Genomic DNA, 461,373 nt, shown 5'->3' with positions numbered 1-461,373 from the left:
CAGTTTTTCTTGGTGGGCTTTCATCACGTCTTCTAAAGAAACGCCGTACATATCAGCAAGGATGGCGATATTTCCGATGACGTCTCCCATTTCTTCAATCAATTCTTGTTTTTGCTCAGCTCGTGTCGATTCTTTCTCATCCGGCCGGTCTCTGCCGATTTCATACGCCCTGACAGCCCGTGCCAGCTCTCCGGCTTCCTCCATTAAAAATCCGACTCGAATAAACGGTCCGTATTCCGTCCAGCCCCTTTTTTCGTAAAACTCTCTCATCCATTTTTCAGCATCAGCCAGCTGCAACATCATCACTCCTGCATTCTTTATGTATTTCATATTGATATTATCACATGAAGGTGGGACAATATATAGTGTGTTTTTTGAATGTTAACACGATATATAGATGCGGAGATGACGAAATGAAAACAATTTGTGTATTTGCGGGCTCAAACCCGGGGGGAAATGAAGCGTATAAAAGAAAAGCGACAGAGCTTGGCGTGTATATGGCAGAGCAGGGAATCGGCCTGGTATACGGAGGCTCGCGTGTAGGGTTGATGGGCGCGATTGCCGATGCGTTAATGGAAAACGGCGGCACTGCAATTGGAGTGATGCCAAGCGGCCTGTTCAGCGGAGAGGTTGTCCATCAAAACCTGACAGAGCTGATTGAAGTCAACGGCATGCACGAACGGAAGGCAAAAATGAGCGAACTGGCTGACGGCTATATCGCCATGCCGGGCGGTTTCGGTACATATGAAGAATTATTTGAAGTGCTTTGCTGGGCGCAGATCGGCATTCATCAAAAACCGATCGGACTGTATAATGTCAACGGATATTTTGAACCGATGAAGAAAATGGTCAAGTACAGCATTCAAGAAGGATTTTCTAACGACTCTCATCTTAAACTGATCCACAGCTCTTCACGGCCCGATGAGTTAGTTGAGCAAATGAAGAACTACTCATATCCGATTTTAGAGAAAAAGTGGACAGAAATTTAATGAGACATTCAAAGCTTATATCCGAGTTTTCTCGACAATGTGAGGTTTCCTGAAGGAAATCTCTTTTTTAGTTTCTTTTAGGTTACATAGTATAATTTACTATAATAAATGACTTTTTCACTAGTTTGGACAGGCGTAATAAGCATAGGCGAGGAGGGGATGAAAATGGCAACATTATCAGATGTGGCGAAAAAAGCAAATGTTTCGAAAATGACGGTATCAAGAGTGATCAATCATCCTGAGACGGTGACAGACGAATTAAAAAAACTTGTTCATTCCGCGATGAGAGAGCTGAATTACATCCCTAATTATGCGGCAAGGGCGCTCGTGCAAAACAGAACACAGGTTGTCAAACTGCTGATTCTCGAGGAAATGGATACGACAGAACCGTATTACATGAACCTGTTAACCGGAATCAGCCGGGAGCTGGATCGCCATCATTATGCTTTGCAGCTTGTGACAAGAAATTCTCTTAATATTGGCCAATGTGACGGCATTATTGCCACCGGCTTGAGAAAGAACGATTTTGAAGGTGTGATCAAAGCTTTTGAGAAGCCGCTCGTCGTATTTGGGCAAAATGAAATGGGCTATGACTTTATCGATGTGAATAACGAAAAAGGCACTTTTATGGCAACCCGCCATGTCATGGGACTGGGGAAGCGGGAGGTTGTCTTTTTTGGCATTGATTTAGATGAGCCTTTCGAACGCTCGAGAGAACAGGGGTATATTCGTGCGATGAATGAAAGCTTTAAAAAAACGAATATGTTTCGGATCGATAACAGTTCTAAAAAAAGTGAATGCCTTGCAAGAGAAGTCCTGGAATCCCTGAACAATCAGGCAGCGTTTGTCTGCGCATCCGACCGAATCGCGCTCGGCGTCATTCGTGCGGCGCAATCGCTTGGAAAACGAATTCCGGAAGACGTTGCGGTTACCGGGAATGATGGCGTATTTCTTGATCGCATCTCCTCGCCACGGTTGACTACAGTCAGACAGCCAGTAGTTGAAATGGGTGAGGCCTGTGCGAGAATGCTGCTGAAAAAAATGAATGAAGACGGCGCTCCTCAAGGGCACCTATTTTTTGAGCCGGAGTTAATTGTGCGTGAATCGACTCTGTAAGAGCCTTATTCTGTTATCGGTAACAAGGCAAAAAGGATTGTTCCTGCGATTTCATCATGATACTTTCAAACTTGAGCCGGATATAAAACGGAAATCAAAGGGGGAGACATGATGGAATATGCAGCGATTCATCATCAGCCGTTCAGTTCTGATGCTTATTCTTATGACGGGCGGACAGTGCATATTAAGATTCGGACGAAAAAAGGTGATGCCGATCACATTCGATTGATTTGGGGTGACCCTTATGAGTACAGCGGCGGCAGGTGGTCGGCAAACGAGCAGCCGATGAGGAAGATCGCCGCAACAGACATGCATGATTATTGGTTTGCTGAAGTGGTGCCGCCATTTAGGCGTTTGCAATATGCGTTTGTTGTAACAGACCATCATGAAGACATCTTTTTCGGAAGCTCAGGTGTATGCCCTTATAACGAAAAAACGCTGGAGACGATCCATTATTATTATAAACTTCCATTTGTTCATGATGCCGATACATTCCAAGCGCCTGAGTGGGCAAAAGCAACGGTTTGGTATCAAATTTTTCCGGAGCGTTTTGCAAATGGAAGAGAAGATCTGTCACCGGAGGGTGCGTTACCGTGGGGGAGCAGGGACCCGGACGTAAATGATTTTTTTGGGGGAGATTTGCAAGGGATTATCGATAAGCTTGATTATTTAGAGGATTTAGGGGTTAACGGAATTTATCTAACTCCGATCTTTTCCGCGCCTTCCAATCATAAATACGACACATTGGATTACTATACCATTGATCCGCATTTTGGAGATCCGGAGCTTTTTCGCACATTGGTCAGCCGTCTTCATCAGCGGGGGATGAGAATTATGCTTGATGCTGTTTTTAATCATATAGGCAGCTCTTCTCCGCAGTGGCAGGATGTCGTGAAAAACGGAGCTCAATCCCGCTATAAAGACTGGTTCCATATTCACTCGTTTCCTGTCACAGAAGGCAAATATGATAGGTTTGCGTTTACACCCGAGATGCCAAAGTTAAATACGGCTAATCCCGAGGTACAGAGATATTTGCTTGATATTGCTTTGTACTGGATTCGCGAATTTGACATTGACGGCTGGCGTTTAGACGTGGCAAATGAAGTGGATCACGCTTTTTGGAAGACATTTAAGCAAGCCGTATCAGCAGAAAAGCCTGACGTTTATATTTTGGGGGAAATCTGGCATTCTTCCGAACCTTGGCTTAGAGGAGATGAATTTCATGCGGTGATGAACTATCCTTTTACAGAACCTATGATTGAGTATTTTGCTGACCGGGAGATTCCAGCCTCGCGCATGGCCCACCGGTTAAATGCACATTTGATGACTGGGATGAAGCAGGTCAATGAGGTGATGTTTAATTTACTGGATAGCCATGATACAAAACGTCTTTTGACAAGGTGCCGCAATGACGGAAAAAAAGCACGTGCTTTGCTGGCCTTTATGTTTGCCCAGACAGGTTCACCATGCATCTATTATGGAACGGAAATCGGATTGGACGGCGAAAATGATCCGTTATGCCGGAAATGTATGGTGTGGGAAAAAGAGAAGCAAAACCAAGAGATGCTTACATTTATGAAACGGTTAATTGCTTTACGCAAACAGGAAAACACTTTATTGACTTATGGAGATCTTGAGTGGAATCTGCTGGATGACCAAAACGATTTTATCCGCTTTTCGAGGACGCTCGATGAAAAAAAACTGATTTACTTCTTCAATCAGGGGAACGCGGCTCAACATGTCAGTTTGCGAGATTTGAAAATTGATCGCTATCAGAAAATCTACGATGCGTGGACAGAGCAGCCGCTTCATTATGAAGATGTGATTGCCGTTCAGCCGGGGGAATTTTTTATTTTGGGTGCTGCTGACACTGTATAAATTCTGTTATCGGTAACAAGCTGAAACTTCTTGTAACCGCTTTCGAGAGAACAATACAATTGTTATAGATTCATCAATAAAAGGGGGAAAAGAGATGGCAGTTTTTAAAAAGGGCTTCGCCTTATTGGCGGCATCAGTCCTGACATTCGGCCTTGCCGCCTGCTCAAATTCAAAAGATCCGGCAAGCTCGGACGGTAAAAAGGTACTGACTGTGTCTGTCGAAGAAACCTATAAAGAATACATTGAAAGCATCAAAGCAAAGTTTGAAAAAGAGAATGATGTCACAATAAAAGTCGTTGAAAAGCAAATGTTCGATCAATTGGAAGCGCTTCCCCTTGATGGCCCGGCGGGGAACGCACCTGATGTTATGCTAGCAGCGTACGACCGGATCGGCGGTTTGGGCCAGCAAGGACATTTGCTTGACGTTAAGCCATCTAACACAAAAAGTTTTGGCGATAAAGAAATGCAGCAGGTGACAATTGACGGCAAGGTGTATGGAATGCCGCTAGTCATTGAAACACTTGTTTTATACTACAACAAAGATCTTTTAAAAACAGCGCCAAAAACATTTAAAGACCTTGAAAAATTAGCGGAGGATTCCCGCTTTGCGTTTGCTTCGGAAAAAGGAAAATCAACCGGATTTTTAGCGAAATGGACTGACTTTTATATGTCGTACGGTTTATTGGCAGGTTACGGCGGATATGTATTTGGAAAAAATGGCACAGATTCCGGGGACATCGGCCTGAACAATAAAGGGGCAGTAGAAGCTGTGAAGTATGCGGAGAAATGGTTTAAAACCTATTGGCCAAAAGGCATGCAAGACAATTCAAGCGCCGACGATTTTATTCAGCAGATGTTTATAGATGGCAAAGCGGCTGCTATCATCGGCGGACCTTGGTCAGCTGCCAACTATAAAGAGGCTAAATTAAACTACGGAGCGGCTCCTATCCCGACATTGCCAAACGGAGAAGAATATGCCCCTTTTGCCGGCGGCAAGGGCTGGGTTGCTTCAAAATATACAAAAGAACCCGAACTGGCTGAAAAATGGCTTGAGTATGCTACAAATGACGCCAATGCTTACGTTTTTTATGAGGATACAAACGAAGTTCCGGCCAACACAGCTGCAAGAAAGAAAGCGGATGAGCAAAAAAATGAGCTCACGTCAGCTGTGATTAGACAATATGAAACAGCGACACCGACTCCGAATATTCCGGAAATGGCTGAGGTATGGACTGGAGCGGAAAGTTTGATTTTTGATGCAGCTTCAGGAAAAAAAGCGGCACAACAATCAGCGGATGATGCTGTAAACGTTATGAAGGAAAATATAAAAGAAAAGTATGTGAAATAAAACGGCGGGACAGCGTCCGGAAGAATAGAGGGCGAAAAAATGAATAAACACCACACACTTGCAAAGCAAATACGAAAGGCAGGGCTTTTATCGGTCATTCCAGGGCTTGGGCAGATGGCGAATCAGCAGTTTTCAAAGGGGATCTTGTTTCTGGCCATCACAGGTTTGTTTGTTTTTGAATTATGCGTTTTCGGTATTCAGGCGCTAACCGGATTGATGACATTGGGAAGTGTTCCCGGTGAGGATCACTCACTGTTTATGCTGATTGAAGGCACGCTGCAATTGATCGTGACAGTGATTTTCCTCATGTTCTATATCTTTAATATTTTTGATTCGCGTAAGACCGCCGCTATGAAAGCGGCGGGTTTGAAGGTCAATACAACGGCCAGGGACATGATCTGTCATGCGGGAGATAAAGGGTTTCCATATTTATTTACACTGCCGGCATATATCATGATGGTGTTTGTGATTATTTTTCCGGTTTTGGTGACTCTGTTTGTTGCATTAACAAACTATGATTTTTATCATATTCCGCCTAATCGTCTGATTGACTGGGTCGGTTTTAAAAATTTTTTGAATATTTTTTTCCTCGGCTCCTATCGTGAAACATTTGTGAATGTACTGGGCTGGACGATCATCTGGACAATCTGTGCGACAACGCTGCAAATCATTTTGGGTATCTTGACGGCCCTTTTCGTCAATCAGGATTTTATAAAAGGCAAGCGGATATATCGAATGATCTTCTTATTTCCATGGGCTGTTCCGGCTTTTATTACAATCATGAGTTTTTCCAACATTTTTAACGACAGCATAGGAGCGATGAATGCACAGGTGATTCCATTATTGAATCACCTGCCGTTTGTAGAGCTGCCGGCGATCGCGTGGAAGACCGATCCTTTCTGGACGAAGACGGCCCTCATTATGATTCAGACCTGGCTCGGTTTTCCTTATATTTATGTCATGGTAACAGGCGTGCTTCAGGCGATTCCAGGTGAACTGTATGAAGCGGCAAAGATTGACGGGGCCACGTTTCTTCAGCGTTTTAAACATATTACTTTCCCGATGATTTTATTTGCGACAGCACCCGTGATGATTACCCAGTATACGTTTAATTTCAATAATTTCTCGATCATCTACTTATTTAATGAGGGAGGACCGGGCAGCGCGGGAGCGGGCGCCGGGTCGACCGATATTTTAATTTCTTGGATTTATAAACTGACAACAGGCACATCACCGCAATATTCTGTTGCGGCGGCTGTTACACTGTTAATTTCTTTCATTGTCATTGGAATTTCCCTGATTGCTTTTAAAAAATCGAATGCCTTTGGCAATGAGGAGGTTATGTAGGTGAACGCGAGAACTGCCAGAATGCTTAATAGGATTTGTACCTATTTATTTTTGACGCTTTTAAGTATCGTCATTCTGTATCCGCTGCTGATTACCGCATCATCCGCTTTCCGTGTAGGGAATGTGGCGGCTTTTCAGCTTGATTTTTCGGGTTCTTGGACTTTGGACCATTTTAAGCGGCTATTTGACGAGACGCTTTATCTTCATTGGTATGGCAATACACTAATCATCGCGCTATCGGTCATGGTGTTGCAGGTTACGATTGTGACACTTGCCGGGTATACGTACAGCCGCTATCGGTTTGCAGGCAGAAAAAAGAGCCTGGTATTCTTTTTAATCATTCAAATGGTGCCGACGATGGCAGCGCTGACTGCTTTTTACGTCCTGGCCATGCTGATAGGCGCACTCGATCAATACTGGTTTTTAACAGCGATTTATATCGGCGGCGGAATTCCGATGAACACGTGGCTGATGAAGGGTTATTTTGATACTGTACCGAGAGAAATTGATGAAGCAGCGCGAATTGATGGAGCCGGACATCTGAGGATTTTCGCTTCAATTGTTTTGCCGCTTGTTAAGCCGATGCTTGCGGTACAAGCGCTTTGGGCATTTATGGCACCGTTTGGCGACTATTTGCTGGCAAAGTTTTTGCTTCGCACACCGGAAAGACTGACCATCGCTGTGGGGCTGCAATCATTCATTTCAAACCCGCAGCAGCAAAAAGTCGCCCTGTTTGCGGCAGGAGCGATACTTGCCGCACTGCCGATATGCATTTTGTTCTTTTTTCTCCAAAAGAACTTTGTGTCCGGGCTGACAGCCGGCGGGACAAAGGGGTAGTTCGATGAAGAATCTGCAAAATGAAAGCTTTATCATTCGCTGTCTTAAAGCGGCCGCATCTCCATCGGGCGTTTGCCGTTACGGGAAAACATTCAGCTGGCTGCAGCTCACCTTTCTCTTTATGTTTTTGACGGCCTGTTTGATGGCGCCGTTTACGATTTCGTTTATGAAAATGGATCGCTTTAACGTTCAATCCTTCATGCCGTCAGCTATTCAAAAGGTCAATGATCGATTTGCTGGTCAATTACAAGGCTTTCAAATAAGAAACGGAAAACTGGCAGGCGGGAAGAGCTCTGATCGGATTGAAGATGGACAGAATTTACTGGCGGTTGATATGGAGCATGAGTTTAAGACAAGCGGTGAAAATGGGCGTTTGAAAGTAACTGGATATGATAACGCAATCATATTTCAGTCTGAGCATCTGATCATCACCGATCAAAATGGAACGGGTTTTTCTGTCCGCTATGCGAAAATGGACGCCAAGCTTAAGAATCCAAACACCCATGATGTAGAGAGTTTTATCAATGAATGGTGGCTGGCACAGTATAAGCCGATGATCATGATGCTGGCATGTGCGGTGATTTTTATGATCCAGTTTTTTCTGATTGCTGTTCTTGCGGGAGGCATGTGGATCACAAAATTATCAAACATGATCTCTATTGCGTCATTCAAGGAAGCGGCATCTATAGCGATTTGCGCATCAGCACTGCCGGCATTTGCGGCAGCTGCTGTCGGCATGGTTCATTTTGACTTGATCACTGTATTGATGATCCATTCGTGTGGCGTCACTTTGATGATCTCTTTTACATTTAGATATTTGGCCAAAACCCGCCGTTATAAAGGAGACTTACATTCGGGAGGAAAATATGATAAATCAGCGGTTATTTGAGATTGATGAATGGAAAATCAAAACTAATCATTTTCAAAAGGAACATATGCGGCTGCAGGAAAGCCTGACTTCTCTTGCAAACGGCTATATGGGAGTCAGGGGAAATTTTGAAGAAGGCTATTCAGGCGACAGTCATCAAGGCACATATATCGCAGGCGTGTGGTTCCCTGACAAAACGCGGGTAGGCTGGTGGAAAAACGGGTATCCGGAATATTTCGGAAAAGTAATCAATGCGATGAACTTTATTGGCATAGATTTATATATTGACGATAAAAAAGTCGATCTTTATCAAACTCAAATTGAATCATTTGAGTTAGAACTCAATATGAAAGAAGGAATTCTGCGGCGAAGCGCTGTTGTCCGCATTCAGGATAAAACGGTCAGAATCAGATCGGAGCGATTTCTTAGCCTTGCCGTTAAAGAGCTTTGTGCGATTCATTACGAAGCAGAGTGCCTGACGGAAGATGCTGTCATTACGCTTGTTCCTTACCTGGATGGAAATGTCGCAAATGAAGATTCTAACTACCAGGAACGATTTTGGCAGGAAGAAGCGAAAGGGGCTGGTTCTCACCGCGGCCATGTAGTGGCAAAAACGATCGAAAATCCGTTTGGAACACCTCGCTTTACTGTTTCGGCCGCAATGGCGAACGTGACTGAAGGCTTTGTCAGTAAAAGCTATAAAACAGCTGGCATGTATGCTGAGAATCGCTACAGCTACCAAACGAAGGCTTCTTTAAAAAAATTTATTATTGTCACGACTTCCCGTGATTATCTGGAGGCAGAGCTTTTATCAAAAGGCAAGGAGCTTTTGGCGGATATTCTTGAGAACGGATATGAGGAAGCAAGACGAAGGCACACTGATCAATGGAAGGAAAGATGGGCAAAAGCAGACATAGTGATTAAAGGGGATGAGGAGCTTCAGCAAGGAATCCGCTACAATATCTTTCAGTTATTCTCGACATATTACGGGGGCGATGCCCGTTTGAATATCGGGCCGAAAGGATTTACAGGCGAAAAATACGGAGGTGCCGCCTATTGGGATACTGAGGCATATGCCGTGCCGATGTATTTGGCTGCTGCCGATCCGGAAGTGACGAAACACCTGCTTTTATACCGTTATCACCATCTGGAGGCTGCCAAACGAAATGCCGCAAAATTGGGACTGAAGGGGGCGCTTTACCCGATGGTGACGTTCACAGGAGATGAATGCCACAACGAATGGGAGATCACCTTCGAAGAAATTCACCGCAACGGTGCGATTTGCTATGCGATCTGTAATTATGTCAATTATACAGGCGACCGTGACTACATGGAAGAATACGGGATAGATGTTCTCGTGGAAGTCAGCAGATTTTGGGCTGGCCGCGTTCACTTCTCGAAACGAAAAAACAAATATATGATCCACGGCGTCACAGGGCCGAATGAATATGAAAACAATGTCAACAACAATTGGTATACGAATGTAATCGCGGCTTGGACGTTGGAGTATACATTAGAAAATATTGAAAGGATTTCAGCGGAAAAACGCCGCCTTCTTGATGTGCAGGAAGAAGAACTGAAGGTGTGGAGAGATATTATCCGGCAGATGTACTATCCGTATAGTGAAGAACTGCAAATTTTCATTCAGCATGACACATTCTTGGACAAAGACCTGCGATCGGCAGCAGAATTAGATCCAACTGAGCGGCCGCTTTATCAGAATTGGTCATGGGACAAAATTCTGCGCTCCAATTTTATTAAGCAGGCAGATGTTCTTCAAGGCATTTATCTTTTTCATGACCGTTTTACAATGGAAGAAAAACGGCGAAACTTTGAATTCTATGAACCGATGACCGTTCATGAATCGAGCCTGTCGCCCTCTGTCCATGCGGTTCTCGCAGCCGAGCTCAAGATGGAAAAGAAAGCGCTCCAATTATATAAGCGTACAGCAAGGCTTGATCTTGACAACTACAATCATGACACGGAAGAAGGCCTGCACATTACATCAATGACGGGAAGCTGGCTCGCGATCGTGCAGGGCTTTGCGGGCATGCGTATCACGAATGAGACGCTGTCATTTGCTCCGTTGTTGCCGAAAGAATGGGACGGATATTCGTTCAACATCAATTATCGAAATCGCTTAATCAATGTGACGGTTGACGAAAAGAGCGCCATCTTTGAGCTTTTAAAAGGCGAGCCGCTGCACATGAAAGTTTATGAGGAACCGGTTGTGCTAACTGAACGATGTGAAAGGAGAACGCCTGATGAGTAGATGGTGGAAGGAAGCTGTCGTTTATCAAATTTACCCGCGCAGTTTTTATGATTCCAATGGAGATGGATTCGGTGATTTGCAAGGCGTGATTCAAAAGCTGGATTACATCAAAAATCTCGGGGCGGATGTGATCTGGCTCTCACCGGTGTTTGATTCCCCGCAGGATGATAACGGCTATGACATCAGCGACTACAGAAACATGTACGCAAAATTTGGGACAAATGAAGATATGTTTCAGTTAATTGATGAAGTGCATCAGCGCGGAATGAAAATCATCATGGATTTGGTTGTGAACCACACGTCGGATGAGCATGCGTGGTTTGACGAAAGCCGCAAGTCGAAGGACAATCCTTACCGGGATTATTATTTTTGGAAAGATCCAAAACCGGACGGATCTGAGCCCAATAACTGGGGATCAATCTTCTCAGGCCCGGCGTGGACGCTTGATGAACGGACGGGGCAATATTATTTGCACTACTTTTCGAAAAAGCAGCCTGATTTAAACTGGGAAAATGAAGCGGTACGCCGGGAAGTTTATGGTTTGATGAGGTTCTGGATGGATAAAGGCGTTGACGGCTGGCGGATGGATGTGATCGGCTCCATTTCCAAATACGTCGATTTTCCGGACTACGAAACAGATGACAGCCGCCGCTATATCGTCGGCTGCTATCATTCAAACGGCCCCCGCCTGCATGAGTTTATTCAAGAAATGAACCGGGAAGTACTTTCTCATTACGATTGCATGACGGTGGGAGAGGCAAACGGTTCCGATACAGAAGAGGCGAAAAAGTATACGGATGAAAGCAGACATGAGCTGAATATGATCTTTACGTTTGAACATATGGATATTGATTCGGAACCACATTCGCCAAATGGAAAATGGCAGATCAAGCCGTTTGATCTGGTCGCTTTAAAGAAGACGATGACAAGGTGGCAGAACGCGTTAATGAATGTCGGCTGGAATACCCTGTATTTTGAAAATCATGATCAGCCAAGGGTCATTTCCCGCTGGGGCAATGATGGCGAGCTGCGAAAGCAGTGTGCAAAAGCATTTGCAACGGTTCTTCACGGTATGAAAGGAACCCCGTTTATTTACCAGGGAGAAGAAATCGGCATGGTCAACAGTGATATGCCGCTGGAAATGTATGATGATCTTGAAATAAAAAATGCATACCGTGAACTGGTCATCGAAAACAAAACGATGTCAGAGAAAGATTTTCTAAAAGCCGTAACGAAAAAAGGAAGAGATCACGCGAGAACACCGATGCAATGGGATGCCGAAAAACATGCGGGATTCACAGCCGGAAACCCTTGGATAGCGGTAAATTCCCGCTATCATGAAATCAATGTGCAAGAGTCCTTGGACGATCAAGATTCGATTTTCTACTACTACCAGAAGCTTATTCAATTACGAAAGCAATATCAGATCATAATAGACGGAGATTATCAGCTGCTGCTGGAGGGTGACCCGCAAATCTTCTCTTACATCCGTGAATATCAAGGGGAAAAGCTTCTCGTCGTTGTGAATTTGTCAGAAGACAAGGCTCTGTTCGAATTGCCTCAGGAACTGATTCATGAGCGTTGGAAAGTGCTCATTTCCAACTATTCGCAGGAGAGAGCTGACATGAAGCATATTTGCCTTGAACCCTATGAAGCTATGATGGGTATCAGCATATGAAAGCGGTCATTTTTGATTTAGACGGGGTGATCACAGATACTGCTGAATATCATTTTCTCGCTTGGAAGCACATAGCAGAACAAATCGATATTCCCTTTGACCGAAGTATGAATGAAAGCCTCAAAGGAATCAGCAGAGAAAAGTCGCTTGAAAACATACTTATTTATGGCGGAGCGGAAGCAACATATACAAATGCGGAGAAACAAGATCTTCTGCACCAAAAAAACAAATATTATCAGACGTTGATCAGCAAATTGACGCCGGAAGATCTTTTGCCGGGAATCGGCAGGCTTCTTCGTGAATTAAAAGTCGAAAATATAAAAATCGGGTTAGCGTCTTCAAGTCGCAACGCCCCCGAGATTTTAAAACGTTTGGAGATTATTGATGATTTTCATGCCATTGTTGACCCGACGGCTCTTGCGAACGGGAAACCTGATCCTGAAATATTTTTAACGGCCGCGGCGCTGCTTGGCGTCTCCCCGGCTGATTGTGCGGCAGTAGAAGACGCTGAAGCGGGAATTGCCGCCATTAAATCTGCCGGAATGTTTGCGGTTGGAGTCGGCTATGAACAATCAATGCATGATGCCGATCTGATTGTAAGGCAAACTTGCGATTTGACGTTTGAGGTGCTGAATGAAGAGTGGAAGTCGTATACAATAAATCGTATTCAAAAATGAACGGAGGGAAAAGGGACTGCATTTCTGATGTTTCGTATGTATGTTTCTCTTGTTAGTGAGAGAGTTCCTTCAGCATTAAAAAACCTGCAAGAGACATGTCTCTTGCAGGTTGCGGTATTACTTTTGATCTTCTGAGTTGCGAGTCAGAATTTTGTCAATCAGGCCGTATTCAAGCGCTTCTTCAGCAGACTTGAAGTTATCGCGGTCTGTGTCGCGTTCGATCACTTCAAGAGGCTGGCCAGTACGTTCAGCAAGCACTTTGTTTAATTTGTCGCGAAGCAAGAGAATACGTTTCGCGGCAATTTCAATTTCTGTCGCTTGACCTTGAGCTCCGCCAAGAGGCTGGTGAATCATGACTTCACTGTTTGGAAGCGCATAGCGTTTGCCTTTTTCTCCGGCAGCAAGCAAGAACGCGCCCATTGACGCAGCCATACCGATACAAATTGTAGATACCTTCGGCTTAATAAACTGCATGGTATCATAGATCGCCATACCGGCTGTGATAGAGCCGCCCGGACTGTTGATGTAAATAGAAATATCTTTTTCAGGGTCTTCCGCTTCTAAGAATAAAAGCTGTGACACGATGGAGTTCGCAACGTTGTCATCAATCGCAGATCCAAGCATAATGATACGATCCTTTAATAAACGAGAATAAATGTCATACGCTCTTTCCCCGCGGTTCGTTTGTTCAATGACTGTAGGTATTAAATTCATAATGCTCCTCCTTCACCTTTTAGGTAAGTATGTAGTTACATGATACATTTTTGGTCAATAAAGGTCAAACAAAAAGCTGGCTTGACATGTAAACTCTTCTCTTTTTCCCATTTTCCCCAAAAATACAACGGTTCAAACCATCGTATGTGAGCTTCTGAAAGAAGATGATGTGTCTTCTTAAAAAAACAGACCTTTAAAATAGAGGGTTGTTATTTCGGCTGAAATACCGTATAATGAGTTATGCTGACGTTATCATCACGCAGAGAAAATATGTCAATATGCGCTCGTAGCTCAGTTGGATAGAGCGGTGGTTTCCGGTACCACGTCTGCCGGGGGTTCGAATCCCTCCGAGCGCGTCCAATAGAACAACAGGAAAGACAAGGGTTTGGCATTTTGCCGCTCTTGTCTTTTTTGTTTGTTTCCAGAAAACTTCTCGTGAGTACATAATTTTTCCTCCTGCTGGGCATCGTAGGTGATGAACAGTATTGAATTTGTTAAGGAGGAAGACAATGGGAATTTTAAGCGGTAATCCGCAAGAAGAACCGATGCATTACGGTGAGGTATTCAGTTTGTGGAGTTATGTGATGGCGGGAAATAAAATGATCGGCAATTACCAGATGTTATTGCATCATGTTGGTGATGGCGATTTAAAGAAGCTGCTTCGTGAGTCCATCGAGAAATGCCAAGATGAAATCAAACAGGTCAGCAATATCCTGAAAGAAAACGGCGTGGGGCTTCCGCCCGCTTCTCCTGAGCCGCCGGATGCAGATCTTAACGACATTCCGCCGGGCGCGCGGTTTCTCGATCCGGATGTGGCCGCATCCGCAGCTGCGCAAAATGCTGCCGGTCTTGTGACATGCAGCAAAATTATGGGACAGTCGATTCGCGAAGACATCGCGATGATGTTTGGGCAATTTCATATGACCAAGGCGGCAACAGGAGCAAAATACTTAAGGCTGCTGAAAAACAAAGGCTGGCTCATCCCGCCGCCGCTTCATCTTCATAAACACCAGGATGATGAGTGAAAAATAAAAGGCATATACAGCTTTCTGTATATGCCTTTTATGATATTAAGACGTAAGACGCAGGCCGATGACGCCGGCAAGTATCAGGCAAAGAGAAATCAGCTGAGAAAGCTGAAACCGTTCCTTAAACCAAATCAGGCTGACCGCTGTTACGCCTATGCTGCCTATACCGGTCCAGACGGCATAAGCGACGCCGGAAGGCAGAACTTGCATGGCCTGTGATAGACAGTAAAAAGATAAAGCAAATCCGGCAGTCATCACAATAATCGGCCATTTTTTCTTTGTGCCGTCTATATATTTCATGGCGATGGCAGCTATAATTTCTTCTATACCCGCAATGAATAATAAAAACCACGCCATTATTTTTCACCTCTCGGCTGAGTTTTATTTTCTTTTGTGAAAAGCTTCATTCCTAAAATACCGGCTAGCAGCAGCATCAAAAAGAAGATTTGTGCTGCTGAGAAGGATTCGCCTAAGAAGATCCCGGTCGTGTAGGTTCCGACGGTTCCAATTCCGACAAATACGGTATATGCCGCGGCCATAGGAATTTTTCGATAAGAGCGGATTAACAGTATAAAGCTTATCGCTATTAATAGAAAAACGATAATCCAATCAAAAAGCGAATCCGCATGTTTGAGGGAGGAGGCCCAAACCACTTCTAGAAGCCCTGCTATCAAAACAAGTACCCAATACAACATTAACACCTCTTTTTATGAATGAACGTCAGTCATTTTTTAGGTGTTAAAAAATGAGCGGTGTCACCCAGTCATTTTTTAAGCTTTACCTAAGCTCCGTTTTAAGAATGTGAAAATTTCTTTTTTAGATACTTCAAGGTTTTCATCTTGTTCAAACCCGATATAAAACCGTTCTGCTGTGTTCTCAACCAGATTGATGATGGTTCTTGCCGTCCACTTTGCATTGATGCCTTCAATCACATTTTGGCTGTCGATCGCCTTATTGATGATGTTCTCAAGCCAAGAATAATAAGGCTGATAAATGGTCTCCCATTTTTCCATGGAATGGTCGATGGCAAGCCCCGAGTAGCAGAGGACAATAATATCTTTATGGCGCTCTGTGATATGAAACGTCTCATCAATTAAGGTTTGTAAGACGGTCCAAAAATCTTCCTCGCCATTCAGTCTTCCTTTGATTTGTTCCAGCGTATGAGTGAGAAGGTTTTCCGCAATGGCCGGAATCAGAGCATTTTTGGATGAAAAATATAAATAAAACGTTCCTTGGGCAGTGCCGGCTTTTTTTACGATCTCTGAGATGGAGGCTTTATCGAGTCCCTTTTCAGAAATGACTTCAATCGCCGCCTGCAGAATCTTTTCATATTTTCCTGATGTTTGTTTTGGCACGAGGAACACCTCCTGTAATGACTGACTATCATTCATTTTATCTCGAGTAATGGTGTTTGTAAAGCGAAAAAAGAAGCAAGAGAAACTCCTGCTTCTTATTTATCATAATCAATCGCGGCTTTCGGGAGCCCGGTATACTTTGCCCAATAGTAAATCGCAAGCGAGCCGATGGCAACCAATATGAGATCGACGGGATTGCTGATAATGCCTAAGCCATGCCCGAAGGAGCCGATATAGGAAAAAATCAGCATCATGACATAAAATCCGACGAGCCACCAGGCTGATTTCAGCTGCTGGGCCAGGCTGACGTCTTCTTTAGGCGCGTATTTGCTGAAGCAGAGATAGATCAAAAACATGACGAGCTGTGAGCCGAGAAGCCAGGAAACGGTTGTCCATCCTGACCAGTACACAATAAACGCCGTAAAAATAAATGAAAGCGGCCCGATGATGCTCATTCCTTTTAAATAAAACGGCCTGTTTAAGTCCTTCGCATTTACTCTCAGTGCGGCTGAACAAATTGGTGCAATCGCATAAGAAAGGATGAGAGCGACAGAACAGACATTGACGAGCGCGTTCCACGAAGGGAAGGGGAGCGTCCAGAAAATCGACATGGCAAATGAAAGCCAGAGTGAAGCACGGGGTGTTCCCGTTTCTTGATTGACCTTTGAAAATATGCCAAATAATGTGCCGTTCCGCGCCCAGGCGTAAACGAGGCGAGATGTCGTATTCATAAAAATATTCCCGTTTCCTCCCGGAGACAGAATGGCGTCTAAAATGACAAGCGTTGCAAGCCATCCTAAACCGAGCATGACCGCAATGTCTTTAAACGGCAATGAAAACTCACGGCCGATTGCCGGCCAGCCGTTTTTCAGCGTTTCTGTCGGAATCGCACCGATAAAGGTGATTTGCAAAATTGTGTAAATAATGGTTGAAACGATAATACAGATAATTAAAGCGATCGGGATATTGCGTTTCGGATTTTGCACCTCACCGGCAACAGACACAATAGGGTGCAGCCCGAGATATGCAAACATGACACCCCCCGTCGAAATGGCGGCCTGTATGCCTGTAAAACCAAAAGGCGCAAACCCTTCAACCGATAAGTTTCCCGGCTGAAAATGAAAAATCAGCACAATAATGATCGTGACCGGTACGATATATTTAAAAATAGAAATAATGAAATTGGCCTTTGCAAAGGTTTTAACGCTCCAATAATTCAGCAGGAAAAACAAGCAGAGCAAGGCAAACTGCAAAATCCAGCCTGCAATGGTCGGTGAGTCAGAGCCCTCTTTGGTCAGGCCCGGAAACCAATAGGCCACATATTGCCGGACGGCTGTGACTTCAATCGAAATCAGGCTTGTGTAAGCGACAATTGTGACAAATGAAATTAAATAGCCGACCAAATGGCCGTGTGAATAGACCGGATACCTGATGATGCCTCCAGTGCGGGGCAAAGCGGCTCCGAGTTCTGCGTACACCAGTCCGATTAACAGAATAATGACTCCTCCGATAATCCAGGAAAAAGCGCCGGAGGGTCCTGCTTTTGAAGCGACATTACTGACAGCGAACAGCCATGCTGATCCAAAGATCGCTCCCATCCCGATCAGAATCAGATCAAACAGCGACATCGATTTTTGAAAATTTCCTTGTTTAGACATCCGCTTCCTCCTTAGAAACAAGCCTTATATTTCTTACAATGCCCAATATGAAACAGAGAATACCGTTCTGAATAAAAAACAGGCGCAGCCCGCGCTGCACCTGTTTTTATTCATGAATCGAATCAAAGTGTTTCACTGTTATATTTTTGAAGGAGGCTGTGCCGCCATCAGAAAAAAGGGTAATACCTTTATCTTCAGGCTTTGGGAAGACTTCATTTGAAAAAACGGTTTTCCCGTCGTCAACAAATACCTCTATCGTTGTTTTATCGACAAGTATTTTCAAATGCACCTTACGTTTGCTTACATCATAAGGAGCTTTGCTTTCGACATAGGTATTGCTTTTGTCAGGCTGATTTGTGGCTGCTCTATTGACATATGCATAGCCGCCTTCAGCGAAAATGCCGACATCAATATGGCGTTTTTGGTCTTCTGATTCTCTGAGCCTGACGCCTGCATTCTTTAGCTCTGACCAAGAAAGATCCGTATCAAGCTGGTACGTATCACCTGTTATCGACAGAGTTTTTGATCCGTTCACATCCTGATCCTCTATTTCGTCAGTTGAAACAGTCAGCTGCTCCAAAGCTTCAATCGGCTGTGAGACGAGGCTGTATGTTCCGTCCTGCTCCTGCAGCCGGAGTTCGCGTATGACAGAATCTGTGCCGTTAAAGCCGTTCTTCATTGTCGGGGTGTTGTTGGCATAATCCCAATTGTTCATCCAGGCAAGCGCATACCGCTTTTCTAATGGATCTGTGCTTTTGCTGTCTTCGAACGTCACACCGCCGTACCAGTCGAAGCCATAGTCAAGCCATTGGGCTTCAGTCTGATCCGCTGTAAATTCTTTTCCGTCGAAGCTACCGGTCCAGTAGGCGTACGTATTTGGTTTGCCCCACGGTTTACCGTTCGCGCTCGCACCGAGAACCCATTTATTCGTTCCGTCGCTTGCCCGCATCATGTAGAGGTCAGGACATTCGACCATTCCCGCCTGCTCTGGGAAGAATCCGCTTGTGTAATGCCAGTCCTTAAGATTATCGGATTCATAAAAGCCGATTTTTGATCCTTCAGCCATGACCATGACCCATTTGTTATCCTGATCATCCCATATCACTTTCGGATCTCTAAAATCGTCTGTGCCCGGATTAGGCATAACGGGGTTGCCACTGTAGAATTTGAATGATTTTCCTTTGTCTGTGCTGTACCACAAATATTGTTCCTGTTTTTTGTCTTTGGCTGAGGGCTGTGTCACAATCGCGACAAGCGCATTTTTCCCGAAGCCGGCTGTGTTCTCTTTATCCACCACGACGGAACCGGTCCAAATATCACCGTCCGGGTTTGTATATTTCGGAATCGCCACGCCTTCATCTGTCCAGTGCACCAAATCGTCTGATACGGCATGGCGCCATTCTGTCCCGTTGCCTTTTGGGTAATCCCGGTTATATAGATAAAAATAATGATACTTGCCATCAAAATAGATCGGTTTTTGAGGGTCATTTTTCCATTTATCCGGCGTTGTAAAATGATATGCCGCCCGGTAGTCCGGCTTCTGTGTTGATTTTGTTTTTTGGTCATGTCCTTCTTTTGGAAATAAGTCGATAAACAGCAATATTCCTAAAAAGCTTAGGAATACGGTTAGCCATTTGCCTGCTTTTTTATAGTTCATATGGGATTCACCTTTATGATGTTGATAAGAAATAAAAGAAAATGCCAATAGGATATCGGCATTTTCTTTTGCGTTTTTATTTGTTAACTGTTAATTGTCCTTGTTCAAGGATGCTGTTTTTCACCACAGATGTCTTTTTGCCTTTGATGTTCAGTAAGAAGCTTGGCGCAAACGTTGCCTGTTTGTCTGCGTAGAAGCCTCTGTTTGTCATGTAGCTTGTAATCACGACATTGTTTCCTTTCGCTTGAGGCACAGCGAAGTGTGAGTAAGTAAAGGTCACATCGTTAGGATCAAGGTCCATTTTTAACACAAGGCCTGTTTTGTTCAGCGGCTTGTATGGGCCAGTTAAAGAATTAGAAACATAGCCAAGCATGTAAATATCGTTAGAAGTGATGCCGTCAATCGTCATTTTTGACCCGCGGGAGTCAGTGAACAGATACCATTTGCCGTTCATTTTGAAGACATTCGCACGTTCGATTTCGTCAGTTACTGTGTTAGATGTGATCAGCGGCTTCATGACTTTCTTCAGTGTGTAGTCATCGTTAAGCTCAATGATGCCAAGTGCGCCGTTAGCTAATTCAGCAGTGCGTTTTTTATCGCTTTGCAGAAGTTTTTGACTTTCTTGACGGAAGAATGATGTGCTTTTGCCATAGTAAGCTTTGTTGAATAAAGATTCTTCGCCTTGGTAGCCGTCTTCAGTTCCTGTGTTCGCTTCAAATACTAGGTATTTGCGGCCGTGATCTTCCACATAGTGAGGGTCTCTCAGCGTATGGTTATCTCCTGAACTATAGTTGCCCTCATCAATGAATTGCTGAACATTTTGATATGTTTTGCCGTCGCCATCAAAAATGGACTTGTGATCTTCTACACCGTTAATCGTAAGAGAACTGTCTGAAGTTGACACGTTAACCTGTGCAGTTGTCAGTGTTTGTTTGCCGTAATGTTTACCGGAAAAGTCAGTGTAGAATAAACGGATTTTGCCGTCAGATGTAAATGTAGCTGATCCTGACCATTCTTGTGTCTGATCTTTTAAGATGGGATCATTTGCATCAAACTTGTCACTGTCTTTAAAGACACGGCCTGCGTTCTTCCAGCTGTCAATGGAAGTCTCGCCAACTTTTTGATAGAACATGTAAATCGATGTGTCATCCGCGTTTTTAGGGTCTCCGGCTAATGCAAAGACAACATGGTAGCCATGGTAGTTTGCGACTGTGCCGTCAGCGTTTTGCAATGGCCAGCTGTCCCACACGTCCAAGCCTTTTGCGGAAGAGATGTTTTTAATCTTCGATTGGTCAAATTCAGGCACCTGATATTTTTCATTCTTTTGCTGTTCAGGGATTTGCAGCATGTCGTGGCGGGTAATATGGGAAATGCCGTACGTTTCTTTATACGGTTTGTGATCTGCTTCTTTCGCAAACGCTTGAGTCGCGCCTCCTGCCAGCAGTGCGGTTGTAAAGGTTAATACTGTTGCTTGTTTGGCAAACTTTTTGATGTTCATCGTTCTTGTCTCCTTTTTTATGTACTGTGTTAGCGGTCTGCTTTCTTCCAGCCCTCCTGTTGATAATGGCAAGTCGATTACGTGCAATAAAAAAAGACCTAAAATATGTAAAGGGATGACGTCAAAGAATACACTTTGCCCTTAACACATTTTAGGTCTTGCCTGCTTTATCAGTAACAAACCTGCGTAATTTGCTTTTCAACATTATTCTATTAGACACTGAATCTTATTTCAACGGGTCTATTTTCCTCTTTTGTTTGATAGAAAATGAATAAAAAGAATTTAAGAGTACAGGTCTTATGGACTAATCCGGCTGATTGTTTCTTTACATCTTCTATAGGTTATAACAAGCTTTCGCATGGGCACAAAGTTCCTTTTTATCCGGCCTATCCGAACAACAAAAAAGTGATAAAGAAATGTAAATTCATAAATCATTCACAATATGTGACAGTATAAATAAAGCCATTTTAGCTTCATAAGGGAAGGAATGATAATAAAAAAAGATTTTAAACGGTGATCCTTTTTCTTCTATAATATAAGGATTGACTTATATAATCGGTGAGTTATACAATGAACGCGGAAGGGAGCTGATGCTTTCATGAAGCATGCCTTGACATCTGCTGAAATCAGTCACTGCCTGAAGCTTCTTCATGATCAAACCAGGCTTTTGATCATGAAGAAGCTGGAGGAAAAAGCATACTGTGTCTGCCAGTTTGTCGATATGTTTGACGTGAGCCAGCCAGCTATCAGCCAGCATTTACGGAAGCTGAAACAGGCTGGATTTGTGAATGAAGAGAAAAAGGGACAGTGGCGGTTTTATTCAATTAATTCGGCTTGTCCTGAATATGGATTGATTCAATCGATTCTTGGTCACATCAGCTCAGATGATGACGTGTTGCAGTCTATTCAGAAAAAAGAAACTCAAGTTTCTTGTAAGTAGGAGGTTCTCGTTTGAGTTCAGCAGTTTTAGCAGCAATGATCTTTATCCTTACACTTATTTTTGTTATTTGGCAGCCGAAAAATCTGTCTATTGGCTGGTCAGCCTGCGGGGGAGCGGTTTTGGCTTTGCTTGCGGGGGTTGTGAGCGTAAAGGATGTGGCGGACGTTACCGGCATTGTATGGAATGCGACTCTGGCGTTTGTGGCGATCATTCTCATCTCGCTCATTTTAGACCACATTGGCTTTTTCGAATGGGCTGCTTTGCATATGGCGAAGGCGGCTAAAGGCAGCGGCCTGCGTATGTTTATTTATATTTCCGTTTTAGGCGCCGTCGTGGCGGCGTTTTTTGCCAATGACGGTGCGGCGCTTATTTTAACGCCGATTGTGCTTGCGATGATGCGGGCTTTGCGTTTTGAAGAAAAGCTGGTGTTCCCATTTATTATCGCGAGCGGGTTTATCGCTGATACAACATCGCTTCCGCTTGTGGTCAGCAATTTGGTGAATATCGTGTCGGCCGATTTCTTTCACGTCGGGTTCATTGAATATGCGGCACGGATGATTGTCCCGAATCTCTTTTCGCTTGCGGCAAGTATACTCGTCTTATACTTATTTTTCAGAAAAGGGATTCCGAAACATTATGATCTCAGTCAGGTGAAGAAACCGGCTGACGCCATTAAAGATATAAACATGTTCCGTATGTCATGGCTTGTGCTGGCCATGTTATTAATCGGTTATTTTGTAAGCGAAATATGGTCCATCCCCGTATCCTTCATCGCCGGTGCGGTGGCTGTTTTCTTTCTTATTATGGCGAAGAACAGCCCGGCCGTTCATACGAAGCAGGTGGTCAAAGGGGCACCATGGGCGATTGTGTTTTTTTCCATTGGGATGTATGTCGTCGTGTACGGGTTAAGAAACGCCGGCTTAACAGACCTTCTGTCCAGCCTTATACAGGCAGCCGCGGATCAGGGGCTGTTGGCGGGAACCATGGGAATGGGCTTTATCGCGGCTATTTTATCATCGGTAATGAATAACATGCCGACCGTCATGATTGATGCTATTGCGATAGCCGGTACGGATACACAAGGAATGATGAAAGAAGCCTTAATTTATGCAAATGTCATCGGTTCTGATCTGGGGCCGAAAATCACGCCGATTGGGTCGCTGGCGACGCTGTTATGGCTTCATGTTCTCGCGCAAAAAGGAGTGAAAATCTCTTGGGGGACATACGTGAAAACAGGGGTGATTCTGACTGTTCCGACCCTGCTGATGACTCTTTTCGGCCTTTATATCTGGTTATTGATCATTCACTAAAACATCTGGGAGATGAACAAACATGTCTAAAAAAACCATCTTCTTTTTATGCACAGGCAACTCCTGCCGCAGCCAAATGGCTGAAGGCTGGGCGAAACAATATCTGGAAGATGAATGGAATGTATACAGCGCGGGAATCGAAGCGCACGGGCTCAATCCGAATGCTGTAAAAGCGATGAAGGAAGCGGGGATCGACATTTCCGGACAAACATCAGATATCATCGATCCGGCTATTTTAAACAGTGCTGATCTTGTCGTGACGCTTTGCGGGGACGCGGCTGATAAATGCCCGGTGACGCCGCCTCACGTCAAGCGCGAGCACTGGGGCTTTGATGATCCTGCAAAAGCGGAAGGATCGGAAGCGGAAAAATGGGTGTTCTTTCAGCGAGTTCGTGACGAAATCGGCGAGCGGCTCAAGCGCTTTGCGGAAACAGGTAAATAAGTTGGAAAAGCCGGGAGGATGGTCTCCCGGCTTTTTTGTGGCTCTCATCGCGGTGATGATGATGGCTGTACCCCAGGTAGGGGATACCAAACGATATTGCCATTGGTAATTCTCGTAATCGCAATTTAAAATATGGATTGATCTTCTATCTTTTTTATGGTCTTGTAATAGAAGCGGTAATCCGTTTTGGAACTAGCAGCTTTCATTTTTGTTTTTGAGTTTAGTCGGGCAGATACCGTTTCAAAGCCTGTAAGGATCAATATAATAATGTATTGCGAAAGCAAACAAATGATAGAAGCGAAAGAAAACGTATAAGGAGGAATAAGTCAATGCCGCCAAGGCCAACGAAATGGATTAAGAGAAACGATCGACCGGAACCCCTTTTATCACCAAGTGTTATGCAAGGCAGAAATGGAAATACCCCATCCACTCAACAAAACCAGCTCTTCGCACCAATTACATCAGATACGAACCAGCCTATTTCTGCTTTCAGAGCCACCAGCAATGCGAATCTGTCAGTGGCTGCAAATGCAGCTAGCGGAGTCCGATTTCAAAATGTACAATTTGATTTGGCGAATGAATATAACCCCAACACATCTACATTTTCACCGAGAACAGCAGGCGTATATTCTTTAAATGCATCAGTTGAGTTTCAAACGAATGCGATTGTTGACTTCAACTTAGAAGTCGTATTTCTCGTGAATCAAGATGTGATAGGCGGAAATAGCCAATTTCAAGCAGGAAATCTTCCGGCAGTCGTAGCCATTACGGAAATTCTTCAGTTAAACGCCGGAGATACGGTGACAGTTGCAATGAGAAGTACTGCCGCAGGATTCATTCAAGCGACTCCGAGAACCCGTTTTGCAGCCGCCAGAGTTCCTTCTCCGACTGCGTAAAAAGGAGATTTTGATTCAATGTACATCTAAAGTTGATTTTTCCTGTTAGAGGATTGATCAGCTTTTTTTATATTTTCAAAATAATTGAAACATTAGTAGCTCAGTATCGTAGGAAAAAGGGGAGGTGGAGCAATGAAGCAGAAGAAAAGGAAGGAACTTAAGACTTTATTTGAAACATTAGGTGAAAGAAAACATTTCAACGGGGCGGTTTTAGCCGCAGAGGATGGCGACATATTATATCATCACGCTTTCGGTTATGCGGATTTGCCGGGAAAACGGCTTTTGCAAGAAAGTTCTTTGTTTGAGCTGGCATCACTATCAAAGCCTTTTACAGCAATGGCAGTTGTTCTATTGGAGGAGAAAGGGATGCTTGGTTATGAGGATACGGTGGAGCGCTGGATTCCCGGATTTCCTTATGAAGGCGTTACGATTCGGCACTTATTGAACCATACATCCGGGCTTCCGGAATATATAGAGTGGTTTTTTGCCAATTGGAATAAAAGCAAGATTGCAGTGAATCAGGATGTAGTGGATATGCTGATGAATGAGCAGCCGCCTTGCTATTTTGCTCCGAATGAAGGCTGGCTTTACAGCAATACGGGGTATGTGCTGCTGGCAGTTTTGATTGAGAAGGCATCGGGCATGAGCTATGCGGACTTTTTGAAACAACATATTTTCACCCCGGTCGGTATGGCGAACACGAGAGTATATAACAGAAGGCTGCGTCCTGAGCAGATTGAAGGCTATGCGTATGGGTATGTGTATGATGTGCATTCCGGACAGTACGTTCTTCCTGATGGACTAGAGGAAACCAGCTATGTTGTGTATCTGGATGGAATACAGGGAGACGGTACAGTGAATTCTGTCACAAGCGATTTATTTCGATTTGATCAGGCTTTATATCAGGACAAATTGATCAGCGAGGTTTCTAAGGAAGCCGCGTTTTCTCCTGTAAAACTGAACCATGGGGAAACGGTTGACTACGGATTTGGCTGGGTGCTGCAAAACAGTCCTGAAAAAGGACGAATTGTCAGCCATAGCGGAGGCTGGCCCGGCTATTCGACGATGATGATCCGATATATAGACCATCGTAAAACGCTGATCTATTTGAGTAATATGGAACAGGATGCCGAATATGAACAAGCGATTCTGAAGGCGGCGGAGAATATTTTATTTGACCAGCCATATGAAATCCCGGAACGTCCTGCTGATAAAAAGAAAAAAGACATTGATACAGCGATTTACAGCCGCTATGTTGGCAGCTACTCCATTCATGATGGGACAGTTGCGGCGGTGACAGCCGAGAACGAGCGGCTTTATCTGCAAATTACCGGACAGATGAGGTTTGAATTATTTCCTTCCTCGGAAACCCGTTTCTTTAAGCAATCATTGCCTGTTGAAGTTGAATTTATGTTAGGGGATGATGCTGCGAAGAGTTTTATCATTTATCAGGACGGAACAGAGGAAGAAGCGGTCCGGACGGATAGAAAGGAATGAATTTGATGATTGGCATATTAGCTGGAATGGGACCAAAATCGACCTCTCCGTTTTTAGATAAGGTCATTGATTACTGTCAGAAGCTGTATGGCGCTTCACATGATATCGACTACCCGCAGATGATGATTTATTCCTGTCCGACACCCTTTTATGTCGATCGTCCAATCGATCATGATGAAATGAAAAAAGCGATTATTGATGGAGCCGTCAAGCTGGAGAAGACCGGTGCGGACTTTATTTCTCTTCCTTGTAATACGGCGCATGCCTATTTTGAAGACATCCAGCAGGCATTGTCGATTCCTTTGTTACATATCATTGAGGAAACGGTGAAGGAGCTTCCGGATTCAGCACAAAAAGTGGCTGTTTTAGGAACAGATTCAACCATACAATCCTGTATTTATCAAAAAGGGTTGAAGGCGGGCGGACATGAGTTTATTCATGAGAAACATTGGCAGCGGGAAGTCAATCAGCTCATCGCCGCGATCAAACAGCCGAATCATGTTCACAAGACTCAGGACATATGGCGGGAGCTATATTTGGAAATCAGTAAAAGAGCGGATCTCATCATTTCGGCTTGCACAGATTTGAACACGGTGTTAGATCATTTTCACGGTGATATCCCGATTATAGATTCCTCTGATTGTCTCGCAAAAAGCACGGTCAGCACGTATCTTGCTTATCAAAACGAACCATTCAACAAGGGCTGTATGTAATCGGCTCTTGTTTTTTTGTGTTCTTATCGTTTGACAGCCTCATGCAATGTTGTTAAAGTAAACATGTAAATAGTTACATGATTTCTTCTGAAGATCGGGTGGTGCTTATGAAGAAGCCAGTTTTAAAGAAATTCGTCTCTCTAGACATAAAGGTTGATCCTCCGATCACCATTGGTGAGACAGGCTTAGGCCTGAGACGTTGGATTCCGATTCGATCGGGAACAATAACCGGGGAAGTGGAAGGACGTATTTTGCCGGGCGGAGCTGATTCGCAAATCATTCGCGCTGACGGCAGAACAGATTTATCTGCCAGATAGGTCATAGAAACAGCAGATCATGAACTGATTTACATTGAAAACAATGGAATACGGCAAGTCAGCGAGCCGTTCCGAACACAAGCAGCTGCCGGTGAAATGATTGACACCGAACATGTTTATTTCCGCACGGTGCCGACTTTTGAGACAGGCAGTGAAACCTATCGATGGCTGCATGACCGCTTGTTTATCGGTTCCGCAGAAAGAACCCCTGATTACGTTCGATTAGACATTTATGAAGTAGAGTAAAAGACTAAGGAGAGTGTGAAATATGGAAAACTTTATCGGAAGCCACATGATTTATACTTATGAAAACGGTTGGGAATACGAGATTTATATTAAAAATGACCATACAATTGATTATAGAATTCATAGCGGAATGGTTGCCGGACGCTGGGTTCGGGATCAGGAAGTGAACATTGTCAAACTGACAGAGGGCGTATATAAAGTGTCTTGGACAGAGCCGACAGGCACAGATGTTTCATTAAACTTTATGCCGAATGAAAAACGCATGCACGGCATTATTTTCTTCCCGAAATGGGTGCATGAACATCCTGAAATTACGGTCTGCTACCAAAATGACCACATTGATTTGATGGAAGAATCCCGCGAAAAATATGAAACGTATCCAAAATACGTTGTACCTGAATTTGCGGAAATTACATTTCTGAAAAATGAAGGAGCCGATAATGAGGAAGTCATTTCTAAAGCGCCTTATGAAGGAATGACAGACGATATTCGCGCAGGAAAACTGTAAAAAAACAAAAACCCGGTAAAGAGAATGATTTCTCTTTACCGGGTTCTTTTTGCTGAGTATGTCGGCACCATCACAATTCCTGCGAAAAACAGTATGATTCCAATCCAGCGAATGGGCTGGTAATAAGCTGTGTCTCGCAAAAAAACGACTGCTGATAAAATGAAGATACACGCTGCCACAACGATGACGGCACCCATGCAGCCCGATTTCCCCATGTGATTCTCCTTATGAGTTTAATAGTTTTTTCCGCTTCTCACCATCAGGATCATGCTCAATAGAAAGTTCGCAATTCAAAATCAAGGTTTCTCGTTTGTCTTCAGTATAAACCGGCCATTGTACATCCTCGCAGCTTGGATTTCCTGTTTTTGCGAAGGCAAGCCATGCTGATTGTATCGTGTGTGAGAGCTGTTTGACCTCATCCGTAATGTCTGCTTGTACCATTCGTTTCAGTCCGTTTAGATTGCCGAACACAAACGGCAGTTCCAGTGCGTGAAACGCTTTGTTGTACGGCGGCTTGTCCGGATGCCAGTCGAATCGGTACATCCAGACAGGTGCGTAACGGGACTGGGCGGAGGCGCAGGCGACGGCCGGGCGCCAAAACAGCAAATCAGTCATCATATGAATTTGGCTTTCGAGAGAGCGCGGATACAGATCGGCCGCTTTCTTTGCCAGCGGCTGCCCCAATAGATACTCAAGCGCTTCATCTATCGTTTCCTGAGAGTGAACTTCTGAATCCGGCGTAAAAAATAAATACCCTTCATCACGATTTGTTCCGACTAACAGCGGAATGCCGTCAGCGGCCCCTTGAGCAATGGCTTTCTCCGGCTCAGCAGGCAGTGTTTTCGGATCAAGTGCAGGCTGGAAGAACAGCTGAAAGATATTTTCATTTTCGGTTTTTCGCAGCTGGTCGGCGGCTTTAAGCAAATCTTCCTCAGACACAGTATGCAGCCTGTCCAATTGGTGACGTTCAATTCCAAGGACTCGTAAAAAAGCATCCGCGGTGCTCGCCGCTTTTTCTTCCGTCATGGTTCGGGAAGAGCCGCTTTCCAGGATTGCTTTCTGGAACAGGCCTTTTGCAGCAGGCATGGCAAGCAGTGCGGCAATGCTCATACCGCCTGCTGATTCTCCAAACACCGTTACATTTCCTGGATCGCCGCCAAACGCAGAGATATTGTCCCTGACCCATTTCAGAGCCGCGGTTTGGTCAAGCAGTCCAAGGTTGTCGGAATACGCTTCATCAATGGAAGACAAATGTAAAAAGCCGAATGGCCCCAGCCGATAGTTCAGTGTGACGACAATGACATCCCCCAGAGCCGCCAGGTTTGAGCCGTCGTATAAAGGCTCACTGCCCGCGCCGAGATAAAATGCGCCGCCGTGAATCCACACCATGACAGGACGATTTTTGCCCGGAGTGTCAGGCGCAAATACATTTACATACAAGCAATCCTCAGACTGGCGGGGCAGTTCAGGGTATGAATATGACAGTAAATCAGGCGGCTGCGGGCAAACCGGGCCGTACGCAGTTGCGTCCAGTACGCCTTCCCAGGCCGCCGGCGGCTCAGGTGCTTTAAAGCGCAATTGTCCGACGGGCGGCTTTGCGTAGGGGATGCCTTTCCATATGTGGACACCGTTTTTTGAAATGCCTTTCACTGTGCCGTATTGTGTTTTGACCATTGATTCAGACATAGCGTTCTCTCCCTTTTTCCCCCATTATAAACAGATTTGTCCTGATGATGCGAACTTCAGCCCTTATCTGATAGTCATTTTCCCATCGTTTTTAAAAAGGTTTTGACTTCTTGAACTGACAGGCCGATTTCCCTCGCTTCCGCCATCAGTGCTTTCCACTCTTCTATATTCGATTCTGTCAGCTTTCGGTTTCGGTAGGAGGCGGTTTCAGGCTCCTCTTTCTTCAGTTTGTTCGTAAAAGTGAACAATTCTTCCTTTTCCATTCCGGCTTGAACAGCTTGCACAAGATGCACACGCCATTCATCCTCACCGCCGCTGATTTTTTGATACATCATCGTTTCAGCGTCGAATAATTCCGTTAATTCGACATCCAGGGTTGCTGATACTTTTTTTAAAAATTGAACGGACGGATTCGTATGAACGCCTCTTTCAATCTTGCTTAAATAGGATTTCGAAACGCCTGACTCGATAGCCAGCTGATTAATAGAATAGCCTTTTCTTTTGCGGTACAAACGGATAATTCTTCCAATCATGATATGAAATTCTCCTCTATTCCTGTCGTTATTTTGTTCATTATAAGGAATTATTCGTTCTTTATAAAATTTAAAATAATAAGGGAAGCGCAGTAAATAAGAGGAAAATCATGATTTTGTTCTCTAAAGAGAACTTATTGGCTTATTTTGCAATTTTTAAATAATAAAGTTTTCTTTTATAATCCAATCATTAACAGAAAGGGGCTTGGGAAGCCAGCCGTGAGAAGGCTGAAGGCTATGAATATATGAATGAGAATATGAGTTTTAAAGAATTATACGCAATTGTCAGACATAGATTCGTGCTGATTCTGCTCATCACAATAGGCGTCACCTTTATTACAGGTGTTGTGCAATTTAAGGTCATTTCACCTACTTATCAGGCGTCGACTCAAGTGCTGATTCATGAATCAGACGGTGAAGAAAACTCGAATCTCAGTGACATCCACCGAAATCTTCAGTACAGCAGCACGTTCCAATCCATTATAAAAAGCACGGCCTTGATGGAAGAGGTCAAGGCGGAATTGCATCTTTCTGAATCGGCTTCCTCGCTGAAAGGAAAAGTGATGACAAGCAGTGAAAATGAATCAGAAATTATCACTGTTGCCGTTCAGGATCACAATCCGGAGCGAGCGGCTAAGATTGCGAACACGTTAGTCAGCAAGTTTGAAAAAGAAGTAGATGAAAGAATGAATGTCCAAGGCGTACATATTCTATCAGAGGCGAAGGCTTCTGAAAGCCCGATGATCAAGCCGTCCCGAATGAGAAATATGGTCATGGCTTTTGGGGCGGCCATGATGGGCGGCATTACACTGGCATTTTTTCTGCATTTTCTCGATGATACGTGCAAAAGCGCACGGCAGCTCAGCGAGAAAACCGGATTGCCCTGCTTAGGCTCCGTCCCTGATGTCAAAAAGAAACGGAATCGCAGGGCTGGATAAAACATTTCGAGGAGTGAAGTGAGTGGTCTTTAGAAAAAAGAAAGCAAGGCGAGGTTTGGCTCAAATATCCGTTTTACATCATAAATCAATTGTTGCGGAACAATATCGCACCATTCGGACAAACATTGAGTTTTCATCCGTACAGACCAACTTGCGGTCCATTCTCGTCACCTCCTCTGTGCCTGGTGAAGGAAAATCATTCAGTGCAGCGAATCTTGCGGCAGTCTTTGCGCAGCAGCAGGAAAAGAAAGTGCTGCTGGTGGACGCCGATTTAAGGAAACCGACAATTAATCAGACGTTTCAGGTTGAAAATCTGACCGGGCTGACAAATGTGCTGGTCGGCAATGCTTCTCTAAATGAAACGGTGCAAAAGACACCGATCGATAACTTATATGTGCTGACAAGCGGACCGACGCCGCCGAATCCGGCAGAACTGTTATCCTCGAAGGCAATGGGAGATTTGATATCAGATATCTATGACCAATTCAGTCTGGTGATCTTTGATTCTCCTCCGCTTTTAGCTGTCGCGGACGCTCAAATTTTAGCGAACCAGACAGATGGAAGCGTGCTCGTTGTCTTAAGCGGAAAAACAAAAACCGATACCGTCCTGAAAGCGAAGGACGCACTGGAGCAATCCAATGCAAAGCTGTTAGGCGCTCTCTTAAATAAAAAGAAAATGAAAAAATCTGAACACTATTCCTATTAATTTGTGCTTTTAGGTGATGTCTCCTTACCTGTATCAATGGAGGCACTCGGCTCCGCTGTGGGCAAGCTTGAACAGGCTGCCTTAGATGCTGGTCGTCGCTGGCGGGGCGTGAGGACGGGTTAAATGCCCACTTATTTGATATACATAGGACATGTTATCGGTTTAGCTGCTGTCGTTTTTTAGATGACGAAAACCGCCGCAGCTAAACCGATAAAAGTATTAGGGGGGAAAAGGTTGAGTTACCGGAGAAGACTGTCAATGATTATCGCGCTGGATACTTATCTCGTTTTGAATTCAGTTATTGCAGGATATCAATTTTTAAAAGATTCTTATCAATTTTATGACTCCGGAGCATTATTGCTTACCGCCGTCAGCTTGCTCCTCAGCTATCATGTATGTGCTATCCTGTTCCGTCAGTATAAACAGGTCTGGACATACACCGGGCTCGGCGAACTGATCGCTCTGCTTAAGGTCATTACGATTTCAGCCGCTGTGACCGGCATCATTCAGTACGCTGTGTATCATACGATGTTTTTCCGGCTGTTAACGGCGTGCTGGGTGCTTCAGCTTCTGTTCATCGGGGGGACCCGCGTTTTATCGAGAATATTAAAAGAAAGCATCAGAAAAAAACGCTGCACGTCGGCCCGCGCATTGATTATCGGAGCGGGATCAGGCGGAACCCTGATGGTCAGGCAGCTGCTGCAGAAAGACGATCCCGACATTACACCTGTCGCTTTTATTGATGACGATCAAACGAAACATAAGCTGGAAATGATGGGGCTGCCCGTCATCGGCGGAAAAGAAAGTATCATGCCTGCGGTGCAAAAGCTCAAAATTAACTATATTATTATTGCGATTCCTTCTCTTCGTACCCATGAACTGCAGGTGCTATACAAAGAATGCGTGCGGACCGGGGTGAACATCAAAATCATGCCTCATTTTGATGAAATGCTGCTTGGAACGCGCACTGCCGGGCAAATCAGAGATGTAAAGGCTGAGGATTTACTCGGCAGGAAGCCGATAACCCTCGACACAAGCGAAATTTCAAACCGCATCAAAGAAAAAACAGTTCTCGTCACAGGAGCGGGCGGTTCAATCGGCTCGGAAATCTGCCGGCAAATCAGCGCGTTCCAGCCTAAGGAAATCGTTCTTCTCGGCCATGGGGAAAACAGCATTCATTCTATTTATTCTGAACTGAATGGACGATTCGGAAAACACATCGTGTTCCACACAGAAATTGCGGATGTACAGGACCGCGACAAAATGTTTACCTTAATGAAAAAATACGAACCGCACGTCGTCTATCATGCGGCTGCCCATAAGCATGTGCCTTTAATGGAGCACAACCCCGAAGAGGCAGTCAAAAACAACATCATCGGAACAAAAAATGTGGCGGAAGCGGCAGATATGTGCGGGACAGAGACATTTGTGCTCATTTCATCTGATAAAGCGGTGAACCCGGCCAATGTAATGGGGGCAACAAAACGCTTTGCTGAAATGATTATTATGAATCTGGGGAAATTCAGCAGAACAAAATTCGTCGCTGTCCGCTTTGGCAATGTGCTCGGCAGCCGAGGCAGCGTCATTCCGGTTTTTAAGAAACAGATTGAAAAAGGCGGTCCCGTTACGGTGACACATCCGGCGATGACCCGCTATTTTATGACCATTCCCGAAGCGTCACGGCTTGTCATCCAAGCTGGAGCGCTGGCGAAAGGACGCCAAATTTTTGTTCTTGATATGGGTGAGCCCGTGAAGATTGTCGATCTCGCCAAAAACCTCATTCATTTATCTGGCTACACGACGGAGCAGATTCCGATTGAGTTCACAGGCATTCGCCCGGGTGAAAAAATGTATGAGGAGCTGCTGAACAAAAATGAAGTTCACGCCGAACAAGTTTTTCCGAAAATCCATATCGGCAAAGCGGTGGACGGCGACTGGCCATTGCTGATGCGCTTTATAGAAGATTTCAATCAGCTGCCGGAAGCCGAGCTCAGAGAGCGGCTGTTTGCGGCAATAGACACATCAAACGAAATGACGGCTGCCGGCGTTCGTTAGGGGGAGTGGAGATGACGAAGAAAATACTATTTTGTGCCACTGTCGATTATCACTTTAAAGCTTTTCATCTTCCTTACTTTAAATGGTTTAAACAATTGGGCTGGGAGGTTCATGTCGCTGCGAGCGGAGAGACGCGGCTGCCGTATGTCGATGAGAAATTCTCCATCCCGATTCGAAGGTCACCCTTTCATCCTCAGAACATTGCCGTTTACAGACAGCTGAAGAAAGTGATTGAAACCAACGAGTACGACATCGTCCATTGCCATACGCCGGTCGGAGGCGTTCTCGCCCGGCTTGCGTCACGGCATGCGAGACGAAACGGAACAAAGGTGCTCTACACCGCTCACGGATTTCATTTTTGCAGCGGAGCGCCGATGAAAAACTGGGTCCTTTATTATCCGGTTGAAAAATGGCTTTCTGCCTATACAGACTGCCTGATCACCATAAATGAAGAAGATTACACACGAGCGAAAGGGCTTCAAAGACCGGGCGGAATGACAGAAAAAATTCACGGCATCGGCGTTAATACAGACAGGTTCCGGCCAGTCAGCCTTGAAGAACAGCATAGGCTAAGAGAAAAGCACGGCTTCCAAAAAGACGACTTTATATTGATCTATCCGGCTGAACTGAACCTCAACAAAAATCAGAATCTGTTAATTGAAGCTGCCGCACTGCTGAAAGATAAGATTCCTGAGCTTCGTCTTGTTTTTGCCGGAGAAGGAGCGATGGAACAAACGTATCGGGCCTTAGCTGAAAAGCTTGGAGTTTCCCACAATGTTTGCTTTTACGGCTTTTGCCGCGATATTCACGAACTGATTCAGCTTGCGGATGTATCTGTCGCCTCCAGCATCAGAGAAGGCCTCGGCATGAATGTGCTTGAGGGCATGGCGGCGGGGAAGCCGGCGATTGCCACTGATAACCGCGGACACCGGGAAATCATCCGGGACGGAAAAAACGGGTTTCTCATCAAAATTGGCGACAGCGCCGCTTTTGCCGATCGGATTGAACAGCTCTGCCTTGAGCCGGAACTGCGGAGAATACTCGGACAGGAAGGCCGCCAAACAGCCTTGCGCTTTTCGGAAGCGCGAACGATAGAAGAAATGGCAGATATTTATTCCGTGTACATGGATATGGATAAAAAGGAGAAAAGCGTATGAATTCAGGACCGAAAGTTTCTGTCATTATGGGCATTTATAATTGTGAACGCACTTTGGCGGAAAGCATTGAATCCATTCTCAGCCAATCCTATAAAAATTGGGAGCTGATTATGTGCGATGATGCGTCAACAGACGGCACGCTCCGTATTGCGAAGCAGTATGCCGCTCATTACAGCGACCGCATCAAGCTCATTCACAATCAAACAAACAAGCGGCTGGCCGCTTCATTAAATCACTGTCTTTCTTATGCGACAGGCGAGTATATCGCCCGTCAGGACGGAGATGATCTGTCCTTTCCGCGCCGTCTGGAGAAGCAGGTTGCCTTTTTAGAAAAGCATCGGCACTACCAGGTGGTCGGCACCGGCATGCTAGTGTTTGATGAATTTGGCGTAAGGGGCACACGGATGCTGCCTTCTGTTCCGGAGCCGGCCATCATGGCGAAAGGGACGCCGTTTTGTCATGGGACAATCATGATGAGAGCCAGCGCTTACCGTACGCTGAAAGGCTATCGTTCGGTGCGGCGGACAAGACGAATGGAGGATATCGATTTGTGGCTCCGCTTTTTTGGAGAGGGCTTCCGAGGCTATAACCTCCAAGAAGCGCTGTATAAAGTAAGGGAAGACAGCGACGCATTCAAGAGGCGGTCTTTTACCTATTCAATTGACAACGCTATTCTTGTGTACCAGGCATGCAGACGCCTGAAGCTTCCTTTTTCCGCTTACATCTATATCGCAAAACCGCTCATTCGCGCGTTTATGCCTCCTGCTGTGATGAATCGTTACCATAAAAAAAGAGTGATGAATCAGAAGGAAGGGCTTGTGAAGCATGAATAACAGCCAGAAGCGCGTGCTCCATGTTCTCAGCGGCATGAACAGGGGCGGTGCGGAAACCATGGTCATGAATTTATATAGGAAAATGGATAGAAGCAAGGTGCAATTTGATTTTTTAACCTATCGAAATGATCCGTGCGCTTATGATGAAGAAATTTTATCGCTAGGCGGGCGGCTTTTTTATGTCCCGAGTATCGGACAAAGCAATCCCCTCACATTTGTGAAGAATGTAAGAAACATAATAAAAGAAAACGGGCCGTTCAGCGCGGTTCATGCGCACACAGATTTTCAAACCGGCTTTATCGCGCTTGCGGCAAGGCTAGCCGGGGTGCAGGTCAGAGTATGCCATTCCCATAACACCTCGTGGAAGACCGGCTTCAATTGGAAGGACCGCCTGCAGCTGATGGTGTTCAGACGCCTCATTTTGGCATATGCGACTGAATTGTGCGCTTGCGGAGAGGATGCGGGCCGGTTTTTGTTCGGGCGATCAAATATGGAGCGGAAGCGTGTTCATCTGCTGCCGAACGGAATCGACCTTGATCTGTTCTCTCCCGCAGGGCAGGCGGCCGACGAAAAAAAAGCACGCGGCATAGCGTCTGACCGTCTGATCATTGGTCATGTGGCCCGATTTCATGAAGTGAAAAACCATGCGTTTTTGCTGAAGCTTGCCGTTCACCTGAAAAAACGGGGAGTTCGCTTTCAGATGGTTCTCGCAGGAGACGGACCGCTGCGGGAGCAGCTGGAGGAGGAAGCGCGGCGGCTGAATCTGCTTTCAGATGTCCTCTTTTTAGGAACTGAAGAACACATTCATGAGCTTATGCGCACCTTTGATGTATTTGTCATGCCGTCATTGTACGAAGGCTTGCCTGTTGTGCTTGTGGAAGCGCAGGCTTCGGGTCTTCCGTGCATTATTTCCGACACGATCACAGAAAAAGTCGACACGGGGCTCGGACTTGTGAAAAGGGTGAGTCTCTCTAAGCCGATGGATATTTGGGCTGAAACAATTGTAAGAGCGGCCGCCGCAGGCAGGCCGAAGCGGGAGCTCGTTAAAGATACCCTTGCGAAACTTGGCTATGATGCGCGGCGAAATGTGGGTGCATTGATGAATTTATATCAGATTAGCACTGAAAAAGGACAATAAAAAATGATTGTGTATGTCGTTAATATGGGAATTGTATATATTTGGTCTTGGTTTGCTAAAATGTGCGGCGGCCGGGATGAGTCACTTGCTACCGGCTATCGTCCGAACAAGCTTCTCATTTGGATTCCGCTCGCCTCGCTTGTGCTTGTTTCGGGCCTGCGTTACAGGGTCGGTACAGATTTTCAGACGTATACCCTGCTGTATCAAATGGCAGGAGACTATCAAAATATTTGGCAGATATTCGGTTTCGGCACGGCGAAAACGGCAACAGATCCGGGCTTTACCGCGCTGCTATGGCTGATGAATTTTATCACGAAGGACCCGCAAATCATGTATGTGACCGTTGCGGCAGTGACCTATATCTTTATTATCAAGACGCTGGCAGACTACGGAAGACCGTTTGAGCTGAGCGTCTTTTTATTTTTAGGAACCTTTCATTATTACGCATCCTTTAACGGAATCAGACAATACATGGTGGCAGCCGCTTTGTTTTGGGCAATTCGCTATATCATCAATGGAAACTGGAAGCGTTATTTTCTGATTGTGCTGGTCAGTTCGCTCTTTCACTCCTCGGCGCTGGTGATGATTCCGGTCTATTTTATTGTCAGAAGAAAAGCCTGGTCACCGGCAATATTCGGTCTTTCAGCTTTATTTCTCGGCATGACCTTTTTATATCAGAAATTTATTTCGGTATTTGTCGTTGTCCTTGAAAACAGCTCATATAGCCATTATGAAAAGTGGCTGATGACAAATACAAACGGAATGAATGTGGTCAAAATCGCTGTTTTGGTCCTGCCGCTGTTTTTGGCCTTTTGTTACAGGGAGCGTCTCCGAAAGCTGTGGCCGCAAATTGATATTGTCGTTAATTTGTGCCTTCTCGGATTTTTATTCGGGCTCTTGGCCACAAAGGACGTGATCTTTGCCAGGTTTAATATTTACTTCGGACTGTATCAAATGATCCTAGTCCCTTATTTTGTCAGGATATTTGATGAGAAATCGAATGCGTTGATCTATATCGCCATTGTGGTTTGTTATTTTTTATATAGTTATTTGCTTATGCCGGTTGATTCTTCCGTTCTGCCGTACAGAACGATTTTTTCCCGGTAATTTATGCAAGAGGAGCCGGTCATTATGGAAACACCTGCGGTTAGTCTGTTAGTCGCTGTTTATAATACAGAAACCTATATCAGAAACTGCCTTGAATCTTTAAAGAACCAGACATTGGACAATATTGAAATCATCATCGTCAATGACGGTTCGGCAGACGCCAGCCCGGACATCGCGGAGGAATATGCAGAAAAGGATAAACGCTTCAGAGTCATTCACCAGGAAAACCAAGGGCTCGGTGCTGTTCGGAACAAAGGGATCGAGGCGGCCCGCGGCGAATTTGTGGCTTTTATTGATTCAGACGATTGGATCGAGCCTGATTATTGCTTGCAAATGGTTCAGGCAGCATCGGAGGAAACCGATCTGGTCATTTGCAACTATGCCGCGGAGTTTGAGGATACTGAAAAAACCGTTGTCTCAGACATTGCGGAAACCTATCAGGATCAGCCGAAGGAGTCCTATATCAAGGCGTTATTCGAAGGGAAGGTCAGGGGATTTTCATGGAATAAACTGTACCGAAGAAGCATGATTGACTCACATCGGCTTTCGTTCCCGCTCAGAGGTGAGCTGGAGCATGTCGAGGATCAGTTTTTCAGCTTCAGGGCACATTTTTTCGCCCGCTCGGTTTCCTATGTAAAAGCGCCTCTCTACCATTATCGAATTCACCTTTCCTCCATCGTGCAGGGTTATCAGAAAAAACTGTTTGAATCAGGACTGGCGCTGTATCAGGCGAACGCAGGGTTCTTACAGGAGAACAATAAGCTGGAGGAGTACCGTAAGGAGCTTGATTTCTTTATCGTTCTCCATGGGACCATCTGCCTCTTGAACGAATGGAAAACAAGCGCCAGCCGGCGTCTTTTGGAAAGGCTCAAAACGGTCGGCGTGATTTGCGCTGATCCGGTGTTTCAAGGCAGTCTGTCGAAAACGGGGACAGCGCCTTTTGACGCAAAACGGTCATGCCTGCTGCTGATGGCGAAATACAGAATGATTCCGCTCGTTGCCATGGCGTCCGCCGCGTATCAGCGAGTGATCGAGTACAAAATGAAAATCAGAGGGTGAAGACATGTCGTTACATTCATTGAAAATCAATCTTGCAGAATGGCTGCTGCTAAAGGTCAAGTACCCGTCCCAATTTTGGCTGGGTGCGGCCGATCAGCCGGTAAAGGCTGCCGCACATAAGAAGAAAATCATACTGACCCTGCTGCCTTCCCATGACAATTTGGGGGATCATGCCATTGCTTATGCCAGCAAAGCGTTTCTTGAGCAGGAATACTCCGATTTTGAAATCGTTGAGGTCGATATGAAGGACATATACAAATCAGCAAAAGCGCTGATCCGCTCCCGCCACCCGGAAGATATGGTCTTTATCATCGGCGGCGGAAACATGGGGGATTTATACCGGTATGAAGAGTGGACGCGCCGCTTTATCATTAAAACGTTTCATGATTATCAAATCGTCCAGCTACCGGCAACTGTTCATTTTTCTGATACGAAAAAGGGACGAAAAGAGCTGAAACGGGCGCAGAAAATTTATAACGCACACCCCGGTTTATTGCTGATGGCGCGTGATGAAACGACGTATCAATTTATGAAGCGGCATTTTAAAGAAAAAAAGATCCTGAAGCAGCCTGATATGGTGCTGTATTTAGATAGAAGCAGCACCCCTGCGGAACGCGAAGGGGTGTATATGTGTTTGCGCGAGGATCAGGAAAGCGTGCTTCAGGAGGATCAGAGAAACCGCGTGAAGGCCGCTCTTTTTGATGAATTTGGCGAGATCAAAGCTTTTACGACAACGATCGGGCGCCGGGTCAGCCGCGGCACACGGGAACAGGAGCTGGAAGCGCTTTGGTCTAAGCTGCAAAGTGCTGAAGCCGTTGTCACTGACAGGCTGCACGGCATGATTTTTTGTGCGCTGACAGGGACGCCGTGTGTAGTGATCCGGTCTTTTGATCACAAAGTCATGGAAGGCTACCAATGGCTGAAAGATATTCCAATCATGAAGCTAATTGAACAGCCGGAGCCGGAAATTGTGACAGCCGCAGTGAAAGAGCTGCTGACAAAAGAAACAAACCGTTCCGGCTATCCGCGGGATATGTATTTTAAAGGGCTGCGGGATAAAATCAGCGGTGAAGCACAATGACACCGCTCGTCAGCATTATTGTCCCGATGTATAACGTTGAACCATTCATTGAAGAATGCATCAATTCACTGCTTGCCCAAACGCTTTCTGATATAGAAATCATCCTTGTTAATGATGGAACACCCGATCGATCTGGTGAGATGGCAGCGGCATACGCGAAACGGGATGCAAGAGTTCAAGTCATTCATAAAAAAAATGGCGGCTTGAGTTCGGCTCGAAACGCGGGAATCAAAGCGGCGCGCGGGACGTATATCGGGTTTGTAGACGGAGACGATTATGTCTCTCCCGCCATGTTTCAAAGGCTTGTACAAGAAGCGGAGCAGCACCGGCTCGATATCGCTGGCTGCGGATTTTATAAACAGTCTGAAGACAGGCGGGTATACGTACCGCCGCAGCTCGAAACAGGCCGTATGCTGACAAAAACGAATATAGCTGATCAGCTCCAGCGTGCCCACGAAACGAGATTTATCTGGTATGTATGGCGATATGTGTATCGCCGTGAGCTTTTGGAGAGGGCGAACCTGCGGTTTGATGAAGACATCCGTTTTGCTGAAGATTCACCCTTTAATTTATCTGCTTTTTATGAAGCCGAGCGGGTAAAAATGCTGGATGAAGGCTTGTACATATACCGTGAAAATCCGAACAGCCTGACGGAACGCCCTTATAAGCCTGCGATGGATGAAAATATCCAAAAACAATATCAAGCCAAACTCGCATTCTACAATCAGTGCGGCTTAGCGGCTGTATGCAAAGAAGATTTAGATGTGTACATTTGCAAGCACCAGCTTCCGATGCTTCTGGCAAACGCCTGTGCCTCATCGCAGCCGCCGAAAGACATCAAAAAACAGATCAGACAGATTTTATCCTATGACATGGTTCGGCAGGCTGTCAGACACACACCGTTTCGGCATGAGAAATTAGGCAGAGGCGAGCGATTGGTCTTAGGACTGTGCAAATGGCGGCTGATCTTTCTCATCAAGCTGTTTTTTGAGACACGCGGAACCATGAAAGGCAGTGCAAAACAGGCATGAAATTCACCATTAACTTCAGCGCCAATCTCACAGCTTTTCTTCTGTCCGTATTTCTGTCTGTCTGGATGACGCCTTTTATTGTCAAAACGCTCGGTGTCGAGGCTTTTGGCTTTGTGAATTTAACGCAAAATGTGATTAATTATTTTTCCATTATCACGGTGGCGCTCAGCTCCGTGGTTGTGCGTTTTTTTTCTGTCGCAGCCCACAGGGGAGAGCAGGAAAAAGCAAATGCGTATATCAGCAATTATTTGGCTGCATCTGTTTTGATTTCATTGCTGCTTCTGCTGCCTCTTGTGAGTGCGGCTTTTTTTATTGACCGCGTTATGAACGTCCCTCAGGATCTATTGGCTGATGTTCGGCTGTCGATTTTGATTGGGAGTCTGCTGTTTCTTTTAACATTTTTGATGGCGGGGTTTGGGGCGGCGCCGTTTTATGCCAACCGGCTGTATATCACCAGTTCGATTCAGGCGGTGCAAATGCTCATCCGCGTGCTGTGTGTGCTGGCGCTGTTTGCCTGCTTTACGCCAAAAATCTGGCAGATTCAGCTTGCCGCTTTAGCCGGTGCCGTTATAGCGTCTATTCTGTCTTTCTGCTTTTTCAGAAAACTGATTCCATGGTTTTCATTTAAGCTGAAAGACTTGTCATTCCGCATAAGCAAGGAACTGTTTCAGGCAGGAACCTGGAACTCAGTCAATCAGATCGGCGTGCTGCTTTTTTTGCAGATCGACCTATTAACCGCCAACTTGGTGCTGGGTGCATCTGAAGCGGGAAAATACGCGGCGATTATCCAGTTTCCGCTGCTGCTGCGCAGTTTGGCAGGAACAGTCGCATCTCTATTTGCGCCTGTTATTACTTCTTATTATTCAAAAGGCGATATGGACGGATTGGTCAAGTACGCCAATCAGGCAGTGAGACTGAACGGGCTTTTGCTTGCGCTTCCGGCTGCATTATTGGGAGGTTTGGCCGGGCCTTTTCTGACGATCTGGCTTGGACCGTCCTTTTCCTCTGTAGCGCCGCTTTTATATATTCACGCCGGATATTTGGCGGTCAGTCTTGCCTTTATGCCGCTGTTTTATATATGGACCGCCTTTAATCAACAAAAAACACCGGCGCTCGTCACCCTGCTGTTAGGCGCAGTGAATGTTGTGCTGGCGGTCACATTAAGCGGGCCGGCGCACCTGGGGCTTTACGGCATTACGCTGGCCGGGGCGATTTCGCTTGTGCTGAAAAATGTCATCTTTACGCCGCTTTATGTATCACGTATTACCGGCTACAAAAAGCATGTGTTCTTTACAGGCATGTTCGGTCCGGTCTTTGCCGCTTTATTTGCCTGGGCGGTTTGTGAGGCCATCCAGTTATGTATCACCATTGAAAGCTGGACATCACTGATTGCCGCAGGTGCTGCCGTCAGCTGCTGCTACGCGGTTTTCGCTTTTATGTTTGTTTGTACGAAAGAGGAACGACAGCTTGTGCTGAGACGGTTTAGAAAAACGAAAGGAGCTGTAAATATTTGATCCTGAAACGTCTTTTTGATCTGACGGCCGCTATTTTGTTATTGTGCTGCACGGGTGTCATTATTCTATTCACTATCGCCGTAGTCAGGCTGAAAATAGGATCGCCTGTCTTTTTTAAACAAGTACGGCCCGGCCTGCATGGGAAGCCGTTCACCCTTTATAAATTCAGAACGATGACGGACGAACGGGACAGTGAGGGAAACCTGCTGCCGGATGCAGTCAGGCTTACGAAAACAGGCAGGCTGATCAGAAAGCTGAGCATTGATGAGCTGCCGCAGCTTCTGAACGTTTTGAAAGGAGACCTCAGCCTCGTCGGTCCCCGGCCGCTGCTGATGGACTATCTGCCGCTTTATACGAAACAGCAGGCACGGCGCCATGAGGTGAAACCCGGGATTACAGGCTGGGCGCAGGTCAACGGCAGAAACGCGATTTCCTGGGAAAAGAAATTTGAACTGGATGTTTGGTACGTTGACAACTGTTCATTCTTGCTCGATTTGAAAATTTTATGTCTGACGGTACGCAAAGTTCTTGTGTCAGAAGGGATTCAGCAAACCAATCATGTGACCGCAGAACGCTTTACAGGAAGCGGAGATGTGTCCTCATGAGAAACGTGGCCATTGTGGGAGACGGCGGTCACGGAAAGGTGATCAGAGAACTCATAAGCGCCCGTTCAGACACGCGCTTAGCTGCAGTGCTGGACGATAAATTCAGCACATTTGATGCCGGGAAAGAGCTGTACACAGGCCCCCCGGAAGCAATTCCTGAATTGCGCAGGCTGATCCCTGACGTCATGTTAGTGATTGCAATTGGAAACAACAGCGTCAGAAAACAGCTGGCGGAGCGGCTGGGGTTATACAAAGAAGATTTCATCACATTAATCCACCCGTCAGCCATCATCAGCAAATCGGCTGTCATCGGGGAAGGAACGGTTATTATGGCCGGTGCGATTATTCAGGCGGATGTTCAGATCGGCGCCCATTGTATCATCAATACGGGCGCGATTGCAGAGCACGATAATCAGATCGGCGATTTCGTACATCTTTCTCCGCGCGCCACGCTTTCTGGTGGTATTGCTGTTCAAGAAGGGGCTCATGTGGGCACCGGGGCCTCTGTCATTCCGCAGGTTACTATTGGCTCTTGGAGCATTGTCGGCGCAGGCTCCGCGGTGATCCGCTCCATCCCTGCCGGGGTAACGGCAGCCGGCACCCCGGCGCGCGTGATTTCTTCTATTCAAACCTAAAGCAAAGGATGGTTACATGCATAAAAAAATCTACTTATCCGCCCCTCATATGAGCGGCAGGGAGCAGCACTATATTTCAGAAGCCTTTCGCTCAAACTGGATTGCGCCGCTTGGGCCGCTTGTGAATACATTTGAAGAAAAATTGGCTGAACGAGTTGGGACCAAAGGGGCGGCTGCGGTCAGCTCAGGCACCGCCGCGATTCATTTGGCGCTGCGTTTGCTGGATGTAAAAGCGGGAGACACCGTGTTTTGTCCGTCCTTTACATTTGTGGCAACGGCAAACCCGATTTTATATGAAAAAGCGGTGCCTGTTTTTATAGATTCTGAGCCGGATACGTGGAATATGTCTCCGAAAGCACTTGAAAGAGCACTGGAGGAAGCAAAACGAAATGGAAATCCGCCAAAAGCGGTCATTGCCGTCAACCTGTACGGACAAAGCGCGAAAATGGATGAGATTGTAAGACTGTGCGGCTTATACGGAGTGCCGGTCATTGAGGATGCGGCTGAATCTCTCGGTTCGGTCTATAAAGGGAAGCAGAGCGGGACATTCGGCCGTTTCGGCGTTTATTCATTTAATGGAAACAAAATCATTACCACTTCAGGAGGCGGGATGCTTGTGTCAGACGATGAAGCTGCCATTGAAAAAGCAAGATTTCTCGCGTCACAGGCCCGCGATCCAGCTGTTCATTATCAGCACAGTGAAATCGGGCACAACTACAGATTGAGCAATATCCTTGCCGGAGTCGGCATTGCCCAGCTTGAGGTGCTGGATGAGCGGGTGGAGAAAAGACGGGAGATTTTTGCGAGGTATGAAAAAGCGCTTGGCAGCCTAGATGGCGTTTGCTTTATGCCGGAATACTCAGAAGGCGTGTCCAACCGCTGGCTTACTGCTCTTACGCTCGATAACAGGCTGACTCCTTATGACGTGGTTCAGCATCTAGCTGAAGAACAGATCGAAGCGAGACCGCTTTGGAAGCCGCTGCATACCCAGCCTCTGTTTACATCATCTGCATTTTATTCCCATACAGATTCTGAAAGTGTGTGCGAAAACTTATTCAGGCGGGGGATCTGCCTCCCATCCGGAACAAATATGACCGAAGAAGATCAAGACCGAGTAATCGATGTGTTGTCACACTTATTCCAAACAACAGAGGTGAAGAGATGGACAGCAAGCATTCAATGATCAGCCTGAAGAAAAAACTGGCCGGGCTGCTCGAAATGATTCCGAAGCAATCCGAAATCATTTACGCCGACTATCCTCTATACGGAAATGTAGGGGATCTTTTTATTATGAAAGGAACGGAAGCCTTTTTTGAAGAAAATGATATTCGGGTCAGAAACCGCTGGAATCCAGACAATTTCCCAATCGGGCGTAAGTTTGATACGAATCTGATCATCGTCTGTCAGGGAGGGGGCAACTTCGGGGATTTGTATCCGTACTATCAAGAATTTAGAGAGAAAATCGTTCAAGCCTATCCAAACCACAAAATCGTCATTCTGCCGCAATCCATCTATTTTCAAAATGAAGACAACTTAAAACGGACGGCTGACATTTTCTCTGCCCATTCAAATCTGCATATCATCACAAGGGAAAAAGCCTCCTATGCAACGGCACAGGCGTACTTTCTAAACAATCATATCAAGCTATTGCCTGATATGGCCCACCAGCTGTTTCCCATCATTCCGACACAGCAGCCGACCGGCCAAAAGCTGAGATTTATCAGAACAGATCATGAAGCAAATGAAGAGCTTCAAAGACATGCGCAAGCGGAAAGCTATGACTGGCGTACAGTGCTGTCAGTTTCAGACCGCCGGACAATCGCTTTTCTCCAAACGCTGAACGTCCTGAACAAAAAAGCGGGCAATCCTCTGCCCATCGCATTGATATGGAGAAAATACTCGGATTACATCGTCACCAAAGCCATTCGCTTTTTCAGCCGTTACCAATCGGTGGAAACGTCAAGACTGCACGGCCATATTTTGTCCTCTCTTCTGCAAAAAGAAAACACGGTCATTGATAATTCCTACGGAAAAAACGCCAATTACTATCATACTTGGATGGAGGGAGTGCCAAACACTCAAATCATTCGGGACGCCTCAAAGAAGGAAAACCTTCCTGCTCACATGTGAGCGGAAGGTTTATTTTGATTCTCCACGTTTTACTTTGTTGTAGGCTTCATCTAAATGCTGAATCCGCTTCAGGACAACTGAGTTTTTTGTCAGCTGATCCTGCACAAGTGTTGAAACCACAGAACGGTAGTAGCTGTTCATTGCGTGGATCTTAACCTCAGACGGGTTCATTTCAATATGCTGCTTTAAGTTTTCAATAAAATACGGTACAGAAAAAAGTTCAGACATTTCTTTGGCAGCTCCTTTTTCATAAATGTATACGGTGTCATCCCAATCATGTACAATGAAGAAAGGGGAGTGAGCAAGATGGATATGAAACTTCAGCAAGTACAAGTACTAAAGCCTCAACTGACACAGGAGCTCAGGCAGGCCATCACGCTGCTTGGCTATCATTCGGCGGAACTGGCCGAATACATTGATGAGCTCTCACTGGAAAACCCTCTTATTGAACGAAAGGAAACAGACACACCGCCACTATCTTACCATAAAACAAACAAAAACAGGATCAGCAGGCAGGAGGCGGGCCTTCAATTAAGCAATCCGCAAAAAACACTGCAGGATGTCCTCAAACAGCAGTCGCTGGATATGAATCTGTCAAACACTGAAAAAAAGATTTTTAATTATCTGATACATTCGCTTGATTCAAACGGATATCTGGAGGAAGATGTGGAGGAGGCAGCCCGGCGCCTGTCCGTTTCGGCAGAGGAAGCGGAAGCGGTTCTGAGAAAACTACAGTCGCTTGAACCAGCGGGAATCGGCGCAAGATCTCTTCAAGAGTGTATTCTGCTGCAATTACAGCGTCTCCCGAACAGAAATGAACAGGCAGAACTGCTTGTTTCAGAACACTTTGATGTATTTGCACAAAAAAACTGGAAAGCGCTTTCAAAAGAAACTGGAATCCCGCTGCACGCGATTCAGGACATTTCTGATAAAATTGCTGCGCTTCACCCAAGACCCGGCCTTTTGTTTGCCAGTCCGGAGCAGGATATGTATATTGAACCTGACATTTTCATCATCGTTAAAAACGGCCAGATCACAGCGGAACTGAACAGCCGCTCGTTCCCGGAGATTGAGCTGCATCCGCAGTACAGGCCGCTTCTATCGTCCGGCGCCTGTCAGGATACGGTTTCCTATTTATCTACGAAATATCAGGAGTGGCGCTGGCTGAGCCGCGCGCTGAGGCAACGGAAGCAGACGATCACCAGAATTGTAAATGAGCTGACCGCACGTCAAAAAGATTTTTTCCTGAAGGGGCGGAGCGCCATGAAGCCGCTGACACTGAGAGAGGTGGCGGATTGTCTGGGCCTGCATGAATCAACCATCAGCCGAGCCATTAAAGGAAAAACGATACAAACGCCTTACGGATTGGTTGAGATGAAGATGTTCTTCACAGGAAAAGCAGAGGCCTCTGGGGATGGCGATACATCCAACTATGCGGTCAAAACGCATCTTCAAGCATTGATTCAGCAAGAGGATAAAACAAAACCCCTCTCAGATCAAAAGCTTGCCGACCTGTTATATGAACAGCACCGCATCCAAATCTCCAGACGCACAGTGGCGAAATATCGCGATCAATTAAACATTCCGTCATCGGCAGCCAGAAAACGGTACAAATAAAATCCTCCCTGTAAGGGAGGATTTTTTTACGGAATCATCCAGCTGAAAAACTGGTGCTGCAAAAAGGTGATGATACAGACGAGCAGCAGCAAAAACAAGCTGTGTTTGATCGTAAAGCGGAAAAGATCCGACTCCTTCCCGGCGAGTCCGACTGCCGCACACGCGACCGCGATCGACTGCGGGGAAATCATTTTGCCGGTGACGCCGCCTGATGAATTGGCCGCGACCGATAGGACAGGGTCCATTCCGACCGATAAGGCCGTTACTTTCTGCAGGTTTCCAAACAGCAGGTTAGCCGACGTATCCGAGCCGGTAATAAAGACGCCGAGCCAGCCGAGAACCGGCGAAAAGAAGGTAAACATCGAGCCTGTCAGCGCCAGCGTCATGCCGAGCGTCGTGCTCATTCCCGAGGAGTTGGTGACATATGCAAAACCAACGACCGAGGCGATCGTTAAAATCGGAAACTTCAATTCCTGCAGTGTTTCGCTAAAAACAGCTCCCCATTCTTTCCACGAAATGGACGTGATGAATTTTGACAGCACTGCGGCAATTAAAATCGCGGTGCCTGCCGAACCGAGCACCTCAAGCTTATAAACCGCTTCAATCGGAGTGCCGTCAGCATTGACGATCTGATTGTTCAAAAAAGGCACCCCAGGCGCAAAAGTCAGCTGTTCTCCAATCACATTCAGCCATTTTAAGACAACGGCTGTGCCTTCGTAATGCCCTGTCAGCGCGGATTTGACCGAAGGAATGCCCCAAACAGAAATCATCACCGTCAGCAGCAGAAACGGCGACCAGGCCTTAAAAATCTGCCCGCCGGTGTAAGCCGGTGCATCAGGGTGCAGTTTTGCCGTTTCAATTGCGGCGGCCGATTCCTGCTCCCCCGCAAACCGGAATGTCTTCTTCGGCTTCCACCATTTCAAAAACACAGCTAGCGCAGCCATCGACACTAGCGCCGACAAAACATCCGGCAGCTCCGGCCCCAGAAAGTTGGAACTGAGATACTGAACAGCGGCAAAGGAAACACCGGAAACAAGAATCGCCGGCCATACCTCAAAGGCTTTCCTGAATCCGCTCATAATGATAATTAAATAAAGAGGAATAAATACAGATAAAAACGGCAGCTGCCGCCCGACCATCTGAGAAATCTCCATCGCCGGAATCCCTGTCGGCCCTTCTACAGCTGTAATCGGAATCCCAATCGCCCCGAAGGCTACTGGCGCCGTATTGGCAATCAAACAGATTCCCGCCGCATAAAGAGGGTTAAAACCGAGGCCGACAAGCAATGCGGCCGAAATCGCGACCGGCGCCCCGAAGCCCGCCGCTCCTTCTAAAAAAGCCCCGAATGAGAAAGCGATCAGCAGCGCCTGAAGCCGGCGGTCATCGGTAATGGAGAGAACAGAGCTGCGAATAATATCAAACTGTCCCGTTTTTACAGTGATTTTATACAAAAAAACAGACGTCACAATGATCCAGCCGATTGGCAGTATGCCGTATACGGCTCCTTGTGTAGCGGACATCAGCGCTTTTTCCGCCGGCATCCCGTAAATCAATACAGCAATCAGCAGCGCAATTCCCAAGGTGGACAATCCCGCCGTATACCCCTTCATTCGTTTAATGGCGAGTGCCCAGAAAAAGAAAATAATCGGTACAAGTGCGGCAAGCGCAGATAAAAGCAAATTTCCCCCTATAGGCGTATATGCCTGTGTCCATTGCATCCCAAACCCCTCCTTCAAACATAACTGGCTATGTGTAAGCGGTTTCTAAAGATGATATGATCATCTGATGACTAGATAATAAGACCAGTTACCTAGCATTATATTTTGAAAAAAATCAAAGTACAAGACTTTTTGACGAAATTGTCTAAATCTTTTGGCGGCGCCCAAAAGGGAGTATAATAGATCGTAAACAGCCAGACCTACAAGTTGCGGGGTGAATTGCATTGAAATATAAACAGATTAAAACAAAGAAGATATATGAAGAAGTAGCGGATGCATTATTAGATATGATCAAAACCGGCCAACTGAAGCCGGGGGATAAACTTGACTCCGTTCAGGCGCTTTCCGAAAGCTTTCAAGTCAGCCGTTCAGCGGTGCGCGAAGCGCTTTCCGCATTAAAAGCGATGGGGCTTGTCGAAATGAAACAGGGAGAAGGCACCTACTTGAAGGAGTTTGAACCTGATCAAATTTCTCAGCCTCTGTCAGCCGCACTTTTAATGAAAAAAGAAGATGTCAAACAGCTGCTCGAGGTCAGAAAGCTGCTTGAAATCGGCGTGGCTTCATTAGCTGCCGAAAAACGGACAGAAGAGAATCTCCAAAGCATTCATGCGGCGTTAAAGGAAATGGGGGAGATTGAAGCAGACGGGGAGCTAGGTGAAAAAGCAGACTTTGCCTTTCATTTGGCACTCGCTGACGCTTCACAAAACGATCTGCTCAAACATCTGATGAATCACGTATCATCATTGCTGCTGGAAACGATGAGAGAAACGCGGAAAATCTGGCTGTTTTCCAAGAAGACCTCGGTACAGCGGCTTTATGAGGAGCATGAACGGATTTATAATGCCGTGGCTGCGCAGGACGGAGCAAAGGCGGAAGAAGCGATGCTGGCACACTTGACGAATGTGGAAGATGTCCTTTCGGGATATTTTGAGGAAAACGTACAATAACCGACTCATTTCCCGGGCAATTCTGCTGGTGTATACAAACAACCAAGACTGAGCTGTAATGGTTCAGTCTTATTTACATTGTGCGGCTGACACAGCTTGACATTTACGAAAAAGAAAGTAAAATATTTTACTAAAACGACCACTGGCATGTTTGAAAATGGAGGCAGATATAATGGCGACAATTAAAGATATCGCACAAGCCGCGGGATTTTCGATTTCAACCGTTTCCCGTGTTTTAAATAACGATGAGAGCCTTTCTGTACCGGACGAGACGCGTGAAAAGATATATGAAGCCGCGGAGAAACTTAATTATCGCAAGAAAACTGTAAGGCCGCTGGTGAAACACATTGCTTTTTTATATTGGCTGACAGATCAAGAGGAGCTGGAAGATGTCTATTTCAAAACAATGAGATTAGAAGTAGAGAAATTGGCGAAAATCTTCAATGTCGACATGACGACCTATAAAATAACGGAGGGTATTGAATGCATTCCAACTCATACAGAAGGTTTTATTGCCGTGGGCACCTTTTCTGATAAAGAACTAGCGTTTCTCAGAAATCTGACGGAGAACGGCGTTTTTATTGACTCTTCCCCTGATCCCGACCATTTTGATTCGGTAAGGCCGGACTTAGCGCAAATGACGAAGAGAACGGTAAACATCCTAGTTGAAAAAGGGCATAAGAATATCGGATTTATTGGCGGCACGTACAAAAATCCGAACACGAATCAAGATGAAATGGATATTCGTGAAAAAACGTTCCGATCCTATATGCAGGAAAAAGGGATGCTGAACGAGCTCTATATATTATGCCACCGCGGCTTCTCCGTCGAAAATGGCTACCGCCTGATGACTAAAGCGATTGAGGCATTGGGCGATCAGCTTCCGACCGCCTTTTTTATCGCGGCAGACCCGATTGCGGTCGGCTGTCTGCAAGCCCTGAATGAAAAAGGAATCGCGATACCAAACAGAGTGAGCGTCGTGAGCATCAATAATATCAGCTTTGCCAAGTACGTCTCTCCGCCGCTGACGACCTTTCATATTGATATCAAGGAACTATGTAAAAACGCTGTGGAATTATTGCTTGAGCAAGTGCTGGAAAAGCGGAAAACGGTTAAAACGTTATATATGGGAGCTGAATTAATCGTCAGAAAGAGCATGAATTAAATCGTATTTCAAAATGGCTTAGTATTCTAAGTCATTTTTTGTTTGGTAAAAAAATTTACTTATAAGAGTAAATGATTTGTTTACACATTTTCTCAGTCATGCTATATTATTTTTAAAGCGCTTTCATCTAATACGGAAGGGTGACAATTGATGAAAATGGTAAAAAAGTACGCCGGTGTCATGCTCTGCGCGGCTGTCAGTTTATCTTTAGCAGCCTGCGGACCGCAGGAAAGCAGCAGTGAAAAAACAAGTTCAAAGGGCTCAGAGCTTGTCGTGTGGGAGGATAAAGAAAAAAGCATCGGCATTAAAGACGCTGTTGCCGAATTTGAAAAAGAGCATGATATAAAGGTCAAAGTTGTTGAAAAACCTTATGCCCAGCAGATTGAAGATTTGCGTATGGACGGCCCGGCCGGCACAGGGCCTGACGTGTTAACCATGCCCGGTGACCAGATCGGAACGGCTGTGACAGAGGGATTAATCAAAGAATTAAACGTCGAAAAGGATGTTCAATCGCTCTACACAGACGCATCCATTCAGTCTCAAATGGTGGATCAGAAGCTTTATGGCCTGCCTAAAGCCGTCGAAACAACAGTGCTTTTTTATAACAAAGATCTCATCTCAGAGGACGAATTGCCGCAAACGCTGGAAGAGTGGTACGACTACTCTAGAAAAACGGCTGATGGCAGCAAATTTGGATTTTTAGCCTTATTTGATCAAATTTACTACGCGCAAAGTGTCATGGGCGGGTACGGCGGATATATCTTTGGAAAGGGTAAGGATGGAAACTATGATCCGTCTGATCTTGGAATCAATAATGAAGGCGCTGTCAAAGGTGCTGAGCTGATTCAGAAGTTTTATCAAGACGGCTTATTCCCGGCTGGCATTGTCGGAGAGCAGGGAATCAATGTACTCGAATCTCTGTTTACCGAAGGAAAGGCTGCTGCGATTATCTCAGGCCCGTGGAATGTAGAAGCCTTTTCGAAAGCGGGAATTGATTATGGCATCACCAAGCTTCCGAAGCTGGAAAACGGCAAAAACATGAGCTCCTTTATCGGCGTCAAAAGCTACAATGTCAGCGCATTTTCAAAACATGCAGAGCTGGCGCAAGAGTTAGCCGTTTTTCTGGCAAATGAGAAGAATTCCAAAAAACGATATGAACAAACGAAAGAAGTTCCGGCCGTTCAATCATTAGCAAGTGACACGGCTATTATGAAAAGCGAAGCGGCACGGGCGGTTACCGAACAATCCCGTTTCTCAGAGCAGACGCCGAATATACCGGAAATGAATGAAATATGGACCCCGGCTGATTCGGCATTACAAACGATTGCAACAGGAAAAGCGGACCCGAAAAAAGCTTTAGATCAGGCTGCCGAAACGGCCAAAGGGCAGATGAAGGCAAAGCATAGCGGAACATAAAGAGAAAAGTAGATTTGTATTGTAAGAGAGGTGAAAACGGTGCAGCATCGTAAAGTCGCTTTGTTATTGTCAATCATTCCGGGCCTTGGTCAATTCTACAACAAACAATGGATCAAAGGCCTCCTGTTTCTCCTTTTGGGCGCATCGTTTTTTGCGGTATTTGGAGATTTGCTGAATATGGGGCTTTGGGGAATCTTCACGCTGGGAACAGAGGTGCCGCGGGATAACTCGGTGTTTCTGCTGGCGGAAGGCATTATCGCTATCATTGTGACATGCTTTGGACTTGCGGTATATTATGTGAATTTGCGAGACGCTTATCAAAGCGGAAAACGTCGTGATGAAAAGAGGCCCTTGAGCTCCCTCAAGGAACAATATCAAAATATCATCGCTCAGGGCTATCCATATGTCGTCAGCGGACCATCTCTGTTTATTTTAATTTTCGCGGTGATCTTTCCCATCTTATTCAGCTTTGCCTTAGCTTTTACAAACTATGATTTATATCATTCTCCTCCTGCTAAATTAGTCGATTGGGTTGGTTTTCAAACCTTCACTGATATTTTTACTGTCGATATTTGGCGCTCGACCTTTTTTGATGTGCTGGCTTGGACGGTGGTGTGGACGCTTTGTTCTTCTACTCTGCAAGTCAGTCTGGGGATATGGCTGGCGATCATTGTGAATCAGAAAGACATCCGGTTTAAACGGTTTTTCCGGACTATTTTGATTTTGCCATGGGCTGTTCCCGGATTTGTCACGATTTTAATTTTTGCCGGTTTGTTTAACGATAGCTTCGGCGCAATGAATCATGACATCTTGGCTTTCTTTGGCATTGATCCGCTTCCGTGGATGACAGATGCGAATTGGTCGAGGCTGGCGCTGATCCTCATGCAGGGCTGGCTTGGTTTTCCGTATATCTTCCTTGTTTCAACGGGTGTTTTGCAATCGATTCCTGAGGATCTTTATGAAGCGGCGACAATTGATGGTGCTTCCATCTTCTCAAAGCTGAGGTACATCACGCTTCCGATGGTATTCATTGCAATGGCTCCGATTATCATTACGCAGTTCACATTTAATTTTAATAACTTCAATATTATTTATCTTTTCAATGGAGGCGGTCCGGCTGTTGCGGGATCAACAGCCGGCGGAACAGATATCCTCGTATCGTGGATTTATAAATTGACGATGCAGTCCAGCCAATATTCCCTTGCGGCTGCTTTAACCATTTTATTGTCTGTGTTTGTGATTGCCATTGCATTGTGGCAATTCAGACAGACGAAGTCTTTTAAAGAGGAGGGCTGAGACATGCTGGCAGATATGAAGGTTAGAAAATGTATGCGGCTCCTTTTCTCTTACTTGTTACTAGCCTGCATGGCGGTCATCATTGTGTATCCTCTCCTTTGGACGGCAGGCGCCAGCTTTAATCCCGGCAACAGTTTAATCAGTACATCCCTCATTCCGAAGAATCCGACGTTCGACCACTACAAAGAATTATTTGCGGGCAAAGAAAGCCTTCAATATGTGCAGTGGTATATCAATTCGATAAAAATCAGCCTGTTTACGATGGCTGGCTCACTGATCTGTGTGACCTTTACGGCTTATGCGTTTTCCCGCTTTCGGTTTAAAGGGAGGAAATACGCATTAACGCTCTTTTTATTGCTGCAAATGATCCCTCAGTTTTCTGCTTTGATCGCCCTGTTTGTGCTGGCTCAAATATTAGGAATGGTCAATAGCCATTGGCTGCTGATCCTGCTTTATATCGGCGGCCTGATCCCGATGAATACGTACTTGATGAAAGGATATATGGATTCCATTCCGATTGATTTAGACGAAAGCGCAAAGATTGACGGGGCAAGCAGCACGAGGATCTTTTTGCAGATCATCCTGCCTTTATCAAAGCCGATGGCGGCAGTGGTTGCGATGAATGGATTTACCGGCCCGCTCGGAGATTTTGTTTTGTCATCAACGATATTGAGAACACCGGAATCATATACATTGCCCGTAGGCTTATTCAATTTAGTCAATGATGTCATGGGAGCAAGCTATACGACATTTGCGGCGGGTGCTTTGCTCATCAGCATACCGGTTGCCGTCATCTTTATCATGCTGCAAAAGAATTTTGTGTCCGGATTAACCGCAGGCGGAACGAAAGGATAAGAGAACAAGGGGGAGAAAATCATGTCAAAGCTTGAAAAAAAGCACGTTACAAAAGCGAAGTTTATGCTCCACGGAGGAGACTACAATCCTGATCAGTGGCTGGATCGGCCGGATATTTTGGCCGACGATATAAAGCTGATGAAGCTTTCCCATACCAATACGTTTTCTGTCGGCATTTTTGCATGGAGTGCGCTTGAGCCGGAGGAAGGTGTATATCAATTTGAATGGCTTGATGATGTTTTTGACCGTATCCACAGCATCGGCGGCCGTGTCATTTTAGCAACGCCGAGCGGAGCGCGTCCTGCCTGGCTGTCGCAAACCTATCCTGAAGTGCTGCGGGTCAATGCCTCCAGAGTGAAACAGCTGCACGGCGGACGGCATAACCACTGCCTGACGTCCAAGGTCTATCGCGAAAAAACGCGGCACATCAACCGTTTATTAGCAGAAAGATACGGCGGTCATCCGGCGCTTTTGATGTGGCATATTTCGAATGAATATGGAGGAGAATGCCACTGTGACCTATGCCAGAACGCCTTCAGAGAGTGGCTGAGAATCAAATATGACAATAGTCTCAAGGTATTGAATAACGCCTGGTGGACGCCGTTTTGGAGCCATACATTTAATGACTGGTCACAAATTGAAAGCCCTTCCCCGATTGGAGAAAATGGCTTGCACGGCCTGAACTTAGACTGGCGCCGGTTCGTCACGGATCAAACCATTTCGTTTTATGAAAATGAAATCATACCGCTGAAAGAGCTGACGCCGGACATTCCGATAACAACGAATTTTATGGGTGATACACCAGATTTGATTCCTTATCAGGGTCTCGACTACAGCAAATTTGCAAAGCATGTGGATGTTATCAGCTGGGATGCTTATCCTGTGTGGCACAATGATTGGGAAAGCACAGCAGATTTGGCGATGAAGGTCGGCTTTATCAATGATCTGTACAGAAGCCTGAAGCAGCAGCCCTTTTTATTAATGGAGTGTACGCCTAGCGCGGTCAATTGGCATAACGTAAACAAAGCGAAACGCCCGGGCATGAACCTGCTTTCATCTATGCAAATGATTGCCCACGGATCAGACAGCGTCCTCTATTTCCAATTTCGAAAATCACGAGGATCATCGGAAAAACTGCATGGGGCGATTGTGGATCACGACAACAGCACAAAGAACCGCGTCTTTCAAGAAGTGGCAAAAGTCGGGGAGACATTGGAACAGCTGTCTGAAGTCGTTGGAACGAAGAGACCGTCTGAAGCTGCTATTTTGTATGATTGGGAAAATAACTGGGCGCTTGAGGACGCTCAGGGATTTGCAAAAGCGACAAAGCGTTATCCTCAAACACTGCAGCAGCATTACCGCACATTCTGGGAACAGGATATCCCGGTCGACGTCATTACAAAAGAACAAGATTTTTCAGCGTATAAGCTGCTGGTCGTCCCCATGCTGTATGTAATCAGTGAAGAAACCATTTCGCGATTAAAGAAGTTTACGGCTAACGGCGGAACCTTGGTGATGACGTATATCAGCGGAATCGTCAACGAGCATGACTTAACGTACACAGGCGGCTGGCACCCAGACTTGCAAACGATATTTGGAATTGAGCCGCTCGAAACAGATACGCTGTATCCGAAAGACCGAAATGCCGTCAGCTACCGAAACCAAACGTATGAAATGAAAGATTATGCAACGGTGATCGAATTGAAAGCCGCAACGGCAGAGGGTGTGTATCAGGATGACTTTTATGCGCATACCCCTGCGGTTACAAGCCATCAATATGAACAAGGAAAAGCGTATTTTATCGGTGCGCGTTTAGAGGATCAATTTCACCGGGATTTTTATCAAGGTTTGATAAAAGAACTGTCTTTATCTCCGGTTTTTCCGGTTAAGCATGGAAAAGGCGTCTCCGTTCAGGTGAGACAGGATCAGCACAATGACTATATCTTCATCATGAATTTTACGGAACAACAGCAGCTGGTTTCGTTTGATAAGCGTGTGAAGGATATCGTTACTGGTGAAATGCTTTCAGGAGACCTGATCTTGGAAAAATATGAAGTGAGAATTGTCGTGAACTCACATTAAGGTGTGCCTCCGCTCTATATGGGCGGGGTGTTTTTTGAAATCGCTTACGTGAGAGGGTGGAAATATGAAAGGCAGAATCATCATGCTGTTAGCCGCTGTCATCGTCTGGAGCGGGATCGGAAGTTCGCCGGGATATGCCGCCGCAGAGGAGGAGAAATATGTGTCAGAGCTACAGGCAAATGACCTTTTTGTTAAAAAGGTAGCGGGCATGAACAATGACTTTATCAAAGGAGTTGACGTGTCGAGCATTATTGCTTTAGAAAACAGCGGTGTAACCTTTTACAATGCAAGCGGGAAACGTCAGGACATCTTTACAACCTTAAAGCAAGCAGGCGTCAACTATGTCCGCGTCCGCATTTGGAATGACCCGTATAACGCTTATGGCAATGGTTATGGGGGAGGCAATAATGATGTTCAAAAAGCCATCCAAATCGGAAAAAGGGCAACCGCGAACGGGATGAAGCTGCTGGCAGACTTTCATTATTCCGATTTCTGGGCAGATCCTGCAAAACAGAAGGTGCCAAAGGCTTGGGCGAACTTAAGCTTCGAAGCTAAGAAAGCGAAGCTCTATGAATTTACAAAACAAAGTCTGCAAGCCATGGTCAAGGAAGGCATTGATATCGGTATGGTACAGGTCGGAAACGAAACAACAGGAGCATTTGCCGGGGAAACGGATTGGGAGAAGATGAGTCAATTATTCAATGAAGGAAGCCGGGCAGTCAGGGAAACAAATCGTGACATATTGGTCGCGCTGCATTTCACCAACCCAGAAACGTCGGGACGATATTCATATATTGCTGAAACCCTCAACAAAAACAAAGTCGATTATGATGTATTTGCCAGCTCCTATTATCCATTCTGGCACGGTACGTTACACAATTTGTCCTCCGTGCTGAAAGCTGTTGCAGATACGTACGGCAAAAAAGTCATGGTGGCGGAAACGTCATACACCTATACGGCTGAAGACGGAGACGGACATGAAAACACAGCGCCTAAAAGCGGTCAGACGCTGCCATACCCGATTTCAGTGCAAGGCCAGGCAAATGCCGTAAGAGATGTGATGGACGCAGTGGCAAAGACAGGAACAGCCGGATTGGGCGTTTTTTATTGGGAACCTGCGTGGATTCCGGTCGGCCCGAAGACGCAATTGGAGAAAAATAAAACGATATGGGAAACATATGGTTCCGGATGGGCCTCCAGCTATGCAGCCGAATACGATCCTGAAGACGCAGGTAAGTGGTATGGAGGAAGTGCAGTGGATAATCAAGCTTTGTTTGATTTGAACGGACATCCGCTGCCATCCTTACAGGTATTCAGATACGCGGAAACAGGCCATATCCCGAAAAAATAATGAAAATCCATGAGGTGTAACAACGCATTGTTATCTCTCATGGATTCTTTTATTTTACATCTACTAAAATAAAACACTCATCATCGTTTTTGGGCTCAGCTTGGAGAGATGAGAGGATTTTGTTTTTCAGTTCAGCTAAAGGCAAATCAGGATGATTCTTTATTAAACGGTGTAAATAACATGATGCCGTCGGGTCCATCACACCGTCTGTATACAGAAGCAGCCTTCCGCCGCGAGTATAGTGAAGGCTGCTTGACTGAAACACCGCTTCTTCAAACATCCCAATCGGCGGTGCGGTTGCGTCCAGCGTTGATTGGGTTCCCTCGGCATCCTGCCATAATGCGGGCGGGTGGCCCGCGTTGACATAATCAATTCTTTGCCGGTCTGTATCAATGATGAGGCAAATAGCGGTACAGTAATGTCTTGCTTCCTCGTCGTTTTGAAACAAACTGTGAAGATGGTAGTCTAGTTCCTTCATGACTTTTTCGGGACTGATCCCTTGTGTCATTAATCGCTGGAATAAAGGATGGAGGGACATCGTAACTAATGCAGAAGAAATGCCGTGTCCCATCACATCAAGGAGGATCAAGCCGTAGCGGTGCTGATCGATTTGATAAAATCCATATAAGTCGCCTGATAAGTCACTGGATGCTTTATAATACGAATCAATCTGAATTTGATCATTCAAGATCGGCTCGGTCAATGAATTTTCTTGAATCTTTCTGGCGAGTTCAAGCTCTCTTTTTGTATTCGATCTGAATTGCTGATTTTGCTTATTGATCGCAAGAAGCTCTTCTTGCTTCACCTTCAGCGTCTGCAAAGCAATTTCCAACTCCGCATTTGCTTTCTGTTTGGCGAGCAATGCTTCCTCGGCCGCGTTTCTGGCAATCAGCAGCTCATTTTCATATTCGTTTCGCTTCCGCATCGGAATAACAACGCATTCTGTTACAGCGGCTTCCTGATCCGCTCTCCGTACAGCGTTTATAAGGAAGGGGATTTCTTCCCCATTGTTTGTTTCCAGGGAGATGTACATTTCCTCAATGTGTTGTTCCAGCTGCAAAAGCGGAACAAAATAAAGCTGATAAAAAAGCTTTGCAGGAACGGTTAAAAGAGCATTGATATGCTGACCGATCACCTGTTCCGATTCATAATCAAGAATCTTAAGCAAGGTGTGATTGACAGCTAAAATTGTACCCTCTTCTGATAAAGTAAGGAAACCGCATGGTGCATGATTCAATTGTTGATCCATTCAGAGGGTCACCTCTATCCCTTTCGTTCCTAAATCACGTATGCGTTCAAATAATCGCTGATCAGCTGTATCGTCTCTTCGGGATGGCTCATATGCGGGCAGTGCCCTTGAGCCTTCATCTGTTTCAGTGTGCTGTAAGGGAGATGCCTGTGCATATACTCACCTACTGCCGACGGTGCAATGACATCATTCGAACATTGCAGAATAAGTGAAGGTACGGTCGCCTTTGAAAGATCCCTTCGATGATCTGAAAAAAACGCCGCATTCGCGAATTGCCGTGCAATGATAGGATCAGTAGAACAAAAACGGCTTTCCAGCTCTTCCTTAATTTCTGGCCGATCTGGCTGATTCACTACGGTTGCCGCAAAAACGGTTGCCCAGCCTATGTAGTTTTTCTCCATCATCTCTATTAACCCAAGGAGCTGCTCTTCCTCAAAACCCCCGTAATACTCAGGCGGATCATTTAAATAGCAAGGAGAAGGCCCCACCATAATCAGGTGTGAAAAAAGCTCGGGACGTCGTAATGATGCAAGCATGCCAATCACAGCCCCGACAGAATGCCCCACAAACACGGCTTTTGACAGACCTAAAGCTTCACAAACATCCAGAACATCCTGGGCATAGCCGTCAAGTGTGCGGTAACGATCCATATCATATGCGTACAAATCAGAATTTCCCGCACCTACGTAATCAAATAGAATCAGCTGGTATTCGTCTTCAAAGGCAGGAGCCACCGCATTCCACACGCTCTGATCACACCCGAAACCAGGTGCAAATACAATTGGTGTTGTGCCGTTCCCCCTCACTTTCACATGATTCCTAGTTAAAATAGCTTGATCCATAGTCGGCTCCTTTCAGCCAAAACGACATGAAGATTACTATGTATATCATACCACTTCAAGGCGTGAATTGCGGGCTTTCTATGAAAGTAAATAGGCGTCTTGCAGAAAGAGGACATGCGGCATAGAGAGCTGGATTGATTGGAAGATGTAGCGGAAGGATTGCCTAGGTGCCGGATATAATATAAAGCGGTAATATCATCTGAATGACACAAATGACATTTGTCATCTCAAATCATGACACCCCTTACTAAAATCATCTGATCCGGTATTTTACAATCAATGTAAGCAATCAGGAGGTGCTCATAAAATGAATGAGGTTGTGTCAGTAAGAAATGTCACAAAACATTTTCAGCAAAAAACAGCAGTGAAGAACATTCATTTAAGAAATCATCCAAAAACTGAATGCGAAAAACCGGACAGAAGCGGCTAGTATTGCTGAGGAGAAAGGATGGATTTAATGAGGAACCTGGTTAATCATACATAACCAGGTTCCTTTTTATTTACAGGTTTATTTTTGGCCGACTTATTTGTCCATCCGCAAAGCTTGTACTATACACCAGTGTTATGGAATATGTCAGGTTCAGCGTTCATCGGTGCTTTTTTGTTTGAAACCCTTTTGCGCTAATGAGAGGAGGCGCGGGTTGGATCGTCCTTCTCAGGGTTCTTTCATTCCTCTATCTCTTTGTGAAAACATATAAGAAATACGCAGGAACATTAAAAAGCAGTATCAGCCCTTTTGAACGCTCTGTCCTATGTACAGGCGTTTTTTTATTGCTGAAATCATTAGAAAATGCTTTCAATTTTGTGTCCAAATAGTGTACGATATTGGTAAAAGCTTTAACTTCAGGTCATCAGATGACCGGATCATATATTGGGGATGAGAGAGGGGTTCATCATGAAAGTCTCACTTTTTGTCACTTGTCTTGTTGATATGTTTCAAACAAACGTAGGAAAAGCAACGGTAGAGCTGCTTGAGCGGCTCGGATGTGAGGTTGATTTTCCGGAGGGGCAGATCTGCTGCGGCCAGCCGGCTTACAACAGCGGTTATGTCAATGACGCCAAAAAAGCAATGAAACGAATGATTGAAACGTTTCAGGAGTCAGATTATGTCGTCAGTCCATCCGGTTCCTGCACCACAATGTTCAGGGAGTATCCGCATCTGTTTAAAGATGATCCGAAATGGGCGGATAAAGCGCAGAAACTGGCGGATAAAACGTATGAATTAACAGATTTTATCGTCAACGTCCTTGGGGTAGAGGATGTCGGCGCGACCCTTCATAAAAAAGCGACCTTACATACGTCATGCCATATGACGAGGCTGCTCGGCGTATCGGAGGAGCCGATGAAACTGCTGAGCCATGTGAAGGGGCTTGAATTCACGTCACTTCCGGGGAAACACAACTGCTGCGGATTCGGAGGAACGTTCTCTGTTAAAATGGCGCAGATTTCTGAGCAGATGGTTGATGAGAAAGTCGCATGTGTGGAGGAAACGGGAGCAGAGGTGCTCATCGGCGCTGACTGCGGCTGTTTGATGAATATCGGGGGACGGCTCGGCCGAAAAGACAAGAATGTCAAAGTGATGCACATCGCCGAAGTGCTCAACAGCAGATAACACTGGATACAGAGGGGGAAAAGGATCATGGCGATGAAAATCGGTACTGACGCTTTTAAAGAGCGGGTATCACAGGGGATCGATAATGAATTTATGAGGGGCGCTGTTTCGGGTGCGCAGGAGCGTCTGCGGACGAGACGGCTGGAAGCAGCCGAAGAGCTGGGAAACTGGGAAGAATGGCGTTTGTTATCTGAGGAGATCAGACAGCATGTCCTTGAAAATCTTGATTTTTATTTGGAGCAGCTTGCATCCAATGTATCAAGCAGAGGAGGACACGTTTATTTTGCTGAGACAGCTGAAGAAGCATCCTCTTATATCCGCAGGGTGATTCAAAAGAAAAACGGAAAAAAAATCGTAAAGTCTAAATCTATGGTGACAGAAGAAATCAATCTGAATGAAGTGCTGGAGAAGGAAGGCTGCGAAGTCGTCGAAACCGATCTCGGCGAATATATTTTGCAGATTGATGATCACGACCCGCCGTCACATATTGTGGCGCCGGCTCTTCATAAAAATAAAGAGCAGATTCGCGATGTGTTTAAGGAAAGACTGGATTATAAACAGACAGAAAAACCGGAAGAGCTCGTCATGCATGCGCGCGGCATCCTCCGGAAAAAATTTCTGGAAGCCGATATCGGCATTACCGGCTGCAACTTTGCCATTGCCGACACGGGTTCAGTCAGCCTTGTAACCAATGAAGGAAACGGGCGGCTTGTCACGACATTGCCGAAAACACAAATCACTGTCATGGGAATGGAGCGCATTGTCCCGTCTTTTTCCGAATTTGAAGTGCTTGTCGGCATGCTGACAAGAAGTGCTGTCGGACAGCGGCTGACGAGTTATATTACGGCCTTAACCGGACCAAAACTGGAAGACGAAATCGACGGCCCGGAGGAATTCCATCTTGTCATTGTTGACAATGGCCGGTCCAACATTCTCGGCACCGAATTTCAGTCTGTGCTGCAATGTATCCGCTGTGCTGCCTGTATCAATGTCTGCCCTGTGTACCGCCATGTCGGCGGACACTCATACGGCTCGATTTACTCGGGGCCGATCGGGGCCGTTTTATCGCCGCTGCTCGGCGGTTATGACGATTATAAGGAGCTGCCGTACGCGTCAACACTGTGCGCGGCTTGTTCTGAAGCCTGCCCGGTCAAAATCCCGCTTCATGAGCTGCTTCTCAAGCATCGTCAGAACATCGTCGAAAAAGAAGGCAGAGCGCCGATCAGTGAAAAGCTTGCGATGAAAGCGTTCGGTCTTGGGTCTTCCTCTTTGTCGCTTTATAAAATGGGCTCAAAATGGGCGCCGGCCGCCATGACGCCTTTTACAGAGGACGACAAAATTTCGAAAGGGCCCGGCCCGCTAAAAGGCTGGACGCAAATCCGCGACTTCCCGGCACCGCATAAATCAAGATTCAGAGACTGGTTTACAGACAGAGAAACAAGTGAACGCACGAAGGAGGAGCAGTGATGACGAAGGGAACCATTCAGAATCAAGAGAGCTTTTTAAACCGGATCGCGTCACGCCTTGGCCGAGACAGAAGAACGGGTGGCGTGGCCGTCCCTGAGTGGGCGCATCAGCCGCAATATAAAACATTTGAAGGGTATTCGGCCGATGACTTAGTCACGGTGCTCAAAAACCATTGTGTCAAAATCCATACTGAGCTGATTGAGACGGATTCAACCGGTTTGTACGATGCCTTGCGCGAACAAGTCAGCCGGTTTTCCGGAGGGCCTGTCATCATTCCGAAGGACCCCCGGTTTGAGGCTTACGGTTTACATAGCCTGCTCACCAAAGACTGGCCTGGTGAAGGAACGCAAGTCTGGGAATGGGATGCTGACCAAGGTGAAGAAAATATCAAAAAAGCGGAGCAAGCCAATGTGGGGATTACATTCAGTGAAATCACACTGGCCGAGTCGGGTACGGTTGTCCTTTATTCTTCAAAAGACATCGGCCGCTCTGTCAGTCTTCTGCCGACAACTTATATTGCCATTGTGCCGAAATCAAGCATAGTGCCGAGAATGACACAAGCCAGTGATATCATTCGGAAAAATATGGCTGACGGGATCACGGTTCCCTCATGCATTAACTACATTACAGGACCGAGCAACTCCGCCGACATCGAAATGGATTTGGTGGTCGGTGTTCACGGTCCGGTTAAAGCGGCTTATATTCTCGTATCTGACCGCTGATCTAAAAAAGCCCGGCAACTTATGCCGGGCTTTCTGCTTGAAAAAACTTCATTTTCCAAAAATTTGGCCGATGAGAAGAATATGACGTGAAAAAGGAGGGAACGAAATGAAAAAATGGCTGATCATAGCTGTTTCACTAGCGATTGCGATCGTTCTGTTTATGTATACAAAAACAGAAGCAAAGGCGGCCAGTATGACATTAGGCTATACAACCGGGGATACGGCATCATACAATTCTCTTACGAAGTACCATAAATATATCAGCTCCATTGCCACTGATACGTTTGCGTTTGATAAAAACGGACGTGTGATTGGCGATGTCCCGAGCAAGCAGCTTACATACGCGAAAAAAAATAAAATCAAAACGTGGGCCGTCATTTCCAATTATAATGACGCTATTTATGACTTTGACGGAAACTTAGCGAATCGGGTCATGACTGACAAAACAGCGAGAAAACGATTCACAGACCAGCTCATTTCTTTGGCAAAAAAGCACCACTATTACGGAGTCAATATTGACTTTGAGGCAGTTAATCCGAAAGACCGTTCTGCATACTCAAGCTTCATTCAATATGTCTCACAAGCTCTGAAAAAGAAACATATCAAAACAATGGTTTCCGTTCCGGCCAAAAGCGCCGATGATAAAAACGATGACTGGAGCTGGCCGTATGATTATGCGAAAATCGGGAAATATGCCGACTATGTGCAAGTCATGACTTACGACGAACACGGCATTTGGGGCGAACCGGGCTCAGTGGCAAGCACAAGCTGGATCAAGCGCTCGCTGCAGTTTTCTGTCAAAAAAATCAAAGCAAACAAAGTGATCATGGGGGTCCCTGCGTACGGCTATGATTGGGATCTGAAAGACGGAAGCAGCAGCTCAGCGAAGGAATGGAATGACATCAAGTCCCTCATTAAGAAGCAGAAAGCAAAGCCGGCGTTCAATAAAAAAACAGGTTCTATGACGTTTTCTTACACTGACAAAAAGAAACATAAACATGTCGTTTGGTATGAAAATGAAAAAACAATCGAAACAAAAAGCCGTCTGGCGAAACAATATAAAATAGCCGGTGTCTCTGTCTATGCTTTAGGACACGAATCGGAATCCTTCTGGAAGTCCATTCAGAAAGGGACAAAATAACAATTTCTTTTTTCTCGCAAGTTATTGACAGAGAAAACAGAAGCACGTATATTATGTTAATATATTCAGATCATAAAATTTAAGTTTTTCAGAAAACTAAAACACATAGATTGGGAGCAGTAAAAGAAAGGTATCAGAACAGAGAGCTGCGGGATGGTGCGACGCAGCCTGATTCTTCTTTGAACTCGCCCGGGAGTGGTAGGACGAAACGGAATAGATTGAATATTCCCCATGTTTTAACGGCTAACCTTCGTTACAGGGTCAAAAAGCTGGATTCTTCTAGGAAGGATCAACAAGAGTGGTACCGCGGTCAGCCGAAGGCTCGTCGTCTCTTTATCTATTCGTATAGATAAGAGACGGCGGGCTTTTTTGTTTTTGAAGACGAGAAGGAGAGGAAAAAGAGGATGAAAAAGGACAATCAGACGTTAAAACGCACGATGACGTCCCGCCATATTATGATGATGGCGCTGGGCGGAGCAATCGGAGCAGGTTTATTTAAAGGAAGCAGCTCGGCAATCGATGTGGCAGGGCCATCGGTCATTATCGCATACCTGCTCGGCGGCATTATTTTGCTGTTTATAATGCAGGGGCTCGCAGAAATGGCTGTGCGCAACCGAAATGCGAGAACCTTCCGTGATCTTGTGCAGCAGGTGTTAGGAAATTACGCTGCATATTTCTTGGACTGGATCTACTGGAAAATGTGGGTGCTTAACATTGCGGCTGAGGCTGTTGTAGCTGCGATCTTTATTCAATATTGGCTGCCGGGCTGTCCGATCTGGGTGCTGGCATTAGCAATTTCTCTAGTTGTTACGATTGTGAACTTGCTTTCTGTAAAAATCTTCGCCGAAACTGAGTATTGGCTGGCTATGATCAAGATTACCGTTATTGTTATCTTTATTTTATTAGGATTGCTGCTCTTATTTGTATCATTCGGTGATCACACAGCGGCCGGGTTTTCGAATCTGACAGAGCACGGCGGATTTTTCCCGCACGGAGGCACCGGGCTGATCACAGCCATGCTTGTCGTCATCTATTCCTATGGCGGTACAGAAATTATCGGTGTGACGCTGGCTGAGACAAAAAATCCGGAACAGGTTGTCCCGAAAGCAGTCCGCAGCACATTAACACGCATTGTCGCGTTTTACCTGCTGCCGTTTTTCATCATTGTCAGTCTGATCCCGTGGAATCAAGTGAATTCAGTTCCTGAAAGTCCTTTTGTGATGGTCTTTAAAATGGTAGGCATTCCGGGGGCAGACCATATCATGAATGCAGTCATCCTGCTTGCCATCATTTCCTCTATGAATTCAGGTTTATACGGATCGTCCCGCATTTTGTATACACAGGCAACTGACGGAAGACTGCCGCGTATCTTTTCTAAGCTTTCATCGAAAAACGTCCCGATGTTTGCGATACTGATGTGCACTTCTTCTTTATATATTGGTGTATTGATTTCTCTGTTCGCCGGAAGCCAGACATTTAATTACTTAATGGGGTCACTGGGATATACAGTCTTATTTATTTGGCTGATCATCGGATTGGCCCATTTGAAATCAAGAAAACATCAAACAGAAACACCAGCTTATTATGTAAAGTGGTTCCCATACACCACATGGTTTGCGATTCTGGCATTACTCGCCATTTTGATCGGGGTCATCATGACAACGTCAATTGTCATTACCATCATTACTGCGGCGATCTACCTTTTGATTACGATTGCGTATTTGGTCAAAGGACGCAAGCACCAGTAAATAAGAAAACTCTTGTCATTAGACAAGAGTTTTTTTAATGGGCAGCCTTCTCATTTACACCGAGCGCAGCCGCTTTCTGAGCCTTTGATTTTGTATTGACGAGGCAAATGCTTGTGACAATCAGAACAAGGCCTGCCAAGAGGCTGACGGTTAACGGCTCATGCAGGAAAATCGAGCTGGCCACGATGGAAATGAGCGGAATCAAAAAGGTGTAGGAAGCGACCTTGCTTGCTTCTCCAGAACCGACAAGGGTAAAAAAGACAAGCCATCCAAGCGCGATGACAAACACTGAGATGAACAGCAGACTGACGACAAACGAGACTGTCCATTGGATCGCGGAAAAGCTCTCTGTCCAGAAGCCGGATACGAGCAAAAATACGCTGCCGATTGTCAGCTGTAAGGCGACCATCCAGATGGAATCGACGCGGCTGCCTGTTCTTTTCATAAATACTGTTCCGAGTGCCCAGCTGAGTGCGGAACCCAGAGCCAGCAGAACCCCTATGACAGAAATATGACCGCCAAAGCCCGCGGCACTGATGACAGCAACTCCGGCAAAACCGAGCACAAGCCCGATCACTTTCAACGTAAACATGGATTCGCCGAGCCACATCCAAGAAAAGACACCCATCAGCACCGGCTGAAAGAATACGATAGCTGAAAAGAGACCAGCAGGAAGATAATTCAGCCCAATCGTTTGCAGGCCGTAGAATAACGTAATATTTAAAAGAGCAGAAACAAGATAAATCGGCCACGTCTCTTTAAAACGCAGTTTATGAATACGCGGCAATGCGACAATCACTAATAAAAGCCCGCCGATCAGCGTCCGGATGCCCGCAAACAATAAAGGCGGCGAATAGGCGAGCGCGGCTTTCGACAGCGGCCAATTGACCCCCCACATGATAACGAGAAAGGCGAGAAGGAGCGCTGTCCGCGTTTTTGATAGCTGCTTCACTTTTGATCACTCCTTGTAGAACATTTCCATCATATGATACGGTAGAACATAAGATAAATAAAATGAATCTTTTTTATGAGGAGCATAAGTAAATTGTTATGACCATTACACAATTAAGAGTTTTCGTCAAAGTAGCTGAAACGGGGAGTTTTACAAAAGCGGGACAGGCGCTGAACATGACACAGCCGGCTGTCAGCCATGCCATTTCCGCGATTGAAGCCGAGCTTGATGTGAAACTGATCATCCGTGACCGCCGAAACGGCCTGATGCTGACGGACACGGGAAAAAAGATCTTAGTCCATATCAGAGAAGTGTTAAAAGGAATCGAAAAAGTTGAGCAGGTCGCAGCGGCAGAAAAAGGGCTTGAGCTGGGAACGATTCATATCGGCACATTTCCAACCGCTTCCGCTTATTTTATGCCAAAGCTGATCAGCGAGTTTAAACAAAGGTATCCAAAATTGGAGCTTGTTTTGCATGAAGGAACCGTAGATGAAGTCAAGGAGTGGCTTCACACGCGGATGATCGATGCCGGCATTCTTCTGTATCCGGCAAACGAGATGGAGTACATTCGGCTGAAAAAAGACAAAATGGTCGTCGTGCTGCGTGATGATCACCCGCTGTGCAATCGCCCGGCCATCACGCTGAAAGATCTCGATTGTGAGCCGATGGTTGTCTGCGACGGCGGCTATGAATCACCTTTTATCGATAAGTTCAAGCAAGCTGGTTCAACGCTGCACACTGCTTTCACTGTCTATAACATTAACACCTCGATCAGCATGATCAAAGAAGGCTTGGGGCTGGCGATTTTATCAGAAATGTCCATGTCGGGAATGCCGCTGCCGGAGCATGTGGTGACGCGGGATCTCGATCCGCAGGTGTATCGGGATGTGCAGCTTGCCGTTCCTTCATTACATGAGGCTTCTTTGGCGGCTAAGCTTTTCATTGAGATGGCACAGGAGCTGTTTGTGTAAAAATCAAAATGAAGAAACGTCTTTTTTATTGTTCGAATTTCATCGAATCAAATTCTTTTCATCCTAAACGCAGTTGTGATAAGGTGAGATAGAAGTCCTTTCGATAAAGACATAGCAGCATGAGGCTGTTTACTTATATCACAACTGCAAAGGAGAACAATATGTCTAACAACCAACGCAAAGATACCTTGCTTTCTGTCTTGAATTTATCTCCTGTTGTTCAAGGGGGAACGATAGCAGAGTCATTCCGAAACAGCATGGACTTGGCGCGCCGTGCAGAGGAGTGGGGCTATCACCGTTATTGGCTTGCAGAGCATCATAATATCGAAGGTGTCGCAAGCTCTGCCACCGCGGTTCTGATCGGCCATATAGCCGGCGGCACAAAGAAAATCCGCGTCGGTTCCGGCGGCATTATGCTTCCGAATCACTCGTCACTTGTCATCGCTGAACAATTCGGCACACTGGAAACACTGTATCCCGGACGGATTGATCTGGGGCTCGGACGTGCACCGGGAACAGACCAATTGACTGCAAGGGCGCTCCGCAGAAACATCAGCAGCGGTGAAGATTTCCCAGAACAATTAGAGGAACTGCGCAATTACTTTAAACCATCAGGAAACGTGCGCAATCAAGTCCGCGCCATTCCGGGAGAGGGCATAGATGTGCCGATTTGGCTGCTGGGCTCAAGCGGCTTCAGCGCCCGTCTGGCAGGTGAGCTGGGTCTTCCGTTTGCATTCGCTGCCCATTTCTCACCGGCGAATACCGTTCCCGCTTTGGAGCTGTACCGCAATTCCTTTACACCGTCAGAAGTGCTCGATGAACCGTATGCGATGGTCGGCGTAACGATTATCGCCGCAGATACAAACGAGAAAGCGCAGCATCTGGCTACATCGCATTACCAGCGATTCCTTGATCTTGTCCGCGGCACGCCGAACCAGCTGAAGCCGCCAGTAGAAGACATGGATCAAATCTGGAGCCCATATGAAAAAGCAATGGTTCATGAGCAGCTCAGTTCAACCATTGTTGGCGGTCCTGAAGAAGTGAAAGAAAAGCTTGAAGCCTTTGTCAAAACGACTCAGGCCGATGAAATTATGGTCAACTCAGAAACCTTTGAACACGCTGACAGAATGCGTTCATTTGAAATTGTGGCTGACATTTGGAAAAACAGATAAAGGCCATAAAAAAAGCAATGTAAAGGGGAAACCCATACATTGCTTTTTTATTCATTCAGCTTTCTTGCGGACTGGCGGATGATCAGCTCAGGCTCAAAAATGACATCTTCCTGCTTAGGCTTTTTATGCTCCAAACAGTCAATAACATATTTTGCAGCCGCTTTTCCCAGCACAGACTTCGGGTGCTTCACAGAGGTTAATTTCACCTCGGAGATTTGCGCGAAATGGGAATCATCATACCCAACGATGGACATATCCTCAGGCACCTTGATATCCATCTCCCGAAGCATATCAATCACCTTCAGTGCAATTTCATCATTATAGCAAAGAATAGCAGTCGGCATGTTTTTGCTGTTTTTCTCCAGTGTCTCTTTTACTTTCTCCAGCAGCTTCGATTCCTTTTCCTCCGTCGTAAACGTCACAATCATATCCGGGGAAGGGAATAACTCATGCTCACGATGCGCCTGTATAAATCCGTTCATCCGTTTGACACCTTGTGTATCATCAGCTTTAAAAATACCCATCATGTGCGTATGGCCGAGAGAGAGCAGGTGCTCCGCAGCCATCATGCCGCCTTTCACATCATCGAGAGTAAAACTTGGTGCGGCAAGCTCGGCGTATGACGCATTAATCATCGCAAAAGGAATGCCGTTTTTTTCTAAATTAAGATAGTAGCCAATATTCGGCGTTTGCAGAGCGCTTTTTGTCGGTTCTACAATCAATCCGTCAATATGCTGTGACAGCAGGTTTTCTAATCCTCTGCGTTCATTGTCGGGATTGTTGTTTGTGCTTGTCAAAAGCATAGAATATCCCTGCTCGCTTAAATAAGACTCGATTCCCCTAATGATGCTCGGAAAAATATAGTCTGATATGTAGGTCGTCAGAACGCCGATCGTTTTATTGGAATGCAGCGCTGATTTAGCAGAGCGTGAAGCGACAAAGGTGCCCCCGCCTTGCACGCTGTAAAGCAGGCCTTGCGATACGAGGTCTCCAATGGCTTTACGAATGGTATGCCGGCTGACGCCAAATTGCTGCATTAACTCGTTTTCGGTAGGGATCTTTTGATCGGGCAGGATTTTGCCTTGATTAATCCATGAACTGATTTCTTCTTTTACTTGAGCATATTTTGGTAACATATCCATTCCTCCAAAATGTATACGGACAAATTTCAGTATATCACAGTGATCTATACAAGAAAACATTGACAGAAAATGCAAACGGGATTATTCTATATTTGTACGTACTAATAAACAATAATTTTCGTTAAATTTTTAAATAAGTACGTACAATTAGAAAGAAAAATGTAAACGCTTTACTCAACTTTCGGGAGGGCAGAGAAATGAAGAATACTCCAACTCAATTAGAACCAAATGCTCCTGTAACAAGAAGCCATTCAATGGGATTTGTGATTTTGATATCATGCGCGGCGGGGCTTGGCGGTTTATTGTACGGCTATGACACTGCAGTTATTTCTGGTGCTATTGGTTTTCTCAAGGATTTATACAGCCTGAGTCCGTTCATGGAGGGGCTTGTAATTTCAAGCATTATGATTGGAGGAGTTGCGGGAGTCGGGATATCCGGGTTTTTAAGCGACTGGTTCGGGCGCAGAAAAATCTTAATGACAGCGGCCCTGTTATTTGCGGTATCAGCAGTTGTTTCTGCTGTTTCACAAGACGTGTCGACCTTAATCATTGCGAGGATTATCGGAGGTTTAGGGATCGGAATGGGTTCGTCATTATCCGTGACTTATATTACGGAAGCGGCGCCGCCCGCCATACGCGGAAGTTTATCTTCCTTATATCAGCTCTTTACGATACTGGGTATTTCCGCAACGTACTTTATTAATCTCGCTGTCCAGCGTTCCGGAACATATGAATGGGGCGTGCAAACCGGCTGGAGATGGATGCTCGCTTACGGAATGGTGCCATCCGTTATCTTTTTCCTAGTCCTGCTGGTCGTGCCGGAAAGTCCAAGATGGCTGGCGAAAGCAGGCAGAACAAAAGAAGCGTTATCGATTCTGACACGCATTAATGGAGAAACTGTCGCAAAAGAAGAATTGAAGAACATTGAAAACTCTTTAAAAATAGAACAAATGGGGTCACTATCACAGCTCTTCAAACCAGGTCTCAGAAAAGCGCTTATCATTGGAATCCTGCTGGCGCTCTTTAATCAAGTGATCGGCATGAACGCCATCACCTATTACGGACCAGAAATCTTTAAAATGATGGGATTCGGACAAAATGCCGGATTCGTGACAACCTGTATTGTCGGTGTTGTGGAAGTCATTTTTACCGTCATCGCAGTTTTATTGATTGATAAAGTCGGACGCAAAAAACTGATGTCCATCGGTTCTGCTTTCATGGCTATTTTTATGATCTTAATCGGGACGTCGTTTTATTTTCAGTTAACAAGCGGATTTATGCTGATCTTCTTTATATTAGGGTTTGTCGCCGCGTTCTGTGTATCGGTCGGGCCGATCACATGGATTATGATTTCTGAAATTTTCCCGAACCATCTGCGGGCGAGAGCCGCAGGGATCGCCACCATCTTTTTATGGGGAGCAAACTGGGCGATCGGGCAGTTTGTGCCGATGATGATCAGCTCGTTCGGACTGGCCTATACGTTCTGGATCTTTGCCGTCATTAACATTCTCTGCTTCCTGTTTGTCATCACAATCTGTCCGGAAACGAAGAATAAATCGCTCGAAGAGATTGAAAAGCTCTGGATAAAATGAAAACGCTTTAAAATATGCAGCCCTTTCGATTGAGAGGGCTCTTTTATTTTGTGCGCACCATTAACGGTTTGCTGTATAAGATAGAAATATAAAGGGAAAAATAATGAATAAGAAACGCAGCTGCATGAAAACTGCGCGAATATTGTCGATGAATTGGCTCTTAACAGTTGAATAAACATTTCCACCCTGTTAAAATAATTAAAGAAAGCAGAAATAATTTTTTTTGGCTATGATGGGACGTTTTTTGTCATAGCGGGACGTTTGATGTCCAGCAAAAAAAGGAAGGAACGTTTGAGTCATGAACCAGTTAATACTAGCTCAAAAAAAATTATTGCCTGATCTTCTGCTCGTTATGCAAAAGAGGTTCGAAATCTTGCAGTATATCAGGCTGACAGAACCCATCGGCCGCAGAAGCCTGTCTGCCAGTCTCGGAATCAGCGAGCGTGTGCTGAGAGGCGAGGTTCAGTTTTTGAAGGAACAGAATCTGGTCGATATTAAAACAAACGGCATGACGCTGACAGAAGAAGGTTATGAACTGCTTTCCGTTTTAGAAGATACGATGAAAGATGTTTTAGGTTTGACGCTTTTGGAAAAGACATTAAAAGAACGTTTAAATCTAAATGACGTCATTATTGTATCCGGAGACAGCGATCAATCCCCATGGGTCAAAAAAGAAATGGGAAGAGCGGCTGTCGCATGTATGAAAAAAAGATTTTCAGGCAAAAATATCGTCGCTGTGACCGGCGGTACGACAATTGAAGCTGTCGCCGAGATGATGACGCCGGATTCTAAAAACCGCGAGCTTTTGTTTGTGCCTGCAAGAGGCGGGTTAGGCGAAGACGTAAAAAACCAGGCGAACACCATATGCGCGCATATGGCGGAAAAGGCTTCAGGCACTTATAGGCTTTTGTTTGTTCCGGGTCAGCTGTCACAAGGCGCCTATTCATCTATTATTGAAGAACCTTCTGTTAAAGAGGTGCTGAACACGATTAAATCAGCGAGTATGCTGGTTCACGGAATCGGCGAAGCTAAAACTATGGCTGAGCGGAGAAACACACCTTTAGAAGACTTAAAGAAAATAGATGATAACAACGCGGTGACAGAAGCGTTCGGCTACTATTTTAACGCGGACGGCGAAGTGGTCCACAAAGTGCATTCTGTCGGAATGCAGCTGGATGACATAGACGCCATTCCCGATATTATAGCGGTAGCGGGCGGATCATCAAAAGCCGAGGCGATCGAGGCTTACTTTAAAAAGCCGCGCAACACGGTTCTCGTCACTGACGAAGGAGCCGCAAAGAAGTTATTAAGGGATGAATAATCCCTCAATATAAATATCTCTCACTTATTTAAAGGAGGAAACAATCATGGCAGTAAAAGTCGGTATTAACGGTTTTGGTCGTATTGGACGTAACGTATTCCGCGCAGCATTAAACAATCCTGAAGTTGAGGTAGTAGCGGTTAACGATTTAACAGATGCTAACATGCTCGCTCACCTTTTACAATATGATTCTGTACACGGAAAATTAGACGCTGAGGTTTCAGTTGACGGTAACAATCTTGTTGTTAACGGTAAAACAATTGAAGTTTCTGCAGAACGCGATCCTGCTAAACTTAGCTGGGGTAAACAAGGCGTTGAAATCGTAGTTGAATCTACTGGTTTCTTCACAAAACGCGCAGACGCTGCGAAACACTTAGAAGCTGGCGCGAAAAAAGTAATCATCTCTGCACCTGCTAACGAAGAAGATATCACAATCGTTATGGGTGTTAACGAAGATAAATACGATGCGGCTAACCACGACGTTATCTCAAACGCATCTTGCACAACAAACTGCCTTGCGCCGTTTGCAAAAGTACTTAACGACAAATTCGGCATCAAACGCGGTATGATGACAACAGTTCACTCTTACACAAACGATCAGCAAATTCTTGATCTTCCGCACAAAGACTACCGTCGTGCGCGTGCAGCAGCTGAAAACATCATCCCAACTTCAACTGGTGCCGCTAAAGCAGTTTCTCTAGTTCTTCCTGAACTAAAAGGCAAACTGAACGGCGGAGCAATGCGTGTTCCAACTCCAAACGTTTCTTTAGTTGACTTGGTTGCTGAACTGAACCAAGAAGTAACAGCTGAAGATGTAAATGCAGCTCTTAAAGAAGCAGCTGAAGGAGATCTTAAAGGAATCCTTGGCTACAGCGAAGAGCCATTAGTTTCTGGCGACTACAACGGAAACAAAAATTCTTCTACAATCGATGCTCTTTCTACAATGGTTATGGAAGGCAGCATGGTAAAAGTAATCTCTTGGTACGATAACGAAAGCGGCTACTCTAACCGCGTTGTTGACCTTGCAGCTTACATCGCTAAAAAAGGTCTTTAATTCATAGCTGAAAAAAGGACCTTACTTGGTTCTTTTGAATAGAAGCGCTATAATGAAAGCGGACAAGGGAAGGGGACGGACTCCCTTTCCCTTTTTCCATGAAGACCGGCTTTCAGAAAACGTTCTGTGAAAGAGTAGCATCTGCGTTTTGCAGCTTTCCGGCGCCTTCGCCTGCGGCCACTGCCCTGGCTTCAGACGATCTGCCCTGTGCCGAAAAGTATGCGATCTGCCCTCGCGGAGTAATCGCTTGATCAGACGGTTTCACGTTTTTCGTGCTGCAAGCAAACCATTTTGAAGGAGGATCTCCTAAAGCATGAATAAGAAAACTCTCAAAGACATCGACGTAAAAGGCAAAGTTGTATTCTGCCGCGTTGACTTTAACGTTCCAATGAAAGACGGGGAAGTAACAGACGATACACGTATCCGTGCTGCACTTCCGACAATCAAACACCTTGCAGACCAAGGCGCGAAAGTCCTTCTCGCGAGCCACTTAGGCCGCCCGAAAGGCGAAGTCGTTGAGGAGCTTCGTTTAACTCCTGTCGCTGCACGCCTCGGCGAACTGCTTGGCAAAGAAGTGAAAAAAGCGGATGAAGCATACGGTGGTGCTGTAAAATCACAAATTTCCGACATGAAGGACGGAGACGTTCTTGTATTGGAAAACGTACGTTTCTACCCTGGTGAAGAGAAAAATGATCCTGAGCTTGCAAAAGCATTTGCTGAGCTTGCAGATGTATATGTAAATGACGCATTCGGTGCTGCCCACCGCGCTCACGCATCTACAGCTGGAATTGCCAAGCATCTGCCAGCGGTTGCAGGTTTCTTAATGGAAAAAGAGCTTGATGTACTCGGAAAAGCGGTTTCTAACCCTGATCGCCCATTCACGGCGATCATCGGCGGAGCGAAAGTAAAAGACAAAATCGGTGTCATCGAAAGTCTTCTTGATAAAGTAGACAACCTGATCATCGGCGGAGGTCTTGCTTATACATTCGTAAAAGCGCTTGGCCATGAAGTCGGTAAATCTCTTCTTGAAGAGGATAAAATCGAGCTTGCGAAATCATTTATGGACCGCGCGAAAGAAAAAGGCGTTAACTTCTACATGCCTGAAGATGTACTCGTTGCAGATGATTTCTCTAACGATGCAAACGTAAAAATGGTGCCGATCTCTGAAATCCCTAGTGATTTAGAAGCAATCGACATTGGTACGAAAACACGCGAAACGTATGCTGATGTAATCAAAAACAGCAAACTTGTCGTGTGGAACGGACCGATGGGCGTATTCGAAATCGACTTGTTCGCTCAAGGAACAAAAGCGGTTGCGGAAGCATTGGCAGAGGCAAAAGATACATACTCTGTCATCGGCGGAGGAGACTCTGCAGCAGCGGTTGAAAAATTCGGCCTAGCTGACAAAATGAGCCACATCTCAACAGGAGGCGGCGCATCCCTTGAGTTCATGGAAGGCAAAGAGCTTCCAGGGGTAGCTGCACTGAACGATAAATAATTTTAAAACTGCTATAAGGAAGTGGAACAGATGAGAAAACCAATTATAGCCGGTAACTGGAAAATGAACAAAACACTCGGCGAGGCTGTCAGCTTCGTTGAAGAAGTGAAATCTTCCATTCCAGCAGCAGACAAAGCGGAAGCTGTTGTTTGCGCGCCAGCGCTTTTCCTAGAAAAGCTGACTTCTGCTGTTAAAGGCACTGACCTTAAAGTCGGCGCACAAAACATGCACTTCGAAGAAAGCGGCGCGTTCACAGGCGAAATCAGCCCGGTTGCTCTGAAAGACCTTGGCGTTGACTACTGCGTCATCGGCCACTCTGAGCGCCGTGAAATGTTCGCTGAAACTGATGAAACAGTTAACAAAAAAGCACATGCTGCTTTCAAACACGGCATTGTGCCGATCATCTGTGTTGGTGAAACGCTTGAAGAGCGCGAAGCCGGCAAAACAAATGATCTTGTGGCTGACCAAGTGAAAAAAGGTCTTGCTGGTCTTTCTGAAGAACAAGTTGCAGTTTCTGTTATTGCTTATGAGCCAATCTGGGCAATCGGAACAGGCAAATCTTCTACATCTAAAGATGCGAACGACGTGTGTGCACATATCCGTAAAACCGTCGCTGAAAGCTTCGGCCAAGAAGCGGCAGACAAGCTTCGCATTCAATATGGCGGAAGCGTAAAGCCTGCAAACATTAAAGAATATATGGCAGAGTCCGATATTGACGGTGCTTTGGTCGGCGGCGCGAGCCTTGAGCCACAGTCATTCGTTCAATTATTGGAGGAAGGTCAATATGAGTAAAAAACCAGCTGCACTCATCATTCTTGATGGGTTCGGATTACGAAATGAAACAGTAGGGAACGCAGTCGCTTTGGCGAAAAAACCGAATTTTGACCGCTATTGGAATCAGTATCCTCATCAGACACTGACTGCTTCAGGCGAGGCTGTAGGTCTTCCTGACGGACAGATGGGGAACTCCGAAGTAGGCCACTTAAATATCGGTGCGGGCCGTATTGTGTACCAAAGCTTAACACGCGTAAATGTTGCCATTCGCGAGGGAGAGTTCGAACGCAATCAAACATTCCTTGACGCGATCAGCAACGCGAAAGAAAACGACAAAGCCCTGCATCTGTTCGGTCTATTATCGGACGGCGGCGTGCACAGCCATATCAATCATTTATTCGCGCTGTTAAAGCTTGCGAAAAAAGAAGGGCTGACAAAGGTATATATCCATGGCTTCCTTGACGGCCGTGATGTAGGTCCGCAAACAGCGAAAACGTACATCAACCAGCTGAACGAACAAATCGAGGAAATCGGTGTCGGAGAAATCGCCAGCATTTCCGGACGCTACTACTCAATGGACCGCGACAAACGCTGGGACCGTGTAGAAAAAGCGTACCGTGCAATGGCATACGGCGAAGGCCCGACATACCGCAGCGCACTGGATGTTGTTGATGATTCATATGCGAATGGAATCCACGATGAATTCGTTATTCCATCTGTCATCACAAAAGAAAACGGTGAGCCTGTTGCGAAAATCGAAGACGGCGATTCTGTGATTTTCTATAATTTCAGACCGGACCGCGCCATTCAGATTTCCAACACGTTCACGAACAAAGACTTCCGCGATTTCGACCGTGGCGAGAATTATCCGAAAAACCTGCATTTCGTCTGCCTGACTCACTTCAGTGAAACAGTTGACGGCTATGTGGCGTTTAAACCGATAAATCTTGATAATACAGTCGGAGAAGTATTATCTCAGCAAGGATTAAAACAGCTTCGAATTGCAGAAACTGAAAAGTATCCGCACGTCACGTTCTTTATGAGCGGAGGCCGTGAAGCTGAATTCCCTGGTGAAGAGCGTATTCTTATCAACTCGCCGAAAGTCGCAACATACGACTTGAAGCCTGAAATGAGTGCGTATGAAGTGAAGGACGCGCTTGTCAAAGAAATCGAAGCTGACAAGCATGACGCGATTATCCTTAACTTCGCAAACCCAGACATGGTCGGCCACTCCGGAATGGTTGAACCTACAATTAAAGCGATTGAAGCAGTGGACGAATGCTTAGGCGAAGTCGTTGACGCGATTCTCGCTAAAGGCGGACACGCTATCATTACCGCTGATCACGGTAATGCTGATATTCTGATCACAGAATCAGGCGAACCGCACACTGCACATACGACAAATCCAGTCCCTGTCATTGTTACGAAAGAAGGCATCACGCTGCGTGAAGGCGGAATCCTAGGCGACCTTGCACCAACGTTATTAGACCTTCTCGGTGTTGAAAAACCGAAAGAAATGACTGGAACATCTTTAATTCAAAAATAAGCTGAAAATCAAAGGAGAGACAAACTCATGCCATACATTGTTGATGTTTATGCACGCGAAGTATTAGACTCCCGCGGCAACCCAACAGTTGAAGTTGAAGTATATACAGAAACAGGAGCTTTCGGCCGCGCATTAGTGCCAAGCGGAGCTTCTACAGGTGAATACGAAGCAGTTGAGCTTCGTGACGGCGACAAAGACCGTTACCTTGGAAAAGGCGTGTTAACAGCTGTTAACAACGTAAACGAAATCATTGCTCCAGAGCTTCTTGGCTTTGATGTAACTGAACAAAACGCAATCGATCAGCTTTTAATCGAGCTTGACGGTACTGAAAACAAAGGCAAACTCGGTGCGAACGCAATCCTTGGCGTATCTATGGCTTGTGCGCGCGCAGCTGCTGATTTCTTACAGATTCCTCTTTACCAATACCTTGGAGGATTCAACTCAAAAACGCTTCCTGTACCGATGATGAACATCGTCAACGGCGGAGAGCATGCTGACAACAACGTAGATATTCAAGAATTCATGATCATGCCAGTAGGTGCTCCTAACTTCCGTGAAGCACTTCGCATGGGCGCTCAAATCTTCCACAGCCTGAAATCAGTTCTTTCTGCTAAAGGAATGAACACAGCTGTAGGTGATGAAGGCGGATTCGCTCCAAACCTTGGTTCTAACGAAGAAGCGCTTCAAACAATCGTTGAAGCAATCGAAAAAGCCGGCTTCAAACCTGGCGAAGAAGTAAAACTTGCAATGGACGCTGCATCTTCTGAGTTCTACAACAAAGAAGACGGCAAATACCATCTGTCTGGCGAAGGCGTTGTGAAAACATCTGCTGAAATGGTTGACTGGTACGAAGAAATGGTTTCTAAATACCCAATCATCTCTATCGAAGACGGACTTGACGAAAACGACTGGGAAGGCCACAAGCTTCTTACTGAGCGTCTTGGCAAAAAAGTTCAGCTTGTTGGTGATGACCTCTTCGTTACAAACACGAAAAAACTTGCTGAAGGTATCAAAAACGGCGTAGGCAACTCTATCCTGATCAAAGTAAACCAAATCGGTACATTGACTGAAACATTCGATGCGATCGAAATGGCGAAACGCGCAGGCTACACTGCTGTTATCTCTCACCGTTCTGGTGAAACTGAAGACAGCACAATCGCTGACATCGCTGTGGCAACAAACGCAGGACAAATCAAAACAGGTGCTCCGTCACGTACGGACCGTGTTGCGAAATACAACCAGCTTCTTCGCATCGAAGATCAGTTGGCTGAAACTGCTCAATACCACGGTATTAACTCTTTCTACAACTTGAATAAGTAATAAAAAGACCGCCGAGATATGTCTCGGCGGCTTTTTTGTGCTTTTAGAGATCCAAATAAAGCCTTACCATATCCCGGCATTGAATGCCGTTTTCAAAGATCTCCTCATCGTAGTGTCTGATAAAAAAATCATGGTCGATCGCCTGCATACGGAACCCGCATTTTTGGTAAAGAGACAGCTGATGGATGCTGGAATTTCCAGTGCCAATCTCAATCACCTTTGCTCCCATATGTTTTGCTTTTTCGATGGCGTCGCGGATAAGAAGCTTGCCAATGCCCTGTTTTTGCATTGTTTCTTTTACTGCGATGTTAACGATTTCTACAGTTTGCGGTCTAGTTGTAATGATCACGTATACACCGGCTAATTGGCCCGATATATAAGCTGTGTAGCATTCTCCTCTGGCAATGTATTCATCAACGATTTCTTTTGACGGATCGGCGAGCAGCAGAAGGTCATACAGCGCTTGATCATAGTTTATTGCTTTTTGGATGGTGAGTTGTTGCACGTTCATTCCACCTTTTCATATGTTTATAGAGATATTTTCATGATTTCCTCCAATTTCATACCATTCTATTATAAAATATGTAACATAGGAAATCTGTACAAAATAGTGGATAAAAAATAGGAGGAAAGTCACATGTTTTGTAAGGAATGCGGTCAAAAAAATAATGAAGGAGCCAAGTTTTGTAAAGAATGCGGCACCCCGATCGGAGGGAGCAGCAGACAGGCAAATCAAGAAACAGCAAGCACTGCTGAAACGAGGCAGGCTCCGCGAAAACCAATCCCTAAGAAAACCATCATGTTATGGAGCAGCATTGCCGCAGCGTGCGTCATATTATTCGCCGCATATAAAACCGGAGCGTACTTGACTTCTAAGGACAGGTTAGTCGACAAATTTGAGCAGGCTGTAAATGATGAGGATAAAGACCAAATCGCTACGCTGCTAACGCCGGCAAATGACAGGCTCAAGCTTACTAAACAAAACGTAAAGCCGTTTCTTACATATTTAAAGGATCATCCTGACAAAAAAGATGAGCTTTTTTCATCGCTGCGTGCTGAAACAGTCCAAAAGGATATTGTATATGCGGAGAAAGACGGGAAAAGCTTGCTAGTATTTGACCATTATGATTTAAAGATAGCACCTGTTTATTTTGAAGTAACCAGCAATTATAAAAATACCGATCTCTATGTGAATAAAGAGGAAGCCGGATCTGTAAAGAAAGCAGATCAAGCACAAACCCTCGGACCGTACATTCCAGGCGAATATACAGTCTCAGCCAAACTGAAAAACGATGTTGTCGATCTTGTGAAAAAGGAAGACATTCAGGCGGTTGGTGACAACAGCTTTCGTGTTGATCTTTCATTGGAAGCAGATAATGTAACATTCAGCTTAGCGGACGACATGAAGGATGGAAAGGGAGAATTGCTGATTAACGGTAAATCCATCCATAAGGATCCGTTCAAATCTGTCAGATACGGCCCGCTTCTGACAGACGGATCAATGACAGCTGCGGTCGAAGCGGAGTTTCCGTGGGGAAAAACAAAAACAGCGGGTGTGCCGATTGATAGCAAAGAAATGGAGTTAACATTAATTCCTGACCAAGACACACAAGAAACAATCATGAACACGATTGTCAAAACGACGAAGCAATATTCCAAAGCGCTTTCTGATGGAAATACAGCTCAGATGACAGAGGCAAGTGCCAGTTGGAAAGCCGAAGTAAAAGAGAACGTGGACTCGATGAAAAACACGGATTCTTACTTAAAAGATAAATATCTGGAAACAGACTTTGATTTGGATACATTTGCTCTATCCCAGAAAAATGACGGTACATGGCAGGCGACGGTAAAAGGAAAAGAACTTCACCAGTCGGCTAATTATAATGACTATACGAAACCTGAAATGTCGGATGAAAGCCCGAGCTATGAATATCTGCTTTCATATGATAAAAAACAGAAAAAGTGGATGTTCGAAGATGCGGAATCAACTTTTGATTCTGCCGGAACAAACATAAAGAAAATAAAAAATGATCATGCAGAGACGTACACGTCAGCCTGGGCGGACGCAAAAGGCAAGAAAGCAAGCGTAAGCCCATCGACCGGCGATGTCACGGATGAACAAGTGACATCATTTATGGTTAGTTATCTGACAAATCAATCAACCGCAGTGAATTTAAATGAGTTTGCGGTCATGGAAGGCAATCTGGAAAAAGGAAGTTCATTATATAATGATCAGCAGAAATTGGTTAAGAAGCTGTACAGCGAGGGAACGACTGAAGTATTTATTGATGTAGAGGTAAAAAGCTTTAATCAAAGCGGCTCGACTATCACAATTAAAACATATGAAGAATTTGATATTACAAAATCAGGCGGCAGTACAAAGCGCAGAACATACAACTGGACCTACACCGGCGTAGTGAAAGACGGAAGAATCTATTTAACATCTATTCAATAAAAACAAACCCCCATCACCAGCAGGCGATGGGGGTGTTTTTTAAAAAAAGATATAACGGAAAATTTCTTTAATATAATGTTCGATGATGAACCGAAACGCAACGCACGTGATGAGATAAATCACAATGGTTGAGTAAATGATATCAGCCTTTCCTTTATACGAATGCTGGTAACTGCTCAGCATCGCAGGGGGAATAGCGAAGAATGCGCCGATTAAACCAATCGCTAACACGGTGAAACAAAGATCTGTATGTAATAAAAACAATAGAAGTGCAAGAATCAAAATAGCTGTAAATGGAATAAGAAACGCACCAAATCTGGAGAGTGAATCTTTAAATGAGACTTGGTTTCCCGCGATTTTTAAGGAAAAAAAGATCAATGCATGCAACCCGAAAATAAAAAGGGCAAAGTAAATGGTTGGCTTTAAAAAGATTTCTGTAAAGCTCGCACTGCCGGGACCATCTGAAAAAAGAATATAAAACATCAGCGGAGTTAGTAAACTGAAAAGCACCATTGTAATGATTCCGCTGATCAGCTGTTCGCCGCCTGTTGTTTTGCACTCCTGATAAGGGCGTTTCAGAACAGCCAGAACAAATGAACCAAACTGCTTTGCTGCTTGTTTTGCAGCTTCAGCTCCCGCCTGTGCTCCTTGATTTTCGCCGGCTTGGCGTGGAAGAGGCGATCCGCATTTCTCACAAAACTTTCCGCCATCTGCTTGATGGCCGCATTGAGGACAAAACATATGATGACTCCTTTTACATGTAATATAGGGAAAATAGACTAATAATGTCATTATAAAAGAAAAAAGTAGAAAAGTAACCAATATCCAGCCAAAAAATTTTCTCCAAGATTATGGATCAGAAACAAGACACGAGCTGGCATATGCGAACTCGTGTCTTGTTTCTAGTTATTCATATATTTTTCAAATACGTCACCAAAATCTTTAATATGGTACTGCGAGCGGACGGAAGTGACCCATGTAAACCCGAATTCGGTCAGCTCTTTGTATTGTGTTTCAATATTGACGTGCTCAGGCCGGGTATGCTGAAGGATGGTGACTGCTCGTTCCAGACTTTGTTCAGCCTGATTGATCAAAATGTCATTTTCATAGATCGTTTCAGAGATACGGAGAAGGACTTTATACAAATCTTTCAGCTTTTCAATTTGCTCTTTATGCACATCGATGTCAAATTGTTCAGAGCCCAGCTTGAACTTGATTTCAACATCCAAATCGACCTTCCCGGCGGTTTCCAGAAAAACATCAGAGATTTTATATTGGGAATAAGGATAGCGTTTCAGCGTTCGTTTAGAGGAAGTGGCACGTTCGCCGTCAACATGGATCAGCGCCAGATTCGTGAAGCAATATTCATCGGCTTTTGTTTTAATCAGGAAATAAATTTTTTCGTTGTCTTCATGCATGACATAGTCATCAGCATCTGTTTTGTCATAATCCTGAGGTTCGATAATTTTTCCGATATCTGATAATCCGAGTGCATCTGCTGCAATTTTCTTAAACATATAGATACATCCTTCCTATTTACATAGTCACTTCATTGTAGCATGTGGCGTTTCCGAACGGCTATAAACGTTTGCGAAGAATCAGCCTCTTGGTAAGGCCAATGTCATATGGAGGAAGTATACGATGTTGCCAATATTAATCTCATCATGCAGAAAAGCAGTTCCCTTACTTCAGGGAGCTGCTTTCAGCTGTTTTCGGCACGTATTCAAATACTTCTTCACTCTCAAAAAACTCAATTAAGCGGCTCAGCCAATCATAGTAATGAAGCCATTCTCTTAATTCATTCAGCAGCTGATTGACTTTCTCTTCGGCTTCTCGGGGAAGCTCGTCCCTTTGTAAAAGATCCGTCAGTTCTCGGTTTAATTTTTTGTACAGCACTTTGTTTTTGCTCACGACCTTTGTCCAGTTCGCCGCAAATAAAGATATGAAGGTTTGATAATAATCCTGCTCTACGTCGTAAAGATCTTTTCTTACGCCTTTTTCAAACACCTTTTCGGCAATGTTGGCATCAATCATTTCACGGACGACCTGGCTCATCCGCGTTTTGCTCATGCCTGTTGCTTCTGACAGCTCGCTTAACGTCATCGGTTTTCGATTCATATAAATAATCCCGAGCACACGCCCGACAGTAGAAGGCATTCCAAACGTATGCATGTTTTCGGCAATCTTCTCGATGAGATGCTCTTCAGCATGTTCAATGATGTCGAGAGCAGTTTTTTCCACAGCTGATCATCCCTTCAAATGGCAATTGATGGTGTCAATATATCATATTTCTGCCAGTTGTTGAAAACAGCTGTATGCGGAGGAAGCGAGAGGTATCCGGCGTAATTGTAAGAACACCCTCTCTGCCTGAGTCATAACAATAAATAATCTGTAAATAACATATAATTTCAACACATTGTAAACTTTTTATTTTACAAAGTTCAAATTATAATAAAGATTATACTTTTCAGAAAAATTAACGGAAACCTGCGGAGGTGCACGGATTGCTGAAATTAGAACAAGTGTCAAAAGTATATAAAGGCGGCAAAAAAGCTGTGAACAGCATTGATTTAGATATTGCCAAGGGCGAATTTATCTGTTTTATCGGCCCGAGCGGCTGCGGAAAAACGACGACGATGAAGATGATTAATCGACTGATTGAACCGTCGTCAGGAAAGATCTATATCGACGGAGATAACATAATGGAACAGGACCCGGTTGAACTGCGGAGAAAAATCGGCTATGTGATTCAGCAGATCGGTTTGTTTCCCCACATGACCATTCAGCAGAACATTTCACTCGTTCCGAAACTGCTGAAATGGCCTGAAGAAAAACGGAAAGAACGGGCGAGAGAGCTGTTAAAGCTGGTTGATATGGGCCCTGAATATTTAGACCGTTATCCCCACGAGCTCAGCGGCGGACAGCAGCAAAGAATCGGCGTGCTGCGCGCACTGGCTGCGGAACCCCCTCTCATTTTAATGGATGAACCGTTCGGAGCGCTTGACCCGATCACGCGGGATTCCCTTCAGGAAGAATTTAAAAAACTGCAGAGAACGTTAAACAAAACCATCGTGTTTGTGACCCACGACATGGACGAAGCCATTAAGCTAGCTGACCGGATTGTGATTTTAAAAGCGGGTGAAATCGTTCAGGTCGGCACACCTGATGAGATTCTCAGAAATCCGGCAAATGAATTTGTAGAAGAATTTATCGGGAAAGAGCGCCTGATCCAGACAAGGCCTGAAATTGAGCGGGTTGAGCAGATGATGAACAGAATGCCTGTCACGGTCACAGCGGACAAAACGCTTTCTCAGGCCATTCAGCTGATGAGAGAAAAACGCGTCGACTCGCTGCTTGTTGTAGATGAGCAAAATGTGCTGAAGGGATATGTAGATGTTGAAATCATTGATCAAAATCGCAAAAAAGCGAGCGTTGTTGGTGATGTGTACCGCTCGGATATGTATACCGTGCAAAAAGGAGCGCTTCTTCGCGATACAGTCCGAAAAATTTTGAAGCAAGGGATCAAGTATGTTCCTGTCGTCGATGAAGAGCACCATTTAGCAGGGATTGTGACAAGAGCGAGCCTTGTGGACATCGTATACGATTCCATATGGGGCGAGGAAAACCAGCTAATGACGATCTGATCAGGGGAGGAGCTCTTACACATGAATCAAATAATGACTTTTTTACAGACGAACGGCGGAGAGCTGCTGTATAAAACAGGTGAACATTTATATATTTCTCTCATTGCTGTTGTATTGGGCATTATCGTTGCGGTGCCGCTCGGCGTTCTGCTGACCAGAATGAAAAAAGGCGCAGGCGCGGTTATAGGTGTCGTCAACATTGTGCAAACCTTGCCGAGTCTGGCGATTCTGGCATTTTTTATCCCGCTTCTCGGTGTGGGAAAAGTGCCGGCGATCGTCGCTTTATTTTTCTATTCGGTGCTTCCGATTCTGCGCAATACGTATACAGGCATTAAAGGTGTAAACAAAAATCTGCTTGAGTCAGGAAAAGGGATTGGAATGACCGGCTGGGAGCAGATCCGGCTCGTCGAGATTCCGCTGGCGATTCCGATTATTATGGCAGGCATCCGCACATCCACGATCTATTTAATCGGCTGGGCGACCCTTGCCTCATTTATTGGCGGCGGCGGACTCGGTGATTACATTTTTATCGGGCTGAACCTGTATCAGCCTGAATACATCATTGGCGGTGCTGTGCCGGTTACAATCTTAGCCATTATCATTGATTATGTGCTAGCCGTGACGGAACGAAAAGTGACACCGAAGGGATTGCAAGGGATGAAGGAAGTTTCTTAAGGAGTTGGCTGTATTGAAAACGAAAAAAATCAGATGGATCGGCGCGCTCGCTTTCGCCTTTGTCATGCTGCTGAGCGGCTGTTCTCTGCCGGGACTTGGCGGCGCCTCACAAGATACGATCAAGGTCGGGGCGCAAAGCATAACAGAATCAGAAATTTTAGCGAATATGATTGCGCAGCTCATTGAACACGATACGGATTTAAATACGGCTTTAGTCAAAAATCTCGGATCAAACTATGTTCAGCACCAGGCGATGCTCGGCGGTGATATTGACATATCCGCCACACGCTATTCTGGCACGGATTTAACGAGCACCCTCGGAATGGAGGCGGAGAAGGATCCGGAAAAAGCGCTGAATATCGTGCAGAAAGAGTTTGACAAACGTTTTAAATATAAATGGTTTGATTCTTACGGGTTTGATAACACATATGCCTTTACCGTAACAAAAAAGTTTGCGGAAAAGGAGCATGTAAACACCGTGTCTGATCTGAAGAAAAACGCTACTGAATATAAGCTGGGGGTCGACAATGCCTGGCTGAAACGGAAGGGCGACGGATATAAAGGTTTTGTCAGCACGTATGGATTTGAGTTCGGAACAACCTATCCGATGCAGATCGGACTTGTTTATGACGCAGTCAAAAACGAGAAAATGGACGCTGTTCTTGCTTATTCCACAGACGGCCGGATTAAGGCGTATGATCTCAAAATCCTAGAAGACGATAAACAGTTTTTCCCGCCGTATGACTGTTCGCCGGTGATTCCGGAAAAGGTGCTTAAGGAACATCCGGAGCTTGAAGGCATTATTGATAAACTGATCGGGAAGATTGACACGGAAACCATGCAGGAGCTCAACTACGAAGTGGACGGCAAACTGAAGGAGCCGTCTGTTGTGGCAAAGGAATTTTTAGAGAAACATCATTATTTTGACTAAGAAAAGAGGCAGACCAAATGGAAGTATTACAGCAGCTTGGCTCTTACTATTCGCAAAACGGCAGTTATGTGCTGCAAGAGTTTTCCCGCCATTTTCTGATGTCGGTGTACGGCGTTTTGTTTGCGGCCATCGTCGGCATTCCGCTTGGCATCCTGATTGCCAGGTACAGAACATTAAGCGGCTGGGTTTTCGCCGTCACGAACGTGATCCAGACGGTGCCGGCGCTCGCCATGCTGGCCGTGCTGATGCTAGTGATGGGGCTTGGCGCGAATACGGTCATTCTATCGTTATTTCTTTATTCACTGCTGCCGATCATCAGAAATACGTACACAGGCATTGTCAGCATTGAACATGCCTATCTTGAATCCGGAAAAGCGATGGGTATGACAAAGTTTCAAGTGCTGCGGATGGTCGAGCTTCCGCTGGCGCTTTCTGTCATTATGGCCGGCCTCCGCACCGCGCTCGTCATTGCCATCGGCATTACTGCCATCGGGACATTTGTCGGCGCCGGAGGCCTTGGAGACATCATCGTCAGGGGGTCAAACGCAACAAACGGGACCGCGATTATATTAGCTGGCGCGATCCCGACAGCCCTTATGGCGGTGATAGCTGATTTGGTCATGGGCTGGCTTGAACGCGCGTTAAGCCCGATTAAAAAGAAAAAGAAGAAAAAACTGGCCAGTGCAGCTTAATAATAAAAAAACGCCTTGTTCATGACAGGGCGTTTTTTACGGTTTCGGCACATATTTAAAAATCTCTTCACTCTCAAAAAACTCAATCAGACGGCCGAGCCAATTGTAATAGTCGAGCCATTCCTTTAATTCCTTCAACAGCTCATTCACCTTTTCTTCCGCTTCAGGAGAAAGCTCTCCATCCAAGATACTGAGCAGCTCCCGGTTGAGTTTTTTATGCATCATTTTATTTTTGCTGACGACTTTGCTCCAAGTGGCTGTAAACAGAGTGATAAAGGTTTGGTAGTAATCCTCCTCAACATCGTATAAGTCTTTTCGCACGCCCTTTTCGAACACCTTCTCGGCGATGTTGGCATCGAGCATGTCCCGCACGACCTGGCTCATTCGCGTTTTGCTCATGCCGGTCGCTTCTGATAATTCCGTCAGCGTCATCGGCTTGCGATTCATATAAATAATGCCCAGCACACGTCCAACGGTAGAGGGCATTCCAAATGCATGCATGTTTTCCGCGATTCTTTCTATAAGGTGGTCTTCAGTCTGTTCAATTATCGTTAACGGATCTTTATCCAACAGTTTCAATCCTTTCAGCTAACAATTCCGATGTCAATATACCACATTTTTGATGAGGCGGAAATGCTGTAATCATAGAATTTGGCAGGAAATTGGAGCAATAAGGAGATCATTACCGGTCAATACGGGTAAATCAGGGTTTACACATAGTTTATAAATAATATGAACAAATTGTAAACTTTTTATTTTATAAACTTTATTCTATAATGGGAAGCATTCAATTATCTGAAAAATTAAATATGAACTGAACGAATTGAATGAATTTAATTTTGGAGGTGCGATGTTTGCTGACATTAAAAAATGTCTCGAAAACATATAAGGGCGGCAAAAAAGCTGTGAACAGCGTGAATCTGGAAATTGAAAAAGGTGAATTTATTTGTTTTATCGGTCCAAGCGGCTGCGGAAAAACGACAACGATGAAAATGATTAACCGATTAATTGAGCCGTCAGCCGGTCAGATTTTTATTGACGGCGAGAACATGATGGAACAGGACCCGGTAGAACTCAGGCGTAAGATCGGCTATGTCATTCAGCAGATCGGACTGTTCCCCCATATGACCATTCAGCAGAACATTTCACTTGTGCCTAAGCTGCTGAAATGGCCGGAGCAGCAGCGGAAAGAACGTGCGCGTGAGCTTTTAAAATTGGTCGATATGGGACCTGAATATTTAGACCGTTATCCTCATGAATTAAGCGGGGGACAGCAGCAGCGAATAGGTGTATTACGGGCACTTGCCGCGGAACCGCCGCTTATCTTAATGGATGAACCGTTTGGGGCGCTTGACCCGATTACGAGGGATTCCCTTCAGGAAGAATTTAAAAAACTGCAAAAAACCTTACATAAAACCATCGTATTTGTTACCCATGATATGGATGAAGCGATTAAGCTAGCAGACCGGATCGTCATTTTAAAAGGCGGAGAGATTGTGCAGATCGGAACGCCTGATGATATTCTGAGAAATCCGGCAAATGCATTTGTTGAGGAATTTATCGGCAAGGAGCGCCTGATTCAGTCATCAAGTCCTGATGTTGAGCGGGTTGATCAAATGATGAGTACACACCCGGTGACCATTACGGCGGATAAAACGCTCTCTGAAGCGATCCAGCTGATGAGGCAGGAGCGTGTCGACTCGCTGCTGGTGGTAGATGACAGCCACGTTCTTCTAGGCTATGTAGATGTGGAAATCATTGATCAATGCCGGAAGAAAGCCGAGCTCGTAGGCGAGGTCCTGCATCAAGACATCTACACCGTATTGGGCGCAACACTGCTGCGGGATACAGTACACAAAATTTTAAAACGGGGTGTAAAGTACGTGCCGGTTGTAGATGAAGACCGCCGTTTAATAGGAATTGTGACGAGAGCGAGCCTGGTTGACATTGTGTATGAGTCCATCTGGGGAGAAGAAAAACAGCTCGCAGTATTGTCATAGGGAGGTTGTGAGACATGGATCATATCATTGAATTTTTGCAAACCAACGGAGGCGAGCTGCTTTACAAAACATATGAGCATATCACCATTTCTCTCATCGCCGTCATTTTAGGCGTGGCTGCCGCTGTGCCTCTTGGGATTGTGCTTACCAGAATGAAAAAAGGAGCCGGCACCATTATCGGCATTGTGAATATCATTCAGACGCTGCCTAGTCTGGCAATCCTCGCTTTCTTTATCCCGCTCTTGGGAGTCGGAAAAGTTCCGGCTATTGTGGCCTTGTTTTTCTATTCCGTTTTGCCGATCCTGCGCAACACGTATACCGGGATTCGCGGCGTTAATAAAAATCTGCTTGAATCAGGAAAAGGCATCGGGATGACGGCCGCTGAACAAATCCGCCTCGTGGAACTGCCGCTTGCCGCGCCCGTCATCATGGCGGGGATCAGAACATCCACGATTTATTTAATCGGCTGGGCGACGCTTGCATCCTTTATCGGAGGCGGCGGATTAGGTGATTACATTTTCATCGGCCTGAATTTATATCAGCCGGAATATATCCTCGGAGGAGCGGTTCCCGTCACGATATTGGCGATTGTCATTGATTATGTGCTGGCGTTGACGGAACGAAAAATCACGCCTGCCGGACTGCAGGGAATGAAGGAAGTTTCATAAGGAGGCTGCTCATGAAAAGTAAACATCTTAAATGGCTGAGCGGTTTTACGCTCGCAGTAATGCTGATGCTAAGCGGCTGTTCGCTTCCCGGGCTCAGTGCCGCTTCAGACCAGACCATCAAAATCGGCGCGCAAAGCATGAGTGAATCAGAAATCATCGCAAGCATGCTTGGACAGCTGATCGAACACCATACGGATCTAAAAACAACAACCATTAAAAATCTCGGCTCCAACGCGGTGCAGCAGCAGGCCTTGATGAACGGAGAAATCGATATTGCGGCCACAAGATATACCGGCGATGCGCTGACAGGAACGCTGAGAATGGAACCTGAAAAAGATCCGGACAAAGCGCTGGCGCTGACACAGCGGGAGTTTAAAAAAAGATATGATTTAAAATGGTATGACTCCTACGGGTTTGATAATACGTATGCCTTTACCGTCAGCAAGAAGCTTGCGGACCAATATCATTTAGAAAACGTATCAGACGTCAAAAAATGGGCGCCGCAATTAAAGCTGGGCGTCGACAATTATTGGATGAAGCTGAAAGGGAACGGCTATCAGGATTTTACGAAAACCTATGGCATGACATTCGGCGGCACGTATCCGATGCAGATCGGGCTTGTGTATGACGCGGTGAAAAGCGGAAAAATGGACATTGTCCTCGCTTACTCCACGGACGGGAGAATCAAGTCCTATGATCTCAAAATGCTAAAGGATGATAAACAATTTTTCCCGCCGTACGACTGTTCTCCGGTTGTTCCGGAACAGGTGCTTAAAGAACATCCTGAACTGGAAGGCATCATTCAGAAAATGATCGGAAAAATCGATACAGCCACGATGCAGGAGCTTAACTATGAAGTTGACGGTAACCTAAAGGAACCGTCTGTCGTTGCTAAGGAATATTTGCAAAAGCATCACTACTTCGAATCGTGAAAGGGGGATTGACCAATGAATGTGCTTGAACAGTTAATGAGGTATTATGCACAGAACGGCAGCTATGTCATGGAAGAATTTGGCCGGCATTTTCTTATGTCAGCTTACGGCGTCTTGTTTGCTGCTGTCGTCGGGGTTCCGGTCGGCATCCTCATTGCGCATTTCCGCCGCTTGTCAGGATGGGTATTCGCCGTAACAAATGTCATTCAGACGATTCCGGCGCTCGCCATGCTGGCAGTCCTGATGCTTGTCATGGGGCTCGGTGCAAACACAGTGATTTTATCATTATTTCTGTATTCCCTGCTGCCGATTATCCGAAACACGTACACAGGCATTGTCAGCATTGAACACGCATACTTAGAATCAGGAAAAGCGATGGGAATGACGAAATTCCAAGTTCTTCGGATGGTTGAGCTCCCGCTCGCGCTTTCTGTCATTATGGCAGGCCTTCGAACGGCTCTCGTCATCGCTATCGGCATTACAGCAATCGGCACATTTGTCGGCGCCGGCGGCCTTGGGGATATGATCGTCCGCGGGTCAAACGCCACAAACGGAACGGCGATTATTCTAGCCGGCGCGATTCCGACTGCGGTGATGGCGGTTGCGGCTGATTTGCTCATGGCTTGGCTGGAGCGGGTGTTACATCCGGTCAAGAAAAAAAGAACCAGGGTGAGACGTATTCAAACAGCTGCATAAGAACAAAAAAAGAGGCTTGGATGATTACAGCCTCTTTTTTCTTATTTAAATTGTAAACTGATCCATTTTCTGATTAAGTTCTTTCGCCAAACGCTCAAGCTCCTCAGCATTTTGAAGCACTTGATCCATTGAATGGGCGGATTGCTCGGTAATGGAAAATGTTTCTTCAATGCCGGCGGCGGATTCTTCAGAAACGGAGGCGATGTTTTCAATCGATTGGTTAATTGTGATCGATTGGTTTGTTAACTGCTTTAATCCGTCCGTTACTTCCTTAATGCTGTCCGCTACATAGGTGACCGATTGCTTAATATTCTGCATGGCCTGTCCGGTGTCAGTCAGGTTTTCAGTACCTTTTTCTACTTCGGTAAAGCTGCTTTCCAGGTATTGAATGACAGTGTTGATTTCCTGCTGTGTGCCCCCAACTATTTTAGTGATATCCTGAACGGAGTCAGATACGCCGTCTGCGAGCTTTCGGACCTCTTCGGCCACAACGGCGAAGCCTTTGCCGCTTTCTCCTGCGCGGGCTGCCTCAATTGCGGCATTAAGTGACAATAAGTTCGTTTGCTCGGCAATGCCGTTGATGACCTGAACAAGCTTGTTGATGTCCTGAGAATGCTGTTCCAGCGATCTCACTTTATGAACGGCCTCTTGAACGATATGATGGATTGTTTTCATTTGCTGCACTGACGTATCCATATTTTCGTTTCCGTTTACGGCGAGTTCGAGTACGTTTTGAGACGTATCGCTGATCGTCATGCCGTGATTGTAGGCTTTATCAATGCTTTCTGTAAATTCATTCATTGATTCGGCGATCGTCACAGCGTCTTGCGCCTGCTGCTCGGAGCCTTCAGCCATTTCGTTCATCGTTTCGGTAATATGCCTGCTGCCGGTTCTTGTTTCATTCGTTGCAGTGGTCAGCACCTGTGATGAAGAAAGCACGCGGGTGGAGATTTCTTTTGAATATCCGACGATATCTCTTAAATTCCCTACCATTTTCTGAAGCGCTTCGTTCAAATCGCCGAGCTCGTCTTTTGAGGCCAGCGCCTCTATGTCATTTGAAAGATTGCCTTCGGCGATCTCATTCGCAGATGACTTCATTCGAATAATCGGTTTTACAATGCTGCGATTGATATAAAGCCAAATGCATATGCTGATGGCGATGGAGGCTGCCAGAAGCAAAGCCGTGTAAATCAGACCTTTATGATAAACATCCTTGGTTTCTTTCACCGCCGTGTTGCTGCCTTCTTTATTAAAGTCAACAAGTTCAGTGATTGATTTTTTCATATCCTCAAAGCTTGCTTCAGTCTGTACCAATAACCCCCTTGCTTTATCTATATCATTCGTGCGTCCGCTCTCTAAAATCTGGCTATGAATATTCGTATAAGAGTTGACTTCAGTCTTGAGCTGTTCGAAAATGCTGCGTTCTTTGTCATTAGAGATTGTCTTTTCATAGTTATCAAGCTTTTCATTGATATCCTTAAGGATCTGGTTCATATCTTGGTCCAGGGTATCCATTTTATCTTTGTCTGTATAAATCAAGAAATCCTTTTCCTTAGAGGAAAGGTGCTCTGTCAAATAATTAATAGATGTAATTTCTTTAATGCCGTCTATCCATTTTGTATTGATTTCATCTGTCTTTTTGATGATGTGCTGCATATTGAAAGCGCCTATTCCGCCTATAAGCAGATTGATGAGAATCAGTGTCAAAAATACCAGGCTGAATTTGCGGGAAATCGTCAGTCGCATATAAGTGTTCTCCTTTTAAAAAAGTGATGTGATGTACTATATATCGGCTGAGAAATTGTTTTTTCACCTGGAAATAAAAAATAAAAAACGGCTCTTCTCTCCGTGGAGATAGAACCGTTTTAGCAATTACATATGAAAGGAAGGGTCAATCCATTCAGTAGCCCATTTGGAGATTTCACCCAGAATGGGCGCTAACGCCATTCCTTTGTCGGTTAATGAATATTCGATGCGAACCGGAGTTTCGGGGATGACGTCCCGCTTAACCACTCCTTCAAGCTCAAGTTCTTTCAGCCTTTCTGACAGAACTCTGCCGCTTAGATTTGGAAGTGCTGCTTCTATTTCGCTAAATCGCTGCTGACCGTTCAACAGCTGAAAAACGATTAAAGCAACCCAGCGTTTGCTCAAGATGTCGACTGCTTTTTCAAATCTAGGACACATTTCTGATTGGTTCATACTTTTCACCTCGTCTGTCATTATTATAACGCAAATAACGAGGGAACGTATGCATGCGTGATTGATAAAATGCGGAAAGAGACGCAGAGGATTACGTGGAAGAGGAGCGTTTTTTCGCTTCGGAAGCTAAAAAATCGAAGTATTTGCTGAGATTTTCAATATCCTGCTTGGAGAGATGCCGCCATTTTTCGCTGTTAAAAAGAGACAGGTTCTCCGTTCCGCGAGTGACAGCCGTCTGATAAATCGCATAAATAGACTGATAGCTTTCCGAAGCCTCTCGAATTTCTTCAGGAAAAGCGGTAATGTGCCCTGCGGCTGCCATCAGGTTTTCGTGCGGTATTTTCAGCACCGCTGCGAGCTTTTTTATGGTCGCGGGCTTTGGTGTGCCGCGCTTGCCGTTTTCTATTTTTGAAATGGTCGCTGAGCTGATGCCCGAGTACACCGCAAGCTGATTCACTGTCAGTTTGCGGGCGCGGCGCAGCGCCCTTAATTCCTGTCCGAATGTTGACATGATGATCGCCTCGCATTTCTGGAAAGAGTTATTGATCAGCAGATCGTTTTTTGGCTTCGTCTGAAATAAAAGAGAAATAATGATCCAGCATGAGCAAATCCTCTTTGTTGAGATACTGCCATTTTTCACTCTCAAGAAGGGCAAGATTTTTCAGGTCATAAGCCTCCGCCTTTTCAAGCAGCTGGCACTTCGTTTCATAAGTCGCTCTGGCTTCATGAACCTCTTCGATATATCCCGCTTTATACATAAGCCCTTCATAAGGAATTTTTAAGGCCTCCGCCAATTTTTTGATGGTGGCAGGTTTAGGAACGCCGCGTTTGCCGTTTTCAATTCTGGAGATGCCGGCCGCGCTTACACCGGAATAAGTCGCCAGCTGGTTGACTGTCAGCTTTCTCTCCTCACGCAATGCCCGTAATTGTTCGCCGAAGCTTTCCATATGTCTCACCCCGTCCCTCACTGTTACTCATATTTTAGTATGTTTATTGACTAAAGGGAATAGGTAGGCTGGAAATGTATTGACAAAAGTTAACATACGCCGTAATGTAAATGTATAGAAAAAGTTTTTTCATGAACGGAAGGTGAGGAAAGTGCCAGTAGAAAAGATACAGATTAGACGTGATTATGTATTGCAGTATATGGTCAATAACGATTATTCCCTCAATCAGCTTGCGCTGGAAATCGGAGTCTCACCCGCCACACTGAGCCGTGTGCTGAATGGAGAAAGACGGCCGGGGCAGCTTGTGATCGGAAAAATGCTTCACTATTTTGACTTGAAGTTTGAGGATCTTTTTTACTATGATTTTGTTGACAAAAGTCAATGATATAAGAACGCCTGGGGAACCAAGCGTTTTCTAAGCCTTATCATCAATGTGTCAAAACAAAACCCGTCACAAGTTCATTGCATGTTTTCCATTGTTTTGTCGGCAGCTGATGGCCTTGGTATTCCAGCCTGAAAAATTCAGCGTGGCTGCATGCTTTCCGGTAATAGCCTGCATGTGTAAAGGTCCAGTCGCGCAGGCCGCCATACATAAACAGCATCGGCATGTTAAAACTGGGCAATTGTTCAAGGCAGCTGTAGCGGAGCGAATCCCGATAATATTGATACCAATGGCCGAGGTCAGCTTTTTTCATATGACTCGTTAATAGATTTCGGAGCTGTCTGTTTTTCGTATGGCTGCTGGCGATAATTTTCATCAGCATGCCGGGACTTTTTTCAAGAAGATACATTCCCATTTTGTGAAGCTGCTGACCGGCCAAGGTATGAACAGCAGGGTAAGCGCCGGCCAACACCAAATGAGATACTTTGTCCGGCCGGGTGAAGCTAATGTGCTGTGCAATTAAGCTGCCGGCGGAATACCCGAATACTGCAGCCTGATCAATGTGCAAACGATCCATAAATTGCACGATCTCGTTTGCGTAATAGGAAATCGAGATTTGCTGGTCTGCATGATCGCTGTCGCCATGTCCGCTTAAATCGGGAAATATCACCCTGAAATGATCCGCCAGAAGGCGCTGATAATAAAAAACCTTGCGTCCCATGCCCGGCGGGTGAATAAAAATGATAGGGATTCCCTGTCCATATTCCTCATAATATAGATGTTTCTTATTGGCTGTGCTGATGATCGGCATTGTTGTTCTCCCTTTTCGCTCAATTCATACGAATAGGCTAACCAAAACAAAATGTCTTATCCGGTCTTTTGGCGTCTGATACGGCGTGACATGGCAAACCTTTTCATGTAAAATAGAAGTAATGTAGGCCAGTGAGTCTGGAGGTGTAAGGGATGCACGCGGTTTTGATTACCTTATTGGTTATCGTCAGTATTGCACTTATTATTGTCGTTTTGCTTCAATCCAGTAAAAGCGCCGGATTATCTGGTGCGATTTCAGGCGGAGCGGAGCAGCTCTTCGGGAAACAAAAAGCAAGAGGTCTTGATTTGATTCTGCACCGCATTACGGTTGTGCTGGCAGTCTTGTTTTTCGTGTTGACGATTGCGCTTGCTTATATCCTATAGGGCAATGTTTGTATAAGGTCTGATGTAAAGTCAGGCCTTTTTCACGTTTCTGGCTGTTATTCAGAGCGTTTTTTTCTGATCAAACTGTGGAAAACTAAAATGATCGTGCAGAAAGAAAGGGAGAAATGAGCATGAAAGTTGTGACACCAAAACCATTTACATTTAAAGGCGGAGACAAAGCGGTGCTTTTGCTGCACGGCTTTACAGGGAATACAGCGGATGTGAGAATGCTGGGACGTTATTTGAATGAACGGGGCTATACGTGCCACGCGCCTCAATATGAAGGACACGGCGTTCCGCCTGAAGAATTGGTACATACGGGGCCTGAAGACTGGTGGAAAAACGTCATGGATGGCTATGAATATTTAAAATCTGAAGGCTATGAGGACATTGCAGCATGCGGACTGTCGCTTGGCGGGGTTTTTTCGCTGAAATTGGGTTACACTGTACCCATAAAGGGAATTGTTCCAATGTGCGCGCCAATGCATATTAAAAGCGAAGAGGTCATGTATCAGGGCGTCCTTTCCTACGCGCGCAATTACAAAAAATTCGAGGGGAAAAGCCCGGAGCAAATAGAAGAGGAAATGAAGGAATTTGAAAAAACGCCGATGAATACCCTTAAGGCGCTGCAAGACTTGATTGCCGATGTGCGAAAGAATGTCGATATGATCTATTCTCCGACATTTGTTGTGCAAGCCCGTCATGATCACATGATTAATACCGAAAGTGCCAATATTATTTACAATGAAGTGGAAACTGACGATAAACAGCTGAAATGGTATGAGGAATCAGGCCATGTTATCACGCTGGACAAGGAACGGGACATCGTACATCAAGATGTGTATGAATTTTTAGAGAAGCTGGATTGGTAACCAACAGGAGGTCGGATTATGGAAAAAGAAGCATTTATGGATAAGCTTCTCTCGTTTATGAAGGAAGAGGCGTACAAGCCTCTGACTGTTCAGGAACTTGAGGAGATGTTACAGATTACGGATGCCGAGGAATTTAAAGAGCTCGTCAAAGCGCTGGTTGCGCTGGAGGAAAAAGGGCTTATCGTGCGGACGAGAAGCGACCGCTATGGCATTCCGGAAAAAATGAATTTAATTAAAGGAAAGCTTTCTGCGCATCCGAAGGGATTTGCCTTTTTGCTGCCTGAGGATACGTCGTTAAGCGATGTGTTTATTCCGCCTAATGAGCTGAATACAGCTATGAACGGCGATATCGTCATGGTACGCCTGAATTCGCAGTCAAGCGGCTCCAGACAAGAGGGTACCGTCATTCGCATTTTAGAAAGAGCGATTCAGCGGGTAGTCGGAACCTATACAGAAACAAAAAACTTTGGTTTTGTCATTCCGGATGACAAAAAAATCACAAGCGATATCTTCATTCCTAATAGCGGGAAAAATGGCGCGGCTGAAGGGCATAAGGTGGTTGTTAAGCTGACCAGCTATCCTGAAGGCCGAATGAATGCAGAGGGTGAGATTGAATCCATTCTCGGCCATAAAAATGATCCGGGCATTGATATTTTATCAGTCATCCATAAGCACGGGCTGCCGGGTGAATTCCCTGCCGATGTAATGGAACAGGCGACAAGCACGCCTGATACGATTGATGAAAAAGACCTGAAAGACCGCCGTGATCTCCGTGACCAGGTCATTGTCACCATTGACGGAGCGGACGCGAAGGACTTGGATGATGCGGTTACAGTGACAAAACTGGATGACGGCAGCTATAAGCTTGGCGTTCACATTGCCGACGTCAGCCATTACGTGACTGAAAACTCGCCGATCGACAAAGAAGCGATGGAAAGAGGAACGAGTGTGTATTTGGTTGACCGTGTGATTCCGATGATTCCGCACAGACTGTCAAACGGTATTTGTTCATTAAATCCGAAGGTTGACCGCCTCACACTTTCTTGTGAAATGACCATCAACAGTCGGGGAGAAGTCACAGAGCACGAAATCTTCCAAAGCGTCATCAAAACAACGGAAAGAATGACATATTCCGATGTGAATCAGATTCTTGTTGATGATGATGAAGAATTAAAGCAAAAGTACGAACCGCTCGTGCCGATGTTCAAAGACATGGAGCGGCTGGCAGAAATTCTTCGCGAAAAGCGGATGAACCGCGGCGCCGTGGATTTTGACTTTAAAGAAGCAAAGGTGCTTGTCGATGAAGAAGGCGCGGTCAAAGACGTTGTGATCAGAGAACGATCTGTCGCCGAAAAACTGATTGAAGAATTTATGCTTGTTGCGAACGAAACCGTTGCAGAGCATTTCCATTGGATGAACGTTCCGTTTATTTACCGGATACACGAAGAGCCTAATGCTGAAAAACTGCAAAAGTTTTTAGAGTTTGTGACAACATTTGGATATGTTGTAAAAGGAACGGCGGGAAATATTCATCCGCGCGCGCTGCAAAGCATTCTTGACGCTGTTCGTGACAGACCAGAGGAAACAGTGATTTCTACTGTCATGCTACGTTCCATGAAGCAGGCGAAATACGACCCGCAAAGCTTGGGGCACTTCGGCCTGTCAACGGAATTCTATACCCATTTCACATCGCCGATCCGCCGTTATCCGGATTTAATCGTCCACAGATTGATCAGAACGTACTTAATCAACGGCAAGGTCGATGAAGCGACACAGGAGAAGTGGGCTGAACGGCTTCCGGATATAGCTGAACATACTTCATCAATGGAACGCCGTGCAGTTGACGCAGAGCGTGAAACAGATGATCTGAAAAAAGCGGAATATATGCTTGATAAAATCGGTGAAGAATTCGACGGCATGATCAGCTCTGTGACAAACTTCGGGATGTTTGTCGAGCTGCCGAATACAATTGAAGGACTCGTCCACGTCAGCTTTATGACAGATGACTATTATCGCTTTGACGAGCAGCATTTTGCGATGATCGGCGAGCGGACGGGGAATGTGTTCCGTATCGGAGATGAAATTACAGTCAAAGTCGTTGACGTCAATAAAGACGAGCGCAATATTGACTTCGAAATCGTCGGTATGAAAGGCACCCCGCGCCGTCCGAGAGAAATGGACAGCCGCAGTCGAAAACGCGGAAAACCTGCCAGAAAACGCGTGTTAAGCACAAATACGCCTGTATCTCCTGCTCCTTCCGAGGAAAAAGGGGAGTGGTTCACAAAGCCGAAGAAGAAAAAGAAAAAACGCGGCTTTCAAAACGCACCGAAGCAGAAACGTAAAAAGAAGAAATAGCAGCTCAACCAGCAAATAGGGCGCAGTGCTCTATTTGCTTTCTTTCGGAAACAGCTTTTCATTGTAGCCATGCGTGACATTTGGTAAAATAGAGCGTATCGCAAAGGTCGACAGTTTTTCCTTAGTGAGAGGAGGTTCTGGCATGCCGAAAGGGTCAGGAAAAGTATTATCACAAAATAAAAAAGCCAATCACGATTATTTTATAGAAGAAACATATGAAACAGGCATTGTATTGCAAGGAACAGAAATCAAAGCGATTCGCGCCGGCCGCGTGAATCTTAAAGATTCCTTCGCCAAAATCGAACGGGGAGAAGTATTTCTCCACAATATGCACGTCAGCCCGTATGAGCAGGGAAACCGCTATAACCACGATCCGCTCCGGACGAGAAAGCTGTTAATGCACCGCAAGGAAATTAACAAGCTGGTCGGCTTAACGAAGGAAAAAGGTTATTCTCTCGTTCCGCTCAAGCTGTATTTGAAAAACGGCTTTGCCAAAGTGCTTCTCGGTCTGGGTAAAGGGAAGAAAAACTATGACAAACGTGAAGATCTGAAGCGCAAGGATGCGAAGCGTGAAATTGAAAGAGCGTTCAGAGACAGTCAAAAAGGGTTCTAAAAGCATAACGCTTGATACTGAAATCCAGCATGTGCTATACTGGTTCCACGATGAGATGACACGGTCTTTTCTTGAAGAATTTGTCAATTGAAATGAGCCGTGATCATGTTATAATAGGAATGTAGCCAGTTTGAGTGAGAGCTTGATATTTCTCCCGTATTTCCCTTATAACAAGGGGACGTTACGGATTCGACAGGGATGGATCGAGCTTGAGCTGCGAGCCGAGAGGCGATCTCGTAAACACGCACTAAATATAACTGGCAAAACTAACAGTTTTAACCAAAACGTAGCATTAGCTGCCTAATAAGCGCAGCGAGCTCTTCCTGACATTGCCTATGTGTCTGTGAAGAGCACATCCAAGTAGGCTACGCTTGCGTTCCCGTCTGAGAACGTAAGAAGAGACAAACAGACTAGCTCTCGGAAGGCCCGCCCGCAGGCAAGAAGATGAGTGAAAACACAAATATGCAGGCTACGCTCGTAGACGCTTAAGTAATCGATGTTTCTGGACGTGGGTTCGACTCCCACCGTCTCCATACATACTTTGTAACCGCAGTGCTATCAAGGCTTCTAAAGCTTTCGAGGGCACTGCGGTTACTTTTTGGTAACACTTTTAAAATTTTTCATTTTCCATGAAGCCAATAACGTCATTTGTGTAGACGGATAAAGGTGACTATACTTGTTCAATGCGATGACCAATGGATTGCATTTTTTATTGATTAAGTATGACGCATGTGAATGTCTGAAGTCGTGGATCACCCCTGATTTTCTAAGGTATTTTTCGTAGCGTCTATCAATTGTGCTAGTCGCTATGCTATCGTAAAAAGAACCAAAAATCCTATAATCTGATTTTACTGGCGCTGTGTTTTCAGCGCCATTTTTATGTCTTTTAAAAGAGACAGTTACTCTATCGGCTCTCTCTGAATCTGCATGTGAATTTTATCCCTAATCCCAATTATTCGGGAGATGCAATTGAGATGGTATGGGAGGTTTGGGACATAGTGTTAGGGGAGCTGTACACATGAAAAAGAACAAAGGAGGTTATGTAAGCTTGTCGGGCACTGCGTACTCACTGGATTTTAGTAAATACACAGTGTTGCATGAACTTGATTCAAAGCACCTTTACTTAAGTTAAGTGCATCTTCCAAACATCCTTGAACACTACTGATTTTGACATTCGTATAATTATATTCCTTATTCATATAATTAGCGAAAGCGATCATACCATCTTTTTGACCTGCAGTATAAGGAGACTTTTCAAGCCCATCCTCTTTGACTGTATACCCCGTCTCTTTGTCAAAAACTAAAATCTTAGTAAAGATGTACTCAACTTCTGCTAGAGATTTTTTAACTTGTTCTTCAGTTAAGCCATCTTAACCATCCTCCGGATTCAATTGGGTTGCTGAACTGCTGGTGCTATTGTCGCAATAGCAAGAAAGAAAACCGACGCCGGAAAAAACAATCTATTCAACATGTGTGAACACCCCCTTTTTTGAAATGGTAAAAGCAACATACATTTTTCAAAAGAAGGGTTCTAATCATAATAAGTCAAATATCGACAGAAGATTACCACAAATGCAAAGCAAGAAACGAAAACGCCCATGCCAATATGCCGAACATTACAAAGAACCTAAGAAAAGTTTCATATCTTGTAAGTCTTCGTTCTCTTTTTGTTTTACCTAATCTCCAATACAGGGCGTAGCCGGAGAATAATAAAATGATTTGTCCAAATTGCGACACAGATTCTAAAAATTCTATACCATTCATTGATTTTCACCTCGTTTATTTATGAGAAAAAAATAAAGCAGACTTGCAGAGAGTCTACTTATACCGCTTATCCAAAGTACCCATTTTCTTCGGTTTAAAAATCGCTTGAGGGTGAAATGGCTTGCACGTCGGTTAATAAAGTAAGGCTGAATGCTGTTGGTTAAATGCCCTATCCTTATTCGCCTATTTACCCATCACATATTAGTTTTATTATCGCAAATGGAAAGGTAAATTCCCATATTTACTTGAAAATTAGTAATTTGTCATATGTCTAATGGTATAAAGAATGTCGTTTCCCTTATCCAGCAGTACCTTTTACAGGTTCTGCTTCATTTTTTTTCGTATAACAGGCACCAAAAAGTGCGTACTTCCATTTGAATCCCAGCTGTTTCATACTGGTTTTACAGCAGATGTTTTACCAATCGCATTTCTGTTAATAAATAAGAGGAAACAAAAACGGAGGGATGAATGAATGAAATTGAATTTACATGGCAAAACCGCACTGGTGACCGGCTCAACGTCGGGGATCGGCAAAGCGATTGCCGCTTCGTTAGCGGAAGAAGGCGCGGCGGTTATCATTAACGGACGCCGGGAAGAAAAAGTGAATCAGACGATAGACGATTTGAAAACACAGCATGCAGAGGCTGTGTTTTATCCGGCCGCATTTGATCTTGGAACCGAAGAAGGCTGCAATGATCTGTTTCAGGCATATCCGCAGGTTGATATTTTGGTCAATAATTTAGGGATTTTTGAACCGGCAGAGTATTTTGATATCCCCGATGATGAGTGGTTCCGATTTTTTGAAGTGAATATTATGAGCGGTGTGAGGCTCACACGCAAGTATTTACACAAAATGATAGAGAAGAAAGAAGGTCGGGTGATTTTTATTGCCAGTGAAGCGGCAATCATGCCTTCTCAGGAAATGGCCCATTACAGCGCGACGAAAACGATGCAGCTTTCCATTTCCCGCAGCTTGGCGGAGCTGGCAACCGGCACAAATGTAACGGTAAATACAGTCATGCCGGGTTCAACCTTAACAGAGGGAGTGGAAACAATGCTGAACTCTCTTTATCCTGGTGAAAACCTGACTGTTCAAGAAGCTGAGGCCCGTTTTATGAAGGAAAACCGTCCGACTTCAATTATCCAAAGGCTGATCCGGCCGGAAGAAATCGCTCACTTTGTTACATTCCTAAGCAGCCCGCTATCTTCCGCGATTAATGGCGCGGCACTTCGGGCGGACGGCGGCTTGGTCCGCAGCGTCTTTTAGTAAACCTCTCCCTCTGGGAAGAGGTTTTTTTATTGTATTGATTTCCAGAACCTGCTGTCGTATAATTTTGGTACCAAAAAAGTTTTTGTAGTACCGAAAGCGAGGTGATTGATTTGGAAAAAAGAATATTGGCGGAAACCATTCGCCTGATCAGACAGAAAGGTTTTTCATTTACAATGAACGATCTGGCGGGAGCGCTTGGAACAAGCAAGCGGACGCTTTATGCGCATTACCCGTCGAAAGATCAGCTTGCGGAGGCCGTCGTGGCGCAGTTTATCACAGAGATGAAGCAAATGGAAAAGAGCATCTATGAAGATGAGACCCTAGATGCTCTTGAAAAGGTGAAGCAAATGCTGATCGGTCTTCCAAAGGAAATGGAGCTGCTGAATATGGGGTTATTACAAGAGCTGAAGAAATCCCATTACGATGCGTGGCTCAAATTAGACACGTTTATGAAGGAAGAATGGTCTGTTGTTATTGGATTGTTAAACGAGTGCAGGGAGCAAAAGAAGATCAGAAACATTAACATTAATTTATTGGTTCAAATGTATATAGGCAGTATCAACCAAGTGTATGATCCTGATTATCCGCTCAAACATCAGTACACGACAGGAGAGGTTCTTGAATCAATTGTAGATGTATTATGTAACGGCATAACAGAAAAATGAGGAGGCTGGTGGCGCGTGCAATGGATGTTTTTATGTTTGGCCATTTTATTTGAAGTTGCCGGAACGGTCAGTATGAAGCTTTCAGCGGGTTTTACAAGGCTTCTGCCGAGTGTGCTATTGATGTTTTTTTATGGCGGGAGTCTTTTCTTTCTGACGCTTACGCTCAAATCTATCGATGTATCTGTTGCTTACGCTGTCTGGTCGGGGATGGGCATTGTCCTGATCACAGTTGTCGGGTTTTTGTATTTTCAAGAGAATATAAGTGTCATGAAACTGATTTCAATCGGGCTGATTATTGCCGGTGTTGTGTCTTTAAACCTGATCGATCAAGGGGCGGAGTCTCAAACGGTACATAAAAGTGAGCAGTAATATGAGAGTGATGAAACTGTTCTTTCTCGTGACGGATATCGGTTTTATATTGTACTGGCTGTCTGCCGGGTTTTCATTAATGCCGGAAAGCTGGGCCTTTAAACATTATCAAGATCCGTTTATGATCGCCTGGAATTGGTCCTTTTTTCCCTTGGATATTTTAATCTCCATTACTGGTTTGTACAGCTTGTATTTGCAGCGCGTCAAAAGAGCAATATGGAGGCAGATGGCGCTGATTTCTCTTGTGCTGACCTTCTGTTCAGGCCTTCAGGCTTTATCATTCTGGACATTTAGCGGGGATTTTGATCTTGCATGGTGGCTGTTTAATGGATACCTTTTGATTTATCCTTTATTTTTTATTCACAGACTTTTATCTAAGCAGTGCGAGTAGCACTGTTTTATTTTTTGAAAACACTTTGTTTTCTGAAAAGTAAAATGATATAATATGTAATATATTGCATATTACATGTCAGGAGGATATACGTTGGCGACTCAGAAACAACGGTTGTACGGCTTTTTAATGGTGATTGTCGGAGCTGCGTTTTGGGGGTTATCGGGAACGGTTGCCCAGCATTTATTTGAAACGAGTGATGTATCGGTGGAGTGGCTTGTAACGGTACGTTTACTGTTATCAGGCCTGTTGGTGCTGATTATTGTGTCCGCCGGTAAAAACAGGAGGGCAGTTTGGGGCATATGGAAAGATAAAAAAGCGGCTGTCCAGCTTATTGTTTTCGGGATTGCCGGCATGCTTGGTGTTCAGTATACATTTTTAGCTTCAATCGGAACCGGAAACGCAGCGGTGGCCACGCTGCTTCAATACTTAGCGCCTGTTCTGATTATGCTGTATTTGCTTCTGACCCAAAAGAATTCATTTCAGTTTTCCGATTTTTTTGGGCTATTATTGGCTTTATCAGGCACTTTTTTGCTGCTGACAAATGGAAACATCAGCAATTTAACAGTTTCTCCTTTATCTGTTGTATGGGGTCTTCTTTCTGCTGGCGCGCTTGCCTTCTATACGCTGTATTCCAGTTCTCTTTTGAAAACATGGGGGTCGGCTCTCGTCATTGGCTGGGGGATGCTGATCGGGGGCGTCGGCATGAGTTTTATTCATCCGCCTTGGGCTGTACAGGCAGAAGGCTGGACGGTTTCTGGAATTGCATCGGTCGCTTTTATTGTTATTTTCGGAACGTTATTGGGATTCTGCATGTACCTAGAAAGTTTGAAATATTTATTCCCGCAAGAAGCGAGCATGCTGGGATGCACTGAGCCGGTTGCTGCAGTCGCGTCTTCAATTCTTTGGCTTGGCGTGTCCTTTGGGTTGTTTCAAGCAGCAGGAGCGGCATGCATTTTAGTCATGATTTTTGTCCTTTCACAGAAGAAAAGTGCCGGCAAAACGGCAGCATTAAAAAACCAAACCCATATTCAGAGGTGATGCTTTGTGCCGATACCGTCAAATGCCCCGAAGCCGAAACGGCAGACTGCCAAAAAGCTTGCTTTTGAGCAAATTCAAAAGTGGATCGTGGAAGGAGTGCTTGTGCCCGGAGAAAAATTGAATGACGATGCGTTGGCTAAAGCGCTAGGCGTCAGCAGAACACCGGTCAGAGAGGCTTTGCAATTATTAGAGATGCAGGGGTTTGTTGAAATGTCTCCGGGGAAAGAAACAAGAATTTCACAGATTGAAAAAAATGATGTCTTCAAAGTCTATCCGCCGATGGCGTCTCTCCAGTCCGCCGCTGCCGAATTGGCAATTGAAAACATTCAATCGTCTCATATAGAGCAGCTGACAGCCATCAATCACGAAATGAAAGCGGCAATTGACCGAAACGAAATCTATGAAGTGCTTGGCATTGATAAAGCGTTTCATGATGTGATCATTGAGGCGGCTGATAATGAATATATCCGCAATTTTACCTCAGTTCTTCACATGCATATTCTTCGGCTTGAGTACCTTTTTTTCAAGTCTCCGCAGAATTCAATTGAAGAACATAACCAAATCATTCAGGCATATAAGGAGAAAGACCGGAAAAAGGCGGCTGAGCTGACATACAGCAACTGGATTAAACCAATGCATGACATTGCGAAAAAACTTGTGTAATGAAGGCAGAGAAGATATGTCTCTGTCTTTTTTAATGAGAGCATATCCAATGAGAAGATGAGTCTGTTTCTGGGCATACTATGGCGAATAAACGGGAAGAGACCAACATCATGTCGTTAAAGAGGGTTATGTAATATGAACAAGTCTTCTGATCAAAATCGAAGAACAGTGCCAAGTGTTGTCAAGGATGCCTTTCGCATTCATGCAACCCCTTTCCCATGGAAAAAGGCAATCGGGTCAGGCATCGCTTCAGGATTTCCTGTGTTTGTCGGCGCATTGTCGGGACACACGGATTTCGGTTTGACCGCTAGCATCGGCGGTTTTGTTTTTTTATATGCAGGCGGGGAATCGTATACGAAACGTATTCTGAAGCTGCTGTTAGTTTCAATGGGGATCGCCGCATCGTTTGGATTAGGGACGCTTTTGGCAGGGACTTTCTGGAGCATGGCGGCTGTTCTGGGGCTTATCGGGGCAGCTGCAATGTTTATTTTTGGCGCGCTTGGGATACAAGGGCCGGCACCGATGTTTTTTGTCCTTGCCTTTTTGGTGAGCTCGGGTTTGCCGGCAGATCCTTCAGAAGCTCTGTTCAGAGCGGGACTGACATTTGCCGGCGGGCTTTTCGCCACAGGAATCGCCTTGATTGGCTGGATCAATAACAGGCATGGACCGGAAAATACAGTGCTGAAAAGAACATACCGCCAGCTTGCATCCTGCCTTTCCGATGTCGGAACTCCTGATTTTCATAACGCGCAGCATCAGACCGTGCTGATGCTGAGAACAGCCCGTCAAACGGTGCTCGGCAAAGGGAATAGATGGAGAAAATCGCCTCATGATGAACGTTTTATCCGCTTGCTGGAAAAAGCGGATGATCTCTTCATCTCAATCATTCATTTTTCTGCCGAAACACCAAACGCAGATAAGGCGCAGATCGCAAAGGCACTTCGCCAAACTGCCGACATGCTGGGGCAATCTCGTGTTTCCGATGCGTTTCCTATTCAGGAGGATGAAGCGGAGCCAGCCCGGAAGCTGTATGAAGAAATCAACGAGGTGTTGAGTATCGCTTCACGGCGGAATGATGATCCATCGGACGCGGAGTCAAGCCGGCTGCCATCCTCCTATTACTTTCTGAGAAATGCCTTTGACTGGGAGTCACCTGTTTTGATTCGGGCATTAAAGTATGGGATTGTGCTGTTTGGGGCGGCTTTGTTTGCCAATGCCTTCGGTTTTCACCGTTCTTACTGGATTCCGCTCTCGGCAGCGGCGGTGATGCTGGGCACGACTGTTGTCTTTACGTTGCAAAGAGCCATTCAGCGTTCGGCAGGAACCGTAATAGGCGTGATGCTGGCAGGGGCGATCCTGTTCTTTAAGCCATCCGGCGTGTATATCGCTTTATGCATCACAATGCTTCAATTCCTTCTTGAAATGCTGATTGTCCGCAATTATGCTTTGGCCGTACCTTTTCTGACCGCAAACGCGCTTGTCATCACAGAAAGCATGCATGGCGGCTTGGGGGCTGGTTATTTTATAGCGGCGAGGCTGACCGATGTGGCTGTCGGCAGCATAATTGGCCTAGTGGGAACGATGCTTTTGTGGAGACGTTTTTCAGCAAAACGCCTGCCTGAATACATGAGGGAAGTGATCAGGCTGGAAGGGGAGTTTATGGAGAAACTGTTAGCCGGACACCAAATAGACGGACATCAGCTTAGAGTGGGCTTAGTCAGGCTTCGGGATGCATATGATAAAGCACTTGGAGATTTTCCAAAAGCGAAAGCGGATACGCTGTGGCCGGCGATCTCTGGAGTACAGCACTTAGGTTATTATTTGCTCTCGGCTCAAGCCCATCACCGACCGCCCTCTCCGGTTTCTGAAGAAGAAATAAACCAATTGAGAGCGTTTTTTGAACAGGCCGAGCAATCAGTATTGATGAAACTGCCGCCCGCTGTTATAGAAGTGCCGCGTTTTCCGTATTATCCGCGAATCAGCGGGGAGCTCTACACATTGTATACAGGTTTGCGAACAGCTTATGAAAAGTAAGCTGTTCGTACGGATTTGAAAAAAATCTTTAATTCGAGATATTTTACTTGAAAGCAATTTTTATTGCACCTATAATAAGGTTTAAGAGATAAAGAATAATCATGACGCGTCTGAATGATAATAACGGATGTGTAATTTTAAAATTGAAAGGGCTGGTAAAAATGGCAAAAGTATTGTATATCACTGCTCACCCGCATGATGAAGCGACTTCTTACAGCATGGCAACCGGTAAAGCGTTCATCGAATCATACAAAGAAGCAAATCCAAAGGATGAAGTTGTACATATCGACTTGTACAAAGAAAACATTCCTCACATTGATGCTGATGTATTCAGCGGCTGGGGCAAACTCCAGTCCGGCGATGCACTTTCTGAGAACGAAAAAGCGAAAGTGGGCCGTTTAGGAGAGCTTAGCGATCAATTTGCATCTGCTGATAAATATGTGTTCGTCACACCATTATGGAACTTCTCATTCCCGCCGGTGATGAAAGCGTACCTTGATTCAGTTGCAGTAGCAGGAAAATCTTTTAAATATACTGAACAAGGTCCTGTCGGCTTGTTAACTGATAAAAAAGCGATTCACATTCAAGCGCGCGGCGGCTATTATTCAGAAGGCCCTGCGGCTGAAATGGAAATGGGCCACCGTTACATTGGCATCATGATGAACTTCTTCGGCGTTCCATCCTTCGATGGCATTTTCGTAGAGGGTCATAATGCAGAGCCTGACAAAGCACAGCAAATCAAAGAAGATGCGATTGCCCGTGCAAAAGAAGCAGGAAAAACATTCTAATGAAAAAGCCTCCCTGTATAAAGGGAGGCTTTATTTATTGTTCTAACGAAATGGTCCGTTTCTCTTCACTGCTTTTCACAGCCGCTTCAATGATCCGGATGACATCAATTCCCTCTTCAGCTGTGACAGGCAGCGGCGCGCCTTCGCGTATGCTGTCTGCTATTTTGCGGTAATAGGCAAGGTAAGAGCCGTTAACTGATGGAATGGTTTCTATTTTTTTGTTCTCGCCATGAACAGTTGTCAGCTGACCGTAAGACTCGGGATCATCCGCACCCCAGCTGTCATCCTCCGGTTTTTTCCCGGCTCTGAGGGCATCCTCCTGTCCGTCGATCCCGTATTTGATAAAGCTTGATTGCTGTCCGTGAATTTGATAACGCGGACCGTTTGCCGGGGCGATTGATCCGCCATATAGATTGGCTTGGAGCTTGCCGTAATCCATTGTCAGATGAAAATAATCAACGGTTTCAGCATGTTCTCTTTGAGCCATGACTTTTGCGGTTACAGCTTTAGGCATGCCGAATAAATGCAGTGCCTGGTCTATGATATGAGAGCCGAGATCATACAGCGTACCGGTGGCAGCACCTTCTTTTTCCCGCCATTTTGCTTGAACCTCAGGTTTGTATCGGTCATAGGAGACCTGATATGTATTAATATCTTCTAGAGACCCGTCATCAATGAGTTTCTTAATTGTTAAAAAGTCATTATCCCATCGCCTGTTATGGTATACGCTTAACAAGACGCCTCGTTCGTCGGCCGCTTTTTTTAATTTCTCCCCTTCTTCAGCAGTGGCTGTCATCGGTTTTTCAATAACGACATGTTTGCCCGCCTGAATGCATGCCAATGCGTGCTCGTAGTGGAGGCCGCTCGGAGTGGTGACGATGACAAGCTCAATTGCCGGATCATTTGTCATCTCCTCAAGCTCATGCACTACCTCGGCATCAGGGAAATCACGCTTCACCTCTTCCGTTCGCGATGTCATCACCTTGCTGATATGATACTCATCCAGAACGGCAAGCAGCGGCGCGTGAAAGACCGAGCCTGACAGTCCGTACCCTAATATCCCTACCTGTATCGTATTCACTTTTCTTCTCCCCTTTTAAAAGTGCATTGATAAAGGTATATACCCTTATCTTCAACAGGTAAAACCTGCATAGTGAATTTTTTTGCCGCCGCAAGCTTAGACAACGGTTTGGACAATCAGTATAATGGGAATTAATATATGAAACAGAGGTGTGCGCATGGAGAAGCATAATGAACATAAAGCATTAAACCATAAAAGCTCGAAAGAAAAGGATCAAATTACAAACCGATTGAAACGGATAGAAGGCCAGGTCAGAGGCATTCAAAATATGGTGGAAAACGATCGATATTGTGTTGACATTCTAGTGCAGATTTCAGCTGTTCAGGCGGCAATGCAAAAAGTGGCTCTCCACTTGCTTGAAGATCACGCCCATCATTGCGTAGCAGACGCCATCAAAAGCGGAGACGGGGATCAAGCCATTTCGGAGCTATTAGACGTATTTAAAAAATTAGCGAAATAATGATGTTTTATTATTGTAATACCCTACGGGGGTATGGTAGGATGAAAACAGATCGAATAAACAGGAGGATTTCATATGGAACAAAAAACATTGCAAGTTGAAGGCATGTCTTGTCAGCACTGCGTCAAAGCAGTTGAAACGAGTGTGGGAGAGCTTGACGGAGTTAGTGCTGTTCATGTCAATCTTGAAGCGGGGAAAGTTGATGTCACGTTTGATGCCGGCAAAGTGTCAGTCAAAGACATTACGGATGCGATAGAAGACCAAGGTTATGATGTAGCCAACTGATTCACGGTATCGCGCCTTCATCAAGGCGCGATATTTCTTTCATTTTTATATACCCCCCGGGTGTATATAAAGGAGTGAGTGTATTGAGTGAGCAAAAGGAAATTGCGATGCAAGTATCTGGTATGACTTGTGCGGCGTGTGCCGCAAGAATTGAAAAAGGCCTGAAGCGGATGCCTGGTGTCACGGATGCCAATGTGAATCTGGCGACGGAAACGTCAAATGTCACCTATGACCCTGCTGAAACAGGAACAGAAGCAATCCAAGAAAAAATAGAAAAACTGGGTTATCACGTCGTAACGGAAAAAGCTGAGTTTGATATCGAGGGCATGACCTGTGCGGCATGCGCCAATCGGATTGAAAAGAGGCTTAGCAAATTAGAAGGCGTTACAAATGCTCCGGTGAACTTTGCTTTAGAAACTGTAACAGTTGAATACAACCCAAAAGAAGCGGCTGTCAGCGATTTTAAAGAAGCCGTTGATAAGCTCGGATATCAACTTAAGCTGAAAGGCGATGAGGATAGCGAAGCCGCTGCTTCCAAAAAGAAAGAAGAACGGCAGCAAACAGCGAGACTGATCTTTTCAGCTATTCTGTCATTTCCTCTGCTGTGGGCGATGGTGAGCCATTTTACATTTACTTCATTCATTTGGGTGCCGGATTTATTCCTCAATCCGTGGATGCAATTTGCCCTTGCGACCCCGGTGCAGTTTTTGATCGGCTGGCCGTTTTACGTCGGCGCATATAAGGCGCTCAGAAATAAAAGCGCCAATATGGATGTATTGGTTGCACTCGGAACAACGGCTGCTTATGCTTACAGTCTTTATCTTACGATTCGAAGCCTCGGTTCCCATGGGCATACTGACGGCCTTTACTATGAAACAAGCGCGATTTTGCTGACGCTCATTTTGTTAGGAAAGCTGTTTGAAACGAAGGCGAAAGGGCGCTCATCAGATGCCATTAAAAAGCTCATGAAGCTGCAAGCCAAAACAGCTGCGGTCGTAAGAGACGGACAGGAGCAAATCATCCCGATAGATGAAGTGGCTGTTGGTGATGTTGTTCATGTCAAACCAGGCGAACGAATTCCTGTCGATGGAGAGGTGCTGGAAGGCCGCTCGGCTGTAGATGAATCCATGATTACAGGAGAAAGTCTTCCCGTTGACAAATCTCCCGGTGACAGCGTGACAGGAGCGACTGTGAACGCAAACGGTTTCCTGAAAATCAAGGCTGTTAACGTCGGGAAAGAAACAGCGCTTTCTCATATCATCAAAATTGTGGAGGAAGCACAAGGATCAAAAGCGCCGATCCAGCGTCTCGCCGACCAGATCTCCGGTATTTTTGTGCCAATTGTATTGGGGATCGCCGTCCTCACGTTCCTTATTTGGTATCTTTGGGCGTCTCCAGGTGATTTTGCTGAAGCGATCAGCAAGTTTATTGCGGTTCTCGTCATCGCCTGTCCATGTGCACTGGGCCTTGCCACCCCGACAAGCATTATGGCAGGATCCGGACGGGCGGCTGAATTCGGCATTCTTTTTAAAGGCGGAGAGCATTTAGAAAAAACACATCGCCTTGATACCATTGTTCTCGATAAAACCGGAACAGTGACAAACGGAAAGCCGAAGCTGACTGATGCCATTCCGGCCGATGGCTTTGAAGAAACAGAGCTGCTCCGGTTCGCAGCAGCAGCTGAAACGGGCTCGGAACACCCGCTCGGCGAAGCGATCGTTGCCGGTGTGAAAGATAAAGGGCTGGAGATACCGAAACTGACCCATTTTGAAGCGAAAGTAGGCGCTGGTATTTCAGCCGAAGCCGGAGGCAAAACGATACTCGTCGGCACAAGACGGTTAATGGAGAGCGAACGGATTGAGCATGAGGCTTTTCTTCCTCGGATGGAGGAGCTTGAAGGAGAAGGAAAAACGGTGATGCTCGTGTCCATTGATGGAGCAGCAGCGGGGCTTGTAGCGGTTGCCGACACGATAAAAGACACGTCGCGGGAGGCAGTCACCCGTCTGAAAGAGATGGGTCTGGATGTCATCATGATGACCGGGGACAATCGCAGAACGGCAGAAGCGATAGCAAAGGAAGCTGGAATTGACAGCGTCATTGCTGAGGTCCTTCCTGAGCAAAAGGCAGCGGAAATCTCCCGCCTGCAAAAAGAAGGACGCCAGACGGCAATGGTCGGTGATGGAATCAACGATGCACCCGCGCTTGCCACAGCGGATATCGGGATGGCAATTGGAACAGGCACCGACATCGCGATGGAAACAGCGGACATAACGCTCATTCGCGGCGATCTGAACAGTATTGCGGACGCCATCCGTATGAGCAGACTTACGATGAAAAACATTAAACAAAACTTATTCTGGGCGCTTGGCTATAACAGTCTCGGCATACCAGTCGCGGCCCTTGGATTTTTAGCGCCATGGATAGCGGGGGCGGCAATGGCTTTTAGCTCTGTATCTGTTGTTCTGAATGCGCTGCGTCTGCAAAAAGTAAAATAAAAACCGGTGATTTGCCGGTTTTTATTTTTCATTGACACTTTCTTGGAAAACACCATATAATAGATGTAACTATTATATGAGTATATGCTCATATATGTAATTTCGATACTCACACTCATTCATATGCTTTGATGAGGGAACCCTAAATCGGAAGGTAAGGTGAGACAAATGAAACAAGTGACGCGGGAATATGTTCTGGACGGTTTGGATTGCAGCAACTGCGCACAAAAAATCGAAAATGGCGTCAAAGGCATCAAAGGTGTTGACGGATGCGCGGTTAACTTTGCAGCAAGCACACTGACTGTCTCAGCCGATGGCAAAGAAGAACAATGGGTCACCAATAAGGTCGAGAAAAAAGTAAAATCAATTGATCCTCATGTAACAGTTCGTCCGAAACATAAAAAGAAATCAGCAGATGACGGTTATCGAAAAAGAATGATCAATATGCTGACCAGAATGGCAGCAGCGGTCCTTCTCGGAGCGGCGGCATATTTGATTCATGCCGGCCCAATGCTGGAATTTTTATTATTTTTCGCCGCCTACTTGATAGTCGGAGGAGACATTGTCGTTCGAGCGGTCAAAAATATCAGCCGCGGACAAGTGTTTGATGAACATTTTTTAATGGCTCTTGCTACAATCGGCGCTTTTTTGATTCAGCAATACCCGGAAGGCGTTGCTGTCATGCTGTTTTATCAAATCGGCGAGCTGTTTCAAGGAGCTGCGGTCAGCCGTTCTAGAAAATCGATCAGTGCATTAATGGATATCAGGCCGAATTACGCCAATATAAAAATAGGAGACGGCATCAAGACCGTTTCTCCGGAGGACGTGCAGACAGGAGACATCATTGTCGTCAACCCAGGAGAAAGCATACCGCTGGACGGAAAGGTTGTGCAGGGATCGGCGATGGTTGATACATCAGCGCTGACAGGAGAATCTGTCCCAAGAAAAGCGGCAGAAGGACAAGAAGTCATGTCCGGCTTTATCAATCAAAACGGCGTTCTGCATATCGAAGTAACAAAAGGCTATCAGGATTCCGCAGTATCCAAAATATTAGATTTGGTTCAAAATGCGAGCAGCCGCAAAGCGCGGACTGAAAACTTTATCACGAAGTTTGCCAAGTATTATACACCGGCTGTTGTCATCATCGCCGCCCTGCTGGCATTTGTCCCGCCGCTGTTTATTCCTGGCGCTTTACTTTTTGATTGGGTGTACCGCGCGCTTATTTTCTTAGTCATTTCATGCCCGTGCGCCCTTGTTGTCTCCATTCCGCTCGGTTTCTTCGGCGGAATCGGCGCAGCTTCGAAGGCCGGGGTGCTTGTGAAAGGGAGCAATTACTTAGAAGCCTTACATCAAGTCAAATACGCTGTGTTTGATAAAACAGGCACACTGACAAAAGGCAGCTTTGAAGTGACAGAGATCAAACCTGCGGAAGGTTTTGCGAAGGAGACGTTACTCGAAGCCGCGGCATACGCTGAGCTTCACTCTCAGCACCCGATTGCAGAATCTGTGCGGAAAGCCTATGGAAAGCCGCTTTCCCCGGACACAATCGAGTCATATGAGGAAATATCCGGGCACGGTATTTTCGCAAAGGTGAACGGAAAAGAAATCCTTGCGGGGAACAAGAAGCTGATGGAAAGAGAGCAGATTGAGAACGTCCCGGATGAAAACGCCGGTACAATTGTTCACGTGGCTATTGATCAAAGCTATGCCGGGGCGATCATCATAGCAGATGAAGTAAAGGAAGACGCAAAACAAGCGATCGCAGATTTGAAATCGCTCGGTATCAAACAGACAGTCATGCTGACGGGCGATTCAAAACAGACAGGGGAAACAGTCGGAAAACAGCTCGGCCTCGACGAGGTTTATGCGGAGCTGCTGCCGGAGGATAAAGTGGAGCGGGTAGAAGCATTGGAATTGAAACTGCTCCCGAATGAAAAACTCATTTTTGTCGGTGATGGAATTAATGACACTCCGGTGCTTGCACGCGCGGATATTGGAGCGGCGATGGGCGGACTCGGATCAGATGCAGCTGTAGAAGCCGCGGATGTTGTGCTGATGACAGATCAGCCGTCAAAAATAGCGGAAGCGATTCGGATTGCAAAACGGACTCGGCGAATCGTGTGGCAAAACATCGGCTTTGCTTTAGGTGTTAAGGCCATTTTCCTCTTACTCGGAGCGTTTGGATTCGCGACCATGTGGGAGGCGGTTTTCTCAGATGTCGGTGTTACGCTTCTCGCTGTTGCAAACGCTATGCGCGTGATGCGCTTCAAAATGAGATAATTGTCGGAGAGAATTCACTATTTCGGGCTTTTCTTATAGACGGTTGTCTTGTTAAAATAAAGAAGTGGGTCAATTGAGATCCGCTTCTTTTTTAATTTTAAAACGATGAGGTGTCGGAGTGAAAAAGAAACAGCAGTCTTCTGCGAAATTCGCGGTCATCCTTACGGTTGTCGTTGTTGTCTTATTAGCAGCAATTGTCATCATTAATAACAAAACGGAGCAAGGCAACGAAGCAGTGTCAGGACAGCCGTCTATCAAAGGCCAGCCTGTGCTTGGCAAAGATGATGCACCGGTAACGGTAGTGGAATTCGGAGATTATAAATGTCCGTCTTGCAAGGTGTTTAACAGCGACATCTTCCCCAACATCCAAAAAGACTTTATTGACAAGGGCGATGTGAAATTTTCTTTCGTGAACGTCATGTTCCATGGAAAAGGCTCAACGTTAGCGGCTCTTGCCTCAGAGGAAGTATGGAAAGAAGATCCTGATTCTTTCTGGGCATTTCATGAAAAGCTGTTTGACAAGCAGCCGGACACAGAACAGGAATGGGTAACGCCAGCGGTTCTCGGTGATATCGCAAAAAGCACGACAAAGGTAAACCCTGATACGCTGAAGGATAATCTTGATAAAGAAACATTTGCTTCTGCAGTGGAAAAGGATTCTGACCTTAATCATAAAATGAACATAAAAGCAACGCCTACGATTTACGTTAATGATAAAGTGATCAGTAATTTTTCGGATTATGAAGAAATTAAAGAAACGATAGAAAAAGAGCTGAAAGGGAAGTAAGCGAATGAAAAATAGAATTGTTTTTTTATATGCTTCCTGGGTTGTTGCTCTTATCGCCATGCTGGGCAGCCTGTATTTCAGTGAAATCAAAAAGTTCATCCCGTGTGAACTGTGCTGGTACCAGCGTATTCTCATGTATCCGCTCGTTCTGATTTTAGGAATCGCCACCTTTCAGGGTGACACACGCGTGAAAAAATATGTGCTGCCGATGGCGATTATCGGCGCATTTATTTCGATTATGCATTATCTGGAGCAAAAAGTGCCGGGCTTTAGCGGCATCAAGCCATGTGTAAGCGGTGTGCCTTGCTCGGGTCAATATATTAACTGGTTTGGTTTTGTGACCATTCCGTTTCTGGCCTTGATTGCTTTTATTCTGATCATCATTTTTATGTGCCTTCTAAAAGGCGAAAAATCTGAATAAGAAAAAAGCGCCCGCGAATGCAGGGCGCTTTTTTTACGGTACACATGATAGGCACTGCCAGCGGCAGACTCATGCTGATCGGCGTTTACTGTTTTCCCTCTACATTTATCTTTTTTTTATCATAAAAATGTTATTGATTTTAAGCTGAAGCGGTTATAAAATCTAGAGGTCGTCAGAAAATTTAACAAATATAAAGGGAGTCATCAGAATGGCTTGGGAGCTGCTCAGTGTGATCGGCATCATTGCGTTTGCGGTCAGCGGCGCAATTGTTGCGATGGAAGAAGAATATGATATTTTAGGTGTTTATATATTAGGGATTGTCACAGCTTTTGGAGGAGGAGCGATCCGCAATTTGCTGATCGGTGTTCCTGTGTCAGCTTTGTGGGAGCAGGGTGCGTACTTTCAAATCGCTCTGATATCCATCACGATCGTTTTCCTGTTTCCGAAGCTGCTGCTGAAGCATTGGAACAAATGGGGAAATTTATCGGATGCGATCGGTCTTGCAGCTTTCGCTATTCAAGGCGCCCTGTACGCCGTCAAAATGGGGCATCCGCTTAGTGCCGTTATCGTGGCTGCGGTGCTGACGGGAAGCGGCGGAGGAATCATTCGCGACCTGCTTGCCGGGCGCAAGCCGCTCGTGCTGAAAGCGGAAATCTATGCGGTATGGGCGGCGCTCGGCGGTTTAATCGTCGGCTTGGGCTGGACCGGAAACTCGATCGGTTTATACGCGCTGTTTTTTGTGCTTGTCGTATGCCGCGTTTGTTCTTATATGTTTAATTGGAAGCTGCCAAACCGTTATTTTCGCTTAGATAGCCAGTAAATAAAAGAAACCTCATCCATGTCGGAGAGGTTTTTTTATTGCAGCCAGCTGGATCAAAGTCCTTTCAAATGCTGACCGAGCAGAGCAAAGTTGTTTGAAATTAATAAGTAGCCCAAAATGTATAGCTGATGGTCTTTTTAGTTCCTGTGTTAGTGAATTTGAATCTGTAATTTGTTTTGTAGCTTTTAGAAGCTTGTTTGTAACTTAAATTTGTAGAGCCTTTTTTCTTTGCATAAAAAGTTTTCACATTTTTCCAGCCTTTATTTGTCTTTTGTTGCAGAGTTGCTGTAATTTTCCCGCTGCCTGATCCGTTTGCCGTAATGTTGGCCCAAGTTCCTTGCCCTGGATAATAAATATGAAAAGTTGGCGAGTAAGTATAGTTTTTAAATGAGCCCGAATGATAATGAGTACTCCATATTTGACCTCTTTTAACCCAATCTTTAGCTTCCGCTTTGTTGTTTACTAGGTCAATAGCCGTAAAACTAGTTACGGCTACAACGAAAGCCAGCAACATCATATATAGCTTTTTCTTCACTGAGTATTTCCTCCTAGCTTATTCTGGTTCTTTCTTCATGTTCATATCATAAATCACGAGAAATAATGTAACATCGTCCTAATCTCCCAAATTAGAAACTTTATTTTATTGAAATATGTCGAAATTGGATGAAAAATGACTATTTTACTGCGTCTATAGGTATGATAGCAAGGATGAAAGGCTATTGATTTTAGTTGCTATATGGATGATAATACAGCCAGTTTAGTCACTCTTCACGTGAGATGAACTGACAAACACGGCAAAGCTCTGTATGTTTTTAAAATGAAAAAGATATATTATATCGAAGATTGAATGGAATAAGGAATCGAGACTAAAGAAAGAGAAGCTTCGCAACCTAAAAAAAGCACGTACAACAGTGACGAATGTGAAATCTTAAAATAAAAAACCGATTTCGAGTTGAAATCGGTTTTTTTATGCATATAAATAACCCAAACCTTGAACGATGTTGGGTGAATGTGCTATTATAAATTGTATTTGCCTGTTTTTATCATATATTAAATATATATCCAATTCTATTTTACATTATTTCTTCTTCGTTTGTCAACTATTTTCTGGAGGTGCCGTTCATGAATCAGCATGATAAGGAATGGAAAGAAGAGCAGTCAAGAATAGATGATGTACTGCAGGAGCTCGAGAATAAAGAGCGGCTTCTCGAAACGTCCGCGGGCGGATTAAAGCATGATATTATCGGATTACGAAAAAACTTCTGGGAGGATGTCACGGTTAACTTTGATGACGTCCATGAAGCGGTTGAAACGATGGCAAGCATGAAGCAGCAGGCAGAGCTGCTGTCTGATCGGGAACGGAATCATCGGCATATGGATCAGCAGCTCAAACGAATTCATCAATTAAAAGCATCGCCTTATTTCGGCCGGATTGATTTTATTGAAAACGGCGAGAAACAGGCGGAGCAGATCTATATCGGTTTAGCATCCTGTATGGATGAGCAGGAGGAACACTTTCTGATTTATGATTGGAGAGCACCGATATCAAGCCTTTACTATAATTATTCCCCAGGAAAAGCTGAATACGAGGTTCCCGGCGAAACGATAGAAGGGGAAATGGTGCTGAAGCGCCAGTTTATCATTAAAAACGGCGCTCTCAAAGCGATGTTTAATACTGATATGACGATCGGCGATGAAATGCTGCAAGAGGTATTAAGCCATCACTCTGATACACAAATGAAAAACATCGTGTCCACGATTCAAAAAGAACAAAATCAGATTATCCGAAATGAAAAAAGCAAATTTCTGATTGTGCAGGGTGCGGCAGGCAGCGGAAAAACGTCAGCAGCGCTCCAGCGTGTCGCTTATTTGTTATACAGGAACCGCGGTGTAATTGATGCCGGACAAATTGTTTTATTTTCCCCAAACTTTTTGTTTAACAGCTATGTCTCCTCTGTTTTGCCTGAATTAGGCGAAGAAAATATGGAACAGGCGACGTTTCAGGAATATATCGAGCATCGGCTTGGCCGCAAGTTTCAATGTGAAAACCCCTTTGATCAGCTGGAATATTGCCTGACCAAAACAAAAGATGGCAGTTTTCAATCAAGGCTTGCCGGAATCACGTGGAAGGCAGGCTTATCTTTTCAGCAATTTATTGATGAATACGTCAGCAGGCTGTCTTCTGAAGGTATGATCTTTAAAAATATCGTTTTCCGCGGACAAAAACTGATCACAAAGGAACAAGTCCAAGCGTATTTTTACTCGCTTGATCGAAGCCTGTCCATTCCGAACCGGATGGAACAAACGGCAAATTGGCTGCTGAGTGAGCTTAACAAGCTGGAGAAAAAGGAACGGCGAAAGGATTGGGTCGTTCAGGAAGCCGAGCTTCTCGACAAAGAGGAATATTTGGAAGTGTACAAAAAGCTGCAGGCAAGAAAACGGTTTAGTGAGAGTACATTTAACGATCATCAGAGAGAACAGCAGCTGCTTGCCGCCATGATTGTAAAGAAGGCCTTCAAACCTATTAAACAGGCGGTCAGGCAGCTGGCGTTTCTTGATGTCAAACAACTGTATCTGCAATTGTTTTCTGACTGGGGAAGCAAAGCTCAAACAGAGGCGACGGCAGCAATAGGGGAGCTGACAAGGTCGGCATTTGGAGAAAATAAATTGCTCTACGAGGACGCGTCTCCATTTCTATATTTGCAGGATTTGCTAGAAGGCAGAAAGAAAAACACGCAGATCAAACATCTATTTATCGATGAAGCTCAAGATTATTCTCCATTCCAGATGGCGTATATAAGGAGTATTTTTCCGTCTGCCAGCATAACGGTGCTCGGTGATATCAATCAGTCTATTTACGCCCATGCGATAAACGGTGCACCACGTATGGATGCCGGCTTTGAAAAAGAGCAGGCTGAATGTGTCCGTTTAAAAAGAACGTACAGATCAACGAGACAAATTGTGGAATTGACAAAAACGCTGCTGCAGGACGGGGCGGACATTGAGCCTTTTAACAGAGATGGGGAAATGCCCTGCGTGTTAAAAAGCGAGGGCCGCGAAGATCTTTGTCAAAAGCTTACGCGAGAAATTGGGCGACTTAGAAAGAAAGGGCATGAAACCATTGCTGTTATTTGCAAAACGGCGCAGCAGTCAAGACAGGCACACGCTCAAATGAGCGAATATACCGATATCCGGCTGATTCATAAAGAAAACCAAACGTTTCAAAAGGGAGTCTGTATTATTCCGGTTTATTTAGCGAAGGGAATTGAGTTTGACGCAGTACTTGTCTATGATGCCTCAGAAGAACAATATAGAACAGAGCACGACCGCAGGCTGCTGTACACTGCCTGCACCCGGGCCATGCACGGGCTGACTGTTTCTTCTATCGGTGAACCAAGTCCGTTTGTGAGTGCTGTGCCCCCTCATTTATATAAGAGTGCTGATTGAAAGAGAAGGGAGGCCTTCTCTTTTTCTTCATTTAAATGAGACAAAGGGGTTTTATCATTAATAATCTTAATCGTTATCATCATGTAAATATATTTTACTTGCGGTGTGTCTTCCGGTAAAGTTCAATTAGATACTATTTCGATCAGTTTATACAATTTTGTGAGGTGGATACGTTGCAACTTCAGGTAATGAACAGTCCGTTTAATCAGGAGCAGGCAGAGCTCCTTAACCGCCTTCTGCCAACCTTGACAGAATCTCAGAAAATCTGGCTGAGCGGCTATTTATCAGCGCAATCTGTTTCCGTCCTGGAAACATCGGGGGCGCCGGCTGCTGTGTCTGCGGGTGTAACGGCACCGGCCATTTCAAAAGAAGTCACCGTCCTTTACGGTTCACAGACGGGAAACGCACAAGGGCTTGCAGAGAACGCCGGCAAGCAGCTTGAGGAGCGAGGCTTTCAAGTCACCGTTTCATCCATGAGCGACTTTAAGCCGAACCAGCTCAAGAAAATTAACAATCTTCTGATTGTCGTCAGTACGCATGGCGAAGGTGAGCCGCCTGATAATGCACTTTCGTTTCACGAATTTTTGCACGGAAGACGGGCGCCTAAGCTTGATGATCTTCGCTTTTCTGTTTTGGCGCTTGGTGACAGTTCATACGAATTCTTCTGTCAGACAGGAAAAGAATTTGATCAGCGCTTGGAAGAGCTTGGCGGAAAACGAATTTCTCCGCGCGTTGACTGTGATTTGGATTATGATGAGCCGGCTGCTGAATGGCTGGAAAGCGTATGTGAGGGCATAAGTGAAGCCGAGGGCGGAAGCGCCGCGCCTGCGCCGGCCGCAGCGCCTCAAACTGGTGAATCTGCGTATTCAAGAACAAATCCTTTCCGTGCGGAAGTGTTAGAAAATTTAAATTTAAACGGCCGCGGATCAAATAAAGAAACACGACATGTAGAATTGTCTCTTGAAGGATCAGGCCTTACGTATGAACCTGGTGACAGCCTCGGCGTCTATCCGGAAAATGATCCGGTACTTGTCGATTTGCTGCTTCAGGAAATGAATTGGGACCCCGAAGAAATTGTGACGCTGAATAAGCAAGGCGATGTCCGTCCGCTGAAAGAAGCGCTGATTTCTCATTATGAAATTACTGTTCTCACAAAGCCGCTTCTTGAACAGGCTGCTCATTTGACGGGAAGCGAGGAGCTTAGAGAGCTTTTAGCACCGGGAAATGAGGGTAAAGTGAAAGCGTATATTGAAGGGCGCGATTTGCTTGATCTGATCCGGGATTATGGCCCGTTCAGTGTAACGGCGCAGGAGTTTGTATCCATTCTTCGAAAAATGCCGGCCCGCCTCTATTCAATTGCGAGCAGCTTATCCGCAAACCCGGATGAAGTGCATTTAACGATTGGTGCAGTCCGGTACGACGCGCATGGCCGCGAACGAAAAGGCGTCTGCTCGATTTTATGCGCGGAGCGTCTGCAGCCGGGAGACACACTGCCGGTTTATGTCCAGCATAATCAGAACTTCAAGCTTCCGAAGGATCCTGAAACACCGATTATCATGGTCGGCCCTGGGACAGGCGTTGCGCCGTTCCGTTCCTTTATGCAGGAGCGTGAGGAGACGGGAGCTGAAGGTAAAGCATGGATGTTCTTCGGTGATCAGCATTTTGTCACAGATTTCCTTTATCAGACAGAGTGGCAGAATTGGCTGAAAGACGGCGTGCTGACAAAAATGGACGTAGCGTTCTCACGCGATACGGAAGAAAAAGTGTATGTGCAGCACCGCATGCTTGAACAGAGCGCAGAACTGTTTGAATGGCTTCAAGAAGGAGCGGCTGTTTACATTTGCGGAGATGAAAAGCACATGGCACACGATGTCCATAACACACTCTTAGACATTATAGAAAAAGAAGGCAATATGACCCGTGAAAAAGCGGAAGTTTATCTTGCCGATATGCAGCAGCAAAAACGTTATCAGCGTGATGTATACTGATTTGACCTGAAAGGAGTTTTTCAACATGGTGACCAAAATCTTAAAAGCACCGGACGGCTCTCCAAGTGACGTCGAGCGCATTAAAGAAGAAAGCGATTATTTGCGCGGCACACTAAAAGAAGTGATGCTGGATCGGATCAGTGCGGGAATTCCGGATGATGACAACCGCCTGATGAAACACCACGGCAGTTATTTGCAGGATGACCGCGATCTCCGCAATGAACGCCAAAAGCAAAAGCTTGAACCGGCTTATCAGTTCATGCTGCGCGTCCGTATGCCGGGCGGCGTATCGACGCCTGAGCAATGGCTCGTGATGGATGATCTTTCGCAGAAATACGGTAATGGCACCCTAAAGCTGACGACGCGTGAAACGTTCCAGATGCACGGGATTTTAAAATGGAACATGAAAAAAACCATTCAGACGATCCATTCGGCTCTTCTGGATACAATCGCGGCTTGCGGAGACGTAAACCGGAATGTGATGTGCGCATCGAATCCTTACCAGTCTGAAATCCATTCTGAAGTATACGAATGGTCCAAAAAATTAAGTGATGATCTCCTGCCTCGAACAAGAGCGTATCATGAAATTTGGCTTGATGAGGAAAGAGTGGCCGGAACGCCTGACGCAGAAGAAGTCGAGCCAATGTACGGGCCGCTTTACCTGCCGCGGAAATTCAAAATCGGAATTGCGGTTCCGCCGTCAAATGATATTGACGTCTTTTCGCAGGATCTCGGATTCATTGCGATTGTGGAAGATGGCAAGCTCATCGGTTTTAACGTGGCAATCGGCGGCGGTATGGGAATGACGCACGGCGACAAAGCGACATATCCGCAGTTAGCCAAGGTAATTGGGTTCTGCCGCCCTGAACAAATGTATGACGTTGCTGAAAAAACAATTACGATTCAGCGTGACTACGGAAACCGTTCCGTCCGTAAAAATGCCCGTTTCAAATACACAGTTGACCGCCTCGGTTTGGAAACAGTGAAAGAGGAATTGGAAAACCGTCTCGGCTGGAGCCTGGAAGAAGCGAAGCCGTACCATTTTGATCATAACGGCGACCGCTACGGATGGGTGGAAGGCATTGAAGATAAATGGCATTTTACGCTGTTTGTCGAAGGCGGCCGTGTGACGGATTACGAGGATTATAAGCTGATGACAGGCTTGCGTGAAATTGCTAAAGTTCATACAGGCGATTTCCGTCTGACAGCCAATCAGAACTTGATTATCGGCAATGTTCCAAGCGAGAAAAAGGATGAAATCAACGCATTAATCGATCAATACGGGTTAACTGACGGAAAGCATTATACAGCGCTGCGCCGCAGCTCTATGGCGTGTGTTGCTCTTCCGACCTGCGGATTGGCGATGGCTGAAGCAGAACGTTATTTGCCGTCTCTTTTAGATAAAGTGGATGAGATTATTGACGAAAACGGTCTTCGTGATGAGGAAATTACCATTCGCATGACAGGCTGCCCGAACGGCTGCGCCCGCCATGCGCTCGGAGAGATCGGATTTATCGGAAAGGCGCCTGGCAAATATAATATGTATCTAGGCGCTGCGTTTGACGGCAGCCGCTTAAGCAAAATGTACCGCGAAAATATCGGAGAAGAAGACATTTTGAGCGAGCTGCGCGTCCTGCTTTCCCGCTATGCGAAAGAACGCGAAGAAGGTGAGCACTTCGGTGATTTCGTCATTCGCGCCGGTATCATTAAAGCGACAACTGACGGGATGAATTTTCATAATTGAGATGAGAGACAGGGGGATTGCCCTGTCTCTTTTTGATTTTGCTTTGCGGCAAAAAAGTTCACCATGAGCATATCATGAGAAAAAATACCCTAAAAAGGGTACTATAAAAGAAGACTAGTGTGGAGGAGACTCCTGCGGAATCCAGTATTGGATGTAAGGCCATCCTTTATCTTTTGCAAGCCTCAGCCTCTTCGGACAAATATTTATCAACTCATCATGCAGATACGCAGCAGATTAAGGAGGTTATGCATTTGGACATATTTTTAGTCGTCCTTGTTTTACTGGCTATTATTGCGATTTCTAACATTGTCAATCGGTTTATCCCGCTTATTCCAGTGCCTCTGATTCAGGTGGCGCTTGGGATTATTGCCGCCTCATTTCCACAGGGGCTTCATTTTGAATTAAACACGGAATTGTTTTTCGTCTTGTTTATTGCGCCTCTTCTATTTAATGATGGAAAGAGGACGCCTCGGGCGGAGCTTTGGAATTTAAGAGCTCCAATTTTATTGCTTGCACTTGGCCTTGTATTTGCGACTGTGATTGTAGGAGGATACACGATCCACTGGATGATTCCTGATATTCCGCTGGCAGCGGCCTTTGGGCTGGCAGCCATTCTTTCACCGACTGATGTTGTCGCTGTCAGCGCATTATCAGGAAGGGTGAAGATGCCGAAAGGAATTCTGCGCCTGCTTGAAGGGGAAGGGCTGATGAATGATGCATCAGGTCTGGTCGCCTTTAAATTTGCGATTGCCGCAGCGGTTACCGGGGCATTTTCACTGGCGCAAGCAGCTGTCAGCTTTGTGTTTATTTCTGTTGGCGGCCTTTTGTGCGGGGTTGTCATTTCGTTCTTGATTATCCGCTTTCGTCTATTCCTGCGCCGCCTTGGCATGCAGGATGTCACGATGCACATGCTGATTCAAATTCTGACGCCTTTTGTGATTTATTTGGCAGCGGAGGAAATCGGTGTTTCCGGCATTTTAGCCGTTGTGGCGGGCGGTATTACGCATGCGGTTGAACAGGACCGTCTCGAATCGACGATGGTGAAGCTGCAAATCGTCTCATCGAGTACGTGGAACATTATTTTATTTATTTTAAACGGTCTTGTCTTTGTCATCCTTGGCACACAGATTCCGGATGTCATTTCGGTGATTTTTAACGATACAGCGATCAGCAACATGAAAGTGATCGGCTATATTCTGGTCATTACATTTACGTTAATGCTTCTTAGATTTCTGTGGGTGCTGTTCTTCTGGAACGGCAAGTGGTTCTTTAATAAAGATCAAACCATTTATAAGCCGGGACTTCGTTCTACATTGTTAATTTCCATTTCAGGTGTGCGGGGAGCGGTTACGCTTGCAGGTTCATTCTCCATCCCATATTTCCTGGAGGATGGCACACCGTTTCCGGAAAGAAATCTGATTCTCTTTTTAGCCGCAGGCGTCATTTTATGCACGCTTGTTATTGCCACCTTCGTGCTTCCGCTTCTGACAGAAAAAGAAGAAGATGACGAAGAAAAAAATAAGAAGCTGCTGACGGCGAGACGCAAACTGATTAAAACGGCTCTCAAAACGATTAAAGAAGACATGAATGATACAAACAAAACGGCGTCTCTTGCGGTCATTGCCGAATACAATGAGAAAATGAAAAACCTTCGTTTTCAGCAATATACAACGTCAACCCGCATAAAAAAGTATGAACGGAAAGTCCGTGCTCAAGGGATTAAAGCCGAGCAGGAAGAACTGATGAAACTGCTGGAGCGGGGAGACATCCCGGAAGAAACGGCAAACGCTCTGCAAGAACGGTTTAATGAATTGGAAATTTTGTATGCCAACCCGTTTAAAGTCGGTTTATCAAAATCAAGGCTGAAACGTCTGATGTATTGGATTTTCTTCGGAGAACATAAAAAGCCGGAGATGTCGATTTTAAACGAAGAAGGATTAATGAGAGCAACTAGGGTTAAAACGGCTAAAGCTGCGATAGGACATTTGGAAAAGCATATACCGGAAGAACATAAGGAAGTATTTTTATCTGTTATCTCGTTTTATAAACAATTAATTTTCAGATTGGAGCACAGCCATCACGAACATAAATCGAACGCCCATTTTGAAAATCAGAAGCTGGAAGTGAAGCTGAAGGCTGTGCAGGCGATCAGAAATGAGATTCAGACGCTCTTTGAGGAGCGGGAAATTTCCCGGGACATCTCTCATGAGCTTCGCCAATATATTAATGATGTGGAAGCCGCAATGCTAGAAGGCGGCGAATAATTCCAAGAAAAAAAGCTGGCATCGGACGCCAGCTTTTTTCTATAGGTTAGGGGCGATGGAATTCGACAGTGTTGTCATTTCGGTCGAACCAGCCTCTGAAGGCCCAGTTGATCCAGCCGCCGTCTCCTTTGTTTGTGAAACTTCCGTCTTCAAATACCCAAATGCCGTACGTAATGCCGTCATAAACGGCCGAGCCGTAAAACTGCACACCATTTAAGTGATCTTCATATTCCTGGCTTAAGTTAAAAACCATGACGTTATATTTTTGGCCGGATGCGTAGAAGGAAGACTCCATGAGATTTTTCACAAAACCGTCCCGGTTCTGGGCTGATTTAATGGCATCTGAGATTTGGTTGGCAATCCCAAGCAAATCAAGGTTGACGTTTAAACCGACTTCTGCGGCAGCTGTTCCGGCTGTTGTTTTCTGTGAGATCTTCGGTGCGGGATTTTCCTCAGCAGAGGCAAGGGACAAAGGGGCAATTGTCAAAGCGGCGCCAAGTGCAAGAGTCATTGGGATACGAATACGTTTCAATTTGTTTCCTCCTCTATGTTTTTGTGGGCTACAGTATTCGCTTACCCTGCTCACTGTCTAAATAATCTTATAATTGATAAAATAGGAAAAAAATAGTATAAATGCGCATTGTTTACTATGAAATAAAAAACGTCTGTATGAAAAAAGAAGCAAAAAGAGGCTCTTAAGCGTATTATTGGTATCTGCTGAGAGGAATGTGAGATAATATAGACGCTTACATTTCAATGGAAGGGTGGATGTTCAAGTGGCAACAAGTTTAAAAGATACTGTAAAGCTACATAACGGAGTTGAAATGCCTTGGTTCGGTCTTGGTGTTTTTAAAGTAGAAAACGGAAGTGAAGCGACTGAATCGGTTAAAGCTGCGATTAAAAATGGCTACCGCAGCATTGATACAGCGGCTGTCTATAAAAATGAAGAAGGTGTAGGCATCGGCATTAAAGAATCCGGTGTTGCAAGAGAAGAGCTCTTCATTACATCAAAAGTATGGAATGAAGATCAGGGTTACGACACAACGCTTGCTGCCTTTGAAAAAAGCCTTGAAAGACTTCAGCTTGATTATTTAGACTTATATTTAATCCATTGGCCTGGAAAGGATAAGTATAAAGATACATGGCGCGCGCTTGAAAAGCTGTACAAAGACGGCAAAATCCGCGCGATCGGCGTCAGCAACTTCCAAGTTCATCATTTAGAAGAGCTTTTGAAAGATGCTGAAATCAAACCGATGGTGAACCAAGTTGAATTTCACCCTCGTTTGACGCAAAAAGAATTAAGAGACTACTGCAAAAAGCAAGGCATCCAGATGGAAGCATGGTCTCCGCTTATGCAGGGCCAGCTGCTTGATAACGAAGTGCTGACACAGATCGCTGAAAAATATAATAAATCTGTAGCACAAGTGATTTTGCGCTGGGATCTTCAGCATGAAGTTGTAACGATTCCAAAATCGATTAAAGAACACCGTATTATCGAAAACGCTGATATTTTTGATTTCGAATTGTCTCAAGAAGACATGGACAAGATTGATGCGTTAAATCAAGATGAACGTGTCGGTCCAAACCCCGATGAGCTTCTGTTTTAATCAAAAACTCCCCGTCTGCACACGGGGAGTTTTTTTAGTGCGTTTTTTTCAGTTGAATCAAAAACAGCATCAGAAAGGAAATCACGATGATACAGACGACCCACGCCCATGCAAGTGCGTTGTTGCCGGAATCCAAAGCGACATAAATGGCTGTCGGCAGTGTTTGGGTAACACCCGGGATATTCCCGGCAAACATTAAGGTGGCGCCGAATTCACCGAGCGCCCGCGCCAGACTGAGAATGCTTCCGGTCAGCAGCGATGGATACGCCAGCGGAATGGAGATATGGATAAACACCTTCCATCTGCTTGCTCCGTCTACCATTGCCGCCCCCTCTATATCGGGGTCAATATCGGAAAATCCGGTTTTGGCCGATTGATACATAAGCGGAAAAGCCACGATAGCAGAAGCAATCACAGCAGCCCACCAGGTGAAGATCACGGGCTGGTGAAAGATCCATTCGATCGCTTGTCCGATGAAGCTATGCTTTCCAAACATGACGATCAAAATAAAACCGACAACGGTGGGCGGAAGAACGAGAGGAAGCATAAAAATCGTTTCGAGTATGGTTTTTCCGAAAAATGAGGCTCGTGACATCCATGCCCCCGCCAAAGTTCCGAGAATGATCACCGCGATTCCGGCGACCGCCGCCACTTGAAAGGAAAGCATAACCGGCGTGAAAAATTCTGAAATGCTGATGTTATTCAGCAGTAAAACCATATTTCTCAAACACTTTCATCGCTTCATCTGTTTGCAGGTAATCGTAAAATTCCTTCGCTTCCTTATGGTGTTTCGTATCTTTTACAATTCCTAACGGATAAACGATCGGGCTGTGTGTATCAGCTTTTGCCTCGTCAACGATTTTGACTTTCTTAGAGATCAGCGCGTCTGTTTTATAAACGGCACCTGCGTCTACATTGCCTGTTTCTACATATGAAAGAACCTGGCGAACGTCTTTTCCGTACACGATCTTATCTTTTACTTTGTCCCATAGAGACAGCTTTGTCAGTGATTCTTTTCCATAAGCTCCTGCCGGTACAGATTCTGGAGTCCCGAGAGCAATTTTTTCTGAATCAGTCAGATTGTCAAAGCCTGTGACTGGTGAATCTCCATCCTTAGGCACAACGAGCACAATTTCATTTCCGACTAAATGAGTGCTGTCTTTTTTAGCGATATCCCCATCATCTACAAGCTTTTGGAATTTGTCCTCAGCGGCTGAGAAGAACAGATCGGCCCCGGCTCCTTGAGAAATTTGCTTTTGCAAGGCACCTGATGAGCCAAAGTTATCTTGGATCGTAATATTGTGATGGGTTTTCTCGTAATTCTTTTGAATTTCCTCGAGTGCATTCTGGGCACTGGCAGCTGCTGAGACAGTTAAGGTCACTTTTTTCTCATTGTCACTTGATGATTGGCTGGCAGAGCAGCCTGCTGCAAGCAGAAAAACAGTTAATGCTGCGGTCAGAATGAAATACTTCTTAAACATGATTGCACCCCTTATAATTAGTTATATCTAATTATAACTGATTATGTTTGGGGTATGTGGGTTTTTTTACATTCTCCGAAAAGGTATAATGAAATAGGAGAGTGATGATGATGAATGAAACCTCTTCCTATACGATAGAAGAAGTTGCTGGTCTGCTGAAGGTATCAAAGCTGACCGTTTATGATTTGATTAAAAAAGGCATGATCCCTGCTTACCGTGTCGGAAGGCAGATGCGTGTCGATGAAGCAGATTTAAAGCAATATAAGGCGAACATGAGAATGTCTCAGCCTGTGTCTTCACCCGAAGAACCGAGAAAGGCACAGGAGCCGATGCCGGAGGGAAGGCGGAATGTCGTCATCAGCGGACAGGATATATCGATGGATCTGCTCAGCAAGCATTTGGAAAGTGCCATTCAAGAGACGCCGCTCCGCCAATACAAAGGCAGCTTAAACAGCCTCATTGACATGTACCAAGGCAAATGCGACATTGTCAGTCTTCATCTGTACGATGCGGAAACCGCTCAATATAATACGCCTTATGTCAAACGCATTCTGTCAGGCGAACCGTTTTGTCAGATGAATGTTGTCCTTCGCAAAGCCGGCTTATATGTTCAAAAAGGAAATCCGAAAAACATACAAGGCTGGGATGACCTGAAACGAACCGACATCCGCATCATCAACAGAGAAAAAGGATCGGGCGCAAGAGTGCTGCTTGACGAACAGCTTGGTCTGCTTGGTGTGACACCTTCAGACGTCAAGGGCTACAGTGACATTGTGACTGATCATTATGCTGTTGCCTCCCAAGTCTCGAGCGGACAGGCAGACGCGGGAATCGGGGCGCAGCACGCGGCACATATGGGAAGCGTTGATTTTATCCCGCTCATCGAGGAACAATACGACATTGTCATTTTGAAAAAACACCAGCAGCTGCTTGAAGCTGTAAAGAGCATCTTGAAATCGGAAGAATATAAGGCCAACCTGTCTCATCTTAATGGCTATCAAACGAAGCTGACAGGTAAAGTGATATACGAAACATGAAAAAAATCCCTCGTAAAGGGATTTTTTTATTGACCATAAAAACGCAGAAGGTCTCCGTTTAACATTTTATCAGAGAGAGACAGTTCTTCATTTGCTTTTTCTTTATAGGGAGCGCACGCATCTTGATTTTCTAACACTTCTCCTGTTTTTTGGCTGTAGCATGTGTTTTTCGTATATACATAATCGTTCGTGATAAAGCTGCCGTTTCTCAGCACGGCAAATGGCGTTCGGTTGTTTGACAGCAAATCATTGCCAAACTGAATATCACCTTTTGTATCAATTCCGAGCAGGTGCATCAGAGTCGGCCTGACGTCAACCTGTCCTCCGGCATCGGAGATTGTTTCCGGATTTTGATCAGTGATTCCAGGAATATGAATGATAAACGGCACCCGCTGAAGCTGGACGGTGTCATATGGCGTAATTTCACTTTTTCTTAAAAACTCAGCCAGGGCTTTATTATGGGCTTCTGATATGCCGTAATGATCTCCCATAAAGACAATCATCGAGTTTTCGTATAAGTCTTCATCCTTGAGCTTTTTGATAAAATGCTTCAGTGCTTCATCCTCATAGCGAACCGTCGTCACATAGCGGTTTAACAGGTCGCTGCTTGAATCATATTCATCAATCAGCTGATCCTTTTCATCAATTTCAAACGGAAAATGGTTCGTCAATGTGATGATATTGCTGTAGAACGGCTGCGGCAGGCTTTTCAGTTTAGAAGCTGACTGTTCCAGAAATTCCTTATCCTTTAATCCCCAGCTTGTTGAGGTTTCGGGAGTCACATGGAACTCATCGACATCAAAAAAGCGGTCAATCCCAAACGTTTTATACATCACATCTCTGTTCCAAAATGTTTTATGATTGGCGTGAAAGACGGCTGAATAATAATCATTCTGCTTGAGTGATTTGTACATCGTATGAAATTGATGGTCACTTTTCGTAAAAAAGACGGCGCCGCTTAGTGAAGGATATAGAGAGTTAGCGACGATAAATTCCGAATCAGACGTTTTGCCTTGCTCTGTTTGCTGGTAAAAATGATCAAAGGAATAGCTCTTTTTCATCAGGTCATTCATAAACGGGGTAATTTCTTTTCCGTTTACCTTTTCATTCAGAACAAAGCTTTGAGTTGATTCAAGCGTCACAAAAATCACATTCCGTCCCTTTGCCAGTCCGAACTTGCTTTGATCAGGCTTGCTGTAGTCAGCCTCAGTATAGTTTTTGATTGTAGAGAGGCTGTCTTCATCGGCAAATGCCTTCGCACTCATATTGACAGTCTGAGAAATGGTATCGTAGATGTGGAACTGAAACAGGCCAATGCTTTTGACGAGCACTTCCCGATCGAAGGAATGTGCCAATAGCTTCGGCTGTTCAATTTCTGCAAGCCCCAGCGTACATATAAGAATCCCGCAGGAAGCAGCATAGTACCGCTTGACCGTACGGGGGTTCGCTTTAGATTCGGGACTCTTCTCTTTTCTGGAGAGCAGCAGAAGAAAAGCCAAATCCGCAAACAGAGCGATAAACAAAGGATTGAACAATTCTTTTACACTGCTTCCCATATCGCTCATGTTGCTGGCCTGAAACAAAACCGGGATGGTAATAAAATCGATATAAAAGCCGTAAAAAATCGTGTTGGAGATCAAAATGGCAGTCAGAACCAAATTGGCAATCAGCAAAAAGATGCGCTGCTTGCTGCCTTTTAAAAGCAGTCCAATCCCAAATAGAGGGAGTATGAAGCTAAGCGGATTGATCAGCAGAATCAGCTCCTGCAATAGAGAGTCGATCTGCAAATCAAAACCCAGTTTATAGATCACATAAGTTTTGATCCACATGAATAAGATGGATAAACTTAAAAAACGCTGATTGTGAAAAAAGGTTCCTTTCATCAATTGATAACTCCTCACGTTTTCTTGAACATCTGCCATGAGATGCTTCTTATGTAAAACCTACTAAAAACAGTCTTCTTAGACAAGCTTCAGCACTCGTGTTTAAAACATACGCCCATGGAACAGCATATAAAAATAATAGCATGATGCTATTGTCAGACCGGCCAACACAAGCTGTTCGGAAAAACTGCCTGTCTTCATATACAGCGGCAGCCGTATGCGAATGGTTGAAGGAAATAACAATTTGATGCCGTTCACTGTCCAGGCATCCAGAACCAAGTGGCTTGCCATTCCGATCATCAGCCCTGCTGATATGTTTTTATCCGGAATATATGTGGCTGTGATAAAAAACATGATGAGCAGAAACAGCAGGCTGTGTGTAAAGGTGCGGTGGCCAAATACGGAACTGACAATTTTCGATAAGATAGGAAATCTTCTTCCGATTTTACTTTGCGTGTGGCAGATGTCGGGAATTAATGCGCCAACCGCGCCGGACGCCGCCATGAGTACTGGGTCAAATCCATAATAATAAGCCGCTGCGGTACAAGAAGCGATGCCTCCCATGATGTGTGTTTTTCCTGTCATTTACCCGCTTCTCCTTTATCTTTTGCAAAAATCTCTGAATTACAAATATATCAAGAGAATGTATGTTTGAGCAACAGAACTTTGGCCGATAAAAAAATGAGCCGCATAATTTCCTGAGAAAAAGGCATCTTAAAGATGTACCTATTTTCTAAAAGAGGTGATACGAATGGCTTTCTTTAATAAAGATAAAGGTAAACGTTCTGAAAAAGAAAAAAACGTAATCCAAGGAGCTCTTGAGGATGCCGGTTCAGCTCTTAAAGATGATCCGCTTCAAGAAGCTGTACAAAAAAAGAAAAATAATCGCTAACCGCATGCGGATAGGGCTTGGCTCTATCCGCATTTTCCATCTGTTCCCTTTGACAGATCATTCTTTCTTTGATAACCTTCTGGGAGTAACTGAATAAATAAATCCTCACTCTTTCTCAGTGAGGTAGAGGTTGCGCGGATGATGAGTCACACATGCCAGGCTGACAGGAGCTGTTAAACATGTGTAAAAGGCATCAGCGCCGAAGTGTGGAGAAAGCCGATCCTTCTCTATGCTGGGACTGTATCTGAATAAGTGCAGGACTGCCGCGTGCTTTTTCGCGGAGGGCTATCCGGAGATCAAGGGTGTGTGTTTCTTTAAGCATGGACTTTTGTTCAGGCTTTTTTTGTGTTTACATGATCTCGGGTTCTGGTCCGTACAAAGAATCATTGGAGGTACTGGAATGGAACAGACAAAAAAATGGGGTTTTTGGTTATTAACGGCGTTTGTCGTTGGAAATATGGTTGGATCGGGGATTTTCTCCCTGCCGAGTTCGCTTGCTTCGATTGCAAGTCCGCTTGGCGCTACGTCCGCTTGGCTTTTGACAGGTGCGGGCGTGCTGATGATTGCGCTTGTCTTCGGGCACTTGTCCATTCGCAAGCCTGAGCTGACAGCGGGACCGCAAAGTTATGCGAGAGCGCTGTTTTCTGATCCGAAGAAAGGGAACGCTGCCGGATTCACAATGGTGTGGGGCTACTGGGTGGCGAGCTGGATCAGTAACGTGGCGATTATCACAAGTCTTGCCGGTTACTTGACTTCGTTTTTCCCGATTTTAGTTGATAAACGTGTACTGTTTGCTGTCGGCAGCCAAGAGGTGACACTCGGTCAATTGCTGACGTTTGCAGTATGTACGATTTTGCTCTGGGGAACGCACACGATTCTTGTTGCAAGCATTAACGGTGCTAGTAAATTAAACTTTATCACAACGTTTTCAAAAGTATTAGGTTTTGTTTTCTTTATCATTGCCGGATTGTTTGTGTTTCAAACGACATTATTCGATCATTTTTATTTTCCGATTCAAGGTGAGAACGGCACAAGCATTGGCATCGGCGGACAGGTTCACAACGCCGCCATTTCTACTCTATGGGCGTTTGTCGGAATTGAATCAGCAGTGATCTTGTCTGGACGCGCGCGTACTCAGCGTGATGTGAAACGTGCGACCATCACAGGTTTGTTGATCGCGTTAAGCATTTACATTATTGTCACATTGATCACAATGGGGGTTCTGCCGCACGATAAGCTTGTCGGATCTGAAAAACCGTTCGTTGATGTGCTGTATGCGATTGTCGGAAACGCAGGAAGCGTGATTATGGCGCTGCTGGCGATTCTTTGCTTATTCGGAACGATGCTCGGCTGGATTTTGCTTGGCTCTGAGGTTCCGTACCAAGCTGCTAAAGCAGGAGACTTTCCGGCGGTCTTTGCGAAAACAAATAAAAAAGGAAGCCCGGTTATTTCTTTGATCATTACAAATGTGATGTCACAGGTCTTCATATTCTCTGTTATTTCCCGGACAATAAGTGACGCATTTACGTTTTTAACGACAGCGGCGACCCTTGCTTATTTAATTCCGTATTTAGTGTCTGCGATTTACAGCCTGAAGCTTGTTATCAAAGGCGAAACGTATGATCAGTTGAAAGGTTCCCGGGTAAAAGACGGATTGATCGCGATTTTAGCGTGTGTATACTCATTGTTTGTTATCGTAACAGGTACAGCGGATTTAACGACATTTATTCTCGGCATCGGTTTGTTCTTTGTCGGTCTGGCAATTTATCCGTTTGTGATTAAGAAATTCTCGAAAGAAAAACAAGCATAAAAAAAGACACCTGACAATGCAGTCAGGTGTCTTTTTTATAAAAACGTTTATTTCTCCTGTTATGAGTCCCATACACAAAATAGCGGACAGGAACGCTGTCAGTGATAGAGACATTCGAATATGCAAAAAACGCTTTTTCAGTTTCTCCAGAAAATGAAACAAAGCCAGCACTAGGATAAAAACGAGAAGCACATGAGAAAAAGGCTTTCTGATATAAAGACCGTTGAAAAAACTTATGGCAATGATGATGCAGCATAATATGAATTGAGAAAGAAAATATGCGATGCAGTTTAATATGAGCTGCCCCGTCCTGTCGATTTCTTTGCAATAGAGAAAAGAGCCGCAGATCAGTGCGGCTCTTTGTTTATTTGGTTAAGCTTTTCGTAATAAATTTCAGCTGTCCTTCTAGTGAAATCGGGTCTGAGAAATAGAAGCCGATCGGGTCAATTTTATAGACATGATCATTTTTGACAGCATCGAGGTTTTTCCAGATGGAACTGTCAAATACGCCGCCATCGTCTCCGCCTGATTGCCATGGACCCGCGAAAATGTAATCTCCGGCGAAGTCAGGGAGCTTTTCTAAAGAAATGCTGGTATATCCTGGGCCTTGGTCAATCGCTTTTTCCTTTGTCAGCTTTGTGGCCTGTAAACCAAGATCTTTGTAGACGATGCTTCCGCCTCTTCCGAAATCTTTACCGAATACATAAATGTCTTTGCCGTTTGTTTGCATAATGGAAACCGTTTTGTCACCGATGACTTTTTGGATTTTTGTTTTGGCTTCCGCAACTTTTTTGTCCCACTCGGCAAGCCACTTCTCCGCTTTATCTTCCGTTCCCGTCATTTTTGCGAATTCTTTCAGCTGTTCGATGTTATCGAGCTTATCGTATTTCACCGCAACAGTCGGCGCGATTTTTTCGAGCTTTTTAATATCGGCGCCTTGTGTTGTCCAAACGATGATCAGGTCAGGCTTTAAATCAATCACTTTTTCAACAGAAGTGCCGTCTCCGATATTTGTGACACCATCGGTTTTACCTTTGTAGTAAGGGTTTTTAAATACATTTTCAGGAGCACCGACGACGTTGATGCCCAGTGTTTTGAAGTCTCCGTAGTAGCCGTCAGCCATGACAACCACCCGTTTAGGATGTTTAGGAATTTTCACATTTCCGTTTTCAGCCTTGTATGTAACGGTTTCTTCGTCTTTTGAATTAGAGGAAGAGCCTTTACTATCTGAGTGATTTCCGCAGGCTGCCAGCGCTGCAATCAATAAAAGAGCAAAAAAAGCGGCACCAAGCTTCTTGTATGTATGGGTCATATCTCATACCTTCTTTCAAAAAAATAGATGATAAAGAGAATCATTATCATCTGTGATTATACCATTACAAGTGCCAGTTGACACGATATTTTTGCATTTATATTCTCATTTTTATCAAAACGCTCTATTAAATCAGCGGAAAAAAGTGATATACTGAAACAGTAATTGATAATCATTATCATTATCGAAAGGAAGTACGGCTGTTGAGTCACATGAAAAATAAACAGATGATATCAGATGAAGAAATTCAATGGACATCCCGGTCGTTTGGTGCGGTCATTGTGCTTGTTGCGGGGGTATGTTTATTATGCTTCGGCGCGATGCTGTCCATTTCTCTCGGTGCTGCGGATATCCATTTACGGACTGTGTGGGACGCCATCTTTCATTTCCAGCCAAATGAAACCTCACACCAAATCATACACGATCTTCGGCTGCCAAGAACGGCTGCTGCCGCGCTTGTCGGCGCATTGTTAGCCGTGTCTGGGGCGATCATGCAGGGCATGACGAGAAACCCATTGGCGGAGCCTTCTATTATGGGGATAACATCGGGCTCTGCTTTTGCTATTTCGATTGCGTTTGCTTTTTTTCCAGGACTTTCTGCCTTCGGGCTTGTGCTGTGGTCCTTTGCGGGCGCGGGACTGGGGGCATCGACGGTATTGGGCATCGGCATGTTTTCCAGGGGCGGTCTCACGCCTGTAAAGCTTGCTCTTGCCGGAACGGCCGTCAGTTATTTCTTTACGGGCATTTCAACCGCAATTGCGCTCCGTTTTGATGTAGCACAGGATGTCAGCTTTTGGTACGCAGGCGGGGTAGCGGGTGTGAAATGGTCAGGCGTTCAGCTTCTGGTTATTGCAGGAGCTGTCGGTTTGACGTTTGCGTTTATCATTGCCCGGTCTGTGACGGTGTTAAGCCTCGGTGACGATCTGGCGAAGGGGCTTGGGCAGTATACATCAGCGGTGAAACTGGTTGGCATGCTTGTCGTTGTGGTGTTGACGGGAGCTGCTGTTTCCATTGCCGGCACCATCGCGTTTATCGGACTGATCATTCCTCATATCACAAGGTTTTTGGTAGGGGTTGATTATCGGTGGATCATTCCTTGCTCGGCGGTGCTTGGCGCTGTTTTGCTTGTTTTTGCTGACATTGCGGCCAGACTCGTGAACGCGCCGTTTGAAACGCCTGTCGGCGCGCTGACCTCCCTCATCGGTGTTCCCTTTTTCTTTTATTTGGCACGTCGTGAAAGGAGAGGGCTGTAATGAAAACGAAAACGAAAAAACCTCTTGTTGTGATAGCAGTGACTTTTCTGCTGATCGTGCTTGTCTTTTTTATCAGTCTGAATCTGGGTGTCATTAAAATTGCCCCATTGCAAACGCTTAAGGTCTTTTTCGGCCAAGGGACGGCACGGGATGAGCTTGTCTTATTTGAGTTCAGGCTGCCGCGAATAATGTTGTCGTTGCTTGTTGGGGCGGGTATCGCTGTTGCCGGAGCCATTTTGCAAAGCGTGTCTCAAAATGATTTGGCTGAACCCGGTATTCTCGGGATTAACGCCGGGGGTTCGCTTGCTGTTGTGCTCTTTATTTACTTTTTTCAAGGATCAGCATCAGATCTCGGCTCTTTAGGGACGTTTATGCTGCCGTTCAGCGCTTTGGCAGGCGCGTTCCTCGCCGCGTTTCTCATTTATCTTCTGGCTTGGAAAAAAGGTGTGACTCCGATTCGGCTGATCCTAGTCGGAATCGGTGTGAATGCCGGATTTAATGCCCTTTTGCTTATTTTTCAGCTCAAAATGGATCCGCATGACTTTATGCAGGCTGCAGTTTGGATATCAGGCTCGATATGGGGGGCCAATTGGAACATGATCTGGGCGGTACTCCCCTGGATTGTGATCTTGCTTCCTTTTACATTATATAAAGCACGCTATCTGAACATTTTACAGCTGGGAGACCAATTAGCGACCGGACTTGGCACTGCTGTTGAAAAGGAAAGACGGATTCTCCTTCTGGCAGCGGTCGCTCTTGCCGCATCCTGTGTCGCAGCTGCAGGAGGCATCGCGTTCCTCGGATTAATTGCACCGCATGTGGCAAGAAGGCTTACCGGTCCCCGCCACCAGACGCTTATACCGGTTTCCGCCTTCATCGGCGCGTTTCTGTTTCTGCTGGCTGATACGCTGGCGAGAAATGTATTGGCCCCGTCAGAAATTCCGGTCGGACTTGTCATCTCCGTTTTAGGTGCGCCTTACTTTATTTATTTATTGATGAAATCGAATTGAGGAGGTGACCGAACTTGAATTCATTATCAACGGAACAGCTTGGGATCGGTTATGGCGACAGGCTGATTGTAGAAGATTTAAATATATCCATTCCTAAAGGGAAAATAACAACCTTAATTGGACCGAATGGCTGCGGAAAGTCAACGATATTAAAAACGATGTCCAGAATTATGCGCTCACATCAAGGTGCCGTTTACTTAAACGGCAATGCGATTCATAAAATGTCTACTAAGGACATTGCGAAGGATATGGCCATTCTGCCGCAGACGCCTGAGGCTCCGAGCGGATTAACGGTGTACGAATTGGTGTCGTACGGCAGATTTCCGCATCAATCAGGCTTCGGCAGATTAAATGATGAAGACCGCCGCATCATCAAATGGGCCCTCGAAGAAACCGGCATGGCGGAATACCATGAGCGTCCGATTGAGGCATTGTCAGGCGGACAGCGTCAGCGCGTGTGGATTGCGATGGCGCTTGCACAAGGGACAGAGCTGCTTTTGCTTGACGAACCAACAACATATCTCGATCTCGCACATCAGCTCGAAATCCTGCAGCTGCTTGACAGACTGAACAAGGAACAGGGGCGGACGATTTTAATGGTGATTCATGATCTGAATCATGCGGCCCGTTTTTCCCATTATATGATTGCACTCAAAAAAGGCACGGTCATCAAGGAAGGAACCGCACTAGAGGTCATGACGCCGGATATTTTGAAACGGGTATTCCAGATTGATGCCGAAATCGTCACTGATCCTCGTACAAATAAACCAGTATGCTTAACTTATGACCTGATTAAAACTGAAAAACAGCTTGTTTCTGTGTAAGAAAAATCCCGGTATGACGCCGGGATTTTTTATTTTTAACTATAAAAATATAATTTTCCTTGCTAATTCCAGATTTTGAAGAAAAAGATTGAAAGTCTATTTGAATTAATAGATAATATTGGTTAGAATGTTTCGAAAATATTACGAAGATTACAGAAAGAGGAGATCATTGTGTCCAAGAAGAAAAAATGGCTTATTGCCGGTTCGATATGTGCCGGCGTGCTCCTACTGGCGGGGATCGGCGCCGGCGGTTTTTACTTTTTTACTCATATGAACCAAGTTGCCGTATCATCGGAGCCTTATGCTGAATCGGTCGCGGTGTATATGGGCGGTGAATCTGAATCTGCCCAATCGTTTTCGGGAAAAGTTGAACCAGAGAAACAGCAAAAAGTATACATAGATTCAGAGAAAGGAAGCATTAAAAAAACGTACGTCAAAGAAGGCGATAAGGTTAAAAAAGGCGATAAGCTTTTCGAGTACGAGGGCGAGGATCATTCTGACGAAATTGAGCAAAGCAATTTACAAACCGAAATGACAAACCTTCAAATCAGCCGCTTGCAAAAATCAATAGCAGAAACTGAGAAGAAGCTGAAGACAGCCGGAAAAGACGAGAAAGCACAGCTTCAAGACGAGCTTGACCAGGCCAATTTTGATTTAAAGACAAGCCAGCTTGAATTGAAGCAGCACCAAAAAGAACTGGCTGCACTAACGAAAAACAAAGGTTCTAATGTGATCACAAGCAAGCATGACGGTATCGTTCAAAGCGTCAATCAGGATATTGCGGACGGCGCAACGGGTGATCAGGCAGCAGGCCCGTATATCCAAATCGTTTCAACGGGCAAATACCTTGTGAAAAGCCAAATCAACGAGCTGTTAATGGACACGATTAAAAAAGGCAGCAAAGTCAGAGTTACGCTGAAAACAGGCGGTGAAGGCGAGTGGAAAGGCAAGATTACTTCAATCGGCAAGCTTCCTGCTGGAACAGGCGAGGGGGAAGAGTCAGAAAGTTATGCTGAAGAGGAAATGAATCCCCAATCCTCTAACTATCCTTTCACTGTTTTATTGGACAGCCATAAGGGCCTTGAAGTCGGCTATCATGTCAATATTGAAGTCATGAGTGACGAAGCAGATGCGAATACGATTAAGCTGCCGTCCGACATGATTATCCAGGACGATGGCGAACCATACGTTTGGAAGACGGATGAGGAGCAGAAAGCGGTTAAACAGCCTGTTGAAATCGGGGAGACAGACGAAAGTGACATGGTCGAAATCAAAAGCGGCCTGACACCGGAAGATTATGTGATCTATCCTGATCCCGCGGTCAAGGAAGGAAAGCAGGTTACAGTCAATGCTGACACTGAATAATATTTCTAAATCGTACAAGCTGGGCAAAGAAGAGGTGCCGATCTTAAAGCATATTAATCTCACCGTCAAAGCTGGTGAATTTCTGGCCATTATGGGGCCGTCCGGTTCAGGGAAGTCTACGTTAATGAATATTATAGGCTGTTTGGACAGGCCGACCTCCGGAACCTATATGCTGGACCAGATGGATGTATTAAAAGGGAAAGACGGTGCTTTGGCTGACATTCGCAACGAATCGATCGGGTTTGTGTTTCAAACCTTTCATTTGCTGCCTCGCCTTACCGCACTGCAAAATGTCGAGCTGCCGATGATTTACAATAAGGTAAAGAAAAAAGAAAGAAGGCAAAGAGCCTATGAAGCGCTTGAAAAGGTTGGTTTGAAAGATAGGATCTCTTACAAGCCGCCAAAGCTGTCCGGCGGACAAAAGCAGCGGGTGGCGATTGCCAGAGCCCTTGTCAATCAGCCTCGGTTTATTCTGGCAGATGAACCGACCGGGGCGCTTGATACAAAATCAAGTGAACAAATTTTGTCGCTGTTTTCACAATTGCATCAGGAAGGCACAACGATTATTATGATTACCCATGACCCGGACGTCGCCAGAAAAGCCGACAGAACCGTGTTTATCAGAGACGGAGAATTAGTGTTAGACGAGAGAGGGATTAGCCATGCTTGAACATATTCGGATCTCCTTTCAATCTATTTTTTCACATAAGCTGAGGTCGATTCTTACGATGCTTGGTGTCATTATCGGTATAGCGGCGATCATTGCGATCGTCTCTATGCTGAAAGGCCAAAGCGAGCAATTAAAGCAAAGCATGATCGGCATGGGAAATAACGCGATTAATGTTGTGTACCAGCCAACAGGCGGGGAGGAGGAAGGCGGTTACCAGGAAGTTTCTTATACGTCCGCACCCCCTGTATCTGAAGAAACCATTAAGACGATAAAATCAGACCCGGTTGTAAAAGGATTATCTTTATATTACTTGTCCGAAGGCGCCACCGTTTTTCACTTAACGAACGTTTCTTATCCTCAAGTGTACGGAGTGGATGCTGATTATTTCAATATGTTCCCGATCAGCATCACTGAGGGGAGAAAGCTGGCGGAAAAAGAATTAAACAGCACACACCAAGTGGTTATGATCAATGAGGCCGCAAGAGATGAGCTGTTTCCTGACGGTGACGCTCTGCACAAAAACATTGAGATGAACGGTGTGCCGTTCCGGGTTGCCGGTGTTTTTCATGAAAAGAAACAGGAAGAAAGCATGTTTGATGGCGACTATGCGAATCCGGTTTTATATGTGCCGAAAAAAGTGTGGCCGCTTATTGAAGGATTTGACGCGCCGACACAGATTGCGGTGCAGGCAGACTCTTCTGAGCATATCCAAGAAGCCGGTGTAATGGCCGCGGACCTTCTAAATCAAGGACTTTCAGATGCTGATTTGGAAAAAGCGGAGTACAGCGTGATGGATCTTCAGGAGGTCGCTCAGGAAGTGGAGTCCTTTAACCAGTCATTTGCTCTGCTGCTTGGCGGAATTGCAAGCATCTCGCTTTTGGTCGGAGGCATCGGTGTCATGAACATTATGCTTGTTTCAGTGACGGAGCGAACACGGGAAATCGGAATTAAGAAGGCGCTCGGTGCCAAGCGGCGCGTGATTTTATTTCAATTTTTAACAGAGGCCGTAGTGCTGACAAGTATTGGCGGAATTCTCGGTGTGCTGGCGGGCTTTGGCATCGCTAAACTTATCACGGTTATCTTTCCGATGCCTTTTATCATCTCCGTTCCGGCAGTTATCGGAGCACTCATTTTCTCAATGGCAGTCGGCATTATTTTCGGCTTGCTGCCGTCCATTAAGGCATCGAAGCTTCAGCCTGTTGACGCGCTTCGATATGAATAAAAAGAACGCATCCAATCGGATGGCGTTCTTTTTTTAGCTAGGCAGTGCTGAATTGCATTTATCTAAAATAAGAAAAACGGCTGCGAGGATCATTTCTTCTGTGGTTGACAGCCAAATGTTATGAATCATTTGATCTGCCGTATAAGCGGTCATCCATAGAAACAGCAGCTGGACGGTGCCGGCCATAAGGATAAAAGCTCGTTTTCCAGTCTTAAAAAACGTAAAACTATGTATCATCAGCCGTTCAAAAGGTTCAAAGCATAGTCCGAGCACAAGAAATAACACAGCAAAAAGCAGGACATGAGCAGCTGATCGGTAGCTCGTTCCCGCCAAAGAAAAGACACAGAGAATGATTGTAAAATAGCAAAATAACACAGCCGCCGCTGCCAGCACATACTGTACGGCCTGCCGTAATAAATACTTTTGATGTATCACTGGTTCATCTCCTTATCAGCGCTTGCAGAGAGAGAACGAGCGCTCTCTGCAAGCTGCCAGTTTTTTATTTGCTGCTTTTCTTTTTCACAACCGGATGCTTTTCTTTTGAAAGGACATCCGTAAATTCTTTGCCTAAGTCAAGGTGTTCTTGGACGAAGGTTTCAGGAAGCATTGCGAGCCATTGGTTTAAAGACACATCGGCATAATGGTCATCTTTAAAGATTTCTAAAAAGACGAGCGGTTCATCGCCGAGGTTTTCTACGTAGTGGCCCATCGCAAATGGAACATAACCGACATCACCGGCTTGATAGTTAAAGGTTCTCGCATGGCCGTCAGCAGCAAAAACAGTCATTCTCGCTTTACCGGAGATGTAATATTGCCATTCATGCGTATTCGGATGCCAGTGAAGCTCTCTCATGGCGCCTGGTTCCACGGTTACAAGCGCGGATGCAATGGTTTTAGACACTGTAAAGTTTGTCGAATCCGCAATGTACACCTTTCCTCCTTCTGATACAATCGGCTCCTGTTCAAGAAGGCGGTACGTAAACGGATAAGGCACTTCGCCATACGGCCCTTCCACAATGTCATCTTTTAAACAGCCGGGCACAGGTTTTTCAAATATATATTTTTCTTTGCCTGGCAAATTGGCGATTTCTTTTTCTGTTACGCCAAAATTAGCGGCAATCACTTCTTTAGGGGTGTGGGCAAGCCAGTCTGTCAGCTGGAACGTGCTGTTTTCAGAGAATGACCCGTCGTCAAATACGAGCAGGAACTCTGCCCCTTCTTCAAGCGCTTGAATCGAGTGCGGCAGGCCTGACGGGAAGTACCATAAATCTCCTTCGCCTACATCATCAATAAAGCTGCGGCCCTTTTCATCCACAATCGTGACGCGTGCTGTCCCGTAGATCATATAAGCCCACTCTGCTTCCTTATGCCAATGAAGCTCGCGAATGGCGCCTGGCTTCAGCCGCATATTAACAGAAGCCAGGTTTTCTGAAATCGGCAGCTCACGTACGGTAACTTCACGGGCGTACCCGCCTTTTTCCAAACGGTTATGAGTATCTGAGAAAGAAAACTTCATATTTTCAACGGTGCCATGATCGGTTTCCGGCGGTACGAGCATATCGGGATTCTGCCGGTCCCTTTCAATATTACGCGGGATTTTCACTGTCGCTCCCTTATCTCCTCTGATTGGCTGGGGAATGTCGTTTTGTTTTTTCATTTTCCTGTCTCCTCCTTAAAAATAATTGTGGCGCAGAAAGAGAATGTGAAAGGCCTTTCGTTTTCCCTTCTGTCTAGTTAAGTGAAAAAAACCGATGAAAAGTCAACTTCGATACAAAATTAATGTTTCGCTTTCTGATCTTTCAGCTCTGTCATCAGTTCAATGAGCTGATCGAATTTTTTCTCGAAACGGGTCAGCAGGTACATCGCGATCAGTGCCGGGAACCCGAGATTGCTGATCTGCTTGACGACTTCCTCTATAAAAACCTGATCCATGAAAAACACCTCCCTCCTTTTTGTGCAGTCATGTAAGTAAGTGAAGGGAATCCAAGAAATCGTAAACCATGACTGGAAGGTTTGCTTCAGCAAGCGCTAGTCTGAAAGTAGTAGTTTACTTTTTTTTGCTTTCCTTCATTTAATTTAGTAGGGAGGCGGTTTGATGGACTATCAAGGTCTGTTGCGATCGAAATGTAAGGAGATTATGAAGCATCCCATCGTGAAGCATTTTTTGAGCAACCCTCAGCATTACCGTTTGTTCAAAAATGTAATGGAAAACCCGAATGAAAAGGATGCAAAATCGTTGGACGAGCAATTCAAGCAATTTTATAAGGAGATTCGCATCGTCAAGTATATGAATTCAATGATTCGAATTTTTTCCATCGATTTTGATAAGCGGGTTCGCAAAAATCAAAAACGGTATCCGCTGACGGTTGATCATCCGGAAGCAGGAGAACGACTTCCTTCCGAAACGGGAAGTGACGCGTTTGAGGAATTTTTAGACCTGCAGGATGATTTGAGCCAGCATGTCCAGGATTATCAGCTTTATCAAGCGATCCAGAAGCTGACTGACAAACAAAAAAGCGTGCTGACAAAAGTCTATCTTCACGGTGCCACGATGCAGGAAATCGCTGATTCATTAGGTGAGTCCCGGCAAAATATCTCTAATATTCATAAAAAGGGATTAGAAAATATCAGAAAGCAGCTAGAGGCGCAAAAAAAGGGGGGAAAGTAAGCTGTGAGCGGCCAGTTTGAACATAATAGGAATAAAGATGAAATGTACGACATTGAGCATCTGATTGCATGCTTTTCACCGATGATCAGAAAAAAACTCAGCAATACGTCCTATCAAGAAAGAGAAGATTTGGAGCAGGAGCTGAAAATCAAAATGTTTGAAAAGGCTGATATGCTTCTGTGTCAGGATGTTCCGGGATTTTGGGAGTTTATTCTGTATATGGTAGACGAGAACTCATAATGATACCTCATTCTAAGAAAAACGGGAACATTTTGCAGGTTCCCGTTTCCTGCTGTTCACCCCCGTCAAGAGCCCTCCTATTCAAAAATGTACCAAAAAGAAACGATATAATGATAAGATGAAAAAAACAGTGACAGAAAGGAACATAAAAGTGGAAAATGCGTCAATTTTAATCGTAGACGATGAGAAAGCGATTGTGGATATGATCAAACGCGTTCTCGAAAAAGAAGGTTATCGACATATACTGGATGCGGCAAGTGCAGAGGAAGCCATTCCGGTCGTCAAGACAAATAAGGTTGATTTAATCGTATTGGATGTCATGATGGGCGGAATGACCGGTTTTGAGGCCTGCACATTAATCAGGGAGTATTCAGACGCCCCGATTTTTTTCCTGACGGCGAGATCATCGGACGCTGACAAATTATCGGGTTTTGCGGTCGGAGCTGATGATTATATTACAAAACCATTTAATCCGCTGGAATTAGCCGCGCGGATCAGAGCGCATTTAAAGCGTACGTATCAGTCGAATGCAGCTGAATCAAACAAAACCTATACATATGATTACTTTACATTTTCTCCGCAAAATGCCGAGCTGATTGTGGGCGGGGAAACTGTAGCCTGTTCGGCTCAGCTTTTGCAGCTGCTTCAGTATTTTTGCGAACATCCCAATGTGGTGCTTTCTAAAGATCAAATTTATGAAAAAGTATGGGGCTATCCTTCGTACGGAGATAACAATACCGTCATGGTTCATATCCGTAAGCTCCGGGAAAAAATTGAGCGTGACCCGAGCAATCCGGAATATATCGTCACCGTTCGCGGTCTCGGATACCGTTTTATCCCGAGTCCAGAAGGAAACGGAAAGCGCCCATGAGGTTAAGATGGAAGTTTCTGTTTCACTTTTTCGGGCAGATGCTGATTGTTATTCTTCTTCTTTCGATCATGCTTGTGGCTTCCTTTTTCTATTTAGACGCGCGATTCAGCGATGCGGAATCCAATTCAGGGCTGACAAAAGCAACGACTGACACGCTTGAGGCGTATCTGGATGTAAACGAAGACGGGTCATGGGAAGTGGACGATTTTCTGAAGAAATCTGTTGATAAACAGCACGGCTGGATGCAAATCATTGATTCTAATGGAAAAACGGATTATTCCTACAGCGTGCCGAAAGACGTGCCCGGCACCTACACCAAGAAGGAGCTTTTGTCTATTTATAAAAGCAAGAAGCTTGATAACTATAAGCTGAATTATTGGGCAATCAATATTGAAGACAAGTCGTACCTCCTCTTGTTCGGCTGGAAATCAAAGAGCGAACAGCTGCTGACTTCCATTGAAAGCCGTGAATCCTCCATCGACTCTTTGTCACAATATAAGTCCAGTACAATTGACTATATTAAGCGTGAAAAAGGAGCCGTGTATCTGTTAGACAGAAACGGGAACATACTCGACAGCATTAACAGCAAGAAAAGTGAAAGAAAAACGATGAACCAGCTGGAGCTTCTCAAATACAGCTCTAAACCATGGAACTATAAACGGGAGATTTCTGTTAAATTCCTCGATCAAAACAGGTGGATGGTCGCTTCGGTGCCAAACCCTGTCTATATTACTGACCAGGAGTTTAATAAATCATTTCTGCGGGTTGTCCTGAAAGCGATGTTTCTGATTATGGGCGTTCTGATTCTTTATATATTCTGGATGACTGCCTGGTATATGTTCAGATTCGGCTTGCCGATTTTTCATACAATCAAATGGCTGGTCAATCTATCAAAAGGGAAGCTTGAAGAACCGAAAAACCGTAAAGGGCGCCCTGTCAGTAAAAACAAAAAGGGAAAAATCAAACAGCCGTACCGCTTCTTCGGTGAGATATTTGAATCTATGGATCAGCTGACTGAAACGCTGAGACGGGATAAGACAAACAGAGAAAAAATCCAGGCGACACGGGAAGAATGGATCGCCGGTTTGTCTCATGATTTAAAAACGCCCCTCAGCAGCATTTACGGCTACAGCATGATGCTTGAATCGAAGCAATACGACTGGTCTCCTGATGAAGTGAAGGAAATGGGACAGGTTGTCAGAGAGAAATCGGAATACATGTCAAAGCTGATCGAGGACTTAAATTTAACGTATCGTCTGAAAAATGACGCTCTGCCGATGGAGAGAAAGCTCACGAGCCTCATTCCGTTTTTTAAAAATGTCATTGAGGACTTCAAGAAAAACCCGTTTTCTGAAGGGTATGATATTTCGTTTGTATCAAGAGAAGAGCATATTGAATTTGCGCTGGATGAAGCCTGGTTCAGACGCATTCTGGAAAATCTGCTTGGAAATGCTGTGAAGCACAACGGTAAAGGAACAGCGATTCAGGTAATTCTTGAACAGACAAAAAATCATATTTCATTGAAGGTCAAAGACAATGGGAAAGGAATGGATGAGGAAACGATCACCCATTTATTTAACCGTTATTACAGAGGTACCAATACGAAAGATCCGTCTGCCGGGACGGGGCTTGGACTGGCGATTGCCAAAGAGCTGGTGCACCTGCATAACGGAACGATTCACGTCAACAGCAGGATCAATATCGGCTCCGTCATTACCATCCTTTTCAAAAAAGAATAAGGCGTGTGGTTTGGACACCTCTTTGCCGGGAATAACAATATATAGACTGAAGCTAAAGAGGTGTTACACATGGATGCAGTATTAGAAGCAGACACTAGGGCAGTAATCGGTGAAGGTCCGTTATGGGATGAAGAAAACGGCCGTTTATACTGGGTTGATATTTTAGGAAGCGAGCTCCATATTTTCGATCCTAAAGAAAAAATCAATCGTTCGGTCAAATTTACATCCTTTGTGACGGCGCTTGCGAAATATTCAAAGGATGAGCTGATCATGACGATGAAAGACGGTTTTTACCTGTATCATCTTCATGATGATAGTCTTGAAAAAATCAAACAGCCCAAGGATATGCATGAGAGCCTTCGGTTTAACGACGCCAAATGTGATCCGTACGGAAGGCTTTGGGCAGGAACGACGAGCATGGAAGGCGAACAAAAACAAGCCTCGCTTTACCGTTTGGACACAGATGGCAGCCTTGTCAAAATGAAAGATCAAGTCTCAACCTCGAACGGTTTGGATTGGGATCGCGAACGCAGCCTGATGTACTACATTGACACGCCGACGCAGGAGATTGTGTGCTATCAATACGATCCCGAAAGCGGAAACGTCTCAAACCCAGAAACCGTCTATCATTTTGAAAAATCGGATGGATTGCCGGATGGCATGACAATTGATCAAAACGGTATGCTGTGGGTAGCGCTGTTTGGCGGGAGCCGTGTGGTTCACATTGATCCTTTTCAGAAAAAAGAAATTGATTCTATAAGTGTTCCGGCCAAATATGTCACGTGCTGTGCGTTCGGCGGCCAGGACATGAAAACCCTTTACATCACAACAGCTACTGAACAAATGACCGAAACAGAAAGATATGAACAGCCTTATGCGGGCGGATTGTTTTCAGCCCAACTTGAAACGGGCGGATACCAGCCGGTTCCATTCGCTGGGGAGTTATAAAAAAACGCATCCGAAAACGGATGCGTTTTTGCATTTAAAGTGAACGGATAATTCCGCCTTCCACACGCTGTGCCGTGCCGTTAATGGCAGATGCGGCATCAGATGCGAGGAATACAATTGTGCTCGCGACTTCTTCGGCTGTTGCGTATCTTTGAATGAGTGAAGTCGGCTCATTCACTTTGAAATAGTCTTTCACAAATGTATCTGTATCCTGGCCGGCTGCCTTTGCGGCGCCCTCCATATAGGAAGCAACGCCTTCTGTCCAAGTAGGTCCCGGGAGCACTGAATTAACCGTAACCTTTGTGCCCTTCGTCATTTCAGCCATTCCTCTGGACAGGCTGATCAGCGCTGTTTTGGTCATTGAATAAGGAATCATAGTCGGAAGCGGTTTGACGCCTGCTTCACTTGCGATATTCAAAATGCGGCCGCTGTTTTTGGCAAGCATCTTTGGAAGGAAGTGACGGCTTGTCCGAACAGCGCTCATCACGTTTACTTCAAAATATTGATTCCATTCTTCATCCGTTACCTCGGCGAAATCCTTCACTTCAAAGAACCCGAGATTGTTGACAAGAACATCTATATCACCGATCTGCTTCACTTTTTCAAGAAAAGCTGCTGCTTCATCCGGTTTTGATAAGTCAGCGGCTGCTCCATGCACCGTTCCATATGAAGAAAGCTCTTCAACCGTGCGATCGACTGTCTCTTGTTTTCGGCCATTGACTATAACGGCTGCACCTTCTTGCAAAAAGCTTTTCGCTGCGGCTTTCCCGATGCCGGAAGTTGAGCCTGTGATTAAGACAAGCTTGTCTTTTAGCTGTAAGTCCATAAGAATCATTCCTTTTTTATTGATCATGCTACTTAGTATACAAGATGAAATTTAGTGTTTACGAGAATTTTGCTTCCATACATGCAGCTGAGGAAAAGTCATTCATACTGCATATACAAGCCTGTCAGCCATATAGTATAATAACTCCGAAAAAGGATACGAATGTCAAACAGGTGCCGGTACGTGAAAATAGCCGGCTTAATAGGGAAACCGGTAAAAGCCGGTGCGGTCCCGCCACTGTAATTGGCCTTTGCGCCAAGAGCCAGGATACCTGCCTGTTTGATAAACACGAAGTCTGCGAGGACAGATGATGTGTAAACAATAGGCTTTTTTGTTGTTTACAGCGTCTTTACCATCGTAGAGATGCTTTTTTAGTTCATTTAGGAGGAAAGGGTATGAAAAAATTAGCTGGAATATGGACGGCGCTTCTGCTGACCGCCATTATGATTTCAGGCTGCGGCAATGCGGCAGGTGAGAAGGATTCCAATGCGAAGCAAAAGACAGCTGCGTCTGAAGCGTTCCCTGTCACAATTGATGATGCGTCAAACCAGGATGTTACCATCAAAAAGGAGCCGAAAAAAATTGTTTCGTTAATGCCGAGCAACACGGAAATTACATATGCTCTCGGACTCGGTGACAAAGTGGTCGGCGTCACCACAAACGATACATATCCAAAGGAAGTCAAACAGGTTGAGAAGGTTGGGGATATGAATGTAAACGTCGAGAAAGTCATTTCTCTTAAACCTGATCTCGTTCTCGCTCATGAATCTTCCATGTCAGCATCAGCAGATGCCATCAAGCAGCTGAAGGACGCTGGCATTGCTGTGCTGACTGTCAATGATGCACAATCATTCGCAGAGGTATACAAATCAATCGAAATGATCGGTGAAGCTGCCGGAGCTGAGAAAAAAGCGGGCCAACTGGTCAACAGCATGAAATCAGACCTGCATGAGATTAAAGAAAAAGCGAAATCCATTTCAAAAGACGAGGAAAAAAGCGTCTTTATTGAGGTTTCGCCTGATCCTGACATTTACACAACCGGAAAAGACACGTTTATGAATGAAATGCTGAATGTCATCCATGCTAAAAACGCTGCAGCGGATCAAAAAGGCTGGGTGCAAATGACAGACGAGGCCATCGTAAAGCTGAATCCAGACGCCATTGTCACAACGGACGGTGTAAAAGCGGATGCGGTGGAAAAACGCGATGGCTGGAGCGGAATCAATGCTGTGAAACATCATCGCGTTTATGATGTTGATCCTGATCTCGTCACACGTTCAGGTCCGCGTCTGATCGAAGGGGTCGAAGAACTTGCGGAAAGCATCTACCCGGATACATTTAAAGAATAATCGTTTTGCTGCTTATAGCATCAGTTTCTTATTTTTAGCTGCCAGTATCATATTGGGCATTTCCTGCGGAAGTCTGCCAATTCCGATATCCGCCATCTTTCATATCTTTTGGCATGAAGGTTTTGGCGGCTCTGCCGGCACCTATGATCCAATGTATACAAATATTATGATGAATATCAGACTGCCGAGAGTCGTGCTGGCCGCCCTTGTGGGGGCGGCTCTTTCTATCGCAGGGGCCGCTTTTCAGGGACTTTTAAAAAATCCGCTTGCTGATCCGTATACGCTCGGTGTTTCGTCCGGTGCTTCCGTCGGAGCGGTTTCGACCTTATTTTTTGGACTGCAGTTCCCTGTCATCGGAGGCTTTACACTGCCGGTTGTGAGTGTAGCCGCAGCGCTTGTCACGATTGTGGCTGTTCTTTCGTTCAGCCGCCTCGTTCACGCTTCGATGTCTGTCTCTACGCTTATTCTGACCGGTGTCATCATCAATTCATTTTTGGGCGCATTTATTGCTCTCATCATTGCTCTGACAGGCGATAATTTGCTGCCGATTGTGCATTGGCTGCTTGGCAGCGTCTCGATGAGAGGCTGGAGCTACGTTGCCCTGTTTCTCCCGTTTTTTCTTTTAGGAACCATGCTCCTGATCATAAACGGAAGAGAACTCAACGTGATGACCTATGGAGAGGAGAAAGCAAGGCTTCTCGGGGTCAGCGTCCAGCACAGAAAAATGCTGATTTTAATTGCAGGGTCACTGCTGACAGGCAGTGCTGTGGCTGTATCCGGCACCATTGGCTTTGTCGGGCTTGTGATTCCGCATATCACAAGATTGCTGTGGGGAACGGATCACCGGCATTTATTGCCGCTGTCTGCCTTGCTTGGCGCGGGATTTCTCGTTTTGGCCGATCTGCTTTCGAGAACAATGATTGAACCGGTTGAACTGCCGATCGGCATTATTACAGCCTTAGCGGGAGCTCCTGTTTTCGCTCTGATTTTAATTCGGCAGCATCGCGGGGGGAGAAGCTTATGATCAAGGCAGAGAGGCTGTCGGGAGGTTACGGAGACAGCCGGCTGATTAAAAATATCAGTTTAACAGTGAAGAAGGGAGAATTTCTTGGCATTCTCGGACCGAACGGGAGCGGAAAAACAACACTGCTTCACTTGCTGACAGGAACACTTCCGGCAATAGAAGGCTCCGTTTGTCTGGCTGGCAAACCACTCACTGAATATAAACCGAAGAAACTGGCTCAAATGATGGCAGTTCTGCCGCAAAAAACAGAACAAGCCTTTAGCTTCACTGTCAAAGAAACCGTATCCTTCGGCAGATATCCATTTCAAAAAGGGCTGTTCAGCCAGCAGACTGAAGAGGATGAAGCCATGATTCGGAATGCGATGGAACAAACAGGGGTACTCGCTTTCGCTGAGAAATCGATTCGTGATCTAAGCGGGGGCGAACAGCAGCGGGTTTATTTGGCTCAAGCACTGGCGCAGCAGCCGCGCATTTTATTTTTAGACGAACCGACTAATTTTCTGGATTTGGCCTATCAAAAAGAACTGCTCGATCTTATCAAGCGCCTGACGAGAGAAAATGGGCTGACTGCTGTCAGTGTTTTTCACGATCTGAATACCGCTAGCCTGTACTGTGATGAAATCGTCTTTATAAAAAACGGAACAGCCGGACCTAAGCAAAAACCGGAAACCGCCATCACAGAAGAGCACATTGAGGCGTTGTATAACACGAAAGTCAGCACTTTTATCCATCATCAATTGCCTAAACCGCTTATTGCAATTCAGCCTGAAAACAGCGTCCTAAATCAGCAGGCGATTCCGTTTGAAACGTTGCTGCAAGTGCGGAGCGACGAGATCCTCTTGCAAACGGGAATCCCGCTCCGCACGCTGTCTTCTGCTCCTGTCGGTTCAGGCTTTTCTTGGAACCGGACGTTTCTTCATAAACGGCTGCCTGCCCAGTCAGATCGAAAAGAGGAGCTTTCAGCCTATTTATCTGAAAACGGCTTTTATCCGCAGGAAACCTGTGCGATGGCCTCCTCCGGCAGACTTGACCGGCTTGTGTGCCGTACGTTTGATGACGAAGAGCTGTCGGTATGTATTTGTGTCATGTCCGGCTTTTCGATATGGATTTTGATCAACGGCTTTGCGACAGACCAATTCTTCGTCAGGACTGTCATGGGGGCGGAAGCTGAGCGGATGAAAGTGCTGGGTGGTGAACAGGATGAACATGGAGAAATCCTCGTTGCAGCGACACAAACTGAAGAGACTTTTTCAGAAATCATAGAAAAACGGCTGAATCAATTGATTCGATTTGGGACAGCTGAATGTGTGCGAGAGGCTGCGGACCTGCTTGAATAAGTCTGTAAAGGAGACAGTTAAGATGAAACTATATACAAAAACAGGCGATAACGGGCAAACGAGTTTAATCGGAGGCAGAACAGACAAGGACAGCCTCCGAGTAGAAAGCTACGGCACGATTGATGAGCTGAACAGTTTTGTCGGACTGGCTTTGGCAGAGCTTTCCGGGAAGCGCGGCTTTGAGGATCTAACGGCCGAGCTGCTCAACATTCAGCACGAGCTCTTTGACTGCGGGGGCGATCTGGCAATCATTACAGAAAAAAGAGACTATAAATTGAAGGAAGACTCCGTTTCTTTTTTAGAAATGCGCATCGACGCCTATACAGAAGAGGCACCTAAACTAAAGAGATTTATTCTTCCGGGCGGATCAAAGGCCGCTTCGCTTCTCCATGTGGCGCGCACCATTACAAGGCGGGCGGAGCGCCAAGTGGTGGCGCTGATGAAAACGGAAGAGATCCATGAAATGGTGCTCCGTTATCTCAATCGATTGTCCGACTATTTCTTTGCCGCAGCACGGGTTGTCAACGTGAGAAGCGGTATTGACGATGTGGAGTATGAAAGAAGCGCTATTGTGTTTCGCGATCGAAACAGCAGCGGATCATAAAAAACATTAATGAAAGCTGGCATTTTCAATACATGCCGGCTTTTTATTTTTTTCATTCTGTCAATTTCCCTTTTTACGACAAAAAATGAACCTTATGAATTATTGACTGAAAAATGGAAAAATGAGATATTGTAACAAATTGATGTAAAAAATAGGCAGTGGGGGGCTCTGATAGATGGTGAGATTCATTGAAAGTGATAGCGTCTGGAAGAGAAATTTCAACTTTCTTTTTTTCTCAAGAATAGTCAAGATTTCCGGCGATATGTTCGCATTTAATTCGATATTATGGTTTTTAATTTTTGACGGTGAAGGTGCGATCGGAACTGCTTTATTGATTGCTGTCACCTTTTTGCCGGAAGCCGTTTTAGCACCTGTGACGGGTCCTTTCATGAAGCAGAATACATTGAAATTCTGGATGTACTTTTCAGACCTGACAAGAGCCGCGGTTGTTTTAATCATTCCGATCTGCCATTTCGGCGGATTCTCTCCGCTGTGGTTTGTTATGACTCTTATGATTGTACATTCAGCTACTGGTGCTGCCTACAATCCTGCTTCCATTGCTTTAATCCCTCAAATTGTAGATGAAAAGGGCATTCAAAAAGCAAATGCTGTGCTGCAGTCGTCCGCCCAAATTGTCCGGCTTGGAGCTGTGACACTATGCGGCGCTCTCCTTACGTTTATCAGTCCTTCATATACAATGCTTATGGCTCTCGTACTTTATCTTATTTCTGGTTTTCTTGTTCTCTTTATCAAATACACTGCTGTTGAAACAAAATCGGAATCAGCGGCCGTTGCGCAGAGAGGTACATATTTTGGCAGACTGAAACGCGGTTTTGTCCTTGTCAGAAAACACCAAATCTTATATCCGCTCGCTATCTATTGTATTTTTATGAATTTCGCGGCAGCCCCTTGGGAAGCGCTCTCCGCTGTGTATGTTGCGGAGGATTTAAACGGACAGCCGATTGTATATTCGCTATTAAAAGCCACCACCGCAATAGGCGCGTTTTTATTGGGATTTGTACTGACAAAAGTAAAAGTAAACAAGTACGGACTGCTTTTCGTAACGGCAGGCATTATTGAAGGGTTCGCTTTCTTTATTACCGGAATGAATACCTTTTTGCCGCTCGTCTTTTTCGCCGCCTTTACATTTGGCGCTGCTGTCAGTGCGATCAATGTTCCTGAGTATACGATTATACAGACATCTGTCGATAGCGAGGACCAGCCGCAAGTTTATGCCGTCATACATATGATCTCAAATATTTCGATTCCGGCCGGCGCTGTCATTTGCGGATATGCCGCAAATGCTTTTGGTTCAGGGAAAGTGATCGCTGCCGGGGGAGTTGTGGAAATTATCGCGGGTATCGGAATCCTTCTGTTTACAAAGCTGGCCAAAGCAGAACAATCCGATTTGGTAAAAGAAAGGGAAGCAAGTGTTCATCTGTAAAGGTTTTTGAAGAAGCCATGCCTCGTGCATGGCTTTTTTTTATGCCGCTGGGTCCGGTGCTGTCTACGACTCTGGTCTTATCCAAAAATCAATCTCTGATTCGTTTTGCTCATCTTCTGTTTTGTATAAGATGAAGACAAGGAAAACGAAAGGAGGATCTGCATGAAGATCAACAAGAAAACGATAGGCGGATTCTTATTAATTGTATTTGGAATCTCCGTCTTTTTTGGGGGAGGCAGCTTCGGCTTTATCATTCCGCTTGCGATCGGGGGCTTGCTGACATACGCGGGAATCAAAAGATTCGCAGCGGGCAAAACCATCACAGGTATTATCTTGGGCGGAATCGGGGCGATGATGCTCATTTGCTCACTGCCGTTTCTCGTCGGAATTGCACTCGCAGCCGCTATGGTGTATTACGGCTGGAAACTGATGAAAAACGGATCCGTGGAAAGCGATGTGTCAGGCTTTGATCCTGAACCAGCTTCTGCCGGCTACCAGTCTCATTTTGATGACGAGTGGGAAAATTTCTTAAAGAAAAAATAACACATGATATAAGGAGGAATAACGGTATGGTATTAAAAAGAATGAGAGATATGTTTGTTGCGTCAGTTCATGAAGGCTTGGATAAAATGGAGAACCCTAAGGTGATGCTGAATCAATACGTTCGTGATATGGAAAGCGATATTGCAAAAGCAAAACAAACGCTCGTCAAACAGCATACGATTGCCTTTCAATTTAAGAAAAAATATGAAGAAGCAAATGAAGTGGCTGGAAAGCGTAAGAATCAAGCTCAGCTCGCTTTTGATGCCGGTGAAGAAGAGCTTGCGAAAAAAGCGCTGACAGAAATGAAGTATTTAGAGGGAAAGGCAGCAGAGCACAAAGCTTCCTACGAACAGGCAAGCAGCCAGCTGGCTGAGCTGAAAGAACAGCTGGCCACACTTGAAACAAGACTTCAGGACGTAAAGGATAAAAAACAGGCGCTGATTGCCCGGGCAAACGCGGCAAAAGCAAAAGAGCATATGAACGCGACATTCGACAAAATTGACAGTGAAAGCGCGTATCGTGAATTTCTGCGGATTGAAAACCGAATTGAGGAAATGGAAATCCGTGCTGATTATTCGAAATCAGCGGAAGCCGGCACAGAATCGAGCCGAAGTGAATTTGCGGGTGAAGTAGAAGCTGAAATCGAAAAGATGCGGGAACTCTCATTGAAAAAATCAGATCAAACATCACATGCAGCAAATGAATAAGCGGGACAGGGAAGGGTTTTCGTCAAGTCCTTCCCTTCCGCACGTATCAATTCACAGGCTTTTCCTTTATAATAGAATGAATGAGAAGGATGAAAACAAATGAAAAAAATGCTGGGCAAACTGCTGATCATTGCCGGTATTCTTATTTTTTCCGCAGTTGTAATCAAAGACGTGCTTGCTGAAGGTCTTTCATTCATAAACGGCACTGAAGCTGATTCAGCCAGTGCTTCACCGCATGAGATCGAAAGCGTAAGCATTGAATCGGATCACAAGAATGTGAAGATCATAGCGGAAGAGCGTAATGACATATCAGCAACCATCTCAGGTGACTCCGGGAAATTGTTTGTGGCTGAAAAGAGAAGAAAGCTGGAGCTGACGGCAAAGGAAAAAGAATTTCAATTTTTGAATGGATTTCATCGCTCTTCCCTTGTCGTCCGCATTCCATACACGTACAAAGGCGGTTTGGTTGTGAGAACATCAAGCGGCGACGTGTCTGTAGCCGGTAACAAACATCTCGCGCTTTCCGAGCTGAACGCAGCATCTGCAAGCGGAAATATGGACGTAACGGGTATCCGCCTTCAGGAGCTGAAGGTGAAGGGCTCTTCCGGGGATGTGTCGATATCAAATACAGACGCTAAAACAGCCGGCATCCGCTTAACTTCAGGCGACGCAAACTTGGACGGTGTGTCAGGCTCACTTGATGTACGGATGACATCAGGAAACTTTCGCGCGGATTTAGAAAAGGTAGCAGGCTCTTCAGCTGTCACATTAACGAGCGGTGATGTGAATCTGGAGCTTCCCGAAAACGGCAGTTTCAAAGTCAATACGGCTTCAGAGAGCGGAAGCGTCAGTTCGGCGTATCCATTTGCTGATACAGCACATAAAGATCATCATCAAATCACAGGCTCACATGGAAGCGGCCAGCATCTAGTCGATATTAAAACAGACAGCGGGGATGTAGCGATACAGTAGCATCTGGCAGAAGAAAGGAGGCGGAACAACCAGAATGACAAAAAAACAGCTTCTTGGACTTATGATTGCTTTATTTGGCATCAGTATGTTTTTGCAAATTATCGGAATAGGCGATCTGCTGTTTTGGCCGCTCTTTTTTCTGATTGCCGGCTATTTTTTAAAAAAATACTCCCGTGACTGGCTTGGGTCCGTCATGTATATCTTTGCCGCTTTCTTATTTTTGAAAAATCTGTTCAGCATCACCTTTAACTTATTTGGCTACGCGTTTGCCGCATTTTTAATCTACGCAGGCTACCGGCTTGTGAAAGGAAAGCCAATTTTTGAACCGAATGAGAAGCCTATCGACTTAACGAAAAAAGAAAAACAGTCCGAGCCTCCTAAAGATGTGAAACACCCTGACATGCGAAGCTTTTTTATCGGCGAGCTGCTGATGATGAAGCAGCCGTTTGATCTGAATGATTTAAATGTATCGGGTTTTATCGGCGATGTGAAAATCGACTTGTCAAAAGCGATGATCCCGGAGGGAGAGAGCACGATTGTCATCAGCGGAGTGATCGGAAACGTTGATATTTATGTTCCATCAGACCTTGAAGTGGCTGTCAGCTCGTCCGTTTTTATCGGCGACATTAATCTGATCGGCTCGAAGAAAAGCGGATTAGGCACAAAGGTATACGCCGCGTCTTCTGATTTCAGCGAGTCCAAACGCCGGGTAAAAGTATCCGTCTCCCTATTTATCGGTGATGTGGATGTGAAATACGTATGAGAAAAAAACTGCTTGCCAGTCTCCAGTGGCGCGCCATTCGCATGACCACGGGAATCAGTCTGCTCCTTTTTGTCTGCTTGATTTCTTTTATGATGGTTTACTATCGGCTCGATCCGTTTGTGCTGCTGTCGTCAAGCTGGTTCGGGATTCCATTTATCCTGATTTTGGTGCTGATCAGCCTTACGATCGGTTTTGCGTCAGGCTACATGTACGGCAACCGGCTGAAAACAAGGGTCGATACATTGATCGAATCGATTTTAACATTTGAAAACGGCAACTTCGCTTATCGAATACCGCCGCTCGGGGACGATGAAATCGGGCTTGCAGCCGATCAGCTGAACGAAATGGCGAAGCGGGTTGAACTTCAAGTCGCTTCCCTGCAAAAGCTTTCAAATGAACGGGCTGAATGGCAGGTGCAAATGAAGAAATCGGTCATTACAGAAGAACGCCAGCGATTGGCAAGAGATCTGCACGATGCTGTCAGCCAGCAGCTCTTTGCGATATCCATGATGACCTCCGCTGTATTAGAACACGTAAAAGCTACGGATGATAAAACTGTGAAACGGATCAAGATGGTAGAGCACATGGCGGGAGAAGCCCAAAATGAAATGAGGGCGCTGCTGCTCCATTTAAGGCCAGTGACGCTCGAAGGGAAAGGGCTGAAGGAGGGTCTCACGGAGCTTTTGGACGAGTTCCGGAAAAAACAGCCGCTTGATATCGAGTGGGACATTCAGGATACAGCGATTTCCAAAGGAGTAGAGGATCATTTATTCAGGATCGTACAGGAGGCTCTTTCGAATGTATTCAGGCATTCAAAAGCCTCAAAAGTATCCGTAATCCTCGGCGCAAAGAACAATCAGCTGCGGCTGAAGGTCATTGATAACGGAAAAGGATTCAAGATGGGCCAGGTAAAAGCGTCATCCTACGGCTTGAATTCGATGAAAGAACGTGCAAGCGAAATCGGCGGAGTCGCCGAGGTGATTTCGGTTGAAGGAAAAGGCACACAAATCGAAGTAAAGGTCCCGATTTTCCCGGAAGAAAAAGGAGAGAACGAACGTGATTCGAGTATTGTTGATTGATGATCATGAAATGGTCAGAATGGGGCTCGCCGCTTTTTTGGAAGCACAGCCCGATATTGATGTCATCGGCGAAGCATCTGATGGCAGCGAGGGTGTACAGCTTGCTGTTGAATTAAAGCCTGATGTGATTTTAATGGATCTTGTCATGGAGGGCATGGACGGCATTGAAGCGACAAAGCAAATTTGCCAGAAGCTTTCCGATCCGAAAATTATTGTGCTCACAAGCTTCATTGATGATGACAAAGTCTACCCGGTCATTGAAGCGGGAGCGCTCAGCTACTTATTAAAAACGTCAAAAGCGGCCGAAATCGCTGATGCGATCCGTGCCGCAAGCAAGGGAGAGCCAAAGCTTGAATCAAAAGTGGCGGGGAAAGTATTATCCCGGCTGCGCCACTCAGGCGAAAACGCGCTCCCGCATGAATCTCTCACGAAACGGGAGCTTGAGATTCTTTGTTTGATTGCAGAAGGAAAAACAAATAAAGAAATTGGCGAGGAGCTGTTTATCACGATCAAAACAGTCAAAACCCACATCACCAATATTTTATCAAAGCTGGATGTCAGTGACCGGACACAGGCGGCGGTTTACGCACACCGAAATCACCTCGTCAAATAGGCGTCCGCTATTTGGACGCGCCCTTCGTCCCGAAGTCTCTGACAACCACATTGACGCGGTAGTCTATTTCCGCATTGCTGAAATAATCATCCCATTTTTTTGAAATCTTTTTCCACTTCTGAGGATAATGGATTCTGACCTCGTTTCCCAATCCCGTCACGTCCGCTTTGATATCTTTCTGCAGTTTGTCTGTAATAAATGCTGTTACTGTTTCTTCTAATCGTTTTTCGACTGTCTTTTCAATTTCTTTGATATACGAGTCCTTAAAGGAATCTTCATTCGGATTCCAGTCCTCGGATAAACGCCCTTCAATATTGCGTGTGACGGTGAATTTGAACTTTCCGTCCTTATAGTCAGTTTTGATTTTACGATTGCTGGAGTACACTTCGTAAGAAAAAAGATTGCCATTATGCCTCATATCAATGACGCCTCCTTCGACAGTGCCTGTAAATAAGTTGATATTTTGAACCTCAACCGGAGTTAAATTCCGGTACCATAATTTGTCTTTGATGATTGTGGCCCCGTTTATCGCGAGTTTGCCGTTTTCCTTACCGACATGAGGGATGAGGAACGAATCGTCAGAGGTCAAATGTTCTGAGATCTCCCCCAATGTAACAGGCTCCATCATTCTGATCGTGACCGCATTATTCTCTGTCAGATCGTAAATTACATTGGATGCGGGTTCGCCTTGATCATTCATTTTAAATATATCCTTAGTTCTGCCATCGGTGACAAAGACGTACGAACTCCTCCTTGTTCCGTTGTCTCTGACAAACTGGTTAATGATCGCGTCCATTCCAATATGATTCGCAATCACGCTCTTGGAAAGCAGAATGAGACGCAAATGCTGTGAAAACGTAGGATTATGCTTTAATGCAGATGTTCTCATCATTTGATGGACCGTTTCACCCTTTGTGATAGCAAGCTGTGTCGGATCAGATGAAGAGCCTTCCTTGGCGCTTATTTTTTTCGGCACGAGAATCTGCTGTGTCAGTTCTAAATTTTTATCATCCGGCTTGTCTAAGCCAACACCAATGATCAGGCTTAATTCCTCAATATTCCGGCTGTCCCAGCATCCGGTCAGCAATAGGATACATATGAACATACTTAAAATCCGGATTTTCATTTTGCTGTAATCCTCCTTTTGAGAGCTACAATGAAAAACAGAATGAAGGGAAGCAGAAACAGGCAGACGAAAATGTACCCCAGATAATCGCTGTACATCATGACTTGATTGGTGTCATCCGGCCATAAAGAAAAATAATAGACAGCCGCACCGATGAGCACCATGCTTTTTTTAGTCGATAATCCAAACGTCTTCTTCAGCCCGTTAGCGGCAAAATACCCGTAAATGACAAACGTTGTGAAAAACTGAATAATCCAGACGACCAGTAAAAACGATTCAAACCGTTCAATGAATATGCCTTTCAGCTCAAAAGACTGAAAGAGAGAAATGGTCGGCCAGATCAGCGTTTTTACCTCAGGAGCTGTCAAAGCCCCGACAACAATGATATACGTCAGGATATATAAAATAATCGGGATCAGAAAGCCAATAGCCGCGTATCTGAATGTGTATTTCTTTTTTTTCATATGTTCAGGAAGAAACAGCATCACTTCCATTCCTAAAAAAGAGATCGAAACAACAGTTAGGGAGTTCGCAATGGGGCCCAAGCCTTCACCTAAAACAGGGCGCAAGTTATTGATGTCAAAAATTTTAAAACTGATCCCAAACACAATCAGCAAAATAATAATCGTAACCGTTAAATAAAAAGGAAACAGCCGCGAAACATCACTTAGCCCCCCAACGATTAAATAGATGCCGCAGCAGATAAACGTTATAATAATGACCTGAATCGGCGTTCTCTCCAGCAGGAAAAACTTCACCATTTCAGCCATCGCCCTGGTTTCAAAACTGGCCACTCCGATAAAATAGCAGGAGATCAAAAGCCCCATAATGCTGCCAATCCATTTCCCAAGGCCTTCCCGCAAATACTCAAACAGTGAGGGATATTGATGTTTTTTCTGAATGAGCGTGTTTAAATAAATGAAAAAAATAAAAATGACACCTTCTAATATCAGCGAGATCCAGCCGTCAGGAGTATTACTCCTACTGGTCAGCGCTCGAGGCAATGTTAAAAGACCGGCACCGAGCATTGTATTTGCAACAACAGAAATACCTTGAAAGGTATTAAGTTTGAGTGGAGTCTGTTTTTGGCTCATTTGGATTATTCGCCTCTTTTGGTTTGTTTTTAATTGGGAGACGGATAATGGAATCCTCTGTATTTTTCAGGCTGAAAAATCCATTTGGCGAAAAATACGGAGATCCAAAGCTCGTTTGTCTCGTAAGGTGCGTATAAATGACCAGCATAAATAAAATAATCCCGTACAGCCCGAGTATTGCGGCGGAAAACATCGAAATAAAACGCAGCACCCGGAAAGACAGCCCCATTCCGTATTGGGGAACGGTAAAGGATGCAAGGGCAATGACACTGACGACAATCACCATAATCGAACTGACGAGATTCGCTTCTACCGCCGCTTGTCCGATGACGACACCCCCGACGAGACCGATCGTCTGTCCCAATGGGTTTGGAAGACGCAGCCCGGCTTCTCTTAGCAGCTCGATCGTCACTTCCATCAGCAAGGCTTCAAATATCGGAGGAAACGGCACGTTTTCTCTGTTTGCTGAAATTGTGACGGCGAGCGCGGTCGGCAAGAGCCCTTGGTGGAATGACACGAGTGCGATATAAATCGATGACAAAAACAAGGTGATGAATATAGAAGCAAAACGCAGCGACCGGATGAGGGATGCCGAGATCCAGCGTTCATAGTAATCATCCGGAGATTGCATCAGTACACCGAGAGAAACCGGCACCAAAAGCACAAATGGGGAACTGTCCACCAAAATCGCAACCCGGCCGTTGAACAGGGCGGACGACACTTTATCGGGCCTTTCCGTATTTTGAATTTGCGGAAATGGCGAGTATTTATTATCTTCAATAAGTTCTTCAAGCGTTCCGCTGTCCTGGATATCCTCTAGTTTGATATTGTTAAGCCGCGCTTTTACTTCTTTCACAACGGACTTTTTTGCTTTGCCTTCAATGTACATCATCGCCGCTGGCTTCAGTTTGTTATCGCCAATCATGATTTTTTTGGTAATGAGTTTCGGATGAGAGGTCCTTTGCCTGATCAGAGCAAGATTTGTATCGATATCCTCCACAAACGCAACCTTTGGTCCGCGAACCACTTTTTCAGTCGTCGGCTCTGCCAGACTTCTTGTTTGTTTCTTTCCTGTGGACAGGATATAGGCTTTGTTGAGTCCATTAACAAACACCGCACAATTGCCGCTGAGAATCTCCTTAACCGTTTTTTCTGCCGTTTCTATCGGCCTTGCGTCAATTTGGTCGAGGCGTTTTTTGACCTGCTCAAGCGTCAGCGTCTCCTCATCCTTGATTAAGGTTTTGATCGATTCTAAAACCTTCTGCTGGTCATTCAATTCACTGAAGTAGAGATAGTAAAAAACAAGTCCGTTCGCCAGCATTTTTTTGTTTTTCACCAGATCATCGTTTTCTTTTAATTTTGGAAGCACCATTGCTAAATTATCGTGTATATATTCCTTAAATTCTGTTTGTTCCAACGAGGTCACCTCTTGTCCAAAACCTTAGTAGAGGTTATCTTTTCCTGTTAAAAAAATGATATACTGTGTTACAGTATTTTATGGCAGAAGTTTTTTTATGAAAGCGGAGGATATGAAGTGGCACAGGTAAGACTTGCAGGAAAACAAGAAGAAATAGAACAGCTCATTAAATCATTTGAAAAGCATTACGATGTCTCTTATACATCAAGGGAGTACGGACGAACGAATCCGAAGTACAAATATTCAAAGGACTCCCGCGTATATCTTGAATTAAAATTAAAATCTGCCAAGATCGAAAAATAAAAAGGATTTTTTATATCACTGGCGAATTTGATCTATTGAAGCAACCGTTATGGAGGGATACATAAAATGGACTACAGAATTGAAAGAGACACCATGGGAGAAGTAAAAGTTCCTGCTGATAAATTTTGGGGCGCCCAAACACAGCGAAGCAAGGAGAACTTCAAGATTGGTTCTGAAAAAATGCCGATGCGTGTTGTGAAGGCGTTTGCAATATTGAAACGCAGCACGGCGATCGCTAATAAACGCCTGGGCAATCTAGATGCGGAAAAAGCGGAAGCCATTGCAGCAGTTTGTGATGATGTGCTCAAAGGCAAATATGATGATAACTTCCCGCTCGTTGTATGGCAGACCGGAAGCGGCACACAAAGCAACATGAACATGAACGAAGTGGTGGCCAATCGCGCGACTGCGTTATTAAAAGAAAAGAACTCTGATCAAACGATTCATCCAAACGATGACGTTAACCGCAGCCAAAGCTCAAACGATACGTTCCCGACAGCGATGCACGTTGCTGCCGTTTTATCTGTCTATGAACAGCTTGTGCCTGCGCTTGATCAGCTTCGCAATACGTTAGACGAAAAAGCGAAAGCATACAATGATATTGTGAAAATCGGACGTACGCACCTTCAGGATGCCACACCTCTGACTCTTGGACAGGAAATCAGCGGATGGGTGCACATGCTCGATCGTTCGAAGGAAATGATTTTAGAAGCGACAGACAAATTGCGTGCGCTTGCAATCGGAGGGACAGCTGTCGGAACAGGAATCAATGCTCACCCTGAATTTGGAGAGCTTGTTTCAGAGGAGATCACGAAACTGACAGGTCAAACGTTTAACAGCTCGTCGAATAAATTCCACGCGCTGACAAGCCATGACGAAATCACATATGCACACGGCGCTTTAAAAGCTCTTGCCGCTGATTTAATGAAAATCGCAAACGATGTCAGATGGCTTGCGAGCGGACCTCGCTGCGGCATCGGGGAGATTGTCATTCCTGAAAATGAGCCTGGCAGCTCCATTATGCCTGGAAAAGTGAACCCGACACAAAGTGAAGCACTGACGATGATCGCAGCGCAAATTATGGGGAACGATGCGACAATCGGCTTTGCCGCAAGTCAGGGGAACTTTGAACTAAACGTATTTAAACCTGTGATCATTTACAACTTCCTGCAATCCGTGCAGCTGCTGAGTGACGGAATGAACTCATTCCATGATAAGTGTGCTGTCGGTATCGAGCCAAATAAAGAAACGATTCAGGAAAACCTGTCGAATTCTTTAATGCTGGTTACGGCGCTGAATCCGCATATCGGATATGAAAACGCCGCAAAAATTGCCAAGCTTGCCCATAAAGAGGGATTGACGCTGAAAGAAGCGGCTTTGAAGCTTGAATTGCTGACAGAGGAACAATTTAACGAAATGGTGAAACCGGAAGATATGGTAAAACCAAAGGCGTAATAGAGAAAAAACGGCTGCTTGTCAAGCAGCCGTTCTTCTAAATATATTGCTGTTTCAAGAGATATGTAAGCTGCTCGGCATCCTCTGCGAGAGCTTCCGACTCCATCAGATTATGGATCATTCCTTTTATGATCACCAGCTTCGGTGTTTTTTTCTTCATTTCTGCTTCAAGTATGTCCAAGCTCTCCGATAATTCAAAAGAGGAGTTTGTGTTCAAGCTTTTTATTTTTTCACGAAGGCTTTTCACAATCGATTCAGTCAGCGGGTCAGGACGTCCGTGAGACAGGGGCCCGAATAAAGAGCTTGCTTCTTCTAATGTGATGAAAGGCTCATCGTTTCGTTCAGACATGCCTTTGACCATATCATCAATTCGGTTAATAACGATATCTGCTAATTGATCCGGTTTCACAGTATACCCGAGCAAAATCATGCATTCCAGGTAAATCTGGCTGATTCCTTCTATTAGAAAACAAAGCTCCGCTGTATAAGGTTCAGCTTTCTCTCCGTATATGTTTAACAGACTGTCAATGTGAAATTGAAGGGAAGTCTGGCGGATTTTTTTCGCGTATTGCTCTACTTCCTCCGTATAAGGAAGAGAACCTTCCTTCATCTGCATTGTAATAAAGTCTTTGTGTTCAAGGATGTTTTCATAGAACACGGTAAGCTGCTTGCGGTAAGCTGTTCTGGGGCTGTCGCCTTTCGTTTTAATATTTAAAATACGGGTAAACGTTTTATCATAATAGTAATTCAGCATAGACAAAAGCAGCGCTTCTTTAGAAGGAAAATAAATATAGAAAGCGCCTTTAGAAATTTTGCATGCTTTGGCAATTTCCTGAACCGATGTTGAGTTATATCCTTTTTGGGCAAACAGTTTAATGGCTGTTTCAATAATCAGCTTCTCTTTTTCCTTCAAATGGTTCCACCCTTTCGGAGCCTGAGGCCTACATAGGATATGACCATATAGTCATACCGTACGTTATAAATTTAACCTTATTGTAACTTGTTTTTTTATCATGTATTATTTATATTATAAATTGAGATGACCGAACGGTCAAAGCTCAAGCGAAAGGGTGAATCTGAAATGAGAGAATTGGACGAAATGATCAGCCGCTTGCGAAACAGAGGAATTAAAGTGGAAAAAGTCAAATATCCGAAGCAGACATTGTCAGAGAAAAAATGGGTTCATCAATGCAAACAGCCGCTCAAAACAAATTATAGAGATTTTAACGGCTATTCTTTCACATAAAAAATAGACTGCAAAAACATCTACAGTCTATTTTGGCACTGCTATGCGGTATGTTACACCTGTTTTGTCATTTTCAATTGAGATAGACGCCTTATGAAGAGTTAAAATACGTTTTACGATGCTGAGACCAATGCCGAATTCGCCTTTCTTCCCTTTATTAAAAGGCTCATAGAGGCTGGAAAGCATCTCATCTTCAATATGCGGTCCGTCATTTTTAATGGTGATAAAGATATTCCGATCATCTTGTTTCATGATGATTTCAATCTTTGTTGCGGCATAGCGGATTTGATTTTCCAGTATGTTCTCCAGAAGCTTGTTCCATTGCTCGGGATCACCCGGCATGAGAATGTCTTCATCTACATCAATTCCCCATGATAATTCTTTTCGCGCCCATTTCAGTCTTTCAATGACTTCTTCTGTCACTTCCATAATACTGAATGTTTCATGTTGTACTTTTTGCTTAGATAAGTAATCGAGCTTTGTTAAATATAATAAATCTTTTATTTTTTTCTCCAGCTTAAGGGCTTCGCCTTCAATGACATCTACTGTATTTTCAAGATCTCCTTTAGGAAAAATCCCATCTTTAATGGATTGGGTGTATCCCCTGATCACCATAACCGGTGTTTTTAAATCATGAGAAATATTTTGTAAAAGGGTTCTTTCTGTTTCATCCTTTTGCACGAGCTTTTGGCGCATCTCTTCAATAGTATGGCCCAATTTGCCGATTTCATCTTTCCGATCCACTATGACAGGATCATCCCAATCCTGTTCTGAAATCCGTTTGACGTGCTTTTCAAACGAAACGAGAGGCCTAGATAAATATTTCGCAAGCCAAATCGCCGGAATCCAGCTTAATAAAATGACAACCGCTATAATAAACAGCAGCTGTTTGAACAGGGTGAAGGCCAGATCGTCCCGATAAGAATCAAGTGCATAGGACAGCATCATGGCGGATTGCCCGTTGACGGAAAGTCCCTTCTTAATGACAAAAAACACTTTTTCGCCATTGATTTCAGCGCTGTATCGTTTCTTTTTGGCTTCCTGTTTATCAGCCAGCTGGTATACCTTATGGATAAATGCGGACGACAGGATTCTCAAATCCTTGTCTGACGAAGCCGCTTCATTTTCGGGCAGAAGCACGTGCTGTACAGAGCGCACGGTCGTCGGCGCTGTGGCTTCCTCACTGTAATAGCGCCTTTCAATTGAACCAGGCAGGCGGTACTCAGTCAGAACATGCTGTTCATTTTCAATGGTGGTGTACGTTTCATTGGTGAAAAAATCACGCAGCGTGTTTGAAAATAAAACAAGCAATAAAATCGATATGGCTAACAGGATACCGGAGATGACAACCCATATTTGAAACGAAAGCGGCTTGTTTTTCATGATGTCATCATCCTGTAGCCAAACCCGTAAATGGTCTCCACTTTGAGTTCAGGCATCTTTTTACGCAGCCTCCGGACAAGATCATCAACAACGCGGTCAGTTCCAAAATAATCATGCCCCCATACCTTGACGAGAATATCCTCACGGGAATATGGATGTCCTTTATGATGGATAAATAAGAGGAGGAGATCAAATTCCTTTGACGTTAAATTAATCAAATTGCCGTTTTCATCATAGACCTCACGGGCGTCTTCCGCGACCCGATAGGAGGAGACGATGGTTTCGTTTTTTTGTGCGGCAGGCGCTTCCTTATAGACAAGCTGCAATAGCTTTTGCACACGTATAATCAGTTCCCGGGGGAGAAATGGTTTTGAAATATAGTCATTGCTTCCAAGCTCTAACCCAAGCACTCTGTCAATATCGGCGTCTCGTGCGGAAATAAAAATGACCGGCACGTCAGGGTCTTTCTCTTTGATTTCTTTTATTAATGTATAGCCGTCAGTATCCGGCAGCATGATATCGAGAATCCACAGGTGGGGAGACGGCGTCATTTTTTTTCTGGCGTCTTCGCCTTTCGTAAAAGATGTAATGTTCCAGCCCTCATTCTCTAAATACTTCGTCAGCAATTCATTCAGATTATCCTCATCCTCAACTAGATAAATGGTATATGACAAGGCTCTTCACATCCTTTCAACGTCATTATAAACTAGTTTTAACATACGGCAGGCAATTTTCATAATTTCACATATTCTTTTCATTTTTATCCCACAATGTTTGTTTATGATGTGTATAAGGGAAGAAAGGAAAAGAAAAGAGCGGGGAAGATGTAGGATGATCAAACATATTCTATTTTGGTGCTTTGCTTTTCTCCTCATTATTGGGACAATTGAACTTGTACATGCGATGAATATGTAACGATATACGAAAACCGAATAAGGAGTGTATGCATATGGATTATCGACGGGATGACCAGAACGGAGAACAACACACAGAACCTTCACATACAGAAAACATGAATACAGAAAACCAAAAGCTGATTGAGCATCCTGAACAAGAACTGCTTGATCCGCCTCATTCTGATGAAGCGGGACGAAAAGAAACGGCTTCCGCTTTAGAAATGGAAAAGAAAGAAACAGCTGTAAAAAAAGAAAAGAAGCGGAGAGCCGCATGGCTGAGCCCGATTTTAGGCGGGATCATCGGCGGCGGACTGATGCTCGGCGTCGCGCCTTATTTACCGTCTGACCATAATCAGACGACCGAGACGGCTTCCGCAAATAAACAGGTGCAATCAGACAACTTTACAACGACACCTGTGACAAACGCGACCAACGTGGCTGATATGGTAGAGGACTTAGAGCCGACAATTGTCGGAATCTCAAATATCCAAACCTCTCAAAATAACACATTCGGCACAGAAGGCAGCTCTGGATCAGAAAGTGAAAGCGGAACGGGGTCAGGGGTCATTTTCAAAAAAGACAATAACAAAGCATATATCATTACAAACAACCACGTAGTGGAAGGAGCGAATAAGCTGACTGTTACCCTGTACAATGGTAAAACGGAGACAGCCAAGCTTGTGGGAAGCGATGCAATTACGGATTTGGCAGTTTTGGAAATCAGCAATAAGAACGTCAAAAAAGTGGCGAGTTTCGGGGATTCTTCGCAGCTGCGCACAGGTGAAAAAGTCATCGCCATCGGTAACCCGCTCGGCCAGCAATTCTCCGGAACAGTGACACAAGGGATCATCAGCGGACTTAACCGGACGATTGATGTCGATACGACTCAAGGTACGGTTGAGATGAATGTGCTGCAAACAGACGCGGCAATCAATCCGGGGAACAGCGGCGGCCCGTTAATCAATTCAAACGGCCAAGTGATCGGTATCAACAGTTTGAAAGTAAGTGAAAATGGGGTTGAGTCACTCGGTTTTGCGATTCCAAGCAACGATGTAGAGCCAATTGTTGACCAGCTTCTTGAAAACGGAAAAGTGGAACGTCCATTCTTAGGCGTGCAAATGATTGATATGTCGCAAGTTCCTGAAACGTACCAGGAAAACACACTCGGCCTGTTTGGCGATCAATTGAGCAAAGGTGTCTACGTCAAAGAAGTTCAATCTAATTCACCGGCGGCTAAAGCAGGAATGAAATCTGAGGATGTTATTGTCAAATTAAACGGAAAAGATATCCAAAGCAGTGCGGATATCCGTCAAATCCTATATAAAGATTTAAAAGTCGGAGATAAAACAACAATTCAAGTGATACGAAACGGAAAAACGAAAAACCTGAACGTGACACTGACCAAGCAGACAGAAAGCCTCAGCAGCTAAATAGCAAAAAAGCTGAACCCGAAGAGGGTTCAGCTTTTTTTAGCCTAAATAAGAGGAAAGCATCCATACTTGTTTTTCGACTTCATCGATTAATCCGACAAACAAGTCTGCCGTCGCACTGTCTTGATTTTCTTCCGCAAGGCCGATGACGAATTTAGACTCACTGCTGATTTGTTTGTAGTCGTTCACCAAAGCTTGGACCATTTCTGAAGCTGACGTTTCGTTTCCGCCGTCTGTGATAGATGCTTGCTCAGTGTATTCTTTCAAAGTGGCAACAGGCTGTCCGCCGATCGCCAGCAGGCGCTCGGCAATCGTATCCACAGTTTCCGCCGCGTGGTCATACAGTTCTTCAAATTTTTCATGCAATGTAAAGAAGTGAGGCCCTTTTACATACCAATGAAAACGGTGCAGCTTGGAGTATAGAAGAAACCAGTTTGATAATTGGGTGTTCATTGAATTCTCAACTAATGCCAGGTTTGTTTTTGCGTTTTCGGTTTTCATAATCTTACGTCCTCCTTGTGATCTGTTAATTTAATTATACCACGTATTAATTAATAATCAATACTAAATTATAATTATTATAATTTAGATCGGCTGAATAGTTTTTTCTTCAGGATAGACTCCCATGCGGACCAAGGAAAAAGCGCTCGGAATAACAGGGTGAGCTTGACGCCTTTTCCGATCGGATAACGCAATTTCTTTAAACGCTGTTTCATGGCTAATTGATAAATGAGGTCGGCAACCTCTTGGGGATCTCCGCTTTCATCGGCATTTTTTTCAACATAAGAAAGGATCTTTTTATAGTATTGATGATAAGCTGAATCGTCAGCCGGCACAGTCATGTGATTCGATAACGATGTTGACCAGATCGATGTTTTGTATGAGCCTGGCTCGATCAGAGCGGTTTCAATGCCGAAAGGAAGCAGCTCCAGACGCAGGCTTTCTGAAAACCCCTCCAATGCATACTTGGAAGAGGCGTAAGGCGACAATGCGGGAAATCCGGTTAAACCGCTGATACTGCTTACGTTTATAATCTTTGCCCCGCTATGCTTTCGTATGTAAGGAAGGACGGTTTTTGTGACATTGATTAATCCGAAAACGTTCGTTTCAAATTGCTTTCTGAAATGCTCCATCGGCACATCCTCGATAAATCCCCCGTAAGCTGTCCCCGCATTGTTGACGAGTAAATCAATTGGGGCATACGCACTTATGGTTTTTCCAAAGGCTTCGATCGAGTGTTCATCAGTGACATCGAGAGCGGTGATGTGAATGGAGTCAGCTACATGATGTTTTGCTGCTAAACCGCGCAGCTGTTCCGCTTTCTCGGGCTGCCTTGCTGTGGCAATGACGAAAAATGACTGAGCCAGTTTGACTGCTGTCAGCAGACCGAAACCGCTTGACGCTCCTGTTACGATAGCTATTTTTTTATTCATTTTTCCATATCCTCCTGTTTGGGGCTACAGCTATTGTACAATGATGCACAGAGAATGACGCCATAAAAGAAATTTTTTATACAATAATTCACAATTGTTCTATAATAAAATCAAATAAGGAAAGGGGTTTTGAGTCATGGGGTTGCAAGGGGTAGACAAAACATGGGATCTGGATTCGTTTTTTAAAGGCGGGAGCCAGTCAGAGGAATTCAAGGGATATATTGAAAAGCTGTCACAAAGCCTGCGTGCATTTCAAGACATGACGGATGCATTTGAGGCGCCAGAAACACCTGATGATGCTGGAAGGCTGACCGCATTGCTTGATGCATTTGAACAAAATTCGGTAAAGCTTAAGCAGGCCGGTGCTTTTGTCTCTTGTCTTCAGGCACAGAACATGAGCGATCAGAAGGCGAATGAACATAAATCATTCATGCATCAGCTAGTCGCAGATTTTCAGTCCTCCCTTGTCACATTCGATCATAAACTTGTGGAGATTGATCAAGGCGTGTGGGAAGAATTGCTCAAAACACCTGGACTGCGAGAGGTATCATACATATTAAATGAAAGAAGAGAACGGGTTGCGGAAAAGCTCAGCCCAGACAAAGAAAAACTGATTGGAAGCCTTGCGGTTGACGGTTATCATGCCTGGGATGATTTATATCATATCGTTGTCGGAAAAATGACCATTCCGTTTGAGGAAAAACAATTATCTGTCGGACAGGCGGAAAACATGATGTCTTCTCAGGACCGTGATGTCAGAAAAACCGTTTTTGAACGCACCAATCAAGCTTGGGAGCGGGAACAGGATATTTTCAGCAGCACGCTGAATCATTTGGCGGGGTTCCGGCTGGAAACCTACAAAGCGAGGGGATGGGAGGACGTTCTGAAGGAGCCGCTGCAAATCAACCGGATGAAAAAAGAAACGCTGGATACGATGTGGCAGGTCATTACTGAAAATAAGCAGCCGTTCGTTCAGTTTCTCAACCGGAAAGCATCCATGCTTGGTCTCGAAAAGCTCAATTGGTATGACGTTGAGGCACCGATTGGGTCTGCCGGGAAGGAATATTCATACGATGAAGCCGCAAACTTAATTGTCAGCCAATTTTCCACGTTTGGCCGAAAGTTGTCCGTTTTTACAGAAAAGGCGTTCCGTGACCGCTGGATTGAAGCCGAGGACAGAAGCGGAAAAAGAGTCGGCGGCTTTTGCACGAGCTTTCCGGACAGCGGGGAATCCCGTATCTTCATGACGTTTTCCGGCAGTGCCTCGAACGTCTCAACGCTTGCCCATGAACTCGGGCATGCCTTTCATCAGGAAGCGATGCTCAATGTAAGGCCGTTAAATCGATCCTACGCCATGAACGTAGCGGAAACTGCGTCAACCTTTGCCGAAATGATTGTGGCAGACGCGACTGTCAATCAGGCGGAGACAAAGGAAGAAAAGCTTGTGCTTCTGGAGGATAAAGTGCAAAGAAGCGTTGCTTTCTTTATGAATATCCATGCGAGGTTTTTATTTGAAACGAGATTTTACGAGGAACGAAAGCGGGGAATTGTGCCGGCGGACCGTTTAAACGAGCTGATGGAAGAAGCGCAAAAAGAAGCGTTCTGCGGCGCTTTAGGCGAGTATCATCCGCTATTCTGGGCGTCAAAGCTCCACTTTCATATTACGAGAGTGCCGTTTTATAATTACCCTTATACGTTCGGTTATCTGTTTTCTCTCGGCATTTACGCTCTGGCGCTTGAAGAAAAAAACACGTTTGAAGAGAAATATATAGCGCTATTGCGTGATACGGCATCCATGACCGCAGAAGATTTAGCGCTGAAGCATTTAGGCGCAGACATCACGAAGAGAGACTTTTGGGAAAATGCCATCAAGCTGGCAGTGCAGGACGCCGAAGCCTTTTTGCAAATGACTGAATCATAAAGGAAAGCCGGGCGCTGAAGCCCGGCTTTTTCTGTTCTTTTCTCTGAATGAGGATTCCATCCCTTGGACATACCTAAAAGAAATGGAATTCTACAGGGGGGAACCATTATGCATTTGATCAGAGCGGCGGGGGCCGTTTGTCTCGCAGTTGTTCTGATTGCGGGCTGCCGTCTCAATGAAGAACAGCAGCAAGCAGAAGGAGAAAATACGGCAGTTACTCATATGAAATCTGTTCCTTACAGCAATTTCTCGCTTCGCGTCAGCTATGGTGACGGTGAGCATAATCGCTATGAAGGGATATACGAAAAAAACGGAACTCATGAAACAGCAGCAATACAAGATAAGCTCTCAGGCATCAATCAAGAGGGAGAAGAAGCGCTGGATGAGATGAAAATGATTCTGAGCGAGCTATCCGTGACAGATCAAATGGCTGAAAAGGAAGTGATTCACAGCGTGCTGGCGGCTTTTAACCTTGACAGCCACTATGATCATATCGACTTAAAACTGAAGCTTAAGAACGGGGCTGTCAGAGAAATTAAAAAATAATCATGTGCTGAAAAACCCATAACCGCCATTTTTGACCAGAAAACTAATTGAAAATGATTTTCAAAGTCACTGTTTTCTGCTACAATGAGGGATATATGACCATATCAGAGACTGAATATTGTATCACTTGCATTGATGACAATTTACTTACATGCATGTCTATATAAAACGTGCGATACATAGAGCTGCTAAAAAGCCAGCAAAAAGGAGCGGTTATGGGTATGAGTGCAATTTCTACAGAAACGCTGAGCTTAGGGTACGGGGATGCTGTTATTATTGATGAACTGAATTTAACGATTCCAAAAGGTGAAATTACCGTATTTATCGGCAGCAACGGCTGCGGAAAATCGACACTTTTACGTTCGTTGGCGCGGCTGATGAAGCCGAGAGGCGGTTCTGTGCTATTGGAAGGAAGAGCGATCGCCAAGCTTCCGACAAAGGAAGTCGCAAAGGAGCTTGCCATCCTGCCGCAGGGGCCTTCTGCTCCGGAGGGACTGACAGTGCATCAGCTTGTAAAGCAGGGAAGATATCCTTATCAAAACTGGCTGAAACAGTGGTCAAAAGAGGATGAGGCAGCTGTTGAGAGAGCGCTTAAAGCCACAAAGCTGGAAGATATGGCTGACCGTGCCGTTGATTCCTTATCAGGCGGACAGCGCCAGCGGGCTTGGATTGCGATGACGCTTGCCCAGGAAACGGATATTATACTTCTGGATGAACCGACAACGTATTTGGATATGACGCATCAAATAGAAATTCTTGATTTGCTGTTTGAGCTGAATGAGAAGGAACAGCGGACGATCGTCATGGTGCTCCATGATTTGAATTTAGCGTGCCGCTACGCACATCACCTTGTGGCTATTAAAGATAAACAGATTTACGCTGAAGGCCGTCCGGAAGAGGTCATTACTTGTGATCTGGTGCAAAATGTGTTTTCTATGAACTGTCAGGTCACACAGGACCCGCTGTTCGGAACGCCTCTTTGCATTCCTCATGGCCGGGGCAGATGCATTGTCCGGGAAGCGGCTTTCACATCACATGGATAAATAACACGGCTAAAGGAGCTTTCATCAATAAGAAAGCTCCTTGATGTTTTTTTGAAAGGAAGATGTATAAATGGAACAAAAACTGCAAGAACAGCTGGATGGATTGCTGGAGAAATATACTGAGCTTCTGCTTGGTGAATCAAACAATGAGCTAAAAGAAGAAGTGAAGCAATGGATCTTGTACACGCATATCGCCAAAAGCATGCCTCCGCTCGCTAAGCATTGGAATGCGACATATCCTGACGCAAAGCAGGGCATTAAAGATATCATTCAGCATATTAAGGAATTAAATGAAGCGCATCGAAACAAACAATAGCTAAAAAAGCAGTCTGCCAATCAGAGCAGACTGCTTTTTTGTGATGCTGCCGTTTTATCAGGCGCAAAGGAATCCATAAAGGTCCGCAACGCGCTGCTGATAAACGAATCTTTTCGAACAATAAATTCTGTTTTCATCTGTCTGAGGGCTTCAGGGAGCGTGTACAATCGGATCGAACCTTCAAACTCGTGTTTTTGTACAACAGTCCGCGGCAGCAATGAGATGCCAAGACCCGCTATTACCCCGCCTATAATCGCTTCAAGTGTGCCGAACTCCATAATCACCGGCTGTGTGACGCCGACGGAGTGCAGCCATTTTTCAAGTGTCTCTCGATACGAACAGCCTGTGCTGTAAACGAGAATCGGCTTTGTGATGGCTTCCTCTGCATTGGAAACAGAAGCAGCCGAAACAACCACTGGTTCTTCCTCAAATGCAGGATAGGATTTGAGCTCAGGATGATTGCATTCGCATCCGATAAACGCGCCATCCAATTCATAACGAAGAACTTTATCAATGAGAAATTGTGTATGCCCTGTTGTTAAAGACAGCTGTACGTTTGGATGCTCTTCATAATAAGCAGCCAGAAGCTTCGGAAGCCTTACCGCGGCGGTTGTTTGAGTGGAGCCGATCATAAGCGGCCCGCTTGGTTCGACAGAAGATGAGAGCGCTTTAGACGCTTCATCCAGCAGCCCGATAATTTTATCCGTATAATCCAGCAGAAGCTTTCCGCTAGAAGAGAGTGTCATCCCTCGATTATGGCGCAAAAAGAGGGTGGTGCCGAGCTCAGCTTCCAATTGCTGAATTCTGGCCGTCACATTTGATTGCACATAACCAAGCTGCAGGGCGGCTTTCGTAATTGTGCCTTCGCGGGCTACCATTTGAAACACACGCAGATCTCCGCTTTCCATGTTGAATCCCCCGTTCTTCTGATATCAATCTAAGTGATATCGAGTATCTTTAACAATCATTATACGTAACACCAAACCTCCATTACAATAGAATCAGCAGTTTAGATTTCAAAATATATACAAACAACAAGGAGTGGCGGCAATGGATCTTAAGAACAAAACAGCTCTCGTCACTGGGGGCGGCACGGGAATAGGAAGAGCAGCATGCATTGAATTAGCGAAACGCGGAGCGGTTGTTGCAGTGAATTATTCACGCTCGCGAGCTGAGGCGGAGGAAACAGCAGAAATCATCAAAAGCGAGGGCGGGCAGGCCGTTGCTATCAAAGCCGATGTATCCAAAAACAGTGAAGTGCAGAACATGGTTCAAGCGATAGTAAAGCAATACGGCACGATTGACGTTTTAATCAACAACGCAAGTATTACACGGCATATTCCAATGGATGATCTCGACGCCGCGACAGAGGACGTATGGGACGAGTTATATGCGGTCAATGTCAAAGGAATGTTTTTTTGCGCGAGAGCAGCGGCTCCTTTCATGAAAAAAAGCAAGGCTGGGGCGATCGTTAATATCGGCAGTATCGCGGGGTCAACCGGGGCGGGCTCTTCTATGCCCTATGCTGTGTCAAAAGCAGCGGTGCACGGCCTGACAAAATCATTGGCACACGCTTTGGCGCCAGAAATCAGAGTGTGCGGTGTCGCACCTGGAGCTGTCGCGACAAGATGGTGGACGGGGCGTGAAGAAAAAATGAAAAACATGAGCGGCACTTTGCTGTTGCGGCGAATTGCTGAAGCGAGTGATGTGGCACGGCTGATTTGTTCCGTGCTTGAACAGGAATCCCTGACAGGACAAATCATCACGATTGACAGCGGCCAGACGATGTAAAGAAAGGAGCGGCGTGTGAGAGATGCCATTTGTACAGATTCATTTACGAGCGGGGAGAAGCAAAGAATGGCTTCAAAAACTGAGCAGAGCCATTCACCAGTCTATGATCGAAGAAATCAATGTACCGGCTGATGATTACTTTCAAGTGATCCGGCAATACCAAAAAAGCGAATTTTTTTATGATCCGTCTTATTTACAGGTAGAGCGCACAGATGAACTGATTTACATCCATTTTACATTGAAAGATTCAAGAACAACAGAACAGAAGAAATCGTTTTACCATTCAGTGGCAAGCCGGATTCATTCGGAGCTTGGTGTAAGAAAAGAAGATGTGTTTATCATACTGGCCGGAAATCAGGATGAGGATTGGTCCTTCGGAAACGGAAGGGCCCAGATGATCGAATAAAAAAGCCCCGCGGTTATGTCCGCGGGGCGCTCTATTAATGAGAAGGGGATTCAACGGCTTGTGCCGCTTTTTCCTTTTGTTCATCCGTTTTCTTATTCGAAAGCTTAATAGGCTTTAAGAATAAGGTGAATACAGCTCCGACTGCGATAAAGATCAGGCCTGTATAAAACACGCTGTGGAGCGAATCCATCAACGATGTTTTTAATATCGGCATAATATGGGATGAGAAAGCCGCAGGGATTTGTTTAATTGCGTCCGGGCTGAACAGTGATTGCAGCAGCCCTTGCGGATTTGTATCAATCATACCCTTTAGCTGGGCGGCAAACGAGCTTGCCTGTGCTGGAAGTGAGTCTAAGTACGGCACCAGTTTATCTGTTAATAAACTTCCTGATCTCGCATTCATTACAGCGCCCAGCATGGTAATGCCGAAAGTGCCCCCGATAGAACGGAAGAATTGGCTGGAAGAGGTGACGACCCCAAGCTCCTCTTTCGAAAAGCTTTCCTGTAAAGCCAGCGTCAGAATCGGCATAACAAGACCCATTCCAAGACCGATAATGGCCATATAGGATGTTGCGACAAGTTTGCTCGTGTCTAAATCCAAGGTGGTTAACAGAAGGAATCCGCCAGCCATAATCAGCATGCCTGTTATGATTTGCGGTTTAATGCCTATTTTGTAAACAAGCTGGCCGCCGATAATGCTTGTGATGATCATTGAGATCATCATCGGTGTCATAATAGTGCCTGATTCAGACGCGCTTACACCGACAATTCCCTGCATAAAGAAAGGAACAAACGTAATTGCGCCAAACATTCCGATACTCATAAAAAAGCCGATCAGGTTCAAAAACGTAAATGTTCTATTTTTAAATAGATACATTGGAAGGATCGGTTCTTTCGCTTTCGATTCAACAATAATAAAGCTCACAATTCCGATCAGTGCGAGTGCGAACAAGCCGAGAATCTGCCATGAACCCCATGCGTAATCTTTCCCGCCGAAGCTTAGGGCAAGAAGAAGGCTGACAACCCCGACAATCATTGTGAAAATACCGGCGATATCAAAGTTGATCGGACCGGTCTGCTTACGGCCCTGCAATCCTCTGGCAATAAAAATAACCGCGATAATTCCAACAGGAAGGTTAATGTAGAAAACCCATTTCCAGTTTAATGAATCAACGATCCAGCCTCCGATTTGCGGCCCGATAACAGAGGCAAGCCCGTAAATGGCTCCAAAGACCCCTTGGAATTTGGCACGCTGTTTCCCTGTAAATAAGTCACCAATGACAATCATGGCCATCGGCATCATAATACCTCCGCCAATTCCCTGCAAACCGCGGAAAATAATCAATTCTGTCATATTGTTGGCCATTCCGCACAGAGCTGAAGCAGCCATAAAAATAAGCAACCCTGATACATAGACGATGCGGCGCCCCAATAAGTCGGCTAATTTACCGGCAATCGGCACGACCGTTGTTGATGTTAACAAATACGCCGTAGTCAGCCAGGTCATCATGCTCAAACCGCCAAGATCTCCGACGATTTTCGGCATGGCAGTTCCGACAATGGTACCGTCAAGGGCTGAGAAAAACATGGCAATGATTAAGCCTGTTATTAATAAAGTCCGTTTTGATTGTTTTCCTTCATTACTCATTTCATCCGTTTCCTCTTTTCCTATTTTACTTTTCATTGGTTTCGGCAGCAGCTTGTGCCAGCTTTTTCGTCATATGCGCTGCCTGCAGCAGTTCTTCTTCCGTCAGGTAAGAAAGGTATCGTGCCATTATGGCTTTTCTGCCCGCCAAAACGTCCTCGAACTTTCTGTCTCCTTCATCGGTAAGGCTGATATTAATGACTCGCCTGTCTTGGGTATTGTGTTTTCTGACGATCAGACTTTTTTGTTCAAGGCGGTCTGCCATTAACGTTACCGCGCTTGGCTTGACCTCCATCCGTTCGGCAATTTCAGAAATTTTAAGGCTGCCATTCTTTTTTAAGCTTGCGAGCACAAACAGCTGCGCGGGGGTAATCCCCTGTTTCTCCATGCTATCCAGCATTTCAGGCTGTATCTTTTGAAAGAGCGCCTGAAGCGATAGTTGAATATCAGACATTAACTGATCCGCACTCTTCATCTTCATTTCTCCTCTTTAATATAATCTGTGTTTATATTTAATGTATTGAAATAGTTAATGCTTATTAAATATAAATAAGCGTTAATAAAAAGTCAACTGATTTTACACACAAAAAAAGGATAGATGCCGGTAAAGCACATCATACCCTTTTTGCGGATCTGATTGATGGAACTTTATTGCTGATAAGGAGACTGCTGCTGAATGGTTTGCTGGAACTTTTGATAGGATTGCTGCAGCTTTTGGGCGTCCTCTGCTTCAACAGTATACCATCCATATTGGAACATGAGATCATACAGTTTTCTTTGCGCTTTTTGTGACTCATCAAAAATGGATTGAATATCCTGATAGAGAGATTCATGGCTGAACTCGTGCAGAGCAGTGCAATACGCAGTGGTCATGTATTTTTCCGTTGTCAAAAGTTCATTGACGACATCTCTGTCATTCATTTCTGATGTAGTCGGCACAGGTGTTTGCGGGTTGCTGATTTTCTGATTTTGCTGATTCATTTTGGCGCCTCCTTATTGGATGTAGCCGGACTGCTGCTGGCCTGGCTGCAGGTGCTTTAATATTCTTTGATAGTGATCGTGATGCATATGTCCGACACGGTCTAGTTCTTGTTTTAATGCTTGATCTTGGCACTGCTGCGCCATAAAATGCGCTTTTTTCATTGCGAGCAGATTCCAGTTCAGCATGTCATTCAGATACAAATGATCCTTTGTCGAAATAACAGAGGGCGGCATTTGAGATTGCTGCTGATTGTTCATTGTCATCCTCCTTTGCGTTCTATTCGTTTTATGTTTCCTTCAGTATGGGAGTTATATACAGGTGTTTTGAAGAAGGCTGTATCGTCAGGAGGGAATTGGATGTTGAGACATATGTTTTTATTCTTATCTCAAAATAAAACGCTCACCAAGCTTGCCAAAGCATACGGATCACGGCTGGGGGCGCGGAGATTTGTCGCGGGGGACACGATTGAATCGGCTGTTCGGACCATTAAAAAGCTGAATCAATCCGGATTGTGCACAACCATCGATTATTTAGGCGAGTATGCGGCTACACAAAAAGAAGCAAGTCGAGTCGCAGAGGAATGCAAGAAGGCGATTCAAGCGATTGCCGACCATCGGTTAGATTCCGGGCTTTCCATTAAGCTGACGTCACTGGGGCTCGATATTTCAGAGGAGCTGGCCGTTTCACATTTGCGTGACATTCTATCTGCCGCGAAGGAAAATGACGTGGCTGTGACGATCGATATGGAGGACTACTCACATTATGAACAGACGCTTGCCATCTACAGGCAGTGCAAGCAGGAATTTGACATGCTGGGTACGGTGATACAGGCGTATCTTTACCGGGCTGCAGAAGATACCCGAAAGCTGCACGATCTGAAGCCGAATCTCAGACTTGTCAAAGGCGCTTACAAGGAATCTGCGGCCGTTGCATTCCCTGATAAAAAAGGAACAGACCTTCACTTTCAGAGCTTGATTAAACTTCATCTGCTGAGCGGGAACTATACTGCCGTCGCTACACACGATGATGACATCATTGCATTTACGAAGAAACTCGTTGCCGAGCATCAAATCCCGCTGTCACAATTCGAGTTTCAAATGCTTTACGGGATTAGGCCGGAGCGGCAGAAGGAACTCGTGAAGGAAGGGTACAAGATGCGTGTATATGTCCCGTATGGAACCGACTGGTTTAGCTACTTTATGAGAAGAATCGCCGAAAGACCCGCAAATGCGGCTTTTGTGTTAAAAGGGATTTTCAAAAAGTGAAAGCAGCCGCGAACCGCAGCTGCATTGTTATTGTTCCATGTTATGTTTCTTATACTGCTGATTTTGGCTTGTCCGTTTTCCGCCGCCGTACTGCTGTGTCGGACCGGCATCTCCCTTCACGCTCGCCGCGCTTACTGCTGCTGAAGACGGGTTCTTTTTCTCTCGCACCATTCCCTTCACCTCCAGGTTTACGTTTCCCGTCTTCTATTTGCTTCATACAAAAAAATAACAAATTAGCTATTGAAGTCGAAACAAAAATCTTTTATGATGAAAGAAGAAACGGGTTTCCATTTTTTTTGACCAAAAAATGAATGATTATTCATTCAACGTTCAAGGGGGATGTCTCATGCACAAACACATTCAAAAAGCAGCCGTTTTAGGATCGGGGGTTATGGGTTCCGGTATTGCTGCGCATTTGGCTAACATCGGAATTCCGGTCCTGCTGCTTGATATTGTGCCGAACGATTTAACAAAGGAAGAGGAGAAAAAGGGGCTGACGAAGGAAAGTCCGGAGGTGCGCAGCAGGCTGAGCAGATCTGCGGTGAAAAAGCTGCTGAAACAAAAGCCTGCCCCTCTTACGTCAGCACAAAATACCGCTTATATTACTCCCGGCAATCTAGAAGATGATGTTGAGAAGCTGAAGGAAGCTGATTGGATTATTGAGGTCGTTGTGGAAAATCTTGAGGTCAAAAAGAAGATTTTCTCTCTCGTGGATGAGCATCGGAAACCGGGCAGCATCGTCTCAAGCAACACGTCCGGCATCTCAGTGCAGGCAATGGCTGAAGGCAGGTCTGATGATTTTAAAGCTCATTTTCTCGGAACACACTTTTTTAACCCGGCGCGATATTTAAAGCTGCTGGAGATCATTCCGATTAAGGAAACTGATCCTGACATCCTGGCGTTTATGACATCCTTCGGTGAAAATGTCCTCGGCAAAGGTGTGGTTACAGCTAAGGACACACCAAATTTTATCGCAAACCGAATCGGGACGTACGGACTTCTCATTACGGTTCAAGAAATGCTGAAAGGCGGCTATCAGGTCGGAGAAGTCGACTCCATCACAGGCCCGCTGATCGGCAGACCGAAGAGCGCAACCTTCAGAACGCTGGATGTTGTCGGCCTTGATACGTTTGCCCACGTCGCCCGAAACGTATATGACAAAGCAGAGGGAGACGAACAAGAAGTGTTTCGCCTGCCTGACTTCATGAATGACATGCTGCAAAAAGGCTGGATCGGAAGCAAATCCGGTCAAGGCTTTTATAAAAAAGAAGGAAAAACGATTTATGAGCTAGACCCGATGACGCTTACTTACGGAGAACGGACAAAGATGAAAACACCGGCTCTTGAAGCGGCAAAGCAAGCTAAAGGGACAAAAGCCAAAATGAAAGCGCTTATTTATTCAGGAGACAGGGCTGGCCAGCTGCTGTGGAATATCACGTCGCAAACGCTGCTTTACTCAGCCCAGCTGCTCGGAGAAATTGCCGACGATATTCATGCAATTGACCAAGCCATGAAATGGGGTTTCGGCTGGGAACTGGGGCCATTCGAAATCTGGGACGCAATCGGTCTCAGACAGTCGGCGGAAAAGCTTGAACATCTAGGAGCGGAGATTCCCGGCTGGATAAAAGATATGCTGGACAAAGGGAATGAAACCTTCTACATCAGAGAAAACGGAAAAGTGCTTTATTACGAAAGCGGCGAATACAGAGCAGTAAAAGAAAACAAGAAACGAATCCATTTACAATCGGTCAAAGAAACAAACGGCGTCATTGCCAAAAACAGCGGAGCCAGCCTGATCGACCTTGGAGACGATGTGGCGCTTCTCGAGTTTCACTCGAAAAGCAATGCCATCGGGTTCGACATCATTCAAATGATCAACAGAGCTTTGGAAGAAACAGAGCGGAATTACAAAGGGCTTGTCATCGGCAATCAAGGCAAAAATTTCTGTGTGGGCGCCAATCTCGCCATGATCTTAATGGAAGTACAAGATGACAACTTTATGGAAGTTGATTTGGTGATACGGCGTTTTCAAGAGACAATGATGAACATCAAATACAGCGCGAAACCTGTTGTTGCAGCTCCATTTGGCATGACGCTCGGCGGAGGGACGGAAGTGTGTCTCCCTGCTGCACGTATACAAGCGACAAGCGAAGCCTATATGGGACTTGTAGAATCAGGAGTCGGCCTTATCCCTGGCGGAGGGGGCAATAAAGAGCTGTACATCAATCATCTTCGTCGCGGTCTTGATCCGATGAATGCGGCCATGAAAACATTTGAAACGATCGCAATGGCTAAGGTGTCAACTTCCGCCCAAGAGGCCCGGGAACTGAACATTTTAAAAGAGGCTGACCGTATCAGCACTAACCAGGATCACCTCCTGTACGATGCAAAGCAGTTAGCCGCCTCTTTATACGATACCGGCTGGCGGCCGCCTGTAAAAGAAAAGGTCAAGGTGGCGGGGGAAACAGGTTATGCCGCGCTTCTGCTCGGTGCAGAGCAAATGAAGCTGTCCGGCTACCTATCTGAGCATGATATGAAAATCGCTAAAAAGCTCGCTTTTGTGATTGCCGGCGGAAAAGTGCCGTTCGGAACAGAGGTGGATGAAGAGTATTTATTGGAAATTGAGAGAGAAGCGTTTTTAAGTCTGGCAGGCGAGGCGAAATCTCAAGCGAGAATGCAGCATATGCTGGTGAAAGGCAAACCTTTACGGAACTAGGAGGGAGTTTATGAAAGAGGCAGTTATTGTGGCAGGAGCAAGAACACCGGTAGGGAAAGCGAAAAAAGGTTCATTGGCCACCGTTCGCCCGGATGATTTGGGAGCCATTTGCGTGAAAGAAACGCTGAAACGAGCAGGCGGCTATGAGGGCAATATTGACGATTTAATTATTGGCTGTGCGACACCTGAAGCAGAACAGGGGCTCAATATGGCGAGAAATATCGGCGCGCTTGCGGGTCTGCCATATACGGTGCCGGCGATTACGGTCAACCGCTACTGTTCCTCAGGTCTTCAGTCCATCGCATATGCGGCAGAAAAAATTATGCTTGGCGCCTACGATACGGCCATTGCAGGCGGAGCGGAATCTATGTCACAGGTTCCGATGATGGGGCATGTGACCCGTCCGAACCTCGCATTAGCCGAGAAAGCGCCGGAGTATTACATGAGCATGGGACACACGGCAGAACAGGTTGCGAAAAAATACGGCGTTTCCCGTGAAGATCAGGATGCTTTTGCCGTGCGTAGCCACCAGAAAGCTGCCAAAGCCCTTGCAGAGGGGAAATTTAAAGATGAAATTGTCCCAGTCGAAGTCAAGGTGACAGAAATCGGCCAAAATCATAAGCCGCAGGAAAAACTTACTGTTTTTTCTCAGGATGAAGGTGTCCGCCCGCAAACGACCACAGACATTTTAAGCACATTACGCCCGGCCTTTTCCGTTGACGGGACAGTCACTGCCGGAAATTCCTCGCAAACAAGTGACGGGGCGGCGGCTGTCATGCTGATGGATCGCGAAAAAGCGGATGCGCTTGGTTTGGCGCCGCTTGTCAAATTCCGTTCCTTTGCAGTTGGCGGGGTGCCGCCGGAAGTCATGGGCATCGGGCCCGTGGAAGCCATTCCGCGCGCACTGAAGCTAGCCGGACTTCAACTGCAGGACATCGGGCTGTTCGAACTGAACGAAGCTTTTGCATCACAAGCCATCCAAGTCATCAGGGAGCTGGGGATTGATGAGGAGAAAGTGAATGTCAACGGGGGCGCAATCGCACTCGGACATCCGCTTGGCTGTACGGGCACAAAGCTTACTCTCTCGCTGATTCACGAAATGAAACGAAGAAATGAGCAATTTGGTGTCGTCACAATGTGTATCGGCGGCGGGATGGGAGCAGCCGGTGTATTTGAATTATGCTAAAGGGGGAAAAAACAAATGACGAAAAAAACGGCTGAAGTACTAAAAGGCGGCGGTTTCTTAATCGAGGATGTCACATATGATCAGATGTATACACCGGAGGATTTCACCGACGAGCATAAAATGATTGCGAAAACAACGGAGGATTACATTGAGCAGGACGTTCTGCCGCATATAGATGAAATTGAGAACCATCAATTTGAACATTCCGTCCGTCTTTTGAAGAAAGCGGGAGAACTGGGGCTTCTCGGAGCCGATGTGCCCGAGGAATACGGCGGGCTGGGCCTTGATAAAATCAGCTCGGCGCTGATCACTGAAAAATTTTCGCGTGCGGGAAGCTTTTCACTTTCTTACGGTGCACATGTCGGCATCGGTTCCTTGCCGATCGTATTCTTCGGAACGGAAGAGCAAAAGAAAAAATATCTCCCTGATCTGGCTTCAGGGGAAAAGATCGCTGCGTACGCACTGACTGAGCCGGGTTCCGGATCTGATGCGTTAGGCGCAAAAACGACAGCGGTGCTGAATGAAGCAGGAACGCATTACGTATTAACCGGGGAAAAACAGTGGATCACCAACTCAGCTTTTGCCGATGTCTTTGTCGTTTACGCCAAAGTGGACGGCGAAAAGTTTTCCGCTTTTATTGTAGAAAAAGATTTTCCGGGCGTATCAACCGGACCTGAAGAAAAGAAAATGGGAATTAAAGGGTCCTCGACAAGAACCCTCATATTGGATCAGGCTGAGGTGCCGAAGGAAAACCTTCTTGGAGAAATCGGCAAAGGGCATGTCATCGCTTTTAATATTTTAAATATCGGCCGCTACAAGCTGGCAGTAGGAACGATCGGCGCGTCAAAACGGGTGATCGAGCTGTCTGCAGCTTACGCAAATCAGCGCCGCCAATTTAAAACGCCGATCGCAGGCTTTTCGCTGACCCAGGAAAAAATCGCGACGATGGCATCAAGACTGTATGCGATGGAAAGCTCTGTGTACAGAACCGTCGGGCTGTTTGAAGACAATATGAGCCAGTTTACAGCTGAAGACCTAAAGGACGGAAGACAAATTGCGAAGTCCATTGCCGAATACGCCATTGAATGCTCTCTCAACAAGGTATTTGGCTCTGAAACGCTTGATTATATTGTCGATGAAGGCGTGCAAATCCACGGCGGCTACGGATTTATGCAGGAATATGAGGTGGAAAGAGCCTATCGGGATTCCAGGATCAACCGGATTTTCGAAGGAACAAATGAAATTAACCGTTTAATCGTGCCAAGCACGTTTCTGAAGAAAGCGATGAAAGGCGAGCTGCCTCTTTTTGAAAAGGCACAGGCGCTTCAAGAAGAACTCATGATGCTTATGCCTGAGGAGCCGGGCACCGGCGTATTAGAGCAAGAGAAATATATTGTCAAGCAAGCCAAAAAAATCGCCCTGTTCGCCGCGGGTCTTGCCGCGCAAAAATACGGAAAAGCGATCGACCGCGAACAAGAAATTCTCGTAAACGTTGCTGATATTGTCAGCAATGTATATGCTATGGAATCAGCGGTGCTCAGAACGGAAAAGGCCATTGCCGCGCAAGGAAGCGATAAAGCAGCACAAAAGCTGCTGTACACAGAAATTTTCGTTCAAGAAGCCTTTAACGAAATTGAAGCCCATGCGAAAGAATCTTTACTTGCAATGGAAGAAGGGGATTCTCTCCGTATGATGCTCTCGACTCTCCGCAAGCTGACACGCGTGACGCCTAAAAATGTCATTCGGAAAAAACGTGAAGCGGCAGCGGGTGTGTTCGAGGCCGAAAAATATATTGTCTGAGTCCCAAGGAGCTCCGCTCATCCGGAGCTCTTTTTTTATGAAGCACTGTTTTAGGTTTTTAAAACAAACTGTGTTAAAATAACCTCGATTATTTTATTGAGGGGGAAGAAGATGTCGTTAACTTTTTACTGGTACCCTAAATGCGGAACGTGCCGCAAAGCGAAAAAATGGCTTGAAGAGCATGGAAAAGAAATCAACGAAATACATATTGCAGAACAGCCTCCAAGCAAAGAGGAGCTAAAATCGCTTTATGAAAAAAGCGGGCTGGATTTAAAGAAATTCTTCAACACAAGCGGCATGAAATACCGTGAACTGAATCTGAAGGAAAAACTGTATCACATGTCAGAAGACGAACAGCTTGAACTGCTGGCTTCAGACGGAATGCTGATCAAGCGCCCGCTCACAACAGACGGCGAAAAAGTGACAGTCGGCTTTAAAGAAGATCAATTTGAAGAAAACTGGTCATGATGTAAATTTTTTTCGAAAAGTGTGGTATCTTCTTATTGTAGTGCTGTAAAAAATGGAGGGATTCAATTGAGCATACCTAAAGATTTGCGTTACTCAGAAGAACACGAGTGGGTAAAAGTTGAAGGAGAAAAAGCCAAAATCGGCATTACCCATTTTGCCCAATCCGAGCTCGGAGATATCGTGTTTGTTGAGCTTCCTGAAGTCGGCGCTGAAATTAAAGCGGACGAGCCTTTCGGAAGTGTAGAATCCGTAAAAACGGTATCTGAGCTTTACGCACCGATTAACGGAACTGTAGTGGAAGTAAACGAAGATCTTGATGACAGCCCGGAGTTCGTCAACGAATCTCCGTATGAAAAAGCATGGATGATCGTCGTTGAACCGTCTGACGCGTCTGAAATTGAAAAACTAATGACAGCAGAGCAATACGAAGAGATGACACAGCAAGACTAAAACCGGATAGCTGAGCAGGCAATTGGATACGCTAACGCTATGGGAGGTGTCCAATATGGCTTTCAGCAAACAAAAGCTCGATGTCACCAATGATGTGACAGGCCGCTTTCAAAATGGCCGGCTCTCGTTATATCATGAAGATGAGATGATCGGCCAAATGACAGGCATGAATGAATATGAGCTTAAGTCCGGTTTTACCTATGAAAATGAAAAGTTTTATAAGACAGCCGACGTGGTTTCAGGAGACGATCAGAAATATGTGGATTGTGACTACGAAAGCGGCTGGTGTTAATGTTGGCGGTGAATTTCACTGCCTTCTTTTACAATCTGAACGTTTCAAATTTGACGCGGCAGGTGAAGCAGATGAACATGGACGAGCTGGAAAAAGTCTTGATTGTTGAAGGGAAATCAGATAAAGAAAAGATTGAAAGCGTCCTGAATGAGCCAGTGCGCATTATCTGCACAAACGGAACAATCAGCCAGCTGAAGCTGGAGGAATTGGCTGACGAGCTTTACGAGAAGGACGTCTATATTTTGGTTGATGCCGATGAATCGGGCGAGAAATTGAGAAAACAGCTGAAAAGGGAATTTAATGAAGCCTTCCATTTACATATCGACAGAGCCTATAAGGAAGTGGCGGCGGCGCCCAGACACCATATAGCATCTGTATTGCTGAGCGCAAATCTGAATGTCCATACGATTTTTCTTGAAAGAAAGACCTGAGGTGTTATAGCATGAAAGAACTCCAAGAACAAGAACTTAAACACATTACTGATGATGTGTATCTCCTATATTTATATACTCCGTTTTGCGGGACCTGCCAGCTGGCAAGCAAAATGCTGACAGTTGTCGAAGAAATGCTTCCGTCTGTCGCCTTCTATAAAAATAATCTCAACTATTCACCGGCGTTTGCAAAAGCATATCAAATTGAAAGCGTCCCTTGTTTTCTGCTGTTTAAGGGCGGGAAAGTAATTGAAAGAGGGTATGCGTTTCATTCCGTTTCTTACTTATATGAGCTGATCAAACAAAAATCATCTTCTGCATCTCATTTATGACATTTTTCTCGGCACATTCCAATGAAATTGTCGTTCGTTTTATAAAGGGGTTCTTGCGCTGAAGAGAGAAATGTGTATGTATGACCAACAAATAGGAGGTTGTACAAATGGAGAAAGCGGAAGTTTTAGAAGATGATTACCAGCATCTGTTTTTAAAACCCCTTTTGAACACTTCAACATTGCTCATTACCTTCCAAGGAGAAACAGAAGCCTTAACCGTCTCAATAAACGAACAAGGGGAAATGAAAAAGATTTCTCCGCCCCACACGTCCAACCTGACCTTTTATGGAAACCAAACAGAAATCATTGATCTTTTGCATGGAGACATTTCCCTTCAGCACCTGATCCAGAGCGGGAGCCTAAAGGTAAAGGGTTCATTCAGAGCGCTGTTAAAGCTGGAAGCCATTCTGTGGCTGACGAATGGTTTTTTTCAGAGGATTCTAAAGAATTGAAAAGTAGTAAATTATTATAATAGTAAAAGTTGACATCATTTATTTTATTGACATTTTATCATTCGCCATGCTATTCTACATTAAGAATTTCCGGACGAAAAAGACTATATATTTCTCTTATCAAGAGAGGTGGAGGGAAGTGCCCTATGAAGCCCGGCAACCATCAACACTGTTGAAATGGTGCCAATTCACACGAAGCGTTCAGCTTTGAAAGATGAGAGAAAGGCGAGTTTAATATAAGCCTTTCTGCTCAAGTGTGCAGAAAGGCTTTTCTTTTGCAGAAAAAACCGGAAGATTTCTTAGAATAGTGTTAAGGCAGGTGATCGCTTTGATCAATCTTCAGAATGTTTCAAAAGTGTATAAGTCGAAACATGGAGATGTCAATGCTGTCCAAAATGTCTCGCTTTCCATAAAAAAAGGTGAGATTTTTGGAATTATAGGATATAGCGGAGCTGGTAAAAGTTCCTTAATCCGTCTGCTGAACGGACTTGAGAAACCAAGCTCAGGAATCGTGGAAGTGGCGGGAACAAAGATTAATGAAGTAAACGGACGAAATTTAAGAAAAGCACGCCATGAAATCAGTATGATTTTCCAGCATTTCAATTTGCTCTGGTCGCGAACTGTCAGAGATAACATCATGTTTCCTTTAGAAATTGCCGGGGTGAAAAAAAGCGAGCGGATTAAGCGTGCCAATGAACTGATTAAACTGGTAGGTTTAGAAGGAAAAGAAAAATCTTACCCGTCCCAGCTGAGCGGCGGACAAAAACAGCGGGTCGGAATCGCCAGAGCGCTCGCAAACAATCCGAAGGTTCTCCTTTGTGATGAAGCGACATCAGCTTTAGATCCGCAAACAACTGATTCAATCTTGGATCTTTTGTCCGATATTAATGAAAGACTCGGTTTGACGATTGTGCTGATCACACACGAAATGCATGTCATCCGCAAAATCTGCAACAGAGTCGCTGTCATGGAAAACGGAAAGGTTGTTGAAGAAGGGGAAGTTCTCGATGTCTTCAAGAATCCGAAGGAAGAAATGACAAAACGATTTGTCCAGCAGGTGACTGAGCCTGAAGAAACAAAAGAAACGCTTCAGCATCTTCTTGACGAAAAAGCGTCAGGAACAACGGTTCAGCTCACATTTGTCGGCGAAGCGGCTGAACAGCCTCTGATTACAGAGATGATCAGAAACTTCAATGTCAGTGTCAATATTCTGCAAGGGAAAATCTCGCAGACGAAGGACGGAGCATACGGTTCATTGTTCATCCATATTGACGGTGACGAGGAAGAAGTGCAAAACGTGATCCGGTTTATTAATGACAAACAGGTGAAAGCAGAGGTGATCACGAATGTTTGAAAAATACTTCCCGAACGTTGATGTAACTGAATTATGGAACGCGACATACGAAACGCTTTATATGACGCTGATCTCTTTGGTTTTTGCCTTTGTCATCGGGGTGATCCTCGGTCTGCTGCTCTTTCTCACAAGCAAAGGGAGCCTCTGGCAGAACAAAGCGGTTAACACTGTGATTGCGGCCATTGTCAATGTATTCAGGTCTATTCCGTTCCTCATTTTAATTATTTTATTACTAGGTTTTACGAAGTTTTTAGTCGGCACCATCTTAGGGCCGAACGCGGCACTGCCGGCGTTAGTCATCGGCTCAGCCCCGTTTTACGCGCGGCTTGCTGAAATTGCGCTGCGCGAGGTAGATAAAGGCGTCATCGAAGCTGCGAAATCAATGGGAGCCAAAACATCAACGATTATTTTCAAAGTGCTGCTCCCGGAATCCATGCCGGCCCTTATTTCTGGGATCACGGTTACGGCCATCGCTTTGATCGGCTCAACGGCAATTGCCGGCGCCATCGGTTCAGGAGGCCTTGGAAACCTTGCGTACGTAGAAGGCTATCAGTCTAATAATACTGATGTTACCTTCGTTGCTACTGTGTTTATTTTAATCATCGTATTTATTATTCAAATCATCGGTGATGTTATAACAAATATAATAGACAAACGATAAGGGAGGATTTACATTGAAAAAGCTATTTTTGGGTGCATTACTGCTGGTATTTGCAGGAGTTATGGCTGCCTGCGGTTCTAATAACGCTGAATCCGGCAAGAAAGAAATTGTTGTTGCAGCTACAAAAACACCGCATGCAGAAATTTTAAAAGAAGCTGAACCATTGTTAAAAGAAAAAGGCTACACACTGAAAGTGAAAGTGCTTAGTGATTACAAAATGTACAACAAAGCCTTGGCTGATAAAGAAGTGGATGCGAACTTCTTCCAGCACATTCCTTACCTTGAGCAAGAAATGAAAGAAAACAAAGATTATAAACTTGCGAATGCCGGTGCGATTCACTTAGAGCCATTCGGTATTTATTCTAAAAAATACAAATCATTAAAAGATCTTCCCGACGGTGCGACAATTATCCTGACAAATAACGTCGCTGAACAAGGCCGTATGCTTGCTATGCTTGAGAATGCAGGATTAATTACACTTGATTCCAAAGTGGAGACAGTCGATGCAACACTGAAAGACATTAAGAAAAACCCGAAAAACCTTCAGTTCAAAAAAGTAGCGCCTGAATTAACGGCAAAAGCATATGAAAACAAAGAAGGAGACGCGGCCTTCATCAATGTGAACTACGCGATCCAAAATAAATTAAATCCTAAAAAAGACGCGATTGAAGTGGAATCAACAAAAGATAACCCTTACGCCAATATCATTGCAGTGAGAGATGGCGAAGAGGATTCTGCAAAAATCAAAGCGCTGATGGAAGTTCTTCACTCTAAAAAGATCAAAGACTTCATCGATAAAAAATATGACGGAGCTGTGCTTCCTGTATCTGAATAAGACTGAAACCCCGGATGAGAAATCCGGGGTTTTTTGGGTATTTTCCTTAAAGCTGTTCATAATAAAAAGGAATGTTAAACAGATGGAGGGATTTTCTTTGAATCAAGATAGAGGAAGCATGCAGGACGCGCTAAAACAATATAAACAAAGTTTAGGCACATTTGAACAGAAGATGCCGATGATGGGAAGAAAGTTTAACGAATTTACCGAACAATGCTTTGCAGCTAATTCACTAACAGAAAGAGAAAAACAGCTGATTGCACTGGGGATCGCTATCAATGCTCAGGACGAATATTGCATGATCTATCACACAAAAGGCTGTCTTGACCAAGGAGCAACAGAAGAAAACATTCTTGAAGCTGTCAGTGTGGCGGCGGCATTCGGAGGCGGAGCTGCTCTAAGCCAAGGTGTGACAGTTGTCCAGCAGTGCATAGAGGAATTTGGAAACACTGCGCATTAGAAGAAGGAATATTCCGAAAAACGATTCTCATTTCAACTCAAAGGGTCCTTTCGTCTCATCCGTTGTTATATCAAGCCATATCCATTTTGCAGCGCCGGTCTAAGAGCTGATACAATAGCAGTAAATAAATGAAGGGATTGATTCATTATTTGCAGCAGCCAGGACAGACTGGACCTCGATTATACGTCAGAAATGGAAAAAGCGATGCAGCTGTCGCATGGAATCGGGTACGAGGAATACGGACGCCGGCTGGATACAAGAATGGAAGTTGAGCGGCAGAGAGAGCTTGAATATAAAAAATGCAAGCGGTATTCTGCGGAGCTTAATGAGAAAATCGGTCTTTAAAAAAAGGGTGGGAATCCACTCTTTTTCTTTTTCAATTGCTTTAATAAAGTGCTGAACTTTGTTAAACTTGAGAAATGTGCAAGGCACGATAAAAAGTTGTATTTACTTTTCATTTGTTATAAAATTAGAATGAGAATAAAATGAGAATAATGATTATATATTTTTGGAGGTATAGATATGGCTGCTTCAACATTAACGATCAAAGATCTTCACGTTGAAATCGAAGGGAAAGAGATCTTAAAAGGTGTAAACCTTGAAATAAAAGGCGGAGAGTTCCATGCCGTAATGGGACCGAACGGTACTGGTAAATCAACTCTGTCAGCTGCTATTATGGGGCATCCTAAATATGAAGTAACGAAGGGCAGTATCACGCTTGACGGCAAAGATGTACTGGAAATGGAAGTGGACGAGCGTGCGCAGGCAGGTTTGTTCCTTGCAATGCAGTACCCAAGTGAAATCAGCGGTGTGACAAATGCCGACTTCCTTCGTTCTGCGATCAACGCGCGCAGAGAAGAAGGCGATGAAATTTCTCTTATGAAATTCATCCGCAAAATGGACGAAAACATGGAGTTCTTAGAAATGGACCCTGAAATGGCTCAGCGCTACCTCAACGAAGGCTTCTCAGGCGGGGAGAAAAAACGCAACGAAATCCTTCAGCTGATGATGATTGAACCGAAAATCGCCATCCTTGATGAAATCGACTCAGGTCTTGATATTGATGCTCTGAAAGTTGTATCAAAAGGGATCAACAGAATGCGCAGCGAAAGCTTCGGCTGCCTGATGATCACTCACTATCAGCGTCTGTTAAACTACATCACTCCTGATGTGGTTCACGTTATGATGCAAGGCCGCGTTGTAAAATCCGGCGGTGCAGAGCTTGCACAGCGTCTTGAAGCAGAAGGTTATGACTGGATCAAAAAAGAACTTGGCATTGAAGACGAAACTGTAGGCCAAGAAGCGTAAGCGTTAGGGGGATTAATATGACACTAGATACAAAACTATCCGTAGATCAGGAGTATCTCAAAAGCTTTTCCGAAAAGCATCAAGAACCTGCCTGGCTGAAAAACCTGCGCTTACAGGCTCTTGAACAAGCTGAGGATCTGCCGATGCCGAAGCCTGACAAAACAAAAATCACAAACTGGAACTTCACGAACTTCGCGGAGCATACAGTTGATAATGAGCCGCTTTCTTCATTAGAAGATTTGACTGATGAAGCAAAAGCGCTGATCGATGTAAAAAACGAAGATAAAACGTTATATGTACAGCGTGATCAGACGCCTGCATACCTTTCTCTTTCTCAGGAATTGAAAGACAAAGGCGTCATCTTTACTGATATTTTGACTGCTGCCCGCGAGCACAGCGACTTAGTGGAGAAATACTTTATGAAAGACGGCGTGAAGGTTGATGAGCATAAATTAACTGCACTTCACGCAGCTCTTGTTAACGGAGGGGCATTCCTCTATGTTCCGAAAAATGTTCAGGTGGAGACGCCGGTTCAGGCTGTTTATGTCCACGAAAGCAACGATACAGCTCTGTTCAACCACGTATTGATTGTGGCGGAAGACCATAGCTCAGTAACGTATGTAGAAAACTACATCAGCACGGTCAACCCGAAAGATGCTGTATTCAATATTATCAGTGAGGTTATCACAGGTGATAATGCCAGTGTGACATACGGTGCAGTGGATAATCTGTCTTCCGGCGTGACAACTTACGTCAACCGCCGCGGTGCTGCGCGCGGTCGCGACAGCAAAATCGAGTGGGCTCTCGGCCTCATGAACGATGGCGACACCATTTCCGAAAACACAACAAACCTTTACGGTGACGGCACTTACGGCGACACGAAAACGGTTGTTGTCGGAAGAGGAGAGCAAACAGAAAACTTCACGACACAAATCATTCATTTCGGTAAAGCTTCTGAAGGATATATCTTGAAGCACGGTGTGATGAAGGATTCCGCTTCTTCTATCTTTAACGGAATCGGCAAAATCGAACATGGCGCTTCTAAAGCAAATGCGGAACAGGAATCCCGTGTGCTGATGCTCAGCGAAAAAGCGCGCGGAGACGCAAACCCTATTCTTTTAATTGACGAAGACGATGTAACGGCAGGACATGCGGCATCTGTCGGCCGTGTGGACCCTATTCAGCTTTACTACCTGATGAGCCGCGGTATTGCGAAAGAAGAAGCAGAACGCTTAGTCATCTACGGATTCCTTGCGCCGGTAGTTAACGAACTTCCGATTGAAGGCGTTAAGAAACAATTGGTTTCTGTTATCGAAAGGAAAGTGAAGTAATGAATATCACAGATATTCGTGAACAGTTCCCGATCCTTCATCAGCAAGTGAACGGACATGATCTCGTTTATCTCGACAGCGCGGCGACTTCCCAGAAGCCGCGTGCTGTCATTGAAACACTGGATAAGTATTATAACCAATACAATTCCAATGTTCACCGGGGCGTCCATACGCTTGGAACCAGAGCGACAGACGGTTATGAAGGAGCGCGTGAAAAAGTCCGCAAGTTTATTAACGCGAAGTCAATGGCTGAGATTATTTTCACAAAAGGCACGACCACATCACTGAACATGGTGGCGCTAAGCTATGCACGCGCCAACCTCAAACCGGGTGATGAAGTGGTCATTACCTATATGGAGCATCATGCGAATATCATTCCGTGGCAGCAGGCTGTCAAAGCGACTGGCGCCACATTAAAATATATTCCGCTGCAGGAAGACGGCACGATTTCATTAGATGACGTCAGAGCAACGGTCACAAGCAATACAAAGATTGTTGCGGTATCTCATGTGTCTAATGTTCTCGGCACGATCAACCCGATAAAAGAAATGGCGAAAATCGCTCATGACAACGGGGCTGTTATTGTGGTGGACGGTGCACAAAGCACGCCTCACATGAAAATTGACGTGCAGGATCTCGATTGCGACTTCTTTGCGTTTTCTTCCCACAAAATGTGCGGCCCTACCGGAGTAGGCGTGCTGTACGGAAAGAAAGCCCTGCTGGAAAACATGGAGCCTGCCGAATTCGGCGGTGAAATGATCGACTTTGTCGGGCTTTATGAATCAACTTGGAAAGAGCTTCCGTGGAAATTCGAAGCGGGTACTCCGATTATTGCTGGAGCAATCGGTCTCGGTGCCGCAATTGATTTTCTCGAAGAAATCGGCCTTGATGAGATTTCCCGCCACGAGCACAAGCTTGCAGCTTATGCGCTTGAACGCTTCCGTCAGCTTGACGGCGTGACGGTTTACGGACCGGAAGAGCGTGCCGGGCTGATCACATTTAACCTTGATGATGTTCATCCGCACGATGTGGCAACCGTACTTGATGCGGAAGGGATCGCTGTCAGAGCGGGTCACCATTGCGCCCAGCCGCTGATGAAATGGCTGGATGTAACTGCTACTGCGAGAGCAAGCTTTTATCTGTATAATACAGAGGAAGAGATTGATAAGCTTGTGGAAGCTCTTCAAAAGACAAAGGAGTATTTTACAAATGTCTTTTAATGCAAACTTAGATACATTGTACAGACAGGTGATTATGGATCATTACAAAAACCCGCGCAACAAAGGGGTTTTGAATGACAGCATCGTCGTGGATATGAACAATCCGACATGCGGCGACCGAATCAGGCTGACAATGAAGCTTGACGGAGACATCGTGGAAGATGCGAAATTTGAAGGGGAAGGCTGTTCCATTTCAATGGCATCCGCTTCGATGATGACTCAGGCGATTAAAGGGAAAGATATTGAAACAGCCCTTTCCATGTCTAAGATTTTCTCGGATATGATGCAAGGGAAAGAATATGATGATTCTATCGATCTGGGTGATATTGAAGCCCTTCAAGGCGTTTCAAAATTCCCGGCCCGTATTAAATGTGCAACCCTGTCATGGAAGGCACTTGAAAAAGGAGTCGCTAAAGAAGAAGGCGGCAATTAAAAGGATTGGAGTGAAAATGGATGGCTAAAAAAATGCCTGATATTGGTGAATACAAATATGGTTTTCACGACAAGGACGTTTCCATTTTCCGTTCAGAGCGCGGATTGACAAAAGAAATCGTAGAAGAAATTTCTCGCATGAAAGAAGAGCCTCAATGGATGCTTGATTTCCGCTTGAAATCACTTGAACATTTCTACAATATGCCAATGCCTCAATGGGGCGGAGATCTAAACTCACTGAACTTTGACGAAATTACGTACTACGTAAAACCGTCTGAGCGTTCAGAGCGTTCTTGGGATGAAGTTCCTGAGGAAATTAAGCAAACATTCGACAAGCTCGGTATTCCTGAAGCTGAACAAAAATACCTTGCGGGTGTTTCTGCTCAGTACGAATCAGAGGTTGTATACCACAACATGAAAGAAGATCTTGAAGCGCAAGGCATCGTCTTTAAAGATACAGACAGCGCGCTGAAAGAAAATGAAGATATTTTCCGTGAGCACTGGGCAAAAGTGATCCCGCCGACTGATAACAAGTTTGCGGCGCTGAACTCAGCTGTTTGGTCCGGCGGATCTTTCATCTACGTGCCAAAAGGCGTGAAGGTTGAGACACCGCTTCAAGCTTACTTCCGTATCAACTCTGAAAATATGGGTCAGTTCGAACGTACGCTGATCATCGTTGACGAAGAAGCAAGCGTGCATTACGTTGAGGGCTGTACGGCACCTGTTTACACAACAAACTCTCTTCACAGTGCGGTTGTTGAGATCATCGTCAAAAAAGGCGGCTACTGCCGTTATACAACGATCCAAAACTGGGCGAACAACGTTTACAACCTTGTAACGAAACGTACGATCTGTGAAGAAAACGCAACTATGGAATGGATCGATGGCAACATCGGGTCTAAACTGACAATGAAATATCCGGCTTGTATCCTAAAAGGCGAAGGCGCGCGCGGTATGACGCTTTCTATCGCTCTTGCGGGTAAAGGCCAGCATCAGGATGCGGGTGCGAAAATGATTCATCTTGCACCAAACACATCTTCCACAATTGTATCAAAATCGATCTCTAAACAAGGCGGGAAAGTAACCTACCGCGGAATCGTCCACTTCGGACGTAAAGCGGAAGGCGCCCGTTCTAACATCGAGTGCGATACGCTCATTATGGATAACAAATCAACGTCAGACACAATTCCTTACAATGAAATCTTAAATGATAACATTTCATTGGAGCACGAAGCGAAAGTGTCTAAAGTATCTGAAGAACAGCTCTTCTACTTGATGAGCCGCGGTATTTCCGAAGAAGAAGCGACTGAAATGATCGTAATGGGCTTCATCGAGCCATTCACAAAAGAGCTTCCAATGGAATACGCAGTTGAAATGAACCGTTTGATTAAATTCGAAATGGAAGGTTCAATCGGTTAATGTAAAAATAAAACCCGGCGGAATACGCCGGGTTTTGTTTGTTTACAGACGAACACTAATCGTGACAACTCCTAGTACGCTTGTTCCCTTATAGATAGTAACTTGAGCAGAACCAGGAATTGACTTGCTGTATACCATTCCGCTTTGACTTACAGAGATATAATCACGACCGGAAGTTACAACATAGCTAGTGGCTCCTTCTCTAGCAATATTTAAGTAACTGTTTACTTTCATTTGGTAAAAGGCATCCATGACTTTAATAGGGCTGTTTGATACACTTTGAATTGAAGGTGTTGGAGCAGCTGACATTTCTTCAGCAGAGGCCACACCGCCTAAGCTTAAAGCCAAAGCTGAAACTGATAGTGCAGAAATAATCGCTTTTTTACATTTCATTTGTAACACTCCTTTTTTATTTTTCCTTACACCTTACAATTTGGATAAAGAAAGGCTAGTTCCTGTTACTTAATATGTATAATTTGTTAACATATGGTTATTAGCTAAATGATGTATACTTTAAATGATGAGAACCGCAGGCATGTTTAAGCCTGCGGTTGCTATTTCAACTTTCGGATATATCATTAGGATGAATATTGATGGTGGATGCTGCTGAGGGAATATCAACTTTTTTCATCTCTAGCAATTGAGTATAGGCCGTGTCGAATTCATCTTTTGTCATCTGCTTTGCGGCTAAAGCAGAGCATAAAATGGCAAAGGCAATCGGCATTGTATCAATGTGAATGTCGATATGGACCTCTGAATTGCCGCTGTTTTCGATAACAGAGCCATTTTTGGGCATTTCCGCAGCATGTCTGTTGATAGGAATGATATTCTCGTTCATTACTCTTCTCCGTCTTGAGACTGTGCCTGTGCCTGATCCTGATCTGTATTCACGTTGACTACGACTTTTGCATTGCCGCTGTTTTCAACTTTAGCAACTGATACATTGCGCTTTTGGTTTTCTTCATTTTCATGACGATTTTCGCTCATGGTATCATCCTTTCTCTATTGATAGTGACAGGATATTCAATAGGAGAGTGAAGAGATTGGACGAACTTCGCGGTTTTTCCACATTGGGTCTAAAGGTCGAAGGAAAGCACTCTATTTGGTAAAATGAATAGATATTATAAAAGAAAAGGTGTTTGCATATGAAGTCTTACATCATCGTCGGCGCAGGCATACTAGGTGCGTCGACGGCTTATCATCTCGCAAAATCAGGAGCCCGGGTTACGGTGATTGACCGGAATGAACCGGGACAAGCGACTGACGCGGCGGCGGGGATCGTCTGTCCTTGGCTGTCGCAGCGCCGCAATCAGGATTGGTACCAGCTCGCTAAGGGCGGAGCGCGATACTATAATGATTTAATCAAGCAATTGGAAGAGGAGGGAGAAACAGACACCGGATACAAGCGTGTCGGTGCGATCAGCATTCACACTGATTCAGTGAAGCTTGATAAGATGGAGGAGCGGGCGTATAAGAGGCGCGAGCATGCGCCGGAGATCGGTGACATCACCCGTTTGTCCGCGAGTGAAACGAAAAAGCTGTTTCCCATTTTAGCTGATGGCTATGAATCAGTTCATATCAGCGGCGCCGCTCGTGTGAACGGGAGGGCGCTATGCCGGTCGCTTTTAAGCGCTGCCGAGAAACATGGTGCGGTCATTGTAAAAGGAAACGCGTCCTTGCTTTTTGAGAACGGAAGAGTCACCGGTGTCCAAACAGACAAGCAGCAGTTTGAGGCTGATAATGTGATCGTGACTGGAGGGGCATGGGCCAATGAATTGATGAAGCCTCTGGGCATTCATTTTCAAGTGTCCTTTCAGAAAGCGCAGATTATGCATTTTGAAATTCCTGGCGCAGATACCGGATCATGGCCGGTGGTGATGCCGCCGAATGATCAGTATATTCTGTCCTTTGATGACGGCAGAATTGTAGCAGGCGCCACCCATGAAAATGAGGCCGATCTTAAAGACCTCCGTGTGACAGCAGGGGGACAGCATGAAGTCTTGAGCAAAGCACTTGCCGCAGCCCCGGGGCTTGCTGACAGCACAGTCATTGAAACAAGAGTGGGCTTCAGACCGTTTACACCGGGGTTTCTGCCAGTGGTGGGTGCCGTGCCGAATGTTCAAGGACTTTACGCCGCTAACGGTTTAGGCGCGTCAGGATTAACGATGGGGCCGTTTCTGGGTTCAGAGCTCGCAAAGCTAGTTCTCGGACAGCCGACAGAAATAGACCTTAGCCCTTATGATCTTGCCGGAGCGCTTGCATAATAATGAAAGGCATGACAAACAAATATAATAAAGCTGTTCTAGCTTTTCTTTCCTGTCTGTGTTAGCATTTATCTTTAATGAAAAAGAGGACGTGAACTGATTTTGATAAAAATTGATATACCAGCACCGAATGTGACGATCACCGAACGGCAGCAGTCAGCCAATGATAACGAGCCGAAAATAAAGGCGATTTACGGATTCATCGACTTTCACCAGATACCAAGGGATAAAGGCGGCATCTTCATGTTTTACAACATTCACGATGAGCTGCTGTTTGTCGGTAAAGCCAGAAAGTTAAGACAGAGAATTAAGAAGCATTTTGAAGATACTGTCTCACCGATCAAAAATCACAGAGACGAAGTATATAAAATTGAAGTATGTGTAGTCGAAGATCCAATGGAAAGAGAAATTTACGAAACCTACATCATCAATACACAGCACTCGAAGTACAATATAGACAAGGTATTTTTTAAATAAGAAGTCAGTCTGCGGATTGAGCAGTGAAGCCAGAGCTTATGCTAAGTTCTGGCTTTTTGATTTGGCATTTTTCTGTACGTAGGCCTGTAGTCTATCACTCGATTAAATTATTGAGAAATTTCAGAAAATGATATTGACAATCCAAGCTGCGGACTTTAATATAACAATATATAATGTTATATAACGTTATATAATAAAAATGAGGAGTGAAGGATTTGAGTCAAGTCACAGCAAAAGTTAATCGTGAGGTTCAAGCTTTCTTGCAGGATTTGAAAGGAAAAACCATTGACCATGTATTCTTTGTCGCATGCGGAGGGTCTTCGGCCATCATGTATCCGAGTAAATATGTGTTTGACAGGGAGTCAAAATCAATCAGCTCCGACCTTTACAGCTCTAATGAATTTATTCAGCGAAACCCTGTGCAGCTTGGTGAAAAGTCTCTTGTCATTTTGTGCTCGCATTCGGGAAATACTCCGGAAACGGTAAAAGCTGCTGCATTTGCGAGAAGCAAAGGCGCGCTTACGATTGCAATGACGTATAAGCCGGAGTCTCCTTTAGCACAGGAAGCGCAATATATCGCCCAATATGACTGGGGTGATGAGGCGCAGGCGATCAATACGAACTATGGCGTTCTATATCAAATCGTTTTCGGCGCTTTGCAGGTATTAGAAAACAATACGAAATTTGAACAAGCAATTGAAGGTTTAGATCAATTGCAGGCTGTGTATGATGAAGCCCTTAAGCAGGAAGCAGACAACGCACAGCAATTTGCAAAAATACATGAAAAAGAAAGCATCATTTATACAATGGCAAGCGGTGCAAACTACGGTGTCGCTTACTCCTACAGCATCTGCATTCTCATGGAAATGCAATGGATTCATTCCCACGCCATTCATGCCGGAGAATATTTTCACGGACCGTTTGAAATTATTGATGAATCCGTGCCGTTTATCATCCTGCTCGGTTTAGATGAAACAAGGCCTCTTGAAGAGCGGGCGCTTACCTTCTCGAAAAAATATGGCAAAAAGCTGACTGTGCTCGATGCCGCATCTTACGACTTCACTGCAATTGACGATTCAATAAAAGGCTACCTTGCTCCGCTCGTTCTTAACCGTGTGCTGAGAAGCTATGCGGACGCTTTGGCAGAAGCAAGAAATCATCCTTTATCTCATAGAAGATACATGTGGAAAGTTGAGTATTGATCTGAAAAAGAGGAACCATTATGCATTAGACTATAATGTTATATAACATTATAGTCTAATGTCCAGAGGAGGCCAACCCTTTGAAGAAAATGTTTTTATTTTTGATCATTGCAGCTGTCAGTATGCTCACCATTGCGGGCTGTTCGAGCCAGGGCAGTTCAGCGGATGGAAAGGTGACATTGAAATTTTTCCACAGATGGCCGAAGGAGCCGGAGAAAAGGTATTTTGAAGAGGTTGTAAAGGAATTTGAAAAAGAGCATCCGGATATCGACATTCAAACTGAAGCGGTTTTGAATGACTCCTATAAAGATAAAATTAAAGTTATGCTGGGAACCAGCAGCCCTCCTGATATTTACTTCTCATGGAGTGACGAGTTTGCTTTTAAATTTATCAGAGGAAATAAAGCACTTGATCTCTCGTCCTACTACAAAGATGATACAGATTGGTCATCGCAGCTCGTTCAATCGCAAGTTACACCATTTACGTATGAAAACAAACAATATGGCGTGCCGTGGCAAATGGACGCTAAATCATTTTTCTATAATAAAGATATTTTTAAAAAGCTCAATCTAGAGCCGCCGGCGACTTGGGATGAACTCATCGATGTCTCCAAGAAGCTGAAAGAAAATGGCTATACGCCGATCAGTTTCGGAACAAAAGCGCCTTGGACAATCTCACATTATATCGGCACGCTGAATCAGCGGATGGTCGATGAAAAAACAAGAGAAAAGGATTATAACGCCAAAACGGGTGAATTTACCGATGAAGGCTATGTGAAAGCACTTGAAAAGCTGCAGGAACTGATGCCTTACTTCAATAAACATGTAAATTCCGTCGACCATGAATATGTGAGACAGCAATTTAAGAGCGGAAAGTCGGCGATGATATATGCGGAAACGGCTGAAATCAAACTGGTCGAGCCAGTGAATCTAGGGATGTTCTCATTCCCTGAAATCAGCGGACAAAAAGGATCTTCAGAAGCGTTAACGGGGGCGCCTGAAGGATTTATGATTTCTTCGAAAACAAAACATCCGAAGGAAGCAGTGGAATTTTTGCAATTTCTGACCTCGAAAAAAATGGGTGAAAAGCTCGTTAAAGACGTCGGCAAATACAGTGCGGTGCAAGGGACGGCAACCGAAGAAAATTCTACAGCCATTCAGCGTGAAGCCGTTCAGCATATCGTAGATGCCAAATCAATGGTTCCGTGGTTCGATATGGATGTTGATGTTGAAATCGCAGATGTGTACTTAACAAGCGTCCAGCAAATGCTTGGCGGCGACATGACACCGGAGCAGGTCATGAAAGCCGTCCAAAAAGCAGCCAAGCAAGTGAAGGCGTCAGCTGAATAAATCAAAGAAAAGGTGAAGCGACGCACCTTTTCTTTTTATAAAGGAGATGAGTTATCCTTGGTCAACCAAAATAGAATAATCCCCTATTTGTTTTTACTGCCGGCTCTTGTTTTTCTACTTTTCGTTTATATCCCGATTTTTGAGAATGTCTTTCTCAGTCTGTTTCAATGGAGCTCTTTTTCTCCGGAAAAAACGTTTATCGGATTGAAGAACTATGTTGAATTATTTCGTGATCCTGTCTTTTATCAAGCCCTCACGAATAACGTGCTCTACGCAGCGATCTCAATTGTATGCCAGGTGTTTGGCGGTTTGATTTTGGCGGCGGTGCTTGAGGATAAGCTGGTCAGAAAATGGTCGCCTTTTTTTCGTACCGTTTTCTTTTTGCCGGTTGTCATCTCGATGACGGTGATCGCGCTTTTATTTGATTTTATTTACAACCCTGAGACGGGGCTTTTGAATCAGCTGCTTCAGGCAATCGGGCTGGATCAGCTGACGAGGGCATGGCTCGGGGAGGACAGCACGGCTATGCTTTCTGTCATCTTTGTGTCGCAGTGGCAGTCTGTCGGTTATATTGCGATGCTGTATATTGTGTCGATTCAAAAAATACCGGATGAACTGTATGAAGCGGCGCGTCTTGACGGTGCGGGAAAAATTCAGCAGTTTTTTCACATTACCATTCCCCAGACGAAAGAGATGTCTTTTGTTGCGGTGGTGATGACGCTGACAGGCGCTTTTACAGTGTTTAACGAGCCGTACATTTTGACAGGCGGCGGACCGGGAAACGCTTCTGAGGTATTAAGCACATTCTTATATAAAAGCGCCTTTACAAAGGATATGATGGGCTATGCTTCAGCGATTGCCACTGTTGTGTTACTCATTACGCTTGCTTTGTCGCTCATGCAAATGAAGTTCTTTAAAACCGGAAAGGAGGATTAACAGATGCTGCCTCAAAAGAAGACAGATTCGTTTAGATTAGAGCCTGTGCCTGACCGGCACATCGAGGTGAAAAAAAAGCCGAGGCGAAAATGGTATATCGGAGAAACGTCTGTATGGGTTTTTCTGTTTCTTTATCTAATCGCGATTGCTTATCCGCTTTTATGGATGGTCATGAGCGCCTTTAAAAGCTCGGATGATATTTTTGAGAACAGCTGGTCGCTGCCGTCTTCGTGGCATCCGGAGAACTTTGTGTCCGCCTGGAATCAGGGGATTTCTTCTTATTTTATGAACAGTGTGATCGTGACGGCCCTGACATGTGTGATTACTGTCTTTATCAGCGCATGGGCGGCATACGGGCTTTCGAGGTTCGAGTTTAAAGGAAGAGGGTTCTTTTTGGTGCTTTGTCTTGGCGGTTTGATGCTGACGCCTCAGGTCAGTCTTGTGCCGCTTTATTCCATTATTCAGTCGCTGGGGCTTTACAATACGTATTGGGCTTTGATTTTGCCTTATGCGGCTTATCGGATTCCATTTACCATCATTTTAATCCGCTCTTATTTTCTTTCTATTTCTAAAGAATTGGAAGAGGCGGCTTATTTAGATGGGTGTACGAGTTTCGGAGTATTTTTCAGAATTTTCTTACCAATGAGTGTGCCGATTTTAGTGACGTCGGGTATTCTGACAGCTTACCATACGTGGAATGAGTTTATGTTTGCGATTATTTTCATAGATGACGAGAATTTGCGGACCATTCCAGCGGGGCTGATGCAGTTCCGAGATGCGCTGCAGACGGATTGGGGCGTCTTGCTGGCGGGATTAACGATTTCTGCCGCGCCGATTATTATTCTGTTTTTATTTATGCAGAAATATTTTGTCCGCGGTATTGCAAGCGGAAGCGTAAAAGGATAAAGGAGGAAGCACAATGAAATTAATTGCTGTTGGAGACAACGTTGTAGACTACTATCAGGATCAAGAAACATTCTATCCGGGAGGAAATGCCTTAAATGTCGCAGTGCTTGCAAAACGGCTCGGGCATGAGTCTTCTTATATCGGAATCATCGGCAATGACGAAGCCGCGGCTCATCTGCTGAATGTGCTGAAATTGGAGAAGGTCAACGCTGATTTTATTCGCCAGGCGCATGGGGAAAACGGAATGGCAATCGTTACCCTTGATGAACAGGGGGACCGGATCTTTGTGCGATCGAATAAGGGCGGCATCCAGTCGCGTCTCCGCCTTGTGTTCCAGGAAAAGGACTTATCTTTTATCAGCGGGCATGATCTGCTGCATACCAGTGTGTACAGCAGGCTTGAGAACGATTTGCCGCAGCTGTGCGGGCTGATCCCGGTTTCTTTTGATTTTTCAACAAATCGAGAGGATGAGTATTTGAAAAAGGTCTGTCCTTATGTGACGTACGCGTTCTTTTCAGGGAGCGATCTGAGTGAGACGGAGTGCGGCCAGCTCGCCAAAAAGGCACATGAGTATGGAGCGAAAATTGTTTGCATGACCCGCGGCGGGCAAGGGGCGATCCTGTCTGCGGGGGACCGAATCTACCATCAGCCGATTGTGGAAGCTGATATAATAGACACACTCGGAGCGGGAGATTCATTTATCGCGGGATTTTTGACTGCGTTTTGTGAGAAGCAGGATGTGATGAACGCTTTGCGCCAAGGAGCGGAAACAGCTGCGAAAACATGCGGAGTGTACGGGGCATTCGGCTACGGCTATCCCTATCGCCTGGAGGAAGGGGGAAGCAGTGAAAAAACGAGAATACTATAAGCAGTGTCTCGTTTTTTATGCCTGTCATGTGTAGGGACTGTTGATTGTAAATGTGACACGGTTTGTGTGCATCAAAAACAGTGAGCAGTAGATCGGCTGATCGTTTGAGGTAAATGCGGTTTTATCGATTTCAAACAGCGCATCCCCGATATCGCAATCCAAGTATTTGCTTTCCTCCTGCTGGGCATAGACAACATTTAATAGTTTTGTATTGTGAGTGGGAACAACTTGGTATTGCTGCTTTAAAATATCATGCATAGATACACCGTCAGCAATAAACGTATTGATGGCAGGAAACATGTCCAGCGGGTAATGCGTGATCTCAAAGGTGAGCGGCTGATCATCGTTATATAAAATCCGTTTTAATTCAACGACAGGGCTCTCGGGATTGATCTGAAGCTTTTCGGCGATCGGTTTCGATGCTGGTATGATTTCATGGGACAGAACCTGATGCTTCGGTTTTTTCCCGGTTGATTCCATAAATTCAGAGTAGCCGTTTACTGCGATCAGCTCTCTCTTCAATTTAGGGCTTTTAACGAACGTTCCTTTTCCCTGCTGCCTGATCAGATAGCCTTCTTCGACTAAATCAAGAATGGCTTTTCTGACGGTAATGCGGCTCACATTATACTTGCTGCAAAGCTCGTTTTCTGTGGGCAGCTTGGCAGCCGGGGAATACAAGCCCTTTTTAATGTCATCTGTTATGATTTGTTTTAGCTGAATGTATAAAGGTGTTGAACTTCCGTTGTTTAACAAGGGGTAGCCTCCTTTTAAGCTATTATTTATATTATAATGTATTATGACGTTATAATACAAATTTGCGTTTTTTGTTTTAGAAATATAGCAAATATGGGAATCGATTACTCTAAAAATAACAGAAAGACCGAGTTGTTTCCAGTGACGAAATAACGGAGAAAAAAAGACGGGGGGAGTTTTCTGATGGCTTCATTAACATTTGAACATGTCAAAAAATCATATCATTCACAATTAACGGTGAAGGACTTTGATTTAGATGTAAAAGATAAAGAGCTTTTGGTGCTGGTGGGGCCGTCAGGCTGCGGCAAATCGACAACCCTGCGGATGGTGGCCGGGCTGGAAAGCATTTCGGAAGGAAGCCTCTTCATCGATGGGGAACGGGTCAATGATCTTCCGCCGAAGGAGCGTGATATCGCGATGGTGTTCCAAAACTATGCGCTGTATCCGCATATGACTGTTTTCGATAACATGGCATTCGGACTGAAGCTCAGAAAAATGCCGAAACAAGAAATTGCCGAGCGGGTGCATGCAGCTGCAAACATTTTGGAGATTGAGCATTTGCTGAAGAGAAAACCGAAGGCACTTTCCGGCGGCCAGCGGCAAAGGGTGGCGCTTGGCAGATCAATTGTGCGGGAACCAAAGGTCTTTTTAATGGATGAACCGCTTTCTAATCTGGATGCGAAGCTGAGAGTGACGATGCGGACAGAAATCAGCAAGCTTCACCAGCGGCTGGAAGCAACCATTATCTATGTCACCCATGATCAGACTGAAGCGATGACGATGGGCGATCGGATTGTCGTCATGAATGAAGGTAAAATTCAGCAAGTGGCCAAGCCCCATGATATCTATCATTATCCGGCAAACCTGTTCGTGGCCGGGTTTATTGGCTCTCCCGGAATGAACTTTTTCAAAGGCATGATTGAAGAGCACCATGGCGAGCTGTTTTTTACAAATCCTTCGATCCGGCTTCATATTCCTGAAGAAAAGGCGAAACGGCTGAAGGAAAAAGGCTATACCGGAAAACAGATGACAGCCGGTGTACGGCCGGAGCACATCGCACAAATGACTGGAAATGACCGGCTGTTTGATTCTGTGTTTAAAGCGACGGTGGAAGTGAATGAAAATTTGGGACCTGAGCTGATTGTGCATGTCAGCGCCGGGAACGAGCGGCTCACGGTTCGCTTGGATGGCGGCAATCGAATTGCCGCGGGCGATACAATTCAGCTGGCGGTGAAAATGGATCACGCCGTCTTTTTCGATGCTGAAACGGAACAGGCTGTGTATTAGAAAAGGTGCTCCCTTCGGGGGAGCACCTTTTTCTTAAGGCCAAATGTCGTCTGCCCATTCAGGGTGATCGATAAATGGATTTCGGTTGTGCTGATATTTTTCATAAATGATTTCATTTCTTTTTCTTTCGCGGGCATCAACAGGGTCCTGCCTATTCCATTCAAGCAAGGCGGATTGTTTTCCGTGATAAGGAGCAGAGCCGTTTCCTGTCCTATCATTGAGCTCAAGGTCAGGGTAGCCGTCGTCTCCTTCGTAACGGACAGCCATGTAAAACAGCATGCGGGCGACATCGCCTTTCACATCATCACGGGGCTCCCATGAATCTCCGTCATAGTAATTTCCGGGCGCTTTCGCGTACTCGTTGCCGCCGTTGTCAAAGTCCATGTTGCCTCTGGCACTGTTTACTTGGACGTCTGCTGGACGCAAGTGATGAATATCAGTGCCGGGCCCCTTGCTTGTACCAAAATCGCCATGGGATTTCGCCCAGACATGCTCCCGGTTCCAGTCCCCGACATTGCCGCCGTTCAGGTTTTTCGAACGGGATTCGTTCGTATAGAGCAGGATGACGTTATTCGGATTGGCCGGATCTGCATCTGTTTCTTTCAGCGCGTTCCATACCTCGCTGTAAGACAGCATCGTATGTCCGCTAATGATGCGGTGCAGCGCGCTTTTTAACGCCTCTCCGCTTTTTCCTTCAGCACCTTCATAATAGGTGTCTGTGTCGGCGTATGGTGCCGCGGGAGAGACTAATGAGAGAATGCCCCCGGAGGCTGCGGAAGAAGTAGCTGCACGGTCATTCAGGTTCAATCCGGTTTGCGCGCTTGCTGAAGCAGAGGGCGCAAACCATCCGGAAATCAGTAATACACAGACGAACGGCAGAAACCTTGCTTTTTTTGTCATCACTTGCCCTCCTTTAGATCAGATCATGTCTATTATCTAAAATTGAGATAAAGGTTAGAAGTGTCATTTTGTATATTTTTTATTACATTTGTAAAATGGTAACTTTGGAGGAGGCAGAACTCTATTGTTCCGGGATCTTTAGTCCGCGTTATTGCTCCGGCTGAGTTTTGGCAAGCGCTGTTCCTTGATCGAGTGCTGCTTCACTGAAAGCATTGCCTTCCCGTGATTTTCGCTAGTTCATACAATAAATCTTTAGAACCACTTTTTCCTCTCGCTGTTTTTTTAATTCATCGCTGCCTATTGACTCTCTTCCTTACTGGCTGCTATTCCTAAAATGGAATGGCAGGCTGGTTATTATGACCAAAAAACAAACGTTTTTTTGGTTTATGTGCTGATGAACTATACGTCTTCCTCCCTCTATAATGAAGTCACCATAACGGCCAGAGGAGGAAGCACATGGAAAAGCAGAGGCTTTCAGTAGAAAGCGGCATCGCTGATTACATCGATTGGCTTGCCCAATTCGGTGCGTCTGCTGATGGCGGAGTGACGAGGCTTTTGTACACCAAGGAGTGGATGGACGCGCAGCTCGCCGTGAAAGCGGAGATGTCGGCATTTGGGCTTGACGCCAGATTTGACGATGTCGGCAATGTCTTTGGAAGGCTTCAGGGCACCCAGTCTCCGGATGAAGTGATTTTAGCCGGCTCACATATCGATACTGTGATCAATGGGGGGAAGTATGACGGCTCATATGGCGTGCTTGCGGCAATGCTTGCTTTAAAGCAGCTCAAAGAAACATACGGAGCGCCGAAAAAAACGCTTGAGGCCGTGTCTTTATGTGAGGAAGAGGGCAGCCGTTTTCCGATGACATACTGGGGATCAGGAAATATGATGGGTGCTTTGTCATTGAAGCATGCGGAAGTACCGAGAGACGGATCAGGTGTTTCATTACAAGAGGCGATGCATGACAACGGTTTTGGCAGAGGCGTGTATCCGTCAGCGCACAGGACAGATATCAACGCTTTTATTGAAATTCACATTGAACAAGGACAGACGCTTGAAATGTCAGGACGAGACCTCGGTGTGGTGACAAGTATAGTCGGGCAGAGGAGATATCTGATTACACTTGAGGGAGAATGCAACCACGCAGGGACCACCTCCATGAAGTGGCGCAAGGACCCGCTCGCAGCCAGCAGCCGCATGATTCATGAACTGCTGCTTCGCGCTGAAGAACAGCCGGATGAGCTTCGTCTGACATGCGGGAAAATGACGGTGGAGCCCAATGTGGCCAATGTCATACCTGGACGGGTGCAGTTTTCAATCGATATTCGGCATCAAAATCAGCGTGTACTGGAGCATTTTTATGAAGAAATGACAGCTGTCATCAACGGCATTTGTGACGAAAAAGGGATTCGCGCCATGATTGATGAATATATGCGGATAGAGCCTGTGCCGATGGACGAAACGCTTTCTGCCAAGGCTCTTGAGACAGCGGCAGAAAACGGTATCAGCTGTGAAGAAATGGTGAGCGGGGCAGGGCATGATGCGCAAATGATCGGAAGGAGCTGCCCCGCTTGTATGCTGTTTGTGCCGAGCAGAGGCGGCATCAGCCATTCGCCGAAGGAATTTACTTCTGCATGTCAGCTTGAGATCGGCGTCCGCACATTGACTGATTTATTATACAAACTGGCTTACTGATGAAGGAGGAATGGCTGTGTCAGGCAGAAAAGAATTATGTACACCGTTAAGAACGATTATGACACCGGGACCCGTTGAGGTCGATCCGCGTGTATTAAGAGTGATGAGCACACCGGTTGTCGGCCAATTTGATCCGGCGTTTACCGATATCATGAATGAAACGATGGAGATGCTTCGGGAGCTGTTTCAAACGAAAAACCGCTGGGCGTATCCGATTGACGGCACATCCCGGGCGGGAATTGAAGCGGTGTTAGCGAGTGTCATTGAACCGGGAGATGACGTGCTTATTCCGATATACGGACGCTTTGGCTTTTTGCTGACTGAAATCGCTGAGCGGTACGGGGCGAATGTTCATACGATTGAGTGTGAGTGGGGAACGGTTTTTGACCCTGACGCTATTATACGGGAAATGAAAAAAGTGAAGCCGAAAATTGTGGCGATGGTGCACGGGGAAACATCAACTGGCCGAATCCATCCGCTGAAAGCGATTGGAGAAGCGTGCCGTGCTTGGGATGCACTGTTTATTGTCGATGCGGTAGCGACAATTGGGGGCTGCGAGGTGAAAGTGGATGAATGGAACATTGACGCAGCTATCGGCGGCACGCAAAAGTGTTTGTCTGTTCCGTCGGGGATGGCGCCGATTACATATAATGAACGGGTGGCGGACATCATTGCGGCGCGCAAAAAGGTGGAACGCGGAATTGCGACTCAGGCAGACAAGGCGCCGCTTACCGGAAATCGTCCGATCACCAGCAATTATTTTGATTTGAGCCAGCTTGAGGATTATTGGAGCGAACGGCGGCTCAATCATCATACAGAAGCGACGACGATGCTTTATGCCTTGCGTGAGGGCGTGAGACTGGTGCTTGATGAAGGTCTTGAAGCACGTTTCGAGCGGCATCAATACCATGAGGCCGCATTAATCGCCGGGATTAAGTCGATGGGGCTGAAGCTGTTTGGGGATGAGAGCTGCAAAATGCCTGTTGTTACCTGTGTGCAAATCCCGGACGGCGTGGACGGAGAGTCGGTCCGCCATATGCTTTTGGCACAGTTTGGAATCGAAATCGCCAGCTCATTCGGCCCTTTAGCCGGGAAGATTTGGAGAATTGGTACGATGGGCTACAGCTGCAGAAGAGAAAACGTACTGTTTGTCCTTGCCGGATTAGAAGCTGTGCTTCTCAGACACGGCGCTGTGATCGAAGCGGGAAAAGCGCTTCAGGCCGCGCTTGATGTATATGAAAATGCTAAGAGCCAGGCAGCGATTTAAAGAAAAAGCTTGCGGAATTCCGCAGGCTTTTTTCATTTTCGCTCATTCTCCAATCTGATTTTCTCCGTTTGACTCTTTTTACAAATCCGTTTTCTCTGTGTTGCATTTTCTGACGGAGCATGAGTCATTTTTTCTTTTTTCATCTATTCTTTATACAAGGCACCTATAAAGTGACGTTTTATTTCTTACAGCAATTTTTGAAAGGGGGATGCGGCATTGGAGTATTTTTACACGATTTTAGATGCGCTTCTGGAAGATCAGGACGAGGCTGTGCTGGCGACCATTGTACAAGTCGAAGGCTCTGCATATCGAAAAGCGGGCGCCACCATGCTCTTTAAGAAAAACGGAGAAAGAATCGGCTTGCTGAGCGGCGGGTGTCTGGAAGAGGATATATCCGAAAGAATCGGTGAACTCGGCGATCAGCTGACGACAGCGCTTATATCCTATGACATGCGGGCTGAAGACGATCTTTCGTGGGGCATGGGAGTCGGCTGCAATGGCGTTATTCATATCTATGCGGAACGAATCTCTCAGGAAAAAAAGCGGCACTATGAAAGAGTAAGAGACTGCCTTCATTCAGGAAAAGCCGTAACAGCCGTTACACAGATTGAATCCCCTCAGTCAGGGCGTTATCTGTTTTTGTCAGAGAACGGATATTTTGGGCGCTGGCCGGGTGTGCCGCTTCAAGATATTCAACGCACCGCTTCAACGCTTCATGTACCGCATTTTGATCCATCATCAAACATTTTTATTCAGCGTATTGAGCCGAAGCCGCGTCTCATTCTGTTTGGGGCGGGCCCAGATATGATACCGCTCGCCAATTTGGCGGCTGAGACCGGATTTTCTGTCATTGTGACAGATTGGCGGCCTGCATATTGCACAGCCGCTCTTTTTCCAAAAGCAGATCAGCTGATCACTGCCTTTCCGGAGCAGATGCTCAGTGAATTTGGATTTTCCCCTCAGGATTCCGCTGTTGTGGCGACTCACCATTTTCAGCACGATCAAGTCATCGTTGAATCCTTATTTTCTCGAGACCTTCATTATATCGGGCTTTTGGGTTCCGAAAACCGCACGAAACGGCTGCTGAATGGAAAACAGCCGCCCGCGCATTTTTACAGTCCGGTCGGGTTGAAAATCGGCGCGGAAGGCCCAGAGGAAATTGCCGTCAGCATCGTTGCGGAAATCCTTCAAACACGAAAACGGCTGGCGGTTATATGAGCATTATCGGTATATTTCTGGCGGCCGGAAAAAGCGAGAGAATGGGCACAAACAAGCTGGCATTGCCGCTAAAAGGAGAAACGATCGGATCGGCTTCATTAAAAACAGCTCTACTATCCCGTCTTGACCATGTGCTGATTGTCGAGAGGACAGAACGTGCTTCACTTGAGTGGATCGGGGCGCAATATCAAGCACCGCCTTTTCTGGATCGCTGGAGTTTGCATGTCTGTAAAGAGGCGGAAAAGGGCCAAGGGCATTCTGTCAGCAGCGGGGTGAGAAAAGCGGAAAGCATGGGGGCAGACGGGGTCGTCATTCTGTTGGGCGACCAGCCGCAGCTTTCTGTCGATCATGTAAATGCCCTGATATCAAGGGCTCATGAAAGGTTTGCGGTGTCAGCGTCTTTGCGTACGCTCAGTCCGCCTATTTATTTCTCATCCGCCTGTTTTCCATATGTAAAGGAGTTAAAGGGAGATGAGGGTGCCCGCAGGCTGCTGAAAAACGGACAGCTTGGCACTGGAGCGGTGCTGGCAGTGAAAGCGTGCGAGGAACTGGAAGATATTGATACGCCGGAGGAATATGACACTGTCAGGAGGCGAATACATGAACGGACAAGTGACACAGGCGCGAATGAACATTCAATTATGGAGGCCGGCAGCGCTTGATGAGGCATTTTCTCTTTTGAAGCAGCTTGCGCCAGATGTGTGTGCAGCATCGGGCAGCACGCTGCTCCAGCTCCAATGGGACAAAGGAATTCTTCCGAAAGCGCATCTCATCAGCCTTGAAGGCATTGATGAGATGAAAGGCATTACCGCTGACGGCACCCATGTGTCGATCGGGGCGCTCACCACGCTGAATGAATGCAGAAAAAACAGCCTCATCAAGCGGGATCTGGCTTGCTTATGTGATGCAGTTTCTGCTGTTGCAGCGCCGGGAATCCGAAGCCGGGCCACAATTGGCGGCAACATAGCGAGTAAAATAGGGGATTTGATTCCGCTTCTGCTTGTGCTTGATGCGGAGCTTATCGTTTATCAGAAGGAGCTTGTCAGGCTGCCGCTTGCTGAATGGATCTCCAGTGAAGCGTATTCACATGGAATCGTGACGCGTGTGATCATCCCGCGTCCAGAGGGAGATCGTGTGTTTTTCCGCAAGCTGGGAAGGCGGCAGGCATTTACCGGAGCGGTTGCTGTGGCGGCAGGACGTTTACTGAAAGACAGTGACATTCGCCTCGCAGCGGGCCATGCCGATATCAGGCCAAAAAGATTAATAGAAAGCGAGGCGAAATGGATGGAGCCTGAATGGGAGGCGCACGAACTGTACGAAACACTTATCAAGGAGCTGCCGTTTTCAGCTGATGCTTTCGTGTCAGCGGCATACAGAAAAAAAGCGGCTGCCAACGTCATCATGTCCGAGCTGATGTTTGAGGGAGGGGAATAAATGAGCATATGCAAACCGCCAAGAATAAGGCCGGATGGAAGGGAAAAGGTCACAGGTGAATTGAAGTATATGACTGATCTCACTTTTCAGGGGATGCTGTACGGCAAAATTCTGAGAAGCGCTTTCCCTCATGCGGAAATCGTGTCGATTTGCACCAAAAAGGCTGAAGAAATGGAAGGTGTGCGGGCGGTCGTCACCCATAAGGATGTTCCGGGTTTCAACCGTTTTGGGATTGTCATTCCTGACCAGCCGGTTCTATGCGAGGATAGAGTGCGTTATGTCGGAGATGCAGTGGCAGCCGTCGCCGCAGAAACAGAAGACATTGCCGAAGCCGCGCTGGAGCTGATTCACGTGGTGTACAGGGAGCTGGAGGTCATTGATTCTCCAGAAAAAGCGCTCCGACCAGATGCGTATATGCTGCACCCGGACGGTAACATCCTTCATCGTGCGTTTTTCTCGCACGGCGATGTGGAAGCGGGATTCCAATCGTGTCACACCATCCTTGAAGAAACCTACGAACTGCCGCGGCAGATGCATACGTATATGGAAACGGAAGGGGGGGTAGCTGTTCCGGAACGTGACGGGGGTTTTACAATGTACGCTGGCACTCAGCACGGCTACAAGGACCGTTTTCAGCTTGCCCGCATTTTGGGTATTCCTGAAGAGAAAATTCGGGTTGTGTCGAGTCCGATGGGCGGCTCATTTGGCGGAAAGGATGAGCTGAATATTCAGCCGTATGCCGCGCTTTTGGCCCGTAAAAGCGGGCGTCCGGTCAAAATACATCAGACGAGGCAGGAATCTGTACGCTCAGGAATCAAGCGCCACCCGATGAAAATCACGATCAAAACAGGGGCTGATCAAACAGGGAAGCTTCTGGCTCATGATGTGAAAATCATTGCCGATACAGGCGCTTACGCCACGCTGGGACCGGCAGTCCTGGATTTTTCTGCTGAGCATGCCGCGGGTCCGTACCGCATTCCGAATATCCGCACTGAAGGGATCTCTGTGTTTACGAACAATGGGGTGGCGGGAGAATTCCGGGGCTTTGGCGGCAACCAAATCACATTTGCGCTGGAAACCCATCTTGATCGAATCAGCAGCATGCTCGGCATCGATCCGCTGGAGCTGCGAAGAAGAAATATCAGAAAACCGCATGACCCTGGGCCGCTTGAGCATCGGATTGCGCCCACTGACGGAGCGGCGCAGGTGTTGAACGTCATTTCTGCATCTTCTATTCTCAAAAGAAAACATCAGACGTCTCGTTATAAACGAAGAGGTGTTGGATCCGCAATTACTATGCACGGGGGCGGGCTTGGCTATGGCCGGATGGATGCCGCAGGAGGGCGTCTTTCCCTTTCAAGTGACGGCAAAATCACGGCTTCGTTTGGGTTTGAAGAGTGCGGGCAGGGCATCCTCGCCGCGGTTGAACATATTGTCACCGAAGAGCTTGGCTGCGCGGCGGAGGATATTTCCATTGTCATTGGGGATACCGCAAAAGTGCCAAAGTCAGGCTCCTCCACGGCATCCCGCGGCACGAGCATGGTGTGGCACGCGATCCAGCGTTTGAAGAAACCGTTTCTATATCAGCTGAAAAAACGTGCCGCACAATCGGTCTCATGTTTGCCTGAACAACTCATTCTCAGCGCTGGGGGGCTGCGGATGCTTAATAAAAAGGAGCTGGTGGTGACCTATAAGGAATTGGCAGAAAAAGGCCCTTTGACTGAGGAAACAGCATTCGATTTTCCGACAACGCCTGATCCTGTGGTCGGCGGCCATTTTCTCTACTCATTTGGAGCGGCTGCAGTTGAGGTGGAGGTTGATCTATTAACAGGCGATGTCAAAGTGATAGATTGTGAGCACGCCATTGCGGCAGGCCCGGTTGTCAGTCCGCAGGGCTATCGCGGACAAATCGAAGGCGGCGCTGCTATGGCGCTCGGCTATACGCTGATGGAGGAAGCAAAAATGACGGACGGCCGTTACACAGCGGAGAATTTGGATCAGTATGTAATTCCGGGAATCAAAGATGTTCCGGCAATGAAACTGACCGCGATAGAAGAGATGATGGATGGTGACTCATATGGCCCGCGCGGTGTCGGAGAAATAGGAACGATCGCCATTACCCCGGCGATTGTAAAGGCGGTACATGATGCAGTCGGCTGCTGGGTGAACAAGCTGCCGATTTCGCGTGAAGAGCTGCTTGATGCGATAGACAGAAAGGGGATAAAACAATGGGCGTAAAAGAAGCAGGATCTTTCTCTGTAAAAAAGCATCGGTTCCGAATGACCGTGAATGGAATAGCGCGGGAGGTTGATGCGGTTCCTACAGCTCGCTTGAGTGACCTTCTGCGGACGGAATTCCAGCTGACCGGAACTAAAATTTCCTGCGGAATCGGCCGTTGCGGTGCATGTTCTGTCCTGCTCGACGGCAAGCTCGCCAATGCGTGTATGACCATGGCATACCAAGCGGACGGCCATTCGATCACAACCATTGAGGGGCTTCAAAAAGAAGAACTGGATATCTGCCAAAACGCTTTTCTGGAGGAAGGCGGCTTCCAATGCGGATATTGCACACCGGGGATGACGATTGCGCTTAAAGCTCTGTTTCAGGAAAACCCGCAACCTACTGACGAAGATATTGAAGAAGGTCTGGCGGGCAATTTATGCCGGTGTACCGGTTATGGAGGGATTATGCGGTCGGCTTGCAGGATTAGAAAAGAGTTAGCAAGTGGAAAAGGGAGTCATTGGACTTTTCCCGCAGCTACGGCAAAGCACCGGATTTAAAAAGTTAAGCAAATCGATAAAGCTTTAGAGAATGGCCTGGATGAACTTCAATGACAGATCGTGAAGATGAAATACCTCTTCTCCCTTTACTTTTTGCCTAGTTGTGTTTCATACTAGAAATGGGTAATATTGCAAATTAAGGAAAGAGGGAGAGATGATGAATAACTTAAATTGGTGGAAAATACTTTTACTAACCTTTCTTTGTTCCCTGATTTTTTCTGTCGTCTTTGTCACTGTTCAACGGATTGACTTAATACTCAATCCACCGGAAGTACCTGTTAAATCGATTGAAAAAATAAGATAATTCATTTTGGAGAAAAGGGAATGAAAATATTTTTTTGTTGTGCGGAAGAAATTGATCCGAAAGAAACTAACAAATCCGTTAACAAGCGTTTCTAAATGGCGGGATTAATTGAAGAGCGAGATCAAGACGCGGCCGCGTTGTGGGGAAACATCACGCTCTCATCTCATATTGTAATGGAGGACGAGGATTTGCAGCGAGTGTTATATTTCCCTGCTCAAAACCTTGTCGCTATAGCAAAACAAACGCCATAAAGAATTCTTATGGCGTCTGACGGATATGGGGTAAGGTGAGTTCTTAATAGCCACCGAAGAAAGAAGTGCCAACAATGATTAATAGGATGAATAGCACCACGATCAAAGGGAATGACTTCATAACTTCACCTCCCTTAAAAGAGGATAGTACATGATATGCTGATGGAGATAAATTGATAGTGATGCTAGTTTAATTGATTTTAAATATTTTTTAGTCTAAGTAGAAATAGAGAACGATAAATTAAATATTTAAAAACAAACTCAAACTCTCAAATACGAGGTCCGGGGGTGGCATAAATCGCAGGAACCTTCTCACAATAGGGAGGGTCTTTTATTTATGCAGTGATCCACTCAACCCCTAAACATGTGCGGAGCCCGCCTCACCAGCGGGCGGGCTCTTTTCTTAACTCCCTCTATATACTTGATAACCAAACGGGGACAGCAAAAGCGGGATATGATAATCAGCTTCCGGATCAGAAAGATGGAAACGAACTGTTACAATCGTTAAAAACGCCTCAGCCGTGTTCGCTTTCTTTTCCGCAAAGTAATCCCCTGCATGGAATTCCATCACATACTCCCCGGACTTCAGCTCTTCTCCCGCAAGGAGCGGAGCGTCGACTCGGCCGTCTTCATTCGTAAAAGCCTCTTTGACAAGGGGAAGGCTTTCACCTTCGTTCAGCCGCTTCAATTCGATTTTTACGTTAGCCGCGGGTTTGCCGCAGGTTAAGTCCAAGATATGCGTTGTCAGCTTCCCCATCAGGCATTCAGGCTCCCTAATGCTTCCCCGGCTTTCCGTTTTTCTTTCTCGGCGTCTTCTCTCGTCACGGTGAACCGCTGGAAACCGAATGGCGGGCGCGGTTCTGTGTAGACTTTTCCTTTTGTGCCCGGAATCTCTTCGACGACTGTATCCCATGTGTGATTTTGAGATTGGAAGCTGACATCCGCGAGCTGCGGGAATCTCGTTAATATTCTGCATCCGATATGATAGATTAAGTTTTGAATGGAAGGCGTTTTGAGCTCGTGAAATACAGTGCTCGCTAAGTCACGGACCTGTTCAGCCGCCACGTAACGGGCTGGATCGGCGGCGTATGCATCATCCGCATGTTCGTAACGCCAGCTGATGTTTAAATAGACAAAGAGCGGCCGATTGCCATCTTCAGGGAGAGTCGTATATTCGTCTCTGATAAAGCCGACGAAGGAGTTTCCGCTCACTTTGACAAGCTGGAGATCCGTGATTTCGCTGTATTGCTCCTTCAGCGTTATCGTATCCCCAGTTCGTTCTGCTTTCAGCACCGATCGAGCGCGTTCATTGCGCGATCTTCTGAAGACAAGCTGGCTTGTGCCGAGATCTTGATCGTCGTATGCAGGCATCGCTTCAAACGGAATGTCTTCGCCTGTCAGAGTGATCGTGTCCATATGTGAATAGGTGTCAAAAAATCTGTGAGCCACATAATGCAAGAAGCCTTCGGAAGTTGTTCCCTCATAGGAAGCGAGGTGGCGCTGAATAAAGTTTTTCATCGAATCCGTAGCCACGATGAGTGTATTATCTCCGTCTGTAAATGACGGCAAAAAGGCATCTCCGCCAATTTCGCATGTCACATCAATGCCGACAACTGTATTGGTTCTGCCCGTAAAAGAAGACTCTGGGATTTTCTTTATGCCTGTGAGCGGTTTTAAAAACGTTCGGTATGCAAACACATTTCCTTTGCCGTAAGACATGGTTCTTTTCATTTGAATCTCTCCTTTTTCTGTAATGATGTCCTCTAAACGAAAGCGGGCGATGCGGTATATTTCTTCAAGAGCCTGCTGGAATTCTGTTTCTGGTTTGTTTTTCAGCCTTGTCAGCAGGGCTTGGCGGATCTCCTGTTTCGTTTTTTCCTTTACCGCTAAAATAAAAGGAAAACCGAAGTTGTGATAGTAGTCTTCATTTTGTTTGAGAAATTCCTCGTATTCGTGCTGTTCAAGCTGACTGAGTCCTGCGTTTTGCTGCTCTTTTACGGAGGAAGCGCTCATTGTTTTCTTGGTGCCGAGCCGGGGGTGCTTGCAGATGAGCTCAAGCTGTGTCTTGCGATCCGCAGCTTTGACTAAGCGGGACATTTTTTGATGCAAATCAGAAAGGGAGGAAAACGGGCGGAGTGCCGCGGCCTCCTCCGCAATCCATGCAGAGTGCTCGAAAATAGATCCAAGTGTGTCAGTCAGTGTTTGTCTATCCATTTGATTCAGGTCGTCCATCGTGAACATGAGCCATCACCCTTTACGTATTGATTTCCGCGCCATGGGGCCGTTTGAATTGATAAAAAGCGTTCAATGCGATCGCGGTTAAGCTGCCAATGACAATGCCGCTTCCAGTCAACACGGAAGCTGCTCCCGGAAGAGATGAAAACAAAGCGGGCACCGTCGTGGCGCCAAGCCCTAAGCTGACAGAAGAAGCAATGATCAGCAGATTGCCTTGTGATTCAAAATCGACGCCGGAAAGCATTTTAATACCGTAAGAAATGACCATGCCAAACATGACAATCATCGCGCCGCCGAGCACTGCATTCGGGATCACGGTCGTCAATGCCGCGGCTTTTGGAATCAGACCGACTGCCATCAGCATAAACCCAGTGATGGCGATGACATTGACACTTTTCATTTTTGAAAGCTGAACGATACCGACATTTTGCGAGAAGGCTGTATACGGAAACGCGTTAAATAAGCCGCCAAGCACAATCGCAAGCCCTTCCGCACGGTAGCCTTTCTCAAGATCTTTCTCTGTTAGTTTCCGGTTTGTCATATCGGAAAGAGCAAAGTAAACACCCGTTGATTCAACAAGGCTGACAATCGCAACCAATAGCATGGTGAGAATGGCAGGCAGCTCAAAGGTTGGTGTGCCGAAATAAAATATAGAAGGAACATGAACCCAGGACGCCTCCGCGACCTCAGAAAAATCGACTTTTCCCATAAAGAAAGCGGCTGCGGTTCCAGCTGCAAGGCCGAGCAAAATCGCAATGGAGCGGATAAACCCTTTAAAGAAATAAAACAGCACTAAAATAAAGGCTGTAACGGTAAAGCCAAGGAGCACGTTGCCTAGTGAGCCGAAGTCTTTGCTGCCTTCACCGCCGGCCAGGTTATTCATCGCCGTCGGAATCAGGCTGATGCCGATAATCATAACGACTGAGCCGGTTACGACCGGCGGGAAAAAACGGACAAGCTTCCCGAAGAAGCCCGCGGCTAAAGCGACAATCAGCCCGGCTGCGATAATCGAACCGTAAATCGCTGAGACACCGTATGTGCTGCCAATAGAAATCATCGGGCCGACTGCAGTAAACGTACAGCCGAGCACAACAGGAAGGCCGATGCCGAAATAACGGTTTTTCCAGAGCTGTAACAGAGTCGCCGCCCCGCACATAAACAAATCAATGGCAATTAAATACGTCAGCTGGCCCGCATTCAGCCCGATCGCAGCTCCGACGATCAGAGGGACGAGAATGGCTCCCGCGTACATCGCCAGCATATGCTGAAGCCCGAGCATCAAAAGCTGAAAGGAATGATGCTGTTCCTTCATCTCTATTTACACCTCTTTTTCTAAAACAAGTGTGTTTTCTAATACCGGCAGTTCTTCCTTCTGAACGTTTTTTTCCTTTCTGGCGCGCAAACTGAAGAATAGGTTTAAAAAGATCGCGGTCAGGCTTCCTGTGATAATGCCGTCACTGACCAGAATGCGGATCGGAGCGGGAAACGCTGCGAAAATCGCCGGCACTGTGCTGGCGCCGATGCCGAGTGCGATTGAGCAGGCGATGGTCAGCAGATGATATTGGTTTTTCAGATCCACTGTACTGAGCATTTTTACTCCGGAGGCGATAACCATGCCGAACATGACAACGGTTGCGCCGCCGAGCACAGCCGCGGGAACGGAGGAAGCAAGTGCGGCAACCTTAGGAATCAGCCCGAGGAAAAGAAGGATACAGCCCGCGGTGACGACGACATTCCTCGTTTTCACCTTTGTCAGCTGCAATAATCCGGCGTTTTGTGCAAATGTATTATAGGGAAAGGCGTTGAACAGCCCGCCTATCATAATGGCGATCCCCTCCGCCCGATAGCCTTTGACCAGATCTTTTTCGGTTAGGGGCCGGCCGCATATCTTTCCGATGGCGTAAAAAACGCCGGTTGATTCAACGATAATGACAATTCCGACGATCAGCATCGTGATGATCGGACCGATTTCAAAAGATGGAGCGCCGAAGTAAAACGGCTTCGGGATTTGAAAGAATGGGGCTTCAGATACAGATGAAAAGCTGACCTTGCCCATGACGGCAGCCGCCGCAGTACCCGCAGCAATCCCGATTAGAACGGAAAGCGTTCGGGCAAATCCTTTGAGAAAGCGGTTGAGGACTAAGATCAGGATAAGGACGCTGACAGAAAGAAGAAGGTTTTCGAGAGAACCGTACTCGGGATTGGCGCTGCCGTTTGCTTTTTCTCCGCCAGCCATATTTTTCACACCTGTCGGAACAAGAGAAAGACCAATCAAGGTGACAACAGTTCCTGTTACGACAGGAGGGAATAACACGGTCAGCTTGCCGAAGAAACGGGCACATAAGAAGATCAAGACACCGGCTGCAATGATTGAACCGTAAATCGCTGAAATGCCGTAATTTCCACCAATTGCAATCATCGGGGTGACGGCCACAAACGAGCTGCCGAGCATGACGGGAAGGCCGATGCCGATGTGCGTTCCTCGCCAGGTTTGCAAAAGCGTCGCGGCTCCGCATGTTAACAGGTCAATCGCCAATAGATAGGACAGCTGTTCCGACGTTACATTCAGCGCTCTGCCGACAAGCAGAGGCACCAAAATCGCACCTGCGTACATGGCCAGCACATGCTGCAGGCCAAGAGTGAACACTGCAAACGGTTTTTGTTTCACTACAGTCCCTCCTTTTACATGTGAACTTTAGTAACATGATAGCGTGCCGTTTGCGGGCTGTCATTGGATACAGTAGCTGAAAAATAGGAGCGTTATTGCTGAAAGTAACGAAAAGCCATTTCGTTTGTAACATAATGTGACAAGTGCTAGCTAATCAGCCGCTGCATCCGCAAGGCAAGCCGCAACCGCATTGTCGTTTCGGGATCTTTTAAGCTTTTGCCCAGTAATTCTTCACATTTTTCGAGGCGGTAGATGACCGTATTGCGATGCACGTACAAACGTTTTGCCGTCTCGGAAATCTGGCAGTGTGTCTCTAGATAGACAGACAGTGTATGAAGCAGGCTTTGATCCTCCTGCTGCTTTTCAGCCAGGCTTTGAAGAGTGGAATTGTAAAATTTCTTCAAATCCTCAACCGGAAGCAGGCGGAGAAGCTCAGGTACATCTTTCGCGTGATACACTTGGATGAACTCCGTGCTTCTTGATAAATGCCCTGATTGGAGAGCGTCAGACGCTTCTGTGAAAGCGTCCGGAACATCGATCAGCTTTTGGCAAATGTTGCTAATGCCAAAGGACAATGTCCGTTTAAATTGGGTTTTGACCTGTGTCTGGAACTGCTCTAAAAAGCTGATCACAGAGGCGTGCATTTCACTCCAGCTGTCTGTCGCCTCGATCAGCAGAATGCCGACATTTCCTTTAATAAAGAGGTGAGGCGGAAACGGGAAGGCAGACAATTCGCCTTCAAGAAATTCAAATACGCTGTCAGAGGCCAGCTGATTTTCAGTAAAGCTGATCGATCTGTCATTCCGGTCGAGCTTTCCGGCGATGCACATATATTTTTGATCCCAGCGGAGCTTAAATTCTTTTGCGCGGTTTTTGATTTCGTCGTCAGAAGAGAACGATCGCTCGATAAAATTACTGAAAAACTCATTCCGCGCCCGCCGGCTGTATTGCTTCAGGGCGTTTTCCTTCAGCAGCTCAAAGGAAATCACGTTCGCAGCCTGTTCAATGGTGAGAATCAATCCTTTATCAGCGGCTTGGACCATTTCCGGTATCAGCAGGTAGCCGCAGCTTTTTTCGTGATTATAGATAGGAAGGACAGAATATGTTTTCTGATTTGAGATCGAAGAGAAACAAGTGAAAAATGGCCCGGACACGGTGTGCAGCGTGCTTTTGAGCTTTTCGGTTTCAAATGAAATCTGATGAGATGCAGAAAGCATTTTGGCATGCTGGTCAAGGAGCAGCACGGGAAGATGAAGGAGGTCTGATACCTTTTTGAGCAGAGATTGCAATCCCTTGCCGCTCATAATGTGGTTTGTGAATTTCTTATGTGCGTAAATGGCTTGCTGAAGCTCGTTTGAACGCATATCAAGAATATGGCTCAGCGTGGCGTTGACAATGTCTCCGAGCCGTATATGCTCAGGGAGCTCGATGATCGGAAACGCGTGTGAATCGGCGAGGTCAATGATTTCTTTCGGGATATCCTCCAGGTACCGTTTTGTTTTAATGCCAAGACCGGCACAGCCGCGTTTTGCCATTTGCCGAATCAGCTCTGATAACTGGTGAGGATTGTCCTTCAGGTGATACGCGGTGGTGACGAGCAGCTCGTCTTTATGCAAAAAATCCGCGATATCAGGAGCATCCATCATGTTGACATGCTGAACCTCTCTTTCTCCCCCTGCTTTTCCCGCAATTAAAACTGCATTTTCGTAAGCCGGTATATTCATCACATCAAAAATATTCATAGCTCATTCTCCTTTTCTCACAAAAAGTAACCATTGGTTAAGATGAATAAATTTCATTATTAATTCTAGCTGTTTTGCTGATGTAATACGATCATAGTAACAGTAAAATGTTGAAAATAGACTGATTGTGTTACATAAACTGACATGAAAATTCATCATCCTTACAGGGGAGGGTTCAGTATGGCTTACGATTTGGTGATAACAGGAGCTAAGGCAGTCACGCCGGATGGTGTTAGAGAAGCTGATATTGCAATGAAAAACGGGACTATTGCCAAGATCGGTTCTGCAATTGAAGCAGAGGGGGCACCAGTTGTGGAGGCTAGCGGGCAATATGTTTTTCCGGGTTCGATCGATTGTCATGTTCATTTCAACGAACCGGGCAGAGAGGATTGGGAAGGGTTTGAAACGGGCTCACAGATGATGGCTGCAGGCGGCTGCACCACTTATTTTGATATGCCGCTGAACTGCATTCCATCCACGGTGACGGCTGAAAACCTTCTCGCAAAAGCTGAAATCGGCAGGCGAAAATCGGCGGTGGATTTTGCGTTATGGGGCGGCCTTGTGCCCGGTCATATTGATGACATACATCCGATGGCTGAAGCGGGTGCGATAGGATTTAAAGCATTTTTATCAAAATCAGGCACAGAGGAGTTTCGCTCTGTTGATGAACGGACCTTGCTCAAAGGCATGAAAGAAATCGCGGCCGCAGGAAAAATCCTTGCTCTTCACGCAGAAAGCGATGCGATCACAAGCTTTTTGCAGATGGAATGGGCGAATAAAGGGAAAGTGAGTGCGGATGCATACGCGGCCTCCCGCCCGGAGGAAGCCGAAGCTGAAGCGGTGTATCGCACGATTCAGTATGCGAAGGTGACGGGCTGTCCGGTTCATTTTGTCCACATCAGTACAGCAAAAGCGGTCCGGCTGATCAGAGAGGCGAAACGGGAAGGGCTTGATGTTTCGGTCGAAACATGCCCGCATTATGTCTTGTTCAGCCATGACGATTTACGGGAAAAGGGCTCTGTCGCAAAATGCGCCCCTCCGCTCAGATCGCAGCCATCAAAAGAGGCGTTAATTGATACGCTGATTGCGGGAGATATTGACATGGTGTCCTCGGACCACTCCCCCTGCCGTCCTTCTCTGAAGCGGGAGGATAATATGTTTTTGTCATGGGGCGGAATCAGCGGCGGGCAGTTTACTTTATTGGCCATGCTTGAATTGGCCCTTGAGCGGGACATTCCATTTGCAACCATTGCTGAATGGACAGCGGGGGAACCCGCGAAGCGATTCGGCCTTCAGCAAAAAGGGCGGCTTGAAGAGGGGCGGGACGCGGATCTCGTTCTCGTCAGCATGGAACCGTACACAGTCACAACAGAAACGATGTTTGCAAAACATAAGCAGAGCATTTATGAAGGACATACTTTCCCCTGCCGCATCTCGGCCACCTACAGCAGAGGACGGTGCGTGTACAGTGATGGGGAGAAAGCAGACAGCGGAATTGAGGGAGCATTGGTCGTTCCTTCGTAAGCCCGGCAGATTGAATTCTGCCGGTTTTTTTATGTCAGTGACTTTGGTTTTTAAAAATCCATCATCGTGGTATCTTTTTAAAAAGGGGGCTGCGGTGATGGAACACATCAAACACATACTAAACCAATCATGGTCGCTGCATACGAGTTCCAAATGGACGAAAGAATGCCCGGCATGCGGCCAATGCGGCGTGACGGCATTGGTGATACAGGAGCAATTCGGGGGCGACATTTTCAAAACAAAGGTCGGTGAGAGCTGGCATTTTTATAACAGCATAAATGGGGCGGTGTATGACTTTACGAGTGAACAGTTTCAGGAGCCTATTGAGTACCAAAATATCCCTTCCTCAAGAGAGGAGGCGTTTTTGGATACCAATGAGGAACAATATCAGCATCTGCGCTCAGCGTTTTTCCGCAATATGAACAGCATTTCCGAGGAAACCTGAAAACGCGTGTGATAAACTGGAAGAGAGGTGAATGATTGTGATTTATATCGGACTGACGGGATGGGGGGATCATGACAGCATTTATCCGCCGAAAACGGCCAGCCAGAAAAAATTGCAGGCCTATTCCTCCCATTTTCCGATCGTGGAATTAGACGCGAGCTTTTACGCGATTCAGCCGGCGCGCAATAATGAAAAGTGGGTGAAGGAAACGCCGGAAACCTTCCAATTTATCGTGAAAGCGTATCAGGGCATGACGGGGCATCAGCGCGGCGACATTCCGTTTGACTCCAAAGAGGAGATGTTTGATGCTTTTAAGCTGTCCTTAACGCCATATTTACATAGCAATAAGCTCGCCATGGTGCTGTTTCAATTTCCGCCGTGGTTTGACTGCAAGAAAGAAAATGTCGCTTATTTAAGATGGTGCAAAAATCAGATGGGCGATATTCCTTGCGCGCTTGAGTTCAGAAACCGCTCCTGGTTTTCGCCGCCATTTTATGAGCAGACGCTTTCCTTTATGAAAGCGGAAGGCTGGATTCACAGCGTATGTGACGAACCGCAAATCGGCGAGGGAAGCGTCCCGACTGTGTTGCGGGCGACCGATGAAAACAAAACGCTCGTCAGGTTTCACGGACGCAATAAGCAGGGCTGGATGAAGCCCGATGGCGGGAAAAACTGGCGTGAGGTCAGATATTTATACCGCTATAACAAACAGGAGCTGGAAGACTGGAAAAAGCATCTGAACGAATTGCAGCAGCAAAGTAAAGAGGTATTTGTCCTGTTCAACAACAATTCCGGCGGAGACGCCGCGGATAACGGCAAGCAGATGCTTGAACTGCTTGATATCGAGTACTCCGGACTTTCTCCGAGACAGCTCGATTTATTTTAGAAAAGAGGTTTTGATTGATGTCGTTTGTGATTTTGGCCGTACTGGGATTCATCGCAGGTACGGTGGGAAGTCTGATTGGGCTTGGCGGCGGAATTGTCATCGTGCCGTCTCTGATGTTTTTAAGCACAGTGACGCCGTATTTTCAGAATGTGACGCCGCAGATCGCGATTGGAACTTCGCTTCTGGTCATTATTTTTACGGGTCTTTCCTCAACTTTAGCTTATATTAAATATAAAACGGTTGATTATAAAAGCGGGCTCATTTTCTTTATCGGTTCAGGTCCCGGCAGCATTATTGGGGCATACGTGTCAAAGCTTTTTAATTCAAACTCGTTTTCCATTTGGTTTGGCATATTTATGATTCTTATTTCATTATCCTTAATGCTGAAAGCGAAGGCGCGGCCGGTAAACAAAGAGCACAGAGGAATAATAAGGACTTTTCAGGATGATGCCGGAGAGCCCTATACTTACTCGTATCAGGCGTCTGTCGGGATTGCCATCGCCTTTGTTGTCGGCTTTTTAGGCGGGCTCTTTGGAATAGGCGGCGGCTCGCTGATGGTTCCGGCCATGATGCTGTTATTTCTGTTCCCGCCAAAGGTTGCGGTGGCAACGTCCATGTTCATTATTTTCCTGTCCTCTATGACAGGGTCTGTTTCACATATCATGTCCGGGCATGTGAATTGGCTGTACGCCCTCGCGCTTGTGCCCGGCGCTTGGTTCGGCGGAAGGCTTGGGGCCGCCATCAACCGAAAAATGCAGACGAAAACAATCGTCATGATCATGCGGATCGTATTAATTTTGATCGGCTGCCAGCTCATTTATGAAGGCATTTTCAGCTGAACGATTAGGGAGAGAAGGGTATGAAAGAGAAGCTCCGCTTATATCACACAAATGATTTGCACAGCCATTTTGAAAATTGGCCAAAAATAACAGATTATATTGAGCAAAAAAGAAAAGAACATCAGCTGCACAGCGAAGAGACGCTCGTTTTTGATATTGGTGATCATATTGATCGTTTTCATTTTGTGACAGAGGCGACATTCGGAAAAGCCAATGTAGACCTCTTAAACTGTCTTCAAATTGATGGAGCGGCTATCGGCAATAACGAGGGGATTACGCTTCCTCATGAAGAGCTTGCTTCTTTATATGATCATGCCGAGTTTCCCGTTATCGTCTCTAATCTGTATGACAAAAACGGAAACCGCCCGTCCTGGGCAGTTCCTTACCATATCAAAACATTGAGAAACGGCATGACCATTGCTTTGCTAGGTGTAACGGTACCGTATTATCCCGTCTATGACAAGCTGGAATGGACTGTTACTGATGCGCTCGAAAGTATAAAAGAAACCATACAGGAAGTGAAAGGACAGGCTGATATCATCGTTCTCCTGTCGCATTTGGGAATTCTTGATGATCAAGCGGTTGCTGAAGCGGTTCCGGAGATTGACGTTATCCTCGAGTCTCATACTCACCATCTGCTTGAAAATGGACAGATGGTCAACGGCGTATTGCTTGCCAGCGCTGAGAAATACGGAAACTATGTCGGCTGTGTAGACATCACGATGGACACTGAAAAGCGAAAAATCATCAGCAAAACAGCGTCTGTTCAAAACATGGCGGAATGGACAGGGGAATCGCCGGAAACCAAAGCATTTCTCGAGGAAAAAGAACGTGAAGCCGAGGGGAAGCTGTCCGTTGCCGTTGCGGAGCTTGCGCAAGATGCTGAAGTCAAGTGGTTTGAAGAATCCGATCTGCCTTTACTTCTGGCATATGCGTTAAAGGAATGGTGCGGAGCCGACATCAGCATGGTAAATTCCGGCGTCATCCTCGGACCGCTTAAAGCCGGCCCGGTGACCAAGCTTGACCTGCACCGCATCTGCCCTCACCCCATCAACCCGGTTACTGTCCGCCTGACGGGAGAGGAACTGAAGGAAACGATTGTTCATGCCGCTTCGGAACAGATGGAGCAGCTTCGAATTAAAGGACTGGGCTTCCGGGGAGAAGTGATGGGAAAAATGGTGTACGCGGGTGTCGATGTCGAAACAAAACGGCTGGACGATGGGATGACGCACGTCACCCGGATTACGCTGAACGGAGATGACATAGATAAAAATAAACAATACGCTGTGGCCGTGCTTGACATGTTTACGCTCGGCAGGCTGTTTCCAATCATCCGCGACGCCGGGGTAAAAGAATATTTTATGCCGGAGTTTTTGCGGGATCTGCTTGCCTGGAAGCTTGCACAATAAGGAGGTCAGCCCACAACAAGCCGTGCCCTTCATCATAAAGTGATGAAGGAAGGGAGTGGTTGACGTGGTAAATCTGACACCGATTATGATAGAAGGACAGCCTTTTACAGCTGTGACAGTAAAGCTTCCAAAAACAAATTTCATGGCAGTCTCCAATGATCACGGATACATTATGTGCGGCGCGCTTGATGTGGCGCTGCTGAATGAAAAATTAAAGGAGCGTGGAATTGTGGCGGGACGGGCGGTTGGTGTGCGAACAATTGACCAGCTGTTAGACGCCCCTTTAGAATCCGTCACATATGCCGCAGAAGATCTTGGCATTCATGCCGGCATGAGCGGCAGAGAAGCGCTCTTAAAAATGGTGAAATAAAATAAATTGGCCCGGCTATTACTATGTCCCCCCTTACAAGCATACATTGTGATATGTAAGGGGGGATTTTCTTGCCAAGATATCGCGGCCCTCTTCGCAAGAGAGGACCTTTGCCTTTCCGGTACGTGCTGCTGCTGTCACTCGTATTTTTTATCATATCTACAACAGTCAGCCTTTGGATTATCAATGGCTCGATTAAACCGGTATTAATGAGCATCGGTGAAATGGAAACGAAGCGTGTGGCAACAGAGGTGATTCAGGATTCGATTGAGGATTATATGTCTGACAGCGAAAATATGAAAGATATGTTTCAAATGAATTCTGATGAAAACGGAAATTTAACGACAATCGATTTTAATACACAGATTATAAACAGTGTGAAAACAAAGGTGACAAAGCAGCTTCAGTCTCATCTGAAAGAGATGGAAACCCACACCGGACACAGCGGCGCCAGTGAAAATATTATGATCAACATCCCATTGGGACAGGTGACAGGAAACAGCCTTCTTGGAAACCTCGGCCCGAAAATCCCGGTCCGGTTCAATTTAATCGGTGACGCCTTTACAGACGTCAAAACAAAAATAAAGCCATATGGCATTAATAACGCACTTATTGATATCAGCATCTTCGTAGAAATTAAAGTGAAGGTCATCATCCCGTTCGCAAGCAAAACAGCAGTGGTCACCAATAATGTTCCTGTATCAATTAAAGCAGTGCAGGGCGAAGTGCCGCAATTTTATAACGGAAGCGGCGGTTCAGGTGTTACGCCTTCTGTCCAGCTTCCAAGCAGCAAAGAAGAAGACAGCCATGATTCAAAAAATGAAAAAAACAGCAAATAAAGCCGCCTTTTCATGAGGCGGCTTTCGTCATTTCTTTTTCTTGTACTCATAGCGCTCCCACGCTCTCAAATGTGGATAAGGATCAAACGACCATTCAGTTTTTCCATTATCCTTATACATGCCATAGTGCAGGTGCGGCGGGAATTTTCCGGCCGTGCCAGGCGGGCCGTATCCTGAGCTGCCCACTGACCCGATTACTTGGCCGGGCTCAACGATCTGCCCTGTTTTAATGCCCTTTGCAAACCCATTGAGATGGGCGAAATAATGATACGTATTGTTAATATCTCTGATGCCGATTCTCCATCCTCCAAAGCGGTTCCAGCCTTTCATTTCAATGACGCCGTAACAGGTGGATTTAACAGGAAGGCCATAGTGGGCAAAGAGATCTGTTCCTTCATGAATCCGCCTTCCCCCAAAGCCGCGGGCGTCTCCCCACGTGCTGCGGTAACTGTAATCCGTTCGGATCGGAAGCGGAAACGCATGCTCGCCCAAATCAATATGACCGTAAGCCTTAAACAGCTTCATGAACTCGGATATGATTCCCACCGTTTGATCACGGCGGTAATAGTTCCAGAGCCCGATGCGGATATTCTCCTCATCTGTGCCGTACGACAGCAGATATTGTGCGAATGTATACAGAATGTCTTCATCATTGCTGACCTCGGCTTTCCCGTCGCCGTCACCGTCCATTCCGATTCCGTCAAACACTTTTATGCTTAAGGGCGCATCGTCTTTCGGGTTCGGGTTTTCTGGTCCGCTCCAGATCTCATCCGGTACATAGATGCTGATGATTCCCGTTTTGTCAGGCAGATCCTTTCTGTTGCTCCGCACATTCTCCTCGTATTGATCAACAGCGGCAAGCGCATACCAAGGAATCTGCGTTACAGCCTCGACTTTATGATATAATTCCATCCGTTTGGAAAGCACCGGATCTGAAAGCTCTTTTCCAGACGCATAAGGTTCAAATGCAAACAAAAGGAGAAGAAGGGCAGATAACACAACTTTCACAAAATAATCTCCTTTCAATATTGAATACACATAGTTTGCGGCAACCCGGCGAGAAAATGTCAGTAATCATCTTCCCTTGTCGAGAAATTTTTCCTATGTTAAAGTGTCTAAAGAAAAGACTTTCTTTAGTTAGAAAAACATTATTTTTGTTGCAGAAATGAAAAAACTGCACCTATCTCGTTTTCAGAATGTTTCGTGTCAGAAATTGAGTATATTGGATATTGGAGATGATGGGAATTGGCAAAGAAAGACGAACACCTCAGAAAGCCCGAATGGCTCAAAATCAAATTAAATACAAATGAAAATTATACAGGACTCAAAAAACTCATGCGGGAAAACAATCTGCACACCGTATGTGAAGAAGCAAAATGTCCGAATATTCATGAATGCTGGGCAGTGAGACGTACAGCGACATTTATGATCTTAGGATCTGTTTGTACGAGAGCATGCCGTTTCTGCGCCGTCAAAACGGGCCTTCCGACTGAGCTTGACCTGCAAGAGCCGGAACGCGTAGCAGATTCCGTCGCTCTGATGAATCTGAAACACGCGGTTATCACAGCTGTTGCGCGTGATGACCAAAAAGACGGAGGTGCGGGTATTTTCGCGGAAACTGTCCGTGCAATCCGCAGAAAAAGCCCGTTCACAACAATTGAGGTGCTTCCGTCAGATATGGGCGGAAACTATGATAACTTAAAAACGTTAATGGATACGCGCCCTGACATCCTGAATCACAATATCGAAACGGTTCGCCGCCTGACGCCAAGAGTCCGCGCGCGTGCGACATACGACCGTTCATTGGAATTTTTGCGCCGCGCGAAAGAAATGCAGCCTGACATCCCGACAAAATCAAGCATCATGATCGGACTCGGTGAAACGAAAGAAGAAATTATCGAAGTGATGGACGACCTCTTGGCAAACAATGTTGATATTATGGCAATCGGCCAATACCTGCAGCCGTCGAAGAAGCACTTAAAAGTCCAAAAATATTATCATCCTGATGAATTTGCAGAATTGAAGGAAATCGCGATGCAAAAAGGCTTCAGCCACTGTGAAGCCGGTCCGCTTGTCCGTTCCTCCTACCATGCGGATGAACAGGTTAACGAAGCATCTAAAAAACGCCAAGCGCAAGCATAATGCCAAAACGCCAGATCATCTGGCGTTTTTGTCATTCCTATTCGTTTCCTTGTCCTGGCGTGTTTCTCCATTGGCATTTTCGTTTTCCGAGACAGGGCTTCCTTGCGGGGAGGTTTTCATTTCTTGTATTGTCCCCGACATGATGTCTCTGACATCTCTTGAACCGGAACCGAGATTGCTGTAATTTTTGATGGCCTGCATGTGATTCGGATTGTCGGAAATGTACACATGATAGTAACGCGGAATCACCGCAACCGCCGTTTTTTTCACTTGATCAGCTGTCAGCTCACGGTTTTTCGAATCGGTTTTGTACACGACAAGCGCTTCTTGGTCAGTGACAAGCGCTGCGGCATCTTGAATATGAGGGAGCTGAACCGTTAAGCTTGATATGATGTGAGCGGTTTCTTCGCGGTCTGGCGCCGGTGTCTCCTGCTGTTCGCTGTCCAATTGTTCTTTTTGATAGCGGACATAACCAAACTGTTCATTCTCATCATGCCTGTTAAAAGCTTCATTGCGGTCAGATACATGAATGGGCCTGGTTTCATTTTGATGCTGGGCATTCTGTTCAGCGTTATTGAATCCTGCGCCTCCGCATCCGGATAAAAGCCCGGTCATCAGGCAGAGGCTGACAGCAGTTCGTTTCATTTGTAATCCCTCCTCATGTGTAGGGTAGCCAAATCACACGAATTATTCTTTAGCAATTGATGGGGACGGGGCAATGAATTATGATAGGAATGAGTGAAAAAGAGGTGAGATCATGATTCTTATTCAAAATGCCGAATTTGAGCTGGTGCACAATTTCAAAGACGGCTTCAACGAAGAGGCTTTTAAAGCCCGTTATTCCGATATTTTAAATAAATACGATTACATTGTGGGAGACTGGGGATACGGCCAGCTCAGGCTCAAGGGCTTCTTTGACGACCAGAATCAAAAGGCGACCTTTGAAACGAAAATCAGCACATTGGACGAATACATTTACGAATACTGTAATTTCGGCTGTGCGTATTTTGTCTTAAAACGGATCAGAAAATAACCATTACACAAAGGGGATGCTGTCATGTATTTTGTTGACAGAAACAAGATAGAGCATACACTCGGGTTCTTCGAGCGCCAGCTGGCGCTGTTTCATTCGCAAACAGACTGGAATTCCGAAATCGAGGGGCTCGCGCTTGAACGCATCGGCCACCTGTTAATCGAATGCATTCTCGATACAGGAAATGACATGATTGACGGTTTTATTATGCGGGACCCGGGCAGCTATGATGATATCATGGACATACTGGTTGATGAAAAAGTCGTAACGGAAGAAGAGGGAGCGGAGCTGAAGCAATTGATTGCGTACCGAAAAACATTGGTTCAGCAATACCAGCTCGCTGACAGTGCAGAGCTTTACAAGCTGATCACCGCGCATCTAGCGGTCCTTCAAGTCTTTCCGAAACGAATCAAAAGCTACTTGGAAACAGAGCTGGGCCCTGTTTCCGCGTTTAAATAACGACAGGAAAGCCACAGGAGTGTTTAAAAATGAAAACTTATAAAGGATATCTAATTGATTTAGACGGAACGATGTACAACGGCACAGAAAAAATCGAGGAAGCGTGTGAATTTGTCAGAACGCTGAAAGACCGCGGCATTCCTTATCTTTTTGTGACAAACAACTCTTCCCGCACACCGAAGCAGGTAGCGGACAAGCTGGTCTCTTTTGACATTCCGGCAACAGAGGAGCAGGTCTTTACGACAAGCATGGCGACTGCCCAGCATATCGCACAGCAGAAAAAAGACGCGTCTGTGTATGTGATCGGGGAAGAAGGAATTCGCCAGGCGATTGAAGAAAACGGCCTGACCTTTGCAGAGGAAGATGCGGACTTTGTTGTTGTCGGAATTGACCGCGGGATTACATACGAAAAACTTGCCGTCGGCTGCCTCGCAATCAGAAATGGCGCCCGCTTTATTTCCACCAACGGTGACATTGCCATACCGACTGAAAGAGGCCTCCTGCCGGGCAACGGTTCACTGACCTCTGTGTTAACCGTATCCACAGGCGTGCAGCCGGTATTTATCGGCAAGCCGGAATCCATCATCATGGAGCAGGCGATGCGTGTTCTCGGCACTGACGTATCCGAGACACTTATGGTCGGCGACAACTACGCGACTGATATTATGGCAGGCATTAATGCAGGGATGGATACGCTGCTTGTCCACACAGGCGTAACGAAAAGAGAGCATATGACAGACGATATGGAAAAACCGACTCACGCTATTGATTCACTGACTGAGTGGATTCAGCATATATAAAAAAAGGGCGCCCCAAAAGGGTGCCCTTTATTCTGTATGCCGCGCGCGGTGTGCGAGCCTGCTGGAGGCCGCAGCGGAAATGGCGCCGACAATGTCATCAAGAAATGTATGGCATTCGCCGGTTGATTTATCATTTAATCGGCCGAGGATACCGGGTTTTTCTTTGTCGATGTAGCCATAGTTCGTAAACCCGATGGACCCGTAAATATTCACGATGGAAAATGCCAGAACTTCATCTACTCCATATAGGCTTTCATCTATCTCCAGCATCGTTTGCAGCGGTTCAGACAGTTTTTTCTGCTCAGCAAGAACGTCCAATTCAATGCCCGTTAAAATCGCGTTTTGCACCTCACGCTTTGCGAGGACCCGATTCACATTCAACGTGCATTCATCCATGGTTAAATCCGGATGATATTTTTTCTGCAGAAAAAAGACAAGCTCGGCAATATCGGATACCTCAACGCCGCGCTCCTTCATCCGTTCTCTTGCTTTGGCTTCCATCTGACTGATTTGTTCTTTATCTGACATCAACTTCACCCAATCTTTTTTTACTAGTTTATACAAAACGTACGAGATGTTTACGACTTTTTCTTGCTCCTTCGCCGGATTAAAATATGTATTCATAATTCCGCCTGTGTATGACTACGATGTGATGAGCCCTAATTCAACAGGCAGGTGATCATTGTGAAAGGCACAATAAAAGAAAAATACGGCATTCATATCAGGCAGCTTTCAATGTATCAGCATACGTATCAATGCTTTCAAACACCGAATTCCTTCTTTTTGATTGTTCCCGTTTCCCATTTTTCAGATGAGGAGCTGGCGGAGCTTTATTACATGAGTCAGTATTTACAAGAACAAAGTGACCCATACGTTTCCGTTTTTATCTTTACAAAAGAAGGCGAGCTGACCTTTGAACATGAAGGAAAAACGTACGCCCTGCTGAAGGCGGCTCCTCCTTTTTCAAACCGGGCATTTTCCATAGGGACAGAACTGGCGGAGTTTCATCGAAAGGGCAGAGGATACCCGTACGAAGTGAAGGAGGCCGGAAGAATTGGGCAGTGGAAAGACCTGTGGGGAAAACGCATTGATCAGCTTGAAGCGTTTTGGCAGCGAAAGGTTCATACCCCTCCGCACGAGCCCTTTGATAAAAAAATGATTGAATCGTTTCCATATTATTTAGGACTGTCAGAAAACGCGATTCAATATTTAGTCGATACTGAGCTCGATGACAAACCGCAAGCGGCTGATTCAGGAACAATATGCCATCAGAGGATGGAAAGAAATACGTGGTCTTCTGAATCCCTAATCAGGATTCCGGCTGACTGGGTATTTGACCACGCTGCACGCGATTTAGCCGAATATATGAGACACACATTTTTGCATCATCGTGATGATTTTAACCGGCAGGGCTTTCGCTTTTTGCAGGAATACGAGCAAATCACACCGCTGTCTTCATTTTCGAAACGTCTTTTGTACAGCCGTCTCCTTTTTCCGCTTCATTATTATGAAATCGTGGAAGGCTACTATATTTCTTCAGAATCAGAAAAGCACTATTATGAAGAGCAGCTCGACTACATTCTCAGCGATTCGGGCTATGAACAATTTCTGAATGCTGCCCAGGAGTTTATGAACATGAGAGCGCAGAACATTTTTGTTCCCCCTGTCAGCTGGCTCGGAAAGGGCGGCTTGTAAGGAAGGAGAAAATCCGACAAAAATAATTAGAAAATAAAGAATCTTGTCATATCAATTGGTTAAGCGTTTGCATTCGCAAAATTCAGCAGATTGTTGTCTTGTCAAAACAGGAGTGGGCTTATATAATATTTGTAACTTATATGTCTGTGTTGAGTTAACAATTGTCTCTCTTGAAAGGACAATCCGAAGAAGGGTGGAGTTTTTTTGAAAGCAATTCGTGTAGGGCTTTTAGGCTTAGGTACCGTCGGAAGCGGTGTCGTTAAAATTATTCAAGACCATCAGGATAAGCTGATGCATCAGGTTGGCTGTCCAATTACAATAAAAAAAGTGCTTGTGAAAGATGTAGAGAAAAAAAGAGAAGTAGATTTGCCGAAGGAAGTGCTCACGACAGAAGTATATGATGTGATCGACGATCCAGATGTTGATGTCATCATCGAGGTAATCGGCGGTGTTGAGCAGACAAAGCAATATTTGCTTGACGCTTTGAGATCGAAAAAACACGTTGTCACGGCAAACAAAGATTTAATGGCCGTGTACGGTTCTGAACTGCTGGCTGAAGCAAAGGAAAATGGCTGTGATATTTACTTCGAAGCCAGCGTTGCCGGCGGGATTCCAATTCTTCGCACATTAGAGGAAGGCCTCTCATCAGACAGGATTACTAAAATGATGGGAATCGTAAACGGAACAACGAACTTTATCTTAACCAAAATGATTAAAGAGAAAAGCCCTTACGAGGAAGTGCTTAAGGAAGCGCAGGATCTGGGGTTTGCCGAAGCTGACCCGACTTCAGATGTGGAAGGGCTCGACGCCGCACGGAAAATGGCAATATTGGCGCGTCTCGGCTTCTCAATGAACGTCGATCTGGAAGATGTCAAAGTGAAGGGGATCTCCCAAATTACAGACGAGGATATCAGCTTCAGCAAACGTCTCGGCTACACAATGAAGCTGATCGGGATTGCCCAGCGTGACGGCAGCAAAATTGAAGTCAGCGTTCAGCCGACGCTGCTTCCAGATCACCATCCGCTTTCTGCCGTGCATAATGAATATAACGCCGTCTACGTGTATGGCGAAGCTGTCGGAGAGACGATGTTCTATGGCCCGGGAGCGGGAAGCATGCCGACAGCCACATCAGTTGTGTCTGACCTGGTCGCTGTCATGAAAAACATGCGTCTCGGCGTAACCGGCAACAGCTTTGTTGCGCCGCAATATGAGAAAAACATGAAGTCGCCGTCCGATATTTATGCACAGCAATTTTTGAGAATTCACGTGAAGGATGAGGTGGGCTCATTCTCGAAAATCACGTCTGTGTTCTCAGAACGGGGCGTCAGCTTTGAGAAAATTCTTCAGCTGCCGATTAAGGGGCATGATGAGTTAGCAGAAATCGTCATCGTCACACACCACACATCAGAAGCTGATTTCAGTGATATCCTGCAAAACTTAAATGATTTGGAAGTCGTTCAAGAAGTCAAAAGCACATATCGTGTAGAAGGGAACGGTTGGAGCTAATGTGGAAAGGACTTATCCATCAATATAAAGAATTTTTACCTGTAACGGATCAAACACCGGCGCTTACGTTACATGAAGGCAATACGCCGCTCATTCATTTGCCGAAGCTGTCTGAACAGCTCGGGATTGAGCTCCATGTCAAAACAGAAGGCGTAAACCCTACTGGATCTTTTAAAGACCGCGGGATGGTCATGGCGGTGGCAAAGGCGAAAGAAGAAGGCAACGACACGATTATGTGCGCGTCAACCGGAAATACATCAGCGGCTGCGGCTGCTTATGCAGCCCGCGCCGATATGAAATGTATTGTCATCATCCCGAATGGGAAAATTGCGTTTGGCAAGCTCGCTCAGGCAGTCATGTACGGAGCTGAAATCATTGCAATCGACGGCAACTTTGACGATGCCCTTAAAATTGTCCGTTCAATTTGTGAAAAATCACCGATCGCGCTTGTCAACTCGGTCAACCCTTACCGCATCGAAGGCCAAAAAACAGCTGCCTTTGAAGTATGCGAACAGCTGGGCGAAGCACCGGACGTTTTGGCGATCCCGGTCGGAAACGCGGGAAACATCACAGCGTACTGGAAGGGCTTCAAAGAATATCATGAGAAAAACGGCACTGGCCTTCCGAAAATGCGCGGTTTTGAAGCGGAAGGAGCAGCTGCGATCGTCCGCAACGAAGTTATTGAAAACCCGGAAACAGTGGCAACAGCGATTCGTATCGGAAACCCGGCAAGCTGGGATAAAGCTGTAAAAGCGGCTGAGGAGTCCAATGGGAAAATTGACGAAGTCACTGATGATGAAATTCTTCATGCGTATCAGCTGATCGCCCGTGAAGAAGGCGTGTTTGCAGAACCGGGCTCCTGCGCATCTATTGCAGGTGTGCTGAAACAAGTAAAATCCGGAGAAATTCCGAAAGGCAGCAAGGTTGTGGCTGTGTTAACAGGGAACGGGCTGAAAGACCCGAACACAGCGGTCGACATTTCTGAAATGAAGCCGGTCACCCTGCCGACTGATGAAGACAGCATCCTCGAATATGTAAAAGGAGCGGCCCGTGTATGAACGATGCCGACATGCTGTTCTCTGTCACTGTTCCAGGAAGCACGGCTAACCTAGGCCCCGGCTTTGATTCAGTCGGAATGGCGCTCAGCAGATATTTGAAGCTGACCGTCTTTGAAAGCGATCAATGGTCTTTTGAAGCTGAAACAGAAACAGTCGCCGGAATTCCGGCGGGTACAGATAATATGATCTACCAAGTGGCGAAACGGACGGCGGATATGTACGGAAAAGCAATGCCTCCTGTACATGTGAAAGTGTGGAGTGACATTCCGCTTGCACGCGGTCTTGGCAGCAGTGCTGCGGCCATAGTGGCGGCTATAGAACTGGCAGATGAATTATGCGGTTTACAGCTCTCCGAAGCAGACAAGCTGCATTTAGCCAGCCTTGAAGAAGGACATCCGGACAATGCAGGCGCTTCTCTCGTCGGCGGGCTTGTGATCGGACTGCATGAAGACGACGAGACGCAAATGATCCGCGTGCCGGATGCCGACATTGATGTTGTGGTTGTCATTCCTTTTTACGAGGTGCTGACAAGAGACGCGCGGGACGTGCTTCCGGCAGAGTTTCCATATGCGGACGCTGTAAAAGCCAGCGCCGTCAGCAACATTCTCATCGCGGCGATCATGTCAAAGGATTGGCAGCTTGTCGGAAAAATCATGAAAAAGGATATGTTCCATCAGCCGTATCGGGCGATGCTTGTCCCGGAATTGTCTAAAGTGGAGCATGTTGCCGAGATGAAAGGCGCTTATGGAACTGCCCTCAGCGGAGCGGGCCCGACGATTCTTGTCATGACCGAAAAAGGAAAAGGAGAAGCGCTGAAAGAGCAGCTCGCACTTCATTTCCCGCATTGTGAAGTCGACGCTTTGACCGTTCCGAAAGAGGGAAGTATAATAGAGCGAAATCCTTTCTATCAAGTGAAAAGTGTATAGTTCATTCCAAGCGTTCCTCAGCGTCAGCAGAGGACGCTTTTTTTCTTCATGATATAAAGGGATTTTTATTTAGAAAAACGAAATACATGTAAAAAGGAGGAGATTGATATGAAAAAGCTGATGACCGCCGAAGATATGACAGCCATTGTCTCGGTGACGGACCCTCAATACGCCCCGGACGGCAAGCGTGCGGCTTATGTGAAGTCACAAGCAAACAAAGAGAAAGATTCATATACTTCAAATATATGGGTATATGATGCAGGAAGCGGCACGTCCATTCCTTGGACACATGGAGAAAAGCGGAGTACTGATCCTAGATGGTCTCCTGACGGACGCCAGATTGCGTTTGTTTCTGACCGTGATGGCGATGTGTCTCAGCTTTATATAATGAGCGCTGAAGGCGGGGAAGCAAAAAAACTGACTGATATTCCATATGGTGTGTCTCAGCCGGTATGGTCTCCGGATGGAGAGTCAGTGCTTGTCACGGTCAGCCTAGGAGATGAAGAAAGTGTTTATGATCAAGAGAAAACGGAACCCGACAGCTTTGAACCGGTTGAAGTGCATGGTTTAGCCTATAAACGGGATGGAAAAGGGCTGACGAGAGGCGCGTATGCTCAGCTTGTGCTTGTCAGCGTGAAGTCTGGTGAGGTAAAACAGCTGACTAATGAAAAAGCTGACCACTTCGATCCGGCTTTTTCTCCTGACGGCAAATCTCTCGTTTTTTCGGCTAATTTGACTGAAACGGATGATGCCAGCAAGCCGCACGATGTCTGCATGGTGTCGCTGGAGACAGAAGATCTCAAGCTGATTACCTCTCATCGCGGCTCATTCGGACCCAGCTCTTTTTCACCGGACGGAAGGTACCTTGCTTTGCTTGGGCATGAACAGGAATATCGGAATGCAACGCTAGAAAAAGCGTGGCTTTATGATATAGAGCTAGACCGCCTTACGTGTCTCACTGATATGCTGGACGTTCACTTAGCGGATGCGTTGATTGGAGATTCGCTGATAGGAGGAGCTGAACAGCGCCCGGTTTGGACAAAAGACAGTCAAGGGTTTTATGTCATCGGCACAGAACAAGGCAGCACGGGAATCTATTATGTTTCTATAGAGGGACTCGTATATCCGATTCGGTTAGAAAAAGAATATATCAACAGCTTTTCTATGCATCCTGATGAACACAGCTTTATTGCCAGTGTGACAAAGCCTGGCAGACCTAGTGAGCTTTACAGCATTCCGCTTGGACAGGAAGAAAAACGGCTGACTGATGCGAATGACAAGTTTGTTGACGAGCACCTCATTTCGTTACCTGAAGACATTCAATATGTGACAGAAGATGGGATGAGGGTGAACGGCTGGCTGATGAAACCTGCTCACGCTGCAGAGGGCAAAAACTATCCGCTTATTCTCAATATACACGGCGGTCCGCATATGATGTACGGGCATACATATTTTCACGAATTACAGGTGCTGGCGGCGAAAGGATATGCAGTGGTTTATGTAAATCCAAGAGGAAGTCATGGCTACGGACAGGAATTTGTGAACGCAGTCAGAGGGGATTACGGCGGAAAAGACTATCAGGACGTGATGCAGGCAGTGGATGAGGCGATCAAAAGAGACCCGCAGATAGATGCCGAGCGGATAGGGGTCACAGGCGGAAGCTACGGAGGCTTTATGACCAACTGGATCGTGGGGCAGACACATCGTTTTAAAGCAGCTGTCACTCAGCGTTCGATTTCAAACTGGCTCAGCTTTCACGGCGTTAGTGATATCGGCTATTTTTTCACGGACTGGCAGCTTGAGCATGACATGTTTACCGATACGGAAAAACTGTGGGACCGTTCCCCTTTAAAATATGCGGCAAACGTGGAGACGCCCCTTTTAATTCTTCATGGCGAACGTGATGACCGGTGCCCGATTGAACAGGCTGAACAGCTTTTTATCGCCTTGAAAAAAATGGACAAGGAAACCGTGCTGGTCCGTTTTCCGAAAGCGACGCATAATTTGTCACGCAGCGGACACCCGGGACAGCGGATCAAGCGCCTGACCTATATAAGCTCATGGTTTGACCAATATCTCTCATAAAAAAAGCCAGGCTGATCAAATATCAGCCTGACTGCTTTATTAAAAGACTTGTTCTACTTCAATTACACCCGGCACTTCTTCAAGAAGAGCGCGTTCAATTCCGGCTTTCAGCGTAATTGTTGAACTTGGGCAGCTGCCGCACGCGCCTAGAAGACGAAGCTTAACAATACCTTCATCAATGTCTACAAGCTCACAGTCACCGCCGTCACGAAGTAAAAACGGACGAAGTTTGTCCAGTACTTCCTGCACCTGTTCTTTCATTTCAACTTCAGTCATGACATTCGCTCCTTTCGTCGTCATAAAACCATTATATTCAGTGTAACAATAAAAATCTATTGTTTGGTTTGCAGAATTGCTCCCATTATTATAGCACATTCAGACTTGAACACAAAAACGGTTTTTTTCTATAAAAACGTCTTTTGTCTCTGTATACTTAATAGAAAGAATGTAATGCAGAGAAATGGGGGCACTTATCAATGACCAAAACAGTCATGCTCAGCGTATATGGGGCAGAAACCGTTTGTGCAAGCTGTGTCAATATGCCGACGGCTAAAGATACATATGAATGGCTTGAGGCTGCTCTGAAAAGAAAATATCCGAATCAGCCTTTTGAAATCCAATACATCGACATTTACGAGCCGCCTGACGCCGAAAACGTAAAACAGCTTGCGGAAAAAATCAGAAATGACGAATATTTTTATCCGCTCGTCCTCGTCGAAAATAAAATTGTCGGAGAAGGCAATCCGAAATTGAAGGATGTATATGAGGAAATGGAGAGATACGGTTATACAGAAAACCGCTGACTTCATCAGCGGTTCTGCTATTATCCGTTATGGTGTTTGTACATCCACAGCAAGCCGGATTTCAGCAAACGCGGAACACGGCCGATCAGCGGCCGGTCAGCAACAAGTCCGAAGCCGGCTTTTTTTCCGAGTGAACCTAAAACGCCTTTCAGCTTAAACTGAGGCATTGATTCAGGAAGGGCTTCACCATTCCAGCGTTTTTGCAATATTTGGACAATCTGTTCAGCTTGAGCTTCTGCCAGCTGGGCACTCGGTGCGTGAGGAAGGCTGGCACAATCTCCGACAACGTACAGATGTTCATCACCCGGGACATTGTGATGAGGGGTTAACACGACACGCCCTTGTGCGTCCTTTTCCACATCCAAGTCTCTGACGACTTTATTCGGCTGTATGCCGGCTGTCCATACGATGGCGTCTGCGGAAATTGCGTCATCGTGGTTATACACAACGCCTTCTTCTACTCTTGTGATATTTGCCCTGTTAATAATGCGGACACCGTGCTCTTCGAACCATTTTTGCACATATTTGCTCAAACGCTCGGGAAAGCTTGATAAAATGAGATCTCCGCGGTCAAACAAAATAATGTTCAGATCGTCACGGCTTTCTCTTAATTCACTTGCAAGTTCAACGCCGCTAAGGCCTGCTCCGACAATGGCAACAGTCGCTTCGGCGCATAAGTTGTTCAGCTTTTGATAGGTTTCGCGGGACTGATCGATGGTTTGAATGCTGTAGGTGAATTCGGGCGCTCCCGGCACGTTATGATATTTATCCTCGCAGCCGAGCCCGATCACTGCGTCATCGTAAGAAATCGGTTCGCGGTCATGGAACAGCACTTGTTTTTGTGCAATATCAATTGATGAAATATCGCCGTACTCGACATCCAGGCGAGGGTGCTCTGGGAACGTTACTCTGATATGGTGGTCAGAAATTGTGCCTGCGGCAAGGGCATAATATTCTGTTTTTAAGCAGTGATAAGGATTTCTGTCAATTAACGTGATTGAAACATCATGAGGCAGCTGGTTGGGCAATAAGCGATGAAGAACACGCATGTTTCCGTAACCTCCGCCGATCAAGACCAATTTTTTCATTTGAATTCCCCTTTAACCCGAAGAGTATGATAGACACATTGATGAAAAATACGAACTTTGTAAAATAACATCTAGAATTATATCGAATTTGATCTAAAATCACAATATTAGTTTCAAAATAACCTACAAATTAGCTTTAAAACGCAAATTAGTAGAACGTTATTGAGGGAATGATATGTTACGATAATAAATTTTGATGCGTTCGTTGTCTTTGACGAATAGTGAAAAATTCGCGATAATGTTCATATGTGAGGTGAAACCGCATGAATCCAATGATTGAATTTTGTGTCAGCAATCTGGCTCACGGCTCTCAGGAAGCCCGAGCGATTTTAGAGAAAGATCCGAATCTGGATGTTCTTGAATACGGCTGTTTAAGCTATTGCGGAAAATGTATGGAATCACTATTCGCTCTAGTAAACGGAGAAGTCGTTACGGGTGAAACACCTGCTGAGCTTGTTGAGAATATATATACATTTATTGAAGAAAACCCAATGTTTTGAAGAAAAGGGCCTGTCTCAGGCCCTTTTTTATTTTGCGGTACAAAAGTACTGAAAAAATGTGTAGACATCAAAAAATATTATTGTTATCGTATAAAAGATTTGTTTTAAATAAATTTTAAGAGGTGTAGGTGTATTCATGAATGTTCTTTGGGGACTGCTCGGCGCAGTTGGGATAATCGCCATCGCGTTTTTATTTTCAGAAAAGAAAAGCAATATTAGAATAAGAACCGTCATCGTTGGTTTATGTATACAGGTGGCGTTTGGATACATCGTGTTGAAATGGGAAGCGGGACGCGCTGTTTTTTTATGGTTTTCAAGCCGTGTACAGCTTCTGATTGATTATGCCAATGAAGGCATCAGTTTCATATTTGGGCCGCTTTTAAAAGTCGGCGACAGCCCGGCGTTTGCATTAAGTGTACTGCCTGTTATCATTTTCTTCTCAGCACTGATTGCAGTTTTATATCATTTGAAAATCATGCAGCTCATTTTCCGTGTGATCGGCGGCGGATTGTCGAAGCTTCTTGGGACAAGCAAAACGGAATCTCTTGCGGCTGCTGCTAATATTTTTGTAGGGCAATCGGAATCTCCGTTAGTGATCAGGCCCCTCATTGCAGGGCTGACGCGCTCTGAACTGTTTACAATTATGACGAGCGGTCTATCGGCTGTTGCGGGTTCAACTTTGTTTGGTTACGCCCTTCTCGGTATTCCGATTGAATTCTTGCTCGCGGCGAGCTTCATGGCTGCTCCTGCGGGTCTGGTTTTCGGAAAATTAATCATTCCTGAAACGGAAACGCCGCAAACAGTAAAAGGCGATTTCAAAATGGATGAAGGCGAAGGAGCGGCCAATGTGATTGACGCGGCTGCAAAGGGTGCGTCAACAGGTCTGCAAATTGCGCTGAACGTTGGTGCGATGCTGCTTGCATTCGTCGCATTAATCGCCGTGGTCAACGGTATTCTCGGCGGTGTTTTTGGCTTGTTCGGTTTAAAAGATGTCACATTAGAATCTATCCTCGGCTATGTGTTTTCTCCGATCGCCTTTATGATTGGTGTGCCATGGCATGAAGCCTTGCATGCCGGAAGCTTTATCGGCCAGAAATTGGTGCTGAATGAGTTTGTCGCTTATTCTAACTTCGGTCCGCACATCGGCGAGTTTTCTAAAAAAACCGCTACGATTATCAGTTTTGCGTTATGCGGGTTCGCAAATTTCTCCTCGATTGCGATTATGCTCGGTACGCTTGGCGGTTTAGCGCCAAGCCGCCGCTCAGATATCGCACGCCTCGGGTTAAAGGCTGTTCTAGCGGGAACATTAGCCAATCTGCTGAGCGCGGCTATTGCCGGCATGTTCATATAAAAGATAAAAGCTCCTTGCGTAATTGCAAGGAGCTTTTATGTATGAAAAACGGGGGATAATTGTATTGTGTCCGTTTATAATAGCTTTTATACTAAGAAAAAGAGAAAAAGTTGGAGGCATCTATGAACTCATTTCGATTTACCAAAATGCACGGACTTGGAAACAGCTATATATACGTGAATCAATTTGAAGAACAACTGCCGGAAGAACAACTGTCTGAAGTAGCGGTTCAAGTGTCTTCCGTTTATACAGGGATCGGCTCCGACGGAATGATCCTCATATGTCCTTCAGATCAAGCACCTGTCAAAATGCGGATTTTTAATAATGACGGGTCTGAAGGGAAAAACTGCGGCAACGGCCTGCGCTGCGTTGCAAAATACGCGTATGAGCATAAGCTGGTTGAGGAAACATCTTTTCTGATTGAAACCCTCTCCGGGCTTGTGAAAGCGGAGGTTCAAGCTGAAAACGGAAAAGTGAATGTTGTCACTGTCGATATGGGTGAACCGCGTCTGACAAAAGCCGAGCTTCCGATGCTTGGCGGCGGTGAGGAGCAAACCATTAATGAAACAATGACATTTGGCGAAGCTGAACTAAAAGGCACCGCGGTTTCCATGGGCAATCCTCATATCGTTTTTCCGGTTGCCGATATTGAACAGGCTCCGCTGACGACACTGGGACCGGTGATTGAAAAAGATCCTAGATTTCCGGAAGGTGTGAATGTCGAGTTTGTGGAAACTGTGAATGAGCATGAACTGCACTTCCGCGTGTGGGAACGGGGATCAGGCATCACACAGGCTTGCGGAACAGGCGCTTGTGCAGCGGCTGTCGCATCTGTTTTAAACGGCGTATCAAGACGAAATGAAGACATTACGGTTCATTTAGCGGGCGGAGATTTGGTCATTAATTGGAAAGAGAACGGCCATGTGATGATGACAGGTCCGGCAGAGACTGTTTGTGAGGGCGTCTATTTTTTATAAAACAGCTAGTTTGAGAAATGAGCCGATCAAGTTTATAATAAAAGACAACATCCGGTTTTTAAAAGGAGGTTCACATTAATGAGCAACCCTGTAACAATTACAGAAGCAGCAGCTATGCATATAAAAGATATGATGAAAGAGCATGAAGAAGAAAACGCGTTTCTGCGTGTCGGCGTTAAAGGCGGCGGCTGCAGCGGTCTTTCATACGGAATGGGCTTTGAGCATGAAAAAAGCGAAGCAGACAGTATGTTTGAGGAGCACGGCATTACTGTTCTCGTTGACAAAGAAAGTCTTGATATCATGAACGGCACTATTATAGACTTTAAGCAATCCATGCTTGGCGGCGGTTTTACCATCGATAATCCAAACGCCATCGCCTCATGCGGCTGCGGTTCTTCTTTCAGGACAGCGACGAATGCAGGTAAACCAGAAGAGTGCTAATAATAGAAAAAGCCAAGTCAAGCGGCGAACCGCTGACTTGGCTTTTTTTATTTTAATACTTATCTCCATTAAAAATCGAATTCTTCACGATGACATAATCCACATTGCGGATAGCCTCCAGCTTAGTTCCGCCAGCATAAGAAATAGAAGATTGAAGATCCTGTTCCATTTCAGTCAGCGTATCCATGATTGCGCCTTTATGCTCTACGTGCATTTTTTTGCCTTCGACATTTTTCTTTTCGCCTTTTTGATATTCAGAGGCTGAGCCAAAGTATTCTTTGTAGAGCTTTCCGTCTTTTTCAATGGTTTGTCCCGGTGATTCCTCGTGTCCGGCAAATAGTGAACCGATCATGACCATGGTGGCGCCGAATCGGATTGATTTTGCGATGTCGCCATGGGTGCGGATTCCGCCATCCGCAATAATCGGTTTGCTGGCGGCTTTTGCGCACCAGCGCAGCGCGGCTAATTGCCATCCGCCTGTTCCGAAACCGGTTTTAATTTTCGTTATACATACTTTTCCCGGTCCGATGCCGACTTTTGTTGCATCCGCTCCGGCATTTTCGAGCTCTCTGACAGCTTCCGGTGTTCCGACATTTCCCGCGATGACAAAGCTGTCCGGAAGATGCTTTTTGAGGTACTGAATCATCTCAATGACGGCATTGGAATGTCCGTGAGCGATGTCGATGGTCACGTATTCAGGGACCAGATTTTCTTCTGCCAGGTGACGGACAAATGCATACTCCTCATCTTTGACCCCAACGCTGATAGAAGAGAATAGGCCGCGTGCGTTCATGTCCTTTATAAAGTCAATCCGTTTTTCAGGTTCAAAGCGGTGCATCACATAAAAGTAGCCGTTTTCGGCTAATGAAACCGCAAGTTTCTCATCTATAATCGTCTGCATATTGGCAGGAACGACGGGCAATTTAAATGTACGTCCGCCTAAACGCACGGATGTATCACATTCAGAACGGCTGTTCACAATGCATTTTGCAGGAATTAGCTGAATATCTTCGTAATCAAACACGTTTTCCATAGAATCCACTCCTAAATACGAATATTTATGATGAATATATACCAAATGTTCGCCTTGTATAATGTACTCTGTTTTGGAGAGGATGTCAAACGATTTATCTGATGATGGATGTGATTCAGGTGCGGAAGCTTGTCATTCAGGATGAGTTTGGGTATCATAGTCTTAACGAATGGTCTCATAGAGCGGATGATAAGACGCTAATATATAAGTTCAGCACAGCTTGGTCCTTCAGCACCAGGCTTTCTTTATGACATGGACATGGAAAGGAGCGAGTGGAGATGACTCAAAACGAAGAACAAACACCGAAGTCCCAAAAGATCCAAGACCGCATTATCATGACCACGATCTGGGTTGTAGCAGCCCTTGTGATTGCGCTGGTTATCGGAACTGCGATGAATTATATAAATATCTTCAAATAAAAAAGGAGCTGTGTCATCTTGACACAAACTCCTTTTTTTATTATTTATTTTCAAAAAGACTTGTAGAGTGCAGAGGCTGTACGCGAGCTTTCGGGTCCATATAAGCTTTCGCGTTGTTAACAGCTGTCGGTGCTTCGCCGAAGCCGCTTGCGATCAGGTTGACTTTTCCTTCGTATGTGCAAATGTCACCTGCTGCGAAGAAGCCTTCGATATTTGTTTCCATCGTTGATTTGACGACAATGGAATTTTTCTCAATTTCAAGTCCCCAGTTTTTAATCGGTCCAAGAGATGAGACGAAGCCGTAGTTGACAATTAAGTCATCGATTTCTAAAATCTCTTTGCGCTCGCCTTTCACTTCCTCAAGCACAAGCTGCTCGATTTTGTCTTCTCCGATGAGCTCTGTCGGAACAAATGGAGTCAGGACATTCACTTTAGATGCGTGAAGGTTTTCCACACTGTGCTCATGCGCGCGGAATTTATCGCGGCGGTGAACGATGGAAACTTCTTTTGCGATTGGCTCAAGCATAAGCGCCCAGTCAACCGCTGAATCTCCTCCGCCCAGAATCGCAACGCGTCTGCCGGCGAATTTTTGTAAATCATCAACGAAGTAGTGAAGGTTTTTGCCTTCGTATTGTTCAGCTGTTTCAAGCTCGAGCTTTCTTGGTTTGAATGCGCCGTTTCCTGCAGTGATGATGACCGTTTTAGAGTAATGGGTTTCTTCGTTTGTCACAAGCTTAAACACGCCGTCTGCTTGTTTTTCAACAGATTCAACCGCTTGCTCCAAACAAATGGTTTGGTCGAATTTCGCCATTTGCTCTTTTAAGTTGTTCACTAGCTCTTGGGCGCGGATTTTCGGGAATCCTGCTACGTCATATATATATTTCTCAGGGTACAGGGCACTAAGCTGTCCGCCAAGCTGAGGCAGGCTTTCGATAATTTTGACGCTTGCCTGTCTCATGCCTCCGTAAAAAGCGGTGAATAAGCCGACCGGTCCCCCGCCTATAATTGTAATATCATAAACCTTTGTATCCTCTCGCATACGAAAATTGCCTCCTAAATGAAAATTGTTATTAATTATACCATATTGCTCTTAAAATTGACGAGTCAGCAGAAAAATTTGCGAGTGTATTGTATGCGCATTCATTCTTGATCATATGCCTGGGGGCCGATACGATAAGAAAAACATGAATTCATCTTTTTTCTGAATGTTTCATGAACCAGCCGGATACACATGATAGTAGTGCTATGGGTGTGGACTTCACAAAAAACTTTTCAATATATTTCATAAAATCCTGCCAATAAGCTGAAGATAACACAAATGATGATTTTTATATGCGTCTAACAGCAAAAAAAAGAGAAGGTGGATGTGATGGCATTGAATAAGCCCAAAATCGTGATTTTAGGTGCAGGTTATGGCGGATTGATGACAGTGACAAGGCTGACGAAGCATGTCGGTCCGAATGATGCTGATATTACGCTTGTGAATAAACACAATTATCATTACGAAACGACATGGATGCACGAAGCGAGCGCCGGTACGCTCCATCATGACCGCTGCCGTTATCAGATAAAAGATGTAATCAACCAGTCACGTGTCAATTTTGTACAGGATACCGTGAAGGCAATCAAAATAGAAGAGAAGAAAGTTGTGCTTGCCAATGGAGAACTGCAGTACGATTATTTAGTTATCGGCCTCGGAGCGGTACCTGAAACGTTCGGCATTAAAGGTTTAAAAGAATTTGCGTTTCCGATCGCCAATATCAATACATCCCGTGTGCTTCGGGAACATATTGAGCTGCAATTTGCGACTTACAACATTGAAGCTGAAAAAAGGCCGGACAGGTTAACAATCGTTGTCGGGGGAGCCGGGTTTACGGGTATTGAATTTCTTGGCGAACTGGCTGCCCGTGTGCCGGAGCTCTGCAAGGAATATGACGTTGACAGAAGCCTTGTACGCATTATCTGCGTAGAAGCAGCGCCGACCGTATTGCCGGGCTTTGATCCCGAGCTTGTCGATTATGCTGTTCACTATCTTGAGGAGAATGGCGTTGAGTTTAAAATCGGAACGGCGGTTCAAGAGTGTACCGCAGAAGGAGTCACAGTCGGCAAAAAAGATGAGGAGCCCGAGCAAATCAAATCGCAAACAGTGGTGTGGGCGGCAGGTGTCCGCGGACATCCGATTGTGGAAGAAGCCGGCTTTGAAAATATGCGCGGCCGGGTGAAAGTCAATCCTGATCTTCGCGCGCCCGGACATGACAGCGTCTTTATTCTCGGCGACAGCTCGCTGTTTATCAATGAAGACACTGACCGTCCTTATCCGCCTACCGCCCAAATCGCGATGCAGCAGGGGACTACGGTCGCTAAAAACATTGCAAAACTCATTAAGGGCGGCGAGCTTGAAGAATTCAAACCTGATATAAAAGGAACGGTGGCTTCTCTTGGCGAGCATAATGCGGTCGGAGTCGTGTACGGAAGAAAACTGAAAGGCACGCCGGCTTCTTTTATGAAAAAAGTCATCGATAACCGTTCGCTGTTTTTAATCGGCGGACTCGGACTCACACTGAAAAAAGGCAAGTTTAAGTTTTTCTAAAAACCCGCTCTCCGCGGGTTTTGTTTTATTAAAAAACGCCAAAATAAAAAGAGAACAAGAGGAAACTAAAAATGTTTCCGCTTACATCAAAAGATATGTCACATGATCTGACTTTATCATTGACAGCTTGGTATGGTATTATTATCTGAAAATTAAGAAAAAGGTGATGCTAAGATGAAAACCGCAACGACAACCGCTTCACAGGCATGCCCGTTTTGCTCAGGGAAAGGGTATTTTCAATTAATCCTCGGCGGTTCAGAAACTTGTCCGTCATGTCAGGGGACAGGTAAAGACAGTCATTCATTTTCCAGCCGTTGACTTTTTAAAAGCCCCCGCGGTACACTAAAAGTAACGCAGGGGGTGGGGTTTTGATTAGTCTGCCAGTCGTTATCATCTCAATTGTTTTATTTTTTGTTTTGTTTTTTGGAATCGGTTTCTTATTAAACATGCTGCTGAGAATGTCCTGGATTATGGCTGTGATTTATCCGATTGTATGCCTTTTTATAATCAGCAAGGAAAAGCTGATCAGCTATATCCAATCGCCAGGCGAATCCTTTGCCAGCCTGTTTCAGAGAGTCGTATCGTTAGCTGCTGCAGATGTATTGATTTTAGCCAGCGGTCTGGCCGGCGCCATTGTCTCAGGCATAGCAATCAACATGCTCAGAAAAAGAGGATATCAGATGTTTTAATGCCGCTTTCTTTCTAAAGAAAGCTTTTTTTGTGCCTTCAGCGCATTCACCGTTTTGAATATTGCTCCCGCTATTTGGGAACAATGATTCGGAGGAGAGGTGAATAATGTTGAAAATGATCAGACGTTTGCTGATGGCCTGTTTATTTCTGCTCGCGTTTGCCACGACATATTTAGCCATATCAGGAGTAGAGGCGAAGGACTTATCAAAATGGGTACAAGAAAATAATGAGAAGCACTCGAAGAATACAGGACTGACATTAAAAGCATTGCAGCAGAAAAACGAAAAAACGATGTCCGCTGCAGCCAAAGCAAAAGACAAACCATTGGAAGAAGCCTTTGACTGGAACCAGTACCCGGCGCAAAAAGTAACGGCTACAGGCTATACAGCGGGAGTCGAATCGACGGGTAAAAAACCTGGTGATCCATTATACGGGCTTACATATTCAGGTGTTAAAGTGAAAAGAGATTTATACTCTACGGTTGCCGCCGATCCATCCGTTTTTCCGATCGGCACCATTTTATTTATCCCGAACTACGGTTTGGGTGTCGTTGCGGACACCGGATCGGCCATCAAGGGAAACCGTATTGATCTGTACTTTGAAACCGTTCATGATGTCTACAATGAATGGGGCAAAAAAACCCTGGACGTATATGTGATTAAGAAGGGGACCGGAAAAGTCACTGAGGATGAACTGGTAAAGCTTAATGAAACAAAATCATTGCAGGTGTTCAGAAATCAATTTAAAACAGTAAAAGAATAAAACGCTCCAGCTGCGGCTGGAGCGTTATTTTTTTACAGAAAAAAGTATGCCAGTGCCAGTGTTAATAAAATTCCTGTCAATCCGCCAAAAAAGACCTCGATTGGCTGATGGCCGAGAAGCTCTTTCAGCTTTTTTTGTTTTTCTTTCTCTTCGGCTTTCGGGAAATCTTTTGCTTCATTCACAAAACGGTTAAAATCAATCACAAGTTTATTAATGACTGTTGCCTGCTCGCCGGCATGACGTCTGACGCCGGTTGCGTCAAACATGGTAATGACTGCGAAAATGGCTGAAACCGCAAAGAGAGAGGAACCTAATCCATGCTCTAAAGCTACGCCGGTAGAGAGCGCCGTAACAGCTGCGGAGTGGGAACTCGGCATGCCGCCTGTGCTTGTCACCAGCGACCAGTCCAGTTTTCTGGATACGATAAATTGTATCGGCACTTTAATGACTTGTGCAAAGATGATGGCAGCAAGGCTTGATAATAAAGGAAAATTCATAAAAAGTTCCATAGGCGACATCCTTTCTATATGAAAATCTTTCGTGTTACAAAAGAAAAAAGCAGGTCTTTGTCTGTTGTTTGATAAAATAAATGTAAGGAAAGAATGTTTTTCCTATTATACCATTGTTCATTACAAATACCCATTACGTTAGGAGTGTAAGCCTTATGTTTTATGCGGTTCAACAATTAGAGCATACTGAAACCCTAGTGGTCGGACTTTTTCAAAAAAGTCAGCTGACAGGCAAAGCAAAGGAAATTGATGAAAAACTGGAAGGCCATCTGACTCAGCTTCTGAAAGACGGTGATGTCTCTGCCAAACGGAATCAAGTATCAAAAGTATTCCCTCCGTCCTCCGCTGGTATGAAACGTATTTATTTCGTCGGTTTGGGAAGAGAGGCGAATTATTCATTTGAAGAGGCCAAGGAAAGCTTTGCCCATGTTTTTCACGCCATTCATAAAGACAGAAAACAAGAGGCTGCCGTACTGCTTGACACATTTATTTGTGAAGAAGTTCCCGCAGCGGATGCCGCTCACGCATTAGCTGAGAGCTGCCTGCTTGCTTCTTATGAGGTGCAGGATTATAAGCACAAATCTAATGAGCCGGATAAACAGCTTGAATCCATCTATGCCGTCACAGATGAAGATACACAAGAAGTGCAGGCCGGTCTTCTTGTCGGCCGGGCATACGGGCAGGGCACAAATTCGGCGAGAACGCTTGTTAATATGCCGGGAAATATGCTGACAGCAACTGACTTGGCTTCTTATGCGTCCGAGCTTGCGGCGAAGTATGATTTTGAGTGTGAAATATTGGAGAAATCGGATATGGAAGAGCTCGGTATGGGCGGAATCCTTGCGGTAAACCAGGGCTCTGCCGAACCGCCCAAAATGATTGTCTTGAAGTATCAGGGCAAAAAGGAATGGGAAAACGTTATCGGACTTGTCGGAAAAGGAATTACCTTTGACACAGGCGGTTACTCTATTAAAACGAAAACAGGAATTGTCGGCATGAAATCCGATATGGGAGGAGCGGCAGCGGTCCTTGGCGCAATGGAAACGATCGGCGAGCTTCGTCCGGAGCAAAATGTGCTGGCTGTCATTCCGTCAACCGACAACATGATTTCAGGCGGGGCGATGAAGCCTGACGATGTCATCGTGTCATTAAGCGGAAAAACGATTGAAATCCTTAACACGGATGCAGAAGGAAGGCTTGTGCTTGCAGACGGCCTTACATATGCGAAACAGCATGGTGCGTCTGTTCTTGTTGATGTGGCAACGCTCACCGGCGGTGTTGTTGTGGCATTGGGCACAGAAACAACCGGCGCCATGACAAATAACGAGAGCTTTTATCAGCGGGTGGCTGAAGCTGCGGAAGAGTGCGGTGAGGCCATCTGGCAGCTGCCGATTACAGAAAAGGATAAAAAACGTGTGAAAAACAGCCAAATGGCGGATTTAAACAATTCACCGGGACGGGAAGGCCATGCCATTATGGCAGGAACGTTTCTTGGTGAGTTTGCTGAAACGACTCCTTGGGTCCATCTTGATATTGCAGGCACAGCAACTTCAAGTAAAGCAAGCTGCTTCGGTCCGTCCGGTGCAACCGGCGTCATGGCAAGAACACTGGCTACTCTGGCAGAAAGATTCACAGCGGAAGACGCAAAAGCATAATAAATATAGCCCTGCTGCGATTACGCGGCAGGGTTTTTTTTCTCCAAAATCTTTAGTTGACTAAAGTATCATGAATATGATACGATACGTTCGTACTTTATTTATCTACTACATTAGCAAACTAAAGGATTTTTGGAGGGGTATCATGAATGCAGTCGTAATCGCAGTGCTGCTTATGCTTGTCTTAAGCCTTCTGCGTGTCAATATAGTTATTGCTTTAATCATAGGTGCTTTGGCCGGCGGCTTAACAGGAGGACTCGGCCTGGGTGAAACGGTTAAAGCCTTTACAGAAGGGCTCGGCGGAAATGCCACCGTTGCAGTCAGCTACGCTATGCTTGGTGCGTTTGCTGCGGCTTTAACGAAAACAGGTCTTCCGGATGCTATGGTGGAAGCTTCTGTGAAATTAATTGGAAACAAAGAAGATACTCGAAAAAAGGCACTGTCTAAAGTGCTTATCGTACTGATTATTTTAATCGTAGCTTGTTTTTCACAAAACGTGGTACCGGTTCACATCGCATTTATTCCTGTGCTGATACCGCCGCTTTTGAAAATCTTTAATGAGCTTGAAATGGACCGCAGGCTGATTGCATGTGTGATTACGTTCGGCTTAACGGCTCCTTATATTTTGCTGCCCGTTGGCTTCGGCCAGATTTTCCAAGGCATGCTGAAGGACAACATGGCCGATGCGGGTTTAAACGTTCCGCTTGGCGATATCCCGTACGCGCTGATTATACCGGTTGCAGGCATGGTTGTCGGTTTGATTTTATCAGTAATCGTTTATCGCAAACCAAAAGTGTATGAAACAAAAGAAATCTCAGGTGTAAAAGCATCTCCATATACGAAAAAAAGCCTGGGAATCGCGGTTCTCGCCATTTTAGTGTCACTCGGCGTCCAGCTTTATTTATCGCAGACATTGGGAGTAGAAGGGATGATTATGGGGGCGCTGGCCGGCCTGATTATCCTGTTTGTCAGCGGTGTAATGAAACGTGACGAAGCGGATTCATTGATTACTGACGGTATGGTTTTAATGGCCTTTATCGGATTTGTTATGCTTGTTGCAGCCGGATTCTCAAATGTATTGACAAAAACCGGAGATGTCGAGTCTTTGGTCAAAACATCAGCTGGTATTATCGGGCACAGTCAGTCACTGGGTGCGTTGCTGATGCTGATTGTCGGCTTGCTGATTACAATGGGGATCGGCTCATCTTTTGCAACGATTCCGGTGATCACAACGATCTTTGTGCCTCTTTGTATGCAGCTCGGATTCAGCCCGATGGCAACGATTGCGATTATCGGAGCGGCTGCCGCGCTTGGCGACGCCGGTTCACCTGCCAGCGACAGTACACTTGGGCCGACTTCGGGTCTGAGTGCGGACGGACAGCATCACCACATTTGGGACACTTGTGTGCCGACATTTATTTTTTATAACATTCCGCTTGTTATTTTTGGCTGGATTGCGGCGCTTGTCTTATAGAAAAAAGGCTCTCCTTAACGGGAGAGCCTTTTTTCGTTTATCATTTCAAAAAAACGTCCATCGAAACGGTTTTTAAGTGGACGATATTTGATGTCTGTTAAAGCCGGTTGCTTTATGAATAGAGCGGTAGATCGCAGGTGCGATAAACGTCAGCAGCACAGCCAGCGCCGTGTCTTTTACCATAAACCAAGTCATAAAGCCCCAAACCGTGCCGTAGCTCACCGGTGTATGAATCCACAGCTTCAGCGCAAGATACATATAGGTGGTGCCAATGATATACATAATGGCCGTTCCGATAAGAGAAGCAATCAGAAAACGGATTTTACTTGGGTGGATTTTGCGTTCTAATAACCATCCAGCTGCGAATGCTGCAGGAATGTATGAGATAATGAAGCCGCCGCTTTTACCTGCAAATGGTGCGAAGCCCGCGGAAAACTGAGCGAACACTGGTGCCCCGGCCAATCCGACAAGCGCATATACAAGCATCGCGATAGCAGCGCGTTTGCTGCCGAGAAGAAGAGCCGCCAAGAGGCAGAAAAACGGCTGCATCGACAGCGGAATGCCGGCAACTTGCAAAAAGGGCGCGACTGATGTAATGTTGGCGCCGACAGCCATAAGTGCGGCGAACATGCCGATCAGCGCCATATCACCCGCACGAAGTTTATGTTGTTTCATCGTTGTTCCCCCTTAGGTTTACATACACAATGATAGAGTAATAAAGATCTGAATGATTGTCAACATAAATATAATTCAGGTTAACAAAGGGAGGGTTTGCATGTATTTCGGAAAAATAAAACAGGCAGATCAGTCAGGAAGAGTGCCGCCCAATCAAAATGTGACGACTTCTTTTCCTGTGCTTCATACGGGAAACGTTCCGTATTATGAGGATATGACGAAGTGGAATCTGCAAGTATACGGATTGGTTGATCACCCGATGCTTTTAAGCTTTGAAGATATAAAAGCCTTTCCTCAGTGCGAATCGGAAAATGACATTCATTGCGTGACAGGCTGGTCGCGGCTGGATAACGTTTGGCAGGGGGTAAGGACACGGGATATTGCGAAGAAAGCCGGTGTAAAAGAAGAGGCGGGCTATGTCATTTTACACGCGGAAGAGGGCTGGACGACAAATCTGCCGCTCGATGACTTTTTGGCTGAAACATCACTGCTCGCTTATGCGCATAACGGCGAACCTTTAACGCCTGAACACGGATTCCCGCTGCGAGGGGTGTTTCCTCATTTGTATTTTTGGAAAAGCGCTAAGTGGCTGCGCGGCATCCAATTTACGAAAGAAAATCATCCCGGTTTTTGGGAGCAGAACGGCTATCATATGAGAGGCGACCCTTGGCAAAATCAGAGATTTACATGGGATTAAGGTTCTAGTAAACGTAGGATAATCAGCATCTTTTTCAGGATTTTATTTCCATATTGCTAGTCATCAGGTACCTTATTTAAATAAGGTGCCTTTTTTATTAAGGAAAAAGTTGACTTTGTTTGCCAGAAAACCTATTATTTGAGTTGTCTAGTTGATAGTGAAAATCATTATCATATATGCAGCCAGTTTTAAGGAGAGGAATGTCGTACTGCATGAAAAAAACAGATGGGGCTAAAGGCGGGACCTACAACGCATTTACCATTCCGGGAACGGAAGTGCGTAAAATGTCTTCACGCAATGGCAGCCGCGGCTATCAGATCTTTATCTCAAAACCGAGCACAGAGCCGCCGCCTTCTGGTTATCCGGTTATTTATCTGCTCGATGCCAATTCGATCTTCGGTACAATGTCGGAAGCTGTTCGAGTGCAGGGGCGCCGTCCTGAGAAAACAGGGGTGATTCCCGCTGTGATTGTCGGTATTGGCTATGACACAACAGAACCGTTTTCTTCTGCGCGCCACCGGGATTTTACAATGCCTACGTCTTACTCGGAGCTGCCGGTAAGGCCTGACGGCAAAGAATGGCCGGAGCATGGCGGAGCGGGGGACTTTTTAAGGTTTATTGAAGAGGGTCTCAAACCGAAGATTGAACAAGATTATGAGATTGACAGAAACAGACAAACGGTTTTTGGCCACTCTCTTGGCGGGCTCTTCGTTTTGCAGGTGCTCTTAACGAAACCGGATGCATTCCAAACGTATATCGCGGGCAGTCCGTCCATTCATTGGAATAAACCATTTATTGAAAAGGAAACTGAGCGTTTCGCTTCCTGTTTGAAGAAAAACGGTCAGCCTGTCAATCTTCTGCTTGCGGCAGGAGAATTGGAAAAGCATCATAAATGCCGAATGAACGATAACGCGAAGGAGCTTTACGAGCGGCTGTCTGCTTTGGCTGAACAAGGCGTACGGACAGAATTTTGTGAGTTTTCAGGAGAAGGACATATTTCGGTTCTTCCTGTTTTGGTCAGCAGGGCATTGCGTTTCGCGCTTCACCCTGACGGCCCGCACATTTCAATGAGCTGAGAATTGTCTCAGCTCCCATATTTGTTTTGTCACAAAAATTATATTTGACTGTCGAATGACATAAGGATATGATTATTTTTATAATTGATAATGATAATCATTATCAATGGGTTACGATTAATGGTAAGGTGAAGCAGTCTTTTTCGCAAAATGTCATTTTTGGCGTTACAAGCGAAGAAAGGAAATGATGAAATGAATGTAAGAGGTATAGAAGGCAAGATCGCATTGATTACAGGGGCCGCCCAAGGAATAGGTGAAGCTGTTGCGCGGACGCTTGCCGGTCAGGGGGCGCACATTGCTGCGGTTGATTACAATCCAGAAAAGCTTGAAAAAGTCGTGAACAGCCTCAAAGCTGAGGGGTGTCATGCCGAAGCCTTTGCGGGGGATGTGAGAGACAGTGCGGCGATTGACGATATCACGGCTCAAATCGAACGTGACATGGGCCCAATTGACATATTGGTGAACGTAGCGGGTGTGCTTCGGCCAGGGCTGATTCATTCTCTCAGTGATGAGGAATGGGAGGCCACTTTCTCAGTGAATTCGACTGGTGTTTTTAACGCGTCGCGCTCAGTCAGCAAATATATGATGAACCGCAGATCCGGTTCGATTGTAACAGTAGGATCAAATGCAGCCGGTGTGCCAAGGACGTCTATGGCGGCATACGCCTCATCAAAGGCAGCGGCCGTGATGTTTACAAAGTGCCTTGGCCTTGAGCTTGCAGAATACAACATTCGCTGCAATATTGTTTCTCCCGGGTCAACGGAAACAGACATGCAGTGGTCCTTATGGGCTGATGAAAATGGAGCAGAGCAAGTTATCAAAGGATCGCTTGATACATTTAAAACGGGAATTCCGCTCAAAAAACTGGCCCAGCCTTCGGATATTGCGGATGCCGTGCTCTTTTTGGTTTCTGAGCAGGCAGGCCATATTACGATGCACAATTTATGTGTAGATGGCGGCGCGACCTTAGGCGTATAACTTAACTCAAAGGAGGTTTATGAAGATGTTGGAACAAAACGTTATATCTGAAACAAAGGCGGAGCATTTGCTTCATGATTATCAGCCGGGCACTTTTTTCCTGGCTTCCCCTCACCGTGTGCTGCTTGGAAAAGGAATAAGTGAAACCGTGCCGGATGCAGACGGCCAAAACCAATTAGAAACCTTACCCGGCCGCATTGCTGAGGCGCTTAACAAAGCGAAGCAATCAGGGCAAAGCCGTCCGGTTGTTGTGGGAGCTGTTCCATTTGATCATTTGAAATCGCCCCGGCTCGTCGTTCCGGAGGAGGTACGGTGGTCGGGACCGCTTCAATTTAATCATGCCAACATCGAACAGCAGCGGGAACATACATATCAAATACAGCCTGTTCCTGCACCGGAGGACTATAAAAAAGGTGTAGAACAAGGATTGGCAAGCATTGCTGACGGCACACTCAGCAAAATTGTCCTGTCCAGATCGCTGCATCTGACATCAACTGAAGCGATACAAACGGGTGAACTGCTTCATCATCTGGCGCGGCATAATACACACGGTTATACTTTTGCAGCCGATGTATCCGGCCAAGATGATTCATCTTCCCATCGGACATTACTCGGAGCAAGTCCGGAGCTTCTCGTTTCGAGAATGGGGACTCAGGTGGTATCCAATCCGTTAGCGGGCTCTAGACCTCGCAGTGATGATCCTGTTGAGGACCAGCGCCGGGCCGATGAATTGCTTTCCTCCGCAAAGGATCTTCATGAGCATGCTGTTGTGGCTGATGCGGTTGCCACCGGGCTGCGGCCTTTTTGCCGGACGCTGGACGTTCCGGAAAAGCCTTCGCTGATCCAAACTGAGACGATGTGGCATTTGTCCAGTGTCATTAAAGGAGAGCTTTCCGATCCGACTGTAACCGCGCTGGAACTAGCCGCCGCGCTTCATCCTACGCCGGCAGTCTGCGGAACACCGACTGACCTTGCAAGAGAAGCCATCCGGGAAATTGAACCTTTTGACCGCGGTTTCTTCACCGGCATGGTAGGCTGGTGTGACGATGCAGGCGATGGCGAATGGATCGTTACGATTCGCTGTGCAGAGGCTGAAGAACGTTCACTTCGTCTTTTTGCAGGTGCCGGTGTTGTATCCGGATCAAAAGCAGAGGACGAGCTCCAGGAGACATCCGCAAAGTTTCGGACAATGCTTCGCGCAATGGGTGTCAATCACATATGATCAGAAATAAATGCAGGAGGGAAACAGCATGCTGAATGGATTTACGCCTTGGCCCAAGGAGTTTGCGGAAAAGTACCGGGAGAACGGCTGCTGGGCCGGTGAGACGTTTGGAGACATGTTAAGAGACAGGGCTGCCAAACATGGCGATCGTATCGCGATTACATGCGGGGACACCCATTGGAGCTATCAAGAGCTTGACACAAGGGCTGACCGTCTGGCAGCCGGATTGCAGAAGCTCGGTATTAAACAAATGGATCGTGTAGTGGTACAGCTGCCGAATATCGCGGAGTTTTTCGAAGTCATCTTTGCGCTTTTTCGGCTGGGAGCGCTCCCGGTCTTTGCACTGCCCTCTCATCGAAGCAGTGAGATTACATATTTTTGCGAGTTTGCTGAAGCGGAGGCTTATATCATCCCCGATTCTCATTCGGGATTTGACTACCGCACACTTGCCAGACAGGTTCACAGCAAGCTGCCGTCCTTGAAACACATCATTGTCGCAGGTGAGGCGGAGGAATTCCAGCCGCTTGAGGCATTGCATACAGAACCTGGCGAGCTGCCTGAAGTAAAATCTTCGGATGTGGCGTTTCTCCAGCTTTCTGGCGGAAGCACCGGCTTATCGAAACTGATACCGCGAACCCACGATGATTATATATACAGCCTGCGGATGAGTGCGGAGGTTTGCTGGCTTGATCACAGCACTGTGTACTTGGCCGCATTGCCGATGGCGCACAATTACCCGCTGAGCTCACCCGGGGTGCTAGGCGTATTATACGCTGGAGGAAAAGTGGTTTTATCTCCTTCTCCGAGTCCGGATGACTCGTTCCCTTTGATTGAACGGGAACAGGTGACAATAACAGCTCTTGTCCCGCCGCTTGCAATGGTATGGATGGACGCTGCTGCCTCACGAGCTGCCGATTTATCAAGCCTTCAAGTGCTGCAGGTAGGCGGCGCGAAATTCAGCGCTGAAGCCGCGCGCAAAGTGAAATCTGTATTCGGCTGCACCTTGCAGCAGGTCTTCGGAATGGCGGAAGGGCTCGTTAATTATACAAGGCTTGATGACCCAGAGGAAGTAATTGTTAATACCCAAGGTAAGCCGATGTCTTCTTATGATGAAATACGTGTGTGGGATGATCAGGACCGTGACGTGAAACTTGGTGAAACGGGGCACCTGCTGACACGGGGACCGTATACGATCCGGGGATACTATAAGGCTGATGAGCACAATGCGGCTTCGTTTACCGAGGACGGTTTTTACCGCACTGGCGATCTAGTGAGACTGACACCCGACGGTTATGTTGTCGTGGAAGGACGGGCAAAGGATCAAATCAACCGCGGCGGAGAAAAAGTGGCGGCTGAAGAGGTTGAAAATCATCTTCTGGCGCATCCGGCTGTGCATGATGCGGCAATGGTCTCAATGCCTGACCAATTTCTTGGTGAAAGATCATGTGTTTTCATTATTCCCCGGGATCAAGCGCCGAAAGCCGCAGAGCTCAAAGCTTTTCTAAGAGAACGCGGGCTTGCAGCATATAAAATTCCAGACCGGATCGAATTTGTTGAGTCCTTCCCGCAGACAGGGGTAGGAAAGGTAAGCAAAAAGGCGCTTCGCGAAGCGATCGCCGAAAAACTTCTTGCAGGTTCGAAAAAATAGAAACGATTTGAAAGGGAGTGTTCAAATGGCTATTCCTGCCATTCAGCCGTATCAAATGCCGACAGCGTCTGATATGCCAACAAACAAAGTATCATGGGTGCCTGATCCAAATCGGGCAGTCTTCTTAATACACGATATGCAGAACTATTTTGTCGACGCGTTTACAGCAGGAGCGTCTCCGGTAACAGAGCTTTCAGCAAATATACGCAAGCTGAAGGATCAATGTGTTCAGCTCGGGATACCTGTTGTCTACACAGCGCAGCCAGGCAGTCAAAATCCGGAGGACCGTGCATTGCTGACTGATTTTTGGGGACCTGGATTAAGCAGCGGTCCTTACGAGGAAAAAATTGTGGCCGAGCTTGCACCGGAAGACGATGATCTCGTATTGACAAAATGGAGATACAGCGCATTTAAGAGAACGAATCTGCTTGAGATCATGCGTGAACAGGGGCGCGATCAGCTGATCATCTCCGGGATTTATGCTCATATTGGCTGTCTCGTTACAGCATGTGAAGCGTTTATGGAGGATATCGAAGCATTTTTTGTTGCTGATGCAGTTGCGGACTTTTCTCGGGACAAGCATAAAATGGCGCTTGATTATGCGGCTGGGCGCTGCGCGTTTACGCTGATGACCGACAGCTTGCTTGATCAGCTGAAACATACGCCTTCTGCGGCTCAAAAGCCATCAGAAAAAGCTGAAAAACATGTATTTACCTGCGAGAGTATCCGAACACAAATTGCTGAGCTTCTTCAAGAATCGCCTGATGATATTGCAGATAATGAAGACTTACTGAATAGGGGACTTGATTCTGTAAGGATCATGACATTAGTTGAACAATGGCGCCGTGAAGGAGCCGAGGTGACATTCGTCGAACTGGCTGAACGGCCGACAATAGAAGAATGGCAGAAATTGCTTTCAATCCGCATTGAGAGAGTGCTGCCAAACGCGGACTATTTATAAAAGGAGGTAAAAAAACGGATGCCTGATACAAAAGATCTTCAATATTCTTTAACCGGAGCGCAAACCGGTATTTGGTTTGCTCAGCAGCTTGATCCGGACAATCCAATCTACAATACAGCCGAATATATAGAAATCAACGGCCCAATCGACATTTCTCTTTTTGAAGAAGCTTTACGGCACGTGATAAAAGAAGCGGAATCACTTCATGTCCGCTTTGGTGAAGATATGGACGGGCCTTGGCAGATGATAAATCCATCACCGGATGTACAGCTCCAAGTCATTGACGTCAGCTCTGAGCCTGATCCGGAAAAGACAGCTTTACACTGGATGAAAGCTGATTTGGCAAAGCCGGTCGATTTACAGCATGACCCATTGTTCCGCGAAGCTTTGTTTAAAGCCGGGCCTCAGCGTTTCTTTTGGTATCAGCGCATTCACCATATTGCGATCGACGGCTTTGGGTTTTCTCTGATCGCCCAGCGGGTTGCACATGCTTATACTGCACTTGCAGGAGGGCGGTCCGCTGATGATCGTTCCTTCGGCTCTTTGCAGGATATTTTGGAGGAGGACGCAGCGTACCGCGCGTCTGAAACATATGAAGAGGATCGGCAATTCTGGCTGAATCGTTTTTCGGACAGGCCTGAAGTTGTCAGTTTAGCAGAACGTGCGCCGAGAACCTCAAAAAGCTTTCTGCGCCAGACTGCTTATTTGCCGCCATCAGATGTAAACGCGCTGAAAGAGGCGGCGCGCTATTACGCCGGAAGCTGGCATGAAGTCGTGATTGCGGCATCAGCTGCTTATGTGCACCGTATGACCGGCTCTGAGGATGTTGTGCTCGGACTGCCTATGATGGGACGGATGGGATCGGCATCCTTGAATGTTCCGGCTATGGTGATGAATCTTCTCCCGCTGAGGCTGTCTGTGAGTCCTTCGATGAGCTTTTCTGAGCTTGTGCTGCAAATTTCCCGGGAAATCCGCAGTATCCGGCAGCATCATAAATACCGCCATGAGGAACTGCGGCGGGACCTGAAACTAATAGGAGAAAATCATAGATTATTTGGCCCGCAAATTAATCTTATGCCTTTTGATTACGGTCTCGACTTTGCCGGAGCCCGGGGGACGACGCACAATCTGTCAGCCGGTCCTGTTGATGATTTGTCGATAAATGTCTATGACAGAACAGACGGAAGCGGGCTGCGAATTGATGTGGACGCCAATCCTGAAGTATACAGTGAGTCAGAAATAAAGGTCCATCAGCAGCGGATCTTACAGCTTTTACAAACGGCGTCAGCCGGTGAGGACATGCTGATTGGGCAAATGGAATTTCTTTTGCCTGCAGAAAAAGCACGGGTCATAAGCGAATGGAATGAGACAGCAAAATCCGAGCGGCTGTTCAGCCTTCCGGATATGTTTCAGAAACAGGCTGACCGTTCCCCTGAACGTATCGCCCTGATTTGCGATCACAGTCAATTAAGCTATCAAGAGCTGAATGAACAAGCAAACCGCCTCGCGCATCTTTTGATAGAAAAAGGGCTTGGCCCGGAGCAGTTTGTCGCCTTGGCCCTGCCGCGGTCTTCCGAAATGATAGTTGCAATGCTCGCCGTACTAAAGACTGGTGCTGCTTATCTTCCGCTTGATCCGGAGTTTCCTGCCGACAGAGTTTCATACATGCTGAAGGATGCAAAGCCATCATGCATGATAACGACTGAGGAAATTGCAGACACTCTGCCTGACGATCTAAGGGCACCGCAGCTTGTGCTGGATCTGCCTGTGACAAAAGAGATTGTGAAGCGTTATTCTGCCGACAATCCAAATGTACATGTATCTCTTGCTCATCCGGCGTATATTATTTATACATCAGGATCAACAGGGAGGCCAAAGGGTGTTGTTGTCACGCTGAAAAGTTTAAGTAATTTTCTGCTGTCTATGCAGGAGACATTTTCTCTCAATGAACAAGACAGGCTGCTGGCTGTGACGACTGTCGCTTTTGATATTTCTGCTTTAGAATTATTCCTCCCGCTTATCAGCGGAGCGAGTATTGTTGTTGCTCAAAAAGAAACAACTCGTGAGCCGCAGGCATTAGCTAAAATGATTGAATATTTTGATATAACGATTATGCAGGCAACGCCGACCCTGTGGCATGCGTTGGTCACAAACGAGCCTGAGAAACTTCGGGAGCTCAGGGTGCTTGTCGGGGGAGAGGCGCTTCCGAGCGGGCTTTTGGAGGCCTTGCAGGCGCTTGATTGTCCAGTGACTAATTTATACGGTCCTACTGAAACAACCATTTGGTCTGCGGCAGCTTTTCTCGAAAAAGGAGTACAGGGTGTGCCTCCGATCGGAAAGCCGATTTGGAATACGCAGGTATATGTGCTCGATAATAGTTTGCAGCCCGTTCCGCCAGGCATTGTTGGAGAGCTCTATATTGCGGGAACCGGGTTGGCCCGCGGATATTTAGGGCGCCCTGATTTAACGGCGGAGCGCTTTGTTGCTGACCCGTACGGACCCCCGGGCACACGAATGTACCGAACCGGAGATCAGGCCCGCTGGCGTGCGGATGGGTCTCTGGATTACATCGGGCGGGCCGATCATCAAATCAAGATTCGCGGTTTCCGCATTGAGCTTGGAGAAATTGATGCCGTGCTTGCTAAACATCCGCAAACGAAACAGGCTGCGGTTGTCGTTCGAGAGGACCAGCCGGGAGATAAACGATTGGTGGCGTATCTGGTCGTTTCTTCAGCTCTAGATATTGCTGAGCTTCGCCGTTATGTCGGTGCCAGTCTGCCTGATTATATGGTGCCTGCGGCATTTGTGGAGATCGATGAACTGCCATTAACACCTAACGGCAAGCTTGACCGGAAAGCATTGCCGGCACCTGATTTTGGGGCGTCTGTCACTGATCGGGGACCGCGAACGCCTCAAGAAGAGATACTGTGTGATCTGTTTGCGGAGGTTCTAGGTCTTGCACGCGTAGGCATCGATGACAGTTTCTTCGAGCTGGGCGGCCATTCTCTCCTTGCTGCCCGTTTGATGAGCCGGATTCGTGAGACGATGGGAGCCGAGCTGGGCATCGCCAAGCTCTTTGACGAACCGACAGTTGCCGGACTTGCTGCACATCTTGATCAGGCGCAGAGTGTCCGTCCCGCTTTGCAAAGAGCTGAACGTCCTGAGAACATTCCGCTTTCTTTTGCACAGCGCCGGCTATGGTTCCTCCATTGTCTGGAAGGGCCAAGTCCTACATATAATATCCCGGTTGCCGTCCGTCTTTCAGGTGAACTGAACCAAGAAGCGCTGCAAGCGGCCCTATATGATCTCATCAGCCGCCATGAAAGCCTTCGGACCACTTTCCCTGAATCACAGGGGACATCTTATCAGCGCATTTTGGACGCCGATCAAGCCCGTCCTGATTTATATGTTACAGAAATGAAGAAAGAGGAGCTTTCTGAGAGGCTTGCCGATGCTGCTCGCTACAGCTTTGACCTTGCAGCTGAGCCTGCTTTCCGGGCCGAGCTTTTTGTTATCGGTCCCGACGAGTACGTGCTGCTGCTGCTCGTGCACCATATTGTCGGAGACGGATGGTCATTGACTCCTCTGACTCGTGATCTGGCTGCTGCTTATACTGCGCGCTGTTACGGGAGAGCTCCCGAATGGACACCGCTTGCTGTGCAGTATGCGGATTATGCGCTCTGGCAGCAAAGTCTGCTAGGAAGCGAGCATGATCCAGACAGTTTGATTGCCGGTCAGCTTGCTTTCTGGAAAGATAGACTGAAAGATCTGCCCGATCAGCTCGAGCTGCCAACCGATTATTCACGACCTGCTGAGCCGAGTCATCAAGGGGATACAATCCATTTCCATATAGGCTCAGAGCTTCACAGCCGATTGCTGGAGCTGGCCCGTGCAAATAGAGTAAGTCTGTTTATGGTGCTTCAATCAGGACTTGCCGCCTTGCTGACAAGGCTCGGAGCTGGAACTGATATTCCGATTGGAAGCCCGATTGCGGGGCGGAATGACGATGCGCTTAGTGATCTTGTGGGACTGTTTATCAATACATTGGTGCTCAGAACAGACACCTCTGGTGATCCGAGTTTCCGTGAGCTTCTTGACAGAGTGCGGGAAGTGAATCTGGCAGCCTATGAAAATCAGGATCTGCCGTTTGAAAGACTTGTAGAGGTGCTCAATCCTGCTCGATCCCGGGCCACGCATCCATTATTCCAAGTCATGCTCGCGTTCCAGAACACACCTGACGCAGAGCTGAGCCTGCCTGGTACAGAAAGCAGCCTGCACATTCACAGCGTAGGATCTGCCAAATTTGATTTAACATTAGAAATCAGTGAAAGCCGTCTTGATGACGGGACACCAAATGGACTGGAAGGGCTGCTTGAGTACAGCACCGATCTATTTAAACGGGAAACTGTTCAAGCTCTTGCTGAGCGCCTTCTGCGGCTGCTTGAGGCTGCCGAGGCTGATCCTGATCAGAAAATCGGAAGACTGGATATTCTGGCACCAGAGGAACGCAGCATCACGGTAACGGATTGGCAAAGTGTATCTGAAAAGATTCCGCAAGCGTGTCTTCCGGAGCTGTTTGAGAAGCAAGCTGCGCTGAGCCCTGATTCCATTGCTGTCGTTTATGAAGATAAAGCGATGAGCTATATGGAGCTGAATGAAAGGGCGAACCGGCTTGCCAGGCTGCTGATCAGCAAAGGCGTCGGACCGGAGCAATTTGTGGCATTAGCTTTGCCTCGCTCATTGGATATGACTGTTAGCCTGTTAGCGGTACTAAAAGCAGGAGCTGCATACTTGCCGCTTGATCCGGACTATCCGGCTGACCGAATCGCTTTTATGCTGAGCGATGCGCGGCCTGCGTTTATCATCACGAGCTCACAGGCGGAAAATCAAATCCCGCCTGCAGAAAATGTGCAGAACATTGTGCTGGATAATCCGGAATTACGCGAAAAACTAAAAACATACAGTCCTTTGAATCCGGATAATACGGACAGGATTCGCCCGCTGTCACCTTTCAGCACGGCTTATGTTATTTATACATCCGGTTCAACAGGCGTTCCAAAAGGCGTCATGATTCCTCACCAAAATGTGACGAGGTTATTTGGAGCGACCGATCACTGGTTCCATTTCGGTTCAGACGACGTGTGGACAATGTTCCATTCCTACGCGTTTGACTTTTCTGTTTGGGAGATTTGGGGACCTTTGCTGCACGGCGGCCGCCTTGTTATCGTGCCTCATGACATCAGCAGATCTCCGGAAGCGTTTCTGCGTCTGCTGGTAAAAGAGGGTGTGACCGTTTTGAACCAGACACCATCAGCGTTCTATCAGTTTATGCAGGCGGAAAGGGAGCAGCCTGATCTCGGACAGGCGCTCAGCCTTCGATATGTTGTTTTTGGCGGAGAAGCGCTTGAACTCAGCCGTTTAGAGGATTGGTATCATCGCCACCCTGAACAGGCGCCGAAACTGATCAATATGTATGGTATTACTGAAACAACCGTGCACGTCAGCTATATCGAATTGGACCGGAATATTGCAGCTTTACGAGCAAACAGCCTGATCGGCTGCGGAATTCCCGATCTTGGGGTGTATGTGCTTGATGAGCGTTTACAGCCGGTTCCGCCGGGTGTGGCTGGAGAACTGTATGTGTCAGGAGCCGGATTGGCCCGAGGCTATTTAGGACGGCCCGGTTTAACGGCGGAACGCTTCATCGCTGACCCGTTCGGGCCTCCGGGCACACGGATGTACCGCACGGGAGATGTAGCCCGCAGGCGTGCTGACGGTTCTCTCGATTATGTCGGCCGTGCCGATCATCAAGTGAAAATTCGGGGCTTCCGGATTGAACTGGGAGAAATTGAAGCTGCGCTTGTTCAGCATTCACAGCTGGAAGATGCGGCAGTGATCGTTCGTGAGGACCAGCCGGGAGATAAACGTTTGGCAGCTTATGTCATACCTTCCTCGGAAGAAACGTTTGATACGGCGGAACTGCGCAGGTATGCTGCTGAGAGACTGCCAGATTACATGGTGCCTTCAGCCTTTGTGACGATGAAAGAATTGCCGCTGACGCCGAATGGAAAGCTTGACCGTAAAGCGCTGCCTGCTCCAGATTTTGCTGCTGCGGTGACAGGTCGCGGGCCGAGAACCCCGCAAGAAGAAATCCTTTGTGACTTGTTTATGGAAGTGCTTCATTTGCCGCGTGTCGGTATTGATGACCGTTTCTTCGATTTGGGCGGACATTCCCTGCTCGCAGTTCAGCTGATGAGCCGCATACGTGAAGCGCTCGGGGTTGAACTCAGCATCGGCAATCTATTTGAAGCGCCGACTGTGGCAGGGCTTGCCGAAAGACTGGAGATGGGATCAAGCCAAAGCGCACTTGATGTTTTGCTGCCGCTCCGAACAAGCGGGGACCGACTTCCGTTGTTTTGCGTACATCCGGCGGGCGGACTTAGCTGGTGTTATGCAGGGCTGATGACATCTTTAGGAACGGACTATCCCATCTATGGACTGCAAGCACGGGGAATTGGACAGCAGGAGGCGCTTCCGAAAACACTCGATGACATGGCTGCCGACTATATAGAACAGATTCGGACGATCCAGCCGAAAGGGCCGTACCATTTGCTTGGCTGGTCCTTAGGCGGAAATGTCGTTCAAGCAATGGCATCACAGCTGCAAAAGCAAGGGGAAGACGTTTCTCTATTGGTGATGCTGGACGCCTACCCAAACCACTTCCTTCCTATAAAAGAGGCACCGGATGATGAGGAAGCGCTTATTGCCCTTCTCGCGTTAGGCGGGTACGACCCAGACAGCTTAGGAGACAAACCGCTTGATTTTGAAACAGCCATTGAGATTCTGCGGCGAGATGGAAGCGCACTTGCCAGTCTGGACGAATCGGTCATTTTGAATCTAAAGAATACGTACGTCAATTCTGTCGGCATTTTAGGCTCGTATGCACCGAAAACCTTCCGTGGAAATGTTCTGTTTTTCAGATCAACCATCATTCCTGAATGGTTTGACCCAATTGAACCTGATTCGTGGAAGCCTTATATTGACGGACAAATTGAACAAATCGACATTGACTGCCGCCATAAAGATCTCTGTCAGCCGGAACCGCTCGCAGTTATCGGCCGGGTTCTGGCGGCGAAATTGGAAGAAATGAATCAATAAAGGAGGAAAAGCAATGGCAAATCCTTTTGAAAATGCGGATGGCATATACCTTGTTCTCATCAATGAAGAGGGCCAATATTCCTTATGGCCCGGCTTTATCGATGTGCCGAGCGGCTGGACAGTCGTTCATGAACAAAAAGGGCGTGAGGCTTGTCTGGACTACATCCAATCGCATTGGAGCGATATGAGGCCGAACAGCCTAAAGCCTGTCGAAAATGTCTAAATGCATTGACGGTAAAAAAAAGAGACTGCGGCAGGCAGTCTCTTTTTCTATCTTACGCAGACGTTTGGGTATGATCGCAATCTCTGATCGGGTTCCCGTTTTCATCCGTACACCATGACTGGGATAAGAACGCCAAAAACACAGCAGCCCACTGATCGGCAAATTGAATCAGAATACCTCCGTCGTGCCAAGAGCCGTTGTCCTTTTTCCAGCGGGTATCCAGCGCATTGCCTTGATTCATGTGGATATTGTGCATACCGTTTGTCGGGGTAAAGCCGAATATTTTATCTGCCGCCTGTTCAGGTCCAAATTTTGATCCAAATATATAAACCGGCGCTTTCTCTTCTTTCGCTTTCTTCATATACGTTTCAATAAAGTCATTTAAATCATTATCAGGCCCCGTGATTTCATGAGGCAAAGGCTTCATTTCCCGTGAATCAAAAAGATTGCCCCGCACATAATCCAGGGCTATTTCACGGTTTTCGTCATTGATCTTCGTATATCCATACGGCATGTTCGGAAGAACGGTAATTGAGCTCGAATCAAACTGATCATCAGCTAAATACAATACTTCTGATTCCTCGGAACTGGACATGACATTGATGGCGCATCTGTAATACGTATTCTCTTCACCGATCATCTTCACTTGGAAATGAGGACTGTCATCATCTGTTTCCCGCTTCATATCTAAGACAACGCCTTTTAACACCCCATATTGCTGAACAGCCATATGAATCCTCCTTTATGATCAAGTTCTTCGTTTTAATTCGAGACATCATTTCCATTTTCCTTTTTCAAAGATAAAAAAAGCCTGCAGAAATTTTTCTGCAAGCTCAATATGAATTAAGCGCCCGCCACAGATGATTCATCCTGTAAGGCTTTTTCGGCAGGGACGTATTCGTATCCTAAATCTTTGGCAACCGCCTCATAGGTCACGTGGCCGTTTGCTGTGTTTAATCCCGCTCTTAGTGCCGCATTGTCTGCGAGTGCTTTTGCTGCCCCTTTGTTTGCGATTTGCAGCGCGTATGGAACCGTGACGTTCGTTAACGCAATTGTTGATGTGCGAGGCACAGCGCCCGGCATGTTCGCAACTGCATAGTGAACGACGCCGTGTTTTTCATATGTCGGCTGATCGTGTGTCGTAATGTGATCGACAGTTTCGACGATGCCGCCTTGGTCAATTGCAACGTCCACAATCACTGAACCAGGCTTCATTTGTTTCACCATTTCCTCTGTGACAAGCGTCGGAGCTTTAGCACCAGGGATTAACACGGCGCAAATGAGAAGGTCCGCTTCGGCTACCGAGTCGGCGATATTGACCGGGTTAGAAATTAACGTTTTAATTTGATGGCCGAATATATCATCAAGCTGACGCAGGCGATCCGCGTTTAAGTCGATGATTGTCACATCCGCACCCAGGCCGACAGCCATTTTCGCCGCGTTGGTTCCGACCGCGCCTCCTCCGATAATGGTTACCTTTCCGCGGGCAACGCCAGGCACTCCGGCAAGGAGGATTCCTTTTCCGCCTTTCGGTTTCTCTAGGAACTGCGCTCCGATTTGCGCTGCCATTCTGCCTGCCACCTCGGACATCGGTGTAAGCAGAGGCAATGTCCGTCCCTCACTTACCGTTTCATACGCGATCGCTGTGACGCCTTTATCCTTCAGTGCCTGTGCAAGCTCCGGTTCAGCCGCTAAGTGGAGGTAAGTAAACAGCACAAGCCCTTTCCGGAAGTATGCATATTCTTCCGGAAGCGGTTCTTTGACCTTCATGACCATTTCAGCGTCCCAGACCTGTTTCGGATCAGCAATGATTTCCGCTCCTGCTGACTCATAAGCTTCATTTTCAAAGCCGCTTCCAAGGCCTGCGCCTGATTCAACCAGCACGCGGTGACCGTTTGAAACGAGCTGTGAAACGCCCCCAGGCGTCAATGCGACACGGTTTTCATTGTTTTTTATCTCTTTAGGAACCCCTATGATCATATCTATTTCCCCCCGTATATGTGATATGTTTAGTGTAGCTTGATTTTTTGGAAAATTCTTTGTTTGAAAAAGAAAATAAAAAAACAAGGGTTTGTGAAATTTCACAAACCCTTGTTTCGAAGTTTGATATCCAAATATATAGTAAACTTTTGATTCACATTTTTTAAATCGATCTCAGCGATCTGGCTGATTCGCTTCAGCCGGTAATTCAATGTATTAACGTGAATATTCAAGACCTTAGAAGCGGTATTCACATTGCTGTCGGCTTCAATAAAACGTTCGAGCGTTTCGACCATATTGGACTGGTGATCCCGGTCGTACTGCTCGAGTTTTGAAAGGGAGTAGTTGAAATATCCCGTTTTCTTCCGTTTCTCATCTAACACGTCCAAGTATTGATAAATGCCTAATTCTGAAAAACTGAAAAGATGCTTGGTTTCTTCAGCAAATCGTTCTTTTGCTTTTAATACGGACAATGCTTCCTGGTATGAACGGCAGACAAACGAAATGGAGTTGTATATTCCGCCAATTGCAATAGAAGCATCCTCTATTTTATAACGTTCCCTCAGCTGCCTTTGCGTGCTGAAAGCGAACTGTTTTAAATCTTGAAAAGGACGATCCGTTTTTGGCGCGGTTAAAATGATAAGTTCATTGGAATCAACGGTTGTCAGCAGAGCATGAACTTGCTGGGTCGTTTCCTGCAGATAATGAAGCTGCTGTTCTGTTTTTTCGGTCAGCTCGCCGTTTACCCGGATGATCATCACGGAAAATTCAGAGGGAACGACCATTCCAAGCTTGTTAAACCCATCCGTCATGTCCTGTTCTTGATAGATGTGTCCGGTCAGCATTTTCCAGAAAAATTCTTGGCTGCGCTCCTCATTTTTCGTTTTTCGGATTTGGAGCTTAAGCAGCTTGTTTCTGACTGCATTAGCCGCCATTTTTAATGTCAGCAGATCATCATCCGACAGTGTTTTTTGAATTTCAAGCGCCCAAATAAAACCCAGCACCTGGTTGTTCTTCCAAATCGAAATCGCGACGCGGTTGCTTAGTCCGACTTCGTCAATTTCCTTCACTCTGATCGGCTGGTCCGTTTTTAGCAGTGCGGGAATCGTCCCGTCTTTCCACAATTTATTAATAACCTTCTCCGGCACTCTTCTGCCAATGATCGTAGACGTCCGTGCAGGATCAGTACAATCGCTGTGGGTGCTGTAGGCTAGCAGTTTGTGGTTCACATCTTCAATGGTGATCGGACATTGCAGCACTTCACTGATATGATCAGCCACATCTTCCAGTCTGTCAAAACTGTATTTAAACGGATCCTTTGGCATGGTCATCATTATCCCTACTTTTCCATCCTTTTATTCTTTGCTCTCTTTGACATCAAATCGTCTTGCTTTTATTATGATTGTTCTTGTTTGTGAAAATCAACAACAAAGAATGACAGTATAATAGAAGTGAACAAAGTCAAAAAACACTTTTTAAATATAATGAGATACATGTTCTGTCTTGGCGGGGAACAGGCTGATGAATATTTCTGAAAAACTGAACCTTTCAGAGATGGTGCTGTAGCATCAAATTTTCTGAAAGGTTTTTTTTGGGAGTTAGAGAATCGTTTGGGCCTTTTGGATTATTTGAAGAAGGCGGAGTGGATTGAGAAAATAAACCTATTTGTTTAACAAAATATGTAATTTTTAAGAGGTGAGAGGTAAACCATTGGACTCATTTTGTAAAATTAAAACATATTTGTTTGACTGTACCGAAAAACTGTTTTTATAATAATTACGTTCTAAAAATAAGTGAATTAGCCCATATTTAGGCTGATGGCACAGGAGGTAATGAGGAATATGGCAGGATTAATTCGTGTCACACCCGAAGAGCTAAGAGCGATGGCGAAGCAATATGGCGTTGAAAGCCAAGAAGTATTAAATCAGGTTGATCGTTTAAACCGAATGATCTCTGATTTAAAAAGCATGTGGGAAGGTGCTTCTAGCGAAGCGTTCGCAGATCAATACGAGCAGCTCAAACCTTCATTTATCAAAATGTCAGATTTGCTTCAAGATGTAAACCAGCAGCTTGATCAAACAGCAAATACTCTTGAGTCTACTGACCAAGACATCGCAAATCAAATCCGCGGATAACAGTATGAAAGGGAAGGAGCGCCTGATTCACCAGAAGACGGCGCTCTTTCTATGTAAGGGTGAATGAACATGTATATTGATATTACGATAGATTTGAAACATTATAACGGAAGTGTCTTTGATCTCAGATTGTCAGATTACCACCCGGTGAAAAAAGTCATTGACATCGCTTGGCAGGCCCAAAGCGTTTCCATACCTCCGCGCGAAGGGCACTGGATCAGAGTGGTCAATAAGGATACGGTGTTTTCCGGAGAATGCAAGCTATCTGATTGCGGCATTACAAGCGGAGACCGGCTTGAAATATTATGAAAGGATCTGGTTGAATGTCAGGTGAACAAACATCATATTTAGAAAACCAATTAGAAGCTGCTTCTCAGAAAACGGAAGACGGTTATACATTTACCTTTCAACGGGAAAAAATAAAGCTTCTGGACGGTCTCGAAGCGAACGTCATCAAGGATGTAAATCCATCTTTTCATAAAGAGATCGATGTGACGGAAGACGAAGTGATCATCACAATCCAACCTCCTCCCTCCTATAAAGAATTTCGCTTGATAAAAGCTAAAGATAAAAAAAGCAAATGGCAGTTTGTCTATCAGCTTGTTCAGGCTGTACAGCAGCACAAGTTATCAAGGCTGCATTTGATTGTGGCCCCGGAAAACATTGTATTCGATAAAGGACTGACCCCATATTTTCTTCATTACGGCGTAAAAGAAAGCATTCCGCCTTACGAGCATGATGAGGAAAGAGTCTGGCAGGAGCTGAAAGCCGCAGCGGCTTTGGCAGTCGACGGCGCTTTTGCATTTGAGGACTATTTGAAATTCAATGAGACGCTGACATTCTCTCCGGAGGCAAAAGCGATATTGGACGCGAAGTCCTATGATGAACTGCTCGAGCTGATTCAGACACATATCGATGAGCTCGAAGCCAAAGCAAAAACATACATACATATCCCGAAAAAGAAATGGAACATCCAAAGATATATCGGCCTGGGACTCATTGTGTTGCTTGTGCCGGCTCTGATTTATTCGATGTACGCTTTATTTTTCGCGCAGCCGAAGCATCAGGCGATTGTGGAAAGCAACCGCTCTTTCTTGAACAAGCAGTACAGCGGGGTCATCAACACGCTGGCTAAATATGATGCGGAAAGCCTGCCTGAATCAGTGCAGTATCAGCTTGCAATGTCTTATGTTGAGGTTGAAAAATTAGGCGACACTCAAAAGAAACAAATTGAAAATAATCTGGTCACGCTGCAATCAGATCCACAGCACTTTCTTTATTGGATAGACATAGGGAGAGGCGAGAATAAAGAAGCCGTTAGTATCGGAAGAAAGCTGGAGTATAACCCGTACATCGGGCTGGGGCTGATTCGATATAAGGCTGAGATATTAGCAGATGACAGTATGAAAGATGATGAAAAGCAAAAAGAATTGGATACGGTACAAAGCGAGATCGACCAAATTACCAAACAAATGAAAGAACAAAAAGAAGAAGCGATAACAGACTCGGCAGAAACTGATACAGCCAGCCAAGCCGCTGAAGAACAATCAGATAAAGAAAAGCAGCAAGCTGAAGAGAAAGCGGCAGAAGAAAAAGCCGCAGCCGAGGAAAAAGCGAAAAAAGAAGAACAAGAGAAAAAAGAGAAAGAAAAGAAAGATGAGAAAAAAGATGACAAATAAAGTGAAACATGAAGTTCAGGTCATCGCACGCCGTATTTCGGCCGTTAGGGGGTTCGCCATTTGAGTCTATTATGGGTTTTCTATCAGCAAAACGTCCAAAAACTAAAACTGTCTGATCTCCCGGCGTCCCAGCCGGTGACCATAGGGCCTGAGGTGAAGGATTCCATAACGATCGGCACCATTCCGTTTGAGAACGGAGTAATTTCTCTTCAAAGAAAGGAATCCGGCGGCCAGTACGATGTTTTCCTGGGAAATGATTGCCTGGGCAGTCTTGAAACTGATACATCATTTTCTCTTCAAACGGATCAGCAGGAGATACGTCTGTTTTTAATTGCCGGCAAGCCTGAAAAATCCGTTTATTTTACAGGAAACAGAGACGAAATGACATGTTCCTCAGAAAAGACAGATGCAGATATCTATCTGAACCCGAATGATTGTGCTTTTGCGGAGCAAAGCACATTTTCATTACTGCATATCGGCGAGAAATGGTCGATTCTCCCAAAAAGCGGGAATGTGTTCTTGAATGGAGAGAAGGTACTAGGTGCTGCACCGCTCAAGCCGGGGGATGAAATATTCTGGAACTTTACGCAAATGAGAGTAACTGAACAAGACCTCTTAGAAATTGTTCATTACACACCGCTTGAAACAGTGTTAACCAAAACGGTCAAACCAAGCACAGAAATGCAGAAGAAATATCCGCAGTACAGAAGAACGCCGCGAATGGTGTACGATTTGCCAGATGACCGTGTGTCCTTCAGTTTCCCCTCTCAGGAGAGCGATCAAACCAATAGAGGGCTATGGCTCGTCATCCTGCCTCCGCTTGTGATGCTGATCGTGATGGGGGTTGTCGCGATCATCCAGCCGCGAGGCATATTTATACTCGTATCACTGGCAATGTTTATGATGACCCTTATTACCTCGACCGTTCAATATTTCCGGGATAAAAACCAGCGGAAAAAACGCGAGGAAAAGCGGGAGCGCGTGTATAAGCTTTACTTAGATAATAAGAGAAAAGAGCTTCAGGCGCTTGCTGAAAAGCAAAAGCAGGTTCTTGACTTTCATTTTCCTTCCTTTGAACAAATGAAGTACTTAACAAGTGAAATCAGTGACCGAATTTGGGAAAAATCGCTCGAAAGCAAGGATTATCTTCAGGTTCGGCTCGGGACCGGAACAGTTCCTGCAAGCTATGAAATCAATATGAGCGGCGGAGACTTGGCGAACCGTGATATTGATGACCTTATGGAGAAATCGCAGCACATGCAGCGTGTCTATAAGGACATTCGCAATGCGCCGGTTACGGTCGATTTGGCGGAGGGGCCGATGGGCCTTGTCGGGAAATCGCAGATTGTTAAGAATGAGATTCACCAGCTGATCGGCCAGCTTTCGTTTTTCAACAGCTATCACGATTTGCGCTTCGTCTTTATTTTTCATGAAGAGGAGTATAAAGACTGGGAGTGGATGAAGTGGCTTCCGCAATTTCAAATGCCCCATATTTATGCGAAAGGCTTTATTTATAATGAACAAACGCGTGACCAGCTCCTGTCCTCACTTTATGAATTGATCAGAGAGCGCGATCTCGAAGAGGACAAAGAAAAACTGCAGTTTAAACCGCATTTTGTATTTGTCATAACGAATCAGCAGCTGATTTCAGAGCACGTCATTCTTGAATATTTAGAAGGGCAGCATGAGCAGCTGGGCATCTCTACAATTGTCGCCGCGGAAACAAAGGAAAGTTTATCAGAAAACATTACGACCCTTGTCCGCTATATCAACGAAAATGAAGGCGACATTTTAATACAAAAGAAAAAAGCAGTAAGAATTCCGTTCCGGCTCGATCATCATCAGCGCGAGGACAACGAACGGTTTTCACGCACGCTTCGCACGCTGAATCACCAGGTGGGCATTACGAACTCCATTCCGGAAATGGTCTCGTTCCTGGAGCTTTTCCATGCGAAGGAAGTAAAAGAAATCGGAATCCAGCAAAGGTGGCTGACGAGTGAATCGTCAAAGTCGCTGTCGGTGCCGATCGGCTATAAAGGGAAGGATGACATTGTGCATCTGAACCTTCACGAAAAAGCCCACGGTCCGCACGGTTTGCTTGCGGGGACGACAGGTTCGGGGAAAAGTGAATTTCTCCAGACCTACATCTTGTCACTTGCGGTGCATTTTCACCCGCATGAAGCGGCTTTCTTATTAATTGACTATAAAGGCGGAGGAATGGCGCAGCCGTTCCGCAATATTCCCCACCTGCTTGGCACGATCACCAATATTGAAGGCAGCCAAAACTTCAGTATGCGCGCGCTCGCTTCGATTAAAAGCGAGCTGAAAAAAAGGCAGCGTCTGTTTGATCAATATCAAGTCAATCACATCAATGACTATACAAAGCTGTACAAGCAGGGGAAAGCAGAAGTAGCAATGCCGCACTTATTCTTAATTTCAGATGAATTTGCAGAGCTGAAAAGCGAAGAGCCTGATTTTATCAGAGAGCTTGTCAGTGCCGCACGTATCGGCCGAAGCCTTGGCGTACATTTGATTTTGGCGACACAGAAGCCGGGCGGTATCATCGACGACCAAATCTGGAGTAACTCGCGCTTTAAAGTAGCGCTTAAAGTTCAGGATGCCACCGATAGTAAAGAGATTTTGAAAAACAGCGATGCCGCGAACATCACGGTTACCGGACGCGGTTATTTGCAGGTCGGAAACAATGAAGTGTACGAGCTGTTCCAATCCGCCTGGAGCGGGGCCCCTTACTTAGAGGAAGTTTACGGAACAGAGGATGAAATCGCGATTGTCACGGATACCGGCCTGATCCCGCTTTCTGAGGTCGACACGGAAGAAATGGCGAAAAAAGAGGTTCAGTCAGAAATCGAAGCAGTGGTTGACGAAATCGAACGCATTCAAGAGGAAATGGGAATCGAGAAGCTGCCGAGCCCTTGGCTGCCGCCGCTTGCGGAACGTATCCCGCGCACTCTTTTCCCATCAGAAGAAAAGGACCATTTCCACTTTGCTTATGTTGATGAACCTGATCTGCAAAGACAGGCGCCGATTGCTTATAAAATGATGGAAGACGGAAATATCGGCATTTTCGGCTCCTCAGGCTATGGAAAATCGATTGCAGCGGCAACATTCCTGATGAGTTTTGCAGACGTCTACACGCCTGAAGAGCTTCATGTCTATATCTTTGATTTCGGGAACGGAACGCTCCTGCCATTAGCGAAGCTGCCGCACACGGCGGATTACTTCCTGATGGATCAGTCGAGAAAAATTGAAAAGTTCATGATCCGGATCAAAGAGGAAATCGACCGCCGAAAACGTCTGTTCCGTGAAAAAGAAATCAGCCATATCAAAATGTACAATGCGCTGAGCGAAGAAGAGCTTCCATTCATTTTCATCACAATCGACAACTTTGATATCGTCAAGGATGAGATGCATGAGCTTGAATCGGAATTTGTCCAGCTTTCCAGAGACGGACAAAGCTTGGGGATTTACTTTATGCTGACGGCAACGCGCGTAAATGCTGTCCGCCAGTCGCTCTTGAACAACCTGAAAACAAAGGTTGTCCATTATCTGATGGATCAATCTGAGGGATATTCCATTTACGGACGGCCGAAGTTCAGCCTTGAGCCGATCCCGGGGCGCGTGATCATTCAAAAAGAAGAGCTTTATTTCGCCCAAATGTTCCTGCCTGTTGAAGCAGAGGATGATATCGGCATGTTCAACGAGCTGAAAGCAGAAGTGCAGGTTCTTCAGGATCGCTATGCTTCACTTCAGCAGCCGGCTCCGATTCCGATGCTGCCGGAAAGCCTGTCGACGAGAGAGTTTTCTCTCCGCTTCAAGCTGGAACGCAAGCCTTTATCTGTGCCGATCGGGCTTCATGAAGAAAGTGTCAGCCCGGTGTACTTTGACTTGGCTAAGCACAAGCATTGTCTGATATTAGGGCAGACACAGCGAGGAAAAACAAACGTCTTAAAAGTGATGCTTGAGCATCTGCTTGATGATGAAACGGAAATGATCGGTTTGTTTGACTCGATCGATCGCGGTTTATCCAAATATGCGAAAGAAACAGATGTCGCATATTTGGAAACAAAAGATGATATTGAGCAGTGGATTGAAACAGCAGAAGACATTTTTAAAACAAGAGAAGCAATGTATGTAGAAGCCGTTCGCCAGGGAGACGCACAAAGCCTGCGATTCTCTCAAGTGGTTCTGATGATTGACGGAATTACGAGATTCCAGCAGACGATCGATACGAGAATTCAAGACCGCTTGGCGAACTTTATGAAATCTTACGCGCATCTTGGCTTCAGCTTTATTCCGGCAGGCAATCACAGTGAGTTCTCCAAAGGCTATGATTCCCTGACGACTGAGATGAAGCAAATCAGACACGCTATCCTGCTGATGAAAAAATCTGAACAAAATGTCATTCCTCTTCCGTACCAAAGACAGGAGCCGGAGATTCAGCCGGGCTTCGGATATGTTGTGGAAAACGGGAAGGAGCAAAAAGTTCAAATTCCTTTATGTTCTGCTGAAAGGGAGAGTGCTAGATGACAGAACAACGAAAAAACTTGATCAAGTTAATATCCGCCGTCATCATTATTTTGCTGCTGCCGGTTTTGTTTTTCCGGTTCATTGGGGAAGATCCGGCGAAAAAAGCAGCCAATTCCACGCGGCAAATCGCAGTGGTGAATGAAGACACAGGCGTATTGAGTGATGAGGTGAAAGCGGACGATGAAGATGATCAATCCGCCCAGTTCGGTAAGGAAGTTGCTGCCGTTCTGGGGGAACGTCCTGATTATTCTTGGACGGTCGTGAACCGAAGTGCAGCCGAAACAGGCCTGAAATCGAAAAAATACGATGCGATTGTCTACATTCCCTCAGATTTCTCAAAAAACATTTTGAGCTATGACAAAGAGCGTCCTCAAAAAGCCACGCTTGAGTTCAGCATTCAAGATAACCTGAATGCGGTCAACAAAGAAAAAGTGCAGCGTGAGCTTGAAGATGCCCAGAAAACAATGAACAAAAAAATGTCGGCCTTATATTGGAACTTTGTCTCACAAAAAGTGGACAATATCAGAGGAGAGTTTGACAAGATCGTCAATAAAGAATCTGAATTCCAAAATGTCATGTACAATTTCTACAAACCAAGCTCTAACGATTTGGCAGGTGAAATCAAACGCCAGAAAGACCTAATCGATGAGCTGAAGAAATCAATGAATGAAGCCCAAGGCACGACAAAAGAAAAAGCTTCGACAGCGGAGGAAGCAAAAAACACGCTGAAAGACTTCGTTGATACAGTTGAACGATACAAAGAATATCAAGAAAATCAAAAAAAGCTGCTATTGGCAGCCCAGGATTCAACTCAGCAGCAAATCCAGACAGGATTGGATGCCATTTCAGCACAGCAAAAGGCCAATCAGTTCAGCGAGCAGATGAGCGGCCTGTCAACAGGAATCAGCCAAGTGAAAACACAGCTTGGACAAACCAGCACAGTTCTGGCAGGCGCCCAGCAAATCAGGGAAGGCCAAGTGCCCCAGCAGGAACTTGGCATGGCAAATATACAAAGCAATTTAATCGATCAGTATCAGGCCGCATCAAGACAGGCTGCATTAAACCAAGTATACGGACTGCTTGTTGAAGCGCGCGAGGCGCTCACTGTTGCGAAAGGTGACCCGCAGCCTGATGGAGATGATGGTTCAGATGATGAAGATAAAGACCCGAACGAAGAAAACCCTGAAGAACTGAAAATCGATCTTGAAAAACAGCGTGAAGAATTGAAAAGCATTGCCGCTGACATTCAGGACATTTCAGACAATTTGAAGGAGCCTGAAAAAGAGGAGCCGGCGCCAGAGAACCCGTCCCCTGAAAACCCGGATCATCCTGATGATGGAAGCAGCCCAAATCCTGATGATACACAGGGAGACACCGGAAACAATGATAACAGCAGTGATACCGGGAAAGACGGACAAACGGACGGCAATAATCAGAATCAAGACCAGCAGCAGGGAACAGACGGTCAGGAGCAGAACGGAGATGCCTCCCATGGTGAGTCGGACAGCGGACAAACCGAAACGGGCACATCTGCCGAACAGACTGCTTCATCTGACTCTGCCCTTCAATTTATCCAGCTGGCAAATGAAGACGGAACCGGAAGCGACGGAGACACAACAGAGCCCGGAAATGAAGATCAACCAGGAAATGACGACATTTCTGATATCGCAAAAGCGAAAGAACAGCTCAGCAAGGCGTCTGAGCGAATCAAGCAAATTGAAGAAGAGCTCAAAGAAAAAGAAACTGCCCATAATGAAGAACTGAAAAAGAAGTTAGAGGAACTAAAAGAGCAAATGGATGGTCTGAATGATGAAATTGATGACCTGAAAGACAAAGTGAAAAAGCTCGAAGGTAAACTTGAAAATCTCGAAGCGAAACGGAAGCGGGAGTTTGAAGGGATTTACAGTGCGATTCGCGAGCTTGAAAATAAAGATCAGCTTCAATTTCCAGGAGAAATCAATACAGAAAGCATCTCCGCTTTAATGAGATACTATAAATATTTATCTGTGTATGACTCTGTATTATCCGGAACGGTTGACAGCACTGCAAAAACCAATGCCATTGACGGCCAGCAGGGCAACGTCAAATCAGTCCTAGCCATCAAACCGGAAGAATCAGCAAGCTGGGAAGATCTCAAAAACAACACGATGCAAACCGATGAAGACATCGACAATTTCATCAACGGCATGACCGAGTTTGCAGACAACTACGGCAGCTATATCCGTGATTCTCAAGCCGGTGTTCTCGACGAACTGACGAAAATCTCTGAGAGTGCGTCAAAAGCTTCAGAACAGCTTGTAACCGGCGCGGCGCAGGAATCTGCAACGTTCAATAATGATGGCCTGTCAGGCACAATGGCACTGAGCGTGCAAGATACGGTCGGCCAGGAAGTGCTGCAAATGTCAGACGTGATGGGTTCATTATCTGAACGCCAGTCAGGCATTATTGATTACACAACCAACATGCAGCAAAGCGTAAATGATGTGCAGACGAAAGCTGACACATTAAACAACAACTGGGGTAAAAATGTTGCTTCCACGAAGCTTGTACGCAGTGACGTATACGGCATTCTGGGCAATACATTAGTAGATGGCCAAAACAACGGCTATGTATATGATTACTTGGCAAATCCGCTCAAAATCAGCGGTCAGGTTCCGGAAGAAAAAATTCAGACGGTGCCGCCGGTTGTCATCCTGGTTATTATTTTGATCAGCAGTCTGTTAATCGGATATTTCAGCTCGTATTATCAGAATGCGCCGCTGCTCGTCAAAGGAGCGCTTTTCGGAATTCTGAATATCCTTGTCGGCTTGATGATCAGCTTGTTCGGTTTGAATATTTATTCACTGCCGGACGATCAGACGATTAAGTGGTCTGTATTTACGATTTTATTGCTGGTCGCAAGCTCTGCCTTTATCCGGGCGGCATTCCGATTCGGATCAATTCCTGGATGGGTTGCTTCAGCGGCAATGATTTTATTCTATGTTGCGCCGCTTATTGATTTAATTATGCCGAACTTCACATTTGAAGATCCGGTGTCTAAGGTATACATCGACATCCAGTACGGAACAGGGCATTTGTTTACAATGGGAATATCGGTTCTGCTGATCATTACGTTGATTGCAGCGGCTCTGCCGCTTGTCATTCGCTTGATAGCAGAAAAAACAGCGGAAAGCGATGAAACGTATGAAGCGTAATCGCAGCTTGGAAAAGGGGATCATGATATGTATGCTCTCCTTTTCCCTTTTCATACCCTCTGCCGCTGCTGCCGAAACCGAAGAAAATACGGATGTCGCGCCAAACCAATATGAAAAGAAAGACATTGAAATCGATACGAATTATTTGCATGAAGATTCTTCCTATGAGGAGAAAACAGAACTGCCTGAGGAGCAAAAGGATATTACCTTTGATAAGCCGAAGGATCGGGACGCCGAGCTGATAAAGGATTTGTTTACATCAACAGATGCCGAGGGCTCCAACACCATCGCGGCTCAATCTAAACAGCTGGGGATTACATTTGCCGAGAAACCGATCACAAAAGCGTCATCAACGGAAATGAAAGAAAAAGGTTCATCTTCACTCCTGCTTCCGATCATCTATATCGTGCTGATTCTGCTCGGGATCGCAGGCATTGTTTTTCTCATACCAAAGGTTATCGTGCAGGAAAATAAAAAGGCATAAGCGCCCGCGCTTGTTTTGCATAAAAGCGGTCCGTACAATAAGAACGGAAGGAGGAGGTTTCCAATGGAACTTTATATCATCACCGGAGCGTCAAAAGGACTAGGGAAAGCCATTGCATTACAGGCTCTGGAAAAAGGCCATGAAGTACATGCCCTGTCCAGAACAACAACAGATGTTTCTCATGAGAAACTGACACAGCACCAGATCGACCTGATCAATCTCACAGAGGCTGAGCAGCAATTCAAAACAGTGCTTTCATCCATCAATCCGGCTGATTATTCAGCCATCACACTGATCAATAATGCTGGAATGGTAACGCCGATCAAACGCGCTGGAGAAGCGTCTCTTGAAGAGCTGCAGCGCCATTATCAGCTTAATCTGACAGCGCCCGTGCTCTTGAGCCAGCTGTTTACCAAACAGTTTGCCGCTTTCAGCGGAAGAAAAACAATCGTCAATATTACCTCTGGCGCGGCCAAAAACCCATACAAGGGGTGGAGCGCGTATTGCAGCTCAAAAGCCGGGCTTGATATGTTTACGAGAACGTTCGGATTTGAACAGGAAGACGAAGAACGGCCGGTGAACATGATTTCTTTCTCACCGGGTGTCATGGACACTGACATGCAGGCCGTCATCCGTTCATCATCGAAAAAGGATTTCCACGATATCGAGCGGTTCCGGAAATTGAATGAAACAGGAAGCCTTCGCAGTCCGGCCTTTATTGCCGGCACGCTGCTTTCTTTATTAGAGAAAGGCGCGGAAAACGGGCGCATATATGATATTAAAGAGTTTTTGTAGAGCAGAGTGAATCTGCTCTTTTTTTATATAAAAAGGCGATAGCTTAAGCATTCCGGAGTTCGGCTGCATATACTGACTGAAACTCTGCTTTTAGGGTATAACAAACATGAAAAGTAAACAAAAATGATATGACATAAGAATTGAGTTTCTCTGCAAATTATGTTAGGATTCTAAAAATATCTAAAGGAGGGGTTTCCATGAGAAAGGTTACATTAATGGATGTCTTTACCCATCCAATTGCACAAAAATATTTACAGCGTTCCGGCGTGGCTCATGCGATTGCCTGCGCCTATCATGCATACAGGCTGTCTGTAAAGGCTGATATCAGCCCTGATTTAGCCGCAAAAGCGGCATTGCTGCATGACATCGGACATTATGAATGGTATACAGACGGAAAATGGGATTATGAGAAATACAGAAGAAATGACATCCATGCCATTAAAGGGGCGGAACGGGCGCATAAGCTCTTGATTCGTCTTGGTGAAGAACCGAAAGCGGCGAAGGAGATTGCCCTTGCCATTTTGCTTCATACCGATTCCTATCTGCCTGAAGGTGAACTCGATAAAAATACGCTGCAGCAGATTGTCAAAAAAGCGGACGAACTTGATGAAGAACCTGGCGGCCACCATCATTACCGACAAATTGACGAAGCAACCGCACTGAAAAAAATAGAAAAACTGGACCGATTAATCGACCAAGCCCAGTCTTCTATAAAAAAGCCTGTATAGGTCCCGCCTGTATTCGGAACAGCGTCCGCTTTCTTCGCTGTCTCCGTTTCATCACCATTTCCTTACACCCGCGTGAATCACACTCCCCAATCGTCTCCGCATCCCCTGGTGTTATCCGGTAAGCCTGTGTCATTATCCTTAACCGTGGCATAAGCTGAGATAAAACATATAAAGGGGATTGAAGTATGGCCAACAAAGGTAGTCCTCAACTGGTCTCATTAGTCGATCCTTATGTCTATCAGACCATCAAAAAGCTCATTGGCTCAAAATTCATTATCCAGACAGTACGAGACACGGTCAGAGGCAGACTGATTGATGTAAAACCGGACCACATCATCATTGAAGCAGCCCGAAATTCTGTTTTTTTAATCAGTATCCAGCACATGATTTCCGTCACGCCAGATTACAGTGAACGGGTGTAACAGTGCTTGCGCTTGAAAAATAGGCGTACACCGGGACGTCCTATTTTTCAGTTAAGCGCTGTAAAAACGCCCCGTCATAAGCGGTTATCTGAAATAAAGCGTAAACAACAACCGAAGTGATACCCGCCCGCAACCTTTACATATAAACGGGGCTTCCCGGCAAACGGAGCACAGCGCCGCTGCCTCTCGGTCATTCTATCGTTTTGATTCACATCAAGCAGGATAAATTCTAAACGTTAAGCTAGTCCACAAGTACATAAATCAGTGCGGCGTCCCTGCCGTATGTCACAGCCTGCATAATCAACAGTCCGTTCGCTGATTAAGAGTTCTGATATCAGTTCATTTTTGTTACAATGATGGGGTGCAAGTCTTTTATCTGATAGACAAAGAAAAACTAGGAGGAACAAGCTTGTTGAAATCAAAAGTCCATTTTTGGACATTGCAAATTTTATTTGTTTTGCTGATTATTTTCGTAGCAACAAAAGTTTCATTTGTGTTTCAGCCGTTTATCGTGTTTATCTCGACATTGTTTTTCCCGATGCTGATCGCCGGAATTCTGTATTTTATTTTTAATCCGGTCGTCCGACTGCTTGAGAAAAAAATGCCGCGGACATTATCGATTCTGCTCATCTATTTAGCATTTATCGGTTTGCTAGCCTTTGTTTCTGCGGCAGTCGGGCCTGTCATTACATCGCAGGTAACCGGGCTGTTTAACAATCTTCCTGAATATATAAAACAGATTCAGGCATTAACAAAAGATTTATCTCACTCTCAGTGGTTTACCTGGATGATGACACAGGATTATGTATCCATATCAAAAATTGAACAGTCTCTGACAAGCTTTCTCCAAAACCTGCCGCAAAATATTACATCCAGTTTATCGGCGGTGTTTGGTGTCGTGACAAATATCACACTTGTCATTATCACTGTTCCGTTTATCCTCTTTTATATGCTGAAGGATGGACACCGCTTTCCGCACCTGGCAGTCAAAATTCTTCCGGCTTCTTACCGGACAGAAGGTCTAAAGATCTTTAAAGATTTATCCGACACACTCGCTGCGTATTTTCAGGGACAGCTGTTAATCTGTCTTTTTGTAGGGACAGCGTGCTTTATCGGATACTTGATTACCGGGCTGCCATATGCGCTGATTCTTGGAATTGTCATGGCCATTACAAATATCATTCCTTATGTCGGGCCTTTTCTCGGCGCTGCGCCGGCTGTTATTATCGGCTTTATGGATTCACCGGCCAAAGCGCTTTTTGCGATCATTGTGGTTGTGATCGTTCAGCAGCTCGACGGAAATCTGCTTTCTCCGCTCGTTATCGGAAAACGTTTGAATACGCACCCGCTTACCATCATTTTGCTGTTGATTGGAGCAGGAAGCTTCGGCGGCATTCTCGGCATGATTTTAGCTGTGCCGGTGTATGCGGTAGTCAAAGCGTTTTTCCTGAATATCGTGCGGCTGATCAAGCTGCGCCAGCGGTCACGCCTTGAAGAAAACGAACGTCCCGCTGAATAGGCGGGCACCATTGGCTCCTTTCCGCATATGATGCTGTAAATCAGTGCGGAGGTGGGGAAATGCCTGCGATTGTAGGGCCGATATATATTATGTCTATATCAGGTGATGCTGCGGCCAGCTTTGGAGATGTGTTTGCGATTGCGCCGAAAAGCGTCGATCACACAGGTGCTGGGTCTGGCACATTTCAGCTGGGGGATTTTGTGAAGATCAATAACGAATATAGTAAAACAATTTTAAACGATGCCGATATCATTGATGATACCGTTTCGTTTAACTGGTAACAGCCTTTTCTAGAGAGGCTGTTGCTTTTTTATTGTATAATATGGATAGTCTTTTAGTTAGCGAGGTCATGTTATGAAAATCAGAAAAGCAAATATCAGCACACAAACAGGAATGATCACTGATGTATATCTGCATGAAAACAGAAAAGAGCTGCATACGCTAGTAGCCGTTCCGCAGCTGGAGTGGAGCACGATTATTTCATACGAGGAAGAAAAAACATCGCTGCCTGAACGGCTGGAGGCTTCTTTGCGCCGGCATACAGCGGACGAGCCTGCTGGTGAGCTGGCAAAAAAAATCATTCACTGGGTAACGGAAATGTAACAGCCCTTGAAAGTTTAGCCCCCGCAGGATCAGGCGATAATGAAGACAAACAAGACGGGAGGACGAGCTTTTGAGTGATGAAACGCTGGATCTCTATTTGCAGCAAGGAATGTACGGGCCGCTGGAAACAAAACCTGACGAGCGCCATTTGTTTTTAGGCTCATTGCGGGAAAGAGTGCTTTTGGCACTGACGAAAGGGCAGGTGCTCAGAAGCAAACCGTATGACGAAGCGGAGCAAGCGTTTAAACGCAATAAAAATATATCTCTTCTTATCAATGGAGAGCTTCAGTATCAGTCTTATTCACCTTATGTAAAAATGGCGAACCAAAACGGAGTGCCTTTTAAAGTCGTATCTGACCTTCAGTTTCATACGCCTTTAGGCCTTGTCATTGCAGCGGACAGTGCGGTAAATCATGAATCTATATATATTCAGGACGACATTTTTAACCGGTCGGTGCTGAAATCTTAGAGACAAACGGACCGTTTGTCTTTTTATTCATGGCAATTCCCTTACAACGGGAGATAAGATATAATGTTCTCATACTGATGGCGGGGAGGCCGGCTATGAAAAAAGCACTTATTTGTATTGATTATACGAATGATTTTGTGGCGAGTGATGGAAAATTGACCTGCGGGGAGCCCGGCAGAATGATTGAAGAGGCGATCGTCAATTTGACAGAACACTTTATCACAAACGGTGATTACGTCGTATTTGCAGTAGATTCTCACAATGAAGGGGATCAGTATCACCCTGAAACCCGTCTGTTCCCGCCGCATAATATTAAGGGTACGGAAGGAAAAGACCTGTACGGAAAGCTTTTGCCTCTATATCAGAAACATGCACATGATCATAATGTATATTACATGGAAAAAACGAGATATTCTGCTTTTGCGGGTACTGATTTAGAACTGAAACTCAGAGAGCGGCAGATTGACGAGCTGCATTTAGCCGGCGTCTGCACAGATATCTGTGTCTTGCATACAGCGGTTGATGCATACAACAAAGGTTTCCGGATTGTTGTGCATAAACAGGCTGTTGCCAGCTTTAATCAGGAGGGTCATACGTGGGCTCTTTCCCATTTTGCAAATAGCATCGGAGCGCAAGTGGCAGAGTAAGGAAGGGGAAAAACAGTGTTAGAGTACGGTTTTAAAGATGACAGCCTGTCATTACATACAGACCTTTATCAAATCAATATGGCGGAAACTTACTGGAGAGACGGCATTCATGAAAAGAAAGCGATTTTTGAGCTTTTTTTCAGAAAGCTTCCGTTTGAGAATGGCTATGCGGTTTTTGCGGGCTTGGAAAAAGCCATTGAATATCTGGAAAACTTCAAGTTTACCGATAGTGACCTGACTTATTTACGAGATGAGCTTGGCTACCATGAAGATTTTATTGATTATTTGAGCGGTTTATCTTTTACAGGTTCTCTTTATTCCATGAAAGAAGGAGAGCTGGTTTTTAACAATGAGCCGATTATGAGGGTGGAAGCTCCCCTTGTAGAAGCGCAGCTTATTGAAACAGCTTTGCTTAACATTGTGAATTACCAAACATTAATCGCGACAAAAGCAGCGCGCATCAAGGGCGTCATTGGCGATGAAATTGCACTTGAATTCGGAACAAGACGGGCGCATGAAATGGATGCGGCTATGTGGGGAGCGAGAGCAGCGTTAATCGGCGGCTTCAGCGCGACAAGCAATGTAAGAGCTGGAAAGCGCTTTAATATCCCGGTATCAGGCACACATGCCCATGCCCTTGTGCAGGCCTACCGCGATGAATATACAGCGTTCAAAAAATACGCGGAAACGCATAAGGATTGCGTCTTCTTAGTCGACACGTATGATACGCTTCGTTCAGGCATGCCGAATGCGATTAAAGTTGCCAAGGAATTCGGAGACCGCATCAACTTCATTGGCATCCGCCTGGATAGCGGCGATTTGGCTTACCTGTCAAAAAAAGCCCGGAAAATGCTTGATGAAGCAGGGTTTACAGACGCGAAAGTCATTGCGTCAAGCGACCTGGATGAGCATACCATTATGAATTTAAAGGCTCAGGGAGCCCGCATAGATGTCTGGGGTGTCGGCACGAAGTTGATTACAGCCTATGACCAGCCGGCTCTCGGCGCGGTTTATAAGCTCGTCTCCATCGAAGAAAACGGAGAAATGGTCGACACGATCAAAATTTCATCCAACCCTGACAAAGTGACGACACCTGGCAGAAAGAAAGTGTACCGGATTATTAATCAGTTAAATCATCATTCTGAAGGAGATTACATTGCGCTTTATGACGAGCAGGTGAATGACCAGAAGCGGCTGAGAATGTTTCACCCGGTTCATACCTTCATCAGCAAATTCGTCACGAATTTCTATGCGAAGGATCTTCACGAACTGATTTTTGAAAAAGGCATCCTATGCTACCAGAACCCTGAGATTTCTGACATTCAGCAATATGTACAAGACAACCTCAGCCTTCTGTGGGAGGAATATAAGAGAATCAGCAAACCTGAAGAATACCCGGTTGATTTAAGCGAGGACTGCTGGAGCAACAAAATGCAGCGGATCCATGAAGTGAAAAGCAGACTTGAAGAAGAGCTCGAAGAATAAAGCAAACTGGCCTTTCGTTCGCGAAGAGGCCAGTTTTTTTGTGGGAATAATATTTTTCATGTTTAGACAAATTTCGTCAAATTTTTTGATATACTTAGGGTGGAAAGCCGCGTGTTTTGTAAGGAGGATAAGTCAATGAGGGTGTTTGTTGCAAGACAGCCTATATTTAACAGAAAAGAACAGGTTGTCGCTTATGAACTTTTATATAGAGAGAGCGAAGAGAATGTGTATTCCGCTGCAGACGGCGATCAGGCTACAACAGATTTGGTGATTAACAGCTTTTTAAACATCGGAATCGAGAAGCTGACGGAAGGAAAACGCTGTTTTGTCAATTTCACTGAAAGCCTGATGTTTTCGGATCTCCCCACCTCCTTCAATCCAAAACAGCTAGTGATTGAAATCCTTGAAGATATACCGATCACTCCGGCTCTCGTCTCAAGGTGCAGAGAGCTGAAAAAAATGGGGTATACGCTGGCACTCGATGATTTTTACGCGATTAACCCGAAAAATGAAAAATTATTGGAAAAGCTCATGAGCTATATTGATATATTGAAAGTTGATTTTCTTAAAACCACCCGAATGGAACGCCGAAACATTTTGCAAACCTACAGCTATTGCGGCCTGATTTTTTTAGCTGAGAAAGTAGAAACACGCAAAGAATATGAACAAGCGGCGCAAGATGGCTTTCAGTTATTCCAAGGCTACTTTTTCAGCGAACCGCGCATCATCAGCGGCCATGATCTGTCGACCCATTTTTATTCTTACTATGAATTGCTCAACGAATTAAGCAAAGAGCAGCCTAACATCCAGCGTGTAACTGAGTACATAGAACGTGATTTATCGCTGTCATATCAAATTTTAAAATTCTTAAACTCTTCTCATAGCCGTTTAACCCAAAAGATCGACAGCATTAAGCAGGCTATCATGCTTCTTGGGTTTAACGAAATCAAACGGTGGATATACATTCTTTCCTTTAAGGATTTAAGCAGAAAAGGGAATTCGAGCAAACACGAAATCATAAAAATTTCTTTAATGAGAGCAAAGCTATGTGAACTGTTGGCAAGAAAAACAGCGCGCCCGCAGCCGGCCTCGTATATGCTGATCGGGATGTTTTCTCTCATAGACACCCTTTTGCACAGAGAAATAGAAGAGATTATTCAAGAATTGCCTTTAATAGATGAAGTCGGTCAAGCGTTATTAGGTCATCAAAATGACTATTACCAAATGCTTGAGCTTGTGAAGTTAATCGAAACCAACAATTGGGACTCTTGCGGAGAATTAGCAAAAGAATTGGACAAGGAAGAAGCGTACGACTGTTATTTGGAAGCCTTGGAGTGGTGTCATAAGCTCATGGGCGAAAAGTAATTGCGGTCTTCTGACCACCGCAACGCCAGGATGATTCGGCTTTGCATGCTGATCAGGCTGATGTATATGCCATCGGGATTAAAGACCGAATCAACATCATGCCGGACGCCAGTCTGTTTGATCAGGCGCTTTACTGTTTGTTTATCTGACTGTTCCGCTGCGGTCATGAGGCGGCGCGAAAGCTCCTGTGACCCCGCAATGCGCCTAAGCACAAGCTGAGCATCAGCGAGCAGCCCAGCGGCATCCTTTGCGGAACGGATAAAGATCTCTGTATTGGCGGCAGGAGCGGGCGGACGGCGTATGGCGTACGGATAGATGTAAAACCAAGGATAAGGGTATCTCATGGAAGCACCTCGCAAAAAGGGGATATGTCTATATATATAGATCACTCAGGTGCCGGATATGACTAAGCGAAAAGGCCACAACTTTGCGTTGCGGTCTTTTCGGTGTTTGTCGGTCACGATACGCCAAGAATCGCATATTGAATTTTGAAAAAGCGGCAAGGGGGACTATAGTCTTACATTGTGAAACAGATAAACACAATAAAATCAAGGAAATTAAGAATCTTTCTCAATTTCATCCGAAATCACCGTTTTTCCGCATAGAAAAATAGTCCCGTTCTTATTGTGATTCCTTTGAGTATAAGGACCTATTGATATTTGCGGTGTCACGCAGGATCTTTTTGTATACTTTTCGGTGAAAAATAAGCCGAAACCAGATACACTATTAGTAACAGATCAAATACCTAGGACTCGTTCACCATACACAATTCATTGATCTTTCAAAAAAAGGAGTGTGGAAACGATGGAAAAGAAACTTGAAGAAGTAAAACAATTATTATTCCGACTCGAACTTGATATTAAAGAAACGACAGATTCATTACGAAACATTAACAAAAGCATTGATCAGCTCGATAAATACACATACGCAATGAAAATTTCGTAAAAAAGACTTGGAAACAAGTCTTTTTTTTCGTTCTTCCCGTACAATAAATGGATAAAGTATTATATGATTGTTAAAAAACGAAAAACCTGCTGTCCTTTAAATGTCCCATTTAGTAAAATGGAATGGGAGGGTGAAGAATATTAGTAAGGAAATGTGTTTAGATGAAATTTCGATTAAAAAAAAGATGAAGGAGATTGTACACGAAAAAATTCGAAATTTGGATTTGAAAAAGTATTTAATCAACTTTATCGATGAGAAAAACCACTTTTCTTTTGGTATCCTGGCTTATAAGCATTACGTAGCATTAAGAGGTAACAGTTATTTGCATATTTTAACGTTGGCTGGAGGAATTGAGCTTTTAATCATATCCTTCGATATATTTGATGATTTAGAGGATGAGGACAACTTTGAAAAAAAATGGATGGAAATAGATTCTTCTCTCTCTCTAAATGCTGCAACTACCCTTTATACCTTAGGGTTAGAAACCATTTGTTCTATTAGCGATAAGGCTGAATATCAGCGGCTCACTTTAAAATATGCTTTAAATGCTATGCAGGGGCAACATGACGATTTAATTAACTTTCCAGAGACAGAAGAAGAATGCATTCAAATGATGAAACAAAAATCAGGTTCTCTTACAGCTATGTCTGCCGTTTTAGCTGCCATGCTTGCAAATGGAGAGTTTAATCAAACTATTGAGGATTATGCTTATAAAATAGGAATAATAAAGCAATTGGAAAATGACTATTATGGTTTAGTTAATGATCAGCGTAGCGACATAAGAAAGAAAAGAAAGACTTTAATTTATTTATTTTTAAACCGCAAATTTAATGAGGCTTCTGAAAAGATATTAAAATTAATAAATTCCCAACCAAGTTATCATAGTCTTATAGCTGATCGCTCTAAATTTGATGAATTATTATTTGAAGCGGGGCTTAATCAATATGTATCTATGTTGATTAAGTTTTATGAGGAAGAAATCACAGCAAGCATGAATCAATTAAACATAAATATAAAGTTATAAAGAGAGGTATACCTATGAAACAAGATATGATTGATTACTTAATGAAGAATCCTCAAGTTTTAACTAAATTAGAAAATGGAGAGGCAAGCTTAATAGGAATTCCAGATAAACTAATCCCTTCAATTGTAGATATTTTCAATAAAAAAATGACTCTCTCAAAGAAATGCAAGGGTATTTTCTGGGAGCAATAATTCAGAGAGAAGTGGTCTATTGAAAAACTTTAAAAGAAATTTTTCTATAGTGCTAGTATTATTTAGTCTCTTATATTTTGCTTATATTGTTTATTTCACTCAGAATGGTATTTTAGTTGGTACTTATGTTTCTGAAACAGCCAATCATGAGTTAAAAGTTGAAAAAATGACAAAATCCACATATGGAAAATATATGGGATTAAAAGAAGGCGACTTAATACTCGAAGTAAGTGGGAAGAAACCTACAAGCGAAAATATTAAAAGAAATTATTTAGCAAAAGCTGAACATTTAAAAGTTAAAAGGGATAATCATGAAATTCAATTACATAATATGGAGTATATCTCTTTAAATAATTCTTATAGCTTTTTCATTTATATTATCCCTTGTATATTTTTTGCTTTGAGTCTGTTATGTGCTTTTTATATTTATAGGGTCAATCGAGTGAAAAATACGTACTCGGCTTATATTTTGATTAATTTTTTGCTGTTTATATCGATAGCATATTTAAGTGCTGGAGGCGTTACTAGAGGATATGAAATAAATAGATATATTAATCTTTTTACCTTTTTAAATGTACCTGTCTTGTATTTGCATTTTCTATATCAATATTTCAAAGAATTAAGCATCAAATTTTCATCACGTTATACCGTGAACATGTTATACATGCTACCAATCATTAATGTAATAATAGAGTTCACTGAGAAATATCTTCCATCGGGGATTACTACGAATATTAGTAATATAAACTTAGTAACATTCTTAATAGAGATTACAGTTGTTTATTTTTGTATAATCTATTATGGGATAATTTATAGAAAAAAGGATCATTACTATTTATTGAAGGTATTATTGATTTCGAATACTGTTGCTTTTTTTCCTTTTTCGGTCTTATATATCTTGCCGGAAGTTTTATTTGGGCAATATATTTATTCAGCAATAGTGACTGCGCCGTTCTTAATTATTATCCCATTAGCATTGGTTTATCAATTCGTTGTAAATAAAATTTATGATATTGACTTTATCTTAGGAAGAATTAGATATTATAGTTTCTTGTCCATCATTCCGACAATTGGTATAGTTTGGTTGTCAATTGTATTCGATAGTAAAAGAGCGGATTTTAATGTCATCTTAATTACGTTATGTACGTTCATAATTTTTCTGTCGGTCTTTTATATTAAAGAATTATTAGACTATAAATTTCGGTTAAAACGATTTTCGGAAAAATATAATTATCAAGACAGTATTTTTAAATATACGCAATTAATTAAAGGTGTATCAGCTTTAGATCAAGTATTTAAGAACTTAAAAACAACAATACTAGAAGTTCTACCCGTAAGTAAAGCATACACCTTTGAAGTTGGTTCTGATAGAGAAATTATATACTTTGACAAACAGAGTGTTGAACCCAATTGGAAGCTATATAAAACAGAATTTGAAAACGTCACTAAAGAAATAGGGAAAATTGTTGAGGTTAATCAAGGGTTTTTGATCAAGGTAGGGGAAAAAGGTACAAGTTCTTATGTATTGCTTTGTTTATCTAGTATCAACACACCGAGGTTGACAAGAGATGAAGTTTCATGGCTGAAAACATTATCGTTTTATACTAGTGTATCCATGGAAAACGTTGTACAAATTGAAGAACTTATGGATCATTTACAAGCTTTAAAAAGGGAAGATGCTAACCCCGTCTGGCTCAAAAAACTCATGTACACCATCGAAGAAAAACAACGTTCTGATCTCGCCCGCGATCTCCACGATTCGGTTCTTCAGGATTTGATATCATTAAAACGGCAGTGTGAGCTGTTTTTGGCTGAGTTTAAGAAGGATGATGATCCATGCCGTGAAGAGGTGCAGGACAAGCTCGTACAGATGAATGAGCAGATGTCTGATGTGATTTCGATGACGAGGGAGACGTGTCATGAATTGCGGCCGCAGCTTTTGTATGATTTGGGACTGGTGAAGGCGCTGTCCAAGCTGGTAGCGCAGCAGCAGGAGCGGGTTCCGTTTCATATCCGTTTAAATACCGGCAGATTTACGGCGTCGCTTGATTTGGATTCGCAGCTGAATTTGTACCGGATCATTCAAGAGTTTTTATCAAATGCAGTGAAACATTCTCAGGCGACGGAAGTGCTTATCATGCTGATCAGTATTCAGAACAAAATTGTTCTTCATTATGAGGATGATGGTGTCGGATTTGATCTGGAGAAAAATAACGAACATTCCATGAGTATGGGTCTTTCTGGCATTAAGGAGCGAGTCAGGGCTTTAGATGGACGCCTCCGAATCGAAACAAGTGAAGGAAAGGGCTTTAAGGCCGATATTGAAATGGAATTGTAATGGTTTTATAACGTAAACGACTTGGCAGAAGCCAAGTCTTTTTTATAAAATGGAAATGAGTGAGTAAAAGGGAGGAAAACATGAAAAAGATACTAGTGATTGATGACCATCCGGCTGTCATGGAAGGCACCAAGACAATTTTGGAAACGGATTCGAATTTGTCTGTTGATTGTCTCAGTCCTGAACCCAGCGAACAGTTCATACACCAGCATGATTTCTCATCATATGATCTCATCTTAATGGATTTGAACTTAGGCGGCGATGTCAATGGGATGGAGCTTTCTAAACAGATTTTACAAGAGAATCCTCATTGTAAAATTATCGTATATACCGGTTATGAGGTCGAGGATTATTTTGAGGAAGCGATTCGTGCGGGTCTGCACGGCGCCATCAGCAAAACCGAATCAAAGGAAAAGATCACCCAATACATATATCACGTGCTCAACGGAGACATTTTAGTCGATTTCGCTTACTTTAAACAGCTGATGACTCAGCAAAAAACAAAGCCGGCCCCTTCCTCTCAAAAAGAACAAGATGTGCTCACACCAAGAGAATGCCTGATTCTTCAAGAAGTTGAAAAAGGTTTTACCAACCAAGAAATTGCAGATGCGCTTCATTTAAGCAAGCGGTCCATCGAATACAGCCTGACGTCGATTTTCAACAAGCTTAATGTCGGTTCCAGGACGGAAGCGGTGTTGATTGCAAAATCAGACGGTGTGCTTTAAATAAGGGAGTTAAAACTATGGATATGAAACATACATTGCTTGGCGCGCTGGGAATTGAAATAGTAGAAAACACAGCGGAACGCTGCGTGGCAGTGATGCCGGTGGATCACCGGACCGTCCAGCCCTTTGGTTATTTGCATGGAGGCGCTTCAGTCGCTCTTGCGGAAACTGCGGCGAGCGTGGGTGCCCAGCATCTAATCGATTCTCGTACACAAGCTTGTGTCGGTTTGGAGATTAACGCCAATCATCTGAAATCTGTCAAGGAAGGAACGGTAAAGGCGGTAGCCGAGCCCGTTCATAAAGGCAGAACGACCATTGTGTATCAGATTCACATTTATGACGAGCAAGAGAGGCTGATCTGTATATCCAGATGCACGCTGGCTGTCATCACAAAATAAAAAAACAGCCGGAACTCTGCCTGTCCGGCTGCTCATTTTTATAGGTAAGAATCCTCTTTTCGTTTAATCACAAAGTTTCTGATGCCGTTATAGTCATCCTGTACACTTCTTTCATCCAGCTTGACGCCAGAGTTGTACGCAGCTCGGCAGATCAAGTGTCCCCCGACCGGCGTCGTAATAAAGATAAAGAAAATCCCGAGCAGAATTTTTGCTGATATCTCTCCTGTTATAAACCACAAAAAGAAGAAGACACCGAGCAAAATCATATTTACCCCTAACGTTGAGCCTTTAGAAGCAGCGTGAGAGCGTGTGTACATATCGGGAAGGCGAAGCGTCCCGAAGGAAGCCGCAAGACAGATTAGCGCCCCCATTAGGATAAATATCGCCACTGCTATTTTAGCGATCACGATCATTTTCGATAATCTCTCCTTTCTCTAAGAACTTAGAAAACGCAATGGTTCCGATAAAAGACAAAATACCCAGCAATAATATGATATCAAGAAAAATACTCGTATTCAGCAGGATGGAGACAAGCGCTGTCATCGCTATCAGATTAATGCCGATTGCATCCAGAGCCACAACCCGGTCAGGAACAGTCGGCCCTTTGATGACACGAACGACATACAACAGGGTGGACACCGCCATAATGCCGAGCGCGATTTGAAGGATTAACGTAAACATCAGCGGCTCACCTCCTGTATGGCTTTTTCAAATGACTCACGAATATCAAAAATCGCTTTTTCCGCATCCTCAATATCCATCGCGTGAATATAGAGAATGGTCCGGTCATCGGAAATATCCATGACCAATGTTCCCGGCGTTAATGTAATAAGCAGTGAAAGCAGGGTGATTTCCCAATCCTTTGTCAGCTCTGTTTTAAATGCGAATATGCCTGGTTTGATATCCAGTTTTGGTGACAGGACTGTTTTCAGCACACTGACGTTGGCAAGGTATAATTCCCTTATAAAGATCAAAAAAAGTTTGATAATCGAAAACATTTTCCATAGATAAAACGGATGAGCAAGGAAGCGCCGGAAGAAGAAGAGAGAGATCATTCCCAGGATAAAGCCTGTGATGAATCCGGCAGCGCTTGCGTCATTGCTCAGGAACATCCAGCAAAAAGCGAGAAACACATTTAATAAAATTTGAAATGCCATGCGATCTACTCCTTCAAAACAGCTTCAATATATTTTTCCGGATTCAGCAAAGTCTCGGCCGCTTGATCAACGTACGGTGACACCCATTCTGTACCTAATCCGAAGAGAAGAGACAGGAAGAGAAAAATAGCTGCCGGATATAGAAGCCCTTTAGCTGTTCTAAGATTTTGCTTTGGTGTTTCTTTTTCTTCGCCCCAAAACGCATGGATAAAGATTCTTAACACGGAATACAGGACGAGCAGGCTTGAAAGCAGGATCAGCATGGAAATCGTAAATTCACCTTCAGCGAAGCCGCCTTCTGCAATTTTAAATTTGCCTACAAATCCGCTGAGAGGCGGGATGCCGGCAAGAGATACAGCCGACATGAAGAACATCCATCCAAGAACGGGGTATCGCTTGATCAGCCCGCCCATTCGTTGCAGGCTTGCTGTGCCTGTCAAAGCGATCAGCGTGCCTGCTAGCATAAATAATGCGCCTTTAATCAGCATGTCGTGAATCAGGTAGTAAATCGCACCTTGAATGGATGCGGGCGTTTGAACTGCAACACCGAACAAAATAACGCCGACAGCGGTAATAATATTATAGATCACGATTTTCATGACATTCTGATAGGCAAGTGAACCGATGACACCGAAGATGACAGTGAGAGCCGCGAGCCATATCATCAGCTGGTGGGTAAACGCTGTATCATGAATGAAAATCAGTGTGAACACTCTTGTGATCGCATATAATCCGACCTTGGTCAGCAATGCGCCGAACAATGCGGAGATGGCTGCCGGCGGCGCGTAATAAGAGCCGGGAAGCCAAAAGTAGAGGGGGAAGATCCCGCCCTTCATACCAAACACGATGAGTAACAGGACACCGATTACAGTAATCAGCCCAGTTTGTCCGGATTCGCTGATTCTCACACTTAAATCCGCCATGTTTAATGTGCCGGTCACCGCGTATAAAAAGCCGACGCCGATGACAAACAATGCTGATGACACGATATTAAACACAATGTATTTAAGCGACTCCCGCAGCTGAATTTTTGTGCCGCCTAATACAATCAGCATATAAGAAGCAATAAGCAGAAGCTCGAAAAATACGTACATATTAAATAAATCGCCTGTTAAAAACGCTCCGCTTACACCAGCCAGCAAAAACTGCACGCCGGAGTAATAAAAGGCACGTTCCCGTTTTTCACCGATAGAACGGAAAGAATAAAGCACAACCAATAAGCCGATGACTGCTGTGGTGAGAACAAGCAGGCTGGCAAATTGATCTGCAACAAGCACAATTCCGTAGGGGGCTCTCCAGCCGCCCAAACTCAGTGTCTGAATGCCGTTTGTAAAAACAGTCTGTACGAGTAAAACGCTGATCACAATCCCGAGTACGGATGCCGCAGTGCTGAAGATCCGCATGAGCATGATGTGTTTGTTCATGAAAATCAGCAGAATGGCGGACAGGAGCGGGATCAGAATTGGCAATATAACAAAATTATTCATGTTGATCATTTCCCCTCATTTGATCCATATCGTCCGATTTCAATTCCTGATAGGCCCGAAACGCCATGACGAGGATGAAGGATGTAACTCCAAATGAAATGACAATAGCCGTCAAAATCAGGGCTTGCGGAAGCGGATCGACAAATGACTTGGCATGCTCGCTCAAAATCGGAGCGGCGCCTTCTTTTAATCCTCCCATAGTTAAAAGCATTAAATGAACGCCGTGGCTCAAAAGCGCTGTTCCGATAATGACCCGAAGCAGGCTTTTAGACAGCAGCAAATACGTAGCAGCCATAAAAATAATACCGGCTGTAACAGCCATTAAGATTTCCATTATTCTTCCTCTCCAATCGTTTGAATAATGGTCATCGTAATGCCTACGACAACAAGATAAACACCTAAATCAAAAAGCGTCGCCGTGGCAAGCTCCGTTTTCCCTAAAATCGGCAGATGAAAGTAACCGAATGTGTGGGTTAAGAAGGGCGCCCCGAAGACAAAGGAGCCAACTCCTGTTAAGACAGCGAGCAGAAGACCGGCTCCCGCGACGTAAATGAAATTAACCGGCAAAATGGAACGCACGGTTTTTAAATCATAAGCCAAGAGCAATAGAACGATGGAAGAGGACGTGATCAGTCCGCCGACAAAGCCTCCTCCAGGGGCGTTATGCCCCGATAAAAATAAATAGAAAGAGAAAAGCAAAATGATAAATGATACAAGCTTTGTCACGGTTTGAAGAATCAAGTCATTTGTTTTTTGTTCATTCACCGCTTTTCCCCTCCTCTTTTACTTTTGTTTTAATCATGCTGTAAATGCCGAGAGCGGCAATCGTTAATACCGTAATTTCAAACATTGTATCAAAGCCCCTGAAATCAACGAGAATGACATTGACGACATTATCTCCTCCGCCAAGATCGTGGCTGTGCTTTGTAAAGAAGGAGGCGATACTGTCTTTTGTCCGCTGGCTTGAGGATGCAATACCGAGCAGGGTGACAATAATGCCGACTCCTAAAGCAATGATAAAGTTTGTCATTCGGAATGTTCTCGTTTTCTTTTTCAGCCGCAGTTTCGGCAAATGATAAAAACAAAGCAGAAACAGGGCGACGGAAATCGTCTCAATGACCAGCTGGGTCAAAGCCAAATCGGGCGCTCTGAAAATAACAAAAAACAATGCAAGCGTATAACCGACAACACCAAGTGAAATAATTGCCGTCAGTCTGGATCGGGCGAATACAGTCGCCGCTGTCGCGCTGATCATGACAAGTGTCAGAATCATTTCGTATATGCCGATTTTCGCCATACCCTCAGTTGTAAAGGAAAATCCGCCTTTCAAAACGAGAGCCCCGCTCATCAGAATGATAAATCCAGCGAAGATATACAGAAGATAATCCCGCAAAAATCCGGTCATATATTGTTTTGTCACTCGATAAGAGCCTTTTTCCATGATGGTCAGGAGCTTCTCGTATAACCGATTGAGCGTGAGTTTCGATGGAAACAGCTTATAGATCCCTTTCCACTTGTTTATCGTCAAGTATCCGATCGTACCGACAGCGATAATGCCCAGTGTCATCAGAACTTCGGCTGTAAACCCGTGCCACTGCGAAATATGAACATGAAACTTCTCATGGCTGTCCAGCAGTGTCGGATAGATTGAATTCATCGCAGGCTCTATCAAGCTGTAGGACAATATATTCGGGAAAAAGAAGAGACTGACAGCGAGCGCAATAAGAATGACAGGTGATACGAGCATTCCAATCGGCGCTTCATGAGCCTGTTTTTCGAGTTTTTCAGGCTGATAATTGCCTTTAAATGTTTTAAACAGCAGTTTCATGCTGTAGATAAATGTAAACACACTTCCTGCCCAAGCGAGGACAGGGAACAGCGCTCCCCACGTCTGGACGTTGAACAAATCGACATGTGTCACACGAAGCATGCTGGTGAAAAACATTTCTTTACTCAAAAATCCGTTAAACGGCGGGAGACCAGCCATTGAAAATGTGCCAATCAAGGAAATCGTAAATGTAATCGGCATGATCGCCATCAGTCCGCCGAGCTTTCTGACGTCCCGCGTGCCTGTTTCATGATCAATGATGCCGACTGCCATAAACAAGCTTCCTTTAAAGGTAGCATGGTTGATGAGATGGAAAATGGCAGCCATGGCGGCAACTGTGTAATATTCTGTATGGCCGTAATGCAGGGCTGCAGCGCTGACACCAAGCATCGAGATGATCATGCCGAGCTGGCTGACGGTTGAAAACGCCAAAATGGATTTTAAGTCGGTTTGTTTGACGGCATGGAATGAACCCCAAACCATGGTGAAAATCCCGACGAGAGAAACAATCCAAAACCACTGAGCTGAAAAGGCGAAAATAGGGCTGAATCTTGCAATCACATAAATTCCCGCTTTGACCATCGTGGCTGAATGGAGATACGCGCTGACAGGCGTCGGCGCTTCCATGGCGTCAGGCAGCCAAATGTAAAAAGGAAACTGGGCGGACTTTGTAAATGCGCCTAGTAAAATCAAAATCATCGCCGGAATAAATAGATCATGGCCGGCAATCAACTGAACCTGATTGATCATTTCTCTGATACTGAATGAATCTGTGATCAGATAAAGGAGAATGAATCCTCCCAGCATACACAGTCCGCCGCTTACCGTAATCAAGAGCGATTTTGCGGCGCCGTAGCGAGATTTTTCACGCTTGTACCAATATCCGATCAGCAAAAAGGACGAAAGGCTGGTAAGCTCCCAAAACATGTAGAGGACCATGACGTTGTCAACAAGAACAACACCGAGCATAGCCCCCATGAACATTAATAAATAGACATAAAAAGGCCCAAGCTGTTCTTTTTCTTTCGATAAATAAAAAATACTGTAAAGAGTGACCAACGAGCCGATCCCCGTTATCAGTAAGGCGAATAGCAGTCCGAGACCGTCTACATAAACGGTAAAGTTAATGCCTAATGAAGGAATCCACTCCAATACCGATCGTAATGTTTCTCCCGACTGAGTCATTCTGATCATTGGAAGAAAGTATATAAACAGCAAGACGGGCAGGATCAGAACAAACCAGCCCGTATGCACTCTTTTTGCGTATTTTGCCAGAAAGGGAATGATAAAAGCAAATACAAAAGGCGATAAAATAGCAAAATGTAAGAGCTGCAAAGACAAGACCTCCTTTTCTTTAATTGAAACCTGTTCTATGTATAAATCATTAGAATATACGGTCAAACGACCCAGTCCAAATTATATCGCACTTTTTTGGAAGCCGCCATGCTTCAACCTGCCGCGAATGAATTTTACAAGTTCTTTTGACCTTAAAATAAGTTTAACAAAAATCAGGTCATTTGTATATTTAAAATCGCTCCTGATCAAGCTGTATGTAAGGAGCTGATCATTGTGAAGAGAAAGGTCCTTATGTGCTCAGGTTTATTCTGCTCGATATGTGCAGGGGCATTCATGCTGAATCAATATGACGGCCGTGCCCGTGTGGCAGACAATGATGATTGGGAACTGTATTTATTGGAGCACCACCTGTCAACTAAAATGAGTGAGGCGGAATCTAAGGATAGGCCGTTTGGGCCCAGGGAGTATATGCGGATTGTGACTAAATAAAAAAGAGTTCCGTCTTAGACGGAACTCTTTTTCTGATTATGAAGTGAAAAAGCGAAGTAAAATCGTCGCGCAAATGACAGTTCCAGCTCCGCCGAGGCGGGTAGAAATTTGGGCGAATGGCATAAGGCCCATTCTTCCTGAAGCGGACAAAATGGCGACATCTCCCGTTCCGCCGAGACCGCTGTGACAGCAGGTAACGATTGCGGATTCAACAGGGTACATGTTCATCAGCTTGCCTACAAAATATCCGGAAGAAATCATGGCAACGACAACTGAAATACAAATGATGACAAACGGAATAGAAATCACAGACGCCACGTCATCTAAAGGGATAAAGAGAATCCCGAGGCCTACCATAAGCGGCCATGTAAAGCTTGATGAAATAAACTTATAAAGCTGGTACGCGCCATCCTCCATTTTTTTCGGAAGGATATTAGCATATTTGATTGCAGCTGCTGAAATAATCATTAAAATAGCGCCCGGGATGAAGATGAATTTCTCCAGTAAACCGCCGAAAATAAAAAACGTACAAGCGAGCAGGACTCCGGCTCCCATCAGTTTAAAGTCAATTTTAGCTTCAGCCTCTTTTTGATTGAAAATATCGTTCGCTTTCTTAGATTTGACGAGACGCCCATTGCCGTTTAGGTCAGGACGTTTTTCGCCCAGTTTTTTCATTAAAGCAGCACAGATAATAGCAAAAACGTTTCCAATGATAGCGGCAGGAACCAGCTGCGACACATACACATCAGCGGAAGACCCCAATATTTGCGAATAAGCAATCGAGAGCGGCAAAATTCCTTCCCCTATTCCCCCGGCAATAATCGGCACAACGACAAAGAAAAAGGAATCATAGGCACTGTAGCCGAAGATGAATCCGACGAGCACGCCGGCCGCAATCGCCGCAATTGTGCCCGCTACTAAAGGAACGAACATTCTGATGAATCCCTGTATTAAAACAGTTCTGTTCATTCCAAGAATGCTTCCTACAACAAGACAAGCGATATAGAAATAAAGAAAGTTAGACGTTTTCATTAAATTGGTTACAGCATCTAATGATGATGGATTCAACACATTATAAAAAACTAAAAAAGATGGCACAAACAAAGATAAAATAGCAGGACCGCCAATATCCTTTAAAATCGGAATCCGCTGGCCGATATCGCCAAGAAAGACACCTAAAATCATAATGATGGCAAAACCGCCCAGCATGTTTGCAGGCAGCTCGTTGTAATAGGCCGCAAGAATAATAATGACAGCTAATGCTGTATATAATGGGAGAGGAATCACGCCGATTTCCCAAGTCCATATTTTCTTAAACAGGCTTTTCTCCTGTGTGTCTTTGTGCTCAGGTAAAACTTCCTCTGTTTTGTGAATTGCTCCCATTGTCATACACCCCCATGTATTGTTTGTTACAGTCTACAAGAAAGCGCTAACAAAGAATATTTTTTTAAGTTAAATAATTAATAAACAACTAAAATAATTGGGTATTTTGAAGCAGGAAAAATCCCTGAGAAGCCGCTTCCCAGGGAGATATGGTTACCGTTTTCCTTTGATATAAGGCACACCATTTGCTTTTGGCGCATCTGCGCGCCCGATAAAGCCGGTTAAGGCGAGAATGGTTAATACGTAAGGGGCAATCAGCATATATACATTCGGTATGTCCTTAAAAAGAGGGAGCAGTGAGCCGATAATGCTTAAGCTTTGCGCGAATCCGAAAAACAGGGCAGCGCCGAGTGCGCCGATCGGATGCCATTTTCCGAATACAAGGGCGGCGAGTGCGATAAAGCCTTGCCCGGAAATGGTAGAGTGCGTAAAGTCGAGAGCAATCGTTGACGCATATACGCCGCCCCCGAGGCCGCCGAACAATCCGCTGATCATCACGCCGATATAGCGCATTTTGTAAACATTGATCCCCATAGTATCGGCCGCCATCGGATGTTCTCCGACGGAACGAATACGGAGGCCGAACGGGGTTTTAAACAAGATAAACCACGAAATAAAGGCCAGGACAATTGCGAGAATAGACGTATAATAGACATCTGAAAAGAAGATTTTTCCCAATACGGGGATGTCGCTCAAGCCGGGAATACTTGTTTTATAAAAAGGCTCGGGAATTTTGTCAGTTTGCGCTTTTCCGTAAATCAGCTTTACGATAAATAAAGTAGCCCCAAGCGCCAGCATATTAATGGCGACGCCGCTGACTGTCTGATCAGCGCGAAACGATATCGCCGCTGCCGCGTGAATCAGTGAAAACAGCGCGCCGGCTGCCATAGCGGCAATGAGCGAAAGCCAAGGTGCTGCGGCTCCCAATTCAGGGCCTAAAAATAAATTGAATAAAACACTGGTGAATGCTCCGATAATCATGAGGCCTTCAAGGCCGATATTGACGACGCCTGATCTCTCGGAAAATACGCCGCCGAGAGCGGTTAAAATAAGCGGGGCTGCGTATACGAGTGTGGCAGGGACAATGATTGATACAATCTGCAGAAAGTCCACTTAGTTCGCCCCCTTTTTCTTCAATTTATCCGCGACAAAACGAATGGCATAGCTTGAAGCAACAAACAGAATGATAATGGCAATCACAATATCGACAACCTCAGAAGGTACGCCTGATTCAATTGGCATATTTAAAGCCCCGATTTTGAGGCCGCCAAGCAAAGCTGCCGCAAGCACAACACCGACCGCAGTGTTCCCGCCCAGAAGAGCGACGGCAATACCGTCAAAGCCGACGCCGGTAAATGCGCCTTTGACAGCTGCGTATTCAAACGTTCCCAGACCTTCCATGGCACCTGCAAGGCCTGCAAAAGCTCCTGAAATGAGCATGGAGGTCATAATATTCTTCCGCACGCTCATACCGGCGTACTGGGACGCGTGCTGGTTGAATCCGACTGCCCGAAGCTCAAAGCCTTTCGTTGTTTTGTTAATCATAAACCACATAACAACAGCTGCGAGAAGGGCGATGACGATCCCCCAGTGAAGCCTTGAATAATCCGTAAGCTGCTCAAGAAACGGCGAGCGCAGTGAGGCCGATTCGTGAATTTTTTCCGTCTTATCCTGATTGTCTGTCATGACTTTTGAAATCAAATAATTGGTCATATGCAGCGCGATATAATTCATCATAATGGTGACAATGACCTCATGAACATAGAACCGTGCTTTTAAAAAGCCGGGAATAAATCCCCATAAACCGCCTGCTGCAGCCGCTGTGATCAGTGCAAGCGGCATATGAATATATGCCGGTCCGTCAAACACCGTTCCGACCCAAACGGCAGCTGTCCAGCCCACTAGAAGCTGTCCCTCTACCCCGATATTGAAAAGCCCAGTTCGGAACGCGAAAGCAACAGCTAATCCGGATAAAATATAAGGTGTAATCTGCCGGACGGTTTCACCGATGTAATAGATTTCTCCAAATATCCCATTCCATAAAGCGGAATAGCCGCTGATCACACTGTATCCGCTCGCAAGCATAATAAGTGCACCGGCCAGCAAGCCGAGCATGATTGCAATGAGCGGCACGAGTAAATGAGAGAGTCGTTTAACCATTTGCTTTCCCCGCTTCCTTTTGCGTGCTTCCCGCCATCAAGAGGCCGAGCTCTTGCTCAGTCGTATCCAGCGGATTGACGCTGGATATGATGCTGCCTTCAAAAATGACGGCGATTCTGTCACTGAGATTCATGATTTCATCCAGCTCAAACGATAGAAGAAGAACGGCTTTTCCGGCATCACGCTGTTCAATGAGTTTTTTATGGACAAATTCAATCGCTCCGACATCAAGACCGCGAGTCGGCTGGGCGGCGATTAACAAGTCAGGATTTCGGTCAATTTCCCTTCCGATAATTGCTTTTTGCTGGTTTCCGCCTGACAATGCCCGCGCGTGTGTATATTCATCGGGGGTTCTGACATCGTACTCGCTGATCAGGCTGCGTGCTTTCTTATACATTTCGCCTTTATGTAAAACACCGAATGCTGAATAAGGCTTTTTGTAATAGCTTTGGAGGACGATATTCTCACCGATCGGAAAATCCAAAACGAGGCCGTGTTTATGGCGGTCCTGTGGAATATGCCCGATTCCGGATTCCGTTACTTTTCTCGGCGTCAGGTTTTGTATCTGTTTTCCGTTTAAGGAAATGGTTCCAGACTCCGTTTTTCGGAGTCCTGTAATCGCTTCAATCAGCTCTGACTGTCCGTTTCCGTCAACGCCGGCTATGCCGACAATTTCTCCGGCATTGACAGAAAGCGATAAATTCCTTACAGCTTCTACTCCGCGAGTATCTTTTACAGTGATTCTGTCAATCGCCAGCACTTCAGATCCCGGCTGAGCCGCTTTTTTTTCTGTTTTGAACGATACCTCGCGTCCGACCATCAGACTGGCGAGCTCGTCTTGATTTGTATCCCGGACATCCAGTGATTTGATGCCTTTTCCTTTGCGGATAATGGTAACGCGGTCACAAACAACCATGATTTCTTTCAGTTTATGGGTAATTAAAATAATTGATTTTCCCTCATTGACGAGGTTCTTCATGATTTGAATGAGCTCTTTGATTTCATGAGGCGTCAGCACAGCTGTCGGTTCATCAAAAATCAGAATGTCAGCCCCGCGGTAGAGGGTTTTTAAAATTTCTGCACGCTGCTGCATGCCGACGGATATGTCAGCTACTTTTGCCTCGGGATTAATTTGAAGTCCGTATCGGTCGGAAATGTCCTGAACCTCTCGGACAGCCCGTTTTCGGTCAATCCGCCCGAGCTTTTTCGGCTCCTTCCCGAGAATAATGTTTTCAGCAACTGTAAATGTATCGACAAGCATAAAATGCTGATGCACCATGCCGATTCCGAGATCATTCGCTTTGTTCGGGCTGTTGATGTGCACCTTCTCACCGCGGACCCGAATTTCTCCCTTTTCTGGCTGATAAAGCCCGAAAAGGACGTTCATCAAAGTTGATTTTCCCGCTCCGTTTTCACCGAGCAGTGCGTGGATTTCGCCTTTTTTGACCTGAAGATTAATGTTGTCATTTGCGACGATACCGGGAAACTCCTTGCGTATATTGAGCATTTCAATGACATATTCCACAGAATTGACCGCTCCTTTTTTCAAGATGCTTTTAAATAAGAGACTGGCAATAGCAAAGCCGCAAGGACATGTGCAGCTTTGCTCTGAAAGAAAAACAAGGGATAAGGGCTCTTCTCCTTATCCCCGCGATTCTTATTCAGCTTTGAAATTTTTCAGCTCTTTCTCTGTTCCCGGCACTTCTAATCCGTCGATGATTTTTTTCTTCCACTCATCAACTGCTTTGATTACATCATCCGATAGGTTTTGTTTAGAGGAAGAAATGCCGACTCCGTCTTGATCAAGTCCGTATGTAAGCGTTTCTCCGCCGGGGAATTTGCCTTCGCTTGCTTTCTTCGTTAAATCTTCAACTGCTGTATCAACCTTTTTGACCATGGAAGTAAGGGTGACGTTATCGTCTGTTCCTTCTACTTGGCCTTCTGCGTATTGATCTTTATCGACTCCGATCACCCAAACATCACGCTTCGGGTCTTCTTTTTTCAGGTTCTTGGCTTCTGTAAAGACACCTGTGCCGGTGGCGCCTGCGGAGTGGTAAATTACATCAACGCCTGATTTATACATGCTCTCGGCAGTTGCTTTTCCAACGTCCGCTTTATCGAATCCGCCCGCATACTTCACCTGGACAGTTGCGTCAGGTTTTACGGCCTGAACCCCTGCACGGAAACCGACTTCGAATTTTTTGATTAACTCGGATTCCATGCCGCCCACAAATCCGATTTTTCCTGATTTGCTTGTTAAGGCTGCGGCCACTCCGACAAGAAATGAGCCTTCCTGCTCTTTAAACGTAATGCTTGCGACGTTGTCTTTATCGACGACTGCGTCAATAATCGCAAAGTTTGTATTTTTGCGCTGATCGGCGATTTCACTGATTGAATCTTCCATCAAATAACCAACGCCATAGATCAAGTTGAAATTCTCACGTGCTAATTTATTTAAGTTTGTTGTATAATCTGCATCTGATTTAGATTGCAGGTAGTCGTATCCGTTTTTTCCTTTTTCCAGACCATTATCTTTACCGAAGGCTTGGATGCCTTCCCATGCTGATTGGTTAAAGGATTTGTCATCCACCCCGCCAATGTCGGTGACCATCGCCACACTGAATTTGTTTTTGCCCTCACTGTTTCCGCTGCTTTTTTCGCTGTTTCCGCATGCTCCTAAAATGGTGCCCGCTGCGATTACAAGTGACATCGCCAATCCGATTTTGCGTTTATTCAAGATATAACCCCCCAGTAAAATTTGGCCTGAGCTGATCCGGTCAGTCATGAGATGGGATGCCTCACTCAATTATTAGAATCGATGAAATTTTCAGATAATAACAATTAGAATGAGCTGAGACAGTTCTGATCTTCCCTTAATAAGTGTGGTGTGAGTGTTTCCTTCGAAAGGCGGGGAAGAGAAGGATGTTGAAGGTGTTCCGGGCGGAAAACCGTGACATCTCTTTCTGAAGTGTGACTTATGACTTAGTCTAGGGATCAACTAACCACTCATAATTTATCATTTTACTTACAAGAAATAAATAGAATTGCGCATTATTTTTTAAAAAATAAGTATTTTTAGAATTATATACTCAAATATGCAAAAAAGTCCTTTATTATTCTTGTATAGCTTATTGGCGAAAGGTTCAAGCACCTTGGCAAGAGATGTGACAGAAAAAAACGCACTGCTCGACATGAACAGTGCGTTTTTTTATAAATATTGCTTAATTCCGTTAAGGTTGCCTGTATTGACATTGTACTGAAACACCGGTCTTCCGATCGTTCCGTACGCCATTTCGACATTCAGAACCTGTATATCTTCAAGGAATTTTAAGTATTTTCGGATGGATACTTGAGATATTTCAGTATGATTTGCCAGGTCTTCTGTCGTAAAGGACTCGTTTTCAAAGGATTGAATGCTGGACCAAATCAGCTTCAGCGTGCTTTTTGTCAGCCCTTTTGGCAGGTGCACTTTTTCTGTCGCTTCCTTCTTATGAAACAGTTCCGCGTCCAATTCTTTTTGGCTCATGTTTCGATGGGTGGAATACACTTTTTGTTTTCGTCTGTAATCAGAAAGGGCAGTCTGAAAACGTTCAAATTCAAACGGTTTGATTAAGTAATCCACAGCTCCGTAACGAAGTGTTTTTTTGATGACGTCCAGCTCGCTTGCCGCAGAGATGACAATCACGTCAACCGCTTCATTTTGGGCTCTCAATTCCGTCAGCAGCTCAAGCCCGTTTTTGCCCGGCATATAAATATCAAGCAAAATGAGATCGATGTGATGCTCTCCTAAAATATGCAGAGCGCTTTGAAAGGAAGAGGCGATTCCTTTCAGCTGAAAGCCTTCTATTTGGCTTAAATATCGTTTATTTAATTCACCCACCATGGGGTCATCTTCAACTATTAGTACATTAATCATGGTTTTCCTCCTTCGGTTCGTACGGGATGCGAAGACTGAATGTGGTTCCTTCATTTTTTTCGCTGGTGATAATCATTTGGCCCTTTAAATTCTCCATGCTCTGCTGGGTGAAATAAAGGCCGAATCCCCGGTTTTTGCCCTTTGTTGAATAGCCTTGTTCGAATACCTTGGCTTGGTCTTCTTCGGACATGCCGGCTCCTGTATCGGTAATTTCGATGTCCAATATCTTGTCATGAAAACGCATGGACATCGTGATTTGTTTTTTCGGCATATTGGCAACAGCGTCCAAGGCGTTGTTGATGAGATTTCCGATAATCGTAATCAGTTCATGAATGACTGAAGGATCTGCTGCGTTTGGAATAACCCCGCTGCATTCAATATCGAGATTTGCGCCCTGCTCTCGTATGTAGCTCTGTTTTCCCAACAGAAATCCGGCCAGCACGGAGCTTTTGACATCATTTATGATTTCACTCGTTTCTGATTTTTGCTGAATGGCAATATCTTTAATATAATCTCCAAGATCATCATACTCTTTCAGCTGGACGAGACCTAGTATCACATGCAGTTTGTTCATAAATTCATGAGACTGTGCTCTCAGTGCGTTTGCATACATTTTAACACCGGAAAGCTGTTCAGCTAAATGTTTTACCTCGGTTTTGTCCCGGAATGTCGCAATCGCTCCGACGGTTTGTCCTTTCAGCTGGATGGGCACTTCATTAAACACAAGCTCTAATCCGTTAATGCGCACATCTCTGTCTTGAAGAGGCTTTCGGGTCTCAATGACATTTTTCAGACGGCTCTTCGGCAGGATGTCATTGACATCCTGATCGACGGGATTTGTTTCTATGCCCATTTTAATGAAAAGGCGCTTTGCTTCCGCATTGGCAAGCTTGATTTTACCGTGTTCATCGACAGCGAGTATGCCTTCTTTCGTTGATTCAAGCATGGCGCTCCGTTCTTGAAGAAGTGTCGCGATTTCATATGGTTCAAGTCCGTACATGATATTTTTCACCGTACGTGCAACGATAACAGCTCCGATGACGCCGACGAATATACTAACGCAAATAATAAAATAGAGCGGCCGTAAGCTGTGGCTGATGACTTCGTCAATTTCATTCACTGTGATGCCGACTGCAACGGCTCCGACTTGTTTTCCATTCTTGGCGTAGACTGGCACGAACGCTCTCTGGGATTTCCCAAGCGTGCCTGAGGCGGTGCTGATATGGACATGTCCTTTTAATACTTCGGCTTCATCTCCGCCCCTGAATTTTTTTCCGATTTTGCTGTGGTCCGGATGGGTTCTGCGAATGCCGTTCATATCCATGACAACGACAAATTCTGTGCCGGTAATTTTCTGGACGTCCAGTGTGTAGCTGAGCAGTTCCTTCTGGTTTTTTCCGCTCTCCAAAGCGGAGGCAGTAATCGGTGCGTCGGCAACCATTTCAGCCGTTTGCAGCGCTGTGTCTCTTTCCTGATCACGTATCCTTTTAGAGGTTTGGGCACCGACGGTAAAAAAGGTGATGAGCAGTGCGATTAACACGACGATACAGACAAATATGGTGAGTCTGGTTTGCAGTTTTAATGTTTTTTTCATATAAAACTTCCTTACGTTTTATGATTCCTGCGTACTACTTTACTCTCAAAATCCCGCTTTGTGAAGATTTGGGACCGTAATTCGTAAAAAGGAGAAAAAATGGAATAATTTATCTTGTCAATGTGTTTTAAGTCCTCCATAATAAATGAGGTAGATTACAGAAAGGGACTTTTTTATATGAAAAATACTTATTTGACAGGATACTTTCCGCTGATTGCGATCCTGCTTTTTAGTTCGTCTTTATCCATTTCAACTTCACTCTATGCATTGAAGATGCTGTCTTCATTTGGAATGTACGATGGGATGCTTGATTACTTCTCAGAGAAAGGAATCAGACTTGCGTTATTTGCGGCCTTTGCACTTTTATATTTTATGGTTCTGTCCGCTCTGAAATTAATTGCAAATACCGTGACTGAGCTGTCACTGCTGTTTTTCACAAATGATCCGGAAGGAAACAACCTGAAAACAGTCAGAATGGGCTCTATCATATATTTAGGCGGCGGGATCTTATCCTTTGTGCTATTGCAAAATATCATCTGGATTGTGATCTGGTTTGCAGTTGTTACACTTGCTTACTTTGTGTTCGTTGTTTACCGGATTTATTCAACACTTTCTATCATGTCATTGGTCGGATTCATTCTGTTGGAACTGCTGTTTTGGTTTACATTTGTTATCGGTATTCTGTTCATATTTATCAAGCTTTATAATAGCATAATGGCTAGCTTACCTGTGTAAGCTAGCCATTTTTTCGTTTATGGTAAAAATCTATTTTTTATAGAGGGGGAGGGGAGCATACATTCATTTTTTTTGCCGAACCACTTATAGCGGTTTTTGGCAATAAAAGAATAGAGCATATCTCTGACAGGTTTCGGCACTGCAAAAAACAGGACGAAGAGCCGCCACGGGCCCCGCAGATGCCTGAAAACCTTTATGGCTGCAGTTGACTTAGTGTAAACCTGGCCGTCTTCAATAAAGACAAAGCTGTCAAAATGCTCAGTCGGAAGCCCGCTTTTTTTCAGCAGGCTCTGTCCTGTTTCCGATTGAAGCGATGCAAATGAAATCAAACCGTTTGGATCACGCTTTATGATAAATTGAACGGCACCGTTGCATAAGTTGCACACACCGTCAAACAGCAATACGCGATTTGGAATTTGTTTTGATGTCACTGCAGATCCCCTCCGATTCTTTAATAAGCTGCCTGCAGCGTTCCTTTCCAGATGGAAAGCTGAGGGCTGATACTGTGAAGGTATTCAACGCTGCTCGGTGTATCTTTTCCGACCCAGACACCCATTGTGTACGTATCTGTCAGGCCGACGAACCACATATCATGATAATCATTTGAGGTTCCCGTTTTACCGCCGATATAAGGCGCTTTGAAATATGCTTTTTTCCCTGTCCCGCTTTTGACAACGGAAGACATCAGTTTTTTCAGCTGCATGTTTGTGCGGACGCTGAATATCTGTGTCGCTTTGTCATTCCATTTATAAATCGTTTTTCCTTTTAAATCCGTCACTTTTGTAATCGCGTGGCTCGGCGAGTAGCTTCCGCTGTTGCCGAATGTTGTATACGCCTTTGTCATCTCAAGAGGCGTCATGCCGTGTGTAAATCCGCCAAGCGCCGCCGGCAGAAGATAGTCGCTGTTGACAAGCTTTGAAAAATGATACGGCTCAATATAGCTGAATGCTTTTTGGATGCCAACACGGTCCAGCATTCTGATGGCCGGTGTATTATACGAGTTTTTAAACGCTGTATCGAGCGTTACTGTGCCGTATGTGCGGTTATTGTAGTTTTGCGGACAGTAGTCTCTGCTGCAAAATTTGCCGGCATCAATTGTGCTGCTTGCCGTCGCACCTGTCTGTTCAATATAAGGTCCGTAATCCAGAAGCGGCTTAATGGATGACCCTGGCTGTCTGTATGCTTGGTAGGCACGGTTAAAATCATACTTGCGATAGTTTTTGCCGCCGGATAGAGCGACAACTTGATGCGTCTGGTGATTAATCACAGCCGCTCCGCCCTGTACGCCCGCATACGGAAGCTTCGAATTCATTTGTGCCACGACTTGATTTTGCATGTATGGATCAAGTGCGGTATAAATTTTTACGCCGTCTTTCAGAAGTGTGCTGACTCTGGCGGACAGCTCGTTTTCTATCTTATCTTTTTGTTTTCCTGACGCTTTTTGAAGACGCTTATCAAAGCCTTCGGATTCAGACACTAGTTGAGTGAATTCATCATTTACGTAGGAAACGTAGTCCGGATATTTGTCTTCTTTCTCTTCGACATCCAGTTTGATTTTTTGTTTTACGGCTTTTTTCAGCTCTTTGTCTGTAATGACTCCGGCATTTTTTAACCCTTTAAGCAAGCGTTCTTGACGGCTTTTCGTGTAGTCAAAATGCTTGAGAGGATCATATAATGTAGGGTTATTAGGTATAGCGCAAATAAAAGCCATTTCTCCCAGTGTGAGAGATTTCAGCGGTTTGCTGAAATAGAATTCAGCAGCTGATCCGACGCCATAAACGCCGTTATTAAAATAAATCGTATTTAGGTAGGCTTCAAGAATCTCATTTTTCGTATACTTTTTCTCAAGCTGATAGGAGTACGCGAGCTCAGTCAGTTTGCGACTGAAGGAGCGCTCATGGCTCAAATACAAGTTTCTTGTAAGCTGCTGTGTGATGGTGCTGGCCCCCTGGTCAATCTTTTTGTCCTTCACGTTGGAAGCGGCCGCCCGCACCATCCCCATAAAGTCAAAGCCTTTATGTTCGTAAAAATGGCGGTCCTCGGAAGTTAAAAATATCTGTTTGACTTCTTCGGGAATCTTCTTGAAGGGAACCAGCACACGGTTCTCATCATCGCTGACGATTTCCGAGACCAGAGACCCGTCCCTGTCGTACATGTAGCTGTTCTGAACAAGGCTGATCTCTTTCAAATCAATATTCTTATCAAGCACCTGATCCAGGGACTTCATTTGTTTTACTTCTTTTCCGGAAGCGATAACTGTAAATGCAAACAATGGGATTATGCAAAGGAGCAAAATCCATCCGATCATTTTTCGTAACATGGTCACTCTCTTTTCTCCTAAATTCTAGCCATATCGTACCATTCTTTTGAGTTTACGAGAAGGTTAAATTTAGAAGACTCCTCAATTTTTGCTGAGAATCAGCTTGCTTTGGCATACGATTCTTTTTGAAATTTCTTCATGATCCAAAGCAGGCAGGCACCTGCGAAAAAGAGAAATGCTGTGACATAAAAGGCTGCAGAGATATTGAAGTGACTCGAAATAATACCGCCGAGAAGAGGTCCGAGAACGTTTCCTAAAAAGCGAAAGCTGACATTGTAGCCGAGGACTTCTCCCTGGATGGAGCCGGGAGCCTGAACGCGGATCGCCGCCGTGATGCATGGCAGAAGGCCGCCCATCGCCATCCCGAATAAAAACCTGAAAACAAGCAGCACACTGAATGAAGAAGCGAGTGCCTGCGGAATAAAAAATAAAGAGGCGGCGATTAAAAGCCCGATTAAAATGCGGCGGTGGCCGTAGCGGTCTCCTAAATCTCCCCATTTTCTTGCCAGCAGCAAACTGCCGAGTCCGGTTGCCGAAAATGCCATGCCGGAGAAAAAGGCCAGATTGTCAGATCCGTGCAGCTCGTTTACATATAAAGCGAGCAACGGCTGGATACTGAAATTTCCTGTTTGAATCAGCATGGTTAACAGCATCATGACCCAAAGCGCGGGCTGGTGAAAAATATAGGAGAGCACTTCTTTTCTCGTATAAGACTGACGTTTATTTATCTTCTCTGTGAGCGGCTGTTCTTTGACCCCGAATAACACGAGAAGAACGGCTAAGAAAATCACAAAGGATGTGATAAAAAAGGTATACGTAAAACCGAAGTGGTCAGCAAGAACGCCTCCCAAAAGCGGGCCGAACAAGCTTCCGGACACTTGCCCCATTTGGAGCGTGCCAAGCGTTTTGCCGGCTGAGCTTTTAGGCGTCTGCGCGGAAATCATTGCAAGGGATGTCGGGATAAATCCGGTTACAAGCCCCATTGCCATACGCAGAAAAAACAATTGATAAACCGACGTGACAAAGCCCATTAATAAAATGCTGACGGCAATGCCGGTTCCGGTTGTCAAAAGGATTTTCTTGTAACCGCGTTTGTCTCCGAACCGCCCCCAGAATGGGGATACCAAAAAAGCCATTAAAAACGTAATGCCGAACACATAACCGCTCCACCTTTGCACAAAGCCGTTGGAAAAGGTGCTGAGCGTCTCAATATACAAGGAGAGAAAAGGGACGATCATCGTTGTGCTGGCTGATACAAAGAAATTCGCCAGCCACACAATGACAAAGTTTTTCTTGCGGATAGAAATAACATCACCTTCTTATTATTTCGGGTTCCTTACTAATTATAAAGAAACAGTGCACCATTTAAAAGAAACAATGCGGCTGGGAAAATTCATTATTTTTAGAAAATGAAGAAATGAAGAGAAGGAGAATTGATATACTATAAAGATAGCATTCTTCTGATCGGAGGAAAGGCAGGTGTGAAAATAGTGGAGGCAGGCAACTTACTCATTATTGATTTCGAATTTACGATGCCCGAAGGAAAATACAGTCCGCAAAATTTTTTTCCGGAAATCATTGAAGCAGGAATTGTAAAGTCGGTTAATGGTGAAGTAGTTGAGACGTTTTCGAGTTATATCAGGCCGAAAAAATTCCCCAAGCTGACGAAGCGCTGCAGATCATTTTTAAACATTACGCAAAACCAGGTAGATGAGGGGATGAGGTTCGAGGACTTTATCCGTAAATTAAATGAGCTTGATCCTGAAAAAAATTGCACGATCATCACGTGGGGAAACATGGATATGAAAGTGCTGAAGCAAAATTGTATGTTTAACCATATTCCTTTCCCTTTTAAAGGGGAGATGAGAGATTTATCGCTTGAATATAAAAACTTTTTTGGAGACCGGACACTGACCGGCTTGTGGAAGGCCGCGGAAGAGTATGGAGATAAAGGAACCGGCACCCATCATAAGGCGCTTGACGATGCTCTTACAGCCTATAAGCTTTTTAAGCTTGTCGAGCAGGATAAGCAGTATCTTGAAAAACCTAAACCGCCGACAATCGGCGAGAGGATTGATTTATCTGAACTGTTCCGGCGCGCCACATAAAAAACCCAATCTTTCGTCAGACTGGGTTATGGCCGGGTAAAGTATTCTTTTTCTAAAACGTCCAGATTGTTCAGTGAGCGCTTTGCCCATTCTGAATCATCTCTGGTCAGTTTGGCTCTCAGCTGTGCAACCGCTTCCCGCAAAGACTCGTTATAATCCGGCACTTCACTGTCATAGGGCTTCACCATATGATGAGGGATATTGGTCTGTTCGCCGAAAGCGAGCGCTCTTCTCTCATGGAAAAACGGCACATCTGCCTGTTTTGGATTGTGAAGGTCTCCTTGAGCGGGATGGGTAAGAACCGCCTTGATTTTGACTAAATAATGCTGCGGTCTGCAATCTGTTATTTCTCCTATGTATACACCTGTTTTGTAAAATCCTTTTACGATAGAGCCTTTCTCAAATGTACTCATCTGTTATCACCTCGCATTCATTCTATAAAAGTTCCAATTGATTTGCTAGTGAGGAAGGTCCGCGGGGAGCTTGATCGTCACAATGGTTCCTCTTTGAAAGCTGCTGCTGAACGAAATGGTTCCGTGATGATGTTCAATGATGGAAAACGTCACAGTCAGTCCAAGTCCTGTTCCGTTCGTTTTTAAAGAATAATAAGGTTCACCCAGCTTCTGCATTTGGTGATCCGTCATGCCGACACCGTTATCTGAGATTTTGATTACGATCATATGGCCGCTTCTTTTGGCTGAAACTTGGATGACCCCTTTACCCGGGGGGACGGCTTCAATGCTGTTTTTCATGAGGTTGATCACAGCCTGCTTCAGCTTTGTTGCATCCCCGTATACCAAAAGGTCCGGCTCGGCGTCCGCCTCAACTGTCACAGATTTGTAATTGGCATACGAAATCATGAGGGAGCTCGTCTCTCTGATAAGAGAAGATAAATCAAAAATCTCTTTTTCATATAATTGCTGTTTGGCGATATCAAGATAATTTGTAATAATGCCCTGAGCCCGGTCAAGCTCTGACAGCACAAGTTTTTTATAATCCGCACTGGATTTGTTTTGAAAGGATTCATCATTAAAAAGCAGCTGGACAAATCCCTGGACAACTGTCAGCGGATTTCTAACTTCATGAGCCACACTTGCCGCAAGTTCACTCACAATCTCCATTTTTTCCGAATGAATAAGCTGGGAACGCAGGGCGATATTTTCTGCGATGCTTTCTATAATATAAATGCTTAAAAGAAGAACGATGCAGCGGAACAAACCCGATACAGCTGCCTCATAATATAAGGATTCTGAATTTTGAAAATTTAAAATATTCACGGCGGAAAAAACCAAGATGGAGGCGAAAAATAAGAAGATCTCCAAGCAACCGATGAATAAAGACAGCAGCAGTTTTCTCGCTTTGGACATGAATGGCCACTTTTTTTGAAGCAAAATTGGGATGATGATATGAAAAGGCAGCAAAGTGAAAACATAAATGGCGGAAGGCTCAAAAAACAGCAGTTCAAAACATAAGACGGATGCAGCGACTGTTAGCCCGGAAGCAGTGTTTATGTAAAATAAACAAATGATGACAGGAATGATTTGAAGACCGTATTGGATGTAGTCCATTTCCTGTATAGGGAAGATAATGCATAAAACGGAGGCGCCGCATGCAAATAACGTGACCAATCCGTTGTTGATTTTTGGTACAAGGATTGACGGTTTTCCAAGCCAAAACACTTGGTAAAGAAGAATGGGAAACAAAATAAAGCAAATATGCAGGAGATAGTCTTTTAGAATTTCCATTCGAGTGAAATCCTTTCGTATAAAATATGAATCTATTATAACACTTATCATAAGAAGTAATATACAAAATTTCTTTATAAAGAACGCCTTTACGATTGATGCGTAAAGGCGTTTGTGACGAATCTTTACTCTAACGCTGTTTTTATCCGGCGCAGTCCGTCCTGCAAGGTTGCCAGAGGGCATCCTGCATTCAAACGCATAAATCCTTCTCCGCCAGGGCCGTACTTCGTGCCGGGCTCCAAAATAATTTTCCCTTTGTGCAGCATCTTTTGCTGCAGCTCTGCATCAGACAGGCCGTATGCGCGGAAATCGAGCCAGATCAGGTAAGACGCATCAGGCTTCATCATCTTGACATTCGGGAGCTCGCTGATCAAAAAGGCTGCCGCCTCATCCATATTTTTCTCAAGATATGAAATCAGTTCGTCAAGCCACGGCCCGCCTTTTGTGTAAGCGGCTTCGATTGCGCTCACGGCAAACGCGTTTAATCCGCCTAAACCGTTTCGCTGCAGGCTTGCTGAAAATTTAGCGCGCTTCAGCCGGTCTGGAATAATGATTGCTGACGCCTGCAAACCCGCGATGTTAAACGTTTTGCTCGGTGCTGCGCAAGTCACAGAAATCTCAGCGAAATCATCAGAAAGAGAGGCAAACGGTGTATGGGTATTTCCGTAGAGCATCAAATCGGAATGAATTTCATCTGAAACGACTGTAACGCCGTGTTCAAGGCATAATTCGCCGAGCTTCAGCAAATCGTCCCGGCCCCAGGCACGCCCTGAAGGGTTATGCGGATTGCATAAAATAAACATTTTGACGCTCGGATCACTGATTTTTGTCTCCAAATCTTCAAAATCCATTACATATGTTCCGTCTTTTTCTTTAAGCGGATTATGTAAAATACGCCGGCCGTTTTTCTCAATCATATGGTAAAAAGGGGTGTAGACAGGGGATTGGACAATCACTTGATCCTTTGGTTCTGTAAAAGCCTGAACCGCCATGCCCAAAGCTGTGACAACACCGGGACTGAATGTAATGCTTTCCGGGTTCACCTTCCAGCTGTGCCGGTTATGCATCCATGCACACACTGCATCTTTTGTTTTTTGATCTGGAGCTGTATATCCGAAAATTCCTTGTTCCAGGCGCTGTTTTAATGCTTCTGTTATGGCTTCCGGCGCACGAAAATCCATATCCGCCACCCACATCGGGAGCGCGTCTGTCACGCCGAACAATTCGCCTGTCTTGTCCCATTTGACGGATTGGGTGCCGAGGCGCTGTTCTTGTTTATCAAAGTTCATTCTGTTCCACCTCTTATGTATGTTTATTTTTCTTAGCGTAACTATGATAAAATAGATCTGCAAATTTTATTATAAGCGGTGATGAAAATGGAAGAAAGTCAAGCGGTCAGGGAAATGATCAATGTCATTGCCAAATGGGACCCGTTTAAATATGGTGAAGATTTTTATGAAACGGAGGCTGTTGATGTCGTACAGGCCGTCTATGATGAAGACGATCCTGAAGTGTTAGCGAAAAGCATACAGCATATTTTCGAAGCTTCTTTTGAACAAACACTTCCGATCGACAGCTGCCGGAATGTGGCTGGCCAGCTGCTGTTCATTAAAGACAGCAGCTCTTGCACGCCTTGAAAAAACCGGGATACAAACCGGTTTTTTTATTCTGTGATAAACTCTGCAATTCGTTCGGAAACGAATTCAGGGCGTTCCTCCGGCACCAAATGCCCTGTTTCCCGCAATGAATACAGTTTGGAATCCGGCAGGTCACGGTGCAGGCGTTCGCCGATTTTCAACGGAACCACCTTGTCCTCCTCGCCCCAAATCAATAAAGCGGGTTTGCTGATCTTTTTCAATTCCTCAGACTGTAAATCTCCTTCTCTGTGCCGGATGAACCTCGTCATTGCTTTGAAAATCTGTTCATCTTGAAAAGGCTTGCCGTAGCCGTCAATCATCACCTCGTCAATCAGCGATTTGTTGTGGACGACATTTAATAAGTTTTTCATCACGCCTTCTTTGGAAAGCCAGCGTTTTATATAAAGATGAAAATATGGGAGGTGAGTCCCGAAGATAATCGTCGGGTGCGAGCGTTTTAAATAACCTGAACTGCAAAGCAGCACAATCTTTGAGAAGAGCTCAGGCTTTAATAGAGCAGCCGACAGCGATATCTGTCCTCCCATCGAATGCCCGACAAGCGCTGCCTGTTTGACTTGCAAGTGCTCTAGGAGTCCGATGATAAGCATGGCGAGGTTTTGATAGGTATATATAAATGTCCTTGATTTTTCTGATTGGCCGAAAGGAGGCAAATCGAGCGCGATGATGTCATACTGGTCCCGAAGCAAGGGGATTAATTTTCTGAAGCTGAAAGCAGAAGATAAAAAACCGTGTACGCAGACAATTGTTTGTTTGCCCGGATTTTGATAGTGCTCATAATATACATGTACTCCTCCGACTTTAACACGCCTTATTGGTGTAACCGCCTCCATTTTGCCGTCACTCCCTTCATAGGATGTCCTGTATTATGCCCTGAAATTGTCAGTTCTAGCGGAAGTTTCTCCTCGTTTTTTCTTAGCATTCGTCAAAAAACGTGATATAATGTCATGAGATTTCTTGACATTGCAAAGGTGTGAATTGAATGAAATTGACCGAGAAAGAAACAGAAATATTAGAAATTTTAGACGAAAACAGCCGCGCCGACCTAGAAACAATCGCAAAGATGGCCGGTATCCCTGTAAATGAAGTAAAAGCGATCATTGACAAATTGGAAAAAGAAAAGGTTATCATCGATTATTCCGCTATGATCGACTGGCGGAAGGTGGACGGCCATGAAGGTGTGACAGCCATGATTGATGTTAAAGTCACTCCGAAGCGCGGAGTCGGTTTTGACGAAGTGGCGGAGCGGATTTACCGATTCCAGGAGGTAGAATCAGTCTACCTGATGTCGGGCGTATACGACCTGTCTGTCGTGATCCGCGGCAATTCAATGTCTGATGTTGCGCGTTTCGTATCTGATAAACTGTCAACTCTTGATTCAGTTGTGTCTACGACAACACATTTTATCCTGAAAAAATACAAGCATGACGGCAAAGTATTTGAAACGGGAGACGACGACAAAAGAATCGTGGTGTCACCGTAAATGACTTCTTATTTATCCGATTATGTACAACAAATAAAACCATCCGGCATCCGCAGATTCTTTGATTTGGCGGCAACGATGGAAGGTGTTATTTCTTTAGGGGTCGGAGAACCTGACTTTGTAACGGCTTGGAATGTCCGTGAAGCAAGCATTCTTTCCCTTGAACAAGGGTATACGTCATATACCGCTAATGCAGGTTTATACTCATTGCGGGAGGAAATCAGCCGTTATGTCAGCAGCCGGTTTGGTCTTGCATACTCTCCTGACGATGAACTGATTGTGACGGTAGGGGCGAGTCAGGCTTTGGATATTGCGATCCGCGCCATTGTAAATCCCGGTGAGGAAGTGATTATTCCTGAGCCGTGTTTTGTGGCGTATGAATCGCTTGTGTCTTTGACAGGCGGCGTCCCTGTTCATGTCCATACGACGGCTGATAAAGGTTTTAAAGCAACGGCTGAGGATTTTGAAGCGGCAGTGACCGAAAAAACAAAGGCCATTCTCATTTGTTCGCCTTCGAATCCGACCGGCTCGGTTTACTCAAAGAAAGAGTTACATGAAATTGCCGAGTTTGCCAAAACACATGATTTGATTGTACTGAGCGACGAGATTTACGCGGAACTGACATACGATGAGGAATTTACAAGCATAGCAGCATTCCCGGGCATGAAAGAGCGGACGGTTGTCATTTCGGGATTTTCAAAGGCGTTTGCCATGACAGGCTGGAGACTCGGTTTTGCCGCGGCGCCTTCAGAAATTCGCAACGCGATGCTTAAAATCCACCAGTATGCGATGATGTGCGCGCCTGCGATGGCGCAATACGCAGCGCTTGAAGGATTAAAAAACGGAATAGAAGACGTAGAAAAGATGAAAAAGAGCTACCGAAGAAGACGTAATTTGTTTGTCGAAACGCTAAATGAAATCGGTCTCAGCTGCCACCATCCGAGCGGTGCTTTCTATGCTTTCCCATCCATCAAAAGCACTGGGATGAGCTCAGAACAGTTTGCCGAGGAGCTCCTGATGCAGGAAAAAGTAGCCGTTGTTCCCGGTAATGTGTTTGGGCCGAGCGGAGAAGGATATATCCGCTGTTCATATGCGACATCAATTGAACAGCTGCAAGAAGCATTGGTCAGAATGAAACGCTTCTTACACAAAACAACATAAAAAAAGATACGAACCTTTTGTTCGCATCCAATAAAAGGGGGAATACTAGAAAGCCTTTGGTATTTGCAGTATATCCTCTTTTTGATATGCTTAAACCTGATATCATATAAAAAAAGTTTCCTTTGCGGAAATGAAACATGTATGATATAATTTTAAATTGCGTATAAACAGATATTTAATTTAACTTAGGAGTTGTTATGAATGGCAGCAAAATTTGAAGTGGGCAGTGTTTACACTGGTAAAGTTACAGGATTACAAGCGTATGGTGCGTTTGTTGCATTAGATGAAGAAACTCAAGGTTTAGTACACATTTCTGAAGTGACTCACGGTTTCGTAAAAGACATCAACGAGCACCTTTCAGTTGGCGACGAAGTACAAGTAAAAGTACTAGCTGTTGACGAAGAAAAAGGAAAAATCAGCCTTTCTATTCGTGCGACACAAGCTGCGCCTGAGAAAAAAGAAAGCAAACCAAGAAAACATAAAGCTGCACAAGTAAGCGAAGAAGCTTCTGCACCACAAGGCTTCAACACATTAAAAGATAAGCTTGAAGAGTGGATCGAAATGTCCAACCGCAAAGACCTTATCAAAAAATAAGCATGAAAAAGCACCGGACAGGAATGTTCGGTGCTTTTTTTATCCTATCGCATTTCAGGATTTGCTGCCTCTTCACGTGATCTTTCCTCGTTTGGTTTAAACAGCAGACCGAGGTTGATTAAGCCGGCGATTCCGACAAGACCGTAAATAATACGGGAAAGAGCTGACCCTTGGCCGCCGAAGATGGCCGCTACTAAATCAAATTGGAAAAATCCGATCAGTCCCCAGTTAATAGCGCCAATGATCGTTAATACAAGGCAAATTCTCTGAATTGTACTCATGTTTTGCAACCTCCTCCATGAATTATTAAAACAGTTATAGATTGTGACAAATTGGAGAATCTATACATGCATTCTCCATATTGAGAGTAGCCGGACGAAACGGCCCAAACTCACGCTTGTATCTGTTCCTTTCCCAGCATCTTGCAAATGAAAACTGCCCGATACGCTGAAAACGGAAAGAGCTGATTGCTTTACATGGAGCGCAGGCATTCTGCATAATGAAAATCTAAGGAGGAGATGTCATGCAAAACTTTACATATTGGAATCCGACGAAATTAATTTTCGGCCGCGGAGAAGTTGAAAAACTCCCGGAGGAATTGAAACCTTACGGAAAAAATGTATTGTTAGTCTACGGAGGCGGAAGCATTAAACGCAGCGGCCTTTATGATCAAGTGATGGAACAGCTGAATAAAGCCGGTGTCACGGTGCATGAATTAGCAGGCGTAGAGCCGAACCCGCGTGTGTCGACTGTTAATAAAGGTGTTGCGACCTGCAAAGAAAACAACATTGATTTCTTATTGGCTGTCGGCGGCGGAAGTGTCATCGACTGTACAAAGGCGATTGCTGCGGGGGCAAAATATGATGGTGATGCGTGGGATATCGTAACGAAAAAACACCAGCCGAAGGAAGCTTTGCCGTTCGGAACTGTATTGACTCTCGCCGCAACTGGTTCTGAAATGAACGCAGGTTCAGTTATTACCAACTGGGAAACAAAAGAGAAATATGGCTGGGGCAGCCCGCTCGTGTTCCCTAAATTCTCTATTTTGGACCCAGTGAACACATTTACTGTTCCTAAAAACCACACGATCTACGGAATGGTTGATATGATGAGCCACGTGTTTGAACAATACTTCCACCATGTATCAAACACACCTTACCAGGATCGCATGTGCGAATCTCTTTTACGCACAGTCATCGAAACAGCGCCTAAGCTGATCAATGATCTTGAAAATTACGAGCTGCGTGAAACGATCCTTTACACAGGGACAATCGCTTTAAACGGTATGCTGTCAATGGGTGCAAGAGGGGATTGGGCAACTCATAATATCGAACATGCCGTTTCAGCCGTTTACGATATTCCGCATGCCGGCGGACTTGCGATTCTCTTCCCGAACTGGATGAGACATACATTATCAGAAAACCCGGCCCGCATGAAGCAGCTTGCGGTGCGTGTGTTTGATGTAGAAGAAGCTGGAAAATCAGATGAGGAAATCGCGCTGGAAGGCATCGACAAGCTGTCTGCTTTCTGGACAAGCCTAGGCGCTCCAAACCGTCTGGCTGACTACGATATAAATGACGAACAGCTCGGCACAATTGCCGACAAGGCAATGGCCAACGGTACGTTCGGCCAGTTTAAATCACTTAACAAAGAAGATGTACTCGCTATTTTAAAAGCATCTCTATAACAAAAGGGGGAAATAGCCGATCCGGCTGCTTCCCTTTTTCTTTGGACTTATGTTACAATTGTTAATCTGTTTTTTGATACAGCAGTATTTGGAGGTTTTACAATGGAAAATTTCACTTATTATAACCCGACGAAGCTGATTTTCGGAAAAGGCCAGCTTGAACAATTAAGAAAAGAAGTAAAGCAATACGGTAAAAATGTTCTGCTTGTCTACGGAGGCGGAAGCATTAAACGTAATGGCCTTTATGGCCAGGTAACAGGCATATTAAAAGAAGAAGGCGCCGCTGTCTATGAACTGCCGGGGGTAGAGCCGAACCCGCGTCTTGCAACTGTGGAAAAAGGCATTGACCTATGCAGACAGCATAATATTGATTTTCTGCTTGCTGTGGGCGGCGGAAGTGTAATTGACTGCACAAAAGCGATCGCTGCGGGAGTAAAATACGACGGAGACGCTTGGGACATTTTCAGCAAGAAAGTAACAGCCGAAGATGCACTGCCGTTCGGTACCGTTCTAACCCTTGCTGCTACAGGTTCTGAAATGAACCCTGACTCTGTGATTACAAACTGGGAAACAAACGAGAAATTTGTATGGGGAAGCAATGTAACTCATCCGCGGTTCTCGATTTTAGACCCTGAGAATACGTTTACAGTGCCTGAAAATCAAACGGTTTACGGTATGGTTGACATGATGAGCCACGTGTTTGAACAATACTTCCATAATGTCGAAAACACACCGCTGCAAGACAGAATGTGCTTTGCCGTTCTGCAGACGGTAATCGAAACAGCTCCAAAACTATTGGAGGATCTGGAAAATTACAAACATCGTGAAACAATTTTATATGCTGGCACAATCGCTCTGAATGGCACGCTTCAAATGGGCTACTTCGGCGACTGGGCTTCTCACACTATGGAGCATGCCGTATCAGCTGTTTACGATATTCCGCATGCCGGCGGACTCGCGATTCTGTTCCCGAACTGGATGAGATACACGCTTGATACAAATGTCGGCCGCTTTAAAAACCTTATGCTCAATATGTTTGACATTGATACAGAAGGCAAAACGGATAAAGAAATCGTGCTTGAAGGAATCGACAAGCTGTCTGCCTTCTGGACAAGTCTGGGTGCGCCTTCCCGTTTATCCGACTATGATATCGGAGAGGAAAAACTGGAACTGATTGCTGATATCGCAGCCAAAGAAATGGAGCATGGCGGCTTCGGCAACTTCCAAAAACTGAACAAAGATGACGTGCTTGCCATCCTTCGCGCGTCACTCTGATTTTTAAGGACGGAATGCAGTCATTCCGTCCTTTCTTCTTGACTTGATTTCACAGATAAGTTCATATAAAGTGAAAGATGAAAACATTATACCGTTATGGAGGGACAAGCAATGACGCATGTACGCTTTGACTACTCAAAAGCGTTGACTTTCTTCAACGAACATGAACTTACATATTTGCGCGACTTTGTAAAAACAGCACACCATAATATTCATGAAAAAACAGGCGCGGGCAGCGATTTTCTAGGCTGGGTGGACCTCCCTGAACATTATGATAAAGAAGAATTTGCGCGCATTAAAAAAAGCGCGGAAAAAATCAAATCTGACTCTGATGTATTGCTTGTTGTCGGTATCGGCGGTTCTTACCTCGGCGCGCGGGCAGCGATTGAAGCGCTTAATCACGCGTTTTACAATACACTGCCGAAAGCAAAACGAGGCAATCCGCAAGTCATTTTCATCGGAAACAATATCAGTTCATCTTATATGAGAGATGTCATGGATCTTCTCGAAGATGTTGACTTCTCCATTAACGTCATCTCTAAATCAGGTACAACAACTGAACCTGCAATCGCTTTCCGTATTTTCCGCAAGCTTCTTGAAGAGAAATACGGCAAAGAAGAAGCGAAAGCGCGGATTTACGCGACAACTGATAAAGAGCGCGGCGCGTTAAAAACACTTTCTAACGAAGAAGGCTTCGAATCATTTGTCATTCCTGATGATGTCGGCGGCCGTTATTCTGTCTTAACAGCTGTTGGTCTCCTGCCGATTGCTGTCAGCGGCGTCAACATTGACGACATGATGAAAGGCGCATTTGATGCGAGCAAGGATTTTGCCACATCAGAATTGGAAGATAACCCTGCATACCAGTATGCGGTCGTTCGCAATGTGCTTTACAATAAAGGCAAAACGATTGAAATGCTTATCAACTATGAGCCGGCGCTTCAATATTTTGCGGAGTGGTGGAAGCAGCTGTTCGGCGAAAGTGAAGGCAAAGACGAGAAGGGCATTTATCCTTCTTCTGCCAACTATTCAACAGACCTTCACTCATTAGGACAGTACGTACAGGAAGGCCGCAGAGATTTGTTCGAAACGGTGCTGAATGTCGAAAAACCTAAACACGAGCTAACAATCGAAGAAGCGGATAACGATCTTGACGGCTTAAACTATTTAGCCGGAAAAACTGTAGACTTCGTTAACAAAAAAGCATTCCAAGGTACAATGCTGGCTCATACAGACGGAAATGTTCCGAACTTAATCGTCAACATTCCTGAGCTGAATGCATATACTTTTGGATACCTTGTTTATTTCTTCGAAAAAGCCTGTGCGATGAGCGGTTATCTCCTCGGAGTCAATCCGTTTGACCAGCCTGGAGTAGAAGCATATAAAGTCAATATGTTTGCATTGCTTGGCAAACCTGGCTTTGAAGAGAAAAAAGCTGAGCTTGAAAAACGTCTCGAAGATTAATGTAAGAAAGCTGACTGGCATTTGCCGGTCGGCTTTTTATCAAATCAGAAAGGTGCTGATGTTCATGAAACAAATGGTCAAACATCTCATCATTGCGGGTTTTTCTGCAGCTGTTTTAGTTATTCTCATATCCTTTGATGCCGTGAATACAGAGCTTTCTTCCAACCTTGGCGGCACACTCTCACACTTTTTTATCCACACCTTTCTTCTGATCGGGCTGCCGCTTGCCATTTTTACCGATGCGGTGCACCATTTTCTGAAATTGAAGCGATCTCACACCCTTTTAACAAAGGTAGGGCTCTATGCAGCTGTTGTATATGTTTCATGGGAATCTGCGGCGGGGATTGCTGCAGCGATGATTGTTTACTTCTTAATTGAATGCGCTTTCTTTTCGGTTGGCCGTGCAAAGGAAAAAACGGTTTCCATGTAATCAGCCTCTGAATGAAGTCTTGTTCTGCGGGACAGGATAAATGAAAAAAGGGGCAGTTTGATGATTACGATACCTTCCGCGATAGATGGACAGCCTTTCTTGCTTCAAGAGCTGGAACAAGTCATGAAGCCGCTCGGTTATGTGATAAACGGCGGCTGGGAGTACGACCACGGCTATTTTGATTATAAAATTGATAATAGAGACGGATATTTATTTTTAAGAATTCCCGTCAATGCCATACAAGGCAGTCTGGATGAACGCGGGGCAGCTGTCCGTATCGGAACTCCGTTTATGCTGAGGCAGGTGTTCCAGGCAGGCCTTGATGATCATGCTGAAGGAGGGCCGTTTCAATCGCTGTTTAATCAATTTTCTGAGCCCGAGAGACGGGACGCAGAGATTGATCCGGCGTATTTGGATATCGGCGCCTCCCTTGTCAAAGAGCTGGAGGATGTTTTGTTGGGTTAAAGCGCAAGGAACTGGTCCGTTTCAAGCACTTTATATGAAAGAGGAGGGGTAATCATAGGCCCTTCCTCTTTTTGTATGCCGATAATAGTGGTGTTGTGATCAAGAAAATAGAGGACGCATGTTTTATAAGCGGCACCATGCAGTTCAGAAGGAACCGAAATCAGCCGCACTTTTTTATCTAATGTCAGTTCGATTAAGCTTTGCGGTTTAGACAGCTGCAATTTGACCCGGTAATGTTCCAGCATCACGCGGCTTAAGAGCTGGGACGTCCCGATAATTTTATTAGCGCCCGCCCGTTCTGCATTGGTGACAAAGCGGTCTGTCAGAATTTCGACAATACAGTATGCCAGCGGATTCAACCCTTTGACTGATAACAGAATCAGCACCGACAGCATGTCCGCCTCCGCTTCACTTTTATATTGGTCGGCAGTGACCATAACTGTGTCCGCCTCAGTAATATTGGCTCGTTTCAGCGTTTCATCATCAGCGGCGTGTCCGCGTATGAAATGGACATTTTCAATGAGCGGCCCTTCTTTTAACGATTCATCAATCAGAACGACTGTCTTGGAGGGCGCCGCCAGCTGAAGCTCTCTCAAAAGGCGATTTGATTTTTCATTCCAGCCGATAATAATCACATGGCCCCGTCCTTTGTAAGCGACCTTTCCCTCTATGTAGCGGTGCTGTTTGCTGAAAGCGGCAGCGGATAAGGTGGCAAAGTAAGCAGTGACAAAGCTTGCGCCGATGAATATCAGCAGCATTCCGGCTGCTTGACCAAGCGGCGTGTGCGGCACATAGTCTCCGTAGCCCACTGTTGAGACGGTAACCACGGCCCACCAAATACCTTCGAAGACGGAAGTAAACTGCTCGGGCTCAAGTAAATAAATGATTTGCCCGAACAAAAGAATCAGAAAAAGAATGATCAGCCCGATTCGGATAAATAACGGCCATCTCAGCCAAGAAATAAAGATCCGGTTTGATTTCATTCTTTTTCCCCTTCTTCAGATAATGAAATAGATAAAATCTGTTTAATAATCGTATTCAGCTTCTCATTTAGCTTTTCCTGGCCGTACAGGTCGCGGGCCTGCTTCATGAGATCAGCTGTATCGTCTTCAAGCTGAATGAGCGGTTCGTCGATTTCGGATTCATTATAAAATTGGATAAATACGTCCAGCCCTTCATTCATCCGGTCAATCGCTGTACTCAGCCGTTCCTTTTCCTCGCTCGTCACTTTCATGTTCATCACACCCGTGCTCTTTTTATAACAGTATGTCCCACTTTCGGCATTGTTTTTCAAAAAATGAACAAAACATATAAAACCGGATTTCTCCATAAACTAAAACAAATAGGCGAGAAAAGGATGGAACAGATGACGATCATTCAAAGAACCGTCGTGGTTTTGATCGGTACGCAGCTTGCGGCATCCGCAGTGATTTTGTTTATTTTCGACTTGAATTCGTATAATCACTTCTCCAATAGCTTCTCATGGCATCATTTTTTGAAAGAGCTGATTGGAGGCTTTTCTTTTTATTTGTTTTCGGCCGGCTTGTTCCTTTTGCTTATCGGAATGTGTGCGCCTAGACGGAAGAAGAAGCGCTTTTCTGTACACGAGAAAGAAAACTCATTAAAATAATCGTAATAAAGAAACATACGATCTTTAAAAAAGGATGATGAAACATGCTGTTTATATTTTTAACAATAGCCGCATTGGGATTGTCGTTTTGGGCACAATTTAAAGTAAAGAGCAACTTTGAAAAGTATTCAAAAGTGGAAGCCTCAAGCGGTCGAACAGGGGCAGAAACGGCAAGACGGATTCTAGATATAAACGGTCTTTACGACGTGCCGGTCGAACCGGTAAGAGGCGCTTTAACAGACCATTACGACCCGACAAGACGGGTGGTGCGTTTATCTGAGCCGGTCTATTACGGCCGCTCAATTTCCGCCATCTCCGTAGCTTCCCATGAAGTCGGACATGCCTTGCAGCATCAGGAGTCATATGGTGCGCTTGTGCTGAGACATAAAATCTTCCCAGTCGTGAATTTTGCATCCGGTGTGGCTCCTCTGCTTTTCTTAGGAGGCATGCTTCTCGGCAGCCTGAATTTGATCGGGCTTGGCATTATTCTGTTTTCAGCCGCTGTCTTTTTCCAGCTGATCACACTGCCGGTCGAATTCAATGCAAGTTCACGCGCGAAGCAAATTATTGTGTCAGAAGGATTCATCCGGAACAATGAAGAGAATGGGGTAAATAAAGTGCTGAGCGCCGCCGCCTTAACGTATGTGGCCGCCGCCCTGGTTTCCCTGTTTGAACTTCTTCGCTTTGTGATGATCTTCTTAAACGGTCGTAATGAGAATTAACGTTAAGGAGGTGGCCCCTTACCATTTATGGTAAGGGCTTTTTTTGCTTATATTACAATTGATCGCCATTTTTGTTTTGATTGGCATTACGGCTGTTTTCGTTGCAGCAGAATTTGCAATCGTCAAAATCAGAGGTTCAAAAATCAATCAGCTCATCGAAAGCGGAGACAGCCGGGCGCTTGCCGCACATAAAATCATCTCCAATCTTGACGAGTATTTATCAGCCTGCCAGCTCGGGATTACAATTACAGCCCTCGGCCTTGGATGGCTTGGTGAACCGACATTTGAACGCATTCTTCATCCCTTATTTACAGCGGCAGGCATACCGGAACCGTTTAACCACATAGTCACATTTGTAATTGCATTTATCATCGTCACTTTTTTGCATGTGGTAATGGGTGAGCTTGCGCCGAAAACGGTTTCCATTCAGAAGGCTGAAGCTGTCAGTTTATGGATTGCAAAGCCGCTGATCTGGTTCTATAAAATCACATATCCGTTTATTAAAGCATTGAACGGCTCTGCAAGTTTTCTTGTGAAATTGTTTGGCTTTCATTCAGTCAAGGAGCATGAGGTTGTCATCAGCGAGGAGGAACTGAGGCTGATCCTGTCAGAAAGCTATGAAAAAGGGGAAATCAACCAGTCCGAATTTCGCTATGTGAATAAGATTTTTGAATTCGACAACCGCGTGGCGAGAGAAATTATGATTCCGCGAACAGAAATCGTTGTCATTTCTCTGGAGCAGTCGCTTGAAGAAGCGATTCATCTCATCATTAACGAACGGTATACACGGTATCCTGTCATCAAAGAAGATAAGGATCATATTTTAGGGATTATCAACAGCAAAGATATGTTTAAAGCGTATTTTCTCGGCCAGCCGATTAAGCTGAAGCAAATTATGAGGCCTGTCATCAGAGTCATTGAAAGCATTCCTGTCCAGCAGCTTTTAATCCGCATGCAGAAGGAACGGATTCATATGGCGATTCTCGTAGATGAATACGGGGGAACGGCGGGGCTTGTAACTGTCGAGGATATTATCGAAGAAATCGTCGGGGAAATCCGTGATGAATATGATCAGGATGAAACGCCGCATATTTTGAAAAAAGGCGAGCACCATTATGTGATGGATGGCAAAGCGCTAATAGATGAAGTGAACGACCTGCTCGACATTGCCATTGAGAATGAAGAAATTGATACGATTGCAGGCTGGCTTCTGACGCAAAAAATGGAGCTGGAAGCAGGAGATGTGATACAGGCGGAGGGCTGCGAATTTAAAATCCTCGACGCTGAAGACCATCACATTCGATTTGTCGAAATCAAAAAAACAGAGTTTTAATCAAAAACAGCCGGGGATCGCGGCTGTTTTTTTGAGCTCAAAGAAAATCAGGACAAAAGGCTTCTGAAAATTGATCAGTGTTTTGTCATCGGCAAGAGGCTTTTTTTCTGAAAAAATGAATGCTTCAAAGGCCTTTTTCTACATAAGATATAAAAACCGCACACGCAGGAAGGAGTGGCTGTATGAAAAAGGCTTGGTGGAAGGAAGCGGTGGTCTACCAAATTTATCCCCGCAGCTTCAAGGATTCAAACAGCGATGGAATCGGAGATATTCAAGGAATCAGGTCCAAGCTTCCGTACATAAAAGAACTTGGTGCCGATGTGATTTGGATTTGTCCTTTGTACGACTCACCCAATGCGGATAACGGCTATGATATAAGAGATTATAAAAACATATTGAGCGATTTCGGCACAATGGCAGATTTCGATCAGCTGCTTCATGATATTCATGAGCTTGGCATGAAGCTCATTATGGATCTTGTCGTGAATCATACAAGTGATGAACATCCATGGTTCATTGAATCACGCGCATCTTTACAATCCCAAAAACGCGACTGGTATATTTGGAAGGACGGGAAAGACGGAAAAGAGCCAAACAATTGGGAAAGCATTTTCGGAGGATCGGCTTGGCAGTATGATCAGCAGACAAGCCAGTATTATCTCCACCTTTTTGATAAAAAGCAGCCAGACCTGAACTGGGAAAATCAAGAGGTAAGAAACGCCGTTTATGACATGGTCAATTGGTGGCTCGATAAAGGCATAGACGGATTTCGGGTGGATGCCATTTCTCATATTAAGAAAAAAGAAGGGCTGCCTGATCTGCCGAATCCGAAAGGGCTGCCCTATGTTCCTTCTTTTCCTTATCATATGAATGCTGAGGGCATATTGGATTTTTTAACAGAGCTGAAGGAAAACACATTTTCCCGCTACCCGATCATGACGGTCGGAGAGGCAAACGGTGTAGCGGCAAAGGAGGCGGCTGAGTGGGCGGGGGAGGAATCCGGCATTTTCAGCATGATTTTTCAATTTGAACATCTCGGCCTGTGGGATATAGAGGCCAATGAAAGCATCGATATCGCTGCATTCAAACGGATTTTAACAGAGTGGCAGAACCGTTTGGAGGGAATTGGCTGGAATGCTTTGTTTATGGAAAACCATGATCAGCCCCGTTCTGTTTCTGTATGGGGAGACGACGGGAATTCCTTAAAGGAAAGTGCAAAAGCACTCGCCTCTGTTTATTTTCTGATGAAAGGAACGCCGTTTATTTATCAGGGACAGGAAATCGGCATGACCAATGTGGCGTTTCCTTCCATTGAGGATTATGATGATGTCGCGATGAAGCGGCTGTATGACATAGAGACCGCAAAAGGCGCTTCTCACGAGGAAGTAATGAAGATTGTCTGGAAAAAGGGTAGAGACAATTCACGAACACCAATGCAATGGAATGCATCTTCTCACGCTGGGTTTTCCGATGCCAAGCCATGGATTGGGGTAAATGACAATTACACATGGCTGAACGCCGAGGCGCAAATAAACGATAACACATCTGTCTATCACTTTTACAAAAGCTTGATCAAACTCCGCCAAACATATGATGTATTTATTTATGGCCAATACGAGCTGATTTTGCCGGAAGATCAGCAAATCTTTGCATACCTTCGCAAAAACGAGAGCCAAACTGCGCTAATTGCGGCAAATCTGACGGGTGCGCCGGCGTTCTGCAGATATCCCGCATTGCCGTTATCTTCTGACAAACTCCAATTGTCGAATATGGAAACAGAACTGCATAAGCATACGACATCATTGCTGTTAAAACCTTATGAAGCCAGAGTATACCTATGGCAATAAAACTCCAGAAAAAAGCTGGAGTTTTTGTTTTCTTCAGGTTTATGAGCCTGATTTAACAGGAAAAAAAGAACACAGAACGAATATGCAAAGAGAAGAAGGGAATTGAAAGGAGAAACAAATGCTGAAAACTCTGCAAATCAAAACAAACAAAAGAGATGAAATGGTTGAAATCACTCACGAGGTCGAAGCGTTTCTTCAAGAAACAGGAGTGGCAAGCGGGGCAGCGCTGATTTACTGTCCGCATACGACGGCGGGCATTACAATTAATGAAAATGCCGATCCCGATGTGAAAAGAGATATGCTCCGAAGATTTGATGAGATGTATCCATGGGACCATGAGCTGGACCGCCATATGGAAGGCAATACAGCTGCACATATGAAGTCCAGTACGGTAGGCGCTTCACAGCATGTCATCATTGAAAACGGGCGTCTCATTCTCGGGACGTGGCAAGGTATTTATTTCTGCGAATTTGATGGTCCGCGCCAACGAACTTGCCATATCAAAATCATGGAATAACAGGAGGTGCTTCTATGACTCAATGGATGAAAGCACTATCATTATCAAAGCCTGTCATTCAGGCGCCGATGGCAGGCGGCCTGGTCACACCCCGACTGGCAGCCGCTGTGTCGAATGAAGGCGCGCTCGGAAGTCTCGCTTCCGGATATCTCAGTCCAGGTACGCTTGAAAAACAAATCATCGAGATGCAGGAATTGACCAGCAGCGCTTTTCAGGTAAATGTGTTTGTGCCGGAAAAAAGGAAGACACCGGACGATAAAACGGTTCACACATGGAAACAGAACATTCCGTTTGCGGAACAGGCGGCTGCTTTTCCTTTAGAGGAGGAAGAGTGGGAGGATTTTCATCAAAAAATAAATCTGATTCTTACATACAATGTAAGAGCCTGTTCATTTACGTTCGGCATTCCGCCTGATGAAAGCATTCATTTATTAAAGAAAAATGGCTGCTGTCTTATCGGAACGGCTACTTCGCCGCAAGAAGCCGTCCTGCTGGAAGAGCGCGGAATGGATATCATCGTGCTGCAAGGCAGTGAAGCAGGCGGCCACCGTGGTTCTTTTCTGCCGGTCAGCGGAGAGTCTTCAATTGGCTTAATGTCACTGATTCCCCAAGCCGCAGACGCTGTTTCAGTACCCGTGATTGCGGCAGGCGGAATTGCAGACCGCCGCGGCGTCCAAGCGGCTCACTGTCTCGGAGCGCAAGGTGTACAGGTCGGGACTCCATTTCTTATGTGTGAGGAAAGCGCAGCCTCTGAAACGTACAGACAGGAATTAAAAGAAGCGCATGGAACAGACACGCGCCTTACCGCATTGTTTTCGGGGAAGCCTGCAAGGGGGATAGTCAACCAATGGATGAAAGAGCAACAAGCTGAAGAGGCAAATACACTTCCTTATCCATTGCAAAACACGTTAACAAAACCGATGAGAAAACATGCCGCCGCAGCCAAAGATTCCGGTCACATGTCTCTGTGGGCGGGGCAATCAGTCGGAATGCTCAATGGGCCCGCTGACGTGAAAACGCTGATAGCTGAGCTTTGCCAATCGTAACATAACTAACAGAGGTGACAGACGATGAACATTCTTCAATATTCTTATAAAAAGAAAGGGAAAATTGAGTTTGTATTTGAAGACTGGCCTCATTCAAAAGTTACAATGGCTCCCATCAAAGGGTATTATTTTGTCCGGTTTATCAAGTGGAGCAGCCAAGATCCCATCGTGACGAGAAATGACCTTGAAAAAATGGAATGGGCTGCGAACCAGTATGTCGGCACAGCCCCTTTCTATCGAAAACGAAAAGCATTTGAAACCCCATCGTCCCCAAAATAGACGGTGGGGTTTTTAGCGGGTGATCGGATAGAGTGACGGAATATCAAGTCTGGTCGCTTGTGAAAGGAGATAAGCTGACTGTACGGCTCCTTTTCGTCTGAAAGAATTCAGCTTATCAACAATTTGCTGAGCGTTTAAAATTCCCAGGCCGTGAGCAAAATATTTGTCCTTTTCTAATAAAATCACATTTTCGCCTCTCCACTGCGCTTTCTGCGGATCAAATTCAGGATTTTTAAAATACAAACAGTCTCCAAGGAAAAAGTGATGTCCCGTTTCCGTATATATCGGCAATTTCTCATAATGCCAGTCATATAAAATAATTCTGTCAAAGGCTGCGTCGAATTTTTCTTCTCCGATGGTTTTAAGCAATGCTAAGTAATAAATCACAACGATTGCCGTCGCGCATTCAAACGCGTAAAACGGGCCGTTTTCTGCAATATCCCGAATCGCCTTTGAAGGCGGCATTTTATACTTAAGCTCCAGAGCCCCTTCCGGTGAAACCCGCCAATACGCTGTATTCCCGTATGTTTTTACAAAGGTGGCGAACTTCGCCCCGCTTTTATGCAGCGCTTTTGCCGATTCAACAATGTTCATGCGCAAATGAAGCTCAAACATCAGTTCAGCGATCGAATGATAATCAAACTGAACGGGTGTATCAATCATTTCTTTTAGCAGCGGATTCAGGTTTTTGTCTATTTGCCAGTTTTCAATGTCTTGGGGACGGAGCCATTGCCCGGATACAATAATCATCTGAAGCCCCCCTTGTTTTTTATAAACTATGCACAAGGCTTGGGCAATGAAAGCTAAAAAGACAGAGAAATGTTGAAAAGGAAATTTCTTCTATTTTAAAAACTTTTTAAAGCAGCCGATATATACTGTATCAAACCTGAAGGAGAAGCTGGATATGAAGACTTTTATCAATTGGCTGACAAAACCGTCTATTTCTAGAAAACTAATTATTTCATTTGTTGTGATTTTAATCATTCCGATTCTTATATTGGAATTCAGTTCTTACCGCTCAGCAAGCGGAAAACTGGATCAGGAAATCATGGGAAATGCGAAAAATAGTGTCGATTCATTTAATACAACCGTTACAAATGATTTAGGAGCAAAAGCGAAAGGCGTCAGCTTTTTCAGCGAATCACTGAAAAGCTCCGCGTTTAAAGGAAAATCCAAACAGGAAGAGCTTAAAACCAAGTTTTCGCAATATGTTTCCATTAACCAAGACGTAGCCAGAATTTACGGAGGGGCAGAAAACGGCACATATGTACAGGCACCGAAAGAAAAATTGCCGGATGGCTACGATCCGAGAAAACGCTCTTGGTACCAGGATGCAATGAAAGCCGGCGGTGAAATCGTAGTGACCGATCCTTATGTGGCAGCCAGCGACGGAAGCATGGTCATTACCATTGCTCAGGAATTGAAGGATGGTTCAGGCGTCGTCGCCATGGATATCACAATTGATAAACTGTTAGAACAGTTGAAACAAATTAAAGTCGGAAAAGAAGGCTATGCTTTCATCGCGACGAAAAACAAAACATATGTCGCCCATCAAAACCATAAGGCTGGTGAAGAGCTGTCTGGCGACTGGGTTGCCGAAATGTATGACAAGGACAGCGGCGAGCTGCAGTACACCCTGAATCATGAAGATAAAAAGATGACATATACGACAAATCAACTGACTGGCTGGAAAATTGCCGGCACCATGTATATGAGTGAAATCAAGGAATCCTCAAAATCTGTCCTGACAACAGGCATGATCGTGCTGATTGCTTCAATACTGGCAGGCGGGATGTTAATCCTGTTTATCGTTGGTTCGATCACAAAACCGTTAAAACGTCTGGTTCAATCATCAAAAATGATCAGCAGCGGAGATCTGACAGAAACCATCGAGATCCGTTCGAAAGATGAACTGGGCGAGCTTGGCGAAAGCTTCAATGAAATGGGACAATCCTTGCGTTCGCTTATCAGCGCCATTCAAGACTCGGTTAATAATGTTGCCGCATCATCCGAACAGCTGACTGCATCCGCCGGGCAAACGAGCAAGGCGACGGAGCATATTACAATGGCAATTGAGCAGTTCTCAAACGGAAACGAAGAGCAGAGCGAAAAAGTGGAGTCCAGCTCTCATCAGCTGAACATGATGAATGAAGGGCTCCAGCAAGTCTCACAAACATCATCAGACATTACGAAAGCGTCTATCCAATCAACGGAAATCGCGGGTACAGGCGAGAAGTTTGTCCAGCAGACAGTCGGGCAGATGAATTCAATTAATGAGTCGGTTCAGCAGGCTGAAGCAGTGGTGAAAGGGTTAGAAGAAAAATCAAAAGATATCACGAGTATTTTACGAGTCATCAATGGGATTGCCGATCAAACAAACCTGCTGGCATTAAATGCAGCCATTGAAGCGGCGCGGGCCGGGGAATCTGGACGAGGCTTCTCTGTTGTAGCGGAGGAAGTGCGTAAACTGGCCGTTCAATCTGCAGATTCATCTAAAGAAATCGAGAATCTGATCCAGGAAATCGTTGCAGAAATCGAAACTTCTCTTCACATGTTTAAAGCCGTTAATCAAGAAGTGCAATCAGGGCTAGTTGTCACAGACAATACAAAGGAAAGCTTCCAAAGTATTTTCAGCATGACAAATGAGATTGCAGACAAATTGCAGACGATGAATACAACAGTTGAACAGCTGTCAGGCCGTTCAGAGCATGTATCGGCAGCAGTGAGCGGAATTGCCGATGTTTCAAGAGAAAGCTCGGCAAGCATTCAAGACATTGCTGCATCGGCCGAGGAGCAGCTTGCTTCTATGGAAGAAATCAGTTCATCAGCCACTACCCTGGCGCAGATGGCAGAAGAGCTCCGTGATCTGACGAAGAAATTTAAAATTGAATAAGAGCAAAAAACAGCGCTTATGAAGCGCTGTTTTTTTGTATAAGAAATAATATAAAAGACCTGTCTAAATCGGTGAGTTTTGAACTATTTTTCATTTTTTCCTTCATTTTCAATGTAAGATAAAGGAATATCAGCCGATATAATTTGTAAATTATTGAAAGAAGGTTCAAGAGGAATGAAAAAAACACTCACCACCATTCGCAGATCATCAATTGCCAGGAGACTCATTATTTCTTTCCTGCTGATCTTAATTGTCCCGATTACGGCACTATCGGTAAGCGCTTATCAATCAGCAGTTGCATCTCTTGACATACAGATGACGCAAAGCGCAAAGGAAAACGTTCAAATATTAGATAACATTATTGATGGCAAGATCAAAACGACTGAAAAAAGCCTCTCGTTTTTCAGCGATTGGGCGACAGCAGACAGGTTGAAAGACAAGGAAAAAACGGAGCTCAAACAAGAATTTAAACAATTTATTCAAATGAATGACAATGTCGCTGCGGTGTTTTCAAGCAGCAAAGACGGAACATTCACACGCTATCCGCACGCAGACATGCCGAGTGACTTTAATGCTTTAGAACGTGACTGGTACACAGAAGCCATGGCTAATAAAGGAAAGACAATTGTGACCGAACCTTACGAATCCATTTCATCAGGAAAAATGGTTGTTACCATTGCACGCCAGACAAAGGACGGATCAGGCGTTGTCGCCATGGATATGAAAATCGATGACCTTGTGGCTACAGCAAAAGAAATCAGTATTGGTAAAGAAGGCTATGCCTTTATCCTCAGCCAAAATAAAAAAATCATCGCCTACTCCGGTGAAAAAGCGGGAAAGCAGTTAGAAGGGGAGTGGATAGACAAACTTTACAAAGACAAAAGCGGCGACTTTGAATATACGCACAAAGGAAAGAAGAAGAAAATGGCGTTCGCCACAAGCGAAACAACAGGCTGGAAAATCAGCGGCACGATGTATGCCAACGAGATTCATGATGCCGCAAGCAGGGTTCTTGTTATGGCATCAGTTGTTCTGGCCATTGCCATTGCAGCCGGAATAACGGCGATTTATTTTGTCATCCGGTCGATTACAAGGCCTTTGAAACGCATCGTGGCGTCAGCTGAAAAAATCAGCAAAGGCGATTTAACAGAAACGATAGAAATCAACTCAAAAGACGAACTCGGGGTTTTGAGCCAAAGCTTCAACAATATGGCGCACTCGCTCCGCTCGCTGATCTGCGGCATCAAAGAATCTGTAGAACATGTCGCCTCATCGTCAGAAGAGCTGACAGCTTCCGCAGATCAGACAAGCAAGGCCACTGAACACATTACAATGGCGATCGAACAATTTTCAAACGGAAGCGAAAACCAGAGCGACAGAATCGAGACGACAACAGAACAAATTAACGAAATGAACGACGGACTGGCAGAGCTGGCCCGGGCAGCGGCAGTCATTACAGAAACCTCTGCAGACGCCACCGAAGTGTCAAGCGCAGGGGAAACACTCGTTCAGAGAACAGCCGGCCAAATGAATACGATTGATTATTCTGTGAAAGAAGCGGAGAAAGTGGTCAAAGGCCTGGAAATCAAATCAAAGGATATCACAAATATTTTACGTGTTATCAACGGCATCGCAGATCAAACCAATCTTTTAGCATTAAATGCCGCCATTGAAGCGGCCAGAGCAGGCGAGTACGGACGAGGCTTTTCTGTGGTCGCTGAAGAAGTGAGAAAACTTGCGGTACAGTCGGCAGATTCAGCTAAGGAAATTGAATCGCTGATCAGCGAAATCGTAAAAGAGATTCATACATCATTAAACGTGCTTCAATCTGTGAATAAAGAAGTGGAAACAGGTCTGGTCATGACAGACGAAACAAAACAAAGCTTTAACCATATATCAAAAATGACGAATCAAATTGCCGCAGAACTGCAAAACATGAATGCGACGGTTGAACAGCTGTCGGCGGGTTCTCAGGAAATATCCGCTGCTTCTATAGATATCGCCGCTATTTCTAAAGCAAGTTCGGACGGCATTCAAGATATCGCCGCTTCAGCCGAGCAGCAGCTTGCCTCCATGGAAGAAATCAGCTCATCGGCGCAGACGCTTGAAAAAATGTCCGAAGAGCTGCGAGATTTGACAAAACGATTTAAATTGGATAATTAATAGGTCTAAATAACTAATTTTTAATAGGGATTTAGTTATTTTTCTTGAATTTCTTCTTTTTTAATGTATATATTTACCCATTTTCAGCCGATATGAAGGGTAGCATAAAAAAGGAGAAATGAACTGATGAAAAAAATACTCCAACTTATCAAACAGAGATCAATTACACGGAAGCTTCTTGTTTCCTTTCTATCGATTCTCATCATACCGGTTGCCATAGTAGCTGCGATTGCTTATGAGTCTGCCAGCAGCTCGCTCGACAGACAGATGATGGGAAGCGCCCTAGAAAATGTACAGCAGCTAAACGACATCATTAACACCAGCATCGGAGAAAAAGAAAACAGCGCCGAATACTTCAGTGAATGGCTGACACAAAAGAAATATAAAGCAAAGAGCAATGCCAGCATTGAAGAGAAATTCTCACAATATATTAAAATCAATAAAGACGTGGAATCCATTTATACGAGTGACAAAGACGGGCGCTTTACCCGTTATCCGGATTTGCCGATGCCAAGCGATTATAATCCAGTTGAACGGGACTGGTACAAAAAAGCGGTTGCCAATAACGGCAAAGTCGTCATAACAGATCCATACAAAACAGCATCTACGAATACAATGGTTGTGACAATTGCCCAGCAGACAAAAGACGGATCAGGCGTTATCGCGATCAACATGACGATCGATAACCTGCTGAAAACGACGAAACAAGTGAACATCGGCACAGAAGGCTATGCTTTTATTATGACGAAAGACAAAAAGGTCGTTGCGCATCCTGATGAGACTTCAGGAACCGAATTGAAAGGCGACTGGCTTGAACAGATGCTGTCTGCCGATAAAGGCGATTTTCAATACAGCATGAACGGCGATAAGAAAAAAATGGCCTTTGATACGAACAAGCTAACGGGATGGAAGATAGGCGGAACGATGTATCTGGACGAGATTCACGATGCGGCTAAGCCTGTGCTTCACCTCGCATTAATTGTCCTGATTGCAGCCATTCTCGTTGGTATCATCGTGATGACATTGGTTATTCGATCAATCACGACACCGCTGAAACAGCTTGTCGGTTCGTCTAAGCGGATCAGTGAGGGAGATTTAACGGAAACAATTGATATCCGTTCAAAAGATGAACTGGGCGAACTGGGCAAAAGCTTTAACAATATGGCGTCTTCACTTCGCTCTCTCATACACGCCATTCAGGATTCGGTAGACAATGTTGCCGCTTCCTCCGAGGAATTGACGGCATCTGCCGCGCAAACAAGCAAGGCGACCGAGCATATCACATTGGCAATAGAACAATTTTCAAACGGCAATGAAAAACAAAATGAAAACATCGAAACAGCGGCGGAGCATATTTATCAGATGAATGACGGATTGACGAATATGGCTCAAGCTTCTGAAGTCATTACAGATTCATCTGTTCAATCGACAGAAATCGCGAGTGCGGGCGGACAGCTTGTTCATCAGACTGTCGGCCAAATGAACGTGATAGACAAGTCCGTGAAAGAAGCGGAACAAGTTGTTCGCGGATTGGAAACCAAATCAAAAGACATCACAAACATTCTGCGCGTGATTAACGGTATTGCTGACCAGACGAACCTGCTTGCACTAAACGCTGCCATTGAAGCGGCGCGCGCGGGTGAATACGGGCGCGGCTTCTCCGTCGTAGCGGAAGAAGTCAGAAAGCTGGCTGTACAGTCCGCTGATTCAGCTAAAGAGATTGAAGCGCTCATCATTGAAATCGTGAAAGAAATCAACACATCTCTCGGCATGTTCCAGTCTGTGAACCAAGAGGTGCAAACAGGCCTTGACATCACAGATCAAACAGAGACAAGCTTTAAACGAATCTCTGAAATGACAAACCAGATAGCCGGAGAACTGCAAAACATGAGTGCGACGGTTCAGCAGCTTTCTGCCAGCTCTGAAGAGGTATCGGGAGCGTCTGAGCATATTGCATCAATTTCAAAAGAAAGCTCAGCCCACATTCAAGATATCGCGGCATCAGCCGAAGAGCAGCTTGCTTCTATGGAAGAAATCAGCTCATCAGCAGAAACACTTTCAAGCATGGCTGAAGAGCTTCGCGATATGACAAAACGGTTTAAAATCGAATAATGAGTCAAAACACCCAAGGTTCTGCACTTGGGTGTTTTTTTTAGTTTTTTTATTAAAGCTTTTATCCTAGCTTGACGATATTATTTTTAGCTTAAAGGAGGAATTATCGAGAATGGGAAAATTCATACATTGGATCAAACAGCCATCAATCAGCAAACCGCTTATCGCTGCGTTTCTGACAGTGCTCATTTTGCCGATTGGGGTATTAGCATATTTCAGTTATCAATCAGCTTGGAACGCGCTGGACAGGGAACTCACGAATAGTGCAATAGGAAACGTTGAAGAACTCAACAGCACACTTGAAAACAAATTGAAAAATAAAGTAAAAGCAATTGATTATTACAGTGAGACGATTGATAAAGACATATTACAAGGCAAAAATAAAACCTTACTGAATGAAAAATTTAAGCAGTACACAACACTAAATGCCGATGTAGGAGCAATCTATGCGGCTTCAGAAAATAAAAAGCTCTTCAAATATCCGGAAAGCGGCGTTCCTAAAGGTTTCGATCCGACAGAACGTGACTGGTACAAACAAGCCGTTGCAAAAAAAGGACAGGCTGTTTTCTCAGAGCCGTATACTGACGAAGCGACAGGAGATATCGTTGTTACGATTTCCAAACAATTAAAAGATGGCTCAGGGGTCATAGCGCTTGATTTAAATCTGGATGAAGTGCTGACAGCTTCACAGAGAATAAAAATCGGTAAAAACGGCTTTGCATTTATTACAACAGGCAACAAAAAATATATCGCCCATCCGACGATTAAGCCAGGAACAACTGGATCCGGCGACTGGACAAAAGAGGTATATTCAAAAGCAGACGGCTCATTTGAATACACCTTCGAAGGCAAAGAAAAGAAAATGGCATTTGCGACAAATAAACTGACAGGGTGGAAAATCGCAGGTACGTATTTTGTCAGTGAATTGCAAGATGCTTCAAGTCCGGTACTGAACACTGCCGTTATCATTCTATGCGTGTCAATTGTGATCGGCGGCATACTCATTCTCTTTATTATACGCGCCATCACCAAACCGTTAAGAAAACTGGTTTCAACATCTGCGAAAATAAGCAGCGGAGATTTAACGGAAGTAATTGATATTCAGTCGAAAAATGAGTTTGGCCAGCTAGGAGAAAGCTTTAACGAGATGTCTGAATCATTGCGTTCTGTCATCGGTGTTATTCAAACGTCTGTAGAAAATGTCGCATCATCTTCTGAAGAACTGACGGCAAGTGCGGCCCAAACGAGTAAGGCGACTGAACACATTACGCTGGCAATCGAACAGTTTTCGAATGGCAACGAGGCGCAAAGCGAGAAATTGGAAACAAGCTCAGATCATCTTTCTCAAATGAACCACGGCATATCAAAAGTGGCCCAGGCTTCATCGACCATTACAAAGTCTTCAATCCAGTCCTCTGAGGCAGCCGGAAGCGGAGAAAAACTGGTAGAGCACACAGTCGGCCAAATGAAGACAATCGATGAATCCGTTCAAAAAGCTGAAGCCGTCGTCAAAGGCCTTGAAACAAAATCTCAGGACATTACCAGCATCTTAAATGTAATCAATGGCATTGCCGATCAAACGAACTTGTTGGCTTTAAATGCAGCAATTGAGGCAGCCAGAGCCGGAGAATACGGCAGAGGCTTCTCTGTTGTAGCGGAAGAGGTCAGAAAACTTGCTGTGCAATCTGCAAGTTCTGCGAAGGAAATTGAAGGATTAATTCAAGAGATTGTCAGAGAAATCAGCACGTCGCTCTCTATGTTCCAATCCGTGAATCATGAAGTAAAAGAAGGTTTGCAAATTACAGATCAAACAGCTGAAAGCTTTAAGCAAATCTATGAGATGACATCGCAAATATCCGGTGAATTGCAAAATCTGAATGCGACGGTTGAACAGCTGTCAGTCGGGTCACAGGAAGTATCAAGTGCGGTTGAGGAGATTTCCGCAGTAGCGAAAGAAGGCTCAGCAGGCATTCAAGATATCGCAGCTTCGGCGGAAGAGCAGCTTGCGTCTATGGAGGAAATCAGCTCTTCAGCTGAAACATTGGCGAACATGGCGGAAGAACTTCAAGACATTACGAAAAAATTTAAAATTGAATCTTAATAGAAAAAGAAAGCGGCATATCTTTGCTGCTTTCTTTTTTTGTTTCTTGATAAAAACAAAAACAAACAAAAAGTATTCAAAAACAAACAAACATCATATATAATGAAAGCGGATACAAATAAAAGGGACGGGGGAAGATGAAATGGTGAAACATGTATGGGAATCAGAACATGCCGCCCAGCTGCCTAAGGGTGTTGAAGAGTTGGTGTATCGGTCCAATTTAATAGGTGCAGACCGCACTGTATGCAACTGGGGCGGCGGCAATACGTCGATGAAAACAACGGAGAAGGATTTCAGAGGCCGCGAAACAGAAGTGATGTGGGTAAAAGGTAGCGGCTCAGACTTGGCAACAATGAAAGCGCATAACTTTACCGGCCTGAGATTAGATGACATCCGTCCGCTGATTGAAAGAGACCAGATGTCAGATGAAGAAATGGTAGATTATTTGTCTCATTGTATGATAGACAGCAAACATCCCCGCTCTTCCATTGAAACACTCTTACACGCATTTTTGCCATACAATCATGTTGACCATACCCATCCGGATGCGATTATCAGTATTTGCTGCGCAGATCATGGAAAACAAATTGCCGAAGATATTTACGGCAGCCGGTTTGTGTGGGTGCCATACGTTCGCCCGGGATTTACTCTGTCTAAAATGATCGCAGACGGCGTGGCAAACAATCCAAATGCCGAGCTTGTCTTAATGGAAAAACACGGCTTAGTCACTTGGGGAGATACGTCAGAGAAGTGTTATGAGAAAACGATCTCCATTATTCAAGAAGCTGAGCAGTACATTCATGAACGCATCAACCAAAAACAGCGATTCGGCGGCAGGCGATACGAGTCACTGCCAGCAGATAAGCGGAAACAAATTCTGGCGGGTATCATGCCTGTTATCCGAGGAGCTGTAAGTGATGAAAAGAAAATGATCCTCTCCTATGACGATCATGAAGAGGTATTAGAATTTGTAAACAGCGTGCAAGCGCCGGAGCTTTCTCAAATTGGCGCTGCGTGTCCGGATCACCTGGTTCATACAAAGCGTGTCCCGCTGTACATTGAATGGAATCCGGAAACGCAAGATGCACAGGAGCTGGAGGATCTTTTGAAGTCAGGGATCGAGCGCTTCAAAGCAGAGTATCAAGCTTACTTTGCACGCAATCAGCAGGAAGGGGATCAAATCTTTGAATCAGCGCCGCGTGTCATATTGATTCCTGGCATTGGAATGGTCAATACGGGAAAAAGCCTTGCCATGTCAAAAGTTAGCGGTGCTTTATACCAGAGAGCTATTGCTGTAATGAAAGGATCTGCCTCACTCGGACGATTTGTTTCATTAAACGAAAATGAATCCTATCATGTTGAATACTGGCCGCTGGAATTATATAAACTCACGCTGGCCCCGCCGGAAGCAGAATTTTCTCGAAAAGTAGCATTGATAACAGGTGGAGCCGGCGGAATCGGAAGTGCAGCCTGCCGGCACTTTGCAGCAGAAGGCGGACACGTGATCGCGGCTGACCTGAATGTAGAAGGCGCACAAAAAATTGCCGAGGAAATAAACGAAACGTACGGAGAAGGACGCGCAATGGCTGTCAAAATGGATGTGACAAATGAAGATGAGGTACAGTCTGCCTTTGAACAAGCAGCGCTTACCTACGGCGGCATTGACATTGTCGTTAATAATGCCGGGCTGGCAACATCAAGCCCTTTTGACGAAACAAGCCTAAAAGAATGGAATCTCAATATCAATGTTTTGGGAACCGGCTATTTCCTCGTTGCCCGCGAAGCGTTTAAGCAAATGAAACAGCAAAACATAGGCGGAAGCATGGTGTTTGTGGGATCGAAAAACGCTGTCTATGCGGGAAAAAACGCTTCAGCCTACAGTTCGGTAAAAGCACTTGAAACCCATTTGGCTCGATGTATTGCGGCAGAAGGAGGAGAATACGGCATTCGTGTAAACTCAGTTTTGCCTGACGCGGTTCTCCAAGGCTCAGCGATTTGGGGGTCAAGCTGGCGGGAGGAACGGGCTGCGTCATATGGAATAGAGCCGGATCAGCTAGAGGAACATTATCGGAAACGCACAACGCTTTTGGTTAATATTTACCCGCAGGATATTGCCGAATCAATCGCGTTTTTGGCTTCGTCTAAAGCTGAAAAGACGACAGGGTGTATGATTACAGTAGACGGCGGCGTCCCGGCAGCTTTTACGCGTTAGAAGTATGCTATGATATGGGAAAAGCAAGGCGGATATTAATGAGGAAGGACGTTACCGATGTTAGTAGCAGAACGGCAGAAAAAAATAGTCGAACTAGTGAATAAGCGTTTAAGCATCCGCGTATCCGAATTGAGTGACATATTTTCTGTCACAGAAGAAACGATTCGGCGGGACCTTGAGAAGCTTGAGAAAGAGCATAAGCTGAGCCGCAGCCACGGAGGTGCGGTCAGCATTCAGCAGCAGGAGTCGGAAATTCATTTTTCTGAACGTGAAATTACAAATGTAATAGAGAAAAAAGCCATTGCTCATGAAGCGGCCAAATATGTAAAAAGCGGTGACCGAATCATTCTCGATGCAAGCACCACTGCATGGTACATGGCGAAAATACTCCCTGATATTGAGCTCACCGTCATTACAAATTCAATGAAGGCAGCCATTGAACTGAGCAAAAAACAAAAAATATCAGTTATCTCAACCGGCGGTATCTTGCTGACAAAATCATTATCATTTGCGGGACCGTTAGCTGAACGTTCACTAGAAACCTATCATGTAAATAAAACCTTTCTGTCCTGCCAAGGGTTTGATATGGAACATGGAATGAGCGACTCAAATGAGTGGCAGGCACTGCTTAAAATACGGATGATTGAAAGATCTGATCAGACCATTTTGATGGCCGATTCAAGCAAATGGGGGAACCGCGAGTTTTCACATATCGCCTCTTTGCAGGATGTCAGCTGCATCATTACCGATTCCAGACTTGATCCGGTATCAGTAAAAGCCCTTGAAGAAAAGAATGTGAAAGTAACAGCCGTCCCCCTTCCTAAAGAAAGGGTGAAAGGATGATATATGCTGCTGTTGATATAGGGGCATCAAGCGGGAGAGTCATCATAGGCGAACTCCAGAAAGGAAAGCTTGCAGTACAAGAGATTCACCGATTCGCAAACGGCTTCATGCAAAGAGACGGACATGGCTATTGGGATATTGATCATTTGCTAGAGCAAATCCTGCAAGGGCTGCAAAAGGTGAAAGCCCTTGGCTATGACTGCTGTACCGTCGGCATTGATACATGGGCCGTTGATTACGTCTTGCTGGATGAGAAAGGAAGCCGCTTACGAGAAGTCATATCATACCGGGATAAAAGAACAGAGAACACAATGGAGAAGCTTGCGCAAACGATATCAAAAGAAACAATCTATCAAAAAACAGGCATTCAGTTTCTGCCATTTAACACAATCTATCAATTATATGAAGAAGACCGAGAGCTGCTGAGACAAACAGAGCAGATTTTAATGGTGCCGGATTATTTAGGCTATTGCTTAACCGGCAAAGCAGCAGCGGAAATCACAAATGCGTCCACGACCCAGCTCTTAAACGCCTTAACAGGAAAGTTTGATCCCGAATTGCTCGAGGCCGTGTCTGTTAAGGAACAGCAATTTCCGCCGCTGACTGAACCGGGACAGGAACTCGGCATGCTAAGAAATGATTGGTTTCCAGGCTATGATTTGCCGGCTTGCAGGGTGATTACCGTCGCAACGCATGATACTGCTTCAGCTGTCCTCGCCGCACCAGGCATAAACAATGATTGGGCGTATATCAGCAGCGGAACATGGTCGCTAATCGGAATGGAGAACGAAACGCCGATTATAAATAAACTCGCGTTGAAAAACAATTATACAAATGAACGCGGCGCAAACAACACCATTCGTTTCCTGAAAAACATCATTGGCATGTGGATGATACAAGAAGTCCGGAAACAATTACGAAAAGATTATGAATTCCATCAACTGGCAGAAGAAGCTGGAAAAACAAAACCGTTTCAGCAGTTTATCAACTTAAATGATGATCGTTTTCTGAATCCGAACGACATGATAAAGGAAATACAACATTATTGCAGAGAAACCTTCCAACAGATTCCTCACACCGCAGGCGAACTTGCCTGCTGTATCTACAGCAATTTAGCCATCATCTATGCGATAGCCATCTCAGAACTAGAAACCATTACAGGGAAAAACATTCAACAGCTTCATATTATTGGAGGAGGCGCCCAAAACGACTTCTTAAATCAATTAACCGCTGATATGAGCGGAAAAACGGTATACGCCGGACCTGCTGAGGCGACAGCCATCGGAAATCTGCTGATGCAAATGATTGCTGCCAAAGAAATAAAGGACGTAAACCAGGCCCGCAAGACCGTCAGAAACTCCTTTCCTATTAAAGTGTTTATGCCTAAAGATCCTGACAGAAGCGCCATCATTCAGTCCTATCATCAAACTGTTTTGAAAGCGCTATCTAAATGAAAAGAGGTGATCAGCTTGAAAAGAAAAGCGAGTATCATGTTCGTCCATAAAGATAAATTCAAGGAATATAAACAGAGGCATGATGACATTTGGCCAGAAATGGCGGAAGCGCTTAAAGCCCATGGGGCGCATCACTATTCTATTTTTTTAGACGAAGAGACAGGCCGGTTATTTGCTTATTTAGAGATAGAGGATGAGGAAAAGTGGAAGAAGATGGCGGACACAGAGGTGTGCCGCAGATGGTGGAAATCAATGGCACCATTAATGAAAACAAACGCTGATGACAGTCCCGTTTCAATCGATCTGAAGGAAGTCTTTTATTTCGAATAAAAGGGAGAGAGCCGTATGACGATAAAAGCGAATTATGACAGTGCAAAACAAGAATATGAAAAATGGGGAATTGATGTTGAAGCTGTGTTCCGGCAATTGCAGCAAGTTCCGATCTCAATCCACTGCTGGCAGGGTGATGACATTGAAGGGTTTGAAGTGAATAAGGGCGAGCTTTCCGGCGGCATTGACGTCACAGGCAATTATCCCGGAAAAGCGCAAACCCCGGAAGAATTAAGAAGAGATCTGGAGAAAGCTCTGTCTCTCATCCCAGGAAAGCATCGGGTCAACCTGCACGCTATATATGCAGAAACAAACGGAGAAGTTGTAGAACGTGATCAGCTGAAGCCGCATCACTTTGAAAATTGGGTGAAGTGGGCGAAGGGTCTTGGTATCGGATTAGATTTCAATCCGACACTGTTTTCACATGAGAAAGCGGATGACGGGCTTACACTCGCACACCCTGATCCATCCATCCGGGAGTTTTGGATTCATCACTGCATCGCGTGCCGCCGCATCGGAGCGTATTTCGGCAAAGAATTAGGCACGCCTTGCTTGACGAATATTTGGATTCCGGACGGCTATAAGGATATTCCGAGTGACAGGCTGACGCCGCGTAAAAGATTAAAAGAATCATTGGATCGGATATTCCGCGAGGAAATCAGTGAAGATTACAATGTTGATTCGGTCGAGAGCAAGCTGTTCGGACTTGGATCAGAATCATATGTCGTCGGGTCTCATGAGTTTTATTTAGCCTATGCTTTAACGAACCATAAGTTATGCTTGCTCGATACGGGACATTTCCACCCGACAGAAACGGTATCAAACAAGATCTCGGCGATGCTGCTTTACACAGACAAACTTGCCTTGCACGTATCCCGGCCCGTTCGCTGGGACAGTGACCATGTCGTGATGTTAGACGATGAATTGAGAGAAATCGCCCTTGAGATCGTCCGTAATCAGGCATTAGAGAAAGTCGCCATCGGTCTGGATTTTTTCGATGCCAGCATTAACCGTGTCGCCGCCTGGACTATCGGAACGAGAAATATGATGAAAGCTTTAATGTACGCTTTGCTTCTTCCGAATGACCATTTAAAACAATTGCAGGATGAGGGGCGCTTTACAGAAAGGCTGGCGCTGATGGAGGAATTTAAAACTTATCCTTTCGGTGCCATCTGGGATTATTACTGTGAGCAAATGGGAGTACCGGTAAAAGAGGCTTGGCTTGATGATATCAAAGCATATGAACAAAACGTGCTTTTCAAAAGACAGGCATCCTCACCGATCGTTTAAAAAAATCCGCACGCGTGCAACATGCCGCGGGCGGATTTTTTTAGGCTTGATCAGCAGGGTACACAATACCCATCTGTTTTCTTGCTTCCTCCATGATTTTAGCAGTGATCAAGGAGCGTTCATATGTATTTTCTTCAGATTCCTGTTTCTTCTCTTTCACGAGTGAAACAAATTCAGCCGCTTCGTAATACATTGCCGGTTTAGGATCAGAGAGCGAAATGTTTTCCAGGCGGCCGTCACGATAGCGGATTTCCACTCGTTCAGGACGATGAATCGTATCCATTACAATTGTCCCGTCTTCTCCTTGGATTTCAGCAGGCGCGTAGGAAGTTGAGATTTTAGAATGCATCAGTACGGCCTCAAACCCGTCATATGAGAGAATGACGGTACCTTCTCCATCAACGCCGGAAGATAACGTGTATCCGTTCGCTTTCACGGCTTTCGGCTCTCCAAACAGCACAACGGCAGGGTAAATACAATAGATGCCGATATCCATCAATGAGCCGTTAGACAGCTCTGGCTGAAACGCGTTCAAAACAGTTCCGTTTCTAAACGCATCATACCTTGAAGAGTACTGACAGTAGCTTGCAATAAATCTGCGGATTGTGCCGATTTTGTGGAAGTGTTTTTTCAGCTCTTTAAAATTAGGCAGGAATGTGGTCTTCATTGCTTCCATGAGGACAACACCATTCGCTCTGGCGGCTGAAATCATTTCTTCTGTTTCTCTGGTATTTGAAGCAAGCGGTTTCTCGCATAACACATGTTTGCCATGTTTCATAAAGAGGATCGCCTGCTCCTTGTGAAGAGCATTCGGGCTGGCGAGATATACAGCATCAAAGCCATCGCTTGCCGCCATTTCCTGAAGGTCGGAGAAGGTATGTGCAGCCCCATGCCGAGCGGCAAACTCAGCGGCGCGTTCAGGTGTTCTTGAATAAACGGCTGTGAGCCGGAAATCTTCAATTTCCGAAGCTGCTTCTAGAAAGCGGTCTGTAATCCAATTGGTTCCTACTATTGCAAATCGTATCACGCATATCGCTCCTTTTGTATGATATAGCTAAATTATAGCTTAAAAAGAAGAAAAGCACATGATAGATCAAATCACATTTTTTAGTTAAGGAAGTTTTTCCAGCAATTAGCGGTTTTTATTTTTCATTATAGGTACGATAGTGTACAATTTACTTAAACTATGTATGACGGAGGAACGATAGTGGAGACGTTGCAAACATGGAGCGGCAGATTCAAGCGATTCTTCTTGGACAATAAGTTTGTTTTATTTTTGCTTGTTCTGCTGCTGATTGGTTTAAATATTCTCGTATTTACAAAAACATCATTTATTTTCACCCCGATCATTGTTCTGCTCAAAACGATATCGCTTCCGATTATTTTAACAGGCATTGTTTTTTATCTGTTAAACCCTGTCGTTGATTTCCTTGAGAGAAGAAGAATCAGAAGAATCTATTCTATTTTGCTGTTATATCTGTTGATTATCGGGCTGATCACGATCACAATCGTGTCGATTATCCCCTTTTTAAAAGAGCAAATTATGAGTTTGATTGACAACATCCCGAGATATGTGGATGTTGTTGAGAATCAGACAAAAGAACTGATCGGCAGTAACTTTGTCAATCAGGCGCAGCAAACGATGAACATTAATATATCTGATCTCGCGACAAAGGTGTCAGATCAGGCAGCGACGATTGTAAACAGCACCTTTACCGGCGTTGGGAATTTTATCGGCGCCTTAACTGAGATTATCATTTCGATCGTGACAGTTCCATTTATTCTTTTCTATCTGTTAAAGGACGGAAAGAAATTGCCGATCTACATACTGAAGTTTGTGCCGACACAATTAAAAGAGCAAACATACACAGTTTTAAGCGAAATGAATCATCGGCTAAGTTCTTATATCAGGGGACAGATCATTGTCAGCTTCTGCATTGGATTTTTGCTGTTTATCGGCTATTTAATCATCGGGCTGGATTACGCTTCGCTACTTGCTGTTATTGCTGCTTGTACAAGCATCGTGCCGTATTTAGGTCCGACAATCGCCATTACGCCTGCGATCATTATCGCTATTGTGACATCGCCTCTGATGCTGCTCAAGCTTGTGATCGTCTGGACAATTGTTCAGCTTATTGAAGGGAAACTGATCTCCCCGCAAATTATGGGGAAAAACCTTCATATCCACCCAATCACCATTATTTTTCTGCTGTTAACTGCCGGCAAGCTGTTTGGTGTTATCGGAATTATTCTTGCGATTCCGGGCTATGCAGTTGCCAAAGTCATTACGACACATTTATTTGACTGGTTTAAAATGCAGTCGCATCTATACGATGAAGAAAAAAATGAAAATGCAAAGAGTCATAAAGCATAAATTTCATTTATAGTTATATAAGACGGGCTTTCCATTTATGGAAGGCTCCCGTTATATAAAAAATAAATGTCTAATGGGGAGAATTAAAATCATGACTCTATGGGAATTGTTTGTAGCTGCTATTTTAGGAATCGTAGAAGGATTAACAGAGTACGCACCGGTTTCTTCGACAGGACATATGATTATAGTAGACGATATCTGGCTTAAATCAGGCAGTCTCATGTCTGAAGAAGCAGCCAACTCATTTAAAGTTGTCATTCAGCTTGGCTCTATTTTAGCGGTTGCGATCGTGTTTAAAGACAGGATTTTGAACTTGCTTGGCTTGAAAAAAAATATCACGAGTGACCAAGAGCATGGTCACAAATTAAGCATTGCCCAAATCGCAGTAGGGCTTGTGCCTGCCGCGGTTCTCGGCTTTTTGTTTGAGGATTATATTGATGAATATTTATTTTCAGTCCGCACCGTGGCCATTGGCTTAATTGCCGGGGCAGTTTTAATGCTTGCAGCCGATTGGATTAATAAACGGAAAGAAACGACAGACACCCTAGACCGTATTTCCTATAAGCAGGCAATCGGCGTCGGTTTATTCCAATGTCTTGCCCTTTGGCCGGGTTTCTCACGGTCCGGTTCAACGATTTCCGGGGGCGTTATTCTCGGGTTGAATCACCGTGCGGCAGCCGATTTCACATTCATTATGGCAATGCCGATTATGATGGGGGCCAGCACCTTAAGCCTAGTGAAACACTGGGACAGCTTAAGCTCGGATTTAATGCCGTTTTTTATCGTCGGCTTTATCTGTGCCTTTGTTGTTGCGCTGTTTGTGGTCCGTTTCTTCCTAAGACTGATTAACAAAATCAAACTTGTTCCGTTTGCAATCTACCGAATCATTCTCGGCGTGATTTTACTTTTGTTTATGATGTAAATCGAAAAATAAGGCTCCGGAAAGGGCCTTATTTTTTTCTGACAATTAGAAAGGAACAGCTTGTTTTTCAAAAAAAAATCATCTATAATAAACATGACGTTACATACGGGGCCATAGCTCAGCTGGGAGAGCGCTACGCTGGCAGCGTAGAGGTCAGGGGTTCGAGCCCCCTTGGCTCCATACCTGTAAACCCTTATTCTATAAGGGTTTTTTTGTTTTTTATAGAAAGGGTTCATTGTTGAACCCTTCTGTTGATCCGAAATCATCTGTCCCCAGGAGCATTTCATAAACTAATGATAAAGTCAGATATTCCTTCGTTAGGCTCCTGCGTTTGAAAAATGACATATAACAAACTAATCAAGTAAAGTAGTTCAGGCTGTAAATCATGAATTTTCCAATACACCACTTTGTTCTTCAAAGACCGTCATGTCTTCCAAAGGGGGTGAGTAGACATGAAGAGACACCATTCGTTCGGAAGTCGGATTGGACATTTTGTGAATTAAACCTTTGGTTGAAATAAGACATTCTCCTTTGTGGACAAAATATGAATTGGAGAGTTCTGCATGATCGCCGGCTGAGCGATAAATAGAATTGAGAAGTTTTCCTTCTAACACCATTGCACAACCAATGGATTGACCATGATCGTGGACTGCTGTCTCCTTGTTTGGAGGAATGTTAATCACGATCATTTCTAATTCATTGTTTCTATAGACGGCATTTCGGCCGTAAGCGTACTGGTCTGGTTCCTTTATATATGGTTGACTCAATTCTGAGGCGTTTGGAATTTGTTTTAAAGAAGCTGCCAAATCTTTAACCGATGGATTTTTCAAGCCGCTAAAAATTTCTTCGATACACTTATACAGTTCCATTCGTTTTTACCTCCCGGATTATTTGAAATTTCCTGACATTGGTATTTCGCAGATTAGTTCATGATATTTACCCATAGACAATTTAGAGGCGGCAAATGCCTAGTGAACACAAAAAAATTGTGCGGTCAACATGTTGTTCTTATTATCAACTTATTCGGGTTGATTAGTTTGAATTTTGATGAAAACAGTGAATTGAAAGGTGCCGTCATTACCCAAGCGAAGACCGATAGGATTACTTTTAAAACGGCCTGCTTTAAATCGCTTGAGGGAGCAGGCAGGGACTCATAAGTCACGATATCGGGCAAAAGCCGTTCAGGTTTTTGATTTGTGCTTGAAATTTGAGCCATTGACAAAACACAATCAGTTTGGAATAATGTTTGAGTATATGCTCATTTTTTCACATATTATCATAAAATAATATCATTTCCCATGATGGGGAGAGAATCCGAATGAAAGCTAATGGCATGCAAAATCTATTAGCTTCTTTTGTTTTTAAAAAATGATGTGTTTCGTATGTATTCATATAGGAAGGAATGACAACATGAAGACAAAACACTATTGGGTGATTTCTTTGCTCGCTGTTTTAGCAGTCGGGCCGGGATTGATGTCTAACACGGCATTGTCGTCAGTTCAAGGCCTTGTTCAGAAGACGGTTGGAACAAGTGACTTCACATCAGTAAATCCAATATTGATCGGCAATATGGCCTTCGCTTTATTCGTTCCGGCAGGACCGCTGCTAAGGAAAAAGTTCGGTGCCCGTCCGATCTATCTGGCTTCATTACCCGTTTTTATACTTGGCTCACTACTCTTCGCATTTTCAAGCGATATTGTCTGGATGGCGGCAGGACGCTTTTTACAGGGAGCGGCTACAGGTGTTATGCTGATGATTATGATTCCGATGCTAGTCCTGTCATTTCCGATTGACCGGCGGAATTACGCACTACTGGTGCTTATCGGCGGGTTCTATGGCTCTGTTATTATCGGTTCGATTTTAGGAACGATCGCGTTGAGCTACGGCCACTGGAGATGGCTGTTTTTTACCTTTGGCACATTGTCTTTGATCGGCGTCGCAGTGAGTTATTTCTTTCTCTATGATGAACATCATGGGGGATCAGAAAAGGAACAGTCATCACTCGACAGAGCAGGGATCATTTTATCTGTATGCGTGGCCGCAGCCTCAGCGTTTTCATTCATTTTTCTGCAAAAATGGGGCTTTTCATCAGGTTATGTACGGGCTGGTTTTGGGGTTGCTTTATGTTTGCTCCTCATTCTGTTATTTGTAGAATATAAGGTGAAAAACCCTTTCATCTCAATTAAACAGATGCTGCTGCCTAAACCTGTGCTCGGTTTATTTATCATAGCGGCAGGAACGATTACGGTAGCTGTCAGCCTGGCAGCTTTTCAAGGCTTGCTTCGTCAAATGTATGATATATCCCGAGATCATCTCATTCTTTTAAACATGACTCTATTGATTGGAGTGGCCATCGCAGCTATTGCGAGTGCCCTGTTATATGATAAAGTCGGACCAGGGGTGCTGGGGATTATAGGTTCTCTCATTCTCGTTTTTGTGAATTGTCAATGGCTTCATATGCAGTATCAATCGTCTCTCTATGTGTTTGCGGCGCTGTTCATCATGCTGGCAGCAGGAACCGGCCTGACGGTCGCAGCAGGACTAATGGGAGCCGCTATGGGCGGCCCGCTTCCTGATCTGGTCAAAAGAATGACAGCTGTTCAGTTTTTAAGATTGTTTGTCTATATGGGTGTGCCTATCCTGATCGGCTATTTCACGAAAAAGGATGCTGCCAGACAAAACGGATCGATGCAGGATTCTATGATGACTGCCTATCATGATCTTTTTTTGATTTCTTTTATCCTGAGCGTGCTGCTCGTTTGTTTATCGTTTTGTATGAACGCCACCGGAATGGGGCACAAGCTGGCTCATAAGCCTCATGATAAAGGAAAATCTGCTCCGGAAAAAACGGCTGTTTCCGCACATGGACTGACAAAGGCTGCCGTAAAATCTCATAAAGTCATACATGATCAAGAATATCGTGATGCGCTCAGACATTTTAAACAGCACAGTTTTACAAAAATAGATACATGATCACTGCCTTTCCCTTGAGGGGAAAGGTTTTTTGTGTGTTCTCTCTCAAACTTTATCCCTAAAGAATTGAAAAATATTAGAAGTACAAGTAAAATTCTTAAAGGTAGATTCTTTTACACTCGTAATCTTTTAAATCGAAGGAAGGTTTTCATGGCCCGTAAAAAACTGAAAAAACGTAGACTCTTCATCTCTCTATTTTTCGTTGTATCGATTCCGCTAGCCTTGTTTGTTTTAGTGACAACTCTTTCAAAGCCAATTGAAACATCCAAAGAACCTGAAGAAATTGATGAACAGCAAGTATTTATTGACAGCCTTTCCGGACATGCTCAAATTTTATATGAAAAATATCATATCCTTCCCAGCATAACGATAGCTCAGGCCATACTCGAATCTGACTGGGGAAACAGCGAGCTTGCCTCTAAAGCCAACAACCTGTTTGGCGTAAAAGGAAATTATAAAGGACATCACGTCACCATGGATACCGATGAATTTGAAAAAGGGGAAAGAAAAACGATTCGCGCGAAATTCCGCAAATACAGCACGTTTTTTGAATCAATGGATGATCACGCCAAATTATTTGTCCAAGGCACATCGTGGAATAAAAAGAAGTATAAGCCGGTGCTTGAAGCTGAGGATTATCAAGAAGCAGCAGGCGCTCTTCAAACATCAGGCTATGCCACAGACCCGGAATATGCTGATAAAATCAGCGCCATTGTGGAAAAGTACGATTTAGATGAATACGATGAGGTGAATCCATCTCTGAAATCTGTGGATTTAAAAGGCTCCATCAAAGACAGCGCCGTTCAAGATGTATGGTCTAAGCCTTCTACTGATGATCAATCCATTAAGCTGACCTCTGCGCAATCTTATGTTGGCAAGGATATAAAGGTTGTATCTAAAAAACAGAAAGGCCAGTCCGTATGGTACCAATTCCAAGTCAATAATAAACTGGTCGGCTGGATTGATGACTCAGCTGTTGAAATAAAGGAAGCAACCTGAGCCGTTTCTCCTGGTATTTTTATTTTTTTGTTCCATTCAGGGGAATTTGAGGTATAATATTCCACGGAAGTTATCACTTAATAACTATGCTTCAGGAGGGAACAAAGGTGCAGAAATATAGACGGAGAAACACGGTTGCCTTTACTGTATTAGCTTATTTCACTTTTTTTGCGGGAGTATTTTTGTTTTGTATCGGACTCTATAACGCTGATAATCTCGAACTCAATGAAAAAGGCTACTACATTGCAGTGATGATCCTTGTAGCGGTTGGCGCGATCCTTACACAAAAAGTGACGCGTGATAACGCAGAAGATAATGATATCATCGCGGAGCAGGAAAAAAGACAAAATCAATCTCATATTGAATCATAAAAAATCCGGCATGTAATATGCCGGATTTTTTTACATCACCCAGTAAACACCTCGCCGTCAGGGTAACGAATATTTGATTTTTCTGTTTTAGCAAATGAAAAAACAAACGTCAACGGACCGATTCTTCCGATGAACATAATCGCGATAATGATACATTTCCCCGCTGTTGTCAGTTCGGGAGTCAGCCCCATTGTCAGTCCGACTGTTCCGAATGCGGAAAAGGTTTCAAAAACAACCTGTATAAACGGCGCTTGTTCTGTAATGGTCAAGGCGAAAATCCCTATAAAGACGATGAACAAACTGATAACACTGACTGCTAAGGCCTTAATAATGATCGGATATTTTATGGTCCGGCGAAAAATAACAGTTTCTTTATGCCCTTTTAAATAAGCGATGACAGACATTAAAATCACGATGAAAGTAGTCAGCTTAATACCGCTCGCCGTTGAAGCACTGCCCGCTCCGATAAACATCAGCAGCAGGACAAATACAATGGTGCCTTCTCTCATGCTGCCAAAATCCACAGAGTTGAAGCCCGCGGTTCTCGGCGTCACTGCCTGAAAATACGAAGCCCACAGTTTATCTGGAAAATGCAGGGAACCAAGCGTGCCGGGGTTGCTGTACTCTAAAATAAAGATAATCAGCGTAGCAGCAATATTCAAAATGAACGTTCCCGCAAGCATCAGTTTCGTATGTAATGAAAAGGCTTTGAAACGCCGATTTTTCAGGATGTCAAAAAGCACCGTAAACCCGATGCCCCCTGTGATAAATAAGAACGTAATGACAAGGTTGACTGCAGGATCACCAACGTAGCTCATTAAATTATCCGGCCATAAAGAAAAACCGGCATTGTTAAAAGCCGATATTGCATGAAACACACTGGCAAACAATCCGGATGCCCAGCCATACTGTGGCACAAGCCGGATGGATAAGATCAGGGCGGCGATCAATTCGATACTGATTGAAAATAGAAACAGGACTTTGACAAGACCTATCACGCCGCCGATTGTCGGCTGGTTTAAGGCTTCCCGGACCAGCATTCGTTCTTTTAATCCGATTTTTTTTCCTAAAATCATGACGATCAGAACAGCAAATGTCATAAAGCCAAGCCCGCCGACTTGAATCAGACCCATGATGACAGTTTGCCCGAACACCGTAAATTCTGTCCCAGTGTCAACAACTGCAAGCCCGGTAACAGTTGTAGCAGAAGCCGCTGTAAAAAGGGCATCTATCCATGATAACGGCTTCGCAGCAGAAATCGGGAGCTTTAACAAAAGAGAGCCAATAATAATAGTTAGAAAAAAACCAATGGCAAGCACTTGCGGGGGAGAAAAACGAACCCACTTGATTACAGTTTCCTTATGAAGTCCCACCTTTGTCTACATCCCTTCGTTTTCGAAGCGTTTAATATCCTTTTTGTGACCCATCATCACCAGGCAGTCTTGTTCGTAAATCACCTCTTCCGGTGCAGGAGAAAGGCGAACATCTCCATTATGTTTAATTGCCAGGATGGTACATCCGTACTTTGCTCTCACATTCAGATCATGAATGGATTTGGAATTCAGTTTTCGTGTTGCCAGCAGCTCAACAATACTGTAATCATCAGATAAGTCGATATAATTCAAGACATTTTCATCAGAGAGACTTTGTGCGATTTTGACGCCCATATCCTTTTCCGGATGAATAATGCGGTCGGCGCCGATTTTTTCCAGCACCTTATGGTGATAATAATTTTGAGCTTTCACCCAAATATTTGGAATGTGAAGCTCTTTCAATAGCAAAGTGGTCAGTGTGCTCGCTTGAATATTCGCCCCTATAGCCACGACGACATATTCAAAATTACGAATTCCCAGTGAAAGCAATTCGTTTTCTTCAGTGGCATTGGCAATGACCGCATGGGTTGCGTAGGAAGCGAAGGCATTGACCTTTTCTTCGTTAATATCAATGGCAAGGACCTCATGGCCCATTCTGTGCAGCTCTTTGCAAATGCTTCCGCCGAACCGTCCAAGCCCGATTACTGCAAATTGCTTGTTTTTTATTCTTCCCAATGTTCAAGACTCCCTTAATAAAATTAGCGTTTTGAAGTAAAAAAGACCATTACAAAGAATGGTCAAAATAGACCTCCTCTCTGTATACGCCTACGAGGTTAGCTGTCGGATTAGGGATTCAGAGTACCCCTTCTTACTAAGTAAGATTCACCCCAAGGCCGTTTTGTGAAACAGCCAATCATTGGTTTCCCCGTTCGTGTTTGATTAAGCGGTAAAAGAGACTTTATGAAATTGAACACTCAAGAATTTACTCCTGTTTCTAGTGTTTGTCAATTTAAATTTAATACAAGTGAAAAGGTAACTGGAAATAGAGGGAAAAGGGAGAGGAAAAGGAGTCAAAATACGTAAAAAAGACCGGCGTTAAGCCGGCCCTCTGTGATTATTTACAGTTGCATGGCTGAGTCGGAGGTGTGCTGCGCTTAGCCACTTCGATGCTGGCTTCCGCGTAAAATTTATTTCCGATGCTCAGTGATTTGTTCTCCGCACGGAAAGTATATGTACCAGCGGCAGGAAGCGTTTTGTTATTCAGTTTTAACTTGAATTCACCAGCGCCTAATAAATCAAGAGCCAGAGGTACTCTTACTGTTTTACCGTTATTGAGGATCTGTGTTTCGCGCAATGCATTTCCGTTCATCGTATCTTTTGTATTTGCTGTAAATCCGCTTGGCAATGTGAATTCCATCACGCCAAGGCTGAGAAGCGTGTTTGGACGGTATGTCAATTCGATATCAGAGAAAGACCATTCTGTTTTGCTCGCTCCTTTAATTGTTGCAAACAATGAAGCTGTTGATTGGGCTCTCATCGTAGACTCAGTATGAGCAGAAGATGACTTAGATTCAGCTGCAAAAGAAGCTGAAGGCGCAGAAACGAGTAAACCGAGACTTAATGCACTAATTGCCAAAGAAGATAATAACTTGCGTTTCATAATAAAAATTCCCCCTAATAAATGATAAAGATTAAAGGCCTGCCTCTGCTTTCCACCTCCTCTTAAAGGCCAAATACAAATTTTACCTACATAAAATTACCATCAAATAAAATGGAAGTAAATGGGGTGTTTTTCCCGTATTTTTCAAATTCGCAGTAAATATAGCGGAAAAACAAAAAAACGTCCGGTTTTCCAGACGTTTTTCGATTATTTTGTTTCAATTGGTATAAATTTAAAGATCTCTCCGCTCTGCACCGATTCAGCGAGACGTTTCAGCCAATCGTAGTAGGCTTTAGAACTTTCCAGCTGTTCGTATAAACGTTGCGCTTCATTTTTCATTTCCTCATTGAGTTCTTCCTTATGCAAGACCTCTTGTAAATCAGCCTGAGCCTCCTCAATTGCTGATACATTCACCTGAACTTCCCGTTCCCATTTTGGCGGAAAGAAATTCGTGAAAAATTTAAAGAAATCTTTTTCGGCTACAAATGTGTGCTTGCGGATGCCACGGTGAAATGTCTTTTTCACGACATTTAAATCCTGAAGCTTTTTGACACCTGTGCTCATGCTGGGCTTGCTCATTTGCAGCTCCTCCCGCATTTCGTCAAGCGTCATCTCGTCCCGCATGTACATCGTTCCATATAATATCCCGACACTTCGGGTAATTCCGTAAAGATCCATTGTTTCAGCAATGGAGTCAATAACAAGATCCCGTGCCTGTTCTATAGCTGCAAATTCTGGATTTTCATCCATACTGACCCTCTTTTCCTTTAGAAAATTAAATTTGTTAAGTCATTTCTTTATGTTCTTTATCTTAACGAAACCTAGAGAAAAGTCAAAACGAAAAATCATAATTAGGGCTTTGACAGTTTAAAAACCTTATGTTAGATTAAGGTTGTTAAAAACATTAAATTTTTATTTAACAAACTTTATTTTCGTCAAGGAGGGCTTAGATGAGTCAAACATTATACATTGACGGTGAATGGATCAGTGCCGAAAAAGGGCAGGTCCGCAGTATTATTAATCCATTTAATCAAGAAGAAATTGCAACAGTTAGCGAGGGCGGGCGTGAGGATGCCGTTAAAGCAATCGCTGCTGCACGAAGAGCTTTTGACGCAGGAGAGTGGCCTTCTCTTTCAGGACTTGAACGCGGAAAAATAGTTCTGAAAATTGCGGAATTAATCAGACGCGATCTAGACGAGCTGGCTGAGCTCGAATCCCTTGATACAGGAAAAACGCTTGAGGAAAGCAAAGCCGATATGGACGATATCGCCAATGTTTTTCAGTATTATGCTGGTCTGGCAGATAAAGATGGAGGAGAGATCATCTCATCTCCAATCCCTGATTCGGAAAGTAAAATCATCAGGGAGCCAATTGGCGTATGCGGACAAATCACGCCGTGGAATTATCCGCTTCTGCAAGCAAGCTGGAAAATCGCCCCGGCTTTAGCGGCAGGCAATACAATTGTCATGAAGCCGAGTGAGATCACACCGCTGACGACAATCAAAGTCTTTAAGCTGATGGAGAAAGCCGGAGTTCCAAAAGGTGTCGCAAACCTTGTGTTGGGACCGGGCGCCACAGTGGGTGACGAGCTTGCTGTAAACAAAGATGTTGACTTAATTTCGTTTACAGGCGGAATTGAAACAGGCAAAAAAATCATGCGGGCGGCAAGCGGCAACGTTAAAAAAATTGCGCTTGAGCTTGGAGGGAAAAATCCAAATATCGTCTTTAAAGATGCAGACCTGGAAGTCGCGGTTGATCAGGCGCTAAACGCCGTATTTTTCCACGCCGGCCAAGTATGCTCCGCCGGGTCCCGATTGCTTGTAGAAGAAGATATTCATGATCGATTTTTAGCAGAGCTTGTCAAGCGGGCGAAACGCATTAAACTCGGAAACGGTTTTCACGAAGAGACAGAAAGCGGTCCGCTTATCTCCGCGGAGCATAGAGAAAAGGTTGAAAAATATGTAGAGATCGGACTGGAAGAAGGGGCAAAACTGGAGACTGGCGGCAAACGTCCGGAAGATCCAGCACTTCAAAACGGTTTTTTCTATGAACCTACCATTTTTTCAAACTGTAAATCTGACATGAGAATTGTTCAGGAAGAAGTATTTGGGCCAGTATTAACTGTCGAAACATTCAGTTCTGAAGAAGAAGTAATTTCACTGGCGAATGATACGATTTACGGATTGGCCGGAGCTGTATGGTCGAAAGATATTGAAAAGTGTGAACGTGTAGCAGCCCATTTGAGAATGGGAACAGTTTGGATTAACGATTTCCATCCGTACTTTGCGCAGGCGCCATGGGGCGGCTATAAGCAATCCGGATTCGGACGGGAACTTGGAAAAATAGGGCTTGAAGAGTACACAGAAGTCAAACATGTCTATCGCAACACAAAACCGGCAGCGGTTAATTGGTTCAATTCATAAGAGGGGGAGATTGATGATGACATTAAATATGAAAGTAGAAAGCATGCATAAATTTCACACATTTGAAATTCCGACTGTGATTAAGCACGGAATTGGCGCCATCAACCACGTAGGAAAAGAAGTAGCTGGACTGGGTGTTTCAAAAGCATTGCTTGTTACAGACCCTGGAATTTATAAAGCCGGCGTCGCAGATCCTGTCATCGAGTCATTAAAAGGGGCAGGCATTGAAGTGGTGCTCTTTAATAAAGTTGAGCCAAACCCTCCTGTACGGCTTGTAAAAGAAGGTTCTGAGCTTTACAAAAAAGAGAACTGCAACGGTTTGGTGGCAGTCGGAGGCGGAAGCTCCATGGATACAGCGAAGGCCATCGGGGTAGAAGCGACTCACGAGGGAAGCGTACTTGATTATGAAGCAGCCGAAGGAAAGAAACCGCTGGAGAACCGCATTCCTCCGCTTACGACAATTCCGACAACGGCTGGAACAGGCTCAGAGGTGACGCAATGGGCGGTTATTACAGATGAAGAAAGAGAATTCAAATTTAACACAGGCGGTCCGTTGATTGCCGCGCATTTGACTGTGATTGACCCAGAGCTTCACGTCTCAATGCCGCCGCACGTAACAGCAATGACGGGGATTGATGCTCTCGCTCACGCCATTGAGTGCTACACAATGAAATTTGCGCAGCCGATTACAGACGCAGTGGCGTTGATGGCGATTGAATATGCCGCTCACTACATTAAGAGAGCATTTGCTGACGGAGAAGATCTCGAAGCCAGATACGGAATGGCGCAAGCTGCTATGCTTGCCGGTCTTTCTTACGGCAGTGAATCAGCGGGTGCTGCTCACGCCATGAGCCAAACACTCGGCGGTATCATCCCGGTCGCTCACGGTCAATGTGTAGCGGCAATGATGGGCCCTGTTATGGAATACAACTGGAAGGGCTATCCGGAGAAATTTGCCCGCATCGCAAAAGCGTTTGGCATTGATACAAGCAATATGACAACAGAAGAAGCTGCAAAAGCATCTGTCAACTGGATGTACGATCTTGTGAAAGAGTTAGAAGTACCGACTTTAGAAGAACAAGGGGTATCGCCTGACATGATCGAGCGCTTGTCAAAAGAAGCGATGAAAGATCCGCAAACCTTCGGTAATCCTAGAGATTTAAATGAGAAAGCATATAACTGGATCTACAAGCGCTGCTTTAATCTTACCCCCAAAACTGTATAATGCGATGATCCCGCTCCTTTACAGAGCGGGATTTTTTTGGATAATTGAACATAAGTGACAATCCTAGAGATGAAGGACGGTGCAAGCTTATGTGGAAACGCATGACCGCAAAAACGGAAGGCTTATATGTTGCAGATACAGAAGGCTTTGTAACAAAACAAATGGACAAGCTCGATTTTGATTATGGCGGCATTCCCGGCGACTTACATTTCGGCCTGACAAAAAAAGCTGGGGCTCGAGAGCCAATGTTTTCAAGAGGAACAGAAATTTTTAACCGCAGACAAATTTCAATTGTTTCAACAGAAGAATGTGACGAAATTGCTTTGAAAATGGGCGTCCCGAGTATTTTTCCCGAATGGCTCGGTGCAAATGTTGCAATCAGCGGTATACCTGATTTCACAACATTAAAAGAAGGAAGCCGGCTTATATTTCCGAGCGGCGCCGCTTTACTGTGTGAGGGAGAAAATGATCCGTGTATCCAGCCGGGTGAAGTCATCCAGTCTTATTATCCGGACAAGCCAAAGCTTGCACCGGCTTTTGTCCGCCATGCGTTGGGGATAAGGGGCATTGTATGTATTGTCGAGAGACCCGGTGCCGTGTATGCGGGTGATGAAATAATCGTTCATTCATACCAGCGGAACATCAAACAAAAAGCAGAAAGAGTCTGAATAAATCAGACTCTTTCTATTTTCTCTTTAATTTCTTTAATCTGGCTGAGGTGGCGTTTTTCATGATGGCCGATAAAATCGATCCATTGTCTGACGGTCAGCTCTTGAAACACGGGATGCGGCAATACTCTCTCAAAATCTTCTTCTTTAAGAGAGGCAATAACAGCTGTCAGCTGCTCCCTTACAACATCAAGCTCCCGTTTCATTTGGCTGCCTGAAATAAAATCATGATCCGGTTCAAGATGGGCCGGCGCTTTTCGTTTATTGCTTCTATCCTGTGCGGCCGTAAGCGGTTTTTCCTCAATCTCCTTAACAGGCGCTTCCTTTACTCGTTCTTTCAGCATATTTTGGGCGGTCATATCAATTTTCTTCAAATGATCAAGAACTTCCCGTATACTCCATTCATCAGAAGAAGGCTTCTGATTCAGCTTTTCATCGGAAAGTCCTTTTACTTCATTCCATGTTTCTAATCTGGCTTCATTAAAGATACTCATCATATCTCCTCCTGAAAAAACATTACCATATATAAAAGCATTTATCATTTATAAAGTACTTCGTGGGGAGAATTTATCGAAAAATTTCGAAACCTTTTCCTCTGTATCTCGTATAAAAGGTAACGACGGCCGTCGGTTAAAGTAGCAGCTTAGAAAGGATGAGAAAATTGGAGTTATACGGTATTCCTGTCCAAACGATTTACCTTTACACCCTTATCATAGCCGGAAGCCTCACGCTGCTATTTTTATTTTTCGGAGATGTGTTTGAAGGGCTGTCCGAAGCTATTCCGTTTTTAAACCCGACATTGGTGCTCTCATTTTTCACATTTTTCTCCGCATTAGGATATATAGGCGAAACAGTTTTCCCCCTCCCCAGCCTGATTATTGCTCTATTATCCTGTCTTCTTTCAGTGCTGCTGGTGATATTGCTCCATTTATTTGTGCTTGTCCCTTTATCATCGGCAGAAGAATCATTGACTTATCGGGAAGGTGATCTTAGAGGTAGACTCGGAAAAGTCATAACCGCTGTTCCGGTTGATGGATTTGGAGAAGTACTGATTGAAGGGATAGGCGGTACGATTTCAAAATCAGCGATCAGCTTTGAAAATGAACAGATCAGTTACGGAACAGTCGTCTTAGTTGTTGATGTCAAAAACGGAGTTCTTTCAGTCACTCCGCATGAATCTTTATAAAACAAGGAGGAATGTCATATGACAATGCCGATTATCATCGTCATCGCAGTTGTATTCTTTTTACTCATTGCACTTATAGCGGTATTTATTACAAAATATCGTACGGCAGGGCCTGATGAAGCGTTAATTGTTACAGGAAGTTATCTTGGAAATAAAAATGTTCACGTTGATGAGGGAGGCAACCGCCTGAAGATTGTTCGCGGAGGAGGAACCTTTGTTCTTCCGGTTTTTCAGCAGGCTGAGCCGCTAAGTCTGTTATCAAGCAAACTCGATGTATCGACACCTGAAGTGTATACCGAGCAAGGTGTGCCTGTAATGGCAGACGGAACTGCAATTATTAAAATCGGCGGCTCTATTGGAGAAATCGCCACAGCAGCCGAACAATTTTTAGGAAAGTCAAAAGAAGACCGTGAGCAGGAGGCACGTGAGGTACTGGAAGGCCACCTCCGTTCCATTCTCGGGTCTATGACAGTAGAAGAAATTTATAAAAACCGCGAAAAATTCTCTCAAGAAGTGCAGCGTGTCGCTTCACAGGATCTTGCGAAGATGGGTCTTGTGATTGTCTCCTTTACCATTAAAGATGTCCGTGATAAAAACGGCTATCTTGAATCACTAGGTAAACCGAGAATTGCGCAGGTAAAACGTGATGCTGACATTGCAACCGCAGAAGCCGATAAAGAAACAAGAATTAAGAGGGCGGAAGCCGATAAAGAAGCCAAAAAATCAGAGCTTGAACGAGCGACGGAAATTGCCGAAGCTGAAAAAATCAATCAGCTTAAAATGGCTGAATACCGGCGAGATCAAGATACAGCAAAAGCCAACGCTGACCAGGCATACGATTTGGAAACAGCCAAAGCACGCCAGCAGGTGACTGAACAGGAAATGCAGGTCAAGATTATAGAACGCCAAAAACAAATTGAATTAGAAGAAAAAGAAATTCTCCGCCGTGAACGCCAGTATGACTCTGAAGTGAAGAAAAAAGCCGATGCAGACCGCTATTCAGTTGAGCAATCTGCCGCTGCTGAAAAAGCCAAACAGCTCGCCCAAGCCGATGCCAAGAAATACAGCATAGAAGCAATGGCGAAGGCTGAAGCTGAAAGGGTCAGAATTGACGGCCTTGCAAAAGCAGAAGCTGAAAAAGCAAAAGGTGAGACAGAGGCTGAGGTTATTCGCTTAAAAGGTCTTGCGGAAGCGGAAGCGAAAGAAAAAATTGCCGCTGCCTTTGAGCAGTACGGTCAGGCTGCGATTTTTGATATGATTGTCAAAATGCTTCCGGAATACGCGAAACAGGTATCAGCACCGCTTTCAAATATTGATAAGATCACTGTCGTTGATACAGGAGGAAACGGTGATTCAAGCGGCGCCAACAAAGTCACAAGCTATGCGACAAACTTAATGTCCAGCCTGCAAGAAAGCTTAAAAGCGTCTTCGGGAATCGACGTAAAAGAAATGATTGAGAACTTTTCAGGAAAAGGCAACATCAAACAGAGCATCAACGAACTGACAAATGAATTAAAAGAAACAAAACCTGTTCAAAAATCTGAATAACCATTGCGGAAAGGATTAGAGAATGAATGGTGACTATAAGAGAAGCACGTCTAGATGATATAAAGGCCATCGCAAAAGTGCATGTTGACAGCTGGGTGACAACTTACAGCGGCATTGTCTCCGCTGAATACTTAAATGGTTTGAACTACAAGGATTTTGAAGCCAAATGGAAAAGCCGTTCATTAAAGGGGGTCTTTGTAGCAGAAGATGAAGAAGGTTCAGTATTCGGCTTTGCATCTTTTGGTCCAATTCGTTCAGAGCAGAGCGGCTATGACGGAGAGTTGTATGCCATTTACCTTTTAGAAGAAAAGCAGCGGCAAGGTGCAGGCAGAGCGCTTTTGACAAAGGGAACAGATTTTTTGCTTGATCATGGCTTTACGAGCATGTTTGTTTGGGTCGTAGAGGAGAATCCTTCGATTACATTTTATCAGTCGTTTTCACCTGAAAGAGCAGCCGAGGATAGTTTTGAAATCGCAGGAGAAAGCATGAAAGAAATAGGATTCGGCTGGCCGGATCTCGCTTCATTAAAAAAACTGCTTAACGGAAGATAAAAACCCCCCCCAGCGGAACGGCCGCTGGGGGGGGTTAGATTAAGCTTTTTCAGTTTTCAGCAAGCGCGGAGCTGTCATGAACAATAAACAAAGGACAATCGCACAGATGATGAATGACGGAACCATATAAGTAGCATTATAAGTTAACGAGTAAATCCATACCGGTGTTCCTTTTGGTGCAAAGCTGCCGAAAAATACAGCCCCTGAAATCACGTGTGCAGCATAACGCAGAAAACTGCCGATAAAAACTGCGCAAATAATTGATACGATCAATTTCCCTTTTGCTTTTGATAAGGCGGATTTGCGGACAGCGGAAGCGAAAAAGCCGCTTATGCCGACAGCGGCGAACGCTGCAATGTAATCAAGCAACAGCTGTACAGGGTGCTGAAGAAATAGATTTCCGATCGCAATTTGAACGAGACCTGTCAATAGACCGGTGGTAAGCCCCGCTTTAACTCCCCAGCGAAAAGAAATCAAAAAAATCGGAATCATCATGATGGATACCGACCCTCCTTGAGGCATACGGAGGAACATTCCGGAAACGATGTCTAAAATGACAGCAGCAGCAGTCATGATTGCAATTTCAATAAGACGTACCAGTTGTCTTGATTGAGCCATAAAAATCCCCTTCCATCGATAGACAATCCAAAAGGACACAAAAAAGCAGCACGCGGAAGGATGAGGAAAGTTCCACGCACTGCTTTACAATCTGCAATTCATTTGACTTTGCCACATCCCTACGCCAGCGTTAACTAACAGGTTCAAAGGGTCAGAACGAAACCGCTCACTCTCAGCTTTTATGCTCCCCTTGTGGTCATCGGATATTTAGTTCGTTTCTACTATACAAGAAAAAGGTTAAAACAACAAGATGACATTGACTGTGGTAAATGTTCTTTATTAGATAAATGTTTTATAAAGCATTATAAGTTAGATAGAATAAAGAAAGATTACAGTTTTATTGTTTTATAGATTTTTTAAAAAAACTATTGCAATAAATAATTATAGGTGTTATATTATTAAACGTCGCTGATGAACAGCAGACAAAACAAGAAGCTTTAAACAACTTTTAAAAAAGTTGTTGACAATTAAGAAGTTGAGTGTTATATTAGTAAAGCTGCTTCATTGAGAGCGGTGATGATCTTTGAAAACTAAACAAGACAAAACGTACCTGTTAATTCAAGTTTTATTATAAATCGCACAGCGATGTGCGTAGTCAGTCAAACTAAGGTCTGCACGATGCAGATCACGCAGATGTTGCCACAGGATGTGGTGAACTCAATCTGCGATCCATTTATCGGAGAGTTTGATCCTGGCTCAGGACGAACGCTGGCGGCGTGCCTAATACATGCAAGTCGAGCGGACAGATGGGAGCTTGCTCCCCGATGTTAGCGGCGGACGGGTGAGTAACACGTGGGTAACCTGCCTGTAAGACTGGGATAACTCCGGGAAACCGGGGCTAATACCGGATGCTTGTTTGAACCGCATGGTTCAAACATAAAAGGTGGCTTCGGCTACCACTTACAGATGGACCCGCGGCGCATTAGCTAGTTGGTGAGGTAATGGCTCACCAAGGCAACGATGCGTAGCCGACCTGAGAGGGTGATCGGCCACACTGGGACTGAGACACGGCCCAGACTCCTACGGGAGGCAGCAGTAGGGAATCTTCCGCAATGGACGAAAGTCTGACGGAGCAACGCCGCGTGAGTGATGAAGGTTTTCGGATCGTAAAGCTCTGTTGTTAGGGAAGAACAAGTACCGTTCGAATAGGGCGGTACCTTGACGGTACCTAACCAGAAAGCCACGGCTAACTACGTGCCAGCAGCCGCGGTAATACGTAGGTGGCAAGCGTTGTCCGGAATTATTGGGCGTAAAGGGCTCGCAGGCGGTTCCTTAAGTCTGATGTGAAAGCCCCCGGCTCAACCGGGGAGGGTCATTGGAAACTGGGGAACTTGAGTGCAGAAGAGGAGAGTGGAATTCCACGTGTAGCGGTGAAATGCGTAGAGATGTGGAGGAACACCAGTGGCGAAGGCGACTCTCTGGTCTGTAACTGACGCTGAGGAGCGAAAGCGTGGGGAGCGAACAGGATTAGATACCCTGGTAGTCCACGCCGTAAACGATGAGTGCTAAGTGTTAGGGGGTTTCCGCCCCTTAGTGCTGCAGCTAACGCATTAAGCACTCCGCCTGGGGAGTACGGTCGCAAGACTGAAACTCAAAGGAATTGACGGGGGCCCGCACAAGCGGTGGAGCATGTGGTTTAATTCGAAGCAACGCGAAGAACCTTACCAGGTCTTGACATCCTCTGACAATCCTAGAGATAGGACGTCCCCTTCGGGGGCAGAGTGACAGGTGGTGCATGGTTGTCGTCAGCTCGTGTCGTGAGATGTTGGGTTAAGTCCCGCAACGAGCGCAACCCTTGATCTTAGTTGCCAGCATTCAGTTGGGCACTCTAAGGTGACTGCCGGTGACAAACCGGAGGAAGGTGGGGATGACGTCAAATCATCATGCCCCTTATGACCTGGGCTACACACGTGCTACAATGGACAGAACAAAGGGCAGCGAAACCGCGAGGTTAAGCCAATCCCACAAATCTGTTCTCAGTTCGGATCGCAGTCTGCAACTCGACTGCGTGAAGCTGGAATCGCTAGTAATCGCGGATCAGCATGCCGCGGTGAATACGTTCCCGGGCCTTGTACACACCGCCCGTCACACCACGAGAGTTTGTAACACCCGAAGTCGGTGAGGTAACCTTTATGGAGCCAGCCGCCGAAGGTGGGACAGATGATTGGGGTGAAGTCGTAACAAGGTAGCCGTATCGGAAGGTGCGGCTGGATCACCTCCTTTCTAAGGATATTTACGGAATATAAGACCTTGGGTCTTATAAACAGAACGTTCCCTGTCTTGTTTAGTTTTGAAGGATCATTCCTTCGAAACGTGTTCTTTGAAAACTAGATAACAGTAGACATCACATTCAATTAGTAACACAAGATATCACATAGTGATTCTTTTTAACGGTTAAGTTAGAAAGGGCGCACGGTGGATGCCTTGGCACTAGGAGCCGATGAAGGACGGGACGAACACCGATATGCTTCGGGGAGCTGTAAGCAAGCTTTGATCCGGAGATTTCCGAATGGGGAAACCCACCACTCGTAATGGAGTGGTATCCATATCTGAATTCATAGGATATGAGAAGGCAGACCCGGGGAACTGAAACATCTAAGTACCCGGAGGAAGAGAAAGCAAATGCGATTCCCTGAGTAGCGGCGAGCGAAACGGGATTAGCCCAAACCAAGAGGCTTGCCTCTTGGGGTTGTAGGACACTCTGTACGGAGTTACAAAGGAACGAGGTAGATGAAGAGGTCTGGAAAGGCCCGCCATAGGAGGTAACAGCCCTGTAGTCAAAACTTCGTTCTCTCCAGAGTGGATCCTGAGTACGGCGGAACACGTGAAATTCCGTCGGAATCCGGGAGGACCATCTCCCAAGGCTAAATACTCCCTAGTGACCGATAGTGAACCAGTACCGTGAGGGAAAGGTGAAAAGCACCCCGGAAGGGGAGTGAAAGAGATCCTGAAACCGTGTGCCTACAAGTAGTCAGAGCCCGTTAACGGGTGATGGCGTGCCTTTTGTAGAATGAACCGGCGAGTTACGATCCCGTGCAAGGTTAAGCAGAAGATGCGGAGCCGCAGCGAAAGCGAGTCTGAATAGGGCGCATGAGTACGTGGTCGTAGACCCGAAACCAGGTGATCTACCCATGTCCAGGGTGAAGTTCAGGTAACACTGAATGGAGGCCCGAACCCACGCACGTTGAAAAGTGCGGGGATGAGGTGTGGGTAGGGGTGAAATGCCAATCGAACCTGGAGATAGCTGGTTCTCTCCGAAATAGCTTTAGGGCTAGCCTCAAGGTAAGAGTCTTGGAGGTAGAGCACTGATTGGACTAGGGGCCCCTACCGGGTTACCGAATTCAGTCAAACTCCGAATGCCAATGACTTATCCTTGGGAGTCAGACTGCGAGTGATAAGATCCGTAGTCGAAAGGGAAACAGCCCAGACCGCCAGCTAAGGTCCCAAAGTATACGTTAAGTGGAAAAGGATGTGGAGTTGCTTAGACAACCAGGATGTTGGCTTAGAAGCAGCCACCATTTAAAGAGTGCGTAATAGCTCACTGGTCGAGTGACTCTGCGCCGAAAATGTACCGGGGCTAAACGTATCACCGAAGCTGCGGACTGTTCTTCGAACAGTGGTAGGAGAGCGTTCTAAGGGCTGTGAAGCCAGACCGGAAGGACTGGTGGAGCGCTTAGAAGTGAGAATGCCGGTATGAGTAGCGAAAGAGGGGTGAGAATCCCCTCCACCGAATGCCTAAGGTTTCCTGAGGAAGGCTCGTCCGCTCAGGGTTAGTCGGGACCTAAGCCGAGGCCGAAAGGCGTAGGCGATGGACAACAGGTTGATATTCCTGTACCACCTCCTCACCATTTGAGCAATGGGGGGACGCAGGAGGATAGGGTAAGCGCGGTATTGGATATCCGCGTCCAAGCAGTTAGGCTGGGAAATAGGCAAATCCGTTTCCCATAAGGCTGAGCTGTGATGGCGAGCGAAATATAGTAGCGAAGTTCCTGATTCCACACTGCCAAGAAAAGCCTCTAGCGAGGTGAGAGGTGCCCGTACCGCAAACCGACACAGGTAGGCGAGGAGAGAATCCTAAGGTGATCGAGAGAACTCTCGTTAAGGAACTCGGCAAAATGACCCCGTAACTTCGGGAGAAGGGGTGCTCTGTTAGGGTGCAAGCCCGAGAGAGCCGCAGTGAATAGGCCCAGGCGACTGTTTAGCAAAAACACAGGTCTCTGCGAAGCCGTAAGGCGAAGTATAGGGGCTGACGCCTGCCCGGTGCTGGAAGGTTAAGAGGAGCGCTTAGCGTAAGCGAAGGTGCGAATTGAAGCCCCAGTAAACGGCGGCCGTAACTATAACGGTCCTAAGGTAGCGAAATTCCTTGTCGGGTAAGTTCCGACCCGCACGAAAGGCGCAACGATCTGGGCACTGTCTCAACGAGAGACTCGGTGAAATTATAGTACCTGTGAAGATGCAGGTTACCCGCGACAGGACGGAAAGACCCCGTGGAGCTTTACTGCAGCCTGATATTGAATGTTGGTACAGCTTGTACAGGATAGGTAGGAGCCTTGGAAACCGGAGCGCCAGCTTCGGTGGAGGCATCGGTGGGATACTACCCTGGCTGTATTGACCTTCTAACCCGCCGCCCTTATCGGGCGGGGAGACAGTGTCAGGTGGGCAGTTTGACTGGGGCGGTCGCCTCCTAAAAGGTAACGGAGGCGCCCAAAGGTTCCCTCAGAATGGTTGGAAATCATTCGCAGAGTGTAAAGGCACAAGGGAGCTTGACTGCGAGACCTACAAGTCGAGCAGGGACGAAAGTCGGGCTTAGTGATCCGGTGGTTCCGCATGGAAGGGCCATCGCTCAACGGATAAAAGCTACCCCGGGGATAACAGGCTTATCTCCCCCAAGAGTCCACATCGACGGGGAGGTTTGGCACCTCGATGTCGGCTCATCGCATCCTGGGGCTGTAGTCGGTCCCAAGGGTTGGGCTGTTCGCCCATTAAAGCGGTACGCGAGCTGGGTTCAGAACGTCGTGAGACAGTTCGGTCCCTATCCGTCGCGGGCGCAGGAAATTTGAGAGGAGCTGTCCTTAGTACGAGAGGACCGGGATGGACGCACCGCTGGTGTACCAGTTGTTCTGCCAAGGGCATCGCTGGGTAGCTATGTGCGGACGGGATAAGTGCTGAAAGCATCTAAGCATGAAGCCCCCCTCAAGATGAGATTTCCCATTCCGCAAGGAAGTAAGATCCCTGAAAGATGATCAGGTTGATAGGTCTGAGGTGGAAGTGTGGCGACACATGGAGCTGACAGATACTAATCGATCGAGGACTTAACCTAATTCCTAATGATGTCACACCTGTTATCTAGTTTTGAGAGAACACTCTCAATTGTTTGGTGGCGATAGCGAAGAGGTCACACCCGTTCCCATGCCGAACACGGAAGTTAAGCTCTTCAGCGCCGATGGTAGTCGGGGGTTTCCCCCTGTGAGAGTAGGACGCCGCCAAGCAGTTGCACGTTAGTGCAATTATGGAGGATTAGCTCAGCTGGGAGAGCATCTGCCTTACAAGCAGAGGGTCGGCGGTTCGAGCCCGTCATCCTCCACCATTCTTACTATACATAATATGTTTACATATGAGCCGGTGTAGCTCAATTGGTAGAGCAACTGACTTGTAATCAGTAGGTTGGGGGTTCAAGTCCTCTTGCCGGCACCACTTTTATATGATATAATATTCAAGTCTCTTGTAAGAAGAGCCATTAGCTCAGTTGGTAGAGCATCTGACTTTTAATCAGAGGGTCGAAGGTTCGAGTCCTTCATGGCTCACCATTTATATGTTGCGGATGTGGCGGAATTGGCAGACGCGCTAGAATCAGGCTCTAGTGTCTTTACAGACGTGGGGGTTCAAGTCCCTTCATCCGCACCATTTCTGCGGAAGTAGTTCAGTGGTAGAACACCACCTTGCCAAGGTGGGGGTCGCGGGTTCGAATCCCGTCTTCCGCTCCAACTATACCATCCACGCCGGGGTGGTGGAATTGGCAGACACACAGGACTTAAAATCCTGCGGTAGGTGACTACCGTGCCGGTTCAAGTCCGGCCCTCGGCATTATAATTTGCGCCCGTAGCTCAATTGGATAGAGCGTTTGACTACGGATCAAAAGGTTAGGGGTTCGACTCCTCTCGGGCGCGCCATGATCTACATGAAATCGGGAAGTAGCTCAGCTTGGTAGAGCACATGGTTTGGGACCATGGGGTCGCAGGTTCGAATCCTGTCTTCCCGACCATTCTTGGGGCCTTAGCTCAGCTGGGAGAGCGCCTGCTTTGCACGCAGGAGGTCAGCGGTTCGATCCCGCTAGGCTCCACTTGATTTCAATATATGATTTGGCGGTGTAGCTCAGCTGGCTAGAGCGTACGGTTCATACCCGTGAGGTCGGGGGTTCGATCCCCTCCGCCGCTACCAAAGGACCTTTAGCTCAGTTGGTTAGAGCAGACGGCTCATAACCGTCCGGTCGTAGGTTCGAGTCCTACAAGGTCCACCACAATACGGAGGAATACCCAAGTCTGGCTGAAGGGATCGGTCTTGAAAACCGACAGGGGTGTCAAAGCCCGCGGGGGTTCGAATCCCTCTTCCTCCGCCATATATATTCTTACATTTTATCATCGCGGGGTGGAGCAGTTCGGTAGCTCGTCGGGCTCATAACCCGAAGGTCGCAGGTTCAAATCCTGCCCCCGCAACCAAAAAAATATCCTTTTAAATAGGAGCGCCCGAAGGGTGCAACCAATTAAAATCAAATGGTCCGGTAGTTCAGTTGGTTAGAATGCCTGCCTGTCACGCAGGAGGTCGCGGGTTCGAGTCCCGTCCGGACCGCCATTTAAATAATAAGGCTCGGTAGCTCAGTTGGTAGAGCAACGGACTGAAAATCCGTGTGTCGGCGGTTCGATTCCGTCCCGAGCCACCATTTACAAATATATATATATTTTGGCGGTTGTGGCGAAGTGGTTAACGCACCAGATTGTGGCTCTGGCATTCGTGGGTTCGATTCCCATCAATCGCCCCAAATAAAATTGCGGGTGTAGTTTAGTGGTAAAACCTCAGCCTTCCAAGCTGATGTCGTGGGTTCGATTCCCATCACCCGCTCCATTTCTATATCGTCATGGGCCTGTAGCTCAGCTGGTTAGAGCGCACGCCTGATAAGCGTGAGGTCGATGGTTCGAGTCCATTCAGGCCCACCATACCATGACTTTAACGTTCCACAGTAGCTCAGTGGTAGAGCTATCGGCTGTTAACCGATCGGTCGCAGGTTCGAATCCTGCCTGTGGAGCCATATGGAGAAGTACTCAAGTGGCTGAAGAGGCGCCCCTGCTAAGGGTGTAGGTCGTGTAAGCGGCGCGAGGGTTCAAATCCCTCCTTCTCCGCCATGACGGCCCGTTGGTCAAGCGGTTAAGACACCGCCCTTTCACGGCGGTAACACGGGTTCGAATCCCGTACGGGTCATCCTGAAACCTTGCATATCCTGCAAGGTTTTTTTGTTTTCTAAAACTATATGATATGCATCTGATTTTGTTTTTTATTCTATATTAAATTTATAACAAAAAACGCCATATCTTTTGTTTTTCTTCAGAAAATGAAGTTTTATGTCAATAAATATAAGCGCTTTCTAGAAAGGGCTTTTTTATATTTCTACGAATAAATAATATAAATGAAAACTATGATGTCAGAAAGGATGATTACATGGCCGCTGCCAGCCCAACAGCACATGATGTTTATCTTTTTCACGAAGGCAGTCTGTTTAAAAGCTATCAGCTGTTTGGCTCGCATTATCGCGAGCTGAATGGCCAAAGCGGGTATGAATTTTGTGTGTGGGCGCCTCATGCGTCAGAAGTTCGAGTGGCTGGAGATTTTAACAGCTGGTCAGGTGAGCTTCATGTTATGCAGAAAGTTAATGATCATGGCATTTGGACGTTATTTGTTCCAAGTTTGAAAGACAAGGAACGATATAAGTATGAAATCGTGACAAATAGCGGAGAGACCATGCTGAAGGCAGACCCGTATGCTTTTTATTCAGAAGTAAGACCGAATACGGCGTCTCTTACTTACGATCTTGCAGGGTACAGCTGGCATGATCAAAAGTGGCAGAAGAAGCAGAAAGCTAAAACGATATATGAAAAGCCGGTTTTTATTTATGAGCTTCATCTTGGTTCATGGAAGAAGCATCCCGATGGCACGCTTTACTCCTATGAAGAATTAGGCCAGTCTCTTATTCCTTATATCAAAGAGCAGGGATTTACCCATATCGAGCTGCTGCCCCTATATGAACATCCTTATGATCGCTCTTGGGGTTATCAAGCAACGGGGTATTACAGCCCGACAAGCCGATTTGGCACGCCACATGATTTGATGAGATTTGTTGATGAATGCCATCAGGCAAACATCGGCGTCATACTTGATTGGGTCCCCGGACATTTTTGTAAAGATTCGCATGGGCTTTATATGTTTGATGGAGCGCCGCTTTACGAATATCAAGAAGAGCGTGACAGGGAGAACTGGCTGTGGGGCACCGCTAACTTTGATTTAGGAAAACCGGAAGTTCATAGTTTTTTAATTTCTAATGCGTTGTACTGGGCGGAATTCTATCATATAGATGGCTTTAGGGTCGATGCCGTGGCTAATATGCTGTATTGGCCAAATCAGGATGAACGCCATACGAATCTCTATGCAGTTGAATTTTTAAAAAAGCTAAATCAAACAATGCGGGAGGCATATCCGCATGTCATGATGATAGCGGAAGATTCCACCGAATGGCCTCAAGTAACAGGTTCTGTTGAGGAAGGGGGACTCGGCTTTCATTTTAAATGGAATATGGGCTGGATGAATGATGTGCTGAAATATATGGAGACGCCTGCTGAACAAAGGCGGCACTGCCATCAGCTTGTGTCTTTTTCCTTGCTTTATGCGTTTAGTGAACATTTTGTATTGCCATTTTCTCATGATGAAGTCGTCTATGGAAAAAAATCACTTCTTCATAAAATGCCTGGCGACTATTGGCAGAAGTTTGCCCAATATCGGCTTTTACTCGGTTATATGACGGCCCATCCCGGAAAAAAACTCATTTTTATGGGATCGGAATTTGCCCAATTCGATGAATGGAAAGATACAGAACAGCTTGATTGGTTTTTGAACTCCCTCCCCATGCATCAAAAAGCAAGTGTTTTTACTCAAGATCTTCTCCGCTTTTATCAAAAAAGCAAAATCCTTTATGAAAATGACCATCGTAGACAGTCATTTGAATGGATTGATGTCCACAATGAGGAGCAATCCATCTTTTCTTTTATTCGGTATGGCAGACGGCACGGTGAGGCGCTTATCATCTTATGTAATTTTACACCCTCTGTCTATCATCAATACGATGTTGGCGTTCCCTTTCTTACCCAATATATCGAAGTGTTGAACAGTGACAATGAAAAATATGGGGGCTCAGGTCAATTGAATAAAAAGCCGTTGGCAGCCAAACCTGGAGCTGTTCATCACAAACCGTGCTATATCACAATGACAATCCCCCCTTATGGCATTTCGATTATGCGGGCGGTGAAAAAAAGAGGAGAGATAAATGAATGAAAAAACAATGTGTGGCTATGCTCCTTGCCGGCGGGAAGGGCAGCCGTCTCAGCGGATTAACAAAACATATGGCAAAACCGGCCGTATCTTTTGGGGGAAAATACAGGATTATTGATTTTACACTCAGCAACTGCTCGAATTCAGGCATAGACACAGTAGGCATCTTAACGCAATATCAGCCGCTGGAGCTGAATTCCTATATTGGCATCGGCAGTGCATGGGACCTTGACAGGCACAATGGCGGCGTTACGGTATTGCCTCCTTATGCCGAGTCATCCGAAGTGAAATGGTATAAAGGGACGGCTAGCGCAATTTATGAAAATCTCAATTACCTGAACCAGTACGATCCTGAGTATGTGCTGATCTTATCAGGCGATCACATTTATAAAATGGACTACGGCAAAATGCTTGATTTTCATATTGAAAAGAAAGCGGATGTGACCATCTCCGTGATTGAAGTGGGATGGGAAGAAGCGAGCCGATTCGGCATCATGAAGACAAATGAAGACGGAATCATCACACATTTTGATGAAAAGCCTAAATTTCCAAAGAGCAATTTGGCATCCATGGGTATTTATATTTTCAATTGGCCGCTCTTGAAGCAATACCTTGAGATGGATGACCGGAATCCGTATTCAAGCCATGATTTCGGCAAAGACATCATTCCTTTGCTTTTGGAGGAGAAAAAGAAGCTTTCCGCTTATCCGTTTAAAGGATATTGGAAGGATGTCGGCACGGTGCAGAGCTTATGGGAAGCCAATATGGATTTGCTGAAAGACCAGTCTGAGCTGAAGCTGTTTGAACGCAATTGGAAGATTTACTCTGTCAATCCAAATCAGCCTCCGCAATTTATTTCGCCTGAGGCGCAGGTTCATGACTCACTTGTGAATGAGGGGTGTGTTGTTTATGGGAATGTGTCTCACTCCGTTCTATTTCAAGGTGTCACCGTCGGTAAGCACGCAACGGTGAAGCGTTCAGTGATTATGCCGGATGTGACAATCGGTGAGCATGTCGTGATTGAGAATGCTATCGTGCCCAAGGGCTTAGTGCTTCCGGATGGCGCAGTGATTAAATCTGAAAAAGACATTCAGGAGGTGCTGCTTGTTTCGGAGGAATTTGTAGAGAAAGAATTGATTTAATTACTGAAGAGGAGGCAGAATCAGTTGATCAATAATCAAATGTTAGGTGTTATAGATGAAACCACATATAAGCATTCTCTTCAGGATTTAACCGCACAGCGGTCGCTTGGTGCGATTCCTTTTGCTGGCAGATACCGTTTGATAGATTTTATGCTGTCCAATATGGTGAATGCGGACATTAGGAGTGTGGCGATTTTTCCGAAATATCGCTATCGGTCTCTTATGGATCATCTTGGGGCAGGGAAGGAATGGGATTTGCACCGAAAAAAGGACGGCCTCTTTTTTTTTCCGTCACCGCATTTGCATGATGAGTATAATGAATTCGGTTCATTTCGCCAGTTTTCTGATCATCTTGATTACTTTCACAGAAGCACACAGCAATATGCCGTCATCACCAACAGCCATACTGTATGCAACATTCAATTTCAATACGTGCTGAAAAGACATCAGGAGGCGGGCTGTGACATTACCGAGGTCTTTCAGGACGGTCAGTCGCTGCAAATCTATATCATGTCTTCTAAACTCTTGAAGGATCTGATCTACGGACATATTGAAAAAGGATACAGAACCATTCAGGAGGTTGTTGAAAAGGAAGCCTCCGCATTGACCATTTGCCCATATGAATATTCGGGGTATGCAGCTGTTATTGATTCTGTAGAAAAGTATTATACCCACAGTATGGAGCTTATTCAGCCGCGTTTTTGGCAGCAGGTGTTTTTGCCTCAGCAGCCGATTTATACAAAAGTGAAGGATGAGCCCCCAACGAAATACGGGAAGAACAGCACTGTTAGAAATTCTTTAGTGGCAAACGGCTGTGTGCTTGAGGGGGAGGTCGAAAACTGCATCTTATTCAGGGCGGTGTATGTTGGGAAAGGCACGAAGCTGAAAAACTGCATTATTATGCAAAAAACACAAATTGGTGAGGATTGTTTGCTGGAGCAGGTGATTGCTGATAAAGATGTCAAAATCGGCAATACGACTGAAGCTGCAGGAACGGAGGAGCAGCCGCTCGTGTTAAAAAAAGGTTTGGTGCAAGGAGAGCTGATGAATTCTTGAAGGTGTTATTTGCTGTCTCAGAATGTACCCCGTTTGCAAAATCAGGAGGCCTGGCCGATGTGGCCGGCGCGCTGCCCAAAGTGCTTTCTCGTCTTGGTAACGACGTAGCGGTGATCATGCCGAAATACAGTCAAATTCCTGATCCCTGGAAAAAGCGTATGAAGAAAACAGCTGAATGTACGGTTGCTGTTGGCTGGCGTCAGCAATATTGCGGGATTGACCATTTGGCTGAAGATGGTGTGAATTATTATTTTATCGACAATAAATATTATTTCTCAAGGGATTCCCTGTACGGGCATTTTGACGATGGGGAGCGGTTTGCTTATTTTTCAAGAGCTGTGCTGGAAGCGGCAGAAGCAGTGAGTTTTCAAGCCGATATCATTCATACTCATGACTGGCATACAGCGATGGTCAATTACTTGTTAAAAGAGGAATACAGTAAGCGCCCTTTTTATAAGCAGATGAAAAGTGTGCTCACGATCCATAACTTGCAGTTTCAAGGTATATTCCCGCCTGAGGTGACACATGACTTGCTCGGTCTGGACATGAGTCATTTTCATTATGAAAGATTAGAATGCAATGGATTTGTTAATTTTATGAAAGCAGGGATTCTCGCTGCTGATCATGTAACAACGGTGAGCCCGACTTATAGAAATGAAATTTTAACGCCGTATTACGGCGAGCAGCTTGAGCCAGTTTTGCAGCATAGGGAAAAAGATTTAACAGGGATCTTAAACGGTATTGATGACTCTTTCTATCAGACAGAGAGCGATCCGTATATTGAGATGCATTACGACCCTGAACGTCTTGATTTAAAGGAAGAAAATAAAACGAAGCTCCAGCGGCGTATGGGCCTTCCGGAACGAAAAGATATTCCGCTGATCAGTATGGTAACAAGGCTGACCAAACAGAAGGGGCTTGATCTTGTTAAGAGAATGATGCACGAGCTGCTGGAGGAGAGAGACATACAGCTGATTGTGCTCGGTACGGGGGAGCAGGAATTTGAGAACTACTTCCGTTACATTGAATTTGCATTTCACGATAAATGCAGGACGTATATTGGGTTTGATGAGCCGCTTGCCCATCAGATTTATGCGGGCTCGGATTTGTTTCTGATGCCGTCGAAATTTGAGCCGTGCGGTCTGGGGCAGATGATCGCGCTTCAATATGGCGCTATTCCGATTGTCAGAGAAACAGGCGGGCTCTATGACACTGTCCGTTCCTACCGGGAGGAAGAGGGCACAGGCAACGGTTTTACGTTCTCAGCCTTTAATGCTCACGATCTGAAATTTACGATCGAGAGGGCGCTGTCGTTTTATCGCCAAAAGGATGTATGGAAGAGCATCATGAAGACCGCAATGAATGCAGATTACAGCTGGAACAAATCAGCCAAACAATATCAGCGCATTTTCGAGCATGTGACAAGGAGTGGACGGGATGTTCTCGAGTAAAGAACGCTTTGCAGCCTTATTTTTAAAGCGTCTGGAAATGACGTGCGGGAAAAGCTTTAAGGACTCTTCCAGGCTTGATCAATATAAAACCTTAGGCAATATGATCAGAGAGTACATCAGCGCTGATTGGATCCAGACAAATGAAAGAAGCAGGTCCAATTCCGGAAAGCAGACATATTATTTGTCGATTGAATTTCTTCTTGGACAGCTTCTTGAACAAAATTTAATGAATCTCGGTATTCGGGATGTAGTGGAAGCGGGTCTGAAAGAGATCGGCATCAGTTTAGACGAGATCCTTTATATGGAGAGCGATGCAGGGCTAGGGAATGGCGGTCTGGGGCGATTGGCAGCTTGCTTCTTAGATTCCTTGGCTTCGTTAAACTTGCCTGGGCATGGGATGGGAATTCGCTATAAGCATGGCTTATTTGAACAAAAAATTGTTGAGGGGCATCAGGTTGAGCTGCCTGAGCAATGGCTGAAAAACGGGAATGTGTGGGAAGTAAGAAATGCTGATCAAGCGGTTGACGTGCCGTTTTGGGGCGAGGTGCATGTGACTGAAAAAAACGGCCGTCTGCATTTTCGTCATGAGCAAGCAACAATCATTACCGCCGTTCCTTATGATATCCCGATCATCGGATACGATACGGGCACAGTCAACACATTAAGACTTTGGAACGCCGAGCCTTATGCGCATTATCACGGCGGCAATATTTTGTCTTATAAACGGGAAACAGAAGCTGTATCTGAATTTTTATACCCTGATGACACGCATGACGAGGGTAAGATATTACGGCTGAAGCAGCAGTATTTTTTAGTATGTGCAAGTTTAAAAAGCATTGTGAACAATTACCGCAAAACGAATCAATCATTATATGGCCTGCATAAAAAAGTAAGCATTCATATTAATGACACCCACCCTGCACTTGCTGTGCCTGAACTTATGCGGATTTTGCTTGATGAAGAAAACATGAGCTGGGAAGATGCCTGGCATATCACGGTACATACAATTTCCTATACGAATCATACGACACTGTCAGAAGCGCTTGAAAAATGGCCGATTCATTTATTTAAGCCGTTGCTCCCGCGAATGTATATGATTATTGAAGAGATTAATGAGAGGTTTTGCAGGGCGGTTTGGGAGAAGTATCCCGGTGACTGGAAAAGGATAGAGGATATGGCGATTACGGCGCACGGTGTTGTCAAAATGGCTCATCTCGCAATAGTGGGAAGCTACAGTGTAAACGGAGTTGCCAAAATTCATTCCGACATTTTAAAGGAACGGGAGATGCGTCATTTTCATTTGATGTTTCCGAATCGGTTTAACAATAAAACAAATGGGATTGCCCATAGGCGCTGGCTGTTAAAAGCCAATCCCGGCTTGTCCGCGATGATAACGGATGCGATAGGCGATGAATGGATAAAACAGCCGGAATCCTTGATTCGGCTGGAACCGTACGCTGCTGATCCCGCTTTTATTGAGCAGTTCCAAAACAACAAAAGCAGAAAAAAGCAAGAGCTTGCTGATCTGATTTTTTGCACGGCCGGAGTGGCTGTAAATCCGGACAGCATATTTGATGTACAGGTGAAACGGCTTCATGCGTATAAACGGCAGCTGCTGAATGTTCTTCATATTATGTATTTGTATAACCGCCTGAAGGAGGATTCGGGATTTTCTATTTATCCGCAAACCTTTATTTTCGGAGCAAAGGCTTCACCAAGCTATCATTACGCGAAGAAAATCATTAAACTGATTCATTCCGTTGCGGAGAAAGTAAATTATGACCCGGCGGTGAGGCAGCTGCTCAAGGTCGTTTTTTTAGAAAATTACAGGGTCTCTATGGCAGAACAGATTTTTCCGGCATCAGATGTAAGTGAACAAATTTCGACTGCAAGCAAGGAAGCGTCCGGTACAGGAAATATGAAGTTTATGATGAATGGCGCGCTGACAATCGGCACGCATGACGGGGCGAATATTGAAATTCTGCAACGGGTCGGAGCTGATTGTGTTTACACATTTGGTTTGAAAGCGGATGACGTTCTTTCCTACCAGGAAAACGGAGGCTACAGATCAAGGGAGTATTATCAGCATGACCGCAGAATCAGGCAGGTAGCGGATCAGCTGATCAACGGTTTCTTTGAAGGTGAAGCCGATGAATTTGAATCCATCTATGATTCGCTGCTGCCGCATAATGACGAGTATTTTGTATTGAAGGATTTCAGTTCATACGCGGATGCCCAGGAGCGTATTCAAGCCGATTATCAAGATCGGCGTAAATGGTCAGAGCGTTCGATTTTAAACATTGCCCATTCAGGTTATTTTTCAAGCGACCGGACGATTCAAGAATATGCGAAACACATTTGGAGAATTAAGCCGATGATGTAAAAAAGCCGCTGTTTGAGCGGCTTTTTTTGTTCAAAGATTCATTGAATAGATCGTAAAGGATAAGACAGTTGCAAAGGCACTCCATAAAAAATAAGGCACAAGAAGCCAGCTTGCGGCCCTGCTGTATACTTTTGCAATGATGATTACAACCAGCGCTGTTATGGCGACAAGCAGGCAGTCAATGGATGCGGCAAGGAGATTCTTTTGCGTAAACTGAAAATAACTGAATGCCTGATTAAGCACATAATTGATCAAAAACGCCAGCCAAAAGCTTTTGGCTTTTTTAAATGAACATTTGGCAAAAACAATGGCAGCTGAAAGAGAAATCAGCGCAAACAGGACGGCCCAGATGATGCCGATCGTTGACCCGCTTGGCGTCCAGTCTGGCTTTTTCAGTGAATGATACCAATTTTGGTCGATCGGAAATAGATAGTCTGCGGCTGAAAACAGTGCGTATGTAATGATAAAAACTACGATTGCGCCGAATATCTTTTTCATATATTTTCCTCCGATATGTATTTATTTTACATGTAGCTTTACCCTTTAACTTGGATAGATCAAACTCCTGATATGCGGGGGAGATGATGTAGAGAGCTGCTGTAATGCGGTCATTTATGAAAACACAAAAGAGAACCCCCTTTGCCTGGGGGTTCAATCTGCATGGAGATCGCCAAACGTCGTCATGATGCCTTCTTCATCCAGCTCTTCCTCATAACGTTCATGCGCCCTGCTTGGATACACTGTAATTTCTTTGCCGGTAATATCTGTGGCAATGAAATTCTCATATGATTCTGTATTGCCGATATTTTCTTCGGCATTCATCGTCATATCATCATAGCTGAGCGGCGGATTTTCCATGTCCTGCGGTGTTTCCGAGTTTCCGTATTTTTCAACGTCCTGGTAGGAATCTTCACTGTCGTAAGGCGCTCTGATTTCTTCATCATCGTCAAATTCAAATTGCCCGAAAGGTGTTTCTTCTTCGATCGGACGGTCTTTGGAAACAACATCCTGTGATGAATATTCCGCGAGCGTTGTAGCAGTCGGAAGCGCTTCTAGGCGTTCATAAGGAATTTCCTTTCCGCTGACCTCACAAATCCCGTACGTGCCGTTTTCTATCGCCTTCAATGAATGCTCAATGTCCCGGAGATGCTCCCGCTCATGCAAATCAAGAGCAATGTCTTTTTCGCGTTCATAAAGCTCTGTCGCCTGATCGCCTGGGTGATTGTCATAAGCAGAAAGCTCACCCCACGAATCATATGGAAAAGCGGAATTGAGCTGAAAATGGTCATTGTCTTTGAAGCGGTTCAATATATCTTCTTTCGTTTGTTCAAGTTCCTTTTTTAAATGCTGAAGCTGTTCGTTTGTAAGCAATATGATCGCCTCGTTTCTCTGTAATGCATACCTTTAGTATGGACAGATCGCCTGAGAACTTTCATAAATCCCTTGTGGAGGAATATAGGAGATTTTCCTTATATGGTAAGCGGATACAAGCTTTGCTATCAGTGGAGAAAGAAATTTAAGGTTTGTTTCTTTTTCATTTCTGCAATTAGGTTTATAATAGGTAAGGCAGGCCATTTGGACTGCATGATCTGTGTATTTGACACAATGTAGACACAGGTGTATGGTATTAAAAGCATTTTAAGAATTATGGAGGAATGTCTCATGGTGACAACGGTGCAGCGTACGTTCCGAAAGGAAGTTCTACATGCATTACATAAAGCCAAAGAAGTCAACCATGCTGTCTTAATAAGCTATTCGAGACAAATTGAGTCTCTTGACCCTCTATCATTTTTCAATTACGGAGCAAAAAAATATACAGGCAATCGATTTTTTTGGTCAGAACCTGAAAGTGAATTGACAATAGTCGGTCTTGGCAAAGAAGCTGTTTTCCAGACGAATCAAAAAAACGACGAGCGGTATCGCGAGGTTTTTGAACAATGGGAGCGCTTTAAAAAGACGGCTTTTCATATTTATGAAGAAGAAAAGCTGCAGCATTCTGCAGTGGGACCTGTGTTATTCGGAGGCTTTTCCTTTGACCCTTACGAAGAAAGAGGTGCTCAATGGGACCATTTCTCGGAAGGGGATTTCTTTGTGCCTTCGCTTATGCTGACAATGTCTGCTGACAGTTCGTTTTTAACAGTCAACAGATGGGTCAGCGGAGAAGATGATGCAGAAGCTGTGTTGGAAGGCTTAAAAGCTTTTGCAGCGGAATTTATGGTCCCCGATGTAAATCAAGAAGATCAGGCTGTGATGACAGCATCTCAGGAGCTGGATAAGTCTGATTGGCTGAAAGCAATCGAAACGGCAACAAGCCAGATTAAAGAGAATCAATATGATAAAGTGGTTCTTGCCAGAGAGCTGCTGCTCACGTTTGACGGCCCGGTCAAAATGGAACCGGTGCTTAAAACGCTTTTGACCGATCAGCAGACAAGCTATGTTTTTGCAATCGAACAAGAATGCAAAACCTTTGTCGGCGCATCCCCGGAAAGACTGATCAAAAGAGACGGCAACACTGTCATGTCTACTTGTCTGGCAGGTTCCATAAAGCGCGGCTCCGATGAAGAAGAAGACCGCCGCATCGGCCTTGAATTATTAAACGATGAGAAAAATCTTCTGGAGCATGATATTGTTGTAGGCATGATTCATAACGCTTTTGTATCAAGCTGTTCTGACGTTGAAAAGCCTGACGAACCTGTATTGTACAAAACGAAAAGCGTCCAGCACTTATTTACGCCGATTGTCGGACAGCTTCACGCGTCTGCTTCGCTTTTTGACTTAATTGAGAAACTGCATCCCACACCGGCGCTTGGGGGAGCACCTCAGAAAAAAGCTGTAGAAGTGATCAGAGAGATCGAACCGATGTCCCGCGGCTGGTATGCGGCTCCTGTCGGCTGGATTGACAGTCAGGATAACGGGGAATTTGCTGTTGCCATCCGTTCAGGGCTGATTGAAGGCAGCACAGCACGCCTGTTTGCCGGGTGCGGCATTGTGGAAGACTCTGAACCGCAATCGGAATACGAAGAAACACAGATTAAGTTAAAGCCGATGATCTCTGCACTGGGAGGTGAGAGACGTTGACAGTGAACCCGATTACTCATTACATCGGAAGCTTTATTGATGAATTCGCCCTTTCCGGGATTACGGACGCTGTCGTTTGTCCAGGCTCAAGATCTACACCGCTGGCAATTCTTGCTGCCGCGCATTCGGATATCAACGTCCATATCCAAATTGATGAAAGATCTGCCGGATTTTTTGCATTAGGGCTGGCAAAAGCACAGCAGCGTCCCGTGCTTCTGATTTGCACATCAGGAACAGCCGCGGCCAACTTTTATCCGGCTGTGATTGAAGCCCATTATTCAAGAGTACCGATTATAGTGTTAACTGCTGATCGGCCGCACGAGCTGCGTGAAGTAGGCGCACCTCAGGCCATTAATCAGCACTTCTTATTCGGTAACTTTGTTAAGTTTTTCACAGACTCTGCTCTTCCCGAAGAGTCGCCGCATATGCTGAGATATATCCGAACGCTGGCAGGCCGTGCTGCCGGGGAAGCGCAAAAGCGTCCAATGGGGCCTGTGCACGTGAATGTACCTCTTCGTGAGCCGCTAATGCCTGACCTTTCTGATCAGCCGTTTGAAAGAATGAGAACTGGGCGTCACGTGTCAGTGAAAATGGGTACGCAATCCGTGGACCGGGACTCTCTGTCTGACGTGGCTATGATGTTGAAAGAGGCCGAAAAAGGCATGATCGTCTGCGGGGAACTCCACAGTGATGCTGATCAGCAAAAAATTGTGGAGCTGTCAAAAGCGCTGCATTATCCAATTTTAGCTGACCCGCTGTCTAACCTGCGGAACGGCGTTCATGATAAAAGCACCGTTATAGATGCGTATGACTCATTTTTGAAGGATGATGAGCTGAAGTCAGCACTGCGGCCTGATGTCGTGATCCGTTTCGGACCGATGCCTGTTTCAAAGCCGGTTTTCTTGTGGCTGAAGGATGACCCAGCCATTCAGCAGATTGTAATTGATGAGGATGGCGGCTGGAGAGACCCGACACAGGCAAGCGCACATATGATTCACTGCAGCCCGTCTAGTTTTGCCGAGGCGATCATGGCTGAACATACTGGAGTGGACCGAACTTTGGATTGGCTGGAAAAATGGCAGATTGTGAACCAGCGTTTCCGTGAATATCTGCAAACGGTCAGCAATGAAGAGGTTTCATTTGAGGGCAACCTCTATCGAATCCTCCAGCATCTTGTGCCTGAAAATAGCTCGCTGTTTGTCGGAAACAGCATGCCAATCAGGGATGTCGATACGTTTTTCGAAAATCAGAACCGCAATTTCCGTATCTATTCAAACCGTGGCGCAAATGGGATTGATGGTGTTGTCTCTTCTGCCATGGGCGTTTGTGAAGGAACAAAAGCACCTGTGACACTCGTGATCGGGGATTTGTCTTTTTATCATGATTTAAACGGGCTGCTGGCGGCTAAAAAACTGGGCATTCCGCTTACTGTGATCCTCGTAAACAATGACGGCGGAGGGATTTTTTCATTTTTGCCGCAGGCATCTGAAAAGACACACTTTGAAAATTTGTTCGGCACGCCGACCGGGCTCGATTTCAAGCATGCGGCTGAGCTTTACGGGGGCACGTATTCATGCCCGGCTTCGTGGGATGAATTTAAAGCATCATACGCACCGCAGGCTGATAAGCCCGGCCTTCACATTATAGAAATCAAAACTGATCGCCAATCAAGAGTTCAGCTTCATCGTGATATGCTGAATGAGGCTGTGCGGGAAGTGAAAAAACAATGGGAACTGTAAGCATAACTGTTGCAGACGGCGTCCGCTATGCTGTGACAGATGATCGGCCGAATGCTTCTGATGCCATAGTCTGTCTGCACGGGTTTACCGGCAGCAAACAATCCTGGGCCTTTCTGGACCAGTTGCTGCCTGATTCTCGTGTCATCAAAATTGATTGCTTAGGGCACGGAGAAAGTGATGCCCCGTTGAATGGAAAAAGATATAGCACGAGCCGGCAAGTTTCAGACCTTGCCGAAATATTTGATCATTTAAAACTTCACAAAGTGAAACTTATTGGTTATTCTATGGGGGGAAGGCTTGCATATTCCTTTGCCATGACATACCCCGAACGGATATCAGCGCTTGTGCTCGAAAGCACGACGCCCGGCCTTAAAACCCTCGGGGAACGGAAAGAACGAATCTTGCGGGATCGGAAGCTTGCCGATTTTATTTTGCGTGACGGGATCAAAGCCTTTGTCGACTATTGGGAAGGCATCCCTTTGTTTTCGACGCAGCAGCGGCTTGCTGAAGACGTTCGGCAAAGGATACGGTCGGGCCGTCTGAGAAACAATAACATTGGACTGGCCAACAGTTTAATCGGTATGGGTACCGGTTCACAGCCTTCCTGGTGGAGCCGGTTAAAAGATATTGCGGCGCCTGTGCTTCTCATCTGCGGAGAATGGGACGAGAAGTTTTGCGCCATTAATCAAGAGGTGCATAAGAAGCTTCCATCTAGTAGAATAGAGATTGTTCCTGAAGCAGGCCATACAGTGCATGTGGAACAGCCGCGTTTTTTTGGTAAAATAGTGAGTGAGTATTTAACAAACTTATAACTCGTTCATATGGAAAAATAGAGGAGGTCATATCATGGCTGTAGAATGGAAAACTGAACGTACATACGATGAAATACTGTATGAAACGTATAATGGTATTGCAAAAATAACTATCAACCGCCCTGAGGTACATAATGCGTTTACCCCTAAGACGGTTGCTGAAATGATTGATGCATTTGCTCGCGCGAGAGATGATCAAAACATCGGCGTTATCGTGCTTGCCGGTGCCGGAGACAAAGCGTTTTGTTCTGGAGGAGACCAAAAAGTGCGCGGGCACGGCGGTTATGTAGGCGACGATCAAATTCCGCGTTTAAACGTCCTGGATCTTCAGCGTTTAATTCGCGTCATTCCGAAACCTGTTGTTGCGATGGTATCCGGATATGCGATCGGCGGAGGACACGTGCTTCACATCGTATGTGACTTGACAATCGCTGCCGACAATGCGATTTTCGGACAAACCGGCCCTAAAGTGGGAAGCTTTGACGCAGGTTACGGTTCAGGCTACCTGGCTCGAATCGTAGGACATAAAAAAGCTCGTGAAATCTGGTACCTGTGCCGTCAGTACAACGCGCAGGAAGCGCTGGATATGGGACTTGTCAACACAGTTGTTCCTTTGGAACAGCTTGAAGAAGAAACGATTAAATGGTGTGAAGAAATGCTTGAGAAAAGCCCGACCGCACTTCGTTTTCTTAAAGCAGCGTTTAACGCGGACACAGACGGACTTGCTGGAATTCAGCAGTTTGCAGGGGATGCAACCCTTCTTTACTACACAACTGATGAAGCAAAAGAAGGCCGTGATTCCTTTAAGGAAAAACGCAAACCGGATTTCGGTCAATTCCCGCGTTTTCCGTGATCAGCAGATACGTATGAAACGAACAGCTTGAGCCATTGCGGTCCAAGCTGTTTTCTTTTCAATAAAGTAATTTTACCTCGGAGATGATGACATGCTGACAGAACAGCCCAACTGGCTCCTGCAACGGGCACAGCTAACACCTGAGAGAATCGCTCTCATTTATGGAGATCAAACCGTGACATTTGCTGAATTATTTGCCGCATCCAAACGAATGGCGTCCCAGCTCTCCGCTCATTCTTTTCGAAAAGGGGACACCGCGGCTCTTCTGCTCGGAAACCGGGCGGAGATGGTATATGCCGTACACGCGTGCTTTTTGCTCGGCGTAAAAGCGGTGCTGCTGAATACAAAGCTGTCTAAACATGAAAGGCTGTTCCAGCTGGAGGATTCCGGCGCCCGCTTTTTATTGACGGATGAAAGTTTTGACATGCAGGATTATGAGCATATGATTGAAACCATTAATGTGGATGAACTGGTAAAAGAAGATGCACAGGATATTGAAATTGAGCCATACATGCAAATGGATGCAACGGCGACTCTTATGTATACCTCCGGGACAACCGGCAAGCCCAAGGGAGTTCAGCAAACGTTTGGAAATCATTATTTCAGTGCGGTGTCTTCTGCTCTTAATTTGGGTATAACAGAACAAGACCGCTGGCTTATCACGCTGCCGCTCTTTCATATCAGCGGACTGTCCGCATTATTTAAATCTGTGATTTACGGAATGACGGTCGTGCTTCACCAGCGTTTTTCCGTAAGTGATGTATTGGATTCTATCGACAGGCATCAAGTTACGATTATTTCTGCGGTTCAGACAATGCTGGCAAGTCTTTTGGCAGAAATAAGCTACTGCCCGTCATCCCTCAGATGCATCCTGCTCGGCGGAGGTCCTGCGCCGCTTCCTTTGCTGGAAGAATGCCGAGAGAAAGGCTTCCCCGTCTTTCAATCATACGGAATGACGGAGACATGCTCACAAATCGTTACTCTCTCGCCGGAATTCAGTATGGAAAAGCTCGGATCAGCAGGAAAACCGCTGTTTTCATGCGAAATCAAAATTGAGCGGGACGGAAAAGCGTGTGAGCCGTTTGAACACGGTGAAATTATGGTGAAAGGCCCGAATGTGATGAAAAGCTATTTCAACCGGGAAAGCGCAAATAAAGCATCCTTTCAAAATGGCTGGCTGAAAACAGGCGATCTCGGTTATTTGGACAGTGAAGGGTTTTTATATGTATTAGACAGGCGATCAGATCTTATCATTTCAGGCGGAGAAAATATTTATCCCGCTGAAGTGGAGTCTGTGCTGCTTTCTCATCCGGCTGTTGCAGAAGCCGGCGTTTCAGGCGCGGAGGACATAAAATGGGGAAAAGTGCCTCATGCTTATCTTGTGCTCCATCAGCCTGTCAGCGCTGAAGAACTGACCGTTTTTTGCAAAGAACGATTGGCGAAATATAAAGTTCCGGCAAAATTCTTTGTATTAGACCGCCTGCCGCGCAATGCGTCGAATAAGCTATTGCGAAATCAGCTGAAGGATGCGCGTAAAGGAGAACTGTTATGATCGAAATAGAAAAAATTACGCTTTATCATTTGAGCATGAATCTAAAAAAACCGTTCAAAAACAGTATTGAGACGCTTCAGGAGCGCAAATTTTTGATCGTGGAAGCCATCGATATATCCGGAGTTACAGGATGGGGAGAAGTGTCTGCATTCTCCTCACCGTGGTACACCGAGGAAACGATTGGCACTTGTCTGCATATGCTGAAGGATTTTTTTATTCCTAATGTCGTCGGACGTGAATTCAGCCACCCTTCCGAAGTGCCGGACAGCTTGGCGCGCTATAAAGGTAACAGGATGGCAAAAGCGGGGCTTGAATCGGCTGTTTGGGATATTTATGCAAAAAAGAAGGGGATTTCTCTTGCGGAGGCATTAGGAGGGACAAGAGACAAAGTCCCTGCCGGAGTCGTTGTCAGCCTAGCGCCTCTTGAGGATATGCTGAAAGAAATTGAGGCTTATCAAAAAGAAGGCTATCAAAGAATAAAAATTAAAATTCAGCCAGGACAAGATGTGGAATTGGTAAAAGCTATCCGCACCCGATTCCCTGGCATCCCGCTTATGGCTGATGCGAATTCCTCTTATGAACTCAAGGATATCAGCCGCTTAAAGGAGCTTGACGAATATCATTTAATGATGATTGAACAGCCGCTCCAAGCTGATGATATTGTTGATCACCGCCACTTGCAGAAGCATATGAAAACGGCGATTTGCCTTGACGAAAGCATTTGCTCAGCTGATGACGCGAGACGGGCGATTGAGCTGGGAAGCTGCAAAGTAATTAATATCAAGCCTTCTCGTGTCGGCGGATTGACGGAAGCTCTGAAAATCCATGATCTGTGCAAGGAGCACAATATGCCGGTTTGGTGCGGAGGAATGCTGGAGACTGGCATTTCAAGAGCGCAAAACGTGGCGCTGGCTTCCTTGCCCCAATTTACGATACCGGGCGATATTTCGTCATCTTCAAGGTATTGGGATGAGGATATCGTGACCCCTGATATCCGTATCGATAACGGATTTATTTCTGTGTCGAAAGAGCCCGGTTTAGGGGTTGAAGTAAATCAGGAAATCATGCGAAAATATGTGACCAAAATGGATGTTTTCACACAGCATGGATGAGAAAAAGGCATTTTATCAATTTGAGAGAATGTGAGTGTGCTGTTAGAGTAAAAGCGTTGAATACATCCCTTCTCGTTTGACCGGCTGCTGAACCAGCCGGTTTTTTTATGCAAAAAATATCTTGACAGAAATGGACAAACGCGATAATTTTGCACTAAGGAAACTTTTTGTCCTATATAAACAAAACATGCTTTTGTCTAATTAAATGTCACATGTCTAAGAAAACACAACATAAGATAAAACAACAGGACATCGATGACAAAGAGGAGGGAACAAATGAAAAAAAGAGGACTGATAGCGGCATTGATCCTTGCATGCCTTGCTTTAACGGGCTGTGGATCAGAGTCTTCCGGTAAAAGTTCTGATCAGCGGCTGCAAGTGACGGCAACGACATCCCAAATTGCGGACGCGGCTGAAAAAATCGGCGGAAAGCATGTGAAGGTCACTTCTTTAATGGGACCGGGAGTAGACCCGCACCTTTACAAAGCGTCACAAGGTGATACGAGAAAATTGACATCAGCAGACGTTGTGCTGTACAGCGGCTTGCATCTCGAAGGGAAGATGGAAGACATTCTCCGTAAAATCGGTGAACAAAAACAAGCGGCGGCGGTTGCCGAAGCGATTCCGAAAAGCAAGCTTATTTCTGCGGGAAAAGGGAAGATGTATGATCCTCACGTCTGGTTCAGCATCCCATTATGGATTTACGCAATTGATGAAATCGAAGAGCAATTCAGCAAAGCGATGCCTGAGCATGCGGATGACTTTAAGAAAAACGCACAAGAGTACAAAGATAATTTGCAATATTTAGATAAAAGGGCTCGCCAGGAGGTTGCGAACATTCCGGAGAAAAGCCGTGTGCTTGTAACCGCTCATGATGCGTTTGCGTATTTTGGGAAAGAGTATGGATTTAAAGTAGAAGGCCTGCAGGGGCTCAGCACAGATTCAGATTATGGTTTAAAGGATGTACAGGACCTGGTTGAGCTTTTGGCAGAAAAACAAATTAAGGCTGTTTTTGTAGAAAGCAGCGTGTCTGAAAAATCAATTAATGCCGTGGTGGAAGGGGCTAAAGAAAAAGGCCATTCGGTGTCAATCGGCGGTCAGCTCTATTCGGATGCAATGGGTGAAAAGGGGACAAAAGAAGGCACATACGAAGGCATGTTCCGCCATAATATCAACACGATTACCGAAGCGCTTAAATAAGGAATAGAGGTGAAAGAAATGTTTCCTGTTGAGCTGGAAAATGTCACAGTCGCTTATGATAAAAAGCCCGTTCTGCAAGAGATTTCGCTGCAGGTGCCGGAGGGGAAATTAATCGGTATTATCGGCCCGAACGGCGCTGGAAAGTCCACTTTGATCAAAACGATTCTCGGTCTTGTGCCCCGTGCCTCAGGAGACATCTCCATTTACGGCGAAACTTATAAACAACAGCGGACAAGAATCGGATATGTGCCGCAGCGAGGTTCGGTTGATTGGGATTTTCCTACCAGCGCTCTGGATGTCGTGCTGATGGGAAGGTACGGCCGAATCGGCTTGCTGAAAAGACCGAAAAAGGCAGACGCGGAAATGGCTGAAGCGGCTTTGGAAAAAGTTGGCATGCTCGATTATGCGAACAGGCAGATCAGCCAGCTGTCAGGGGGCCAGCAGCAGCGGGTATTCCTTGCCCGGGCACTCTGTCAGGACGCTGACATTTACTTTATGGATGAACCGTTTGCCGGCGTGGATGCAGCGACGGAGCGGGCAATCATGACTCTTTTGGCGGAGCTTAAGGAGAAGGGCAAAACCGTACTTGTCGTCCACCATGACCTGCAAACCGCCGAAGACTATTTCGATTGGATATTGCTGCTTCATTTAAGGAAAATCGCCTTCGGACCGGCGGAGAAAGTATTTACGATTGAAAACCTTCAAAAAACGTATGGAGGAAGGCTGATATTTCTGAAAGATAAAGTGCTGGCAGAAGGTAATAAGGGGTGAGCGCATTGATAGAAAGTTTGTGGCTGCAGCTCCAGCATCCGAATACACAGTGGGTGTTGGCCGGGACGCTTTTGCTCGGTGCAGCAAGCGGCGTGTTAGGGAGCTTTGTGCTGCTTAGAAAACAAAGTTTAATCGGAGATGCGATGGCCCATTCTGCCCTGCCGGGTGTGTGTCTCGCTTTTCTGTTCACCGGAGAAAAATCACTCCCTTTCTTTTTGCTCGGCGCAGCGCTTGCAGGGCTTCTCGGAACATGGCTGATTCAGCTGATACCGCGGCTGTCAAAAACAAAAGAGGACTCGGCAATCGGGATCGTTCTCTCTGTGTTCTTTGGCGTCGGTATTATACTGCTGACATATATTCAGCAGCTGGGGTCGGGAAGCCAAAGCGGACTTGATACCTTTCTGTTCGGCCAGGCTGCTTCATTAGTCAGACAGGATATCATTCTTATTGCGGGAGTATCCGCCGTTTTATTGCTGCTTTGTACTGTCTTTTTTAAGGAATTTAAAATTATCACCTTTGATATCGCATTTGCAAAGGGATTGGGATTGCCGGTACGTTTTTTAAACGGACTTTTGGCCTGTCTTATTGTCTGCGCTGTTGTGATAGGGCTTCAAACTGTAGGTGTCATCTTAATGGCAGCTATGCTCATTACACCCGCGATTGCCGCAAGATATTGGACCGAGCGTTTAACGGGCATGATCCTGATTGCCGGGATGACAGGCGGGATCAGCGGCGTGTCCGGAACATTGCTGAGTACAACAATGGAGGGCATGGCGACGGGGCCTTTGATGATTTTATCGGCAACGATCATTTTTCTTTTTTCGATGATTTGTGCACCTAAGCGGGGACTGGCTGCTAAAGGGATAAGATTAATAAGGCTGCGTAGAAAAACAAACCGGGAGCAGGTGCTTTTGACGATTTTTGAGCAGTATGAACATAAGGAAATATATGTAACGGAGGAAAGTATACGAAAGAAAAGGCGGCTTTCACCTTCATCATGTCATAAAGTTTTGAATGATTTGGAAAAAGAGAGGTGCGTTGCACGGATTGAAAACGGGGTTTGGAAAGTGACACAGGCTGGGATAGAAAAAGGTTATCTGACGGCTTTAGAATATCGGATGTATGAAATGTACCTCATGCATGAAATGGATATGGAAAAAGCAGGTGCGGATCAGGATGATTTTGTGCCGGACCGATTGCCGGAGGCTACAAGAGATAGGCTTCTTTCACTTTTGAAGCTGCATGACAGGATGCCTGAGCTTCGTAAGCCATACCCTGAAATCGAGAAGGGGAAGATTGCCAATGAGCTTTGAAGCGTGGATTATAGTGACGGGCATACTAGTCGGTGTCAGCTGTGCGTTGATCGGAACATTTCTTGTATTAAGGAGAATGGCAATGCTGGCCGATGCCATCAGCCATACTGTTTTGCTTGGAATTGTTAGTGCTTTTCTTGTGACAAAAAGCCTTGACGGGATTCCTATGTTCATCGGTGCAGCCGTGTCGGGACTGTTAACGGCATTTTTGGTACAGCTTCTTCACAGCAAAGGGGTTCAATCAGATGCCGCCATAGGCGTTGTTTTTACTTCCTTATTTGCAGTTGGTGTTATTTTGTTATCAGTATATGGAGCGAATGTCCATCTCGATATTGAACATTCATTGATGGGAGAAATCGCTTTTGTGCCATGGAATACGATCACGGTATTCGGAGTGGACATCGGGCCAAAAGCGTTTTGGATGCTGGTTGTTGTGCTGCTTTTCAATATAACGATGGTCAGTGTGTGCTATAAGGAGTTCAAAATTTCTTCGTTTGATCCGCAAATGGCTTTGGCCATCGGAATACCGGTCATGCTGATTCATTACCTCCAGATGGGGATGCTGTCGCTTACGACCGTTGCCTCCTTTGATTCGGTCGGCGCCATATTGGTTGTGGCGATGCTGGTTGTTCCGCCGGCTGCCGCCCATCTATTAACGGATCGGCTGCTTTATATGCTGATTATCAGCGCGGCCATCGGAGGGCTGTCAGCTCTATTGGGCTATATCTGCGCAACATGGCTCAATGTTTCCATCTCCGGAGCGATGGCGGCAATGACAGGAGTTTTTTATGCAGGTGCCTTTTTATTTTCGCCGTCAAACGGAGTGATGACGAAAAAGATAAGAATGCTCACAACTGAAAAAGAAAGAGCTGTCTGATGCCAGCTCTTTCTTTTGATTTTTACAAATCTTGCGGTTTAAACGTTTTGCAGTCTGTTTCCCGGCTGTTTTCGGCAGTCTCGCCAGTATGGCTGACAACATAAATGGCATCGGCTGTGCATCTGTTGCCTTTGTCCCAATAAGAACAGTTGTTGACCTCGCATAGGATTTTCTGGTCCATGCCATCCCCTCCTTATAAAGGTTCAAGCTTAGTATAGCCGGAGGGCTAGGGCCCTATTCTTCCTGCTGGCGGATATACCGTTTATCCTTCATAAACAGCTTCCAGAAGAAGTAGAAGCCTGGGAACAGGATAATGAATGCAACGATATATGTCATAAACAGCGCTCTGAACGTGGCGGGCTCGGTGAAACCGGACATGATCGTCACGTCAGGATAAATCATATAAGGGAGGTGGGCGCGGCCGTACGCGTAGCTTGCCAGGAAATACTGTATCGCAATCGCGACAAGCGCCAGTCTGGGTTTTCCAATCTTTTTGCCGAAGCTTTTGTTAGGCAGAAAAAGTGCTATGCCTGCGATGATAAATGTAATAAACGACGCAATAATCCAGGAAAAATCATTCATCATTCCAGTATAAAGCCAGTTTGCTTCATTCCGCATCGTAAGCATAATGCATACGGCAAATAGGAGCGAAATCGGGCCGGTGATTAAGGCGCTTTTTCTGTACGCCGTATAGGCGTCCTGTTCCTCAGCCACATTCGAAACATCCGCCAGCAGCAGGGAGGATAAAAATAAAGTGCTTAAAATCGCAAACCCTATAAATGAATAGGCGTTTGGGCTTGTCAAAATGGTAGACATATTCAAGCTGTATACGCCGTCTGTGTTTTCGATAAATCCACCGTGTGTCACCGGGAGAACCAAAATCAGAACAGCGGGAATAATAAAACCGGAGATGCCGGAAATATATCTGAGCAATTTCCTTTCCTTCGCTGTGTTTGAAAAAACGAGAAATCCGCTTCGGATTGCTAAAAGCAATAAAATAATGCTGCCGGGAATTAATAAAACAGTTCCGAGCACAAACGTCGCACCTGGAAAAAAGCTGAAAAGCGCAACGACGATGGCCACGATAAAGACGTTAGTGACCTCCCAAGTCGGCGACAGAAAGCGGTTTGCGATATCAGTTGCCTTCATATGCTCCTTGTTTAAATAGATCATAGACCAAAATCCCGCTCCGAAATCCATTGTGGCCATGACGGCGTAAATAAACACAAAACCCCAAATAATTGAGATGGCGATCAGAGCGTCAGTTGAAATGTCCATTTGTCGATCTTCCTTCCATTTAGTTTCCTGCTTGCGAAGCTATTAAGACTCCGCCGTATTTAAATCCTCATCCACAGGGTGCTTTTTGAAATAGTAAAGCAGCACATAAACGACAGCTGCGCCCAACACGGCGTAAACAAATGTGAAAAACAGAAAGAGCACACCGATCGAGCCTGTCGTCGTGACGACATCTGATGTTTTCAGCAGATGATAGATGACCCACGGCTGTCTCCCCGTACAAGCGAAAATCCAGCCGAATTCAATTCCGATAATGCTGAGAGGACCGGCCGTCATGAAAATCAACAGCAGCCAGGTTGGAAAACGATCTTTCTTTAATACTTTTCTCCAGACGACACCGATAATGGAATAAAGAATAAGCAGCATTCCGACACCGACCATCGCATTAAATAACGTGTGGATAAAAAGCGGCGGCCATTCGTCTCTCGGAAACGCATTTAATCCTTTTACAACAGTGTCAAAACTGTTGGCTGCCAAAAAGCTTAATGCCCACGGAATCTCGATTGCCCATTTCACTTTTTCCTCTTCCGGATCGGTAAATCCGCCGATTGCAAGCGGGGCATGGGATCTTGTTTCAAACAGGCCCTCTGCTCCGGCGAGTTTTTCCGGCTGATATTCATGCAGCATCTGTGCTGATTCGTGGCCGTTTAAGGCTGTTATCAATGAAAAGATACCGCCGATCGTCAGCGCGAGCAGCAGGGCTTTCCGGTGAAAGCGATAGACGTTTTCTTTTTTTCTCGACCGGATCATTTTGTATGCGGCAACAGAAGCAACGATAAAGGCTCCTGTCATGAACGCAGACAGAACGACATGGCCGGCGGTTACAAAAAAGCTAGGGTTAAAAAACGCGGCCCACGGATCAACATCAGTTATCTTTCCGTTTATAATTTTAAATCCGGCCGGGGTTCCTTCAAAGGCATGGACATTCGTGATCAGAATGGCAGACGCCGCGGCCCCGATCAGCACAAAGACAACAGCGATAATCCTCATGACCGGCGATAAGCGGTCTGCGGCATATACATAAATCGACATAAACAGGGCTTCGATAAAAAAAGCGTAGATTTCAATTTGGAATGGGAGGGACATGACCCGGCCGATGACTTCCATAAAACCCGGCCATAAAAGCGCGAGCTGAGTACCGGCAATGGTTCCGGTCGGAATGGCGACCCCCAGCAAAACAGCCTGTGCTTTTGTCCATCTTTTCGCCATGATGGCATAATGGTCATCCTTCGTTTTTTGATAGATCAATTCAGCTATTAAAATCATGAGCGGCAGACCGACTCCCAAGGTTGCGAAAATGATATGAAAGCCCATTGTCGTACCAAAAAGACTCCTAGCCAAAACTAAATCATCCACAATAATAAACCACCTTTCTCAAAACGATCTGTATGTAATATGGGTTTATTATTTGCTTCCTCGGTTAGATTATTCTTCCTGTTCTTAAAAGCATGAGGTTTATGAAGCGAAAGATCGGGAAACCTGTAAGGAGATTGACAAAATGTTTGTTAGGATATAAAATAAAACGTAATTATTACGATTTATTAAGGAGAGATAGACATGAAGGAAGGAATTCATCCGAAGAATCACAAAGTAATATTTCAGGATGTAAACAGCGGATACCGCTTTTTGAGCAGGTCTACCAAAACATCGGAAGAAACAGCGGAGTGGGAAGATGGAAACACATATCCGGTTATTAAAGTAGAGGTAAGCTCAGATACTCATCCGTTTTATACAGGCCGCCAGAAATTCAATGAAAAAGGCGGAAGAGTCGAGCAGTTCAACAAAAGATATAACATGGGAAAATGAGGCAGCCGCAGGGCTTGCCTTTTTTTCTGGCCTCAACATCTTGCCGATAAGATGACGAAAGGCAGAGGCTGTGATATATTGAAGAAAAAAGACCGGAAAGGAATACCGCTATGAGTCTTCTAAATGATATTCTTGACTTTAATAAAACTTTTATTGAACAAAAAGATTATGAAAAGTATCAGACATCAAAATTCCCAGATAAAAAAATGGCGATTCTTTCTTGCATGGACACTCGTTTGGTTGAATTGCTGCCGCATGCGATGAATATGCGAAACGGTGACATCAAAATAATAAAGAGTGCCGGTGCGCTTGTTACACACCCGTTCGGAAGCATTATGAGAAGTTTACTGGTTGCAGTGTACGAGCTGAACGCAGATGAAGTCTGTGTAATCGGACACCATGATTGCGGTATGAGCAAAATCAGCAGCGAAAGCATGCTTAATAGAATAAAGGAAAGAGGAATTCCGGAAGAACGCATCGAAACATTGAAGTACTCCGGAGTTGACTTTGACCAATGGTTTAAAAGCTTCGATTCAGTGGAAGCGAGCGTAAAAGACAGCGTGGACGTCATTAAACATCATCCGCTGTTCCCGGAAACTGTGCCTGTCCATGGTTTAGTCATTGATCCTGAGACAGGAAAACTGGATGTTGTCGTAAACGGCTATAACGCTTAATCTTTGCGCTTTTTTTCAGGGACGGGGTCGACACCGCCCGGATGAAATGGATGGCATTTCAAAATCCGTATGAGAGTCAGCCATCCGCCTTTAAGGGCGCCGTGCGTTTTAATGGCTTCGATTCCATATTGTGAACAAGTCGGATAAAAGCGGCATGTTGGCGGCGTCAGCGGCGAGATGAATTTTTGGTACCCTCTGATCAGAGCAATAAATATGGTTTTCATGTGTCTTCAGCAACCTTTCTGATGCAAGTATAAAAAAAATAACGCGGTTTGAAAAGTTATTCGATAATTCTTATCGGAAAGGTATGTTATAATAAAAATACATTTTTAAAAAAGGGAGAGTGCCATTATGCCTTCAGTAGAAAGTTTTGAACTTGACCATAATGCGGTTGTTGCCCCATACGTAAGACATTGCGGTGTGCATAAAGTAGGAACAGACGGTGTTGTAAATAAATTTGATATTCGTTTTTGCCAGCCGAATAAACAGGCGATGAAGCCTGATACGATTCATACACTTGAGCATTTGCTCGCGTTTACGATTCGCACTCATGCTGAGAAATATGATCATTTTGATATTATTGATATTTCGCCAATGGGCTGCCAAACCGGCTACTATCTTGTTGTCAGCGGAGAGCCGACTCCTGCGGAAATCGTTGATCTGCTTGAAGACACAATGAAGGAAGCTGTAGAAATTACAGAAATTCCGGCTGCCAATGAAAAGCAATGCGGCCAGGCGAAGCTTCATGACCTGGAAGGCGCAAAACGTTTGATGCGTTTCTGGCTGTCACAGGATAAAGAAGAATTGCTAAAAGTATTTGGCTAAATCGAAAAAAGACCTTTTTGCCCGAAAGCAAAAAGGTCTTTTTTGTGACGTTACAGATTTTGTATACCATTTACTGTAAGCGTTTGCTACTATTGAGGTAAACGACGAAAAGGGTGATGGAATGAAAAAGATGGTCGCTGCAGTACTTTTTTCTGCTGTTTTTTTACTGAACGGGTGCGGATCTGAGGAGAATAAAGCACAGACAGCAGCTGAGACGCCTGAGGTATTAGATGTAAAACTCACCGGACCGGAAAAAGTGAAGCCGGGAGAGAATGCTGCTTATCAAGCGGCGGTTTCTTACGGAGATGAAGCGGTGACAGATGCTGATGAAGTGGAGTTTGAGGTATGGAAAGACGGAGAAAAAAACGACAGCAAGATGTTTAAAGCCAAACAGGAAGATGGCGTATATCGATTTGAGACAGAGTTTAAGGAAGATGGCGTATACACTGTGCAATCTCATGTCACTGCAAAAAAACAGCACAGCATGCCGACCTTAAAAGTCCAAGTCGGAGACGCCGATGCTGCCACCAAGCAACCTGAAGAAGATCAATCACACCATCATTGACCTTTTGGGTCTGAACCGGGAGCATTTCCTTCTTGAGGAGGGTCAATCGTGTGTTTCACATTATAGGCTTTTACAGTCGTCCAAACACTTACGAGCAAAACAGCCAGCACAATCAAAATACTTATCGTAATGAGAAGCGTCATGATTCCACCTCCGTTTTCAATAATTGTAACATAGTGGAAGACATTGTGACAGACGGGTAAAATAAAGGTTTTAGCGTACGATATGAAGGGTATACACCTAATATAAACAAGGAGGAAGATAATATGTCAGAACAATTGATTCAAGCCGTGAACAAACAAGTAGCCAACTGGACGGTCATGTATGTGAAACTACATAATTATCACTGGTATGTAAAAGGGAAAGATTTTTTTACACTCCATGAAAAATTTGAGGAGCTTTATAACGAGACAGCAACTTATATTGATGATTTGGCAGAGCGTCTTTTGGCTTTGAACGGAAAACCGATCGCGACAATGAAAGAATCTTTGGAAACAGCTTCTGTAAAAGAAGCGAACGGAAACGAGACAGCAGAACAAATGGTTCAGAGTGTGTATGATGATTTTACAGTCATCGCGGAAGAACTGAAAAGCGGCATGGACTTAGCCGATGAGGTCGGAGACGAAACAACAGGGGACATGCTTCTTGCCATTCACCAAAATATTGAAAAACATAACTGGATGCTGAAAGCTTACCTTGGATAATAGAAAAGAAAGGCCGGATATCTTTGAAGATGTCCGGTTTTTGTTTTGCCTCGCAAAAATAGGCGACAACTAGTCCATTTTTCTGAAAAATCCAATCCGTTCGGCATGCTTTCCATAGAATATGGTAAGGCCGTTTCTGTGAAAGGATGTTGGGATAAATGGATAGAGACTTTGGCATCTTTTCGTTTTTTGCAGTCAGCGTTTCAGCAGCGGGGTTTTTCTTCGGAGGTTTTCAGTACTCACTCCTCATTCTGCTGTCTCTTATGGCAATTGAATTTATCAGTACGACCTTGAAAGAAACGATTATTCACAAACTGGTGTTCAAGAAGGTTTTTGCCCGTTTTGTCAAAAAATTAGTTACGTTGGCTCTGATCTCTGTCTGTCACTTTTTTGACCAGCTGCTGAATACACAGGGATCAATACGTGACTTGGCCATTATGTTTTATATTCTTTATGAATCTGTGCAAATTGTCGTGACAGCCAGCTCTCTCGGTATACCTGTTCCGGAAATGCTTGTGGATCTATTAGAAACGTTAAAAAATAAATTCAGGCGCAAACCGTAACTTTTATCTATTCGCGGGTCATAATAAAGCCCAGAGCGTCAGTCATTTACATTTTGACAAGAGCTGCGGCCAAAAGCTGTACGAGCTGGTCTGTCGTTTCAGATCCGGATGGCGTGCTGGGTTTCCCTTATTTTTTGATAAAAAGCTTCCGAAGAAACGTAACTGTGGTATGATGTATGGAAGATAGCTAGGAACGGATTTGAGGGATAAACATGTACGAGTTTAAAGATTATTATCAGAATACTGTTCAGCTCTCCTTTGACAATCAGCCCTTTTCGGACAGCCCGAAGCATGTCTGGGTCATCTGCCGTTTTGGTGACAAATGGCTTTTGACAGAACATGAGGACAGAGGCTTTGAGTTTCCGGGCGGGAAAGTGGAACCGATGGAGTGCGCGGAAGAGGCGGCGCTTCGAGAAGTAAAAGAAGAAACAGGGGCGAGAGTGAAAAGCCTCAAGTATCTCGGACAGTATAAAGTTCTCGGAAAAGAAAAGGTTATTGTGAAGAATATATATTTTGCAGATATAGAGAAGCTTGAAAAGCAAAGTGATTACTTTGAAACGAAAGGGCCGGTTCTGTTTCGTGAACTTCCGGAAAACCTGCCCCGCAATAAAAAATTCAGCTTTATTATGAAGGATTCTGTGCTTCCCATCAGTTTAAAAAAACTGAAAGAAGCGGGATGGATCAACTAAAGACCCGGCTATCCGCCGGGTTTTTTATGTTCTGCCCTTCGTCCACTTCTTTTCTAACAGTTCTACGCCCTGATACATCAGGGTGGCAAATACAGCAATGATCAACAGGCTTAAGAAGACGAGTGTAAAATTGAAGACTTGGAATCCGTAAATAATCATGTATCCTAATCCGACCTTTGAAACAAGAAACTCGCCTACGATAACACCGACCCACGATAAACCGACGTTTACCTTCAGTGTTGAAATAATAGCGGGCGAAGATGCGGGAAGAATCGCTTCTTTAAAAATAACCCACTTGTTTGCGCCGAATGTTTTCATTACTTTAATATAGTTTTCATCCACCTCTTGAAAGGCGGTATAAACGACGATCGTTGTGATGATGACACTGATGACCGCTCCCATCGCGATAATGCTGACAAAGCCGGGACCGAGCGCGACAATCAGAATAGGTCCGAGCGCCACTTTCGGCATTGCATTTAAAATGACCAGATACGGATCTAATATTCTGGCAAGCCGATTGGACCACCATAACAGCGCGGCAAGACACGTGCCCAGGAAAGTCCCCAGCAAAAAGCCAAGCACCGTCTCAAATAAAGTAACCCCGATATGCGACAGCAATGAGCCGTCAGCAAGCTTTTCTATCAGTAAACGCCATACGGCTGACGGCGAGCTGAAGATCAAAGGATCAATCCAGCCCTGTCTGCTTGCGATTTCCCATCCGGAGAAAAAGAGGATAAATATCGCAAGCTGAAAAGAATGTACATTCCATTTCTCTTTTTTCTGTTTAAATTGATATTGCTCGTGAAGCAGATCAATTGTTTCTTTGCTGTTTCTCAAGAGAATTCAGCTCCTTCCATATCGTTTGAAACAGCGTCTGGAAGGATGGCTCCTGCCGGGCGTCAAAAGGCATCATCGCAGCCAATTCTCTAGGGATTGTAAAAATTTGATGAATGGTGCCCGGCTGATTAGAAAATAAAAAGATGGTATCACTCATCGCAATCGCTTCTCCTATATCATGAGTGACAAGCACCGCTGTTTTTTGATATTCCTTTAATGTGCGGAAAACGAGGTTTTCCAAAGACAGCTTCGTTTGAAAATCAAGCGCGGAAAATGGCTCATCCAGCAACAGCAGACTTGGATTTGGGGCTAGAGTTCTTGCAAGCGCGGCCCGCTGCCTCATCCCGCCTGACAGCTCCTTAGGATATTTCTTTTCAACATCAACGAGACCCAGATCCGGCAAAAGACCAAGTGCTGCGGCCTTGTTTTCTTCAGTAAGCGTGTCGGCAATTTTTAAACCGAGGAGCACATTTTCCTCAATGGATTTCCAGGGAAATAAGTAATCCTGCTGAAGCATGTAGCCAATGTTATGTTCTTTTTGATTCGGCTCGCGGCCTTCAATCAGAACTCTGCCTTCCGAAGGTTCAATTAAGCCTGCAATTATGGAAAGCAGTGTTGTTTTTCCGCAGCCGCTCGGACCGAGAAATGAGATGAAATCGCCTTTTTCGGCATCGAAATGAATGTCCTGTACGGCGGTGGTTTTTTCTTTAATAGAAAAATAAGTATGAGTTACATGGTCGACATGTAAAAAAGACATAGATGGCGCCTCCTATTTTTCCGAGGTGACTTTTTCGGCGATGTGTTTGTTCACAAGCTGACTGTATGGTATATGCTTTGGCAGTTCACCCGACTGATCCATAATCGTTTGGAGCAGTTCCCATTCTTTTTCGTTGAGGAGCGGGTCTGGAGAATACGAATTTTGTTTTTTGTAGCGTTCAATGGACGTTTCGATGACATCTGGATCTGTATCGTCAAATTCATTTTTTATCGCTTCTGTGATGTCCTTCGCTGAGTGGTTTTCCACCCACTGCTGCGCTTTATAAATAGCTCTCGTGAATTTGACGGCTGTATCCTCGTTTTTCTTTAAATAGCTTTGTTTTGCCATAAATGTTGTATAAGGAACCTGGCCTGATTCTTCACCGAACGAAGCAACGATGTGGCCGATGCCTTCTTTCTCAAAGAGTGAAGCAGTCGGTTCAAAAAGCTGGACATACTCACCGGTTCCGGAAGCAAAGGCATTGGATATATTGGCGAAGTCTATGTTTTGGATGAGTTCAATATCCTTATGCGGATCAATGTGGTGTTGGTTCAGCACATACTCGCCGACCATTTGCGGCATACCGCCTTTTCTTTGGCCGAGAAAAGTCTTTCCTTTCAGCTGATCCCAGCTGAAATTTTCGGCATCTTCTCTTGCGACAAGGAACGTTCCGTCTGTCTGAGTCAGCTGTGCGAAGTTAATGACAGGGTCTTTAGCCCTTTGCGATTCGACATAAATGGATGTTTCTGAACCGACAAGAGCAATGTCCGAGCCGTTTGAAAGAAGCGAAGTCATCGTTTTATCGCCGCCCCAGGTCGTATTGACGTCGACATCAAGGCCTTCATCCTTGAAAAAGCCTTTAGATTCTGCAACATATAAAGGTGCATAAAAAATGGAATGGGTCACTTCGGCTACTTTTACTTTCGTGAGTGTTTCTTCCTGCTTGCAAGCGCTCAGGGCAATGATGAGAAACACACTGCAAACGCAGAAACAGCCCAGCCTTAACCATTTGTTCACATGACAACCTCCTTATTTAGCATCAAGTTAATATCCTTTTTTGCTTTACATATCGTATGATGGGTATAAAAATGTGTGAATGCCCAATCCGGGTTACAGGATTTATTTTTAAAGGCAGGAAAGAATAAAGAAAAAAGGAGGCGGAAGCATTGATTGTTGAGAAAAGAAGATTTCCGTCGCCGAGCCGGCATGTGCGCTTGTTTACCATCTGCTACCTTTCAAATGGCTTAAAAGTGAAAGGGCTGCTGGCGGAGCCGGCGGCACCTGGGCAATATGACGGTTTTTTATATTTGCGCGGCGGTATTAAAAGTGTTGGAATGGTCAGACCGGGCCGAATTATCCAGTTTGCGTCCCAAGGATTTGTTGTATTTGCCCCCTTTTACAGAGGGAACCAGGGAGGAGAGGGCAACGAGGATTTTGCAGGAGAAGACAGAGAGGATGCTTTTTCAGCTTTTCGCCTGCTCCAGCAGCATCCGCAAGTGAAAAAGAACAGAATTCATATTTTCGGTTTCTCCAGAGGCGGCATCATGGGAATGCTTACTGCGATTGAAATGGGACGGCATGCGGCTTCGTTCGTTTCGTGGGGAGGCGTCAGTGATATGATTCTTACATATGAAGAGCGGCAGGATTTACGAAGAATGATGAAAAGAGTGATTGGGGGAACGCCGAAAAAGGTGCCTGACGAATACAAATGGCGAACGCCTTTTGACCAAGTGAACAAAATTGAGGCACCCGTTTTATTAATTCACGGAGAAAAAGATCAAAACGTTTCCATTCAGCATTCGTATTTATTTGAGGAGAAATTAAAACAGCTGTACAAGCCTGTAGAGACGTGGTACTACAGTACATTCACACATTATTTTCCGCCGAAGGAAAACCGGCGTATTGTGCGGCAGCTCACGCAGTGGATGAAAAACCGCTGACGGTGAAATATGTTATGATATAGAAAAAAGAGAACGAAAGGGGATTTCAATTTGGGAATGCCTGTTGAATTTAATACATTGATTGTGACAAAAGGAAAAGAAGTTCGCATAGATGAAAATATATTCAGATTAGAGAAAGACGGGTATCGTATTTATCCAATGGAGATTCCGATGGATGTCAGCAAAACAAAGTTTGGTGAAAAGTCAGGCACAGCCGAAGTGCAGAAGCTTGAATGGACAGACGGGCGGACAATCATTACGTACAAGCTGACTTCCTTGCATACAGTCAATTAAAACAAGCCAAGAGCTTAATTGCTCTTGGCTTTTGCTTTTTTATACGAGAGGCCCGCCTGCTTGAGCGATGGCATCTGTATTTGTGAACTTTTTGAAGTTTTCTTTGAATTCGTTTGCCAGATACACAGCCTTTTCTCTGTATTCCTCTTTGTTATTCCACGTGTTTTCCGGCTGTAGGATATGATCGGGAACATCCGGAACATGAACCGGGATGTGCAGGCCGAAAATATCGTCAGTGGTCATTTGCACATTTTCTAATTTGCCTTCAATCGCTGCTTTTACCATCGCCCGTGTGTATGAAAGCTTCATGCGTTCGCCTGTGCCGTAGCCGCCGCCGGTCCAGCCTGTGTTGACCAAGTAAACGTCTGCACCGTGTTCGTCGATCTTTTTGCCGAGCATCTCCGCATATACATGGGCCGGGAGCGGAAGGAACGGTGAACCGAAGCATGTGGAGAATGTCGTCTCAGGAGACGTGACGCCGCGTTCGGTTCCAGCTAGTTTACTCGTATATCCGCTTAAGAAGTGGTACATAGCCTGCTCCTTCGTCAGCTTGCTGATTGGCGGCAGAACGCCGAATGCATCAGCCGTCAGAAATACAATCGCTGACGGGTGGCCCGCAATGCTCGGAGACACAATGTTGTCGATCATATGAATCGGGTAAGCGGCACGTGTGTTTTCTGTAAAGAAGGAATCATCGTAATTGGCTTCACGCGTATCTTCATCTACAACAACATTTTCGAGAACGGATCCAAACCGAATCGCTTTAAAAATCTGCGGTTCCTTTTCTTCGCTTAAATGAATACACTTGGCATAGCATCCGCCTTCGATATTGAAGACACCGGTATCCGACCAGCCGTGTTCATCATCACCGATCAGTTTCCGGTCAGCATCCGCCGAAAGGGTGGTCTTTCCTGTTCCTGACAGGCCGAAGAAAAGCGCGACATCGCCTTTTTCACCGACATTAGCGGAGCAATGCATGGATAAAATATCTCGCTCAGGCAGCAGGAAATTCATGATGGAGAAAATTGATTTTTTCATTTCTCCGGCATACTCCGTTCCGCCGATTAAAATCGTGCGCTTTTCGAAAGAAACAATAATAAAGGTTTCTGAATGTGTGCCGTCTGTTTTTGGGTCCGCTTTGAAATGCGGAGCGGAAAGAATGGTAAACGGCTGTTCGACTGTTTTTTTATCATTGTCTTCAGGGCGGATAAACAGCTGTCTGGCAAATAAATTGTGCCATGCAAATTCATTAACGACGGTGATCGGCAGTCTGTATTTTTCATCGGCACCGGCAAATCCTTCGAAAACAAACAGCTCATCTCGCTGTTTCAGATAGCTGACAACTTTCGTGTACAGCCGGTCAAACGCTTCCTCGGAAATAGGCTGATTCACCGGACCCCAATCAATCTTACTCTTTGTGCTTGCTTCTTCTACAATGAATTTATCCTTCGGCGAACGTCCCGTGTAAGCGCCTGTGGTCGCCCGGACGGCACCCGTCGATGTCAAAATGCCTTCGCTGCGGGAAAGTACTTTTTCTGTAAGCTGAGCTGCAGATAAATTATGCTGCACATTAGGACTTGTTAATAAGGCTTGCAAATCAGCGGTTAAATCAACTGAGTTCATAAGAAACCTTCCTTTATCATTTTATTTGTGTTTTGCTAATTGTGAATTAGTATAACATATATTTTCAAATAGTCTATACTATTTATCGTTTTTTGTGTGTGCATTTCCATTGTTTTCCCTCAATATAGGTGCCTATTTCTTCTGAATCATATTGACATTGCAAACCCTTTTACGATAAGATATTTCATTGAGCGGATACTCTTATCCCGAGCTGGCGGAGGGACAGGCCCTATGAAGCCCAGCAACCGGTTTCTCTATTATTCATTATGTTCAAATTGTGTGAGACAACCAAGGTGCTAACCTGATGCAAGGTTGAATGATTCCTTGAGCGATAAGAGTGAAAGGCACAAAGACCAAACCCTTTCCTCGAACGGAAAAGGTTTTTTTATTTCATAAATATGCCAATTAACATCTCTAATATAAACGTAACATTGTATAAGAGGGAGCGAGTTCCGTATCATATATATAAGGTCTTTCGGGAGGCCTTGTGCAGGAGGAAGCAAATCATGAGTAAAAATCGTCGTTTATTTACATCAGAATCTGTTACGGAGGGGCATCCGGATAAAATCTGTGACCAGATTTCTGACAGCATTTTAGATGAAATTTTAAAGAAAGACCCTAACGCGCGTGTTGCTTGTGAAACGTCTGTGACAACTGGTTTGGTTCTTGTCAGCGGAGAAATCACAACTTCTACGTATGTTGACATTCCAAAAACGGTTCGTGAAACGATTAAAGAAATCGGATACACACGTGCAAAATACGGATTTGATGCGGAAACTTGTGCGGTTTTAACATCAATTGACGAGCAGTCTGCTGATATTGCGATGGGTGTAGACCAAGCGCTTGAAGCCCGTGAAGGCACAATGAGCGACGAAGAAATTGAAGCAATCGGAGCTGGTGACCAAGGTTTAATGTTCGGTTATGCGTGCAACGAAACGAAAGAGCTCATGCCTCTTCCGATTTCACTTGCTCATAAATTAGCCCGCCGCTTGAGTGAAGTGCGTAAAGAAGATGTTCTTCCTTACCTTCGCCCTGACGGCAAAACACAGGTAACGGTTGAGTATGATGAAAATAACAAACCTGTCCGCATTGACGCGATTGTTATTTCAACTCAGCACCACCCTGAAATTACGCTTGAGCAAATTCAGCGCAACATTAAAGAACATGTCATCAATCCGGTTGTTCCTGAAGAATTAATTGATGAAGAAACAAAATACTTCATTAACCCTACAGGCCGTTTCGTCATTGGAGGACCTCAAGGGGATGCGGGGCTTACAGGACGTAAAATCATCGTTGATACGTACGGCGGCTACGCACGTCACGGCGGCGGCGCGTTCTCTGGTAAAGATGCGACGAAAGTAGACCGTTCAGCTGCTTATGCTGCAAGATACGTTGCGAAAAACATCGTTGCGGCTGAGCTTGCAGATTCTTGCGAAGTGCAGCTTGCTTACGCGATCGGTGTTGCACAGCCTGTGTCTATCTCAATCAACACATTCGGTTCCGGAAAAGCTTCGGAGGAAAAACTGATTGAAGTTGTGCGCAATAACTTTGATTTACGACCTGCCGGCATTATCAAAATGCTTGATTTACGCCGTCCGATCTACAAACAGACTGCCGCGTACGGCCACTTTGGACGCCACGATGTTGACCTTCCGTGGGAGCGTACAGACAAAGCGGAACAGCTGCGTAAAGAAGCGTTAGGAGAATAATTTTATAGCCGCTTACTGGTTAAGCGGCTTTCCCTTTTTTATCGATGTATCCATGTTTATTTTTTTACATAACTGTGAAACCAAACACTGTTCACAGCGTCTATAAATAGGGGTTCAATGATGACAATTTTAAATATGGAGGCAATACTATGTGTGGATTTGTCGGGGTTTTTAACAAGCATCCGTTAACTCAAACCGCTGATCAAGAAGAACTAATCAAACAAATGAACCAAATGATCGTTCACCGCGGTCCTGACAGTGATGGATATTACCATGATGAGCACGTTGGATTCGGATTCAGACGGCTCAGCATTATTGATGTGGAGAATGGCGGACAGCCTTTATCATATGAAGATGAAAAATATTGGATTATTTTTAACGGGGAAATCTATAACTATATCGAACTGAGAGAAGAGCTTGAAGCAAAGGGATATACTTTCAACACAGATTCTGACACAGAGGTTCTTCTTGCGACTTACCGTCACTATAAAGAAGAAGCGGCTTCCAAGCTGCGCGGCATGTTTGCCTTTCTGATTTGGAATAAAAACGATCATGTTCTTTATGGAGCAAGAGATCCATTCGGCATTAAGCCATTGTATTACACAACGATCAATGATCAGGTTTATTTTGCCTCAGAGAGAAAAAGTTTAATGGCAGCCCAAAATGATATTGAAATAGATAAAGAAGCATTACAGCAGTATATGTCTTTCCAATTCGTTCCTGAGCCAAGTACCCTTGATATTGATGTGAAAAAAGTAGAGCCGGGTTCTCAGTTTACAATCCGTCCTGACGGTGATATCACATTCAAAACGTATTTCAAGGCGCGCTTCCAGCCTGTTCAGACGGAGGAAGATAAACTTGTTAAAGAAGTCAGAGACGCTATCTATGACTCTGTAAACGTTCATATGAGAAGTGATGTGCCTGTCGGTTCATTCCTATCAGGCGGAATCGATTCTTCGTTTATTGTATCCGTTGCGAAAGAATTTCATCCCAACCTGAAAACATTTTCTGTCGGATTTGAACAGCAGGGCTTCAGTGAAGTTGATGTAGCGAAAGAAACTGCCGCTGCACTGGGCATTGAAAATATCAGCAAAGTCATTTCACCTGAAGAATACATGAACGAGCTTCCTAAAATCGTATGGCACTTTGATGATCCGCTTGCAGACCCGGCTGCGATTCCGTTGTATTTCGTGGCGAAAGAAGCGAAAAAACACGTAACGGTTGCGTTATCTGGCGAAGGTGCGGACGAGCTGTTCGGCGGATACAACATCTACCGTGAACCGCTTTCTCTTAAACCGTTTGAACGCATTCCGTCCGGCTTGAAAAAGATGCTTCTGCACGTAGCGGCCGTTATGCCTGAGGGAATGAGAGGAAAGAGCCTGCTTGAGCGCGGCTGCACTCCGCTTCCGGAGCGTTATATCGGCAACGCGAAGATCTTTGAAGAATCCGTGAAGAAACAGCTGCTGAAGCACTATGATCCGAGCCTTTCGTATCGTGATGTGACGAAGCCTTACTTTACAGAAAGCAGCTCATACAGCGATATTAACAAAATGCAGTATGTCGATATCCACACTTGGATGCGAGGCGACATTTTGCTAAAAGCGGATAAAATGACGATGGCGAATTCTTTGGAATTGCGTGTGCCATTCCTTGATAAAGTCGTATTTGACGTTGCGTCTAAAATTCCTGATGAATTGAAAACAAAGAACGGTACGACAAAGTATCTCCTTCGCAAAGCTGCTGAAGGCATTGTGCCGGATCATGTATTGAACCGCAAAAAGCTCGGTTTCCCTGTACCGATCCGTCATTGGCTGAAAAACGAAATGAACGAATGGGTGCGCAGCATTATTCAGGAAAGCCAAACGGACGCTTATATCCATAAGGATTACGTTCTTCAGCTTCTTGAAGACCATTGTGCCGACAAGGCTGATAACAGCCGTAAAATTTGGACAGTGCTCATCTTTATGATCTGGCACAGCATCAATATTGAAAAACGGTATATGCCTGAAGAGCTGAGCCATCAGCCTAAAGAAGTCATCTTTGTCTAACAGATAAGGCTTTCGATTCGTCGAAAGCCTTGTTATTATACCAGTATTTCTCCATCATCATTGATTACCCTGCACATTCGTGTGAAATATTCAGAAAAATGATGTAATGATATTTTTTTCTAGGGGAGAAGGGAACATGCAAAAACAAAAACAAGAATTGCATCGCGGTCTGGAAGAAAGGCATATTTCTTTGATGTCTTTAGGGGCTGCCATAGGAGTGGGACTTTTCCTTGGCTCCGCATCAGCTATTCAATTAGCAGGGCCGGGTATTTTGGTGGCATATGCCTGCAGCGGCCTGGTTATGTTTTTTATAATGAGGGCGCTTGGGGAAATGGCGATTCAAAAGCCGGTCGCGGGCTCCTTCAGCAGGTATGCGCGTGACTACTTAGGTCCGCTCGCAGGCTACTTAACCGGGTGGAATTACTGGTTCTTATGGGTTGTAACCTGTATGGCGGAAATCACTGCTGTCGGAATTTATATGGGATACTGGTTTCCGGATGTGCCCAATTGGATTTGGGCATTGTCGGCGCTGGTGATTATGACTGGTGTTAATTTCCTCGCCGTAAAGGCGTATGGAGAGCTGGAGTTTTGGTTCGCATTGATTAAAATTGTCGCGATCCTTTCTATGATTGCTGTCGGTTTATTAATGATCATTGCAGGAGTCGGCAATGGAGGCATTGCGACTGGCATCAGCAACTTGTGGAGCAACGGCGGATTTTTTCCTCATGGAATAAAAGGGGTTTTATTGTCACTTCAAATGGTGATGTTCGCGTATTTAGGCATTGAGATGATAGGGGTGACTGCCGGCGAAGTCAAAAACCCGCAAAAATCATTAGCGAAAGCAATTGATACGGTATTTTGGCGTATCTTGATTTTTTACGTCGGTGCTTTATTTGTTATCATGTCCATTTATCCGTGGCAGGAAATCGGATCGCAAGGAAGCCCTTTTGTACTCACGTTTGAAAAAGTGGGGATTCCATATGCGGCAGGCATCATTAACTTTGTCGTTCTGACGGCAGCGCTGTCTTCTTGCAACAGCGGCATATTCAGCACCGGACGTATGCTCTTTAACTTAGCGGAGCAGAGCGAGGCGCCAAAAGCATACGGTAAGCTGACCAAAGGCGGCATTCCGGGTAAGGCCGTACTGGCTTCTGCGGGTGCATTATTAGTCGGCGTGCTGTTAAACTATGTCGTGCCTGCGAAGGTATTTACTTGGGTTACAAGCATTGCGACGTTCGGGGCGATTTGGACATGGGCGATCATCTTACTTTCTCAGATCAAATACCGTAAAGGCATGCAGCCAAAGGATCAAAAACAATTAAAATACAAAATGCCTTTTTACCCATTCACGTCATATTTATCTTTGGCCTTTTTAGCATTTGTCATTATCCTGATGGCTTATAGCCCGGAAACAAGAGTCGCCGTAATTGTCGGTCCGATTTGGTTTCTGATTTTGATAGCCGTTTATTATGGCAAAGGCTTTCATAAGAAAAACGCAGCTGTGTCAACTGAACAACAGATCAGCTGATAAAAAGAGCTCCTGGCGGGCTCTTTTTTGTTTAAGTAAAGCTGCTCATAGAGAGCAGAGAATAGGAATAAGTTTTTTGCAGAGACTGCTTACAGTGGCGTCTCGTTTTTTATGATAAGATAAAAGTCACACAGTTATTTTGACATGTGAACGTTTTATGGAAAATTAAAAACCCGAACTGCATTTGGTTCGGGTCAGCGAAGGTTATCGCTTAAATAATATTTTGAAAAATGGTAAAGTAAAACGAAGATGGTCTTACATTTATTGAAGTGATTTATAATATTGACCCTTTGTTACATATTCAGACCGTATTCTCTGCATGTCTTTTCGGTCTTCATCCGTCAAAGGACGGATGACTTTTGCCGGGCGGCCGAAGGCTAGATGGCCTGGCGGAATGATTTTTCCCGGAGGAACAAGGCTGCCGGCACCGATAAATGCGCCTTCACCGATTTCGGCTCCGTCTAAAATGATTGAACCCATGCCGATTAAGGCGTTCTTGCGGATCACGGCGCTATGGAGTGTAACCTGATGGCCTATCGTGGCGTCATCTTCAATGAGAAGCGTCCGGTTCGGGCTTTGATGGAGGCAGCTTAAATCCTGGATATTGACTCTGTTACCGATTCTGGTCGGGGCTACATCTCCTCTTATGACAACTGAGAACCAAATGCTGGATTGTTCCCCGATGACCACATCACCGGTAATTGTTGCATTATCGGCTACAAAAGCCGTTGGGTGGATTTCTGGCGTGTATTCCTTATAAGGGTAAATCATATATCTTTCATCCTTCTTTCTCTATTTAATTTTTGTATGAGGTGAACCGCATGTGGACCTGGAAAGCAGACAGACCTGTGGCAGTGATTGTTATGATCCACGGGGCAAGTGAACATCATGGACGGTATAAATGGCTGAGTGAAATGTGGAGATCTTCGGGTTATCACGTTGTAATGGGTGATCTGCCGGGACAAGGGACAACCACCCGGGCCAGAGGTCATATTCACTCATTTCAAGAATACATTGATGAAGTAGATACTTGGATAGATAAAGCGCGAACCTTTGAACTGCCTGTTTTTCTTCTCGGCCACAGCATGGGCGGCCTGATTGCGATTGAATGGTTTAAACAGCAGAGAAACCCCCGCATTACGGGAATTATTTTATCATCACCGTGTCTCGGGCTGCAAATTAAAGTCAATAAAGTGCTTGATCTTGCATCAAAGGGGCTGAATGTCATTGCTCCGTCGCTTAAAGTTGATTCAGGATTATCGATTGATATGGCGACACGCAATGAAGATGTCATCGAAGCAGGCCAGAACGATCCCCTCTTTGTGAAGAAGGTTTCTGTCAGATGGTACAGAGAGCTGTTAAAAACTCTCGAGTCTGCCATGGTGCCGACAGAGGCTTTTCTGAGGGTGCCGCTTTTTGTCATGCAGGCCGGAGATGACAAGCTGGTCGATAAAACGAAGGTCATCAAGTGGTTTTCAGGGGTTGCTTCCCACAATAAGTCATATAGGGAATGGGAAGGGCTTTATCATGAAATTTTTAATGAACCGGAAAGAGAAGACGTTTTTAAAGCCGCAAGAGCATTTACTGAGCAATATATATGAACTAGGGGGGTGCATGTGTTGACAGTACCGGAACATCCTTTTGGACTGATGGCAAAAGTATATCGTGATATTTTTCCGCTCGTTCATCAAGAGCTGAACATATGGAAGCAAAGATCAGAAGCAATTAAAAACAGTGAATTAAAAGCACAGGCAACCGCAAGCATTCGAGATAAAACGTTTCACTGCGAAGGCGGCGGCATATTGGCCTTATTGTCAGGAAATCATAAGCAGAAATGTGTTGAGTTCATCATCGCATACCAAACGATCAGCGATTACCTGGACAATTTGTGCGACCGCAGCACATCACTTGACCCGGAAGATTTTCGAATGCTTCACACCTCTATGCAGGACGCATTGACAGTGGGAGCTGAACCGCAACATTATTATCAATTCAGGGACGAGCAGGATGACAGCGGATATTTGCAGGAATTGGTGAAAACATGCCAGCGTGTCCTCGGATCTATTGAACACTACGAAATGATTAAACCTTATCTGCTTGAGCTTTGCGGCTATTATTGCGATTTGCAGGTGCATAAGCACGTTGTTGAGCATGAGCGTGTCCCGCGCCTTGAAAAGTGGTTTACCCAATATGAAACAGAGCTTCCCGAGATGGAATGGTATGAATTCTCAGCTTGTGCAGGCTCCACGCTAGGCATTTTCTGTCTTGTCGCATATTCGTTTCAGCCCGATTTTACTGAAAGCACCGCAAAAAAAATCCGCAACAGTTATTTTCCTTACATACAAGGTCTTCATATTCTGCTTGATTATTTGATTGACCAGGAGGAGGACTTGCTTGAAGGGGACTTGAATTTCTGCTCGTATTATCAGTCGCATGAAGAAATGATGAATCGGCTGCAGCACTTTATTCAGAAAGCCGATGAACATCTGCACGGCATTCCGCACGAAAACTTCCACCGCTTAATCAACCGCGGCTTGCTGGGTGTCTATTTGTCTGATGATAAAGTGGCGGGCCAGAAGGAAATGGGCCGGCTCGCGAAGAAGCTGATCAAAGCAAGCGGAAAAGCCTCCTTTTTCTTTTATATCAACGGCAGAGCCTACAGAAAGTTTCAAAAAATGGCCTGGATGAAAAACTCAAAGAAAAAAGCTCAAATCATTTGCTGATTTGAGCTTTTTTTTCGATAGCAATAATAAACGGCGGGTCATTTTGCTGATTGATAAATCCGTATGTTAAGACGCGGGCTGTTTGCTGATCCAAGTCCCGGCAGAAGTCGAGCACGTCGTTTTTTTCAGCTTTGCCTTCCGGGTGGCCATGATAGACGACCAGCACAATCAGGCCTTCATCTTTCATGATGCTGAGAAGCTGTTCAATTGCTTTGATGGTTGAATTGCCGCTCGTCGTAATCGATTTGTCCCCGCCTGGCAGATAGCCGAGGTTAAACACAGCGGCCGCCACTTTGCCATGTGTTTCCTGCGGAAGTGATTCAGCAATTTTGTCATGGCTTTTATGAAATAAAGTTGTCCGGTTTTGATAGGTGTCACCGAGCCGCTCCTTCGTATTGGCCACTGCTGATTCTTGTATATCAAATGCGTATACATGGCCGTTTTCACCGATAAGCTCAGCTAAAAACAGGGTGTCGTGCCCGTTCCCCATTGTGGCGTCAACAACGATGTCTCCATCCCCTGCGGCCATTTTCAGCAGCTCTTTACTGTAGGGAAGAATTTTTTTCAGAATCATAAGGCCGATTCCTCCTGAAGACGCTGAAAGAACTTACCTTGGTAGCTGCCGCGGTTTTCAAGTTCTTTATTGATAGCGCCAAGCACTTCCCATTTGTTCACACTCCACATCGGCCCAATCATCAATTCAATCGGCCCGTCACCAGTGATACGGTGTACGATCATTTCTGGCGGGATGATTTCAAGCTGGTCACAGACGAGCTGCACATATTCGTCTTGAGAGAGAAATTCCAGCTTTCCTTTTTCGTATTGTTTCACCATCGGCGTGCCCTTCAGCAGGTGAAGCAAATGGATTTTAATACCCTGGACGTCCAAATCTGCCACTGCCTTTGCCGTTTCCATCATCATATCGCGGTCTTCCAGAGGAAGTCCGTTGATTATATGCGAGCAGACGCGTATGCCGTGTTTTCTTAGCTTATTCACACCTTCAACGTAACAGTCAAAGTCATGTGCCCGGTTGATCAGAAGAGCTGTGCGTTCGTGAACTGTCTGAAGCCCAAGCTCCACCCAAAGATACGTGCGTTCATTCAGTTCTGCCAAATACTCAACAACGTCATCCGGCAGGCAGTCCGGACGTGTGGCGATTGAAAGGCCGACCACATCGTCGAGCGCGACAACAGACTCGAATTTCTCTCGCAACACGTCAACCGGAGCATGCGTATTGGTGAAAGCTTGGAAATAAGCGATATATTTCCCGTTCTTCCATTTTTCGTGCATGCGGTTTTTAATGTCGTGGAATTGTGTCATTAAATCATCGGCCCGGTTTCCTGCAAAATCACCGGAGCCCGCAGCGCTGCAAAAGGTACAGCCGCCGTGAGCGACAGTGCCGTCCCGGTTCGGGCAGTCGAAGCCGCCGTCAAGCGCTACTTTAAATACCTTATGCCCGAAATGATCTCTGAGATGATAATTTAATGTATGATAGCGTTTTTCCGTATTTGAATAAGGAAAAGGATTGTTCTGAATCACGATTAATATGCCTCCTTGCGTACAATTGCATCCTAAAATTGTAGCACGCATTTCATATGAGAACAAATGAATATCGACCATAAATTTCTTTATTGAATCATGTCTGATGAGGCTACACTATGGATGATGGATTGTTTCCATTACCAAGAGGAGGGGTTACTGTGGCAACAAGACAATCAGTAGATGAACATCTCCAACAATGTATGCAGGCGTATGATTATGCTGAAGAACAGCTGAAAATCGCTTCTAAACAAGAGCATTATAACGACCAAGAATACAGTGATGCGCAAATGCAGATTGAAAATGCGGTAAATGCCTTGAATAAACTATGGCTGTCATCAAATGATCAGCAGAGAGAACAGCTGTACAGAATGAGACTTCAGCTTCAAGCTTTGCAAAATAATATGATCTTGCAGCACCCTCTTGATGTGTAAGAAACGGACCCTTTTGATAAGGGTCCGTTTTTTGTAAAAAAAGGATTGACTTTGTGCGTCAAAGTATTTATTGTATTAAGTGTACTAATTGAAGTAATACACTATAGACACTGATGAAAAGTCATTTATATATTGAAATTAAGGGAGGCAGTTATGAAACATAAAAAACGAAACAAACGTAACGTGCCAATGCTGATCGCGGCATCTGTGATCGCTTGTTCTTTTTTTCTTGTTCTTGTAATGATCGGTTTTGAATGTCAAAAAAGTATAATTGATCAGTTTTATCTATAAAAGGTTCAGATCGTATAGAAAGTAGGGAAGTAAATGATTCAAATCGATCCAAGAAGCTCAACGCCCATTTACGAACAAATTATTCAGCAAATGAAAGAGCTTTGTTTGAAAGGGATCATGAAGCCTGGTGATAAGCTTCCTTCTGTCAGAGAATTGGCGACGATCATTATTGCGAATCCGAATACTGTCAGCAAAGCGTACAAAGAGCTTGAGCGAGAGGGTATTATTGAAACGCTGCGTGGCAGAGGGACCTATATATCGGAAAATGCAAAAACGACACTGGTTGAAGGGAAGATGACGATGATTAAAGAGCAACTCAAACAGCTCATCATCGATGCACATTATGCGGGGGTTGAGCTGGATAAACTGCAAGAATGGATAAAAGAAATCAGCGCTGATGTGAAAGGGGGTAAGAGCGATGATTGAATTAAGACAGCTGTCAAAAACGATTGACGGAAATCAAGTATTAAAAGATGTTTCATTAACAATTGAAAAAGGAGAAATCTTCGGGCTGCTCGGCCGCAATGGGTCAGGCAAAACAACAATGCTTCGCTTAATCCAGCAAATCATTTTCGCCGACAGCGGGACGATTTTATTTGACGGCGTAGAAATCAAAAAGCATCCGAAAGTCAAACAGAATATCATCTACATGCCTGTTCAAAATCCTTTTTACGACAAGTATACATACAAGCAGCTAGTCGATATCCTAAGAAGAATTTATCCGAAATTTGATGTCACGTACGCGAATGAGCTGATGAACAGATATGAAATTCCGGAAACGAAAAAATACCGCGAGCTGTCGACAGGTTTGAAAAAACAGCTGTCGCTCGTTCTGTCGTTTGCGGCGAGACCGGCGCTGATTCTCCTTGATGAGCCGACGGATGGAATAGACGCGGTGACAAGGCATGATGTGCTGCAGCTGATGGTCGATGAAGTGGCGGAGCGTGATACGAGCATTCTGATCACTTCCCATCGCCTTGAGGACATTGAACGGATGTGCAACCGAATTGGTTTTCTTGAAGATAACAGACTGACGAATGTGATGGATCTTGATGAGCTAAAAGAAGAATACATCAAAATTCAAATGGCGTTTGATACAGATGTCAATTTAGCCATCAGAGAGCAAAACATTCCGATGCTCGATCAGGCCGGTGTGTTTTACACGGTGCTGATCCCGAAAAGCGATGAGAAGAACAAGAGCTTTTTGAGAGAGCTGAAGCCAAAAGTGTGGAATGAGCTTCCTGTCAACCTAGAAGAAGTATTCATTGCGAAGTTTGGAGGGAAGCGGAGATGGTAGACCGAGGTCTCCTCTATCGAGAGTGGAAGCAGAATCAAGTGGTGATTGTGTTAAGTATTGTGTTTTTGGTGCTGGCAAATCCTTTAACGATTTATCACTCATATTCTTTAAACGAGTCATGCCTAGCACATTCAGATCCAAAACTGTGTGCATTTTTTGTAGATTACCACATAGACAGCATGATTCAAATCAATTGGGTGATAGGGATTATACTGGCAGTATGTTTGGTCGGGCTTGAACGTTCGAGAGGTACGATGGACTTTTTGTTAGGTCTTCCATATAAAAGAAGCCAAATTTTTCAAACGAAATTTTGGCTAGGCGCAGTTGTCCTTGTGCTTTCGCAATTAGTCGGATTTTTATTAGCATGGCTGCTGATTCTTTTCTTAAAACCTGAACAAGTAAACTTTTTTGAACATGGAAGCATCGGTGTTATGATCACCAGCATTATGTTTTACTCATTAGTAATGGCCGCTGGGACGTTAACTGGAAACGCTTTTGCTCAGTTGTTGACAGCTTTTGCAACTTCTGTATTGCCATATTTGATTATCGTTTTGCCTTTTTCAAATATAGAGATTATCTCAGGGATTCAAATTTGGAAAATGTTACCTAATGTTGAATATTACTTCGATTTTGAAAATAATTTGATGGACTTTTCCCCGATTGCTTATGTGGATTCAAGTTGGGTGGCGGAAAGTAAATACTTATTACTAATCCCTGCAGTGATGAGTATTCTCTTTTATTTCATTGCCTATATAAGTTTTATAAAACATCATAATGAGCGTAATGGATACTTTTTCTTATGGAAAACATTAGATCGACCTATCCAAATCCTTGTCATCGTGTTAGGAATCCTGGGTTTTGGTATAGTGGGGCATTCTGCTGGTGAATCCATAGCGGGTTACATTATCGGAATGATTATCGGAGGAATTGTCGGATTTTTGATCAGTTATTTTTCCATCTTTAAAAAAGTAAGACATTAAGATAACGGCTTAAAGTTTGGAGGGAAGTAAAATGCCGGACTCCGGTCTGCTTTATAAGGAGTGGAAACAAAATAAAGTCGCCTTAGTTATCACCATTTTGGTTTTTATACTAGGTAATCCTTTATCGATTTTAAATATGTATCTTACCTATCAAGGCTGTGTTACTGGAAAAGAAAATTGGGTCGGCCCCTGCGTATTCAGCGTTGATTATTTAAACAGCACATTTATCTCAGTATTTTGGATTTGGGGAGTCGTTTTGGCGGTCAGCCAGCTGGGGATTGAACGAAGCAAGGGCTTGTTTGATTTTACTTTAAGCCTTCCATATACACGCGGGCAGATATTTAACGCAAAGTTTGTGCTCGGCGGAATGATGATTGTGGTTCCGCAATTCATAGGATATGTTTTATCCGTTCTGCTGCTATTGCTTTTGAAACCTGATCAGGCCGTTTATTTTCACAACTACAGCTTGGGAATGATCATTGTCAGCATGCTGGCTTATTCTTTGGTTATGGCTGGCGGAGCTCTGACGGGCAATACTTTTGCACAGCTTTTGGTCTCATTTACCGTGGCCATTTCGCCGTTTTTACTCATCAGCCTGCCTGCGATCAACATCGAGATCCTTTTGGGCGGATCAATAGAGTTTATCCATGGTCCAATACCCAAATGGGTGCAGTATTTCATTCCAATAACCTTTGTAGATACGAATTGGGTTGAGAATTCACCACATTATTTAGTGATTCCGGCTATCATGACTATCATCTTCTATATCATCGGCTATATTAGTTTTGTCAACCTGTCTAATGAAAGAAACGGGTATTTCTTCTTATGGAAGCCGCTTGACCGTCCGGTGCAGATCATCGTCATTATTATAGGAATCATGGGCTTCGGTTATTTTGGTTTTTCTGCAAGCGAGAGCTTTAGCGGTTATGCCATCGGAATGGCTGCAGGAGCGTTAATTGGTTTTTTCATTAGCTATTTTGCGATTTATAAAAAAACAAAACATGTATAAGGGAGAAAGAAAAGATGATTGATGTTCAGCATATTAACCATTCTTTCACGATCGGAAAAAAGGGCCGTGAGAATGAAGTGCCTGTCTTAAAAGATGTCTCGTTGACTGTTGCGAAAGGGGAAATCGCCTGTATCGTCGGACGAAGCGGATCAGGAAAATCAACGCTTCTGAATTTAATATCCGGCTACATCTCACCGACAAAAGGGCGTATTGTGATTAACGGAACTGATGTCACGGGCTTTAATGAAAAGGAATGGGCTACTTTCCGCCTAGAACACTTTGGGTTTATATTTCAAAGCTTTCAGCTCATCCCGGGCTTAACGACGTATGAAAATGTGGAAATGCCGCTGGCGTTAAAAGGGATCAAGCCGTCTGAGCGCAAGCAAAAGGTACAGGATATGCTGAAGCGCGTCGGTCTTGAAAACCATGCTGCTCATTATCCTAATGAACTGTCAGGCGGACAGCAGCAGCGTGTCAGCATTGCGAGAGCGCTGATTTTAAATCCGTCGATTATTTTAGCGGATGAGCCGACGGGAAGTCTAGATTCAGAAACGGAACAGGAAGTGCTTGAATTGATTCAGCAGCTGAACCGTGAGCGGGGCATTACATTTGTGATTATTACCCATGACGATGAAGTGGCTTCAATCGGACACTCAAAATTCCAGCTGCATGACGGTGTGTTAAAAGGGGGTATTACCGTTGAGATTTAAGGATCAGGTTCATTTTATCAGAAGAAATATGAAGAAAAACAGGCTCCGCGTCTTTATGACAATTCTTGCGACAACAATGGCGTGTGCGTTTTTAGTTGTGCTGTCGTCGGGTTGGATTCGGGATTCAAAAGACAATCACAGATATGACAATGAGCCAGCAAATTGTGACTAAAGTCAGTGTAATGGGCAAGGAAGGGGATAAGCCTATTAAAAAAGCTGATTTAGAGAAGTATGATCATGTAAGGTCAGTTGTAGAAAGAACGCAAGTGTATGAGCCAAACAAAGCAACTTTAGGCAATCGCACAAATGAAAGCTCTAATCTTATCTTTACCAATATGAATGATGAATTAAAGGCCAATATGGAATTAGAAAAAGGAAGAGTCGCAAAGTCGGAAAATGAAATCGTAGTAGGATACGATTTTGCAAAGAGATTATTGACGAAAAAAGAATCTGAAGCATATAACAAAAAAATCGAGGAAGCTAATGGAAACCCCGAAGATATAGAAGAACCAAAGGGTTATACGAAAGACATCCTGAACAAAACGATTGAATTAAGTGTATCGAAAACAGATCCTAAAACAGGGGATGTTACGAAAACAAAAACATATGACTTTAAAATTGTCGGTATGACAAAAAAACCATCTCAAGACTGGATGGAAGATTCAAACATCTTTATTAGTGATCAATTCAAGAAGGACTTTTCGGAATTTTTGGACTTCAAGGGCGGGAATGTTGAAAAAAATGTTGGCGTTTTTGCTGATAAATTTGAGAATGTGGAACAGCTGACAAATGATCTGACAGATGACGGATACTATGTCACATCAGTTACTACCGAGCTTGAAGGAGCCAACACCTTCTTCATGGTCTTCAAAATCGGCCTGATCTTTGTCGGGTGTATCGCGGTTATCATTTCAGCCATTGGAATATTTAACACGATGACGATGGCGGTTACAGAAAGAACGCAGGAGATCGGCATTATGAAAGCGATCGGGGCGAGTCCGTCAATCATTCGCCGGATGTTCTTGATGGAAAGCGCGTATATCGGAATTTTAGGCTGTGTGATTGGAATTATCATTTCTTACGGCGTGAGCTACCTTGTCAACCTGGCCGTTCCGATGATTCTCGCGGCGACAAGCGGAGGCGAAGCGGGCGATCTGAATTATACGTTTTCTTATATTCCGCTCAGCCTTGTCATCATTGCGGTTGTGATTTGCGGCGGTGTCGCTGTGATCTCGGGTATGAACCCAGCCCGAAAAGCAACAAAAACCAACGTGCTGACAGCATTAAGAAGAGAGTTGTAATCAGAAAAAGCCGGCTGAACCAGCCGGCTTTTCTGTATAGCGCATCAACAAGATTTGCTATACACTTGATAAAAAAGGAAAAAGTGCGGTGAGTCCATTGTTTAAACTTTTGCTGATAGAAGATGATAAATCGCTGTTTCATGAAATCAAGGAGCGCTTAACGGGATGGTCCTATGATGTATACGGCATACAGGATTTCAGCCAAGTAATGCAGGAATTTGCGTCAATCAAACCTGATTGCGTCATTATTGATGTTCAGCTCCCTAAATTTGACGGGTTTCATTGGTGCCGGCTGATCCGTTCCCGGTCAAATGTTCCGATTCTCTTTTTATCCTCTCGTGACCACCCTGCTGATATGGTCATGTCGATGCAGCTGGGAGCGGATGACTTTATTCAAAAGCCGTTTCATTTTGATGTGCTGATTGCGAAAATCCAAGCGATTTTCCGGCGCGTGCATCATTATAATACGGAGCCGAGCACGATCAAAACATGGTGCGGGGCTGCCATAGACGCGGAGCAGAACCTCGTCAGCAATGACGAAGGCTCTGTTGAACTGACTAAAAATGAAATGTTTATTCTAAAACAGCTAATAGTACAAAAAAACAAGATCGTCAGCCGGGAAGAGCTGATCAGAAGCTTGTGGAATGACGAGCGTTTTGTCAGCGATAATACGCTGACCGTCAATGTCAACCGCCTGCGGAAAAAACTGGACGAACTGCAGCTTGGAACATATATCGAGACGAAAGTCGGCCAAGGCTACATGGCGAAGGAACAGGATCATTTCTATGATTAAAGCATTCCTCATCGAAAGACGAAGCTGGATTGCCGCATTTTTGCTGCAGCAAATTCTGATTTTGCTGATTGCTTTTGTCGATCCGTCTATTCCATTTAAAAATGTTCTTTATATTGTTTATTTGTGTGTCCTGATCTTTGTTGTGTTTGTTATTATCCGTTTTCGGAAAGAAACCGCATTCTATAAAAGCCTCGAAGAATGGGAAAATAATCTTGATGTCACAGCCATAAGTGAACCGGAGACGCCGTTTGAAGTGATGATTGAAAATAGCCTCACCGGACAAACGGAACAATTGAAGCAATCTGCATTGCGGAATCGCTTGGCATTAGAAAATGAAAAAGATGAACTGATGGCGTGGATACATGAGGTCAAAACGCCATTAACAGCGCTGCATTTAATCATCGATCGTATGGAAGACCCATCATTAAAATCCCAGCTATCGTATGAGTGGCTGCGCATCCATCTGCTTCTTGATCAGCAGCTTCATCAAAAGCGCATGTCCTTTATCGAAAATGATCTGTCTTTAGAGATGATCAAGCTTAAGCCCTTGATTATCAAAGAGATCAGAGACTTGCAATCGTGGTGTATACAGAAAGGAATCGGTTTTGACATTCAGCTGGAGGCAGAGGAAGTCTTAAGCGATGCGAAATGGCTGGCCTTTATCATCAGGCAGTTGCTGACCAACGCCGTAAAATACAGTGAAGCCGCTGATATTGTGATCAACAGCTATGAAAAAGACGAACGGAAGGTTCTTGAGGTGAAAGATTTTGGACGGGGCATTGACAGGAAAGATGTCTCACGAATTTTTGATAAAGGGTTTACATCTACAACCGATCATCATAATCAGTCTTCTACAGGCATGGGGCTGTATCTGGCGAAGAGAGCCGCAGGACCGTTGCTGATCGATATCGATGTGCATTCAGAGCTTGGGGATGGAACAACCTTTACTTTAACCTTTCCGAAACGAAATCAATTCGAACGTGTCATTAGCGTGTGACGAAAATGTCACATGCTTTTCTTTTTTGTTCGCCTAATCGAAGGAAAAGCCCGGCAATCCTTTTTATAATAACAGTATCCAATATAAAGGAGACTACGGAAATGATGATTTTAGAAGCGAATAAAATTCGAAAAAGCTATGGTAACAAGCTAAATAAACAGGAAGTGCTGAAGGGCATCGATATTCACATTGAAAAGGGCGAATTCGTCAGTATTATGGGTGCTTCAGGGTCAGGCAAAACGACTTTGCTTAACGTTCTGTCCTCGATTGATAAGGTCAGCCAAGGAACGATCAATATTAACGGAAACGAAATGACGTCCTTGAAGGAAAAGCAGCTGGCTGAATTTAGAAAACAGCACTTAGGCTTTATCTTTCAAGATTACAATTTGTTAGACACATTAACAGTGAAAGAAAATATTCTTCTGCCGTTATCGATCACGAAAATATCAAAAAAGGAAGCAAACCGCAAGTTTGAGGAAGTGGCCAAGGAATTGGGAATTTATGAATTGCGGGATAAGTATCCGAATGAAATTTCCGGCGGCCAGAAGCAGAGAACATCCGCCGGGAGAGCGTTTATTCATGACCCGAGCATTATTTTCGCTGATGAACCGACCGGCGCGCTTGATTCGAAATCGGCCTCTGATCTATTAAACAAGCTGAGCCAGCTCAATCAAAAACGCAGCGCCACCATTATTATGGTTACCCATGATCCCGTTGCAGCGAGCTACTGCGGCAGAGTCATTTTTATTAAGGATGGCCTGATGTATACGCAGCTGAATAAAGGGGGCCAAGACAGGCAGACGTTTTTCCAGGATATCATGAAAACACAAGGCGTGTTAGGCGGGGTGCAGCATGAACATTAATCAGCTCATTCTGCGAAATCTGAAAAAGAATATCAGGAATTATTATCTCTATGTGTTTGCTTTAATCTTTAGTGTGGCGCTTTATTTCGCATTTGTCACACTCCAATATGACCCGGCCATTAATGAAGTAAAAGCTTCCATTAAAGGCGCCGCGGCTATTAAAACCGCTTCAATTTTGCTTGTGGCTGTTGTATCAATCTTTATTTTGTACGCTAATACCATTTTTATTAAAAGGCGGAGTAAAGAGATCGGGCTGTTTCAATTAATCGGAATGACAAAGCACAAAATCTTTCGTATCTTAAGTGCGGAAAATATCATGCTGTATTTCGGCTCGTTAGCCATCGGGGTTTTTGCCGGATTTTCAATCTCAAAGCTTGTGCTCATGATCTTGTTCAAAATCGTCGATGTCAAAGCTGATGCGAAACTGCATTTTTCTGGGCAAGCTTTGGTTCAAACAATCATTGTGTTCTGCGGCATTTACCTTTTGATTATGATCATGAATTATACGTTTATCAAAAAACAAAGCATTTTATCTTTGTTTAAAGTAACATCTTCCACTGAGGATAAAGTGAAGAGAATCTCTTTTTTTCAGATGCTGATCGGGGCGCTGGGCATCGTGTTGATTTTAACGGGATACTATGTGTCTTCCGAGCTGTTTAGCGGAAAATTCAAGACCATAAATGAACTGTTTTTCGCAATGAGTTTTATCTTAGGGTCCGTCATTATCGGGACGTTTCTCTTTTATAAAGGATCGGTTACGTTTATCTCGAACATCATTCGGAAAAGCAAGGGCGGGTACTTGAATATCTCAGAGGTTCTGTCACTGTCATCGATTATGTTCAGGATGAAATCGAACGCTTTGCTGCTGACAATTATCACAACCGTTTCAGCGCTCGCCATCGGGCTGTTATCTCTTGCTTACATCTCGTATTACTCGTCGGAAAAGACCGCTGAACAAAATGTAGCGGCTGATTTTTCATTCATGAATGAGAAAGATGCCAAACGATTTGAAAGCAGTTTGAGTGAAAATGACATGGCGTACGTCAAAAAAGAAATGCCTGTCCTGCAATCTTCTTTTGATCTCACAAATATCATGGATGGAACTCCGAAAGAGATGCAGGGCGATCCCAGCAATATGCAGCTTGCTGTTGTTAGCGACAAAGATGTAAAAGGAGTCGATGTGGCGGCTGGGGAGGCGGTTTTCTCAGGATACACTGATTTGCTGCAAAAAATAATGGTTTTAAAAGACTCCGGCAGCATTAAAGTCAAAAGCAAGAATGAGACACAATCATTACACTATAAAGGATTAAGAGAAGAGTTTCTTGTATCCTACACGTTTACAGCCGGGGGAATGCCCGCAGTCATAGTGGATGACAACCTGTTTAAACAGCTGAATAAAGATAAAGACCCTCGCATTCAGCTGCCGCAATCTGAATTTATCGGCATCAATATGAAACATGGAGATCAGCTTGAAAAAGCAAATGAGCTTTTTCAAAAGGTCAACAAGAAAGATCTGCATTTATCAAGGATGGATACAAGTATTGCGCAAAAATCTCTTTTTGGTATGGTCATGTTCATCGTTGGTTTCTTAGGATTAACATTTCTCATCACCTCGGGGTGTATCCTTTACTTTAAACAAATGGGTGAAAGTGAAGAAGAAAAACCGAATTATACCATCCTAAGAAAACTCGGTTTTACACAGGGAGACCTGCTGAAGGGGATACGCATCAAGCAAATGTATAACTTCGGCATTCCATTGGTGATCGGCCTCTTTCACAGTTATTTTGCCGTTCAATCCGGCTGGTTCTTATTCGGATCAGAGGTATGGTCGCCGATGATTATGGTGATGGTGTTATATACTGCACTCTATTCTATTTTCGGTATTCTGTCGGTTCTTTATTATAAAAAGGTGATTAAGTCGGCATTGTAAAACAGTAAAAGCTCCAGAGAAACTGGAGCTTTTTTGTTTATCGTTTCGGCGCCCGATACCCGGCTGCCTCAGCCTCTTTAACTGAACAAAACATTTCAGCAGGGTCTGTCGTCCGGTCATAGTATGTACTGCCCGGCGTATGATAAATGCCGTTTTTGCTGCCTTTGATAAGACAGCCTTCTGCTGTATCAGCTGAGCTGATTTCGTTGCTTTTATTTGTGCTGGTTGAAGAATGTTCACTGTTTTCTTTTGTGCTGGCTGTTCGGTTTTGTGCCTCTTTTAATTGCTTTTCAAGTTTTGTTTTATCTTGTTGAAGGGTTTCATTTTCAGCCTTTGCTGTTTTGGTATCATCTTTGAGCTGTTTTTGTTTTTCTTGAAGTTCTTTATTTTCTGCTTTTAATGATTTCTGAGTCTTTTTTAGTTCACTATTTTCTTTCTCCAGCTGCTTGAGCTTGTCTTGATCTTTTGTGTCGTCTTTCAGTTTCTTTGCTTCAGAGCTGATGGCTTCATACTCTTTCTCAAGTGCTTCATGCTCTTGTTTAAGACTTTTATATTCAGTGTTTAGTGCTGAATATTTTTTATCGGCATTTGCTGCGGCAGCGTCAGGTTCTGACAAAGCTGCTCCGGTGAAGAGCAGAATGAGACCTCCAATAAAAAGCGGCCAAAAGAGTTTTTTAGAGAATCGTTTTTCTTTTTTCAGCACATATCTGACGAGATGGTACACTCCATAGCCAAGCGAAAAGAGAAATACAAAAAAACCGAGGAATGCGAATGCCATTTCCATGAAAATTACCCCTTTTTCTATTTATTTTACAATTTTCGAACAATATTTGTTAGATTTTTTCACACTCATCTGTTGAAAAATATGAGATAGACAGATAGAATGAATGTGCTATGATAACTGGATTCGTACGGAGCCTGTTGAGGTTTCCGTTTTTTCATGAGCTTTTATAGATAAGAAAGGGGGATCAGTATGCCGCGCGCATTGAAAATTTTAGTGATAGGGATGTTTATTAATGTGACAGGGGCATCCTTTTTATGGCCGCTTAACACGATCTATATTCATAATCATTTAGGAAAGTCGTTAACGGTCGCGGGGATTGTCCTTATGCTGAATTCCGGCGCCAGTGTGGCAGGGAATTTATGCGGCGGGTTTTTGTTTGATAAAATCGGCGGGTTCAAATCCATCATGCTCGGAATTGCGATTACGTTAGCAAGTCTGGTGGGTCTCGTCTTTTTTCATGATTGGCCGTTTTATATAGTGCTGCTTACGATTGTCGGGTTTGGTTCGGGTGTTGTTTTTCCGGCCAGTTACGCAATGGCTGGATCAGTGTGGCCTGAAGGGGGAAGAAGGGCATTTAATGCGATTTATGTCGCGCAAAACGCAGGTGTTGCCGTCGGTTCTGCGCTTGGCGGCGTGGTGGCATCTTTCTCGTTTTCATACGTATTTTTGGCGAACGCTGCGCTGTATGTGGTCTTTTTCTTTATCGTATATTTCGGATTTCGAAACATTCAGACGAAGGATGTGTCTCAAACGTCTGTGCTTGATTATGACGCTGTAAGCAGCAAAGCGAAATTTACGGCTCTGGTCATATTGAGCAGCGGGTATGTGCTCGGATGGCTCGCATATTCTCAATGGTCTACCACCATTGCATCGTACACGCAAAGCATCGGAATGTCTCTTTCTTTATATAGTGTGCTGTGGACGATTAACGGAATTTTAATTGTGGTTGGACAGCCGCTTGTCAGCTTTTTTGTGAAAAAATGGGCTGAGTCGCTGAAAGCGCAAATGATCATTGGTTTTGTCATTTTTATTGTGTCTTACAGCATGCTGCTGACTGCGAAGCAATTTCCAATGTTTCTGGCTGCCATGGTGATCTTGACCATCGGGGAAATGCTTGTTTGGCCTGCCGTGCCGACGATTGCCAATCAGCTTGCGCCTAAAGGGAAAGAAGGGTTTTATCAAGGGTTTGTGAACAGCGCTGCGACAGGTGGCAGAATGATAGGGCCTTTGTTCGGAGGAGTGCTCGTCGATCATTCCGGCATTCACGCTCTTGTTTTATCACTTTTGGTTTTGCTTATGATCAGCATAGCCACGACGATTTTATACGACAAACGGTTAAAATCAGCTGATAAAGCGAATAAGCAAGCCTCAGTTTCTTCATAAGAAAGATCCCGCCGGATGAGCGGGATCTTTTTACATAATCGGAAGCACGTTCACGGCATCCTTTACATTAGAATATGTTTTCAGCGATGAGAAATTGGCATCCAGTTTATTCATCTTCATGGCCAATTCGGGCTTAATGCCGGTAATGATTAATTCGGTTCCGGTCAATTTCAGCAAATGGCTCAGCTTGAAAATCTGGTCGGCGGTTTGTTCATTTACTTGTGCCAATCCTGATAAATCAATGATCAAATAATCATCTTTGGATGTTGATAAGATATTCGTCAATGTGCTGACGATGGAATTAAATCGCTCCTCTGTCAGGTTGCCGACTAGCGGAAGAGCCGAAATGCCGTTGCGAATCGGCACAATAGGAGTTGAAAGTGCAGTAATTTCTGTGAGGGAATCCTCGAGAAGCTTTTCATACTCTTTTTGCTTGGTAATGTCTTTTTGAATTCCGACAAAATAGGTTTTGTCTTCTATTTCCAGCGGATCAATATTTAACTCATTCCAGAACATCGTTCCGTCTTTTTTGTAGTTTTGAATCTGAACTGTAACCGGTTCTTTATTTTGTAAACCGGCTCTGATGCTGTCCACTTCACCAGCGTCTGTATCTTTTCCCTGTAAGAAGCGGCAGTTCTTCCCTAAAATTTCCTCGGCCTCATAGCCGGTCATTTGAACAAAGCCTTGGTTTACGTAGACAATCGGATTATCTTCAAGTGAAGGATCTGTAATCACTACGCCGACTCGCGCGTGATCAAGCGCTTTTTTGATGACGTCCAGCTGTCCTTTTATTCCGAATGATTGAAAACTAGCCATATAATTCCCCCTTAGGCCGCCAGCTTGCTATGCGAAAGCCTGATATTCCCCTTTTTTTAATGAATTCTACAGTAACCGTAGCACAACACATGTTCTGATTCAAGCAAGCGCAGTTTGCTGTTTGTCATTAGGGCTTGTCCTCGTATACACTAAAAATAAGAACAGACTTTGAACATATGAACGGAAAGGTTTCTATATGCTAACTAGGTGACTAGGTCAATGTCACTGGGTGAAAAATGAATCTAATGCATCAAGCTTACCGATCATGTGTTCACATATAATGGAAGAAACAAGCTTTTTTCAGATTTGCCAGTATGTAGATATCGAAAATCATCGGAATCGTTTAAGGGGGCTGGATGGCCTGAAGTCGCTTTACGAAATAAGGGCTTTAGGAAGGTGATGATGAAGATGCTGCATCAGGTACTTATTGCTTGTGTAATTGGAGGAATCATGGGGATTCTCGGTCATGTGAAAAAGAGAGGCAGGCTGGAGAAGCCCAGAATGACGAAGCGGTTTATCTACCTTGGATTTTTGGAAGATTGGTTTATCGGCATGACAGCTTCCATTTTACTTGTATTATCCGCTGACCCCGATTCAGGAATTCAACTTGTCATCTTATCCATTATCTCAGGCTACGGCGGTGAAGCTGTTCTCAGAAGCTTTGATTTTGTAAGAGAAATGAACAGCGGCGGCGAACCGGCCGAGTCGAAACGTCAAACCAAAACTCCACCAGAATAATTGTCCTCAATCTTCGCCCGTTCAGGGTACATTCCCATTGTATACAAACCTGCTTGCACTTATGAACAGAATTCTATAAAATACAGTTAAGATTACGGTTGCGATAAGAACAATGAAGAGGAGCAGTAAGAAGCAGATATTGTTTCAGAGAGTTGACGGCTGGTGAAAGTCAATCAAGTTTGTTTCCGAACTCACCTCAGAGTTGCAGCGGTGAAAAGCCGCTGACGCATAACTGCGTTAAAAGTATCAAGTGAGTGCGGCGTCTGCCGCGCTAACGAGGGTGGTACCGCGGGAAAACGAAAGTCTCTCGTCCCTTTTAGGGATGAGGGAGTTTTTTTTAGTTTGGGAATATTCTGAATATAATTGTCCCTTTCGCGTCAATACTTGAACCATAAAACGCCGTATTCAATCAGAAGGAGGTTTTTACTTTGAGTTTTCAGCACAAAGAGATAGAAAAGAAATGGCAAAATTATTGGCTGGAAAACAAAACATTTGCCACTCTTGATCATAATGAGAAACAAAAATTTTACGCGCTGGACATGTTTCCTTATCCGTCTGGAGCGGGTCTGCACGTCGGACACCCTGAAGGCTATACAGCGACGGATATCCTCTCCCGCATGAAGCGCATGCAGGGGTATGACGTTCTTCATCCGATGGGCTGGGACGCATTCGGTCTGCCGGCTGAGCAATACGCTCTCGACACCGGGAATGACCCGGCAGTGTTTACGAAGCAGAATATTGATAATTTCCGCCGCCAAATTCAGGCGCTCGGTTTTTCATATGATTGGGATCGTGAAATCAACACGACAGATCCTGAATACTATAAATGGACACAATGGATTTTCTTAAAGCTTTATGAAAAGGGCCTTGCTTATGTTGATGAGGTGCCGGTAAACTGGTGCCCTGCACTCGGTACGGTTCTTGCCAACGAAGAAGTCATCGACGGAAAGAGTGAACGCGGCGGCCATCCGGTCGAAAGACGCCCGATGAAGCAGTGGATGCTGAAAATCACAGCTTATGCGGACAGGCTTCTTGATGACTTGGAAGAGCTTGATTGGCCGGAGAGCATTAAAGACATGCAGCGCAACTGGATCGGCCGTTCTGAAGGTGCGCACGTTCATTTTGGCATAGACGGACATGATGAATCATTTACGGTGTTTACAACAAGACCTGATACATTGTTTGGCGCTACATACACTGTACTTGCTCCGGAGCATGCATTGGTAGAAAAAATCACAGCTGCTGAGCAAAAAGAAGCTGTTGAAGCTTATATCAAAGAAATTCAATCAAAGAGTGACCTTGAGCGCACGGATCTCGCGAAAACAAAGACAGGCGTCTTCACGGGAGCTTATGCGATCAATCCTGTAAACGGTGAAAAACTGCCGATCTGGATCGCAGATTATGTTCTTGCTTCATACGGAACAGGTGCAGTCATGGCTGTTCCCGGTCACGATGAGCGTGATTTTGAATTCGCCAACACATTTGGCCTTCCAGTCAAGGAAGTCGTGAAAGGCGGAAATGTTGAGGAAGAAGCGTACACAGGCGACGGAGAGCACGTAAACTCTGACTTCCTGAACGGACTTAATAAACAGGAAGCGATTGAAAAAATCATCGCTTGGCTGGAAGAAACGAAAAACGGTGAAAAGAAAGTCACTTACCGTCTGCGCGACTGGCTCTTCAGCCGCCAGCGTTACTGGGGCGAGCCGATTCCGATCATTCATTGGGAGGACGGAACGTCAACAGCTGTGCCGGAGGAAGAACTGCCGCTGATTCTGCCGAAAACAAACGAAATCAAACCGAGCGGCACCGGCGAATCACCGCTTGCGAACATTAAAGAGTGGGTTGAAGTAACAGACCCTGAAACAGGGAAAAAAGGAAGAAGAGAAACGAATACAATGCCGCAATGGGCGGGAAGCTGCTGGTATTTCTTGCGCTACATTGATCCGCACAATTTGGATCAGCTGGCATCACCTGAGAAAATGGAAAAATGGCTTCCGGTTGATATGTATATCGGCGGCGCGGAGCATGCTGTGCTTCACCTTCTGTATGCCCGTTTCTGGCACAAGTTCCTTTATGATATCGGTGTAGTGCCGACGAAAGAACCGTTCCAAAAGCTGTATAACCAAGGAATGATTCTCGGTGAAAACAACGAGAAAATGAGTAAGTCAAAAGGGAACGTTGTCAACCCTGATGAAATCGTTGCATCTCACGGCGCTGATACACTGAGATTGTACGAAATGTTCATGGGACCGCTTGATGCTTCAATTGCCTGGTCTGAATCAGGCTTAGACGGCGCACGCCGCTTCCTTGACCGCGTATGGCGCCTGTTTGTTGAAGACAGCGGTGAGCTTAATGGCAAAATCGTTGAAGGCGCCGGTGAAACATTGGAGCGCGTCTATCATGAAACAGTCATGAAAGTGACAGACCACTATGAGGGCCTGCGTTTTAACACAGGTATTTCTCAGCTGATGGTCTTTATCAACGAAGCCTATAAAGCGTCAGAGCTGCCGAAGGAATATATGGAAGGCTTTGTGAAGCTTCTTTCTCCTATCGCGCCTCACCTCGCGGAAGAGCTGTGGGAGAAATTGGGCCATAGCGGTACGATTGCATATGAGGCTTGGCCTGTATATGATGAAGCAAAACTTGTTGACGACGAAGTTGAAATCGTTGTTCAGCTGAACGGAAAAGTGAAAGCGAAACTACAGGTTCCTGCAGATGCGACGAAGGAACAGCTCGAACAGCTTGCTCAAGCAGATGAAAAGGTCAAAGAGCAGCTTGAAGGCAAAACCATTCGTAAAATCATCGCGGTGCCTGGCAAGCTTGTCAATATTGTGGCAAACTAATCCTGGAAAAATCCCCTTTTTCAAAAAGGGGATTTTTTTCATCAGTCTCTGAATAGCAATCGTCCAGCTGACTTTGATATACTGAACATGATTATTGGTGAATAGGAGTGTTTTCTTTGGAAATAAAAGAAATCAGCACAGCTGCTTTGAAAGAAAAAATCGAGGCGGATGAAGAATTGTATTTGATTGATGTCAGAGAAGATGAAGAGGTTGCGGAAGGCATGATCCCGCAAGCGGTTCATATTCGCATGGGGGATATTCCTGAAAAAATGGACACCCTCGATAAAGACAAAGAGTACACTTTTATCTGCCGATCAGGGATGCGCAGCATGAATGTCTGCAGGTATTTGGATGAGCAAGGCTTTAAAACAGTCAACGTAGAAGGCGGCATGATGGCCTGGGAAGGCGAAACGAAACCGAAAAACTAGGGGAGAGATCACCCCTAGTTTTTTTATTTGTATGCTGGAAGCCAATCGCCGTGCGCTTCAAATAAATCATCACACATAGAAATAATGTCATTGATGGACAGCTCCGCACTTGTATGCGGGTCAAGCATGGCTGCCTGGTAGACAGCTTCTTTTTTTCGTGTAACAGCAGCTTCAATGGTCATCAGCTGTGTGTTGATATTCGTTCTGTTTAATGCTGCGAGCTGCTCAGGCAGTTCTCCGGCAAAGCACGGGGTTATTTTTTTTCTGTCGGCGACGCATGTCACTTCGACTACCGCTTTGGAAGGAAGGTTTGTGATGAGTCCGGTATTTAAGACGTTTCCTCCGAAGGTGAACGGATGATTCGTTTCCATTGCTTCTATTATTCTTGAGCCATATTCCTTTGAGCGTTTATGGGTGAGGTTTTTATTGTTAACAATGTCATCCCTCATTTTCTCCCAATCTTCTATCTGTTTCACGCATCTTCTTGGATATTCGTCCAGCGGGATCTGCAGCTCGTTGATCAATTCAGGATAATTCCGCTTAATAAAATAAGGATGGTATTCTGCGTTGTGCTCTGATGATTCCGTGACGTAATAACCGAACTTATCCATCAATTCAAATCGCACCATGTCATGATGCTTTGTTTTTTGCTTTTCTCTCGCTCTCTTTTTGATTTCGGGATATAAATCAGCGCCGTCCTTTTTCACTTCCAACAGCCATGCCATATGATTGATGCCTGCGATTCGTTCTTCAATCCCGTCGTGCTCCATACCGAGAGATCTAAATAAATCTCTTGTGCACACTTGGACGCTGTGGCACAGCCCGATCGTTTTCACATCTGTATAGCGAAGCAGAGCGCCAGTCAGGGAGGCCATTGGGTTTGTATAGTTTAAAAACCAAGCGTCGGGACACATTTCCTCAATATCTCTTGCGATATCAAATAACACGGGGATTGTCCTGAGTGATCTGAATATCCCGCCGATGCCCACCGTGTCGGCAATCGTCTGACGCAATCCGTATCGTTTAGGAATCTCAAAATCGATGACTGTGCTTGGTTTATAGCCTCCGACCTGAATGGCATTAATCACATAGCCCGCTTGCTGCAAAGCCAGTTTTCTGTCGTCATAGCTGTTGATAACCACGCTCGGATTATAGCGGTCTCTCAAATTTTCGAGCATAAGCTGAGATTCCTGCAAGCGTTTTGGGTCAATGTCGTAAAGCGCAAATTCAAATCCATTTAACGCCTCCGTTAACAAGCAGTCTCCTAAAACATTTTTTGCGAAAATTGTGCTCCCTGCACCGATAAATGTGATTTTTTTCATGTCGGTTCCTCCTTTAATTCATTATCCTTTTACCGCGCCTGATGACAGCCCGGCAATAAAGTATTTTTGCAGCGCCAGAAACAGAATGACCATCGGCAGCATTGCCATGATGGCAGCCGCGGCGACCAAATGCAGATTGTTGGCGTTTTCTCCGAAAAAACCGGCCATTGCGACAGTAAGTGTCTGCACCTTCTGATCCTGTAAAAAGAAAATCGCAAATTGATAGTCATTCCATATAAAGACACAGGAAATAATACAGATGGTGGCAGTGATCGGCTTCAGCAAAGGAAATACGATCGTAAAAAAGATTTTCAGCATTCCCGCTCCATCCATTCTTGCCGCTTCTTCAAGCTCTTTTGGAATGGTTGAACGGATAAAGCCGGAATACAAAAACACGGTTAACGGCATATACGCCGCTGTATTGATCAAAATGGCGACTGCGTGTGTATTAACCATGCCGGCGTCCACGACCATTCTGTACAAAGGCACCATGGACGTTAACGGAGGGATGATCATAATTGAAATCAGCAGCGCGAAAACGGCTTTATTCAGCTTGGTTTCCCGCCGGGCAAGAGGGTAGGCGGCCAGTGAGCCGAATATGATTAACAACAATGCCGAAACGCCTGTGATGATGATTGTGTTGATAAACGAGTTGCCAAGTGAAGCGCGCTCCCATGCCTCAGAAAAATTTTGAAAGGAAATATCAGCCGGAAACAGCCATTTGGAACTGTAATCTCCTTTTGCTTTCAATGAAGTGGTCAGCAGAATGTAAAAAGGAATGAAATGCGCACAGGCTACAATGGCAGCGAGAAGTGTAATAAAACGCAGTTTGTTTGAGTGGGCGGCTCTCATGACATTTCCGTCTCCTTTCTTTTAAAGTACGCAAGCGCGCAAAAGCTGATGATCAAAATGACAAATGCCATAAATATGCCTTGTGTCGCAGCATAGCCGGCATCCTGCCGTTTAAAATACAGGTCATACATAAACGTTGACATCGATTGCGACGCGTTTCCGGGTCCGCCTGCAGTGAGCGCAATTATCACGTCAAACAGCTTTAAGCCCCCAATAATGTTAATGACCATATTGATCGTGATCGAGGGCATTAACAGCGGCAGGGTGATGCCGAAAAACTGCTGGCGCCGTGTCGCGCCATCCATTTCCGCTGCTTCGTAGTAATCTTTCGGAATGCTTTGCAGGCCTGCCAAATAGACAATCATGGCGATGCCGACATATTGGTACGTGTTAATCATGACGATGATCCATGGGTTCGAAGACGGACTGGCGAGCGCGTTGATCGTGGTGATGCCGAAAACGCCAAGCAGGTCATTAAGCGCGCCTCCTTCATAAGAAAAGAAAAAGTACCAAATGTAGCCCATAATGAGCGGACTGATCATAACCGGCAAATACACAATGGTTCTTGTTATCGCTTTCATTTTTATGCTTTGATTTAGCAGCAGGGCGTACAGAAGCCCAATGACGTTTTGAAAAAAGGTGCTGCCGAGTCCGTATAGCAGCGTGTTTTTTAAGATATGCCATGTGTCGGGATCAGCAAACAGCCTTTCATACTGAGCGAAACCGACCCACTGATAAACTTGAGAAAATCCGTTCCAGTTTGTGAAAGTGATAAAAGCGCCTTTTACAAACGGATAAATCATGAAGATCAAAACGGAGAGCAGAGCCGGAACATACATCCACCAAAGTGAGGATTGTTTTTTCGGCTTGACCTGTTTCACATGAACATCTCTTGCAATCTCACTCATTGTTTTCAGCTCCCTGTGTTTCAGATTGCTCCCGGAGTCGTTTATATTCTCTTCCCAGCTTTTTAGAAATCTCGTTGGGCGTCAAAATGTCTGCCGCAAGCTCCTGGCCGACCGTTCCCATCACATCCCACATCCCGTTCGGCAGGTACAATCGGTCGAAATAGGGCTCGACTTTCATATTCTGATAATGCTGATAGTCTTTGGCATAGAAAATATCAGCTTTTACATTGGTCAGCCCTGAAGGAAGAGATGTGGCTTCAGCCATTTCTTTGGCATGGGCGGGACGAGCCATAAAGGCGATAAATTGCTTTGCTTCCTTTAAATGAGGCGAGTCTTTCCATGCTGCCAGGGTATAGCGCTCGCCTCCAATCCATATCGGGTCATCATCGGAGTGAATAGCTGGTGTCGGAATAATCCCAACCTTTACATTCGGGTTAATTTGGGCGACGTCTTGTCCGAGGGTGCCGCCCTGCATGGTAAAAGCAATTTTGTTTTGAGCCATTAACTCAATGAGCTGTGATTTTTTTGCTGTTACGGCATCGATATTGATGAGTTTTTCTTTCTGCATTTGTTTAAGGATATCTGAAAGATAAGTAAATTTGCTCCAATTGAAGGTGCCGTCAATGAGCTGTTTCTTTTCATTATGGGCAGGGTCTGTGATGAGAAGAGGTGTTGCGAATTGGTCGTAATATTGGGCGAAAGAGCTTTTGTCATATCCGGCGAACCAGAAAGGAACGATTTCTCCATTGCTTTTTTCTTTAATCGTTCTCAGTGCTTTTATAAAGTCATCCATCGTTTCCGGCGGATCAATGCCGAAACGGTCTAACATATTGCGGTTGTATGCCAGGCCGTCCTTTGCCTGGTTGATCGGATATGCGTATACCTTTCCGCTTTTGTTTTTAAGGATGCTGTTTAAATTTGGATCAAGATTCTGAGTCCAGTTCATATCCCGGAGATCAGCTGTATACTCCCCGTACCTGATTTTCCCCCAGCCATGAGTATCAAAGAGATCAGGCAGATCATTGGCGGCCATTCTGACACGCATCATATTTTCATAGTCATTGCCTGGGAAATGAATGCTGACGCGAATGCCGCTTTCCTTTTTGAACGCTGAGGCTAGTTTTCTGAATGTATTTCTTTCACTGTCCGTTGACATCGTAGAATAAATGGTTAACGTCTTTTTGCCCGTATCTGGAGCGCTTTCTTCAGATGAGCAGCCCGGCAGAATCAGCAGAATAAGAGAGAGAAATAAAACAAATATGCGTTTCATCTTTTCCTCCTTATGATCTTGATGAACGTTTGTCTTGCGTCACCTCCTTAGCTGTGTATCCGCAGCTTTGCCTGATGATCAGTGTTGTCGGCAGGGTGACTTGATGAGGAATTGTTCGGCCGTTAAAGCGATCGAGAAGCTGTTTTACGCCTGTTCGGCCCATTTCCTCTGTATGCACTTTCACGGTGGTTAAGGGTGTGCTTGCAAACTCGGCCTCTTCAATGCCGTTAAAGCTGACAATGGCTGTATCCCGCGGCACATGCAGATCGGCTTCCCGAAGTGCTTTCAATGCGCCGATGGCCATAGAATCACTTGCGATAAAAAAGGCTTCCGGCAGCTTGCCTTGAGTGATGGCTTTTTTCATCAGGCGATAGCCCTCGCGCATGCTGTAATCGCCGACCAGTACGTGTTCAGGCTGAGGATGGGCGGACTGCAAAAAGGCAGTCTGGCGTTTGTCTTCAATTGTTCTGCGAATGCTTTGGCCGTCCCTCAGTGTATGCTCCTTCTCCTGCCCGCCGATATAGCCTAATCGTTGGTAACCTAAATCGAAAAGGTGATCAATTGCCTGGCGTGCGGCGGCTTCAAAATCAATCCCAATCGAGTCGTATATCTGCGGATCGGGAGAATGATTGATAAATACGGCATGCTCCAATCGGCCGCTGATATGCTGAACGGCTTCGTCATGGACACGGCCGATAACAATAATACCGTCTAATTCCCGAAAAATATGCTCCTGGAAGGAACCGAGATGGATGGAGTTTGTAATGAAAATTTCCTGTTCAAAGCATTCTTTTTCAATTCCTTTGCGAATAGAAGAAAAATAAGGATCCTGCCGTTCTTCATCGGGAGATAAGCAGCTCAGCACCCCGATAAGCGGCTGGGCGCGCTGTTTTTGTCCGCGGGCTTTTCGGCGTTTAGCGACAGTTTGATAGCCTAGCTCTTCAGCGATACTGATCACTCTTTGTCTCGTTTCACCAGCCACAGAAAGCGAATGATCTTCATTTAAAATTCTCGAAACAGTAGCATTTGAAACGTTCGCTTTTAAGGCGATATCTTTTATACGAACCATGGTTACTCCCTTTCATTTGAATGAGATTTACTAAAACAAAAGAAATATTTTACTCATACGTTTTTGATAAATTGATACTATCATATTAAAGTAAGCGGTTACAATAATGGATTTCAGAATATTTTGTTATGTTTAGTAAAAGTTTAGTAAACCACGATTTTTGTTTCTGTATGCTGTGTGAAAAATAAAGGGAATAACAAATCCGTCTCGTACATTGAAGATAAGCGAAAAAGGAAGGGTGATGGGATGAGTAACGAAAAAAGAGAGCTGCTGTTTCGATTGCTTGGTGATTTGCCTGATCGGAAGCATACGGGGGCGGAAACGCTGCGTATTGAGGAAAAAGAGGGATATATAATTGAAACGCTGCTGATTGATATAAATGGGCTTGAAAAGGTGCCTGCATATTTTGTGAAGCCGAAAGCCGCAAAAGGACGGTGCCCGGTTATATTATTTCAGCATTCGCATGGCGGGCAGTATGAGCGGGGAAAAAGTGAACTGCTTGAGGGAGCGGATTATTTGAAAACGCCTTCTTTCGCTCGGGAGCTGACTTCTCTCGGATATGGCGTATTGGCAATCGACCATTGGGGATTTGGAGACAGACGGGGCAAATCAGAAAGCGAGATTTTTAAAGAGATGCTTCTGACGGGCAGGGTGATGTGGGGCATGATGATGTACGACAGTATAAGAGCCATTGATTATGTGCAGAGCCGCCCTGATATTCAGCCTGACAGAATCGGAACGATCGGCATGTCTATGGGGGGCTTGATGGCTTGGTGGACAGCGGCGCTTGATGAACGGATTAAGGCATGTGTGGATTTATGCAGTCAGGTTGACCATCATGTACTGATTGAAACACAGAACCTTGACCGGCATGGCTTTTATTATTACGTTCCGTCTCTTGCCAAGCACTTTTCTGCATCAGATATCCAAAGCCTGATCGCACCGCGCCCGCACCTTAGTCTTGCCGGCATACATGATCGGCTGACACCCGCTGAGGGAGTGAACAAAATCGAAAAAGAACTAACAGCCTTGTACGCTGAAAAAGGGGCTTCTGATTGTTACCGTATGGCGCGCTCCGCTTCAGGGCATTTTGAGACAGCTATGATGAGGCATGAAGCTCTGCGGTTTTTGAAAAAGTGGCTGTGACAGTGAAAAAGAGTAGGCTTTACGTGTTTTTCTGAAATGGTTCTAAACAGGTAAGGAGGCGAGCATCTGCCCGTCTCTTCTTTTTCTAGTGGAAATACAGTTATCAGGAATATACATGATAAATAGATTTTGTTTATGAGGAAATGGCGTTCTGATATTGACAGAATTGTGTATACATAATAGTATTCTATTTGTTAACCTTAATTTATAAATGGTTAACAAATAGTCTGCTTTCTTCTGTAATCAAAGCTGAAAGGGCGAGAAGGTATGCAAGAAGAAACATTTTACAGTGTCAGAATGAGAGCTTCTATGAATGGGTCTCACGAAGATGGAGGAAAGCATATATCCGGCGGAGAACGGCTCATCACGTTTGATAATATGAAACGTACGGTGAATGCCTTATTAGAAAAAGGGTTATCTCACTCTAGAGGAAAACCGGATTTTATGCAAATACAATTTGAAGAGGTTCAAGAGCCGGTTAAGAAGATTCATCCATTACCAATGAAGACAAATGAAGTAGAATCCCCGGAAGAGGGACAAAGTCTTGCCCGATTCTTATTGGAGAGAGCGGGTGTTCCAAGAAAAGTGGTTGAAAAAGCATATCAACAAATTTCTGAATGGTCAGGTATCAGGGGAGCGGTGGTGTTTGATATTCACACTGGCAAACGGGTTGATCAAACACACGATAAAGGTGTACGGGTGTCCAGAATGGATTGGCCCGACCTCAATTTTGAACAATGGGCACAACGCTATGGCGCACCATCAAACCCAAGGATAAAAGAGGCCCTTGCACTTGCTTCAAAGGTGAGTGAGCATCCGGCAACTGTTGCAGAATTATGCTGGTCAGATGACCCTGATTACATAACAGGCTACGTCGCGGGTAAAAAATTGGGCTATCAGCGTATTACAGCAATGAAAGAATACGGGACTGAAGAGGGCTGCCGAATCTTTTTTGCTGACGGCTCTGTAAATGTAAACACATACATAAATGATCTCGAGAAGCAGCCTATTTTGATAGAGTGGGAGGAAGATGATGACTCAAAATGTGATAGAAAAAAGTAAAAAACATCTTTGGCTGCCTTTTACTCAAATGAAAGACTATGATGAACATCCCTTGATCATCGAAAGCGGCAACGGAATCAAAGTAAAAGACATAAACGGCAAGGAATATTATGACGGCTTTTCCTCCGTTTGGCTTAATGTGCACGGGCACCGCAAAAAGGAATTAGATGAGGCCATCATAAAACAGCTTGGAAAAATTGCTCACTCCACATTATTGGGCATGACCAACGTTCCGGCGACTGAACTTGCCGAGACATTAACCGAGATCAGTCCGGAGAAGCTGACGCGTGTTTTTTATTCAGACAGCGGTGCAGAAGCGATGGAAATTGCTCTAAAAATGGCGTTTCAATATTGGAAGAACATCGGAAAGCCTGAGAAACAAAAATTTATTGCAATGAAAAATGGGTATCACGGCGATACGATCGGTGCCGTCAGTGTCGGTTCAATTGAACTGTTCCACCACGTCTATGGCCCGTTAATGTTTGATAGTTATAAAGCTCCGATCCCTTATGTATACCGCTCGGGAAGCGGCGATCCTGTGCAGACCCGTGATGAGTGTCTCTATGCGCTTGAACAGCTGCTGAAGGAACACCATCACGAAATTGCAGCACTTTCGATTGAATCAATGGTTCAAGGAGCATCCGGCATGATTGTGATGCCGGCAGGATACTTGGCAGGTGTGCGCGAGCTTTGTACAGCTTACGATGTCTTAATGATTGTTGATGAAGTTGCCACTGGTTTTGGGCGTACGGGGAAAATGTTTGCATGTGAGCACGAAAATGTTCAGCCTGATCTAATGGCTGCCGGCAAAGGCATTACAGGAGGCTATTTGCCGATAGCCGTCACCTTTGCCACCGAAGACATCTACCATGCATTCTACGATGAGTACAAAGAACAAAAAACCTTTTTCCACGGTCACTCCTATACAGGAAACCAGCTTGGCTGTGCGGTTGCTCTTGAAAACCTGAGATTATTTGAATCTGAAAACATCGTTGAACAAGTTGCGCAAAAAAGTAAAAAGCTCCATTTACTTCTTCAAGACCTGCATGCTCTTCCTCACGTTGGGGATATTCGGCAGCTCGGCTTTATGTGCGGCGCAGAGCTTGTTCAGTCAAAGGAAACCAAACGGCCTTATCCTGCTGATCGGCGGGTAGGGTACAAAGTTTCTTTGAAAATGAGAGAGCTCGGGATGCTGACGAGACCGCTCGGCGATGTAATTGCATTTCTGCCTCCTCTTGCCAGCACAGCTGAAGAGCTCGAAGCAATGGTTTCTATTATGAAAGAAGCGATCCAAGAGGTAACCAGCCTTGAGCACTGACAGCTGGTTAAGCCGCCGGTTAGACAAAGCGAAGGGAGCCGGCGTATACCGTACACTGCGAACAATGAACGGGCCTCCAATTCCGGAGGTGACGATTGATGGCAAAAATCAAACGGTCTGGTCGTCAAACAATTATTTAGGTCTCGCAAACCATAACCGCTTGGTCTCTGCAGCTCAAGAAGCACTGCAGCAATTTGGAGCAGGAAGCACCGGCTCGCGTTTAACGACGGGCAATTCGATCTGGCATGAAAAACTCGAAAAAAAGATTGCCGGCTTTAAACGGACAGAAGCGGCTTTACTGTTTTCAAGCGGCTATTTAGCCAATGTCGGTGTCCTTTCTTCGTTACCTGAAAAAGGGGACGTCATTTTAAGTGATCAATTAAATCATGCAAGTATCATCGATGGCTGCCGCCTGTCTAAGGCTGATACGGTCATTTATCGCCATATCGAAATGGCTGATCTTGAAGAAAAACTGAAAGAAACACAGCGGTACCAGCGCCGTTTTATCGTAACAGACGGGGTATTCAGCATGGATGGCACGATTGCCCCTCTTGATCAGATCATCTCCCTTGCTAAACGCTGCAATGCTTACGTGATCGTTGATGATGCGCATGCAACAGGTGTTTTGGGCGAATCAGGAGGAGGGACGAGTGAACATTTCGGTGTTTGTCCTGACATTGTCATCGGCACGTTAAGCAAAGCTGCCGGAGCGGAAGGGGGGTTCGCTGCAGGTTCAGCGGTATTCATCGACTTTCTGCTGAACCATGCCAGAACGTTTATCTTTCAAACCGCTATTCCGCCGGCAAGCTGTGCAGCTGCCCATGAGGCGTTAGACATCATTGAAGCCAGCAAGGAAAAACGGCAGCTTTTATATTCTTATATCCAGATGATCAAAACGAATCTGAAGCACATGGGCTATGTGGTGAAAGGGCATCATACACCGATTATTCCGGTGGTCATCGGCGATACCCGAAAAACCGTCACGTTTGCTGATAAACTGCAGGACAAAGGAATCTATGCCCCTGCCATTCGTCCGCCGACCGTTGCGCCAGGAGAAAGCCGTATCCGATTAACCATCACTGCTGGGCACAGTATGAGGAATATTGATCATTTGCTGGAAGCATTTCGTTCAATCGGAAAGGAGCTGAACATCATTCCATGAGAGGTTTTTTTGTAACCGGAACAGATACAGAAGTGGGGAAAACGGTGATATCCAGCGGTCTAGCAGCCTTATTGCGGGAAAATAAGATGGATGTCGGAGTATTTAAACCATTTCTAAGCGGGATCTCCCCTCATCATCCAGAGAGCGATACAAGCCTGCTGAAAGAGATGTCACAAACGAGTCTTTCACATGAAGAGATTACGCCTTTTGCATTCAAAGAGCCGCTAGCTCCATACGTTGCAGGAAAGCTGGAGGGAAAGGCTGTCAAAATGGAAGAGGTCTTACGCCATTGGGAGCGGATAAGAGAAAAACATGAATGCTTCATCGTAGAAGGTGCGGGCGGGATTTCTGTGCCATTGGGAGAGGATTTTTTAGTCAGTCATGTCATAAAAGCGTTACAGCTTCCAGTGATTATTGTGGCACGCCCTCATCTTGGAACGATTAATCACACCTTTTTAACTGTTCAATATGCCAAAAGCATGGGCCTTCCAATCGCCGGAATCGTCATCAATGGAATCAGTGATTCTCCAGATCATGATGAAAAAACCAATCCTGAAATGATTGAGAGCCTATGCGGTGTGCCGCTATTAGGAGTGACGCCAAAGCTGATAAACACAACAAAAGAAACGATTCAGAATATGGTGAAGAACCATATAGATTTATCATTACTGATCAATCGAGTGGGGGCATGAAAATGAATCAATGGATGGAACTTGCAGACCGGGTGCTGGGCGGAGCAGAGGTGACCAACGAAGAGGCGCTTTCGATTTTAAACTGTCCAGATGAAGACATCTTGCTTTTGATGCATGGAGCTTTTCACATCAGAAAACGGTTTTATGGAAAAAAAGTAAAGCTCAATATGATTATGAATGCAAAATCAGGGCTCTGTCCGGAAAATTGCGGCTATTGTTCCCAGTCTGCCATTTCAAAAGCGCCGATTGAGAGTTACCGGATGGTGAATAAGGAAACCCTTCTGGAAGGCGCAAAGCGGGCGCATGATTTGAACATAGGTACATATTGTATCGTGGCAAGCGGCAGGGGGCCGTCCAACAGAGAAGTGGATCAGGTCGCAGAAGCGGTACAGGAAATAAAAGATACGTATGGACTGAAAGTTTGTGCGTGTCTCGGATTGTTAAAGCCGGAGCAGGCGAAGCGGCTGAAAGAAGCCGGAGTAGACCGCTATAATCATAATGTCAATACATCACAGAGAAATCATTCAAACATTACCACGTCACATACGTATGAGGACAGGGTCAATACGGTTGAGATTGCAAAAACCTCCGGCATGTCTCCATGTTCAGGCGCCATTATCGGAATGAAGGAAACGAAACAGGATGTCATCGATATCGCACAAAGCTTGAAGGCCCTTGACGCTGATTCCATTCCGGTGAATTTTTTGCATGCGATTGACGGCACACCATTAGAAGGCGTAAATGAATTAAACCCGCTGTATTGCTTAAAAGTGCTGGCGCTGTTCCGTTATATCAATCCGTCAAAAGAAATCCGCATTTCTGGTGGAAGAGAGGTCAATCTCCGTTCATTGCAGCCATTGGGGCTGTACGCCGCCAACTCCATCTTTGTCGGAGATTATTTAACGACTTCCGGACAGGAGGAGACGGAGGATCATAAAATGCTGAGTGATTTAGGATTTGAAGTAGAATCGGTCGAAGAAATGAAAGCCAGTTTAAGTGCAAATAGCTGAAAGCAAGAATAGAAGCAATCGGTGTCATGTCGATTGCTTTTATTTTTATGGAGTCAAAATGATGATGTCAGAATCATGAGAGGGAGCATATGACAAATTCAATTTCACTTACACCTTCTGCATTTTTTAAAAACCCTTATCCTTTTTACGATACATTACGTTCTGCACACCCTTTATATAAAGGGAATGTTTTAAAGTATCCAGGCTGGTATGTCACGGGATATGAGGAAGCGGCAGCAATTCTGAAAGATACCAGATTCAGAACACGTGTCCCGCTGCCTGAGACCTCTATAAAATATAAGGATTTGAATCATGTCCAGAAGCAGATGATGCTGTTTCAGAATCAGCCTGATCACAGGCGCCTGCGTATGCCGGTCAGCGGGGTATTTACTCCGAGAATGACAGAGGGCTATCGCCCATTTATAAATGAAACTGTCCATCATTTGCTTGATCAAGTGCAAGGGGAAAAAAAGATGGAGCTGATTTCTGACTTTGCTTTTCCTTTGGCAAGCAGCATTATAGCTAAGATCATAGGTGTGCCGGCAGAAGGAAGGGATCAATTTAAAGAGTGGGCGTCAAGCCTTGTTCAAACGATTGATTTTACCCGATCAAGAAAGGTGTTAACAGATGGCAATCAGATCACTGTAATGATGAGGGAGTATTTTAGAGAGCTTATTCAAAAACGAAAACAAAAACCGCAGCATGACGTGATCAGCATGCTGCTGAAGGAAGGACAGGCTGATAAGCTGACGGAGGAGGAAGTGGCATCAACGTGTATATTGCTTGCGATCGCCGGACATGAAACAACAGTGAATCTCATCAGCAACTCACTTCTTTGTCTGCTGCAGCATCGAGAACAGCTTTTGCAGCTCAAAGAAAACCCAGCTCTGATTCATACCGCAGTTGAGGAATGTTTACGTTATGAAAGCCCTACACAAATGACAGCCCGTGTTGCGTCAGAAGATATTGAAATGAATGGCGTAACGATTCGACAAGGGGAGCATGTCTATATTCTGCTGGGGGCTGCCAATCGAGACCCAAAAGTATTCGCGCATGCCAATGAATTCGATATCACCAGAAGCCCTAATCCCCATCTTTCATTCGGACAGGGCCACCATATTTGTATAGGTTCCTCGCTGGCACGGCTAGAAGCACAAATTGCAATCAACACTCTTCTGCAGCGCATGCCCGGCCTGCAGCTCGCTGTTTCTGAAGTGCGATACCGGAAGCTAATTGGTTTTAGAGCGCTTATGGAGCTGCCGGTTATTTTTTAATGAAGGCTAAAGGAAGCCATGTGAATGCTGAAAACGTGTCATCCCCGGCGAAAATGGGCAATCTATAAAAAAGGGGAGTGAACATATGAGAAAAGTGCTGATCGCCGGCGGAAATGGTGTGATTGGGAGAATATTGGCTAAAGGGCTTAAGTCTGAGTACGAGGTGACGGTGCTGGATAAAGACCGCTACGAAGGCTTAGGACCCGCTATTCAGGCAGATGCGTCAAACTATGATGATCTATTGAAAAAGATTCCGAGAGATACAGACGTGATCGTGAACTTACTCGCTGTCAAAATCAAATACGATGTCATGGACACAGCTGAATTTGAAAAAATGACGGATATTTTTTATAGAGCAAGCTACTATTTGTGCCGCGCGGCAGCAGAGCTCGGCATCCCAAAGGTTGTTTTCGCCAGCAGCAATCATGTGACAGATGTGTACGAAAAAGACGGGCGTTCGCTCTTAGGGCGGGAAATCACAACCGACGATTATCCGCTGTCAAAAAATCTATACGGCGTCCTAAAGCTGACCTCGGAACATATCGGCCACCTGTTTTATCTGGAAAATAAGCTCTCTGTCATCAACCTTCGAATCGGAACGGTCGTCACAGATGAAATGGATACACTGCATGAGAACGACCGGACGAAAAAAACGCTTCTTTCCCATCCGGACTTGCTGTCGATTTTTAAAGCGGCCATTGAAACGAATATCCGTTACGGCACTTATTACGCCGTCTCTAACAATCCCGGCAAGCCGTGGTCGATAGAATCCGCGGTTCAGGAGCTTGGGTTTGCGCCTCAAATGAATACTGCTGAGCTTCTGAAAGAGGAAGAGAACGGCAATAACAGAGCATAATCATTTTCTAAGATTATGCTCTTTTTCTTTTATGATCGGTTTCAAGCCAGTTCCGATGCCGCCGGGCAAGGGACAGTGTTCAAATGATTATAGACATGGCAATCGCACATTTGCTACATTTTAGACACGATATCGTCACAAGCTGCAGCTCGTTTATTAAAAAATGATAACGCTTACAAAAGGGGGGTGGGAACGATCGCACATTCACTGAAAAATCGCCTGTTTGATATGTTGATTTACGGATTTTTGCTGATGTTCGCTTTAATATGCGTACTTCCGTTTATTCATGTCATTGCAGCATCCTTTGCCACAGTAGAGGAAGTGGTTTCGAAAACATTCATTTTAATACCGACCACGTTTTCGCTCGATGCCTATCGTTACATTTTTTCGACAGATATCATTTATAAAAGCTTGCTCGTTTCTGTGTTTGTGACAGTTGTAGGCACGGCGGTCAGCATGTTTCTTTCTTCATTGATGGCTTACGGTTTATCCCGCCGCGACTTAATTGGGCGGCAGCCGCTCATGTTTCTCGTCGTATTTACGATGCTCTTCAGCGGCGGAATGATTCCGACTTTCCTGGTAGTCAAATCCCTTGGATTGCTCGATTCTTACTGGGCCCTTATTTTGCCGACAGCGATTAATGCCTTTAACTTGATCATTCTGAAAAACTTCTTTCAAAACATCCCGGCGAGCCTGGAAGAGTCCGCAAAAATTGACGGCTGCAATGACTTGGGGATTTTCTTCAAAATTGTGCTGCCTCTGTCTCTTCCAGCGATCGCAACGATTTCACTGTTTTATGCGGTGACGTACTGGAATACGTATATGACGGCGATCTTGTACTTAAATGATTCAGCTAAGTGGCCGATTCAGGTGCTTTTGCGCCAAATCGTGATTGTATCAAGCGGGGTGCAAGGGGATATGTCGGAAATGGGCTCGGGCAGCCCGCCGCCTGAGCAAACGATCAAAATGGCAGTAATAGTCGTAGCAACCATTCCGGTTCTGCTGGTCTATCCATTTATTCAAAAGCATTTTGCAAAAGGGGCTTTGCTGGGGTCTGTCAAAGGATAAAGAATATGAAACGGAGGGATATCATGGGAAACAAATGGAGGGTGCTTCTGATTGTGCTTGTATTTGCTCTCGGAGGAGTGATGGCGGGCTGTAAAGGGGCTGATCAATCATCAGGCAAGGCGGACTCGGATTCAAAGGTAAAGCTGTCTATGATGGCGATTTTGTATCACCAGCAGCCGCCGAAAGACAGGGCGATCAAAGAAATTGAGAAGCTGACAAATACAGAACTGGACATCACGTGGGTTCCTGATGCGGTAAAAGAAGACAGACTGAATGCGGCGCTTGCAGCCGGCAATCTCCCGCAAATCGTGACGATTCAAGACATTAAAAATTCGTCTGTCATGAATGCCTTCAGATCGGGAATGTTCTGGGAAATCGGCGATTATATCAAAGATTATCCGAATTTAAACAAGATGAATAAACTCATTAATAAAAATGTCACAATCGATGGCAAGCTTTACGGGATATACAGAGAGCGTCCCCTCTCGAGACAAGGCATCGTCATTCGGAAGGACTGGCTGGACAATTTGAATTTGAAAACGCCGGAAACGCTGGATGATCTTTATGAGGTTGCCAAAGCGTTTACAGAGAACGACCCGGACAAGGATGGAAAAGATGATACATTCGGATTGACTGACCGAAATGATCTGATTTACGGCGCTTTTAAGACGCTTGGCTCATATGAAGGCATGCCGACAGACTGGAAGGA

Annotated in this window: 441 protein-coding genes, 23 tRNA genes, 3 rRNA genes, 1 other RNA gene, 7 pseudogenes, 6 riboswitches and 2 other annotated features (2 of these 483 running past the window's edge); of the genes and pseudogenes, 343 read left to right on the top strand and 132 right to left on the bottom strand. The window is 45.2% G+C overall.

Annotated features, from left to right (window positions below; all coding sequences use genetic code 11):
• Positions 1-297, bottom strand: partial view of a MazG nucleotide pyrophosphohydrolase domain-containing protein gene (locus tag P3L57_RS17205; protein ID WP_059292481.1) — the 5' portion only. The gene continues 24 nt to the left of window position 1, outside the view; only the first 297 of its 321 coding nucleotides appear in the window; it begins with the start codon at positions 295-297; its stop codon lies beyond the left edge, outside the window.
• 116 nt (positions 298-413) lie between these two features.
• On the opposite strand from P3L57_RS17205, the gene P3L57_RS17200 reads away from it, so the two are divergent.
• The 10 genes from P3L57_RS17200 (at position 414) to pgmB (ending at position 13,010) form a co-directional block, all read left to right on the top strand.
• Entirely contained in the window at positions 414-989 is a 576-nt protein-coding gene (locus P3L57_RS17200) for an LOG family protein (protein ID WP_069486876.1), read from the top strand.
• A gap of 165 nt (positions 990-1,154) precedes the next feature.
• Positions 1,155-2,105: a LacI family DNA-binding transcriptional regulator gene (locus P3L57_RS17195; protein ID WP_059292482.1), complete on the top strand. Its 951-nt coding sequence runs from the start codon at positions 1,155-1,157 to the stop codon at positions 2,103-2,105.
• 108 nt (positions 2,106-2,213) lie between these two features.
• On the top strand, positions 2,214-3,983 hold the full coding sequence (locus P3L57_RS17190) for a glycoside hydrolase family 13 protein (protein ID WP_069486877.1): 1,770 nt from the start codon (positions 2,214-2,216) through the stop codon (positions 3,981-3,983).
• 94 nt (positions 3,984-4,077) lie between these two features.
• Positions 4,078-5,331, top strand: a complete 1,254-nt coding sequence (locus P3L57_RS17185) for a maltodextrin ABC transporter substrate-binding protein (protein WP_044159279.1) — start codon at positions 4,078-4,080, stop codon at positions 5,329-5,331.
• A 39-nt stretch (positions 5,332-5,370) separates the two neighbouring features.
• Positions 5,371-6,678 (top strand): maltodextrin ABC transporter permease MdxF, encoded by a 1,308-nt coding sequence (mdxF, locus tag P3L57_RS17180; RefSeq protein WP_044159277.1) that lies wholly within the window; start codon positions 5,371-5,373, stop codon positions 6,676-6,678.
• Positions 6,679-7,515 carry a maltodextrin ABC transporter permease MdxG gene (gene mdxG / locus P3L57_RS17175; protein ID WP_082687833.1) on the top strand — a complete coding sequence of 279 codons (837 nt, stop codon included), beginning with the start codon at positions 6,679-6,681 and terminating at the stop codon, positions 7,513-7,515.
• Between the two features lie 4 nt (positions 7,516-7,519).
• Positions 7,520-8,404 (top strand): DUF1189 domain-containing protein, encoded by an 885-nt coding sequence (locus P3L57_RS17170; RefSeq protein ID WP_069486878.1) that lies wholly within the window; start codon positions 7,520-7,522, stop codon positions 8,402-8,404.
• A complete protein-coding gene (locus tag P3L57_RS17165) occupies positions 8,382-10,655 on the top strand; it encodes a glycoside hydrolase family 65 protein (protein ID WP_069486879.1) in 2,274 nt (757 codons plus the stop codon). Before P3L57_RS17170 ends, P3L57_RS17165 begins: the two co-directional genes overlap by 23 nt.
• Positions 10,648-12,333, top strand: a complete 1,686-nt coding sequence (locus tag P3L57_RS17160) for a glycoside hydrolase family 13 protein (RefSeq protein WP_069486880.1) — start codon at positions 10,648-10,650, stop codon at positions 12,331-12,333. Before P3L57_RS17165 ends, P3L57_RS17160 begins: the two co-directional genes overlap by 8 nt.
• The gene (pgmB, locus tag P3L57_RS17155; protein ID WP_044159267.1) at positions 12,330-13,010 is read left to right on the top strand and encodes a beta-phosphoglucomutase; all 681 of its coding nucleotides are present in this window, start codon (positions 12,330-12,332) and stop codon (positions 13,008-13,010) included. Before P3L57_RS17160 ends, pgmB begins: the two co-directional genes overlap by 4 nt.
• 117 nt (positions 13,011-13,127) lie before the next feature.
• Here the strand turns inward: pgmB and clpP are convergent, their stop codons facing one another.
• The gene (gene clpP, locus P3L57_RS17150; protein ID WP_044159265.1) at positions 13,128-13,724 is read right to left on the bottom strand and encodes an ATP-dependent Clp endopeptidase proteolytic subunit ClpP; all 597 of its coding nucleotides are present in this window, start codon (positions 13,722-13,724) and stop codon (positions 13,128-13,130) included.
• Positions 13,725-14,004: 280 nt separating this feature from the next.
• Here clpP and P3L57_RS17145 point away from each other — a divergent pair.
• Positions 14,005-14,080: transfer RNA gene (locus tag P3L57_RS17145), tRNA-Arg, on the top strand.
• 153 nt (positions 14,081-14,233) lie between these two features.
• Positions 14,234-14,749: a DUF3231 family protein gene (locus P3L57_RS17140; protein WP_024122953.1), complete on the top strand. Its 516-nt coding sequence runs from the start codon at positions 14,234-14,236 to the stop codon at positions 14,747-14,749.
• Positions 14,750-14,794: 45 nt separating this feature from the next.
• Here the strand turns inward: P3L57_RS17140 and P3L57_RS17135 are convergent, their stop codons facing one another.
• The 6 genes from P3L57_RS17135 to sacB form a co-directional block, all read right to left on the bottom strand.
• Positions 14,795-15,109: a DMT family transporter gene (locus tag P3L57_RS17135; RefSeq protein ID WP_024122952.1), complete on the bottom strand. Its 315-nt coding sequence runs from the start codon at positions 15,107-15,109 to the stop codon at positions 14,795-14,797.
• A complete protein-coding gene (locus P3L57_RS17130) occupies positions 15,109-15,444 on the bottom strand; it encodes a DMT family transporter (protein WP_044160350.1) in 336 nt (111 codons plus the stop codon). The genes P3L57_RS17135 and P3L57_RS17130 overlap by 1 nt, the downstream gene beginning before the upstream one ends.
• 78 nt (positions 15,445-15,522) lie before the next feature.
• Positions 15,523-16,107 carry a TetR/AcrR family transcriptional regulator gene (locus tag P3L57_RS17125; protein ID WP_044159262.1) on the bottom strand — a complete coding sequence of 195 codons (585 nt, stop codon included), beginning with the start codon at positions 16,105-16,107 and terminating at the stop codon, positions 15,523-15,525.
• Between the two features lie 95 nt (positions 16,108-16,202).
• Positions 16,203-17,765, bottom strand: coding sequence for an aspartate/proton symporter AspP (gene aspP, locus P3L57_RS17120; protein ID WP_069486881.1), 1,563 nt, complete (start codon positions 17,763-17,765; stop codon positions 16,203-16,205).
• 106 nt (positions 17,766-17,871) lie between these two features.
• Complete coding sequence (gene levB / locus P3L57_RS17115) at positions 17,872-19,422, bottom strand: 2,6-beta-fructan 6-levanbiohydrolase (protein ID WP_044159257.1); 1,551 nt, start codon at positions 19,420-19,422, stop codon at positions 17,872-17,874.
• A 76-nt stretch (positions 19,423-19,498) separates the two neighbouring features.
• Positions 19,499-20,920, bottom strand: a complete 1,422-nt coding sequence (sacB, locus tag P3L57_RS17110; protein ID WP_069486882.1) for a levansucrase — start codon at positions 20,918-20,920, stop codon at positions 19,499-19,501.
• 598 nt (positions 20,921-21,518) lie between these two features.
• Between sacB and P3L57_RS17105 the strand changes: the two genes are divergently transcribed.
• The 8 genes and pseudogenes from P3L57_RS17105 (at position 21,519) to padC (ending at position 27,789) form a co-directional block, all read left to right on the top strand.
• Complete coding sequence (locus P3L57_RS17105) at positions 21,519-21,860, top strand: ArsR/SmtB family transcription factor (protein WP_069486883.1); 342 nt, start codon at positions 21,519-21,521, stop codon at positions 21,858-21,860.
• Positions 21,861-21,871: 11 nt separating this feature from the next.
• Positions 21,872-23,170: an arsenic transporter gene (locus tag P3L57_RS17100; RefSeq protein ID WP_069486884.1), complete on the top strand. Its 1,299-nt coding sequence runs from the start codon at positions 21,872-21,874 to the stop codon at positions 23,168-23,170.
• Positions 23,171-23,192: 22 nt separating this feature from the next.
• Positions 23,193-23,612, top strand: a complete 420-nt coding sequence (gene arsC / locus P3L57_RS17095; protein ID WP_059292493.1) for an arsenate reductase (thioredoxin) — start codon at positions 23,193-23,195, stop codon at positions 23,610-23,612.
• Positions 23,613-23,941: 329 nt separating this feature from the next.
• On the top strand, positions 23,942-24,508 hold the full coding sequence (locus P3L57_RS17090) for a C1q-like domain-containing protein (RefSeq protein WP_024122943.1): 567 nt from the start codon (positions 23,942-23,944) through the stop codon (positions 24,506-24,508).
• A gap of 132 nt (positions 24,509-24,640) precedes the next feature.
• Positions 24,641-26,005: a serine hydrolase gene (locus P3L57_RS17085; protein ID WP_069486885.1), complete on the top strand. Its 1,365-nt coding sequence runs from the start codon at positions 24,641-24,643 to the stop codon at positions 26,003-26,005.
• 5 nt (positions 26,006-26,010) lie between these two features.
• The gene (locus P3L57_RS17080; protein WP_044159244.1) at positions 26,011-26,718 is read left to right on the top strand and encodes an aspartate/glutamate racemase family protein; all 708 of its coding nucleotides are present in this window, start codon (positions 26,011-26,013) and stop codon (positions 26,716-26,718) included.
• A gap of 107 nt (positions 26,719-26,825) precedes the next feature.
• Positions 26,826-27,281: pseudogene (locus P3L57_RS17075) on the top strand (DUF3237 domain-containing protein).
• A 22-nt stretch (positions 27,282-27,303) separates the two neighbouring features.
• Positions 27,304-27,789: a phenolic acid decarboxylase gene (gene padC, locus P3L57_RS17070; RefSeq protein WP_069486886.1), complete on the top strand. Its 486-nt coding sequence runs from the start codon at positions 27,304-27,306 to the stop codon at positions 27,787-27,789.
• 28 nt (positions 27,790-27,817) lie between these two features.
• On the opposite strand, the pseudogene P3L57_RS17065 reads toward padC, so the two are convergent.
• The 3 genes and pseudogenes from P3L57_RS17065 to slrR form a co-directional block, all read right to left on the bottom strand.
• Positions 27,818-28,004: pseudogene (locus P3L57_RS17065) on the bottom strand (hypothetical protein); the annotation flags it as partial.
• A 10-nt stretch (positions 28,005-28,014) separates the two neighbouring features.
• Positions 28,015-29,475: a para-nitrobenzyl esterase gene (gene pnbA, locus P3L57_RS17060; protein WP_059292499.1), complete on the bottom strand. Its 1,461-nt coding sequence runs from the start codon at positions 29,473-29,475 to the stop codon at positions 28,015-28,017.
• A gap of 74 nt (positions 29,476-29,549) precedes the next feature.
• Entirely contained in the window at positions 29,550-30,008 is a 459-nt protein-coding gene (gene slrR / locus P3L57_RS17055) for an HTH-type transcriptional regulator SlrR (protein WP_059353590.1), read from the bottom strand.
• Positions 30,009-30,253: 245 nt separating this feature from the next.
• Between slrR and P3L57_RS17050 the strand changes: the two are divergent.
• The 15 genes and pseudogenes from P3L57_RS17050 to P3L57_RS16980 all read left to right on the top strand — a co-directional run bounded on the left by P3L57_RS17050 (position 30,254) and on the right by P3L57_RS16980 (position 45,997).
• Positions 30,254-30,963, top strand: a pseudogene (locus tag P3L57_RS17050) (YveK family protein).
• Positions 30,964-30,968: 5 nt separating this feature from the next.
• Entirely contained in the window at positions 30,969-31,652 is a 684-nt protein-coding gene (gene epsB, locus P3L57_RS17045) for a protein tyrosine kinase EpsB (protein ID WP_024122936.1), read from the top strand.
• Positions 31,653-31,886: 234 nt separating this feature from the next.
• Positions 31,887-33,707 carry a polysaccharide biosynthesis protein gene (locus tag P3L57_RS17040; protein ID WP_175422397.1) on the top strand — a complete coding sequence of 607 codons (1,821 nt, stop codon included), beginning with the start codon at positions 31,887-31,889 and terminating at the stop codon, positions 33,705-33,707.
• A gap of 11 nt (positions 33,708-33,718) precedes the next feature.
• The gene (locus tag P3L57_RS17035; RefSeq protein ID WP_069486887.1) at positions 33,719-34,864 is read left to right on the top strand and encodes a glycosyltransferase family 4 protein; all 1,146 of its coding nucleotides are present in this window, start codon (positions 33,719-33,721) and stop codon (positions 34,862-34,864) included.
• Positions 34,861-35,697 (top strand): glycosyltransferase EpsE, encoded by an 837-nt coding sequence (gene epsE, locus P3L57_RS17030; protein ID WP_024122933.1) that lies wholly within the window; start codon positions 34,861-34,863, stop codon positions 35,695-35,697. The genes P3L57_RS17035 and epsE overlap by 4 nt, the downstream gene beginning before the upstream one ends.
• Complete coding sequence (locus P3L57_RS17025; protein ID WP_069486888.1) at positions 35,690-36,835, top strand: glycosyltransferase family 1 protein; 1,146 nt, start codon at positions 35,690-35,692, stop codon at positions 36,833-36,835. Before epsE ends, P3L57_RS17025 begins: the two co-directional genes overlap by 8 nt.
• 3 nt (positions 36,836-36,838) lie before the next feature.
• The gene (gene epsG, locus P3L57_RS17020) at positions 36,839-37,942 is read left to right on the top strand and encodes a biofilm exopolysaccharide biosynthesis protein EpsG (RefSeq protein ID WP_024122931.1); all 1,104 of its coding nucleotides are present in this window, start codon (positions 36,839-36,841) and stop codon (positions 37,940-37,942) included.
• Positions 37,943-37,966: 24 nt separating this feature from the next.
• Positions 37,967-39,001, top strand: a complete 1,035-nt coding sequence (locus tag P3L57_RS17015) for a glycosyltransferase family 2 protein (protein WP_069486889.1) — start codon at positions 37,967-37,969, stop codon at positions 38,999-39,001.
• A 4-nt stretch (positions 39,002-39,005) separates the two neighbouring features.
• Positions 39,006-40,082: a polysaccharide pyruvyl transferase family protein gene (locus P3L57_RS17010; RefSeq protein ID WP_069486890.1), complete on the top strand. Its 1,077-nt coding sequence runs from the start codon at positions 39,006-39,008 to the stop codon at positions 40,080-40,082.
• Positions 40,079-41,113: a glycosyltransferase gene (locus P3L57_RS17005; RefSeq protein WP_069486891.1), complete on the top strand. Its 1,035-nt coding sequence runs from the start codon at positions 40,079-40,081 to the stop codon at positions 41,111-41,113. Before P3L57_RS17010 ends, P3L57_RS17005 begins: the two co-directional genes overlap by 4 nt.
• A complete protein-coding gene (locus tag P3L57_RS17000) occupies positions 41,110-42,627 on the top strand; it encodes an MATE family efflux transporter (RefSeq protein ID WP_069486892.1) in 1,518 nt (505 codons plus the stop codon). Before P3L57_RS17005 ends, P3L57_RS17000 begins: the two co-directional genes overlap by 4 nt.
• Positions 42,624-43,232, top strand: coding sequence for a sugar transferase (locus tag P3L57_RS16995; protein ID WP_069486893.1), 609 nt, complete (start codon positions 42,624-42,626; stop codon positions 43,230-43,232). Before P3L57_RS17000 ends, P3L57_RS16995 begins: the two co-directional genes overlap by 4 nt.
• Positions 43,229-43,867, top strand: coding sequence for an acetyltransferase (locus P3L57_RS16990; RefSeq protein WP_069486894.1), 639 nt, complete (start codon positions 43,229-43,231; stop codon positions 43,865-43,867). Before P3L57_RS16995 ends, P3L57_RS16990 begins: the two co-directional genes overlap by 4 nt.
• A 16-nt stretch (positions 43,868-43,883) precedes the next feature.
• The gene (locus P3L57_RS16985) at positions 43,884-45,050 is read left to right on the top strand and encodes a DegT/DnrJ/EryC1/StrS family aminotransferase (protein ID WP_069486895.1); all 1,167 of its coding nucleotides are present in this window, start codon (positions 43,884-43,886) and stop codon (positions 45,048-45,050) included.
• The gene (locus P3L57_RS16980; protein WP_069486896.1) at positions 45,029-45,997 is read left to right on the top strand and encodes a polysaccharide pyruvyl transferase family protein; all 969 of its coding nucleotides are present in this window, start codon (positions 45,029-45,031) and stop codon (positions 45,995-45,997) included. Before P3L57_RS16985 ends, P3L57_RS16980 begins: the two co-directional genes overlap by 22 nt.
• 9 nt (positions 45,998-46,006) lie before the next feature.
• Here P3L57_RS16980 and yvfG read toward each other — a convergent pair whose 3' ends face one another.
• Complete coding sequence (gene yvfG, locus P3L57_RS16975) at positions 46,007-46,225, bottom strand: protein YvfG (RefSeq protein WP_069487011.1); 219 nt, start codon at positions 46,223-46,225, stop codon at positions 46,007-46,009.
• A 78-nt stretch (positions 46,226-46,303) separates the two neighbouring features.
• On the opposite strand from yvfG, the gene rpoN reads away from it, so the two are divergent.
• The gene (rpoN, locus tag P3L57_RS16970) at positions 46,304-47,614 is read left to right on the top strand and encodes an RNA polymerase factor sigma-54 (protein ID WP_069486897.1); all 1,311 of its coding nucleotides are present in this window, start codon (positions 46,304-46,306) and stop codon (positions 47,612-47,614) included.
• A 26-nt stretch (positions 47,615-47,640) separates the two neighbouring features.
• On the opposite strand, the gene lutP is transcribed toward rpoN, so the two are convergent.
• Positions 47,641-49,332 (bottom strand): L-lactate permease LutP, encoded by a 1,692-nt coding sequence (gene lutP / locus P3L57_RS16965; RefSeq protein ID WP_044159190.1) that lies wholly within the window; start codon positions 49,330-49,332, stop codon positions 47,641-47,643.
• 224 nt (positions 49,333-49,556) lie between these two features.
• Here lutP and lutR point away from each other — a divergent pair, with 224 nt between their 5' ends.
• The 7 genes from lutR (at position 49,557) to ganB (ending at position 58,444) form a co-directional block, all read left to right on the top strand.
• Complete coding sequence (lutR, locus tag P3L57_RS16960; RefSeq protein WP_044159187.1) at positions 49,557-50,279, top strand: L-lactate utilization/bacilysin biosynthesis transcriptional regulator LutR; 723 nt, start codon at positions 49,557-49,559, stop codon at positions 50,277-50,279.
• Between the two features lie 172 nt (positions 50,280-50,451).
• Entirely contained in the window at positions 50,452-51,444 is a 993-nt protein-coding gene (locus P3L57_RS16955; RefSeq protein ID WP_069486898.1) for a galactan degradation operon transcriptional regulator GanR, read from the top strand.
• Positions 51,445-51,594: 150 nt separating this feature from the next.
• The gene (gene ganS / locus P3L57_RS16950) at positions 51,595-52,860 is read left to right on the top strand and encodes an arabinogalactan oligomer ABC transporter substrate-binding protein GanS (RefSeq protein ID WP_069486899.1); all 1,266 of its coding nucleotides are present in this window, start codon (positions 51,595-51,597) and stop codon (positions 52,858-52,860) included.
• A 39-nt stretch (positions 52,861-52,899) separates the two neighbouring features.
• Positions 52,900-54,156, top strand: coding sequence for a galactooligosaccharide ABC transporter permease GanP (gene ganP, locus P3L57_RS16945; RefSeq protein ID WP_069486900.1), 1,257 nt, complete (start codon positions 52,900-52,902; stop codon positions 54,154-54,156).
• Between the two features lie 3 nt (positions 54,157-54,159).
• Positions 54,160-55,011: a galactooligosaccharide ABC transporter permease GanQ gene (gene ganQ, locus P3L57_RS16940; protein ID WP_044159177.1), complete on the top strand. Its 852-nt coding sequence runs from the start codon at positions 54,160-54,162 to the stop codon at positions 55,009-55,011.
• A gap of 18 nt (positions 55,012-55,029) precedes the next feature.
• Positions 55,030-57,093: a beta-galactosidase GanA gene (locus P3L57_RS16935; protein ID WP_083244498.1), complete on the top strand. Its 2,064-nt coding sequence runs from the start codon at positions 55,030-55,032 to the stop codon at positions 57,091-57,093.
• Between the two features lie 64 nt (positions 57,094-57,157).
• Complete coding sequence (gene ganB, locus P3L57_RS16930) at positions 57,158-58,444, top strand: arabinogalactan endo-beta-1,4-galactanase (protein WP_069486902.1); 1,287 nt, start codon at positions 57,158-57,160, stop codon at positions 58,442-58,444.
• A 49-nt stretch (positions 58,445-58,493) separates the two neighbouring features.
• On the opposite strand, the gene rsbP is transcribed toward ganB, so the two are convergent.
• Both rsbP and P3L57_RS16920 read right to left on the bottom strand, forming a co-directional pair.
• Positions 58,494-59,693 (bottom strand): phosphoserine phosphatase RsbP, encoded by a 1,200-nt coding sequence (gene rsbP, locus P3L57_RS16925; RefSeq protein ID WP_069486903.1) that lies wholly within the window; start codon positions 59,691-59,693, stop codon positions 58,494-58,496.
• 29 nt (positions 59,694-59,722) lie between these two features.
• Positions 59,723-60,535 (bottom strand): alpha/beta fold hydrolase, encoded by an 813-nt coding sequence (locus P3L57_RS16920; RefSeq protein WP_069486904.1) that lies wholly within the window; start codon positions 60,533-60,535, stop codon positions 59,723-59,725.
• A gap of 383 nt (positions 60,536-60,918) precedes the next feature.
• Between P3L57_RS16920 and P3L57_RS16915 the strand changes: the two are divergent.
• The 6 genes and pseudogenes from P3L57_RS16915 to P3L57_RS16890 all read left to right on the top strand — a co-directional run.
• A pseudogene (locus P3L57_RS16915) lies at positions 60,919-60,993 on the top strand (DNA-binding response regulator); the annotation flags it as partial.
• Positions 60,994-61,430: 437 nt separating this feature from the next.
• Positions 61,431-62,147: a lactate utilization iron-sulfur protein LutA gene (gene lutA / locus P3L57_RS16910; RefSeq protein ID WP_024122905.1), complete on the top strand. Its 717-nt coding sequence runs from the start codon at positions 61,431-61,433 to the stop codon at positions 62,145-62,147.
• Between the two features lie 27 nt (positions 62,148-62,174).
• Positions 62,175-63,614 carry a lactate utilization iron-sulfur protein LutB gene (lutB, locus tag P3L57_RS16905; RefSeq protein WP_069486905.1) on the top strand — a complete coding sequence of 480 codons (1,440 nt, stop codon included), beginning with the start codon at positions 62,175-62,177 and terminating at the stop codon, positions 63,612-63,614.
• Positions 63,614-64,336 carry a lactate utilization protein LutC gene (gene lutC, locus P3L57_RS16900; protein ID WP_059334939.1) on the top strand — a complete coding sequence of 241 codons (723 nt, stop codon included), beginning with the start codon at positions 63,614-63,616 and terminating at the stop codon, positions 64,334-64,336. The genes lutB and lutC overlap by 1 nt, the downstream gene beginning before the upstream one ends.
• Before the next feature lie 106 nt (positions 64,337-64,442).
• Positions 64,443-65,477 carry a glycosyl hydrolase family 18 protein gene (locus P3L57_RS16895; RefSeq protein ID WP_069486906.1) on the top strand — a complete coding sequence of 345 codons (1,035 nt, stop codon included), beginning with the start codon at positions 64,443-64,445 and terminating at the stop codon, positions 65,475-65,477.
• 97 nt (positions 65,478-65,574) lie between these two features.
• Positions 65,575-65,813, top strand: a binding site (T-box leader).
• A gap of 68 nt (positions 65,814-65,881) precedes the next feature.
• On the top strand, positions 65,882-67,225 hold the full coding sequence (locus P3L57_RS16890) for an amino acid permease (protein WP_044159165.1): 1,344 nt from the start codon (positions 65,882-65,884) through the stop codon (positions 67,223-67,225).
• A 34-nt stretch (positions 67,226-67,259) separates the two neighbouring features.
• Here P3L57_RS16890 and P3L57_RS16885 read toward each other — a convergent pair whose 3' ends face one another.
• The gene (locus tag P3L57_RS16885) at positions 67,260-68,177 is read right to left on the bottom strand and encodes a DMT family transporter (protein WP_106295719.1); all 918 of its coding nucleotides are present in this window, start codon (positions 68,175-68,177) and stop codon (positions 67,260-67,262) included.
• Positions 68,178-68,275: 98 nt separating this feature from the next.
• On the opposite strand from P3L57_RS16885, the gene P3L57_RS16880 reads away from it, so the two are divergent.
• Both P3L57_RS16880 and P3L57_RS16875 read left to right on the top strand, forming a co-directional pair.
• Complete coding sequence (locus tag P3L57_RS16880; protein ID WP_069486907.1) at positions 68,276-69,148, top strand: LysR family transcriptional regulator; 873 nt, start codon at positions 68,276-68,278, stop codon at positions 69,146-69,148.
• Positions 69,149-69,309: 161 nt separating this feature from the next.
• Positions 69,310-70,320 carry an LLM class flavin-dependent oxidoreductase gene (locus tag P3L57_RS16875; protein WP_069486908.1) on the top strand — a complete coding sequence of 337 codons (1,011 nt, stop codon included), beginning with the start codon at positions 69,310-69,312 and terminating at the stop codon, positions 70,318-70,320.
• A 47-nt stretch (positions 70,321-70,367) separates the two neighbouring features.
• Here the strand turns inward: P3L57_RS16875 and araR are convergent, their stop codons facing one another.
• The gene (gene araR / locus P3L57_RS16870; protein ID WP_010331919.1) at positions 70,368-71,456 is read right to left on the bottom strand and encodes an arabinose utilization transcriptional regulator AraR; all 1,089 of its coding nucleotides are present in this window, start codon (positions 71,454-71,456) and stop codon (positions 70,368-70,370) included.
• Positions 71,457-71,659: 203 nt separating this feature from the next.
• On the opposite strand from araR, the gene araE reads away from it, so the two are divergent.
• From araE to eno, 7 genes are all read left to right on the top strand, one after another.
• Positions 71,660-73,054, top strand: a complete 1,395-nt coding sequence (araE, locus tag P3L57_RS16865; RefSeq protein WP_044159158.1) for an arabinose-proton symporter AraE — start codon at positions 71,660-71,662, stop codon at positions 73,052-73,054.
• A 298-nt stretch (positions 73,055-73,352) separates the two neighbouring features.
• Complete coding sequence (cggR, locus tag P3L57_RS16860; RefSeq protein ID WP_044159157.1) at positions 73,353-74,375, top strand: gapA transcriptional regulator CggR; 1,023 nt, start codon at positions 73,353-73,355, stop codon at positions 74,373-74,375.
• A 46-nt stretch (positions 74,376-74,421) separates the two neighbouring features.
• Positions 74,422-75,429, top strand: a complete 1,008-nt coding sequence (gene gap, locus P3L57_RS16855; RefSeq protein WP_010331916.1) for a type I glyceraldehyde-3-phosphate dehydrogenase — start codon at positions 74,422-74,424, stop codon at positions 75,427-75,429.
• 313 nt (positions 75,430-75,742) lie between these two features.
• Positions 75,743-76,927 (top strand): phosphoglycerate kinase, encoded by a 1,185-nt coding sequence (locus tag P3L57_RS16850; RefSeq protein WP_069486909.1) that lies wholly within the window; start codon positions 75,743-75,745, stop codon positions 76,925-76,927.
• 30 nt (positions 76,928-76,957) lie between these two features.
• A complete protein-coding gene (gene tpiA / locus P3L57_RS16845; protein WP_069486910.1) occupies positions 76,958-77,719 on the top strand; it encodes a triose-phosphate isomerase in 762 nt (253 codons plus the stop codon).
• Complete coding sequence (gene gpmI, locus P3L57_RS16840; protein ID WP_024122892.1) at positions 77,712-79,247, top strand: 2,3-bisphosphoglycerate-independent phosphoglycerate mutase; 1,536 nt, start codon at positions 77,712-77,714, stop codon at positions 79,245-79,247. The genes tpiA and gpmI overlap by 8 nt, the downstream gene beginning before the upstream one ends.
• Before the next feature lie 27 nt (positions 79,248-79,274).
• Positions 79,275-80,567 carry a phosphopyruvate hydratase gene (gene eno / locus P3L57_RS16835; protein WP_003151625.1) on the top strand — a complete coding sequence of 431 codons (1,293 nt, stop codon included), beginning with the start codon at positions 79,275-79,277 and terminating at the stop codon, positions 80,565-80,567.
• A 43-nt stretch (positions 80,568-80,610) separates the two neighbouring features.
• On the opposite strand, the gene P3L57_RS16830 is transcribed toward eno, so the two are convergent.
• On the bottom strand, positions 80,611-81,078 hold the full coding sequence (locus tag P3L57_RS16830; protein ID WP_083244499.1) for a GNAT family N-acetyltransferase: 468 nt from the start codon (positions 81,076-81,078) through the stop codon (positions 80,611-80,613).
• Positions 81,079-81,204: 126 nt separating this feature from the next.
• Here P3L57_RS16830 and P3L57_RS16825 point away from each other — a divergent pair, with 126 nt between their 5' ends.
• Positions 81,205-83,022, top strand: coding sequence for a zinc ribbon domain-containing protein (locus P3L57_RS16825; RefSeq protein ID WP_069486912.1), 1,818 nt, complete (start codon positions 81,205-81,207; stop codon positions 83,020-83,022).
• A gap of 39 nt (positions 83,023-83,061) precedes the next feature.
• Here the strand turns inward: P3L57_RS16825 and P3L57_RS16820 are convergent, their stop codons facing one another.
• From P3L57_RS16820 to opcR, 3 genes are all read right to left on the bottom strand, one after another.
• On the bottom strand, positions 83,062-83,763 hold the full coding sequence (locus P3L57_RS16820; RefSeq protein ID WP_059334923.1) for a zinc ribbon domain-containing protein: 702 nt from the start codon (positions 83,761-83,763) through the stop codon (positions 83,062-83,064).
• Positions 83,764-83,924: 161 nt separating this feature from the next.
• Entirely contained in the window at positions 83,925-84,539 is a 615-nt protein-coding gene (locus tag P3L57_RS16815; protein WP_069486913.1) for a PH domain-containing protein, read from the bottom strand.
• A 166-nt stretch (positions 84,540-84,705) separates the two neighbouring features.
• Positions 84,706-85,263, bottom strand: a complete 558-nt coding sequence (gene opcR / locus P3L57_RS16810; protein ID WP_044159138.1) for an opuC operon transcriptional regulator OpcR — start codon at positions 85,261-85,263, stop codon at positions 84,706-84,708.
• Between the two features lie 263 nt (positions 85,264-85,526).
• Here opcR and opuCA point away from each other — a divergent pair, with 263 nt between their 5' ends.
• The 4 genes from opuCA to opuCD all read left to right on the top strand — a co-directional run bounded on the left by opuCA (position 85,527) and on the right by opuCD (position 88,964).
• Positions 85,527-86,666: an osmoprotectant ABC transporter ATP-binding protein OpuCA gene (gene opuCA, locus P3L57_RS16805; RefSeq protein ID WP_024122876.1), complete on the top strand. Its 1,140-nt coding sequence runs from the start codon at positions 85,527-85,529 to the stop codon at positions 86,664-86,666.
• Positions 86,667-86,687: 21 nt separating this feature from the next.
• Positions 86,688-87,341 carry a glycine betaine/carnitine/choline/choline sulfate ABC transporter permease OpuCB gene (gene opuCB, locus P3L57_RS16800; RefSeq protein ID WP_069486914.1) on the top strand — a complete coding sequence of 218 codons (654 nt, stop codon included), beginning with the start codon at positions 86,688-86,690 and terminating at the stop codon, positions 87,339-87,341.
• Positions 87,342-87,405: 64 nt separating this feature from the next.
• A complete protein-coding gene (gene opuCC, locus P3L57_RS16795; RefSeq protein ID WP_083244514.1) occupies positions 87,406-88,272 on the top strand; it encodes an osmoprotectant ABC transporter substrate-binding lipoprotein OpuCC in 867 nt (288 codons plus the stop codon).
• 17 nt (positions 88,273-88,289) lie between these two features.
• A complete protein-coding gene (gene opuCD / locus P3L57_RS16790) occupies positions 88,290-88,964 on the top strand; it encodes a glycine betaine/carnitine/choline/choline sulfate ABC transporter permease OpuCD (RefSeq protein WP_059353559.1) in 675 nt (224 codons plus the stop codon).
• Positions 88,965-89,000: 36 nt separating this feature from the next.
• On the opposite strand, the gene P3L57_RS16785 is transcribed toward opuCD, so the two are convergent.
• Positions 89,001-89,534 (bottom strand): GbsR/MarR family transcriptional regulator, encoded by a 534-nt coding sequence (locus P3L57_RS16785; RefSeq protein ID WP_044159132.1) that lies wholly within the window; start codon positions 89,532-89,534, stop codon positions 89,001-89,003.
• Between the two features lie 284 nt (positions 89,535-89,818).
• Between P3L57_RS16785 and opuBA the strand changes: the two genes are divergently transcribed.
• Genes opuBA through P3L57_RS16765 form a run of 4 tightly spaced genes read left to right on the top strand, consistent with a single transcriptional unit; the run spans position 89,819 to position 93,260 of the window.
• Positions 89,819-90,964 carry a choline ABC transporter ATP-binding protein OpuBA gene (opuBA, locus tag P3L57_RS16780; protein WP_059292538.1) on the top strand — a complete coding sequence of 382 codons (1,146 nt, stop codon included), beginning with the start codon at positions 89,819-89,821 and terminating at the stop codon, positions 90,962-90,964.
• 14 nt (positions 90,965-90,978) lie between these two features.
• A complete protein-coding gene (locus P3L57_RS16775) occupies positions 90,979-91,632 on the top strand; it encodes an ABC transporter permease (protein ID WP_044159130.1) in 654 nt (217 codons plus the stop codon).
• Between the two features lie 11 nt (positions 91,633-91,643).
• A complete protein-coding gene (gene opuBC, locus P3L57_RS16770) occupies positions 91,644-92,564 on the top strand; it encodes a choline ABC transporter substrate-binding lipoprotein OpuBC (RefSeq protein ID WP_069486916.1) in 921 nt (306 codons plus the stop codon).
• A gap of 15 nt (positions 92,565-92,579) precedes the next feature.
• Positions 92,580-93,260, top strand: coding sequence for an ABC transporter permease (locus P3L57_RS16765; protein WP_059292539.1), 681 nt, complete (start codon positions 92,580-92,582; stop codon positions 93,258-93,260).
• A gap of 45 nt (positions 93,261-93,305) precedes the next feature.
• Here the strand turns inward: P3L57_RS16765 and P3L57_RS16760 are convergent, their stop codons facing one another.
• The 4 genes from P3L57_RS16760 to rghR all read right to left on the bottom strand — a co-directional run bounded on the left by P3L57_RS16760 (position 93,306) and on the right by rghR (position 96,406).
• A complete protein-coding gene (locus tag P3L57_RS16760) occupies positions 93,306-95,006 on the bottom strand; it encodes a methyl-accepting chemotaxis protein (RefSeq protein ID WP_069486917.1) in 1,701 nt (566 codons plus the stop codon).
• Between the two features lie 126 nt (positions 95,007-95,132).
• Positions 95,133-95,459, bottom strand: coding sequence for a catDE operon transcriptional regulator CatR (catR, locus tag P3L57_RS16755; RefSeq protein ID WP_010331897.1), 327 nt, complete (start codon positions 95,457-95,459; stop codon positions 95,133-95,135).
• Positions 95,460-95,550: 91 nt separating this feature from the next.
• Positions 95,551-95,970: a helix-turn-helix domain-containing protein gene (locus tag P3L57_RS16750; protein ID WP_024122861.1), complete on the bottom strand. Its 420-nt coding sequence runs from the start codon at positions 95,968-95,970 to the stop codon at positions 95,551-95,553.
• Positions 95,971-95,998: 28 nt separating this feature from the next.
• Complete coding sequence (gene rghR / locus P3L57_RS16745; protein WP_044159126.1) at positions 95,999-96,406, bottom strand: transcriptional repressor RghR; 408 nt, start codon at positions 96,404-96,406, stop codon at positions 95,999-96,001.
• A gap of 151 nt (positions 96,407-96,557) precedes the next feature.
• On the opposite strand from rghR, the gene P3L57_RS16740 reads away from it, so the two are divergent.
• Positions 96,558-96,791, top strand: a complete 234-nt coding sequence (locus P3L57_RS16740) for a helix-turn-helix domain-containing protein (protein WP_024122859.1) — start codon at positions 96,558-96,560, stop codon at positions 96,789-96,791.
• A 43-nt stretch (positions 96,792-96,834) separates the two neighbouring features.
• Here the strand turns inward: P3L57_RS16740 and P3L57_RS16735 are convergent, their stop codons facing one another.
• A complete protein-coding gene (locus P3L57_RS16735) occupies positions 96,835-97,599 on the bottom strand; it encodes an alpha/beta fold hydrolase (protein ID WP_069486918.1) in 765 nt (254 codons plus the stop codon).
• A gap of 152 nt (positions 97,600-97,751) precedes the next feature.
• On the opposite strand from P3L57_RS16735, the gene secG reads away from it, so the two are divergent.
• From secG to ssrA, 5 genes are all read left to right on the top strand, one after another.
• Positions 97,752-97,982: a preprotein translocase subunit SecG gene (secG, locus tag P3L57_RS16730; protein WP_003220028.1), complete on the top strand. Its 231-nt coding sequence runs from the start codon at positions 97,752-97,754 to the stop codon at positions 97,980-97,982.
• 131 nt (positions 97,983-98,113) lie between these two features.
• The gene (locus tag P3L57_RS16725) at positions 98,114-98,854 is read left to right on the top strand and encodes an alpha/beta hydrolase (protein WP_044159124.1); all 741 of its coding nucleotides are present in this window, start codon (positions 98,114-98,116) and stop codon (positions 98,852-98,854) included.
• Positions 98,855-98,872: 18 nt separating this feature from the next.
• The gene (gene rnr / locus P3L57_RS16720; protein ID WP_044159122.1) at positions 98,873-101,209 is read left to right on the top strand and encodes a ribonuclease R; all 2,337 of its coding nucleotides are present in this window, start codon (positions 98,873-98,875) and stop codon (positions 101,207-101,209) included.
• Positions 101,210-101,351: 142 nt separating this feature from the next.
• Positions 101,352-101,822: an SsrA-binding protein gene (gene smpB, locus P3L57_RS16715; RefSeq protein ID WP_069486919.1), complete on the top strand. Its 471-nt coding sequence runs from the start codon at positions 101,352-101,354 to the stop codon at positions 101,820-101,822.
• 174 nt (positions 101,823-101,996) lie between these two features.
• Positions 101,997-102,358, top strand: a transfer-messenger RNA (tmRNA) gene (gene ssrA, locus P3L57_RS16710).
• Positions 102,359-103,385: 1,027 nt separating this feature from the next.
• On the opposite strand, the gene P3L57_RS16705 is transcribed toward ssrA, so the two are convergent.
• A complete protein-coding gene (locus tag P3L57_RS16705) occupies positions 103,386-103,586 on the bottom strand; it encodes a hypothetical protein (RefSeq protein ID WP_044159121.1) in 201 nt (66 codons plus the stop codon).
• A gap of 472 nt (positions 103,587-104,058) precedes the next feature.
• On the opposite strand from P3L57_RS16705, the gene P3L57_RS16700 reads away from it, so the two are divergent.
• From P3L57_RS16700 to azoRB, 8 genes are all read left to right on the top strand, one after another.
• Positions 104,059-104,853, top strand: a complete 795-nt coding sequence (locus tag P3L57_RS16700) for an SDR family NAD(P)-dependent oxidoreductase (protein ID WP_059353554.1) — start codon at positions 104,059-104,061, stop codon at positions 104,851-104,853.
• Positions 104,854-104,966: 113 nt separating this feature from the next.
• Positions 104,967-105,521: a TetR/AcrR family transcriptional regulator gene (locus P3L57_RS16695; protein WP_069486920.1), complete on the top strand. Its 555-nt coding sequence runs from the start codon at positions 104,967-104,969 to the stop codon at positions 105,519-105,521.
• 15 nt (positions 105,522-105,536) lie between these two features.
• Entirely contained in the window at positions 105,537-105,890 is a 354-nt protein-coding gene (locus P3L57_RS16690; RefSeq protein ID WP_059292545.1) for a DMT family transporter, read from the top strand.
• A gap of 1 nt (position 105,891) precedes the next feature.
• Positions 105,892-106,281: a YvaD family protein gene (locus tag P3L57_RS16685; protein ID WP_044159117.1), complete on the top strand. Its 390-nt coding sequence runs from the start codon at positions 105,892-105,894 to the stop codon at positions 106,279-106,281.
• A 93-nt stretch (positions 106,282-106,374) separates the two neighbouring features.
• Positions 106,375-107,322 (top strand): EamA family transporter, encoded by a 948-nt coding sequence (locus P3L57_RS16680; protein ID WP_069486921.1) that lies wholly within the window; start codon positions 106,375-106,377, stop codon positions 107,320-107,322.
• A gap of 6 nt (positions 107,323-107,328) precedes the next feature.
• Positions 107,329-107,985: a GntR family transcriptional regulator gene (locus P3L57_RS16675; RefSeq protein ID WP_059334899.1), complete on the top strand. Its 657-nt coding sequence runs from the start codon at positions 107,329-107,331 to the stop codon at positions 107,983-107,985.
• Positions 107,986-108,120: 135 nt separating this feature from the next.
• On the top strand, positions 108,121-110,019 hold the full coding sequence (locus tag P3L57_RS16670; RefSeq protein WP_069486922.1) for an FUSC family protein: 1,899 nt from the start codon (positions 108,121-108,123) through the stop codon (positions 110,017-110,019).
• Positions 110,020-110,180: 161 nt separating this feature from the next.
• Positions 110,181-110,807 (top strand): FMN-dependent NADH-azoreductase AzoRB, encoded by a 627-nt coding sequence (azoRB, locus tag P3L57_RS16665; RefSeq protein WP_059292700.1) that lies wholly within the window; start codon positions 110,181-110,183, stop codon positions 110,805-110,807.
• 34 nt (positions 110,808-110,841) lie between these two features.
• Here the strand turns inward: azoRB and P3L57_RS16660 are convergent, their stop codons facing one another.
• On the bottom strand, positions 110,842-111,888 hold the full coding sequence (locus P3L57_RS16660) for an oxidoreductase (protein ID WP_069486923.1): 1,047 nt from the start codon (positions 111,886-111,888) through the stop codon (positions 110,842-110,844).
• Between the two features lie 157 nt (positions 111,889-112,045).
• Between P3L57_RS16660 and csoR the strand changes: the two genes are divergently transcribed.
• The 7 genes from csoR (at position 112,046) to P3L57_RS16625 (ending at position 119,436) form a co-directional block, all read left to right on the top strand.
• A complete protein-coding gene (gene csoR / locus P3L57_RS16655) occupies positions 112,046-112,348 on the top strand; it encodes a copper-sensing transcriptional repressor CsoR (protein WP_024122845.1) in 303 nt (100 codons plus the stop codon).
• Between the two features lie 75 nt (positions 112,349-112,423).
• Positions 112,424-112,633, top strand: coding sequence for a copper chaperone CopZ (gene copZ / locus P3L57_RS16650; RefSeq protein ID WP_044159112.1), 210 nt, complete (start codon positions 112,424-112,426; stop codon positions 112,631-112,633).
• A gap of 83 nt (positions 112,634-112,716) precedes the next feature.
• Positions 112,717-115,128, top strand: a complete 2,412-nt coding sequence (gene copA / locus P3L57_RS16645) for a copper-exporting P-type ATPase CopA (RefSeq protein WP_059292552.1) — start codon at positions 112,717-112,719, stop codon at positions 115,126-115,128.
• A gap of 168 nt (positions 115,129-115,296) precedes the next feature.
• The gene (locus P3L57_RS16640; RefSeq protein WP_069486924.1) at positions 115,297-117,408 is read left to right on the top strand and encodes a heavy metal translocating P-type ATPase; all 2,112 of its coding nucleotides are present in this window, start codon (positions 115,297-115,299) and stop codon (positions 117,406-117,408) included.
• A gap of 118 nt (positions 117,409-117,526) precedes the next feature.
• Positions 117,527-118,195: a disulfide bond formation protein BdbD gene (locus P3L57_RS16635; RefSeq protein WP_069486925.1), complete on the top strand. Its 669-nt coding sequence runs from the start codon at positions 117,527-117,529 to the stop codon at positions 118,193-118,195.
• Between the two features lie 4 nt (positions 118,196-118,199).
• Positions 118,200-118,616, top strand: coding sequence for a disulfide oxidoreductase (locus P3L57_RS16630; RefSeq protein WP_059292555.1), 417 nt, complete (start codon positions 118,200-118,202; stop codon positions 118,614-118,616).
• Between the two features lie 208 nt (positions 118,617-118,824).
• Positions 118,825-119,436: a trimeric intracellular cation channel family protein gene (locus tag P3L57_RS16625; protein ID WP_044159108.1), complete on the top strand. Its 612-nt coding sequence runs from the start codon at positions 118,825-118,827 to the stop codon at positions 119,434-119,436.
• A 100-nt stretch (positions 119,437-119,536) separates the two neighbouring features.
• Here P3L57_RS16625 and P3L57_RS16620 read toward each other — a convergent pair whose 3' ends face one another.
• Entirely contained in the window at positions 119,537-119,971 is a 435-nt protein-coding gene (locus tag P3L57_RS16620) for a hypothetical protein (protein ID WP_059353548.1), read from the bottom strand.
• Positions 119,972-120,558: 587 nt separating this feature from the next.
• Here P3L57_RS16620 and helD point away from each other — a divergent pair.
• The 4 genes from helD to P3L57_RS16600 all read left to right on the top strand — a co-directional run bounded on the left by helD (position 120,559) and on the right by P3L57_RS16600 (position 128,879).
• The gene (gene helD, locus P3L57_RS16615; protein ID WP_069486926.1) at positions 120,559-122,883 is read left to right on the top strand and encodes an RNA polymerase recycling motor HelD; all 2,325 of its coding nucleotides are present in this window, start codon (positions 120,559-120,561) and stop codon (positions 122,881-122,883) included.
• A 173-nt stretch (positions 122,884-123,056) separates the two neighbouring features.
• Positions 123,057-124,871, top strand: a complete 1,815-nt coding sequence (locus P3L57_RS16610) for an assimilatory sulfite reductase (NADPH) flavoprotein subunit (protein ID WP_069486927.1) — start codon at positions 123,057-123,059, stop codon at positions 124,869-124,871.
• Positions 124,872-124,896: 25 nt separating this feature from the next.
• Positions 124,897-126,615 (top strand): assimilatory sulfite reductase (NADPH) hemoprotein subunit, encoded by a 1,719-nt coding sequence (gene cysI, locus P3L57_RS16605; RefSeq protein WP_044159104.1) that lies wholly within the window; start codon positions 124,897-124,899, stop codon positions 126,613-126,615.
• Between the two features lie 251 nt (positions 126,616-126,866).
• The gene (locus P3L57_RS16600; RefSeq protein WP_044160335.1) at positions 126,867-128,879 is read left to right on the top strand and encodes a Na+/H+ antiporter; all 2,013 of its coding nucleotides are present in this window, start codon (positions 126,867-126,869) and stop codon (positions 128,877-128,879) included.
• A 46-nt stretch (positions 128,880-128,925) separates the two neighbouring features.
• Here P3L57_RS16600 and yvgO read toward each other — a convergent pair whose 3' ends face one another.
• The gene (gene yvgO, locus P3L57_RS16595; RefSeq protein WP_024122833.1) at positions 128,926-129,411 is read right to left on the bottom strand and encodes a stress response protein YvgO; all 486 of its coding nucleotides are present in this window, start codon (positions 129,409-129,411) and stop codon (positions 128,926-128,928) included.
• A 244-nt stretch (positions 129,412-129,655) separates the two neighbouring features.
• Here yvgO and pgoN point away from each other — a divergent pair, with 244 nt between their 5' ends.
• Entirely contained in the window at positions 129,656-130,486 is an 831-nt protein-coding gene (gene pgoN, locus P3L57_RS16590; RefSeq protein ID WP_059353543.1) for a glyoxal/methylglyoxal reductase, read from the top strand.
• A 34-nt stretch (positions 130,487-130,520) separates the two neighbouring features.
• On the opposite strand, the gene modB is transcribed toward pgoN, so the two are convergent.
• The gene (gene modB / locus P3L57_RS16585) at positions 130,521-131,213 is read right to left on the bottom strand and encodes a molybdate ABC transporter permease subunit (RefSeq protein ID WP_139127438.1); all 693 of its coding nucleotides are present in this window, start codon (positions 131,211-131,213) and stop codon (positions 130,521-130,523) included.
• Complete coding sequence (gene modA, locus P3L57_RS16580) at positions 131,185-131,967, bottom strand: molybdate ABC transporter substrate-binding protein (RefSeq protein WP_069486928.1); 783 nt, start codon at positions 131,965-131,967, stop codon at positions 131,185-131,187. Before modA ends, modB begins: the two co-directional genes overlap by 29 nt.
• A gap of 110 nt (positions 131,968-132,077) precedes the next feature.
• Between modA and P3L57_RS16575 the strand changes: the two genes are divergently transcribed.
• A complete protein-coding gene (locus P3L57_RS16575; protein ID WP_044160333.1) occupies positions 132,078-133,004 on the top strand; it encodes a substrate-binding domain-containing protein in 927 nt (308 codons plus the stop codon).
• Positions 133,005-133,030: 26 nt separating this feature from the next.
• Here the strand turns inward: P3L57_RS16575 and P3L57_RS16570 are convergent, their stop codons facing one another.
• On the bottom strand, positions 133,031-134,887 hold the full coding sequence (locus P3L57_RS16570) for an LTA synthase family protein (protein WP_277617452.1): 1,857 nt from the start codon (positions 134,885-134,887) through the stop codon (positions 133,031-133,033).
• Positions 134,888-134,989: 102 nt separating this feature from the next.
• The gene (locus tag P3L57_RS16565; RefSeq protein WP_024122827.1) at positions 134,990-135,472 is read right to left on the bottom strand and encodes a metal-dependent hydrolase; all 483 of its coding nucleotides are present in this window, start codon (positions 135,470-135,472) and stop codon (positions 134,990-134,992) included.
• Between the two features lie 166 nt (positions 135,473-135,638).
• Between P3L57_RS16565 and sspJ the strand changes: the two genes are divergently transcribed.
• Both sspJ and P3L57_RS16555 read left to right on the top strand, forming a co-directional pair.
• Positions 135,639-135,779, top strand: a complete 141-nt coding sequence (gene sspJ, locus P3L57_RS16560; RefSeq protein ID WP_010331863.1) for a small acid-soluble spore protein SspJ — start codon at positions 135,639-135,641, stop codon at positions 135,777-135,779.
• Positions 135,780-135,895: 116 nt separating this feature from the next.
• A riboswitch (Lysine riboswitch) is annotated at positions 135,896-136,075 on the top strand.
• Between the two features lie 104 nt (positions 136,076-136,179).
• The gene (locus P3L57_RS16555) at positions 136,180-137,589 is read left to right on the top strand and encodes an amino acid permease (RefSeq protein ID WP_024122826.1); all 1,410 of its coding nucleotides are present in this window, start codon (positions 136,180-136,182) and stop codon (positions 137,587-137,589) included.
• A gap of 364 nt (positions 137,590-137,953) precedes the next feature.
• Here P3L57_RS16555 and P3L57_RS16550 read toward each other — a convergent pair whose 3' ends face one another.
• Entirely contained in the window at positions 137,954-138,901 is a 948-nt protein-coding gene (locus P3L57_RS16550; RefSeq protein WP_044159096.1) for an iron-hydroxamate ABC transporter substrate-binding protein, read from the bottom strand.
• Between the two features lie 212 nt (positions 138,902-139,113).
• Between P3L57_RS16550 and P3L57_RS16545 the strand changes: the two genes are divergently transcribed.
• The 6 genes from P3L57_RS16545 to P3L57_RS16520 all read left to right on the top strand — a co-directional run bounded on the left by P3L57_RS16545 (position 139,114) and on the right by P3L57_RS16520 (position 145,245).
• Positions 139,114-140,154: a FecCD family ABC transporter permease gene (locus P3L57_RS16545; RefSeq protein WP_369810958.1), complete on the top strand. Its 1,041-nt coding sequence runs from the start codon at positions 139,114-139,116 to the stop codon at positions 140,152-140,154.
• Positions 140,154-141,164, top strand: a complete 1,011-nt coding sequence (locus tag P3L57_RS16540; protein ID WP_059353538.1) for a FecCD family ABC transporter permease — start codon at positions 140,154-140,156, stop codon at positions 141,162-141,164. Before P3L57_RS16545 ends, P3L57_RS16540 begins: the two co-directional genes overlap by 1 nt.
• A gap of 14 nt (positions 141,165-141,178) precedes the next feature.
• Positions 141,179-141,988 carry an ABC transporter ATP-binding protein gene (locus P3L57_RS16535; RefSeq protein ID WP_024122821.1) on the top strand — a complete coding sequence of 270 codons (810 nt, stop codon included), beginning with the start codon at positions 141,179-141,181 and terminating at the stop codon, positions 141,986-141,988.
• Between the two features lie 171 nt (positions 141,989-142,159).
• On the top strand, positions 142,160-143,353 hold the full coding sequence (locus P3L57_RS16530) for an efflux RND transporter periplasmic adaptor subunit (protein ID WP_044159093.1): 1,194 nt from the start codon (positions 142,160-142,162) through the stop codon (positions 143,351-143,353).
• Positions 143,337-144,023, top strand: coding sequence for an ABC transporter ATP-binding protein (locus P3L57_RS16525; RefSeq protein ID WP_024122819.1), 687 nt, complete (start codon positions 143,337-143,339; stop codon positions 144,021-144,023). Before P3L57_RS16530 ends, P3L57_RS16525 begins: the two co-directional genes overlap by 17 nt.
• Positions 144,016-145,245, top strand: coding sequence for an ABC transporter permease (locus P3L57_RS16520; RefSeq protein ID WP_044159092.1), 1,230 nt, complete (start codon positions 144,016-144,018; stop codon positions 145,243-145,245). The genes P3L57_RS16525 and P3L57_RS16520 overlap by 8 nt, the downstream gene beginning before the upstream one ends.
• Positions 145,246-145,278: 33 nt before the next feature.
• Here P3L57_RS16520 and P3L57_RS16515 read toward each other — a convergent pair whose 3' ends face one another.
• From P3L57_RS16515 to P3L57_RS16505, 3 genes are all read right to left on the bottom strand, one after another.
• Positions 145,279-145,680 carry a YrvL family regulatory protein gene (locus tag P3L57_RS16515; protein WP_024122817.1) on the bottom strand — a complete coding sequence of 134 codons (402 nt, stop codon included), beginning with the start codon at positions 145,678-145,680 and terminating at the stop codon, positions 145,279-145,281.
• 64 nt (positions 145,681-145,744) lie between these two features.
• Positions 145,745-146,902 carry an oxalate decarboxylase gene (gene oxdC, locus P3L57_RS16510; RefSeq protein ID WP_069486931.1) on the bottom strand — a complete coding sequence of 386 codons (1,158 nt, stop codon included), beginning with the start codon at positions 146,900-146,902 and terminating at the stop codon, positions 145,745-145,747.
• Positions 146,903-147,021: 119 nt separating this feature from the next.
• Positions 147,022-147,177 (bottom strand): YvrJ family protein, encoded by a 156-nt coding sequence (locus tag P3L57_RS16505; protein WP_024122815.1) that lies wholly within the window; start codon positions 147,175-147,177, stop codon positions 147,022-147,024.
• Positions 147,178-147,382: 205 nt separating this feature from the next.
• Between P3L57_RS16505 and sigO the strand changes: the two genes are divergently transcribed.
• From sigO to P3L57_RS16480, 5 genes are all read left to right on the top strand, one after another.
• Positions 147,383-147,913 (top strand): RNA polymerase sigma factor SigO, encoded by a 531-nt coding sequence (gene sigO / locus P3L57_RS16500; RefSeq protein ID WP_082687851.1) that lies wholly within the window; start codon positions 147,383-147,385, stop codon positions 147,911-147,913.
• 3 nt (positions 147,914-147,916) lie between these two features.
• Complete coding sequence (gene rsoA, locus P3L57_RS16495; RefSeq protein WP_024122813.1) at positions 147,917-148,153, top strand: sigma-O factor regulator RsoA; 237 nt, start codon at positions 147,917-147,919, stop codon at positions 148,151-148,153.
• 151 nt (positions 148,154-148,304) lie between these two features.
• Positions 148,305-149,024, top strand: a complete 720-nt coding sequence (gene yvrH, locus P3L57_RS16490) for a two-component system response regulator YvrH (protein WP_024122812.1) — start codon at positions 148,305-148,307, stop codon at positions 149,022-149,024.
• Positions 149,021-150,763, top strand: a complete 1,743-nt coding sequence (yvrG, locus tag P3L57_RS16485) for a two-component system sensor histidine kinase YvrG (protein ID WP_059292571.1) — start codon at positions 149,021-149,023, stop codon at positions 150,761-150,763. The genes yvrH and yvrG overlap by 4 nt, the downstream gene beginning before the upstream one ends.
• Positions 150,764-150,832: 69 nt before the next feature.
• On the top strand, positions 150,833-151,711 hold the full coding sequence (locus P3L57_RS16480; RefSeq protein WP_069486932.1) for an SMP-30/gluconolactonase/LRE family protein: 879 nt from the start codon (positions 150,833-150,835) through the stop codon (positions 151,709-151,711).
• Positions 151,712-151,745: 34 nt separating this feature from the next.
• Here P3L57_RS16480 and P3L57_RS16475 read toward each other — a convergent pair whose 3' ends face one another.
• Positions 151,746-152,537, bottom strand: a complete 792-nt coding sequence (locus tag P3L57_RS16475) for an SDR family NAD(P)-dependent oxidoreductase (protein ID WP_024122809.1) — start codon at positions 152,535-152,537, stop codon at positions 151,746-151,748.
• 154 nt (positions 152,538-152,691) lie between these two features.
• Positions 152,692-152,830, top strand: a riboswitch (cobalamin riboswitch).
• A gap of 102 nt (positions 152,831-152,932) precedes the next feature.
• Between P3L57_RS16475 and P3L57_RS16470 the strand changes: the two genes are divergently transcribed.
• From P3L57_RS16470 to liaR, 11 genes are all read left to right on the top strand, one after another.
• Positions 152,933-153,886, top strand: coding sequence for an ABC transporter substrate-binding protein (locus P3L57_RS16470; protein ID WP_069486933.1), 954 nt, complete (start codon positions 152,933-152,935; stop codon positions 153,884-153,886).
• Positions 153,849-154,910: a FecCD family ABC transporter permease gene (locus P3L57_RS16465; protein ID WP_069486934.1), complete on the top strand. Its 1,062-nt coding sequence runs from the start codon at positions 153,849-153,851 to the stop codon at positions 154,908-154,910. The genes P3L57_RS16470 and P3L57_RS16465 overlap by 38 nt, the downstream gene beginning before the upstream one ends.
• Positions 154,907-156,247, top strand: coding sequence for an ABC transporter ATP-binding protein (locus tag P3L57_RS16460; protein ID WP_069486935.1), 1,341 nt, complete (start codon positions 154,907-154,909; stop codon positions 156,245-156,247). Before P3L57_RS16465 ends, P3L57_RS16460 begins: the two co-directional genes overlap by 4 nt.
• Before the next feature lie 22 nt (positions 156,248-156,269).
• Positions 156,270-156,851: a cob(I)yrinic acid a,c-diamide adenosyltransferase gene (locus P3L57_RS16455; RefSeq protein ID WP_044159080.1), complete on the top strand. Its 582-nt coding sequence runs from the start codon at positions 156,270-156,272 to the stop codon at positions 156,849-156,851.
• Positions 156,852-157,026: 175 nt separating this feature from the next.
• The gene (locus P3L57_RS16450) at positions 157,027-158,295 is read left to right on the top strand and encodes an MFS transporter (RefSeq protein ID WP_069486936.1); all 1,269 of its coding nucleotides are present in this window, start codon (positions 157,027-157,029) and stop codon (positions 158,293-158,295) included.
• A gap of 162 nt (positions 158,296-158,457) precedes the next feature.
• Positions 158,458-158,838, top strand: coding sequence for a cell envelope stress-induced membrane anchor protein LiaI (gene liaI / locus P3L57_RS16445; protein ID WP_069486937.1), 381 nt, complete (start codon positions 158,458-158,460; stop codon positions 158,836-158,838).
• A gap of 26 nt (positions 158,839-158,864) precedes the next feature.
• Positions 158,865-159,545 (top strand): stress responsive protein LiaH, encoded by a 681-nt coding sequence (gene liaH / locus P3L57_RS16440; RefSeq protein ID WP_059292579.1) that lies wholly within the window; start codon positions 158,865-158,867, stop codon positions 159,543-159,545.
• A gap of 99 nt (positions 159,546-159,644) precedes the next feature.
• Positions 159,645-160,517 (top strand): LiaG family protein, encoded by an 873-nt coding sequence (liaG, locus tag P3L57_RS16435; protein WP_069486938.1) that lies wholly within the window; start codon positions 159,645-159,647, stop codon positions 160,515-160,517.
• A 34-nt stretch (positions 160,518-160,551) separates the two neighbouring features.
• The gene (liaF, locus tag P3L57_RS16430; protein ID WP_044159076.1) at positions 160,552-161,280 is read left to right on the top strand and encodes a LiaRS two-component regulatory system accessory protein LiaF; all 729 of its coding nucleotides are present in this window, start codon (positions 160,552-160,554) and stop codon (positions 161,278-161,280) included.
• Positions 161,277-162,359, top strand: a complete 1,083-nt coding sequence (gene liaS / locus P3L57_RS16425; RefSeq protein WP_069486939.1) for a two-component system sensor histidine kinase LiaS — start codon at positions 161,277-161,279, stop codon at positions 162,357-162,359. The genes liaF and liaS overlap by 4 nt, the downstream gene beginning before the upstream one ends.
• Positions 162,337-162,972, top strand: coding sequence for a two-component system response regulator LiaR (liaR, locus tag P3L57_RS16420; RefSeq protein ID WP_024122798.1), 636 nt, complete (start codon positions 162,337-162,339; stop codon positions 162,970-162,972). The genes liaS and liaR overlap by 23 nt, the downstream gene beginning before the upstream one ends.
• Positions 162,973-162,979: 7 nt before the next feature.
• On the opposite strand, the gene gerAC is transcribed toward liaR, so the two are convergent.
• From gerAC to gerAA, 3 genes are read right to left on the bottom strand one after another with little or no spacing between them, the layout of a single operon-like run.
• Positions 162,980-164,098: a spore germination receptor protein GerAC gene (gerAC, locus tag P3L57_RS16415; RefSeq protein ID WP_044159074.1), complete on the bottom strand. Its 1,119-nt coding sequence runs from the start codon at positions 164,096-164,098 to the stop codon at positions 162,980-162,982.
• Entirely contained in the window at positions 164,095-165,192 is a 1,098-nt protein-coding gene (gerAB, locus tag P3L57_RS16410; protein WP_059334854.1) for a spore germination receptor protein GerAB, read from the bottom strand. Before gerAB ends, gerAC begins: the two co-directional genes overlap by 4 nt.
• Positions 165,161-166,609 carry a spore germination receptor protein GerAA gene (gene gerAA, locus P3L57_RS16405; RefSeq protein ID WP_044159071.1) on the bottom strand — a complete coding sequence of 483 codons (1,449 nt, stop codon included), beginning with the start codon at positions 166,607-166,609 and terminating at the stop codon, positions 165,161-165,163. The genes gerAB and gerAA overlap by 32 nt, the downstream gene beginning before the upstream one ends.
• Before the next feature lie 117 nt (positions 166,610-166,726).
• On the opposite strand from gerAA, the gene P3L57_RS16400 reads away from it, so the two are divergent.
• Both P3L57_RS16400 and fumC read left to right on the top strand, forming a co-directional pair.
• Positions 166,727-166,912 carry a YvzF family protein gene (locus tag P3L57_RS16400; protein WP_010331829.1) on the top strand — a complete coding sequence of 62 codons (186 nt, stop codon included), beginning with the start codon at positions 166,727-166,729 and terminating at the stop codon, positions 166,910-166,912.
• 66 nt (positions 166,913-166,978) lie between these two features.
• The gene (fumC, locus tag P3L57_RS16395; protein WP_069486940.1) at positions 166,979-168,367 is read left to right on the top strand and encodes a class II fumarate hydratase; all 1,389 of its coding nucleotides are present in this window, start codon (positions 166,979-166,981) and stop codon (positions 168,365-168,367) included.
• A 37-nt stretch (positions 168,368-168,404) separates the two neighbouring features.
• Here the strand turns inward: fumC and P3L57_RS16390 are convergent, their stop codons facing one another.
• Positions 168,405-169,280, bottom strand: a complete 876-nt coding sequence (locus P3L57_RS16390) for a TetR/AcrR family transcriptional regulator (protein WP_044159068.1) — start codon at positions 169,278-169,280, stop codon at positions 168,405-168,407.
• A 168-nt stretch (positions 169,281-169,448) separates the two neighbouring features.
• Between P3L57_RS16390 and spxO the strand changes: the two genes are divergently transcribed.
• Positions 169,449-169,613: an anti-adapter protein SpxO gene (gene spxO, locus P3L57_RS16385; protein WP_003221681.1), complete on the top strand. Its 165-nt coding sequence runs from the start codon at positions 169,449-169,451 to the stop codon at positions 169,611-169,613.
• Positions 169,614-169,640: 27 nt separating this feature from the next.
• Here spxO and cssS read toward each other — a convergent pair whose 3' ends face one another.
• Both cssS and cssR read right to left on the bottom strand, forming a co-directional pair.
• Positions 169,641-170,996: a two-component system sensor histidine kinase CssS gene (cssS, locus tag P3L57_RS16380; RefSeq protein ID WP_044159066.1), complete on the bottom strand. Its 1,356-nt coding sequence runs from the start codon at positions 170,994-170,996 to the stop codon at positions 169,641-169,643.
• Positions 170,993-171,670 (bottom strand): two-component system response regulator CssR, encoded by a 678-nt coding sequence (gene cssR, locus P3L57_RS16375; protein ID WP_044159064.1) that lies wholly within the window; start codon positions 171,668-171,670, stop codon positions 170,993-170,995. Before cssR ends, cssS begins: the two co-directional genes overlap by 4 nt.
• Positions 171,671-171,945: 275 nt before the next feature.
• On the opposite strand from cssR, the gene P3L57_RS16370 reads away from it, so the two are divergent.
• Complete coding sequence (locus P3L57_RS16370; RefSeq protein ID WP_059292586.1) at positions 171,946-173,322, top strand: S1C family serine protease; 1,377 nt, start codon at positions 171,946-171,948, stop codon at positions 173,320-173,322.
• Between the two features lie 39 nt (positions 173,323-173,361).
• On the opposite strand, the gene mrgA is transcribed toward P3L57_RS16370, so the two are convergent.
• Positions 173,362-173,823 carry a metalloregulation DNA-binding stress protein MgrA gene (gene mrgA, locus P3L57_RS16365; RefSeq protein WP_069486941.1) on the bottom strand — a complete coding sequence of 154 codons (462 nt, stop codon included), beginning with the start codon at positions 173,821-173,823 and terminating at the stop codon, positions 173,362-173,364.
• Between the two features lie 77 nt (positions 173,824-173,900).
• Positions 173,901-174,755, bottom strand: a complete 855-nt coding sequence (locus tag P3L57_RS16360) for an oxidoreductase (RefSeq protein WP_069486942.1) — start codon at positions 174,753-174,755, stop codon at positions 173,901-173,903.
• Positions 174,756-174,891: 136 nt separating this feature from the next.
• Between P3L57_RS16360 and P3L57_RS16355 the strand changes: the two genes are divergently transcribed.
• The 4 genes and pseudogenes from P3L57_RS16355 (at position 174,892) to P3L57_RS16340 (ending at position 178,581) form a co-directional block, all read left to right on the top strand.
• Positions 174,892-176,676, top strand: a complete 1,785-nt coding sequence (locus tag P3L57_RS16355; RefSeq protein WP_069486943.1) for a M3 family oligoendopeptidase — start codon at positions 174,892-174,894, stop codon at positions 176,674-176,676.
• 108 nt (positions 176,677-176,784) lie between these two features.
• Positions 176,785-177,222, top strand: a complete 438-nt coding sequence (locus P3L57_RS16350; protein ID WP_024122787.1) for a YusW family protein — start codon at positions 176,785-176,787, stop codon at positions 177,220-177,222.
• A 215-nt stretch (positions 177,223-177,437) separates the two neighbouring features.
• Positions 177,438-178,265, top strand: coding sequence for an ABC transporter ATP-binding protein (locus tag P3L57_RS16345; RefSeq protein WP_081638363.1), 828 nt, complete (start codon positions 177,438-177,440; stop codon positions 178,263-178,265).
• A 27-nt stretch (positions 178,266-178,292) separates the two neighbouring features.
• Positions 178,293-178,581: pseudogene (locus tag P3L57_RS16340) on the top strand (YusU family protein).
• Positions 178,582-178,601: 20 nt separating this feature from the next.
• Here P3L57_RS16340 and P3L57_RS16335 read toward each other — a convergent pair.
• Entirely contained in the window at positions 178,602-179,489 is an 888-nt protein-coding gene (locus P3L57_RS16335; protein WP_069486944.1) for a LysR family transcriptional regulator, read from the bottom strand.
• Positions 179,490-179,631: 142 nt separating this feature from the next.
• On the opposite strand from P3L57_RS16335, the gene P3L57_RS16330 reads away from it, so the two are divergent.
• Complete coding sequence (locus P3L57_RS16330) at positions 179,632-180,372, top strand: SDR family NAD(P)-dependent oxidoreductase (protein WP_264798199.1); 741 nt, start codon at positions 179,632-179,634, stop codon at positions 180,370-180,372.
• A gap of 22 nt (positions 180,373-180,394) precedes the next feature.
• The gene (locus tag P3L57_RS16325; protein WP_059334837.1) at positions 180,395-180,778 is read left to right on the top strand and encodes a tautomerase family protein; all 384 of its coding nucleotides are present in this window, start codon (positions 180,395-180,397) and stop codon (positions 180,776-180,778) included.
• A gap of 34 nt (positions 180,779-180,812) precedes the next feature.
• On the opposite strand, the gene mdtP is transcribed toward P3L57_RS16325, so the two are convergent.
• The 4 genes from mdtP to P3L57_RS16305 all read right to left on the bottom strand — a co-directional run bounded on the left by mdtP (position 180,813) and on the right by P3L57_RS16305 (position 183,662).
• The gene (gene mdtP / locus P3L57_RS16320) at positions 180,813-182,426 is read right to left on the bottom strand and encodes a multidrug efflux MFS transporter MdtP (protein ID WP_044160330.1); all 1,614 of its coding nucleotides are present in this window, start codon (positions 182,424-182,426) and stop codon (positions 180,813-180,815) included.
• A gap of 25 nt (positions 182,427-182,451) precedes the next feature.
• Entirely contained in the window at positions 182,452-182,898 is a 447-nt protein-coding gene (locus P3L57_RS16315) for a MarR family transcriptional regulator (RefSeq protein ID WP_044159054.1), read from the bottom strand.
• A 173-nt stretch (positions 182,899-183,071) separates the two neighbouring features.
• Complete coding sequence (locus P3L57_RS16310; protein ID WP_024122779.1) at positions 183,072-183,404, bottom strand: spore coat protein; 333 nt, start codon at positions 183,402-183,404, stop codon at positions 183,072-183,074.
• Between the two features lie 12 nt (positions 183,405-183,416).
• Positions 183,417-183,662: a hypothetical protein gene (locus P3L57_RS16305; RefSeq protein WP_044159050.1), complete on the bottom strand. Its 246-nt coding sequence runs from the start codon at positions 183,660-183,662 to the stop codon at positions 183,417-183,419.
• A gap of 99 nt (positions 183,663-183,761) precedes the next feature.
• Between P3L57_RS16305 and P3L57_RS16300 the strand changes: the two genes are divergently transcribed.
• Complete coding sequence (locus P3L57_RS16300) at positions 183,762-184,670, top strand: proline dehydrogenase (protein ID WP_264798198.1); 909 nt, start codon at positions 183,762-183,764, stop codon at positions 184,668-184,670.
• A gap of 27 nt (positions 184,671-184,697) precedes the next feature.
• Here the strand turns inward: P3L57_RS16300 and P3L57_RS16295 are convergent, their stop codons facing one another.
• Positions 184,698-184,841: a YuzL family protein gene (locus tag P3L57_RS16295; protein WP_069486947.1), complete on the bottom strand. Its 144-nt coding sequence runs from the start codon at positions 184,839-184,841 to the stop codon at positions 184,698-184,700.
• A 175-nt stretch (positions 184,842-185,016) separates the two neighbouring features.
• Between P3L57_RS16295 and P3L57_RS16290 the strand changes: the two genes are divergently transcribed.
• The 19 genes from P3L57_RS16290 to sufB all read left to right on the top strand — a co-directional run bounded on the left by P3L57_RS16290 (position 185,017) and on the right by sufB (position 201,817).
• The gene (locus tag P3L57_RS16290) at positions 185,017-187,386 is read left to right on the top strand and encodes a 3-hydroxyacyl-CoA dehydrogenase/enoyl-CoA hydratase family protein (protein WP_069486948.1); all 2,370 of its coding nucleotides are present in this window, start codon (positions 185,017-185,019) and stop codon (positions 187,384-187,386) included.
• Positions 187,387-187,396: 10 nt separating this feature from the next.
• Positions 187,397-188,572, top strand: a complete 1,176-nt coding sequence (locus P3L57_RS16285) for an acetyl-CoA C-acetyltransferase (RefSeq protein WP_069486949.1) — start codon at positions 187,397-187,399, stop codon at positions 188,570-188,572.
• Between the two features lie 15 nt (positions 188,573-188,587).
• On the top strand, positions 188,588-190,372 hold the full coding sequence (gene fadE, locus P3L57_RS16280; protein ID WP_069486950.1) for an acyl-CoA dehydrogenase FadE: 1,785 nt from the start codon (positions 188,588-188,590) through the stop codon (positions 190,370-190,372).
• A 111-nt stretch (positions 190,373-190,483) separates the two neighbouring features.
• Positions 190,484-190,840 (top strand): arsenate reductase family protein, encoded by a 357-nt coding sequence (locus P3L57_RS16275; RefSeq protein ID WP_024122775.1) that lies wholly within the window; start codon positions 190,484-190,486, stop codon positions 190,838-190,840.
• A gap of 66 nt (positions 190,841-190,906) precedes the next feature.
• Positions 190,907-191,290, top strand: a complete 384-nt coding sequence (gene gcvH / locus P3L57_RS16270) for a glycine cleavage system protein GcvH (protein WP_010331800.1) — start codon at positions 190,907-190,909, stop codon at positions 191,288-191,290.
• 55 nt (positions 191,291-191,345) lie between these two features.
• Positions 191,346-191,582: a YusG family protein gene (locus P3L57_RS16265; protein WP_010331799.1), complete on the top strand. Its 237-nt coding sequence runs from the start codon at positions 191,346-191,348 to the stop codon at positions 191,580-191,582.
• Positions 191,583-191,659: 77 nt separating this feature from the next.
• On the top strand, positions 191,660-192,013 hold the full coding sequence (locus P3L57_RS16260; protein ID WP_069487012.1) for a toprim domain-containing protein: 354 nt from the start codon (positions 191,660-191,662) through the stop codon (positions 192,011-192,013).
• A gap of 11 nt (positions 192,014-192,024) precedes the next feature.
• Complete coding sequence (locus tag P3L57_RS16255; protein ID WP_059334828.1) at positions 192,025-192,345, top strand: thioredoxin family protein; 321 nt, start codon at positions 192,025-192,027, stop codon at positions 192,343-192,345.
• A gap of 107 nt (positions 192,346-192,452) precedes the next feature.
• Positions 192,453-192,797, top strand: a complete 345-nt coding sequence (locus P3L57_RS16250; protein ID WP_024122772.1) for an SCP2 sterol-binding domain-containing protein — start codon at positions 192,453-192,455, stop codon at positions 192,795-192,797.
• A gap of 114 nt (positions 192,798-192,911) precedes the next feature.
• Positions 192,912-193,018, top strand: a riboswitch (SAM riboswitch).
• A gap of 107 nt (positions 193,019-193,125) precedes the next feature.
• Positions 193,126-194,151 carry a methionine ABC transporter ATP-binding protein MetN gene (gene metN / locus P3L57_RS16245; RefSeq protein WP_059292703.1) on the top strand — a complete coding sequence of 342 codons (1,026 nt, stop codon included), beginning with the start codon at positions 193,126-193,128 and terminating at the stop codon, positions 194,149-194,151.
• Positions 194,144-194,812 carry a methionine ABC transporter permease MetP gene (metP, locus tag P3L57_RS16240; protein ID WP_044159042.1) on the top strand — a complete coding sequence of 223 codons (669 nt, stop codon included), beginning with the start codon at positions 194,144-194,146 and terminating at the stop codon, positions 194,810-194,812. Before metN ends, metP begins: the two co-directional genes overlap by 8 nt.
• 13 nt (positions 194,813-194,825) lie before the next feature.
• Positions 194,826-195,647: a methionine ABC transporter substrate-binding lipoprotein MetQ gene (metQ, locus tag P3L57_RS16235; protein WP_024122769.1), complete on the top strand. Its 822-nt coding sequence runs from the start codon at positions 194,826-194,828 to the stop codon at positions 195,645-195,647.
• Between the two features lie 82 nt (positions 195,648-195,729).
• Positions 195,730-196,107 (top strand): carboxymuconolactone decarboxylase family protein, encoded by a 378-nt coding sequence (locus P3L57_RS16230; protein WP_059292599.1) that lies wholly within the window; start codon positions 195,730-195,732, stop codon positions 196,105-196,107.
• Between the two features lie 192 nt (positions 196,108-196,299).
• The gene (locus tag P3L57_RS16225; protein WP_010331789.1) at positions 196,300-196,452 is read left to right on the top strand and encodes a YuzK family famiily protein; all 153 of its coding nucleotides are present in this window, start codon (positions 196,300-196,302) and stop codon (positions 196,450-196,452) included.
• Between the two features lie 177 nt (positions 196,453-196,629).
• Positions 196,630-197,415, top strand: a complete 786-nt coding sequence (gene sufC, locus P3L57_RS16220; RefSeq protein ID WP_044159040.1) for a Fe-S cluster assembly ATPase SufC — start codon at positions 196,630-196,632, stop codon at positions 197,413-197,415.
• Positions 197,416-197,432: 17 nt separating this feature from the next.
• The gene (gene sufD, locus P3L57_RS16215) at positions 197,433-198,746 is read left to right on the top strand and encodes a Fe-S cluster assembly protein SufD (RefSeq protein WP_069486951.1); all 1,314 of its coding nucleotides are present in this window, start codon (positions 197,433-197,435) and stop codon (positions 198,744-198,746) included.
• Complete coding sequence (gene sufS, locus P3L57_RS16210) at positions 198,746-199,966, top strand: cysteine desulfurase SufS (RefSeq protein WP_069486952.1); 1,221 nt, start codon at positions 198,746-198,748, stop codon at positions 199,964-199,966. The genes sufD and sufS overlap by 1 nt, the downstream gene beginning before the upstream one ends.
• Complete coding sequence (sufU, locus tag P3L57_RS16205) at positions 199,956-200,399, top strand: Fe-S cluster assembly sulfur transfer protein SufU (protein WP_003222809.1); 444 nt, start codon at positions 199,956-199,958, stop codon at positions 200,397-200,399. The genes sufS and sufU overlap by 11 nt, the downstream gene beginning before the upstream one ends.
• 20 nt (positions 200,400-200,419) lie before the next feature.
• Positions 200,420-201,817, top strand: a complete 1,398-nt coding sequence (gene sufB / locus P3L57_RS16200; RefSeq protein WP_024713611.1) for a Fe-S cluster assembly protein SufB — start codon at positions 200,420-200,422, stop codon at positions 201,815-201,817.
• 42 nt (positions 201,818-201,859) lie between these two features.
• On the opposite strand, the gene P3L57_RS16195 is transcribed toward sufB, so the two are convergent.
• The 3 genes from P3L57_RS16195 to P3L57_RS16185 all read right to left on the bottom strand — a co-directional run bounded on the left by P3L57_RS16195 (position 201,860) and on the right by P3L57_RS16185 (position 202,804).
• Positions 201,860-202,210, bottom strand: a complete 351-nt coding sequence (locus P3L57_RS16195; RefSeq protein ID WP_069486953.1) for a BLB8/JUQZ-1 family protein — start codon at positions 202,208-202,210, stop codon at positions 201,860-201,862.
• A 166-nt stretch (positions 202,211-202,376) separates the two neighbouring features.
• Entirely contained in the window at positions 202,377-202,655 is a 279-nt protein-coding gene (locus P3L57_RS16190; RefSeq protein ID WP_069486954.1) for a hypothetical protein, read from the bottom strand.
• Entirely contained in the window at positions 202,655-202,804 is a 150-nt protein-coding gene (locus P3L57_RS16185) for a hypothetical protein (RefSeq protein WP_003240873.1), read from the bottom strand. The genes P3L57_RS16190 and P3L57_RS16185 overlap by 1 nt, the downstream gene beginning before the upstream one ends.
• A 158-nt stretch (positions 202,805-202,962) precedes the next feature.
• Here P3L57_RS16185 and P3L57_RS16180 point away from each other — a divergent pair, with 158 nt between their 5' ends.
• The 7 genes from P3L57_RS16180 (at position 202,963) to P3L57_RS16150 (ending at position 209,819) form a co-directional block, all read left to right on the top strand.
• Positions 202,963-204,081, top strand: coding sequence for an NAD(P)/FAD-dependent oxidoreductase (locus P3L57_RS16180; RefSeq protein ID WP_069486955.1), 1,119 nt, complete (start codon positions 202,963-202,965; stop codon positions 204,079-204,081).
• A 102-nt stretch (positions 204,082-204,183) separates the two neighbouring features.
• Positions 204,184-204,558, top strand: a complete 375-nt coding sequence (locus P3L57_RS16175; RefSeq protein WP_010331777.1) for a nucleotide excision repair endonuclease — start codon at positions 204,184-204,186, stop codon at positions 204,556-204,558.
• Between the two features lie 215 nt (positions 204,559-204,773).
• On the top strand, positions 204,774-205,760 hold the full coding sequence (frlB, locus tag P3L57_RS16170; protein ID WP_069486956.1) for a fructosamine deglycase FrlB: 987 nt from the start codon (positions 204,774-204,776) through the stop codon (positions 205,758-205,760).
• A gap of 80 nt (positions 205,761-205,840) precedes the next feature.
• Positions 205,841-207,109: an ABC transporter substrate-binding protein gene (locus P3L57_RS16165; protein WP_044159033.1), complete on the top strand. Its 1,269-nt coding sequence runs from the start codon at positions 205,841-205,843 to the stop codon at positions 207,107-207,109.
• Between the two features lie 57 nt (positions 207,110-207,166).
• Entirely contained in the window at positions 207,167-208,045 is an 879-nt protein-coding gene (locus P3L57_RS16160; protein WP_227533859.1) for a carbohydrate ABC transporter permease, read from the top strand.
• A 3-nt stretch (positions 208,046-208,048) separates the two neighbouring features.
• Complete coding sequence (locus P3L57_RS16155; RefSeq protein WP_059292606.1) at positions 208,049-208,951, top strand: carbohydrate ABC transporter permease; 903 nt, start codon at positions 208,049-208,051, stop codon at positions 208,949-208,951.
• A gap of 13 nt (positions 208,952-208,964) precedes the next feature.
• The gene (locus tag P3L57_RS16150; RefSeq protein ID WP_069486958.1) at positions 208,965-209,819 is read left to right on the top strand and encodes a fructoselysine 6-kinase; all 855 of its coding nucleotides are present in this window, start codon (positions 208,965-208,967) and stop codon (positions 209,817-209,819) included.
• 24 nt (positions 209,820-209,843) lie between these two features.
• Here P3L57_RS16150 and frlR read toward each other — a convergent pair whose 3' ends face one another.
• Positions 209,844-210,572, bottom strand: a complete 729-nt coding sequence (gene frlR / locus P3L57_RS16145; protein WP_024122756.1) for a transcriptional regulator FrlR — start codon at positions 210,570-210,572, stop codon at positions 209,844-209,846.
• Positions 210,573-210,755: 183 nt separating this feature from the next.
• Between frlR and P3L57_RS16140 the strand changes: the two genes are divergently transcribed.
• On the top strand, positions 210,756-211,859 hold the full coding sequence (locus P3L57_RS16140) for an ABC transporter ATP-binding protein (protein ID WP_044159028.1): 1,104 nt from the start codon (positions 210,756-210,758) through the stop codon (positions 211,857-211,859).
• A gap of 33 nt (positions 211,860-211,892) precedes the next feature.
• Here P3L57_RS16140 and P3L57_RS16135 read toward each other — a convergent pair whose 3' ends face one another.
• Positions 211,893-212,759, bottom strand: a complete 867-nt coding sequence (locus P3L57_RS16135) for an endonuclease I family protein (protein ID WP_069486959.1) — start codon at positions 212,757-212,759, stop codon at positions 211,893-211,895.
• A gap of 456 nt (positions 212,760-213,215) precedes the next feature.
• Between P3L57_RS16135 and allC the strand changes: the two genes are divergently transcribed.
• The 8 genes from allC (at position 213,216) to P3L57_RS16095 (ending at position 221,708) form a co-directional block, all read left to right on the top strand.
• Positions 213,216-214,454, top strand: a complete 1,239-nt coding sequence (gene allC / locus P3L57_RS16130; RefSeq protein WP_059292608.1) for an allantoate deiminase — start codon at positions 213,216-213,218, stop codon at positions 214,452-214,454.
• Positions 214,455-214,470: 16 nt separating this feature from the next.
• Entirely contained in the window at positions 214,471-215,721 is a 1,251-nt protein-coding gene (locus tag P3L57_RS16125) for a pyridoxal-phosphate-dependent aminotransferase family protein (protein ID WP_083244501.1), read from the top strand.
• A gap of 216 nt (positions 215,722-215,937) precedes the next feature.
• On the top strand, positions 215,938-216,939 hold the full coding sequence (locus tag P3L57_RS16120; RefSeq protein WP_059353504.1) for an XdhC family protein: 1,002 nt from the start codon (positions 215,938-215,940) through the stop codon (positions 216,937-216,939).
• The gene (gene pucB / locus P3L57_RS16115) at positions 216,936-217,601 is read left to right on the top strand and encodes a xanthine dehydrogenase accessory protein PucB (protein ID WP_044159021.1); all 666 of its coding nucleotides are present in this window, start codon (positions 216,936-216,938) and stop codon (positions 217,599-217,601) included. The genes P3L57_RS16120 and pucB overlap by 4 nt, the downstream gene beginning before the upstream one ends.
• Complete coding sequence (gene pucC, locus P3L57_RS16110) at positions 217,540-218,373, top strand: xanthine dehydrogenase subunit C (RefSeq protein ID WP_044159020.1); 834 nt, start codon at positions 217,540-217,542, stop codon at positions 218,371-218,373. The genes pucB and pucC overlap by 62 nt, the downstream gene beginning before the upstream one ends.
• Entirely contained in the window at positions 218,374-220,611 is a 2,238-nt protein-coding gene (gene pucD, locus P3L57_RS16105; RefSeq protein ID WP_069486961.1) for a xanthine dehydrogenase subunit D, read from the top strand.
• Positions 220,602-221,153 (top strand): xanthine dehydrogenase subunit E, encoded by a 552-nt coding sequence (pucE, locus tag P3L57_RS16100; RefSeq protein WP_069486962.1) that lies wholly within the window; start codon positions 220,602-220,604, stop codon positions 221,151-221,153. The genes pucD and pucE overlap by 10 nt, the downstream gene beginning before the upstream one ends.
• Positions 221,154-221,552: 399 nt before the next feature.
• Complete coding sequence (locus P3L57_RS16095; protein ID WP_157722678.1) at positions 221,553-221,708, top strand: hypothetical protein; 156 nt, start codon at positions 221,553-221,555, stop codon at positions 221,706-221,708.
• 43 nt (positions 221,709-221,751) lie between these two features.
• Here the strand turns inward: P3L57_RS16095 and P3L57_RS16090 are convergent, their stop codons facing one another.
• The 6 genes from P3L57_RS16090 to pucR form a co-directional block, all read right to left on the bottom strand.
• Complete coding sequence (locus P3L57_RS16090) at positions 221,752-221,829, bottom strand: YjcZ family sporulation protein (protein ID WP_082687850.1); 78 nt, start codon at positions 221,827-221,829, stop codon at positions 221,752-221,754.
• A 282-nt stretch (positions 221,830-222,111) separates the two neighbouring features.
• On the bottom strand, positions 222,112-222,465 hold the full coding sequence (gene uraH / locus P3L57_RS16085) for a hydroxyisourate hydrolase (RefSeq protein WP_069486963.1): 354 nt from the start codon (positions 222,463-222,465) through the stop codon (positions 222,112-222,114).
• Positions 222,465-223,949 carry a factor-independent urate hydroxylase gene (gene pucL, locus P3L57_RS16080; protein WP_069486964.1) on the bottom strand — a complete coding sequence of 495 codons (1,485 nt, stop codon included), beginning with the start codon at positions 223,947-223,949 and terminating at the stop codon, positions 222,465-222,467. Before pucL ends, uraH begins: the two co-directional genes overlap by 1 nt.
• 13 nt (positions 223,950-223,962) lie before the next feature.
• Entirely contained in the window at positions 223,963-225,255 is a 1,293-nt protein-coding gene (locus P3L57_RS16075) for a nucleobase:cation symporter-2 family protein (RefSeq protein WP_059353499.1), read from the bottom strand.
• 6 nt (positions 225,256-225,261) lie between these two features.
• Entirely contained in the window at positions 225,262-226,557 is a 1,296-nt protein-coding gene (locus tag P3L57_RS16070; RefSeq protein ID WP_265103451.1) for a nucleobase:cation symporter-2 family protein, read from the bottom strand.
• 200 nt (positions 226,558-226,757) lie between these two features.
• Positions 226,758-228,353, bottom strand: a complete 1,596-nt coding sequence (gene pucR / locus P3L57_RS16065) for a purine catabolism transcriptional regulator PucR (RefSeq protein WP_069486966.1) — start codon at positions 228,351-228,353, stop codon at positions 226,758-226,760.
• A 180-nt stretch (positions 228,354-228,533) separates the two neighbouring features.
• Here pucR and P3L57_RS16060 point away from each other — a divergent pair, with 180 nt between their 5' ends.
• The 7 genes from P3L57_RS16060 to yunB all read left to right on the top strand — a co-directional run bounded on the left by P3L57_RS16060 (position 228,534) and on the right by yunB (position 234,665).
• Positions 228,534-229,877, top strand: a complete 1,344-nt coding sequence (locus P3L57_RS16060) for an allantoinase (RefSeq protein ID WP_069486967.1) — start codon at positions 228,534-228,536, stop codon at positions 229,875-229,877.
• A 97-nt stretch (positions 229,878-229,974) separates the two neighbouring features.
• Positions 229,975-230,322 (top strand): YunG family protein, encoded by a 348-nt coding sequence (locus P3L57_RS16055; RefSeq protein ID WP_059334803.1) that lies wholly within the window; start codon positions 229,975-229,977, stop codon positions 230,320-230,322.
• Between the two features lie 37 nt (positions 230,323-230,359).
• Complete coding sequence (locus P3L57_RS16050) at positions 230,360-231,208, top strand: DUF72 domain-containing protein (protein WP_059292704.1); 849 nt, start codon at positions 230,360-230,362, stop codon at positions 231,206-231,208.
• Positions 231,209-231,225: 17 nt separating this feature from the next.
• The gene (locus tag P3L57_RS16045) at positions 231,226-232,047 is read left to right on the top strand and encodes a sulfite exporter TauE/SafE family protein (protein WP_059334801.1); all 822 of its coding nucleotides are present in this window, start codon (positions 231,226-231,228) and stop codon (positions 232,045-232,047) included.
• A gap of 20 nt (positions 232,048-232,067) precedes the next feature.
• Positions 232,068-233,456, top strand: a complete 1,389-nt coding sequence (locus P3L57_RS16040; RefSeq protein WP_059292622.1) for a bifunctional metallophosphatase/5'-nucleotidase — start codon at positions 232,068-232,070, stop codon at positions 233,454-233,456.
• 64 nt (positions 233,457-233,520) lie between these two features.
• Positions 233,521-233,826, top strand: a complete 306-nt coding sequence (locus P3L57_RS16035) for a YunC family protein (protein ID WP_010331750.1) — start codon at positions 233,521-233,523, stop codon at positions 233,824-233,826.
• 71 nt (positions 233,827-233,897) lie between these two features.
• On the top strand, positions 233,898-234,665 hold the full coding sequence (gene yunB / locus P3L57_RS16030) for a sporulation protein YunB (protein WP_059292623.1): 768 nt from the start codon (positions 233,898-233,900) through the stop codon (positions 234,663-234,665).
• A 27-nt stretch (positions 234,666-234,692) separates the two neighbouring features.
• Here yunB and lytH read toward each other — a convergent pair whose 3' ends face one another.
• Positions 234,693-235,673, bottom strand: a complete 981-nt coding sequence (lytH, locus tag P3L57_RS16025; protein ID WP_044159001.1) for an L-Ala--D-Glu endopeptidase — start codon at positions 235,671-235,673, stop codon at positions 234,693-234,695.
• 237 nt (positions 235,674-235,910) lie between these two features.
• Here lytH and lipA point away from each other — a divergent pair, with 237 nt between their 5' ends.
• Positions 235,911-236,807: a lipoyl synthase gene (gene lipA / locus P3L57_RS16020; RefSeq protein WP_010331747.1), complete on the top strand. Its 897-nt coding sequence runs from the start codon at positions 235,911-235,913 to the stop codon at positions 236,805-236,807.
• A 15-nt stretch (positions 236,808-236,822) separates the two neighbouring features.
• Here the strand turns inward: lipA and P3L57_RS16015 are convergent, their stop codons facing one another.
• Positions 236,823-237,452 (bottom strand): YhcN/YlaJ family sporulation lipoprotein, encoded by a 630-nt coding sequence (locus P3L57_RS16015; RefSeq protein WP_069486968.1) that lies wholly within the window; start codon positions 237,450-237,452, stop codon positions 236,823-236,825.
• Positions 237,453-237,564: 112 nt separating this feature from the next.
• Between P3L57_RS16015 and P3L57_RS16010 the strand changes: the two genes are divergently transcribed.
• The 3 genes from P3L57_RS16010 to nucF are packed head-to-tail and all read left to right on the top strand — an operon-like array spanning position 237,565 to position 239,099.
• Positions 237,565-237,840 carry a YutD family protein gene (locus P3L57_RS16010; RefSeq protein ID WP_003228682.1) on the top strand — a complete coding sequence of 92 codons (276 nt, stop codon included), beginning with the start codon at positions 237,565-237,567 and terminating at the stop codon, positions 237,838-237,840.
• 24 nt (positions 237,841-237,864) lie between these two features.
• Positions 237,865-238,299, top strand: coding sequence for a DUF86 domain-containing protein (locus tag P3L57_RS16005; RefSeq protein ID WP_069486969.1), 435 nt, complete (start codon positions 237,865-237,867; stop codon positions 238,297-238,299).
• Between the two features lie 29 nt (positions 238,300-238,328).
• Complete coding sequence (gene nucF / locus P3L57_RS16000; protein WP_044158995.1) at positions 238,329-239,099, top strand: 5' nucleotidase NucF; 771 nt, start codon at positions 238,329-238,331, stop codon at positions 239,097-239,099.
• A gap of 27 nt (positions 239,100-239,126) precedes the next feature.
• On the opposite strand, the gene P3L57_RS15995 is transcribed toward nucF, so the two are convergent.
• Positions 239,127-239,627 carry a phosphatidylglycerophosphatase A family protein gene (locus tag P3L57_RS15995; protein WP_024122730.1) on the bottom strand — a complete coding sequence of 167 codons (501 nt, stop codon included), beginning with the start codon at positions 239,625-239,627 and terminating at the stop codon, positions 239,127-239,129.
• A 153-nt stretch (positions 239,628-239,780) separates the two neighbouring features.
• Between P3L57_RS15995 and cotNH the strand changes: the two genes are divergently transcribed.
• The 5 genes from cotNH to P3L57_RS15970 all read left to right on the top strand — a co-directional run bounded on the left by cotNH (position 239,781) and on the right by P3L57_RS15970 (position 246,369).
• On the top strand, positions 239,781-240,794 hold the full coding sequence (gene cotNH, locus P3L57_RS15990) for a spore coat-associated protein CotNH (protein WP_059292705.1): 1,014 nt from the start codon (positions 239,781-239,783) through the stop codon (positions 240,792-240,794).
• Between the two features lie 204 nt (positions 240,795-240,998).
• Positions 240,999-242,300: a homoserine dehydrogenase gene (locus P3L57_RS15985; RefSeq protein ID WP_044158994.1), complete on the top strand. Its 1,302-nt coding sequence runs from the start codon at positions 240,999-241,001 to the stop codon at positions 242,298-242,300.
• Complete coding sequence (gene thrC / locus P3L57_RS15980; RefSeq protein ID WP_044160320.1) at positions 242,300-243,358, top strand: threonine synthase; 1,059 nt, start codon at positions 242,300-242,302, stop codon at positions 243,356-243,358. Before P3L57_RS15985 ends, thrC begins: the two co-directional genes overlap by 1 nt.
• Positions 243,355-244,284 (top strand): homoserine kinase, encoded by a 930-nt coding sequence (gene thrB, locus P3L57_RS15975; protein WP_044158993.1) that lies wholly within the window; start codon positions 243,355-243,357, stop codon positions 244,282-244,284. Before thrC ends, thrB begins: the two co-directional genes overlap by 4 nt.
• Positions 244,285-244,392: 108 nt before the next feature.
• A complete protein-coding gene (locus P3L57_RS15970; protein ID WP_069486970.1) occupies positions 244,393-246,369 on the top strand; it encodes a S9 family peptidase in 1,977 nt (658 codons plus the stop codon).
• Between the two features lie 39 nt (positions 246,370-246,408).
• On the opposite strand, the gene P3L57_RS15965 is transcribed toward P3L57_RS15970, so the two are convergent.
• Positions 246,409-246,744, bottom strand: a complete 336-nt coding sequence (locus P3L57_RS15965) for a NifU family protein (RefSeq protein WP_175422398.1) — start codon at positions 246,742-246,744, stop codon at positions 246,409-246,411.
• A gap of 101 nt (positions 246,745-246,845) precedes the next feature.
• Here P3L57_RS15965 and P3L57_RS15960 point away from each other — a divergent pair, with 101 nt between their 5' ends.
• The gene (locus tag P3L57_RS15960; protein WP_059334795.1) at positions 246,846-247,172 is read left to right on the top strand and encodes a YuzD family protein; all 327 of its coding nucleotides are present in this window, start codon (positions 246,846-246,848) and stop codon (positions 247,170-247,172) included.
• Between the two features lie 20 nt (positions 247,173-247,192).
• On the opposite strand, the gene P3L57_RS15955 is transcribed toward P3L57_RS15960, so the two are convergent.
• The gene (locus tag P3L57_RS15955) at positions 247,193-248,260 is read right to left on the bottom strand and encodes an NAD(P)/FAD-dependent oxidoreductase (protein ID WP_024122723.1); all 1,068 of its coding nucleotides are present in this window, start codon (positions 248,258-248,260) and stop codon (positions 247,193-247,195) included.
• Between the two features lie 263 nt (positions 248,261-248,523).
• On the opposite strand from P3L57_RS15955, the gene P3L57_RS15950 reads away from it, so the two are divergent.
• The 4 genes from P3L57_RS15950 (at position 248,524) to P3L57_RS15935 (ending at position 251,529) form a co-directional block, all read left to right on the top strand.
• Positions 248,524-248,760: a YuzB family protein gene (locus P3L57_RS15950; protein ID WP_010331736.1), complete on the top strand. Its 237-nt coding sequence runs from the start codon at positions 248,524-248,526 to the stop codon at positions 248,758-248,760.
• Between the two features lie 136 nt (positions 248,761-248,896).
• Positions 248,897-250,111, top strand: a complete 1,215-nt coding sequence (locus P3L57_RS15945; protein ID WP_044158986.1) for a NupC/NupG family nucleoside CNT transporter — start codon at positions 248,897-248,899, stop codon at positions 250,109-250,111.
• 122 nt (positions 250,112-250,233) lie between these two features.
• On the top strand, positions 250,234-251,088 hold the full coding sequence (gene dapF, locus P3L57_RS15940; protein WP_069486971.1) for a diaminopimelate epimerase: 855 nt from the start codon (positions 250,234-250,236) through the stop codon (positions 251,086-251,088).
• A gap of 78 nt (positions 251,089-251,166) precedes the next feature.
• A complete protein-coding gene (locus P3L57_RS15935; protein WP_069486972.1) occupies positions 251,167-251,529 on the top strand; it encodes a HesB/IscA family protein in 363 nt (120 codons plus the stop codon).
• A gap of 52 nt (positions 251,530-251,581) precedes the next feature.
• Here P3L57_RS15935 and guaC read toward each other — a convergent pair whose 3' ends face one another.
• Positions 251,582-252,562, bottom strand: coding sequence for a GMP reductase (gene guaC / locus P3L57_RS15930; RefSeq protein ID WP_069486973.1), 981 nt, complete (start codon positions 252,560-252,562; stop codon positions 251,582-251,584).
• Between the two features lie 278 nt (positions 252,563-252,840).
• Between guaC and P3L57_RS15925 the strand changes: the two genes are divergently transcribed.
• Positions 252,841-252,981 carry a hypothetical protein gene (locus tag P3L57_RS15925; RefSeq protein ID WP_044158982.1) on the top strand — a complete coding sequence of 47 codons (141 nt, stop codon included), beginning with the start codon at positions 252,841-252,843 and terminating at the stop codon, positions 252,979-252,981.
• Between the two features lie 40 nt (positions 252,982-253,021).
• Here P3L57_RS15925 and yumC read toward each other — a convergent pair whose 3' ends face one another.
• A complete protein-coding gene (gene yumC / locus P3L57_RS15920; protein ID WP_024122718.1) occupies positions 253,022-254,020 on the bottom strand; it encodes a ferredoxin--NADP reductase 2 in 999 nt (332 codons plus the stop codon).
• Positions 254,021-254,350: 330 nt separating this feature from the next.
• On the opposite strand from yumC, the gene P3L57_RS15915 reads away from it, so the two are divergent.
• The 4 genes from P3L57_RS15915 (at position 254,351) to P3L57_RS15900 (ending at position 257,023) form a co-directional block, all read left to right on the top strand.
• The gene (locus P3L57_RS15915; RefSeq protein ID WP_044158981.1) at positions 254,351-255,571 is read left to right on the top strand and encodes an NAD(P)/FAD-dependent oxidoreductase; all 1,221 of its coding nucleotides are present in this window, start codon (positions 254,351-254,353) and stop codon (positions 255,569-255,571) included.
• Between the two features lie 174 nt (positions 255,572-255,745).
• Entirely contained in the window at positions 255,746-255,889 is a 144-nt protein-coding gene (locus P3L57_RS15910; protein WP_024122716.1) for a YuiA family protein, read from the top strand.
• Between the two features lie 50 nt (positions 255,890-255,939).
• On the top strand, positions 255,940-256,260 hold the full coding sequence (locus P3L57_RS15905; protein ID WP_044158980.1) for a YuiB family protein: 321 nt from the start codon (positions 255,940-255,942) through the stop codon (positions 256,258-256,260).
• Positions 256,261-256,363: 103 nt separating this feature from the next.
• Positions 256,364-257,023, top strand: coding sequence for a 3D domain-containing protein (locus P3L57_RS15900; protein ID WP_277617524.1), 660 nt, complete (start codon positions 256,364-256,366; stop codon positions 257,021-257,023).
• Positions 257,024-257,055: 32 nt separating this feature from the next.
• On the opposite strand, the gene P3L57_RS15895 is transcribed toward P3L57_RS15900, so the two are convergent.
• Positions 257,056-257,532, bottom strand: a complete 477-nt coding sequence (locus P3L57_RS15895) for a divergent PAP2 family protein (RefSeq protein WP_044158979.1) — start codon at positions 257,530-257,532, stop codon at positions 257,056-257,058.
• A gap of 155 nt (positions 257,533-257,687) precedes the next feature.
• On the opposite strand from P3L57_RS15895, the gene P3L57_RS15890 reads away from it, so the two are divergent.
• Positions 257,688-259,187 carry a leucyl aminopeptidase gene (locus P3L57_RS15890; RefSeq protein WP_059353488.1) on the top strand — a complete coding sequence of 500 codons (1,500 nt, stop codon included), beginning with the start codon at positions 257,688-257,690 and terminating at the stop codon, positions 259,185-259,187.
• Positions 259,188-259,332: 145 nt separating this feature from the next.
• Positions 259,333-260,661, top strand: coding sequence for a Na+/H+ antiporter family protein (locus P3L57_RS15885; protein ID WP_044158977.1), 1,329 nt, complete (start codon positions 259,333-259,335; stop codon positions 260,659-260,661).
• A gap of 72 nt (positions 260,662-260,733) precedes the next feature.
• Here P3L57_RS15885 and P3L57_RS15880 read toward each other — a convergent pair whose 3' ends face one another.
• Entirely contained in the window at positions 260,734-261,336 is a 603-nt protein-coding gene (locus P3L57_RS15880) for a biotin transporter BioY (protein ID WP_059353486.1), read from the bottom strand.
• A gap of 100 nt (positions 261,337-261,436) precedes the next feature.
• On the opposite strand from P3L57_RS15880, the gene P3L57_RS15875 reads away from it, so the two are divergent.
• From P3L57_RS15875 to P3L57_RS15840, 8 genes are all read left to right on the top strand, one after another.
• A complete protein-coding gene (locus P3L57_RS15875) occupies positions 261,437-262,033 on the top strand; it encodes a sulfite oxidase-like oxidoreductase (protein WP_044158974.1) in 597 nt (198 codons plus the stop codon).
• A gap of 212 nt (positions 262,034-262,245) precedes the next feature.
• Positions 262,246-263,109, top strand: coding sequence for a ferri-bacillibactin esterase BesA (gene besA, locus P3L57_RS15870; protein WP_264798196.1), 864 nt, complete (start codon positions 262,246-262,248; stop codon positions 263,107-263,109).
• A 192-nt stretch (positions 263,110-263,301) separates the two neighbouring features.
• A complete protein-coding gene (locus P3L57_RS15865; RefSeq protein ID WP_044160318.1) occupies positions 263,302-264,087 on the top strand; it encodes a 2,3-dihydro-2,3-dihydroxybenzoate dehydrogenase in 786 nt (261 codons plus the stop codon).
• A gap of 25 nt (positions 264,088-264,112) precedes the next feature.
• On the top strand, positions 264,113-265,309 hold the full coding sequence (dhbC, locus tag P3L57_RS15860; RefSeq protein ID WP_264798195.1) for an isochorismate synthase DhbC: 1,197 nt from the start codon (positions 264,113-264,115) through the stop codon (positions 265,307-265,309).
• Positions 265,310-265,337: 28 nt separating this feature from the next.
• The gene (locus P3L57_RS15855; protein ID WP_264798194.1) at positions 265,338-266,957 is read left to right on the top strand and encodes a (2,3-dihydroxybenzoyl)adenylate synthase; all 1,620 of its coding nucleotides are present in this window, start codon (positions 265,338-265,340) and stop codon (positions 266,955-266,957) included.
• 25 nt (positions 266,958-266,982) lie between these two features.
• Complete coding sequence (locus P3L57_RS15850; RefSeq protein ID WP_059334776.1) at positions 266,983-267,918, top strand: isochorismatase; 936 nt, start codon at positions 266,983-266,985, stop codon at positions 267,916-267,918.
• Between the two features lie 18 nt (positions 267,919-267,936).
• Complete coding sequence (locus P3L57_RS15845; RefSeq protein ID WP_264798193.1) at positions 267,937-275,076, top strand: amino acid adenylation domain-containing protein; 7,140 nt, start codon at positions 267,937-267,939, stop codon at positions 275,074-275,076.
• Between the two features lie 13 nt (positions 275,077-275,089).
• The gene (locus P3L57_RS15840; RefSeq protein ID WP_044158967.1) at positions 275,090-275,299 is read left to right on the top strand and encodes an MbtH family protein; all 210 of its coding nucleotides are present in this window, start codon (positions 275,090-275,092) and stop codon (positions 275,297-275,299) included.
• A 52-nt stretch (positions 275,300-275,351) separates the two neighbouring features.
• On the opposite strand, the gene P3L57_RS15835 is transcribed toward P3L57_RS15840, so the two are convergent.
• From P3L57_RS15835 to P3L57_RS15825, 3 genes are all read right to left on the bottom strand, one after another.
• Positions 275,352-276,029: a YukJ family protein gene (locus tag P3L57_RS15835; protein ID WP_069486976.1), complete on the bottom strand. Its 678-nt coding sequence runs from the start codon at positions 276,027-276,029 to the stop codon at positions 275,352-275,354.
• 113 nt (positions 276,030-276,142) lie between these two features.
• Positions 276,143-277,279: an alanine dehydrogenase gene (ald, locus tag P3L57_RS15830; RefSeq protein ID WP_044158964.1), complete on the bottom strand. Its 1,137-nt coding sequence runs from the start codon at positions 277,277-277,279 to the stop codon at positions 276,143-276,145.
• Positions 277,280-277,380: 101 nt separating this feature from the next.
• A complete protein-coding gene (locus tag P3L57_RS15825; RefSeq protein ID WP_069487013.1) occupies positions 277,381-278,604 on the bottom strand; it encodes a sporulation transcriptional activator AdeR in 1,224 nt (407 codons plus the stop codon).
• A 516-nt stretch (positions 278,605-279,120) separates the two neighbouring features.
• Here P3L57_RS15825 and P3L57_RS15820 point away from each other — a divergent pair.
• The 16 genes from P3L57_RS15820 (at position 279,121) to P3L57_RS15745 (ending at position 297,352) form a co-directional block, all read left to right on the top strand.
• Complete coding sequence (locus P3L57_RS15820; RefSeq protein WP_003220661.1) at positions 279,121-279,414, top strand: WXG100 family type VII secretion target; 294 nt, start codon at positions 279,121-279,123, stop codon at positions 279,412-279,414.
• A 69-nt stretch (positions 279,415-279,483) separates the two neighbouring features.
• On the top strand, positions 279,484-279,723 hold the full coding sequence (gene yukD / locus P3L57_RS15815; RefSeq protein WP_010331710.1) for an ESX secretion system protein YukD: 240 nt from the start codon (positions 279,484-279,486) through the stop codon (positions 279,721-279,723).
• Between the two features lie 14 nt (positions 279,724-279,737).
• Positions 279,738-281,093, top strand: a complete 1,356-nt coding sequence (essB, locus tag P3L57_RS15810) for a type VII secretion protein EssB (protein WP_044158962.1) — start codon at positions 279,738-279,740, stop codon at positions 281,091-281,093.
• A 60-nt stretch (positions 281,094-281,153) separates the two neighbouring features.
• A complete protein-coding gene (gene essC, locus P3L57_RS15805; RefSeq protein ID WP_059353480.1) occupies positions 281,154-285,641 on the top strand; it encodes a type VII secretion protein EssC in 4,488 nt (1,495 codons plus the stop codon).
• Positions 285,638-288,835 carry a type VII secretion protein EsaA gene (gene esaA / locus P3L57_RS15800; protein WP_069486977.1) on the top strand — a complete coding sequence of 1,066 codons (3,198 nt, stop codon included), beginning with the start codon at positions 285,638-285,640 and terminating at the stop codon, positions 288,833-288,835. Before essC ends, esaA begins: the two co-directional genes overlap by 4 nt.
• Positions 288,836-288,866: 31 nt before the next feature.
• Positions 288,867-289,319, top strand: coding sequence for a type VII secretion protein EssA (gene essA / locus P3L57_RS15795; RefSeq protein WP_082687825.1), 453 nt, complete (start codon positions 288,867-288,869; stop codon positions 289,317-289,319).
• A gap of 63 nt (positions 289,320-289,382) precedes the next feature.
• On the top strand, positions 289,383-290,114 hold the full coding sequence (locus P3L57_RS15790) for a (S)-benzoin forming benzil reductase (RefSeq protein WP_059292637.1): 732 nt from the start codon (positions 289,383-289,385) through the stop codon (positions 290,112-290,114).
• Between the two features lie 197 nt (positions 290,115-290,311).
• Positions 290,312-290,842: an HD domain-containing protein gene (locus P3L57_RS15785; RefSeq protein WP_044158955.1), complete on the top strand. Its 531-nt coding sequence runs from the start codon at positions 290,312-290,314 to the stop codon at positions 290,840-290,842.
• Positions 290,843-291,027: 185 nt separating this feature from the next.
• A complete protein-coding gene (locus P3L57_RS15780; protein ID WP_069486978.1) occupies positions 291,028-291,264 on the top strand; it encodes a YuzF family protein in 237 nt (78 codons plus the stop codon).
• 409 nt (positions 291,265-291,673) lie between these two features.
• Positions 291,674-292,783, top strand: a complete 1,110-nt coding sequence (locus tag P3L57_RS15775) for an AI-2E family transporter (protein ID WP_059292639.1) — start codon at positions 291,674-291,676, stop codon at positions 292,781-292,783.
• Positions 292,784-292,842: 59 nt separating this feature from the next.
• Complete coding sequence (locus P3L57_RS15770) at positions 292,843-293,064, top strand: spore germination protein (RefSeq protein ID WP_069486979.1); 222 nt, start codon at positions 292,843-292,845, stop codon at positions 293,062-293,064.
• A gap of 73 nt (positions 293,065-293,137) precedes the next feature.
• Positions 293,138-293,386, top strand: a complete 249-nt coding sequence (locus P3L57_RS15765; RefSeq protein WP_069486980.1) for a YueH family protein — start codon at positions 293,138-293,140, stop codon at positions 293,384-293,386.
• Between the two features lie 70 nt (positions 293,387-293,456).
• Positions 293,457-293,855, top strand: coding sequence for a YueI family protein (locus P3L57_RS15760; protein ID WP_059334761.1), 399 nt, complete (start codon positions 293,457-293,459; stop codon positions 293,853-293,855).
• Between the two features lie 95 nt (positions 293,856-293,950).
• A complete protein-coding gene (locus tag P3L57_RS15755; RefSeq protein WP_044158950.1) occupies positions 293,951-294,502 on the top strand; it encodes a cysteine hydrolase family protein in 552 nt (183 codons plus the stop codon).
• 15 nt (positions 294,503-294,517) lie between these two features.
• A complete protein-coding gene (locus P3L57_RS15750; protein WP_024122686.1) occupies positions 294,518-295,987 on the top strand; it encodes a nicotinate phosphoribosyltransferase in 1,470 nt (489 codons plus the stop codon).
• 135 nt (positions 295,988-296,122) lie between these two features.
• Complete coding sequence (locus P3L57_RS15745; RefSeq protein ID WP_059334756.1) at positions 296,123-297,352, top strand: EAL and HDOD domain-containing protein; 1,230 nt, start codon at positions 296,123-296,125, stop codon at positions 297,350-297,352.
• Here the strand turns inward: P3L57_RS15745 and P3L57_RS15740 are convergent.
• Positions 297,328-297,696 carry a YuzC family spore coat inner layer protein gene (locus tag P3L57_RS15740; RefSeq protein ID WP_044158947.1) on the bottom strand — a complete coding sequence of 123 codons (369 nt, stop codon included), beginning with the start codon at positions 297,694-297,696 and terminating at the stop codon, positions 297,328-297,330. The two genes, P3L57_RS15745 and P3L57_RS15740, sit on opposite strands and share 25 nt — an antisense overlap.
• Before the next feature lie 460 nt (positions 297,697-298,156).
• Between P3L57_RS15740 and degQ the strand changes: the two genes are divergently transcribed.
• From degQ to P3L57_RS15710, 6 genes are all read left to right on the top strand, one after another.
• Complete coding sequence (gene degQ, locus P3L57_RS15735) at positions 298,157-298,297, top strand: degradation enzyme regulation protein DegQ (protein ID WP_024122683.1); 141 nt, start codon at positions 298,157-298,159, stop codon at positions 298,295-298,297.
• Positions 298,298-298,427: 130 nt separating this feature from the next.
• Complete coding sequence (locus P3L57_RS15730) at positions 298,428-299,321, top strand: polyprenyl synthetase family protein (RefSeq protein ID WP_306481639.1); 894 nt, start codon at positions 298,428-298,430, stop codon at positions 299,319-299,321.
• 14 nt (positions 299,322-299,335) lie between these two features.
• Positions 299,336-299,512: a competence pheromone ComX gene (gene comX / locus P3L57_RS15725; RefSeq protein WP_041906074.1), complete on the top strand. Its 177-nt coding sequence runs from the start codon at positions 299,336-299,338 to the stop codon at positions 299,510-299,512.
• A gap of 19 nt (positions 299,513-299,531) precedes the next feature.
• The gene (locus P3L57_RS15720) at positions 299,532-301,850 is read left to right on the top strand and encodes a sensor histidine kinase (RefSeq protein WP_069486981.1); all 2,319 of its coding nucleotides are present in this window, start codon (positions 299,532-299,534) and stop codon (positions 301,848-301,850) included.
• Positions 301,851-301,930: 80 nt separating this feature from the next.
• Positions 301,931-302,575, top strand: a complete 645-nt coding sequence (gene comA, locus P3L57_RS15715; protein WP_024122680.1) for a two-component system response regulator ComA — start codon at positions 301,931-301,933, stop codon at positions 302,573-302,575.
• Positions 302,576-302,592: 17 nt separating this feature from the next.
• Complete coding sequence (locus P3L57_RS15710; protein WP_069486982.1) at positions 302,593-302,973, top strand: hotdog fold thioesterase; 381 nt, start codon at positions 302,593-302,595, stop codon at positions 302,971-302,973.
• Between the two features lie 38 nt (positions 302,974-303,011).
• On the opposite strand, the gene mnhG is transcribed toward P3L57_RS15710, so the two are convergent.
• From mnhG to P3L57_RS15675, 7 genes are read right to left on the bottom strand one after another with little or no spacing between them, the layout of a single operon-like run.
• Positions 303,012-303,386, bottom strand: coding sequence for a monovalent cation/H(+) antiporter subunit G (gene mnhG, locus P3L57_RS15705; protein WP_059292644.1), 375 nt, complete (start codon positions 303,384-303,386; stop codon positions 303,012-303,014).
• On the bottom strand, positions 303,370-303,654 hold the full coding sequence (locus P3L57_RS15700) for a Na(+)/H(+) antiporter subunit F1 (protein WP_024122677.1): 285 nt from the start codon (positions 303,652-303,654) through the stop codon (positions 303,370-303,372). Before P3L57_RS15700 ends, mnhG begins: the two co-directional genes overlap by 17 nt.
• Complete coding sequence (locus P3L57_RS15695) at positions 303,654-304,130, bottom strand: Na+/H+ antiporter subunit E (protein ID WP_044158941.1); 477 nt, start codon at positions 304,128-304,130, stop codon at positions 303,654-303,656. Before P3L57_RS15695 ends, P3L57_RS15700 begins: the two co-directional genes overlap by 1 nt.
• Before the next feature lie 5 nt (positions 304,131-304,135).
• Positions 304,136-305,617, bottom strand: a complete 1,482-nt coding sequence (locus P3L57_RS15690) for a Na+/H+ antiporter subunit D (protein ID WP_069486983.1) — start codon at positions 305,615-305,617, stop codon at positions 304,136-304,138.
• Complete coding sequence (locus P3L57_RS15685; protein WP_044158938.1) at positions 305,610-305,951, bottom strand: Na(+)/H(+) antiporter subunit C; 342 nt, start codon at positions 305,949-305,951, stop codon at positions 305,610-305,612. The genes P3L57_RS15690 and P3L57_RS15685 overlap by 8 nt, the downstream gene beginning before the upstream one ends.
• The gene (locus P3L57_RS15680; protein WP_024122673.1) at positions 305,951-306,382 is read right to left on the bottom strand and encodes a Na(+)/H(+) antiporter subunit B; all 432 of its coding nucleotides are present in this window, start codon (positions 306,380-306,382) and stop codon (positions 305,951-305,953) included. Before P3L57_RS15680 ends, P3L57_RS15685 begins: the two co-directional genes overlap by 1 nt.
• The gene (locus tag P3L57_RS15675) at positions 306,375-308,780 is read right to left on the bottom strand and encodes a Na+/H+ antiporter subunit A (RefSeq protein ID WP_069486984.1); all 2,406 of its coding nucleotides are present in this window, start codon (positions 308,778-308,780) and stop codon (positions 306,375-306,377) included. The genes P3L57_RS15680 and P3L57_RS15675 overlap by 8 nt, the downstream gene beginning before the upstream one ends.
• A 234-nt stretch (positions 308,781-309,014) precedes the next feature.
• On the opposite strand from P3L57_RS15675, the gene P3L57_RS15670 reads away from it, so the two are divergent.
• On the top strand, positions 309,015-309,230 hold the full coding sequence (locus tag P3L57_RS15670) for a hypothetical protein (RefSeq protein WP_044158933.1): 216 nt from the start codon (positions 309,015-309,017) through the stop codon (positions 309,228-309,230).
• 36 nt (positions 309,231-309,266) lie between these two features.
• Here P3L57_RS15670 and maeN read toward each other — a convergent pair whose 3' ends face one another.
• The 7 genes from maeN to maeL form a co-directional block, all read right to left on the bottom strand.
• Complete coding sequence (maeN, locus tag P3L57_RS15665; protein ID WP_069486985.1) at positions 309,267-310,613, bottom strand: sodium/malate symporter MaeN; 1,347 nt, start codon at positions 310,611-310,613, stop codon at positions 309,267-309,269.
• A 153-nt stretch (positions 310,614-310,766) separates the two neighbouring features.
• Positions 310,767-311,726 carry a guanosine ABC transporter permease NupQ gene (gene nupQ / locus P3L57_RS15660; protein WP_024122669.1) on the bottom strand — a complete coding sequence of 320 codons (960 nt, stop codon included), beginning with the start codon at positions 311,724-311,726 and terminating at the stop codon, positions 310,767-310,769.
• Positions 311,727-312,773, bottom strand: coding sequence for an ABC transporter permease (locus P3L57_RS15655; protein WP_059292648.1), 1,047 nt, complete (start codon positions 312,771-312,773; stop codon positions 311,727-311,729).
• The gene (locus P3L57_RS15650) at positions 312,766-314,298 is read right to left on the bottom strand and encodes an ABC transporter ATP-binding protein (RefSeq protein ID WP_069486986.1); all 1,533 of its coding nucleotides are present in this window, start codon (positions 314,296-314,298) and stop codon (positions 312,766-312,768) included. Before P3L57_RS15650 ends, P3L57_RS15655 begins: the two co-directional genes overlap by 8 nt.
• A gap of 132 nt (positions 314,299-314,430) precedes the next feature.
• The gene (nupN, locus tag P3L57_RS15645; protein WP_044158926.1) at positions 314,431-315,510 is read right to left on the bottom strand and encodes a guanosine ABC transporter substrate-binding protein NupN; all 1,080 of its coding nucleotides are present in this window, start codon (positions 315,508-315,510) and stop codon (positions 314,431-314,433) included.
• 471 nt (positions 315,511-315,981) lie between these two features.
• The gene (maeM, locus tag P3L57_RS15640) at positions 315,982-316,689 is read right to left on the bottom strand and encodes a two-component system response regulator MaeM (RefSeq protein ID WP_024122665.1); all 708 of its coding nucleotides are present in this window, start codon (positions 316,687-316,689) and stop codon (positions 315,982-315,984) included.
• The gene (gene maeL / locus P3L57_RS15635) at positions 316,682-318,283 is read right to left on the bottom strand and encodes a two-component system sensor histidine kinase MaeL (protein WP_059292650.1); all 1,602 of its coding nucleotides are present in this window, start codon (positions 318,281-318,283) and stop codon (positions 316,682-316,684) included. The genes maeM and maeL overlap by 8 nt, the downstream gene beginning before the upstream one ends.
• 177 nt (positions 318,284-318,460) lie before the next feature.
• Here maeL and P3L57_RS15630 point away from each other — a divergent pair, with 177 nt between their 5' ends.
• Positions 318,461-319,018, top strand: coding sequence for a YufK family protein (locus P3L57_RS15630; RefSeq protein ID WP_059292651.1), 558 nt, complete (start codon positions 318,461-318,463; stop codon positions 319,016-319,018).
• Between the two features lie 17 nt (positions 319,019-319,035).
• On the opposite strand, the gene P3L57_RS15625 is transcribed toward P3L57_RS15630, so the two are convergent.
• The 3 genes from P3L57_RS15625 to P3L57_RS15615 form a co-directional block, all read right to left on the bottom strand.
• Positions 319,036-319,449 carry a thiol-disulfide oxidoreductase DCC family protein gene (locus P3L57_RS15625; protein ID WP_059292652.1) on the bottom strand — a complete coding sequence of 138 codons (414 nt, stop codon included), beginning with the start codon at positions 319,447-319,449 and terminating at the stop codon, positions 319,036-319,038.
• A 20-nt stretch (positions 319,450-319,469) separates the two neighbouring features.
• Positions 319,470-321,344, bottom strand: coding sequence for a transglycosylase domain-containing protein (locus P3L57_RS15620; RefSeq protein ID WP_083244502.1), 1,875 nt, complete (start codon positions 321,342-321,344; stop codon positions 319,470-319,472).
• Between the two features lie 92 nt (positions 321,345-321,436).
• On the bottom strand, positions 321,437-322,645 hold the full coding sequence (locus P3L57_RS15615; RefSeq protein ID WP_348650179.1) for a multidrug efflux MFS transporter: 1,209 nt from the start codon (positions 322,643-322,645) through the stop codon (positions 321,437-321,439).
• Between P3L57_RS15615 and P3L57_RS15610 the strand changes: the two genes are divergently transcribed.
• Complete coding sequence (locus P3L57_RS15610; RefSeq protein WP_044160312.1) at positions 322,548-322,751, top strand: hypothetical protein; 204 nt, start codon at positions 322,548-322,550, stop codon at positions 322,749-322,751. The two genes, P3L57_RS15615 and P3L57_RS15610, sit on opposite strands and share 98 nt — an antisense overlap.
• A 77-nt stretch (positions 322,752-322,828) precedes the next feature.
• The gene (gene kapD / locus P3L57_RS15605) at positions 322,829-323,446 is read left to right on the top strand and encodes a 3'-5' exonuclease KapD (RefSeq protein WP_024122659.1); all 618 of its coding nucleotides are present in this window, start codon (positions 322,829-322,831) and stop codon (positions 323,444-323,446) included.
• A 26-nt stretch (positions 323,447-323,472) separates the two neighbouring features.
• On the opposite strand, the gene kapB is transcribed toward kapD, so the two are convergent.
• The 3 genes from kapB to P3L57_RS15590 form a co-directional block, all read right to left on the bottom strand.
• Positions 323,473-323,859: a kinase-associated lipoprotein KapB gene (gene kapB / locus P3L57_RS15600; RefSeq protein ID WP_059292653.1), complete on the bottom strand. Its 387-nt coding sequence runs from the start codon at positions 323,857-323,859 to the stop codon at positions 323,473-323,475.
• A 45-nt stretch (positions 323,860-323,904) separates the two neighbouring features.
• Positions 323,905-325,191 carry a sensor histidine kinase gene (locus P3L57_RS15595; protein ID WP_277617449.1) on the bottom strand — a complete coding sequence of 429 codons (1,287 nt, stop codon included), beginning with the start codon at positions 325,189-325,191 and terminating at the stop codon, positions 323,905-323,907.
• Between the two features lie 125 nt (positions 325,192-325,316).
• Positions 325,317-326,480, bottom strand: a complete 1,164-nt coding sequence (locus P3L57_RS15590) for a MalY/PatB family protein (protein ID WP_059292655.1) — start codon at positions 326,478-326,480, stop codon at positions 325,317-325,319.
• A gap of 87 nt (positions 326,481-326,567) precedes the next feature.
• On the opposite strand from P3L57_RS15590, the gene P3L57_RS15585 reads away from it, so the two are divergent.
• Positions 326,568-326,828, top strand: coding sequence for a YugE family protein (locus P3L57_RS15585; RefSeq protein ID WP_024122655.1), 261 nt, complete (start codon positions 326,568-326,570; stop codon positions 326,826-326,828).
• A gap of 26 nt (positions 326,829-326,854) precedes the next feature.
• On the opposite strand, the gene P3L57_RS15580 is transcribed toward P3L57_RS15585, so the two are convergent.
• Positions 326,855-327,679: an alpha/beta fold hydrolase gene (locus P3L57_RS15580; protein ID WP_044158917.1), complete on the bottom strand. Its 825-nt coding sequence runs from the start codon at positions 327,677-327,679 to the stop codon at positions 326,855-326,857.
• 149 nt (positions 327,680-327,828) lie between these two features.
• On the opposite strand from P3L57_RS15580, the gene P3L57_RS15575 reads away from it, so the two are divergent.
• The 3 genes from P3L57_RS15575 (at position 327,829) to yugI (ending at position 330,084) form a co-directional block, all read left to right on the top strand.
• Complete coding sequence (locus tag P3L57_RS15575) at positions 327,829-328,329, top strand: Lrp/AsnC family transcriptional regulator (protein ID WP_024122653.1); 501 nt, start codon at positions 327,829-327,831, stop codon at positions 328,327-328,329.
• Positions 328,330-329,490: an aminotransferase gene (locus tag P3L57_RS15570; RefSeq protein WP_059292656.1), complete on the top strand. Its 1,161-nt coding sequence runs from the start codon at positions 328,330-328,332 to the stop codon at positions 329,488-329,490. It begins immediately after the preceding gene.
• Positions 329,491-329,691: 201 nt separating this feature from the next.
• Positions 329,692-330,084, top strand: a complete 393-nt coding sequence (gene yugI, locus P3L57_RS15565) for a S1 domain-containing post-transcriptional regulator GSP13 (protein WP_044158915.1) — start codon at positions 329,692-329,694, stop codon at positions 330,082-330,084.
• Between the two features lie 44 nt (positions 330,085-330,128).
• On the opposite strand, the gene P3L57_RS15560 is transcribed toward yugI, so the two are convergent.
• A complete protein-coding gene (locus tag P3L57_RS15560; RefSeq protein ID WP_003220771.1) occupies positions 330,129-330,365 on the bottom strand; it encodes a DUF378 domain-containing protein in 237 nt (78 codons plus the stop codon).
• 242 nt (positions 330,366-330,607) lie between these two features.
• On the opposite strand from P3L57_RS15560, the gene P3L57_RS15555 reads away from it, so the two are divergent.
• The 5 genes from P3L57_RS15555 (at position 330,608) to P3L57_RS15535 (ending at position 335,405) form a co-directional block, all read left to right on the top strand.
• Positions 330,608-331,771: an iron-containing alcohol dehydrogenase gene (locus tag P3L57_RS15555; protein ID WP_069486987.1), complete on the top strand. Its 1,164-nt coding sequence runs from the start codon at positions 330,608-330,610 to the stop codon at positions 331,769-331,771.
• A gap of 102 nt (positions 331,772-331,873) precedes the next feature.
• Positions 331,874-333,046 (top strand): iron-containing alcohol dehydrogenase, encoded by a 1,173-nt coding sequence (locus P3L57_RS15550; protein ID WP_059292658.1) that lies wholly within the window; start codon positions 331,874-331,876, stop codon positions 333,044-333,046.
• Positions 333,047-333,157: 111 nt separating this feature from the next.
• Positions 333,158-334,510 (top strand): glucose-6-phosphate isomerase, encoded by a 1,353-nt coding sequence (locus tag P3L57_RS15545; protein ID WP_024122649.1) that lies wholly within the window; start codon positions 333,158-333,160, stop codon positions 334,508-334,510.
• A 58-nt stretch (positions 334,511-334,568) separates the two neighbouring features.
• Positions 334,569-334,940, top strand: a complete 372-nt coding sequence (locus P3L57_RS15540) for a hypothetical protein (protein ID WP_069487015.1) — start codon at positions 334,569-334,571, stop codon at positions 334,938-334,940.
• A gap of 60 nt (positions 334,941-335,000) precedes the next feature.
• Positions 335,001-335,405, top strand: coding sequence for a YugN-like family protein (locus P3L57_RS15535; RefSeq protein WP_069486988.1), 405 nt, complete (start codon positions 335,001-335,003; stop codon positions 335,403-335,405).
• Here the strand turns inward: P3L57_RS15535 and P3L57_RS15530 are convergent.
• Positions 335,402-336,388, bottom strand: a complete 987-nt coding sequence (locus P3L57_RS15530) for a potassium channel family protein (RefSeq protein WP_044158911.1) — start codon at positions 336,386-336,388, stop codon at positions 335,402-335,404. The genes P3L57_RS15535 and P3L57_RS15530 overlap by 4 nt on opposite strands.
• Complete coding sequence (locus tag P3L57_RS15525; RefSeq protein WP_044158910.1) at positions 336,385-336,639, bottom strand: protein mistic; 255 nt, start codon at positions 336,637-336,639, stop codon at positions 336,385-336,387. Before P3L57_RS15525 ends, P3L57_RS15530 begins: the two co-directional genes overlap by 4 nt.
• 132 nt (positions 336,640-336,771) lie before the next feature.
• Between P3L57_RS15525 and P3L57_RS15520 the strand changes: the two genes are divergently transcribed.
• From P3L57_RS15520 to P3L57_RS15490, 7 genes are all read left to right on the top strand, one after another.
• Complete coding sequence (locus P3L57_RS15520; RefSeq protein WP_044160303.1) at positions 336,772-337,035, top strand: YuzI family membrane protein; 264 nt, start codon at positions 336,772-336,774, stop codon at positions 337,033-337,035.
• 44 nt (positions 337,036-337,079) lie between these two features.
• A complete protein-coding gene (locus P3L57_RS15515) occupies positions 337,080-337,757 on the top strand; it encodes a zinc metallopeptidase (protein WP_024122643.1) in 678 nt (225 codons plus the stop codon).
• A gap of 43 nt (positions 337,758-337,800) precedes the next feature.
• Positions 337,801-339,090, top strand: coding sequence for a hemolysin family protein (locus P3L57_RS15510; protein ID WP_059292660.1), 1,290 nt, complete (start codon positions 337,801-337,803; stop codon positions 339,088-339,090).
• 182 nt (positions 339,091-339,272) lie between these two features.
• On the top strand, positions 339,273-340,937 hold the full coding sequence (locus tag P3L57_RS15505; protein ID WP_069486989.1) for a glycoside hydrolase family 13 protein: 1,665 nt from the start codon (positions 339,273-339,275) through the stop codon (positions 340,935-340,937).
• A gap of 118 nt (positions 340,938-341,055) precedes the next feature.
• Positions 341,056-341,454: a secondary thiamine-phosphate synthase enzyme YjbQ gene (locus tag P3L57_RS15500; protein ID WP_044158908.1), complete on the top strand. Its 399-nt coding sequence runs from the start codon at positions 341,056-341,058 to the stop codon at positions 341,452-341,454.
• Between the two features lie 14 nt (positions 341,455-341,468).
• Complete coding sequence (locus P3L57_RS15495; RefSeq protein ID WP_069486990.1) at positions 341,469-342,500, top strand: nitronate monooxygenase; 1,032 nt, start codon at positions 341,469-341,471, stop codon at positions 342,498-342,500.
• A 24-nt stretch (positions 342,501-342,524) separates the two neighbouring features.
• Complete coding sequence (locus tag P3L57_RS15490) at positions 342,525-342,779, top strand: hypothetical protein (RefSeq protein WP_024122638.1); 255 nt, start codon at positions 342,525-342,527, stop codon at positions 342,777-342,779.
• Positions 342,780-342,791: 12 nt separating this feature from the next.
• On the opposite strand, the gene P3L57_RS15485 is transcribed toward P3L57_RS15490, so the two are convergent.
• Positions 342,792-343,529 carry a protein-glutamine gamma-glutamyltransferase gene (locus P3L57_RS15485; protein WP_069486991.1) on the bottom strand — a complete coding sequence of 246 codons (738 nt, stop codon included), beginning with the start codon at positions 343,527-343,529 and terminating at the stop codon, positions 342,792-342,794.
• A 154-nt stretch (positions 343,530-343,683) separates the two neighbouring features.
• Here P3L57_RS15485 and P3L57_RS15480 point away from each other — a divergent pair, with 154 nt between their 5' ends.
• From P3L57_RS15480 to rhaA, 10 genes and pseudogenes are all read left to right on the top strand, one after another.
• Positions 343,684-345,672 (top strand): HAMP domain-containing methyl-accepting chemotaxis protein, encoded by a 1,989-nt coding sequence (locus P3L57_RS15480; protein WP_059292664.1) that lies wholly within the window; start codon positions 343,684-343,686, stop codon positions 345,670-345,672.
• A 174-nt stretch (positions 345,673-345,846) separates the two neighbouring features.
• A complete protein-coding gene (locus P3L57_RS15475) occupies positions 345,847-347,835 on the top strand; it encodes a methyl-accepting chemotaxis protein (RefSeq protein ID WP_069486992.1) in 1,989 nt (662 codons plus the stop codon).
• 126 nt (positions 347,836-347,961) lie between these two features.
• Positions 347,962-349,002 (top strand): annotated as a pseudogene (locus P3L57_RS20770) (cache domain-containing protein); the annotation flags it as partial.
• On the top strand, positions 348,997-349,947 hold the full coding sequence (locus tag P3L57_RS20765) for a methyl-accepting chemotaxis protein (protein ID WP_369810968.1): 951 nt from the start codon (positions 348,997-348,999) through the stop codon (positions 349,945-349,947). The pseudogene P3L57_RS20770 and the gene P3L57_RS20765, both read left to right, overlap by 6 nt.
• Before the next feature lie 112 nt (positions 349,948-350,059).
• The gene (locus tag P3L57_RS15465) at positions 350,060-352,048 is read left to right on the top strand and encodes a methyl-accepting chemotaxis protein (protein WP_069486993.1); all 1,989 of its coding nucleotides are present in this window, start codon (positions 350,060-350,062) and stop codon (positions 352,046-352,048) included.
• A gap of 142 nt (positions 352,049-352,190) precedes the next feature.
• Positions 352,191-354,260: a bifunctional aldolase/short-chain dehydrogenase gene (locus P3L57_RS15460; RefSeq protein WP_069486994.1), complete on the top strand. Its 2,070-nt coding sequence runs from the start codon at positions 352,191-352,193 to the stop codon at positions 354,258-354,260.
• Positions 354,261-354,317: 57 nt separating this feature from the next.
• Positions 354,318-355,103 carry a DeoR/GlpR family DNA-binding transcription regulator gene (locus P3L57_RS15455; protein WP_024122630.1) on the top strand — a complete coding sequence of 262 codons (786 nt, stop codon included), beginning with the start codon at positions 354,318-354,320 and terminating at the stop codon, positions 355,101-355,103.
• The gene (gene rhaB / locus P3L57_RS15450; protein ID WP_059334723.1) at positions 355,100-356,557 is read left to right on the top strand and encodes a rhamnulokinase; all 1,458 of its coding nucleotides are present in this window, start codon (positions 355,100-355,102) and stop codon (positions 356,555-356,557) included. The genes P3L57_RS15455 and rhaB overlap by 4 nt, the downstream gene beginning before the upstream one ends.
• A 15-nt stretch (positions 356,558-356,572) precedes the next feature.
• Complete coding sequence (gene rhaM, locus P3L57_RS15445) at positions 356,573-356,887, top strand: L-rhamnose mutarotase (protein WP_059292671.1); 315 nt, start codon at positions 356,573-356,575, stop codon at positions 356,885-356,887.
• Positions 356,888-356,902: 15 nt separating this feature from the next.
• On the top strand, positions 356,903-358,177 hold the full coding sequence (rhaA, locus tag P3L57_RS15440) for an L-rhamnose isomerase (protein WP_044158893.1): 1,275 nt from the start codon (positions 356,903-356,905) through the stop codon (positions 358,175-358,177).
• 40 nt (positions 358,178-358,217) lie between these two features.
• Here the strand turns inward: rhaA and P3L57_RS15435 are convergent, their stop codons facing one another.
• Positions 358,218-359,204: a Gfo/Idh/MocA family protein gene (locus P3L57_RS15435; protein ID WP_059334718.1), complete on the bottom strand. Its 987-nt coding sequence runs from the start codon at positions 359,202-359,204 to the stop codon at positions 358,218-358,220.
• Between the two features lie 180 nt (positions 359,205-359,384).
• Here P3L57_RS15435 and P3L57_RS15430 point away from each other — a divergent pair, with 180 nt between their 5' ends.
• From P3L57_RS15430 to P3L57_RS15420, 3 genes are all read left to right on the top strand, one after another.
• Positions 359,385-360,551, top strand: a complete 1,167-nt coding sequence (locus tag P3L57_RS15430) for an AI-2E family transporter (RefSeq protein ID WP_024122625.1) — start codon at positions 359,385-359,387, stop codon at positions 360,549-360,551.
• Between the two features lie 91 nt (positions 360,552-360,642).
• On the top strand, positions 360,643-361,473 hold the full coding sequence (locus tag P3L57_RS15425) for an undecaprenyl-diphosphate phosphatase (protein ID WP_010331630.1): 831 nt from the start codon (positions 360,643-360,645) through the stop codon (positions 361,471-361,473).
• A gap of 107 nt (positions 361,474-361,580) precedes the next feature.
• A tRNA-Ala gene (locus P3L57_RS15420) sits at positions 361,581-361,653 on the top strand.
• 203 nt (positions 361,654-361,856) lie between these two features.
• Here the strand turns inward: P3L57_RS15420 and P3L57_RS15415 are convergent.
• A complete protein-coding gene (locus P3L57_RS15415) occupies positions 361,857-362,342 on the bottom strand; it encodes a cysteine dioxygenase (protein ID WP_044158889.1) in 486 nt (161 codons plus the stop codon).
• Between the two features lie 541 nt (positions 362,343-362,883).
• On the opposite strand from P3L57_RS15415, the gene P3L57_RS15410 reads away from it, so the two are divergent.
• From P3L57_RS15410 to P3L57_RS15400, 3 genes are all read left to right on the top strand, one after another.
• Entirely contained in the window at positions 362,884-364,446 is a 1,563-nt protein-coding gene (locus tag P3L57_RS15410; protein ID WP_069486995.1) for an MFS transporter, read from the top strand.
• Between the two features lie 150 nt (positions 364,447-364,596).
• The gene (locus tag P3L57_RS15405) at positions 364,597-365,445 is read left to right on the top strand and encodes a glucosaminidase domain-containing protein (protein WP_069486996.1); all 849 of its coding nucleotides are present in this window, start codon (positions 364,597-364,599) and stop codon (positions 365,443-365,445) included.
• 107 nt (positions 365,446-365,552) lie between these two features.
• Entirely contained in the window at positions 365,553-365,816 is a 264-nt protein-coding gene (locus P3L57_RS15400; protein ID WP_010331626.1) for a YiaA/YiaB family inner membrane protein, read from the top strand.
• Between the two features lie 35 nt (positions 365,817-365,851).
• On the opposite strand, the gene ktrB is transcribed toward P3L57_RS15400, so the two are convergent.
• The 4 genes from ktrB to cudC form a co-directional block, all read right to left on the bottom strand.
• On the bottom strand, positions 365,852-367,189 hold the full coding sequence (gene ktrB, locus P3L57_RS15395) for a Ktr system potassium transporter KtrB (RefSeq protein WP_069486997.1): 1,338 nt from the start codon (positions 367,187-367,189) through the stop codon (positions 365,852-365,854).
• 6 nt (positions 367,190-367,195) lie between these two features.
• Positions 367,196-367,864 (bottom strand): potassium uptake protein KtrA, encoded by a 669-nt coding sequence (gene ktrA, locus P3L57_RS15390; protein ID WP_024122619.1) that lies wholly within the window; start codon positions 367,862-367,864, stop codon positions 367,196-367,198.
• Positions 367,865-367,935: 71 nt separating this feature from the next.
• Positions 367,936-368,085: riboswitch (cyclic di-AMP (ydaO/yuaA leader) on the bottom strand.
• A 158-nt stretch (positions 368,086-368,243) separates the two neighbouring features.
• The gene (bslA, locus tag P3L57_RS15385) at positions 368,244-368,789 is read right to left on the bottom strand and encodes a biofilm surface layer hydrophobin BslA (RefSeq protein ID WP_044160301.1); all 546 of its coding nucleotides are present in this window, start codon (positions 368,787-368,789) and stop codon (positions 368,244-368,246) included.
• A 207-nt stretch (positions 368,790-368,996) separates the two neighbouring features.
• The gene (cudC, locus tag P3L57_RS15380; protein ID WP_059334714.1) at positions 368,997-369,539 is read right to left on the bottom strand and encodes a transcriptional regulator GbsR; all 543 of its coding nucleotides are present in this window, start codon (positions 369,537-369,539) and stop codon (positions 368,997-368,999) included.
• A 200-nt stretch (positions 369,540-369,739) separates the two neighbouring features.
• Here cudC and betB point away from each other — a divergent pair, with 200 nt between their 5' ends.
• The 3 genes from betB (at position 369,740) to P3L57_RS15365 (ending at position 373,105) form a co-directional block, all read left to right on the top strand.
• A complete protein-coding gene (gene betB / locus P3L57_RS15375; protein WP_059353455.1) occupies positions 369,740-371,212 on the top strand; it encodes a betaine-aldehyde dehydrogenase in 1,473 nt (490 codons plus the stop codon).
• A 16-nt stretch (positions 371,213-371,228) separates the two neighbouring features.
• Positions 371,229-372,437, top strand: coding sequence for a choline dehydrogenase (gene gbsB, locus P3L57_RS15370; protein WP_059292712.1), 1,209 nt, complete (start codon positions 371,229-371,231; stop codon positions 372,435-372,437).
• A gap of 89 nt (positions 372,438-372,526) precedes the next feature.
• A complete protein-coding gene (locus P3L57_RS15365; protein WP_059292677.1) occupies positions 372,527-373,105 on the top strand; it encodes an MOSC domain-containing protein in 579 nt (192 codons plus the stop codon).
• A gap of 5 nt (positions 373,106-373,110) precedes the next feature.
• On the opposite strand, the gene P3L57_RS15360 is transcribed toward P3L57_RS15365, so the two are convergent.
• Positions 373,111-373,599, bottom strand: a complete 489-nt coding sequence (locus tag P3L57_RS15360) for a DinB family protein (RefSeq protein WP_044158879.1) — start codon at positions 373,597-373,599, stop codon at positions 373,111-373,113.
• A 167-nt stretch (positions 373,600-373,766) separates the two neighbouring features.
• On the opposite strand from P3L57_RS15360, the gene P3L57_RS15355 reads away from it, so the two are divergent.
• The 3 genes from P3L57_RS15355 to P3L57_RS15345 are packed head-to-tail and all read left to right on the top strand — an operon-like array spanning position 373,767 to position 376,390.
• Positions 373,767-374,291 (top strand): NfeD family membrane protein, encoded by a 525-nt coding sequence (locus P3L57_RS15355; protein ID WP_059292678.1) that lies wholly within the window; start codon positions 373,767-373,769, stop codon positions 374,289-374,291.
• A gap of 18 nt (positions 374,292-374,309) precedes the next feature.
• A complete protein-coding gene (floT, locus tag P3L57_RS15350; protein ID WP_059292679.1) occupies positions 374,310-375,839 on the top strand; it encodes a flotillin lipid rafts scaffold protein FloT in 1,530 nt (509 codons plus the stop codon).
• Between the two features lie 26 nt (positions 375,840-375,865).
• Positions 375,866-376,390, top strand: coding sequence for a GNAT family N-acetyltransferase (locus tag P3L57_RS15345; RefSeq protein ID WP_059292680.1), 525 nt, complete (start codon positions 375,866-375,868; stop codon positions 376,388-376,390).
• A gap of 39 nt (positions 376,391-376,429) precedes the next feature.
• Here the strand turns inward: P3L57_RS15345 and thiT are convergent, their stop codons facing one another.
• The gene (thiT, locus tag P3L57_RS15340; protein WP_044158874.1) at positions 376,430-377,008 is read right to left on the bottom strand and encodes an energy-coupled thiamine transporter ThiT; all 579 of its coding nucleotides are present in this window, start codon (positions 377,006-377,008) and stop codon (positions 376,430-376,432) included.
• Between the two features lie 99 nt (positions 377,009-377,107).
• Positions 377,108-377,209, bottom strand: a riboswitch (TPP riboswitch).
• Positions 377,210-377,681: 472 nt separating this feature from the next.
• On the opposite strand from thiT, the gene P3L57_RS15335 reads away from it, so the two are divergent.
• From P3L57_RS15335 to glgP, 29 genes are all read left to right on the top strand, one after another.
• Positions 377,682-379,231, top strand: a 16S ribosomal RNA gene (locus tag P3L57_RS15335).
• Positions 379,232-379,400: 169 nt separating this feature from the next.
• A 23S ribosomal RNA gene (locus P3L57_RS15330) occupies positions 379,401-382,328 on the top strand.
• A 53-nt stretch (positions 382,329-382,381) separates the two neighbouring features.
• Positions 382,382-382,497, top strand: a 5S ribosomal RNA gene (gene rrf, locus P3L57_RS15325).
• Together the 16S, 23S and 5S rRNA genes with 21 tRNA genes alongside form the textbook arrangement of a ribosomal RNA operon.
• Positions 382,498-382,519: 22 nt before the next feature.
• Positions 382,520-382,595: transfer RNA gene (locus tag P3L57_RS15320), tRNA-Val, on the top strand.
• A gap of 31 nt (positions 382,596-382,626) precedes the next feature.
• Positions 382,627-382,702 (top strand) — tRNA-Thr (locus P3L57_RS15315).
• 37 nt (positions 382,703-382,739) lie between these two features.
• A tRNA-Lys gene (locus tag P3L57_RS15310) sits at positions 382,740-382,815 on the top strand.
• A gap of 10 nt (positions 382,816-382,825) precedes the next feature.
• Positions 382,826-382,912 (top strand) — tRNA-Leu (locus P3L57_RS15305).
• Between the two features lie 5 nt (positions 382,913-382,917).
• Positions 382,918-382,992 (top strand) — tRNA-Gly (locus P3L57_RS15300).
• Positions 382,993-383,006: 14 nt separating this feature from the next.
• Positions 383,007-383,092, top strand: a tRNA-Leu gene (locus P3L57_RS15295).
• A gap of 9 nt (positions 383,093-383,101) precedes the next feature.
• A tRNA-Arg gene (locus P3L57_RS15290) sits at positions 383,102-383,178 on the top strand.
• Positions 383,179-383,193: 15 nt separating this feature from the next.
• Positions 383,194-383,270 (top strand) — tRNA-Pro (locus tag P3L57_RS15285).
• A gap of 5 nt (positions 383,271-383,275) precedes the next feature.
• Positions 383,276-383,348 (top strand) — tRNA-Ala (locus P3L57_RS15280).
• A 21-nt stretch (positions 383,349-383,369) separates the two neighbouring features.
• Positions 383,370-383,446 (top strand) — tRNA-Met (locus P3L57_RS15275).
• Between the two features lie 2 nt (positions 383,447-383,448).
• A tRNA-Ile gene (locus tag P3L57_RS15270) sits at positions 383,449-383,525 on the top strand.
• A 6-nt stretch (positions 383,526-383,531) separates the two neighbouring features.
• Positions 383,532-383,624: transfer RNA gene (locus tag P3L57_RS15265), tRNA-Ser, on the top strand.
• A 23-nt stretch (positions 383,625-383,647) separates the two neighbouring features.
• A tRNA-Met gene (locus tag P3L57_RS15260) sits at positions 383,648-383,724 on the top strand.
• Positions 383,725-383,780: 56 nt separating this feature from the next.
• Positions 383,781-383,857, top strand: a tRNA-Asp gene (locus P3L57_RS15255).
• 12 nt (positions 383,858-383,869) lie between these two features.
• Positions 383,870-383,945, top strand: a tRNA-Phe gene (locus P3L57_RS15250).
• A 23-nt stretch (positions 383,946-383,968) separates the two neighbouring features.
• Positions 383,969-384,044: transfer RNA gene (locus tag P3L57_RS15245), tRNA-His, on the top strand.
• Between the two features lie 9 nt (positions 384,045-384,053).
• Positions 384,054-384,127 (top strand) — tRNA-Gly (locus P3L57_RS15240).
• A 15-nt stretch (positions 384,128-384,142) separates the two neighbouring features.
• A tRNA-Ile gene (locus P3L57_RS15235) sits at positions 384,143-384,219 on the top strand.
• Positions 384,220-384,236: 17 nt separating this feature from the next.
• Positions 384,237-384,311: transfer RNA gene (locus P3L57_RS15230), tRNA-Asn, on the top strand.
• A 3-nt stretch (positions 384,312-384,314) separates the two neighbouring features.
• A tRNA-Ser gene (locus tag P3L57_RS15225) sits at positions 384,315-384,405 on the top strand.
• Positions 384,406-384,409: 4 nt separating this feature from the next.
• Positions 384,410-384,481, top strand: a tRNA-Glu gene (locus tag P3L57_RS15220).
• A gap of 237 nt (positions 384,482-384,718) precedes the next feature.
• Entirely contained in the window at positions 384,719-386,602 is a 1,884-nt protein-coding gene (gene glgB, locus P3L57_RS15215) for a 1,4-alpha-glucan branching enzyme (protein ID WP_069487016.1), read from the top strand.
• Positions 386,599-387,741 (top strand): glucose-1-phosphate adenylyltransferase, encoded by a 1,143-nt coding sequence (locus P3L57_RS15210; protein WP_059291768.1) that lies wholly within the window; start codon positions 386,599-386,601, stop codon positions 387,739-387,741. The genes glgB and P3L57_RS15210 overlap by 4 nt, the downstream gene beginning before the upstream one ends.
• Positions 387,742-387,765: 24 nt before the next feature.
• On the top strand, positions 387,766-388,797 hold the full coding sequence (gene glgD, locus P3L57_RS15205) for a glucose-1-phosphate adenylyltransferase subunit GlgD (RefSeq protein ID WP_083244515.1): 1,032 nt from the start codon (positions 387,766-387,768) through the stop codon (positions 388,795-388,797).
• On the top strand, positions 388,794-390,248 hold the full coding sequence (gene glgA, locus P3L57_RS15200) for a glycogen synthase GlgA (protein WP_069487017.1): 1,455 nt from the start codon (positions 388,794-388,796) through the stop codon (positions 390,246-390,248). Before glgD ends, glgA begins: the two co-directional genes overlap by 4 nt.
• The gene (gene glgP, locus P3L57_RS15195) at positions 390,235-392,631 is read left to right on the top strand and encodes a glycogen phosphorylase GlgP (protein WP_069487018.1); all 2,397 of its coding nucleotides are present in this window, start codon (positions 390,235-390,237) and stop codon (positions 392,629-392,631) included. Before glgA ends, glgP begins: the two co-directional genes overlap by 14 nt.
• A gap of 30 nt (positions 392,632-392,661) precedes the next feature.
• Here the strand turns inward: glgP and P3L57_RS15190 are convergent, their stop codons facing one another.
• Positions 392,662-393,129 (bottom strand): TspO/MBR family protein, encoded by a 468-nt coding sequence (locus tag P3L57_RS15190; RefSeq protein WP_069487019.1) that lies wholly within the window; start codon positions 393,127-393,129, stop codon positions 392,662-392,664.
• A 153-nt stretch (positions 393,130-393,282) separates the two neighbouring features.
• Complete coding sequence (locus tag P3L57_RS15185; RefSeq protein ID WP_024122606.1) at positions 393,283-394,002, bottom strand: yteA family sporulation protein; 720 nt, start codon at positions 394,000-394,002, stop codon at positions 393,283-393,285.
• 291 nt (positions 394,003-394,293) lie between these two features.
• On the opposite strand from P3L57_RS15185, the gene P3L57_RS15180 reads away from it, so the two are divergent.
• The 10 genes from P3L57_RS15180 to P3L57_RS15135 all read left to right on the top strand — a co-directional run bounded on the left by P3L57_RS15180 (position 394,294) and on the right by P3L57_RS15135 (position 405,938).
• Complete coding sequence (locus P3L57_RS15180) at positions 394,294-395,709, top strand: isochorismate synthase (RefSeq protein ID WP_069487020.1); 1,416 nt, start codon at positions 394,294-394,296, stop codon at positions 395,707-395,709.
• Entirely contained in the window at positions 395,706-397,448 is a 1,743-nt protein-coding gene (gene menD, locus P3L57_RS15175; RefSeq protein WP_277617447.1) for a 2-succinyl-5-enolpyruvyl-6-hydroxy-3-cyclohexene-1-carboxylic-acid synthase, read from the top strand. Before P3L57_RS15180 ends, menD begins: the two co-directional genes overlap by 4 nt.
• Positions 397,436-398,260, top strand: coding sequence for a 2-succinyl-6-hydroxy-2,4-cyclohexadiene-1-carboxylate synthase (gene menH / locus P3L57_RS15170; protein WP_059335647.1), 825 nt, complete (start codon positions 397,436-397,438; stop codon positions 398,258-398,260). Before menD ends, menH begins: the two co-directional genes overlap by 13 nt.
• A gap of 34 nt (positions 398,261-398,294) precedes the next feature.
• Positions 398,295-399,113, top strand: a complete 819-nt coding sequence (gene menB / locus P3L57_RS15165; protein ID WP_010331603.1) for a 1,4-dihydroxy-2-naphthoyl-CoA synthase — start codon at positions 398,295-398,297, stop codon at positions 399,111-399,113.
• A gap of 91 nt (positions 399,114-399,204) precedes the next feature.
• On the top strand, positions 399,205-400,665 hold the full coding sequence (locus P3L57_RS15160; protein WP_044153665.1) for an o-succinylbenzoate--CoA ligase: 1,461 nt from the start codon (positions 399,205-399,207) through the stop codon (positions 400,663-400,665).
• Positions 400,662-401,777, top strand: coding sequence for an o-succinylbenzoate synthase (gene menC / locus P3L57_RS15155; RefSeq protein ID WP_044153666.1), 1,116 nt, complete (start codon positions 400,662-400,664; stop codon positions 401,775-401,777). The genes P3L57_RS15160 and menC overlap by 4 nt, the downstream gene beginning before the upstream one ends.
• 276 nt (positions 401,778-402,053) lie before the next feature.
• A complete protein-coding gene (locus P3L57_RS15150; RefSeq protein WP_069487022.1) occupies positions 402,054-402,977 on the top strand; it encodes a metal ABC transporter solute-binding protein, Zn/Mn family in 924 nt (307 codons plus the stop codon).
• An 18-nt stretch (positions 402,978-402,995) separates the two neighbouring features.
• Positions 402,996-403,748: a metal ABC transporter ATP-binding protein gene (locus tag P3L57_RS15145; RefSeq protein ID WP_069487023.1), complete on the top strand. Its 753-nt coding sequence runs from the start codon at positions 402,996-402,998 to the stop codon at positions 403,746-403,748.
• A 5-nt stretch (positions 403,749-403,753) separates the two neighbouring features.
• Complete coding sequence (locus P3L57_RS15140; protein ID WP_069487399.1) at positions 403,754-405,061, top strand: metal ABC transporter permease; 1,308 nt, start codon at positions 403,754-403,756, stop codon at positions 405,059-405,061.
• Positions 405,051-405,938: a metal ABC transporter permease gene (locus P3L57_RS15135; RefSeq protein ID WP_069487024.1), complete on the top strand. Its 888-nt coding sequence runs from the start codon at positions 405,051-405,053 to the stop codon at positions 405,936-405,938. Before P3L57_RS15140 ends, P3L57_RS15135 begins: the two co-directional genes overlap by 11 nt.
• Positions 405,939-405,960: 22 nt before the next feature.
• Here the strand turns inward: P3L57_RS15135 and P3L57_RS15130 are convergent, their stop codons facing one another.
• The 3 genes from P3L57_RS15130 to P3L57_RS15120 are packed head-to-tail and all read right to left on the bottom strand — an operon-like array spanning position 405,961 to position 408,590.
• Positions 405,961-406,119 (bottom strand): DUF1540 domain-containing protein, encoded by a 159-nt coding sequence (locus P3L57_RS15130; protein WP_010331596.1) that lies wholly within the window; start codon positions 406,117-406,119, stop codon positions 405,961-405,963.
• A 53-nt stretch (positions 406,120-406,172) separates the two neighbouring features.
• The gene (locus tag P3L57_RS15125) at positions 406,173-407,216 is read right to left on the bottom strand and encodes a cytochrome d ubiquinol oxidase subunit II (protein WP_024122596.1); all 1,044 of its coding nucleotides are present in this window, start codon (positions 407,214-407,216) and stop codon (positions 406,173-406,175) included.
• A 42-nt stretch (positions 407,217-407,258) separates the two neighbouring features.
• Positions 407,259-408,590 carry a cytochrome ubiquinol oxidase subunit I gene (locus P3L57_RS15120; RefSeq protein ID WP_044153676.1) on the bottom strand — a complete coding sequence of 444 codons (1,332 nt, stop codon included), beginning with the start codon at positions 408,588-408,590 and terminating at the stop codon, positions 407,259-407,261.
• Positions 408,591-408,791: 201 nt separating this feature from the next.
• Between P3L57_RS15120 and P3L57_RS15115 the strand changes: the two genes are divergently transcribed.
• Entirely contained in the window at positions 408,792-409,040 is a 249-nt protein-coding gene (locus tag P3L57_RS15115) for a type B 50S ribosomal protein L31 (protein WP_010331593.1), read from the top strand.
• A gap of 110 nt (positions 409,041-409,150) precedes the next feature.
• A complete protein-coding gene (locus tag P3L57_RS15110; RefSeq protein ID WP_024122594.1) occupies positions 409,151-409,714 on the top strand; it encodes a beta-class carbonic anhydrase in 564 nt (187 codons plus the stop codon).
• Here P3L57_RS15110 and yidD read toward each other — a convergent pair.
• Positions 409,711-409,938 (bottom strand): membrane protein insertion efficiency factor YidD, encoded by a 228-nt coding sequence (gene yidD / locus P3L57_RS15105; protein ID WP_010331591.1) that lies wholly within the window; start codon positions 409,936-409,938, stop codon positions 409,711-409,713. The genes P3L57_RS15110 and yidD overlap by 4 nt on opposite strands.
• 127 nt (positions 409,939-410,065) lie before the next feature.
• Between yidD and P3L57_RS15100 the strand changes: the two genes are divergently transcribed.
• On the top strand, positions 410,066-410,539 hold the full coding sequence (locus P3L57_RS15100; RefSeq protein ID WP_010331590.1) for an S-ribosylhomocysteine lyase: 474 nt from the start codon (positions 410,066-410,068) through the stop codon (positions 410,537-410,539).
• 121 nt (positions 410,540-410,660) lie between these two features.
• Positions 410,661-411,104: a FixH family protein gene (locus P3L57_RS15095; protein ID WP_044153681.1), complete on the top strand. Its 444-nt coding sequence runs from the start codon at positions 410,661-410,663 to the stop codon at positions 411,102-411,104.
• On the opposite strand, the gene ytzI is transcribed toward P3L57_RS15095, so the two are convergent.
• Positions 411,098-411,247 carry a YtzI protein gene (gene ytzI / locus P3L57_RS15090; protein WP_044153683.1) on the bottom strand — a complete coding sequence of 50 codons (150 nt, stop codon included), beginning with the start codon at positions 411,245-411,247 and terminating at the stop codon, positions 411,098-411,100. The genes P3L57_RS15095 and ytzI overlap by 7 nt on opposite strands.
• A gap of 123 nt (positions 411,248-411,370) precedes the next feature.
• On the opposite strand from ytzI, the gene P3L57_RS15085 reads away from it, so the two are divergent.
• The 3 genes from P3L57_RS15085 to ytkD all read left to right on the top strand — a co-directional run bounded on the left by P3L57_RS15085 (position 411,371) and on the right by ytkD (position 413,060).
• Entirely contained in the window at positions 411,371-411,808 is a 438-nt protein-coding gene (locus P3L57_RS15085; protein WP_010331587.1) for a Dps family protein, read from the top strand.
• 158 nt (positions 411,809-411,966) lie between these two features.
• A complete protein-coding gene (locus P3L57_RS15080; protein ID WP_044153684.1) occupies positions 411,967-412,371 on the top strand; it encodes a phage holin family protein in 405 nt (134 codons plus the stop codon).
• A 212-nt stretch (positions 412,372-412,583) separates the two neighbouring features.
• Positions 412,584-413,060 (top strand): RNA deprotection pyrophosphohydrolase, encoded by a 477-nt coding sequence (gene ytkD, locus P3L57_RS15075; RefSeq protein WP_044153687.1) that lies wholly within the window; start codon positions 412,584-412,586, stop codon positions 413,058-413,060.
• A gap of 24 nt (positions 413,061-413,084) precedes the next feature.
• Here ytkD and P3L57_RS15070 read toward each other — a convergent pair whose 3' ends face one another.
• From P3L57_RS15070 to P3L57_RS15060, 3 genes are read right to left on the bottom strand one after another with little or no spacing between them, the layout of a single operon-like run.
• Positions 413,085-413,897 (bottom strand): ABC transporter permease, encoded by an 813-nt coding sequence (locus P3L57_RS15070; RefSeq protein WP_059352153.1) that lies wholly within the window; start codon positions 413,895-413,897, stop codon positions 413,085-413,087.
• Positions 413,872-414,654 (bottom strand): ABC transporter ATP-binding protein, encoded by a 783-nt coding sequence (locus P3L57_RS15065; RefSeq protein ID WP_024122588.1) that lies wholly within the window; start codon positions 414,652-414,654, stop codon positions 413,872-413,874. Before P3L57_RS15065 ends, P3L57_RS15070 begins: the two co-directional genes overlap by 26 nt.
• A 12-nt stretch (positions 414,655-414,666) precedes the next feature.
• Positions 414,667-415,671 (bottom strand): ABC transporter substrate-binding protein, encoded by a 1,005-nt coding sequence (locus P3L57_RS15060; protein ID WP_044153693.1) that lies wholly within the window; start codon positions 415,669-415,671, stop codon positions 414,667-414,669.
• 149 nt (positions 415,672-415,820) lie between these two features.
• On the opposite strand from P3L57_RS15060, the gene P3L57_RS15055 reads away from it, so the two are divergent.
• Positions 415,821-416,594, top strand: coding sequence for an alpha/beta hydrolase family protein (locus P3L57_RS15055; protein ID WP_059291781.1), 774 nt, complete (start codon positions 415,821-415,823; stop codon positions 416,592-416,594).
• A 51-nt stretch (positions 416,595-416,645) separates the two neighbouring features.
• A complete protein-coding gene (locus tag P3L57_RS15050) occupies positions 416,646-416,888 on the top strand; it encodes a DUF2584 domain-containing protein (protein ID WP_024122585.1) in 243 nt (80 codons plus the stop codon).
• Positions 416,889-416,927: 39 nt separating this feature from the next.
• Here the strand turns inward: P3L57_RS15050 and pckA are convergent, their stop codons facing one another.
• Positions 416,928-418,511 (bottom strand): phosphoenolpyruvate carboxykinase (ATP), encoded by a 1,584-nt coding sequence (gene pckA, locus P3L57_RS15045; protein ID WP_044153700.1) that lies wholly within the window; start codon positions 418,509-418,511, stop codon positions 416,928-416,930.
• A 198-nt stretch (positions 418,512-418,709) separates the two neighbouring features.
• Positions 418,710-418,849, top strand: a riboswitch (SAM riboswitch).
• Positions 418,850-419,017: 168 nt separating this feature from the next.
• Between pckA and metK the strand changes: the two genes are divergently transcribed.
• From metK to alaP, 3 genes are all read left to right on the top strand, one after another.
• On the top strand, positions 419,018-420,220 hold the full coding sequence (gene metK / locus P3L57_RS15040) for a methionine adenosyltransferase (protein ID WP_010331578.1): 1,203 nt from the start codon (positions 419,018-419,020) through the stop codon (positions 420,218-420,220).
• Positions 420,221-420,369: 149 nt separating this feature from the next.
• Positions 420,370-422,268, top strand: coding sequence for an asparagine synthase (glutamine-hydrolyzing) (gene asnB, locus P3L57_RS15035; RefSeq protein WP_024122583.1), 1,899 nt, complete (start codon positions 420,370-420,372; stop codon positions 422,266-422,268).
• A 136-nt stretch (positions 422,269-422,404) separates the two neighbouring features.
• Entirely contained in the window at positions 422,405-423,796 is a 1,392-nt protein-coding gene (gene alaP / locus P3L57_RS15030) for an alanine permease AlaP (RefSeq protein WP_024122582.1), read from the top strand.
• Between the two features lie 261 nt (positions 423,797-424,057).
• On the opposite strand, the gene P3L57_RS15025 is transcribed toward alaP, so the two are convergent.
• Positions 424,058-424,567 (bottom strand): gamma carbonic anhydrase, encoded by a 510-nt coding sequence (locus P3L57_RS15025; RefSeq protein WP_059291785.1) that lies wholly within the window; start codon positions 424,565-424,567, stop codon positions 424,058-424,060.
• A gap of 50 nt (positions 424,568-424,617) precedes the next feature.
• Between P3L57_RS15025 and P3L57_RS15020 the strand changes: the two genes are divergently transcribed.
• Both P3L57_RS15020 and P3L57_RS15015 read left to right on the top strand, forming a co-directional pair.
• A complete protein-coding gene (locus P3L57_RS15020) occupies positions 424,618-425,397 on the top strand; it encodes an alpha/beta hydrolase (protein WP_069487025.1) in 780 nt (259 codons plus the stop codon).
• 18 nt (positions 425,398-425,415) lie between these two features.
• Positions 425,416-426,519: a tetraprenyl-beta-curcumene synthase family protein gene (locus P3L57_RS15015; RefSeq protein WP_069487400.1), complete on the top strand. Its 1,104-nt coding sequence runs from the start codon at positions 425,416-425,418 to the stop codon at positions 426,517-426,519.
• On the opposite strand, the gene mnmM is transcribed toward P3L57_RS15015, so the two are convergent.
• Together mnmM and mnmL are read right to left on the bottom strand one after the other, a co-directional pair.
• Positions 426,509-427,093, bottom strand: a complete 585-nt coding sequence (gene mnmM / locus P3L57_RS15010) for a tRNA 5-(aminomethyl)-2-thiouridylate-methyltransferase MnmM (RefSeq protein WP_059335634.1) — start codon at positions 427,091-427,093, stop codon at positions 426,509-426,511. The genes P3L57_RS15015 and mnmM overlap by 11 nt on opposite strands.
• On the bottom strand, positions 427,090-428,058 hold the full coding sequence (gene mnmL / locus P3L57_RS15005; RefSeq protein ID WP_069487026.1) for a tRNA modification radical SAM protein MnmL/YtqA: 969 nt from the start codon (positions 428,056-428,058) through the stop codon (positions 427,090-427,092). Before mnmL ends, mnmM begins: the two co-directional genes overlap by 4 nt.
• Positions 428,059-428,219: 161 nt before the next feature.
• On the opposite strand from mnmL, the gene P3L57_RS15000 reads away from it, so the two are divergent.
• The 12 genes and pseudogenes from P3L57_RS15000 (at position 428,220) to bceB (ending at position 438,663) form a co-directional block, all read left to right on the top strand.
• Positions 428,220-428,492, top strand: a complete 273-nt coding sequence (locus P3L57_RS15000; protein WP_010331570.1) for a YtzC family protein — start codon at positions 428,220-428,222, stop codon at positions 428,490-428,492.
• Between the two features lie 153 nt (positions 428,493-428,645).
• Entirely contained in the window at positions 428,646-428,783 is a 138-nt protein-coding gene (locus tag P3L57_RS14995; protein WP_044153715.1) for a hypothetical protein, read from the top strand.
• Between the two features lie 33 nt (positions 428,784-428,816).
• On the top strand, positions 428,817-429,209 hold the full coding sequence (ytrA, locus tag P3L57_RS14990; RefSeq protein WP_024122575.1) for a GntR family transcriptional regulator YtrA: 393 nt from the start codon (positions 428,817-428,819) through the stop codon (positions 429,207-429,209).
• A complete protein-coding gene (gene ytrB / locus P3L57_RS14985) occupies positions 429,202-430,080 on the top strand; it encodes an ABC transporter ATP-binding protein YtrB (protein ID WP_044153718.1) in 879 nt (292 codons plus the stop codon). The genes ytrA and ytrB overlap by 8 nt, the downstream gene beginning before the upstream one ends.
• Positions 430,074-431,060, top strand: a complete 987-nt coding sequence (locus tag P3L57_RS14980; protein ID WP_069487027.1) for an ABC transporter permease subunit — start codon at positions 430,074-430,076, stop codon at positions 431,058-431,060. Before ytrB ends, P3L57_RS14980 begins: the two co-directional genes overlap by 7 nt.
• Before the next feature lie 31 nt (positions 431,061-431,091).
• Positions 431,092-432,069: an ABC transporter permease YtrD gene (gene ytrD, locus P3L57_RS14975; protein WP_069487028.1), complete on the top strand. Its 978-nt coding sequence runs from the start codon at positions 431,092-431,094 to the stop codon at positions 432,067-432,069.
• Between the two features lie 14 nt (positions 432,070-432,083).
• The gene (ytrE, locus tag P3L57_RS14970; protein ID WP_059291790.1) at positions 432,084-432,779 is read left to right on the top strand and encodes an ABC transporter ATP-binding protein YtrE; all 696 of its coding nucleotides are present in this window, start codon (positions 432,084-432,086) and stop codon (positions 432,777-432,779) included.
• Positions 432,769-434,080, top strand: a pseudogene (ytrF, locus tag P3L57_RS14965) (ABC transporter permease YtrF). Before ytrE ends, ytrF begins: the two are co-directional and overlap by 11 nt.
• 97 nt (positions 434,081-434,177) lie before the next feature.
• Positions 434,178-434,873 carry a two-component response regulator BceR gene (locus P3L57_RS14960; protein WP_059335666.1) on the top strand — a complete coding sequence of 232 codons (696 nt, stop codon included), beginning with the start codon at positions 434,178-434,180 and terminating at the stop codon, positions 434,871-434,873.
• Entirely contained in the window at positions 434,866-435,870 is a 1,005-nt protein-coding gene (locus P3L57_RS14955) for a sensor histidine kinase (RefSeq protein ID WP_069487029.1), read from the top strand. The genes P3L57_RS14960 and P3L57_RS14955 overlap by 8 nt, the downstream gene beginning before the upstream one ends.
• Before the next feature lie 101 nt (positions 435,871-435,971).
• On the top strand, positions 435,972-436,733 hold the full coding sequence (gene bceA, locus P3L57_RS14950; RefSeq protein ID WP_044153733.1) for a bacitracin ABC transporter ATP-binding protein BceA: 762 nt from the start codon (positions 435,972-435,974) through the stop codon (positions 436,731-436,733).
• On the top strand, positions 436,723-438,663 hold the full coding sequence (bceB, locus tag P3L57_RS14945; RefSeq protein ID WP_069487030.1) for a bacitracin ABC transporter permease BceB: 1,941 nt from the start codon (positions 436,723-436,725) through the stop codon (positions 438,661-438,663). The genes bceA and bceB overlap by 11 nt, the downstream gene beginning before the upstream one ends.
• Positions 438,664-438,700: 37 nt before the next feature.
• On the opposite strand, the gene P3L57_RS14940 is transcribed toward bceB, so the two are convergent.
• Positions 438,701-439,447 carry an LMBR1 domain-containing protein gene (locus P3L57_RS14940; protein ID WP_069487031.1) on the bottom strand — a complete coding sequence of 249 codons (747 nt, stop codon included), beginning with the start codon at positions 439,445-439,447 and terminating at the stop codon, positions 438,701-438,703.
• 189 nt (positions 439,448-439,636) lie between these two features.
• On the opposite strand from P3L57_RS14940, the gene P3L57_RS14935 reads away from it, so the two are divergent.
• Positions 439,637-440,830, top strand: coding sequence for an MDR family MFS transporter (locus tag P3L57_RS14935; RefSeq protein ID WP_044153739.1), 1,194 nt, complete (start codon positions 439,637-439,639; stop codon positions 440,828-440,830).
• A 30-nt stretch (positions 440,831-440,860) separates the two neighbouring features.
• On the opposite strand, the gene ytvA is transcribed toward P3L57_RS14935, so the two are convergent.
• Complete coding sequence (gene ytvA, locus P3L57_RS14930; RefSeq protein ID WP_044153740.1) at positions 440,861-441,646, bottom strand: YtvA family blue-light photoreceptor; 786 nt, start codon at positions 441,644-441,646, stop codon at positions 440,861-440,863.
• Between the two features lie 402 nt (positions 441,647-442,048).
• Between ytvA and P3L57_RS14925 the strand changes: the two genes are divergently transcribed.
• From P3L57_RS14925 to P3L57_RS14915, 3 genes are all read left to right on the top strand, one after another.
• Complete coding sequence (locus P3L57_RS14925) at positions 442,049-442,384, top strand: DUF4257 domain-containing protein (protein WP_003223352.1); 336 nt, start codon at positions 442,049-442,051, stop codon at positions 442,382-442,384.
• Positions 442,385-442,487: 103 nt separating this feature from the next.
• Positions 442,488-442,702 (top strand) — a binding site (T-box leader).
• Positions 442,703-442,812: 110 nt separating this feature from the next.
• Positions 442,813-445,227, top strand: coding sequence for a leucine--tRNA ligase (gene leuS, locus P3L57_RS14920; RefSeq protein ID WP_069487032.1), 2,415 nt, complete (start codon positions 442,813-442,815; stop codon positions 445,225-445,227).
• A gap of 116 nt (positions 445,228-445,343) precedes the next feature.
• Positions 445,344-445,655 (top strand): rhodanese-like domain-containing protein, encoded by a 312-nt coding sequence (locus tag P3L57_RS14915; RefSeq protein WP_044153745.1) that lies wholly within the window; start codon positions 445,344-445,346, stop codon positions 445,653-445,655.
• A gap of 23 nt (positions 445,656-445,678) precedes the next feature.
• Here P3L57_RS14915 and melA read toward each other — a convergent pair whose 3' ends face one another.
• The 5 genes from melA to P3L57_RS14890 are packed head-to-tail and all read right to left on the bottom strand — an operon-like array spanning position 445,679 to position 451,076.
• Entirely contained in the window at positions 445,679-446,977 is a 1,299-nt protein-coding gene (gene melA / locus P3L57_RS14910; protein ID WP_069487033.1) for an alpha-galactosidase MelA, read from the bottom strand.
• A 21-nt stretch (positions 446,978-446,998) separates the two neighbouring features.
• Positions 446,999-447,829 carry a carbohydrate ABC transporter permease gene (locus tag P3L57_RS14905; protein ID WP_069487034.1) on the bottom strand — a complete coding sequence of 277 codons (831 nt, stop codon included), beginning with the start codon at positions 447,827-447,829 and terminating at the stop codon, positions 446,999-447,001.
• Positions 447,826-448,737 (bottom strand): carbohydrate ABC transporter permease, encoded by a 912-nt coding sequence (locus tag P3L57_RS14900; protein ID WP_069487035.1) that lies wholly within the window; start codon positions 448,735-448,737, stop codon positions 447,826-447,828. Before P3L57_RS14900 ends, P3L57_RS14905 begins: the two co-directional genes overlap by 4 nt.
• On the bottom strand, positions 448,730-450,007 hold the full coding sequence (locus P3L57_RS14895) for an ABC transporter substrate-binding protein (RefSeq protein WP_069487036.1): 1,278 nt from the start codon (positions 450,005-450,007) through the stop codon (positions 448,730-448,732). The genes P3L57_RS14900 and P3L57_RS14895 overlap by 8 nt, the downstream gene beginning before the upstream one ends.
• A 10-nt stretch (positions 450,008-450,017) precedes the next feature.
• Positions 450,018-451,076 carry a LacI family DNA-binding transcriptional regulator gene (locus tag P3L57_RS14890; RefSeq protein WP_024122556.1) on the bottom strand — a complete coding sequence of 353 codons (1,059 nt, stop codon included), beginning with the start codon at positions 451,074-451,076 and terminating at the stop codon, positions 450,018-450,020.
• A gap of 246 nt (positions 451,077-451,322) precedes the next feature.
• Here P3L57_RS14890 and P3L57_RS14885 point away from each other — a divergent pair, with 246 nt between their 5' ends.
• The 10 genes from P3L57_RS14885 to P3L57_RS14840 all read left to right on the top strand — a co-directional run.
• Positions 451,323-452,222, top strand: coding sequence for a dienelactone hydrolase family protein (locus P3L57_RS14885; RefSeq protein WP_069487037.1), 900 nt, complete (start codon positions 451,323-451,325; stop codon positions 452,220-452,222).
• A gap of 267 nt (positions 452,223-452,489) precedes the next feature.
• Positions 452,490-453,284 carry a 6-carboxyhexanoate--CoA ligase gene (bioW, locus tag P3L57_RS14880; RefSeq protein WP_069487038.1) on the top strand — a complete coding sequence of 265 codons (795 nt, stop codon included), beginning with the start codon at positions 452,490-452,492 and terminating at the stop codon, positions 453,282-453,284.
• Positions 453,256-454,602 carry an adenosylmethionine--8-amino-7-oxononanoate transaminase gene (gene bioA / locus P3L57_RS14875; RefSeq protein WP_059335619.1) on the top strand — a complete coding sequence of 449 codons (1,347 nt, stop codon included), beginning with the start codon at positions 453,256-453,258 and terminating at the stop codon, positions 454,600-454,602. The genes bioW and bioA overlap by 29 nt, the downstream gene beginning before the upstream one ends.
• Complete coding sequence (bioF, locus tag P3L57_RS14870; RefSeq protein WP_069487039.1) at positions 454,592-455,764, top strand: 8-amino-7-oxononanoate synthase; 1,173 nt, start codon at positions 454,592-454,594, stop codon at positions 455,762-455,764. Before bioA ends, bioF begins: the two co-directional genes overlap by 11 nt.
• Positions 455,761-456,456: a dethiobiotin synthase gene (gene bioD, locus P3L57_RS14865; RefSeq protein WP_069487040.1), complete on the top strand. Its 696-nt coding sequence runs from the start codon at positions 455,761-455,763 to the stop codon at positions 456,454-456,456. The genes bioF and bioD overlap by 4 nt, the downstream gene beginning before the upstream one ends.
• Positions 456,457-456,458: 2 nt before the next feature.
• On the top strand, positions 456,459-457,466 hold the full coding sequence (gene bioB / locus P3L57_RS14860) for a biotin synthase BioB (protein ID WP_044153769.1): 1,008 nt from the start codon (positions 456,459-456,461) through the stop codon (positions 457,464-457,466).
• A gap of 89 nt (positions 457,467-457,555) precedes the next feature.
• Positions 457,556-458,740: a biotin biosynthesis cytochrome P450 gene (gene bioI, locus P3L57_RS14855; RefSeq protein ID WP_059291805.1), complete on the top strand. Its 1,185-nt coding sequence runs from the start codon at positions 457,556-457,558 to the stop codon at positions 458,738-458,740.
• An 85-nt stretch (positions 458,741-458,825) separates the two neighbouring features.
• Positions 458,826-459,596 carry an NAD-dependent epimerase/dehydratase family protein gene (locus P3L57_RS14850; protein WP_069487041.1) on the top strand — a complete coding sequence of 257 codons (771 nt, stop codon included), beginning with the start codon at positions 458,826-458,828 and terminating at the stop codon, positions 459,594-459,596.
• A gap of 207 nt (positions 459,597-459,803) precedes the next feature.
• Positions 459,804-460,664, top strand: coding sequence for a carbohydrate ABC transporter permease (locus P3L57_RS14845; protein WP_083244538.1), 861 nt, complete (start codon positions 459,804-459,806; stop codon positions 460,662-460,664).
• Positions 460,665-460,687: 23 nt separating this feature from the next.
• Positions 460,688-461,373, top strand: the 5' end (the start) of a protein-coding gene (locus tag P3L57_RS14840) for an extracellular solute-binding protein (protein WP_069487042.1). It continues 805 nt past the right edge of the window; the window shows 686 of its 1,491 coding nt (coding positions 1-686); it begins with the start codon at positions 460,688-460,690; its stop codon lies off the right edge, out of view.

Origin of the sequence: Bacillus sp. B28, from assembly GCF_029536185.1 — a bacterium.
Taxonomy (GTDB): Bacteria; Bacillota; Bacilli; order Bacillales; family Bacillaceae; genus Bacillus; species Bacillus halotolerans.
This window is presented reverse-complemented; position numbering and strand designations above follow the sequence as displayed.

Coding starts and splice junctions, on each gene's coding strand:
- P3L57_RS15535 (WP_069486988.1), top strand. CDS start 335,001: ATGATTACGATACCTTCCGCGATAGATGGACAGCCTTTCTTGCTTCAA.
- bioB (WP_044153769.1), top strand. CDS start 456,459: ATGAATCAATGGATGGAACTTGCAGACCGGGTGCTGGGCGGAGCAGAG.
- maeL (WP_059292650.1), bottom strand. CDS start 318,283: ATGAAAAAAACATTAAAACTGCAAACCAGACTCACCATATTTGTCTGT.
- epsE (WP_024122933.1), top strand. CDS start 34,861: ATGAATTCAGGACCGAAAGTTTCTGTCATTATGGGCATTTATAATTGT.
- P3L57_RS15935 (WP_069486972.1), top strand. CDS start 251,167: ATGAGCAACCCTGTAACAATTACAGAAGCAGCAGCTATGCATATAAAA.
- P3L57_RS15460 (WP_069486994.1), top strand. CDS start 352,191: ATGGTGAAACATGTATGGGAATCAGAACATGCCGCCCAGCTGCCTAAG.
- P3L57_RS16815 (WP_069486913.1), bottom strand. CDS start 84,539: ATGTTTAAGAAAATTGCAGCAGATGCACTCGGATTATCAGATATCGGA.
- P3L57_RS16480 (WP_069486932.1), top strand. CDS start 150,833: ATGGATGCAGTATTAGAAGCAGACACTAGGGCAGTAATCGGTGAAGGT.
- P3L57_RS15425 (WP_010331630.1), top strand. CDS start 360,643: ATGACTCTATGGGAATTGTTTGTAGCTGCTATTTTAGGAATCGTAGAA.
- P3L57_RS16830 (WP_083244499.1), bottom strand. CDS start 81,078: ATGAACGTGCAACAACTCACCATCCAAAAAGCAATAAACTATGATCAA.
- P3L57_RS15115 (WP_010331593.1), top strand. CDS start 408,792: ATGAAGGAAGGAATTCATCCGAAGAATCACAAAGTAATATTTCAGGAT.
- araE (WP_044159158.1), top strand. CDS start 71,660: ATGAAGAATACTCCAACTCAATTAGAACCAAATGCTCCTGTAACAAGA.
- gpmI (WP_024122892.1), top strand. CDS start 77,712: ATGAGTAAAAAACCAGCTGCACTCATCATTCTTGATGGGTTCGGATTA.
- menC (WP_044153666.1), top strand. CDS start 400,662: ATGATCGAAATAGAAAAAATTACGCTTTATCATTTGAGCATGAATCTA.
- mdxF (WP_044159277.1), top strand. CDS start 5,371: ATGAATAAACACCACACACTTGCAAAGCAAATACGAAAGGCAGGGCTT.
- P3L57_RS16875 (WP_069486908.1), top strand. CDS start 69,310: ATGTCTAACAACCAACGCAAAGATACCTTGCTTTCTGTCTTGAATTTA.
- P3L57_RS16185 (WP_003240873.1), bottom strand. CDS start 202,804: ATGAGCGAAAATCGTCATGAAAATGAAGAAAACCAAAAGCGCAATGTA.
- P3L57_RS15110 (WP_024122594.1), top strand. CDS start 409,151: ATGAGTCTTCTAAATGATATTCTTGACTTTAATAAAACTTTTATTGAA.
- P3L57_RS15500 (WP_044158908.1), top strand. CDS start 341,056: ATGCTGAAAACTCTGCAAATCAAAACAAACAAAAGAGATGAAATGGTT.
- P3L57_RS16095 (WP_157722678.1), top strand. CDS start 221,553: ATGGCGGGATTAATTGAAGAGCGAGATCAAGACGCGGCCGCGTTGTGG.
- guaC (WP_069486973.1), bottom strand. CDS start 252,562: ATGGAAAACGTGTTTGATTACGAAGATATTCAGCTAATTCCTGCAAAA.
- dhbC (WP_264798195.1), top strand. CDS start 264,113: ATGTTGGAACAAAACGTTATATCTGAAACAAAGGCGGAGCATTTGCTT.
- gerAB (WP_059334854.1), bottom strand. CDS start 165,192: ATGAGCCAAAAACAGACTCCACTCAAACTTAATACCTTTCAAGGTATT.
- P3L57_RS16250 (WP_024122772.1), top strand. CDS start 192,453: ATGGAGAAAGCGGAAGTTTTAGAAGATGATTACCAGCATCTGTTTTTA.
- ytrA (WP_024122575.1), top strand. CDS start 428,817: ATGATTCAAATCGATCCAAGAAGCTCAACGCCCATTTACGAACAAATT.
- P3L57_RS16350 (WP_024122787.1), top strand. CDS start 176,785: ATGCATTTGATCAGAGCGGCGGGGGCCGTTTGTCTCGCAGTTGTTCTG.
- P3L57_RS15555 (WP_069486987.1), top strand. CDS start 330,608: ATGCAAAACTTTACATATTGGAATCCGACGAAATTAATTTTCGGCCGC.
- P3L57_RS15865 (WP_044160318.1), top strand. CDS start 263,302: ATGAATGTAAGAGGTATAGAAGGCAAGATCGCATTGATTACAGGGGCC.
- P3L57_RS15745 (WP_059334756.1), top strand. CDS start 296,123: ATGAGGGTGTTTGTTGCAAGACAGCCTATATTTAACAGAAAAGAACAG.
- P3L57_RS16345 (WP_081638363.1), top strand. CDS start 177,438: ATGGGTATGAGTGCAATTTCTACAGAAACGCTGAGCTTAGGGTACGGG.
- P3L57_RS15835 (WP_069486976.1), bottom strand. CDS start 276,029: ATGGCTGTTCAGCAATATGGGGTGTTAAAAGGCGTTGTCTTAGATATG.
- P3L57_RS16455 (WP_044159080.1), top strand. CDS start 156,270: ATGAAACTATATACAAAAACAGGCGATAACGGGCAAACGAGTTTAATC.
- P3L57_RS16310 (WP_024122779.1), bottom strand. CDS start 183,404: ATGAATCAGCAAAATCAGAAAATCAGCAACCCGCAAACACCTGTGCCG.
- P3L57_RS15845 (WP_264798193.1), top strand. CDS start 267,937: ATGCCTGATACAAAAGATCTTCAATATTCTTTAACCGGAGCGCAAACC.
- P3L57_RS16895 (WP_069486906.1), top strand. CDS start 64,443: ATGAAAAAATGGCTGATCATAGCTGTTTCACTAGCGATTGCGATCGTT.
- opuCD (WP_059353559.1), top strand. CDS start 88,290: ATGGAAGTATTACAGCAGCTTGGCTCTTACTATTCGCAAAACGGCAGT.
- gerAC (WP_044159074.1), bottom strand. CDS start 164,098: ATGAAAATCCGGATTTTAAGTATGTTCATATGTATCCTATTGCTGACC.
- betB (WP_059353455.1), top strand. CDS start 369,740: ATGAGTCAAACATTATACATTGACGGTGAATGGATCAGTGCCGAAAAA.
- menB (WP_010331603.1), top strand. CDS start 398,295: ATGGCTGTAGAATGGAAAACTGAACGTACATACGATGAAATACTGTAT.
- pckA (WP_044153700.1), bottom strand. CDS start 418,511: ATGAACTCAGTTGATTTAACCGCTGATTTGCAAGCCTTATTAACAAGT.
- liaG (WP_069486938.1), top strand. CDS start 159,645: ATGAAAAAAATGCTGGGCAAACTGCTGATCATTGCCGGTATTCTTATT.
- P3L57_RS17025 (WP_069486888.1), top strand. CDS start 35,690: ATGAATAACAGCCAGAAGCGCGTGCTCCATGTTCTCAGCGGCATGAAC.
- P3L57_RS15545 (WP_024122649.1), top strand. CDS start 333,158: ATGACGCATGTACGCTTTGACTACTCAAAAGCGTTGACTTTCTTCAAC.
- P3L57_RS16550 (WP_044159096.1), bottom strand. CDS start 138,901: ATGACCCATACATACAAGAAGCTTGGTGCCGCTTTTTTTGCTCTTTTA.
- secG (WP_003220028.1), top strand. CDS start 97,752: ATGCACGCGGTTTTGATTACCTTATTGGTTATCGTCAGTATTGCACTT.
- bioI (WP_059291805.1), top strand. CDS start 457,556: ATGACAAATTCAATTTCACTTACACCTTCTGCATTTTTTAAAAACCCT.
- P3L57_RS16290 (WP_069486948.1), top strand. CDS start 185,017: ATGCACAAACACATTCAAAAAGCAGCCGTTTTAGGATCGGGGGTTATG.
- pucB (WP_044159021.1), top strand. CDS start 216,936: ATGAGCATTATCGGTATATTTCTGGCGGCCGGAAAAAGCGAGAGAATG.
- rpoN (WP_069486897.1), top strand. CDS start 46,304: ATGGATATGAAACTTCAGCAAGTACAAGTACTAAAGCCTCAACTGACA.
- P3L57_RS15910 (WP_024122716.1), top strand. CDS start 255,746: ATGAAAACCGCAACGACAACCGCTTCACAGGCATGCCCGTTTTGCTCA.
- mnhG (WP_059292644.1), bottom strand. CDS start 303,386: ATGATCGTGATCGCTAAAATAGCAGTGGCGATATTTATCCTAATGGGG.
- P3L57_RS16685 (WP_044159117.1), top strand. CDS start 105,892: ATGAGAGTGATGAAACTGTTCTTTCTCGTGACGGATATCGGTTTTATA.
- smpB (WP_069486919.1), top strand. CDS start 101,352: ATGCCGAAAGGGTCAGGAAAAGTATTATCACAAAATAAAAAAGCCAAT.
- degQ (WP_024122683.1), top strand. CDS start 298,157: ATGGAAAAGAAACTTGAAGAAGTAAAACAATTATTATTCCGACTCGAA.
- P3L57_RS15630 (WP_059292651.1), top strand. CDS start 318,461: ATGAAAAATACTTATTTGACAGGATACTTTCCGCTGATTGCGATCCTG.
- P3L57_RS16330 (WP_264798199.1), top strand. CDS start 179,632: ATGGATCTTAAGAACAAAACAGCTCTCGTCACTGGGGGCGGCACGGGA.
- P3L57_RS16820 (WP_059334923.1), bottom strand. CDS start 83,763: ATGTTTTGTCCTCAATGCGGCCATCAAGCAGATGGCGGAAAGTTTTGT.
- P3L57_RS15755 (WP_044158950.1), top strand. CDS start 293,951: ATGAAAAAAGCACTTATTTGTATTGATTATACGAATGATTTTGTGGCG.
- besA (WP_264798196.1), top strand. CDS start 262,246: ATGAAAAAAACAGATGGGGCTAAAGGCGGGACCTACAACGCATTTACC.
- kapB (WP_059292653.1), bottom strand. CDS start 323,859: ATGAGTACATTTGAGAAAGGCTCTATCGTAAAAGGATTTTACAAAACA.
- P3L57_RS16150 (WP_069486958.1), top strand. CDS start 208,965: ATGAAATTAATTGCTGTTGGAGACAACGTTGTAGACTACTATCAGGAT.
- ytzI (WP_044153683.1), bottom strand. CDS start 411,247: ATGACGCTTCTCATTACGATAAGTATTTTGATTGTGCTGGCTGTTTTG.
- metK (WP_010331578.1), top strand. CDS start 419,018: ATGAGTAAAAATCGTCGTTTATTTACATCAGAATCTGTTACGGAGGGG.
- P3L57_RS16260 (WP_069487012.1), top strand. CDS start 191,660: ATGGACGAGCTGGAAAAAGTCTTGATTGTTGAAGGGAAATCAGATAAA.
- P3L57_RS15740 (WP_044158947.1), bottom strand. CDS start 297,696: ATGAGATACCCTTATCCTTGGTTTTACATCTATCCGTACGCCATACGC.
- P3L57_RS16735 (WP_069486918.1), bottom strand. CDS start 97,599: ATGCCGATCATCAGCACAGCCAATAAGAAACATCTATATTATGAGGAA.
- P3L57_RS16525 (WP_024122819.1), top strand. CDS start 143,337: ATGCTGACACTGAATAATATTTCTAAATCGTACAAGCTGGGCAAAGAA.
- P3L57_RS16135 (WP_069486959.1), bottom strand. CDS start 212,759: ATGACAAAAAAAGCAAGGTTTCTGCCGTTCGTCTGTGTATTACTGATT.
- tpiA (WP_069486910.1), top strand. CDS start 76,958: ATGAGAAAACCAATTATAGCCGGTAACTGGAAAATGAACAAAACACTC.
- P3L57_RS16360 (WP_069486942.1), bottom strand. CDS start 174,755: ATGAATAAAAAAATAGCTATCGTAACAGGAGCGTCAAGCGGTTTCGGT.
- oxdC (WP_069486931.1), bottom strand. CDS start 146,902: ATGAAAAAACAAAACGACATTCCCCAGCCAATCAGAGGAGATAAGGGA.
- P3L57_RS14995 (WP_044153715.1), top strand. CDS start 428,646: ATGAAACATAAAAAACGAAACAAACGTAACGTGCCAATGCTGATCGCG.
- sufU (WP_003222809.1), top strand. CDS start 199,956: ATGTCTTTTAATGCAAACTTAGATACATTGTACAGACAGGTGATTATG.
- P3L57_RS16275 (WP_024122775.1), top strand. CDS start 190,484: ATGTCGTTAACTTTTTACTGGTACCCTAAATGCGGAACGTGCCGCAAA.
- P3L57_RS15520 (WP_044160303.1), top strand. CDS start 336,772: ATGACGATCATTCAAAGAACCGTCGTGGTTTTGATCGGTACGCAGCTT.
- P3L57_RS15955 (WP_024122723.1), bottom strand. CDS start 248,260: ATGAAAAAATTGGTCTTGATCGGCGGAGGTTACGGAAACATGCGTGTT.
- P3L57_RS16055 (WP_059334803.1), top strand. CDS start 229,975: ATGGAACACATCAAACACATACTAAACCAATCATGGTCGCTGCATACG.
- P3L57_RS17165 (WP_069486879.1), top strand. CDS start 8,382: ATGATAAATCAGCGGTTATTTGAGATTGATGAATGGAAAATCAAAACT.
- P3L57_RS15020 (WP_069487025.1), top strand. CDS start 424,618: ATGTGGACCTGGAAAGCAGACAGACCTGTGGCAGTGATTGTTATGATC.
- P3L57_RS16625 (WP_044159108.1), top strand. CDS start 118,825: ATGGCTTGGGAGCTGCTCAGTGTGATCGGCATCATTGCGTTTGCGGTC.
- P3L57_RS15595 (WP_277617449.1), bottom strand. CDS start 325,191: ATGGAAATTCTAAAAGACTATCTCCTGCATATTTGCTTTATTTTGTTT.
- P3L57_RS15025 (WP_059291785.1), bottom strand. CDS start 424,567: ATGATTTACCCTTATAAGGAATACACGCCAGAAATCCACCCAACGGCT.
- P3L57_RS16750 (WP_024122861.1), bottom strand. CDS start 95,970: ATGTCAACATTCGGACAGGAATTAAGGGCGCTGCGCCGCGCCCGCAAA.
- P3L57_RS16570 (WP_277617452.1), bottom strand. CDS start 134,887: ATGAAAGGAACCTTTTTTCACAATCAGCGTTTTTTAAGTTTATCCATC.
- comA (WP_024122680.1), top strand. CDS start 301,931: ATGAAAAAGATACTAGTGATTGATGACCATCCGGCTGTCATGGAAGGC.
- P3L57_RS15960 (WP_059334795.1), top strand. CDS start 246,846: ATGACCAAAACAGTCATGCTCAGCGTATATGGGGCAGAAACCGTTTGT.
- ganS (WP_069486899.1), top strand. CDS start 51,595: ATGAAAATGGTAAAAAAGTACGCCGGTGTCATGCTCTGCGCGGCTGTC.
- P3L57_RS15770 (WP_069486979.1), top strand. CDS start 292,843: ATGCCTGCGATTGTAGGGCCGATATATATTATGTCTATATCAGGTGAT.
- mdtP (WP_044160330.1), bottom strand. CDS start 182,426: ATGAGTAATGAAGGAAAACAATCAAAACGGACTTTATTAATAACAGGC.
- ytkD (WP_044153687.1), top strand. CDS start 412,584: ATGTACGAGTTTAAAGATTATTATCAGAATACTGTTCAGCTCTCCTTT.
- P3L57_RS17035 (WP_069486887.1), top strand. CDS start 33,719: ATGACGAAGAAAATACTATTTTGTGCCACTGTCGATTATCACTTTAAA.
- P3L57_RS16045 (WP_059334801.1), top strand. CDS start 231,226: ATGTCGTTTGTGATTTTGGCCGTACTGGGATTCATCGCAGGTACGGTG.
- P3L57_RS16725 (WP_044159124.1), top strand. CDS start 98,114: ATGAAAGTTGTGACACCAAAACCATTTACATTTAAAGGCGGAGACAAA.
- maeM (WP_024122665.1), bottom strand. CDS start 316,689: ATGATTAATGTACTAATAGTTGAAGATGACCCCATGGTGGGTGAATTA.
- P3L57_RS17170 (WP_069486878.1), top strand. CDS start 7,520: ATGAAGAATCTGCAAAATGAAAGCTTTATCATTCGCTGTCTTAAAGCG.
- P3L57_RS14940 (WP_069487031.1), bottom strand. CDS start 439,447: ATGGAAATGGCATTCGCATTCCTCGGTTTTTTTGTATTTCTCTTTTCG.
- P3L57_RS16475 (WP_024122809.1), bottom strand. CDS start 152,537: ATGGACTTACAGCTAAAAGACAAGCTTGTCTTAATCACAGGCTCAACT.
- P3L57_RS16300 (WP_264798198.1), top strand. CDS start 183,762: ATGTTGAGACATATGTTTTTATTCTTATCTCAAAATAAAACGCTCACC.
- P3L57_RS16985 (WP_069486895.1), top strand. CDS start 43,884: ATGCATAAAAAAATCTACTTATCCGCCCCTCATATGAGCGGCAGGGAG.
- rnr (WP_044159122.1), top strand. CDS start 98,873: ATGGAAAAAGAAGCATTTATGGATAAGCTTCTCTCGTTTATGAAGGAA.
- P3L57_RS15690 (WP_069486983.1), bottom strand. CDS start 305,617: ATGAATAATTTTGTTATATTGCCAATTCTGATCCCGCTCCTGTCCGCC.
- P3L57_RS16705 (WP_044159121.1), bottom strand. CDS start 103,586: ATGAATGGTATAGAATTTTTAGAATCTGTGTCGCAATTTGGACAAATC.
- ytrB (WP_044153718.1), top strand. CDS start 429,202: ATGATTGAATTAAGACAGCTGTCAAAAACGATTGACGGAAATCAAGTA.
- P3L57_RS14900 (WP_069487035.1), bottom strand. CDS start 448,737: ATGAGTGAGATTGCAAGAGATGTTCATGTGAAACAGGTCAAGCCGAAA.
- liaS (WP_069486939.1), top strand. CDS start 161,277: ATGAGAAAAAAACTGCTTGCCAGTCTCCAGTGGCGCGCCATTCGCATG.
- thrC (WP_044160320.1), top strand. CDS start 242,300: ATGTGGAAAGGACTTATCCATCAATATAAAGAATTTTTACCTGTAACG.
- mnmM (WP_059335634.1), bottom strand. CDS start 427,093: ATGATTCTGAAAAAAATTCTTCCCTACAGTAAAGAGCTGCTGAAAATG.
- allC (WP_059292608.1), top strand. CDS start 213,216: ATGGAAAAGCAGAGGCTTTCAGTAGAAAGCGGCATCGCTGATTACATC.
- P3L57_RS14925 (WP_003223352.1), top strand. CDS start 442,049: ATGAAGATGCTGCATCAGGTACTTATTGCTTGTGTAATTGGAGGAATC.
- P3L57_RS16180 (WP_069486955.1), top strand. CDS start 202,963: ATGAAGTCTTACATCATCGTCGGCGCAGGCATACTAGGTGCGTCGACG.
- esaA (WP_069486977.1), top strand. CDS start 285,638: ATGACAGAACAACGAAAAAACTTGATCAAGTTAATATCCGCCGTCATC.
- P3L57_RS16195 (WP_069486953.1), bottom strand. CDS start 202,210: ATGAAATGTAAAAAAGCGATTATTTCTGCACTATCAGTTTCAGCTTTG.
- P3L57_RS15970 (WP_069486970.1), top strand. CDS start 244,393: ATGAAAAAGCTGATGACCGCCGAAGATATGACAGCCATTGTCTCGGTG.
- P3L57_RS17200 (WP_069486876.1), top strand. CDS start 414: ATGAAAACAATTTGTGTATTTGCGGGCTCAAACCCGGGGGGAAATGAA.
- cysI (WP_044159104.1), top strand. CDS start 124,897: ATGGTGACCAAAATCTTAAAAGCACCGGACGGCTCTCCAAGTGACGTC.
- bslA (WP_044160301.1), bottom strand. CDS start 368,789: ATGAAACGCAAGTTATTATCTTCTTTGGCAATTAGTGCATTAAGTCTC.
- nucF (WP_044158995.1), top strand. CDS start 238,329: ATGAAAACTTATAAAGGATATCTAATTGATTTAGACGGAACGATGTAC.
- P3L57_RS17160 (WP_069486880.1), top strand. CDS start 10,648: ATGAGTAGATGGTGGAAGGAAGCTGTCGTTTATCAAATTTACCCGCGC.
- P3L57_RS16370 (WP_059292586.1), top strand. CDS start 171,946: ATGGATTATCGACGGGATGACCAGAACGGAGAACAACACACAGAACCT.
- P3L57_RS16255 (WP_059334828.1), top strand. CDS start 192,025: ATGAAAGAACTCCAAGAACAAGAACTTAAACACATTACTGATGATGTG.
- P3L57_RS15540 (WP_069487015.1), top strand. CDS start 334,569: ATGTTCATGAAACAAATGGTCAAACATCTCATCATTGCGGGTTTTTCT.
- menH (WP_059335647.1), top strand. CDS start 397,436: ATGGGAACTGTAAGCATAACTGTTGCAGACGGCGTCCGCTATGCTGTG.
- yidD (WP_010331591.1), bottom strand. CDS start 409,938: ATGAAAACCATATTTATTGCTCTGATCAGAGGGTACCAAAAATTCATC.
- aspP (WP_069486881.1), bottom strand. CDS start 17,765: ATGTCTAAACAAGGAAATTTTCAAAAATCGATGTCGCTGTTTGATCTG.
- sufB (WP_024713611.1), top strand. CDS start 200,420: ATGGCTAAAAAAATGCCTGATATTGGTGAATACAAATATGGTTTTCAC.
- P3L57_RS15345 (WP_059292680.1), top strand. CDS start 375,866: ATGGTGACTATAAGAGAAGCACGTCTAGATGATATAAAGGCCATCGCA.
- P3L57_RS16990 (WP_069486894.1), top strand. CDS start 43,229: ATGAGAAACGTGGCCATTGTGGGAGACGGCGGTCACGGAAAGGTGATC.
- P3L57_RS16470 (WP_069486933.1), top strand. CDS start 152,933: ATGAAAAAATTAGCTGGAATATGGACGGCGCTTCTGCTGACCGCCATT.
- bceA (WP_044153733.1), top strand. CDS start 435,972: ATGATGATTTTAGAAGCGAATAAAATTCGAAAAAGCTATGGTAACAAG.
- P3L57_RS15515 (WP_024122643.1), top strand. CDS start 337,080: ATGCTGTTTATATTTTTAACAATAGCCGCATTGGGATTGTCGTTTTGG.
- P3L57_RS16825 (WP_069486912.1), top strand. CDS start 81,205: ATGTTTTGTAAGGAATGCGGTCAAAAAAATAATGAAGGAGCCAAGTTT.
- P3L57_RS16305 (WP_044159050.1), bottom strand. CDS start 183,662: ATGAACAATCAGCAGCAATCTCAAATGCCGCCCTCTGTTATTTCGACA.
- P3L57_RS17190 (WP_069486877.1), top strand. CDS start 2,214: ATGATGGAATATGCAGCGATTCATCATCAGCCGTTCAGTTCTGATGCT.
- P3L57_RS16060 (WP_069486967.1), top strand. CDS start 228,534: ATGGCTTACGATTTGGTGATAACAGGAGCTAAGGCAGTCACGCCGGAT.
- P3L57_RS15550 (WP_059292658.1), top strand. CDS start 331,874: ATGGAAAATTTCACTTATTATAACCCGACGAAGCTGATTTTCGGAAAA.
- comX (WP_041906074.1), top strand. CDS start 299,336: ATGAAACAAGATATGATTGATTACTTAATGAAGAATCCTCAAGTTTTA.
- P3L57_RS15485 (WP_069486991.1), bottom strand. CDS start 343,529: ATGATTATTGTATCCGGGCAATGGCTCCGTCCCCAAGACATTGAAAAC.
- P3L57_RS16460 (WP_069486935.1), top strand. CDS start 154,907: ATGATCAAGGCAGAGAGGCTGTCGGGAGGTTACGGAGACAGCCGGCTG.
- floT (WP_059292679.1), top strand. CDS start 374,310: ATGACAATGCCGATTATCATCGTCATCGCAGTTGTATTCTTTTTACTC.
- P3L57_RS15855 (WP_264798194.1), top strand. CDS start 265,338: ATGCTGAATGGATTTACGCCTTGGCCCAAGGAGTTTGCGGAAAAGTAC.
- lutP (WP_044159190.1), bottom strand. CDS start 49,332: ATGCAATGGACACAGGCATATACGCCTATAGGGGGAAATTTGCTTTTA.
- gbsB (WP_059292712.1), top strand. CDS start 371,229: ATGACATTAAATATGAAAGTAGAAAGCATGCATAAATTTCACACATTT.
- P3L57_RS15180 (WP_069487020.1), top strand. CDS start 394,294: ATGGTGACAACGGTGCAGCGTACGTTCCGAAAGGAAGTTCTACATGCA.
- csoR (WP_024122845.1), top strand. CDS start 112,046: ATGGAGAAGCATAATGAACATAAAGCATTAAACCATAAAAGCTCGAAA.
- P3L57_RS15480 (WP_059292664.1), top strand. CDS start 343,684: ATGAAGACTTTTATCAATTGGCTGACAAAACCGTCTATTTCTAGAAAA.
- bioD (WP_069487040.1), top strand. CDS start 455,761: ATGAGAGGTTTTTTTGTAACCGGAACAGATACAGAAGTGGGGAAAACG.
- pucL (WP_069486964.1), bottom strand. CDS start 223,949: ATGTTCACGATGGACGACCTGAATCAAATGGATAGACAAACACTGACT.
- P3L57_RS16090 (WP_082687850.1), bottom strand. CDS start 221,829: ATGAAGTCATTCCCTTTGATCGTGGTGCTATTCATCCTATTAATCATT.
- P3L57_RS15100 (WP_010331590.1), top strand. CDS start 410,066: ATGCCTTCAGTAGAAAGTTTTGAACTTGACCATAATGCGGTTGTTGCC.
- P3L57_RS14890 (WP_024122556.1), bottom strand. CDS start 451,076: ATGGTTCGTATAAAAGATATCGCCTTAAAAGCGAACGTTTCAAATGCT.
- P3L57_RS16010 (WP_003228682.1), top strand. CDS start 237,565: ATGATTCTTATTCAAAATGCCGAATTTGAGCTGGTGCACAATTTCAAA.
- pnbA (WP_059292499.1), bottom strand. CDS start 29,475: ATGTCTGAATCAATGGTCAAAACACAATACGGCACAGTGAAAGGCATT.
- lutB (WP_069486905.1), top strand. CDS start 62,175: ATGGCGATGAAAATCGGTACTGACGCTTTTAAAGAGCGGGTATCACAG.
- P3L57_RS15495 (WP_069486990.1), top strand. CDS start 341,469: ATGACTCAATGGATGAAAGCACTATCATTATCAAAGCCTGTCATTCAG.
- P3L57_RS16505 (WP_024122815.1), bottom strand. CDS start 147,177: ATGGATCAGGTTTTTATAGAGGAAGTCGTCAAGCAGATCAGCAATCTC.
- P3L57_RS15945 (WP_044158986.1), top strand. CDS start 248,897: ATGAATGTTCTTTGGGGACTGCTCGGCGCAGTTGGGATAATCGCCATC.
- P3L57_RS15890 (WP_059353488.1), top strand. CDS start 257,688: ATGTTTTATGCGGTTCAACAATTAGAGCATACTGAAACCCTAGTGGTC.
- thiT (WP_044158874.1), bottom strand. CDS start 377,008: ATGGCTCAATCAAGACAACTGGTACGTCTTATTGAAATTGCAATCATG.
- yugI (WP_044158915.1), top strand. CDS start 329,692: ATGGCAGCAAAATTTGAAGTGGGCAGTGTTTACACTGGTAAAGTTACA.
- metP (WP_044159042.1), top strand. CDS start 194,144: ATGTTTGAAAAATACTTCCCGAACGTTGATGTAACTGAATTATGGAAC.
- P3L57_RS16015 (WP_069486968.1), bottom strand. CDS start 237,452: ATGAAACGAACTGCTGTCAGCCTCTGCCTGATGACCGGGCTTTTATCC.
- P3L57_RS16765 (WP_059292539.1), top strand. CDS start 92,580: ATGAATGTGCTTGAACAGTTAATGAGGTATTATGCACAGAACGGCAGC.
- ytrE (WP_059291790.1), top strand. CDS start 432,084: ATGATTGATGTTCAGCATATTAACCATTCTTTCACGATCGGAAAAAAG.
- essB (WP_044158962.1), top strand. CDS start 279,738: ATGTCAGGTGAACAAACATCATATTTAGAAAACCAATTAGAAGCTGCT.
- P3L57_RS17195 (WP_059292482.1), top strand. CDS start 1,155: ATGGCAACATTATCAGATGTGGCGAAAAAAGCAAATGTTTCGAAAATG.
- P3L57_RS15135 (WP_069487024.1), top strand. CDS start 405,051: ATGAGCTTTGAAGCGTGGATTATAGTGACGGGCATACTAGTCGGTGTC.
- P3L57_RS16850 (WP_069486909.1), top strand. CDS start 75,743: ATGAATAAGAAAACTCTCAAAGACATCGACGTAAAAGGCAAAGTTGTA.
- sufD (WP_069486951.1), top strand. CDS start 197,433: ATGACACTAGATACAAAACTATCCGTAGATCAGGAGTATCTCAAAAGC.
- P3L57_RS16760 (WP_069486917.1), bottom strand. CDS start 95,006: ATGCGACTGACGATTTCCCGCAAATTCAGCCTGGTATTTTTGACACTG.
- P3L57_RS16070 (WP_265103451.1), bottom strand. CDS start 226,557: ATGTACGCAGGTGCGATTTTGGTGCCTCTGCTTGTCGGCAGAGCGCTG.
- P3L57_RS16075 (WP_059353499.1), bottom strand. CDS start 225,255: ATGAAGGAACAGCATCATTCCTTTCAGCTTTTGATGCTCGGGCTTCAG.
- pucD (WP_069486961.1), top strand. CDS start 218,374: ATGAGCATATGCAAACCGCCAAGAATAAGGCCGGATGGAAGGGAAAAG.
- cssS (WP_044159066.1), bottom strand. CDS start 170,996: ATGAAAAACAAGCCGCTTTCGTTTCAAATATGGGTTGTCATCTCCGGT.
- P3L57_RS16565 (WP_024122827.1), bottom strand. CDS start 135,472: ATGACAGGAAAAACACACATCATGGGAGGCATCGCTTCTTGTACCGCA.
- P3L57_RS15125 (WP_024122596.1), bottom strand. CDS start 407,216: ATGGACATTTCAACTGACGCTCTGATCGCCATCTCAATTATTTGGGGT.
- P3L57_RS16325 (WP_059334837.1), top strand. CDS start 180,395: ATGCCATTTGTACAGATTCATTTACGAGCGGGGAGAAGCAAAGAATGG.
- P3L57_RS16450 (WP_069486936.1), top strand. CDS start 157,027: ATGGTGAGATTCATTGAAAGTGATAGCGTCTGGAAGAGAAATTTCAAC.
- lutA (WP_024122905.1), top strand. CDS start 61,431: ATGAAAGTCTCACTTTTTGTCACTTGTCTTGTTGATATGTTTCAAACA.
- yukD (WP_010331710.1), top strand. CDS start 279,484: ATGTATATTGATATTACGATAGATTTGAAACATTATAACGGAAGTGTC.
- P3L57_RS16155 (WP_059292606.1), top strand. CDS start 208,049: ATGCTGCCTCAAAAGAAGACAGATTCGTTTAGATTAGAGCCTGTGCCT.
- araR (WP_010331919.1), bottom strand. CDS start 71,456: ATGTTACCAAAATATGCTCAAGTAAAAGAAGAAATCAGTTCATGGATT.
- glgP (WP_069487018.1), top strand. CDS start 390,235: ATGTTCTCGAGTAAAGAACGCTTTGCAGCCTTATTTTTAAAGCGTCTG.
- P3L57_RS15790 (WP_059292637.1), top strand. CDS start 289,383: ATGGAACTTTATATCATCACCGGAGCGTCAAAAGGACTAGGGAAAGCC.
- P3L57_RS17015 (WP_069486889.1), top strand. CDS start 37,967: ATGGAAACACCTGCGGTTAGTCTGTTAGTCGCTGTTTATAATACAGAA.
- P3L57_RS15365 (WP_059292677.1), top strand. CDS start 372,527: ATGTGGAAACGCATGACCGCAAAAACGGAAGGCTTATATGTTGCAGAT.
- P3L57_RS17185 (WP_044159279.1), top strand. CDS start 4,078: ATGGCAGTTTTTAAAAAGGGCTTCGCCTTATTGGCGGCATCAGTCCTG.
- P3L57_RS16040 (WP_059292622.1), top strand. CDS start 232,068: ATGAAAGAGAAGCTCCGCTTATATCACACAAATGATTTGCACAGCCAT.
- P3L57_RS15490 (WP_024122638.1), top strand. CDS start 342,525: ATGAACATTCTTCAATATTCTTATAAAAAGAAAGGGAAAATTGAGTTT.
- P3L57_RS15925 (WP_044158982.1), top strand. CDS start 252,841: ATGACTCAAAACGAAGAACAAACACCGAAGTCCCAAAAGATCCAAGAC.
- copZ (WP_044159112.1), top strand. CDS start 112,424: ATGGAACAAAAAACATTGCAAGTTGAAGGCATGTCTTGTCAGCACTGC.
- epsG (WP_024122931.1), top strand. CDS start 36,839: ATGATTGTGTATGTCGTTAATATGGGAATTGTATATATTTGGTCTTGG.
- liaI (WP_069486937.1), top strand. CDS start 158,458: ATGAAGATCAACAAGAAAACGATAGGCGGATTCTTATTAATTGTATTT.
- rsbP (WP_069486903.1), bottom strand. CDS start 59,693: ATGGATCAACAATTGAATCATGCACCATGCGGTTTCCTTACTTTATCA.
- P3L57_RS14905 (WP_069487034.1), bottom strand. CDS start 447,829: ATGAGAGCCGCCCACTCAAACAAACTGCGTTTTATTACACTTCTCGCT.
- pucC (WP_044159020.1), top strand. CDS start 217,540: ATGAACGGACAAGTGACACAGGCGCGAATGAACATTCAATTATGGAGG.
- P3L57_RS15700 (WP_024122677.1), bottom strand. CDS start 303,654: ATGTTTACGTTAATCCTTCAAATCGCGCTCGGCATTATGGCGGTGTCC.
- P3L57_RS16955 (WP_069486898.1), top strand. CDS start 50,452: ATGGCGACAATTAAAGATATCGCACAAGCCGCGGGATTTTCGATTTCA.
- P3L57_RS15575 (WP_024122653.1), top strand. CDS start 327,829: ATGAAATTGACCGAGAAAGAAACAGAAATATTAGAAATTTTAGACGAA.
- modA (WP_069486928.1), bottom strand. CDS start 131,967: ATGTTTAAGAAGTATTTCATTCTGACCGCAGCATTAACTGTTTTTCTG.
- P3L57_RS15590 (WP_059292655.1), bottom strand. CDS start 326,480: ATGAACTTTGATAAACAAGAACAGCGCCTCGGCACCCAATCCGTCAAA.
- eno (WP_003151625.1), top strand. CDS start 79,275: ATGCCATACATTGTTGATGTTTATGCACGCGAAGTATTAGACTCCCGC.
- P3L57_RS16980 (WP_069486896.1), top strand. CDS start 45,029: ATGGACAGCAAGCATTCAATGATCAGCCTGAAGAAAAAACTGGCCGGG.
- rghR (WP_044159126.1), bottom strand. CDS start 96,406: ATGGAAAGCTTCGGCGAACAATTACGGGCATTGCGTGAGGAGAGAAAG.
- ytrD (WP_069487028.1), top strand. CDS start 431,092: ATGCCGGACTCCGGTCTGCTTTATAAGGAGTGGAAACAAAATAAAGTC.
- P3L57_RS15065 (WP_024122588.1), bottom strand. CDS start 414,654: ATGTCTTTTTTACATGTCGACCATGTAACTCATACTTATTTTTCTATT.
- P3L57_RS16630 (WP_059292555.1), top strand. CDS start 118,200: ATGAAAAATAGAATTGTTTTTTTATATGCTTCCTGGGTTGTTGCTCTT.
- yumC (WP_024122718.1), bottom strand. CDS start 254,020: ATGCGAGAGGATACAAAGGTTTATGATATTACAATTATAGGCGGGGGA.
- liaF (WP_044159076.1), top strand. CDS start 160,552: ATGACAAAAAAACAGCTTCTTGGACTTATGATTGCTTTATTTGGCATC.
- thrB (WP_044158993.1), top strand. CDS start 243,355: ATGAACGATGCCGACATGCTGTTCTCTGTCACTGTTCCAGGAAGCACG.
- levB (WP_044159257.1), bottom strand. CDS start 19,422: ATGAACTATAAAAAAGCAGGCAAATGGCTAACCGTATTCCTAAGCTTT.
- melA (WP_069487033.1), bottom strand. CDS start 446,977: ATGAAAAAAATCACATTTATCGGTGCAGGGAGCACAATTTTCGCAAAA.
- sacB (WP_069486882.1), bottom strand. CDS start 20,920: ATGAACATCAAAAAGTTTGCCAAACAAGCAACAGTATTAACCTTTACA.
- P3L57_RS15360 (WP_044158879.1), bottom strand. CDS start 373,599: ATGAGTATCTTTAATGAAGCCAGATTAGAAACATGGAATGAAGTAAAA.
- fumC (WP_069486940.1), top strand. CDS start 166,979: ATGGACTACAGAATTGAAAGAGACACCATGGGAGAAGTAAAAGTTCCT.
- P3L57_RS15915 (WP_044158981.1), top strand. CDS start 254,351: ATGGCATTGAATAAGCCCAAAATCGTGATTTTAGGTGCAGGTTATGGC.
- P3L57_RS15710 (WP_069486982.1), top strand. CDS start 302,593: ATGGATATGAAACATACATTGCTTGGCGCGCTGGGAATTGAAATAGTA.
- ytvA (WP_044153740.1), bottom strand. CDS start 441,646: ATGGCTAGTTTTCAATCATTCGGAATAAAAGGACAGCTGGACGTCATC.
- opuCB (WP_069486914.1), top strand. CDS start 86,688: ATGAATCAAATAATGACTTTTTTACAGACGAACGGCGGAGAGCTGCTG.
- P3L57_RS15820 (WP_003220661.1), top strand. CDS start 279,121: ATGGCAGGATTAATTCGTGTCACACCCGAAGAGCTAAGAGCGATGGCG.
- P3L57_RS16335 (WP_069486944.1), bottom strand. CDS start 179,489: ATGGAAAGCGGAGATCTGCGTGTGTTTCAAATGGTAGCCCGCGAAGGC.
- P3L57_RS14895 (WP_069487036.1), bottom strand. CDS start 450,007: ATGAAACGCATATTTGTTTTATTTCTCTCTCTTATTCTGCTGATTCTG.
- P3L57_RS15410 (WP_069486995.1), top strand. CDS start 362,884: ATGAAGACAAAACACTATTGGGTGATTTCTTTGCTCGCTGTTTTAGCA.
- P3L57_RS15655 (WP_059292648.1), bottom strand. CDS start 312,773: ATGGTTAAACGACTCTCTCATTTACTCGTGCCGCTCATTGCAATCATG.
- P3L57_RS17090 (WP_024122943.1), top strand. CDS start 23,942: ATGCCGCCAAGGCCAACGAAATGGATTAAGAGAAACGATCGACCGGAA.
- P3L57_RS17000 (WP_069486892.1), top strand. CDS start 41,110: ATGAAATTCACCATTAACTTCAGCGCCAATCTCACAGCTTTTCTTCTG.
- P3L57_RS15505 (WP_069486989.1), top strand. CDS start 339,273: ATGAAAAAGGCTTGGTGGAAGGAAGCGGTGGTCTACCAAATTTATCCC.
- P3L57_RS15210 (WP_059291768.1), top strand. CDS start 386,599: ATGAAAAAACAATGTGTGGCTATGCTCCTTGCCGGCGGGAAGGGCAGC.
- P3L57_RS16575 (WP_044160333.1), top strand. CDS start 132,078: ATGAATGAAACCTCTTCCTATACGATAGAAGAAGTTGCTGGTCTGCTG.
- liaH (WP_059292579.1), top strand. CDS start 158,865: ATGGTATTAAAAAGAATGAGAGATATGTTTGTTGCGTCAGTTCATGAA.
- uraH (WP_069486963.1), bottom strand. CDS start 222,465: ATGGGGAAGCTGACAACGCATATCTTGGACTTAACCTGCGGCAAACCC.
- bceB (WP_069487030.1), top strand. CDS start 436,723: ATGAACATTAATCAGCTCATTCTGCGAAATCTGAAAAAGAATATCAGG.
- P3L57_RS15465 (WP_069486993.1), top strand. CDS start 350,060: ATGGGAAAATTCATACATTGGATCAAACAGCCATCAATCAGCAAACCG.
- lutC (WP_059334939.1), top strand. CDS start 63,614: ATGACGAAGGGAACCATTCAGAATCAAGAGAGCTTTTTAAACCGGATC.
- ganQ (WP_044159177.1), top strand. CDS start 54,160: ATGCTGGCAGATATGAAGGTTAGAAAATGTATGCGGCTCCTTTTCTCT.
- P3L57_RS14955 (WP_069487029.1), top strand. CDS start 434,866: ATGATTAAAGCATTCCTCATCGAAAGACGAAGCTGGATTGCCGCATTT.
- P3L57_RS16005 (WP_069486969.1), top strand. CDS start 237,865: ATGTATTTTGTTGACAGAAACAAGATAGAGCATACACTCGGGTTCTTC.
- P3L57_RS15525 (WP_044158910.1), bottom strand. CDS start 336,639: ATGAAAGTGACGAGCGAGGAAAAGGAACGGCTGAGTACAGCGATTGAC.
- glgB (WP_069487016.1), top strand. CDS start 384,719: ATGGCCGCTGCCAGCCCAACAGCACATGATGTTTATCTTTTTCACGAA.
- P3L57_RS15850 (WP_059334776.1), top strand. CDS start 266,983: ATGGCTATTCCTGCCATTCAGCCGTATCAAATGCCGACAGCGTCTGAT.
- P3L57_RS16225 (WP_010331789.1), top strand. CDS start 196,300: ATGGAAAAAGCGATGCAGCTGTCGCATGGAATCGGGTACGAGGAATAC.
- alaP (WP_024122582.1), top strand. CDS start 422,405: ATGCAAAAACAAAAACAAGAATTGCATCGCGGTCTGGAAGAAAGGCAT.
- arsC (WP_059292493.1), top strand. CDS start 23,193: ATGTCTAAAAAAACCATCTTCTTTTTATGCACAGGCAACTCCTGCCGC.
- P3L57_RS17140 (WP_024122953.1), top strand. CDS start 14,234: ATGGGAATTTTAAGCGGTAATCCGCAAGAAGAACCGATGCATTACGGT.
- P3L57_RS15085 (WP_010331587.1), top strand. CDS start 411,371: ATGTCAGAACAATTGATTCAAGCCGTGAACAAACAAGTAGCCAACTGG.
- P3L57_RS17005 (WP_069486891.1), top strand. CDS start 40,079: ATGACACCGCTCGTCAGCATTATTGTCCCGATGTATAACGTTGAACCA.
- P3L57_RS15995 (WP_024122730.1), bottom strand. CDS start 239,627: ATGTCAGATAAAGAACAAATCAGTCAGATGGAAGCCAAAGCAAGAGAA.
- P3L57_RS17135 (WP_024122952.1), bottom strand. CDS start 15,109: ATGGCGTGGTTTTTATTATTCATTGCGGGTATAGAAGAAATTATAGCT.
- P3L57_RS17010 (WP_069486890.1), top strand. CDS start 39,006: ATGTCGTTACATTCATTGAAAATCAATCTTGCAGAATGGCTGCTGCTA.
- pucR (WP_069486966.1), bottom strand. CDS start 228,353: ATGAATATTTTTGATGTGATGAATATACCGGCTTACGAAAATGCAGTT.
- P3L57_RS15875 (WP_044158974.1), top strand. CDS start 261,437: ATGTATTTCGGAAAAATAAAACAGGCAGATCAGTCAGGAAGAGTGCCG.
- P3L57_RS16140 (WP_044159028.1), top strand. CDS start 210,756: ATGGCTTCATTAACATTTGAACATGTCAAAAAATCATATCATTCACAA.
- P3L57_RS16295 (WP_069486947.1), bottom strand. CDS start 184,841: ATGGTGCGAGAGAAAAAGAACCCGTCTTCAGCAGCAGTAAGCGCGGCG.
- P3L57_RS15190 (WP_069487019.1), bottom strand. CDS start 393,129: ATGAAAAAGATATTCGGCGCAATCGTAGTTTTTATCATTACATACGCA.
- sspJ (WP_010331863.1), top strand. CDS start 135,639: ATGGCTTTCTTTAATAAAGATAAAGGTAAACGTTCTGAAAAAGAAAAA.
- P3L57_RS16555 (WP_024122826.1), top strand. CDS start 136,180: ATGGAACAGACAAAAAAATGGGGTTTTTGGTTATTAACGGCGTTTGTC.
- slrR (WP_059353590.1), bottom strand. CDS start 30,008: ATGATTGGAAGAATTATCCGTTTGTACCGCAAAAGAAAAGGCTATTCT.
- P3L57_RS16285 (WP_069486949.1), top strand. CDS start 187,397: ATGAAAGAGGCAGTTATTGTGGCAGGAGCAAGAACACCGGTAGGGAAA.
- P3L57_RS15780 (WP_069486978.1), top strand. CDS start 291,028: ATGGCCAACAAAGGTAGTCCTCAACTGGTCTCATTAGTCGATCCTTAT.
- P3L57_RS15685 (WP_044158938.1), bottom strand. CDS start 305,951: ATGGAAATCTTAATGGCTGTTACAGCCGGTATTATTTTTATGGCTGCT.
- P3L57_RS15160 (WP_044153665.1), top strand. CDS start 399,205: ATGCTGACAGAACAGCCCAACTGGCTCCTGCAACGGGCACAGCTAACA.
- P3L57_RS16880 (WP_069486907.1), top strand. CDS start 68,276: ATGACCATTACACAATTAAGAGTTTTCGTCAAAGTAGCTGAAACGGGG.
- cggR (WP_044159157.1), top strand. CDS start 73,353: ATGAACCAGTTAATACTAGCTCAAAAAAAATTATTGCCTGATCTTCTG.
- P3L57_RS15080 (WP_044153684.1), top strand. CDS start 411,967: ATGGATAGAGACTTTGGCATCTTTTCGTTTTTTGCAGTCAGCGTTTCA.
- gap (WP_010331916.1), top strand. CDS start 74,422: ATGGCAGTAAAAGTCGGTATTAACGGTTTTGGTCGTATTGGACGTAAC.
- P3L57_RS15885 (WP_044158977.1), top strand. CDS start 259,333: ATGAATGCAGTCGTAATCGCAGTGCTGCTTATGCTTGTCTTAAGCCTT.
- P3L57_RS14885 (WP_069487037.1), top strand. CDS start 451,323: ATGAGTAACGAAAAAAGAGAGCTGCTGTTTCGATTGCTTGGTGATTTG.
- pucE (WP_069486962.1), top strand. CDS start 220,602: ATGGGCGTAAAAGAAGCAGGATCTTTCTCTGTAAAAAAGCATCGGTTC.
- P3L57_RS16700 (WP_059353554.1), top strand. CDS start 104,059: ATGAAATTGAATTTACATGGCAAAACCGCACTGGTGACCGGCTCAACG.
- ald (WP_044158964.1), bottom strand. CDS start 277,279: ATGATCATAGGGGTTCCTAAAGAGATAAAAAACAATGAAAACCGTGTC.
- P3L57_RS17105 (WP_069486883.1), top strand. CDS start 21,519: ATGAAGCATGCCTTGACATCTGCTGAAATCAGTCACTGCCTGAAGCTT.
- maeN (WP_069486985.1), bottom strand. CDS start 310,613: ATGGGAGCAATTCACAAAACAGAGGAAGTTTTACCTGAGCACAAAGAC.
- padC (WP_069486886.1), top strand. CDS start 27,304: ATGGAAAACTTTATCGGAAGCCACATGATTTATACTTATGAAAACGGT.
- rhaB (WP_059334723.1), top strand. CDS start 355,100: ATGATATATGCTGCTGTTGATATAGGGGCATCAAGCGGGAGAGTCATC.
- fadE (WP_069486950.1), top strand. CDS start 188,588: ATGACGAAAAAAACGGCTGAAGTACTAAAAGGCGGCGGTTTCTTAATC.
- P3L57_RS16545 (WP_369810958.1), top strand. CDS start 139,114: ATGAAAAATAAACAGATGATATCAGATGAAGAAATTCAATGGACATCC.
- sigO (WP_082687851.1), top strand. CDS start 147,383: ATGAAGCATCCCATCGTGAAGCATTTTTTGAGCAACCCTCAGCATTAC.
- P3L57_RS15475 (WP_069486992.1), top strand. CDS start 345,847: ATGAAAAAAACACTCACCACCATTCGCAGATCATCAATTGCCAGGAGA.
- P3L57_RS15950 (WP_010331736.1), top strand. CDS start 248,524: ATGAATCCAATGATTGAATTTTGTGTCAGCAATCTGGCTCACGGCTCT.
- P3L57_RS16520 (WP_044159092.1), top strand. CDS start 144,016: ATGCTTGAACATATTCGGATCTCCTTTCAATCTATTTTTTCACATAAG.
- yvrG (WP_059292571.1), top strand. CDS start 149,021: ATGAGGTTAAGATGGAAGTTTCTGTTTCACTTTTTCGGGCAGATGCTG.
- bioA (WP_059335619.1), top strand. CDS start 453,256: ATGACTCAAAATGTGATAGAAAAAAGTAAAAAACATCTTTGGCTGCCT.
- yvfG (WP_069487011.1), bottom strand. CDS start 46,225: ATGTCTGAACTTTTTTCTGTACCGTATTTTATTGAAAACTTAAAGCAG.
- opuCC (WP_083244514.1), top strand. CDS start 87,406: ATGCTGCTGAGCGGCTGTTCTCTGCCGGGACTTGGCGGCGCCTCACAA.
- P3L57_RS17080 (WP_044159244.1), top strand. CDS start 26,011: ATGATTGGCATATTAGCTGGAATGGGACCAAAATCGACCTCTCCGTTT.
- P3L57_RS20765 (WP_369810968.1), top strand. CDS start 348,997: ATGGCGTCTTCACTTCGCTCTCTCATACACGCCATTCAGGATTCGGTA.
- ganB (WP_069486902.1), top strand. CDS start 57,158: ATGAAAGGCAGAATCATCATGCTGTTAGCCGCTGTCATCGTCTGGAGC.
- P3L57_RS16265 (WP_010331799.1), top strand. CDS start 191,346: ATGGCTTTCAGCAAACAAAAGCTCGATGTCACCAATGATGTGACAGGC.
- P3L57_RS16230 (WP_059292599.1), top strand. CDS start 195,730: ATGGAGGGATTTTCTTTGAATCAAGATAGAGGAAGCATGCAGGACGCG.
- P3L57_RS15095 (WP_044153681.1), top strand. CDS start 410,661: ATGAAAAAGATGGTCGCTGCAGTACTTTTTTCTGCTGTTTTTTTACTG.
- asnB (WP_024122583.1), top strand. CDS start 420,370: ATGTGTGGATTTGTCGGGGTTTTTAACAAGCATCCGTTAACTCAAACC.
- P3L57_RS16640 (WP_069486924.1), top strand. CDS start 115,297: ATGAAACAAGTGACGCGGGAATATGTTCTGGACGGTTTGGATTGCAGC.
- P3L57_RS14935 (WP_044153739.1), top strand. CDS start 439,637: ATGCCGCGCGCATTGAAAATTTTAGTGATAGGGATGTTTATTAATGTG.
- P3L57_RS15880 (WP_059353486.1), bottom strand. CDS start 261,336: ATGAAACAACATAAACTTCGTGCGGGTGATATGGCGCTGATCGGCATG.
- P3L57_RS15765 (WP_069486980.1), top strand. CDS start 293,138: ATGAAAATCAGAAAAGCAAATATCAGCACACAAACAGGAATGATCACT.
- P3L57_RS15560 (WP_003220771.1), bottom strand. CDS start 330,365: ATGAGTACAATTCAGAGAATTTGCCTTGTATTAACGATCATTGGCGCT.
- mrgA (WP_069486941.1), bottom strand. CDS start 173,823: ATGAAAACCGAAAACGCAAAAACAAACCTGGCATTAGTTGAGAATTCA.
- P3L57_RS15580 (WP_044158917.1), bottom strand. CDS start 327,679: ATGGAGGCGGTTACACCAATAAGGCGTGTTAAAGTCGGAGGAGTACAT.
- spxO (WP_003221681.1), top strand. CDS start 169,449: ATGAGAGAATTGGACGAAATGATCAGCCGCTTGCGAAACAGAGGAATT.
- P3L57_RS15785 (WP_044158955.1), top strand. CDS start 290,312: ATGAGAAAGGTTACATTAATGGATGTCTTTACCCATCCAATTGCACAA.
- P3L57_RS17085 (WP_069486885.1), top strand. CDS start 24,641: ATGAAGCAGAAGAAAAGGAAGGAACTTAAGACTTTATTTGAAACATTA.
- P3L57_RS14980 (WP_069487027.1), top strand. CDS start 430,074: ATGGTAGACCGAGGTCTCCTCTATCGAGAGTGGAAGCAGAATCAAGTG.
- P3L57_RS16670 (WP_069486922.1), top strand. CDS start 108,121: ATGAACAAGTCTTCTGATCAAAATCGAAGAACAGTGCCAAGTGTTGTC.
- P3L57_RS15695 (WP_044158941.1), bottom strand. CDS start 304,130: ATGGCATTTCAAATTTTATTAAATGTGTTTCTCGCTTTTTGCTGGATG.
- sufS (WP_069486952.1), top strand. CDS start 198,746: ATGAATATCACAGATATTCGTGAACAGTTCCCGATCCTTCATCAGCAA.
- P3L57_RS15895 (WP_044158979.1), bottom strand. CDS start 257,532: ATGGAACTTTTTATGAATTTTCCTTTATTATCAAGCCTTGCTGCCATC.
- azoRB (WP_059292700.1), top strand. CDS start 110,181: ATGGCAAAAGTATTGTATATCACTGCTCACCCGCATGATGAAGCGACT.
- P3L57_RS16540 (WP_059353538.1), top strand. CDS start 140,154: ATGAAAACGAAAACGAAAAAACCTCTTGTTGTGATAGCAGTGACTTTT.
- P3L57_RS15405 (WP_069486996.1), top strand. CDS start 364,597: ATGGCCCGTAAAAAACTGAAAAAACGTAGACTCTTCATCTCTCTATTT.
- P3L57_RS16890 (WP_044159165.1), top strand. CDS start 65,882: ATGAAAAAGGACAATCAGACGTTAAAACGCACGATGACGTCCCGCCAT.
- rhaA (WP_044158893.1), top strand. CDS start 356,903: ATGACGATAAAAGCGAATTATGACAGTGCAAAACAAGAATATGAAAAA.
- P3L57_RS15825 (WP_069487013.1), bottom strand. CDS start 278,604: ATGCCAAAGGATCCGTTTAAATACAGTTTTGACAGACTGGAAGATGTG.
- P3L57_RS15840 (WP_044158967.1), top strand. CDS start 275,090: ATGGCAAATCCTTTTGAAAATGCGGATGGCATATACCTTGTTCTCATC.
- P3L57_RS15145 (WP_069487023.1), top strand. CDS start 402,996: ATGTTTCCTGTTGAGCTGGAAAATGTCACAGTCGCTTATGATAAAAAG.
- P3L57_RS15530 (WP_044158911.1), bottom strand. CDS start 336,388: ATGAAATCAAACCGGATCTTTATTTCTTGGCTGAGATGGCCGTTATTT.
- P3L57_RS15150 (WP_069487022.1), top strand. CDS start 402,054: ATGAAAAAAAGAGGACTGATAGCGGCATTGATCCTTGCATGCCTTGCT.
- clpP (WP_044159265.1), bottom strand. CDS start 13,724: ATGAATTTAATACCTACAGTCATTGAACAAACGAACCGCGGGGAAAGA.
- opuBC (WP_069486916.1), top strand. CDS start 91,644: ATGAAAAGTAAACATCTTAAATGGCTGAGCGGTTTTACGCTCGCAGTA.
- catR (WP_010331897.1), bottom strand. CDS start 95,459: ATGAACCAATCAGAAATGTGTCCTAGATTTGAAAAAGCAGTCGACATC.
- cudC (WP_059334714.1), bottom strand. CDS start 369,539: ATGGATGAAAATCCAGAATTTGCAGCTATAGAACAGGCACGGGATCTT.
- dapF (WP_069486971.1), top strand. CDS start 250,234: ATGAACTCATTTCGATTTACCAAAATGCACGGACTTGGAAACAGCTAT.
- P3L57_RS14850 (WP_069487041.1), top strand. CDS start 458,826: ATGAGAAAAGTGCTGATCGCCGGCGGAAATGGTGTGATTGGGAGAATA.
- pgmB (WP_044159267.1), top strand. CDS start 12,330: ATGAAAGCGGTCATTTTTGATTTAGACGGGGTGATCACAGATACTGCT.
- bioW (WP_069487038.1), top strand. CDS start 452,490: ATGCAAGAAGAAACATTTTACAGTGTCAGAATGAGAGCTTCTATGAAT.
- P3L57_RS15415 (WP_044158889.1), bottom strand. CDS start 362,342: ATGGAACTGTATAAGTGTATCGAAGAAATTTTTAGCGGCTTGAAAAAT.
- P3L57_RS16920 (WP_069486904.1), bottom strand. CDS start 60,535: ATGGATCAAGCTATTTTAACTAGGAATCATGTGAAAGTGAGGGGGAAC.
- P3L57_RS15455 (WP_024122630.1), top strand. CDS start 354,318: ATGTTAGTAGCAGAACGGCAGAAAAAAATAGTCGAACTAGTGAATAAG.
- P3L57_RS16190 (WP_069486954.1), bottom strand. CDS start 202,655: ATGAACGAGAATATCATTCCTATCAACAGACATGCTGCGGAAATGCCC.
- P3L57_RS15130 (WP_010331596.1), bottom strand. CDS start 406,119: ATGGACCAGAAAATCCTATGCGAGGTCAACAACTGTTCTTATTGGGAC.
- P3L57_RS16355 (WP_069486943.1), top strand. CDS start 174,892: ATGGGGTTGCAAGGGGTAGACAAAACATGGGATCTGGATTCGTTTTTT.
- P3L57_RS15965 (WP_175422398.1), bottom strand. CDS start 246,744: ATGTGCTATAATAATGGGAGCAATTCTGCAAACCAAACAATAGATTTT.
- helD (WP_069486926.1), top strand. CDS start 120,559: ATGAATCAGCATGATAAGGAATGGAAAGAAGAGCAGTCAAGAATAGAT.
- essA (WP_082687825.1), top strand. CDS start 288,867: ATGCTCTCCTTTTCCCTTTTCATACCCTCTGCCGCTGCTGCCGAAACC.
- sufC (WP_044159040.1), top strand. CDS start 196,630: ATGGCTGCTTCAACATTAACGATCAAAGATCTTCACGTTGAAATCGAA.
- P3L57_RS16315 (WP_044159054.1), bottom strand. CDS start 182,898: ATGAAGAGTGCGGATCAGTTAATGTCTGATATTCAACTATCGCTTCAG.
- P3L57_RS16775 (WP_044159130.1), top strand. CDS start 90,979: ATGGATCATATCATTGAATTTTTGCAAACCAACGGAGGCGAGCTGCTT.
- P3L57_RS15585 (WP_024122655.1), top strand. CDS start 326,568: ATGGAAGAAAGTCAAGCGGTCAGGGAAATGATCAATGTCATTGCCAAA.
- P3L57_RS15570 (WP_059292656.1), top strand. CDS start 328,330: ATGACTTCTTATTTATCCGATTATGTACAACAAATAAAACCATCCGGC.